Annotated in this window: 316 protein-coding genes, 3 tRNA genes, 16 pseudogenes and 1 riboswitch (1 of these 336 running past the window's edge); of the genes and pseudogenes, 258 read left to right on the top strand and 77 right to left on the bottom strand. The window is 41.1% G+C overall.

Annotation, left to right across the window (positions count from 1 at the left end; all coding sequences use genetic code 11):
• Positions 1 to 212 precede the first annotated feature (212 nt).
• Complete coding sequence (locus SOR_RS09710) at positions 213 to 971, bottom strand: ParB/RepB/Spo0J family partition protein (RefSeq protein WP_000410359.1); 759 nt, start codon at positions 969 to 971, stop codon at positions 213 to 215.
• Positions 972 to 1028: 57 nt separating this feature from the next.
• Positions 1029 to 2225: a S1C family serine protease gene (locus tag SOR_RS09705; RefSeq protein WP_000681803.1), complete on the bottom strand. Its 1197-nt coding sequence runs from the start codon at positions 2223 to 2225 to the stop codon at positions 1029 to 1031.
• 185 nt (positions 2226 to 2410) lie between these two features.
• Here SOR_RS09705 and rlmH point away from each other — a divergent pair, with 185 nt between their 5' ends.
• The 7 genes from rlmH (at position 2411) to SOR_RS09670 (ending at position 5589) form a co-directional block, all read left to right on the top strand.
• Entirely contained in the window at positions 2411 to 2890 is a 480-nt protein-coding gene (gene rlmH, locus SOR_RS09700; protein ID WP_000694219.1) for a 23S rRNA (pseudouridine(1915)-N(3))-methyltransferase RlmH, read from the top strand.
• A gap of 43 nt (positions 2891 to 2933) precedes the next feature.
• Positions 2934 to 3007 (top strand) — tRNA-Arg (locus SOR_RS09695).
• A 164-nt stretch (positions 3008 to 3171) separates the two neighbouring features.
• Positions 3172 to 3297, top strand: a complete 126-nt coding sequence (comC, locus tag SOR_RS09690; RefSeq protein WP_000799678.1) for a competence-stimulating peptide ComC — start codon at positions 3172 to 3174, stop codon at positions 3295 to 3297.
• Between the two features lie 20 nt (positions 3298 to 3317).
• Entirely contained in the window at positions 3318 to 4637 is a 1320-nt protein-coding gene (gene comD, locus SOR_RS09685) for a competence system sensor histidine kinase ComD (protein WP_000362884.1), read from the top strand.
• Entirely contained in the window at positions 4634 to 5380 is a 747-nt protein-coding gene (comE, locus tag SOR_RS09680) for a competence system response regulator transcription factor ComE (RefSeq protein ID WP_000866078.1), read from the top strand. Before comD ends, comE begins: the two co-directional genes overlap by 4 nt.
• A gap of 58 nt (positions 5381 to 5438) precedes the next feature.
• A tRNA-Glu gene (locus tag SOR_RS09675) sits at positions 5439 to 5510 on the top strand.
• Between the two features lie 5 nt (positions 5511 to 5515).
• Positions 5516 to 5589 (top strand) — tRNA-Asn (locus tag SOR_RS09670).
• 33 nt (positions 5590 to 5622) lie between these two features.
• Here SOR_RS09670 and SOR_RS09665 read toward each other — a convergent pair.
• The gene (locus SOR_RS09665; protein ID WP_000665079.1) at positions 5623 to 6165 is read right to left on the bottom strand and encodes a TetR/AcrR family transcriptional regulator; all 543 of its coding nucleotides are present in this window, start codon (positions 6163 to 6165) and stop codon (positions 5623 to 5625) included.
• 128 nt (positions 6166 to 6293) lie between these two features.
• On the opposite strand from SOR_RS09665, the gene SOR_RS09660 reads away from it, so the two are divergent.
• A complete protein-coding gene (locus tag SOR_RS09660) occupies positions 6294 to 8948 on the top strand; it encodes a YhgE/Pip domain-containing protein (protein ID WP_000472071.1) in 2655 nt (884 codons plus the stop codon).
• A 21-nt stretch (positions 8949 to 8969) separates the two neighbouring features.
• On the opposite strand, the gene SOR_RS09655 is transcribed toward SOR_RS09660, so the two are convergent.
• Positions 8970 to 11522, bottom strand: coding sequence for a YfhO family protein (locus SOR_RS09655; protein ID WP_000834494.1), 2553 nt, complete (start codon positions 11520 to 11522; stop codon positions 8970 to 8972).
• Between the two features lie 61 nt (positions 11523 to 11583).
• Complete coding sequence (locus SOR_RS09650) at positions 11584 to 13206, bottom strand: ATP-binding cassette domain-containing protein (RefSeq protein WP_000958783.1); 1623 nt, start codon at positions 13204 to 13206, stop codon at positions 11584 to 11586.
• A gap of 194 nt (positions 13207 to 13400) precedes the next feature.
• Here SOR_RS09650 and trpS point away from each other — a divergent pair, with 194 nt between their 5' ends.
• Positions 13401 to 14426 carry a tryptophan--tRNA ligase gene (gene trpS / locus SOR_RS09645; protein WP_000165470.1) on the top strand — a complete coding sequence of 342 codons (1026 nt, stop codon included), beginning with the start codon at positions 13401 to 13403 and terminating at the stop codon, positions 14424 to 14426.
• A 160-nt stretch (positions 14427 to 14586) separates the two neighbouring features.
• The gene (gene guaB, locus SOR_RS09640; RefSeq protein WP_000073406.1) at positions 14587 to 16065 is read left to right on the top strand and encodes an IMP dehydrogenase; all 1479 of its coding nucleotides are present in this window, start codon (positions 14587 to 14589) and stop codon (positions 16063 to 16065) included.
• Between the two features lie 53 nt (positions 16066 to 16118).
• On the opposite strand, the gene recF is transcribed toward guaB, so the two are convergent.
• Positions 16119 to 17216, bottom strand: coding sequence for a DNA replication/repair protein RecF (recF, locus tag SOR_RS09635; RefSeq protein WP_000266694.1), 1098 nt, complete (start codon positions 17214 to 17216; stop codon positions 16119 to 16121).
• Between the two features lie 2 nt (positions 17217 to 17218).
• Positions 17219 to 17581, bottom strand: coding sequence for a S4 domain-containing protein YaaA (gene yaaA / locus SOR_RS09630; RefSeq protein ID WP_000455882.1), 363 nt, complete (start codon positions 17579 to 17581; stop codon positions 17219 to 17221).
• Positions 17582 to 17741: 160 nt separating this feature from the next.
• Between yaaA and yfmF the strand changes: the two genes are divergently transcribed.
• The 11 genes from yfmF (at position 17742) to SOR_RS09575 (ending at position 28215) form a co-directional block, all read left to right on the top strand.
• Positions 17742 to 18992, top strand: a complete 1251-nt coding sequence (gene yfmF, locus SOR_RS09625) for an EF-P 5-aminopentanol modification-associated protein YfmF (RefSeq protein ID WP_000424573.1) — start codon at positions 17742 to 17744, stop codon at positions 18990 to 18992.
• On the top strand, positions 18989 to 20272 hold the full coding sequence (yfmH, locus tag SOR_RS09620) for an EF-P 5-aminopentanol modification-associated protein YfmH (RefSeq protein ID WP_000169593.1): 1284 nt from the start codon (positions 18989 to 18991) through the stop codon (positions 20270 to 20272). Before yfmF ends, yfmH begins: the two co-directional genes overlap by 4 nt.
• A 35-nt stretch (positions 20273 to 20307) precedes the next feature.
• Complete coding sequence (rodZ, locus tag SOR_RS09615) at positions 20308 to 21129, top strand: cytoskeleton protein RodZ (RefSeq protein ID WP_001227973.1); 822 nt, start codon at positions 20308 to 20310, stop codon at positions 21127 to 21129.
• Between the two features lie 10 nt (positions 21130 to 21139).
• Positions 21140 to 21685 carry a CDP-diacylglycerol--glycerol-3-phosphate 3-phosphatidyltransferase gene (pgsA, locus tag SOR_RS09610; RefSeq protein WP_000712148.1) on the top strand — a complete coding sequence of 182 codons (546 nt, stop codon included), beginning with the start codon at positions 21140 to 21142 and terminating at the stop codon, positions 21683 to 21685.
• The gene (locus SOR_RS09605) at positions 21682 to 22509 is read left to right on the top strand and encodes an energy-coupling factor ABC transporter ATP-binding protein (protein WP_000835743.1); all 828 of its coding nucleotides are present in this window, start codon (positions 21682 to 21684) and stop codon (positions 22507 to 22509) included. Before pgsA ends, SOR_RS09605 begins: the two co-directional genes overlap by 4 nt.
• Positions 22494 to 23333, top strand: coding sequence for an energy-coupling factor transporter ATPase (locus tag SOR_RS09600; protein ID WP_000513198.1), 840 nt, complete (start codon positions 22494 to 22496; stop codon positions 23331 to 23333). Before SOR_RS09605 ends, SOR_RS09600 begins: the two co-directional genes overlap by 16 nt.
• Positions 23326 to 24120, top strand: a complete 795-nt coding sequence (locus SOR_RS09595; protein ID WP_000377882.1) for an energy-coupling factor transporter transmembrane component T family protein — start codon at positions 23326 to 23328, stop codon at positions 24118 to 24120. Before SOR_RS09600 ends, SOR_RS09595 begins: the two co-directional genes overlap by 8 nt.
• A gap of 60 nt (positions 24121 to 24180) precedes the next feature.
• Entirely contained in the window at positions 24181 to 24996 is an 816-nt protein-coding gene (mreC, locus tag SOR_RS09590; protein WP_001078970.1) for a rod shape-determining protein MreC, read from the top strand.
• Between the two features lie 2 nt (positions 24997 to 24998).
• Positions 24999 to 25493, top strand: a complete 495-nt coding sequence (gene mreD, locus SOR_RS09585) for a rod shape-determining protein MreD (protein WP_001237913.1) — start codon at positions 24999 to 25001, stop codon at positions 25491 to 25493.
• A gap of 93 nt (positions 25494 to 25586) precedes the next feature.
• Positions 25587 to 26801, top strand: coding sequence for a peptidoglycan hydrolase PcsB (gene pcsB, locus SOR_RS09580; RefSeq protein ID WP_000726990.1), 1215 nt, complete (start codon positions 25587 to 25589; stop codon positions 26799 to 26801).
• 199 nt (positions 26802 to 27000) lie between these two features.
• Complete coding sequence (locus SOR_RS09575) at positions 27001 to 28215, top strand: aminoacyltransferase (RefSeq protein ID WP_000495713.1); 1215 nt, start codon at positions 27001 to 27003, stop codon at positions 28213 to 28215.
• A gap of 46 nt (positions 28216 to 28261) precedes the next feature.
• On the opposite strand, the pseudogene SOR_RS10380 reads toward SOR_RS09575, so the two are convergent.
• Positions 28262 to 28510 (bottom strand): annotated as a pseudogene (locus SOR_RS10380) (transposase); the annotation flags it as partial.
• Between the two features lie 87 nt (positions 28511 to 28597).
• Here SOR_RS10380 and SOR_RS09570 point away from each other — a divergent pair.
• Complete coding sequence (locus SOR_RS09570) at positions 28598 to 29728, top strand: N-acetylmuramoyl-L-alanine amidase family protein (RefSeq protein WP_000703688.1); 1131 nt, start codon at positions 28598 to 28600, stop codon at positions 29726 to 29728.
• A 20-nt stretch (positions 29729 to 29748) separates the two neighbouring features.
• Here SOR_RS09570 and SOR_RS10045 read toward each other — a convergent pair.
• From SOR_RS10045 to SOR_RS10375, 4 pseudogenes are all read right to left on the bottom strand, one after another.
• Positions 29749 to 29997 (bottom strand): annotated as a pseudogene (locus tag SOR_RS10045) (transposase); the annotation flags it as partial.
• A 57-nt stretch (positions 29998 to 30054) separates the two neighbouring features.
• Positions 30055 to 31077 (bottom strand): annotated as a pseudogene (locus SOR_RS10040) (IS30 family transposase).
• Between the two features lie 86 nt (positions 31078 to 31163).
• Positions 31164 to 31871: pseudogene (locus SOR_RS09555) on the bottom strand (IS30 family transposase); the annotation flags it as partial.
• 147 nt (positions 31872 to 32018) lie between these two features.
• Positions 32019 to 32868: pseudogene (locus SOR_RS10375) on the bottom strand (IS630 family transposase).
• Between the two features lie 208 nt (positions 32869 to 33076).
• Here SOR_RS10375 and rpsB point away from each other — a divergent pair.
• Positions 33077 to 33856, top strand: a complete 780-nt coding sequence (gene rpsB / locus SOR_RS09535; RefSeq protein WP_000268475.1) for a 30S ribosomal protein S2 — start codon at positions 33077 to 33079, stop codon at positions 33854 to 33856.
• Positions 33857 to 33934: 78 nt separating this feature from the next.
• Positions 33935 to 34975: a translation elongation factor Ts gene (gene tsf, locus SOR_RS09530; RefSeq protein ID WP_000808059.1), complete on the top strand. Its 1041-nt coding sequence runs from the start codon at positions 33935 to 33937 to the stop codon at positions 34973 to 34975.
• 103 nt (positions 34976 to 35078) lie between these two features.
• On the opposite strand, the gene cysK is transcribed toward tsf, so the two are convergent.
• From cysK to SOR_RS09515, 3 genes are all read right to left on the bottom strand, one after another.
• Positions 35079 to 36005 (bottom strand): cysteine synthase A, encoded by a 927-nt coding sequence (cysK, locus tag SOR_RS09525; RefSeq protein ID WP_001029453.1) that lies wholly within the window; start codon positions 36003 to 36005, stop codon positions 35079 to 35081.
• Between the two features lie 96 nt (positions 36006 to 36101).
• Complete coding sequence (locus SOR_RS09520) at positions 36102 to 36545, bottom strand: PH domain-containing protein (protein WP_000863911.1); 444 nt, start codon at positions 36543 to 36545, stop codon at positions 36102 to 36104.
• Positions 36546 to 36560: 15 nt separating this feature from the next.
• The gene (locus SOR_RS09515) at positions 36561 to 37196 is read right to left on the bottom strand and encodes a YigZ family protein (RefSeq protein ID WP_000395761.1); all 636 of its coding nucleotides are present in this window, start codon (positions 37194 to 37196) and stop codon (positions 36561 to 36563) included.
• Between the two features lie 56 nt (positions 37197 to 37252).
• Between SOR_RS09515 and SOR_RS09510 the strand changes: the two genes are divergently transcribed.
• From SOR_RS09510 to SOR_RS09405, 22 genes and pseudogenes are all read left to right on the top strand, one after another.
• Positions 37253 to 38551, top strand: coding sequence for a DEAD/DEAH box helicase (locus SOR_RS09510; protein ID WP_000867707.1), 1299 nt, complete (start codon positions 37253 to 37255; stop codon positions 38549 to 38551).
• Positions 38548 to 39210, top strand: a complete 663-nt coding sequence (locus tag SOR_RS09505) for a ComF family protein (RefSeq protein WP_000995717.1) — start codon at positions 38548 to 38550, stop codon at positions 39208 to 39210. Before SOR_RS09510 ends, SOR_RS09505 begins: the two co-directional genes overlap by 4 nt.
• A gap of 79 nt (positions 39211 to 39289) precedes the next feature.
• On the top strand, positions 39290 to 39838 hold the full coding sequence (hpf, locus tag SOR_RS09500) for a ribosome hibernation-promoting factor, HPF/YfiA family (protein WP_000599103.1): 549 nt from the start codon (positions 39290 to 39292) through the stop codon (positions 39836 to 39838).
• An 80-nt stretch (positions 39839 to 39918) separates the two neighbouring features.
• Positions 39919 to 41097 (top strand): acetyl-CoA C-acetyltransferase, encoded by a 1179-nt coding sequence (locus SOR_RS09495; RefSeq protein ID WP_000656056.1) that lies wholly within the window; start codon positions 39919 to 39921, stop codon positions 41095 to 41097.
• A 145-nt stretch (positions 41098 to 41242) separates the two neighbouring features.
• Positions 41243 to 43216 (top strand): DHH family phosphoesterase, encoded by a 1974-nt coding sequence (locus SOR_RS09490; protein ID WP_000739984.1) that lies wholly within the window; start codon positions 41243 to 41245, stop codon positions 43214 to 43216.
• Positions 43213 to 43665 carry a 50S ribosomal protein L9 gene (gene rplI, locus SOR_RS09485; RefSeq protein ID WP_000864211.1) on the top strand — a complete coding sequence of 151 codons (453 nt, stop codon included), beginning with the start codon at positions 43213 to 43215 and terminating at the stop codon, positions 43663 to 43665. Before SOR_RS09490 ends, rplI begins: the two co-directional genes overlap by 4 nt.
• Before the next feature lie 43 nt (positions 43666 to 43708).
• Complete coding sequence (gene dnaB / locus SOR_RS09480; protein WP_000852476.1) at positions 43709 to 45061, top strand: replicative DNA helicase; 1353 nt, start codon at positions 43709 to 43711, stop codon at positions 45059 to 45061.
• Between the two features lies 1 nt (position 45062).
• Entirely contained in the window at positions 45063 to 45329 is a 267-nt protein-coding gene (locus SOR_RS09475; protein WP_001278165.1) for a Veg family protein, read from the top strand.
• Positions 45330 to 45428: 99 nt separating this feature from the next.
• Entirely contained in the window at positions 45429 to 46550 is a 1122-nt protein-coding gene (locus SOR_RS09470) for a CHAP domain-containing protein (RefSeq protein ID WP_000143406.1), read from the top strand.
• 118 nt (positions 46551 to 46668) lie between these two features.
• Complete coding sequence (locus SOR_RS09465; protein WP_000358511.1) at positions 46669 to 49956, top strand: SIALI-17 repeat-containing surface protein; 3288 nt, start codon at positions 46669 to 46671, stop codon at positions 49954 to 49956.
• Between the two features lie 129 nt (positions 49957 to 50085).
• Entirely contained in the window at positions 50086 to 52719 is a 2634-nt protein-coding gene (gene polA, locus SOR_RS09460) for a DNA polymerase I (protein ID WP_000358446.1), read from the top strand.
• A gap of 277 nt (positions 52720 to 52996) precedes the next feature.
• Positions 52997 to 53287, top strand: coding sequence for a thiamine-binding protein (locus tag SOR_RS09455; protein WP_000647680.1), 291 nt, complete (start codon positions 52997 to 52999; stop codon positions 53285 to 53287).
• Positions 53250 to 54008 carry an ABC transporter permease gene (locus tag SOR_RS09450; RefSeq protein ID WP_001245120.1) on the top strand — a complete coding sequence of 253 codons (759 nt, stop codon included), beginning with the start codon at positions 53250 to 53252 and terminating at the stop codon, positions 54006 to 54008. The genes SOR_RS09455 and SOR_RS09450 overlap by 38 nt, the downstream gene beginning before the upstream one ends.
• 36 nt (positions 54009 to 54044) lie before the next feature.
• A complete protein-coding gene (locus tag SOR_RS09445; protein ID WP_000754551.1) occupies positions 54045 to 55052 on the top strand; it encodes an ABC transporter substrate-binding protein in 1008 nt (335 codons plus the stop codon).
• Complete coding sequence (locus SOR_RS09440; protein ID WP_000136206.1) at positions 55052 to 55780, top strand: ABC transporter ATP-binding protein; 729 nt, start codon at positions 55052 to 55054, stop codon at positions 55778 to 55780. Before SOR_RS09445 ends, SOR_RS09440 begins: the two co-directional genes overlap by 1 nt.
• Before the next feature lie 203 nt (positions 55781 to 55983).
• Positions 55984 to 59121, top strand: a complete 3138-nt coding sequence (locus tag SOR_RS09435) for a Spy0128 family protein (RefSeq protein WP_041170887.1) — start codon at positions 55984 to 55986, stop codon at positions 59119 to 59121.
• Between the two features lie 171 nt (positions 59122 to 59292).
• A complete protein-coding gene (locus SOR_RS09430; RefSeq protein ID WP_001211258.1) occupies positions 59293 to 59751 on the top strand; it encodes a CtsR family transcriptional regulator in 459 nt (152 codons plus the stop codon).
• A gap of 1 nt (position 59752) precedes the next feature.
• A complete protein-coding gene (locus SOR_RS09425) occupies positions 59753 to 62185 on the top strand; it encodes an ATP-dependent Clp protease ATP-binding subunit (protein WP_001109661.1) in 2433 nt (810 codons plus the stop codon).
• 144 nt (positions 62186 to 62329) lie between these two features.
• Positions 62330 to 63389 (top strand): annotated as a pseudogene (locus SOR_RS09420) (AAA family ATPase).
• 9 nt (positions 63390 to 63398) lie between these two features.
• Positions 63399 to 64178: a nicotinamide riboside transporter PnuC gene (gene pnuC, locus SOR_RS09415; RefSeq protein WP_000860153.1), complete on the top strand. Its 780-nt coding sequence runs from the start codon at positions 63399 to 63401 to the stop codon at positions 64176 to 64178.
• Position 64179: 1 nt separating this feature from the next.
• Positions 64180 to 64953 (top strand): NUDIX domain-containing protein, encoded by a 774-nt coding sequence (locus SOR_RS09410; RefSeq protein WP_000785840.1) that lies wholly within the window; start codon positions 64180 to 64182, stop codon positions 64951 to 64953.
• Between the two features lie 292 nt (positions 64954 to 65245).
• Positions 65246 to 65929 (top strand): hypothetical protein, encoded by a 684-nt coding sequence (locus tag SOR_RS09405; protein ID WP_000730900.1) that lies wholly within the window; start codon positions 65246 to 65248, stop codon positions 65927 to 65929.
• Positions 65930 to 65995: 66 nt separating this feature from the next.
• On the opposite strand, the gene dusB is transcribed toward SOR_RS09405, so the two are convergent.
• The 5 genes from dusB to SOR_RS10195 form a co-directional block, all read right to left on the bottom strand.
• Complete coding sequence (gene dusB, locus SOR_RS09400) at positions 65996 to 66976, bottom strand: tRNA dihydrouridine synthase DusB (RefSeq protein ID WP_000183320.1); 981 nt, start codon at positions 66974 to 66976, stop codon at positions 65996 to 65998.
• Positions 66963 to 67835 carry an Hsp33 family molecular chaperone HslO gene (gene hslO, locus SOR_RS09395; protein ID WP_000357870.1) on the bottom strand — a complete coding sequence of 291 codons (873 nt, stop codon included), beginning with the start codon at positions 67833 to 67835 and terminating at the stop codon, positions 66963 to 66965. The genes dusB and hslO overlap by 14 nt, the downstream gene beginning before the upstream one ends.
• Positions 67836 to 68021: 186 nt before the next feature.
• Positions 68022 to 69260 carry a GmrSD restriction endonuclease domain-containing protein gene (locus SOR_RS09390; RefSeq protein ID WP_000868386.1) on the bottom strand — a complete coding sequence of 413 codons (1239 nt, stop codon included), beginning with the start codon at positions 69258 to 69260 and terminating at the stop codon, positions 68022 to 68024.
• Positions 69261 to 69275: 15 nt separating this feature from the next.
• Positions 69276 to 70259 (bottom strand): adenine-specific methyltransferase EcoRI family protein, encoded by a 984-nt coding sequence (locus SOR_RS09385; protein ID WP_000919079.1) that lies wholly within the window; start codon positions 70257 to 70259, stop codon positions 69276 to 69278.
• Entirely contained in the window at positions 70259 to 70516 is a 258-nt protein-coding gene (locus tag SOR_RS10195; protein ID WP_148263020.1) for a hypothetical protein, read from the bottom strand. Before SOR_RS10195 ends, SOR_RS09385 begins: the two co-directional genes overlap by 1 nt.
• 45 nt (positions 70517 to 70561) lie before the next feature.
• On the opposite strand from SOR_RS10195, the pseudogene SOR_RS09380 reads away from it, so the two are divergent.
• The 18 genes and pseudogenes from SOR_RS09380 to SOR_RS09295 all read left to right on the top strand — a co-directional run bounded on the left by SOR_RS09380 (position 70562) and on the right by SOR_RS09295 (position 91575).
• Positions 70562 to 71479: pseudogene (locus tag SOR_RS09380) on the top strand (IS1595 family transposase).
• Positions 71469 to 71918 (top strand): hypothetical protein, encoded by a 450-nt coding sequence (locus tag SOR_RS09375; protein ID WP_000224768.1) that lies wholly within the window; start codon positions 71469 to 71471, stop codon positions 71916 to 71918. The pseudogene SOR_RS09380 and the gene SOR_RS09375 overlap by 11 nt, the downstream one beginning before the upstream one ends.
• A gap of 118 nt (positions 71919 to 72036) precedes the next feature.
• Complete coding sequence (locus tag SOR_RS09370) at positions 72037 to 73014, top strand: Abi family protein (RefSeq protein ID WP_000388000.1); 978 nt, start codon at positions 72037 to 72039, stop codon at positions 73012 to 73014.
• Between the two features lie 138 nt (positions 73015 to 73152).
• The gene (locus SOR_RS09365; RefSeq protein ID WP_000280555.1) at positions 73153 to 74580 is read left to right on the top strand and encodes a helix-turn-helix domain-containing protein; all 1428 of its coding nucleotides are present in this window, start codon (positions 73153 to 73155) and stop codon (positions 74578 to 74580) included.
• A 156-nt stretch (positions 74581 to 74736) separates the two neighbouring features.
• Entirely contained in the window at positions 74737 to 76245 is a 1509-nt protein-coding gene (gene glpK / locus SOR_RS09360) for a glycerol kinase GlpK (RefSeq protein ID WP_000076792.1), read from the top strand.
• Positions 76246 to 76286: 41 nt separating this feature from the next.
• On the top strand, positions 76287 to 78113 hold the full coding sequence (gene glpO, locus SOR_RS09355; protein WP_000395897.1) for a type 1 glycerol-3-phosphate oxidase: 1827 nt from the start codon (positions 76287 to 76289) through the stop codon (positions 78111 to 78113).
• A gap of 67 nt (positions 78114 to 78180) precedes the next feature.
• On the top strand, positions 78181 to 78885 hold the full coding sequence (locus SOR_RS09350) for an MIP/aquaporin family protein (RefSeq protein WP_000975169.1): 705 nt from the start codon (positions 78181 to 78183) through the stop codon (positions 78883 to 78885).
• Between the two features lie 233 nt (positions 78886 to 79118).
• Positions 79119 to 79250 carry a teichoic acid D-Ala incorporation-associated protein DltX gene (locus tag SOR_RS09345; RefSeq protein WP_008276434.1) on the top strand — a complete coding sequence of 44 codons (132 nt, stop codon included), beginning with the start codon at positions 79119 to 79121 and terminating at the stop codon, positions 79248 to 79250.
• Positions 79251 to 79270: 20 nt separating this feature from the next.
• Positions 79271 to 80821, top strand: coding sequence for a D-alanine--poly(phosphoribitol) ligase subunit DltA (gene dltA, locus SOR_RS09340; RefSeq protein WP_013670295.1), 1551 nt, complete (start codon positions 79271 to 79273; stop codon positions 80819 to 80821).
• A complete protein-coding gene (gene dltB / locus SOR_RS09335) occupies positions 80818 to 82062 on the top strand; it encodes a D-alanyl-lipoteichoic acid biosynthesis protein DltB (protein ID WP_000970389.1) in 1245 nt (414 codons plus the stop codon). Before dltA ends, dltB begins: the two co-directional genes overlap by 4 nt.
• Positions 82063 to 82075: 13 nt before the next feature.
• Positions 82076 to 82315 (top strand): D-alanine--poly(phosphoribitol) ligase subunit DltC, encoded by a 240-nt coding sequence (gene dltC, locus SOR_RS09330; protein WP_000351971.1) that lies wholly within the window; start codon positions 82076 to 82078, stop codon positions 82313 to 82315.
• Entirely contained in the window at positions 82308 to 83576 is a 1269-nt protein-coding gene (gene dltD, locus SOR_RS09325; protein WP_000919849.1) for a D-alanyl-lipoteichoic acid biosynthesis protein DltD, read from the top strand. The genes dltC and dltD overlap by 8 nt, the downstream gene beginning before the upstream one ends.
• A 141-nt stretch (positions 83577 to 83717) precedes the next feature.
• Positions 83718 to 85754 (top strand): cell surface ecto-5'-nucleotidase Nt5e, encoded by a 2037-nt coding sequence (gene nt5e / locus SOR_RS09320; RefSeq protein WP_001042694.1) that lies wholly within the window; start codon positions 83718 to 83720, stop codon positions 85752 to 85754.
• A 149-nt stretch (positions 85755 to 85903) separates the two neighbouring features.
• Positions 85904 to 86344 (top strand): zinc-dependent transcriptional regulator AdcR, encoded by a 441-nt coding sequence (gene adcR, locus SOR_RS09315; protein ID WP_001249329.1) that lies wholly within the window; start codon positions 85904 to 85906, stop codon positions 86342 to 86344.
• Positions 86344 to 87048, top strand: a complete 705-nt coding sequence (locus SOR_RS09310) for a metal ABC transporter ATP-binding protein (protein WP_001269483.1) — start codon at positions 86344 to 86346, stop codon at positions 87046 to 87048. Before adcR ends, SOR_RS09310 begins: the two co-directional genes overlap by 1 nt.
• Entirely contained in the window at positions 87041 to 87847 is an 807-nt protein-coding gene (locus tag SOR_RS09305; protein WP_000950023.1) for a metal ABC transporter permease, read from the top strand. Before SOR_RS09310 ends, SOR_RS09305 begins: the two co-directional genes overlap by 8 nt.
• A gap of 9 nt (positions 87848 to 87856) precedes the next feature.
• Entirely contained in the window at positions 87857 to 89362 is a 1506-nt protein-coding gene (locus tag SOR_RS09300) for a zinc ABC transporter substrate-binding protein AdcA (protein ID WP_000724043.1), read from the top strand.
• A 533-nt stretch (positions 89363 to 89895) separates the two neighbouring features.
• On the top strand, positions 89896 to 91575 hold the full coding sequence (locus SOR_RS09295) for an alpha-L-fucosidase (RefSeq protein ID WP_041170885.1): 1680 nt from the start codon (positions 89896 to 89898) through the stop codon (positions 91573 to 91575).
• Between the two features lie 36 nt (positions 91576 to 91611).
• Here the strand turns inward: SOR_RS09295 and SOR_RS09290 are convergent, their stop codons facing one another.
• On the bottom strand, positions 91612 to 93699 hold the full coding sequence (locus SOR_RS09290) for a GH92 family glycosyl hydrolase (RefSeq protein ID WP_000803390.1): 2088 nt from the start codon (positions 93697 to 93699) through the stop codon (positions 91612 to 91614).
• Between the two features lie 170 nt (positions 93700 to 93869).
• Between SOR_RS09290 and SOR_RS09285 the strand changes: the two genes are divergently transcribed.
• From SOR_RS09285 to SOR_RS09230, 11 genes are all read left to right on the top strand, one after another.
• The gene (locus SOR_RS09285) at positions 93870 to 95150 is read left to right on the top strand and encodes a glycoside hydrolase family 125 protein (RefSeq protein ID WP_000640502.1); all 1281 of its coding nucleotides are present in this window, start codon (positions 93870 to 93872) and stop codon (positions 95148 to 95150) included.
• 242 nt (positions 95151 to 95392) lie between these two features.
• Positions 95393 to 98038, top strand: coding sequence for an alpha-mannosidase (locus SOR_RS09275; RefSeq protein ID WP_000432721.1), 2646 nt, complete (start codon positions 95393 to 95395; stop codon positions 98036 to 98038).
• Positions 98039 to 98137: 99 nt separating this feature from the next.
• The gene (locus SOR_RS09270) at positions 98138 to 99007 is read left to right on the top strand and encodes an ROK family protein (protein WP_000582505.1); all 870 of its coding nucleotides are present in this window, start codon (positions 98138 to 98140) and stop codon (positions 99005 to 99007) included.
• On the top strand, positions 99001 to 100881 hold the full coding sequence (locus SOR_RS09265) for a beta-N-acetylhexosaminidase (protein ID WP_000251378.1): 1881 nt from the start codon (positions 99001 to 99003) through the stop codon (positions 100879 to 100881). Before SOR_RS09270 ends, SOR_RS09265 begins: the two co-directional genes overlap by 7 nt.
• A 200-nt stretch (positions 100882 to 101081) precedes the next feature.
• Positions 101082 to 102011, top strand: a complete 930-nt coding sequence (locus SOR_RS09260) for an ABC transporter permease (protein ID WP_000714584.1) — start codon at positions 101082 to 101084, stop codon at positions 102009 to 102011.
• 13 nt (positions 102012 to 102024) lie between these two features.
• A complete protein-coding gene (locus SOR_RS09255; RefSeq protein ID WP_000818344.1) occupies positions 102025 to 102948 on the top strand; it encodes a carbohydrate ABC transporter permease in 924 nt (307 codons plus the stop codon).
• A 108-nt stretch (positions 102949 to 103056) separates the two neighbouring features.
• Complete coding sequence (locus SOR_RS09250) at positions 103057 to 104541, top strand: ABC transporter substrate-binding protein (protein ID WP_000800398.1); 1485 nt, start codon at positions 103057 to 103059, stop codon at positions 104539 to 104541.
• A gap of 160 nt (positions 104542 to 104701) precedes the next feature.
• On the top strand, positions 104702 to 105391 hold the full coding sequence (locus tag SOR_RS09245) for a CPBP family intramembrane glutamic endopeptidase (RefSeq protein ID WP_000760768.1): 690 nt from the start codon (positions 104702 to 104704) through the stop codon (positions 105389 to 105391).
• A gap of 68 nt (positions 105392 to 105459) precedes the next feature.
• Complete coding sequence (locus SOR_RS09240) at positions 105460 to 105756, top strand: bacteriocin immunity protein (protein WP_000188098.1); 297 nt, start codon at positions 105460 to 105462, stop codon at positions 105754 to 105756.
• Positions 105757 to 105887: 131 nt separating this feature from the next.
• A complete protein-coding gene (gene trhO, locus SOR_RS09235) occupies positions 105888 to 106874 on the top strand; it encodes an oxygen-dependent tRNA uridine(34) hydroxylase TrhO (RefSeq protein WP_001030026.1) in 987 nt (328 codons plus the stop codon).
• Positions 106875 to 106994: 120 nt separating this feature from the next.
• Complete coding sequence (locus tag SOR_RS09230) at positions 106995 to 107855, top strand: DUF4299 family protein (RefSeq protein ID WP_001140328.1); 861 nt, start codon at positions 106995 to 106997, stop codon at positions 107853 to 107855.
• A gap of 62 nt (positions 107856 to 107917) precedes the next feature.
• Here the strand turns inward: SOR_RS09230 and SOR_RS09225 are convergent, their stop codons facing one another.
• The 8 genes from SOR_RS09225 to SOR_RS09190 all read right to left on the bottom strand — a co-directional run bounded on the left by SOR_RS09225 (position 107918) and on the right by SOR_RS09190 (position 113667).
• The gene (locus SOR_RS09225) at positions 107918 to 108880 is read right to left on the bottom strand and encodes a DUF6574 domain-containing protein (RefSeq protein ID WP_000191327.1); all 963 of its coding nucleotides are present in this window, start codon (positions 108878 to 108880) and stop codon (positions 107918 to 107920) included.
• A gap of 62 nt (positions 108881 to 108942) precedes the next feature.
• Complete coding sequence (locus tag SOR_RS09220) at positions 108943 to 109872, bottom strand: DUF4097 family beta strand repeat-containing protein (RefSeq protein WP_001229035.1); 930 nt, start codon at positions 109870 to 109872, stop codon at positions 108943 to 108945.
• Positions 109865 to 110458, bottom strand: a complete 594-nt coding sequence (locus tag SOR_RS09215) for a DUF1700 domain-containing protein (protein ID WP_000198649.1) — start codon at positions 110456 to 110458, stop codon at positions 109865 to 109867. Before SOR_RS09215 ends, SOR_RS09220 begins: the two co-directional genes overlap by 8 nt.
• Complete coding sequence (locus SOR_RS09210) at positions 110445 to 110771, bottom strand: PadR family transcriptional regulator (RefSeq protein ID WP_000273861.1); 327 nt, start codon at positions 110769 to 110771, stop codon at positions 110445 to 110447. The genes SOR_RS09215 and SOR_RS09210 overlap by 14 nt, the downstream gene beginning before the upstream one ends.
• Before the next feature lie 283 nt (positions 110772 to 111054).
• Entirely contained in the window at positions 111055 to 112272 is a 1218-nt protein-coding gene (locus SOR_RS09205; protein ID WP_001291561.1) for a tyrosine-type recombinase/integrase, read from the bottom strand.
• An 81-nt stretch (positions 112273 to 112353) separates the two neighbouring features.
• Positions 112354 to 112557: an excisionase gene (locus SOR_RS09200; protein ID WP_000814511.1), complete on the bottom strand. Its 204-nt coding sequence runs from the start codon at positions 112555 to 112557 to the stop codon at positions 112354 to 112356.
• Positions 112558 to 113017: 460 nt separating this feature from the next.
• Entirely contained in the window at positions 113018 to 113248 is a 231-nt protein-coding gene (locus SOR_RS09195; protein WP_000857133.1) for a helix-turn-helix domain-containing protein, read from the bottom strand.
• A complete protein-coding gene (locus SOR_RS09190) occupies positions 113245 to 113667 on the bottom strand; it encodes a sigma-70 family RNA polymerase sigma factor (RefSeq protein WP_000804885.1) in 423 nt (140 codons plus the stop codon). Before SOR_RS09190 ends, SOR_RS09195 begins: the two co-directional genes overlap by 4 nt.
• A 503-nt stretch (positions 113668 to 114170) precedes the next feature.
• On the opposite strand from SOR_RS09190, the pseudogene SOR_RS09185 reads away from it, so the two are divergent.
• Positions 114171 to 114392, top strand: a pseudogene (locus SOR_RS09185) (helix-turn-helix domain-containing protein); the annotation flags it as partial.
• A gap of 73 nt (positions 114393 to 114465) precedes the next feature.
• Here SOR_RS09185 and SOR_RS09180 read toward each other — a convergent pair.
• The 5 genes and pseudogenes from SOR_RS09180 to SOR_RS10430 all read right to left on the bottom strand — a co-directional run.
• Positions 114466 to 117384, bottom strand: coding sequence for a Tn3 family transposase (locus SOR_RS09180; protein ID WP_001240982.1), 2919 nt, complete (start codon positions 117382 to 117384; stop codon positions 114466 to 114468).
• A 3-nt stretch (positions 117385 to 117387) separates the two neighbouring features.
• Positions 117388 to 117942, bottom strand: coding sequence for a recombinase family protein (locus SOR_RS09175; RefSeq protein WP_000576156.1), 555 nt, complete (start codon positions 117940 to 117942; stop codon positions 117388 to 117390).
• A 354-nt stretch (positions 117943 to 118296) separates the two neighbouring features.
• Positions 118297 to 119034, bottom strand: a complete 738-nt coding sequence (gene erm(B), locus SOR_RS09170) for a 23S rRNA (adenine(2058)-N(6))-methyltransferase Erm(B) (protein WP_001038790.1) — start codon at positions 119032 to 119034, stop codon at positions 118297 to 118299.
• A 124-nt stretch (positions 119035 to 119158) separates the two neighbouring features.
• Entirely contained in the window at positions 119159 to 119242 is an 84-nt protein-coding gene (locus SOR_RS09165; RefSeq protein ID WP_001814874.1) for a 23S rRNA methyltransferase attenuation leader peptide, read from the bottom strand.
• A gap of 48 nt (positions 119243 to 119290) precedes the next feature.
• Positions 119291 to 119374: pseudogene (locus tag SOR_RS10430) on the bottom strand (MLS leader peptide); the annotation flags it as partial.
• A 283-nt stretch (positions 119375 to 119657) separates the two neighbouring features.
• Here SOR_RS10430 and SOR_RS09160 point away from each other — a divergent pair.
• Positions 119658 to 119795, top strand: a pseudogene (locus tag SOR_RS09160) (XRE family transcriptional regulator); the annotation flags it as partial.
• Between the two features lie 59 nt (positions 119796 to 119854).
• Here the strand turns inward: SOR_RS09160 and SOR_RS10015 are convergent.
• Both SOR_RS10015 and tet(M) read right to left on the bottom strand, forming a co-directional pair.
• Positions 119855 to 120040, bottom strand: coding sequence for a cysteine-rich KTR domain-containing protein (locus SOR_RS10015; RefSeq protein WP_011058338.1), 186 nt, complete (start codon positions 120038 to 120040; stop codon positions 119855 to 119857).
• Between the two features lie 100 nt (positions 120041 to 120140).
• Positions 120141 to 122060: a tetracycline resistance ribosomal protection protein Tet(M) gene (gene tet(M), locus SOR_RS09150; protein ID WP_000691730.1), complete on the bottom strand. Its 1920-nt coding sequence runs from the start codon at positions 122058 to 122060 to the stop codon at positions 120141 to 120143.
• Between the two features lie 50 nt (positions 122061 to 122110).
• Between tet(M) and SOR_RS10475 the strand changes: the two are divergent.
• Positions 122111 to 122197, top strand: a pseudogene (locus SOR_RS10475) (hypothetical protein); the annotation flags it as partial.
• 240 nt (positions 122198 to 122437) lie between these two features.
• On the opposite strand, the gene SOR_RS09145 reads toward SOR_RS10475, so the two are convergent.
• The 12 genes and pseudogenes from SOR_RS09145 to SOR_RS09090 all read right to left on the bottom strand — a co-directional run bounded on the left by SOR_RS09145 (position 122438) and on the right by SOR_RS09090 (position 135373).
• Positions 122438 to 123373 (bottom strand): conjugal transfer protein, encoded by a 936-nt coding sequence (locus SOR_RS09145; RefSeq protein WP_001224320.1) that lies wholly within the window; start codon positions 123371 to 123373, stop codon positions 122438 to 122440.
• Positions 123370 to 124371, bottom strand: coding sequence for a bifunctional lytic transglycosylase/C40 family peptidase (locus SOR_RS09140; RefSeq protein ID WP_000769868.1), 1002 nt, complete (start codon positions 124369 to 124371; stop codon positions 123370 to 123372). The genes SOR_RS09145 and SOR_RS09140 overlap by 4 nt, the downstream gene beginning before the upstream one ends.
• Positions 124368 to 126545, bottom strand: coding sequence for a CD3337/EF1877 family mobilome membrane protein (locus tag SOR_RS09135; protein ID WP_041170823.1), 2178 nt, complete (start codon positions 126543 to 126545; stop codon positions 124368 to 124370). The genes SOR_RS09140 and SOR_RS09135 overlap by 4 nt, the downstream gene beginning before the upstream one ends.
• A 2-nt stretch (positions 126546 to 126547) precedes the next feature.
• The gene (gene tcpF / locus SOR_RS09130; RefSeq protein ID WP_000331160.1) at positions 126548 to 128995 is read right to left on the bottom strand and encodes a conjugal transfer ATPase TcpF; all 2448 of its coding nucleotides are present in this window, start codon (positions 128993 to 128995) and stop codon (positions 126548 to 126550) included.
• Positions 128979 to 129371 carry a conjugal transfer protein gene (locus tag SOR_RS09125; RefSeq protein WP_000723888.1) on the bottom strand — a complete coding sequence of 131 codons (393 nt, stop codon included), beginning with the start codon at positions 129369 to 129371 and terminating at the stop codon, positions 128979 to 128981. The genes tcpF and SOR_RS09125 overlap by 17 nt, the downstream gene beginning before the upstream one ends.
• Before the next feature lie 88 nt (positions 129372 to 129459).
• Positions 129460 to 129957 (bottom strand): antirestriction protein ArdA, encoded by a 498-nt coding sequence (locus SOR_RS09120; protein WP_000342539.1) that lies wholly within the window; start codon positions 129955 to 129957, stop codon positions 129460 to 129462.
• 116 nt (positions 129958 to 130073) lie between these two features.
• Positions 130074 to 130295 carry a hypothetical protein gene (locus tag SOR_RS09115; RefSeq protein WP_001009056.1) on the bottom strand — a complete coding sequence of 74 codons (222 nt, stop codon included), beginning with the start codon at positions 130293 to 130295 and terminating at the stop codon, positions 130074 to 130076.
• A 42-nt stretch (positions 130296 to 130337) separates the two neighbouring features.
• Positions 130338 to 131543, bottom strand: coding sequence for a MobT family relaxase (gene mobT / locus SOR_RS09110; RefSeq protein ID WP_000398284.1), 1206 nt, complete (start codon positions 131541 to 131543; stop codon positions 130338 to 130340).
• A 177-nt stretch (positions 131544 to 131720) separates the two neighbouring features.
• Positions 131721 to 133093: pseudogene (locus SOR_RS09105) on the bottom strand (FtsK/SpoIIIE domain-containing protein).
• A gap of 28 nt (positions 133094 to 133121) precedes the next feature.
• On the bottom strand, positions 133122 to 133508 hold the full coding sequence (locus SOR_RS09100) for a YdcP family protein (RefSeq protein WP_000985015.1): 387 nt from the start codon (positions 133506 to 133508) through the stop codon (positions 133122 to 133124).
• Positions 133509 to 133523: 15 nt separating this feature from the next.
• Positions 133524 to 133838 (bottom strand): YdcP family protein, encoded by a 315-nt coding sequence (locus SOR_RS09095; RefSeq protein ID WP_000420682.1) that lies wholly within the window; start codon positions 133836 to 133838, stop codon positions 133524 to 133526.
• 368 nt (positions 133839 to 134206) lie between these two features.
• Entirely contained in the window at positions 134207 to 135373 is a 1167-nt protein-coding gene (locus tag SOR_RS09090; protein WP_000744864.1) for a CynX/NimT family MFS transporter, read from the bottom strand.
• Positions 135374 to 135594: 221 nt separating this feature from the next.
• On the opposite strand from SOR_RS09090, the gene SOR_RS09085 reads away from it, so the two are divergent.
• The 4 genes from SOR_RS09085 to SOR_RS09070 all read left to right on the top strand — a co-directional run bounded on the left by SOR_RS09085 (position 135595) and on the right by SOR_RS09070 (position 139211).
• Positions 135595 to 136425, top strand: a complete 831-nt coding sequence (locus SOR_RS09085; protein WP_001114305.1) for a glycosyltransferase — start codon at positions 135595 to 135597, stop codon at positions 136423 to 136425.
• 75 nt (positions 136426 to 136500) lie between these two features.
• Positions 136501 to 138351 carry a nucleoside-diphosphate sugar epimerase/dehydratase gene (locus SOR_RS09080; RefSeq protein ID WP_001035728.1) on the top strand — a complete coding sequence of 617 codons (1851 nt, stop codon included), beginning with the start codon at positions 136501 to 136503 and terminating at the stop codon, positions 138349 to 138351.
• 247 nt (positions 138352 to 138598) lie between these two features.
• Entirely contained in the window at positions 138599 to 139021 is a 423-nt protein-coding gene (locus SOR_RS09075) for a DUF805 domain-containing protein (RefSeq protein ID WP_000947296.1), read from the top strand.
• Positions 138996 to 139211, top strand: coding sequence for a DUF805 domain-containing protein (locus tag SOR_RS09070; RefSeq protein WP_000759533.1), 216 nt, complete (start codon positions 138996 to 138998; stop codon positions 139209 to 139211). The genes SOR_RS09075 and SOR_RS09070 overlap by 26 nt, the downstream gene beginning before the upstream one ends.
• 96 nt (positions 139212 to 139307) lie before the next feature.
• On the opposite strand, the gene SOR_RS09065 is transcribed toward SOR_RS09070, so the two are convergent.
• From SOR_RS09065 to sdaAB, 3 genes are read right to left on the bottom strand one after another with little or no spacing between them, the layout of a single operon-like run.
• The gene (locus SOR_RS09065; RefSeq protein ID WP_001139310.1) at positions 139308 to 139937 is read right to left on the bottom strand and encodes an HAD-IA family hydrolase; all 630 of its coding nucleotides are present in this window, start codon (positions 139935 to 139937) and stop codon (positions 139308 to 139310) included.
• Between the two features lie 27 nt (positions 139938 to 139964).
• Positions 139965 to 140837, bottom strand: coding sequence for an L-serine ammonia-lyase, iron-sulfur-dependent, subunit alpha (gene sdaAA, locus SOR_RS09060; RefSeq protein ID WP_000500030.1), 873 nt, complete (start codon positions 140835 to 140837; stop codon positions 139965 to 139967).
• A gap of 8 nt (positions 140838 to 140845) precedes the next feature.
• Entirely contained in the window at positions 140846 to 141517 is a 672-nt protein-coding gene (gene sdaAB / locus SOR_RS09055; RefSeq protein ID WP_000555869.1) for an L-serine ammonia-lyase, iron-sulfur-dependent subunit beta, read from the bottom strand.
• A gap of 241 nt (positions 141518 to 141758) precedes the next feature.
• Between sdaAB and apf the strand changes: the two genes are divergently transcribed.
• Positions 141759 to 142385: an aggregation-promoting factor gene (gene apf, locus SOR_RS09050; RefSeq protein WP_000060319.1), complete on the top strand. Its 627-nt coding sequence runs from the start codon at positions 141759 to 141761 to the stop codon at positions 142383 to 142385.
• Positions 142386 to 142406: 21 nt separating this feature from the next.
• Here the strand turns inward: apf and SOR_RS09045 are convergent, their stop codons facing one another.
• Positions 142407 to 143273: a helix-turn-helix domain-containing protein gene (locus SOR_RS09045; RefSeq protein ID WP_001268189.1), complete on the bottom strand. Its 867-nt coding sequence runs from the start codon at positions 143271 to 143273 to the stop codon at positions 142407 to 142409.
• 378 nt (positions 143274 to 143651) lie between these two features.
• Here SOR_RS09045 and SOR_RS09040 point away from each other — a divergent pair, with 378 nt between their 5' ends.
• The 9 genes from SOR_RS09040 (at position 143652) to mnmG (ending at position 154402) form a co-directional block, all read left to right on the top strand.
• Entirely contained in the window at positions 143652 to 143936 is a 285-nt protein-coding gene (locus tag SOR_RS09040; RefSeq protein ID WP_000737528.1) for a lactococcin 972 family bacteriocin, read from the top strand.
• Positions 143937 to 143990: 54 nt separating this feature from the next.
• The gene (locus SOR_RS09035) at positions 143991 to 146099 is read left to right on the top strand and encodes a bacteriocin-associated integral membrane family protein (protein WP_000724251.1); all 2109 of its coding nucleotides are present in this window, start codon (positions 143991 to 143993) and stop codon (positions 146097 to 146099) included.
• Positions 146096 to 146725, top strand: coding sequence for an ABC transporter ATP-binding protein (locus SOR_RS09030; RefSeq protein WP_000593108.1), 630 nt, complete (start codon positions 146096 to 146098; stop codon positions 146723 to 146725). The genes SOR_RS09035 and SOR_RS09030 overlap by 4 nt, the downstream gene beginning before the upstream one ends.
• Positions 146726 to 146953: 228 nt before the next feature.
• Positions 146954 to 147760, top strand: coding sequence for an ABC transporter substrate-binding protein (locus SOR_RS09025; protein WP_001045249.1), 807 nt, complete (start codon positions 146954 to 146956; stop codon positions 147758 to 147760).
• 15 nt (positions 147761 to 147775) lie between these two features.
• A complete protein-coding gene (locus tag SOR_RS09020) occupies positions 147776 to 148972 on the top strand; it encodes an argininosuccinate synthase (protein WP_000031904.1) in 1197 nt (398 codons plus the stop codon).
• Positions 148973 to 148999: 27 nt separating this feature from the next.
• Positions 149000 to 150391 (top strand): argininosuccinate lyase, encoded by a 1392-nt coding sequence (argH, locus tag SOR_RS09015; protein ID WP_001125693.1) that lies wholly within the window; start codon positions 149000 to 149002, stop codon positions 150389 to 150391.
• 370 nt (positions 150392 to 150761) lie between these two features.
• Positions 150762 to 151883, top strand: a complete 1122-nt coding sequence (gene mnmA, locus SOR_RS09010) for a tRNA 2-thiouridine(34) synthase MnmA (RefSeq protein ID WP_001282939.1) — start codon at positions 150762 to 150764, stop codon at positions 151881 to 151883.
• 141 nt (positions 151884 to 152024) lie between these two features.
• On the top strand, positions 152025 to 152480 hold the full coding sequence (locus SOR_RS09005; RefSeq protein ID WP_000193641.1) for an NUDIX hydrolase: 456 nt from the start codon (positions 152025 to 152027) through the stop codon (positions 152478 to 152480).
• An 8-nt stretch (positions 152481 to 152488) separates the two neighbouring features.
• Complete coding sequence (gene mnmG / locus SOR_RS09000) at positions 152489 to 154402, top strand: tRNA uridine-5-carboxymethylaminomethyl(34) synthesis enzyme MnmG (RefSeq protein ID WP_000221913.1); 1914 nt, start codon at positions 152489 to 152491, stop codon at positions 154400 to 154402.
• A gap of 189 nt (positions 154403 to 154591) precedes the next feature.
• On the opposite strand, the gene rnjA is transcribed toward mnmG, so the two are convergent.
• The 3 genes from rnjA to SOR_RS08980 all read right to left on the bottom strand — a co-directional run bounded on the left by rnjA (position 154592) and on the right by SOR_RS08980 (position 157788).
• Positions 154592 to 156271 carry a ribonuclease J1 gene (rnjA, locus tag SOR_RS08990; RefSeq protein ID WP_000331970.1) on the bottom strand — a complete coding sequence of 560 codons (1680 nt, stop codon included), beginning with the start codon at positions 156269 to 156271 and terminating at the stop codon, positions 154592 to 154594.
• Between the two features lies 1 nt (position 156272).
• A complete protein-coding gene (locus SOR_RS08985; protein WP_000639587.1) occupies positions 156273 to 156506 on the bottom strand; it encodes a DNA-dependent RNA polymerase subunit epsilon in 234 nt (77 codons plus the stop codon).
• A gap of 232 nt (positions 156507 to 156738) precedes the next feature.
• On the bottom strand, positions 156739 to 157788 hold the full coding sequence (locus SOR_RS08980) for an SDR family oxidoreductase (RefSeq protein ID WP_000188663.1): 1050 nt from the start codon (positions 157786 to 157788) through the stop codon (positions 156739 to 156741).
• A 132-nt stretch (positions 157789 to 157920) separates the two neighbouring features.
• Here SOR_RS08980 and SOR_RS08975 point away from each other — a divergent pair, with 132 nt between their 5' ends.
• The 15 genes and pseudogenes from SOR_RS08975 to SOR_RS10365 form a co-directional block, all read left to right on the top strand.
• Complete coding sequence (locus SOR_RS08975) at positions 157921 to 158385, top strand: MarR family winged helix-turn-helix transcriptional regulator (protein WP_000225125.1); 465 nt, start codon at positions 157921 to 157923, stop codon at positions 158383 to 158385.
• Between the two features lie 9 nt (positions 158386 to 158394).
• A complete protein-coding gene (gene tsaB / locus SOR_RS08970) occupies positions 158395 to 159081 on the top strand; it encodes a tRNA (adenosine(37)-N6)-threonylcarbamoyltransferase complex dimerization subunit type 1 TsaB (RefSeq protein WP_000683867.1) in 687 nt (228 codons plus the stop codon).
• Positions 159078 to 159530 (top strand): ribosomal protein S18-alanine N-acetyltransferase, encoded by a 453-nt coding sequence (gene rimI / locus SOR_RS08965; protein ID WP_000593857.1) that lies wholly within the window; start codon positions 159078 to 159080, stop codon positions 159528 to 159530. The genes tsaB and rimI overlap by 4 nt, the downstream gene beginning before the upstream one ends.
• A complete protein-coding gene (gene tsaD / locus SOR_RS08960; RefSeq protein ID WP_000655083.1) occupies positions 159520 to 160530 on the top strand; it encodes a tRNA (adenosine(37)-N6)-threonylcarbamoyltransferase complex transferase subunit TsaD in 1011 nt (336 codons plus the stop codon). The genes rimI and tsaD overlap by 11 nt, the downstream gene beginning before the upstream one ends.
• A gap of 104 nt (positions 160531 to 160634) precedes the next feature.
• Positions 160635 to 160760, top strand: a pseudogene (locus SOR_RS10000) (XRE family transcriptional regulator); the annotation flags it as partial.
• Positions 160761 to 160806: 46 nt separating this feature from the next.
• A complete protein-coding gene (locus SOR_RS08955) occupies positions 160807 to 161475 on the top strand; it encodes a CPBP family intramembrane glutamic endopeptidase (RefSeq protein ID WP_000720902.1) in 669 nt (222 codons plus the stop codon).
• 204 nt (positions 161476 to 161679) lie between these two features.
• Positions 161680 to 162288 carry a hypothetical protein gene (locus tag SOR_RS08950; RefSeq protein ID WP_013670289.1) on the top strand — a complete coding sequence of 203 codons (609 nt, stop codon included), beginning with the start codon at positions 161680 to 161682 and terminating at the stop codon, positions 162286 to 162288.
• A 137-nt stretch (positions 162289 to 162425) separates the two neighbouring features.
• Complete coding sequence (locus tag SOR_RS08945; RefSeq protein ID WP_000659754.1) at positions 162426 to 163121, top strand: AzlC family ABC transporter permease; 696 nt, start codon at positions 162426 to 162428, stop codon at positions 163119 to 163121.
• Positions 163111 to 163434, top strand: a complete 324-nt coding sequence (locus tag SOR_RS08940; protein WP_000253936.1) for an AzlD domain-containing protein — start codon at positions 163111 to 163113, stop codon at positions 163432 to 163434. Before SOR_RS08945 ends, SOR_RS08940 begins: the two co-directional genes overlap by 11 nt.
• Positions 163435 to 163537: 103 nt before the next feature.
• A complete protein-coding gene (locus SOR_RS08935; protein ID WP_000724965.1) occupies positions 163538 to 164380 on the top strand; it encodes an amino acid ABC transporter substrate-binding protein in 843 nt (280 codons plus the stop codon).
• Positions 164381 to 164534: 154 nt separating this feature from the next.
• Complete coding sequence (locus SOR_RS08930; RefSeq protein WP_000694527.1) at positions 164535 to 165389, top strand: MetQ/NlpA family ABC transporter substrate-binding protein; 855 nt, start codon at positions 164535 to 164537, stop codon at positions 165387 to 165389.
• Positions 165390 to 165507: 118 nt separating this feature from the next.
• A complete protein-coding gene (locus SOR_RS08925; RefSeq protein WP_000231794.1) occupies positions 165508 to 166881 on the top strand; it encodes a M20 family metallopeptidase in 1374 nt (457 codons plus the stop codon).
• Positions 166874 to 167935: a methionine ABC transporter ATP-binding protein gene (locus SOR_RS08920; RefSeq protein WP_000085684.1), complete on the top strand. Its 1062-nt coding sequence runs from the start codon at positions 166874 to 166876 to the stop codon at positions 167933 to 167935. Before SOR_RS08925 ends, SOR_RS08920 begins: the two co-directional genes overlap by 8 nt.
• A gap of 1 nt (position 167936) precedes the next feature.
• Positions 167937 to 168629, top strand: coding sequence for a methionine ABC transporter permease (locus tag SOR_RS08915; RefSeq protein ID WP_000137507.1), 693 nt, complete (start codon positions 167937 to 167939; stop codon positions 168627 to 168629).
• A gap of 159 nt (positions 168630 to 168788) precedes the next feature.
• Positions 168789 to 168944: pseudogene (locus tag SOR_RS10365) on the top strand (D-alanyl-lipoteichoic acid biosynthesis protein DltB); the annotation flags it as partial.
• Here SOR_RS10365 and SOR_RS08910 read toward each other — a convergent pair.
• Positions 168932 to 169231 (bottom strand): annotated as a pseudogene (locus SOR_RS08910) (MptD family putative ECF transporter S component); the annotation flags it as partial. The pseudogenes SOR_RS10365 and SOR_RS08910 sit on opposite strands and share 13 nt — an antisense overlap.
• A gap of 133 nt (positions 169232 to 169364) precedes the next feature.
• Here SOR_RS08910 and SOR_RS08905 point away from each other — a divergent pair.
• The 5 genes from SOR_RS08905 (at position 169365) to nrdI (ending at position 174064) form a co-directional block, all read left to right on the top strand.
• Positions 169365 to 169979, top strand: coding sequence for a YesL family protein (locus tag SOR_RS08905; RefSeq protein WP_000514466.1), 615 nt, complete (start codon positions 169365 to 169367; stop codon positions 169977 to 169979).
• A complete protein-coding gene (locus SOR_RS08900; protein ID WP_000800571.1) occupies positions 169957 to 171627 on the top strand; it encodes a sensor histidine kinase in 1671 nt (556 codons plus the stop codon). The genes SOR_RS08905 and SOR_RS08900 overlap by 23 nt, the downstream gene beginning before the upstream one ends.
• Before the next feature lie 11 nt (positions 171628 to 171638).
• The gene (locus SOR_RS08895) at positions 171639 to 172925 is read left to right on the top strand and encodes a response regulator transcription factor (protein ID WP_000278918.1); all 1287 of its coding nucleotides are present in this window, start codon (positions 171639 to 171641) and stop codon (positions 172923 to 172925) included.
• 58 nt (positions 172926 to 172983) lie between these two features.
• On the top strand, positions 172984 to 173517 hold the full coding sequence (locus tag SOR_RS08890) for an ABC transporter permease (RefSeq protein ID WP_000740041.1): 534 nt from the start codon (positions 172984 to 172986) through the stop codon (positions 173515 to 173517).
• 76 nt (positions 173518 to 173593) lie between these two features.
• Positions 173594 to 174064, top strand: coding sequence for a class Ib ribonucleoside-diphosphate reductase assembly flavoprotein NrdI (nrdI, locus tag SOR_RS08885; RefSeq protein ID WP_000724239.1), 471 nt, complete (start codon positions 173594 to 173596; stop codon positions 174062 to 174064).
• Between the two features lie 80 nt (positions 174065 to 174144).
• On the opposite strand, the gene SOR_RS08880 is transcribed toward nrdI, so the two are convergent.
• The 3 genes from SOR_RS08880 to argS all read right to left on the bottom strand — a co-directional run bounded on the left by SOR_RS08880 (position 174145) and on the right by argS (position 178111).
• Positions 174145 to 175407, bottom strand: coding sequence for an NRAMP family divalent metal transporter (locus SOR_RS08880; protein WP_000084701.1), 1263 nt, complete (start codon positions 175405 to 175407; stop codon positions 174145 to 174147).
• Positions 175408 to 175605: 198 nt separating this feature from the next.
• A complete protein-coding gene (locus SOR_RS08875; protein ID WP_000084867.1) occupies positions 175606 to 175851 on the bottom strand; it encodes a hypothetical protein in 246 nt (81 codons plus the stop codon).
• A 568-nt stretch (positions 175852 to 176419) separates the two neighbouring features.
• Entirely contained in the window at positions 176420 to 178111 is a 1692-nt protein-coding gene (gene argS, locus SOR_RS08870) for an arginine--tRNA ligase (protein ID WP_001092715.1), read from the bottom strand.
• Positions 178112 to 178265: 154 nt separating this feature from the next.
• On the opposite strand from argS, the gene argR reads away from it, so the two are divergent.
• Positions 178266 to 178712 (top strand): arginine repressor, encoded by a 447-nt coding sequence (gene argR, locus SOR_RS08865; RefSeq protein ID WP_001231483.1) that lies wholly within the window; start codon positions 178266 to 178268, stop codon positions 178710 to 178712.
• 50 nt (positions 178713 to 178762) lie between these two features.
• On the top strand, positions 178763 to 181297 hold the full coding sequence (gene mutS / locus SOR_RS08860; RefSeq protein WP_000179927.1) for a DNA mismatch repair protein MutS: 2535 nt from the start codon (positions 178763 to 178765) through the stop codon (positions 181295 to 181297).
• A gap of 41 nt (positions 181298 to 181338) precedes the next feature.
• Here mutS and SOR_RS08855 read toward each other — a convergent pair whose 3' ends face one another.
• Entirely contained in the window at positions 181339 to 181797 is a 459-nt protein-coding gene (locus SOR_RS08855; RefSeq protein ID WP_000743967.1) for a DUF3021 domain-containing protein, read from the bottom strand.
• The gene (locus SOR_RS08850) at positions 181794 to 182234 is read right to left on the bottom strand and encodes a LytTR family DNA-binding domain-containing protein (RefSeq protein ID WP_000861945.1); all 441 of its coding nucleotides are present in this window, start codon (positions 182232 to 182234) and stop codon (positions 181794 to 181796) included. Before SOR_RS08850 ends, SOR_RS08855 begins: the two co-directional genes overlap by 4 nt.
• 313 nt (positions 182235 to 182547) lie before the next feature.
• Here SOR_RS08850 and mutL point away from each other — a divergent pair, with 313 nt between their 5' ends.
• A complete protein-coding gene (mutL, locus tag SOR_RS08845; protein WP_000018202.1) occupies positions 182548 to 184497 on the top strand; it encodes a DNA mismatch repair endonuclease MutL in 1950 nt (649 codons plus the stop codon).
• 140 nt (positions 184498 to 184637) lie between these two features.
• Here mutL and SOR_RS08840 read toward each other — a convergent pair whose 3' ends face one another.
• Positions 184638 to 185135, bottom strand: a complete 498-nt coding sequence (locus SOR_RS08840) for a helix-turn-helix domain-containing protein (RefSeq protein WP_000761365.1) — start codon at positions 185133 to 185135, stop codon at positions 184638 to 184640.
• A gap of 171 nt (positions 185136 to 185306) precedes the next feature.
• Here SOR_RS08840 and SOR_RS08835 point away from each other — a divergent pair, with 171 nt between their 5' ends.
• Genes SOR_RS08835 through SOR_RS08825 form a run of 3 tightly spaced genes read left to right on the top strand, consistent with a single transcriptional unit; the run spans position 185307 to position 187721 of the window.
• Complete coding sequence (locus SOR_RS08835) at positions 185307 to 186539, top strand: MFS transporter (protein ID WP_000657470.1); 1233 nt, start codon at positions 185307 to 185309, stop codon at positions 186537 to 186539.
• A gap of 12 nt (positions 186540 to 186551) precedes the next feature.
• Positions 186552 to 187145: a Holliday junction branch migration protein RuvA gene (gene ruvA / locus SOR_RS08830; RefSeq protein WP_000273401.1), complete on the top strand. Its 594-nt coding sequence runs from the start codon at positions 186552 to 186554 to the stop codon at positions 187143 to 187145.
• A 9-nt stretch (positions 187146 to 187154) separates the two neighbouring features.
• The gene (locus SOR_RS08825) at positions 187155 to 187721 is read left to right on the top strand and encodes a DNA-3-methyladenine glycosylase I (protein ID WP_001126061.1); all 567 of its coding nucleotides are present in this window, start codon (positions 187155 to 187157) and stop codon (positions 187719 to 187721) included.
• 80 nt (positions 187722 to 187801) lie between these two features.
• Here SOR_RS08825 and SOR_RS08820 read toward each other — a convergent pair whose 3' ends face one another.
• The 5 genes from SOR_RS08820 to SOR_RS08795 all read right to left on the bottom strand — a co-directional run bounded on the left by SOR_RS08820 (position 187802) and on the right by SOR_RS08795 (position 191514).
• Positions 187802 to 188065 carry a SemiSWEET family transporter gene (locus tag SOR_RS08820; RefSeq protein ID WP_000166112.1) on the bottom strand — a complete coding sequence of 88 codons (264 nt, stop codon included), beginning with the start codon at positions 188063 to 188065 and terminating at the stop codon, positions 187802 to 187804.
• A gap of 105 nt (positions 188066 to 188170) precedes the next feature.
• Entirely contained in the window at positions 188171 to 189205 is a 1035-nt protein-coding gene (locus SOR_RS08815; protein WP_000255139.1) for a S66 family peptidase, read from the bottom strand.
• A gap of 312 nt (positions 189206 to 189517) precedes the next feature.
• On the bottom strand, positions 189518 to 189865 hold the full coding sequence (locus SOR_RS08805) for a TfoX/Sxy family protein (protein WP_000331823.1): 348 nt from the start codon (positions 189863 to 189865) through the stop codon (positions 189518 to 189520).
• A 15-nt stretch (positions 189866 to 189880) separates the two neighbouring features.
• Positions 189881 to 190558, bottom strand: a complete 678-nt coding sequence (locus SOR_RS08800) for a DUF1129 domain-containing protein (RefSeq protein WP_000077998.1) — start codon at positions 190556 to 190558, stop codon at positions 189881 to 189883.
• Positions 190559 to 190569: 11 nt separating this feature from the next.
• Positions 190570 to 191514, bottom strand: a complete 945-nt coding sequence (locus SOR_RS08795) for a magnesium transporter CorA family protein (protein WP_000815617.1) — start codon at positions 191512 to 191514, stop codon at positions 190570 to 190572.
• Between the two features lie 136 nt (positions 191515 to 191650).
• Between SOR_RS08795 and uvrA the strand changes: the two genes are divergently transcribed.
• The 72 genes and pseudogenes from uvrA to SOR_RS08440 all read left to right on the top strand — a co-directional run bounded on the left by uvrA (position 191651) and on the right by SOR_RS08440 (position 252422).
• Positions 191651 to 194482 carry an excinuclease ABC subunit UvrA gene (gene uvrA / locus SOR_RS08790; RefSeq protein WP_001152845.1) on the top strand — a complete coding sequence of 944 codons (2832 nt, stop codon included), beginning with the start codon at positions 191651 to 191653 and terminating at the stop codon, positions 194480 to 194482.
• Complete coding sequence (locus SOR_RS08785; protein WP_001042874.1) at positions 194475 to 195536, top strand: M24 family metallopeptidase; 1062 nt, start codon at positions 194475 to 194477, stop codon at positions 195534 to 195536. Before uvrA ends, SOR_RS08785 begins: the two co-directional genes overlap by 8 nt.
• Before the next feature lie 53 nt (positions 195537 to 195589).
• Positions 195590 to 195741: riboswitch (M-box (ykoK) riboswitch) on the top strand.
• Positions 195742 to 195937: 196 nt separating this feature from the next.
• On the top strand, positions 195938 to 198598 hold the full coding sequence (mgtA, locus tag SOR_RS08780; protein WP_000858861.1) for a magnesium-translocating P-type ATPase: 2661 nt from the start codon (positions 195938 to 195940) through the stop codon (positions 198596 to 198598).
• 134 nt (positions 198599 to 198732) lie between these two features.
• On the top strand, positions 198733 to 199131 hold the full coding sequence (spx, locus tag SOR_RS08775; protein ID WP_000591165.1) for a transcriptional regulator Spx: 399 nt from the start codon (positions 198733 to 198735) through the stop codon (positions 199129 to 199131).
• Positions 199132 to 199197: 66 nt separating this feature from the next.
• The gene (locus SOR_RS08770; RefSeq protein WP_000734689.1) at positions 199198 to 199767 is read left to right on the top strand and encodes an SP0191 family lipoprotein; all 570 of its coding nucleotides are present in this window, start codon (positions 199198 to 199200) and stop codon (positions 199765 to 199767) included.
• An 87-nt stretch (positions 199768 to 199854) separates the two neighbouring features.
• A complete protein-coding gene (locus SOR_RS08765) occupies positions 199855 to 200121 on the top strand; it encodes an IreB family regulatory phosphoprotein (protein WP_000507059.1) in 267 nt (88 codons plus the stop codon).
• Between the two features lie 3 nt (positions 200122 to 200124).
• Positions 200125 to 200544 carry a Holliday junction resolvase RuvX gene (gene ruvX / locus SOR_RS08760; RefSeq protein ID WP_002876031.1) on the top strand — a complete coding sequence of 140 codons (420 nt, stop codon included), beginning with the start codon at positions 200125 to 200127 and terminating at the stop codon, positions 200542 to 200544.
• Between the two features lie 15 nt (positions 200545 to 200559).
• The gene (locus tag SOR_RS08755; RefSeq protein ID WP_000017623.1) at positions 200560 to 200865 is read left to right on the top strand and encodes a DUF1292 domain-containing protein; all 306 of its coding nucleotides are present in this window, start codon (positions 200560 to 200562) and stop codon (positions 200863 to 200865) included.
• A gap of 356 nt (positions 200866 to 201221) precedes the next feature.
• Positions 201222 to 202472, top strand: coding sequence for a bifunctional folylpolyglutamate synthase/dihydrofolate synthase (locus SOR_RS08750; protein ID WP_000464352.1), 1251 nt, complete (start codon positions 201222 to 201224; stop codon positions 202470 to 202472).
• A gap of 90 nt (positions 202473 to 202562) precedes the next feature.
• Positions 202563 to 203018 carry an SP_0198 family lipoprotein gene (locus SOR_RS08745; RefSeq protein WP_000853137.1) on the top strand — a complete coding sequence of 152 codons (456 nt, stop codon included), beginning with the start codon at positions 202563 to 202565 and terminating at the stop codon, positions 203016 to 203018.
• Between the two features lie 184 nt (positions 203019 to 203202).
• The gene (locus tag SOR_RS08740) at positions 203203 to 204354 is read left to right on the top strand and encodes an iron-containing alcohol dehydrogenase (RefSeq protein WP_000190434.1); all 1152 of its coding nucleotides are present in this window, start codon (positions 203203 to 203205) and stop codon (positions 204352 to 204354) included.
• Positions 204355 to 204458: 104 nt separating this feature from the next.
• Positions 204459 to 205727 carry a glycosyltransferase gene (locus SOR_RS08735; protein ID WP_013670286.1) on the top strand — a complete coding sequence of 423 codons (1269 nt, stop codon included), beginning with the start codon at positions 204459 to 204461 and terminating at the stop codon, positions 205725 to 205727.
• A 3-nt stretch (positions 205728 to 205730) separates the two neighbouring features.
• Complete coding sequence (locus tag SOR_RS08730) at positions 205731 to 206711, top strand: NAD-dependent epimerase/dehydratase family protein (protein ID WP_000757302.1); 981 nt, start codon at positions 205731 to 205733, stop codon at positions 206709 to 206711.
• Entirely contained in the window at positions 206686 to 207501 is an 816-nt protein-coding gene (locus SOR_RS08725; protein WP_001289511.1) for an MBL fold metallo-hydrolase, read from the top strand. Before SOR_RS08730 ends, SOR_RS08725 begins: the two co-directional genes overlap by 26 nt.
• Positions 207479 to 208741, top strand: a complete 1263-nt coding sequence (locus SOR_RS08720; protein WP_000724368.1) for a F390 synthetase-related protein — start codon at positions 207479 to 207481, stop codon at positions 208739 to 208741. The genes SOR_RS08725 and SOR_RS08720 overlap by 23 nt, the downstream gene beginning before the upstream one ends.
• A 14-nt stretch (positions 208742 to 208755) precedes the next feature.
• Positions 208756 to 209700, top strand: coding sequence for a 3-oxoacyl-[acyl-carrier-protein] synthase III C-terminal domain-containing protein (locus tag SOR_RS08715; protein ID WP_000141199.1), 945 nt, complete (start codon positions 208756 to 208758; stop codon positions 209698 to 209700).
• A gap of 135 nt (positions 209701 to 209835) precedes the next feature.
• Positions 209836 to 211368 (top strand): cardiolipin synthase, encoded by a 1533-nt coding sequence (cls, locus tag SOR_RS08710; protein ID WP_000126978.1) that lies wholly within the window; start codon positions 209836 to 209838, stop codon positions 211366 to 211368.
• A gap of 73 nt (positions 211369 to 211441) precedes the next feature.
• Entirely contained in the window at positions 211442 to 211585 is a 144-nt protein-coding gene (locus tag SOR_RS10260; RefSeq protein ID WP_000933173.1) for a hypothetical protein, read from the top strand.
• Positions 211586 to 211620: 35 nt separating this feature from the next.
• The gene (locus SOR_RS08705) at positions 211621 to 213135 is read left to right on the top strand and encodes a hypothetical protein (protein WP_001103721.1); all 1515 of its coding nucleotides are present in this window, start codon (positions 211621 to 211623) and stop codon (positions 213133 to 213135) included.
• A gap of 127 nt (positions 213136 to 213262) precedes the next feature.
• Positions 213263 to 215470 carry an anaerobic ribonucleoside-triphosphate reductase gene (gene nrdD / locus SOR_RS08700; RefSeq protein ID WP_013670285.1) on the top strand — a complete coding sequence of 736 codons (2208 nt, stop codon included), beginning with the start codon at positions 213263 to 213265 and terminating at the stop codon, positions 215468 to 215470.
• Between the two features lie 11 nt (positions 215471 to 215481).
• On the top strand, positions 215482 to 215697 hold the full coding sequence (locus SOR_RS10215) for a hypothetical protein (protein WP_000521634.1): 216 nt from the start codon (positions 215482 to 215484) through the stop codon (positions 215695 to 215697).
• Entirely contained in the window at positions 215666 to 216166 is a 501-nt protein-coding gene (locus tag SOR_RS08690) for a GNAT family N-acetyltransferase (RefSeq protein ID WP_013670284.1), read from the top strand. The genes SOR_RS10215 and SOR_RS08690 overlap by 32 nt, the downstream gene beginning before the upstream one ends.
• A gap of 4 nt (positions 216167 to 216170) precedes the next feature.
• Positions 216171 to 216767 (top strand): anaerobic ribonucleoside-triphosphate reductase activating protein, encoded by a 597-nt coding sequence (nrdG, locus tag SOR_RS08685; RefSeq protein ID WP_000220159.1) that lies wholly within the window; start codon positions 216171 to 216173, stop codon positions 216765 to 216767.
• Positions 216764 to 217390, top strand: a complete 627-nt coding sequence (locus SOR_RS08680) for a uridine kinase family protein (RefSeq protein WP_000726040.1) — start codon at positions 216764 to 216766, stop codon at positions 217388 to 217390. Before nrdG ends, SOR_RS08680 begins: the two co-directional genes overlap by 4 nt.
• A 266-nt stretch (positions 217391 to 217656) precedes the next feature.
• Positions 217657 to 217965, top strand: coding sequence for a 30S ribosomal protein S10 (gene rpsJ / locus SOR_RS08675; RefSeq protein WP_001284513.1), 309 nt, complete (start codon positions 217657 to 217659; stop codon positions 217963 to 217965).
• Positions 217966 to 218046: 81 nt separating this feature from the next.
• Entirely contained in the window at positions 218047 to 218673 is a 627-nt protein-coding gene (gene rplC / locus SOR_RS08670; protein ID WP_000160197.1) for a 50S ribosomal protein L3, read from the top strand.
• Between the two features lie 24 nt (positions 218674 to 218697).
• A complete protein-coding gene (gene rplD / locus SOR_RS08665) occupies positions 218698 to 219321 on the top strand; it encodes a 50S ribosomal protein L4 (protein WP_000024537.1) in 624 nt (207 codons plus the stop codon).
• Entirely contained in the window at positions 219321 to 219617 is a 297-nt protein-coding gene (locus SOR_RS08660; protein WP_001055347.1) for a 50S ribosomal protein L23, read from the top strand. The genes rplD and SOR_RS08660 overlap by 1 nt, the downstream gene beginning before the upstream one ends.
• A gap of 17 nt (positions 219618 to 219634) precedes the next feature.
• Entirely contained in the window at positions 219635 to 220468 is an 834-nt protein-coding gene (gene rplB / locus SOR_RS08655) for a 50S ribosomal protein L2 (RefSeq protein WP_000512910.1), read from the top strand.
• 102 nt (positions 220469 to 220570) lie between these two features.
• Positions 220571 to 220852 carry a 30S ribosomal protein S19 gene (gene rpsS, locus SOR_RS08650; RefSeq protein WP_000533766.1) on the top strand — a complete coding sequence of 94 codons (282 nt, stop codon included), beginning with the start codon at positions 220571 to 220573 and terminating at the stop codon, positions 220850 to 220852.
• Between the two features lie 11 nt (positions 220853 to 220863).
• Positions 220864 to 221208, top strand: coding sequence for a 50S ribosomal protein L22 (gene rplV, locus SOR_RS08645; RefSeq protein ID WP_000818137.1), 345 nt, complete (start codon positions 220864 to 220866; stop codon positions 221206 to 221208).
• Between the two features lie 12 nt (positions 221209 to 221220).
• Entirely contained in the window at positions 221221 to 221874 is a 654-nt protein-coding gene (rpsC, locus tag SOR_RS08640; RefSeq protein WP_000529936.1) for a 30S ribosomal protein S3, read from the top strand.
• 3 nt (positions 221875 to 221877) lie between these two features.
• Positions 221878 to 222291 carry a 50S ribosomal protein L16 gene (gene rplP, locus SOR_RS08635; RefSeq protein ID WP_000960948.1) on the top strand — a complete coding sequence of 138 codons (414 nt, stop codon included), beginning with the start codon at positions 221878 to 221880 and terminating at the stop codon, positions 222289 to 222291.
• A 9-nt stretch (positions 222292 to 222300) separates the two neighbouring features.
• Positions 222301 to 222507, top strand: a complete 207-nt coding sequence (rpmC, locus tag SOR_RS08630) for a 50S ribosomal protein L29 (protein ID WP_000772918.1) — start codon at positions 222301 to 222303, stop codon at positions 222505 to 222507.
• Positions 222508 to 222531: 24 nt separating this feature from the next.
• A complete protein-coding gene (gene rpsQ / locus SOR_RS08625) occupies positions 222532 to 222792 on the top strand; it encodes a 30S ribosomal protein S17 (RefSeq protein WP_000440801.1) in 261 nt (86 codons plus the stop codon).
• 25 nt (positions 222793 to 222817) lie between these two features.
• Positions 222818 to 223186 carry a 50S ribosomal protein L14 gene (gene rplN, locus SOR_RS08620; protein ID WP_000616545.1) on the top strand — a complete coding sequence of 123 codons (369 nt, stop codon included), beginning with the start codon at positions 222818 to 222820 and terminating at the stop codon, positions 223184 to 223186.
• Positions 223187 to 223264: 78 nt separating this feature from the next.
• Positions 223265 to 223570 carry a 50S ribosomal protein L24 gene (rplX, locus tag SOR_RS08615; protein WP_000497691.1) on the top strand — a complete coding sequence of 102 codons (306 nt, stop codon included), beginning with the start codon at positions 223265 to 223267 and terminating at the stop codon, positions 223568 to 223570.
• Positions 223571 to 223593: 23 nt separating this feature from the next.
• Positions 223594 to 224136: a 50S ribosomal protein L5 gene (gene rplE / locus SOR_RS08610; RefSeq protein ID WP_000013542.1), complete on the top strand. Its 543-nt coding sequence runs from the start codon at positions 223594 to 223596 to the stop codon at positions 224134 to 224136.
• Between the two features lie 17 nt (positions 224137 to 224153).
• Positions 224154 to 224339: a type Z 30S ribosomal protein S14 gene (locus SOR_RS08605; protein WP_001085697.1), complete on the top strand. Its 186-nt coding sequence runs from the start codon at positions 224154 to 224156 to the stop codon at positions 224337 to 224339.
• A 213-nt stretch (positions 224340 to 224552) separates the two neighbouring features.
• Positions 224553 to 224951: a 30S ribosomal protein S8 gene (gene rpsH / locus SOR_RS08600; RefSeq protein ID WP_000245504.1), complete on the top strand. Its 399-nt coding sequence runs from the start codon at positions 224553 to 224555 to the stop codon at positions 224949 to 224951.
• A 226-nt stretch (positions 224952 to 225177) separates the two neighbouring features.
• Positions 225178 to 225714 carry a 50S ribosomal protein L6 gene (gene rplF, locus SOR_RS08595; protein ID WP_000086626.1) on the top strand — a complete coding sequence of 179 codons (537 nt, stop codon included), beginning with the start codon at positions 225178 to 225180 and terminating at the stop codon, positions 225712 to 225714.
• A gap of 83 nt (positions 225715 to 225797) precedes the next feature.
• A complete protein-coding gene (gene rplR, locus SOR_RS08590; RefSeq protein WP_000624044.1) occupies positions 225798 to 226154 on the top strand; it encodes a 50S ribosomal protein L18 in 357 nt (118 codons plus the stop codon).
• A 17-nt stretch (positions 226155 to 226171) separates the two neighbouring features.
• The gene (gene rpsE, locus SOR_RS08585) at positions 226172 to 226666 is read left to right on the top strand and encodes a 30S ribosomal protein S5 (RefSeq protein WP_000874204.1); all 495 of its coding nucleotides are present in this window, start codon (positions 226172 to 226174) and stop codon (positions 226664 to 226666) included.
• 13 nt (positions 226667 to 226679) lie between these two features.
• Complete coding sequence (gene rpmD / locus SOR_RS08580; RefSeq protein ID WP_000057241.1) at positions 226680 to 226862, top strand: 50S ribosomal protein L30; 183 nt, start codon at positions 226680 to 226682, stop codon at positions 226860 to 226862.
• Between the two features lie 144 nt (positions 226863 to 227006).
• Complete coding sequence (rplO, locus tag SOR_RS08575) at positions 227007 to 227447, top strand: 50S ribosomal protein L15 (protein ID WP_000766089.1); 441 nt, start codon at positions 227007 to 227009, stop codon at positions 227445 to 227447.
• A 12-nt stretch (positions 227448 to 227459) separates the two neighbouring features.
• Positions 227460 to 228770 (top strand): preprotein translocase subunit SecY, encoded by a 1311-nt coding sequence (gene secY, locus SOR_RS08570; protein ID WP_000465385.1) that lies wholly within the window; start codon positions 227460 to 227462, stop codon positions 228768 to 228770.
• Between the two features lie 145 nt (positions 228771 to 228915).
• Positions 228916 to 229554, top strand: a complete 639-nt coding sequence (locus tag SOR_RS08565) for an adenylate kinase (RefSeq protein WP_001050433.1) — start codon at positions 228916 to 228918, stop codon at positions 229552 to 229554.
• Between the two features lie 116 nt (positions 229555 to 229670).
• Positions 229671 to 229889 (top strand): translation initiation factor IF-1, encoded by a 219-nt coding sequence (gene infA, locus SOR_RS08560; protein ID WP_001029883.1) that lies wholly within the window; start codon positions 229671 to 229673, stop codon positions 229887 to 229889.
• Between the two features lie 24 nt (positions 229890 to 229913).
• Entirely contained in the window at positions 229914 to 230030 is a 117-nt protein-coding gene (gene rpmJ / locus SOR_RS08555) for a 50S ribosomal protein L36 (RefSeq protein ID WP_001808836.1), read from the top strand.
• A 17-nt stretch (positions 230031 to 230047) separates the two neighbouring features.
• Complete coding sequence (rpsM, locus tag SOR_RS08550) at positions 230048 to 230413, top strand: 30S ribosomal protein S13 (RefSeq protein ID WP_000090781.1); 366 nt, start codon at positions 230048 to 230050, stop codon at positions 230411 to 230413.
• Positions 230414 to 230430: 17 nt separating this feature from the next.
• The gene (gene rpsK, locus SOR_RS08545; protein WP_001118385.1) at positions 230431 to 230814 is read left to right on the top strand and encodes a 30S ribosomal protein S11; all 384 of its coding nucleotides are present in this window, start codon (positions 230431 to 230433) and stop codon (positions 230812 to 230814) included.
• Positions 230815 to 230856: 42 nt separating this feature from the next.
• On the top strand, positions 230857 to 231792 hold the full coding sequence (locus SOR_RS08540) for a DNA-directed RNA polymerase subunit alpha (RefSeq protein ID WP_000568993.1): 936 nt from the start codon (positions 230857 to 230859) through the stop codon (positions 231790 to 231792).
• 11 nt (positions 231793 to 231803) lie between these two features.
• A complete protein-coding gene (gene rplQ / locus SOR_RS08535; protein WP_000331493.1) occupies positions 231804 to 232190 on the top strand; it encodes a 50S ribosomal protein L17 in 387 nt (128 codons plus the stop codon).
• Positions 232191 to 232454: 264 nt separating this feature from the next.
• Positions 232455 to 232721: an ACT domain-containing protein gene (locus tag SOR_RS08530; RefSeq protein WP_000644111.1), complete on the top strand. Its 267-nt coding sequence runs from the start codon at positions 232455 to 232457 to the stop codon at positions 232719 to 232721.
• 9 nt (positions 232722 to 232730) lie between these two features.
• Positions 232731 to 234068, top strand: a complete 1338-nt coding sequence (locus tag SOR_RS08525) for a PFL family protein (RefSeq protein WP_000354881.1) — start codon at positions 232731 to 232733, stop codon at positions 234066 to 234068.
• A 235-nt stretch (positions 234069 to 234303) separates the two neighbouring features.
• A complete protein-coding gene (locus SOR_RS08520; protein ID WP_000049279.1) occupies positions 234304 to 234996 on the top strand; it encodes a histidine phosphatase family protein in 693 nt (230 codons plus the stop codon).
• A 159-nt stretch (positions 234997 to 235155) separates the two neighbouring features.
• Positions 235156 to 237657, top strand: coding sequence for a leucine--tRNA ligase (gene leuS, locus SOR_RS08515; protein WP_000011720.1), 2502 nt, complete (start codon positions 235156 to 235158; stop codon positions 237655 to 237657).
• A gap of 146 nt (positions 237658 to 237803) precedes the next feature.
• Positions 237804 to 238859 (top strand): GTP pyrophosphokinase, encoded by a 1056-nt coding sequence (locus SOR_RS08510; RefSeq protein ID WP_001260286.1) that lies wholly within the window; start codon positions 237804 to 237806, stop codon positions 238857 to 238859.
• Positions 238860 to 239226: 367 nt separating this feature from the next.
• Positions 239227 to 239640: pseudogene (locus SOR_RS08505) on the top strand (YjdF family protein).
• Between the two features lie 494 nt (positions 239641 to 240134).
• Entirely contained in the window at positions 240135 to 241001 is an 867-nt protein-coding gene (locus tag SOR_RS08500; protein WP_000602877.1) for an ABC transporter ATP-binding protein, read from the top strand.
• Positions 241001 to 241843, top strand: a complete 843-nt coding sequence (locus SOR_RS08495; RefSeq protein WP_000880498.1) for an ABC transporter permease — start codon at positions 241001 to 241003, stop codon at positions 241841 to 241843. The genes SOR_RS08500 and SOR_RS08495 overlap by 1 nt, the downstream gene beginning before the upstream one ends.
• An 18-nt stretch (positions 241844 to 241861) precedes the next feature.
• Positions 241862 to 242317, top strand: a complete 456-nt coding sequence (locus SOR_RS08490; RefSeq protein ID WP_000701941.1) for a LytTR family DNA-binding domain-containing protein — start codon at positions 241862 to 241864, stop codon at positions 242315 to 242317.
• Between the two features lie 9 nt (positions 242318 to 242326).
• On the top strand, positions 242327 to 242746 hold the full coding sequence (locus tag SOR_RS08485; RefSeq protein ID WP_000825486.1) for a DUF3021 domain-containing protein: 420 nt from the start codon (positions 242327 to 242329) through the stop codon (positions 242744 to 242746).
• 94 nt (positions 242747 to 242840) lie between these two features.
• Entirely contained in the window at positions 242841 to 243536 is a 696-nt protein-coding gene (locus SOR_RS08480; protein ID WP_001144888.1) for a GNAT family N-acetyltransferase, read from the top strand.
• Between the two features lie 11 nt (positions 243537 to 243547).
• Positions 243548 to 243964: a GNAT family N-acetyltransferase gene (locus SOR_RS08475; protein ID WP_000626618.1), complete on the top strand. Its 417-nt coding sequence runs from the start codon at positions 243548 to 243550 to the stop codon at positions 243962 to 243964.
• Positions 243965 to 244450: 486 nt separating this feature from the next.
• Positions 244451 to 245449 (top strand): Holliday junction branch migration DNA helicase RuvB, encoded by a 999-nt coding sequence (gene ruvB / locus SOR_RS08470; RefSeq protein WP_000086797.1) that lies wholly within the window; start codon positions 244451 to 244453, stop codon positions 245447 to 245449.
• A complete protein-coding gene (locus tag SOR_RS08465; protein ID WP_001094984.1) occupies positions 245430 to 246014 on the top strand; it encodes a nucleotidyltransferase family protein in 585 nt (194 codons plus the stop codon). Before ruvB ends, SOR_RS08465 begins: the two co-directional genes overlap by 20 nt.
• A gap of 209 nt (positions 246015 to 246223) precedes the next feature.
• Entirely contained in the window at positions 246224 to 246982 is a 759-nt protein-coding gene (locus SOR_RS08460) for an isoprenyl transferase (protein ID WP_000466694.1), read from the top strand.
• Positions 246983 to 246990: 8 nt separating this feature from the next.
• Positions 246991 to 247794: a phosphatidate cytidylyltransferase gene (locus SOR_RS08455; RefSeq protein WP_000159107.1), complete on the top strand. Its 804-nt coding sequence runs from the start codon at positions 246991 to 246993 to the stop codon at positions 247792 to 247794.
• A gap of 15 nt (positions 247795 to 247809) precedes the next feature.
• The gene (gene rseP, locus SOR_RS08450; protein WP_000579743.1) at positions 247810 to 249066 is read left to right on the top strand and encodes an RIP metalloprotease RseP; all 1257 of its coding nucleotides are present in this window, start codon (positions 247810 to 247812) and stop codon (positions 249064 to 249066) included.
• A 16-nt stretch (positions 249067 to 249082) separates the two neighbouring features.
• Positions 249083 to 250936 (top strand): proline--tRNA ligase, encoded by a 1854-nt coding sequence (locus SOR_RS08445; RefSeq protein ID WP_000814024.1) that lies wholly within the window; start codon positions 249083 to 249085, stop codon positions 250934 to 250936.
• 106 nt (positions 250937 to 251042) lie between these two features.
• Positions 251043 to 252422, top strand: coding sequence for a glycoside hydrolase family 1 protein (locus tag SOR_RS08440; RefSeq protein ID WP_000911357.1), 1380 nt, complete (start codon positions 251043 to 251045; stop codon positions 252420 to 252422).
• Between the two features lie 38 nt (positions 252423 to 252460).
• Here SOR_RS08440 and SOR_RS08435 read toward each other — a convergent pair whose 3' ends face one another.
• Positions 252461 to 252874: an EamA family transporter gene (locus SOR_RS08435; protein WP_000264202.1), complete on the bottom strand. Its 414-nt coding sequence runs from the start codon at positions 252872 to 252874 to the stop codon at positions 252461 to 252463.
• 215 nt (positions 252875 to 253089) lie between these two features.
• Here SOR_RS08435 and glmS point away from each other — a divergent pair, with 215 nt between their 5' ends.
• The 3 genes from glmS to SOR_RS08420 all read left to right on the top strand — a co-directional run bounded on the left by glmS (position 253090) and on the right by SOR_RS08420 (position 256695).
• A complete protein-coding gene (gene glmS / locus SOR_RS08430) occupies positions 253090 to 254898 on the top strand; it encodes a glutamine--fructose-6-phosphate transaminase (isomerizing) (RefSeq protein ID WP_000334299.1) in 1809 nt (602 codons plus the stop codon).
• Positions 254899 to 254998: 100 nt separating this feature from the next.
• Positions 254999 to 255532 carry a hypothetical protein gene (locus SOR_RS08425; RefSeq protein ID WP_000727575.1) on the top strand — a complete coding sequence of 178 codons (534 nt, stop codon included), beginning with the start codon at positions 254999 to 255001 and terminating at the stop codon, positions 255530 to 255532.
• 110 nt (positions 255533 to 255642) lie between these two features.
• Positions 255643 to 256695 (top strand): LLM class flavin-dependent oxidoreductase, encoded by a 1053-nt coding sequence (locus tag SOR_RS08420; RefSeq protein WP_000229752.1) that lies wholly within the window; start codon positions 255643 to 255645, stop codon positions 256693 to 256695.
• A gap of 229 nt (positions 256696 to 256924) precedes the next feature.
• Here the strand turns inward: SOR_RS08420 and SOR_RS08415 are convergent, their stop codons facing one another.
• Positions 256925 to 257782 carry a 5'-nucleotidase, lipoprotein e(P4) family gene (locus tag SOR_RS08415; RefSeq protein WP_000703385.1) on the bottom strand — a complete coding sequence of 286 codons (858 nt, stop codon included), beginning with the start codon at positions 257780 to 257782 and terminating at the stop codon, positions 256925 to 256927.
• Positions 257783 to 258149: 367 nt separating this feature from the next.
• On the opposite strand from SOR_RS08415, the gene SOR_RS08410 reads away from it, so the two are divergent.
• Genes SOR_RS08410 through SOR_RS08380 form a run of 7 tightly spaced genes read left to right on the top strand, consistent with a single transcriptional unit; the run spans position 258150 to position 263485 of the window.
• A complete protein-coding gene (locus SOR_RS08410; RefSeq protein ID WP_000157307.1) occupies positions 258150 to 259154 on the top strand; it encodes a uroporphyrinogen decarboxylase family protein in 1005 nt (334 codons plus the stop codon).
• An 11-nt stretch (positions 259155 to 259165) separates the two neighbouring features.
• Entirely contained in the window at positions 259166 to 259369 is a 204-nt protein-coding gene (locus SOR_RS08405; RefSeq protein WP_000837735.1) for a hypothetical protein, read from the top strand.
• A 2-nt stretch (positions 259370 to 259371) separates the two neighbouring features.
• On the top strand, positions 259372 to 260370 hold the full coding sequence (locus SOR_RS08400; protein ID WP_001290987.1) for a uroporphyrinogen decarboxylase family protein: 999 nt from the start codon (positions 259372 to 259374) through the stop codon (positions 260368 to 260370).
• 11 nt (positions 260371 to 260381) lie between these two features.
• Positions 260382 to 261260, top strand: a complete 879-nt coding sequence (locus SOR_RS08395) for a transporter substrate-binding domain-containing protein (RefSeq protein ID WP_000037010.1) — start codon at positions 260382 to 260384, stop codon at positions 261258 to 261260.
• 32 nt (positions 261261 to 261292) lie between these two features.
• Positions 261293 to 261985, top strand: a complete 693-nt coding sequence (locus SOR_RS08390) for an amino acid ABC transporter permease (protein WP_000255453.1) — start codon at positions 261293 to 261295, stop codon at positions 261983 to 261985.
• Between the two features lie 3 nt (positions 261986 to 261988).
• On the top strand, positions 261989 to 262711 hold the full coding sequence (locus tag SOR_RS08385; protein ID WP_000350565.1) for an amino acid ABC transporter permease: 723 nt from the start codon (positions 261989 to 261991) through the stop codon (positions 262709 to 262711).
• Between the two features lie 9 nt (positions 262712 to 262720).
• Positions 262721 to 263485 (top strand): amino acid ABC transporter ATP-binding protein, encoded by a 765-nt coding sequence (locus SOR_RS08380; protein ID WP_000942252.1) that lies wholly within the window; start codon positions 262721 to 262723, stop codon positions 263483 to 263485.
• A gap of 83 nt (positions 263486 to 263568) precedes the next feature.
• On the opposite strand, the gene SOR_RS08375 is transcribed toward SOR_RS08380, so the two are convergent.
• Entirely contained in the window at positions 263569 to 267279 is a 3711-nt protein-coding gene (locus tag SOR_RS08375; RefSeq protein WP_000723757.1) for a pullulanase, read from the bottom strand.
• A gap of 443 nt (positions 267280 to 267722) precedes the next feature.
• Between SOR_RS08375 and rpoB the strand changes: the two genes are divergently transcribed.
• From rpoB to SOR_RS08325, 10 genes are all read left to right on the top strand, one after another.
• Positions 267723 to 271334: a DNA-directed RNA polymerase subunit beta gene (gene rpoB / locus SOR_RS08370; protein ID WP_000907181.1), complete on the top strand. Its 3612-nt coding sequence runs from the start codon at positions 267723 to 267725 to the stop codon at positions 271332 to 271334.
• 32 nt (positions 271335 to 271366) lie between these two features.
• Positions 271367 to 275032, top strand: a complete 3666-nt coding sequence (gene rpoC, locus SOR_RS08365) for a DNA-directed RNA polymerase subunit beta' (protein WP_000228784.1) — start codon at positions 271367 to 271369, stop codon at positions 275030 to 275032.
• Positions 275033 to 275142: 110 nt separating this feature from the next.
• Positions 275143 to 275562: a nucleoside-diphosphate kinase gene (gene ndk / locus SOR_RS08360; protein WP_000438308.1), complete on the top strand. Its 420-nt coding sequence runs from the start codon at positions 275143 to 275145 to the stop codon at positions 275560 to 275562.
• A 134-nt stretch (positions 275563 to 275696) separates the two neighbouring features.
• Positions 275697 to 276320, top strand: a complete 624-nt coding sequence (locus SOR_RS08355; protein ID WP_000240911.1) for a hypothetical protein — start codon at positions 275697 to 275699, stop codon at positions 276318 to 276320.
• Positions 276321 to 276403: 83 nt separating this feature from the next.
• On the top strand, positions 276404 to 276847 hold the full coding sequence (tsaE, locus tag SOR_RS08350; protein WP_000556958.1) for a tRNA (adenosine(37)-N6)-threonylcarbamoyltransferase complex ATPase subunit type 1 TsaE: 444 nt from the start codon (positions 276404 to 276406) through the stop codon (positions 276845 to 276847).
• On the top strand, positions 276837 to 277358 hold the full coding sequence (locus SOR_RS08345) for a GNAT family N-acetyltransferase (protein ID WP_000455517.1): 522 nt from the start codon (positions 276837 to 276839) through the stop codon (positions 277356 to 277358). Before tsaE ends, SOR_RS08345 begins: the two co-directional genes overlap by 11 nt.
• Positions 277359 to 277362: 4 nt before the next feature.
• Positions 277363 to 278403 (top strand): glycopolymer--peptidoglycan transferase LytR, encoded by a 1041-nt coding sequence (gene lytR, locus SOR_RS08340; RefSeq protein ID WP_000592174.1) that lies wholly within the window; start codon positions 277363 to 277365, stop codon positions 278401 to 278403.
• 72 nt (positions 278404 to 278475) lie between these two features.
• Positions 278476 to 279732: a competence/damage-inducible protein A gene (locus SOR_RS08335; RefSeq protein ID WP_000642679.1), complete on the top strand. Its 1257-nt coding sequence runs from the start codon at positions 278476 to 278478 to the stop codon at positions 279730 to 279732.
• A 54-nt stretch (positions 279733 to 279786) separates the two neighbouring features.
• Positions 279787 to 280935 carry a recombinase RecA gene (gene recA, locus SOR_RS08330; RefSeq protein WP_001085440.1) on the top strand — a complete coding sequence of 383 codons (1149 nt, stop codon included), beginning with the start codon at positions 279787 to 279789 and terminating at the stop codon, positions 280933 to 280935.
• Positions 280936 to 281107: 172 nt separating this feature from the next.
• Entirely contained in the window at positions 281108 to 281302 is a 195-nt protein-coding gene (locus tag SOR_RS08325; protein WP_000415531.1) for a PspC domain-containing protein, read from the top strand.
• A gap of 131 nt (positions 281303 to 281433) precedes the next feature.
• Here SOR_RS08325 and SOR_RS08320 read toward each other — a convergent pair whose 3' ends face one another.
• Positions 281434 to 281988: a GNAT family N-acetyltransferase gene (locus tag SOR_RS08320; protein ID WP_000060284.1), complete on the bottom strand. Its 555-nt coding sequence runs from the start codon at positions 281986 to 281988 to the stop codon at positions 281434 to 281436.
• A gap of 109 nt (positions 281989 to 282097) precedes the next feature.
• Between SOR_RS08320 and SOR_RS08315 the strand changes: the two genes are divergently transcribed.
• Together SOR_RS08315 and SOR_RS08310 are read left to right on the top strand one after the other, a co-directional pair.
• The gene (locus SOR_RS08315) at positions 282098 to 283468 is read left to right on the top strand and encodes an MATE family efflux transporter (protein WP_013670281.1); all 1371 of its coding nucleotides are present in this window, start codon (positions 282098 to 282100) and stop codon (positions 283466 to 283468) included.
• A 203-nt stretch (positions 283469 to 283671) separates the two neighbouring features.
• On the top strand, positions 283672 to 284388 hold the full coding sequence (locus SOR_RS08310) for a YebC/PmpR family DNA-binding transcriptional regulator (protein ID WP_000532894.1): 717 nt from the start codon (positions 283672 to 283674) through the stop codon (positions 284386 to 284388).
• Between the two features lie 49 nt (positions 284389 to 284437).
• On the opposite strand, the gene SOR_RS08305 is transcribed toward SOR_RS08310, so the two are convergent.
• A complete protein-coding gene (locus tag SOR_RS08305; protein WP_041170821.1) occupies positions 284438 to 285142 on the bottom strand; it encodes a CD20-like domain-containing protein in 705 nt (234 codons plus the stop codon).
• A 192-nt stretch (positions 285143 to 285334) separates the two neighbouring features.
• Here SOR_RS08305 and SOR_RS08300 point away from each other — a divergent pair, with 192 nt between their 5' ends.
• The 24 genes from SOR_RS08300 (at position 285335) to SOR_RS08185 (ending at position 307270) form a co-directional block, all read left to right on the top strand.
• Positions 285335 to 285796, top strand: a complete 462-nt coding sequence (locus SOR_RS08300) for a MarR family winged helix-turn-helix transcriptional regulator (protein ID WP_000360522.1) — start codon at positions 285335 to 285337, stop codon at positions 285794 to 285796.
• On the top strand, positions 285780 to 287549 hold the full coding sequence (locus SOR_RS08295) for an ABC transporter ATP-binding protein (protein ID WP_000731802.1): 1770 nt from the start codon (positions 285780 to 285782) through the stop codon (positions 287547 to 287549). Before SOR_RS08300 ends, SOR_RS08295 begins: the two co-directional genes overlap by 17 nt.
• Positions 287539 to 289299, top strand: coding sequence for an ABC transporter ATP-binding protein (locus SOR_RS08290; RefSeq protein ID WP_000428391.1), 1761 nt, complete (start codon positions 287539 to 287541; stop codon positions 289297 to 289299). Before SOR_RS08295 ends, SOR_RS08290 begins: the two co-directional genes overlap by 11 nt.
• A 96-nt stretch (positions 289300 to 289395) precedes the next feature.
• A complete protein-coding gene (locus SOR_RS08285) occupies positions 289396 to 289899 on the top strand; it encodes a phosphatase PAP2 family protein (RefSeq protein ID WP_000800955.1) in 504 nt (167 codons plus the stop codon).
• A gap of 113 nt (positions 289900 to 290012) precedes the next feature.
• Positions 290013 to 290459 (top strand): LytTR family DNA-binding domain-containing protein, encoded by a 447-nt coding sequence (locus tag SOR_RS08280; RefSeq protein ID WP_000776579.1) that lies wholly within the window; start codon positions 290013 to 290015, stop codon positions 290457 to 290459.
• 5 nt (positions 290460 to 290464) lie between these two features.
• The gene (locus SOR_RS08275; RefSeq protein ID WP_000725730.1) at positions 290465 to 291139 is read left to right on the top strand and encodes a LiaF transmembrane domain-containing protein; all 675 of its coding nucleotides are present in this window, start codon (positions 290465 to 290467) and stop codon (positions 291137 to 291139) included.
• Positions 291140 to 291243: 104 nt separating this feature from the next.
• Entirely contained in the window at positions 291244 to 291432 is a 189-nt protein-coding gene (gene rpmB / locus SOR_RS08270; RefSeq protein ID WP_001140948.1) for a 50S ribosomal protein L28, read from the top strand.
• 152 nt (positions 291433 to 291584) lie between these two features.
• Entirely contained in the window at positions 291585 to 291950 is a 366-nt protein-coding gene (locus SOR_RS08265; RefSeq protein ID WP_000216438.1) for an Asp23/Gls24 family envelope stress response protein, read from the top strand.
• Positions 291951 to 291952: 2 nt separating this feature from the next.
• Positions 291953 to 293620, top strand: a complete 1668-nt coding sequence (locus tag SOR_RS08260) for a DAK2 domain-containing protein (RefSeq protein WP_000036689.1) — start codon at positions 291953 to 291955, stop codon at positions 293618 to 293620.
• A gap of 125 nt (positions 293621 to 293745) precedes the next feature.
• Positions 293746 to 293952 carry a hypothetical protein gene (locus tag SOR_RS08255; RefSeq protein ID WP_000390701.1) on the top strand — a complete coding sequence of 69 codons (207 nt, stop codon included), beginning with the start codon at positions 293746 to 293748 and terminating at the stop codon, positions 293950 to 293952.
• Entirely contained in the window at positions 293949 to 294143 is a 195-nt protein-coding gene (locus tag SOR_RS08250) for a hypothetical protein (RefSeq protein WP_000709162.1), read from the top strand. Before SOR_RS08255 ends, SOR_RS08250 begins: the two co-directional genes overlap by 4 nt.
• The gene (locus SOR_RS08245; RefSeq protein ID WP_000216047.1) at positions 294130 to 295005 is read left to right on the top strand and encodes an ABC transporter ATP-binding protein; all 876 of its coding nucleotides are present in this window, start codon (positions 294130 to 294132) and stop codon (positions 295003 to 295005) included. Before SOR_RS08250 ends, SOR_RS08245 begins: the two co-directional genes overlap by 14 nt.
• Before the next feature lie 12 nt (positions 295006 to 295017).
• Complete coding sequence (locus SOR_RS08240) at positions 295018 to 295752, top strand: ABC transporter permease (protein ID WP_000794226.1); 735 nt, start codon at positions 295018 to 295020, stop codon at positions 295750 to 295752.
• Between the two features lie 4 nt (positions 295753 to 295756).
• Positions 295757 to 296854, top strand: a complete 1098-nt coding sequence (locus SOR_RS08235) for a sensor histidine kinase (protein WP_000890236.1) — start codon at positions 295757 to 295759, stop codon at positions 296852 to 296854.
• Between the two features lies 1 nt (position 296855).
• Positions 296856 to 297455 (top strand): response regulator transcription factor, encoded by a 600-nt coding sequence (locus SOR_RS08230; protein ID WP_000772059.1) that lies wholly within the window; start codon positions 296856 to 296858, stop codon positions 297453 to 297455.
• Between the two features lie 318 nt (positions 297456 to 297773).
• The gene (gene rpsL, locus SOR_RS08225; protein WP_001142332.1) at positions 297774 to 298187 is read left to right on the top strand and encodes a 30S ribosomal protein S12; all 414 of its coding nucleotides are present in this window, start codon (positions 297774 to 297776) and stop codon (positions 298185 to 298187) included.
• A 19-nt stretch (positions 298188 to 298206) separates the two neighbouring features.
• Positions 298207 to 298677, top strand: coding sequence for a 30S ribosomal protein S7 (gene rpsG / locus SOR_RS08220; RefSeq protein ID WP_000087873.1), 471 nt, complete (start codon positions 298207 to 298209; stop codon positions 298675 to 298677).
• Between the two features lie 287 nt (positions 298678 to 298964).
• Complete coding sequence (gene fusA, locus SOR_RS08215) at positions 298965 to 301046, top strand: elongation factor G (RefSeq protein WP_000090340.1); 2082 nt, start codon at positions 298965 to 298967, stop codon at positions 301044 to 301046.
• Between the two features lie 323 nt (positions 301047 to 301369).
• Positions 301370 to 303070 (top strand): acetolactate synthase large subunit, encoded by a 1701-nt coding sequence (locus SOR_RS08210; protein ID WP_000411743.1) that lies wholly within the window; start codon positions 301370 to 301372, stop codon positions 303068 to 303070.
• Positions 303063 to 303539 (top strand): acetolactate synthase small subunit, encoded by a 477-nt coding sequence (gene ilvN / locus SOR_RS08205; RefSeq protein WP_001253813.1) that lies wholly within the window; start codon positions 303063 to 303065, stop codon positions 303537 to 303539. Before SOR_RS08210 ends, ilvN begins: the two co-directional genes overlap by 8 nt.
• 77 nt (positions 303540 to 303616) lie before the next feature.
• Complete coding sequence (gene ilvC, locus SOR_RS08200) at positions 303617 to 304639, top strand: ketol-acid reductoisomerase (protein WP_000290683.1); 1023 nt, start codon at positions 303617 to 303619, stop codon at positions 304637 to 304639.
• Between the two features lie 79 nt (positions 304640 to 304718).
• Positions 304719 to 305969 (top strand): threonine ammonia-lyase IlvA, encoded by a 1251-nt coding sequence (gene ilvA, locus SOR_RS08195; protein WP_000947299.1) that lies wholly within the window; start codon positions 304719 to 304721, stop codon positions 305967 to 305969.
• A gap of 82 nt (positions 305970 to 306051) precedes the next feature.
• Positions 306052 to 306948, top strand: coding sequence for an SPFH domain-containing protein (locus SOR_RS08190; protein ID WP_000244067.1), 897 nt, complete (start codon positions 306052 to 306054; stop codon positions 306946 to 306948).
• Positions 306949 to 307054: 106 nt separating this feature from the next.
• Positions 307055 to 307270: a capsule biosynthesis transcriptional regulator gene (locus SOR_RS08185; RefSeq protein ID WP_000241003.1), complete on the top strand. Its 216-nt coding sequence runs from the start codon at positions 307055 to 307057 to the stop codon at positions 307268 to 307270.
• A gap of 92 nt (positions 307271 to 307362) precedes the next feature.
• Here SOR_RS08185 and SOR_RS08180 read toward each other — a convergent pair whose 3' ends face one another.
• Both SOR_RS08180 and SOR_RS08175 read right to left on the bottom strand, forming a co-directional pair.
• Complete coding sequence (locus SOR_RS08180; RefSeq protein WP_000193353.1) at positions 307363 to 308103, bottom strand: amino acid ABC transporter ATP-binding protein; 741 nt, start codon at positions 308101 to 308103, stop codon at positions 307363 to 307365.
• A complete protein-coding gene (locus SOR_RS08175) occupies positions 308100 to 309668 on the bottom strand; it encodes an ABC transporter substrate-binding protein/permease (protein ID WP_000732039.1) in 1569 nt (522 codons plus the stop codon). Before SOR_RS08175 ends, SOR_RS08180 begins: the two co-directional genes overlap by 4 nt.
• 130 nt (positions 309669 to 309798) lie before the next feature.
• Here SOR_RS08175 and SOR_RS08170 point away from each other — a divergent pair, with 130 nt between their 5' ends.
• Both SOR_RS08170 and SOR_RS08165 read left to right on the top strand, forming a co-directional pair.
• On the top strand, positions 309799 to 311694 hold the full coding sequence (locus tag SOR_RS08170) for a DUF2207 domain-containing protein (protein ID WP_000747702.1): 1896 nt from the start codon (positions 309799 to 309801) through the stop codon (positions 311692 to 311694).
• Between the two features lie 59 nt (positions 311695 to 311753).
• The gene (locus tag SOR_RS08165; protein ID WP_000273573.1) at positions 311754 to 312599 is read left to right on the top strand and encodes an undecaprenyl-diphosphate phosphatase; all 846 of its coding nucleotides are present in this window, start codon (positions 311754 to 311756) and stop codon (positions 312597 to 312599) included.
• A 34-nt stretch (positions 312600 to 312633) separates the two neighbouring features.
• On the opposite strand, the gene dinB is transcribed toward SOR_RS08165, so the two are convergent.
• Entirely contained in the window at positions 312634 to 313695 is a 1062-nt protein-coding gene (gene dinB / locus SOR_RS08160; RefSeq protein WP_000904541.1) for a DNA polymerase IV, read from the bottom strand.
• Positions 313696 to 313927: 232 nt separating this feature from the next.
• On the opposite strand from dinB, the gene pflB reads away from it, so the two are divergent.
• The 3 genes from pflB (at position 313928) to SOR_RS08145 (ending at position 322578) form a co-directional block, all read left to right on the top strand.
• Positions 313928 to 316243 (top strand): formate C-acetyltransferase, encoded by a 2316-nt coding sequence (gene pflB / locus SOR_RS08155; protein ID WP_000260622.1) that lies wholly within the window; start codon positions 313928 to 313930, stop codon positions 316241 to 316243.
• A 318-nt stretch (positions 316244 to 316561) separates the two neighbouring features.
• Positions 316562 to 320020 (top strand): Spy0128 family protein, encoded by a 3459-nt coding sequence (locus SOR_RS08150; protein WP_013670280.1) that lies wholly within the window; start codon positions 316562 to 316564, stop codon positions 320018 to 320020.
• Positions 320021 to 320472: 452 nt separating this feature from the next.
• Positions 320473 to 322578, top strand: coding sequence for an ATP-dependent Clp protease ATP-binding subunit (locus tag SOR_RS08145; RefSeq protein ID WP_001063449.1), 2106 nt, complete (start codon positions 320473 to 320475; stop codon positions 322576 to 322578).
• A 58-nt stretch (positions 322579 to 322636) separates the two neighbouring features.
• Here the strand turns inward: SOR_RS08145 and SOR_RS08140 are convergent, their stop codons facing one another.
• Positions 322637 to 323119, bottom strand: coding sequence for an S-ribosylhomocysteine lyase (locus SOR_RS08140; RefSeq protein WP_000032556.1), 483 nt, complete (start codon positions 323117 to 323119; stop codon positions 322637 to 322639).
• A gap of 94 nt (positions 323120 to 323213) precedes the next feature.
• A complete protein-coding gene (locus tag SOR_RS08135; RefSeq protein ID WP_000743590.1) occupies positions 323214 to 324698 on the bottom strand; it encodes a DUF1846 domain-containing protein in 1485 nt (494 codons plus the stop codon).
• A 153-nt stretch (positions 324699 to 324851) separates the two neighbouring features.
• On the opposite strand from SOR_RS08135, the gene SOR_RS08130 reads away from it, so the two are divergent.
• The 17 genes from SOR_RS08130 to SOR_RS08045 all read left to right on the top strand — a co-directional run.
• Positions 324852 to 326462 carry a glycoside hydrolase family 13 protein gene (locus tag SOR_RS08130; protein ID WP_001156774.1) on the top strand — a complete coding sequence of 537 codons (1611 nt, stop codon included), beginning with the start codon at positions 324852 to 324854 and terminating at the stop codon, positions 326460 to 326462.
• 169 nt (positions 326463 to 326631) lie between these two features.
• Positions 326632 to 328599, top strand: coding sequence for a peptide ABC transporter substrate-binding protein (locus SOR_RS08125; RefSeq protein ID WP_000837391.1), 1968 nt, complete (start codon positions 326632 to 326634; stop codon positions 328597 to 328599).
• A 147-nt stretch (positions 328600 to 328746) separates the two neighbouring features.
• Positions 328747 to 330708, top strand: coding sequence for a peptide ABC transporter substrate-binding protein (locus SOR_RS08120; RefSeq protein ID WP_000594272.1), 1962 nt, complete (start codon positions 328747 to 328749; stop codon positions 330706 to 330708).
• Positions 330709 to 330899: 191 nt separating this feature from the next.
• Positions 330900 to 332345: an LCP family glycopolymer transferase CpsA gene (gene cpsA, locus SOR_RS08115; RefSeq protein WP_000091220.1), complete on the top strand. Its 1446-nt coding sequence runs from the start codon at positions 330900 to 330902 to the stop codon at positions 332343 to 332345.
• Position 332346: 1 nt separating this feature from the next.
• The gene (gene cps4B / locus SOR_RS08110) at positions 332347 to 333078 is read left to right on the top strand and encodes a capsular polysaccharide biosynthesis protein Cps4B (RefSeq protein ID WP_000565330.1); all 732 of its coding nucleotides are present in this window, start codon (positions 332347 to 332349) and stop codon (positions 333076 to 333078) included.
• A gap of 8 nt (positions 333079 to 333086) precedes the next feature.
• Positions 333087 to 333779 carry a capsular polysaccharide biosynthesis protein CpsC gene (cpsC, locus tag SOR_RS08105; protein WP_000664128.1) on the top strand — a complete coding sequence of 231 codons (693 nt, stop codon included), beginning with the start codon at positions 333087 to 333089 and terminating at the stop codon, positions 333777 to 333779.
• Positions 333780 to 333788: 9 nt separating this feature from the next.
• Positions 333789 to 334472, top strand: a complete 684-nt coding sequence (locus SOR_RS08100) for a tyrosine-protein kinase (protein WP_001142498.1) — start codon at positions 333789 to 333791, stop codon at positions 334470 to 334472.
• A 97-nt stretch (positions 334473 to 334569) separates the two neighbouring features.
• Entirely contained in the window at positions 334570 to 335163 is a 594-nt protein-coding gene (locus tag SOR_RS08095) for a sugar transferase (RefSeq protein ID WP_232501621.1), read from the top strand.
• Positions 335164 to 335339: 176 nt separating this feature from the next.
• Positions 335340 to 336134, top strand: a complete 795-nt coding sequence (locus SOR_RS08090) for a DUF4422 domain-containing protein (RefSeq protein WP_000047470.1) — start codon at positions 335340 to 335342, stop codon at positions 336132 to 336134.
• Between the two features lie 19 nt (positions 336135 to 336153).
• Entirely contained in the window at positions 336154 to 337347 is a 1194-nt protein-coding gene (locus tag SOR_RS08085) for a hypothetical protein (protein WP_000780143.1), read from the top strand.
• A 108-nt stretch (positions 337348 to 337455) separates the two neighbouring features.
• Positions 337456 to 338292, top strand: coding sequence for a LicD family protein (locus tag SOR_RS08080; RefSeq protein WP_001280055.1), 837 nt, complete (start codon positions 337456 to 337458; stop codon positions 338290 to 338292).
• 7 nt (positions 338293 to 338299) lie between these two features.
• The gene (locus SOR_RS08075) at positions 338300 to 339382 is read left to right on the top strand and encodes a glycosyltransferase family 4 protein (protein ID WP_000717320.1); all 1083 of its coding nucleotides are present in this window, start codon (positions 338300 to 338302) and stop codon (positions 339380 to 339382) included.
• Positions 339383 to 339716: 334 nt separating this feature from the next.
• A complete protein-coding gene (locus SOR_RS08065; protein WP_000470851.1) occupies positions 339717 to 340670 on the top strand; it encodes a glycosyltransferase family 2 protein in 954 nt (317 codons plus the stop codon).
• A gap of 154 nt (positions 340671 to 340824) precedes the next feature.
• Complete coding sequence (locus SOR_RS08060) at positions 340825 to 342240, top strand: flippase (RefSeq protein WP_000866215.1); 1416 nt, start codon at positions 340825 to 340827, stop codon at positions 342238 to 342240.
• 1 nt (position 342241) lies between these two features.
• A complete protein-coding gene (locus SOR_RS08055; protein ID WP_001171484.1) occupies positions 342242 to 343240 on the top strand; it encodes an acyltransferase in 999 nt (332 codons plus the stop codon).
• Between the two features lie 13 nt (positions 343241 to 343253).
• A complete protein-coding gene (gene glf, locus SOR_RS08050; protein WP_000272510.1) occupies positions 343254 to 344357 on the top strand; it encodes a UDP-galactopyranose mutase in 1104 nt (367 codons plus the stop codon).
• Between the two features lie 27 nt (positions 344358 to 344384).
• Positions 344385 to 344765, top strand: partial view of a hypothetical protein gene (locus SOR_RS08045; RefSeq protein WP_000878655.1) — the beginning only. Its footprint extends 672 nt past the window's final position; 381 of the gene's 1053 nt are visible here — the first part of the coding sequence; it begins with the start codon at positions 344385 to 344387; its stop codon lies beyond the right edge, outside the window.

The raw sequence follows: 344765 nt of genomic DNA, 5'->3' as shown, positions 1-344765 counted from the left end.
TTTTCCTCCTTTACTATGATTTTAGTAGTTTAGTGCTAGACTTATTTTACCATAGATAGTAGGATTTTTCCACAGATTTGGGAAAAGAATCCACAATGTTAGCAGTATTTATCCACAGGTTGGGGATAAATAGAAAAATCCTTGATTTAGTAGGCTTTTTGATAAAAAAATTAGTGGATAAATTTGTGGGTTGAGAAAATAAAAGAACAGCCTTATTTCAGGCTGTTAATAATTCTATCGTATTCTTCTTGACTTGAAAAGGAGATAATAATCTTTCCAGTATCTTTTTTTGAAAGTTTAATTTCTACACTTAAACCGAGTATTTTTTTTAATTTATCTTCTTCATCTTTGATGAAAGAATCACTTTTTTTCTGCTTCTTGTGTTTTTTCTCTGTAAGAAGTGCTTCTAACTTTCTCACAGAAATATCTTCATTTTTGATTAGTTGGAAGAAATAGTCTTGCTGCTCTTTGTCTAAACCAACTAGTGAACGTGCATGCGCTTGAGAAATTTTTCCATTTTCTACTTCAGCTAAGATATATTCTGGTAGGGAAAGCAAACGAATAAAATTAGTGATATAAGGACGAGATTTCCCCATTTTATCCGCTATATCAGTGTGAGTAAATCCTTTTTCTACTAAAGATTCGTAGGCGCGTGCTTCTTCAACAGGATTTAAATTTTCTCTCTGCAAATTCTCAATGATTGACTGAATCATCATTTCCTGATCTGAGAGGTGCTTTACAACGGCTGGAATAGAGGTTAGACCAGCCAAGAGAGAAGCCCGATATCGTCTCTCTCCTGCAAGGATTTCATAACCAATTACAGGAGATTGACGAACGATGATTGGTTGGATGAGCCCATTTTCTTTGATTGACTGAGCTAATTCTTTTAATTTTTCTACATCAAATTCTTTCCGAGGTTGGTAAGGATTCTTTTGTATTTCAGAGATAGAAATCATTTCAAATTTTTCCATGATTCTACACTAACATATCTTTTACTTTCTGTAAAGTTTTCTTTACACTGATGTCAATTAAGACTCTAAATCACCAGAATTCTTATCTAGTTTAATTGAGGTTGTTTCCTCCTTACCATTACGGTAGTAGGTTACTTTGATAGTATCTCCGATAGCATGATTGTAAAGAGCGTGTTGTAGGTCTGTTGATGAAGCAATCTCTTTGTCGTCAACTTTGGTAATGACATCGTATTTTTGAAGATGTCCATTTGCTGGCATATTGTTTTGAACAGATCGAACAACTACACCTGAAGTGAGGCTACTTGGAATGTTAAGTTTTCTAAGATCACTAGCTCCAACATTTGACAGATTGACCATTTGAATTCCAAGAGCTGGACGAGTCACTTTACCATTACTTTCAAGCTGTTTAATGATATTTTGTGCATCGTTTGAAGGAATTGCAAAACCAAGACCTTCTACAGATGTTCCACCATTACTTGCAATTTTACTTGATGTAATACCAATTACTTGTCCTTGAATGTTTACAAGTGGACCACCAGAGTTACCAGGGTTAATAGCCGTATCTGTTTGAATGGCTTTTGTTGAAATAGCTTGACCATCTTCAGATTTTAGAGAAACATTTCGATTAAGACTTGAGATGATTCCCTGTGTAACTGTATTAGCATATTCTGAACCTAGAGGACTACCAATAGCAATCGCTGTTTCTCCAACACTAAGTTGGCTTGAATCCCCAAATTCTGCTACTGTTGTAACTTTTTCTGAAGAAATTTTAACGACAGCAATATCAGAGAAAGTATCAGATCCGACAATTTCACCAGGAACCTTGGTACCATCTGCCAAGCGAATATCAACTTTTGAAGCTCCATTGATAACGTGAGTATTAGTTACAAGATAGGCATCTTTATCATCTTTTTTATAGATAACACCTGATCCCTCACTTGCGATTTGTTGATTGTCTGAATCAGAATTAGTTTCATCACCATTAAATACACTACTTTGTCTACTGCTAGAAGAAGAATAAGTAATGATTGAGACAACAGCATCCTTAACTTTATTTACTGCTTGAGTGGTTGAATTTTCATTCTTATATGATGTTTGAGTGACAGTGCCAGAATTATTATTCGTAGCTTGATTTCCTTGTTTTTGATAAAGTTGTAATGTTACGAAACTTCCTAAGGCACCACTTAAAAATCCTATTAGAATGATTGCAAGAACTTTAACTCCTTTTTTGTAAAATTTTTGTAAGTGTTTCATAAACGCCTCCGTTTGTTATTTATTTACTCAGATTATAAACCTATTAACTTAATCCAAACTTAAAAGCTTAAAGTTTTACACAAGTTGTGGATAACTCGCTTTATTCTGTGAATTTACTAGAAATTTAGGATGATTTTTATGTGTATAAGATGTGAAATGAAGTGTGGATATGATAGAATAGAAGAATGAAAATAAAAATTGTAACAGTGGGAAAATTAAAAGAAAAATACCTTAAAGATGGTATTGCTGAATATACCAAACGAATTTCACGTTTCGCCAAATTAGAAATGATTGAGCTCACTGATGAGAAGACACCTGACAAAGCTAGTGAATTAGAAAATCAAAAAATCTTGGAAACAGAAGGTGAAAGAATTCTTTCTAAGGTTGGAGAAAGAGACTTTGTTGTTGTACTAGCCATTGAAGGAAAAACACTCTCCTCAGAGGAATTTAGTAAGCAACTAGAGCAAGCTTCTATCAAAGGATATTCAACGCTTACTTTTATCATTGGAGGAAGTTTGGGTCTAGCTCCTGTTGTAAAAAATAGGGCCAATCTTTCTGTCAGTTTTGGACGTCTGACATTACCACATCAGTTAATGAGATTGGTTTTAGTTGAACAAATTTACCGTGCTTTTACAATTCAGCAGGGTTCTCCTTATCACAAATAGAAGATTGACTTAGCTCTTGTTTTTTGATAGAATGGTCATGTTAGGTCTCATAGCTCAGCTGGATAGAGCATTCGCCTTCTAAGCGAACGGTCGCAGGTTCGAATCCTGCTGGGATCAATTTTAGATGCGAAGCTGGGATAAATCCCAGCTTTTTTCTTAAAAAAGTGCGTTTCAGGTGCAAAAATGTACAGTTGGGAAGAATTTTTTCTTACATGGTCTTCATTTTGTATAATAGATGTGTAAGTTAACTTACAAGAAAAAATAATACAGGAGATTTCATTATGAAAAATACAGTAAAGTTGGAACAATTTAAAGAGGTAACAGAGGCAGAATTGCAAGAGATTCGGGGTGGAGATTGGAGAATTTCAGAAACAATTCGTAATCTTATTTTTCCAAGAAGAAAGTAATGAAATAAAGGTAGAGAGTAATGGATTTATTTGGATTAGGGATAGCTATTTTTTATTTTATCATCATTAGCAAAAGTTATGAATGGATTTGTAAAATAAATAGAAAAGAACAAATTGTTTTTTTCTGTTACACATGTATCTCAGTTTTTACACTTGAAGAAATTATTACACTAGTATTTTCTAATAGTTTTGCTTTGTCTAAATTTTTATTTCCTTTGGTTGTGTATCTTTATTTAAGAAAGTTAAAGAAGTCTGAAAAATACAAATCTATTTTTATCAGTCTACTATTGTCTTTATTATATCACAGTACTCATACTTTTATATCCGTAACTTTATCTTCTATAACAGGAGATGAAGTAGTATTACACTATAAAAGTACATTCCTTTTAGTAATATTGTTGATGACTTATTTTTCTATTCTAATAATAATCCGTTATTTTCATCTGGATATTAAATATTTTGATAAAGATTATCTGTACCCTTTTTTAAAAAAAGTAATAGTTGCTTTCTTTGGTTTGCATATCGTATTGTTTATTTCAGATATAGTAAGTACAACTCATCATTTAAATAGCTTCGGAAGTATTTTATCAACCATTGTTTTTATTTGCTTGTTATTGATTTTCTTTGCAATGAATTCTCACAAGGTTCAAATTGAAAAAGAGATTGCTCTAAAACAAAAGAAATTTGAACAAAAGCATTTACAGACTTATACTGATGAAATTGTGGAGTTGTATAATGAAATTCGAGGTTTTCGTCATGATTATGCAGGGATGCTTGTCAGCATGCAAATGGCGATTGACAGTGGAGATTTACAAGAAATTAACAGGGTTTACAATGAAGTCTTAGTAAAAGCAAATCAGAAATTGAGGTCAGAAAAATATACTTACTTTGATTTAAATAATATAGAAGATTCTGCTTTACGAAGTTTAATTGCCCAATCGATTGTCTATGCACGAAAAAATGATGTAGAGTTTACATTGGAAGTAAAAGATGTCATTACTAGATTGTCAATGGATTTACTTGATCTTGTTCGTATCATGAGCATTTTATTAAATAATGCTGTTGAAGGTGCTGCAGATAGTTACTTGAAACAAATGGAAGTTGCAGTCATTAAAATGGATTTTGAAACAGTTATAGTTATCCAGAATTCATGCAAAATCACTATGACGCCTTCAGAGGATTTATTTGCCTTAGGTTTCTCTACCAAGGGAAGAAATAGAGGTCTAGGACTTAATAATGTCAAAGAGATTTTAGATAAGTATGACAACATTATTTTAGAAACAGAGATGGAAGACAACACATTTAGACAAATTATTAGATTTAAGAGGGAATTTGAATGAAAGTATTAATTTTAGAAGATGTTATTGAACATCAAGTGAGACTAGAGAGAATATTAAATGAAATCTCGGAAGAATCGAATATTCCTATTTCATATAAGACAACAGGAAAAGTTCGTGAGTTTAAGGAATATATCGAAAATGATGAAGTAAACCAGCTTTATTTTCTAGATATCGATATTCATGGAATCGAGAAAAAAGGCTTTGAAGTGGCTCAGTTTATCCGTCATCACAATCCTTATGCTATTATTGTCTTTATTACCAGTCGATCTGAATTTGCTACCTTAACGTACAAATACCAGGTATCAGCCCTAGATTTTGTTGATAAAGACATCAATGATGAATTGTTCAAAAAACGCATCGAGCAGAGTATTTTTTACACTAAGAGCATGCTGCTTGAAAATGAAGATGTTGTAGACTATTTTGATTACAACTATAAAGGAAATGATTTGAAAATTCCTTACCATGACATTTTGTATATCGAAACCACAGGAGTTTCTCATAAACTTCGGATTATTGGTAAGAATTTTGCAAAAGAATTCTATGGAACTATGACAGATATTCAGGAAAAGGACAAACATACCCAGCGATTTTATTGCTCCCATAAATCTTTCCTTGTCAATGTGGGAAATGTGAGAGAAATTGATCGAAAGAACTTAGAAGTTGTCTTTTATGAAGATCATCGTTGCCCGATTACCCGTTTGAAAGTTCGCAAACTAAAAGATATTCTAGAAGAAAAAAACTAAAAAGTGATTGACAATTAGTAAGAAATTGATATAATGGTTATATCTGCTACAGATAGATGGTCCGTTGGTCAAGGGGTTAAGACACCGCCTTTTCACGGCGGTAACACGGGTTCGAATCCCGTACGGACTATTTTATCCGCCATAGCTCAGTTGGTAGTAGCGCATGACTGTTAATCATGATGTCGTAGGTTCGAGTCCTACTGGCGGAGTCAGATAAAAAGAACACCATTGGTGTTCTTTTTTTAGTTTATATCACCTAACATTTTCATAATGAAGTCTGTCATTTCTTGCGGACTTTCTTTTTTTCCGTGAGCAATCCAAGTCTGGCAAACACCAAAAAGGGCATTTGTTAGATAAATGCTACTGTATTCTAATTCAATTGAATTGAGTTGTAGTTTCATAAAGCGTTTCTGAAGGTCGGTGTTAAGCATAATGTGAAGCTTATTTCTCAAGAAATTTTGGATTTCTTTTGTTCCATTTTCAGACAAGAGTGCAGCCAAGAGTGGCTCAGACTCTAAATATTCAAATACTTCTAAAATAGCATCTCTTTTGTGATGAGCATGTTTTTGGAAAATATACTCAAAGGTATGAAATAGCTTACTTTGGTAGAGTTCAATCATATCATACTTATCCTTGTAGTGAGTGTAAAAGCTGGAACGACTAATTCCGGCTTTTTCTGCTAACTTGACAGTAGAAATTTGATCAAAGGGCTGGTCCATCAATAATTGAACCATGGCATTTTCGATAATACGTTTTGTTTTTAAGCGTTTGTTACTTTCTTTCATAATTCCTCCTTGTACACAAAAATAGACTATATGTCTAAAAAAATATTTTTTACCTTGTAATTTGAATTTTTTTATGTATAATCTATTATATCAAAATTTTAGACAATATGTTTAAAAAAGGAGGAGACATGTTTAAAGAATGGAAAGCAATATTTAAAAAACCGACCTTTATCATTGTAATGATAGGGATTTCTCTCATTCCAGCTTTATATAATATCATTTTTTTATCATCTATGTGGGATCCATATGGTCAAGTATCGGAGTTACCTGTGGCAGTTGTCAATAAAGATAAGGAAGCTTCTTATAATGGACAGACGATGACAATAGGTGAAGACATGGTGTCTAATTTAAAAGAAAATAAGGCTTTAGATTTTCACTTTGTTAATGAAGAGGAAGGGGAAAAAGGACTAGAAGATGGTGACTACTATATGGTGGTAACATTACCAAGCGACCTATCTGAAAAAGCTACTTCTATCCTAACGAATCATCCTGAACAGATGCAGATTGATTATCAGACGTCAAGTGGGCATAGCTTTATTGCAAGTAAGATGAGTGATTCTGCAATGACGCAATTAAAACAAACCGTCTCTACGAATGTAACTGAAACATATACCAAGTTACTATTCCAAAAAATGAATGATTTGAAGTCTGGAATAAATAAAGCAGATGATGGAAGTGAACAATTGGCTAATGGAGCCAATCAGTTGGTGACGGGAAGTCAAACGTTGACGACAAATCTTAATACTCTAGCTAATTCAACTGTAACTTTTTCAAATGGAGCGGATCAATTTACAAAAGGCTTATCTAGCTATGTGTCTGCTATAGAGCAATTACATATTGGTTTAGGAACTTTTAATAGTGGTTTACAAAGTTATACAAATGCTGTCTCACAAGTTGACACTGGACTTGGTCAATTAGCTTCAAAAACTCCCGAGTTGGTGACAGGTGTAAATCAGTTAAATACAGGTATAAAGTCCTATACAGGTGGGGTTTCACAATTGGACACAGGTCTCAATCAATTTTCAGTTGGTGTAAATGCATATACAAGTAGTGTGAAAGAACTTTCTAACGGAACAAGTCAATTATCCAATCAATCAGATACACTAAGAGATGGAATGGAACAATTAAATACTGGAATTAAAGAAATTTCAAGCCAATTAGAGTCCTCATCTCAACAAAATGAAGAAATAGCGCAATTGGCAACTAGCCTAGGAGAACTAAATAAAACATTACAAGCTCTTACAATATCAGATAATACTCAACTGAAAAGTACATTGTCAGAAGCTTTGCCAAATCTAACAACTCTTGCTCAGGATATTGTGACTAAAAGTCAGACAGAACAAGAAAAAACTCTTGCGAACCTTCAATCAACAGTTACTTATCAATCTCTCACAGAGGAACAAAAGAAAGAACTGACAGAAGCTATTTCTAAAAATTCTAATTCTACTATTGAGTCAGCAAAAACAATTTTAACAACAGTAGGAGGATTGAAAGAAAGTATAGAGAATTCAGAACAACAAGTAACCAATCTATCTGATGTACAGACGAAAGCAAATCAACTCTTACCTGTAGCATCTAGCTCCTTGACAACATTGTCAAATGGATTTACAAAATTTCAAACTACTGTAGACAATCAGTTAGTTCCTGGAAGTCAGTCAATTGAAAAAGGAGTTGTAAACTATACTAAAGGACTGGATACTATTTCTATAGGTGCGAATCAACTAAGTGAAAAGAATGTAAGTTTAACAACTAGTCTAGAACAATTAGTTTCTGGATCAAGTAAGTTGACAGAAAATACATCAAGCTTGACAGCTGGAGTAGATGCGTTAGCTGGAAAAGCTCCAGAATTAGTATCAGGTATAGAAAGCTTGTCAACTGGTTCTGCTCAATTGAATAATAAGAGCCCAGAGCTGATAGCAGGTATTACTAAATTACAATTTGGCTCTGGTCAATTAACAGACAAATCAACACAGTTACTTTCTGCAGCATCCAAACTAGGAAGTGGTGCTATGAAGATTGCAGATGGTGCTGGAAAACTAGCAGAAGGTGGAACAACCTTAACCTCTAGTCTTGAAGATTTACAGATAGGAGTTGATTCATTAGGACAAGGATTAGGCAATGCTAACAATCAACTCAAATCAGCTTCAACAGAATCTGAAAATGCAGAAACATTATCTGATCCTCTAGTTCTCTCAAAAACAGACAATGATCAAGTTCCTGTAAATGGGATTGCCATGGCTCCTTATATGATATCAGTTGCTCTTTTTGTTGCTGCTATATCTACTAATATGATTTTTGCTAAGTTGCCTTCTGGACGTCATCCAGAGAGCCGCTGGGCTTGGTTGAAGTCTCGCTCTGAAATAAATGGGATTATCGCTGTCTTAGCAGGTGTTTTAGTTTATGGAGGTGTCCGTCTTATTGGATTGACTGCGAACCATGAGATGAGGACCTTGATTCTAATTATAATCACAAGTTTAGCTTTCATGTCTATGGTGACAGCTTTAACAACTTGGAATAGCCGTATTGGAGCTTTCTTCTCTCTTATTTTACTTTTATTACAGTTAGCATCAAGTGCAGGGACCTATCCTCTTGCTTTGACAAATGATTTCTTTAAAGGTGTCAATCCTTGGTTACCAATGAGTTACTCTGTATCAGGTTTACGACAAACAATCTCTATGACAGGAAATATTCATCACCAAGTAATTTTCCTTATTATAACACTAGCTTTCTTTGCTGCTTTAGGTATGCTAGCTTATCAACCTAAGAAAATGGAAGAAGATTAAAAAGATTGACCAAAGAATTGGTCAATCTTTTTCTGTCTTAGATAAATTTCGTCTGTGATTATAGATCCCAAAAAGAAGAAGGGCAGTTACTGAGCAGGCTGCTCCAATAACAAAACCATTGGGGATAAAGGAAAGTGTAATGGTGCCTTTTCCCTTTGGAACATCAACTTTCATAAAACCGGTTTGAGCCTGCTTGATTTCAAGTTTTTTCCCATCTTGGTATGCAGACCAACCTTTGTCATAAGGAATTGTGAAGAAAATAGAGGTATCTTGTTTTACTTCATATGCAGCAAAGACTTTATTTTTAGAGGTGGATACTTCTACAGGTTGTTCTTTAATCTTTTGAATTGCCTCAGTAAGAGACTGAGTATCTAAACGATAGAAGGTCGGAGATTCAAATGACACCTGAGAATTCCCAGGGAAACTAACACTGATATTGAAAGTTTTTTGTTCTTCAGTATAACCCAAATTAAAGAAATTAAATGCATTGTCAGTTGTAAAAGTCTTCTTTTTACCGTTGACAAGGATATCAACTTTCTTTTGCTTATCGTTTGTAAAATGAAGATTTGAAAAAGAGAGATATACTTGACTATTTTGAGGAACCTCAATTTGATAATCAATCTTTGCATCTTCATTCGCAGAACCTGTGATGCTGGTTAAACCTTCAGAATTATCTGTTTTATCATATGTTATTTGGGAGAAGTAATCTAAGTTGAGATTAGCAAGCTGGTTTATAAATAAAGCCTGATTATCTAGAGTGTGATTGTTAAAGTTTACATCAGTGTAAATAGATTGAGTGGCAAAGGCAATGGGTAAAGAGAGTTGATTTTTATATAAGGTTAAATGATCCTTTTGATAAATCTCTTGAAAGCCATACTTATCAAGTGAAGTTTCAGAAATATTGTACTGGATTCCAAATAAACTGTCTGCTAAAAGGCTGTTATTTGCATAACGGAGATTGAGGTTGGTTCCAGAGGATTTGAATCCCAGTTTATCTAAACTAGTGCTAGCTGAGCGATTTCGTACAGACGAAAATTGAGAGATTCCATTGTAGTTAAATTTCATACTGTCATTTCCAGTCTGAATTTGCAGTTTTTCAGTACGTGTAAATGGATTGTCAATTTGGGTTAGAATGGATTCCATAGCGGTGATATCTCTATTATAGGCGTTACGAGAAGCAAAGGCCCATTCTTTAGCTATTCCTTCCATTTGAGATGAAGCATTTAAGCTTATCTCAGCTGTTATAAATAAAGACAAAAGGATTGCAAATAGATTTACAGAGATAAATTTTTTAATGACTGTAAGAAGTAAAAGAGCATAAACTAGTAGAAATTCAAGAGTGAGTAGGATATTCAAATCAGTTAAAAAAGAATAGTGTGATTTAAAATAGACAGTAGCCAAAAATCCTATTAGTACAAGAAAAAGTGAGACAAATAGATTCCAGAGTTTCAGTTCTTTCAGGCGATTTAAGACTTCTGCTGCAGTATAAATTAACAGAGTAGAAAAGATCCAAGCATAGCGATGTAAAAACATATTTGGGGTATGCATCCCTTGCCAAAATAAATCGAGGGCCTCTATATAAAAGCTTGTTATTAAAAAAGTGAAAAAAATTGCATAGGTAAGTTTCACGTGAAACTTTATGGATTTTATTGTGAAAAATAGAATGGTCAAAATAAAAGGAAGCAATCCAACAAAAATCATTGGTATAGATCCATACTTAGTTGTATCAAAAGATCCAATGAATTGTTTTGCGAAAATATCCAGATACCAGCTACTATCTGTTTTTAATTTTGTGATGGCAGTTAACTTCTCCCCATGAGTTTGTAAATCAAACAGTGTAGGAAGAGTCATAATCAAACTAGCCATTCCAGCTAAAAAGGAGGTAACAACAAAATCAAGAAAAGATGATTTTCGAGTTTTAAAGTCCCAAGAAATTTGGCAGAGATACCAGAAAATAAGAAACAATGCTGTCATATACCCAAAATAATAATTTTGAATAAATAAGATTGACAAACTTGTAAAGTATAGTAGGCGCTTCTTTTGTGTTATAAGTAGGTGTAAACCAGTTATAATTAAAGGAATCAAGATAAAAACATCTAGCCAGTTTTTAATCTCTAACTGACTGACAGTGAAGCTCATTAAAGCATAGGAAGTAGATAAGGTAAGTTTTAAAAATTTTGGGATATCTTTAAATAATCTGTTCAAACTAAAGAAGGTTGACAGACCAATCAATCCAAATTTTAATAGAGTGGTCAGATAGACAGCATCTGGCATATTTGACAGATTAAAAAAGTAAACTAGGGGTGAAAGAAAACTACCCAAGTAATAACTAGATAGAGCATAGAAATTCAGTCCGAGGCCACTTGTAAAGGTGTAAAACAAACTGCCATTTCCATGTAGAATATTTCGTAAAGCTACATCAAAAATAACGTATTGATGGAAACCGTCTCCTAATAGTGGAGATGTATTGCTATTCCAGTAGATACCTTGAATTAGGTATACTCCGGTCATAATTACTAAAGGAATGATGAAAGAAACAAAATAGGTCCAATATGTTTTAAAAAATGATTTCATGTTACCTCGTAGAATGATAGAAAACTCAGTTGGTTACCCCAACTGAGTTTTGAAGTCTTATTTAGTCTTTCCAAAGTTCTTTAACTTTTGCTTGTACTTCTGCATTTTCTAGGAATTCATCATAGGTTTCATCGATACGATCTATCACGCCATTCTTAGACAAAACAATGATATGGTTTGCCAAAGTTTGGATAAACTCGTGGTCATGACTGGCAAAGATGATTGATTCTTTAAAGTTTTTCAATCCATCGTTCAAGCTTGAGATAGATTCCAAATCCAAGTGATTTGTTGGATCATCAAGTACAAGGACATTTGATTTCAAGAGCATGAGTTTTGAAAGCATGACACGTACTTTTTCTCCCCCTGACAAGACGTTTACAGGTTTGTTAACCTCATCTCCAGAAAAGAGCATACGACCAAGGAAACCACGTAGGAAGGTATTGTCATCTTCTTCTTTACTTGCAAATTGACGCAACCAGTCAAGGATTGACTCTCCTCCTGCAAAATCAGCCGAGTTGTCTTTTGGCAAGTAAGAACGGCTAGTAGTAACTCCCCACTTGACAGTTCCTTCATAGTCGATGTCACCCATAATTGCACGAATTAATGCAGTCGTTTGAATGTCATTTTGTCCAATAAGAGCTGTCTTATCACCTGGACGCAAGATAAAACTAATATTGTCTAGGATGGTTTCACCATCAATCTTTACAGTTAGATTTTCTACTGTCAAGAGATCATTACCAATCTCACGTTCTGCTTTAAAGTTGATAAATGGATATTTACGACTAGATGGCACAATCTCTTCTAATTCAATCTTGTCAAGCATTTTTTTACGAGACGTTGCCTGTCTTGACTTAGAAGCATTAGCAGAGAATCGAGCAACGAATTCTTGCAATTGCTTGATTTTTTCTTCTGCCTTGGCATTACGGTCTGCTAGCAATTTAGCAGCGAGCTCAGAAGATTCTTTCCAGAAGTCATAGTTTCCGACATAGAGTTTGATTTTTCCAAAGTCAAGGTCGGCCATGTGGGTACATACTTTGTTTAAGAAGTGGCGGTCATGAGATACCACGATAACAGTGTTATCAAAGTCAATCAAGAAGTCTTCTAGCCAAGTAATAGACTGTATATCCAAACCGTTGGTTGGCTCGTCCAAGAGAAGAACATCTGGTTTACCAAATAAGGCTTTAGCAAGGAGAACCTTCACTTTTTCACCATTGGCTAATTCGCTCATGTTTTGATAGTGCAATTCTTCTGGAATATTAAGATTTTGAAGTAGTTGAGACGCCTCACTCTCTGCCTCCCAACCTCCAAGTTCGGCAAATTCACCTTCGAGTTCGGCAGCACGCACACCATCTTCATCTGAAAAATCTTCCTTCATGTAGATAGAATCTTTTTCCTTCATGATGCTATAAAGTTTTTCATTTCCCATAATGACGACATCGATTGCACGTTCATCTTCATAGTCAAAGTGATTTTGACGAAGAACAGAGAGACGTTCATCTGGACCAAGAGAGATGTGGCCAGTTGTAGGTTCGATATCACCAGCTAAAATTTTTAAAAAGGTTGATTTTCCGGCACCATTAGCACCAATTAATCCATAAGTATTTCCTTCTGTAAATTTGATATTGACATCATCAAAAAGTTTGCGATCACTAAAACGTAGTGAAACATCAGATACTGTAAGCAATGTTTTTCTCCTATATGTGTAATATACTTATTCTACTAGAAAAGAGAGAAATATTCAAATTTTTCTTTGTCAATTTTGTGTCAATTAAGTTTACAGGTTTATTTACAAAGAGTTAGTTGTTTGATTTAAATAATTTTCTGTTATTTTAACAAAAAAATGCTATAATTGAAGAGACCATTTCGAAGGAGAAAAAAATGACGAAACCCATTATTTTAACAGGAGATCGCCCAACAGGAAAACTGCATATTGGACATTATGTTGGGAGTCTTAAAAATAGAGTATTACTGCAGGAAGAAGACAAGTATGAGATGTTTGTTTTTTTGGCGGACCAACAAGCATTGACAGATCACGCCAAAGATCCTCAAACGATTGTAGAATCGATTGGGAATGTTGCCTTAGATTACTTAGCAGTTGGATTAGATCCAAGTAAATCAACTATCTTTATTCAAAGTCAGATTCCAGAGTTGGCTGAGCTGTCTATGTACTATATGAATTTGGTGTCACTAGCTCGTTTGGAACGGAATCCGACAGTAAAAACAGAGATTGCTCAAAAAGGTTTTGGAGAAAGTATTCCGACAGGATTTTTGGTTTATCCTATTGCGCAAGCAGCAGATATTACTGCCTTCAAGGCTAATTATGTTCCTGTTGGAACAGATCAGAAACCAATGATTGAGCAAACTCGTGAAATTGTTCGCTCCTTTAATAACGCATATAACTGTGAGGTCTTGGTCGAACCAGAAGGTATTTATCCAGAAAATGAGAGAGCAGGACGTTTGCCTGGTTTAGATGGAAATGCTAAAATGTCTAAATCCCTTAATAATGGTATTTATCTAGCTGATGATGCGGATACGTTGCGTAAAAAAGTCATGAGTATGTATACTGATCCGGACCATATTCGAGTGGAGGATCCAGGTAAGATTGAAGGAAATATGGTTTTCCATTATCTAGATGTGTTTGGTCGTCCAGAAGATGCTCAAGAAATTGCAGAGATGAAAGAACACTATCAACGTGGTGGTCTTGGTGATGTGAAGACGAAACGCTATCTACTCGAAATACTTGAACGCGAACTTGGTCCTATTCGTGAGCGCCGTATCGAATTTGCTCAGGATATGGGAGAAGTGTACAATATGCTTCAAAAAGATAGTGAGAAAGCGCGTGAAGTTGCGGGGCAAACTTTATCTGAAGTTAAGAAAGCAATGGGACTAAATTATTTTAAATAATAGATAAAATATGAATCATAAAACTATCTCTTCCATAGGTTCACAGGGATAGTTTTTTTATGATTTCTATCATAAATATAATTGACAAATTTTCATAGAATGGTATTATAGATACAATACAAAAAGAGTCAAGCTCAAAAAAAGAAAAGAGGAAGCTTCAATGTCTAATTGGGATACTAAATTTTTAAAAAAAGGTTTTACCTTTGATGATGTATTGCTCATTCCAGCAGAAAGTCATGTGTTGCCTAATGATGCAGATTTAACAACAAAATTGGCAGATAATCTGACTTTAAATATCCCAATTATAACAGCCGCCATGGATACAGTCACAGAAAGTCAAATGGCTATTGCCATTGCTCGTGCCGGTGGTCTTGGAGTAATCCATAAAAATATGTCTATTGCGCAACAGGCGGATGAAGTTCGCAAGGTAAAACGTTCTGAAAATGGTGTTATTATTGATCCATTCTTCTTGACTCCAGAACACACCATTGCTGAGGCAGACGAACTGATGGGACGTTACCGTATCAGTGGTGTTCCAGTTGTGGAGACACTTGAAAATCGTAAATTGGTTGGTATTCTAACAAACCGAGATCTTCGCTTTATTTCAGATTACAATCAGCCAATCTCAAACCACATGACCAGTGAAAATCTTGTTACTGCTCCTGTTGGTACAGATCTTGCAACAGCTGAACATATTCTTCAAGAACACCGTATTGAAAAACTTCCTTTGGTTGACGAAGAAGGCCGTCTTTCTGGCTTGATTACTATTAAGGATATTGAAAAAGTTATTGAGTTTCCAAATGCTGCCAAAGATGAATTTGGTCGTCTTCTAGTTGCTGGTGCGGTGGGTGTCACTTCAGATACATTTGAACGTGCAGAGGCTCTCTTTGAAGCAGGGGCTGACGCAATTGTTATTGATACTGCACATGGTCACTCTGCTGGGGTTCTACGTAAAATTGCTGAAATTCGTGCTCACTTCCCAGATCGCACTTTGATTGCTGGTAATATTGCAACTGCAGAAGGTGCGCGAGCTCTTTATGATGCGGGTGTGGATGTTGTCAAAGTTGGGATTGGACCAGGTTCTATCTGTACTACTCGTGTGATTGCAGGTGTGGGTGTCCCACAAGTGACAGCAATTTATGATGCGGCAGCAGTTGCGCGAGAATATGGAAAAACGATTATTGCTGATGGTGGAATCAAGTATTCTGGAGATATTGTAAAAGCCCTTGCTGCAGGTGGAAATGCAGTTATGCTTGGTTCAATGTTTGCTGGAACAGATGAAGCACCAGGTGAAACTGAAATTTTCCAAGGACGTAAGTTTAAGACTTACCGTGGTATGGGATCAATAGCTGCAATGAAGAAAGGTTCAAGCGACCGTTACTTCCAAGGTTCTGTCAATGAAGCAAACAAACTCGTTCCAGAAGGAATTGAAGGTCGTGTTGCCTATAAAGGCGCAGCAGCTGATATTGTCTTCCAAATGCTTGGTGGTATTCGCTCTGGTATGGGTTACTGTGGTGCAGCTAACCTTAAAGAATTGCACGACAACGCTCAATTTATTGAAATGTCTGGGGCTGGTCTAAAAGAAAGCCATCCTCATGATGTACAAATTACGAATGAAGCACCAAACTACTCTATGTAAGAAGTAAAAAAGAACTCCTAATTTTCAGGAGTTCTTTTTTGTTTACAAAGTTGTCAAGTTTGATTTACAGAAATTTTACCGTTTTGAATATTGAAGATACTAAGGTTTTCTGGCAAGTTTTGTAAGTGGTCTAAACTTGTTGTTGTGATAAAGGTCTGGATAGATTGAGAAATGGTTTCTAGTAATTTTAGTTGCCGTGTGTTGTCAAGTTCGCTCATAACATCGTCAAGCAAGAGTATTGGAGACTCGTTGGTAATACTTTCCATTAGCTCAATCTCTGCTAGTTTGACAGAAAGTACAAGACTACGATGTTGACCTTGACTTCCAAAACTAGCATCAATAGCATTGATATAGAAAGTAATGTCATCTCGATGAGGGCCAACACCAGTATTCTTTTTGAACAAATCTCTTGATCTGCTTTTCTCTAAAGCCATTTTAAAAGAACTTGTTAGCTGTTCTTCATCAGTGAAGTTGACAGATGATTGATAAGATATTGACAACTCTTCTAATTTATTTGAAATTTCTAAGTGTTTTTTTTGACCAAATTTCTCTAGGTCTTTAATGAATTTTATACGATGCCTTATGACGCGACATCCATACTCTACTAACTGATCATCTAAGACCGACAGAAATGTTTCGTCAATCTTTTGACTGGATTTTAGGTAAGTATTTCTTTGCTTGAGTATATGGTTATAGTTTGACAAGTCTGACAAGTAGATTGGTTTAATTTGTCCCAGTTCGATGTCTATAAACTTTCGACGGACAGAAGGCGCTCCTTTAATTAGTTGGAGATCTTCAGGTGCGAAGAGGACAACATTCATATGTCCAATGTAGTCTGATAGGCGAGCTTGTTTTAAGTAATTGACCTTAGTCACACGCCCTTTTGGTGTTAAATCAATTTCTAGAGGGATAGAGCTTGTTTTTTTCTGTAGCAAGCCAGAAAGACGGAGTTGCTCGTTATCAAAATGAATGAGATTTTTATCTGTACGAGTCCTATGACTACGTGTCAAGGCCAAGAAATAGATTGCTTCTAGAATATTAGTTTTTCCTTGTGCATTTTGACCTAGAAAGACGTTTAATTTTGGATTAAAATCAATTTTTGCCTCTTTGTAGTTTCGAAAGGTTTTAATTGTTAAATGTTGGAGCCACATGGTTATCTTCCTGGAAAACGTGGAGATTGTTTGGTGATAGTCGATGAAGAAGTTTTTCGTTTCTTGACACCTTTATTCATCTCTTTGACAAGTTTAGCAATTCGCTCTTTCTCAATCTTATCTGCTTGATATTCTTCTTGCTCTTTAAAACTTGGTTTTGTCAAGGTGATGTCAATCTTTAAATCAGGAATGTCAATCGTATCTCCAACACGAATTTTTTTCCCACGTCTATTTTCTAATTCACCATTAAAGTAAACTTGATGCTCCATTAGAAAGGATTTAATAGCACCGCCGCTTTGTATAATTCCAAGCTCTTTTAGGAGGGCTTGGAGCGTAATAAATTCTTCAAATAATTTGTATTCCATAATTCACCTCAATCTTTGGTATTATACCATATTTTCCTTGAAATAGCTGAAGGAAAGTTAGCTGAAATGAAAACGGTTTTACTCTTTGAAGCTATAAAGAGAACAAGAAAAATTTTGATTTTCGTGGTATAATAGAACTCTATATGTAAGGAGGTAAGGTATGGAGTTAGTGCCTGGAATTTCAGCACATTTTGTTCAATCCAAAAAGTTTAAAACAAATAAAATCACTATTCGTTTTACTGCTCCCTTATCTCTTGAGACGATAGCAGGACGCATGTTAAGTGCAAGTATGTTGGAGACGGCAAATCAAGTTTACCCAACACCACAAGCATTTCGCAGATACTTGGCAAGTTTATATGGAACAGATATTTCCACAAGTGCTTATCGTAGGGGACAGGCACATATTCTTGACTTAACGTTTACTTATGTGAGGGATGATTTTTTAAGTAAAAAGAATGTCTTGACTTCTCGAATTTTGGAATTGGTGAAACAGACTTTATTTGCTCCCTTAGTTCAAGATGGTGCTTTTGAGCCAGCCTTATTTGAAATTGAAAGAAAACAGTTGTTGGCTAGTTTAGCTACTGACATGGATGATTCATTTTATTTTGCTCATAAGGAGTTGGATAGCTTGTTCTTCCGTGATGAGCGTCTTCAATTGAGATACAGTGATTTACGAAACAGCATTTCAAATGAGTCTCCAGAAAGTAGCTACACTTGCTTTCAAGATGCTCTGAAAAATGATCGAATTGATTTCTTTTTCTTAGGTGATTTTAATGAAGTAGAAATTACAGAATCGCTGAAGTCATTACCCTTTACAGCTAGAGAGAATGGCGTCACTATCCAGTACAATCAATCTTATTCGAATGTCTTAAGAGAGGGGATGGTTCAGAGGAATGTTGGGCAATCTATTTTGGAATTAGGCTATCATTCTCCTGTAAAATATGGTGATGATGAGCATTTGCTTATGCTTGTTATGAATGGTTTGTTGGGTGAATTTGCACATTCGAAACTTTTTACAAACGTTCGTGAAAATGCTGGAATAGCCTATACAGTCTCTAGTCAATTGGATTTGTTTAGTGGTCTGTTAAGGATGTATGCGGGGATTGATAGAGAAAATCGAAATCAGGCTAGAAAAATGATGAATCATCAATTGCTAGATCTGAAAAAGGGTAACTTTACAGATTTTGAACTTGAACAAACCAAGGAGATGATTCGACGATCTTTGTTGATGGCTCAAGATAATCAACAGACCCTAGTTGAAAGAGTCTATTTGAATGCTCTATTGGGGAAATCAAGCTTCGATATTGATCGATTGGTGGCAAAATTAGAGAATGTTGATAAAGAAGCTGTATGTAAAGCTGCCAACAGTTTGAAGTTACAAGCGATTTACTTTATGGAAGGAGTAGAATGACAAAGGTTGCTTTTGAAGAAAAATACTATCCTGCTGTAAAGGAAACAGTCTACAAAACACAATTGTCAAATGGATTGACAGTTTCTTTACTCCCTAAGCAAGATTTCAATGAGGTTTATGGGATTGTAACGGTTCAATTTGGTTCTGTAGATGCAACTTATACAAACTTGGAAAAAGGTTTGCGTCATCATCCAGCAGGAATTGCACATTTTCTTGAACATAAATTGTTTGAAAGAGAAAATTCTGAGGATATAATGGCTGCTTTTACTCGATTAGGTGCAGACAGTAATGCATTTACAAGCTTTACTAAGACCAGCTATCTTTTTTCAACAATTGATTATCTATTAGAAAATTTAGATTTGCTAGATGAGTTAGTCGGAGATGTTCATTTTACTGAAGAGTCTGTTTTGAGGGAACAGGCTATTATCCAGCAAGAACGAGAAATGTATCAAGACGATCCAGACTCACGCTTGTTTTTTGCAACATTAGCCAACCTTTATCCTGATACTCCTTTAGCAACAGATATTGTTGGAAGTGAAAAATCAATTTCTGAGATTCAAGTTTCAAATTTAAAAGAGAACTTTACAGACTTTTACAAACCTGTCAACATGTCACTGTTTTTAGTTGGAAATATTGATGCAAAAGTTGTTGAGGAATACTTTTCGAAAAAGGAAAAGAAAACTTTAGAACAGTTTACAGTTACAAAAGAGAAACTACCTTTGCAACCTGTGAAGCAAACAGATAGCCTTCGGATGGAAGTTTCTTCACCCAAACTTGCTGTTGCGATTAGAGGTAACGGGCAAATAACAGAAGCTGAGTCTTATCGTTACAATATTTTATTGAAATTACTATTTACGATGATGCTTGGTTGGACTTCTGACCGTTTTCAAAGGTTATATGAGACTGGGAAGTTAGATGCGTCATTGTCGCTTGAGGTCGAAGTCAACAGTCGCTTTCATTTTGTGATATTGACAATGGACACCAAAGAGCCTGTTTCTCTGTCGCATCAATTTCGGAAAGCGATTCGTCAGTTTAGTAATGACGCGGATATTACCGAGGAACATTTAGATCTTGTTAAGAGTGAGATGTTTGGGGAGTTTTTCAGCAGTATGAACTCCTTGGAGTTTATTGCAACTCAATACGATCCGATGGATCGCGGAGAAACAATTTTTGATTTTCCGAAAATTTTACAGGAGATTACTTTGGAGGATGTTCTAGAAGCTGGACATCGTTTGATTGATAATGGTGATCTAGTTGATTTTACAATCTTTCCAGCTTAAAAGATGACTAATACTAGAAAGAAGGAATGGTACGTATGAGAAAAAAAACAATCGGCGAGGTTCTACGTTTAGCTAGAATTAACCAGGGATTGAGTTTAGAAGAATTGCAGGAAAAAACTGAAATTCAGTTGCATTTTCTAGAAGCCATGGAGGCAGATGATTTCGATTTACTTCCTAGTACCTTCTACGCTCGTTCTTTTTTAAGAAAATATGCCTGGGCAGTAGAGTTGGATGAGAGAATTGTTCTGGACGCCTATGATTCAGGTAGTATGATCACTTATGAAGAGGTAGATGTCGATGAAGAAGACTTGTCTGGTCGTAGACGATCAAATAAGAAAAAAACGTCTTATCTCCCCTTGTTTTATTTCGTTCTATTTGCTTTGTCAATTTTAATTTTTGTCACTTACTATGTTTGGAACTACATCCAAACTCAGCCAAGTCCTTCTTCAGCTAATTATAGCGTTGTGAACTCGACTAGTTCAACAACCTCATCTAGTTCATCTTCTAGTAGTCAGACGTCTAGCTTGTCTTCTACTACGGAATCAACTATTACAGTGTTAGGCGAAGGAAACCGCATTGAAGCTCGGTATAAAACGAGTAAGGAAACCGCTACTGTTCAATTGGCAGTATCAGATGCAACTAGTTGGGTAAGTGTTTCAGGAAGTGAACTGGAGGGTGGTGTGACACTATCCGCAGACAATAAGAATGCAAAAACAACAGTTTCAACTAAGAATCCCGTTACCATTACTTTAGGTGTAGTGAAGGGAGTTACTGTGACTGTGGACAATCAAATGATTGATACTTCGAAGCTGACAACTCAGACTGGAACTGTAACACTTACATTTACTACAGATTAAGGAAAAATCAATGAAAAAAGAACAAATTCCTAATGTATTAACTATTGGTAGAATTCTCTTTATACCTCTCTTTATTCTTATTTTGACTTTGGGCCATTCACAAGGAAGTCATTTGCTGGCAGCGATCATCTTTGCAGTTGCTAGTATAACGGATTATCTTGATGGTTACCTTGCTCGTAAATGGAATGTAGTCAGCAACTTTGGAAAATTTGCAGATCCGATGGCTGATAAGCTGTTGGTTATGTCAGCTTTTATCATGTTGATTGAGTTAGGCATGGCTCCAGCTTGGGTTGTTGCTATTATCATCTGTCGTGAACTTGCGGTGACAGGCTTGCGCTTGTTGCTTGTTGAGACGGGAGGGACAGTTCTAGCAGCAGCGATGCCAGGGAAAATCAAGACCTTTAGTCAGATGTTTGCCATTATCTTTTTGCTCTTACATTGGAATTTAATTGGTCAGCTGTTGCTTTATATCGCTTTGTTTTTCACTATCTACTCTGGCTATGATTATTTCAAGGGTAGCGCTCATATATTCAAAGGGACATTTGGTTCGAAATGAAATCGATTATTGAAGTAAAAAATCTGTCTTTTCGTTACAAGGAAGACCAGGATCATTATGATGTTAATAATGTCTCGTTTCACGTGAAACGGGGAGAATGGCTTTCGATTGTAGGTCATAATGGGAGTGGAAAATCGACAACTATCCGTTTGATTGATGGGTTGCTTGAAGCAGAGTCAGGGGAAATCTGGATAGATGGGCAATTGCTGTCCTCTGAGAATGTTTGGGACTTACGCCGTCAAATTGGTATGGTTTTTCAAAATCCAGATAACCAATTTGTGGGGGCGACTGTTGAAGATGATGTTGCCTTTGGTTTAGAAAATCAGGGACTTCCTCGTGAAGAAATGAAGAAGAGAGTGGCTGAATCTTTGGAGTTGGTAGGGATGCTGGACTTTAAGAAGAGAGAACCAGCTCGTTTATCTGGTGGCCAAAAACAACGTGTGGCCATTGCAGGAGTTGTTGCCCTGAGGCCAGCTATTTTAATTTTGGATGAGGCTACAAGTATGTTGGACCCCGAGGGACGAAGAGAACTGATTCAGACAGTTCAAGAGATTCGAAAAGACAACCAGATGACAGTCGTCTCCATTACACATGACTTAGAAGAAGTTGCGATGAGTGACCGTGTCTTGGTCATGAAAAAAGGTCAAGTGGAATCAACCAGCAGCCCAAGAGAACTTTTTTCTCGGGATGACCTTGACCAGATAGGGTTGGATGAGCCTTTTACTAATCAATTGAGAGAATCTTTGAGAGAGACTGGTTATCAGTTGCCGGATGGTTATTTGACAGAAGGAGAGCTAGAGGACAAGCTATGGGAATTACTCTAGAAAATGTGAGCTTTACCTATCAAGAGGGGACTCCCCTATCTTCATCAGCCTTGACTGATGTTTCTTTGGCGATTGAGGATGGTTCCTATACAGCTTTAGTAGGGCACACAGGTAGTGGGAAATCAACGATTTTACAGCTTTTAAATGGCTTGCTAGTACCAAGTAAGGGTTCAGTTCGAGTTTTCGATACCGTCATTACCCCTACATCAACCAATAAAGAAATTCGTCAGATTCGAAAGCAGGTTGGTCTAGTGTTTCAATTTGCTGAAAATCAGATTTTCGAAGAGACTGTTTTGAAAGATGTTGCATTTGGACCGCAAAATTTTGGAGTTTCTGAGGAAGAGGCCAAGAAAATTGCGCGTGAAAAGTTAGCCTTGGTAGGCATCGATGAGTCACTCTTTGAGCGCAGTCCTTTTGAACTTTCAGGTGGTCAGATGAGACGTGTGGCTATAGCAGGTATGTTAGCTATGGAGCCAACTGTCTTGGTTTTGGATGAGCCTACAGCAGGGCTAGATCCTTTGGGCAGAAAAGAATTGATGACCTTGTTTAAAAAACTCCACCTTTCTGGAATGACAATCGTTCTGGTAACGCATTTGATGGATGACGTAGCTGCATATGCTGATCAGGTCTACGTTATGGAAAAGGGGCGTTTAGTCAAAAGTGGCAAACCGAGTGATGTCTTCCAAGATGTAGCGTCTATGGAAAAAGTACAGTTAGGTGTGCCTAAAATCACAGCATTTTGTAAACGTTTGGCAGATAGAGGTGTAGCTTTTAAAAAACTGCCAATCAAGATAGAGGAGTTTAAGGAGTCGCTAAATGGATAGTATGATTTTAGGGCGTTATATACCAGGAGATTCCATCATTCATCGCTTGGATCCACGTAGTAAATTGCTTGCCATGATCCTGTTGATTCTGATTGTATTTTGGGCCAATAATCCCCTCACCAATCTCATTTTGTTTATAGCGACAGGTATATTTATCGCTTTGTCAGGCGTTTCCCTCTCATTTTTCGTTCAGGGATTAAAATCCATGTTTTTCTTGATTGCTTTTACGACTCTATTTCAGCTCTTTTTCATTTCAAGTGGAAATGTCTTATTTGAGTTTTCTTTTATAAGAATAACGGATTATGCTTTGCAACAAGCTGGGATTATTTTCTGTCGTTTTGTGTTGATTATTTTCTTTTCAACCTTGCTAACCTTAACGACCATGCCTTTGAGTTTGGCAGCTGCAGTTGAAGCTCTTTTAGCGCCGCTGAAACGTGTGAATGTTCCCGTTCATGAAATTGGTCTCATGTTATCAATGAGTTTGCGTTTTGTTCCAACCTTGATGGATGACACGACGAGAATTATGAATGCTCAAAAAGCTCGTGGAGTTGACTTTGGCGAAGGCAGCATCGTTCAAAAAGTAAAGGCTATGATTCCAATTTTAATTCCTCTTTTTGCGACTAGCTTAAAGCGTGCAGATTCATTGGCAATAGCCATGGAAGCGCGTGGTTATCAGGGAGGAAAGGGTAGAAGTCAGTATAGACAGTTGAAATGGAGTCAAAAGGATACACTGGCAATTCTTGTGATTTTGGTACTGGGATGTTTCTTATTTTTCTTAAAATCTTAGCAGGTTTGTAGGATTGATAAGAAGCTCACAGTAGCAGGTTTTTAGTATAAAGGTAGGAATATGAACCGTTTTAAAAAATCAAAATATCTAATCATCGTTTTTGTCACAGTTCTGGCAGTTTCTGTTCTATTAGTGACAACCTATTCAAGCGCTATTGTGACGAAACTAGGAGATGGGATTTCCTTAGTGGATAGAATTGTTCAAAAACCCTTTCAGTGGTTTGATACTTTCAAATCGGATTTGGGACATTTGACGCAGACTTACAATGAAAATGAGAGTCTAAAGAAACAGCTCTATCAACTAGAGGTGGAGTCTAATCAATCAGAAAGTTTAAAAAATGAAAATGAACAATTACGTCAGTTGCTGGATATGAAGTCAAAATTGCAGGCTACAAAAACCATTGCAGCAGATGTGATTATGCGAGCTCCAGTATCTTGGAAACAAGAGTTAACAATTGATGCGGGAAGTTCAAAAGGAGCATCTGAAAATATGTTGGCCATTGCAAACGGGGGTTTGATTGGTAGTGTTTCAAAGGTGGAGGATCATTCAACAACGATCAACCTATTGACAAACACCGAAAATTCAGACAAAATTTCTGTTAAAATTCTGCATGGTTCTACTGAAATTTACGGGATTATCGTTGGTTATGATAAGGAGTCAGAACTGCTTAAAATTAGCCAATTAAATAGTAACAGCGACATTAGCGCAGGAGACAAGGTGACTACAGGGGGGCTCGGAAACTTTAATGTTAAGGATATCCCTGTTGGAGAGGTTGTTGCTACAACACACAGCAGTGATTATCTAACAAAGGAAGTAACAGTCAAGTTAAGTGCTGACACCAAAAATCTTCATGTGGTAGAGTTAGTGGGGAATTAGCAATGAGACTGTTAAAACAAATTGGTATTTTCTTTTTACTCCCTTTTGTCGTACTAATTGATGCACATATTGGACAATTAGCGGGATCCTTCTTCCCTCACTTTCATTTAGCAAGTCATTTTCTGTTTTTATTTCTCTTGTTTGAGACAATTGAGGTTTCAGAATACCTCTATCTAGCTTATTGCTGTATAGTAGGTTTGGTGTACGATATCTATTTTTTCCACTTGATAGGAATTGCGACACTTCTATTTATCTTGATAGGTGCTTCGCTCCATAAGTTTAATAGTGTAATTTTGCTGAACCGTTGGACAAGAATGTTAACAATAGTTGTGATGAGTTTCTTATTTGATATGGGGAGCTATCTCCTTGCTCTTGCTATGGGATTGACAGTAGAATCGATGCCAGTTTTCATCGTCTATAGCCTTGTCCCATCAATGATTTTAAACTTTTTATGGATGCTTATTTTCCAATATATTTTTGAAAAATGTTATCTATAAGAAAGAAATAAAAATGTAACAAAGGCGTAATATTTATTATGTCTTTTTTTGGTATACTAGTAATGTCTTAAATAGAAGGAGTATCTACACAATATGAAGAAAAAAATCTTAGCGTCACTTTTGTTAAGTACAGTATTGGTTTCACAAGCGGCGGTATTGACAACTGTCCACGCTGAAACAACTGATGAAAAGATTGCTGCTCAAGATAGTAAGATTAGTAATTTGACATCTCAACAAAAAGAAGCTCAAAAACAAGTAGATGAAATCCAAACGCAAGTTACAGCTATCCAAACTCAACAAACGAACTTGGAAGCTGAGAATGAAACTCTACAAGCTGAATCTAAAAAACTTGAAGGAGAAATTACAGAGCTCTCTAAGAACATTGTTGCTCGTAATGAATCTTTGGAGAAACAAGCACGTAGCGCACAAACTAACGGTGCTGCAACTAGCTACATCAATACAATTGTAAACTCAAAATCAATTACAGAAGCTATTTCACGTGTGGCAGCAATGAGCGAGATTGTATCAGCTAACAACAAAATGTTGGAACAACAGAAAGCTGATAAGAAATCTATCGCTGAAAAACAGGTTGCAAATAATGAAGCAATCAACACTGTAATTGCGAACCAACAAACGCTTGCTGACGATGCACAAGCATTGACAACAAAACAAGCAGAGTTGAAAGTTGCTGAGTTAAACCTTGCTGCTGAGAAAGCTACTGCAGAAGGCGAAAAAGCTACTTTGCTAGAACAAAAAGCAGCGGCTGAAGCAGAAGCGAAAGCAGCGGCTGAAGCAGAAGCGGCTTACAAAGCACGTCAAACAAGCCAACAACAATCAGTAGTTGCTTCAGGAAATACAAGCTTCTCAGCTCAAGTGCAAGCGACATCAACATCTGATGATGAGGATTCAAGCTACACTCCAGCACCTGCTCCAACTCCTGCTCCTGCTAGACAACGTCCAACATACAGCTCAAATGCATCAAGTTACCCTGTAGGTCAATGTACATGGGGTGCTAAGACCTTGGCTCCGTGGGCTGGAGACTACTGGGGTAATGGTGGTCAGTGGGCTACTAGTGCAGCAGCAGCTGGATTCCGTACAGGTTCTACACCACAAGTTGGTGCGATTGCTTGTTGGGATGATGGTGGCTATGGACACGTAGCGGTTGTTACAGCTGTTGAATCATCTACTCGTATTCAAGTTTCAGAATGTAACTATGATGGTAGTGGAACTCAACCAATTGGAAATTATCGTGGATGGTTTAATCCTACAGCATCACGTGGTACAGTAAGATACATTTATCCAAACTAACATATTAATTGTTATTAAATTTAGGGTGAGGTTTTATTAATCTCACCCTCTGTATGGTATTAATAAAAAATTGTCATCTGAATGTTTTTATAACTATAGAATTAAATATGAGTTGAAAATTATTAGATATGTAGTTAGAATAAATATGTTTATTAAATGAAATAATAACTAGAGTCTAAGAGAAGTTGGTACTGGAATTATGTTTACGTATAAAATGAATGTTGATGTTCAAGAGTGGGATTTATTTTTACAAAATCATTATCAAGGAAATTTATTGCAGAGTAGTGATTGGGCCAAGATAAAGGATACTTGGGGGAATGAGAGAGTAGGATTTTATAAAGATAATCAATTGGTTGGAGTAGCGAATATCTTAATTCAACCTCTTCCATTGGGACTTTCTATGTTTTATATTCCACGCGGGCCGGTTGTTGATTATGAGGATAAAGAACTTCTGAAATTTGTACTTTTAACGATTAAAAAACTTGCTAAAAAAAGCCGAGCAATAATGGTTAAATTTGACCCAAGTCTGTTTGTCAGTCGAGGCCTAATTGGTCAAGAAACTGTCCAAAATTCTAGGACTTTAGAAATTGTTGAAGAACTGAAAAAAAATAAAGTCTATTGGACAGGACTAACAAAGGATATGGCAGAAAATATACAACCGCGTTTTCAAGCTAATATTCATAAAGAAAATTTCTCACTGGATCAACTTTCTAAGTCCACTAGACAGGCAATCCGAACTGCAAGAAATAAAGGATTGGAAGTAAAATTTGGTGGACTCGATTTATTAGATGAATTTTCATTTTTAATGAAGAAAACAGAGTCTCGTAAGAACATCAGTTTACGAGGTAAAGATTATTATCAGAAGTTACTGACTACTTATCCTAACCACTGCTTTATTACAATGAGCTATTTAGATTTACCTAATAGACTGAAAGAAGTTGAGAAGCAACTTGAAAAGAATCTAAAAATAGCGCAGAAGTTTACAGATAAAACGAAAGAAGGCAAAGTAAAAGATAATCATCAAGAAAGAAAACGATTAGAGGAAGAGATTTCTTTTCTTAAGAGCTATATTGATAGAGGAGATAGTGTCGTCCCATTGTCTGGAACTTTGACCGTCGAATTTGGGGAAACTTCTGAAAACTTATATGCTGGAATGAATGAAGAGTTTAGACACTATCAACCTGCTATTCCTACATGGTTTGAGACTGCGCAACATTCTTTTGAACGTGGTGCAGAGACTCATAATATGGGTGGACTTGAAAATAATTTAGATGGGGGATTGTTTAATTTTAAATCTAAGTTTAATCCCACAATTGAAGAATTTGTTGGCGAGTTTAATTATCCAACTAGTTCTTTGTACTTCTTATTTAATATAGCCTATAAAATCCGCAAGAAACTTCGAAGTAGGAATTAGATAGGTAAAAGACTTATTGACAAGTTTAATCTCCTAAATTATCAAATTAAGTTAGACTTTTCAAGTAACTCAGAAAAACTTGGTAGGGTGATTGATAATTTAAAGATTTCCTAGGAATTCTATTTCTTTTATCAGCTATAGCTGATAAATAATTTTGAGAAATATTCGTAAAATCCATTTGTTTCGGTAATCCATTTCGTCTTAATAAGCCATTAGAATGTTCATTGAGACCTCGTTGACCAGGACATCCTGGATCCGCAAAGAAAATATCAATGTCATGTGCATTGGAAATAGATCAAAAATTTGACTTATAGAATGTTAAATGATAGTATAGTTTAAGTGAAGGCAATCTTCGATTTATATTATTTTTCAAGGAGGAAAAATGAAAATTTCACCATTTACAGTAACAGAGACAGGGGTTTCTTTTAGAAAATCAGTTAAAAAGGTTGTTCCTTTTTTAGCAGTAGGATTGATGCTAGTAGCGGGTGATAGTGTATATGCCTATTCTGGAGGGAATGGATCGTTTGCGCGTGGAGATGACTATCCGCTTCACTACAAAAATGGCAGTGTGGAAATTGACCAGTGGCGGATGTATTCTCGCCAATGTACGTCTTTCGTGGCCTTTCGTTTGAGTAGTGTAAATGGCTTTGAAATTCCGCCTGGCTACGGTAATGCGAATGAATGGGGGTATCGGGCAAGGCGAGAAGGATACCGTGTTGATAGCAAGCCAGAAGTTGGGTCTATTGCTTGGTCTACAGAAGATTATTATGGTCATGTTGCCTGGGTTTCAAATGTAATGGGAGATCAGATTGAGATTGAAGAGTACAACTATGGAGTTCGAGAGAGGTATAACCGTCGAATAGTTAAAGCTAGCTCTATGACAGGGTTTATCCATTTTAAGGACTTGGTAGGGAATGATGGTAGAACTGGAAGTCCTATAGAATCAGGGTTGGCGTCTAGTGGGACTCATACGTTTACTCAAAAATCTGCCATTCGAAACCAGCCGTCAAGTACAGCACAAGTTATTGACTACTACTATCCTGGTGAAAATGTTAGCTACGACCAAATCGTAGAAAAGGACGGTTATAAATGGCTTAGCTACCTATCCTATAGTGGATCGAGAAGATATGTCCAGTATACGGAAACAGAATCGGTGGAGAATGGTTGGAGGAAGCAAAACGGTATTTGGAATTACCTTGAGAACGGGAAACTCGCAACTGGTTGGAAGAAAATAAATGGCAGTTGGTACCACTTTAAAGACAATGGGACCATGTCAACTGGCTGGGTTAAGGATGGCTCTTACTGGTATTACCTGAAGGCTTCGGGTGAGATGCAGACAGGATGGCTCAATGAAAACGGGACATGGTATTATTTGGAGAGTTCAGGGGCTATGAAGTCTAGTCAGTGGTTCCAAGTAGGAGGAAAGTATTACTACGTCAATGCTTCAGGGGCTTTAGCAGTGAATACCACTGTGGATGGCTATCGAGTAGATAGTAACGGAGCTAGAATCTAGAAAGAACCTAAATTGTCAAATTAAGTTAGACTTTTCAAGTAACTCAGAAAAACTTGGTATGGTGATTGATAATTTAAAGACTTCCTAGGAATTCTATTTCTTTTATCAGCTATAGCTGATAAATAATTTTGAGGAATATTCGTAAAATCCATTTGTTTTGGAAGTCCATTTCGTCTTAACAAGCCATTAGAATGTTCATTGAGACCTCGTTGACCAGGACATCCTGGATCCGCAAAGAAAATATCAATGTCATGTGCATTCGAAATAGACCACTAATTGTCAAGTCAAGTGCAACAAAGTTGTTCCTCTGATTAAGTGAGTATCTTTCAAGTTGTTTGAGCTAACTCAAACAACTTTTTTGCGGACTGATAGCCATGAATTCGTCTAGGTCTTTCATTGATAGCCTTTGTATAGTCCTCTAAAAGATTCTGGCTTAGTTCTTTTAACGAAGCGCCCTTCGGAATGAACTCTCTTAGCAGTCCATTGAAATTCTCATTTGTACCTCGTTCATAAGATGAATAGGCATGTGCAAAATAAACATCTAATCCCTCTATCTTACTTAATGATGAAAATTCATTTCCATTATCTGCAGTTATGGACTTAATGGGATAAAGTTTCATACACTCTAAGACTGCTTGATTGACATACTCTGCTTTTTTTTTCCACGAGTTTCTTTGTTACAGCATAGCGTGTTTGTCGTTCTACCAAGGTTAGAATAGAAGGCTCTCCTATTGTTTTTCCACCTAGAACAGAATCGATTTCCCAATCTCCAAAACGGGAACGTTTATTAATCTCTTCTGACCTTTCTTCAATTGACTTTCCTAGATGTTTCTTGGTAGAGGGGCGCTTGGTAAATTTCTTACGGATCCGCACCGCTCTTAGCAAATCAATGACCTTAATCTCTAACAATCCTTGATGGATATAGTTATAGAGCGTCTTGGTTGAAGGAACAACTGCATCTACATGTTGGAGTCTATAGGTATGAACAAAGGTATCCACGCTATGCACCCTTGGTTTCTCTCTCATTGCTTCTGTAAATTCTCTCAGAAAGTCATCCGATACCCCCAATCCAGTTTCAGATAATAGCTGGCTTCTCTAGCATGACGATAACGGTTATGAGCAGCATCTGCATAATAGTGTTGGTAATAGACTTTCTGCCCATTTACTTTTTTCACTTGTGTTATGGAACCACGATTAATTTCACGAGTAATAGTAGAGCGATTTCTCCCCAGACGACGAGCAATCTCAGCAGGTTTTAGTCCTACGCTTAAATAAGCTTCAATTTCCCCTCGCTCAGCTTCAGATAAGTGTTTGTATGATTGATTTGTGGTAGAATAATTAGTGGACATGTTCATCTTCCTTTATACTGTTTTTCGCTACTCTAGTATATCAGATGAACATGCCTTTTGTGTTGCACTTCATTTTACAACAGAGCATTCGAAATAGACTTCCAGTTAGAAAATTCTTTCCCACAATCAAACGTTATCGACTTAAAGAGATGGCTGGGGACTTGAGACAACCATTGATTGATGGAAGTCTCAATATCACTTGCTTTCCGTCCATTGGTTTTCAGTGTGATGATGGTTTTTGAGAGGCGTTCTACTAAGGTAATGACAGCACTTTTGTGCTTTACCCCCACAATTGTATCCCCTTCTAGATGACCGAACTCTGTCTTAAAATTAGGATAACTGTCTGCTCTCTCACGTAAATCTCTGCGAAAAGCTTGTTTTCCTCGTTTTTCGCTATGACCATTTGGTTTTCTTTTGCCTTTCCAAGGGAGATCCTCTTTCTTTAGAATACCACGGTCTGCTAGTCGATAGAGAGTTCTCATGGAACAAGAAATCCTATCTGGATAAGCTCCCTTAATGACATCAAGGCTCCAATTTTGTTCTAAATGAGTTTGGATAAAATCTTTTTCTGCTTGCGTAAGACTGGTTTTATTCCTGCCACAGCGTTTCTTATTGATTTTATATCGGTTATAGTAATCATAAGCAGGGTGCCCCTCTTTCAGATAGTTGATGACATTGTAGATTGTCTGTTTTGATCTGCCAAGTGAAGTCACAATATCTGAAACTTTTCTGTTTTCTTGATAGTAATCCTCTATCATTACAAGCTCGTTTGTGGTAAGATGTGTATAGGTCATTAATGTTAGTTCCTTTCAGACAAATGTGGTAGTTTATCTGAGCCTAACATAAATGGCTTTTTCTGTCTAGCTTAATTTTACAAATTGGGTCTTTAAGAATTGTTCTTTGCTAACATAAAGTATGAGGATATGATGTTTGCTATATAGTTATTTAGTTTTAAAAAAGCACTCTAAACATTCAAAGATAGTTGGGACTTCTCTTAATAAATCTGTCACTTTCTTTTTCAAGATAGTCCAAGCTTGCTCAATAGGATTCAAATCAGGTGAATAAGGTGGTAGAGGTAAGAAAAAGTGTCTATCTTGGATGCAGAGTTCATCCAAAATATTCTTGGGATGAAAACTAGCATTGTCCATTACAATGACATGAGGTGTCTTCAAAGCAGGCAGGAGTTGCGTTTTGAACCACTCTACAAAGAAGTCGCTCGTCATACTTTCCTTATAAATCATGGGAGCTATAAACTTCCCGTCTACTTGTCCTGCAATAATCGAAGTCCAATCAAAACGCCGTCCGCTAATCTTTTCATAGACTTTTTCCCCTATAGGAGCTCGCGCAGAAGGACGGTAATAGAGGTAGCGGTCAATTCCCGTTTCATCAATATATATGACTGGTAAATCTTTCAGGCTATCCAAAATATCAAGAAATTCAGCTACTTTCTCTGGATCTTGTTCCTTAAAGCTAGTCGTCTTTTTTTAAAGTGACATTAATCTGCTTTAAAGCTGCCCATACTGAAGGGACGGCACAATCAAAATATGCCGCAATTTCCCGTAAAAAAGCATCTGGATGAGAGACTACAAAGGCCTTCAACTCCTCCAAAGGGATCTTTCGGCTTTTGGCAACTCGCTTTTTCCGCTCTAAGTGCCCTTGTTCACGTAATTTCTTTTCCCACGTGAAAAGAGTTCGGACGCTAACGTCGAAAACTTTGGGCACCTCGACATGGCTGTGCCTCTTTTTGATGTAATTTAATGCTCGTTGTTTAAAATCTGTACTATATGCCATAGCTATATTATAACATGTATTTTATAAACTAAGCTACTATAAAGGAAAAACTAATAAAATTACTTGAAAAAAAGCTTAAACTGTGGTAGAATGAAACTTGTCGCGTAAACGATAATACTCATTCTTGATGAATTGTGAAACTGTTGCCCTCGGGTCGTTTTGCAAGTTGAAGTCGAGGAGAGGAAAAAAACAAAAAGGAGAAATACTCATGGCAGTAATTTCAATGAAACAACTTCTTGAGGCTGGTGTACACTTTGGTCACCAAACTCGTCGCTGGAACCCTAAGATGGCTAAGTACATCTTCACTGAGCGTAACGGAATCCACGTTATCGACTTGCAACAAACTGTAAAATACGCTGACCAAGCATACGACTTTATGCGTGATGCAGCAGCTAACGATGCAGTTGTATTGTTTGTTGGTACTAAAAAACAAGCTGCTGACGCTGTTAAAGAAGAAGCAGAACGTTCAGGTCAATATTACATCAACCATCGTTGGTTGGGTGGAACTCTTACTAACTGGGGAACGATCCAAAAACGCATTGCTCGTTTGAAAGAAATCAAACGTATGGAAGAAGAAGGAATCTTCGACGTTCTTCCTAAGAAAGAAGTTGCACTTCTTAACAAACAACGTGCACGTCTTGAAAAATTCTTGGGTGGTATCGAAGACATGCCTCGTATCCCAGATGTAATGTACGTAGTTGACCCACATAAAGAACAAATTGCTGTTAAAGAAGCTAAAAAATTGGGTATCCCAGTTGTAGCGATGGTTGACACAAACACTGATCCAGACGATATCGATGTAATCATCCCAGCTAACGATGACGCTATCCGCGCTGTTAAATTGATCACAGCTAAATTGGCTGACGCTATCATCGAAGGACGTCAAGGTGAAGATGCAGCAGCAGTTGAAGCAGAATTTGCAGCTTCAGAAGCTCAAGCTGACTCAATCGAAGAAATCGTTGAAGTTGTAGAAGGCGACAACGCTTAATTCATATAAATAGTAATTATCTAGGAGGGCGGGGCCTAGCCCAGCTCTCCTATTTTTAAAAAATATAGGAGAATCAAAATGGCAGAAATTACAGCTAAACTTGTAAAAGAGTTGCGTGAAAAATCTGGTGCCGGTGTTATGGACGCTAAAAAAGCGCTTGTAGAAACAGACGGTGATATCGAAAAAGCGATCGAATTGCTTCGCGAAAAAGGTATGGCGAAGGCAGCTAAGAAAGCTGACCGTGTGGCAGCTGAAGGTTTGACTGGTGTATTTGTTAACGGTAACGTTGCAGCAGTAGTTGAAGTAAATGCCGAAACTGACTTCGTTGCGAAAAACGCTCAATTCGTTGACTTGGTAAACGCAACAGCTAAAGTAATTGCTGAAGGAAAACCAGCGAACAACGAAGAAGCTCTTGCTTTGACAATGCCTTCAGGTGAAACTCTTGAAGCTGCATATGTATCTGCAACAGCTACAATCGGTGAAAAAATCTCATTCCGTCGTTTTGCTTTGCTTGAAAAAACAGATGCACAACACTTCGGAGCATACCAACACAATGGTGGACGTATCGGTGTTATCTCTGTAATCGAAGGTGGAGACGAAGCGCTTGCTAAACAAATCTCAATGCACATTGCTGCGATGAAACCAACAGTTCTTTCTTACAAAGAATTGGATGAGCAATTCGTTAAAGATGAGTTGGCACAATTGAACCACGTAATCGACCAAGATAACGAAAGCCGTGCAATGGTTGGTAAACCAGCTCTTCCACACTTGAAGTATGGATCAAAAGCACAATTGACTGACGAAGTGATTGCTCAAGCTGAAGCTGATATCAAAGCTGAGTTGGCTGCAGAAGGCAAACCAGAAAAAATCTGGGACAAAATCATCCCAGGTAAAATGGACCGCTTCATGCTTGACAACACTAAAGTTGACCAAGCATACACACTTCTTGCACAAGTATACATCATGGATGACAGCAAGACAGTTGAAGCTTACCTTGAATCAGTAAATGCTTCAGTAGTTGAGTTCGCTCGCTTTGAAGTTGGTGAAGGTATCGAGAAAGCTGCAAACGACTTTGAAGCAGAAGTTGCAGCTACAATGGCAGCAGCCTTGAATAACTAATAGAAAAGGAAGCAAATTGCTTCCTTTTTCTTTTGGTCTAGAGAGTAGATTCTGTATGAGTAAACAAAAAGCCCTTTAATAAGGGCTAAGTGCATTTAGGAGGCTACACTTCAAATTCATAGAGTGCTGTAGACAAATAACGTTCGCCGTTATCTGGTGCTAAAGCAAGGACTTTCTTACCTGTACCTAATTTCTTGGCAACCTCAATTGCCCCGTAAATCGCTGCAGCTGAAGAAATCCCAACAAGGAAGCCTTCTTTTCCACCAATTTCACGGCCAAGCGCTAGAGCATCATCTGACGTTACGCGGACGATACCATCATAGGCTTTTGTATCAAGTGTTTCAGGAATAAATCCAGCTGAGATGCCTTGAATTTTGTGAGGTCCTGGTTTTTCACCAGACAAGATAGCTGACTCGTCTGCCTCAACTGCATAAACTTGAATGTTTGGATTTGCTGCTTTAAGAGCGTGAGAAACACCTGAGATTGTTCCACCAGTACCAACACCACCCACAAAAGCATCTAGTCCATCAGAACCGAAAGCAGCCAGTATTTCAGCTCCTGTTGTTCTTTCGTGTACTTCTGGATTAGCTGGATTATTAAATTGGAGTGGAAGGAAGCCGTCACGTTCAGCGGCGATTTCCTGAGCTTTGGCAATAGCCCCTTTCATTCCTTCGCTACCAGGAGTAAGGACGAGTTCAGCACCATAGGCTTGGATAATTTTACGGCGTTCCACACTCATCGTTTCAGGCATGACGATAACAACTTTATATCCTTTAGCGGCACCAACCCATGAAAGACCGATACCAGTGTTTCCACTCGTTGCTTCAACAATGGTAGCACCCGGTTTTAGAATACCATCTTGTTCCGCTTTTTCAATCATGCTAAGGGCAATGCGGTCTTTTACTGACGATCCAGGGTTAAAAGCTTCTAGTTTAACATAGACGTCTGCAGCACCCTCTGGAACAATGTTGTTAAGTCTAACAATCGGTGTTTGTCCAATAAGTTCAGTGATATTGTTATAAATAGCCATAGATATACCTCTTTGTATAAGATGATACTAGTATAACGTGCTCTAGGCTATTTGTAAAATATAGAAATCCTATCGAAGCGATAGGATTTTTTTATATCAAAGGTCTAAGCCATTAATTTTCAATCGATTGTGATAAGCAAGTTCTAGTAAATAGGTGTAAAGGGGAAGAATATCCGTTTTCTTAGGAAATTCAAATTTGTGGTAACTAAAATGTTCATTATGTGCTTTTAGAAAGACATTCTCTAAATAAGTGATCGTAATCTCACTATCGTCTATACCTGCTCCTGCAGTTTCCATTTCAACGTTGACAATGTTCATCAAAAAGAGTGACTTAACAGACATCTTGCGACCAGTAGCGCCTTGCTTATCTGTAAAGATGATACGAATATTTGTAAAGATGATTGCGTCACGAATGAGCTTATATCCACTTTGGATTTCTTCATTCTCTAGTAGGTATTGACCATATTCTTTGATAAGAACTTCTTTGTTTTGCTCGCTAAAATTTCCAGCAAGTCCTTGAATAAATTTTCCAAACGCCATGTATTTCTCCTTTGTTTACACTAAGTTTACAGGAACTTCAACTTCTCGTAAATCTTGATCCGTTAAAGTAACCTTTCCATTAAAAAACTCTACAAGAACAGACTTGATATTTTCTTTCTCTTCCTTATCAACATAAATTATGGTATCGATTTGATCTGTAAAGTTTGTCTCGATTTCCGTGAGTTTATGTTCTCTAAGAAAATTGCTATATTCTTGATACTGAGCGTAAGACATCTGAATGGCTATGCCAGCTTGCTCTTTGATTTCAATAATGCCTATTTCTTTGACAGCCAAGGCTACACTTCCTGCGTAAGCACGAATCAAACCTCCAGCGCCTAACTTAATTCCACCAAAGTAACGAGTAACTACTACGCAGATATTTGTAAGATTATGATTTTCTAAGACGCCAAGCATAGGAACTCCAGCAGTACCACTAGGCTCACCATCATCACTCGTACGCTTGATTTCACTGCGTTCTCCAATAATAAAAGCAGAGCAGTTATGGGTGGCTTTGTAGTGTTCTTTTTTGATGGTAGTGATAAAGTCACGGGCCTCCTCTTCACTATAAACACGCTTGACATGACAGATAAAGCGAGATTTTTTGATTTCTTCTTGGACCTGCCCATCCTCTTTAATTGTTCTAAATTCCATGATTTAATTGTACTAAAAAAAAACCTAAATCGCTAGATTTTTGCGAATATTAAAGTATGAAAGTAAATCCAAATTATCTCGGTCGCTTGTTTACTGAGAAAGAATTAACTGAAGAAGAACGTCAGATGGCTGAAAAACTTCCAGCAATGAGAAAAGAGAAAGGGAAACTGTTTTGTCAACGTTGTAATAGTTTGATTCTAGAAGAATGGTATTTGCCTATTAGCGCCTACTATTGCAGGAAGTGTTTGCTGATGAAGCGAGTCAGGAGTGATCAAGCTTTATACTATTTTCCGCAGGAAGATTTTCCTAAGCAAGATGTTCTCAAATGGTGTGGTCAGTTAACCCCTTTTCAGGAGAAGGTATCAGAGGGGTTGATTCGAGCAGTCGAAAAGAAAGAACCGACTTTAGTTCATGCTGTGACAGGAGCTGGAAAGACAGAGATGATTTATCAAGTTGTTGCGAAAGTGATTGATGATGGTGGTGCAGTTTGTTTGGTAAGTCCTCGAATTGATGTGTGTTTGGAACTGTATAAGCGACTGCAGAATGACTTTGCTTGCGATATAGCGCTACTCCATGGCGAATCAGAGCCCTATTTTCGAACTCCCTTAGTAGTTGCAACAACTCATCAGTTATTAAAATTTTATCATGCTTTTGATTTGTTGATAGTGGATGAGGTAGATGCCTTTCCTTATGTTGACAACTCTATGCTTTACTATGCTGTAAAGAACAGTGTAAAGGAGGATGGATTAAGGATATTTCTTACAGCAACTTCTACAGATGAGTTAGATAGGAAGGTTCGCACAGGAGAATTAAAACGATTAAGCTTGCCGAGACGGTTTCATGGAAATCCTTTGATTATTCCTAAACCTGTCTGGTTATCAGATTTCAATCGTCATTTAGAAAATAATCAATTGTCATCAAAATTAAAGACCTATATTGAGAAACAGAGAAGATCAGGTTATCCATTGCTTGTTTTTGCATCAGAGATTAAGAAAGGCGAAAAACTAAAAGAAATCTTGCAAGATCAGTACCCGAATGAGAATATCGGCTTTGTGTCTTCTGTGACAGAAGACCGATTAGAGCAGGTGCAAGCTTTTCGAGATGGAGAACTAACAATACTGATCAGTACGACAATATTGGAACGTGGGGTTACCTTCCCTTGTGTGGATGTTTTCGTAGTAGAAGCTAATCATCGACTCTTTACCAAGTCTAGTTTGATTCAGATTGGTGGTCGAGTCGGGCGTAGTATGGACAGACCAACTGGTGAGTTGCTCTTTTTTCATGATGGACTAAATGCTTCCATCAAGAAAGCAATCAAGGAAATCAAGCAGATGAACAAGGAGGCGGGATTATGAATTGTTTACTATGTGGCCAGACTACAAAGGGTGAGTTAGCTTTTAGTAGTCTCTTCCTTTTGAAGGATGACAGCAGCTATCTTTGTTCAGCTTGTGTTTCTAGTTTTGAGAAGATTGGTGAGAATTGTTGCCCAAATTGTATGAAAATAGGCTTGTCAACTCAGTGTCAAGATTGTAAATTTTGGTGTAAAGAAGGAGTTCGGGTTGATCATAAGGCGATTTTTACCTATAATCAAGCTATGAAAGACTTTTTCAGTCGATATAAGTTTGATGGTGATTTTTTGCTTAGAAAAGTTTTTGCTTCCGTTCTTGCTGAGGAGCTGAAAAAGTATAGAGGTTATCAATTTGTTGTCATTCCCCTAAGTCCTGGAAGATTGATTGAGAGGGGATTTAACCAGGTTGAAGGTTTGGTTGAGGCAGCAGGCTTTTCCTTTAAAGATATATTAGGAAAAAGAGAAGAGAGTGCTAGTTCTTCTAAAAGCCGTTTGGAAAGGTTAGCTACTGAAATTCCATTTTTTATTAAAGATGGAATCTCACTTCCTAAGAAAATTTTGCTGATTGATGACATCTATACAACAGGGGCAACTGTGAATCGTGTGAAACGACTTTTGGAAGAAGCAGGTGCTTTGGATGTTAAAACTTTTTCCCTTGTAAGATGAGGAAAAAATTTGCAAAATGAAAATGAAAGCGTTATAATATAGTTAGAAAAACAAAAATGTTTAGAAAGAAGGTACTTATATGATTAAATATAGTATCCGTGGTGAAAACCTAGAAGTAACAGAAGCAATTCGTGATTATGTAGTTTCTAAACTCGAAAAGATCGAAAAGTATTTTCAACCTGATCAGGAGTTGGATGCACGTGTGAACTTGAAAGTTTATCGTGAAAAAACAGCAAAGGTTGAAGTAACAATTCCGCTTGGATCTATCACTCTTCGTGCTGAAGATATTTCTCAAGATATGTATGGCTCTATCGATCTTGTAACAGATAAAATTGAACGTCAGATTCGTAAAAATAAAACTAAAATCGAACGTAAGAATAAAAATAAAGTTGCGACAAGTCAACTCTTTACAGATGCTCTAGTTGAAGATGCAAATGTTGTGCAACCAAAAGTCGTTCGTTCAAAACAAATTGATTTGAAGCCAATGGATTTAGAAGAAGCCCTTCTTCAAATGGATTTATTGGGGCATGATTTCTTTATCTATGTAGATGTAGAAGATCAAACAACTAATGTTTTGTATCGCCGTGAAGATGGTGAAGTTGGCTTGTTAGAAGTGAAAGAATCATAAAATAGAATTTTTAAAGTGGTTTACACCAGTGTAAACCACTTTTGTATTGCGTTATTATAAAGGTATAAATGGGGGCAGTTATGAAAGACGTGGTGATTGTTTCAGCAGTGCGAACTCCAATAGGCTCCTTTGGAGGAAGTTTGAAGAATGTTTCAGCAGTTGATTTGGGAGCTTTGGTTATAAAGAGAGCTTTGGAAAAAGCCAATGTCAAACCAGAGCTAGTAGATGAAGTGATTATGGGGAATGTCCTAGGCGCAGGTTTAGGTCAAAACGTAGCTCGTCAAATGAGCGTTCATGCAGGACTCCCTGAATTTACACCAGCCTTTACTATCAACAAGGTTTGTGGTTCCGGTTTGAAGGCCGTGCAGTTGGCTGCTCAAGCGATTCGATGTGGCGATGCAGATATTATCGTAGCTGGTGGTGCAGAAAACATGAGTCAGGCTCCATACGTTTTGCCAAGTTTCCGTTGGGGTGGTCGTATGGGAGATTCGAAAGTGGTAGATACCATGATTAAGGATGGTTTGTCTGATGCCTTTAACGAATACCATATGGGAATTACAGCCGAGAATGTGGCTGAAGAATATGGCATCAGTCGAGAAGAGCAAGATGCTCTTGCTTTAGAGTCACAAAAACGAGCAGTTGCAGCTATAGAATCTGGCCGCTTTAAAGAAGAGATTATTCCAGTTGTCATTCCTCAACGCAAAGGCGATCCTATTGTTTTTGATACAGATGAATATCCTAGAAAAGATACTAGCTTGGAGAGCTTGTCTAAGCTAGGTCCTGTTTTCAAAAAAGACGGTTCTGTTACAGCGGGAAATGCTTCAGGTATCAATGATGGAGCAGCGGCTGTCTTGGTCATGAGTGCTGAAAAAGCGGAAGAATTAGGAGTGCCCGTGATTGCCCGCATTCGTTCTTATGCAAGTGCAGGTTTGGACCCTAAGATGATGGGATGTGGACCGATTTATGCAACTCGCAAAGCTCTTGAAAAAGGCAATTTGACAGTCGATGATCTTGACTTGATTGAGTCAAATGAAGCCTTTGCTGCCCAGGCTTGTGCGGTTGGGAAAACACTTGGCTTTAACACAGATATTGTCAATGTCAATGGTGGTGCGATTGCTCTTGGTCACCCAATTGGGGCTTCAGGTTGCCGTATCCTAGTGACTCTGGTACATGAGATGATGAAACGTGATGCTAAAACTGGTTTAGCTACTCTCTGTATCGGAGGAGGGATGGGAACAGCCCTCATCGTTGAACGTTAGGTGTTAGTGATCTGAACACGTGGGTAGGAGGGTGATGATTCCCTCCTCTTTTTGTGTCTGAGGTTAGAGAAATGAAGGGCTTGCATCTTTTAAAAGGTCGCTTTTTAAGGGTTTTTATGATATAATAATGCGCAAGAGGTTTAGAATGAAAAAAAATAATTTAATCCCGTTTTCTGCGGTCTGGCTAGGACTTGCAACTTTCGGAATCTTAACTTTGCTGATTATTTTTTCACATAATCTTGCTGTAACAATCAGTGTCTTGTTTTTATTTGTACTTCTTTATCTGCTTTTATTTGTCTGGCAAAAAAAACAGTATGAAAAGAGTGAAATTGAACAAATCCAATACGTAAATCATCAAGCTGAAGATAGTTTAAACACGCTGCTCGAACAAATGCCGGTTGGTGTTCTGAAATTAGACCTATCTACTGGCGAAGTGGAATGGTTTAATCCTTATGCTGAGTTGATTTTGACTACTGAAGAAGGCGAAATTGATGTTGAATTGATTCAAACCATCATCAAAGCTTCGGTGGGGAACCCAGGTTCTTACGCTACCTTGGGGGAAACACGCTATGCCGTTCATATGGACAAGGCTTCGGGTGTCCTGTATTTCTTTGACGTTTCAGGGGAGTACGAAGCAACTGTCGAATTGGTAACTAGCCGTCCAGTCATTGGAGTCATCTCAGTAGATAACTATGATGATTTGGAGGATGCGACATCTGACTCTGATATCAGCCATATCAATAGCTTTGTAGCTAATTTTGTTTCAGAATTTGCTAGTAAGTATGCTATGTTTTCTCGCCGTGTGGGGATGGATCGTTTTTATGTATTCACAGATTACACGGTACTAGAGGAATTGATGAATGATAAATTCTCCGTTATTGATACTTTCCGAGAAGAATCAAAACAGAGGCAGCTAGCCCTAACTTTAAGTATGGGATTTTCTTATGGTGATGGAAACCATGAAGAGATAGGGAAAATTGCCTTGCTCAACTTGAACTTAGCAGAAGTTCGCGGTGGTGACCAGGTGGTGGTCAAGGAAAATAACGAAACCAAGAATCCTGTCTACTTTGGTGGAGGAACTGCTGCATCTATCAAACGTACTCGTACACGTACCAGAGCCATGATGACAGCCATTTCTGATAAGATTCGAAGTGTTGACCAAGTTTTTGTAGTCGGTCATAAAAATCTAGATATGGATGCTTTGGGATCTGCTGTCGGTATGCAGTTGTTTGCAAGTAATATTATTGAGAACAGTTATGCTGTCTATGATGCAGAACATATGCCAGCAGATATTGAACGTGCTATCCATTTCTTGAAGAAGGAAGATGTCACGAAACTTTTATCTCTTACAGATGCGATGAAGCTAGTTACAAACCGTTCATTATTGATTCTGGTGGATCATTCCAAGACGGCTTTGACTTTGTCAAAAGATTTTTATGATTTGTTCACTCAAACTATTGTTATTGACCATCATAGACGTGATCAGGATTTCCCTGAGAATGCAGTCATCACCTATATTGAAAGTGGGGCAAGTAGTGCCAGTGAGCTGGTCACAGAATTGATTCAGTTCCAAAATTCTAAGAAAAATCGTTTGAGTCGTATGCAGGCCAGTGTTTTGATGGCTGGTATGATGCTGGATACCAAGAATTTCACATCTCGCGTGACGAGCCGAACCTTTGATGTGGCTAGCTATCTGAGAACACGGGGAAGTGACAGTATTGCTATCCAGGAGATTGCTGCGACAGATTTTGAAGAGTACCGTGAGGTAAATGAACTCATTTTACAAGGTCGTAAGTTAGGTTCAGATATCTTGATTGCCCGAGCTAAGGACTCAATGTCTTATGACACAGTTGTTATCAGTAAGGCTGCCGATGCTATGCTGGCTATGTCAGGTATTGAAGCCAGCTTCGTTCTAGCAAAAAATACACAAGGATTTATCTCTATCTCGGCTCGAAGTCGTAGTAAAATCAATGTGCAACGCATTATGGAAGAGTTGGGTGGCGGTGGTCACTTTAATCTAGCTGCCGCGCAAATCGAGAATATGAGTCTAACAGAAGCAGGAGAAAAATTGACTCAACTAATCTTGGAAGAAGTAAAGGAAAAGGAGAAAGAAGAATGAAAGTAATCTTTTTAGCAGATGTTAAAGGAAAAGGGAAGAAAGGCGAAATTAAGGAAGTACCAACTGGCTACGCTCAAAACTTCCTGATTAAAAAGAATCTGGCCAAGGAAGCAACTGCTCAAGCAGTGGGTGAGTTGCGTGGAAAACAAAAATCAGAAGAAAAGGCTCATGCTGAAATGATTGCTGAAGCAAAAGCCATCAAAGCTAAGCTTGAAGCAGAAGAAACGGTTGTAGAGTTTGTTGAAAAGGTTGGACCAGATGGTCGTACATTTGGTTCCATCACTAACAAGAAAATTGCAGAAGAATTGCAAAAGCAGTTTGGTATTAAGATTGACAAACGCAATATTCAAGTGCAAGCACCAATTCGAGCAGTAGGTTTGATTGATGTACCAGTGAAGATCTATCAAGATGTTACAAGTGTCATCAATCTTCGTGTAAAAGAAGGTTAAGTTTACAACTTCTTGACATGATTGTAAAAGGAAGGAAAGTCGGATGGCAGAAGTAGAGGAACTGCGAGTTCAACCTCAGGATATTTTAGCAGAACAATCTGTTCTGGGGGCTATTTTTATAGATGAGAGTAAGCTCGTTTTTGTCCGAGAATACATTGATTCTCGTGACTTCTTTAAGTATGCTCATCGGTTGATTTTCCAAGCGATGGTAGATTTGTCGGATCGTGGGGAAGCGATTGATGCGACGACGGTTCGAACGATTTTGGATAGCCAAGGGGATCTCCAAAATATTGGTGGCTTGTCTTATCTTGTTGAAATTGTCAACTCAGTACCAACTTCAGCCAATGCAGAATATTACGCTAAAATTGTAGCCGAAAAGGCTATGCTTCGTCGCTTGATTTCCAAGTTGACAGAGTCTGTCAACCAAGCTTATGAGGCTTCTAAGCCTGCAGATGAAATCATCGCTCAGGCTGAAAAGGGACTCATTGATGTTAGCGAAAACGCCAATCGTAGTGGGTTCAAGAACATCCGAGATATTCTAAATATCAACTTTGGGAACCTAGAAGTTCGGTCACAACAAACTACGGATATCACTGGTATTGCAACGGGTTACCGTGATTTGGACCATATGACGACAGGTCTCCATGAGGAGGAATTAATTATTCTAGCGGCGCGACCAGCGGTTGGTAAGACGGCCTTTGCTTTGAACATTGCTCAGAACATTGGGACTAAGTTGGACAAGACGGTTGCCATCTTTTCACTGGAAATGGGTGCGGAAAGTCTAGTAGACCGTATGTTGGCGGCCGAAGGATTAGTGGAGTCCCATTCTATCCGTACAGGTCAATTGACTGATGAGGAATGGCAAAAGTATACCATTGCCCAAGGGAACCTAGCCAACGCGAGTATCTATATTGATGATACGCCAGGGATTCGGATCACGGAAATTCGCTCTCGCTCACGTAAACTGGCTCAAGAAACAGGCAATCTAGGCTTGATTTTGATCGACTACCTACAGCTTATCACAGGGACTGGTCGTGAGAACCGCCAACAAGAAGTCTCTGAAATTTCTCGTCAGTTGAAAATTCTAGCTAAAGAGCTAAAGGTTCCAGTCATTGCTCTTAGTCAGTTATCTCGTGGAGTGGAACAGCGTCAAGATAAGAGACCAGTCTTGTCTGATATTCGTGAATCGGGTTCTATTGAGCAGGATGCGGATATCGTAGCCTTTCTGTACCGTGACGACTACTATGATCGTGCAGGTGAAGAAGAGGAAGGAATTCCAAATAACAAGGTAGAGGTTATCATCGAGAAAAACCGTAGTGGAGCTCGTGGAACGGTGGAATTGATTTTCCAAAAAGAATACAATAAATTTTCAAGTATCTCAAAGAGGGAGGCATAAGATGTCAGATGCATTTACAGATGTAGCCAAGATGAAAAAAATCAAAGAAGAAATCAAGGCACATGAGGGACAAGTCGTTGAAATGACTTTGGAGAATGGCCGTAAGCGCCAAAAAAATAGATTGGGTAAGCTAATTGAGGTTTATCCATCTCTATTTATCGTTGAATTTGGGGATGTTGAAGGAGACAAACAAGCCAATGTCTATGTTGAATCCTTCACCTACTCAGATATCTTGACAGAAAAGAACTTGATTCGCTATCTAGACTAAGAATCCTAAAATGAAGTGAGCTTTGCTCACTTTTTTCTTTTTCTCCCGAATAGTATAAACGAGGGTAACCTCGAAAATTTATATTATTAAGGAGAATGAATGACGTTTTTAAAATCAGGAGTTAAGAAGAGTAGATGTACTCAGTTGAGTGTAGGGCTGGCTACTTTGTTCGTTACGAGTACCTTTTTGTTTGGTGGAGAATCAGTTCAGGCCGACAGTGTAGCGCGTGGAGATGACTATCCGCTTCACTACAAAAATGGTAGTGTTGAAATCGATCAGTGGCGGATGTATTCTCGCCAGTGTACCTCTTTTGCGGCCTTTCGTTTGAGTAGTGTAAATGGCTTTGAGATTCCTCCTGCCTACGGAAATGCAAATGAATGGGGACACCGTGCAAGGCGAGAAGGCTACCGTGTGGATACTAAGCCAGAAGTTGGAGCTATTGCTTGGTCGACAGAAGGTTATTATGGGCACGTGGCCTGGGTATCAAATGTGTCGGGGGATACGATTGAGATCGAAGAGTATAACTATGGGGTTCGAGAAAAGTATAATCGTCGAAAAGTCAAGGCTAGTTCGATGACAGGTTTTATTCATTTTAGGGATTTATCTGCTAGCCATAGTGCGGGTGAGAATGCTCGTAGCTCAGAGCTTCCGTCTAGTGGGGCAATAGTATTCACGGAGAAATCGCCGATTATGGACCAACCGTCAAGTACAGGACAGGTTATTGACTACTATTATGCTGGTGAGAGTGTGAGTTATGATCAAGTTCTTGAAAAGGATGGTTATAAGTGGCTCGGCTATCTATCCTACAGTGGTGCTAGAAGATATGTGCAGTATGCAGAGTTAAGCAATACAGTGAAAGGCTGGAAAAAAGAAGGAGGGAGTTGGTATTACCGAGAGAATGGTAAGCTAGCGACAGGATGGAAAAAAGTTAATGGCAATTGGTATCATTTAAAAGAAAATGGGACCATGTCAACTGGCTGGATTAAGGATGGCTCTCACTGGTATTATCTAAAGGCTTCGGGTGAGATGCAGACGGGCTGGCTTAAAGACAAGGGAACTTGGTATTACTTAGAGGAATCTGGCCGGATGAAAGCTAGTCAATGGTTCCAAGTCTCGGGGAAACATTACTATGTCGATGCTTCGGGAGCCTTAGCTGTTAATACGATTATTGATGGCTACAAACTCGATAGTAACGGGGTGAGAATGTCGAGTCTTTCTTAAACAAGAGATAAGCTTTCTTCTTATTAAAAAATTTTTAAAAAGCTATAACAAATTAGTTGACGCTCATTAAGTAGTATAATATAATAATATTAAAAAACTATAAGAGGGGCATTGTCTAATGGACAAGAAAAAAGTAATTTTAAGAAGTTTAGCAAGTGCAGCTGTTTTGGGAGCTGGTGTTTTCGTTTCACAGCCTTCAGTAGTCAAGGCAGATGGAGGAAAAGCAGAAGAGCAGGCAGTTGCTCCTGCACAACCACAAGCCGCAGCAGAAGGGGATAGCGGAGCTCAAACTGAAAAGGGATCAGAAAACGCTAGTCCAGCTAATCCTGGTGCGACAAATCCAGCTAGAATGACCAAAGAAGAGTTGATGAAGGCTTTGGATGAACTTGAGGAACAGGCTATTAGTGATATTAAGGATAAGGAAGCGATTGAGGACAAAGAGGATGCAGCTGAAGCTGTGAAGGAATATATCGGTAAGATGTATATTTCAGATACTCTTGAGTCTGGAGAGCTCAGCTTAGATAATATCATCGCTGAATTGCCAGAAGGTGCAGAAGATAAAGCAGTGGTAACAGGTCCTGAAGTTCAAACTAATAAAAAATTATCTACTGAGGAGAAGGCTCTATTAGACCAGGCTGAAAAAGATGCCAAAGAACAAGTTTTTCAAGCGACTGATGCCCTGGTTCAAGCCCTAGAATCTCTTGAAAATGCTGTAATTGAAGATATTAAAAAAGACGCTTCAATCACCAATAAAGAAGCGGCTATCAAAGAAGCCAAAGAAGAGATTGGTAAAGAAGATCTTTTGAAGGCTATCGCAGATGAGAATTTGGAGATTGGGGATGTTATTGTAGACTGGCCAGCAGATACGAGCGAGCACAAAACAGTAGCTGAACCTGTATCAGAATTCACAGATGAAGACCAAGCTAAGTTAGACGAAGCTGATAAAGAGGCTCAGGTTGATGCAGCAAAAGTTCGAACAGAATTGCTTTCAACGCTTGAAGGTATTGAAAAATCAACCATCGACGACATCAACAAGGATGCTACTATTACTGATAAGGAAGCAGCGATTAAGGCGACTAAAGAAGTGATTGGCAAGGATGCTATCTTGAAAGCTATCGAAGAAGGCGATATCGAAGCGTCCGACTTGTTAGATGATTTCTTGGCAGAAGACAGTGACCAGGTAACACCAGCCGGAGCAAAAACTCAATCTCAACTTTCAAGTCAAGACCAAGCTAAACTGGCTGCAGCGGACAAGGAAGCAGCGGAAGAAGCAGCTAAAGTTCGCTCAGATTTAATCGCTACCTTAGAAAAAATTGAAAAATCAACCATCGACGACATCAACAAGGATGCCACTATCAGTAATAAGGAAGCAGCGATTAAGGCGACTAAAGAAGTGATTGGCAAGGACGCTATCTTGAAAGCCATCGAAGAAGGTGAGCTAGACGCCTCAGACTTGTTAGCAGACTTCTTGGCAGAGGATAGCGATCAGGTAAGCCCAGCTGAATCGAAAACTCAATCTCAACTTTCTGGTCAAGATCAAGCTAAACTCACTGCAGCGGACAAGGAAGCAGCCGAGGTGGCTAAGAAAGAGGAAGAAGCTAAGAAGGCGGCAGAAGAAAAAGCCCACAGCGAATTGTTGACAACCCTTGAGGGTATCGAAAAATCAACCATCGATGACATCAACAAGGATGCCACTATCACTGATAAGGAAGCGGCGATTAAGGCGGCTAAAGAAGTGATTGGCAAGGATGCCATTTTGAAAGCTATCGAAGATGGAGATATCGAAGCGTCTGACTTGCTAGATGATTTCTTAGCAGAAGACAGTGATCAGGTGACACCGGCTGAAGCAAAAACTCAATCTCAACTTTCAAGTCAAGACCAAGCTAAACTGGCTGCAGCAGATAAGGAAGCGGTGGAAGAAGCAGCAAAAGTTCGCTCAGATTTAATCGCTACCTTAGAAAAAATTGAAAAATCAACCATCGACGACATCAACAAGGATGCCACTATCAGTAATAAGGAAGCAGCGATTAAGGCGACTAAAGAAGTGATTGGCAAGGACGCTATCTTGAAAGCCATCGAAGAAGGTGAGCTAGACGCCTCAGACTTGTTAGCAGACTTCTTGGCAGAGGATAGCGATCAGGTAAGCCCAGCTGAATCGAAAACTCTTACGAGCGAGCACAAAACAGTAGCTGAACCTGTATCAGAATTCACAGATGAAGACCAAGCTAAGTTAGACGAAGCTGATAAAGAGGCTCAGGTTGATGCAGCAAAAGTTCGAACAGAATTGCTTTCAACGCTTGAAGGTATTGAAAAATCAACCATCGACGACATCAACAAGGATGCCACTATCACTGATAAGGAAGCAGCCATCAAAGAAGCTAAAGAAGTGATTGGCAAAGATGCTATCCTGAAAGCCATTGAAGAAGGTGACATCGAAGCGTCCGACTTGCTAGATGATTTCTTAGCAGAAGACAGTGACCAGGTGACACCGGCCGAAGCAAAAACTCAATCTCAACTTTCAAGCCAAGACCAAGCAAAACTCGCCGCAGCAGATAAGGAAGCAGCAGAAGAAAATAGTAATGCGAAAAAACTTGAGCTAAGTAAATTAGAAGAGCAAGTTGCTAAGATTAAAGCGCAATTATCAAGTTTACAAGTTTCTGGTGACAAGAATAGTCAAGTCAAAGACTTGCAACAAGCTTTAGCAGACTATGAGGATGCTATTAAGACTCTAAGTAGTGTCATGTCAGCTGTTCTTGAAATTGAAGACTTTAAAGGTGGGGTGAACGCAGTAGAAGCTGCAACTGCAGAGTTGACAGAATACAACAAAGGTGCAAATGCGGTAGAAGCTGCTGTAAATGAACTCCCAGCCTATGCAGAAAGTGGCGCTCCAATCGTAGCGAACGTTCCAGCTTACGGAGAAAGCGGTGCCCCAATAGTAAACAATGCTCTGCCTTATGCAGAAAGTGGCGCTCCAGCCGTAGCGAATGTTCCAGCCTATGCAGAAAGCGGTGCTCCAGCAGTAGCGAATGTCCCAGTTTATGGAGAAAACGGTGCTCCAGCCGTAGCAAATGTTCCAGTTTATGGAGAAAGCAGCGCCCCAGCCCTAGCAAATGTTCCAGTTTATGCAGAAAGTGGTGCTCCGGCAGTGACTACTATTCCAGCCTATGCTGAAAAGATTGAACCTGCAGTAAATGAAGTTCCAGAATACACTGGCAGTGTAGCTCCTTTGGCTACAAATCCTACTCTTGGAACAGAACAAGATCGTACTTACAAAGCGCCTGCAGCAACGGATGAACAACTCCTTCCAAATACAGGAAGCAAAGATGCTTCAGCAGTTGCATCGCTAGGATTTGTTGGTCTCCTTCTTGGTTTGCTACCATTTGCAAAGAGAAAATTTAATAAATAAATCGCATGAAATCAATAGAAGAAAAGGATTTGAATAGTCCTTTTCTTTTTTATGGTGAAATAGGGATAAGTCCAAGTTTTTCAGCTCTTTCCGATGGTATTTTTCCTTGCTTTCCTTTATAATGGGTGTATGGACAAGAAAAAATTATTATTAATTGATGGATCTTCTGTTGCTTTTCGAGCTTTTTTTGCGCTTTATCAGCAGCTGGATCGTTTTAAAAATGCTAATGGTCTTCATACCAATGCAATCTATGGCTTTCAACTCATGTTAAATCATGTCTTGGAGCGAGTCGAACCCAGCCATGTTTTGGTAGCTTTTGATGCAGGCAAGACGACTTTCCGAACAGAGATGTATGCAGACTACAAGGGTGGCCGTGCTAAAACTCCAGATGAGTTTCGTGAGCAATTTCCCTTCATTCGTGAGTTGTTAGACCATCTTGGGATTCGACACTACGAGTTGCCCCAGTATGAGGCAGATGATATCATCGGGACTCTGGGCCGTTTGGCTGAGAAGGATTCTTTTGATGTGACAATCGTTAGCGGAGATAAGGATTTGATCCAGTTGACGGACGAGCATACGGTGGTAGAGATTTCCAAAAAAGGTGTGGCTGAGTTTGAGGCCTTTACGCCGGACTATCTCATGGAAAAGATGGGCCTCACGCCAGCTCAGTTCATTGATCTTAAGGCCCTCATGGGGGATAAGTCTGATAATATCCCTGGTGTCACGAAAGTCGGTGAAAAGACGGGTATCAAGCTCTTGCTGGAACATGGTTCGCTCGAGGGTATTTATGAAAATATCGATGGGATGAAGGCTTCTAAGATGAAGGAAAATCTCATCAATGACAAGGAACAAGCCTTTTTGTCTAAAACCTTGGCGACCATTGAAACTCAGGCACCAATTGAGATTGGCCTTGATGATTTGGTATATAATGGCCCAGATGTGGAAAATCTCGGGAAATTCTACGATGAGATGGGCTTCAAACAGCTCAAACAAGCTCTAAATGTTTCGTCGAAGGATGCGCCTGAGAGCTTGGATTTCACTATTGTTGACCAAGTCAGTCAAGACATGCTGAGTGCCGACTCTATCTTCCACTTTGAACTCTTTGGTGAAAATTACCATACAGATGATTTGGTTGGTTTTGCCTGGTCCTGTGGGGATAAACTTTACACTACAGATAAACTTGAGCTCTTGCAGGAGCCGATTCTCAAGGAATTTTTAGAAAAAACACCTCTGAAAGTGTATGACTTTAAGAAAGCGAAGGTTCTTTTAAATCGCTTGGGTTTGAACCTCCAGGCACCTGCTTATGACAGTCGCTTGGCAAAATACTTACTCTCAACAGTCGAGAACAATGAAATCTCAACCATTGCGAATCTCTATGGCCAGACTTACTTGGTCGATGATGAGACTTTCTACGGTAAGGGTGTCAAGAAAGCTATCCCTGAGAGAGAGAAATTCTTGGAGCACTTGGCTCGCAAAGTTGCTGTATTGGTTGAGACTGAGCCTGTTTTACTTGAAAAACTCAGTGAACATGGACAATTAGACCTTCTCTATGACATGGAGCAACCTCTGGCTTTTGTCCTTGCTAAGATGGAAATTGCTGGGATCAAGGTCAAAAAAGAAACCCTACTTGAGATGCAGGCTGAAAATGAGGTCGTCATTGAGCAACTCACTCAAGAGATTTATGAGCTAGCTGGTGAGGAGTTTAATATCAACTCCCCTAAGCAGTTGGGCGTGCTTCTCTTTGAAAAACTGGGTCTTCCTCTAGAATACACTAAGAAAACCAAAACAGGTTACTCGACAGCCGTGGATGTGCTAGAGCGACTAGCTCCTATTGCTCCGATTGTTAAAAAAATTCTAGACTACCGTCAGATTGCTAAGATTCAATCTACCTATGTGATTGGTTTGCAGGACTGGATTTTGGATGATGGCAAGATCCACACGCGCTACGTGCAGGATTTGACTCAGACCGGACGTCTGTCTAGTGTAGATCCAAACTTGCAAAATATCCCTGTTCGTTTGGAACAAGGCCGTCTCATTCGTAAGGCCTTTGTACCTGAATGGGAGGATAGTGTTCTTCTTAGCTCGGATTATTCGCAGATTGAGTTGCGCGTTTTGGCTCATATTTCTAAGGATGAGCACTTGATTAAGGCCTTCCAAGAGGGAGCAGACATCCATACCTCGACAGCCATGCGGGTCTTTGGAATTGAACGCCCTGAGGATGTAACTCCAAACGACCGTCGCAATGCCAAGGCTGTCAACTTTGGAGTGGTCTACGGAATTTCAGATTTTGGTTTATCGAATAATCTGGGCATCAGCCGTAAAGAGGCTAAGGCTTACATTGATACCTACTTTGAACGCTTCCCAGGGATCAAAAACTACATGGATGAAGTGGTACGTGAGGCGCGTGATAAGGGTTATGTAGAGACTCTCTTCAAACGTCGTCGTGAGTTGCCAGATATTAATTCGCGCAACTTCAACATTCGTGGTTTTGCAGAGCGGACGGCCATCAACTCTCCTATTCAGGGTTCGGCAGCAGATATCCTTAAGATTGCTATGATCCAGCTAGACAAGGCTCTAGTTGAAGGTGGTTATCAGACCAAGATGCTGTTGCAAGTGCACGATGAAATCGTCCTTGAGGTTCCGAAATCGGAACTAGCAGCCGTTAAAGATCTAGTGAAACAAACCATGGAAGAAGCTATCCAGCTCAGTGTTCCCCTTATCGCAGATGAGAATGAAGGAGCAACCTGGTACGAGGCTAAATAAGAAAGCTATGATAGAGTTTGAAGCATTTATCTTCAAACTCTTTTTCAAGATTTTCTGTAAGCAGTTTCCTTGACTTTTCCTAGTATTTGCGTTACTATATTTCCATATAAGATATGGGAGTCTGTGTACAGTCTGAGAGGAAGTGTTAAACTTCGACCGCACCTGATCTGGGTAATGCCAGCGTAGGGAACGATACTTAGCCGAATTCTGCACCTTTTCCATATATGGAAGGGGTTTTCTTTTTGTCAAAAAGGAAAACCGAGAAGAGGAGGTTTTTATGAAAGCAAGCATTGCCTTGCAAGTCTTACCCCTATCACAGGGGATTGATCGAATTGCTATTATCGATCAGGTTATTACCTATCTGCAAGCTCAGTCCGTGACCATGGTAGTGACACCCTTTGAAACGGTCTTGGAAGGGGAGTTTGATGAGCTCATGCGCATTCTCAAAGACGCGCTAGAAGTGGCAGGGCAGGAGGCAGATAATGTCTTTGCCAATGTCAAAATAAATGTAGGAGAAATTTTAAGTATTGATGAGAAACTTGAAAAGTATACTGAGACGTCACATTAGTCTATTTGGTTTTCTAGGAGTCTTGTCAATCTGGCAGTTAGCGGGAATATTCAAACTTTTACCCAAGTTTATCCTGCCAACTCCTCTTGAAATTCTCCAGTCCTTTGTTCGTGACAGAGAATTTCTCTGGCACCATAGTTGGGCGACTTTGAGAGTGGCTTTGCTAGGTCTAGTCTTGGGAGTCTTGATTGCCTGTATCATGGCGGTACTCATGGATAGTCTGGCTTGGCTCAATGACTTGATTTACCCTATGATGGTGGTTATCCAGACCATTCCGACCATTGCCATAGCGCCTATCTTGGTCTTGTGGCTAGGCTATGGGATATTGCCCAAGATTGTCTTGATTATCCTGACGACAACCTTCCCTATCATTGTTAGTATCTTGGACGGTTTTAGGCATTGTGACAAGGATATGCTGACTTTGTTTAGTCTGATGCAAGCCAAGCCTTGGCAAATCCTGTGGCATTTTAAAATCCCTGTCAGTCTGCCTTACTTTTATGCAGGTCTGAGGGTCAGTGTCTCCTACGCCTTTATCACAACCGTGGTGTCCGAGTGGCTAGGAGGTTTTGAAGGTCTTGGTGTTTATATGATTCAGTCTAAAAAACTGTTTCAGTATGATACCATGTTTGCGATTATTATTTTGGTGTCGATTATCAGTCTTCTAGGGATGAAGCTGGTCGATATCAGTGAAAAATATGTGATTAAATGGAAACGTACTTAAAAGAAGCGTTTTTTAAAAAGAAAAGAGGAAATGAAAATGAAGAAAACATGGAAAGTGTTTTTAACGCTTGTAACAGCTCTTGTAGCTGTCGTGCTTGTGGCCTGTGGGCAAGGAACTGCTTCTAAGGACAACAAAGAAGCAGAAGTCAAGAAGATTGACTTTATCCTAGACTGGACCCCAAATACCAACCACACAGGACTGTATGTAGCCAAGGAAAAAGGCTATTTCAAAGAAGCTGGAGTGGATGTTGATTTGAAATTGCCACCTGAAGAAAGTTCGTCTGATTTGGTTATCAATGGCAAGGCGCCATTTGCTATCTATTTCCAAGATTACATGGCTAAGAAATTGGAAAAAGGAGCAGGAATCACTGCCGTTGCCGCTATCGTAGAGCACAATACATCAGGAATCATTTCTCGCAAATCTGACAATGTCACCAGTCCAAAAGACTTGGTTGGCAAGAAATACGGAACTTGGAATGACCCGACTGAGCTTGCTATGTTGAAAACCTTGGTGGAATCTCAAGGTGGAGACTTCGAAAAGGTCGAAAAAGTACCAAACAACGACTCAAACTCCATCACACCAATTGCCAATGGTGTTTTTGACACTGCTTGGATTTACTACGGTTGGGATGGTATCCTTGCCAAATCTCAAGGCGTAGACGCTAACTTCATGTATTTGAAAGACTATGTCAAGGAGTTTGACTACTACTCACCAGTTATCATTGCAAATAACGACTATCTGAAAGATAATAAAGAAGAAGCTCGTAAAGTTATCCAAGCTATCAAAAAAGGCTACCAATATGCCATGGAACATCCAGAAGAAGCTGCAGATATCCTCATCAAGAATGCTCCCGAACTCAAGGAAAAACGTGATTTCGTTATCGAATCTCAAAAATACTTGTCGAAAGAATACGCAAGCGACAAGGAAAAATGGGGACAATTTGACGCAGACCGTTGGAATGCCTTCTACAAGTGGGATAAAGAAAATGGTATCCTCAAGGAAGACTTGACTGACAAAGGCTTCACTAACGAATTTGTAAAATAATGACAGAAATTAGACTCGAACATGTAAGTTATGCCTATGGCGATGAAAAGATTTTAGAGGATATCAACCTGCAGGTGACTTCGGGTGAAGTAGTTTCTATCCTAGGTCCAAGTGGTGTTGGAAAGACCACCCTCTTTAACCTAATCGCTGGGATTTTAGAAGTCCAGTCTGGGAGAATTGTCCTTGACGGCGAGGAAAATCCCAAGGGACGCGTGAGTTATATGTTGCAAAAGGATCTCCTCTTGGAGCACAAGACGGTGCTTGGCAATATCATCCTGCCACTCTTGATTCAAAAGGTGGATAAGGCAGAAGCTATTGCCCGAGCGGATGAAATTCTTGCGACCTTCCAGTTGACAGCTGTACGGGACAAGTATCCTCACGAACTCAGTGGAGGGATGCGTCAGCGTGTGGCCTTGCTTCGTACCTATCTTTTCGGACACAAGCTCTTTCTTCTTGACGAGGCTTTTAGCGCTTTGGATGAGATGACCAAAATGGAACTCCACGCTTGGTATTTGGAGATTCACAAGCAGTTGCAGCTGACGACCTTGATTATCACCCACAGCATTGAGGAGGCCCTCAATCTCAGTGACCGTATCTATATCTTAAAAAATCGGCCCGGACAGATTGTTTCAGAAATTAAACTAGAGTGGTCTGAAGGTGAGGACAAGGAAGTCCAAAAAATTGCCTACAAACGACAAATCTTAGCAGAATTGGGATTAAATACGTAGCTTTTAGGAAATTAGTATATATTAAATCCAAGCGAAATTCTTGCCTGTATTTAATTGTTTCAAAGCTGATGAACATGCATGATTGGGCTTATTATTTAAATAAATGGTAAGTTAATATAAAAATAAATAAATTTTAGTTGACATTTTGTCATGAATCTGTATAATATAATTGAACCATTATAGACAATAAGGAGGATAATGTGGTGAAAAAGAGAACTAGTAAACTCTTTCATGGCTTGATGGCCTTGCTGCTAGTAGTGTCAGTTTTTCTACCTGCACTCAAAGTTAGCACAGTTGTTCAAGCGGAGGAACTACCAGCGAGCAGTTATACAATGAAAACTGTTTCAACAATCAACAATAACAAACTTGTTGATGGCGCTAAGTACGGGGAAGGTAAATTCTATCTTCAACCAACTTATAGTTTCCCAAATGATGTAACCCTCAAAGATGGGGATTACATGGTGTATCATGTTCCAAACGAATTTAAAATTGAAAAAGATTCTGTTACGGAATTGAAAGCACCAGATGGGCAAACAACTATTGCTGAATTGACAACTAGTAGAGCAGATAACACAGCTACTGTCAAAGTAACAAATGCTGCTTACTTTGCTAATTTGTCAGAGAACAAGGCAATTACAGCCTTGTTTACAGTCGTTTGGGCAGATAGTGTTAAATTAAACACTCCTTATCAAATTGATATCCCAGGTGACCAAGTTTATACTTTGACTCGTATCGTCCCAGATGATGACCCAACTGGATTTACTAAATGGGGAGTTCAAGACTCAGACGATCCTAACTATGTAAACTGGCGTATCCGTGTTAACCGCTATGCAAAATCTTACACAGGGGTTAAACTCGAAGATACTATTCCAGAAGGACAAGTTCTTGCGAGTGAAATTACTGGTTACTACTTTACTGAGTGGAACAAAGCTGAAGCTCGTCCAAGACTAGAAGCTGCCCATATCAACGTTGTTGATGGAAATCACTTTACAATCACTCCAAACGGTGATGGTACAATGGACGGACAAGGTCTCTATATCCTATATAAAACTCGTCTAACTGCTCCAGTTGACAATGCAACTAAAAAAGCATTCAACGATGTAAAAGCGACAACAGATCAAGAAACATTTGATGTTCATGGATTTGCTCCTTTGACAACTACGGAAGGTATCGGTTCAGGTGCGAAGTCTGATGAGGTTGAATTCCAAGTTAAGAAAAAACTTGAAGGAAAAACTCTTGAGGCAGATGCATTTACTTTCCAATTGATTGCTCCAGATGGTTCTGTAACTGAAGCTAAAAACGATGCTGAAGGAAATATTAAATTCCCAACAGTTAAATTCTCTAATGAAGGTACATTCAAATACCAAATTAAAGAAGTAAATGACAACAAAAAAGGCTATACATACGATGATTCAGTACTTGAAGCAGAAGTTACTGTAGCAAACGTGTATGGTCAAAAGATTGCCAGCGTTAAATATAAAGATTCTAAGAAAGAATTTACAAACTCATACGCTGCTAAAGAAGCAAAACTTCAACTTGAAGCTACTAAAGTCTTGAACGGTAAAGCTATTGAGGCTGGTCAATTTGAATTTGAGTTGAAAGAAAACGGAGCAGTTCTCCACACTGTTTCAAACGATGCAAACGGTAAGATTCAATTCCCAGAACTTAAGTTCACACAAGAAGAAACCCGTACATTCACTATCTCTGAAAAAGCAGGTGATGTAGCCGGAGTTGAATACGATCCAAATGCTTATGAAGTAAAAGTAGTCGTTAAAGATAACGGTCAAGGTCAACTTGTTGCAACACCAGATACAAAGAACATTACTTTCACGAACGTTTATAAAGCTAAACCAGCAAAACCTATTATCATCACAGCTACTAAAGTCTTGAACGGTAAAGAGCTTGAAGCTGATAAATACGAGTTTGAACTTAAAGAAAAAGAAAGTGACAAAGTCGTTGCGACAGCTAAAAACGCTGCAGACGGAACTGTTACTTTCAAAGAAATTGAGTTCGCAACAGCAGGTGACTACACTTACACTATCACTGAAAAAGCAGGTAGCGAAAAAGGTGTGACATACGATACTGCTAAACACGAAGTTAAGGTAAAAGTTACAGATAACGGTCAAGGCCAACTTGAGGCGGCTGTTACAGGTGACAACCCAACCTTCACCAACACTTATAAAGCGGCTACAACAAGTGCTACTATCACGGCTACTAAAGTCTTGGAAGGTAAAGCTCTTGAAGCAGGTAAATATGAGTTTGAACTTAAAGAAGGTGACAAAGTAATCGGAACAGCGACAAACGCAGCAGACGGTACTGTTACTTTCGAAGATATCACGTACACAGCAGCAGGCAACCACACATACACTATCACTGAAAAAGCAGGTAGTGAAAAAGGTGTGACATATGACACTGCTAAACACGAAGTTAAGGTAGCAGTTACAGATAACGGTGCAGGCCAACTTGTTGCGACTGTAACTGATAACAACCCAACTTTCACTAACACTTATAAAGCAGCTAAAACAACAGCAACTATCACAGCTAAGAAAGTCTTGGATGGTAAAGCTCTAGAAGCTGACAAATATGAGTTTGAACTTAAAGAAGGTGACGAAGTAATCGGAACAGCTAAAAATGCTGCAGACGGTACGGTTACTTTCAAAGATATTGAGTACAAAGAAGCAGGCGACCACACATACACTATCACTGAAAAAGCAGGTAGCGAAGCAGGTGTGACATACGATAAATCTACTCACAATGTAACAGTAAACGTTACAGATAACGGTGCAGGCCAACTTGTTGCGACTGTAACTGACAACAACCCAACCTTCACAAACACTTATGTTGCGTCTTCAACACAAGTACCTTTCACAGCTAAGAAAGTCTTGAACGGTAAAGGTAAAGAACTTGCAGCAGGTCAGTTTAAGTTTGAACTTAAAGAAGGTGACAATGTAATCGAAACAGTTACAAATGCTGCAGACGGTACTGTTACTTTCAAAGCAATTGATTTCGCAAAAGCAGGTGTCTACACTTACACTATTACTGAAGTAAAAGGTGACGATGAGAATATCAAATATGATGAGAATTCTTACAAAGTGACAGTAACAGTGACAGATAATGGTGCGGGTCAACTTGTAACAACAGTTGAAGGTAACAACCCAACAATCACTAACACGTATACTGAACCGAAAAAAGAAGAACCTAAGGAAGATCCTAAGGGTGAGCAGCCTAAGGGAGATTTGCCAAACACTGGTGGAGCAGACTTTACAGCATTCTCTACTATTCTTGGTCTAGTTCTTGCAGCTTTGGCAGGACTTGTATACCGTGCTAAAAAAGTTGACTAATCTTAACTTTGAATAAAGCAAAATGATGGTGACCGTTTTACGGTCCCATCTTTTTGTTTTGGATATTTTATAATAATCTTCGCAACTCGTTCCCTTTTCCTTTAAAAAAATCAAAAATTTCGGTATAATAGTCAAAGATAGTCAAGGTTCAAAGAAGGAGTTTGATTTACTATGAGATTTAAAAATACATCAGATCATATCGAAGCCTATATCAAGGCGATTTTAGACCAGTCTGGTATCGTGGAATTGCAACGGAGCCAGTTAGCTGATACCTTTCAGGTTGTGCCAAGTCAGATCAACTATGTCATCAAGACACGTTTTACTGAAAGCAGAGGTTACTTGGTTGAGAGCAAGCGTGGTGGCGGAGGCTACATTCGCATCGGACGGATTGAGTTTTCTAATCATCATGAGATGCTCCGCGATTTGCTTTATTCGATTGGTGAGCGAGTTAGTCAGGAGATTTATGAGGATATTCTCCAGCTTTTGGTGGAACAGGACTTGATGACCAAGCAGGAGATGACCTTGCTGACTTCTGTAGCAACGGATCGTGTCCTAGGGGAAGAATCCTCAGTTGTTCGTGCCAATATGCTCCGACAGCTATTACAAGAGGTAGATAGAAAAGAGAAGTAAGATGAATTATTCAAAAGCATTGAATGAATGTATCGAAAGTGCCTACATGGTTGCGGGCCATTTTGGAGCCCGATATCTAGAGTCTTGGCATTTATTGATTGCCATGTCCAATCACAGTTACAGTGTGGCAGGTGCGACTCTAAATGATTATCCTTATGAAATGGATCGTTTAGAAGAGGTTGCTTTGGAACTGACTGAAACGGACTATAGCCAAGACGAAACCTTTACGGAATTGCCCTTTTCCCATCGTTTGGAGGTTCTCTTTGCAGAAGCAGAGTATGTGGCCTCCGTGGTCCATGCAAAGGTGCTAGGTACAGAGCATGTCCTCTATGCGATTTTGCATGATGGCAATGCCTTGGCAACTCGCATCTTGGAGAGAGCAGGCTTTTCTTATGAAGACCAGAAAGATCAGGTCAGAATTGCTGCTCTTCGTCGCAATTTAGAGGAACGTGCAGGTTGGACAAGAGAAGACCTTAAGGCTTTGCGTCAACGCCATCGCACGGTAGCAGACAAGCAAAATTCCATGGCCAATATGATGGGCATGCCTCAGAATCCAAGTGGTGGTCTAGAGGACTACACGCATGACCTGACGGAGCAAGCGCTCTCTGGCAAGTTAGAGCCAGTTATCGGTCGTGACAATGAAATCTCACGTATGATTCAGATTTTGAGTCGGAAGACCAAGAACAATCCTGTCTTGGTTGGAGATGCTGGTGTCGGGAAAACAGCTCTGGCCCTTGGCCTTGCCCAGCGTATTGCTAGTGGGAATGTACCTGCGGAAATGGCCAAGATGCGCGTTTTGGAACTTGATTTGATGAATGTTGTTGCGGGGACACGTTTCCGTGGAGATTTTGAAGAGCGTATGAACAATATCATCAAGGATATCGAGGAAGATGGCAAAGTGATCCTCTTTATCGATGAACTCCACACCATCATGGGTTCTGGTAGTGGTATTGACTCGACGCTGGATGCAGCCAATATCTTGAAGCCAGCTTTGGCACGTGGAACTTTGAGAACGGTTGGTGCAACCACTCAGGAAGAATACCAAAAACACATCGAAAAAGATGCAGCCCTTTCTCGACGTTTTGCAAAAGTGACGATTGAAGAGCCAAGTCTAGCTGACAGTATGACTATTTTGCAAGGTTTGAAGTCTACCTATGAGAAACACCATCGTGTGCAAATCACAGATGAAGCTGTCGAAACGGCTGTTAAGATGGCCCATCGTTACCTGACCAGTCGTCACTTGCCAGACTCTGCTATCGACCTCTTGGATGAAGCGGCAGCAACTGTGCAAAACAAATCCAAGCATGTGAAAGCAGACGAATCCGACTTGAGTCCAGCTGACAAGGCCTTGATGGATGGCAAGTGGAAACAAGCAGGCCAGCTAATCGCAAAGGAACAGGAAGTCCCTGTCTATAAAGACTTGGTAACAGAGACTGAAATCCTGACTACTTTGAGCCGCTTGTCAGGGATTCCAGTTCAAAAACTGACTCAGACTGATGCTAAGAAATATCTGAACTTGGAAGCTGAACTACACAAACGTGTCATCGGTCAAGATCAAGCTGTTTCAAGCATTAGCCGTGCGATTCGCCGCAACCAGTCAGGGATTCGCAGTCACAAGCGTCCGATTGGTTCCTTTATGTTCCTAGGACCGACGGGTGTCGGTAAGACCGAATTGGCCAAGGCTCTGGCAGAAGTTCTCTTTGATGACGAATCAGCCCTTATCCGCTTTGACATGAGTGAGTATATGGAGAAATTCGCAGCCAACCGTCTCAATGGAGCTCCTCCGGGCTATGTGGGCTACGAAGAAGGTGGGGAGTTGACCGAGAAGGTTCGCAACAAACCATATTCCGTTCTCCTCTTTGACGAGGTAGAGAAGGCCCACCCAGATATCTTCAATGTTCTCTTGCAAGTCTTGGATGATGGAGTTCTAACAGACAGCAAGGGGCGTAAGGTTGACTTTTCAAATACCATCATCATTATGACGTCAAACCTTGGTGCGACGGCTCTTCGTGATGACAAGACAGTCGGCTTTGGGGCCAAGGACATTCGTTTTGACCAGGAAAATATGGAAAAACGAATCTTCGAAGAGTTGAAAAAAGCTTATCGACCAGAGTTTATCAACCGTATTGATGAAAAGGTGGTCTTCCATAGCTTAGATAGCAAACACATGCAGGAAATTGTCAAGATCATGGTGAAACCATTGATTGCTAGCCTGGTAGAGAAGGGCATCGACTTGAAACTGCAAGCTTCAGCCCTGAAGTTGCTAGCTAGTCAAGGATATGATCCAGAAATGGGAGCCCGTCCACTTCGCAGAACCCTGCAAACAGAAGTGGAAGACAAGCTAGCAGAACTCCTTCTTAAGGGAGAACTGGTAGCAGGCAAAACCCTCAAAATTGGTGTCAAAGCTGGACAATTGAAATTTGATATTGCTTAAAACTAGAGAATCAGGAGTGATCCTGATTCTTTTTTATCACTTTTTTATAAAAATAATAAAAAGCCCTTGACAAAATAAAAATATAGTATATAATAAAAACATAGAAAACAAAAATATCAAGAACTATAAAAAGGTAAAACGTTTATGAAAAAGAAAACAGCAGTGGTATTTGGGACCTTTGCCCCTCTCCATCAGGGGCATATCGATCTAATCCAGCGAGCAAAGCGTCAGTGTGATCAGGTCTGGGTAGTCGTTTCAGGCTATGAGGGAGACAGAGGGGAGCAGATAGGCTTAACTCTTCAAAAAAAGATTTCGCTATATCAGAGAGGCTTTTCGTGATGACGAGTTGACCTCTGTCTGCAAGCTGGATGAAACCAAGCTTCCTCGTTACCCTATGGGCTGGCAGGAGTGGTTGGATCAGATGTTATCGGAGATTTCCTACGATGAAACCCAGCAAGAACTAATCTTTTTTGTGGGGGAACGTGACTACCAGCAAGAATTATCAAATCGTGGCTTTGAGACCGTTTTGCAAGAAAGAAAGTTTGGTATCTCAGCGACTATGATTCGAGAAAATCCAAGCAAATATTGGAAATACATCGCTCAACCCTTCCGTCGTCAGTTTACAAAGAAAGTATTGATTATGGGAAGTGCCAGCAATGGGAAGACTACTCTAGCCAAGGATTTGGCAAGGTATTACGATGCGCCGGTCAGCCTGGAATACGCACGCGAGTACCAGATCAAAAACAATGTCCGCGACGATGAATTGACTCCAAAAGATTACTATTATCTCCTTTTAGGGCAGTATGACCAGACCTCCAAGTTAATCGACAGCAATGCCAATCGAGGACTGGTGATAGCTGACACAAACTCTTTAGTAACCAAGGGCTACTATGACTATTACATGGAGACTGAGGATCAAGGGGACTTATCAGGAGAAACCTTTGACAATCTCTTTGTTTCAATCTTGGCTAAGGAAAAATGGGACTTGATTCTCTTTGTGCAACCTGTTGGCTCCTATGTCAATGACGGGTTTAGAGATATGACCATGGCGGAAGACCATATTCGCTACAGTTTTTCCCAGCATTTGGACCAAATGAGGGAGCGATACTTAACCACCATTCCACTAGTTTATCTAGCGGAGGATTATCTAGGTAATTATGAAGCAGCAAAAGTGGCTATCGATGCCATTTACCAAGCAGATTAGGAGAAAATTATGAAAACAGTAACTAAAAAAATCACACAATTTATCGAAAATTTTAAAAATGTCCATGCAGAAGCCCGCAAAATCGGTTTTGTAGGAACCATGCGCTTGCTCTGGAAAGATCTCTTTGTCGGTCGTAGCCTTGTCCAGTGGTTGTATCTCATCGCTTTGTCGAGTGTTCCATTAATCTTAGAGTTCACGCAAAATGCAGAAAGCCATGACTGGTTGAGCTTGTTTGCATCTTGGACTGGGATTGTCTGTGTTATCTTGGTAGCAGAAGGGCGTGCGAGCAACTATCTCTTTGGGGCCATTAACTCGGCTATCTACTTGATCTTGGCCATGAATGCGACTTTTTATGGAGAAGTCTTGACGACTGTTTACTTCTTTGTCATGCAGCCGATTGGTCTCTATGCTTGGCTGTCCAATCGTATCAATGAACAGGAAAAGCCAGAAGAATCTCACTTTGAAGCTAAGAAATTATCTGTTCTTGACTGGCTCAAGTACTTGGCCTTGACTGCTATTATCTGGATTGGTATGGGCTTGGCTTATCAAAGTATCAATAGCGCTCGCCCTTTCCGTGATAGTGTAACCGATGCGACCAATGGTGTTGGACAGCTCTTGATGACACGTCTCTACCGTGAGCAATGGATTTTCTGGATTGCAACCAATCTCTTTAGTATTTATCTCTGGTGGGGTGAGAATATCCACATCCAAGGGATGTACTGGGTTTACACGCTGAATAGTCTAGTGGGATGGTACCAATGGACTAAGGCAGTTCGAAAGGAGGCATAAGATGGCAGACACAAAGATTCCAGCCGGGATGACGGAAAAAGAATATTATGAAATCCATGCCAGTCAGGAGGAGTTTTTAGACTGGTACTACAAGCAGGAACTCCCTCAATATGAAAAACCAAGTGTGACAGTGGATATGGTAGCCTACTGCTTTGTCGAAGGAAAGATCAAGCTCCTGCTGATCCGTCGCAAGGCTCACCCTTATCAGAATTGTTTAGCCTTAGTTGGAGGTTTTATGGACAAGGGAGAAGATGCTGCACATGCCTGTCAGCGCGAAGTGAGAGAGGAAGTCAATCTCGATCTACCTTTGGAAAAAATCGAGCAATTGATGACCGTATCGACTCCCGGGCGTGATCCGCGGGGTTGGACGGTGACCATTGCTCACTTAGTGTACCTGCCTAGTCGTGCCTTAGACCTTGTTCAGGCAGGTGACGATGCCAAGGATGTCGTTTTCGTAGATGTCGATTTTCAGACAGGCAAATGCTACCTAGATGGAGTCGAGCTGGAGGAGCAAGCCTTCGCCTTTGACCATTATGCCATTATCCAAGAATCCATCAAACGGATCCAAGGGCGACTTGACTGGAATCCTACCTTCCTTTATCTACTGGAGGAGGAGTTCACTGTCTATGAAGGGACTGAACTGGTCAATCTCATCAACCCCGGTCGCCCAATCGTCAGCAATAACTTTCTCGTAAAATACGGAGAATATGTAGAAGAAGTCGGACTCAAACGAGTTCCTAAAAAGAAACCAAGAAAAACCTATCGATTGAAATAAAGAGGTCGGGACTAAAATCCCGACCTCTTTGTTTGCCCTTATTAGGTTACTTTGCTGTTGCGACTGTTTTTATTTTAGAACAATGCAAGCGACTATAAAAGTAGGATGTAAAAAATAGGACTCTTATCTAAAAAATTTTCTATTTTTTTGTTTCAATTTCGAATAAAAATAGTAGAGAGAATAATTTTTAAAATAGTTTCTCTAAATAGTTGACAGATTCAAAGCCCAATGTTACAATTATATTACAAAAAGATTTCTTAACGTTTCGAAAATGTTACAAAGGAGTAGAAAAATGAAAAAGAAAACCTATATCAAATTGATGGCAGCGACTGTATTGGCTTCTACCTTGCTACTGGGAGCTTGTGGAAATAAAAACGAAACCACTCAAAGCAGCAGCTCTGCAAAGACAAGCCAATCATCAAGTTCTAAAGCAGCTTCTTCTAGCAAAGAAAGTAAGACTCAAAAATCTTCAAGCTCAGCTTCATCTGAAAAAGCTCAAGCATCTTCTGACCAGTCTTCTACAACAGCAGATCAGTCACAAGCGAAACCAGCCCCTGAATCAAGACAAGAACAAGCAACTCCTAGTCAACCAGCTCCATCTCAGGCTCCGTCAACTCAGCAAGGTTCTCAAGCACAGTCTAACCAGTCAACTTATGATCCAACAACTGACCGCAAACTTCAAGACAAGCAAGCAGAACACAACAAACGCTACAAGGGAGTTTTAACCATGGTGGATGGTGACTTCTCAGCAGCTGCAGGCAACTGGAAGGGAGCGAATGGCGAAACTATTACGGTTTCATCAGGAGGGCAATTCACAGTAGAAACTGCAGATGGAAAGAAAGAAAACTATTCTATCAGAGGCTACTCTTACACTCTTGATGATGGTAAGTATAATGCCAAAATCGGTGGAGGAAAAATCATCCAAATTACAACAGGTGCGGATGGTAAAGTTTCGAGCGTTGCCTTGATTCAATAATAGTATCTAGGATTTCCTAGTATCTAAAAAAACCGTAAACTCAAGCGAGTTACGGTTTTTTGTGTATTAAGCTTTATCTAATTGCAAGAGGGCTTCAATCTCTGCCAGAGTGCTGGCTTGGGAAATGGCTCCACGAAGTTTAGCAGCGCCAGATGTTCCCCGGAGGTAGTGAGGAGCAAGACCGCGGAATTCACGAACGGCTACGTTTTCTCCTTTGAGGTTAATCAAGCGTTTCAAGTGCTCGTAGGCAATTTTCATCTTGTCTTCGAAAGTCAAGTCAGGGAGAATTTCTCCTGTTTCAAAATAGTGATTGATCTGGTTGAAGAGGTAGGGATTTCCCATGGCAGCGCGACCAATCATGACAGCGTCAGCCCCGACTTCTTCGATACGCTGTTTGGCTTCTTGTACCGTACGGATGTCACCATTGGCGATAAATGGAATCTTGGTCAAAGCTTGAGCAACCTTGTGTAGGGTCTCGAGGTCTGTGTGACCTGTGTACATTTGTTCGCGGGTACGGCCATGCATAGCGAGAGCAGAGACACCTGCAGCCTCAGCTGCGAGGGCATTCTCCACGGCTAGGGATGGATCAGACCAGCCTGTACGCATTTTGACGGTGAGGGGGATATCAAGGACAGATTGGACCTTGTTGATGATAGAGTAGATCTTGTCTGGATCCTTGAGCCACATAGCGCCAGCTTCGTTCTTCACGATTTTGTTAACTGGACAGCCCATGTTGATATCAACGATATCGGTCTTGGTGTTTTCTTGGATGAATTCTGCTGCGCGTGCGAGGCTGTCTTCATCACTACCAAAAAGTTGGATAGAAACGGGGTTTTCGCCTTCATCGATATGAAGCATATGAAGGGTTTTTTCATTGTTGTATTGGATTCCCTTGTCAGAGACCATTTCCATGACAACAAGTCCTGCACCAAGCTCTTTTGCGATAGTACGAAAGGCTGAGTTGGTGACACCAGCCATGGGTGCTAAAACGGTACGATTGGGAATCTCAACATTGCCAATCATAAAAGGTGTATTAAGATTTGTCACGAATGAGTTCCTCCAGGTCGTTTTCATCAAAGTTATAAGTTGTTTGGCAGAATTGACAAGTGATTTCTGCCCCGTGGTCTTCCTCTTTCATTTCTTCAAGGTCTGAATTTGGAAGGCTGGCAAGAGCGTTCATAAAACGGTCTTTGCTGCAGTCACATTGGAAACGAATTTCTTCTTCAGATAGGCGTTTGTAGGATTCGTCACCATAGATGGCCTTGAGAAGGGCTTCGATATGGTCATCGCTTTCCAGAAGAGTCGAGATAGCTGGCATTTCTTGGATGCGTTTCTCAAAGCGAGCAATCTCCTCTTCCTTTGCTCCTGGCAATACTTGGAGAAGAAAACCACCGGCAACTTCGACCTTGTCGTCTTTGTCTAAAAGAACATTGAGGCCGACTGCTGAAGGAGTTTGTTGGCTTTCTGTCAGGTAGTAGGCCAAGTCTTCACCGATTTCTCCAGAGATGAGAGGAGTCATGGAGTTGTAAGGATTTCCAGTACCATAGTCTGTGATAACGAGAAATTGACCATTGCCGACAAAAGGACCGACTAGGACTTCACCCGTTGCAGTTTTTTTGATATCTACACCGGGATTTTGCACATAGCCTTTGACATTTCCCTTAGTATCTGCGACCGTGATGATGGCACCGAGAGAGCTGGTTCCAAGAACTTTAATCGTTAGCTTGGTATTTCCTTTTTCATTAGCTGCGAGAATTTGGCTAGCGATAAGGGTACGACCAAGTGCAACAGTTGAACTGGCTTGAGTTTGATGTTTTTCTTGAGCAGTGCGGACGGTTTCCGTGCTATCAAGGACGAAAGCACGAAAAGAACCGCTTTCTGATATAGTTTTAATAATTTTATCCATAGCTACTATTTTAGCATAAAAATGCCTAAAGGGGGAGTCGTGTGTTTGCTGTTTCTATGGAATAATGACGAGGAAATCGGCTTTAAAACAAGGAAACTATATACCAGTATACACCACCAACAACATATAGTATTTATGAGAATATCAAAAAAGACGATTTCCGTTTTGGAAGTCGCCTTTTCACTTTTAATAGTTGTTCCCTTTTGAAGAGTTGTGTTTTTTGCATAATAGTTGGCAATTTTCAGGGACAGTTTTTCCACCTAAAGACCATGGTATAATATGGTCGCCTGCTAGTTCTTTAAGAGCGTACTCCCTGTTGTTTCCTTCATCAACACAATAAACGCAGTGATGGCTCTGTTCTTCATATTTTTGCTTGATGGTTTTATCATCAAAAGCTCTAAGTTGGAGATATTTGGAATCTCCATAAATGATGTACTGATAAATCCCTTTCATTTTAGTTGTGACTTCATCATCATTTACCAACTCTGCAATTTTTTCGTTAATGACAGAAGCACTATTTTTAATGATGTTGTTGTCTAACTGTCCTGATTGATACTCTTTGTAGATTGTCCCCCAATCCATCCCTTTCAAACTGTTTTGATAGCTTATAAACTTTCCGCGAACCCATTCAAGTATGGCAGAGAAATTTTGCCATAATTCAGAAGCATCTGCATCTCCTTGATGCTTCAACATATAATCTTCTATTGTATTTGTAGTATTGTCATTATCATTTTGTGAAGACCATTTAATAGCAGTTTGTAGATACTCTTGTCTATTCCAATTACCATTTAATAGTGGTTCTGATTTATCGTTATTCGGATTCTCGTCAGCAAGTACAACGCCACGTCCAGTCTTTGTTGAAAATCTTTGTTTAGCATCAGAAAGCCAAGTTCCTGTATAAGCAGAGTTTCTTAATTCTTGCTCATTTAATGGTTCGCCTGCTGTATTGATAACATGAAACCATTTCATTTTTTCGGAAGCAGTTCCTTCACAAACATATATGTCTAACTCATAATCAAGAATTTGTTCTGCTAAGTCAGTTAGGTTCATCTGAAGATTTGGGAAATCTTGTTGTGGAGCACTGGATGGAAATTTACTTGATTTTACAGAGTAATTCCCCATAACATAATTACAAATAGCTAAAATACGTTGTTGACCATCGAGAACTTCATATTGTCCGTTTCCTAAATCAACCCAGTACATAATACCTAAAGGACACTCATCTAAAACGGTTTGAATTACAGCTTGTCTCTTATCTTCGTTATATACGCTATTTCTCTGATAAGAAGGACGAATATTCAAGTTACCATTATATCCTTTTACAGCGTCAGTAGTAGCACCATCATCATTATTGGTATACCCACTAGCTAAATCTCTGATAGTGAATGGTCTATCAAGTATATCTCTTAATCTTCTTACTTTCATTTTATTCTCCTTTTATCAATATCCCTTATCTTCATCACGACTAATTGGATTTAGATTTCTAACTAAAATTCTGAAATATGGAGGTTTCCCATCTATTGTTAAATCTTTATCGTCATCTCCTTTTCTGAATTTAATAATCTCGAATTCAGTTGGATTGAAATAATTGATAAAAGTTATTGGTACTCCCATTACACCATCATAATCAATTGGAATGTCTTTAACATTATCTATATTTATTGCATCGTAGTTATCGTATTTAGGGTATTTACTCTCAAACCCTTCGTAATATTTATGAGCTTTTGTTTGGTCAAATACATCACCTACATGCCATAAACCATCATGTCGTTTTTGTAAATCTAAGTTAGTAAACCAACAACCCATTATATGCTTTACTTTTTTTCCATCTTCATCCAATTTTTCATAATCAGCTCCCTCTGGAACGTACAACCAAAAGTCTGAATTCATACTTCTAGCACCAATCCAAATTTGGTTATTCTGAATAAGTGGAAAAATTTCCTTATATGTTACAGAGTTTTTGTTTCCGATAACGATAAATTTTTTTTGATGTTCCATTAATTGAGAAATATATTCTCTAAACAAACTGAACGGAGGATTAGTCACAACAATATCAGCTTCTTTCAGATAGTTTATACTGTCCTCGCTCCGGAAATCTCCAGCGGTATACTCATCATCTCCATAAATAGTTTCAATATTTCCAGCTTCCATATTGAAGTCATCGCCACCTTCATAAATCAGAGCATACGAAGGTTCGCTATCTTCTTGAAAATGTGTTGCTATCAGTTTTTTAATACCCAAACTAGCAAAATTGTTATGAAAATAACGCCAAAAATTTGATTGTGTTGGGTCATCACAATTACAGTAGATAACCTTATCTCTAAAGTGTTCTCTATAATGTCCCATTTCCTCAGCAACATCTTTATAACGAGTATAAAACTCATCGTTTTTGGCTTTTTTAGCGTTGTGGAGTGAGCCAGCCATTATGCCACCCCACTTTCGTAGGGAGCATAAAAGGCTTCCTCACAAAAATGTGAAAAAGCCTGTTTTAGAGCTTGACAAAAAACACGTCCGATTACATAATCAGCGTGAGCTGTGAGCTGTGAGCTGTGAGCTGTGAGCTGTGAGCTGTGAGCTGTGATTGCTTTCATACCAATCGTTCCTTTACTTTTTGATAGTTCTATTATATCAAAATTTTGGCTTTTTACATAGTATAAGTTTACATTTTTATTGACAATCATTCTTGTTTTAGATATAATATAATCAAGAAGTAAGGAGTACCAGTTATGAAGTTTGAGTTTAAGTCATTATTTGATTTACAATCTGCTTTTCCAGACGAACAGTCATGTATTGACCATTTAGAAAATATGATTTGGGGCGATATGATTATCAGCCCTTTTGATGCTACCTCAAAGGTCTACAAATGTAAAGGTAACAAATACCGTTGTAAAAATACTGGAAAATACTTCAATGTTAAGACTGGTACTCTTTTTGACAATACTAAAATTGAACTTCGTAAATGGTTTATGGCAATTTGGCTTGTGACTTCTCACAAAAAAGGAATCTCATCTGTACAATTGTCAAAAGATATTGGTGTTACGCAAAAAACAGCTTGGTTCATGCTGGAACGTATCCGTAAGTGTTTTAGTTCTGAAAACAACAATAGTCTTGATGATGTTGTGGAAGTGGATGAAACCTACATAGGTGGAAAAAACAAGAACCGTCATAACTCCAAAAAAGTCAAAAATGCTCAAGGGCGTTCATTGAAAGACAAATCTGCTGTAGTAGGCATGGTACAACGTCAAGGTAAAGTTAATGCTCATCATGTACCAGATACAAAGACGAAAACATTGACAGAGTAAATTGTTAAATATGTGAAAGAGACTGCTCATCTTTACACAGATGAATGGTTAGGTTATAATAAAGTAGTTAAGATGTATCAACGTGACTTTGTAAATCACAGTTCTCGTGAGTATGTGCAAGGCGATGTTTATACTAACATGATTGAAGGCTTTGGGGCTGGATTGAAACGTGAAGTTCTAGGAGTTTATCACTCATGGTCTAAGAAATATCTTCAGGATTATGTAGATGAATATGTTTTCCGTTACAAAACTCGTGATTATTCGGATAGTCAGTGTTTCAATCTTTTGATTTCAAACGCATGTGTCCGCACTAAATATAGGGAACTGATTGATGGCTACTAATACACTAAATGATTTACATTTTGAGTTAGAAAGGTCTATCGCACGAAGAGTTGATAGCAAGCTGATTGGCTATCAAGTTAGCCTTTCTGACGGATTTTACGATAAGTACACCAAACTTTGGGATAAAAAGTACAATTTTGATTTTGTCACTAATCATCGATCGTTTTACACCCAACTAACTAAACGATGTGTCTATGATGTACTGTGGGATAATCAAAAGAAAATTGATAGAAAAGCTATTGCCAAACAAATGGCTGAGCTAGAAGCCTTGGTCGATGTCGCAGAGAGTAAAGAGGAATTTCAGAACTTTTTTGAGAAAAAATATCGTCTCAAATTCCCTGATTTGAATGACTGCGTTTATCAAAAGAAAAAAGAACTATCTGATTTTGACAAGAAACTTTGGATAGCAATGCACTATAACCCTAGAAAAAACAATTAAAAGTGTTGCATAATCTCTTGGAAACTGGTAAAATCTTATTAAGATGACAAACCCCCCACTTCCATTAATGGACAGATACGTTCTGATGTGGGGCTTTTTTTATAACTTAGGAGGATAAATGGAAGCACCTGTAGCTCTGTCGTGGGAGGAACAACTAGCTCTATTTAAAAATAGGGGAATGACTGTAACTGATAATGATATTGATAAAATTAAGAATATTAGCTATTATCGGTTAAAAGAGTTTGCAAGACCCTTATCTACCATCTCAAAAAACAATGATAAAATTTCGATTTCATATAACGGAGTGGAATTTAAGGAAGTGATTACACGCTATTATCAGGATAAAAATCTTAGGATTTATTTACTTCATGCTATTGAAAAAATTGAAGTATCAATAAAAACACGGATTTCGTATGTGTTAGGTAAAAATTACGGTGCGTTTGGTTATCTAAATTTCTCCTCGTGGTCAAATCGTAGAAAATATACAAAATTTCAAATTGAGAAAGAACAGTTTTCAATTAAAAAAAGACTATTAAAAATAGTTAAACGTAATCAGTCTTCGGAGATGCATATTGAAAAAAATTTGGATACCGATGGGTTTCCATCCGTTTGGCTAGGGATTGATTTGTTAATGTTCGGAGACATTGTTACAATACTGGAAATTATGAGTGAATCTAATTTGAAGTCAATATCTTCCTACTACAATTGTACTAATGAAGAACTCGTTTCTTGGATGAAATGTCTTAATTTTATAAGAAACATCTGCGCCCATAATTCAAATCTAGTTGATATTAAATTAACAACTAAACCCAAAATACGTAAATATTGGAGTAAATACCTTTATTTTATTGAAAGTGGTAGAGACGAAAAGATTGTTAAAAAACCAACAAATCGACTATCTGTTGTGATTATAATAATCGTCGAACTTGTCAAACAAATAAATCCTAAATATAAATGGAAAGATATACAATCGAGCATACGAAACCTTTGTAAGGAAAATGATGAACGGGCCTATTTATTGGGATTTAACTCTTTAGAGTCAGCTAAAAATATAACACTATTAATAAAAAATGAAACTAGACCAAAAAAGGCTTAATATTTAATAAGCCTTTTTCTATATATTGTTGTTGGTGTGAACTGGTATATAGTTCCCTAAAATAAAATGAGAAACAGATTATTTCCGCATTTCTAAGATTTATGCTATGCTTGAAGGAGAAAATGAAAGGGGTAACAAATGTATTTAGGTGATTTGATGGAAAAAGCCGAATCTGGTCAATTTTTAGTCCTTTCCTTTCTGTTACAAGATTCGCAGACAACCGTCAAGGAAGCCATGGAAGAAACAGGCTTTTCAAAGGCGACTCTAACCAAGTACATCTCTCTGATTAACGAAAATGCCTTGGAAAGAGGACTAGAGCTGACCATCCACTTGGAAGATGAAAATCTGCGTCTGTCGATTGGTGCAGCTACCAAGGGGAGAGAGATTCGGAGCTTGTTTCTAGACAATGCCATTAAATACCAAATTTTAGTGTACCTTCTCTATCACCAACAGTTCCTAGCCCATCAACTGGCTCAAGAATTGATGATTAGCGAGGCCACGCTTGGTCGTCACTTAGCTAGTCTAAATCAGATTTTGTCAGAGTTTGACTTATCCATCCAAAATGGTCGTTGGCGAGGTCCGGAGCATCAGATTCGCTATTTCTATTTCTACCTTTTCCGCAAGGTCTGGTCCAGTCAGGAGTGGGAAAGTCACATGCAGAAAGCGGAGAGAAAGCAGGATATTGCTACCCTAGAAGAAATCTGCGGTGCCAGCTTGTCTTCGGGTCAGAAATTAGACTTGGTTCTCTGGACTCATATCAGTCAACAGCGCCTTCGGGTTAATGCCTGTCAATTTCAGGTTATAGAAGAAAAAATGCGGGGGTATTTTGACAATATTTTCTACCTTCGTTTGCTGAGAAAGGCTCCGTCCTTTTTTGCTGGCCAACACATCCCTTTAGGAACTGAGGACGGTGAGATGATGATTTTCTTTTCGTTTCTCCTTTCCCATCGTATCTTGCCCCTTCATACTATGGAGTATATTCTTGGTTTTGGAGGGCAATTAGCCGATTTGCTAACGCAATTGATTCAAGAAATGAAGAAGGAGGAGTTGCTGGGGGACTACACAGAGGACCATGTCACTTATGAACTCAGCCAGCTCTGTGGTCAAGTTTATCTATACAAGGGCTATATTTTACAAGATCAGTACAGATACCAGACGGAGAATCGCCATCCCTATTTGCTGATGGAACATGATTTTAGAGGGACTGCAGAGAGAATTTTTCATATCTTGCCTGCCTTTCATCAGGGAACGGATTTAGATAAGAAAATTCTCTGGGAATGGCTTCAGTTGATAGAGTATATGGCAGAAAATGGTGGCCAACATATGAGGATTGGTCTGGATTTGACATCTGGTTTCCTTGTCTTTTCGAGGATGGCTGCCATTTTGAAACGGTATTTGGAATACAATCGTTTTATTGCCATTGAAGCCTATGACCCCAGTCGACATTATGATTTGTTGATTACCAACAATCCGATTCATAAGAAAGAACAGACTCCGGTCTATTATTTAAAAAATGATTTGGATATGGAAGATTTGGCGAAGATTCGTCAGATGCTCTTTGCTTAAAAGGCCTGAGTTTTCAGGTCTTTTTTGTGAAATTCGCACAATCTCCTCACATTTTTTTAAAATTTTAAAAAAATTGATAAACAAGAAAGCGCTTTATTTTGTATACTAGTTACTGTAAAGAGGAACCCCCTCAAGATTTTATCAGGAGGACAGCACATGTCACAAGAAAAATACATCATGGCTATTGACCAAGGAACTACTAGTTCTCGCGCCATCATTTTTAACAAAAAAGGAGAAAAGGTCAGCTCTAGTCAAAAAGAGTTCACTCAGATTTTCCCTCAAGCAGGTTGGGTTGAGCACAATGCCAATGAAATTTGGAACTCTGTTCAGTCAGTTATTGCGGGTGCTTTCATCGAAAGCGGTGTGAAACCAAGTCAAATCGAGGCAATCGGGATTACCAATCAACGTGAAACTACTGTCGTCTGGGATAAGAAAACAGGGCTTCCTATCTACAATGCTATCGTTTGGCAATCACGCCAAACTGCTCCTCTAGCTGAACAACTGAAAAATCAAGGTTATGTGGAAAAATTCCATGAAAAGACGGGTTTGATCATCGATGCTTACTTCTCTGCTACCAAGGTTCGTTGGATTTTAGACCATGTAGAAGGCGCTCAAGAGCGAGCAGAAAAGGGTGAATTGCTCTTTGGTACCATTGATACTTGGCTGGTTTGGAAATTGACTGACGGCGCAGCTCACGTAACTGATTACTCAAACGCAGCTCGTACCATGCTCTATAACATCAAGAATCTTAAATGGGATGATGAGATTTTAGAAATCCTCAACATTCCTAAGGCTATGCTTCCAGAAGTTCGTTCTAACTCTGAAATCTATGGTAAGACTGCTCCATTCCATTTCTACGGTGGAGAAGTGCCAATCTCTGGTATGGCTGGTGACCAACAGGCAGCCCTCTTCGGTCAGTTGGCCTTTGAACCCGGTATGGTTAAAAATACCTACGGAACGGGTTCCTTCATCATCATGAACACTGGTGAAGAGATGCAGTTGTCTGAAAACAACCTCTTGACAACGATTGGTTATGGTATTAACGGCAAGGTTTACTATGCTTTGGAAGGTTCTATCTTCATCGCAGGAAGTGCCATTCAATGGCTTCGTGACGGTCTTCGCATGGTAGAAAACTCACCAGAGTCTGAAAAATATGCTCTTAATTCTCACAATAATGACGAAGTCTATGTCGTACCTGCCTTTACAGGTCTAGGGGCACCATACTGGAACCAAAACGCTCGAGGATCTGTCTTTGGCTTAACTCGTGGGACAAGCAAAGAAGACTTTATCAAGGCAACTTTGCAATCTATCGCTTATCAAGTACGTGACATCATTGACACCATGCAAGTGGATGCGCAGACAGCGATCCAAGTCTTGAAGGTAGATGGTGGTGCAGCTATGAACAACTTCCTCATGCAGTTCCAAGCTGACATCTTGGGAATTGATATCGCACGCGCTAAAAACTTGGAAACAACTGCCCTCGGTGCAGCCTTCCTGGCAGGATTGTCAGTGGGTTATTGGAAGGACTTGGATGAGTTGAAACTCTTGAACGAGACAGGAGAACTCTTTGAGCCATCCATGAACGAATCTCGTAAGGAACAACTCTATAAGGGCTGGAAGAAGGCTGTGAAAGCAACTCAAGTCTTTGCGGAAATCGATGACTAATACTGAAAGAATAAAGCGACTCAGTTAGAAAGTGTGTAAATATGGAATTTTCAAAGAAAACACGTGAATTGTCAATTAAAAAAATGCAGGAACGCACCTTGGATCTCTTGATTATTGGTGGAGGGATTACAGGAGCTGGTGTAGCTTTGCAGGCAGCAGCTAGTGGTCTTGACACTGGATTGATTGAAATGCAGGACTTCGCAGAAGGAACATCCAGCCGATCAACAAAATTAGTCCACGGAGGTCTGCGTTACCTCAAACAATTCGACGTAGAAGTGGTATCAGATACAGTTTCTGAACGTGCGGTGGTTCAACAAATCGCTCCACATATTCCAAAGCCAGATCCAATGCTCTTGCCAGTTTACGATGAAGATGGAGCGACCTTTAGCCTCTTCCGTCTTAAAGTAGCCATGGACTTGTACGACCTTTTGGCAGGTGTTAGCAATACGCCAGCTGCTAACAAGGTCTTGAGCAAAGAAGAAGTCTTGGAACGCCAGCCAAACTTGAAGAAAGAAGGCTTGGTAGGAGGTGGGGTTTACCTTGACTTCCGTAACAATGATGCGCGTCTCGTGATTGAAAACATTAAACGTGCCAATCAAGATGGTGCCCTCATTGCCAACCACGTTAGGGCAGAAGGTTTCCTCTTTGACGAAAGTGGCAAGATTACAGGTGTTGTAGCTCGTGATTTGTTGACAGACCAAGTCTTTGAAATCAAGGCTCGTTTGGTTATCAACACGACAGGTCCATGGAGCGACAAGGTACGCAATCTGTCTAATAAGGGAACGCAATTCTCACAAATGCGTCCAACCAAGGGAGTTCACTTGGTAGTGGATTCAAGTAAGATCAAGGTTTCACAGCCAGTTTACTTTGACACAGGTTTGGGAGATGGCCGTATGGTCTTTGTTCTCCCACGTGAAAACAAGACCTACTTTGGTACAACCGATACAGACTACACAGGTGATTTGGAACATCCAAAAGTGACGCAGGAAGATGTAGATTATCTACTTGGTATTGTCAACAACCGCTTCTCAGAAGCCAACATCACCATTGATGATATCGAAAGCAGCTGGGCTGGTCTTCGTCCATTGATCGCAGGTAATAGCGCTTCTGACTACAATGGAGGAAATAACGGAACCATCAGTGATGAAAGCTTTAACAACTTGATTGCGACTGTTGAAGCTTATCTATCGAAAGAAAAAACGCGTGAAGATGTTGAGTCTGCTGTCAGCAAGCTTGAAAGCAGCACATCTGAGAAGCATTTGGATCCATCTGCAGTTTCACGTGGTTCGAGCTTGGATCGTGATGATAATGGTCTTTTGACCCTTGCTGGTGGTAAAATCACAGACTACCGTAAGATGGCTGAAGGGGCTATGGAGCGCGTGGTCGACATCCTCAAAGCAGAATTTGACCGTAGCTTTAAACTCATCAATTCTAAGACTTACCCTGTTTCAGGTGGAGAATTGAACCCAGCAAATGTGGACTCAGAAATTGAAGCCTTTGCTCAACTTGGAGTGTCGCGTGGTTTGGATAGCAAGGAAGCTCATTACTTAGCAAATCTATACGGTTCAAATGCTCCGAAAGTCTTTGCCCTTGCTCACAGCTTGGAACAAGCGCCAGGACTCAGCTTGGCAGATACCTTATCCCTTCACTATGCAATGCGCAATGAATTGGCTCTTAGCCCAGTTGACTTCCTCCTTCGCCGTACCAACCACATGCTCTTCATGCGTGATAGTTTAGATAGCATCGTTGAGCCAGTTCTGGATGAAATGGGACGATTCTATGATTGGACTGAAGAAGAAAAAGCAGCCTACCATGCGGATGTTGAAGCAGCTCTTGCTCAAAACGATTTGGCAGAACTAAAAAATTAAAAAAGGAAAAGAGGTGGAGGGCAGCATTCCTTGTCGCCCGCCCCTTCTTTTAAATGGAGACAAAGAAATGATGAAAGAATTATTTGGAGAATTTTTGGGGACTTTAATCCTTATCCTCCTAGGAAATGGTGTTGTAGCAGGTGTGGTTCTTCCTAAAACCAAGAGCAACAATTCAGGATGGATTGTCATCACTATGGGATGGGGAATTGCTGTAGCCGTTGCGGCCTTTGTATCTGGCAAACTTAGTCCTGCACACTTAAACCCAGCTGTGACGCTTGGTGTAGCCTTAAAAGGTGACCTGCCTTGGGCTTCAGTATTCCCATATATCCTAGCCCAATTCGCAGGAGCGATGGTGGCTCAGATTTTGGTTTGGTTGCAATTCAAACCACACTATGATGCAGAAGAAAATGCAGGCAATATCCTAGCGACCTTTAGTACTGGACCAGCAATCAAGAATACAGTATCCAACTTGGTTAGCGAAATCCTTGGAACATTTGTTTTGCTCTTGACAATCTTTGCCTTGGGGCTCTATAACCTTCAGGCAGGATTAGGGACCTTTGCAGTGGGGACCTTGATTGTCGGTATTGGTCTTTCACTAGGTGGGACAACTGGTTATGCCTTGAACCCAGCTCGTGACCTCGGTCCTCGCATCATGCACAGTCTTCTTCCAATTCCAAACAAGGGAGATGGGGACTGGTCTTATGCTTGGATTCCAGTTGTGGGACCTATCATTGGTGCTGCCTTGGCAGTCCTCGTATTTTCACTTTTCTAAGACAAAAGAGCTATTTGCAACAGAGTTTGAGATGGAAGTCTCAGACTCTTTTTTGTCATTTTTAATGGCAAAAACATTGATATTTTAACTTATCTTAAAATAAGCTAAAGCCAACTTTTAAGTTATGGTAAACAGTTGAAAAAAAGGTTGATAAAGTGGTAAAATGTTAGGAAGATAAGATGCTAACAATACATACTGATAGCTAATAAAAACAATATATTAATGGATAGCTTATGAAAAAACAACGAAATTTACATGTATTCTTAGGCCGGACGGCTCTATATTTTGTAATCTTGCTTGGTTTACTTTATTTTTTTAGTTACCTTGGTCAGAGCCAAGGCACCTTTATTTATAATGAGTTCTAGTTTAAAGGAGAAGAGGATCAGTGTCTAATATACCGATAAAAGATATGATTGAAACGATTGAGCACTTTGCTCAAACACAACCAACATATCCTGTTTACAATGTTTTAGGCCAAGAACAAACTTATGGTGATCTGAAGACTGATTCAGATAGTTTAGCTGCAGCCATCGATCGACTTGATTTGCCTGAGAAATCTCCTGTTGTTGTCTATGGCGGACAGGAGTATGAGATGCTGGCTACCTTTGTTGCGCTGACTAAGTCGGGACATGCCTATATTCCAATTGATAGCCATTCGGCCTTGGAACGAGTTTCTGCTATCGTAGAAGTTGCAGAGCCAAGTTTGATTATTGCCATCTCAGATTTTCCATTAGAGCAAACTAGCACACCAATGATGAATCTAGCTCAGGTTCAAGAAGCTTTTGCTCAAGCTTCTAGCTACGAGATGAACCATCCAGTCAAGGGAGATGACAACTACTACATCATCTTTACTTCTGGTACGACTGGTAAGCCTAAGGGAGTGCAGATTTCCCATGATAATCTCCTCAGCTTTACCAACTGGATGATTACAGATAAGGAATTTGCGACGCCAAGTCGTCCGCAAATGCTGGCTCAGCCACCTTATTCTTTTGACCTATCTGTCATGTACTGGGCGCCAACCTTGGCACTGGGTGGCACGCTTTTCGCTCTTCCTTCGGCCATTACTCAGGATTTCAAAAAACTCTTTGCAACTATCTTTTCACTTCCAATCGCTATCTGGACATCAACACCGTCCTTTGCAGATATGGCCATGTTGTCAGAAGACTTTAACAGTGAGAAAATGCCAGGCATCACGCATTTCTACTTTGATGGTGAAGAATTGACGGTCAAAACAGCTCAAAAACTACGCGAGCGATTCCCAAATGCCCGTATTATCAATGCCTATGGTCCAACAGAAGCGACAGTAGCTTTGTCAGCAGTTGCTGTAACAGACGAGATGTTGGCGACTCTTAAACGCCTGCCAATCGGCTATACCAAGGCGGATTCTCCGACCTTTGTCATTGATGAGGAAGGTAAGAAAGTTCCAAATGGTGAACAGGGAGAAATCATCGTTTCTGGGCCAGCTGTTTCAAAAGGCTATATGAATAATCCTGAAAAAACGGCAGAAGCTTTCTTTGAGTTTGAAGGTCTTCCGGCCTATCACACAGGGGATGTAGGAACTCTGACAGATGAGGGCTTGCTTCTCTATGGTGGACGAATGGATTTCCAGATTAAGTTTAATGGTTATCGCATTGAGCTTGAAGATGTCTCTCAAAACCTCAACAAGTCTCGCTTTATCGAGTCGGCTGTTGCTGTCCCACGTTATAACAAGGACCACAAGGTGCAAAATCTACTGGCCTATGTCATCCTAAAAGACGGTGTCCGTCAGCAGTTTGAGCGTAATATCGATATTACCAAGGCTATTAAGGAAGACCTAGCAGATATTATGATGTCCTATATGATGCCGTCTAAGTTTCTCTATCGAGACAGTTTACCACTAACGCCTAATGGTAAAATTGATATCAAGGGCTTGATTAACGAGGTAAACAGCCGATGATGGAGCTTTATAAACAGCTACCTCATTTGGAACCTTATGGTGATCTTCAGTACTTTTTATACGTAATTGCTGCGACTTTACCTATCTTTATTGGTCTTTTTTTCAAGAAACGCTTTGCCTTGTATGAGGTGCTTGTTAGTCTCTTCTTTATCGTCACCATGTTGGTCGGTGGAAAGACGAATCAAATAAGCGCTTTGATCCTTTATGTTATCTGGCAAGTACTGCTTGTATCTTTCTACAAAAGGTACAGGAAAAAGCGGGATAGTAAATGGATATTTTACCTGGTTAGCTTTCTATCCCTATTGCCAATCGTCTTTGTGAAAGTATCTCCTGCTATTCATGGACCTCAATCTTTGTTTGGATTTTTAGGGATTTCTTACTTGACCTTTCGTGCAGTTGGGGTTATCGTTGAGTTGAGAGACGGTGTCATCAAGGAATTAACGATCTGGCAATTCTTACGTTTTCTTCTTTTTATGCCGACTTTCTCAAGTGGTCCCATTGATCGTTTCAAACGCTTCAATGAAAATTACGAGACCATTCCTGAGCGGGATGAGCTGATGGATATGCTAGAAGAGGCTGTCAAATATATCATGCTTGGCTTCCTCTACAAGTTTATCTTGGCTCACATTTTAGGAGAGACATTATTGCCTCCGCTGAAAAATTTGGCCTTGCAGACAGGTGGTTTCTTTAACCTCTACGCTTTAGCGGTCATGTACACCTTTGGTCTGGAACTCTTCTTTGACTTTGCGGGCTACTCTATGTTTGCCTTAGCTATTTCAAACTTGATGGGTATTCATAGTCCTATCAACTTTAACAAGCCCTTTTTGTCAAGGGATTTAAAAGAGTTTTGGAATCGCTGGCACATGAGTCTGTCTTTCTGGTTCCGTGACTTTGTCTTTATGCGGATGGTCATGGTGTTGACCAGAAAGAAGGTCTTTAAAAATCGCAATGTGACCTCAAGTGTAGCCTATATTCTCAATATGCTGATTATGGGATTTTGGCATGGTGTGACCTGGTACTATATCGCCTATGGACTTTTCCATGGGATTGGGCTAGTCATCAATGACGCTTGGGTTCGTAAGAAAAAAGCGCTCAATAAAGAACGGAAAAAAGCTGGAAAGGGTTCCTTACCTGAGAATCGCTGGATTCAGTTGCTTGGCATGGTTGTCACCTTCCATGTCGTGATGGTTTCATTCTTAATCTTTTCTGGATTTTTGAATGATTTATGGTTTAAAAAATAAAAGGATATAAAAAATGGATATCAAATCAGAAGTTATTGAAATTATTGATGAGTTGTTTATGGAAGATGTTTCTGACATGATGGATGAAGATCTTTTTGATGCCGGTGTCTTGGATAGTATGGGAACGGTTGAATTGATTGTTGAGATTGAAAACCGTTTTGACATTCGTGTTCCAGTGACGGAATTCGGTCGTGATGACTGGAATACGGCTAATAAAATCGTAGAAGGCATTACGGAGTTGAAGCATGCTTAAACGCTTGTGGCTGATTTTCGGGCCTCTGCTTCTTGCTAGTATTCTTGTTTTCTTACTAATCTTTTTCTATCCAAACAATCCAAGTCATAATTTGATGGAAGAGAAATATTCTGCAGCAGCGATTAGTTCGGAAAGTTTTAAAGAGAGAAGTCAAAAAGTGAGAGCCTTTACGGAACCAAATATGCGCTTTATTCCCTTTTTTGGCTCAAGTGAGTGGATTCGTTTTGATAGCATGCACCCAGCGGTCTTGGCGGAGAAGTATAGCCGTCCCTACCGTCCTTACTTTTTGGGGCAAGCAGGAGCAGCTTCTCTCAATCAGTATTTCGGCATGCAGCAGATCTTGCCAGAAATCGAGGAAAAGCAGGCGGTATTTGTCATTTCGCCTCAGTGGTTTACAGAGGAGGACTATGAACCAGCATTCTTCCAAAACTACTTTAACAACGATCAGTTGACAGCCTTTCTAGAGAATCAATCGGGAGATATAGCAGCCAAACATGCAGCTAAACGTCTCTTAAAGCAAAATCCTGGAGTCTCTATGAAGGGGATCGTTGAGAAGCTGTCAAAGGGTGAGGAATTATCAGAGGTTGATCATGCTATTATCAAGGCTTTTGCGCGTTTTAATGAGCGTCAGGCCTCTCTATTTGGGCAATTTTCCATTCGAGGAAAACTCAAGTACAAGGAACATGTGGAGAACTATTTAAACGATCTTCCGGATCAATTTTCTTATGAAGAGTTAGAAAAAATTGCTCGAAAGGATGCAGAAGCCAATACCAATAATAACGATATGGGAATTGAAAATCAATTTTATAAGACTCAGGTGAAAGACTACCTCGAGAAGTATAAGGGCTATCAAAAAAATTACAATTTCCTCAAGTCGTCTGAATACAATGATTTGCAGTTGGTTCTCAATCAATTTGCCAAATCAAAGGTCAATGTCCTTTTTGTGATCCAGCCTGTCAATAAAAAATGGATGGCCCATACAGGGCTCAGCGAGGAAATGTACCAACATGCTGTTGAAAAAATTCGTTACCAGTTAGAAAGTCAAGGTTTCACCAACATTGCTGACTTTTCTAAAAAAGGCGGAGATCCCTACTTTGTTAAGGATACTATTCATATTGGTTGGTTGGGTTGGCTAGCTTTTGATAAGGTTGTCAATCCCTTCTTAACGGATCCGACCCCAGCTCCAGACTATAAAATGAATGACCGCTTCTTCAGCAAGGACTGGGCGACCTATGATGGAAAGATCAAAGATTTTCAATAGATCAAGAAAAAACTTGAACTTTTTGGTTCAGGTTTTTTTGTTAAATAGCGAATATTTGAGAGAGAAATAGGTCAAAAGTTTAAATTTTTTCAGAAATAGCGTATAATGTAATAGAAAAGAAGAAAAGAAAGGGATTTTAAAATGAACAAACGTTCTTTGTTACCTGTCTTGTCGACAGCCCTGTTAGCTCCAGCCTTCTTAGCTGGACAAGTCTATGCTGAAGAAGCAACTGCCCCTGCAGAAAGCCCTGCAGTTGTAGCTAATCCAGTAACTTCAGAAACTCCTGTAGCTCCAACAACTGAGGCGGCAACTCCCACAAGTGTTGAATCGGCGGAAGCAAAGGAAGCTCCTGTTGAATCTCCTAAAAGCGAAGAAAAAGACACCGTTATCTTGCACACCAATGATGTTCACGGTCGTATCGTAGAGGAAAAAGGAGTTATTGGAGATGCTAAGCTAGCGACTGTCATCGAGCAGGAACGCGCGAAATCAAATCAAACGACTCTCGTCGTAGATGCGGGAGACGCCTTCCAAGGTTTACCGATTTCCAACTCTACAAAGGGTGAAGCACGCGCTGAAATTCTTAATAAGATGCAGTATGATGCCATGGCAGTAGGAAATCATGAGTTTGACTTTGGTTTAGACGAAGCTAAGAAATACAAGGAAATCTTGAAATTCCCATTACTTAGTTCAAATACCTACGTCAATGGTGCTCGTCTCTTTGAAGCTTCTACAATCGTTGATAAAGATAAGACTGTGGAAGGTGATGAGTTTGTTGTAATCGGCGTGACAACACCTGAAACAGCTACCAAAACTCACCCTAAAAATGTCAAAGGGGTAACCTTTACAGATCCAATCTCCGAGGTGAATAAGGTTATCGAAGAAGTCCAAGCCAAGGCTCGTGCAGAAGGCAAGGACTACAAACACTATGTTGTGCTGGCTCACTTGGGTGTGGATACTACAACTCCAGTCGAATGGCGTGGTTCAACTTTGGCAGAAGCCTTGTCTAAAAATCCTCGTTTGAAAGGGAAACGCGTAACAGTAATCGACGGTCACTCTCATACAGTAGAATCAACGACTTATGGAGACAATGTTACCTATAACCAGACGGGAAGCTACCTTCATAATGTAGGAAAAATCACCTACAAATCACGTCAGCTTTTGGGCAATCCAACTCAGATTCCGGCTGCTGATGCTAAAAAATTACCAGCCAATCCAACAGTTGAAAAACTAGTCAAAGACATTAAACAAAAATACGATGCTGAAAATGCTGTTGAAGTCGTTTCAAACAGCCCTGTAGAACTCAATGGAGATCGTGAAAATGTTCGGGTTCGTGAAACCAACCTCGGAAACGTTGTAGCAGATTCTCTCTATCAGTATGGTCAGACAGGATTTAGCCATCCGACTGACATCGCTGTTACAAATGGTGGTGGCTTGCGTGAAACCATTGCAAAAGGCAAACCGATCACTAAAGGAAATGTCATTGCCGTTCTTCCATTTGGAAATACCATCTCACAAATCCAAGTGACTGGGCAACAAGTATTGGATATGTTTGAAAAGTCACTCGGATCTATCTTGCAGGTCGATAAGGATGGCAAGAAGGTCTTGGATGAGAACGGCCAACCATTGTTAGAGCCAAGTGGTGGTTTCTTGCAAGTTTCAGGTGTGAAGGTCTACTATGATACCAACCTGCCATCAGGTAAACGTGTCTTGGCCATCCAGGTCAAAAACCGCACGACTGGTCGTTATGATCTCCTAGACCTCGCAAAAATCTACTATCTTGCAACCAATGATTTCCTAGCTGCGGGTGGCGATGGCTACACGATGTTAGGTGGTGCGCGAGAAGAAGGTCCTTCTATGGATGCAGCCTTTGAAGAGTATCTGAAAACCGCTGATTTGACCCAGTATGAAAAGATCAATCCGAACTCACGGACGATTTCTGTGGATTCTAAAAACTTTAGTCTACCAGTAGAAACGCCTCAAACGAATGCAGCTGCTAGCGATGCGACTACAAATGTACCACTTACTTATGAGGTGGCAGGTCAATTTAGCAAGAAGGCAGTTGTCTCAGAAAAAGCTCTTCCAAATACAGGAAGTGAACAATCCATCTTCTTGCTCTTGATGGGAATGGTAGCTGGTCTGGCAGGTATCTTATCGAGCCGAAAACCAAAGCTAAAATAGGTTAAATTTCACATCTAGAAGAGTCTAGGGAAACGTTTTTACGCCTTTTTCCCTTGACTCTTTTTTGGTTTATGATATAATTAACCAGTAAAGAATCGGTAGCTATCTAAGTTTTTTTACGGAAAAGATAGCTAGGGAAGGAGTAACACATGAGACAGCTTGCACAGGAAATCGATAACTTTTTAAACGAGGTGATCTTGAGATCTGAGAACCAGCATGAAATTCTGATTGGGCATTGCACAAGTGATGTAGCCTTGACCAATACTCAGGAACACATCCTCATGCTCTTGTCGGAAGAATCCCTAACCAACTCGGAGCTGGCTCGTCGTCTCAATGTCAGTCAGGCAGCAGTGACCAAGGCTATCAAGTCTTTGGTCAAAGAGGGCATGTTAGAGACATCCAGAGATCCAAAGGATGCGCGTGTGATCTTTTATCAACTGACAGAACTAGCTCGACCGGTGGCAGAGGAACACCACCACCATCATGAGCACACGCTCTCAGCCTATGAACAAGTAGCGAATCAGTTTACTCCAAATGAACAAGAAGTCATCCAGCGGTTTTTAACTGCTTTAGTAGGAGAAATCAAATAATGCGGTATATTACAGTAGAGGACTTGTCTTTCTATTATGACAAGGAACCTGTCCTCGAGCATATCAACTACAGTGTTGATAGTGGGGAGTTTGTCACCCTGACTGGTGAAAATGGGGCTGCCAAGACGACTCTTATCAAGGCGAGTCTAGGCATCTTGCAGCCGAGATTTGGCAAGGTAACCATCTCAAAGACAAATACTCATGGGAAAAAGCTTAGGATAGCCTATCTTCCCCAGCAGATAGCCAGTTTTAATGCTGGCTTTCCAAGTACGGTTTATGAATTTGTCAAGTCGGGTCGCTATCCGCGAAAGGGCTGGTTCCGTCGTTTGAATGCCCACGATGAGGAGCATATCAAGGCTAGTCTAGACTCAGTTGGTATGTGGGAACACCGTGATAAACGGATTGGTTCCCTCTCTGGTGGGCAAAAGCAACGAGCAGTGATTGCTCGGATGTTTGCTTCTGACCCAGATATCTTTGTCTTGGATGAGCCGACAACAGGGATGGATGCAGGGAGCAAAAATGAATTTTACGAACTCATGCACCACAGTGCTCATCACCATGGCAAGGCTGTTTTGATGATTACCCATGACCCTGAGGAAGTCAAGGACTATGCGGATCGCAATATTCATCTAGTTCGTAACCAAGATTCGCCATGGCGTTGTTTCAACGTTCACGAAAGCGACCAGGAGGTGGAGCATGCTTAGTTTGTTATCCTATGACTTTATGCAGCGAGCCTTTTTGGCTGTCATTGCCATGAGTCTCTTTTCTCCAGTTCTTGGGACCTTCCTTATCTTACGTCGTCAGAGTCTCATGAGCGACACCCTCAGTCACGTTTCTCTATCAGGGGTAGCCTTTGGTCTGGTTTTAGGAATTTCTCCAACGATTTCAACCATTGCTATTGTCTTGATTGCAGCGGTTTTTCTGGAGTATCTCCGTACGGTTTACAAGAACTTTATGGAAATCGGGACTGCCATCCTCATGTCGACAGGGCTTGCAGTCTCCCTTATCGTGATGAGTAAGGGGAAAAGTTCGAGTTCCATGAGTCTGGATCAATACCTCTTTGGTTCGATTGTGACCATTAGCCAGGAGCAGGTGATATTCCTCTTTGCCATTGCTGCGGTCGTTTTGCTCTTGACTTTCTTGTTCTTGCGACCAATGTATATCCTGACTTTTGATGAGGATACGGCCTTTGTGGATGGCTTGCCAGTTCGTACCATGTCTATCCTCTTTAACATGGTAACAGGGGTGGCTATTGCCCTTATGATTCCAGCTGCGGGAGCTCTTCTGGTGTCGACCATTATGGTCTTGCCAGCTAGTATTGCCCTTCGTCTAGGGAAAAACTTTAAATCCGTTATGTTACTAGCCAGCGCTATTGGCTTTTTGGGAATGGTGGCAGGGCTCTATATATCCTACTATGCGGAAACCCCTGCTAGCGCTAGTATCACCATTATCTTTGTAGCTGTCTTTTTGTTAGTCAGTCTACTGAAACGTTTTATCAAATAGGAGAATGAAATGAAAAAAATTAGCTTACTATTGGCTAGCCTATGTGCCTTGTTTTTAGTGGCTTGTTCCAATCAAAAGCAAGCAGATGGCAAGCTAAATATCGTGACAACCTTTTACCCTGTCTACGAATTTACCAAACAAGTCGCAGGAGATACCGCTAATGTAGAACTTCTAATCGGTGCTGGTACAGAACCTCACGAATACGAACCGTCTGCAAAGGCAGTTGCTAAAATCCAAGATGCAGATATCTTTGTCTATGAAAATGAAAATATGGAAACTTGGGTTCCAAAATTACTAGAATCCTTGGATAAGAAAAAAGTGAAAACCATCAAGGCGACAGGTGATATGCTCCTCTTGCCAGGTGGTGAGGAAGAAGAGGAAGGGCATGACCATGGCGGTGAAGGTCACCATCACGACTACGATCCCCACGTTTGGCTTTCACCAGCACGCGCCATCAAACTGGTAGAGCATATTCGTGACAGCTTGTCAGCAGATTATCCTGATAAAAAAGAGACTTTTGAGAAGAATGCGGCTGCCTATATCGAAAAATTGCAAGCCTTGGACAAGGCCTACACAGATGGCTTGTCTCAAGCCAAACAAAAGAGCTTTGTGACCCAGCACGCTGCCTTTAACTACCTTGCCTTGGACTACGGTCTCAAGCAAGTATCCATCTCAGGTCTCTCACCAGATGCAGAGCCATCAGCAGCACGTTTGGCAGAATTGACAGAGTATATCAAGAAAAACAAGATTTCTTATATCTACTTTGAGGAAAATGCCTCACAAGCTCTCGCCAATACCCTCTCAAAAGAAACGGGCGTCAAACTAGATGTGCTCAATCCGCTGGAAAGTCTGACAGAAGAAGCAACCAAGGCCGGTGAGGACTATATCTCCGTGATGGAGAAAAACCTCAAGGCTTTGAAACAAACAACAGACCAAGAAGGACCAGAAATTGAGCCAGAAAAGGAAGAAAACACCAAGACAGTTCACAATGGTTACTTTGAGGATGCAGATGTCAAAGACCGTACCTTGAGTGACTATGTAGGCAACTGGCAGTCGGTCTATCCTTTCCTTGAGGATGGAACCTTTGATCAAGTCTTTGACTACAAGGCTAAGTTGACTGGCAAGATGACTAAGGATGAGTATAAGGCCTACTATAAAAAAGGCTATCAGACAGATGTGACTAAGATCAACATCACGGACAACACTATGGAATTCATCCAAGGTGGCCAAACCAAGAAATTCACCTACAAGTATGTCGGCAAGAAAATCTTGACTTATAAGAAAGGTAATCGTGGTGTGCGCTTCCTTTTTGAAGCGACAGATGCGGACGCTGGACAGTTCAAGTATGTTCAGTTTAGTGACCACAATATCGCCCCAGTTAAGGCAGAACATTTCCATATCTTCTTTGGAGGTACTAGCCAAGAAGCCCTCTTTGAAGAGATGGACAACTGGCCAACCTACTACCCAGATAACCTATCTGGCCAAGAAATCGCCCAAGAAATGTTGGCGCATTGATGCAAGAGAAAATCCCGCAAATCTGCGGGATTTTTTGCTAGAAATGATTATCTCTGAATAGGCTGTGGGCGTTATGGTACCACAGTTGTACTGCTCACAATGTGGTAAAGAAGTCATTTTCTACTGGCTGCTTCTAACTAGTTGACGAATGCAAAAGCTACGATTGTACAAATTATAGAATCTTTTCAGGGGATTTAGGAAGAAATCTTAGTCATATTGACGCTACTATCGCTTTTTGTTATAGTCAAGGAAAGAGCGGTCTGGAACAATAGCTTATTCACAGTCTGTGGATAAGTCTGAGGAAGAATGATATCTAATCCATGGTGTTGAAGTATTCTGATAATAGTTCCGTATACTAGTGACTTTCTAGAAAGCTAGTAGAAACCCTAGTATAAAGCTATTTGACAAAGGTCTGTTTAGGGGGAAGGTTTCCAATTCTAAGAGCTGGAGTCTGAAAAGACTAGTTTTTAGGAATGTTTTCTTATCCACAAGTTGTGGATAACTTTGTGAACAAGAGAAAGAGATATGAGATGATGACGAACATAAAACCACATGGGCCATTACCAAGTCAGGCCCAGCTAGCTTATTTAGAGGATGAACTAGCTGCCTTTATCCATTTTGGCCCCAATACCTTTTATGACCAAGAATGGGGAAGTGGGAAAGAGGATCCTATGCGTTTTAACCCGACCAAGTTAGATGCGCGTGAATGGGTTCGGGTACTCAAAGAAACAGGTTTTAAAAAGCTGATTTTGGTGGTCAAGCACCACGATGGTTTTGTCCTCTACCCAACAGCTTATACAGATTATTCGGTCAAGGCTAGCCCTTGGAGGGATGAAAAGGGGGACTTGCTCCTTGAGGTTTCTCAAGCCGCAACTGAGTTTGACATGGATATGGGAGTTTATTTATCTCCTTGGGATGCCTATAGTCCCCTTTATCATGTGGACCGAGAAGCGGACTACAATGCCTACTATCTGGCTCAATTGAAGGAGATCTTGTCAAATTCTGCCTATGGCAATGCCGGGAAGTTCTCTGAGGTGTGGATGGATGGTGCTCGAGGGGAAGGGGCCCAGAAGGTCAACTATAAGTTTGAGACCTGGTTTGAAACCATTCGTGACTTGCAGGGCGATTGTTTGATTTTCTCAACTGAGGGAACTAGTATTCGCTGGATTGGAAATGAACGAGGCTATGCAGGGAATCCCTTGTGGCAAAAAGTCAAACCAGACCAGTTGGGGACTGAGGCGGAATTAGATTATCTACAGCACGGAGACCCCTCGGGAACGCTGTTTTCAATCGGTGAGGCAGATGTTTCCCTTCGGCCAGGCTGGTTTTACCATGAGGATCAGGATCCTAAGTCTCTCGAGGAGTTGGTCGAGATTTATTTTCACTCGGTGGGTCGGGGTACACCTCTCTTACTCAATATTCCGCCAAACCAAGATGGACTCTTTGACGAAAAGGATATCCGGCGACTGTATGAATTTGCTGCCTATCGTGACGAGCTCTATAAAGAAGATTTGGCTTTAGGAGCCAAGGTATCTGGCCCTGCTCTATCACCAGACTTTGCTTGTCATCATCTGACAGATGGACTGGAGGCTAGTTCTTGGGCAAGTGATGCAGAGTTGCCAATCCCATTAGAGCTCGATTTAGGATCACCTAAAACTTTTGATGTGATTGAGTTAAGAGAAGATTTGAAGCTGGGGCAACGCATCGCTGCTTTCCATGTTCAGGTAGAGTTGGATGGCGTCTGGCAGGAGTTTGGCTCTGGTTATACTGTTGGCTACAAACGTCTCTTACGAGGATCAGTCGTTGAGGCGCAGAAGATACGCGTGACCATTACAGAGGCACAGGCTTTGCCTTTGTTGACCAAGATTTCACTCTATAAAACACCTACCTTGTCGAAAAAAGAAACTGTTCAGCAACTAGAGTTTTCAGAAAAAAGTCTAGCTGTGACCAAGGGAGAAAATGTCTACTTTACAGTGAAGCGCATAGAATTTAGCAGTCCTTTAGAAGCTAAGATTTCGATTCAACCAGGGACAGGTGTGCATGGTGTCGCCTATCGGGACGAGATTCAAGTCCTTACGTTTCAAGCTGGTGAGACTGAAAAAAGGCTAACGCTACCAACCTTGTATTTTGCAGGAGATAAAACTTTGGACTTTTATCTGAATCTGACGGTAGATGGGCAGCTGGTTGACCAGCTTCAAGTCCAAGTTTCATAAAAGAAGAACCTTTGCGCGATGCAAAGGTTCTTTTGGTTAGGAGTGATTTGGCAACCAGCTAAGTGTAAAGGTTAGTTGCTCAGCTTTCAAGAGGTCTTGGTGTTGAATGCTAGATACTATGGTCTTGTCCAATCGACATTCTTTGACAAAGTTGAAGTGGCTGTGGTTTTGCTTGGCATGGATATCCAGCCATTTATTTTCCTTAGCCAGGTAGATACGGAGATGGTCAAAGAGAGGAATTCCGAGATCGTAACTTGGTTTGCCTGGACAGGTCGGGTAGAATCCAAGAGCTGACCAGATATACCAAGCAGAGAGACTGCCATTGTCCTCATCGCCAGGATAGGCTTGCCAGCTTGGGTGAAAGGCTTTCTGACGTATCGACTTGATGAGTAGAGCAGTGTAGTCAGGGTAGTCACTGCAGCGGAAGAGATAAGGAATGTGGAAGCTAGGCTGGTTGGAAATGGCGATTTGCCCAAAAGGAGCGGTAGCCATCTCGCTCATCTCGTGAATCTCATAACCATAGCCAGTCGTCTCAAAGAGGGGAGCATCTTGACAGGCTTTCAAAAGATAGTGGCTAAAGGCTTCTTTTCCACCCATAAGCTGGATTAAGCCTGGGATGTCATGGAGGACTCCTAAAGTCGCTTGAATGGCAGAGCATTCGGCGTAGTCGCGTCCCCAACTATAAGGAGAGAAGTCGGGGCGGAAGTTGCCTTGGCTATCTCGCGCACGCATGTAGCCCGTCGCAGTGTCAAATAGATGGTGGTAATTTTGTGACGAAGTTCTATAAGTTTTCGCGATGTCATTCTGACCTAGTTTTTCGGCACAGCTGGCGATACAAAAGTCACTATAGGCGTAGTCTAGGGTGTGGCTGACGCTTTCGTGGTGGTCAGTAGAGAGGTAGCCTAACTCTAGGTATTGGGTTAGTCCATGGCGACCATTGATGCCGAGAGGGTCGGACTTAGTGGCTGTTTCAAGCATGGCTTGGAGGAGTTCTTCTTCTAGGTCGGGGGCCATGTCCTTGCAGGCGCTGTCTGCGATAATGCCATCTAGCAGGGTACCTGGCATCATGCCCCGTTCATCTGGAGCTAGCCACTTTGGAAGGAATCCAGTATCGCGGTAGCTATTGAGAAAGCCTTCTAAAAAGAGGCGATAGTGTTCCGGTATGACAAGGGCAAAGAGGGGAAATGTAGTCCGAAAGGTATCCCAGAAGCCATTGTTGCTAAAGAGGACACCGGGCTTGACAGTACCAGTAGTCAGGTCCATATGGATGGCTTGCCCTGACTCGTTCACTTCATAAAAAGTCTGCGGGAAGAGGAAGAGTCTGTAGAGGCAGTGGTCAAAGAAGGTCCGGTCAGCCTCTCCTGTCTCTAGTATGTCAAAACGATGGAGGAGATTTTCCCAGTCTGCTTTCGCACTTGCTTTACAGCTATCAAAGTCCGTTTGAGGTAGATTAAGCAGAGCTTGAGAAGGCGAGATGAAAGAAGTTGCTAGCTGGATTTCAGCATGACTATCTGTCAGGTCAATTCGCCAGTCTCCACCTTCTTGGCTGACAGCAAGAATATCCGTGTTCATTTGTAGGGCAGTAAACAGTATCAGTGGATTTTTGTTAGTCTCAGTTTTACCTTCTTGTCGTAGGGAAAGAGTCCGCTTATCTACTTGCTCCACTGTCAGTTCATCTGCTGCGTGAAGATAGAGGGAGAGGGCTTTGCCTTGCTTTTGCTCCAAACGAATAGAAGCGCCATAGCATGTCGGTGTGAGCTTGGTTTCAATCTGATAGCGCAGAGAAAAGAGTTTCAAATAGTGAGGCTGGAAGCAAGCTTTATCTATATCATAAGAAGACTGGCGGTGAAAGAGACTGTTTCCCCCAGGCTGACCTGTGACAGGTGTCAGAAGGAGCCAAGAGTAGTCCCCAATCCAAGGACTGGGCTGGTGGGTTAAGCGAATCCCCTGAAAGATGGGCAGATGCGGATCGAAGAACCAAGCTCCCTCCTGGTCACTGGTCTGGAGAACAAAATAATTCATCCCAAAAGGAACGCCTGTGTAGGGCAGGGTATTTCCTCGAGAAAAGGCATGTTTGCTAGCAGTCCCAAAGCGGGTATCGATGGTTTCAAGTAGTGGTTTCATGGTATTTCCTTTAGCTGTTTTTCTACATTATATCAGAAAAATGAGACCTTTAGATATGGGGTTCGAAAGTAAGCAATTTTGTAGAAAAATGACTATCATTTGTGTATGTATTTTCTGTCTCAAAAACTATATACTGAACATGAAACTTGTTTGAAAGAGGAAACTGCACGATGATTTATTCGAAAGAAATTGTTAGAGAATGGCTGGATGAAGTAGCGGAGCGGGCTAAGGACCATCCCGAGTGGGTAGATGTCTTTGAGCGTTGCTATACAGACACCTTGGACAATACGGTCGAGATTCTAGAAGATGGCTCAACCTTTGTATTGACTGGGGATATTCCTGCGATGTGGCTTCGGGATTCGACAGCCCAGCTACGACCATATCTTCATGTGGCTAAAAGAGATGCCCTCCTGCGTCAGACTATTGCAGGTTTGGTCAAACGTCAGATGACTTTGATTCTCAAGGATTCTTATGCCAACTCTTTTAACATTGAGGAGAATTGGAAGGGCCACCACGAGACTGATCATACCGACCTTAATGGCTGGATTTGGGAACGCAAGTATGAGGTGGACTCGCTTTGCTATCCTTTGCAGTTGGCTTATCTCCTTTGGAAAGAGACTGGCGAGACCAGTCAGTTTGATGAGACTTTTATCGCAGCGACCAAGGAAATTCTTCATCTATGGACAGTGGAGCAAGACCACAAGAATTCTCCTTATCGTTTTGTCCGTGATACGGACCGCAAGGAAGACACCTTGGTAAATGATGGATTTGGACCTGACTTTGCAGTGACAGGTATGACCTGGTCAGCTTTCCGACCGAGTGATGACTGCTGCCAGTATAGCTACTTGATTCCGTCCAATATGTTTGCTGTAGTAGTCTTGGGTTACGTGCAAGAAATCTTTGCAGAGCTAGACCTAGCTGATAGCGAGAGTATTATTGCAGATGCTAAGCGTCTCCAGTCTGAAATCCAAGAGGGAATCGAAAACTACGCTTATACCTCCAACAGCAAGGGTGAAAAGATTTACGCCTTTGAAGTGGATGGTCTAGGAAATGCTAGCATCATGGATGATCCAAACGTACCAAGTTTGTTGGCTGCGCCTTATCTGGGCTACTGCGACATTGACGATGAGGTTTACCAAGCAACTCGTCGGACCATTCTGAGCCCTGAAAATCCATACTTCTACCAAGGAGAATACGCTAGCGGTCTCGGAAGTTCTCATACCTTCTATCGCTATATCTGGCCCATTGCCCTTTCTATCCAAGGCTTGACAACAAGAGATAAGGCAGAGAAAAAATACTTGCTGGATCAGCTCGTTGCCTGCGATGGTGGCACAGGTGTCATGCATGAAAGCTTCCACGTGGACGACCCAACGCTTTACTCACGTGAATGGTTCTCTTGGGCCAACATGATGTTCTGTGAGTTGGTCTTGGATTACTTGGATATCCGCTAATACTCTTTGAAAATCTCTTCAAACCACGTCAACTTCGCCTTGTCGTAGGTATGGTTACTGATTTCATCAGTTCTATCCACAACCTCAAAGCAGTGCTTTGAGCAGACTGCGGCTAGCTTCCTAGTTTGCTCTTTGATTTTTATTGAGTATAAGGAGCGCGCTTTAGTTTCACCGATTCGTGTCAGAATCACACCTTTACATTTAAAACGTTAAAATTTAAATTTAGAATGAGGTTTTACTTCATGGAAAATGTTGTTGTACATATTATCTCACATAGTCACTGGGACCGTGAGTGGTACTTGCCTTTTGAAAGCCACCGGATGCAGTTGGTGGAATTATTTGACAATCTTTTTGATCTCTTTGAAAATGACCCTGAGTTTAAGAGTTTCCACTTGGATGGCCAAACCATTGTTCTGGATGACTATTTGGAAATTCGCCCTGAAAATCGCGACAAAGTCCAAGGTTACATCGACCAAGGCAAACTCAAAATTGGTCCCTTTTACATCTTGCAGGATGACTACTTGATTTCCAGCGAAGCCAATGTTCGCAATACCTTTATTGGTCAAGCAGAATGTGCAAAATGGGGCAAATCAACCCAGATTGGTTACTTCCCAGATACCTTTGGAAATATGGGGCAAGCTCCCCAAATCCTTCAAAAATCAGGTATTCACGTGGCAGCCTTTGGCCGTGGTGTGAAGCCGATTGGATTTGACAACCAAGTCCTCGAAGATGAGCAGTTTACTTCTCAGTTTTCAGAAATGTACTGGCAGGGTGCGGACGGAAGTCGTGTTCTCGGTATCCTCTTTGCTAACTGGTACAGTAACGGGAATGAAATCCCAGTTGATAAGGACGAGGCCCTGTCCTTCTGGAAACAAAAATTGTCAGACGTGCGTGACTACGCTTCGACCAACCAATGGTTGATGATGAACGGATGTGACCACCAGCCTGTACAGCGAAATCTGAGCGAAGCCATTCGTGTGGCCAATGAACTCTTCCCAGATGTGACCTTTGTGCATAGTTCCTTTGATGACTATGTCCATGCAGTAGAAAGTGCCCTACCAGAGCAGTTATCAACGGTTACAGGTGAGTTGACAAGTCAGGAAACAGATGGCTGGTACACACTTGCCAACACTTCCTCATCACGGATTTACCTCAAACAAGCCTTCCAAGAAAATAGCAACTTGCTAGAACAAGTGGTGGAACCATTAACGGTCATCACTGGTGGGCAGAACCACAAGGACCAGTTGACCTATGCTTGGAAAGTCCTTCTACAAAATGCTCCGCATGATAGTATCTGTGGCTGTAGCGTGGACGAGGTTCACCGTGAGATGGAGACACGTTTTGCAAAGGTCAGTCAAGTCGGAAACTTTGTTAAGACCAACCTTCTCAACGAATGGAAGGGTAAAATCGCAACCCACGAAGCCCAAAGCGACCATCTCTTTACCGTCATTAACACAGGCTTGCATGACAAGGTTGATACAGTCAGCACCGTGATTGATGTAGCGACTTGTGATTTCAAAGAATTGCACCCAACAGAAGGCTACAAGAAAATGGCAGCCTTGACCTTGCCAAACTACCGTGTCGAAGACTTGGAAGGACATGCTGTAGAAGCGAAAATCGAAGATCTGGGAGCTAATTTTGAGTATGATTTGCCAAAAGACAAGTTCCGTCAGGCTCGTATCGCTCGACAAGTGCGCGTGACAGTGCCTGTTCATCTAGCACCACTTTCTTGGACAACTTTCCAATTGCTTGAAGGAGAACAAGAACATCGTGACGGTATTTACCAAAATGGAGTAATTGATACGCCATTTGTAACGGTCAGTGTGGATGACAATATCACAGTCTACGACAAGACAACTCATGAAGCGTATGAGGATGTTATTCGTTTTGAAGACCGTGGTGACATCGGAAATGAGTACATCTATTTCCAACCAAAAGGAACAGAGCCTATCTACGCCGAGCTGAAAGGCTATGAGGTCTTGGAAAATACAGCTCGTTTTACCAAGATCTTGCTCAAGCATGAATTGACAATTCCAGTAAGTGCAGACGAAAAACTGGATGCGGAACAAAGAGGTATCATCGAGTTTATGACGCGTGAAGCTGGACGTTCAGATGAACTGACAAGCATTCTTCTTGAAACAGAGATGACCGTCTTTGTTGACAATCCACAAATCCGTTTCAAGACTCGCTTTACCAACACAGCCAAGGACCACCGTATCCGTCTCTTGGTTAAGACTCATAACACTCGTCCAAGCAATGACTCTGAAAGCATCTATGAGGTGGTGACAAGACCAAACAAACCAGCTGCTTCTTGGGAAAATCCTGAAAATCCACAACACCAACAAGCCTTTGTCAGCCTTTATGATGATGAAAAAGGGGTGACAGTAGCCAATAAAGGACTGCACGAGTATGAAATCCTTGGAGACGATACCATTGCCGTGACCATTCTTCGTGCCTCAGGTGAGTTAGGTGACTGGGGTTACTTCCCAACACCAGAAGCTCAGTGCTTGCGTGAGTTTGAAGTCGAGTTTGCTCTGGAATGCCACCAAGCACAAGAACGCTTCTCAGCCTTCCGTCGTGCCAAAGCCTTCCAAACACCATTCACTAGTCTTCAAGTTGCTAAACAAGAAGGAAGTGTTGCTGCGACTGGCAGTCTCTTGAGCCATGTAGCACTCAGCTTGCCACAAGTCTGCCCAACAGCCTTTAAGGTAGCTGAAAATGAAGAAGGGTATGTACTTCGTTACTACAATATGAGTCAAGAAAATGTGCGTATATCAGAATACCAACAAACCATTCTTGACTTACTTGAGCGACCATATCCCGTTCATTCAGGACTCTTAGCACCACAAGAAATTCGTACAGAATTGATCAAAAAAGAAGACATTTAACAGTTTTAAAGTGTTTGATAACTAATACTATGAGATAGAAAGGAGGGGCGAAAGAGTAAGGGCTAACTGCTGATTCGCCCCTTTTTACGGTAAAGAACAATGATCATTGCAACCATTGATATCGGAGGGACTGGGATTAAGTTTGCCAGTCTGACTCCTGATGGAAAAATACTAGATAAGACAAGTACACCGACACCAGAAACCCTAGAAGATTTACTGGCATGGCTAGACCAACGTCTGTCGGAGAAAGATTATAAGGGCATTGCCATGAGCGTTCCAGGCGCGGTCAATCAAGAAACGGGTGTGATTGAGGGCATCAGTGCCGTACCTTACATCCATGGCTTTTCTTGGTATGAAGCTCTTGCTCATCACAAGCTACCTGTCCATCTAGAAAATGATGCCAACTGTGTTGGACTGAGTGAACTGCTAGCACATCCAGAGATTGAAAATGCAGCCTGTGTCGTTATTGGGACAGGGATTGGTGGGGCCATGATTGTCAATGGAAAACTTCACCGTGGTCGCCACGGCTTGGGAGGAGAGTTTGGCTACATGACAACCATTGCACCTGCTGAAAAACTCAACAACTGGTCGCAACTAGCGTCAACTGGAAATATGGTGCGCTACGTGATTGAAAAATCTGGTCAGACTGACTGGGACGGTCGCAAGATTTACCAAGAGGCTGCAGCTGGCAATGGTCTTTGTCAAGAAGCTATTTTGCGCATGAACCGTAATCTGGCGCAAGGTTTGCTCAATATCCAGTATCTCATCGACCCAGATGTCATTAGTCTGGGAGGCTCCATCAGTCAGAACCCAGACTTTATCCAAGGTGTCAAAAAAGCTGTCGATGCATTTGTCGAAACCTACGAAGAATACACGGTCGCACCAGTTATCCAGGCCTGCACCTATCACGCAGACGCCAATCTCTACGGTGCCCTTGTCAACTGGCTACAGGAGGAAAATCAGTGGTAAGATTTACAGGACTTAGTCCCAAACAAGAGCAAGCATTAGAGTTGCTTAAAAAGCATATTTCGCTAGCAGATGTGGAAGTTGCAGTCGCTCAGTCTGACCAAGCATCTATCTCTCTCAAGGGTGAGGGTGGACAGTATCACCTGACTTATGACAAACCTCACCAACTTTACCGCGCCTTGTCCTTATTGGCAACAGCTCTGGAAGAAGGGGATAAGGTCGAGATTGAGGAGCAGGCAGCTTATGAAGATTTGGCCTATATGGCAGACTGCTCGCGCAATGCCGTGCTCAATGTCGCATCTGCCAAACAGATGATTGAAGTCTTGGCTCTCATGGGCTACTCAACATTTGAGCTTTATATGGAAGACACTTATCAGATTGAGGGGCAGCCTTATTTTGGTTATTTCCGTGGCGCCTATTCAGCAGAGGAGTTGCAGGAAATCGAAACCTACGCTCAGCAGTTTGACATGACCTTTGTGCCTTGCATCCAGACCTTGGCCCACTTGTCGGCCTTCGTCAAATGGGGTGTCAAAGAAGTGCAGGAGCTCCGTGATGTAGAAGATATTCTCCTTATCGGCGAAGAAAAGGTGTATGACCTGATTGACGGGATGTTTGCCACTCTGTCTAAACTACAGACTCGCAAGGTCAATATCGGGATGGACGAAGCCCATTTGGTTGGTTTGGGGCGCTACCTCATTTTGAACGGTGTTGTGGACCGTAGTCTCCTCATGTGCCAACACTTGGAGCGCGTGCTGGATATTGCCGATAAGTATGGTTTCCACTGCCAAATGTGGAGCGATATGTTCTTTAAACTCATGTCAACAGATGGCCAGTATGACCGCGATGTGGAGATTCCTGAGGAAACTCGTGTCTACCTAGATCGTCTCAAAGACCGTGTAACCTTGGTTTACTGGGACTATTATCAGGATAGCGAGGAAAAATACAATCGCAATTTCCGCAACCATCACAAGATTAGCCAAGATATTGCCTTTGCAGGTGGTGCTTGGAAGTGGATTGGTTTCACACCCAACAACCATTTCAGCCGTCTCATCGCTACGGAGGCCAACAAAGCCTGTCGTGCTAACGACATCAAAGAAGTCATTGTAACGGGTTGGGGGGACAATGGTGGGGAAACTGCCCAGTTTTCCATTCTACCAAGTCTGCAAATCTGGGCAGAACTCAGCTACCGCAATAACCTCGACCGTTTGTCTGCCCACTTCAAGACCAATACAGGTCTATCAGTTGAGGACTTCATGCAGATTGACCTAGCTAACCTCTTGCCAGACCTGCCAGATAATCTCAGTGGTATCAATCCCAACCGCTATGTCTTTTATCAGGATGTTCTCTGCCCTATTCTTGATAGACACATGACGCCTGAACAGGACAAACCGCACTTTGCTCAGGCAGCTGAGACGCTTGCTGAAATCAAAGAAAAAGCAGGAAATTATGCTTACCTCTTTGAAACTCAGGCCCAGTTGAATGCTATTTTAAGTTCTAAAGTGGATGTGGGACGACGCATTCGTCAGGCCTACCAAACAAACGATAAAGAAAGTCTACAAGAAATCGCAAGACAAGAATTACCAAAACTCAGAAGCGAGATTGAACAATTCCATGCCCTCTTTAGCCGTCAATGGTTGAAAGAAAATAAGGTCTTTGGCTTGGATACAGTCGATATCCGTATGGGCGGACTTTTGCAACGTATCAAACGAGCAGAAAGCCGTATAGAGGCTTATCTGTCTAATCAGATTGACCACATCGACGAGCTAGAAGTTGAAATTCTACCATTTACTGACTTCTATGCAGACAAGGATTTCGCAGCCACTACAGCCAACCAGTGGCATACCATTGCGACAGCATCGACGATTTATACGACTTAAAGGTATCTTTTCCGAGTCAGAGTGTTTCTCGTGAAACCTATTTCTTATAACAAACTTCTCCACATAAAATAATTTGTGGAGTTTTTTCTATAATTAGTAGTTTAACCTAGCCTTCAAATAGGAGTATACTAATAATGTAATCGTTATCAAACCTAAAAATTCGATGAAATCAGTTTTTAGGAATAAAAAGGGAGGAAATTATGAAAAAGTTTTCAAAGACCTTGAGAGATAACTGGATCTTTCTCTTGATGGTTTTACCAGGGGCACTCTGGTTGATTCTATTCTTTTACATTCCAGTATTTGGGAATGTGGTTGCCTTTAAAGACTACCATATGACCAGTAATGGTTTCATAGATAGTATTGTGAATAGTAAATGGGTCGGGTTAGATAATTTCAGATTCTTGTTTAGTTCAAAAGATGCCTTTATCATCACTCGAAATACCGTTCTCTACAATCTTGGCTTTATCTTTATCGGTTTGATTGTATCAGTAGGGATTGCCATCATCCTCAGCGAGCTTCGCTCTAAGAGAATGGTTAAGATTTTCCAAACGTCTATGTTGTTCCCTTACTTCCTGTCATGGGTTATCATCAGTTTCTTTACAGATGCCTTCCTAAACATTGACAAAGGGGTCTTCAACCATTTCCTAACATCCATTGGCATGAAGGAAGTCAACTTCTACGCTGACTTAGGCATTTGGCCATACCTTCTCCTTTTCCTAGGTATTTGGAAAGGCTTTGGATATAGCAGTGTCATGTACTATGCGACAATCATGGGAATTGACCCAACCTACTACGAAGCAGCAACAGTGGACGGGGCTAGCAAGTGGCAACGCATTCGCAACGTAACCATTCCTCAGTTGACTCCGCTTGTAACAGTCTTGACCATCCTTGCAGTCGGAAATATCTTCCGTGCAGACTTTGGTCTCTTCTATCAAATTCCACACAATGCTGGTCAGCTTTACAATGTAACCAACGTTTTAGACGTATATGTCTTTAATGGTTTGACTCAGACAGCAGATATCGGTATGGCTTCAGCAGCCGGTCTTTACCAATCCGTTGTCGGTTTGATTCTGGTTATCCTATCAAACTTGCTTGCAAGACGAGTTGATCCAAACTCAGCTTTGTTCTAGAAAGGAGGAGAATATGGCAGAAAAGAAAATTAAAAAAGAAAAAATCGATAATGTCGGCATTCACTCCTTCAGTAAGAAAGCAGATATCTTCTTTAGTATTATCTCTGGTTTGATCGCTCTTTCTTGTATCTTGCCCTTTATCTTCGTTATCATCATTTCGGTGACAGATGAAAAGAGCATCCTCCAGTATGGATATAGCTTTTTCCCTTCGAAATTTGGTGTAGATGGATTCCAGTTCCTAGCTCAGTTTAAAGATAAGATCCTCCAAGCGCTCTTTATCTCAGTCTTTGTAACTGTAGTCGGAACAGTGACCAACGTCTTCATTACAACTACTTATGCCTACGCCATCTCACGGACAACCTTTAAGTACCGCAGATTCTTTACGATCTTCGCTCTTCTTAGTATGTTGTTCAACGCTGGTTTGGTACCAGGCTATATCGTGGTCACTCGCCTGCTTCAACTGGGTGATACCGTTTGGGCCTTGATTGTTCCAATGCTCCTCTCACCATTCAACATCATCTTGATGCGTTCCTTCTTCAAGAAGACCATTCCAGAAGCCATTCTCGAATCTGCTCGTATCGATGGTGCCAGTGAAGCTCGGATCTTCTTCCAGATTTGTTTGCCCTTGTCACTTCCAGGTATCGCAACTATCACGCTTTTGACAGCTCTTGGTTTCTGGAACGACTGGTTCAACGCCCTTCTTTACATCAAGAGTGACAACTTGTATCCATTGCAATATTTGCTCATGCAAATCCAACAAAATATGGACTACATCGCAAAAGCAGTCGGCCTATCTGGTCAACTGGGAGTCGCTCTACCGAAAGAAACAGGTCGTATGGCCATGGTTGTTGTTGCAACCCTTCCAATTGCGATTCTGTATCCATTCTTCCAACGCTACTTTGTTAAAGGGTTGACGATCGGTGGTGTCAAAGAATAGCACTTGTTGAGAAACACCGTTTCTCCCTTCCCAACTTCATCTTAGTGACTGAAGTTACAAATCATTAAATCGTTTATAAGTTTAAAAATAAAAAAAGGAGTTTTTATCATGAAAAACTGGAAAAAATATGCTTTTGCATCTGCTAGCGTAGTCGCTTTGGCTGCTGGTCTTGCTGCTTGTGGAAACCTTACAGGTAACAACAAAAAAGCTGCAGATACTACTTCAGGTGAAAAACCTGTAATCAAAATGTACCAAATCGGTGACAAACCAGACAACTTGGATGAATTGCTAGAAAATGCAAACAAAATCATCGAAGAAAAAGTCGGTGCTAAATTGGATATCCAATACCTCGGATGGGGTGACTATGATAAGAAAATGTCAGTTATCACATCATCTGGTGAAAACTATGATATCGCATTTGCATCTAACTATGTCGTAAATGCTCAAAAAGGTGCTTATGCTGACTTGACAGAATTGTATAAAAAAGAAGGAGCAGAGCTTTACAAAGCACTTGACCCAGCTTACATCAAAGGGAACACTGTAAACGGTAAGATCTATGCAGTACCAGTTGCAGCTAACGTTGCATCATCTCAAAACTTTGCCTTCAACGGAACTCTTCTTGCTAAATACGGTATCGATATTTCAGGTGTAACTTCATACGAAACACTTGAGCCAGTCTTGAAACAAATCAAAGAAAAAGCTCCAGACGTAGTACCATTTGCGGTTACGAAGAACTTTATCCCATCTGATAACTTTGACTACCCAGTACCAAACGGACTTCCATTTGTTATTGACCTTGAAGGAGACACTACTAAGATCGTAAACCGTTACGAAGTGCCTCGTTTCAAAGAACACTTGAAGACTCTTCACAAATTCTATGAAGCTGGATACATTCCAAAAGACGTAGCAACAAGCGACACTTCATTTGACCTTCAACAAGATACTTGGTTCGTTCGTGAAGAAACAGTAGGACCAGCTGACTATGGTAACAGCTTGCTCTCACGTGTTGCTAACAAAGATATCCAAATCAAACCAATCACTAACTTCATCAAGAAAAACCAAACAACACAAGTTGCTAACTTTGTCATTTCAAACAACTCTAAGAACAAAGAAAAATCAATGGAAGTGTTGAATCTCTTGAACACAAACCCAGAACTCTTGAACGGTCTTGTTTATGGTCCAGAAGGTAAGAACTGGGAAAAAGTTGAAGGTAAAGAAAACCGTGTCCGCGTCCTTGATGGATATAAAGGAAACACTCACATGTCAGGTTGGAACACTGGTAACAACTGGATCCTTTACATCAACGAAAACGTTACAGACCAACAAATTGCAGATTCTAAGAAACAATTGGCAGAAGCTAAAGAATCTCCAGCACTTGGATTTATCTTTAACACTGACAGTGTGAAATCTGAAATTTCAGCAATCTCTAACACAATGCAACAATTCGATACAGCTATCAACACTGGTACTGTAGACCCAGATAAAGCTATTCCAGAATTGATGGAAAAATTGAAATCTGAAGGTGCCTACGAAAAAGTATTGAACGAAATGCAAAAACAATATGACGAATTCTTGAAAAACAAAAAATCATAAGATTGATTGATTTCGTGTATTCATTCCTAATTCCTAAAAATGTGATCACTGCCTTCCCTAGTTCTCTAGGGGAGGTAGTGATTTTTAGGATGCAAACATGAAAAGAGTGGTTCTGAGGGTTTATGCGATGTGATACACATACATCTATAGGGGATTTATTATGAAAAAATATCGTTTTCTTTTCAAAATGAGTGCTGTCTTCTCTTACCTATTTTTCGTATTTGGTCTTTCTCAGCTGACGCTTATTGTCCAAAACTATTGGCAATTTTCTTCCCAGATTGGCAATTTCTTCTGGATTCAAAATATCTTGAGTTTGCTATTTAGCGGAGTCATGATTTGGATTCTGGTTAAGACAGGCCATGGTTATCTCTTTCGCATTCCAAGAAAAAAATGGCTTTGGTATTCGATTTTGACAGTATTAGTGGTAGTGCTCCAGATCTCTTTTAACGTTCAGACAGCTAAACATGTTCAGTCAACTGCGGAAGGTTGGGCTGTACTGATTGGTTATAGTGGGACTAACTTTGCAGAGCTAAGTATCTATATAGCCCTGTTCTTTCTGGTTCCACTGATGGAAGAATTGATCTATAGGGGTTTGTTGCAACATGCTTTCTTTAAACATTCGAGATTTGGCCTTGATTTGCTTCTTCCTTCCATTTTGTTTGCTCTTCCTCATTTTTCAAGTCTGCCTAGTCTGTTAGATATTTTCGTTTTTACAACATCTGGAATCATCTTTGCTGGTTTGACCCGTTATACCAAGAGCATTTATCCATCCTATGCGGTGCATGTGATCAATAATATTGTAGCAACCTTGCCATTTTTGCTGACTTTTTTACATAGGGTGTTTGGGTAAAATATTAGCATGAGAGTTAGGGATTATAGTTTTTCAATTTATAAGCGAATTTCAGGAGAAAAATGAGAATGACACCATTAAAATGGTTCGCTGGAGGTAGAGAAAGGCGTTGTGAAGCCATGACCATCATTGATCATCTATTGGAAGATATAAAGGCTGCGCCTCAACTTACTCCCTTGAAAAATCAGTTAGTGATTTATCAAAAACGATTAGAGGATGATGGAACCTCTACTCCATTTATTCTGAGCCAAATGAATGTTGACATCTCACGTGTGTTGATTGACAATAAGCTGGGTTTGTCAGAAAGTCAAGCTAAGCAAATCAAAAAATTGAGAGAATTATCTGCGATTCGGTATGGTTACTGATGAAGTGCAGGGGTAGGACTCTTTCTACAATTTCCGGTCAAATAAATTGCATTCGTTTTCCCAAGTGGGTATACTAGTATAGTTGAATGAAAAATTCTGAAAATTTAAGAATAGAAAAGAGAACAAATCTTATGGCAAAAGATATTCGTGTCTTACTTTACTACCTTTATACTCCAATTGAAAACGCAGAGCAATTTGCTGCAGACCACTTGGCTTTCTGTAAATCAATCGGTCTCAAAGGCCGTATCCTAGTCGCTGACGAGGGGATTAACGGGACTGTTTCAGGTGACTACGAAACAACTCAAAAATACATGGACTACGTTCACAGCCTCCCAGGCATGGAAGACCTCTGGTTCAAGATTGATGAAGAAAGTGAACAGGCCTTCAAGAAAATGTTTGTTCGCTACAAGAAAGAAATTGTCCACCTTGGTTTGGAAGACAACGACTTTGACAACGACATCAACCCACTTGAAACTACAGGTGCTTACTTGTCTCCAAAAGAGTTCAAAGAAGCCCTTCTTGACGAAGATACCGTTGTCCTTGACACGCGTAACGATTATGAGTACGACCTAGGACACTTCCGTGGGGCTATCCGCCCAGACATCCGCAACTTCCGTGAGTTGCCACAATGGGTTCGTGATAACAAGGAAAAATTCATGGACAAGCGTGTCGTGGTTTACTGTACAGGTGGCGTTCGTTGTGAGAAATTCTCAGGTTGGATGGTCCGTGAAGGCTACAAAGATGTCGGACAATTGCACGGAGGAATCGCAACCTACGGTAAGGACCCAGAAGTTCAAGGTGAGCTTTGGGATGGGAAAATGTACGTCTTTGACGAGCGTATCGCAGTCGATGTCAACCATGTCAACCCAACCGTCGTAGGGAAAGATTGGTTTGATGGAACACCATGTGAACGCTATGTCAACTGTGGAAATCCCTTCTGTAACCGTCGTATCCTAACATCAGAAGAAAATGAAGACAAGTACCTTCGTGGATGCTCACACGAGTGCCGTGTTCACCCACGAAACCGCTATGTTGCTGAAAATGAATTGACACAAGCAGAAGTAATCGAGCGCCTAGCAGCTATCGGTGAAAGCTTGGATCAAGTCGCTACAGTATAAAGCAAACAGCCCTTAGGGGCTGTTTTTCTATGCTTTTTATCTAAAAATCTAAAATTTGTTTCTGTATCTTTCAGGAAAATAGGGTATACTGTATGTAAACGATTTCAAAGGAGGCCAGTTATGGCGAAAACATTTTTTATCCCAAATAAAGAAAGCATTCTAGGACAACAGGAGGTCTTGACTGCTAAGTCTATCTTGGCCTTGGTGGAGGGCTTGGAATCACACAGTTATGATGCGGTCTATCTCCGTCAGCCCCTCAATCGTCTCGAGTATATCGAGTGTGGGATTGTAGGCCAGTCGCAATTTCTCTTCAAGGTGAACTATGCGGATAGTCGAAAAGGTTATCAAGTGGTGATTCCAGACTTCCTTACCAGAGCGGACTGGGAGATTGTAGAAGCTCTCCTCCAAGTCCTATCGAGCAAGTTGGGGCAAGTGGTAGAAGGGCTAGAAGACTTTGACTTTGAAGCTTATTTCCGACAAACGGTCAAGCATTATCTAGCGGATAAGGCGACTCGTCTAGTCTATTGCCAAGGACTCTTGTCACCTATCTATCTCAACAAGGAATACCTCGAGAGCTTTTTTGCTGAGGATGGATTGGCACGTTTTGAAGAGCTGGTCAAGAAGGTTCAAAGTTCTGATGCCTACCTTGCCAGTGTGAAATTTTACCCAGACGCCCAAGGCAAGGTACACGGTATCTACCACCTAGCCCAGGGAGTCAAAACGATTTTACCAAAGGAACCCTTTGTACCAGCTCCTTATACCGAACAGCTGGCAGGCAAGGAACTTGTTTGGGAGATTGATCTAGTGACGATTTCTGGTGATGGGTCCAAAGCAGAAGACTACGAATCCATCGCCCGCTTGGATTATGCAAGATTCCTAGAGTCGCTACCAACAGCATTTTACCATCAACTAGATGCCAATCAACTAGAAGTACAAGCCATTTTGGGAAAAGATTTTGAGGAATTGGCAACCATCGAGTAGGCCTTGTTTAAAAAAGAGTAAGTCTAAAAATCCCTGTCATTGGTCAATGGCAGGGATTTTGGTTAAAAGAAGGTCAGGATGCGAAGGTAGTCAACTGTCAGCGCGAGCTCTGCTATGAAGAAGGGTAAGAGAATAGCACCATCAAGTAAGACAGCTAGTAAGAAACGATAAAATGGGTCGAGGCTACTGGTCTTACTTGGCTTGCTAATCACAAAGAGATTGCCAAGGGCAAAGATGGCTATGCTTAGAAGAGTGAGGATACCAGCAAATCGTAAGCCACCAAAGAGTGCAAAGAAACTTGCTAGAGCTGTTAGGACAAGTGGGATAGCAAAGAGTCTGCTATACCGCTCAAAGGCTTCTTGGAATGTAAAGTCGCTCTCCTGGTCCAACACACGTCGGACAGTAAAGCCTCCCAAAATGATGGAAAAGTAAAATAGAGCGCTAGCGACCAAGATAGAAAGGCCAGCAAAGAGATCTAAAGGTGGGAGCTGGTTAGGAGAACCATTAGCAATAGAAATCATATAGCCATAGTAGAGGTGCTTGATATGATAGATACTAAAGAAAAGGTTAATCGAAGACAGCAAGGTGAGTAGGGCAAAGACACTATAACGATGCCTTTGGTCCGTAGTTTTGCTGGTAGTTGGTTCTTGGATAGCATCCAGCAGCCAAGTCCAAAATAGTGCGATTTCTTCTTTTAATCTGGCTGTTTTACGAGGGTCAATATCTGGGATATAGGGGCTTTCTAAAGCCTTGCTGAGGATACTTTTCTCTTTTGCAGGGTTTTCTTGCTTGTGCTCCTCTTCAGTTTTCCCTTCTCCCTCTTCCTCGGTTTGGGTTTCCTCAATCATTTCGGGAGCTTCCTCCTCATGGGTCTCCAACTCTTTAGGTGAGACAGAAGTTTCTTGGCTTGCTTGTGGTTCAGTTTCCACAGTTTCCGAAGTCTCTGGCTCGTCGGGTTGGATTTCTGATTTCGTCTGAGGTGATTTTTTCTCAAGATCGGCACTTTCAAACCATTCTTGTGTCATGGTGGAACCTCCTTTTTTATGGTCATTTTCTATCTTTAGACTAGCAGATGAAAGCGTTTTTGTCAATGGTTTCTAGATGGAGAAGAGTACTCTTCTTTAGGTAGGTAGATATCCTGGTTGGCTTTTGCAATGAGCAGGTCCTTGATATCTGCTTTTTCCGTTTTATAAGGGTTGGCAAGTACATTCTCTTTTTGTCCACGATGTTCTTCTTTGGGTTGACGATAGATACCACCATGCTGAGAAGAAATTTCTAGATTGATACGGTCGGTCTCTTTCTGGGAGAGAATGAGTTGTAGAGTTGAACGAGCCTCTAGCTCGACCTTGCCGTGAACTTGGATATTTTCAGCATAGATGTGTGCTCCCTCCGTCTTGACCTGACTATCTGTCAATTCGGCATCAAAGATATTGATGATATGAGGTGCCGTTAGTGTGCTGTTCTTGATAGAACTTTCTGTTAGTCTTAAGAGATAGCCTTTTGTTTTGATGGTTGCATTTTCAAGGTTGGCTTGACGAATATTAGTTTGTCCACGATTGGCTGAAACGGTGATTGCTTGCAGCTTTCTTCCTTTAGGTAGGGAGAGAATGACTTCGTCAAAACGGTGAGAATAACTGCTGGCAATACGAAGTAGGCCTTCGATTCCTGAACCTAGAAAGCGATGTTGTGAGGCTTGTTTGTCAGTGACAGTCAGTGTTTTGTCACTCATGCCAGTAGTCAGATCGTGACGACCAGACACGGAAGGATGATAGGTGATATGGATCTTGTCATCTACAGACTCTTTGATGGTTAGGCTATGTTCTTCAAGGGTCAAATCAAGTTTTTCCACTTCATTTCCAAAGGTTACTTCTTCGATACGATTGTCATAGACGGGGTCTTTTGACATGGCAAGCAAACTTTGAATACCATTGGACTGGGCGCCTACAATGATCATGATAAAACCAAGGATTGTAGAAACCACACCAAAGATGAGAAATCCTTTCGTCAATTTACGCATGTCTGTCACCTCTCTTTCCTTTTTTAAGAATCCATTGCACCAAGCGGACGATCAGGAGCCCAAAGAAACGGGCTACATAGGAGATACCTAGTAGAACAAGAGAAGAAGCACCGATAGCAAGCAAACCAGCCCCGAAAATCAAGATAAATGCAGATTTGGCTTCGACTAGGACACTAAAGCTCTCTATGATAAAGAGTCCGCCCAGTAGGATACCCGTCACAGAGACGGTAAAGAAGGCCAGAATGACGGAGGCGGCTGCGATAAAAAGCCCGATAATGGTTAATATAATTGCAATTCCAACAGGAATTCCGATAGGGGCTGCTAGTAAGGCAAGTAGGGCAATGTGTAGTAGTTGACGGTCATTCTTTTGAGCAGGGGCTTCATTAACTTTTTTATCAAGGAGGTTAGAGAGGACATCATGAGCTGCTTCTTTTGGAGTTCCTAGACTAGCAATGAGTTCTTCTTCGCCCTCTGGACCTGCATCGTCAAATAGTTCCTTAAAGTAGTCCATAGCTTCGATGCGGTCAGCTTCAGGTAGTTTATGGAGATAGGTTTCTAACTGAGTCAGATAGTCAGTTCTTGTCATGGCGGATACTCCCTTCTATGATGCCGTTGACGGTTTCGGTATAGAGCGTCCACTCTTCCTTTAGAGTAACGAGCTGCTCTACGCCCCGATTGGTCAAGGAGTAGTATTTGCGCATACGCCCCTGAAACTCTCTAGAGTAGGTGGTTAGAAAGCCACTGGCTTCCAATTTTTTGAGAATGGGATAGAGCGTAGATTCTTTGATATTGGCGATGAGCTTAATGGTTTGACTAATCTCATAACCATAAGAATCCCCCTGCTCCAGTACAGCCAAGATGAGAAACTCGATCAAGGCAGAGGATGTTGGGAAGTACATGGGAAACCTCCTTTATATTATATAAAAATTTTATATATACTCTTTTCAAATATATTGTATCTCAATATGAAAGCCCTGTCAAGAAATATGTGTAAAAATTTTATATATAAAACAAAGTATAAATTTCTAATTATCTTTTTATATTTTCTTAAATGCTCGTAAAGCCTTATTCTATGTGCTTTCGAGTATTTTTACTGTAGGAAGATACTTCACGTTTCTTTGCATATTTCCTCATGTCTTAGCTGTCAGAAGTGGTAAATAAGTAGTAAATTCATTTGTACTACTAAGCAACAAGACGCTCCTGTTGCTTCTCTTTATTCAAGCGTTTCATTTCTGCCATTGCAGAATCGAATGTTGCATGTGCGTAATAGTTCAGCGTCATGGCTATATTAGCATGTCCCATAATGTACTGTAATGCCTTTGGATTCATTCCTGCATTTGCATAGTTGGTACAGAATGTATGTCGCAAACTATGTGGAGTGATGTGTGGCAATTTATCCTCGTTATACTTATTGTATTTCTTAACAAGACCTTTCATCATGCCGTTGTAATCACTTGCCACTTTTGGATAGTTCTTTCTATTAAGAAAGAGGAAATCACTATATCCATCAATCTCAACACGCTTATCATTCTTTCGATTCGCTAACACTCGCTTAAATGCTTGATAGGCTTCTTCAACCATAGGAACTTGACGTTCGCCACTTTTGGTCTTTGGTGTTTCAATGTAGTACCCAATTTCAGTATCTCTCAATAGCTGATGGTCTATATTGACAAGACGATTCTCAAAATCTAAATCTGGAAGTGTCAAACCACCAAACTCTGAAATACGAAGACCTGTTTTTAAGAGTATCAGAATTTCATCATAATTTTTGCTGTAGGTTTTATCAGCTTTTGCAAAGGCTAACAGTTTTTCTTCCTGTTCTTCTGTTAGTACGGTCTTAGGGACAGTATCATCATCAAGAACTGCTTTCAGTTGAAAGTCAAATGGATTCTTCCGAACACAATCATCTTGTATAGCAATATAGAATGAAGCCTTTAAAGAACGTTTGTAGTTATTGATGGTTTGATAAGCATAACCATTTTCACTCATTCTAATAGCCCATTCTTTAGCGTCTGATGGCTTAATACTGTCAATACTTCTTACACCTAACTTGTCTTTCTTCAAAATATCCATAAGATATTTGCGTCCAGTTTCAGTGTTTTTTCTAACCTTTGGTCTTTGAGCGTTCTGTTTTGCGTAAAGCTGGCAGAGTGTCATTTTCTTTCCTACAACATCAATACCATCATGAATGTCTTTCTGTAACTCTGCGATTTTCTCTCTAAGTGAGATACAATCACGCTTTCCTGCTGGTACTCGGTCTGTAGCCACAAGTTTCCACGAGTAAACAAATTGCGGTTCTCCAAATGAATCTATATATTTGTATAAGTATCTTCCGTCTTTTCGTTGGCTCTCTCCAGTCTTTAAGATTCGACCTTTATTGTCACGTCTTTTTTCTGACATGGCATTTGCTCCTTTCCTTTATGGAAAGAGCCTTGATACGACTTAATACTATTTTATCATATACAAGACCCTTTGGCGACGCTAGATTGCGTCCAATGTATCTATAATTTTTTCAAATTGTTTTCGTTTAATCTGAATACGATTGCCATTCATAATCAGCCAATTTGCATTTTTATTTTCCTCTGCCAAGCGTCGTAGCTTGTTTTCGCCAATACGAAAATATTTTGACGCTTCTTCAATGGTTAGGGTATAACGTTCCCAAATAGGAATGTCAGTCTGCTTCATAAAATCCTCCTTTCCAAATCACTTATTTGGATTTCATAAAAGTTGTTTTACCAGCAATCGAACAGCTTTAGCAAAGCTCACGGGAGTTCCACCCCTGCATGGTTCTCATGTAGCCATACTCATTGCCTGCGACGGTTTTATCACGCTCGGACTATTGACTGTATGGGAGTATCATTATCACGATAAGAATGTCGTTGCAGGCAATCCTGCTAAAGATTGCTTCTCGGATCACTAACATGAATCGCTCGCTATCTTTATAAGATAGGTCATGGCGGTTAGTTCCGTTGGCTCTTTTCTTATCGAAACGTATTCGATTACTTTTATTCAGTTTTCAAAGAACAATGGCTCGTTAGCCTATCAAAACACATTGAAAGCTCAATATGCTTTGGTGGAATAACAAACCTCCCTGTTCGGGAAGCGTGGAATGGTTTAGCACGCTTCCACGAAAGGAGAGAGGATATTACTTAATTTCAAATGACAAAATCTTTGTAATCAGTCTGGTTTCCATTCTTCCACGTAAGACTTCATCAACGACCATACTTTGATTGCCATATTCATCTTTCATAAGTCGTAGGGAACGCTTCGTTATGTACCCTCTGTAATGATGTAGAATCTGGTTAATCGCTTCGGTATCGCCATCTGTTGCCTTTACAATGAGAGGAAAGGGAATCATAGGATATTGTGTTTTCATTCTTCAAATTCCTCCATAAACTTTTTAATTAAGGCTAGTCCACTGGTTCTATGCCGATAGACAGTAGAACGGTTCAATTTCAACAGGTCTGCAATTTCTGAATCGCTCATGTCCATAAAGTAAAACAGCAGTAGAATTTCACGTTTCTTGTCTGGCAACTCACGTAATGCTTCACTCAACAAATCATTTTCAACGCCTACTGATAACCCATTGAGTGTAAAAATCTGAAAGTCAGTTGAATAGTTATCTGTTGTCGCAAACTGGCTAACAAGATAATCGCCAACATCCGAAAAGGACACCTCACGCTTTGCAATCCTTGAAAGATAAAGCATATAATTCTTTCGCTCGTCTTCCATAGCACGTTTACAGATATAGTCAAACTGATTTTCTATTGTGGTCTGAAAAGAAGATGGTTTCATGTTTCTCACCCCCTTTCTGTCTAGGAAAGGAAGTGAGCCTTGCTCGTTTATCTCCTTTCACTCTTAGTCCCAATGTGAAAGGGGGATTTGTTGCATTACTGATAAATAAACTTTGTAAAAAAGTTCTGAATAGCCAAAAAAGCATATAAACAGATTTATTTCTCTGTTTACATGCTTCTGTTATTCTATCTATATGATTTATAAAACCACATTGGTGGACGTACTTATCTATTGCAGATAGACGACTTTTTTTGACAAGAACCCAATGTAAGGAAATTTATTGTATATGATGTACTTCATGGCGACGTTGACCTCCAACAAACCGCCATTTGGAAGTAATATACAATATTTTAACAGCGTAAATAGCACTACCATATAACGGTTTTTTTATTGGCGTTTAGTAGTGCTTTTTATTAAATATAAACCTATAAACCATATAACACGTTTTTCTATACCTGTTTTTAATTCAGTAGGAACAATAAAATGTATAGAGGTGGTCTACTATGCGTAAAAAAGAAGATAAATATGATTTTAGAGCCTTTGGTTTAGCCATTAAAGAAGCTCGATTGAAACGAGGTTTAACTCGTGAACAAGTGGGAGCATTGATTGAAATTGACCCACGGTACTTAACTAATATTGAAAATAAAGGGCAACACCCCAGCATACAAGTTCTTTATGACCTTGTATCGTTACTTCATGTTTCCGTTGATGAATTTTTCTTACCTGGGGTCCCGAGCGCTTAGTGGGAATTTGTATCGATAAGGGGTACAAATTCCCACTAAACCAATGTTTCAAGGCCTATTTATTTTTTATATTCAATTCTCTTAAGTGTTTAGGAATAGATAACAAGTCAAATTTATACTCTCCAAGAAAAGTGATATGCTCCCAATTAATAGGAGATACATGCTTCATATACTTAGTTACTTCGGGATCTATTTTGACGAGATAATTATAAGCTGCTTGTAAGTAGACGGCGTTCCATATACTTATTGCATTTATTAACACATTAAGCGCACTAGCACTTTGAAGTTGTCGGCGAATATCGCGCTCCATAAATTTTCCGCGTCGCCCAAAAAATAGTTCTCTAGCTAAAGCATTAATCGCTTCTGTCTTATTTAGTCCATGAGTGATCCTTCGCCGTAGCTCACTATCTGTAATATAATCTATCATAAAAATGCTCTTTTCAATGCGACCTAGTTCTCTCAGTGCAAGAGCTACTCTATTCTTACGTGCGTATGAGCCTAGCTTTCCTAATAGTAAAGAACTAGATACTTTTCCTGTTTGAATCGAATAGGCGATTCGTTTAATTTCATCATAGTTTTCTTCAATAATTTTTACATTGATTTTTCCGCTTATATCTTCTGATAAGTTAGGGTAGTAGGAAGGTGATTTGATAGAAAATAATTGTGATTTTTTTATATTTCTGATGCGAGGTTCAAAATCAAAGCCTAGTAATGCGGTCATTCCAAACACCTGATCAGAATACCCATTTGTATCAGTAAAATGTTCCTCAATATCTAGATCTGTTTCATGATAAAGTAGGCCATCAAGGGTATGAGTAGCTTCCCTTGTATTAGTTGAAGCAACCTCGATATGATGAGTCGTATGCCTATCATTTATTGATCGAATCATTGTAGCTCCTTTTTCCATACTTTTGTAATGTGGATTAACATCGGATTTTAGAGCTGAGACGCCCACTGGGACGCGCATTCCGTCTGAAGCAGTGGTTTTTCCTTCACCCCAAAAGTCTGCAACAGGAAGCTTTAACTGATAATTAACCAAAACAGATTGAGCACGAGTCAGAGCTTCTTTATAAAAGCGCCATTGTTTGGCATTGGCTAACTGAGAATAAGAAATTCCAGGAGTTGATTGGGCCATTTTTTCAAGACCAATATTCATCCCTAAACCCAGCAAAGCAGCAAAAATAATTTTTCTTTCTTGTTCACTCGGCGGTTTCCCTGTAGAATCATGACTAAATTCTTGTGAAAAGTTGGTCCAACTGTCCACCTCAATTAAAAGATCACTAAGCCTTATCTTAGGAATTATTGAATAAAGTTTTTTTCTATATATTTCTGCTTCGCTAGGTGTAACTTTTTCCAACTTTTTAAGGTTTGCTCTTGAAATTCTCTTATCAACTGTCGAATAAAATTGAAGCTGTAAATCTAAAATTATTTCCCGATCCTTTAAATAGTCCTCAAACGTGTCTGGAATAGTTTCTGAATCAATACAAGCAGATAAATCAACTAAGTAATCATCAATATTTCGATGGATCATACTTCCTTCAACTGAAATATCTCCTGATCGAATATTGTTCTTTAGCTCGGTGAAAGCTACTAACTCATAGTAAGACCGATCTATTTTCCCCTCTTCTGGCCGAACAAGGCTTTTCCATTTTTTACTCACAAAATCAGTAGAAGTATCTGCCGGTATTTTTCTTTTACCACTATTGTGTAAATCAGTTAGTTGAGTTAGGGCCATGAGGACTGGATTTGCTGCCGGAGTTGCTTTGAACGAAAGGGTCCTCAATAACATTGGCGTGTATCTTCGGAGGTAATTAGCTTTATTTCGAACCATTTCTAAATAGCCATGATTTTTATTACCTGTAATTTTTTTAGCTTCTTCTCCATCTTGTACTAAATCTTCCCAAGGCATGATTCGTTCAATTTCGTCAAAAGGATTACTATCATTATCTTTTGCAAAGTGAAGAGCATCAATTAAAGAAGCATAATGTTCCAATTTTTTAGTAGCCAATTTTCCTTTTTCTTTTAACTGTTCTTGTGAATCACGTGTCCCTTTGCGTTTAATACTTGCTAAAATGCGGTCATTAATCTCAATCAGTTGATCGATCAGATATTGATGATGATTGACTAAAAAAGCAATAAGTAAAGAGTATCTTTTTTCAAGCTCAAAACGGGAGAAGTCATATGCATCATAATTTTCCCCTAGTCTAGCTAGCTGAAGAAACCTGTTCCGATTAATATGGGAGACATTAATTGTCCCGAGTCCCATGGAAGCAATCACTTCCACTTTTTTACAAATACTCATAAAGCTTTCTGGATTTGCCTTACCTGGAATGTCTTTTAGCCAAGCGAGTTTAGTTATTTTCGTCTCTTCATAAATTTGAAACAAACTCTCTAGTTTTTCAATTTGTATATCTGTTAATGAACAGAGTAATATTGAAAATAAGTTGTTTTCTGCTTTATCTCGACAGCGGCTTATAATGTCTTCAAGTGTAGCTATAGATGGAAAAATAATTCTTTTTCGAGTTAAGAAATCAATTGTTTTTTTCATTAGATAGATAGAGTCATCATTTTCTAAAGCTAGTTCAATTAAATATTCTATTAACTGTTTTTGTGTATTAGCACTACCGAATCGATGATAGTTGAATACTTCTAAGATCTCGTTGAAGTGATTTGCACGTGTATTTCTATGATCATATGAATTTAAATCAATTGCATCAAGATGGAGCTGTCGACTCACATAAGAAGTTAGTCTGGTTGATTTAATCGGCCAATTACTTAAAGAACACCCAGGATACCGGGCCAAACAAAGTTGTATCGCAAATCCTAGTTTATTGACCTTTCCACGGTGTTGATTAATAACCTCCAGATCATAATCAGAAAAACTAAAATACGCTTTAAAATCCTCTTCTGATAAGTGGTCTACAGAAAGAAGTTGTTCACGCTGTGAAGTAGTTAAAATTCTTTTCATAGCCATATCTTAAGCATTCCTTTTATTGAGGTAACGGTAAAAGGTTGTTTTGCTTAATTTAGAGGCATCAAGAATTTGACGAATAGAATACTCTTTGCTGTCATACATTTTTAAAGCTAAATCAATTGATAGCTTACCTTTACTTGGACGGCCCCCTTTTTTTCCTCGGACTCTGGCTGCCTTAAGACCAGAGTTAGTTCGTTCAATAATAATATCCCGTTCCAGTTCTGCTAAACTAGCCATAACTCGGAAAAAGAATCTTCCCATAGACGTTGAAGTATCTACGTTATCTTGAATAGATATAAAATTGACACTAAGTTCTTCAAATAATTCAGAAAGTTCAATCAAATGTTTAGTTGATCGTGAAATTCGATCTAACTTGTAAATGACAACAGAATCTCCTTCACGTAGTAGGTTGATCATTTCTTCTAATTGCGGTCGGTCTTTTTTCGCACCAGTTACTTTTTCTTGAAATAATTTATCAATTCCATAATGAGTAAGTGCATCAATTTGTAAACTAAGATTTTGATCATCCGTACTCACTCGAGCATAGCCAAAAATCATAAAAAAACCTCCTTAATTTTATAATTTAAATGTACCATAACTCATTAAGTATAACTATATAGGAACTATGAAAAAGGAACGGATTTTGGTACTTGATTTACTTAAAAAACATTTAGAAAAAGCAGGAAAATGAAAAGGTACCATAAACGGTCGTTTATGGTACCATTCAAATTTATCCTTATTGTACAAAATAACAGCGAAATTTTTAAATCTATTCCTTATCGATACAAATTCCCCGTAGGCGCTAGGGACCTCTTTAGCTCCTTGGAAGCTGTCAGTAGTATACCTAATAATTTATCTACATTCCCTTTAGTAACGTGTAACTTTCCAAATTTACAAAAGCGACTCATAGAATTATTTCCTCCCGTTAAATAATAGATAACTATTAAAAATAGACAATACTTGCTCATAAGTAACGGTACTTAAATTGTTTACTTTGGCGTGTTTCATTGCTTGATGAAACTGATTTTTAGTAAACAGTTGACGATATTCTCGATTGACCCATTTTGAAACAAAGTACGTATATAGCTTCCAATATTTATCTGGAACATCTGTGGTATGGCGGGTAAGTTTTATTAAGACACTGTTTACTTTTGGTTTAGGATGAAAGCATTCCGCTGGCAGCTTAAGCAATTGCTGAATCGAGACTTGAGTGTGCAAGAGCAACCCTAGTGTTCGGTGAATATCCAAGGTACGCTTGTAGAATCCTTCTTCAACAATCAGATAGATGTCAGACGCATGGCTTTCAAAAACCACTTTTTTAATAATTTGTGTGCTTAAATGGTAAGGAATATTCCCAACAATTTTATACCTCTGTTTGTTAGGGAATTGAAACTGTAGAATATCTTGGTGAATTAAAGTGACACGAATGTTCAGTTTTAATTTTTCTGACGATAAGTTGAATAGATGACTGTCTAATTCAATAGACGTTACCTGTTTACTTATTTTAGCCAGTTTCGTCGTTAAATGCCCTTTACCTGTTCCAATTTCGTAAACGGTATCGGTTTCTTTTAAATTCAATTGTTTTATTATTTGGTTGAGTACTTTTTCACTCGTTAAAAAGTTTTGAGAATATTTTATATTTTTGTTCATGTAATCACTCCTGAAGTGATTACATCTATAAATAAATACAGAAGTTAAACGATTTGTTTGTAATTTTAGTTATCTGTTTAAAAAGTCATAAGATTAGTCACTGGTAGGAATTAATCTAACGTATTTATTTATCTGCGTAATCACTGTTTTTAGTCTGTTTCAAAACAGTAGATGTTTTATCTACATTACGCATTTGGAATACCAACATGACGAATCCCTCCTTCTTAATTACAAATTTTTAGCATCTAATTTAACTTCAATTCCTATTATACAAAATTTTAAGATAATGCACAATCAACACACTCTTAAGTTTGCTTCTAAGTCTTATTTCCATAACTTTAGGGTTAACCATACGCAAGACCAATCACTCTCGGACAATACTCATGATTTTAATGATAAAATCCATGTTAAACCCATAGATAAGAAATACACCTGCAATAACCGTTACCTGTTTGTGCCAATTTAAAAATGCACCACTTTTTTATAATTAAAACGGTTGAAAACTGTACCACTAATAACTCACAATAGAGAGATGTCACCGTCAAGTTAAATGTACAAAATAACAGCGAAATTTTTAAATCTATTTCTTATCGATACAAATTCCTCGTAGGCGCTCGGGACCCCTACCTGCTAATAACTTGGTAAAAAGCACCCGACGATTACAGATAGAGAAATACATGGATAGCTTTACAGACAAAGAACTATCCTTAATGGAATCTTTAGCCAGCGGTATCAACGAAGCAAGAAACATCGAAGACTAATTAAAAGAATCCATACATAACGGAAAGAGCCGATAAAATGAGATTGTATTAATCTCATTTTATCGGCTCTGCGTCTTTGCGTCTGGCTCTGTAATCACAGTTACTTTGAACTGCTTTATTTCAATTAAATTTTCTTGTCTGCATTTCGGACAATAGAGGGGGAATTTTTTTAATTCAGTATCTTCCCTTATCTTTAATCGTGTTTTATTTCCACATACAGGACACAATATCCACTTGTAGTTTATAATAACTATCTCCTCCTTTACACTTTAATTCAAATCTTTATTAAAAAATATTTCATCTTATTTAACAAGAAACCATATTTATATAACAACATAAAATACACTAAGTTATTTTATTGAACATATATCGTACTTTATCTATCCGACTATTTGGACGACGGGGCTGGCAAACAGGTTCACCGGTAGTAACATGGTACCCTTTTAACTCTGTTAAACAAACACTACGTCCATTTGTAAAGAAAGTTAAATCACTACGATATTCTTGAATACACCGAGCAGGGATTTCTCCACTAAGAATGACCTCATTATTTTTCAGTTGAGTATTTACGATATTTGCACAATATTTGGGAGCATCGTTATATGCCCGTGAAAGATATTCCTGTGGTGCATAAACTTTAAAACTAAGATATGGCTCTAACAATTCTGTTCCAGCTTTTCTAAAGGCTTGCTCCAGTACAATAGGAGTAAGCATCCGAAAATCTGCTGGAGTACTAACAGGGCTATAGTATAAACCGTACTTAAAACAGATTTTACAATCCGTCACATTCCAACCATATAATCCTTGTTCGCAACCATAGCGTATCCCTTCCATAACTGCATTTTGAAATGATTGATTTAAGTATCCAAGAGAAACCGAGCTCTCATACTGCATTCCACTTCCCAACGGAAGCGGTGATACAGATAAACCAATGGAAGCCCAGAAAGGATTTGGCGGCACTTCGATGTGAATGGTATATTCTGCATTTTTTAACGGTCTCTCCATATAAATGACTGTAGGCTCTTTTAGTTCTATCTCCACATGATACTTTTCTTGCAACAGTGCACTAATCACTTCCATTTGTACTTTCCCTAAGAAAGAAAGTATAATTTCATGTGTCGTAGAATCCACGTAATATCGTAGAAGCGGATCACTATCTGAGATTTCCAAAAGGGCATCAAGCAACATTTCTCTCTGTTCAGGTTTACTCGGTTCAACAGTTGTTTGTAGTAGAGGGTGCGGATTTTCAATCTTTTTTCTCTGTGGCAATAGTTTTGTATCTCCAAGAACACTATTTAACTTCAAAAACTCATTTTGCAAAATAACAATTTCTCCAGAATAAGCTCTATCAATCTTACATAATTCACCATTTATTGAAGTATACATTTCTGTAACTTTTATTTTTTCTTTTTCTGATACTCTAACCGAATCTCGTAAATGTAGTACTCCACTATAAAGGCGTATATATGCAAGACGTTGTCTTTTTTTTGTATATTCAATTTTGAAAACATTTCCGCAAAGTTCAGACGGACCTCGATGTGTTGATGAATAAAATTTATTAGTAATAACTTCTATAAGGTTATCAATCCCTATATTACTTTTTGCACTTCCATGATAAACAGGGAACAGGGAACAATTATGAAATCTTATGCTTTCCTCTTGTTCGAGTTCCAATGCTTCTAATGATTTACCGGACATATATTTCTCTAAAAGGTCATCGTTTCCCTCTATTACCGTATCCCATTGTTCAGATTCGGTAAAGTTCGTCACACACATATTAGGATACAGTTCTACCTTCTGTTTGATTACAATTTCGGCAGAAAGTTTCTCTTTAATATCCTGATAAACCGTTGATAAATCAATTCCATTTTGGTCAATCTTATTGATAAAAAAGATTGTGGGAATCCCCATTTTCCTAAGTGCATGAAATAATATACGAGTTTGTGCTTGTACGCCATCTTTTGCAGAAATCAGTAGAATTGCCCCATCTAAAACTGATAATGAACGATATACTTCTGCTAAGAAATCCATATGTCCTGGCGTGTCTATGATGTTCACCTTCGTATTTTCCCACTGAAAAGAGGTTATTCCTGTCTGAATTGTAATTCCTCTCTGACGTTCTAAAAGCGTATTATCCGTCCTCGTTGTACCTTTGTCCACGCTTCCTAATTCTGTAATCGCTCCACTGTTATATAATAAGCTTTCTGTTAAGGTAGTTTTTCCTGCATCAACATGAGCTAAAACTCCAATATTAATAATTTTCATGTGATTTTCCTCCATTCAAAAACCCAAAAGGGCATAAAAATCCCAGTGATAAATACTTTTATCACTGGGATTTTTTATGCATAACCATAGGTATACAAAGCATACAGATATTCTCTGGATACTTTAGAATCACATGATAAAGGTATTCTTAAACTGGGTACAAAAAACTAAGCCCTCCTAAAAAAGGACATCTAATTATTTGTTCCCACTATCAAATTGACAGTTTATTTAAGAATACCTTGCCGCATATTTATTAACTCCTTTTAAATAGATACTTAAATTATAGCACGTAAGAGCATATTTGTAAAGGAATCTCCAATTTTTTATCAAAGAGAGTACGTGATTACAAAATAGCTGTAATAATGTACCAATATTTGTTATTCTATAATCTTCCAATTACTCCCGTTCTTTTCAAGTACCAAATCAAATTGAGATACCTGCGTTGCTTTGGTCTGCTGGTCGATATACTCCACTGTCAGCGATACCGTGACTTGATTATCCTTACGATTGTGAATAGGATTTACCAGTTCTTGAAAGATGTACTCTTTTCCGATTGGTTTTAATATCCCGTCATTCACATAGTAGGAAAGTTCACTGGCTGTCGCTGTAGGATAGAGCTTGAAGAACGTCGTTAAAAACTCATTGATTTCATTGGTTGTAATGGAATCAACCGTCCCCTCACTTTCAATGGCTTTTGGTTTATAACTTGATTTCTTAGGTATGTTGGTAATGGTCGGATTCTTAACCAGTACCATATTTCCAGAACCATCTACATAGACACTCACTATATAAGCAGAGTGGACGGTCTTTGTATTTTCTCCCTCTGTAATGAGCTGGTCTACACTGTAGGTTACATTAAACTCATTGTCGCCAGTTGGCTCTACCGTCCATATCTGAAATCCTCTTACAGAAGACGATACAGGAATATCTTTGCGTACTGTATCAACATTGAGAGCTTGAAGTTCATCTGTCAGATAGCCTTTTAGACTTTCCATTCGATTATCAATGGACTTATCGGATTGCTCCCATGAATAGTAGACTTTCGCAAAGTTCTCTACAAAATTTTCTACATGATGAGTATCAACGTATTCCTTTTCTATGATAGTTGTTTCGTGAATAGTATGAGTATCTATAGCTGTAAAGTGCTTGAATATCGCAAAGCTGAAACTAAGCCCTAAAAGTACCCACAAGGCAATCACAACCTTTTTATGAGGATTGACCTTATAGTAGACACGAGGTTTCTTTTCCTTTGGTATCTGTTTTTCTTTATTCTGATTTTTTCTAAATTTCATCATTAAATCTTCCTTTCTCATTGTTTGATTCGTCCTGCTCCCACTAAATGCTGTTGCCAGTAGGGGCTTGTTAAGTCGGCATAACCGATTGGGTCGCCTGCATGAAACATACGGTTATTGCCAAGGTATATCCCAACATGAGTAATATAAGAGCCAGCGTTATAGGTAGAATGAAAGAAAACCAAATCGCCAGCTTGTGCTTCCGATAGTGGGATATGCTGGGTCACATCATATTGCTGTTGTGCGGTTCGTGGTAAGTTAATTCCAGCTTTTCCATACGTCCATTGTGTCAGTCCGCTACAATCAAAAGAAGTAGTCGGGGAAGCTCCACCGTAAACGTATCGCCAGCCCTCATATTTCAGTGCTTCGTCCATGATGGCTTGTACCGTATCATCATCAAACTCTGTTGTGACAAGATACTGCGTTACCAGTTGCACATAAAACATATTGCCATAGTTGTATCGCCAGCCCCCATTGATAGGTATGGCTATGGGATTGGGGTAAGACACTTTTTCGCCACCTGAATACTCTTTTGAGAAACTTTGAGCCAGTTCAAAGGTATATTTATTTCCACGATTAGCCACATACCCTAAGAAACCACCACCATAATTGTAGGACTGGATAACCGATTCTAAATCTACACTGAGCCTTTCGCTACTGGCTAATAATTCACTGAAATACTTCACACCTTGCTTAATGGATTCTTCTGTACTCAATGAATTAGGTGGAAGACCGAGGGATTCCGAGGACTGCATAACATCTTCCGCAGTACCGCCCGATTCCACCTGTATAATCGCAAGAAGTATGTTGACATATTCTTCAACGCCATATTCTTTGGCATATTTTTCTACCATAGGCTTATGAGCCAGCACTTCTGCGGAAACATTCACACCTCCATAATGAATATTGGAAATTCCGCTGTCCTGTTCATCTGAAAATAAAATGGCAACAAACAGAAGCAGTGAGAAGACCATCAAGAATAATCCAGAACCACCAATCACTAAAGTTTTCAACTTCATGGTTTCTTACCGACTTTCTTAATGGTGGCGGTTTTGATTGGTGGTCTACTTCTTGTATTTTGTAGTGGTACTCTTTGAACAGTAGACGGACGTTCTTTTGTGATTGGACGTTGTGAAGTTCTATCTGCTGTAGTGGTTGAAGTTACTGGCTTTTGAACGGTTTTTTCTTGAACGGTATTGCCTTGGCGTTCCACTTTTGGACTTGAAAAATCGGACTTAACTGCTGGACGCTCTTGTTTGGCTTGTTGAGATTCCTTATATGAAGTCTGAATATTAGACTGTTTTGAGGTCTGTTCATCATGATATTGTTCTTGTCTTGTAGTCGGTCTTTCATGAACAGAAGAAGCAGGCTGTTTTTTCTGTTTGACCTGTTCCATTTCAGAGCGACGCTTCGCAATGGTTTTTCGCCTTTGTTCCTGCTGTTCCTTGCGTCCACTGGCTCTGTCCGCTTTGGTTTGAGAAATACTACTGGTTAAATCACGGACATTCTCTTTTACTTTGGATTTTCCTTGATATACTGCATATCTTGCATTGGTCGGCAAATCTTTAACCTGTTCTTTCAAACCACTAGCAGTGTCTACCATTCTGTCTTTGGTATCAGCTACTGTACCGATGGTTTGACCGATACGTTTTCCAAGTGTTGATTTTTCCTTTCCGTCTGGTCGGGAGTGATCTGCTTGTGTCCTTGCAGAACTCCCCGAACCCGACTGTCCTTTTTTACCTGTAACAATGGCAGACCCAGCCCCTAGAGTAGTCATGGAACGTCCAAGTTTCCGCTGTAGACGGTGCATGTGAGCGTGCATAAGCATACGAGGTTTTCTCATCACACGACTTCCCACACTTTGAGAATCGTTACTCTGTAGAGAAAACATACTCATTAAATCGCCCAGCTTGAAGTAGATTCCTGCAAAGGTCACAATCTGTAGAAAAGCAATCAAAAAGAACGGATAACCAGCCGATAAGGTATAGAGCATGGTTGAAATACTAAATGCTGTCGTAATAATCAATGTGATTCCAGCTCGTGTCAAAATGGTATTAAAGAGCTTTGTTATGGCTCGTTTTGACATACCATCAAATGATGGAATCATGCTTAAAATAAAGCTCACAGGCAGAAACATAGCATAGATGATAAAAAGTACCTGCGAGAAAATCATGATTCCTGTTAATAGGAATACAAATATGGAAATCCCAATATTGAAGACAAATAGGAAGAAGACTGTACCTAAACGGTTAATGGTCTTTGTAATGGTTAGATTGGTATTGCTTCTGTCTTCAATTTCTTCCGCAACAATTTTTTCTCTGTCTTCGCCATTGTTGGAATCTGGGCTGGTGGAGAGCAGGCTTTCCACACGGTCAATACCGATACTTTCAATGTCTGAACTGTTGTATTGAAGCAGTAGCCACGGTTGCTGAACCTGTATGGAAAACAGGCTATCTCTGATTAAGTCCACGCTGTCCTTGCCTTGACTATCGGAATGGGGCATGACAATCTTCGTGCCAAGTGATAAACTGGCATTACTGATGTCTGATGAAAAGTCATTGATTTTTTTAATGTAGTCGGGAGCGTAGGCAATAAAGGAAGCCGATAGGATAAACACCAGCACAAAATTCATAATGGCATGAATTGCCTTTGTGGTTTCTCTCTTTATCAGTCCCGTATAGGCAACATAAACCCCAAGAACCAAAATCAAGAGTAAGAGGAATCCAACATAGAAACCCTCTGTTGAAAATCCGTTTGCACTCACACCAGCTAAGGTCTGCATATTCTTACCAATGGAATCTGCTGTAGCGGAAATGAAGTCTAAGGAATAGGCTTCCTGTACTAAGTAACCTGTCGCATTGGAAACATACAAACTGATTGTCCAAATAAAATTGGTAATGGCATATAGTCCATACATGACCTGTTTTCCAATCCCGTCCGACCAGTTCCACGGAAGCCAGCCCCAGCTATTATCCACATAAAAATCCAGTTGATAGTTTTCAAGTGGGTATCGGCTGTATTCATTTGCCACATTGACCGTATCATCTACCAAGCCCGCAGCTTGAACCACCGTTCCCAGCATGGCTAAAAGAAAAATGGCAATCACAAGTGTGAAAGCCACTGTCATTGCCACTTTACCTAGACGTTTCAGCGTCCAGTTTGATTTTATTCTGTTTACTATTGATGGTTTCACATTTACACCTCTTTTCGCACAGGTGGTCTGGTATCAAAGGCATGGAGCAGTTCTTCAAATACAGGGTGGAACTGTATCACACCGACACGACCATATAAATCACTGATAAGGCATTGCCCGTTTTCCAAATCACGCAATCGCTTCTGATTGTTTTCGTCCTCTGGGTCTACACCAAAAAAGGCTAAGGTCTTTTTAATCTCGTTAAGGTCAGTGGAACGAAATGCAAATTTTAAGCCGAGGTTATTTTTCAGTTTTTCATCTAAGAGGTCGTCTGTATTTTGGGTCACGAAATATACCCCAGCGTTCATAGCACGACCAGCCCGAACCAGCTTCATAGATAGTGTTTTTCCTTGTGCTACCTGTAAAAAGCTCCATGCTTCGTCTAAATCTACAATCTTGAAAATGCTTCGGTCTGTATGGATAAAGTCTAAAGCAAAGGTACTAATGACAATCAGCATAGCAACGGATAAAAGCTCCATAGTGGTATATTCCTCAAAGGAAGTTTCCTTGTCGGGAAGTACCAAGTCCGCAACCTGTATAATGTTCAGTTGTTTTTCTAAGCTGATAGACTGCTCCACATAACCATTACTGAATAATAAATGTGCAAAGTCATAGTCTGTAAAACTTTCGATATGGTCGGCTATACTGGTACTTAGTGGCGTATTCTCAACCCGTAATTCCTCAATCACTTTCATCAACCCTCGTACTTCACTATTGGTTACTGCACGAATGGCTTTTCTAAGGATTGGGAAGCGTTCCCCATCACGAGAGGAAATCCCCGTAAGGAATGTCAGAATATCAATAGCCAGTGATTCAGAATCTTTGGGATTTTTCATAATCACATAAGGGTCAAGTAAGCCTTTGTTTTTCTCATCAGAAGTCAGAGTGACGATATTGATTTCATGGGAAATCTCTGGCAAGGTTTCTTTCCATCTGCCACGTTCTGCTTTTGGGTCTACAATCACTGCTTGTGCCCCATAAAGCACCGCATAATAGACGATAAGGTTATTCGCAAAGGATTTACCACCACCCAGCGAACCAACAAAAGCCGACGCTAACGCATTGGTTACTGAACCCTTAACCCCTTGACTGGCAAGAGCAGGTTTCAGATAGACATTGCGTCCAGTATCTAAGCTGTAGCCAACATAAATCCCCTCATTTTCCCCCAGCATTTGAGTAGCACCAAAACCTAAACCAGCGAGGAAATCAGAGGTCACGTATTGAATATAATCATTCATATAACGCTTGCTGGCAGGTAAAAATTCTTCATGTAAGCCGAGCATATCCCCAAATGGTCGTACCAGTTTTACGCTTAAATCGTCATAAAAATCTTTCACTTCATTACAACGACGTTTGAGTTCGTCAAGATCATTTGCTGATACCCTTACCACATAAGACAGCTTGTACATAGATTCCTTGCTTTGGTCTAAATTGGTTTCCAGCTCATTCACACTTTCCAGAGCTTCCGCCACATTGGAGCTGGTTTCATTATCACTTTGCCAAGCGTGGTTATCCAAGTCTTTCAGTTCTTTCTTTTTATTGCGGACAGTAGATAGGGCTTTACGATTCGCTACAATTTCCACATTCATTGACGTATCAATCGGGAATGTAAATTGCTGTTGCTGGTAGTAGAAGATTTCAGAGGACGGGAAGTCCAGTTCTCCGACAATGCTGTTAATGGTAAAGTAAGCTACATAGACGGTTTCATCTTCCTGCTGGATTTTCAAATATCGCTGTTTTTCTTCCACCAAACAGCGAGTAGGCTTAATCAAGTCATAGTATTTAATCAGCGTTTCATTATCCAGCTTTTTCTTTGATAGATGGTACTCATACTCTTCATAGGCAGTGCCTGTCTGTCCGTAAAGGTGTTCAATCAGATAGCCGAAGTCGTCCTTATCTAACCTGCGGATTTTGAAACGACGAGAGATTTTATTTTCTAAGAGCTTTTCCATCTTCTGAAAACGCAGGATTTCATCATTACTCATACTAACAAAATCGCCCATCAGCTTATGGTTCACATCATAGACAAAATCAGACAAAGCATTTTTTGCTTCAACGGTAAGACTTTTCATAGAAAACTCCTGATCGTTGAGAAGCAACTTAAAGCCGATAAAGAAACGGTAGTTCACTTGATTTTCGCCAATCATGGATATTAAAGCGTCTGTCTGTTGGTCGATTTTGTCATAGGCAACCGCTTTGAGCTTGCCAGTGACTTCATTTTTGGAACGCTCTTGTGCAGAACGTATGCTGGATTCTGTACTGATTTGTAAAGCATGAATTTTGCCATCACGATTTTGTGCGATAAGCTGTCTGAAAGAATCATGCACTTGTATTTTCTGTTCTGGACTTAGAAATGAGTAATTGTAAGGAACAAGCTCATAGTAAGCATAACATTCCCCGTCTTTATTCCAGACGAGATTGTTTTCAATGTATTTAATTGGATATGCCATAAAATTCACTCCTAACTGCTGTAATGGCTTCTTGTGGCTGGTTTCTGCCAAGCGTTACTTTTTTTCCTGCATAGGTCAGCTTTGGTCGCAGTGCATAAGCAATGACAGACTTCAAAAATCCATAAGGCTTTTTACCATCAAAAGTTTTTGTAGACATAAACCATGTGAAAGCCACAGGAATCCCAAAGTATTTGAGAAATGCTCCCTCTATCATGGAAAGAGGGGGCAAGTTGCCAAGTATCATCACTGCAAAGAGTGACACGACAAACCATGTCATTTGCGTAAAGGTTATGGGAAACGGAAGTCTAAAATCATTGATAGAATACAGTACCTTTTCCACAGACCAGATACTGGTATAGCTTCGTATTTTCTTCATGTAATCAATCCTTTCATAAAAAATAGGGGTAGCTGATTGAGCCACCCCGTAAAATAGAAAATCTGCCAGTAGTAATGTACCGACAGATTTAATAGACGATTTCAAAAATCCCATGATTGGTTGAGATAAACGTTCCTGAAAGGTCTAAATCCCGACCATAGGCTTGATAATCAATATAGTTTTGAAGACTAGCTGGTACTTCGCCTAAAGCACCCGTTTCTTCAATGTAGTAGCGTGCCACGTCATACATATCATCACAATCGGAATGAATGATAATATCCTCTTGATGTTCGCTTAGTTCTTCAATGCTTGAAAAATGAGTGAGCAGAGCAGATAGCTCCGATTGTAATTCTTCGGGTAATTCCGATACCATTTCCCATAGTCGATTGAGTTCGCCAATGGAAGTGTATTCGTCAACCGTAAAGGGTAACTCGTAGTCATGAATGGCGTATTCCTCATATTCATCATTCAAGCCGATTTTCTCTTTGACTTCCTCAAAGTCAATGGGAAAGGTAAACCACGCACCGACCAATTCGCCCTCATTGTATTTGCCTAAATTCGCAATATAGACTTGCATATCGTCCATATATTCACGTCCTTTCTTTGTAGAGATTCAAAAATCCCTACCGCACTTCGTTTGGTGTACCATTCCTTTGCGGAACATAAGAAAACCACTTATATTCCACAAAAGAACGGTTTTATTTAAGCACCAATAATGCGATTGAATAGCTCTAGTAAAATGTCTTTTACTCCAGCAGCGTTGAAGACTAAGCCAACCGCAATAATCGCAATAATTAAAAAGCCAATCAGTTTGCTAAACTCACGCTTGAAGCCAAGATACAAGCCAATCACAACGATTGCTAAAAGCACCAGTGATTGAGCGTTTGATAGAAACCAGTTATAAAGGTTTTGTCCAAAATTCATAAAAATGTTCTCCTCTCTATATTCAATGAATTTGTATTTGAGTTATTTTTTTGTTGTTATCACGTCCTGTTCTTTTACTGACTGTTGCTTCAAAATCTGCTTGTGTCGGTCTGTCAGTTTCGCATGGTCGAGAATGTCTTTTACAACCTGCGTCTGGTTGATTTCATCAAGTTTAATCGCAACCTTTAAGGTCGGGGCAACTTGATGAGATAGCCAGTTCAGCGTCCTTTGGAAGGAGTAAGGCTCTGGTTTTGTGGTTAGTTTTAATCGTTCACGATTGTTCCCAATAAACCAAGCCCATTCTTCATTCAGTTTCCAATCAGAACGAGGTTTGGAATCGTCTTTATCTACAAAACGGATATACCGATTGATAATTTTAAAGGCGGTATGCTCTGGATTGTCATAGACGAGTAAATCACGGACTGCATAATAGGCACGCTCATTTTTCAATCGAATCTCAAAACGGTTTTTTACTTCTGCGTCTTCAATGGGAATATCATTTTTCTTGTACTGCTCGTAGTCCTTTTCATAGATACAGAAATAAACTTCACTTTGTAATGAACCGATATAGAGGGTGTTTCCCATACATTCCTTTTCCTCTTTGCGTACCAGTTCGCCACTGCGATAGCTTTTAAAACTGCGGAAGACGGAGATACATTCTTCCTGTTGGCACTTTTCAGTGAGTACAGGGATATTTAAAATCCCTGTCTTATCGTTAATGGCAAGGTCAAGGCGTTTCATCACACCGCCAGCCACCAAAACGTCCATAAAGAACTCATACCAGCTTCTTTGTTGTGCCAGAAGATAGCTTTCAAATTGTCTGCACCCACGACCTTTCAATTCCACCAGAACTCCTTTGTCCAGTTCATGGGAGCAAAGGACGAATATGTCGCCTAAAGCATAATGCTCTGAATAAGAATAGAAACCATAGTCCTCATGAAGAAAATAGGACAGTTTCAGTTGTAAGATGTTTTCGACCACCTGCTGTACGTCTGTTGTCGGAAAGCGAATTCTTACATAATCAAACAGCATTTCAAGGGGAGCGTCGGGATTGAAGCGTTCCAGAGCTTCCCAAAGGGACTGCTGTAAATCCTCTGATGGCTTGACTTTTCCTGTTTCAATATCGCTTAGATACTGCCTTGTAATACCAGTCGCAACAGCTAAACGGTTTTGAGATAGTCCATAAGCCAAGCGTTTTTCTTTTAAATGCTGTAACCAAGTTTGTTCATTCAGTAAAAATCCCTCCAATCAAAAAGGCGTATGTCAACTTTTAAAGCCCATTTGACATACGCTGAAATTTTGTAAATCCCTTGTAACCAAAGGATTTTCTAATGTTTTTTTGACTGTTTCCTGTCGATTTGTACCCCCCTGTTAGATACGGGGGGTTAAGTGCTGGCGTGGCTATTGCCACACCAGCCAGCAAGATCAGTCCACACCTGCGACTTCCGCTTCGCACGTCGCCTGCGTGGACTGTCTGCTGTTGGATAACTTTTTAATTTCCTCCAAGAAATCATATCCTTTTGGTACAAGGGGAGTATAAAACTCTGATATGACACTTGTTCCTACATCAACATAGCCACGACCTTTGATTCGCTTTAAGAAGAAATCCTTTTGTACGTCACTGCCAAACATCATGCCATAGCCCATTTCAGACATACGACCTAAAGCCACTCTGAAATTAAACTGATCACGGATTCCGTCGCCTAAATATTTTGCGTCTGGACGTTGACAAGCCAGTATTAGAAAGAAGCCAGCTTGACGACCTAACATGACAATCTGTTTCAGCTTATTCATAACTGCGGTGTTTTCTTTTGTTCCCAGCATTTCCATGAAAGCGACGTATTCATCAAAGATTAAGAAGTGTGCCGGGAGACCTAAGTAAGCATAATTTTTGCCAGTCTTATAGTTCTTCATCTGCTTCATTTCCTCACTACGTTTCATCATTTCTTCATAGAATGTTTCAATGCAAGAAAGCAAGTCTTCTTTTCTATAGTAGACATTTGCCATCACAGAACCTAAGTCCGCAAGATCAGCATTTTTCGGGTCAAGAATATACAGTTTTGAATCTGTATGAAGCAAGGCTTCAATCAGTGTCAGTATAAAGTAAGTTTTACCGCCACCTGTACCACCAGCAATCAACATATGAGGGAGCTTATCATATTCCCACCATACGTTTTTCATTAAGCGAAGTTTACCATCTTTAGCTTCTACTTCATCAATAGAAATACGACTGGCTATGGTGTCATAGAGCAAAGTATATTCCACATAGGAATCCTTTAACTCTTTATCCGTCAGCTCACAGTACAAGCCACTCTCTAATTTCTTTTCCAAGTGTAAGAGTTGGTCTTGATATTTTCCCAGCGTGATTTCCACCCGTATCTGTATCAAGCCATTTTTAAGTCGATAATACATTTTAGGGAAGTAGGTTATCTTTTCCTTTGTACGACCAGCACTATCTTTAAAGAAACCCTCTGTTTTGACCTGTTCAGATTCATACCACTTGTTTTCAAGTATCATCTTTGCCAGTTTTTGACGGTGGTAAAGTTGTTTAACCGTATCATAGCGAACCCGTTTGAATACAAACGCTACCAGCAAGCAGATAAGAATTGCGACACTGAAACTGATAATTAAATAGGGAATGTCAATCTTATCTGCTTGTGATAGGTTAAAATCCGCTGGATTGTCTTCACATGAAACAGTCCGACAACCAGCAGGAAAACAGGCAGGAGTGACGCTATCGTAAAATGAAAGACTAAATCTTTACCAGATGGGCGAATCCTTTTACCACGCTGTTTCATGCGAAAAAGTCTCCTTTCTACCTAGCGACTATTTGTCTTGTGTCGGTTCTTTCTTTGCTTGTGGTTGAGCTTTGAATGAACTAGAATCCTTTGTCAGCACAATATCGTCTGCCTTGATATACCAGTCAACATCTGCTCCTTGATAGGTGGCAGTAGCAACGGTGTCCGCAATGGGATTGATAAGTTCCACCCGTGCGTTATAATCAAACTCTTTCAAAGGCACGCTGGCAGGAATACTTACTTGAATCATGCGTCCTTGTCCTTTGGATTTTAAGTCATAGGTACGTTCCTTGATTTCATCTGAAACCGACCCGTCTTCATTTTGGATTCTCACTTCACGACGTAGAGCAGAGAATTTCAATTCTCCAAAAGTCGTGTCTTTATCTAATACAATGCCATTTGCTAATCTCATCATTTTTCCTCTCTTTCTTTATTCTTTTATCATGTCGTCAGCATGTAAAAGGTAATTTGTAAAACCACGAGTGCCGATTTTGTAGCCCTCTGCGGTAATACGTGGATTGACTAACTTCACACGTTCCTCAAAGCCGAAATGTTTTTCGCCAGCTTCAGCAGGAAGCACCACCACAATATCATCTGCTCTTTGAACATCAGAATAGAGATTATAGCTTCTTGATAAGACAGTTAGCCGTCCGTTGATTCTTCGCTGAACGACTTTATCCTCGCCAGCAAATTCTAAATTGCCGAATGTTTTTTCCATGTTGGGAATCACAAATTTAAGTTCCATATTTTTACCTATCCTTTCTTTTTTATTGGCTGAATGAATGTTTGATGGTCTTAAAGAGTGGGGAACGACCTTTTGATTCTTGATTTTTTGTTTTCATAAGTTCACTTCCTTTCAAAATCGGGTAAAAAAATAGACACCTCATTTTTTGAAGTGTCTACCTATTAAATATTCAAATTTTATTGGAAGTATCTTTATATCTTCACTTTTCAAGGATAAATCGTCGTATCAAAGCTCATTCATAAGTAGTAAATTAGTAGTAAATTGAGTGGTTTTGACCTTGATAAAGTGTGATAAGTCCAGTTTTTATGCGGATAACTAGATTTTTATGCTATTTTTCATCAAAAAAACTCCTAGTAAAAACTAGGAGTTTAGAGGATTTTATCAGCCCGATCCACCATAAAGAGTGAGATAGTCATGATGATATCGATGGCTAGAAGGGCAAGAACCGCTGGAACCCAAGATTGGAAAAGATCAAAACTGTAACCAAACAAGGTAGGACCAAAGGCCGCCAAGATGTAACCCCCTGTTTGTGCCAGACCTGAGAGTTGCGCAGTCTTTTCAGGCGAGCTAGTCTTAAGTGAAAAGCAAACCATGAGGTAGGGGAAGAGGGCACTGCAGGCCGTTCCAATCAAGAGATGGACGACTAACCAGTAGAGGAAATTATTGGCTGGATACAAGAGCATAGCAATTCCTATCATACCAGCGATAGAGATAATTGCCAGCATGACTCGACGATGACCATCTGACAGACGAGTAGTCAGACTTGGAACGGTCATCGAAAAAGGAATGCTGATCAGTGAGAAGATAGAAGCAAGGAGAGCTGCATCACTATTAGAAATACCAGCACTAACAGCCATAGTTGGCAACCAAGTCATACTTGTATAAAAGAGCAAGGACTGAAGCCCGCCAAAGATAATGATAGCCCAGACATCTTTACTTTTTAGAATATTCTCTTTGACTTGCTTTTCTTTTTGGCTTTCTAGGTGGTGGTTGTGGCGATGATTTGGCAACCAGACTAGCAGAGTGACCAGACAGAGAAAGCTGAGAACGAGGATGAGTCCCTTCCAAGAACTAGCTTGGGTGATAGGGACCGAAAGATAAGAAGCGATGGCTGTCGAAATTCCCATGGCAGTGACATAGAGAGTTGTTAGGAAACTAATCTTTTGAGGCTGATTTGCCTGGATCATACTTGGGAGCAGTACATTGAAGATCGCAATGCTTGCTCCGATGATCAGAGTTCCTAGATAAAGAAGAGGAAGATTGAAAATCCGAATGACAGAGCCAACAGTTAAGAGGAGGAGACAGTAAGTAAAGAGATGTTCCAACCCGATTTTTTGTGCCAAGCGGCTTGCAAAAGCAGAGAAAAGAGCAAACATCAAGAGAGGTAGACTGGTTAAAATCCCAAGAGAGCTGACTTCCACTCCTAGTCCTTGAGCGATATCTCCTAAAATAGTTGGTAGAGCAGTAAAGGGAGAACGTAAAACGGTCCCGATTAAGACAATTCCTAGAACAAAAAAGAGCGATTGTTTTTTCATAAAAACCTCGATAAGATGATTTTAATAACAGCTTATTTTAAGGTTTTTTCCTTATAATGTCAAGTAATGACAGCCAAGACAGATCAATCAATGAAAGTGAAAATATAGTGAAAAGGGACGGATTTCTTTACTAGAATTTTCCTTGATTTGATATAAAAATAGGAAACTAGGAAATTTTGTGATAAAATAGTGGAAGGAAATCTATACATTGGAGAAAAACTGTGCCTGAAAAGCAAAAAATCAGCGTCTTGATGTCGGTCTATGTAAAGGAAAATCCGACGTTTTTAAGAGATGCTATCAAAAGTGTTCAAAACCAGACCTTGAAACCGAGTGAACTTGTTCTTGTTGAGGACGGGCCGCTCACACCCGAACTCTATCAGGTGCTAGATGAAGTGGAAGCTCAGTCAGACATTCCAGTGAAACGGTGCCCCTTAGAACAAAACCAAGGTTTAGGCTTGGCTCTTCGATACGGTGTTTTACAGTGCCAGTATGACATTATTGCCCGCATGGATACGGATGATTTAGCCGTTCCGGATCGTTTTGAGAAACAGCTTCAGCTAATGGAGAAAGAAGATCTTGATCTCTTAGGTGGGCATATCGCAGAGTTCATTGACAATCCAGATGAGATTGTGTCTTATCGTCGTGTTCCAACTCAGCATGCAGACATTGTGGCTTATCAGAGAATGAGAAGCGCCTTTAACCATATGACAGTTATGTTCAAAAAGGACATGGTCCTCAAGGCGGGCAACTACGAAGATGGCCTTTACATGGAGGATGACCTCCTTTGGCTCAATATGATTGCTGCAGGTGCCAAGACTGGGAACCTAGATCAAATCTTGTGTAAGGTTCGTGTCGGTGCAGGGATGTTTGAGCGTCGAGGTGGCTTGCGTTACCTTAAACTCTATCGTCAAGCTCGCCAACGGATGCTTGAGCGAGGGCAAATTTCTTACATGGAATATGCTAAAAGTGTAGCCATTCAGGCAATTGTTGCACTTTGTCCAGGCTTTGTACGTCAGTTTATCTTCGTCAAACTTTTAAGAAAGAGAAAGTAAGCCCCGATAGACTGAATGATTTAGGCTATCATAACAACAGTATCATCTGACTCTTTTAAGGGGGAGTAAATTCCTATGAATAAAAAACTAACAGATTATGTGATTGATCTGGTTGAAATTTTAAATAAACAGCAAAAACAAGTGTTTTGGGGGATATTTGATATTCTGAGTATGGTGGTTTCCATCATCGTATCTTATATCTTGTTTTATGGCCTTATAAATCCGGCGCCTGTGGATTACGTCATCTACACTCTTTTAGCCTTCCTCCTCTATCAAATCATGATTGCGTTTTGGGGGCTAAATGCTAGTATTAGTCGTTATAGCAAGATTACGGATTTCATGAAAATCTTTTTCGGAGTGATGCTCAGCAGTGTTCTTTCTTATGGAATCTGCTATGCCTTTCTTCCATTGTTTTCTATCCGTTTCATCGTACTCTTCATTTTGTTGAGTACCTTCCTCATCTTGCTTCCTCGTATCACTTGGCAGCTGATTTATTCTAAGCGTAAGCAAGGTAGTGGAGATGGAGAGCATCGTCGTACCTTCTTGATCGGTGCTGGTGATGGTGGTGCCCTCTTTATGAACAGCTACCAACATCCAACTAGCGACCTTGAGCTAGTGGGGATATTGGATAATGATGAAAAGAAAAAGGGACAAAAACTAGGTGGAATCCCAGTTCTGGGCTCTTATGATAATCTACCTGAATTAGCTAAACGTCACCAAATCGAGCGTGTCATCGTAGCGATCCCTTCGCTTGACCCATCAGAGTACGAACGCATCTTGCAGATGTGTAATAAGCTAGGCGTCAAATGTTACAAGATGCCTAAGGTTGAGACAGTCGTTCAAGGACTCCATCAACCAGGTAGTGGTTTCCAAAAAATTGATATCACAGACCTTTTGGGCCGTCAGGAAATTCGTCTCGACGAATCGCGTCTGGGTACTGAGATTACAGGCAAGACCATCCTGGTGACAGGGGCAGGTGGTTCGATTGGTTCGGAGATTTGTCGTCAGGTTAGTCGCTTCAATCCCGAGCGTATCGTCTTGCTTGGACATGGTGAAAACTCAATCTATCTCGTTTATCATGAATTGATCCGTACATTCCAAGGGATTGATTATGTTCCTGTTATTGCAGATATTCAGGACTATGACCGTCTCTTGCAGGTGTTTGAGCAGTACAAACCAGCCATTGTTTACCATGCTGCAGCCCACAAGCACGTTCCGATGATGGAGCGCAATCCAAAAGAAGCCTTCAAGAACAATATCCTCGGTACCTACAATGTTGCCAAGGCTGTTGATGAAGCCAAAGTACCTAAGATGGTCATGATTTCGACTGACAAGGCGGTCAATCCACCGAATGTTATGGGCGCAACCAAGCGCGTGGCAGAGTTGATTGTCACTGGCTTTAACCAACGTAGTAAATCAACCTACTGTGCAGTCCGTTTTGGGAATGTTCTCGGTAGTCGTGGTAGTGTGATTCCTGTCTTTGAACGTCAGATTGCTGAAGGCGGTCCTGTAACGGTGACAGACTTCCGTATGACACGTTACTTCATGACCATTCCAGAGGCTAGCCGTCTAGTAATCCATGCTGGCGCTTATGCCAAGGACGGAGAAGTCTTTATCCTCGATATGGGCAAACCAGTTAAGATCTATGACTTGGCTAAGAAAATGGTTCTTCTAAGTGGGCACACGGAAAGTGAAATTCCAATCGTTGAGGTCGGTATCCGCCCGGGTGAAAAACTCTATGAAGAACTCTTGGTTTCGACCGAATTGGTTGATAACCAAGTCATGGACAAGATTTTCGTTGGTAAGGTAAACGTCATGCCGCTAGAAGCCATCGATCAAAAGATTGAAGAATTCCGTTCACTCAGTGGAGATGAGCTCAAAGAAGCGATTATTTCCTTTGCAAATGAGACAACCCATGCTGAGTAAGAGTGTCCATCTACCTTCATAATGAAACAACTATCGCCAGTTTTCTGAGAGAATCAGAAAGCTGGTTTTTATAAATAGAGAGCAGAGAACATCGGATCTTTCAAAGGTGTAATAAGCGCAACTATTCAAAGGGCGATGGTGTGTGATCTATTAGGAGAATGATTCAAAGAATCTAAAAACTACCTCTATTTTAAGCCGGTAACATAACTTTGCGAAATAAGTATTAAAGTCAAAAGGAGATTTTTGTATGCTGAGTGCTATTAGGAGTTTTTTCAAAGGCTATGCAAATTTTTCTGGTCGTTCCACACGTCCTGAATTTTGGTGGGTTTGGCTGCTAAATATGGTAATTTTCTTGCCCGCCTACTACTCACTTTTTACTGGAGTAGAATCTGATAAAGCCATCAGGAATATTGCGGTCTTCAGTATGTGTATTATTTTGTTTATAGTAGAGTTTGTTCCTCTACTAGCACTGATAGTACGTCGCTTACGAGATGTGGGTATCCATTGGGCCTATATTTTTATTGTATTTGTTCCTTTGGGTGCAATAACACTGCTCGTTATGCTCGCTATGCCAAGTCAACGATTTGGAGAAAAAGTGATAGAGAATAGTGAAAAAGATAAAGAGAATACGGAAGATTCTCGGTTTGAAGAAATGGTACGAAAATATTAAGATATTTCTACTCCATTTAAAAACGGCTGAGTCGCTTCGCTGCTTACGAGACGCTGGTTTCCACTGGGCCTTTATCTTCATTGCTTTGGTTCCTATCGTTGGACCGATTGCTCTTATTGTAATGCTTGCTTGGCCAAGTAAGAAGGATGAAGATGCAGATACTGAAGAACAGGATCAAATTACTGCTTAAGCATGGAGTTGATTCCTTCTGATAGTAACAAGATATAAAAAAATACTCCTCAACCTAGTTCACTAGCATTAGGAGTATTTTTGTATATTGTATTATTTATAGTTGCTTAATGATATCATCAATGGTACGGGCAATCCAGTCAGGTTGATAGCTGAGCAAATCAGCCTCTTCTCCAAATCCCCAAGTAACAGCGAACTTTTTAATGCCAGTTTCTTGGGCTCCAATCATATCAAACTTGGTATCCCCAATGATGAGGACTTGGTCTGCATGGAGTTGATGCGTTTGCAAGGCGTAACGGATGACATCTGCCTTGTGTGGTGTTTCAGGACTAGAACCATAAATGCCATCAAAGAAATGATGGATTCCCAGATTTTTAGTCATATCGTGAGCAGTAGGAGTATTCTTTGTTGTAGTGATGTAGAGAGGGTAGTTTTGCGAAAGCTCTTGAAGCAATTCCGTTATTCGGGGGAAGAGTTGCGCTTCGTGGATTCCTTTTTCCTTGTAGTAAGAACGATAGATTTGAACAGCTTCTGAGATTTGTTCCTTGGGAAGACATGTTGCAAAACTACTTTCAAGTGGTGGTCCCATAAAACCACGAATGGTTTTGGCATCAGGGCTTGGAACTCCTAGCTCTTTAAAGGTATGGGTAAAGGCATTGTGAATCCCGATAGAACTGTCAACGAGTGTTCCGTCTAGATCAAAAAAGATTGCTGAGATAGAGGGCATAGTTTCTCCTAATAGATATAGATAAGCTTATTCTCCGAAGATTTCTTTTTGTAGGCGGCGACCAGTAGGTGTAGTGGCAAGTCCACCCTCGGCCGTTTCACGAAAGGCAGTTGGAAGACTTGATCCGACTTGGTACATGGCATCGATGACTTCGTCAACAGGGATCTTAGACTCGATACCTGCCAAAGCCATGTCTGCTGCGATAAAGGCAAAGCTGGCTCCCATGGCATTTCGTTTGACACAGGGAACTTCAACCAAACCAGCAACGGGGTCGCAGATGAGACCCAGCATATTTTTAATGACAAAGGCAATGGCTTGACTAGCCTGATAGGGGCTTCCACCTGCAGCTAAGGTCAAGGCTGCGGCACTCATGGCAGAGGCAGAGCCAACCTCGGCCTGGCAGCCACCTTCAGCACCTGAGATAGAGGCGTTGTTTGCGATAACCAATCCAAAGGCACCAGCAGCAAATAGGAAATCCAGCTGTTCTTCGTGGCTAAGGTCAAGTTTTTGGATAGCAGCAGTGAGAACGGCTGGCAGACAGCCAGCACTTCCTGCGGTTGGGGTGGCGCAGACCAAGCCCATCTTCGCATTGTGTTCATTGACCGCGATGGCATTACGGGCTGCTGATAGGATGGTAAAGTCCGACAAGGCCTTGCCACTTTTGAGATGGCGGTCTAGTTTGGCCGCGTCTCCACCTGTTAAGCCACTACGAGATTTGTTTTCACTGAGGCCGAGCTCGACAGAGGCTTTCATGACTTCTAGATTGCGTTCCATCAGGAGGAGAACTTCTGGCCGTTCCCGACCAGTTAGTTGATATTCTGTCGCAATCATGAGTTCGGCGACATTTCCTTGGAAGTCTAGATCTGCTTGCTCAACCAATTCTTTGATAGAATAAAACATGTTTCCTCCTACTTAAAGAAATTGACATTGTGGAGATGAGGGATTTTTCGAATTTCTTTAATCGCCTCTTCGCAACTTCGACTATCGACTTCGATAATCATAATGGCTTTTTCTCCAGCTTTTTCTCGAGTCACATTCATCTGAGCGATATTGATATCGAAACGAGAGAGGGCTTCTGTGACATGGGCAATCATACCCGGAACATCCTGATGCACGATGATGATAGTCGGGGTATTCATGTTGAGAGAGACAGCAAAGCCGTTAAGCTCCGTAACTTGGATATTTCCCCCACCAATGGAAATTCCTGTCACACTGATGGACTTGTGTTCATTCTTCACAGTAATTTTAGTGGTGTTAGGGTGAGGAGCGTTGCTGTCTTTCTGAATGGTCCAGACAATCTTGATACCACGTTTATGGGCAATCTCTAGGCTATTTGGAATGTCGGGATCGTCCGTATCCATACCTAATATACCAGCGACGAGAGCAAGGTCGGTTCCATGACCACGGTAGGTTTTGGCAAATGAATTAAATAATTGGAATTCGACTTCTGTCGGCGTATCGTCAAAGATGGAAGAGACGATTTTCCCGATGCGAACAGCTCCAGCTGTGTGGCTACTTGATGGGCCAATCATAACTGGTCCGATAATGTCAAAGACAGATTGAAAACGAAGTGAGTGCATCTGTTTCCCCTTACAAAGATTCTTATATCTATTATATCAAAGAATGGACCGCTACGCTTATTTCCCTTATCAAAAGCTTAAAATGATTAAAGTTAGTATAAAATAAGGTCTTTTGTGACAAAAACCTCCTTAAAACGGTAAATATAAAACATTTTTGTAATATTTCTACATAAAACCGTTAAACAACGGTAACATTTAAAAGGTATCATAGATATATCCAATGGAAGGAGAATTTTTAGATATGTCATTAACAACTAAAAAAATTAAAACAACTATCGCAGGAGTAGCAGCTTTGCTTGCTTTCTTTGCTCCATCACTTGCATCTGCCCAAGAAACTGTAACTTACACAGTTAAATCAGGTGATACTCTTTCAGAAATCGCTGAGAAGTACAACACAACTGTTGAAAAATTGGCAGCAAAAAACAACATCAAAGATATTCACCTTATCTATGTTGACCAAGTTTTGGTTATCGAAGGAACAGCTTCTACTGTAGCTCCAGCAGCAACAACGGAAGAATCAGCTCCAGTAGCTACAGAAACAGTTGAAGAAGCTCCAGCAGCAACAACTTATGAAGCCCCAGCTGCACCTGCTCCTGCAGCTTCAGCAGCAGAAAGCAACACTGCAGCAGCTTCTACTGTAAGTGGTTCTGAAGCAGAAGCCAAAGAATGGATCGCTCAAAAAGAATCAGGTGGTAGCTACACTGCTACAAACGGACGTTACATCGGACGTTACCAATTGACAGATTCATACTTGAACGGTGACTACTCAGCTGAAAACCAAGAACGTGTAGCAGATGCCTACGTTGCAGGACGTTACGGTTCATGGACAGCTGCCAAGAACTTCTGGCTTAACAACGGTTGGTATTAAGATGATATAGAAAAGGAAGTCTCAATGGCTTTCTTTTTTGTTTACAAAGATGTTAACTTCTCGCTCTAGCTCTGTTAGTAAGTGTTCATCTTCTACTAGTTTAGCTAAGGAGAGTCCATTCTGTATCAACTGAGTATCATTAGCACAAATGCCGATACGAATATAGGAAAACGCAAGTGTATCATACTGTTTGCTTGCTTTTGCATCCTCTAAGAGAGTGTAGCAAAGCTGTTTGCAAAGCAACTTATCACCATTGTAAAGATAAAGAGTTGAGAGATTCAGAAGCAACATCATACGAAGCCGAAAGACAGGACTGTAGTGTTTATAAACCTCTAGTCGTTCGAGAATTTTTTCGGTAATCTGATGAATATACTCCATAGGAAAAGCAAAGAGAATGGTATTAAGAACTTTGAGGTCGCTCTCATACCAAGTATCTTGTTTCTCAATCTTATCCCATAGTCTGTTTACAATGTTGTCAACCTTACTTGACAATTTTTCTATTCCATTTTCACGAATGTAGATAACGATTTCGAGCATATCTTGTAACTGCTGGATGGGGAAATCATGGTGTGTTTTTAGATAATGTTGGCATTTTTTGAGTAATTTACTTAAGTCGCTCGTACCACTAATAGAAGCCATTTTTAGAAAAGTCTGCATGATAGTTGATCGTTCACTTGGGTGGTAGAGATGGCAAATATAGTCAAACTCTTCAAAGGTCATATTGACTTGCCGAAGAAGAAACTCCATATTTTCATATTTAGGAGTTGTTTTCCCGCTTTCGATTTTTGATAGGCTGGTTCTTGAGAGAACATCCCCACAGACCTCCTCTTGGGTTAACCCCTTTGACTCACGGATTTCTTTATAAACATTTCCAAAATCGTAGCGCATGATTTCCTCCTTATTTGTGAAAAAAGTTAACAAAAAATAGAAATTGATTAAAAATATTGTATCATAGTAAAATAAAAAGTAAAAAAGAAATCTAAAATAAATTTGTGAAAAAGGTTAACAAATTTTACGACAAGGTATATTGTATTTTATAATCAAGATGATGAAGTACTAAGGGGGTACCAAATGTATAAAAAAGTATATCATCTGTTGTTATTTATATTATGGCTGGCTATTTTCTTCCCTTGGGGATGGCTCTTATAAAATTTTGATTAAGTAAAACGAAAGGAAGGTGAGTCCAATGGACTTCAATGTTTACAAATGAACCAATTCATCTGTTTCTGTGAAACAGTTCAAGATATAAGATGTGAGGAAAATATCATGAAAAAATTAGTAAAAATTGGTGTAGCAACCGTAATGGCATGTGGTTTGCTTGCTACTACAAATGTTTTGGCAGTATGGGTAGGTGGTGGTCAATGGAACTATGGAGTAGGTTGGACAGGAACTTTTGGATATTCTGATTATTTACATTCTACTCGATCTCATACAGCAACAGTCCGACATGGTGGTAGAATCTCTAGGGATCGTGAAACTCCCGGGGTTTGGGCTCAAGCTTCCCTTACTAAAATTCCGCCAACAGGATTAGAATATTTCTATGGATTTTAAGTGAAATTTTCCCTCTCCTGTTAGGAGAGGGAGAACTTTATTGGAGGTATCTTTATGAAAAAAATCAGTAATTTCTGTATGTTACTCCTGCTTCTCTGTACTACTTTTTTTGTTTTTAATGTAAACTACACACGAGAAGTGGTTCGGATTCAGGAAATGGGAAAGACAGCGAGTTCTTTGGATGTATACTTGAAAGATGTCAATGAACCTGCAGAATCTGTTCTTCGATTTTTTGAGGATGTATCAAAGGAGTACAAAGTCTCCATCATCAAAACAGACAGTGGTGATGAGGTGATCAAGTCTGGTGTTTTTGATAAAGATACCTTCCCCTACCAAGAGTTTGGACTTTCTTCCCTTGATTTTACCACAGATGGTGAGGGAGTTTACAGTAATAAAGAAATTTCCAATAAACTTGGTACGATTCCGACCTTTCTAAAAGCCAAACCTATTCAGCTTATGACTTTTCAAACCTATATCAAGGATACATCTCGTAGTTTAAATGGTCGCTATACGATAACTTCTACACAAAAGATGGACAAGGATAGGATTGTACAGAAATGGAGCGATTTTTTCAATATAGACCAGGCTACCTTGCTAGAGCCAAACTATAAAAGTGCAGTGGAAGTCTTAAATCGAGATTTGCTCTTATCTGCTATTATTTTTGTCTTGGCTATTTTGCTTCTTGTCTTAGTAACAGTGTATCAGCCGATGATGGAGATGAAAAGAGTTGGGGTACAAAAATTACTTGGTTTTCAAGATCGGGCTGTTTTAGCTGATGTTGTGAAAGGCAACCTCTACCTCCTCCTAGGTGGGGCGCTTGTGATCAATCTAGGAGTGTGTTTCTTGCTTGATTATAAGCCGAATGATTTGTTCCCTATGCTGTGGTTGTCTCATTTTTTGCTTTTGCAGCTTTATCTCTTTATCAGTTGGTTGACTTATCTCTTAATCCAAAAAATGACAATCAGCTCTCTGCTGAAAGGTTTTTCATCTTTCAAATTTGGTTTACTCTTTAATTATTTGATGAAAATTGGAACTACCATTTTACTGACAGTCTTGCTAGTTGGGGTGGGGAAAAGTTTGGAGCAAGAAAACAAAGAGTTGGATTACCAGAAACAGTGGATCAGTCAAGGAAATTATCTGACCTTAGAAACTTTCCAACTCAATGATAACCTGTGGCAAGAGCAGTTGGCAGGCTCAGGGCAAGCAGTGGATTATTTCTATCGATTTTATCTGGATTTGGTAGAAAAAACGCAGGCGGGCTATGTGCAAAGTAGCAGTCTTCCTGTAAAAAATTTTGTCAAATCAGAACAGATTCAGCAATATCAGTTAACAGATACGGTGGATGTGTACTATGCTAATCGCAATTTTCTAAAGAGCAAGGGATTCAAGTTACCCGATACCGGCACTAAAAAAGTTATTTTGATGCCAGCAAGTACGAAAGGTGAAGAAGAGAAAAACCAGCTCTTGGGGAAGTTGATTACCTATCAATCAATGAAGTATGAAGAGCAGCAAAAACGAAGGATAGAGGAGGTGGATGTCGAGATTGCCTATTATGAAGGAGATTGGTCATTTTTCCCTTATAACGAGAAGCGAAAGGAAAATCTCTACAATCCAATTATTAGCTTGGTCAATGATTCTGATATGATGTGGGATGAAAAAGCTTCCCTGTCAACAACAGGTTTAAATAATCCCATTAAAATCGAAAATACAGCTCAACATCAAAAAGAGGTGACAGCGTTAGTTGAGAAATTATCAGATGGGAATTATTTAAAATTTTCATCTATTCAAGCCATTCAACAAGAGAAAGTAGATTCTTATCGAGATGCTGTTCGGAATTTCAACATACTCTTTGCTTTGGTTGGTCTTCTTAGTATGATGATTTCCTACTTCTTACTAGTAACAACTTTCTTATTGAAGCGAACAGATATTATTACCAAGAAGTTTATGGGCTGGAAATTGATAGATCGGTATCGTTCCTTGCTGGGTCTTCTATTAGCTGTCTATAGCCTTCCTTTTGTAGCCCTGCTATTCTTTACACAGGCACTTTTCCCGCTCCTACTTTTTGCAGGATTTACAGGCTTAGATATCCTGTTTGTGCTTTTCTTGGGTTCTAAGATGGAAAAACGAAATGTAGTGCAGTTATTGAAAGGGGATCACTTATGATAAAGTTGGAAAATGTTACGAAAACCATTGGGGAAAAAGTTATTTTGGAGAACTTATCTCTAAAAATTAACCAAGGAGATTTAGTTGCCATTGTTGGAAAAAGTGGCAGTGGCAAGTCAACCTTGTTAAATCTTTTGGGTTTGATAGATGGCGATTACAGTGGACATTATGAAATTTTCGGTCAGCAAAATGTACCTGTCAATTCTGTTAAGTCGCAAGCGATTATCCGCGAACATATCTCCTATCTGTTTCAAAACTTTGCTCTGATTGATAATGAAACAGTAGAGTATAATCTCATGCTCGCTCTAAAGTATGTAAAATTATCCAAGAAGGACAAAGTCAAAAAGATAGAAGAAATTTTAGAGAGAGTGGGATTGTCATCAACTCTACATCAGAAGGTTTCAGAGTTATCTGGAGGGGAACAGCAACGAATCGCAGTTGCTAGAGCCATTTTAAAACCGAGTCAGCTCCTTTTAGCAGATGAACCAACCGGTTCTCTAGATCCTGAAAATCGAGATTTGGTTTTAAATTTTCTCTTAGATATGAACAAGGAAGGGAAAACGGTCATTATCGTTACCCACGATGCCTATGTGGCCGAACAGTGCCATCGAGTCATTGAATTGTGAAAGAGAATGTGGAGAGTTCGTTGAACTCTTCATCTTACCTGTAATTGGACAATTGTATTTTTAAAAAACCAAATAGTATAAATAAGCTTATTATATGTAAAAATATATCATATAATAAGCTTTTTCTTGATTAAAATGAAATAAAATACAGTTTTTCCTTGACAAACGAAAACGAGAGGAGTATTATTTATACAATAATAAAGTATAAAAATAAAAGGAGGCTCTTCTATGAATAAAGTGAAGAAGGTGTTGATGACGATGTTTGGTTTGCTTATGTTCCCCTTATTATTTGCTTGTAGTAACACTCAATCCCAAGGTGTTGAAGCTATTAAGGCTAAAGGGAAATTGGTGGTGGCCCTAAATCCAGAGTTTGCTCCATTTGAATATCAGAAATTGGTCGATGGGAAAAATCAGATTGTAGGTTCAGATGTTGAGCTAGCCAAAGCCATCGCAAAAGAACTAGGTGTAGAAGTGGAGTTCTCTCCAATGAGTTTTGACAATGTACTGGCTAGTCTTGATTCAGGCAAGGCCGATCTTGCCATATCAGGTGTTTCTAAAACGGAAGAGAGAAGTCAAGTTTACGATTTTTCAATTCCCTACTACACTTCGAAAAATAAGGTTATCGTAAGAAAATCTGAATTAACGAATTACCAATCAGTCAAGGATTTGGCTCAGAAAAAGGTTGGAGCGCAGAAAGGTTCTATCCAGGAAACTCTGGCTAAAGAAACCTTGCAGGCTTCTTCTCTCGTTTCACTTCCTAAAAATGGAAATTTGATAATAGATTTGAAATCAGGGCAACTGGATGCGGTTATCTTTGAAGAACCAGTGGCGAAAGGATTTGTAGAGAATAATCCAGACCTAGCCATCGCTGAGTTTGATTTTGACAATGATAAAGAAGATTCCTACGCTGTTGCGATGAAAAAAGACAGTAAAGAATTAAAAGAGGCGGTTGACAAAACCATCCAGAAGTTGAAGGATTCTGGGGAGTTGGACAAATTGATTGACGATGCTTTTAAAGCCTCTATCGAAAAATAGAAAGAAGGAAGAGAAATGAGTAAGGAAAAGGTCATTTTAGCCTATTCAGGTGGATTGGATACATCAGTTGCTATTACATGGTTAAAAAAAGACTATGATGTGATCGCTGTTTGTATGGATGTGGGTGAAGGAAAAGATTTGGAGTTCATCCACGATAAAGCTCTCAAGGTTGGGGCTGTAGAGTCTTATGTCATTGATGTTAAGGAAGAATTCGCTAATGACTATGTTTTAGTGGCCCTTCAGGCACATGCCTACTATGAACAAAAGTATCCCTTGGTATCTGCTCTGAGTCGCCCTCTTATTTCAAAAAAACTCGTTGAAATAGCTCATCAGACGGGGGCAACCACAATTGCCCATGGTTGTACAGGTAAGGGAAACGACCAAGTTCGGTTTGAAGTCTCTATTGCGGCTTTGGATCCCAATTTAAAAGTAGTTGCGCCTGTTCGTGAGTGGAAATGGTCTCGTGAAGAAGAAATCCAATATGCCAAAGAAAACGGTGTTCCAGTTCCTGCTGACCTTGACAATCCTTACTCTGTCGATCAAAATCTTTGGGGTCGTGCAAATGAATGTGGTGTCTTGGAAAACCCTTGGAACCAAGCGCCAGAAGAAGCATTTGGGATCACATCTTCTCCAGAAGAGGCACCAGACAGTCCAGAATTTATTGACATTGAGTTTAGCTGTGGGGTGCCCATTTCCCTCAATGGAGAAAAGATGAAAGTGGCGGCTTTGATTCAAAAGCTCAATGAAATTGCAGGCAAACACGGTGTTGGTCGTATTGACCATGTGGAAAATCGCCTAGTCGGTATTAAGTCAAGAGAGATTTATGAGTGCCCAGGTGCTGTGACCTTATTGGCAGCTCATAAGGAGATTGAGGACTTGACTCTTGTGAGAGAAGTGGCTCATTTCAAACCCATTATCGAAAATGAGTTGTCCAATCTCATCTATAATGCCTTGTGGTTTAGCCCAGCAACTCAGGCTTTGATTGCCTATATCAAGGAGACACAGAAAGTTGTCAATGGAACTGCAAAAGTTAAACTTTACAAGGGAAACGCCCAGGTAGTGGCGCGGAAATCTCCAAATTCTCTTTACGATGAAAATCTGGCGACTTATACTAGTGCGGATACCTTTGACCAAGATGCGGCTGTTGGATTTATCAAGCTTTGGGGGCTTCCGACTAAGGTTTATTCAGAAGTTCAGAAAAATGTTGAGTAGTGACGCGATAGAAAGGGACGACAGGATATGCCGAAAAATACAAAATTATGGGGTGGTCGATTTGAAGGCACTGTGGAAGAGTGGGTAGAACAGTTCGGTGCGAGTATTTCCTTTGACCACCAGCTGGCAAAATTTGATTTGATGGGTTCCCTAGCTCATATTCAAATGCTAGGACAGACTGGCATTTTGAGCTTGGAAGAGGCAGAGCAGATCCAAGATGGTCTGCAAGCTTTGTTGCGAGATTTAGAGGCAGGAGAGCTTCATTTTGATATTGCAAATGAAGATATTCATATGAATATGGAAGTGTTACTGACAGAGAAAATCGGTCCTCTGGCTGGGAAACTGCACACGGCTCGTTCTCGGAATGACCAAGTCGCAACAGATATGCACTTATATCTAAAGGAGCAACTTGGCCATGTCTTGGATAAGTTGGCGAATCTGAACAGTGTTTTGCTGGATTTGGCTGAAAAACATGTGGAAACCATCATGCCAGGCTATACTCATTTGCAGCACGCCCAACCGATTAGTTTTGCCCATCATCTCATGGCTTATTACAATATGTTTCAAAGGGATAGCGAGCGCTTTGCATTTAACTTGAAACATACGGACCTATCTCCCCTGGGTGCGGCTGCATTGGCGGGGACAACTTTTCCAATCGATCGTCAATTATCGAGTGATTTATTGGGTTTCCAACACCCCTATACCAATTCCTTGGACGCAGTGAGTGACCGTGATTTCATCTTAGAATTTCTATCAAATGCCAGCATTTTGATGATGCATATGAGTCGTTTTTGTGAGGAAATCATCAATTGGTGCAGTTTTGAGTATCAGTACATTAGCTTGTCTGATAGCTTTTCAACGGGTTCGTCTATCATGCCCCAGAAGAAAAATCCTGATATGGCCGAATTGATTCGAGGGAAGACAGGACGAGTTTACGGGCACTTGCTTGGACTATTGACCGTCATGAAGTCTCTGCCTCTGGCTTATAATAAGGATTTGCAAGAGGACAAGGAAGGCATGTTTGATACAGTAGAAACGATTTTAAATTCTCTGGATGTGCTGGCAGGTATGCTATCGAGCATGCAGGTTAATGAGGCCAAAATGCAGCAATCCACAGAGAATGATTTTTCAAATGCGACCGAACTGGCAGATTATTTGGCTGAAAAAGGTCTTCCCTTTAGAGAAGCGCATGAAATTGTAGGGAAATTGGTTCTAGACTCTATCAAGCATAGTAAAAATATCCAAGATTGGGATTTGAAGGAGTTGCAAGTCTACCATCCCTTGATTGAAGAGGATATTTATATCTACTTGCGTCCAGAAACCGCTGTTCAGAGGAGAAATTCCTTAGGAGGAACCGGCTTTGAGCAAGTGAAATACCAGATAGAACAAGCGAAGAAAGAACTTAAAAGGGGAAATTGATTCGTTTGCAAAGTAAGAAAGAGAGGCTGAGATGATTTATCAGCCTCTTTCTTGTCTTCTCCAACCAAGCGTGTTATAATGAATACTGCTCAAGCGACCTTCAATCGTTAAAGCACACACGACCTTCAATCGTGAACTAGTCATTTCGTTTATCTTTTATTACGTCGTTAACTCGTCTTACCTAACTCGAGTTATGCCTGCGACTCGTTGCCTATCATATTTTCATTTTAAGATGATAGGCTAAAATGGTCTCCCAGACCATTTTACTCCTAAAAGCAAACGAAAAGACTATACTCGAAGAAATTCTATTGAAAGTCTTAGTAAATAGAATTTTGAGGGTATGAATAAACGAATAGATGGGAGACTTACCATGAGTGATAACTCTAAAACACGTGTTGTTGTGGGGATGAGTGGTGGTGTTGATTCGTCGGTGACGGCTCTCTTGCTTAAAGAGCAGGGTTACGATGTGATCGGTATCTTCATGAAGAACTGGGATGACACAGATGAAAACGGCGTCTGTACGGCGACCGAAGATTATAAGGATGTGGCTGCGGTGGCAGACCAGATCGGCATTCCTTACTACTCTGTCAATTTTGAAAAAGAGTACTGGGACCGCGTTTTTGAGTATTTCCTAGCGGAATACCGTGCAGGGCGCACGCCAAATCCAGATGTTATGTGTAACAAGGAAATCAAGTTCAAGGCCTTTTTGGACTATGCTATGACCTTGGGTGCAGACTATGTAGCGACTGGGCATTATGCTCGAGTGGCGCGTGATGAGGATGGCATCGTTCACATGCTTCGTGGCGTGGACAATGGGAAGGACCAGACCTATTTCCTCAGTCAACTTTCGCAAGAACAACTCCAAAAAACTATGTTCCCACTGGGGCATTTGGAAAAGCCTGAAGTACGAAAACTAGCAGAAGAAGCAGGTCTTGCGACTGCTAAGAAGAAAGACTCGACAGGGATTTGCTTTATCGGAGAAAAGAACTTTAAAAACTTTCTCAGCAACTATCTGCCAGCTCAGCCTGGTCGCATGATGACTGTGGATGGTCGCGATATGGGCGAGCATGCAGGTCTGATGTATTATACAATCGGTCAGCGTGGCGGACTTGGTATCGGTGGCCAACACGGCGGTGACAATGCTCCTTGGTTCGTTGTTGGAAAAGACCTGAGCAAGAATATCCTCTATGTCGGCCAAGGTTTCTATCATGATTCGCTTATGTCAACCAGCCTAGAAGCCAGTCAAGTTCATTTTACTCGTGAGATGCCAGAGGAATTTACGCTAGAATGTACGGCTAAATTCCGCTACCGTCAGCCTGATTCTAAGGTGACAGTACATGTCAAAGGAGACAAGGCAGAGGTCATCTTTGCGGAACCGCAACGCGCGATCACACCCGGGCAGGCAGTTGTCTTTTACGATGGCGAAGAGTGTCTAGGTGGCGGTTTGATTGACAATGCCTACCGCGATGGACAAGTTTGTCAGTACATTTAGATTGACAAATTTTCTCAATTTGCTACAATAATAAAAGCAATAGAAATGATGGTCAAAGCTCATGGATGTTGCAGGCTTTTTTTGTCCTGCACTTCTTACGAGTTTTGACTGTTTTTGTGTCGTTTAAGGGAAAGGATAAAAATGACTCAACAAGACTTTCGGACAAAAGTGGAAAATACAGTTTTTGGCGTTCGAGCGACAGCCTTAATTCTTCAAAATGGCAAGCTCCTAGTTACCAAAGATAAGGGTAAGTATTACACTATTGGCGGTGCGATTCAAGTCAATGAAAGCACGAAAGACGCGGTAGTCCGTGAAGTGAAGGAAGAACTGGGTGTCAAAGCTCAAGCTGGACAGCTAGCTTTCGTGGTTGAAAATCGTTTTGAACAAGACGGTGTTTCCTATCACAACATCGAGTTTCATTATTTGGTAGACTTGCTGGAAGATGCTCCATTGACCATGCAGGAAGACGAAAAAATGCAGCCTTGTGAGTGGATTGACTTGGATGAACTCCAGAATATCCAGCTAGTTCCAGCCTTTTTAAAAACAGCCCTGCCGGATTGGGACGGCCAACTAAGACACATTCATCTTGAGGAATAGGAGAGAAAATGACTTATAATTTTACGGAAGAATACGATATTATTGTAATTGGTGCGGGACACGCTGGGGTTGAGGCTTCCTTGGCCGCTAGCCGTATGGGCTGTAAGGTTCTGCTTGCGACTATCAATATTGAAATGCTGGCGTTCATGCCTTGTAATCCTTCTATCGGAGGTTCTGCCAAGGGAATTGTCGTGCGTGAGGTAGATGCTCTCGGTGGCGAGATGGCCAAGACCATTGACAAGACTTACATCCAGATGAAGATGCTCAACACTGGGAAAGGTCCAGCTGTTCGCGCCCTTCGGGCGCAGGCTGACAAGGAACTTTACTCTAAGGAAATGCGCAAGACGGTTGAAAATCAAGAAAATCTGACCCTTCGTCAGACCATGATTGATGAGATTTTGGTGGAAGATGGCAAGGTTGTCGGTGTTCGTACAGCGACCCATCAAGAGTATGCTGCAAAGGCCGTTATCGTGACGACAGGAACAGCCCTCCGTGGGGAAATTATCATCGGAGACCTCAAGTACTCATCAGGACCAAACCACAGCTTGGCTTCGATTAACCTTGCTGACAATCTCAAGGAACTGGGACTCGAAATCGGTCGTTTCAAGACAGGTACACCTCCGCGTGTCAAGGCTTCTTCTATCAACTACGATGTGACAGAAATCCAGCCAGGAGATGAAGCACCCAATCACTTCTCTTATACTTCGCGTGATGAGGATTATGTCAAAGACCAAGTTCCATGCTGGTTGACCTACACCAATGGTACCAGTCATGAGATTATCCAAAATAACCTCCACCGTGCGCCTATGTTTACAGGTGTGGTTAAGGGAGTGGGCCCTCGTTATTGCCCGTCGATAGAGGATAAGATTGTGCGCTTTGCGGACAAGGAACGCCACCAGCTCTTCCTTGAGCCAGAAGGACGCAATACAGAGGAAGTCTATGTCCAAGGCTTGTCAACCAGTCTGCCTGAGGATGTACAACGCGAGCTGGTTCATTCCATCAAAGGTTTGGAAAATGCAGAAATGATGCGAACTGGTTATGCTATCGAGTATGACATGGTCTTGCCTCATCAGTTGCGTGCGACTCTGGAAACCAAGAAAATCTCAGGACTTTTCACAGCTGGTCAGACAAATGGGACATCTGGTTACGAAGAAGCTGCTGGCCAAGGGATTATCGCTGGTATCAATGCGGCTTTGAAAATTCAAGGCAAGCCTGAATTGATTTTGAAGCGCAGTGACGGCTATATCGGGGTCATGATTGACGACTTGGTGACCAAGGGAACTATTGAACCTTACCGTCTCTTAACCAGTCGTGCTGAATACCGTCTCATCCTCCGTCATGACAATGCTGATATGCGTTTGACTGAGATGGGTCGTGAGATTGGTCTCGTTGATGATGAACGCTGGGCCCGTTTTGAGATTAAGAAAAATCAATTTGACAATGAGATGAAACGCCTAGACAGCATCAAACTCAAGCCAGTCAAGGAAACGAACGCTAAGGTTGAAGCGATGGGATTCAAGCCGTTGACAGATGCAGTGACAGCCAAGGAATTCCTTCGCCGTCCAGAAGTTTCTTACCAAGATGTAGTGGCCTTTATCGGACCAGCTACTGAGGATTTGGATGACAAGATTATCGAATTAATTGAAACAGAAATCAAGTACGAAGGTTATATTTCCAAAGCCATGGACCAGGTTGCCAAGATGAAACGAATGGAAGAAAAACGCATTCCAGCCAATATCGACTGGGATGATATTGACTCTATCGCGACAGAAGCTCGTCAGAAGTTCAAACTTATCAATCCAGAAACTATCGGCCAAGCCAGTCGTATTTCGGGAGTAAACCCAGCAGATATTTCTATTTTGATGGTGTATCTTGAAGGTAAAAATCGTAGTATTTCTAAAAATCAAGAAAAGAAAGCATAGAGAAAAACAGCTCCGAAGACGGAGCTGTTTTGTTGACTTGTACTCAATGAAAATCAAAGAGCAAACTAGAAAGTTAGCCGTAGGTTGCTCAAAGCACTGCTTTGAGGTTGTAGATAGAACTGACGAAGTCAGTAACATATATACGGCAAGGCGAAGCTGACGTGGTTTGAATTTGATTTTCAAAGAGTATTATTCTTCATCTGGTGTGAGGATCATCGGGATAATGATCGGTTCACGTTCTGTGTTTTCATAGAGGAAAGGACGAATGGCGTTGACAATGGCGCCATTGACAGATTGCACGCTAGCATCTTTATTCTTCAGCGCGATACGAATTGCATTGAAGAGGATGCGCTGGCTTTGGCGAATCAAGTCACCAGATTCTCTCATGTAGACAAAGCCTCGGCTGAGGATGTCAGGACCAGACAAGATCATTTTAGACTTGAAGTCAACAGTTGCGACTGCTAGAACGACACCATCTTCAGATAGATCACGACGGTCTTTGAGGACAGCAGCGCCGATTTCACCGATACGATTTCCATCGACATAGATGTCTTGGGCATTGAAGTGCCCTGCGATACGGGCTGAGTTAGCAGTAAGGGCAAGCACATCACCATTGCTCATGATAAAGATATTGTCCTTCTCGACACCCGTATCCACCGCTAGTCCAGCGTGGACTTTTTGCATGCGGTATTCACCATGGACAGGCATGAAGTATTTTGGCTTGATCAAGCGGAGCATGAGTTTTTGCTCTTGCTGACCACCGTGTCCAGAGGTGTGGATATTGTTAATCTTTCCGTGGATGACTTCGACACCAGCTTCTGAGATAATGTTAATCAACTTGTTGACGCTAGTAGTATTTCCAGGGATTGGGCTAGAAGAGAAGATAACGGTATCGCCGGGTTGGAGTTGCACCTGACGGTGAGTTCCGTTAGCGATACGAGAGAGGGCTGCCATCGGCTCACCTTGACTACCTGTACAGAGGATAAGAACCTCGCCTGCAGGGTAGTCTTTGATTTCATTTGGCTCGATAAAGGTTCCCTTAGGAGCTTTGATGTAGCCAAGCTCGATCCCGTTGACAATGGCCTTTTCCATAGAACGACCAAAGACCGCAATCTTGCGTCCAGTCTTAACAGCGGCATCTGTTGCTTGCTGGAGACGGAAGATATTTGAGGCAAAGGATGCAAAGATGATACGTCCTTCGATGCCTTGGATAATCTTCATGATGGACTGACCAACGACTTTTTCAGAGTTGGTAAAGGTTGGGACTTCTGCATTTGTCGAGTCAGAGAGGAGGCAGAGTACGCCTTCTTCACCAAGGGCTGCCATACGGTGCAAGTCCGCTGGTTCCCCAACTGGAGTAAAGTCAAACTTAAAGTCACCCGTACAGACGATTTTTCCTTGAGGGGTATGAATGACAATTCCTAAAGGCTCTGGAATAGAGTGAGTGGTTCTAAAGAAAGTTGCCTTGAGATTTTTAAAGGTCAACTCAGTGTTGTGGTTGATTTCGTAAAGTTTGGCGTTGCGCAAGAGACCGTGTTCTTCGAGTTTTCCACGGATCAAAGCTAAGGCAAGTGGTCCAGCGTAGATAGGGACATTTGCTTGCTTGAGCAGGAAAGGAATCCCACCAATGTGGTCCTCGTGTCCGTGTGTGATCAAGACAGCCTTGACGCGGTCGATATTGTCCACGATGTAAGAGTAATCAGGAATGACATAGTCGATACCTAGCAAGTCATCTTCTGGAAATTTAATCCCAGCATCAACGATGATAATCTCGTCTTGGTATTCAATTCCGTATGTGTTTTTCCCGATTTCTCCCAGACCACCGATGGCAAAAACGCCGACTTCTTCAGGTTTAAGAGTGTAGGCCATATTAGAACTCCGTAATCTCGAAAGCGCCAGTTTCTTTTTCGTAATCTAGCAATTTGTCAGACAAGAGTTCGATATACTCGATGTTGTACTCTGGGCGGTTTTCTTCGACAAGTTGGCGAGCAGCGATACGGCCCTCAAGTTCTGAGCTAGCATCGATGTCTAGGTAGAGTGAGCGTGTTGTTTCACGGCGCGGACTGCGCTCTTTTGTTTCCTGATAAAAAACTTTGTAAATCATTACATTTCCTTTCATATTTTCATGATTAACCTGCAGAAAACAACAGCTGATTAGCTGTTTTCTTTTATTTAATTCTGAGTAGTGGATTAATCCTGATTCGTTACAATTATAATAATTATACCATAAAATAAGGGAATAGTAAAAGGTGGAGATAAGAAAATGTAAGAGTGATTTAGTCTAAAAGTATTCGGATTCCATATTCCTGAAATGCCTGTTCTGGATATTTTTAATCTTATGAGAGATAGCCGTGCTTGCGGTACCAATCTACCACGTCAGCTAAGCTTTCTTCGAGAGGGCGATGCTGTCCGCCTAGCTCGCTCTCGGTTTTGGCAAAGCTAAAATTACTTTTGAGATATTCTTCGGCCATGAGATGAGCGAGCTCATTGGTAACCAAAATTGGTTTTTTGGTGAGCCGGTGGTAGAGCTCACTTGCTTGGGCATAGATTTTGACGAAAAGAGGGGAGATCTTGCGCTTGGGGGCGGGAACGCCAGTGATTTTTTCCAGTATTTGGTACAATTCTGTCATGGTCACTTGCCGTCCAACTGCCAGATAGCGCTCCTTTGAGCGTCCGTATTTCATAGCGCGGAGATGAATATCTGCTACATCTCTAGCATCCACCATATTATAGCTAGCCTTTAAGATACCTGGAAGTTTTTGCTCTACAAAATTGATAATCAGCTGCCCACTGGAGGTCGGACCAAGGTCTCTAGGCCCCAACATTACACTCGGCAAGATAAAGCAACCGAAAACATCTGAATGCTTGTCCAAGAAATCACGAACGGCCTCTTCACTCAAAATCTTGCTGCGATAGTAATCAAAAGGAGTATCTTTTGAGCGAGACATGCTTTCATCAATTAGCTGATTGGCCTCACCTTCCAGTACGACACAGGAGGAAGTATGGACAAATTGGCGGATACCAGCCTCGTAAGCAGCTTCTAGGAGGTTATTTGCGCCTATAATATTAGTGTAGTAGAGCTCCTGCCAGTGCTTGCCGCCTTTATAATTATCGCGGAAAAAAGCAGCGGTATGAAAGAGGCTGTCGCAGCCTGCTAAATAGTCACGATAGCTTTCGGGCTCTAAAATATCCCCCTTGACAATCTGGATAGGCAGGTCGGCAAATTGTTTGCGCGCTTTTTCCTCGGAGCGAACGAGAGCGGTCACTTGAATGTTTTCTTTTAGCAGAGCACGCACGAGATTATTTCCTAAAAGACCGGTCGCACCAGTCACAAAAGCGTGGGTCATTGTTCTAGCTGGTTTTTGATTTGTAGGGTTTGGGGTCATCCGTTTTTCCTCCTTTTGCAAATAGATGACATATCATCTATTTAGGATTTTATATTTTTTAACTAAAATTGTCAACAATTTACCTAATCTAGTGTAAAATAGTATAGAAGTGATTTTTGAAAGGAGAGCAGCGTGGTAGCAGAAGGAATTCGATTTGGTTATTTGTTTAGAAGTGCAGAGAGCTTAGCGACGAGAGAATATGGGAAGTTGCTAGAGCCTTTGGGAATTACGCCCAATCAAAGCGAGGTCTTGCTCGTTTTGGGCGAACATGCTCCGCTGTCTCTCAAGGGCTTGGGGGAATCCCTGATTTGTGAGGAAAAAAGCCCTAGTCGCTTGGTGCAGGCTTTGATTAAAAAAGGCTTGGTCAAGAAAGAAATTTCTAGCAAGGACAAGCGCAGTTCTCGCTTGAGCTTGACTGCTGCTGGAGCGGATTTGCTGCCCAAGATTGCTGAGCAAGAAGCGATTTTTGGAAAACACTTGGCGCAGCAAGTGCCTAATTTGGAGGCTTTTAGCCAGATTTTAGAGGAATTTTTGGTAGATAGTTTCTACGAAGACAAATTAAAACGCCGCTCACTTTGGCGGCAAGAGGAAAAATAGAGGATAAGCATGAAGATTGCAGCTTTTGATACGTCAAGTAAGGCGCTGACGCTCGCGATTTTAGAGGACGAGACCTTGCTGGCGCAGATGACTTTAAATATAAAGAAAAACCACAGCATTACCCTGATGCCGGCTATTGATTTTCTGACGAATAGTCTGGACATGAAGCCGACGGATTTGGATCGTATCGTAGTTGCTCAGGGACCAGGTAGCTACACAGGTTTGCGAATTGCGGTAGCAACTGCTAAGACCTTGGCTCACACTCTGAACATCGAGTTGGTTGGTGTGTCTAGTTTGCTGGCTTTAGTCCCAGAGCAGGCGGAAGGCTTGGTCATTCCTATCATGGATGCCCGCCGCAATAATGTTTATGCTGGCTTTTACCAGTCTGGTCATGTTGTACGGCCAGAGGCTCATCTGCCTTTGGCAGAGGTTTTGGAAATAGCTGGCGCTACTAACCAACCAGTCACCTTTGTCGGAGAGACAGCGGTTTTTGCGGAGCAGATTGGAGCTGCTCTTCCTCAGGCTGCCATTCAGCCAAGCTTGCCAGATGCGGCAGCTATTGGTCGTCTCGGTCTAGACCTGCCTGCCCAGTCCATTCATGACTTTGTTCCTAACTATCTCAAGCGGGTAGAAGCCGAGGAAAATTGGCTCAAGAATCACAAGGAATCCAGTGATTCTTACATTCAGCGCCTATGATTAAGTTGAGAAAATGGAGCGACAGCTCGGATGTGGACGTGGCAGTTCTAGCAGAAGAGCTGGAACAGCTCTTACTTGCGGTCTATGAGGTCAGCCCTTGGACAGCGGACCAAGTGGCAGAGGTTCTGCGTTCGGATGTGAACAGTTGTGCACTAGCAGAAGATGAAAGTCGACTTGTCGGCTTCTTAGTATGGCAGGAAACAGACTTTGAAGCGGAAGTCCTGCAGATTGCCATATTGCCTAGCTATCAGGGGCAGAAAATCGCGACAGCCTTGTTTGACTTTTTGCCTGCCGACAAAGAAATTTTCCTCGAAGTGAGGGAGTCGAACAGGCCAGCTCTGCTATTTTACAAAAAAGAAAAATTTGAAGAAATCGCGCGGCGGAAGGCCTACTACCATGCGCCGATAGAAGATGCGATTGTCATGAAAAGAGAGATCCATGAAAGATAGATATATTTTAGCTTTTGAGACATCTTGCGATGAGACCAGTGTGGCGGTTCTGAAGAATGAGACTGAGCTTTTGAGTAATGTCATTGCGAGTCAAATTGAGAGTCACAAACGTTTTGGGGGTGTAGTGCCAGAAGTGGCCAGTCGTCACCATGTCGAGGTTATTACAGCCTGTATTGAGGAGGCGCTAGCAGAAGCAGGGATTACCGAAGAGGACATAACAGCTGTGGCGGTTACCTATGGACCGGGCTTGGTTGGAGCTCTGCTAGTTGGTTTGTCAGCTGCCAAGGCCTTTGCTTGGGCGCATGGCTTGCCACTTATCCCCGTCAACCACATGGCTGGGCACCTCATGGCAGCTCAGAGTGTGGAGACTTTGGAGTTTCCTCTCCTAGCACTCTTGGTCAGCGGAGGACACACGGAGTTGGTCTATGTGTCAGAGGCTGGCGATTACAAGATTGTTGGGGAGACACGAGACGATGCAGTTGGGGAGGCTTATGACAAGGTCGGTCGTGTCATGGGCTTGACTTATCCAGCAGGTCGTGAGATTGACGAGTTGGCCCATCAAGGTCAGGATGTTTATGACTTCCCTCGTGCCATGATCAAGGAAGACAATCTGGAGTTCTCATTCTCAGGTTTGAAATCTGCCTTTATCAATCTTCACCACAATGCTGAGCAAAAGGGAGAAAGCTTGTCTACAGAGGATTTGTGTGCTTCCTTCCAAGCAGCTGTCATGGATATTCTCATGGTAAAAACCAAGAAAGCTTTAGAAAAATACCCTGTAAAAACCCTAGTTGTCGCAGGTGGTGTAGCAGCTAATAAAGGTCTTAGAGAACGCTTGGCAGCCGAAATCACAGATGTCAAGGTCATCATTCCACCCCTGCGTCTCTGCGGAGACAATGCAGGCATGATTGCCTATGCCAGCGTCAGCGAGTGGAACAAAGAAAACTTTGCAGACTTGGACCTCAATGCCAAACCAAGTCTTGCCTTTGATACCATGGAATAAAGAGTCAGCTTGAAGCTGGCTTTTTTGCCCTCCTTAAATGTCAGAATATTTTGACAAAACTGTAGAAATGGTGATATAATATGTAAAAATTAGGAGGTGGTCAGATGATTGGGAGAATGGAATTGGGAGAATTTTACAAGGAATTGCGCCTGGCGAGAAAACTCAAGCAGTCAGATGTGGCTTGTGATGGACTGACAGCATCCCAGCTATCCAACTTCGAACTGGAACAGATTTCGTGTTATGCTGCCTTTATTTCATAGTATAGGAGAAAATAAAATGAAAAAGATAATCTCACGCTATTACTTGTTTGTAACGATTCTACTTGTCATTGCTGACCAGTTCTTCATTCGTCTGCTCTTACACAGCGACCTTGCTGCGGGCCTATCTGATTTTGCCTATTATTTGTCAGATATGTTGTTGAATTTTCTTGTGGTTCTGCTTGCTATTATTGTTATGGTTTGGTCAGGGAAATGGCAGAAAATCAATAGTAGAAAATTTAAGGGATCCTATCTTTTTTATTCCTTCCTAGCCCTCCTAGCTTTTGTTATTTGGAATTTTGTAACCTTTTTTATTTTCCCCCCTACCAAAAATGAAATTGCTTATCAACTGGATGTTCCTACTTTTACAGGAGCTACAGCATTTTTGATGTATTTTTTCTATCCTGTAATTGCAGGTCCCATTTTTGAAGAGATAATTTATCGTGGATTGGTGATGACCGCTCTGGAAAAAGGGAAGAAATGGGGACTGGATGTGCTTGGATCTGCTGCTTTGTTTGGAATCTTGCACATTAGTAATCATGGTTGGGTTTTGACAGACTTTTTCTCATATATGGGTGGTGGTCTCATATTTGCAGTCTTATTTAGAGTAACCAAGTCCATTTATTGGCCTATTGGACTGCATATAGTCTACAATGGTATTGGTCAAATTCTGCCCTTGTTATTTTAGAGTTTCTGCCAATCATAAAAACAAAAGAACTGACTAGCTAAGTATTATAAATAAGACTGTTTTTTCAGTCTTTTTTTATTTTGACTGTCTGTTACTAATTTTTGATTAGTCCTTTGTTTCCTCATAATTCAGAGAACAAATCTCAAAATGTAATCGGAAAATCCAAAGTTTGTCAGTCTGAGACTTTTCTTGTATAGTAGATATATGAAAATTACAAAAATAATTAGTAGTTTACTTGCTCTTGGAGCTTTACTCATGCTTTTATCAGCTTGCCATCATATCAAAAAGACGCAACTGGTCTGGTTTGAATCCCTTTCTTTCGGTATGCCTGTTAAATCCTTTGAAGAAGTATTTGGAGAGGCTAGCCAAGTGGTGGAAGAAGAGGAAATGGCTTATCGCGATACTTGGCGTGCAGAAGACCCTTATTTCTATAAAACAGGCCGCCTTTTCTATGATTATGAAAATATTTCTTTGAAGGGCCTTGCAGGTCGAGTAAGATTCACATTTTCAAAATCGCATCGCTTGGAGGAAGCGACAGCTCATATTCCTGTAGCTTCAAAAGGGGAGCAACAAGTAGTGCTCAACAATCTATCCCAGACTATAAAAAAAGAAATTGAAGCTCTTCCAGATTACCAGTCCATGACAACTGATACAGTAGGCCTCTATGATGACGGTTATCGCTACAAGGTCAAGTTAAAAGGACAACAGTGGGAACTCTGGATCGATGTCTATCCAACAGAAAATAAATATGCTACAGACACAGAAATCGATAAGTATACTATCCGAGTGGATCAATTTCTCATGTATCCATGATGCTTCCTCTTCAGCACTTTTTGCTAGCACTTAGTTTCGATTCCGAAACTTTTTTCTCATTCCTGAATATGTTATAATAGTCCGTGCTGTGGCTGTGATGATGAACAGCCTCAATTGGAGAGAATATGAGGAGAAGGATGAAAGAAAAAGGATTTTGGGAAGGTGTACAGGCAGCCATGCCGACTGCCCTTGGCTATGTCAGTATTGGTCTGGCTTGTGGGATTATCGGTGCGCCCTATGTGACACCTGTTGAGATGGGCTTGATGAGCCTCTTTGTTTATGCTGGGAGCGCCCAGTTTGCCATGTTGGCACTGATTGCGGTCCAAGCGCCTGTGGCAGCTATTGCTATGACGGTCTTTTTGATCAACTTGCGACTCTTTTTGCTGAGCTTGCATGCATCGACTTATTTCCGTCATACTAGTCTCTGGCAAAATATCGGCATGTCCAGTCTCCTGACAGATGAGACCTATGGGGTTTTGATGGGAGAATTAGCCCATACAGACAAGGTTCATCCCATGTGGATGCACGGGAACAATCTCAATAGTTATGTAGCCTGGTTTATTGGGACAGTGGCGGGGACAGCTTTAGGTGGGCTTCTGCCAAATCCTGAAGTCTTTGGATTAGACTTTGCCCTTGTTGGGATGTTTATCGGAATTTTTACTTCACAATTTCAGATTATGCAAAGACGGGTTCCTGTACGGAATCTGCTGCGGATCCTAGCCGTTGTTGCGGTGTCTTTCTTTTTGCTCTTGACAGTAGTGTCTCAGTCGCTAGCTGTTCTGTTTGCGACCTTGCTAGGTTGTACCATGGGGGTGGTCTTAGATGGTCAGTAAATATCTTTTGTTAGCCGTTATCTTTTCAGGCCTAGTGACTTGGATTCCCCGTATGATTCCCTTCATCTTGGTTAAGTACAAGGGCTTGCCAGCTATCGTCGAGCGGTTTTTGAAGTTTTTGCCTGTTTCCATTATCTTTGCCTTGATTCTTTCAAGCGTAGTGACTGGCAAAGTTGGCAGTCTTCCTCAAATCAAATGGCTGGACTTTTTAGCAGTCTTTCCAACGGCTTGGGTAGCCTTTCGCTACCGCAATCTAGTAGGTACGGTTCTTTTTGGGGTAGTCTTGATTGCAGTCTTGCGTCTGGTTTTTTAAAACAGCCATAAAAAAAACCTATCACCGAGATAGATATCATATAATGGCGAAAAAAAATATTTTCTGTTAAGATAGTAAAGTATTCTATTTTGGAGGAAATGACATGAAAAAAATCGTCAAATATTCATCTCTTGCTGCTCTAGGACTTGTTGCCGCAGGTGTACTAGCAGCTTGCTCAGGTGGAGATAAGAAAGATACTGCAACTAGCGAAGCAGCATCTGGTAAGAAAGAAATTATCGTTGCAACCAATGCTTCACCAAAACCATTTAACTACGAAGAAAATGGCGAGTTGACTGGTTATGAGATTGAAGTAGTCCGTGCTATCTTTAAAGACTCTGACAAATACGATATCAAGTTTGAAAAGACAGAGTGGTCAGGTGTCTTTGCAGGTCTTGATAGCGACCGTTATCAAATGGCTGTGAACAATATCAGCTATACCAAAGAACGCGCTGAAAAGTACCTTTATGCAGCTCCAACTGCTAAAAACCCTAACGTTCTCGTTGTGAAGAAAGACGACGACAGCATCAAATCACTTGATGATATCGGAGGCAAGTCTACTGAGGTTGTTCAAGGGACAACATCAGCTAAACAGCTAGAAGATTATAACAAACAACACGCAGACAATCCAACTGTTCTTAACTACACCAAGGCTGATTTCCAACAAATCATGTCTCGTTTGAGCGATGGTCAGTTTGACTACAAGATCTTTGATAAGATCGGTGTTGAAACAGTTATCAAGAACCAAGGTTTGGACAACTTGAAAGTCATTGAACTTCCAAGCGACCAACAACCTTACGTTTACCCACTTCTTGCTAAAGGTCAAGATGAGTTGAAATCATTTGTAGACAAACGTATCCAAGAACTCTACAAAGACGGAACTCTTGAAAAATTGTCTAAACAGTTCTTCGGAGACACTTATCTCCCAGCAGAAGCTGATATTAAATAGTCGTATGAAATCATCCAGTCTGAGAAAGACGGATGATTTCTCAATTTTCAGGTATATAGTTTCAAACTATATGTCTGCCTATCTAATAACAATTTGCTAATTCAAATAAAGTATGAGATACTATTACGGTATTATTTTTAAAGGAGAAAGAATCATGAAAATTAAAAAATGGCTCGGTGTAGCAGCTCTTGCTACAGTTGCAGGTTTGGCTCTTGCAGCTTGCGGAAATTCAGAAAAGAAAGCAGACAACGAAACAGTTGTCAAAATTGCAACAGTTAACCGTAGCGGTTCTGAAGAAGCGCGTTGGGATAAAATCCAAGAATTGGTTGAAAAAGATGGAATTAAATTGGAATTCACAGAGTTCACAGATTATTCACAACCAAACAAGGCAACTGCTGATGGCGAAGTAGACTTGAATGCTTTCCAACACTACAACTTCTTGAACAACTGGAACAAAGAAAACGGGAAAGATCTTGTAGCGATTGCAGATACCTACATCTCACCAATCCGCCTTTACTCAGGTAAAAATGGGGAAGAAAACAAGTACACCAAAGTGGAAGAAATCCCAGATAACGGTGAAATCGCCGTACCAAACGATGCAACAAACGAAAGTCGTGCACTTTACTTGCTTCAATCAGCTGGTTTGATCAAATTGGATGTTTCTGGAACTGCCCTTGCAACAGTTGCTAATATCACAGAAAATCCAAAGAACTTGAAGATTACTGAATTGGACGCTAGCCAAACAGCTCGTTCATTGTCATCAGTTGATGCTGCCGTTGTAAACAATACCTTCGTTACAGAAGCAAAATTGGACTACAAGAAAGCACTCTTCAAAGAACAAGCTGATGAAAACTCAAAACAATGGTACAACATCATTGTTGCGAAAAAAGATTGGGAATCATCACCTAAGGCTGATGCTATCAAGAAAATTATCGCAGCTTACCACACTGATGAAGTGAAAAAAGTTATCGAAGAAACATCAGACGGTTTGGACCAACCAGTTTGGTAATAAGACACAGGGAGGTGGGAGAGAGTTTCCACCTCTTACTTTTGTATAGAGAGTTGATTTTAAAGAGGCACTTGTGGTCGTTCTGAAGACACAAGTACGTAGTAGAAAGAGAGAGAAAATGGTTTTTCCTAGCGAACAAGAGCAGATTGAAAAATTTGAGAAGGATCATGTGGCCCAACATTATTTCGAAGTCTTACGCACCTTAATTTCCAAGAAATCCGTCTTTGCCCAGCAGGTTGGACTCAAGGAAGTCGCAAACTATCTGGGTGAGATTTTCAAGCGTGTGGGGGCTGAAGTGGAGATTGATGAGAGCTACACGGCTCCCTTTGTCATGGCGCATTTCAAGAGTTCGCGTCCGGATGCCAAGACCTTGATCTTCTATAATCACTATGACACCGTGCCAGCGGATGGCGACCAGGTGTGGACAGAGAATCCTTTTACCCTTTCTGTGCGAAATGGCTTTATGTATGGGCGTGGGGTTGACGACGACAAAGGCCACATCACAGCTCGTTTGAGTGCTTTGAGAAAGTATATGCAGCACCATGATGACCTGCCTGTCAATATCAGCTTTATCATGGAAGGGGCAGAGGAATCTGCTTCCATGGATCTAGATAAGTATTTAGAGAAACACGCGGACAAACTCCGTGGGGCGGATTTGTTGGTCTGGGAACAAGGAACCAAAAATGCCTTGGAACAGTTAGAAATTTCTGGTGGAAACAAGGGGATTGTGACCTTTGATGCTAAGGTGAAGAGTGCGGATGTGGATATCCACTCGAGTTATGGTGGTGTCGTGGAGTCAGCACCGTGGTATCTTATCCAGGCCTTAAGTAGCCTACGTGCCGCAGATGGACGTATCTTGGTAGAAGGCTTGTACGAGGATGTTCAAGGGCCAAATGAACGAGAACTAGCCTTGGTAGATACCTATGCCCAACGCAATCCAGAGGAAATTAGTCGCATTTATGGTTTGGAATTACCTCTCTTACAAGAGGATCGTGCAGCCTTTCTAAAACGTTTCTTTTTTGAGCCAGCCCTTAATATCGAAGGGATTCAGTCAGGTTATCAAGGGCAAGGGGTTAAAACTATTTTGCCAGCAGAAGCCAGTGCTAAGCTAGAGGTTCGTTTGGTTCCTGGTCTAGAACCGCATGATGTTCTGGAAAAAATTCGGAAACAGCTAGACAAAAATGGCTTTGATAAGGTAGAATTATACTATACCTTGGGAGAGATGAGTTATCGAAGCGATATGAGCGCGCCGGCCATTCTCAATGTGATCGAGTTGGCCAAGAAATTCTATCCACAGGGCGTCTCAGTCTTGCCGACCACAGCGGGGACAGGACCTATGCATACGGTCTTTGATGCCCTAGAGGTACCAATGGTGGCCTTCGGTCTAGGAAATGCCAATAGTCGAGACCACGGTGGAGATGAAAATGTGCGAATCGCCGATTACTACACCCATATTGAATTAGTAGAGGAGCTGATTAGAAGCTATGAGTAGAGATATTATCAAGTTAGATCAGATTGATGTGACCTTTCACCAAAAGAAAAGAACCATCACAGCGGTCAAGGATGTGACTATTCACATCCAAGAAGGGGATATCTACGGAATCGTTGGATATTCTGGAGCAGGGAAATCAACCCTTGTACGGGTGATTAACCTCTTGCAAAAACCATCTGCAGGGAAAATTACCATTGATGACGATGTGATTTTTGATGGTAAGGTCACTTTGACGGCGGAACAGTTACGTCGGAAACGTCAAGATATCGGGATGATTTTCCAACACTTTAATCTTATGAGCCAGAAAACGGCCGAGGAGAATGTGGCCTTTGCCCTTAAACATTCTGGACTCAGCAAGGAAGAAAAGAAAGCCAAAGTAGCTAAGTTGTTGGACTTGGTTGGCTTGGCGGATCGTGCTGAAAACTACCCTTCACAACTATCTGGAGGTCAAAAACAGCGTGTGGCCATTGCGCGTGCCTTGGCAAATGACCCAAAAATCTTGATTTCAGATGAGTCAACTTCTGCCCTTGATCCTAAGACAACCAAGCAGATTTTGTCCTTGTTGCAAGATTTGAACCAAAAATTAGGCTTGACGGTTGTTTTGATTACGCATGAAATGCAGATTGTCAAAGACATTGCTAATCGTGTGGCGGTCATGCAGGATGGCCGTTTGATTGAAGAGGGCAGTGTCCTTGAAATCTTCTCAGATCCTAAACAACCTTTGACACAGGACTTTATCTCAACAGCTACAGGTATTGATGAAGCCATGGTCAAGATTGAGAAGCAAGAAATCGTAGAACATTTATCTGAGAACAGTATCTTAGTGCAGCTCAAGTATGCAGGGGCTTCGACAGACGAACCACTTTTGAATGAATTGTACAAACATTACCAAGTAACGGCCAATATCCTCTATGGAAATATCGAAATTCTCGATGGCACTCCTGTTGGAGAATTGGTTGTGGTCTTGTCAGGTGAAAAGGCAGCGCTGGCAGGTGCTCAAGAAGCCATCCGTCAGGCTGGTGTCCAGTTAAAAGTATTGAAGGGAGGACAGTAAAATGACAGAGTTGATTCAAACTTACTTACCAAATGTCTACAAGATGGGCTGGGCTGGTCAGGCAGGCTGGGGAACGGCTATCTACCTAACTCTTTATATGACAGTTCTTTCCTTCATCATCGGAGGATTCTTGGGGCTGGTGGCAGGTCTTTTCCTCGTCTTGACAGCGCCAGGTGGTGTTTTGGAAAATAAGGTTATCTTTTGGATTTTAGACAAGATTACCTCCATTTTCCGCGCGGTTCCTTTCATCATCCTCTTGGCAATCATGTCGCCACTGTCTCACTTAATCGTCAAGACGAGCATCGGGCCAAATGCAGCCCTTGTCCCACTTTCTTTTGCGGTCTTTGCCTTCTTTGCCCGTCAGGTGCAGGTGGTCTTGGCTGAACTGGATGGTGGTGTCATTGAGGCGGCTCAAGCAAGCGGAGCGACCTTCTGGGATATCGTGGGTGTTTACCTATCCGAAGGTCTTCCAGATTTGATTCGTGTGACGACTGTGACCTTGATTTCCCTTGTTGGTGAAACAGCTATGGCAGGAGCAGTTGGTGCTGGTGGTATCGGTAATGTGGCCATTGCCTATGGATTTAACCGTTACAATCACGATGTGACCATCTTGGCGACTATCATTATCATTTTGATTATCTTTACGATCCAGTTCTTGGGAGATTTCTTGACCAAGAAATTAAGTCATAAATAAATGGAAGGAGTTCAAAGAGACTCCTTTTTGTTTTCTCACCGAAATGCAAGAAGGATAAAGCTTCTTTTTAGAAATATGCTATAATAAATAAAGGTCCCCAATTAGCAAGTCAGAAAGTTTGCTATAGAAGGGATGATAATGTAAAGGAGTTTGGCTGGTATGAATTATTTCGAGGGGAATGAGTTTTTCCTTCTCTTATCTGTAGTTTTACTGATTGGTTTTGTGGTAAACTTTTTTGAAAAACGTAAGGACTACTATATTTTGGCCCTCTCTCTCTTATTTGCAGGAGCTATCTATGGTAAGAGTCGAGCGATGGCATCTGCTGCAAGACCACAGGCGAGTCCTGGGAGAAAGGCACCAGCGCCATGCTTGCTAGCTAGGAAGAAAAGTGCCATAAAAAGTCCTAGAGTGGTGATAGCGCCAAAACGAGGGACCTTCGTCAAAAGAAGCATGTAGACACTGCCACCGACAAGGGCAGAAAAGGCAGGTGCGTAGAACATATTGCCTGTTTGGTCGACCAGGTGTCCTAGGAAGACTCCAATCCCTACACAGAGAAAGTAGAGGACGGCAGCCAAGAGGGTGGTTAAGATATTTTTCTTCATGAGAATCTCCTTGATGCAAATTAACAAAACCAATTGTATCATGCTTTTTGAGGATTGTAAATGGGAGTTCTATATTTTTGAAAACGCTTGAAATATGATATAATAGTTACATCGTTAGTTTAAGGAGAGTAGCATGGGAAAATTTCTAGAATTCGTCTTTAATCGTATCTTTTTGGGAATGATGGCGACGGCTTATTTCTGGCTATTAACACTAGCAGGAGGAGTAGTCTTTGGTTTGGCACCAGCTAGTGCCACTCTGATGAGTTTGTATGCGGAGCATGGGTATACCTATCGAGCATACCATTTGAAGGAAGCTTGGGAATTGTATAAGAGCAATTTTGTCAAGAGCAATCTGGCTTTCTATAGTTTTGTGTTTGTGGATCTTGTCTTAGTTTATGGTTTGTATCTTCTAGTTCAATTGCCCCACCAAACGATTTTCCACCTCTTAGCGACCTTTCTCAATGTCCTTGTAGTTGCTCTTGTCTTTCTAGCCTATACTGTTTCCTTGAAACTTCAGGTGTACTTTGATTTATCCTACCAAAACACCTTGAAACTGTCCCTTATCGGGATTTTTATGAGCTTACCTGCGATTGCCAAGGTTTTACTCGGGTCCGCTCTCCTTGTAGGAGTTGGTTATTATATGCCTGCCTTGCTCTTTTTTGTAGGAATTGGAATGTGGCATTTCTTTATCAGTGATATGTTGGAACCTATTTATGAAAGTATCCATGAAAAATTGGCGACAAAATAGAATGAAGCAGTTCTGGCTTCACTCTCTTTTACGGATTTATAGTTTGGTTATGATCGTGGTCATTGCCAGTTTTGCGATTATGCTCTCGTATGCTGACTGGGACTCGCGTGAGAAAGAAGCCCAAAGGGTTGCAGAACGTGTGACCACTCGGACAGTGAGTGAAGTGGAATATTATCACAGAGAGTCAACCCAACTTGCTCAGTCTTTGGTTGAAAATCAGGCCCGCATCGAAGGGATTTACAAGTATTTCAGTCTCAGCACACCAGACTATTTCTATTGGCAATTAGAGCGTAAAACTTCGCCTTATATCTCGGTTTCCCTGTATGAAAATATTGATGACCTATATGTTCGGAATGATTTTGTGACTGGAGTGGCCATTGTTCTTCAGGACTATAAGGAAGTCTATGTTTCGACTAGAGAGAAACGTAGTGGAGAGAAAATTCCTGCGGAGGGTTTTAAGCCGACAGCCAATAGTTTTGCCATTCCCGTTTCCGATCCTGTGTCTGACAAGGATTTAGGAGTGATTTATATCTCCCTATCCCCAGATGTTTTACATGGCGCTATTGACAATACTCGGGGTCATATCCCAATGGCTGTAACAGTAACTTCGCCTTTTGAGACCGAGATGTTCCATATTGGGGAGAAGGTATCAGCCGAGCGAGAAAACTGGTTTGTAGGTGTTACCTCTCACGGTTATCAGGTTCGAGTTGCTGTTCCTAAAAATTTTGTTCTTACAGGAACTTTGACGAGTTCAGCTGTCATTATTGGGCTAAGTATTCTCTTTATCATCATTTTGTACGTGACCCTTAGACAGACTTTTTCAAATTACCAAAAGCAGGTCGTAGATCTAGTAGATTCGATCGAGGTGATTGCTCAAGGGAAAGAAGGCCTTCGAATCGATACCTCTGAAAAAGACCAAGAGTTGCTTCTCATTGCAGAAACAACCAATGATATGTTGGATCGCCTGGAAAAAAATATCCACGATATCTATCAGCTAGAGCTCAGTCAAAAGGATGCCAATATGCGAGCCCTGCAGGCTCAAATCAATCCTCACTTTATGTACAATACTCTGGAGTTTTTACGGATGTATGCCGTTATGGAAAGCCAGGATGAACTGGCAGATATTATCTATGAATTTAGTAGCTTGTTACGCAACAATATCTCCGACGAGCGGGAAACGACCTTGAAGCAGGAGTTGGAATTTTGCCGAAAATATAGCTATCTCTGTATGGTGCGTTATCCTAAATCCATTGCCTATGGTTTCAAGATTGCACCAGAATTGGAAGAAATGAGGATTCCAAAATTTACACTCCAACCATTAGTAGAAAACTACTTTGCCCATGGTGTGGACCATCGCAGAACGGATAATGTCATCAGTATCAAAGTCTTGAAGGGCCAAGGCTTCGTTGAGATCCTAGTGGAAGACAATGGTCGAGGAATGCCCGCTGAGAAACTAGCTAGCTTGCAAGAAAAATTAGCTCAACGAAGTTTTGAACACGAGGCAAGCTATAGTGGGGAGCGGCAATCAATTGGAATAGTAAATGTACACGAACGCTTTGTTCTCTACTTTGGGGATCGCTACCAAATCAGTGTAGAGTCAGCTGAGCAAGAGGGTGTTCGTTACCATATCACTATCCAGGATGAATAGAAAGGGTAGAAATGTATAAAGTTTTATTAGTAGACGATGAGTACATGGTGACAGAGGGGCTCAAGCGATTAATCCCCTTTGAAAAATGGGATATGCAAGTCGTCGCGACAGCTAATCACGCAGATGATGCTTTGGACTATGTTAAGAAAAATCCAGTAGATGTGGTCATTTCCGATGTCAACATGCCAGATAAGACCGGGCTTGAGATGATTAGGGAAATGAAAGAGTTACTTCCAGATACCTATTATATCTTGCTGTCTGGTTATCAGGAGTTTGACTACGTCAAAAAAGCCATGAACCTTAGTGTCGTGGATTATCTGGTCAAGCCAGTAGACAAGGTGGAGTTGGGTCATTTATTAGAAAAGATTGCGCAGCAGCTTCAGGAAAAGGTGGAACAAAGTCAGACCCTCAGTCAAGAATTGGATGAGACAGGATTTACGAACTACCTGTCAGGTAAAGACAGCTGGTGGATTGGTCTTTCCAAGGAAAAGCAGGGCTCTTTTACCATTCCTTACTATGTTTTGGGACAAGACTGGCAGATTTTTATCTCTGATCAGCCACTAGATGGCATCGTCGTGACACCATTTGAAGCACCCTACCAGCAGTCCTTTGAGAATTGGAAGATCAACGCTGAAAAAGCCCTTTTCTACGGTTCAGTCAATCTAGAAAAATCTGAGAGTTTGTTTGCTTATTATGAGCCGATTTATCGGGTGATTATCCAAGGGAATATCAATCAAATCATCGAGGAATTAACCCTGCTAGAGAAGATCGTCTTGGAGAATACCCCGCGCGTGGCTATCACGAAGCAACTCTTTACCCAGTTTGTCATGGATGTCTTTCATTTGTTTGAACACCTAAAAGCAGATGATATGACCGAGATAGTCAAAGCTATCCATGCCATTAACACCTTTGAAGAATTGGTTGCCTATATCAAAGAAACCTTGACCAAGTTCTTTGGCCAGTACCGCATGAATGAAAATGTGGTGAGCGTGCTGGAGGTGATTGGGCGTGATTATCAGAAAGAGCTCTCACTTAAGGATATTAGCAAGGATCTCTTTATCAATCCTGTCTATCTCGGTCAGCTGATCAAGAGGGAAACCAACTCAACCTTTGCGGAACTGCTCAATAAACAGCGAATTAAGGCGGCGCAACAACTCTTGCTTTCGACCAGTGATAGTATCGAAGATATTTGCTATGCAGTTGGCTACAGTAATGTTGGATATTTCTACAAGGTTTTCCGTAAATTGTGCGGAAAATCACCGAAAGCCTATCGCAAACAAGTTGAAACCAGCTTGTAAAAGTTGTATTCCTGTACAAAAAATGCTATAATGTTCAAAATATCTTATGGAGGAAAACATGAAAAAGAATCCTATTTATCTTTGGGTCTTGTTAGTCCTATCAGCCCTTATTTCATCTATGTCATTATTTGGAATCTTGAGTCCATTGCCAAGTAAAGATGTGCTTCGTGCTAGCCTGGCGAATAGCGGGACGCTTACTGCTCAGCAATTAGAAGACACAGTCAACTATACTTACCAAGTAACAGCGTCATCGCACTCAATTTTTAATGTAGTTTTGATTGTTTTATCTGCTATTTTAGTTGTGGTAGCCTTTGTGTTCTTAGTTCGTAAAAACGTCCAATTTGCAAACTATGCTTATATTGGCTATGTTCTACTAGCTATTGTTGGTTTGGTTTATAGCTATATGAACGTTCAAGATGCGGTTCAATTAATCAAAGATACTACCCTCGGCTTAGGAATGGGAGCATTAGCACAAGGAACGAATATTTTGTTTATCATCATCAACGTCCTCTTTTTAGCCTTGGTCTTCTACAAGATGTGGCGCCAGCAAAAAGATTTGGCCGAGGAAGCCGAAGCAGAGGAAGTTGCCTAAGTATTGACAAAAGAGAACTATCAAGTTACAATCTTGGTAGTTCTTTTAATATCCAAAAATAAAAATCGAGGTCAATATGAAAAAAATATCCCTAGTGTATATCAGTCTGAGTGGGAATACAGAGAGTTTTGTAACCCGACTCAAGGACTATCTCTTGTCTCAGTATGAGGGAATTGAGGTCCAAAAAATCCATATCAAGGATTTGGTTAAGGAAGGCCAAGAATTCTTTGAAATGGAACATCACTATGTCGCTTTCTTGCCGACCTATCTGGAAGGTGGAAATGGTGTCGATAACGGCGATGTTGAGATTCTAACGACTCCAGTGGGCGACTTTATCGCTTATGGAGACAATGCTAGTAAGTGTTTTGGGGTAGTGGGATCTGGTAATCGCAATTTTAACAATCAATACTGCCTAACAGCCAAGCAGTATAGCCAGCGTTTTGACTTCCCGGTCCTAGCAGACTTTGAAATGCGTGGCATGCTGGGAGATATTAAAAAGGTCGCAGCAATTATTGCGGATTTGTATGAGTTAGAAACAGAAAAATAAAGTAGTACTGAGGGGCAGTTGAGATTTTCAACTGCTTTTGTGTATGTAAAAAGCACCCTGTAAGGGTGCCATTTTGTAAACTATCCTGCTTTTCCGATGGCAAGTGCATAGATAAAGAAAATAGCAAAGCCAAAGAGGAAAATCAATCCTGCGATAGCAAGGAGTTTTAGCCAGGAAGGAAGATTTTTATTCTCACGTGTCACCAATACATAGTTCAAAAGAGCAAAGAATGGTGTTGTCAGGAAAGAACCGATCATGGCAAAGCGAAGCATGGTGGAAACTTGACCAGCAAAGAATTTGATGATGACGATACCAATGATAGCGGTAATGGTCATCCAGATGTTCAAAGATTTGCGAGAATCCTCTTTTTGACGAATCAATAGTCGTAGCGATTCCTGATTGACACGAGAGTAGCCATCGATAACGGTGATGACCGTTCCAAAGATACAAAGAAAGGCGATAAAGGTAATCAAATAACGGGACCATTCTCCAAGAACAGAGGCATACATACCCACAAATTGAGAGATGTACTTGGCTGAAGCAGCTTCAACTGCCTGCCCGGTAGGATACTGAATTAGTGCTCCTAGTGCCACGAAGAATACAGCTAGGATAGCAGTTCCAATGTAACCAACGTTAAAGTCGAAAAGAGCGTCCACTGTATTAAAGTTGACGGTCTTTTTCTTTTCAGCAGACCAGAGTGAATTGATGGCTGAAATCTCAATAGGGGCGGGCATCCATCCTAGGAGGGAAACGATAAAAGGGAGGGCCGCCATTTGCCAAGGTGTCTTTTCGACAAAATCAGAGCTGTATTCTGGATGCTTAATTGCTGCAATGATAACTGCAAGAACTGTTGCAATGGTCAAAGCAGACATGATCCATTTTGCCATACCATCCAATAGTTTATAGCCACCAAAGAGTAGCATGGCCCAAATGACTGCAACAAGGATGAGGGACCATTGAGTGATGCTAAGTCCAATCATTGGGAAGGCGCTAGCGATGATGGCTGAGCAGAGGATAGCGACTCCAGCTGTATTGACCATAGCTGAAAAGACATTGAGGATAAAGAAAATCCAGAGATAGATTTTTCCTTTTTCGGCATAACCTTCGACCAAAGTCTTTCCCGTATCAGCCGTGTATTCGGCACCAAAACGGAAAAATGGATATTTAAAAACATTGGCCAAGATAATCAAGAGGAGTAGAGACCAACCATAAGAACCACCAGCTTGAGTAGAGGATACAATGTGAGAGCCTCCAACGGCGGCAGAAGCCATGAGGATTCCTGGTCCCATTGCCTTTAGTTTGCTTGCCCAGGTTGACTGGTTTGATAACGTAACTTGTGACATAATAAACACTCCTATTTTTGAATTTTCAGAATAATCTGAATATATAGCTACTATTCTACAAAAAACTTAAAGGAAATGCAAGGACATTTTGAAAAATACAGAAAATTACAGAAAAATTTACATGCATTAATGAAATTTCTCCAAGGAGAATATGGTTAAGCCTAAAAAAATCCGAGAAGAAAGCTTCTCGGATTTTGATTATTTCAATTGATCTGTGACGTCTTTTGAGAGCAACATTCCCAGATGGTAAGTTTTATTGATATGCGCAATGACATCATTGATATTTTCAGTCGTTTGAATTTTTTCTTTGATGTCAGACTTAAATGTTTCATCCTTCAAGAGTTGCTCTTGGTAGAGACTTTGAAGTCTTTCCTTCTCGTACTTATTGAGCAGAAAAAGGAAAACCAAGCTAAGTACAACGAGAATATAAGCATATTGGCTCATAAGGAATCTCCCAGTGTGATAAATAGTAAAAGTGAATAAATTGTTTCATTGAAATGCTACAATGCAGAACAAAATATAAATGCTATTTGCCTCAATCTTTCAGATTGCTTTGCAATCAAGTGACTTGAAAACTACGGCCAACCTCTAAGCTAATTAATATGATTTGATTGACCAATTTAGTGAGACGTTTAGGCAAGTGTCTCTGGTTACGACGTAAAGAAACATAAATCTACAATATTTATGTCCCAGAACTAGTTAAGCACCAAGCCAAATCACCATAGTTACTTAGACTGCTTTACAATCAAGTGATTAAAAGATTACGACATGAGCCTAACCAAATCGATATTATTTGGTTAGGTGAATTAGTGAAGCAGTTAGCTAGTCCGCATATAAGCGGCTAGCGTCTAGCAATTAGGAGCTTTAGTTCCAATAACTTTAAGATTACGACGTTTTAGGACATAAATCGATCATATTTATGTCCTAAAACTAGTGAAGCGCCTAGCCAAAGTCCGAATAGGATTTGGCGTTAGTTACTTAGATTGCTCCGCAATCAAGTAACTTTGGCGATTTACATCTTCTCCGGCGCCTCTACTCCGAGCAAACGAAGAGCTTCTTTGAGGACGACTGCAGTTGCGTAGCTGAGGGCTAGACGACTGTCGCGCTCAGGACTTTCATCTAGGATACGTGTATGTGCATAGTACTTGTTGAAAGCTTGAGCCAAACTAATCGCAAATTTCGCAATGATAGAAGGTTCAAAATTATCTGCCGCACGATTGATAATACGTGGGAAGTCCTGGAGTAGTTTAATGATTTCCCAGCTTTCAGCATCATTCAGGCTGTAGTTGCCAGCCGTATTTGGTTTGAAATCGGCTTTGCGCAAGATAGATTGGATACGAGCGTAGGCGTATTGAACGTAGGGTCCAGTTTCTCCTTCAAAGGATACCATAGCTTCAAGGTCGAAGTCATATCCATTTGTACGGTCGGTCTTAAGATCATAGAACTTGATAGCCCCAACTCCAACAGCGTGGGCAACCTGGTCTTTATTTTCTAACTCAGGATTTTTCGCCTCGATTTGGGCCTTGGCACGACTAACAGCCTCAGCGATAGTCGGTTCTAGCAAGATGACATTTCCTTTACGAGTAGAGAGTTTTTTCCCTTCTTTTGTTACCAATCCAAACGGAACATGGACAATGTCTTGACTCCAATCATAGCCCATCTCTTGTAGTACTGCCTTTAGTTGTTTGAAGTGGGCAGATTGCTCTTGACCAACAACATAGATGGATTTGGCAAATTGGTATTCATTTTTACGGTAAAGGGCTGCAGCCAAGTCACGTGTGATATAGAGAGTTGCACCATCAGATTTTTTGATAAGGGCTGGATGTTCAATTCCATATTTCTCAAGATTGACAACTTGAGCTCCTTCTGACTCAACAAGAAGTCCTTTTTCAGCGAGAATGTCTACAATAGCATCCATCTTATCATTGTAAAAGGCTTCCCCGTTGTAGCTGTCAAATTCGACTTGCAATTCATTGTAAAGGCGGTTGAATTCCACTAAACTTTCATCACGGAACCATTGCCAGAGAGCGAGGGCTTCCTCATCTCCATTCTCCAGTTTACGGAACCATTCGCGTGCTTCTTCATCCAAGCTAGGGTCTTTTTCAGCTTCAGCATTGATGCGAACGTAGAGTTTAAGAAGTTCATCGATTGGATGAGCTTTAACGGCTTCTTCATTTCCCCATTTCTTGTAGGCGACAATCAGCATCCCAAACTGTTTGCCCCAGTCTCCCAAATGATTGACCTTGACTGTTTGATAACCGATTTTTTGGAAAATATGTGACAAGCTATCTCCGATAACTGTTGAACGCAAGTGCCCAATAGAGAATGGTTTTGCGATGTTGGGACTAGACATATCAATAACGACATTTTCTTGCTTGCCAATGGTTTGGTCAGCATAGTGATCTTTTTCAGTGATAACATCCTGCAATACCTGAGCCGAAATAGCACTTTTATCAAGGAAAAAGTTGACGTAAGGTCCGATAGCGACAACCTTTTCAAAGGCTTGACTATTGATTTTTTCAGCAATATCTGCTGCAATCATTTGAGGAGCTTTACGCTCGACCTTTGCTAGAGAAAAGGCAGGGAAGGCGATGTCTCCCATTTCTGAGTTTTTAGGTGTTTCCAGTAAATTTAAAATAGCCTCTTGATCCAGGCTATCAATGACGCTAGCCAACTCGCTAGCAATCAATTCTTTTGTATTCATAAGGGCTCCTTTTGGGCTTTTTTACTATTTTAACACAATTTACTACATTTTTTGAGAAAGAAAAGAATTTTTTTGAATTATCTAGTTTTTTTGGTATAATATAGTTATAAAATAAATGTAAAAGTTGTTATAAATATTCACTTAAGAGGATAATATGAGAAAAAGAGAACGGCATCAATTGATTAAAAAGATGATCACCGAAGAAAAACTTGGGACACAAAAAGAGATTCAAGATCGTTTAGAAGCTCGTAATGTTTATGTGACACAAACGACTTTGTCGCGTGATTTGCGTGAAATCGGCTTGACCAAGGTTAAGAAAAATGATATGGTGTATTATGTACTAGCAAATGAGACAGATAAGATTGATTTAGTTGAGTTTTTGTCTCATCATTTAGAAGGAGTTGCAAGAGCTGAGTTCACCTTGGTACTTCATACCAAACTTGGGGAAGCTGCAGTCTTAGCAAACATTGTAGATGCAAACAAGGATGAATGGATTTTAGGAACGGTTGCTGGTGCTAATACCTTATTGGTTATTTGTCGAGACCAGCACGTTGCCAAGTTGATGGAAGATCGTTTGCTAGATTTGATGAAAGATAAATAAGGTCTTGGGAGTTGCTCTCAAGACTTATTTTTAGCAAGGAGAGACGGAAAATGGCAACAGAAAAGCTATCACCCGGCATGCAACAGTATGTGGATATTAAGAAACAATACCCAGATGCTTTTTTGCTTTTTCGGATGGGTGATTTTTACGAGTTGTTCTATGAAGATGCAATTAATGCAGCACAGATTTTAGAAATTTCCTTAACGAGTCGGAATAAAAATGCAGAAAATCCGATACCCATGGCGGGTGTCCCCTATCATTCTGCCCAACAGTATATCGATGTTCTGATTGAGCAGGGCTATAAGGTGGCCATTGCCGAACAGATGGAAGATCCTAAACAAGCAGTTGGGGTTGTCAAGCGTGAGGTGGTCCAGGTCATCACACCTGGAACGGTCGTCGATAGCAGTAAGCCGGATAGTCAGAATAATTTTTTGGTTGCCTTAGATCGCGATGGCAATCAGTTTGGTCTGGCTTATATGGACCTAGTGACGGGTGACTTCTATGTGACAGGTCTATTAGATTTTACGTTGGTTTGTGGGGAAATTCGCAACCTCAAGGCTCGAGAAGTGGTGCTGGGTTATGACTTGTCTGAGGAAGAAGAACAAATCCTCAGCCGTCAGATGAATCTGGTACTTTCTTATGAAAAAGAAGGCTTTGAGGACCTTCATTTACTGGATTCACGACTGGCAGATGTGGAGCAAGCAGCAGCTAGTAAGCTCCTCCAGTATGTTCACCGGACCCAGATGAGGGAGTTGAACCACCTCAAACCTGTTATCCGCTATGAAATCAAAGATTTCTTGCAGATGGATTATGCGACCAAGACTAGTTTGGATTTGGTTGAGAATGCCCGGTCAGGTAAGAAGCAAGGCAGTCTTTTCTGGCTTTTAGATGAAACCAAAACGGCTATGGGTATGCGGCTCTTACGTTCTTGGATTCATCGTCCTTTGATTGATAAGAAGCGAATTGTCCAACGTCAAGACGTGGTGCAGGTCTTTCTTGACCACTTCTTTGAGCGTAGTGATTTGACAGACAGTCTCAAGGGGGTTTATGACATCGAACGTTTGGCTAGTCGGGTTTCTTTTGGCAAGACCAATCCCAAGGATCTCTTGCAGTTGGCGACCACCTTATCCAGTGTACCACGGATTCGTGCGATTTTAGAAGGCATGGAGCAACCTGCCCTGGCCTATCTTATCGAACAGTTAGATGCCATCCCTGAGTTGGAGAGCTTGATTAGTGCTGCCATTGCTCCTGAAGCTCCTCACGTGATTACGGAAGGTGGCATTATCCGTACGGGATTTGATGAGACCTTAGACAAGTACCGTCGTGTGCTCAGAGAAGGTACCAGCTGGATTGCAGAGATTGAGGCTAAGGAGAGAGAAAACTCTGGCATCAGTACGCTTAAGATTGACTACAATAAAAAGGACGGTTACTATTTCCATGTGACCAATTCGCAACTGGGAAATGTGCCATCCCACTTTTTCCGCAAGGCAACACTGAAAAACTCAGAACGCTTTGGTACCGAAGAATTGGCCCGTATCGAGGGAGATATGCTGGAGGCGCGTGAGAAGTCAGCCAACCTAGAATATGAAATCTTTATGCGCATCCGTGAGGAAGTCAGCAAGTACATCCAGCGTTTGCAAGCGCTAGCCCAAGGAATTGCGACAGTTGATGTCTTGCAAAGTCTAGCAGTTGTAGCTGAAACCCAGCATTTGATCAGACCTGAGTTTGGAGAGGATTCACAAATAGATATCCAAAAAGGGCGCCATGCTGTCGTCGAAAAGGTCATGGGAGCTCAGACCTACATTCCAAACAGTATCCAGATGGCAGAAGATACCAGTATTCAGCTAATCACAGGGCCTAACATGAGCGGGAAGTCAACCTACATGCGCCAGTTAGCCATGACGGCGGTGATGGCCCAGCTGGGTTCTTATGTGCCGGCAGAAAGCGCCCATTTGCCTATCTTCGATGCTATCTTTACCCGTATCGGAGCAGCAGATGACTTGGTTTCAGGTCAATCAACCTTTATGGTGGAGATGATGGAGGCCAACAATGCCATTTCGCATGCGACCAAGGATTCCTTGATTCTCTTTGATGAATTGGGACGCGGAACTGCAACTTATGACGGAATGGCTCTGGCCCAATCCATCATCGAATACATCCATGAACATATCGGAGCCAAAACCCTCTTTGCGACCCACTACCATGAGTTGACCAGTCTGGAGTCTAGCTTGGAACACTTGGTCAATGTCCACGTGGCAACCTTAGAACAGGATGGACAGGTTACCTTCCTTCACAAGATTGAACCAGGTCCAGCTGATAAATCCTACGGTATCCATGTGGCCAAGATTGCTGGCTTACCAGCAGAACTTTTAGCAAGAGCGGATAAGATTTTAACGCAACTGGAGAGTCAAGGGGGAGAAAGTCCTGCTCCGATGAGCCAAACAAGTGCTGTCACAGAACAGATGTCACTCTTTGATGCGCCTGAAGAACATCCTATCCTAGCAGAATTAGCTAAACTGGATGTGTACAATATGACACCTATGCAGGCTATGAATGTCTTGGTCGAGCTCAAACAAAAGTTATAAAAAGAATCCCACTCATGCATTTGTGAGTGGGATTTTCTCTATTACTTTTTATGGGCCAAAAGTTGATTGATGTGGTCCACTTTTTTTGCTTCTCTTTTATAGAGAATAACCCAGATGATGAGGTAGACGATCGCAAACTCTGGAATGAGCTGGAGATAGAAGGTCCAGTGGAAGGGGAACCAACCAGCCAGAGTTGCTAGTGGAACAAAGCCAGCCAACATGAGGAAGAAATGGGAAAGTGTTGCACGGAGCAAGCTCCAGTCACGGCTGAATAAGCGGCTACCAAAGCTAAAGAGAACGCCGATAGCTGACCAGATGATCATACAGTAGAGCAAGACCAGAGCACCGTGAACCTGATGTTGCACCATCACTTGTCCGACTAGAGAATCAGGACTCAGTGGAGCGTAGGTATTTGGTGCATAAATGAGTGAAAAGAGGATAGATAGGATGAGCCCGATGAGAACACCAGCAGCAGCATCGTGAAAGATTTGTTTTTTCATAGTTCTAATTTCTCCTTGATGGTTTTTAGGTAACGGCGAGATGAGTAGGTAAAGCTTTCGTTTTTGAGAAAGATCTCGACCAGGCCGTTGGGGGTTAGTTTGAGATGAGAGATAGCGTCAATATTAACGATTTCTGATTGGGAAATTTGGATAAAAGTGGTCGGCAGAATGTCAAGCACTTGATAGAGTCGCAAATCAATGGTGTAGGTCTGAGAAGCAGTTTCTGCTAGAATCTTTCGATTCTCGATATAGAAGCGTTGTATCTTGCCAATCTTAACTAGATAGACCTGATTATCAATCTTACCTTTGATTGTTTCTTTTTGGTCAAGATTTTCTGCGAACTCGATGACTTTCTGGACTTTTTCGGTCGGCTGAGGAGTTTGGACAATCAGCTTTTCCTCCTCGTAAGTCTCCTTAATCTGTAGTTCTACTTTCATAAATTTCTCTCCTTTTCAGTTATACAAGGTTAATTTCACTTCTTGTACACCTTTATTAATACTCTTCAAAAATCAAATTCAAACCACGTCAGCGTCGTCTTGCCGTACAAAAGTACTGTCTGCGCCTAGCTTTCTAGTTTGCTCTTTGATTTTTATTGAGTATACCACTATTTTACGACCCATGGCAAGAGCTTTTGTCTATGTGGAGAGATTTGGAGTCTATGTGGTATTTGCTTTTTCTGATAGCATTTGAAATATGGTATAATAGCACTAATCAATTTCTAGGAAAATAGATACAGAAAGGGGCTGAAAGATGTCTCATATTATTGAATTGCCAGAAGTGTTAGCAAACCAGATCGCGGCAGGGGAGGTTATCGAACGTCCTGCCAGTGTGGTCAAAGAGTTGGTAGAAAATGCCATTGACGCGGGTTCTAGCCAGATTATCATTGAGATTGAGGAAGCTGGTCTCAAGAAAATTCAAATCACCGATAATGGTCATGGAATTGCCCACGATGAGGTGGAGTTGGCCTTGCGTCGCCATGCGACCAGTAAGATAAAAAATCAGGCAGACCTCTTTCGGATTCGGACGCTTGGTTTTCGTGGTGAAGCCCTGCCTTCTATCGCTTCTGTCAGTGTGCTGACTCTGTTGACGGCGGTGGATGGTGCGAGTCATGGGACTAAGTTAGTCGCGCGTGGAGGTCAAGTTGAGGAAGTCATCCCAGCGACTAGCCCTGTAGGAACCAAAGTTTGTGTGGAAGACCTCTTTTTCAACACACCTGCCCGTCTCAAGTATATGAAGAGCCAGCAAGCGGAGCTGTCTCATATCATTGATATTGTCAACCGTCTGGGCTTGGCTCATCCCGAGATTTCTTTTAGTTTAATCAGTGATGGCAAGGAAATGACGCGGACAGCAGGGACTGGTCAACTGCGTCAAGCCATCGCAGGGATTTACGGTTTGGTGAGTGCTAAGAAGATGATTGAAATTGAGAACTCTGACTTAGATTTCGAAATTACAGGTTTTGTGTCTCTGCCTGAGTTAACCCGAGCAAATCGCAACTATATCAGCCTCTTCATCAATGGCCGTTATATCAAGAACTTTCTACTCAACCGTGCTATTCTTGACGGTTATGGAAGCAAGCTCATGGTAGGGCGTTTTCCACTGGCTGTCATTCACATCCATATTGATCCTTATTTGGCAGATGTCAATGTGCATCCGACCAAGCAAGAAGTGCGGATTTCTAAGGAAAGAGAACTGATGGCGCTGCTTTCAGAGGCTATTTCAAATAGTCTCAAGGAGCAAGCCTTGATTCCTGATGCTTTAGAAAATCTTGCCAAGTCGACCGTGCGCAATCGTCAAAAGGTAGAGCAGACCATTCTCCCACTCAAAGAAAATACGCTTTACTATGAAAAAACAGAACTCTCAAAACCTAGTCAAGCTGAGGTGGCTGACCACCAGGTTGAATTAACTGAGGAGGGTAGGGACCTAACCCTGTTTGCTAAAGAAACTTTGGACCAATTGACTAAGCCAGCAAAACTGCATTTTGCAGAGAGAAAGCCTGCTAACTATGACCAATTGGACCATCCAGAGTTAGATCTTGCTAGCCTCGATAAGGCTTATGACAAGCTGGAGCGAGAAGAATCATCCAGCTTCCCAGAGTTGGAGTTTTTCGGACAAATGCACGGGACCTATCTTTTTGCCCAAGGGCGAGATGGCCTCTACATCATAGACCAGCACGCGGCCCAGGAACGAGTTAAGTACGAGGAATACCGTGAAAGCATCGGCAATGTTGACCAGAGCCAGCAGCAACTCCTAGTGCCCTACATCTTTGAATTTCCTGCGGATGATGCGCTTCGTCTCAAGGAAAGAATGCCTCTCTTAGAGGAAGTGGGTGTCTTTTTAGCAGAGTACGGAGAAAATCAATTTATCCTACGTGAACATCCTATTTGGATGGCAGAAGAAGAGATTGAATCAGGCATCTATGAGATGTGCGACATGCTCCTTTTGACCAAGGAAGTTTCTATCAAGAAATACCGAGCAGAGCTGGCTATCATGATGTCCTGCAAGCGGTCTATCAAGGCAAACCATCGCATCGATGACCACTCAGCCAGACAACTCCTCTATCAGCTCTCTCAATGCGACAATCCCTATAACTGTCCCCACGGACGTCCCGTTTTGGTGCATTTCACCAAGTCGGATATGGAAAAAATGTTCCGACGCATTCAGGAAAATCATACTAGCCTCCGTGAGTTGGGGAAATATTAAGAACACAAAAAGCCTTTGTTTTTTCCAAACAAGGCTTTTTAGCTTTTCTATGGTGGGAATTTTGAATGGGCATGGCAACTTGCCATGAGGTTTACACTTGCTTGACAAGAAAAAGTAATGAGAAATATGATTCAATTGACTCAAGGTTTCATAGAGTCGTCTTGGTTTGAGGGATTCTCAAGACCAATCATTTTATCAAGATAACGTTGTTTGGTTTTGAGAGTCTTGCTGATAGCAATCGCTGAAGCAATCAAAAGAACGAAGGTCAGCCAAATCCAGGCGGTGAACTCGGCTGGAAAACTAGAACCAGCTAAAAAGAGATAGATAGCCAGAGCTAAGACGAAAATATAAATCACTTGCCAGAGGCCAAAAGATTTAACTTCTTTATAGTATTTGTCCTTATCTTCCTCCAAAATCACTTCTGTAGAAGTTTTTTCAGAGTTTTCATCTAGTAGTAGATAGTCAGTTGTCACTTGAAAAATCTTGCTTAATTCAATGATTTTTTCGATTTCTGGAAGAACTTGACCAGACTCCCACTTGGAGATACTTTGCCGAGAGACATTGATTTGTTCTGCTAGCTTTTCCTGGGACCAACCTTTTTCCTTTCGGAGCTCAAATAGTTTTTCTGCGAGTTTCATGATTCTATCCTCCTTTTTCTACCTCTATCCTAACAATTTTTACTTATTATGAGAATACAATCTCCTGTACTATTTGTCAACCAGAGGTTGCACTTGTGTTTGCAGTTTCAGCAAAAAAATATGATATACTAGGTAAGAAAAAGCGAAGAAATTATGAAAAAGGAATGAAAGATGAAAGAATTTTTTGCCCTCCCCAAGCAAATTCAAATGCGGGAATGGATGAGCTTTGTAGCACGGATTTTAGAGAGTGCCATTACTCCTTTTATGGCCATGTACTATGTTCAATATTTTGGAGCCTTTTGGGCGGGGTTATTGATGATCACAACCAAACTCATTGGTTTTTTAGCTGGGCTGTATGGTGGACATTTGGCGGATCTTTGGGGACGTAAGAAAGTCATTGACTGGGGAAACTTTGGTCTTGCGAGTGGCTACTTTCTTGTGCTGCTGGCAAATATGCCTAATCATATTTTTCCCTTTTTGACTTTTGTCGGAATGTTGCTGGCAGAGACCGCAGGAACTTTCTCTTGGCCGGCTATTGATGCGATGATTATTGATTTGACCGACGAGCAAAATCGCCGTTTCGTTTATACGATTAGTTATTGGTTTGTCAATGTATCCGTTATGTTAGGAGCAGGGCTTGCAGGTTTCTTTTACGACCACCATTTTTTTGAGTTGCTTCTGGTTTTGACGGTGATTAGCTTCTTGAATTTTTTCCTCGCTTGGAAATATTTTTCAGAAAGCAAGCCAGCTAATCTGGTCTTTGAGCATGGTAGCAGTCCTTTGGCAACTGTGAAAAATTATGTTTCTGTTTTTCAGGACAAAATTTTCCTACTTTATACGTTAGGGACTGTATTTAATGGTGTTATCTGGTTGCAAATTGACAATTATATACCCGTTCATTTGAAAGAGTCATTCATCGCGAGTAGTATTTTCGGTATTCATATTTCAGGAGCTAAGATGCTCAGTATCATGGTCTTTATCAATACCCTGATTATTGTTTGCTTCATAACGACTGCCAATCGTTTGACCAAGGAAATGAAGCTCATACCGCAGTTTTTATTGGGAAGTATTATCTTTGACTTGGGTATGCTTTTCACCATTGTCTTCAGGAGTTTCTGGGCTCTGTTTTTGCTAGCCATTCTCTATACTATGGGGGAACTCATCTGCATGCCGCCAAGCCAAGTTTTGCGGGCGGAAATGATGAATGAGAATAAGCTCGGAACCTACTCAGGTTTCCTTAATATGGCGCAGCCTTTAGCGTCTATTTTAGCGGGGGCGATGATTTCTATCAGCGCTGCAACAGGTGCTGTAGGTGTTTGGCTCGTTTTTATTGTGTGTGCAGTACTTGGGTTGCTTCTTATCATCAGAGCAGCGCATTTACAAGGAATTGCAAATCAATTATAGAAAGTGAAAATTATGTACGAATATCTAAAAGGAATCATTACCAAAATCACTGCTAAATATATCATCCTTGAGGCAAATGGTATCGGTTATATCTTGCATGTAGCCAATCCCTATGCCTACTCAGGTCAGGTCAATCAAGAAACTCAGATTTATGTGCACCAAGTTGTTCGTGAGGATGCCCATCTGCTCTACGGTTTTCGCTCAGAAGATGAGAAAAAGCTCTTTCTCAGTCTGATCTCGGTCTCAGGGATTGGTCCTGTGTCAGCTCTTGCTATCATCGCAGCTGATGACAATGCTGGCTTGGTTCAAGCGATCGAGACTAAGAACATCACCTACTTGACCAAGTTCCCTAAAATTGGCAAGAAAACAGCCCAGCAGATGGTGCTGGACTTGGAAGGCAAGGTAGTCGTGGCTAGTGATGACCTTCCTTCCAAGGTCGCAGTGCAAACCAGCGCTGAAAACCAAGAACTGGAAGAAGCTATGGAAGCCATGCTGGCACTGGGCTACAAGGCGACTGAACTTAAGAAAATCAAGAAATTCTTTGAAGGAACGACGGATACAGCAGAGAACTATATCAAGTCGGCCCTTAAGATGTTGGTCAAATAGGAGTATAATATGCCAAAACGCTGTGGTTGGGTAAAAATGAATAATCCCTTATATGTAGCCTATCATGATGAGGAGTGGGGGCAACCCCTTCATGATGACCGCGCTCTTTTTGAACTGCTCTGTATGGAGACTTATCAGGCTGGTCTGTCTTGGGAAACGGTACTCAACAAACGCCAGGCTTTCCGAGAAGCATTTCATGGCTATCAAATTCAAGCGGTCGCGGAAATGACAGATGGGGAGTTGGAAGCCTTGTTAGAGAATCCAGCCATCATCCGAAATCGTGCCAAGCTCTTTGCGACACGCTCCAATGTCCAAGCATTTTTACAAGTTCAGGAAGCATATGGCTCCTTTGATGCCTATCTCTGGTCTTTTGTCAATGGACAAACCATCATCAATGATGTCCCCGACTATCGCCTAGCCCCAGCTAAAACGTCTTTATCTGAGAAAATATCCAAGGATCTCAAAAAACGTGGTTTCAAATTCACAGGTCCAGTTGCGGTTTTGGCTTTTCTACAAGCAGCAGGTTTGATTGACGACCACGAGAATGATTGTGAGTGGAAAAGCGGAAATAAGTGAGTGCAGGCGTCTAATTATCTGAGAATATAGAAAAAAGCTGAGAAGAGTTTCTCAGCTTTTTGATTATATGCTAGTAACTTTTATAGTGCAGTAAGAAATGTCAGTCCACCTAAGACAACGCCAGCTGAGTTTGGAATAATTAGTATCCAATCCTTCTTAGGTTCTTTTGTCCACCCGTAAATAACCCAAATTAAACAAGATACTGCTGCGGATAAAGGCTGGAATGGTTGAGCTTTGTTGCCTTGTAAATTGGCAAAAATTTGTGGGATGTAGGCGATAAATACAATAATCCCGATAAAGGCCCCGATTGAACCGACAATTTGATTTATTTTTTGTTTAGTCATATACACCTCCTTTAAAAAGATATCATAGAAATAAGCAAAATGCAATAAATTCAGACACAAATTGTAACGAAAATCAATACCAAAGCACAAAAATGGAGAAATTGTTTATTTTTTGTTATAGTCAAAGCGAATGACTTGCTTCTTTGCATCCACATAAGCGTGAACGCCAAAGGGCACAATGGCTCTTGGTGTGGCGTGCCCAACGTTTAGATTATAGACAATCGGGATATTGTTATCAATGATATCCAATAGTGCCTCTTTATAGTCGTCATAGAAGGTTTCATCCATAGGTTTTCCGACCAAGAGTCCACTGATGACCTCAAATACCCCAGTTTCTTTCAAAGCCAGCACCATCTTTTTGAAGTTTTCCGGCTCAGGCTTCTCTTCGCTTGTTTCTAACAAAAGAATCTTTCCTTCCCAGTCGGATAAGTCAGGAAAAAGTTTGTATTTTTGGCAGAGAACTGTGCTGTCTGCGTATCGAGAATTGTCAAAGATATCATAGAGAGATTCAAGGCAACCTCCGAGAATTTCTCCCTCAAACTGGGGATTTCCTTGTAACAAATCAAAGCCTGTATTTACATGACTGATACGAGCTGTTCCCAGGGCCTTGGGACTAAAATCAGTTCGTTCCTCATACCAAAGGTCGCTAGGGCGGATTTCTGAGATTCTTCCTGTCTTGATCAATTCTTTAAAGTAGTGAAAGCTATAGGTCAACATCTCCTTGTCTAATTCACAAATGTCTGCTAGAAAGGATTGCCCATAAAAAGTCTTGACCCCTAGTTTGTGCAACATAAGGTGGTTCATAGTGGTATCCGAGAAGCCAAGAAACATCTTTGGTTTGATAACCTTTTGGAGTTGGTCATTTTCAAAAAGATAAGGTAGCAAGCGATAGGTATCATCCCCACCGATGGCGCAGAGGATCATGTCGATGCTATCGTCCGAAAAGGCCTGCATCAAATCCTCTGCACGCGCCTCAGGATGGTCCTTGATAAAGTCTAATCCTTTTTGCGAATGAGGCAAAAAGATAGGATTGAGTCCCAAATTCTTGAGACGTTGGACACCTAAGTCGACTTCGTGTTTGACAAAATCCTCTCCGATAACACCACTAGACAAACTAACAATACCAATAGTAGAAACCATATCTCATCCTCCTAGAAATAGATTGATACTCTTCGAAAATCAAATTCAAACCACGTCAGCTTTGCCTTGCCGTGTCTATGTTACTGACTTCGTCAGTTCTATCTACAACCTCAAAGCAGTGCTTTGAGCAACCTGCGGCTAGCTTCCTAGTTTGCTCTTTGATTTTCATTGAGTATGAGCCTATTCTATCACAAAAGATGAGAGAAAACTATAGGAATTAGACTCAGAAGTGCTATTGGAACTCAAGAAAGCAAGAAAAAAGCAACCGCCTGTGCAGTTGCTTTCCGTTTTTCGAATCTCGATAGGTGTGAGTTACTTGGTCAACTCTTGATTATAGGAGAGGGCTAAATCAATCCAGTAAGGAAGTTCTTTTTGACCTTCGATATCTAGGTCTATATAGCCATGATAAGGTCGCCCTCTCATCAATGTAATATGAGCTCCTGTTCGGGGTAGAACTTGCTTTTCCATTTCTTTGCCAATTCTCACCATAACCAGTTCGTCCTTTCTGGAACTGACTGTAAGGACCATTTTCCCACGAATCATAAAGGCCAGGCCACCAAACAGTTTCTTTTCTTCTAGCTCTTCTTCGAAAATTTGGGGAGGCAGTTTGAGTGCTAGAATTTTTCGAATCTGCTGAGCTAAGGATTGACTATATGCCATAGCTTTTCACTTTTCTTAATAACGTGATGGGCCCGCGCTTGCACTTCGGATGTTGAAACGTTTCTTGAGATAGAAGCGAAGGGCGAGAAGGGCAGCTCCCAGGATAGCCAAAGGCAGTGGAGCAAGGATTGGATTGAGAGCTGCTGGTAGGAAGCTTGTTGCAAAGAAGACAGCCAACCAGAGAAGCATAGCAGCCAGGATGACGAGGATTGATTTCCAGAAAGGAGGGCGCTGACTACGATCTGTGTCTGGTCCATAATACTGGTAGACAAAGTAGTACATCAAGTAGAAGGCCACCCCTCCTACAAGTCCAACCAACAAGAGGGTAATCAACCCATAGCCAATGGCCTGATCTGTAGAGAAGAAGGTAGTCAGAGCGCTAACCAATGCAAAGAGACTGGTGATAAAAAGAGCTGAGTCCATAATCATGAGTTTTGGATCGTCATTTTCTTTTGGATGCTCTTTTTCATATTGCTCCTTGACAGTGAAGCTATGAGCCCAGTGGGTTGGAGCGCCGTAGAGGGAACGAGCTGTCGTTCCTTTGGCTTGCTCTTCAAGGATTTTAGGAATGACTTCCTCAAAAACAGCCTTGATTTCAGCATCTGTTTTGCCATCTTTGATAAATTGCTGGGTAGCAATATGGATAAACTCTTGGTTTTTCTTAGTTAATTTTTGTAGATCAATCTGAGACATAGGGATTCCTCTTAGAACCATTTCTTATGGATGAGATAGAGAGTGAGTGAAACACTCATAGCAAAGGCGATAAAGACGATTAACCAGAAGGCATGTGGCTCACCGTTCAAAGGGATTTCATTATCCTTGAAGTTCATCCCATAGGCTGAGAAGATCATGGTTGGGACAGACATAACGATGGTCACGAGAGCCAGAGTTTTCATGATGTTGTTCTGGTTATTGGAAATGATAGAGGCAAAGGTCTCTGTCATAGAGTGAAGGACATTTCCATAGATATCTGCCATCTCGATGGCCTGTTGGGTTTCAATAAGGGTGTCTTCGAGCAGGTCTTCGTCTTCTAGGTATTTCTTGATATTGCTAGTTGCGCTGGTCAATTTCTTAATCACGCGCTCGTTCGTCTTCAGTGAGGCCTTGAAATAGACGATGGTCTTTTCCAATTCCATGAGCTCGATCAGCTCTTCGTTTCGAGTAGACTTGTGAAGTTGACTTTCGATCTGTTCACTCTTACGGTCGATCGAACGAAGGGCCGTAAGGTAAAGTTCGGCGTTGCGGTAGAGAATCTGGAAGATAAAGCGTGAACGCATGAAGGTGTAAAAGTTACGCAGTCTACGGTTGATAAAGACATCGAGAACTGGGAGGGGCTCCAAGCAGGTGGTGATAATGGTCTCCTCGGTGATGATAATCCCTAGCGGAATCGTTACGTAGTAGGTGCGATTGTTTCTTTCCTCTGTGATGGGAACGTCTACGATGATCAAAGTATACTCATCTTCAATGGTAATACGGGACATTTCTTCCGCATCGAGCGGTGCTCGAAGGTCGGCAATGTCAATGTCGAAGGCGTTAGCGATTTCCAACGATTCATTTTGTGTAGGATTGACGAGGTTGATCCAAGTACCCGGTTCAAGCGTGTCGATCTCTTTAAATTCAGTTGTTGTTGAGAGAAAAACTTGTTTCATATCCCCTATCCTTTCCTACTATTCAGTGATTCATTTTTTGCACCGTACTATTATACTATAAAAACAGCTTTTTGGGTAATAGAATTTCACATTTTTTGGTATAATGGAAAGCAATAATGGACTAGAAAGAACAAAGATGCAAGATAAAATTGTGATTCATGGGGCGCGTGCCCATAACTTAAAAAATATTGATGTGGAGATTCCGCGAGACAAGCTGGTTGTTGTGACTGGTTTGTCAGGATCTGGGAAATCCAGTTTGGCCTTTGATACCCTCTATGCGGAGGGACAACGTCGTTATGTGGAGAGTTTGTCAGCCTACGCTCGCCAGTTCTTGGGAAATATGGAGAAGCCAGATGTAGATGCTATTGATGGACTCAGTCCAGCTATTTCCATCGACCAAAAAACGACTAGCAAAAACCCTCGTTCGACCGTGGGAACCACGACTGAAATCAATGACTATCTGCGTCTCCTCTATGCACGTGTAGGGATGCCTTACTGTATCAATGGGCATGGGGCTATCAAGGCTTCTTCTGTGGAGCAAATCGTGGATAAGGTTTTAGAATTGCCTGAACGCCAGCGCTTGCAAATTTTGGCCCCTGTCATCCGCAAGAAAAAAGGACAACACAAGAGTGTCATTGAAAAGATTCAGAAAGACGGCTATGTCCGCGTCCGAGTGGATGGGGAAGTCTATGATGTGACCGAAGTGCCAGAGTTGTCCAAGAGCAAGCAACACAATATCGATGTTGTGGTTGACCGTATTGTCATCAAAGAGGGTATTCGTAGCCGTCTCTTTGATTCCATTGAGGCTGCCCTTCGTATCGCAGAAGGATATGTGATTATCGACACTATGGACGATTCTGAGTTGCTCTTTTCTGAGCATTATGCCTGTCCAGTTTGTGGTTTTACAGTACCAGAGTTAGAGCCTCGTCTCTTCTCCTTCAATGCCCCGTTTGGCTCTTGTAGTGAGTGTGATGGTTTGGGCATCAAGCTGGAAGTGGATGTTGATTTGGTGGTGCCAGATACCAGCAAAACTTTGCGCGAGGGAGCCTTGGCACCTTGGAATCCTATCTCATCCAACTACTATCCAAATATGCTAGAGCAGGCCATGACAGCCTTTGGAGTGGATATGGATAAGCCTTTTGAGGACTTGTCAGAAGAAGATAAGAACTTGATTCTCTACGGCTCGGATGGCAAGGAATTCCATTTCCACTATGAAAATGAATTTGGTGGCGTGCGCGATATCGACATTCCTTTTGAAGGAGTAATTGGTAATATCAAGCGTCGTTACCATGAGACTAACAGTGACTACACCCGTACCCAGATGCGTCTCTACATGAATGAGCTAACCTGTGGAACTTGCCACGGCTATCGTCTCAATGACCAGGCCTTGTCTGTCCGTGTGGGTGGGGAGCAAGGACCCCATATCGGTGAAATCTCAGACCTGTCTATCGCAGACCATTTGGAATTAGTGAGCCAGCTGACCTTGTCTGAAAATGAAGCCATTATCGCCCGTCCCATTCTCAAGGAAATCAAGGATCGATTGACCTTCCTCAATAACGTAGGTCTTAACTATCTGACCCTGTCACGTTCGGCAGGAACCCTATCAGGTGGGGAGAGTCAGCGTATTCGCTTGGCGACCCAGATTGGTTCCAACCTATCAGGTGTCCTCTATATCCTAGATGAGCCGTCTATCGGTCTTCACCAGAGGGATAATGACCGTCTCATTGCCAGTCTGAAAAAGATGCGTGACTTGGGCAACACTCTCATCGTGGTAGAACACGACGAAGATACCATGCGTGAGGCGGATTATCTGATTGACGTTGGTCCGGGTGCTGGTGTTTTTGGTGGAGAGATTGTTGCTGCAGGTACGCCTAAGCAAGTGGCTCGCAACAGCAAGTCTATCACAGGCCAATATCTATCAGGTAAACGAGTCATTCCAGTACCAGAAGATCGCCGTTCCGGAAATGGTCGCTTTATCGAGGTGACAGGAGCGCGTGAAAATAACCTACAAAATGTCACTGCCCGCTTCCCGTTAGGAAAATTTATCGCTGTGACTGGTGTATCGGGTTCAGGGAAATCGACCCTAATCAACAGTATTCTCAAAAAAGCCATTGCTCAAAAACTCAATCGCAATTCAGACAAGCCTGGTAAGTTTAAGACGATTACAGGGATTGAGCATGTAGACCGCTTGATTGACATTGACCAGAGCCCTATCGGACGGACGCCGAGGTCCAACCCAGCTACCTATACGGGAGTTTTTGACGATATCCGTGACCTCTTTGCCCAGACAAATGAAGCTAAGATTCGAGGCTACAAGAAGGGCCGTTTCAGTTTCAATGTCAAGGGTGGTCGTTGTGAAGCCTGCTCAGGTGATGGGATTATCAAGATTGAGATGCACTTCTTGCCAGATGTTTATGTGGCCTGTGAAGTTTGCCATGGGACTCGCTACAACAGTGAAACCCTAGAAGTCCACTACAAGGAAAAAAATATCTCGCAGGTCTTGGACATGACCGTCAACGATGCGGTGGAATTTTTCCAACACATTCCAAAAATTCAACGCAAACTTCAGACCATCAAGGATGTGGGACTGGGCTATGTAACGTTAGGACAACCAGCTACCACCCTTTCAGGTGGAGAAGCCCAGCGTATGAAGTTAGCTAGTGAACTCCATAAACGCTCGACAGGTAAATCCTTCTACATTCTGGATGAGCCAACTACAGGGCTTCATACTGAGGATATCGCTCGCTTGCTTAAAGTCTTGGCTCGCTTTGTCGACGATGGAAATACAGTCCTCGTCATTGAGCACAATCTGGATGTCATCAAGACGGCAGACCATATCATCGATTTGGGACCTGAGGGCGGTGTCGGTGGTGGAACCATCATTGCAACAGGAACCCCAGAAGAAATAGCGGCCAATGAAGCCAGCTACACAGGACACTATTTGAAAGGAAAGTTACATCATGAATAAACGTGTGCAAGCATTTCTAGCTAAAATGCAAGAAAAAGAACTAGATGGTATCATCATCAACAACCTTAAAAACGTCTATTATTTGACTGGTTTTTGGGGTTCAAATGGAACAGTCTTTATCAGCCGTGACCGTCAGGTTTTGGTGACAGACTCTCGCTATATCATTGCAGCTAAGCAAGAAGTAACAGGTTTTGAGATTGTGGCTGACCGCGATGAATTAGCTGTTATTGCAGGCATTGTTAAGGATATGGGTTTGTCTCGCGTTGGTTTTGAGGACGAGATTTCGGTTTCTTATTACCACCGTATGCAGGCAGCTTTTGCAGGAATCGACTTGCTTCCGCAGACTCAGTTTGTTGAAGCACTTCGTATGATTAAGGATGAGAAAGAGATTGCGACTATTCGCAAGGCTTGTTCTATCTCAGACCAAGCTTTCCGAGATGCACTTGACTTTATCAAACCAGGAAAAACTGAGATTGAAATTGCCAACTTCCTTGACTTCCGTATGCGTGAGTTGGGAGCATCTGGCTTGTCTTTTGATACCATTTTAGCAAGTGGCATCAACTCTTCCAAACCCCATGCCCATCCTATGCATAAACCCGTAGAGCTGGGAGAAGCTATTACCATGGACTTCGGCTGTCTCTACGACCACTATGTCAGTGATATGACACGGACCATCTACCTCGGTCATGTCAGTGACGAGCAGGCAGAGATTTACAATACTGTCCTGAAAGCCAACCAAGCCTTGATTGATCAAGCTAAGGATGGCTTAGGTTTCCGCGACTTTGACAAAATTCCTCGTGATATTATCATCGAGGCAGGCTATGGAGACTACTTTACCCATGGTATCGGACATGGTATCGGACTCGATATCCATGAGGAACCCTACTTTAGCCAAACTTCGAAAGAAGTCATTAAATCTGGTATGGTCTTGACTGATGAACCGGGTATCTATATTGAAGGTAAATACGGGGTTCGTATCGAGGATGATATCTTGATTACAGAAACAGGTTGTGAGTTATTGACACTTGCTCCAAAAGAATTGATTGTTATCTAAAAAATGAGATAAATCGTTGACTTTTATATTTTAAAGGTTTATACTGATAGACGAAAACGGTAGGTGAGGCTACCATAGGGATACGGATGACTACCGCAAAGCAGTGGAGACACTACTCGTTGGTCAACAGTCCTGGTCGCGAAGGCCAAGACTAAGCTCATTACATCGCCCTATGGAGTTAAAGCTTGAACGAAAAAACAGATAATTAGTTTTTTAATCCTGCCATTTTTATGGTAGGATTTTCTGCTGTTTTAAGAAAAAGAAAGGAGAAAAACGATGCAAATTGACGATCATCCAGAACCGCACATACACAGCCAATCGCTGATTTGTGTCGTTCTGCCCTTATAAAGTGATTGGTCTCTGTGTATGAAATACATCATTCATACAGATAGGAGAAACCAATGAAAACTACAAAAGAAAGATTAGCAACTGCTATTCACACATCTTTAAACAAAACTCTATCTTTTTATAAGACAAGTCTAACAGGCTTGACTGAGGAGCAGGTGGAGAAAAATCGTGACCTATATGGCGAAAACACCATCACCAAGGGTCAAGAAGACAGTATCCTCAAAAAGATTTACGAATCTATTATCAATCCATTCACAATTATCCTGCTGGTTATCGCGATGATCTCCATGGTGACCAATGTCTGGTTGGCAAAGCCTGGACAAGAAGATCCGACGACCTCTATCATCATCGTTGTTCTAGTCCTCATTTCTGGTGGTATTCGCTTTGTCCAAGAACTGCGGAGTGACAAGGCTGCGACCAATCTATCAAAAATGATTGTGAACACAGCCACAGTAATTCGCGAAGGCCAGAGTTTAGAGGTGGCAATTGAAGATTTGGTCGTTGGAGATATAGTCAAGTTGAGTGCTGGGGATATGATTCCAGCAGACCTCCTTTTGATTGAATCACGTGATTTCTTTGTCCTACAGTCTGGTTTGACAGGCGAAAGTGACTCGGTTGAAAAACTGGCCTTGTCAAAAATGAGCCAGTCAAACTTTGATAGTCTGCTAGAAGCAGAAGCGCTCGCCTTTATGGGAACCAATGTGATATCAGGAAGTGCCAAGGCTTTGATTCTAGCGGTCGGTGATGACACTATGATGGGAGAAATCGAGCAAACCCTCAATACCTATGACGAACCAACCTCTTTTGAGCGGGAGATGAATAGTATCTCTTGGCTCTTAATCCGTTTGATGTTGGTCATGGTTCCCATCGTGTTTCTCTCCAATGGCTTGACAGATGGCGACTGGCTGGAAGCAGGTGTGTTTGCACTGAGTGTTGGTGTTGGATTGACACCTGAGATGCTTCCTATGATCATCACGGCTAGTCTAGCAAAAGGCTCCATTATCATGGCCAAGGAAAAAGTCGTCATCAAAAAACTCAATGCCATACAAGATCTAGGTGCTATTGATATCCTGTGTACGGATAAAACCGGAACCCTTACCCAAGACGAAATTGTCCTTGAATATCCTTTGGATATACATGGAGATTTGGATTTGTCTGTGTTGAGACGTGCCTACCTCAATTCCTATTTTCAAACCGGTTTGAAAAACTTGATGGACCGTGCCATTATCAGTAGAACTGAAAAAGAAGCTAAAGAACACGCTATTCTACAAAATTTGGATACTAGCTTCCAAAAAATAGACGAATTGCCCTTTGATTTTGAACGCAGACGGATGAGTGTCATCGTCAAGGATGAGAACGAAGTTGTTAGTTTGGTAACCAAGGGTGCTCTAGAGGAAATGCTTGCGATTTCAACCCATGTGGAATATCAAGGTCAGATTAGTCCTTTGACGGATGATATCCGAGTGGAAATCTTAAAAGAAGTGGACCAACTCAATCAGCAGGGCTTGCGAGTCTTGGGAGTCGCCTATAAAACAGGCCTAAAAGAAGGTTTTGCTTACTCCGTTGAAGATGAAAAAGAGATGATTCTAACAGGATATCTTGCCTTTCTAGATCCACCAAAACCATCAGCAGCACCAGCTATCCAAGCTTTGTTAGAACACGGTGTTCAAACGAAAATCTTGACGGGGGACAATGAGAAGGTAACCCAAGCAGTTTGCGAAAAAGTTGGTTTAGATGTTAATCAAATCTTGTTGGGTTCGGATATTGATGCCATGACGGACGAAGAGTTGGCCCAAGCAGTTGAGAAGGTGACGGTCTTTGCCAAACTCTCTCCGGATCAAAAAGCACGAATCATTTTACAAATCAAATCTAATGGACATTGTGTCGGCTATATGGGAGATGGGATCAATGATGCCCCATCTATGAAAGTAGCAGATGTGGGGATTTCTGTTGATACAGCAGTAGATATTGCCAAAGAAACGGCTGATGTCATTTTGCTAGATAAGGATTTGATGGTGCTTGAAAAAGGGCTGGTTGAAGGGCGCAAAGTCTATGCCAACATGACCAAATACATCAAGATGACGGTCAGCTCTAATTTCGGGAATATTTTCTCTCTATTAGTGTCTGGTATCTTTTTACCTTTCCTTCCTATGGCGCCGATTCACTTGATTGTGTTAAATCTCGTCTACGACCTTTCTTGCATTGCCTTGCCATTTGATAATGTGGATGAAGACTTTTTAAAACATCCCCATAAGTGGGAGGCTAAGTCTATTACTCGCTTTATGATTTGGATGGGTCCGATTTCTTCTGCCTTTGATATTTTGACCTTTATCTTGCTCTATTTTGTCATTGTCCCAATGGCGACAGGTCAAGCCTATGCTCACGGAGCAGAGTCTGCAACGGGCTTTATCATCTTGTTCCAAACAGGTTGGTTCATTGAATCCATGTGGTCCCAAACCATGGTGATTCATATGCTTCGTTCAGCAAAACTTCCTTTCTTGCAAAGTCGTCCATCATGGTTTGTTCTTGGAACAACCTTGCTAGCAGCTGGTTTTGTGACCTTCCTTCCCTACTCTTCAATTGCTAGCCTGCTTCATTTAACCCCTTTGGAACCAATTTATTTTCTCTTTTTGCTTTTGATTATCGTTCTCTATATGATAAGTGTTACAGTTGTGAAACGATTGTATATCAAAAAATTTAAAAGTTGGTTATAAATTGATTTTGTCAAGAAAAAAGTACGAAAATCGCTAAAAAAGTTAAATTATTTTAAAAATAGGTCGCAAGTCGGATGTTTTTTATGGTATAATAGACTAAACTGATAGTAACATGTAGCGAAAGGGGTAGGTACATGATCAAAATTTATACAGTCTCAAGTTGTACTAGCTGTAAAAAAGCGAAAACCTGGCTCAATGCCCACCAGTTAAGTTATAAAGAACAAAATCTTGGTAAAGAAGGAATTACGAGAGAAGAGTTATTAGATATTCTCACGAAAACAGATAATGGAATTGCCAGTATCGTTTCGTCAAAAAACCGCTACGCTAAGGCACTTGGAGTTGACATCGAGGATTTGAGTGTCAATGAAGTGCTCAACTTAATCATGGAAACACCACGGATCTTAAAGAGTCCGATTCTCGTTGATGAGAAGCGCCTGCAAGTCGGCTATAAAGAAGATGATATCCGTGCCTTCTTGCCACGCTCTGTCCGTAATGTAGAAAATGCAGAAGCACGTCTACGTGCAGCTCTATAAAACATCAAGGCTGGGAGTGACTCCTGGCCTTGTTTGCTCTTTTGTTTTAAAATCAAGTGAGGAATTATGAAAAAGTTACTAATTGCTAGTTTTGCTCTCCTCTTTTTGCTTGCGGGATGTGGGCAAAAAAAGGAAACCCCTGCTGCTTCTACAACAGCATCTGAACCTCTCCAATCCAACCTTCCCGTTTTGGACAATGCCGAAAAGAATACGGTTGTCACCAAGACCTTGCTGATGCCGAAGTCAGAAAATGGAACGCAGCAGATTCAGACCATTACCTATAAAGGCAATCAGTTTTTGACCTTGACCAACCAGCAAAAACGACCTGTCGGCGATGAACTCAAGACCTTTATCTCTGAAAATGGCCTAGAGGAAACGCAAAAAGCGCTTCTTGAAGCAGAAGAAAAGGATGAGACTATCCAAGAGGCGCGCAAACTGGCAGGATTTACACTGGAAACCAAGCTACTCAGCGAGACAGAAATCCAGACCACAACGACTTATGATTTTCAAGTTTTGGATGTCAAAAAGGCATCTCAACTAGAATATTTAAAAAATATTGGTCTTGAAAATCTCTTAAAAAACGAACCTAGCCAGTATATTGCTGACAGAGTGGCAAATGGGGCGGTAGAACAGTAAGAAAATCCAAATAAACAAACTGATTTATTTGTAGAACGTAAGGAAATATGCTATAATAGTACTATTCTAAGGAAAGAGGGTGTTAGAATGGGATTTACTGAAGAAACTGTACGGTTTAAATTGGATGATTCCAATAAGAAAGAAATTAGCGAAACGTTGACAGACGTCTATGCTTCTTTGAATGACAAGGGCTACAATCCGATTAACCAGATCGTCGGTTATGTATTGAGTGGTGACCCTGCCTACGTTCCTCGTTATAACAATGCACGAAATCAAATCCGTAAGTATGAGCGTGATGAAATTGTTGAAGAATTGGTACGCTACTACCTTAAAGGACAAGGAGTCGATCTATAATCTATGAGAATTATGGGATTGGACGTCGGTTCAAAAACGGTAGGCGTTGCTATTAGTGACCCACTAGGCTTCACTGCTCAAGGACTTGAAATCATCCAGATTAATGAGGATCAGGGCCAGTTTGGTTTTGACCGTATCAAGGAATTGGTTGACAGCTATAAGGTGGAGCGCTTTGTAGTGGGTCTGCCTAAAAATATGAACAATACCAGCGGTCCGCGAGTAGAAGCCAGTCAAGCCTATGGTGCCAAGCTAGAAGAACTCTTTGGTTTGCCAGTAGACTATCAGGATGAGCGTTTGACAACGGTCGCTGCGGAGCGTATGTTGATTGAACAAGCAGATATCAGCCGTAACAAACGCAAGAAAGTTATTGATAAGTTAGCTGCTCAGCTGATTTTGCAAAATTATTTAGATAGAAAATTTTAAGACAGAGGAGAAACTATGTCACACGATCACAACCATGACCACGAAGAACGTGAATTGATTACACTAGTAGACGAGCAAGGAAATGAAACCTTGTTTGAAATTCTTTTGACCATCGATGGGAAAGAAGAATTTGGTAAAAACTATGTTCTTCTAGTGCCAGTTAACGCAGAAGAAGATGAAAATGGTGAAGTTGAAATCCAAGCTTACTCATTCATCGAAAACGAAGACGGAACAGAAGGCGAATTGCAACCAATCCCAGAAGACTCAGAAGACGAATGGAACATGATTGAAGAAGTCTTCAATAGTTTTAAGGAGGAGTAAAAACGTTCGGGGAACGTTTTTAGCCCTGCGCCAGAAATGAGAAACGCAGGAACGTTCGGGGGACGTTTTTAGCCCAGTTCCTTTAAATAAGAGAGAACTGGTAAGTCTGGGAGACTGTATCAGCCCTGCTTCTAGAAATAAGAAAAAGCAGGAACGTTCGGGGAACATTTTTACCCTTACGCTAAAAATAAAGACCGTAAGTAATTCCAGGGGACGTTTTTAGCCCACGTTGAAATTCATAGTAGCTAGTGATTAGCTAACCAGGTAAGAGGTCGGGATTTTAGTCCCGGCCTCGCTTTTATTTGTAATCATACTTTGATGCGGTAGTTGATTGGACTTTTGTTAAGGAGACATGTATGTTTGAAGTAGAAGAATGGCTTCATAGTCGGATTGGTTTAAACTTTAGATCCGGTCTTGGACGAATGCAGCGAGCGGTGGATTTGCTGGGGAATCCAGAGAGGACTTATCCTATTATCCACGTAACAGGGACTAACGGTAAAGGGTCAACTATTGCCTTTATGAGGGAGTTGTTTGTTGCTCATGGTAAAAAAGTTGGTACTTTTACCTCTCCCCATATCATCAGTATCCATGATCGAATCTGTATCAATGGGCAACCAATCGCAGAGGAAGACTTTATCCGTATAGCTAACCAAGTCAAGGAGATGGAAAAAACTCTTTTGGAAACTCATGACCAGTTGTCCTTTTTTGAGTTGTTGACCTTGATTGCCTTGCTTTACTTTAAAGAGCAGGGAGTGGAGCTAGTTCTGCTAGAAGTGGGGATTGGTGGTCTGCTTGACACCACTAATGTCGTAACTGGAGAGATTGCAGTTATTACCTCCATTGGGCTAGATCATCAGGAGACCTTGGGCGATAGTCTGGAGGAAATAGCCAAGCAGAAAGCTGGTATTTTCAAGGCTGGCAAGCAGGCGGTCATTGCCAAGCTTACTCCAGAAGCGGAGCTTGTCTGTCAAAAAAGAGCAAAAGAGTTAGCTGTTGAACTTTATCAAGCTGGGCGAGACTTCACCTTGAATGCTGGGAATTTTTCAAGTAAGCTAGCAAACTTTTCACAGCTTGAAATCGGTTTGGAAGGTGCTTATCAGCAAGAAAATGCCGCCTTGGCTTTAGAAACTTTTCTTCTGTTTATGGCATCAATAGGTGAAAGGGTCGAAGAAGAATTTGTCAGACAGGCTTTGAAGAAGACTCACTGGGCAGGTCGATTGGAACGGATTCGTCCGCAAATCTACCTAGATGGGGCTCACAATCTTCCAGCCTTAACCCGGTTGGTCGAGTTTATCCAAGGGAAAATCCAGCAAGGCTATCAAGTCCGTATCCTTTTTGGTGCTCTTAAACGCAAAGACTATCAAGGGATGTTGGGCTATCTATCTGAGCAGTTGCCTCAGGTGGAACTTAAGGTAACGGGCTTTGACTACCAAGGATCTTTGGATGAGAAGGATGTGGCGGGTTACGATTTAATTTCTTCCTATGGTGATTTTATCAGAGAATTTGAAGAAAAGGCCAACGATCAGGACCTGCTTTTCGTGACGGGATCCCTCTACTTTATCTCAGAAGTCCGAGCGAGTTTGCTAGGAAGCGATGGGATTAGTTGACCTTCTAGGCTTAAGTTGTTATACTTGAGGTAGGAGGTACATCTGGAAACTGATCCAGCAAAACATTGGCACAAAAGAAAGGAAATCGCTATGAAAACAAAAACATTCACACTTTCTATTGCTTCCCTAGCAATTCTTAGTCTTTTAGCAGCTTGTGGATCTAAGACACAAGCACCTACCCAGCAATCTGCTCAACAATCATCTACTCAACAAGAATCATCTTCTAGCGCTACGACAAGTGCTAGTCAACCACAGGCATCCTCAAGTCAGGACACTACTGTAGCTCAACCTACGAATATCGATGGTACCTATACTGGAAAAGATGAGAATGACCAAATCACTCTTGTTGTAACAGGTAAAACTGGTACATGGACTGAGGTCGAGCCAGATGGAGATAAGGAAATCAAGCAAGTCAGCTTTGAGCCAGAAAATCAACGTGTCATTATCGGTGATGATGTCAAAATTTACACGGTTAATGGTAATCAATTGATTATCGATGATATGGACCGAGAGGCATCTGACCGAGTGGTATTAACTAAGCAATAATGATTAAGTAAAAGTTCCAATGAGATGAAAGCTATCTTTTTGGAGCTTTTTTCTTGAAAAAGTGGCTGGCTGTTCTTTACTAACTTTTTACTTAAAACGCTTACAAATATTTGTAATACTTCTTATAAGGTCGTATACTTATAGTAAATAATCAAATAGCGCAGAGGCGCAGGAGGAAAAGCATATGGCTACATTTTACGTTCCATCGGTTAACCTTATTGGTAAAGGTGTTGTAAATGAAGTAGGTCCGTATATCAAGGAACTGGGGTATAAGAAGGCTCTTTTGGTGACAGACAAGTTCATCGAAGGCAGCGATATTTTACCTAAGGTCCTAAAACCATTAGATGCTGAAGGGATCGAATATGTGATCTTTAGCGATGTGGAGCCGAATCCGACTTGTAAGAATGTCACAGAAGGAGTGGCAGCCTTGAAAGAACATGGATGTGACTTTATCATCAGTCTTGGTGGTGGGTCTCCACAGGATGCAGCTAGTTGTATCTCTATCATCGCTACAAATGGTGGAAAACCACAGGACTACGAAGGTCTCCACAAGTCTGCTAAAAAAGGGTTGCCAGTGGTTGCGATCAATACAACAGCTGGAACTTCTGCAGAAATTACCATTAACTATGTCATTACTGACGAAGAACGCAAGGTCAAGATGGTAATGGTTGATAAGAACAGCCTTGCCCTCATCTCTGTCAATGATCCAGAACTCATGCTTTCAAAACCGAAAGGATTGACAGCGGCGACAGGTATGGATGCTCTTACCCATGCTGTCGAAGCCTTGGTAACACCAGGTGCTTATAATGTGACCAAGAAACTCTCTATCGGAGCGATTGAACTCATCAAGGAATATCTTCCTCGTGCTGTGGCTAATGGACAAGATATCGAAGCGCGTGAGGCGATGGTCAATGCCATCTTCCTCGGTGGTATGAGCTTTAACAATGCTGGTTTGGGCTATGTTCATTCTATGGCTCACCAACTCGGTGCGGTATATAACTTGCCGCATGGTGTCTGCTGTGCCATGCTTCTCCCAGTTGTAGAACGTGAAAATGCCAAACGTGTACCAGAAGCTTTTCGCAATGTAGCCAAGGCCTTGGGACTCCATGTTGAAGGGAAAACAGACCAGGAATGCGCTGACTATGCTATTGCTGAAATTGAGAAACTGTCTGAAACAGTAGGTATTCCGAAGAAACTCACTGAACTCGGTATCCAAGAAAAAGACTTTGATTTTGACTACCTTTCTAAGAATGCTTTGATTGATGCCTGTGCACCAGGAAATCCATTCATGCCAACTTTAGAAGAAACCATTACTCTCTACAAAGAACTCTTCTAAAAATCAAGTAGAGTGGAAGGGACTTATTCCTCAAAATATAAATAATATTGGGAAGAACTATCATTTTGGTAGTTCTTTTTTTAAAAATTTGCTATCCTAGACATATGAGAAAAGTCAAAATTGATGTGGTTGTAGTGCCCTTAAGTGGGCATCTCTTCCCGACCCTCAATCTACTCGCACCCTTGTTGAAGGATCCCTTGTATGAGATTCGATTATTTACAGGACCGCAACGAAAAACTGTAGCAGAGGAGATGGGATTCCGGGTGATTCCCATTTTAGAAAATTCTGTAGATGAGTTTGAGCGTGTAGCCAACAATGAAGGGCAGTTAAACTTTATTTCTGCTTATCGACAGTTGTCAGCTAGTCTTGATTTGATCAATGTGGTTTCAGATCAATTAATGCAAGAGTGGCAGGAAAATCGACCTGATATTGTGATTGCGGATTTTATAACCCTCTCTGGAGGACTTGTAGCGGAACAGTTGAATATTCCCTGGATTACCACGATGGCGACACAGTTTGCCATTGAAACGACAGATGGACCGCCTTGTTTCTTTGGAGGAATGGGCAGTCCAAAAACATCTTTCCAATCTGCCCAGCAATGGCTAGGAAGAAAAGGGACTTGTTTAGGGAAACGAATCGTAACCTTTTTATTGAGAGAACGATTGAAACGTTACGATTTTAAGCTCTACAATCAGAAAGGTCAGGAAACCATCTATTCACCCTATTCCATCTTGGGAATTGGGATGAAAGAGTTGGAGCTGAAAAGCGGTTTTCCAGAGCATTACCTTTGGGTGGGACCTTTTGGCTCTTCGATTGAGAGGGCAGAGAATTACCCCCTTGATTTGGCTCCTTATGCAGGGTATAAGAAGGTCCTTGTCTCCTGCGGCACTCAGCTAGCATGGGCCAAAGACAATCTCCTCTATCAGACACAACAATTGGCAAAAGCCCATCCGGACTGTCACTTCTTTGTAACTCTGGGGTTCGGCGGACAAGATTTCCAATGTGAGGAGGTCATGGACAATGTTTCTGTGGTATCCTATCTTCCCTATAAGGAATACATTCCCCAGATGGACTATGTCATTCATCATGGCGGTGCGGGTATTTTTTACCAGTGTATCATCTATGGCAAGCCTGCCTTGATTCTCCCTCATGACTATGATCAGTATGACTATGCAGTTCGTGGGCTAGAAGCAGGGATTGCCTTGACTGCTAAACGAGAGGATAGAGAAGCGATTGGACGCGCTTTTGGTGAGCTATTGGCTAGAGATGGCTGGTCAGAATTGAACAAACTTAGTCGTGCAGCTCAAATCTATCAGCCAACAGAGATTCTGAAGAGCGAAATACATCGGCTCTTAGGGGACAAGGAGAAATAGGATATGAAGAAAGTATTAGTAACAGGTGCTACGGGCTTTCTAGGTAAGTATGTTGTTGAAGAGCTCAGTCAGCAGGGCTATCAGGTACGCGCTTTTGGACGCAATCGCAAGGCGGGCCAGTCTTTGGAGAACTCCCTAGTATCATTTTTTCAGGGAGATTTGACCAAGCAAGAGGACTTGGCTCGGGCTTGTCAGGGGATGGACATGATTGTGCATGCGGGTGCTCTTTCTACCGTCTGGGGACCTTGGGTGGATTTCTACCAGACAAATGTCTTAGGGACCAAGTATGTTCTGGATGCTTGTCGAGAGACTGGTATTCAGCGCTTGGTTTACGTATCCTCACCTAGCATCTATGCTGCTCCTAGAGACCAACTAGCTATCAAAGAAAGTGCTGCGCCTCAGGAAAATAATCTGAATAACTACATTCGTAGTAAGCTGGCTTCGGAGAAGCTGTTTAAGGATTATCCTGATGTTCCAAGTATTATCTTACGACCTCGTGGGATTTTTGGGATTGGGGATACCAGTATTTTGCCCCGAGTTCTCAAACTCAGTCAGAAGATTGGCATTCCCTTGATAGGGGATGGTCGTCAGCTCATGGATATGACCTGTGTGGAAAATGTTGCTCTGGCCATTCGTTTGGCTCTAGAGGCCCCTCAAGCTAGTGGCGAAGTTTATAATATTACTAATGGGGAACCAAGAGCTTTTAAGGATTTGATAGAAGAAACCTTGAGAGGGTTAGGCTATCCGATAACATACCGAAAAGTGCCGGCTCCTCTTCTGTCAGCTATTGCGAGTACGCTAGAGTTTATTTACAAGATCTTGCATCTCAAAGGCGAACCGCCTCTGACACGCTATACCTATTATCTGCTCCGTTATAGCCAGACGCTGGACATCAGCAAGGCGGAGCGAGACTTGGGTTATCGCCCTCAAATCAGTATTTCGGAAGGGATTGAACAATATGTCCGAGATTATCGAAAGCATTGATTATTTCCCAGCAGGCTACTGTACCAGCTACACAGGTTTGCTATTTAAGGGAGTCAAGAATCAAAAGATGACCTTTCCAGCAGGTGTTTTTCTTATCAAACACAGGGACAAGGGCTATCTCCTCTATGATACTGGCTATCACTATGATATTAAGACGAAGCTTCGCTATGGTTTCTATCGACTAGGAACACCTGTTCAAATGACGGAGAAGGACCAAATTTCACGTTTGTTAGAAGCGAAGGGAATCAAACCAGAAGAAATTAACTATGTTCTTCTATCGCACCTACATCCAGATCATCTGGGAGGAGCAAGTTTTTTCCCGAATGCTCAATTTATCCTGACTCAAGAGGTTTTTGAAGTTTACCAGAAACCCAAGTTGAAAGACTTGATTTTCAAGGAATTTTTGCCAGCTTCTTTTGAAGAAAATCTAACCATTATCAGAGCTGACCAGCAAGATTCAACTTTTCCCTATCGTCCGATTTGTGATCTTTTCGGAGATGGCAGTATCCTAGTTGCTTCTGTTGACGGGCATGCTAGGGGGCAAGCCTGTCTGTATCTTCCAGAGCTTAATCTTCTCATTGCAGCAGACCTCTGTTGGGGAATTGATCTCTTACCTTATACCAAGCAGATGCACCTGCTTCCTTCCCTGATTCAGGACAATAAGGCAGACTATATCAAGGGGACAGAGTTTCTGGAGGAAGTCTTGAGAGACGGTATTGAGGCAATTGTTAGCCATGACCCTGTAGAAAGGATCGAGCGGATTTTGTATGAAAAAAATAACCTTTCTTAAAACTTTTATCCAAACGCGTTGGCTTCATCATTTCAAATCTCGAGAAGCTGTAGAAAACTATCAGAAAAAGCAATTAGCTAACTATATGAATTTTTTAAAGCGAGAGTCTCCCTACTTTAAAAATGGGGTTCCTAGCAACTTTGATCATATGGACAAGGCTTTTATGATGGAACATTTTAATGAGCTCAACACCCAAGGAGTGGATAGAGATGAAGCCTTGGCCTTGGCTATTGAAAGTGAACAGACCCGTGATTTTACCGAGCTCAAAGGTGAAGTGGCCGTCGGTCTATCTTCAGGGACATCTGGACATCGGGGGCTCTTTATCACAACAGAGAAAGAGCGAAGTATGTGGGCAGCGGCTATCTTGGCCAAGATGTTGCCAAAGGGTCAGCTTTTTGGGCACCGTATCGCCTTTTTCCTGAGAGCTGATAATGAACTCTATCAGACCATCAATACAGCGCTCATTCGGTTAGAGTACTTTGATATTTTTAAACATACAGATGAGCATATAGAGCGACTCAACAACTATCAACCAACGATTATTGTGGCACCAGCCTCAATGTTAATTGAATTGAGCAAGCGTCTCAAGGATGGAGAGTTAGCTATTCACCCACAAAAAATCGTTTCGGTGGCGGAAATCTTGGAAGATAGTGATAAGGGACGGATTGCAGAAGCCTTTTCACTATCCATCATTGACCAAGTATATCAGGCGACAGAAGGCTTCCTAGCCTGTACTTGCTCAGCTGGCAATCTGCATCTCAACGAAGATATTATCTATGTGGAAAAAGATTATCTGGATGATCGCCGTTTTTATCCAGTGATTACGGACTTTAAACGAACTAGTCAGCCTGTTTATCGCTACCAGCTCAATGATATCTTGGTTGAAAATCCGGAGCCTTGTCCCTGTGGCTCCTACTATACACGGATTGACAAGGTTGAAGGACGCTCTGATGACATCTTCTATTTCGAAGGACTGGATGGGGGTCAAGTGACCATCTATCCTGACTTTATCAGGCGATGCATCCTCTTTGTGGAGAATGTAGGAGATTACCAAGTCAAGCAACATTCTGAGAAGTTAGTGGAAGTTTGTCTAAGCCGACGAGATGAGGACGTAGAGACAGCAATTTTAGCACAGTTCCAACTCTTGGCCCAGCAAAAAGAGTTCATAGTTCCTCAAATCCAATTTTCAGATTATCACTGGGATACTAGCCGTAAACTCAAACGAATCCAACGTTTATGAAAGGAAAAAAGACAATGACAGAAGTAAAAAGACATGTAGAAATCGTAGGTTATGGCATTTGCCTTCCAAAGCATACAGTTCAATTTAAAGACCAGACCCGTTATCGTGTAGTGGAAAATGAAGAAACGCAACTCGACTTGGCAGAAGAAGCTATCCACCGTGCACTTGAACATGCAAATTTGGATATTAAAGATATCGATTGCCTTGTATCAGCTAGTGCAGTTGGTGTTCAGCCGATTCCTTGTACGGCTGCCTTGATTCATGAGCGCGTGGCAAAAGGACTCTCAATTCCAGCAATGGACATCAATACAACCTGTACCAGCTTTATTTCTGCTCTATCGACTATGTCCCACTTGATTGAGGCGGGCGAATACAATCGTGTCTTGATTGTGTCTAGTGAGGTTGGAAGTTTAGGGCTCAATCCCAAGCAAAAAGAAAGTTTTGAACTCTTTAGTGACGGGGCAGCAGCCTTTATTTTCCAAAAAAGTCATCAGGAAAAAGGGGTCATTGCTAGTCTCCAACGTACTTGGTCAGAAGGAGCTCACGATACGGAGATTCGTGGAGGTCTAACTTCTTTTCAACCAAAAGAGTACTCTGAAGCGACTAAGACCAACTATATGTTTGACATGAAGGGGAAGAAAATCCTCCTCTTATCTGCTCGTAAAATCCCAGTCATGTTTGAAGAGTTTCAAGAAAAAACACAGCTAGCCTTGGCAGACGTGGACTATATCATTCCTCACCAAGCTAGTCGCGCCCTTCCTTTGGTTATGGAAAAACTAGGTGTGGCTGAGGATCAGTACCTCAATCTCGTCACTGACTATGGAAATATGGTGTCAGTCTCTGTACCGTTTGGCTTGGCTTATTCTTTGGAGCATGGACTTATCAAGGAGGGAGATGTCGTCTACCTTATGGGGACTGCTGCTGGTATGACGGTCAATATGTTGGCTCTGAAATTGTAATAATCATCTAAACACGGAACGACTGGAACTTGAGCAAGTGCAAAAGGTTGCCATCTACCCCTGAACTGAGGTATACTAGTAGAAACATTAGTTCATCAAGGAGTTAAGGAGAATGTTAGAAAAGGAAGGGGATGTATGACAGCTAGAAAAATGCAGCTACTCATGTCCAAATATGGTTTTAGTATTACCATCATGTTGGCAGAGTTGTTTATCGTCTTTGGTTTATTTCTCTATCTAGGTCGGATGGCTCCGATTCTCTGGATTATCCTAGTTATTTTAGTGAGCTTAGCGACCATTGTATCGATTGTCAATCGGTCTATGAATCCTGAGAGTAAGGTAACATGGCTGTTAGTAGCCTTTGTGCCAGTTTTTGGCCCTTTGCTCTATATCATGTTTGGAGAACGTCGTTTATCTAAAAAAGAATTGAAGCAGCTAAAGCAGCTCCAATCAATGGTTGACCGAGAGGACAATAGCAGAGCCCTCCGTTTGGAGTTAAAGGAACAAGACAAGTCGGCTTACGGAGTTATCAAATCACTCCTCAGCATGGACACGAATGCTGATGTCTATGATCGAACGGATACACAATTTTTTGCATCTGGTGAAAGCATGTGGCATCAGATGCTAGAGGATCTCAAGAAAGCTGAGAAGTTTATCTTTCTCGAATACTATATCATCGAAGAAGGTTTGATGTGGAATAGTATTTTGGAGATTTTGGAAGAAAAGGCAGCTCAAGGAGTAGAGGTGAAGCTCCTCTATGATGATATTGGTTGTATGGCAACCTTGCCTGGAGATTACACCATCCAGCTTCGTAGCCGAGGGATTGAAGCTCATAAATTTAACAAGGTGATTCCGCGCTTGACTGTTGCCTATAACAACCGTGACCACCGTAAAATCATGATTATCGATGGTCAATTTGCCTATACAGGTGGTATCAATCTGGCTGATGAGTATATCAACCATATCGAACGCTTTGGTTATTGGAAGGATAGCGGTATTCGTCTGGATGGACCAGCAGTTAAGGCTTTTACCAGACTCTTTTTATCTGCCTGGTACATCAACCGTGGGGAAATTAGCGACTTTGACCAATACCATCTTGAAAATCAGCCAAAAGATGGGATGGGGCTCTGTATTCCCTATAGTAGTGGACCAAAACCCATCTACCGAGCCCAGGTTGGAAAAACGGTCTATCAAAATCTTATCAATCAAGCTACAGACTATGTTTATATCACGACACCCTATCTGATTGCTGACTATGATCTCACCGAAAGTATCAAAAATGCAGCGTTGAGAGGGGTAGATGTGCGAATCGTGACACCTTGTATCCCAGATAAGAAGGTTATTCAGTTAGTTACTCGGGGAGCCTATCCAGATTTGCTATCTGCGGGGGTTCGTATTTATGAGTACAGTCCGGGATTCCTTCATAGCAAGCAAATGCTGGTCGATGGAGAAGCAGCAACAGTTGGAACGATTAATTTTGACTATCGGAGTTTGCTTCATCACTATGAAAATGCCGTCTTGCTTTATAGAACGCAGTCCATCATCGATATTGAAAGAGACTTCGAAGAGATTTTTAAAGTTTCTCAAGAAATCTATCCCCACACAATCAAAACCAGCTGGTATCAAAGCCTGATCAAGGAAATTGTCCAGTTGTTTGCACCTATGCTCTAACTATTCACCAAGATCTAGCTCAAAGCTGGGTCTTTTTTGTTTTCTTACGAATAGATAAGTAAAGGAGAAAACCATGCTTAATCTAGATGATGATGATTTTATCAGAGAGTATAGAAATAGTCGATTCCACCGTTTTCGTGAAATCGAACGCTTTGCGCTGTTGGATAAGAAATTCAGCAAATATCAATCCCAAGCTGACATTCCTGTAAGATTTTGATATACTAAAACAGATAAACTTAGAGGAGAAATTGAATGAACGTATACGGGAAAATAGATGAGAAACAAGAAGGATCTCATTACCAAGACTGGTCAGCGCCAGAAAAGAGAGAAGGAGCTCCCATTCCCTTTTTTAGTATCATGCTTTGGAGTTTAGTGGCCACAGCCATTTCGGTTGTCCTGCCTTTTATTTTTAGTTTAGTCAGTCCGCAACAAAGTCAGGATCTTTATACAGGTTGGGCCTTGCATCAAAATGGTCAAATGTATACAGATTACTTTGGAACGGAGGGATTGCTCTATTATGTTCTAAACTATCTTTTTCAAGGCAGTATTTTGCTTGCTTTGGTTGAGTGGTTGGCCTTGTTTGGAGCAGGTGTTTTTCTTTTTAAGGCTGCGGATACTCTTGTCGGCCAAGAAAAGGAAGCGAAACGAGTTGTCTTTGTTTTATACTTGCTTGTAGCGGGACTCGCTTTTGGTGGTGGCTATGCTCTCTTAGTAGCCTTGCCTTTCCTATTTTATTCATTGAGCATTGTTACGAACTATTTAGCTTATCCAAATGACGACAAAGGATTTGTAAGAGTGGGGATGAGTCTTGCTCTCGCTTTCTTCCTTGCGCCGATTCCAACCACCTTGTTTGCGGCTGTACTGGCCTTGGGCATTATCGGCTTTAATCTAGCTAAAGGTCACTTTGTTCATGGTCTATATCAGTTCTTTGCGTCAGCCTTAGGATTTTCACTCTTATTCTATCCTTTAGGCTACTATACAGTGTGGACAGGTAGTTTTGGGGATGCCATTAGCCAGACCTTGTATCCGGTAAATACTCTTAGCCTCTTTTCAAATTCGCATTTGCTTGAAAATGCAGCCTTCTATGGTTTACTTGCAGTGGGGCTAGGTTCCCTTAGTTTGCTCTTTACTGGTTTATTCCAGTCAAAACCAGCCAAGCAATATGCCCTCTCAATTGCTGCTAGCTTGGGATTCTTGGTTTCTTTGGGAATCTTGATTCTCTCAAATGAACCTGTCAACGGTACTCGTCTCGTTATTCTCCTTCCTTTCTTGGTCTTGCTCCTTCTGACAGGGATCAAGGAAGATGTTTCGGAGGGAGGGAGTCGTCGTAGAAGACGTGAGGAAAAAGCCTCTTTTATTAAAGGGAATTTCTATCTACCACTGCTTGCCCTTGCCTACCTCATTGCTCTTCCTATCCTGAGTCGCTACCTTTCACATCCGGCGACTTATCAGGAGAGAGAACGTCTTGCTAGTTTGGTCAAACAGCAAACGAGTTCTGAGGATCGTGTCTATGCTTGGGATGATCGTCCAGATTTCTATCGTGCAAGTGAACGCTTGGCGCCGACTTCTCTAGTGACACCAACACTCTATACCGCAAGCGACGAAAATAAAACTAAACTGATGAATGACCTGAAAGAAAATCAACCAAAGATGATTATGGTCAATCAAAAAGTTGCCTTGTGGTCGGATGTAGAGAGCTGGCTCAGCGAGAAATATGAGCTTGTTCAGACAGATACTAGTGAATTCAAGCTTTATAAATCTAAATAAAAAAATCAATATCTTGTGGAATTTTAAAAATTTTAGGATTTTTGACACAAGATATTGATTTTTATTTTTAGAGTGGTATAATACTGAATATAAACAATTCAACAATATTTTAGAAAAGAGCATGGATATGATTGTATTAGAAGAAAAGCTTGCAACCGTTCCCACCTTATTCGTTGAAAAACGAGATGGTAGACGTGTAGTGTTTGATGTTGACAAGATTGACAAGGCTCTCCACAAGGCGGCGGAAAAGGTTATGGACCTTACGCCTCTAGTAGAAAAACGCCTAAATGGTCTGGTTGAAAGAATCGTCACTGAAATTCACAGTCGCTTCCCTCAAGGTGTCAAGATTTACGAAATTCAAAATGTCGTAGAACATGAACTCCTTGAAGCCAAAGAATATGCGCTAGCTGAGGAGTATATCACTTATCGGACACAAAGGGATTTTGAGCGCTCAAAAGCGACAGATATCAACTTTAGTATCCATAAACTTCTCAATAAAGACCAGGCAGTTGTCAATGAAAATGCCAATAAAGACAGCGATGTCTTCAACACCCAGCGTGATTTGACAGCAGGAATTGTTGGGAAATCAATCGGGCTGCAAATGCTTCCTAAGCACGTAGCCAATGCTCACCAAAAAGGGGATATCCACTATCATGACTTGGACTACAGTCCCTACACACCGATGACCAACTGCTGTTTGATTGATTTTAAAGGCATGTTGGAAAATGGTTTTAAGATTGGAAATGCAGAGGTAGAGAGTCCCAAGTCTATCCAGACTGCGACAGCTCAGATTTCCCAAATCATCGCTAATGTAGCATCTAGCCAGTACGGGGGCTGTTCAGCTGACCGTATCGATGAAGTCTTGGCACCTTATGCGGAGAAGAATTATCAAAAACACCTCAAGGATGCGGAAGAGTGGGTCCTACCTGATAAACGGGAAGATTACGCATGGAAGAAAACGCAAAAAGACATCTACGATGCCATGCAATCTCTCGAGTATGAAATCAACACTCTCTTTACTTCAAATGGGCAAACACCTTTTACTTCACTCGGTTTTGGTCTGGGAACCAATCGTTTTGAGCGGGAAATTCAAAAAGCTATCCTGAACATCCGAATCAAGGGGCTTGGTTCAGAACACCGTACAGCTATCTTCCCTAAACTCATCTTTACGCTGAAAAGAGGCCTTAACTTAGAAGAGGGTTCACCTAACTACGACATCAAACAGTTGGCTCTTGAGTGTGCAACCAAGCGGATGTACCCAGATGTCTTGTCCTATGATAAGATTATCGAACTGACAGGTTCTTTCAAGGTTCCTATGGGTTGTCGCTCCTTCCTCCAAGGATGGAAGGATGAGAATGGTGTTGAGGTTAATTCAGGTCGTATGAATCTAGGTGTTGTGACGGTCAATCTGCCTCGTATCGCCCTCGAGTCTGAAGGGGATCTGAATAAGTTCTGGGAAATTTTCAATGAACGTATGAACATCGCAGAAGATGCTTTGGTTTACCGTGTTGAACGGACCAAGGAAGCAACACCAGCGAATGCCCCTATCCTCTATCAGTACGGGGCCTTCGGTCGCCGCCTTGGAAAAGAAGAAAGTGTTGACCAACTCTTTAAGAATCGCCGTGCGACAGTTTCGCTGGGTTACATCGGTTTGTACGAAGTGGCTACAGTCTTCTTTGGAAACAGCTGGGAAAGCAATCCTGAAGCCAAGGAATTCACACTGGATATCATTCGCGATATGAAACGACGTGTAGAAGAGTGGTCTGACCAATATGGTTACCATTTCTCTATCTACTCAACACCGTCTGAAAGCTTGACAGACCGCTTCTGTCGCTTGGATACAGAGAAGTTCGGCTCTATTCCTGATATTACAGACAAGGAATACTACACCAACTCTTTCCACTATGATGTCCGTAAAAATCCAACACCGTTTGAAAAATTAGACTTTGAAAAAGTTTATCCAGAAGCAGGTGCGTCAGGTGGTTTCATCCATTATTGTGAGTATCCAGTTCTTCAACAAAATCCTAAGGCCCTGGAAGCTGTTTGGGATTATGCCTATGACCGTGTCGGCTATCTAGGAACCAATACTCCGATTGATCGTTGCTACAAGTGTGACTTTGAAGGGGATTTTGAACCAACTGAGAGAGGCTTTGCTTGTCCCAACTGTGGCAATAGCGACCCTAAAACAGTAGATGTGGTCAAACGTACGTGTGGTTATCTGGGAAATCCTCAAGCGCGTCCGATGGTTAACGGACGCCACAAGGAAATCGCTGCGCGTGTCAAACACATGAATGGCTCAACCATTAAAACGGCAGGACATGAAGTAACAAATTAGAAGGAAATGGAATGGGGAAATACCAATTAGACGATAAGGGACGCGCACAAGTGACCCGTTATCACGAGAAATACTCTAAAGGTGGAACAGGTAAAAAAGAACGCTTGCTTAACCTCAGAGAACAGTTTTTAAACAAGAACAAAGAAAAAATAAAAGTGAGAGTTGCCTCTCACTTTTCTCTTAATTGGAGGGAAAATGATACTACGCAGACCAACATTGGCAGATAAAGAAACAGTTTTAGAGATGATGGCAGAGTTTGAACAGACTCAATCAGCCCACGATGGTGGGTTTTGGAACGCCAACAATTTTGTTTATGAAGAGTGGCTAGAAGAAAATCTTCAAGCGGAAGCGGGACTCAATATTCCTGAAAACTGGGTTCCTGCTATCCAGCTGGTTAGTTTTGACGTAGCAGGCCAGGCTCTTGGCTTTCTCAACCTTCGTCTCCGATTAAATGACTACTTACTAGAAAATGGGGGCCATATTGGCTACTCCATTCGTCCATCTGAAAGAGGTAAGGGTTATGCCAAAGAATCCCTCCGACAAGGTCTACAAGTTGCTAAGGAAAAGAATATCAAAAAAGCGCTTGTGACCTGCAGTGTGGAAAATCCGGCTAGCAGAGCGGTGATTGTGGCAAATGGTGGGGCGTTTGAGGATGTTCGCAATGGCGTAGAACGTTACTGGATAGATTTGGAGTAAAAGGATGACATGGAATACACCAAAACCAGGTGAATGGAAAAGCGAGGAGCTTAGTAAAGGGCGAATCATTGACTACAAGGCCTTTAACTTTGTCGATGGAGAAGGTGTGCGAAACTCTCTCTATGTATCAGGTTGCATGTTTCACTGCGAAGGGTGCTATAATGTTGCGACTTGGTCTTTCAATGCAGGGATTCCCTATACAGCAGAATTAGAAGAACAGATTATGGAAGACCTTGCCCAGCCCTATGTTCAAGGCTTGACTTTGCTAGGAGGAGAACCCTTTCTCAATACGGGGATTCTCTTGCCTCTCGTTAAACGCATTCGAAAGGAATTGCCAGATAAAGACATCTGGTCTTGGACTGGATATACCTGGGAGGAAATGATGCTGGAGACTCCAGACAAGCTGGAACTCTTGTCGTTGATTGACATCCTTGTCGATGGTCGTTATGACAAAAGCAAGCGCAATCTCATGCTCCAGTTCCGAGGTTCCTCTAATCAACGGATTATTGATGTGCAAAAATCCCTCAAAAGTGGGCAAGTAGTGATTTGGGACAAGCTCAATGACGGAAAAGAAAGCTATGAACAGGTGAAGAGAGAATGAAGAAAAAAGAGTTAGTAGACAAACTGGTTTCAGAGATCGAAACGGGGAAAGTCAAAACACTGGGGATTTACGGTCACGGTGCATCAGGAAAGTCTACCTTTGCTAAAGAATTGTTCCAAGCCCTAGATTCTGAAAAGGTAAATCTACTAGAAACAGATCCCTATATCACCTCAGAACGTCACCTGGTAGTACCAAAGCAAGCGCCAGATCAAAAGGTGACGGCTTGTCTCCCAGTGGCGCATGAACTGGCAAGTTTACAGAGAGATATTCTTGCTTTGCAGGCAGGTATGGATGTCTTGACAATCGATGAACCGTGGAAGGCTAGCGAGGTCTTGTCTGGAGCAAAACCGATTCTGATTGTTGAAGGGATGTCTGTGGGCTTTCTACCCAAGGAACTCTTTGACAAAACTATCTGTTTCTACACGGATGAAGAAACAGAGTTAAAGAGGCGCCTAGCTCGAGATACGACTATGAGAAATCGCGATGCATCTTTTGTATTAGCTAGCCATCAAATGAGACGGGAGCAGTATCTGCGTTACTATAGAGAAACCGAGTCTAAAGCAGATATCTTAGTGGATCAATCAGAAGATAAATTCAAGGTCAAAATGGCTCATATTATATAGAAGAAAAGACTAAATTTTAAGGTCGTAAATCAGTAGTCATAGGAAGATGAAATAGGAAAACAGTTTCATCCCAAAAAAAACGAAAAAAACCTAACAAATCCCTTGCAATCGCAGGGGCTTTGTGTTATTCTATTATGGTGCTGTAAATTACAGCCTTAGCTTTGATGCAAGAGGTTGCGACACGCTCGGTTGCATTGCCACGCAACGCGCGTCGGTTTTCTTGTGGAGCTAGCCTATTATCTTAAATAGACGAAAAGGAGAAAAAGATGGCAAACAAAAAAATCCGTATCCGTTTGAAAGCTTACGAACACCGTACGCTTGACACAGCGGCTGCAAAAATCGTAGAATCAGCTACTCGTACAGGTGCACAAGTTGCGGGTCCAATCCCACTTCCAACTGAGCGTAGCCTCTACACCATTATTCGTGCGACTCACAAATACAAAGACTCTCGCGAACAATTCGAAATGCGTACACACAAACGTTTGATCGATATCGTTAACCCAACTCAAAAAACAGTTGATGCGTTGATGAAATTGGATCTTCCAAGTGGTGTAAACGTAGAAATCAAGCTTTAATCCAAAGTTGAAACCTTGAGCATGAAAAACGCTCGTTAAAAACTTTTTGAATAAAAAATATAGAAAAGGAACTATTTTCTCATGACAAAAGGAATCTTAGGGAAAAAAGTGGGAATGACTCAAATCTTCACTGAAGCTGGCGAATTGATCCCTGTAACAGTTATTGAAGCAACTCCAAACGTTGTTCTTCAAGTTAAAACTGTTGAAACAGACGGATACAACGCTATCCAAGTTGGTTTCGATGACAAACGCGAAGTATTGAGCAACAAACCTGCTAAAGGACATGTAGCGAAAGCTAACACGGCTCCTAAGCGCTTCATTCGTGAATTCAAAAACGTTGAAGGCTTGGAAGTTGGTGCTGAAATCACAGTTGAAACATTCGCAGCTGGAGACGTTGTTGACGTAACTGGTACTTCTAAAGGTAAAGGTTTCCAAGGTGTTATCAAACGCCACGGACAATCACGTGGACCAATGGCTCACGGTTCTCGTTACCACCGTCGTCCAGGTTCTATGGGACCTGTTGCACCTAACCGCGTATTCAAAGGTAAAAACCTTGCAGGACGTATGGGTGGCGACCGCGTAACAATTCAAAACCTTGAAGTTGTACAAGTTGTTCCAGAAAAGAACGTTATCCTTATCAAAGGTAACGTACCAGGTGCTAAGAAATCTCTTATCACTATCAAATCAGCAGTTAAAGCTGGTAAATAATAAAGAAAGGGGAAATCAGTCACAATGGCAAACGTAACATTATTTGACCAAACTGGTAAAGAAGCTGGCCAAGTTGTTCTTAACGATGCAGTATTTGGTATCGAACCAAATGAATCAGTTGTGTTTGATGTGATCATCAGCCAACGCGCAAGCCTTCGTCAAGGAACACACGCTGTTAAAAACCGCTCTGCAGTATCAGGTGGTGGACGCAAACCATGGCGTCAAAAAGGAACTGGACGTGCTCGTCAAGGTTCTATCCGCTCACCACAATGGCGTGGTGGTGGTGTTGTCTTCGGACCAACTCCACGTTCATACGGCTACAAACTTCCACAAAAAGTTCGTCGCCTAGCTCTTAAATCAGTTTACTCTGAAAAAGTTGCTGAAAACAAATTCGTAGCTGTAGACGCTCTTTCATTTACAGCTCCAAAAACTGCTGAATTTGCAAAAGTTCTTGCAGCATTGAGCATCGATTCTAAAGTTCTTGTTATCCTTGAAGAAGGAAATGAATTCGCAGCTCTTTCAGCTCGTAACCTTCCAAACGTGAAAGTTGCAACTGCTACAACTGCAAGTGTTCTTGACATCGCAAATAGCGACAAACTTCTTGTCACACAAGCAGCTATCTCTAAAATCGAGGAGGTTCTTGCATAATGAATTTGTATGATGTTATCAAAAAACCTGTTATCACTGAAAGCTCAATGGCTCAACTTGAAGCAGGAAAATATGTATTTGAAGTTGACACTCGTGCACACAAACTTTTGATCAAGCAAGCTGTTGAAGCTGCTTTCGAAGGTGTTAAAGTTGCCAACGTTAACACAATCAACGTAAAACCAAAAGCGAAACGTGTTGGACGTTACACTGGTTTTACTAACAAAACTAAAAAAGCTATCATCACACTTACAGCTGATTCAAAAGCAATCGAGTTGTTTGCTGCTGAAGCTGAATAATCTAAGGAGGAAATATCGTGGGAATTCGTGTTTATAAACCAACAACAAACGGTCGCCGTAATATGACTTCTTTGGATTTCGCTGAAATCACAACAAGCACTCCTGAAAAATCATTGCTTGTTGCATTGAAGAGCAAGGCTGGTCGTAACAACAACGGTCGTATCACTGTTCGTCACCAAGGTGGTGGACACAAACGTTTCTACCGTTTGGTTGACTTCAAACGTAACAAAGACAACGTTGAAGCAGTTGTTAAAACAATCGAGTACGATCCAAACCGTTCTGCAAACATCGCTCTTGTACACTACACTGACGGTGTGAAAGCGTACATCATCGCTCCAAAAGGTCTTGAAGTTGGTCAACGTATCGTTTCAGGTCCTGAAGCAGATATCAAAGTCGGAAACGCTCTTCCACTTGCTAATATCCCAGTTGGTACTTTGATCCACAACATCGAATTGAAACCAGGTCGTGGTGGAGAATTGGTACGTGCTGCTGGTGCTTCTGCTCAAGTATTGGGTCAAGAAGGTAAATACGTTCTTGTTCGTCTTCAATCTGGCGAAGTTCGTATGATTCTTGGAACTTGTCGTGCTACAGTTGGTGTTGTCGGAAACGAACAACATGGACTTGTAAACCTTGGTAAAGCAGGACGTAGCCGTTGGAAAGGTATCCGCCCAACAGTTCGTGGTTCTGTAATGAACCCTAACGATCACCCACACGGTGGTGGTGAAGGTAAAGCACCAGTTGGTCGTAAAGCGCCATCTACTCCATGGGGCAAACCTGCTCTTGGTCTTAAAACTCGTAACAAGAAAGCGAAATCTGACAAACTTATCGTTCGTCGTCGCAACGAGAAATAATAGTAAACTAGTCGCCTAAGCAACTAGGAAATCCGCCAGCTCGGTAGCGCTCCAGTGAGCGCAAGCCGCTGTGGTACAACATTTAAAGGAGAAAATATAAAAATGGGACGCAGTCTTAAAAAAGGACCTTTCGTCGATGAGCATTTGATGAAAAAAGTTGAAGCTCAAGCTAACGACGAAAAGAAAAAAGTTATCAAAACTTGGTCACGTCGTTCAACGATCTTCCCAAGTTTCATTGGTTACACTATTGCAGTTTATGACGGACGTAAACACGTACCTGTTTACATCCAAGAAGACATGGTAGGTCACAAACTTGGTGAATTTGCACCAACTCGTACTTACAAAGGTCACGCTGCAGACGACAAGAAAACACGTAGAAAATAAGGAGAACATAAATGGCAGAAATTACTTCAGCTAAAGCAATGGCTCGTACAGTACGTGTTTCACCTCGTAAATCACGTCTTGTTCTTGACAACATCCGTGGTAAAAGCGTAGCCGATGCTATTGCAATCTTGACATTCACACCAAACAAAGCTGCTGAAATCATCTTGAAAGTCTTGAATTCAGCTGTAGCTAACGCTGAAAACAACTTTGGTTTGGACAAAGCTAACTTGGTAGTATCTGAAGCATTCGCAAACGAAGGACCAACGATGAAACGTTTCCGTCCACGTGCGAAAGGTTCAGCTTCACCAATCAACAAACGTACAGCTCACATCACTGTGGCTGTTGCAGAAAAATAAGGAGGTAACATCGTGGGTCAAAAAGTACATCCAATTGGTATGCGTGTCGGCATCATCCGTGATTGGGATGCCAAATGGTATGCTGAAAAAGAATACGCGGATTACCTTCATGAAGATCTTGCAATCCGTAAATTCGTTCAAAAAGAACTTGCTGACGCAGCAGTTTCAACTATCGAAATTGAACGCGCAGTAAACAAAGTTAACGTTTCACTTCACACTGCTAAACCAGGTATGGTTATCGGTAAAGGTGGTGCTAACGTTGATGCACTCCGTGCAAAACTTAACAAATTGACTGGAAAACAAGTACACATCAACATCATCGAAATCAAACAACCTGATTTGGATGCTCACCTTGTAGGTGAAGGAATTGCTCGTCAATTGGAGCAACGTGTTGCTTTCCGTCGTGCACAAAAACAAGCAATCCAACGTGCAATGCGTGCTGGAGCTAAAGGAATCAAAACTCAAGTATCAGGTCGTTTGAACGGTGCAGATATCGCCCGTGCTGAAGGATACTCTGAAGGAACTGTTCCACTTCACACACTTCGTGCAGATATCGATTACGCTTGGGAAGAAGCAGATACTACATACGGTAAACTTGGAGTTAAAGTATGGATCTACCGTGGTGAAGTTCTTCCAGCTCGTAAAAACACTAAAGGAGGTAAATAACCAATGTTAGTACCTAAACGTGTTAAACACCGTCGTGAATTCCGTGGAAAAATGCGCGGTGAAGCAAAAGGTGGAAAAGAAGTAGCATTCGGTGAATACGGTCTTCAAGCTACAACTAGCCACTGGATCACTAACCGCCAAATCGAAGCTGCTCGTATCGCCATGACTCGTTACATGAAACGTGGTGGTAAAGTTTGGATTAAAATCTTCCCACACAAATCATACACTGCTAAAGCTATCGGTGTGCGTATGGGATCTGGTAAAGGGGCACCTGAAGGTTGGGTAGCACCAGTTAAACGTGGTAAAGTGATGTTTGAAGTTGCTGGTGTATCTGAAGAGATCGCTCGTGAAGCGCTTCGTCTTGCAAGCCACAAATTGCCAGTTAAATGTAAATTCGTAAAACGTGAAGCAGAATAAGGAGAAGGCATGAAACTTAATGAAGTAAAAGAATTTGTTAAAGAACTTCGTGGTCTTTCTCAAGAAGAACTCGCGAAGCGCGAAAACGAATTGAAAAAAGAATTGTTTGAACTTCGTTTCCAAGCTGCTACTGGTCAATTGGAACAAACAGCTCGCTTGAAAGAAGTTAAAAAACAAATCGCTCGTATCAAAACAGTTCAATCTGAAGCGAAATAATAGACTAGGGAAGGAGAAATTTCAATGGAACGCAATAATCGTAAAGTTCTTGTTGGACGTGTTGTATCTGACAAAATGGACAAGACAATCACAGTTGTAGTTGAAACAAAACGTAACCACCCAGTCTATGGTAAACGTATTAACTACTCTAAGAAATACAAAGCACATGATGAAAACAATGTTGCCAAAGAAGGCGATATCGTACGTATCATGGAAACTCGCCCGCTTTCAGCTACAAAACGTTTCCGTCTTGTAGAAGTTGTTGAAGAAGCGGTCATCATCTAATCAAACCTGAAAGGAGAAAACTGAAATGATTCAAACAGAAACTCGTTTGAAAGTCGCAGACAACAGCGGTGCTCGCGAAATCTTGACTATCAAAGTTCTTGGTGGTTCAGGACGTAAATTTGCAAACATCGGTGATGTTATTGTGGCATCTGTAAAACAAGCTACTCCTGGTGGTGCGGTTAAAAAAGGTGACGTTGTAAAAGCTGTTATCGTTCGTACTAAATCAGGTGCTCGTCGTGCTGATGGTTCATACATCAAATTTGACGAAAACGCAGCAGTTATCATCCGTGAAGACAAAACTCCTCGCGGAACACGTATCTTTGGCCCAGTTGCACGCGAATTGCGTGAAGGTGGCTTCATGAAGATCGTGTCACTTGCTCCAGAAGTACTTTAATTTTTAGAAACAAACTAGTCCCCTGGATTCATCTCCAGGGTGCCCTTATGGGCGTAAGAAAAATCAAGGAGAAACCTAATGTTTGTAAAAAAAGGCGACAAAGTTCGCGTAATCGCTGGTAAAGATAAGGGAACAGAAGCTGTTGTCCTTACTGCCCTTCCAAAAGTAAACAAAGTTATCGTTGAAGGTGTGAACATCGTTAAGAAACACCAACGTCCAACTAACGAACTTCCTCAAGGTGGTATCATCGAGAAAGAAGCAGCTATCCACGTATCAAACGTTCAAGTTTTGGACAAAAATGGTGTAGCTGGTCGTGTTGGTTACAAATTTGTAGACGGTAAAAAAGTTCGCTACAACAAAAAATCAGGCGAAGTGCTTGATTAATCACGAAGGAAAGGAGAAGTATAATGGCAAATCGTTTAAAAGAAAAATATCTTAATGAAGTAGTTCCTGCTTTGACAGAACAATTCAACTACTCATCAGTGATGGCTGTGCCTAAAGTAGATAAGATCGTTTTGAACATGGGTGTTGGTGAAGCTGTATCAAACGCTAAAAGTCTTGAAAAAGCTGCTGAAGAATTGGCACTTATCTCAGGTCAAAAACCACTTATCACTAAAGCTAAAAAATCAATCGCCGGCTTCCGTCTTCGTGAAGGTGTAGCGATCGGTGCAAAAGTTACCCTTCGTGGTGAACGTATGTACGAATTCTTGGATAAATTGGTTTCAGTTTCACTTCCACGTGTACGTGACTTCCACGGTGTTCCAACAAAATCATTTGATGGACGCGGGAACTACACACTTGGTGTGAAAGAACAATTGATCTTCCCAGAAATCAACTTCGATGACGTTGACAAAACTCGTGGTCTTGACATCGTTATCGTAACAACTGCTAACACTGACGAAGAGTCACGTGCATTGCTTACAGGCCTTGGAATGCCTTTTGCAAAATAAAATAGGAGGTAAATCTAATGGCTAAAAAATCAATGATTGCTAAGAACAAACGTCCAGCGAAGTTCTCTACTCAAGCTTATACTCGTTGTGAAAAATGTGGTCGTCCACATTCAGTTTACCGCAAATTTAAACTTTGCCGTGTTTGCTTCCGTGAATTAGCTTACAAAGGACAAATTCCTGGTGTAACAAAAGCATCTTGGTAATATCATGATACAAAGAGCGTAACAACCACAGCAAAAATAGGAAATTTGGTGAAGGAGCGATGCTCCAAAACAAATTTATCTTTTTTGCACAGGTTGTAGCTCGTGTTCAAATAAGAGTTCTCTCATTTGAATGTGTCAATACTATCTGAGCCTAGCTCAATCATTAACTAGCAAGTGCAACTTGCAAACTACTAGTAAGAGGAGAAAAACAAAATGGTTATGACTGACCCAATCGCAGACTTCCTAACTCGTATTCGTAACGCTAACCAAGCGAAACACGAAGTACTTGAAGTACCTGCATCAAACATCAAAAAAGGGATTGCTGAAATCCTTAAACGCGAAGGTTTTGTTAAGAACGTAGAAATCATCGAAGATGACAAACAAGGCATCATCCGTGTATTCCTTAAATACGGACCAAACGGTGAAAAAGTTATCACTAACTTGAAACGTGTTTCTAAACCAGGACTTCGTGTCTACAAAAAACGTGAAGATCTTCCAAAAGTTCTTAACGGACTTGGAATTGCTATCCTTTCAACTTCTGAAGGTTTGCTTACTGATAAAGAAGCTCGCCAAAAGAACGTTGGTGGGGAAGTTATCGCTTACGTTTGGTAATTGATGATGTGAGAGCGTTAAAAGAATGCAGTGAAAATAGGAAGTTTGTAGCAGGAGCGATGCTCCAAGACAAACTTATCTTTTTCAACAAATTCTTAGCTCGAACTCAAATCAGGATACAAAGCTTGTTAGAGCGTGTTCAGTTTAGCTATTGAACTGAATAAGTATCTTTAACCCCGTGAAAACTGGCCGTTCTGGCCTGACAATTTAACAGGAGAAAATAAACATGTCACGTATTGGTAATAAAGTTATCGTGTTGCCTGCTGGTGTTGAAATCACTAACAATGACAACGTTGTAACTGTAAAAGGACCTAAAGGAGAACTTACTCGTGAGTTCTCAAAAGATATTGAAATTCGTGTGGAAGGTACTGAAGTAACTCTTCACCGTCCAAACGATTCAAAAGAAATGAAAACAATCCACGGAACTACTCGTGCCCTTTTGAACAACATGGTTGTTGGTGTATCAGAAGGATTCAAGAAAGAACTTGAAATGCGCGGGGTTGGTTACCGTGCACAACTTCAAGGATCTAAACTTGTTCTGGCTGTTGGTAAATCTCATCCAGACGAAGTTGAAGCTCCAGAAGGAATTACTTTTGAACTTCCAAACCCAACAACAATCGTTGTTAGCGGAATTTCAAAAGAAGTAGTTGGTCAAACAGCTGCTTACGTACGTAGCCTTCGTTCACCAGAACCATATAAAGGTAAAGGTATCCGTTACGTTGGTGAATTCGTTCGCCGTAAAGAAGGTAAAACAGGTAAATAATGTTGAGTGGTTGATTTTTAACCACCAACCTATTTTCCAACTTAGTGCATAGCACATGATTTAAAACTAAAGAGGTGAAAACTGTGATTTCTAAACCAGATAAAAACAAACTCCGCCAAAAACGCCACCGTCGCGTTCGCGGAAAACTCTCTGGAACTGCTGATCGCCCACGTTTGAACGTATTCCGTTCTAATACAGGCATCTACGCTCAAGTGATTGATGACGTAGCGGGTGTAACGCTCGCAAGTGCTTCAACTCTTGACAAAGAAGTTTCAAAAGGAACTAAAACTGAACAAGCCGTTGCTGTCGGTAAACTCGTTGCAGAACGTGCAAACGCTAAAGGTATTTCAGAAGTGGTGTTCGACCGCGGTGGATATCTATATCACGGACGTGTGAAAGCTTTGGCTGATGCAGCTCGTGAAAACGGATTGAAATTCTAATAGGAGGACACTAGAAAATGGCATTTAAAGACAATGCAGTTGAATTAGAAGAACGCGTAGTTGCTGTCAACCGTGTTACAAAAGTTGTTAAAGGTGGACGTCGTCTTCGTTTCGCAGCTCTTGTTGTTGTTGGTGACCACAACGGTCGCGTAGGATTTGGTACTGGTAAAGCTCAAGAAGTTCCAGAAGCAATCCGCAAAGCAGTAGAAGATGCTAAGAAAAACTTGATTGAAGTTCCTATGGTTGGAACAACAATCCCACACGAAGTTCTTTCAGAATTCGGTGGAGCTAAAGTATTGTTGAAACCTGCTGTAGAAGGTTCTGGAGTTGCCGCTGGTGGTGCAGTTCGTGCCGTTGTGGAATTGGCAGGTGTGGCAGATATTACATCTAAATCACTTGGCTCTAACACTCCAATCAACATTGTTCGCGCAACTGTTGAAGGTTTGAAACAATTGAAACGCGCTGAAGAAGTTGCTGCCCTTCGTGGTATCTCAGTTTCTGATTTGGCATAAGAAAGGGGATAAAATGGCTCAAATTAAAATTACTTTGACTAAGTCTCCAATCGGACGCATTCCATCACAACGTAAAACTGTTGTAGCACTTGGACTTGGCAAATTGAACAGCTCTGTTATCAAAGAAGACAACGCTGCTATCCGTGGTATGATCACTGCAGTATCTCACTTGGTAACAGTTGAAGAAGTAAACTAATGAATTTTTAGGGGATGTGGCAATACTCATCCCCTAAAACTAGGTATAGTCATCTAAGATGACGATGTATAGGCGAGTTGATAAGGGAGACAACCTTTTCTCTCTTATCGGCGCTAGCATTTTACAAAAGAGGAGAAAATAATAATGAAACTTCATGAATTGAAACCTGCAGAAGGTTCTCGTAAAGTACGTAACCGTGTTGGTCGTGGTACTTCATCAGGTAACGGTAAAACATCTGGTCGCGGTCAAAAAGGTCAAAAAGCTCGTAGCGGTGGCGGAGTTCGCCTCGGTTTTGAAGGTGGACAAACTCCATTGTTCCGTCGTCTTCCAAAACGCGGATTCACTAATATCAACGCTAAAGAATACGCAATTGTAAACCTTGACCAATTGAACGTCTTTGAAGACGGTGCAGAAGTAACTCCAGTTGTACTTATCGAAGCAGGAATTGTGAAAGCTGAAAAATCAGGAGTTAAAATTCTTGGTAACGGTGAGTTGACTAAGAAATTGACTGTGAAAGCAGCTAAATTCTCTAAATCAGCTGAGGAAGCTATCACTGCTAAAGGTGGTTCTGTAGAAGTCATCTAAGAGAGGTGACCCATGTTTTTTAAATTACTAAAAGAAGCGCTCAAGGTTAAACAAGTTCGATCAAAAATTCTCTTTACGATTTTTATCATTCTTGTTTTCCGTATTGGGACAAGTATCACTGTTCCAGGTGTGAATGCGAAAAGTTTGGAAGCTCTCAGTGGTTTATCTTTCTTGAACATGCTTAGTCTTGTTTCAGGGAATGCCATGAAGAACTTCTCCGTTTTTGCACTCGGAGTAAGTCCGTATATCACTGCTTCCATCGTTGTTCAATTGCTACAAATGGATATTTTACCGAAGTTTGTAGAATGGGGCAAACAAGGGGAAGTTGGACGGAGAAAACTAAACCAGGCTACTCGTTATATTGCACTTGTACTTGCATTTGTTCAATCTATCGGGATCACAGCAGGATTTAACACTCTATCTGGAGCGAAATTATTAACGACAGCGTTAACTCCACAGGTTTTTGTTACCATTGGTATTATCCTTACAGCAGGTAGTATGATTGTAACGTGGCTCGGGGAACAAATTACAGATAAGGGATACGGAAACGGTGTTTCTATGATCATCTTTGCAGGTATTGTTGCTTCAATCCCTGAAATGATTAAAGGAATCTATGTTGACTACTTCGTCAATATTCCAAGTAGCCGTTTGACTTCATCTATTATCTTTGTCGTTATTTTGATTATCGCTGTCTTGTTGATTGTTTACTTTACAACCTTTGTTCAACAGGCAGAATATAAAATTCCAATCCAATATACAAAAGTTGCTCAAGGAGCCCCATCAAGCTCATACCTTCCATTGAAGGTGAACCCAGCGGGGGTTATCCCAGTTATCTTTGCAAGTTCCATTACAGCAGCACCTGCAGCCATTCTTCAATTTTTGAGTGCTACAGGTCATGATTGGGCTTGGGTACGTACAGCACAGGAAATGTTATCTACAACATCTCCGACAGGTGTTGCTATGTATGCCTTGTTAATCATTCTCTTTACATTCTTCTATACATTTGTACAGATCAATCCAGAGAAAGCAGCAGAAAACTTGCAAAAGAGTGGAGCCTACATTCATGGTGTCCGTCCTGGTAAGGGTACTGAAGAGTTCATGTCGAAACTTCTTCGTCGCCTTGCGACTGTCGGATCAATCTTCCTTGGTGTGATTTCTATCTTGCCGATTGTGGCAAAAGATGTCTTTGGTCTTTCAGAAGCTGTTGCTTTTGGGGGAACTAGTCTTTTGATCATTATCTCAACTGGTATTGAAGGAATCAAACAGCTAGAAGGTTACCTATTGAAACGTAAGTATGTTGGTTTCATGGACAAAACAGAATAAAAGCAAGATTACTTTTGCTTAGAGAGTGGAGTATGAAGGTCTATCTATCAGAGAGATTTTCGTCTCCCCTCTTCTATTTTGTTTTTAAATAGGGGTTGAATGAGATTTCTGCTTCTATTTAAATACAAAATAAGGAGATCCTATCATGAATCTTTTGATTATGGGCTTACCTGGAGCAGGTAAGGGAACGCAAGCAGCTAAAATTGTGGAGCAATTCCACGTGGCACACATTTCAACTGGAGATATGTTCCGTGCTGCTATGGCAAATCAAACTGAAATGGGTGTACTTGCGAAGTCATATATTGACAAAGGTGAGTTGGTTCCAGATGAAGTTACAAATGGAATTGTTAAAGAACGCCTTTCACAGGACGACATCAAGGAAACAGGTTTCTTGTTGGATGGTTACCCACGTACGATTGAACAAGCTCATGCCTTGGACAAAACGTTGGCGGAACTCGGTATCGAACTGGAAGGTGTGATCAATATCGAAGTGAATCCAGATTGTCTCTTGGAACGTTTGAGTGGCCGTATCATCCACCGCGAAACAGGTGAAACCTTCCACAAAGTTTTCAACCCACCAGTTGACTACAAAGAAGAAGATTATTACCAACGTGAAGATGATAAACCTGAGACAGTGAAGCGTCGATTGGATGTCAATATCGCTCAAGGAGAACCAATCATTGCTCACTACCGTGCCAAAGGATTAGTCCACGATATCGAAGGAAATCAAGATATCAATGATGTGTTCAAAGACATCGAAAAAGTATTGACAAATTTGAAATAAAGCGTTTTTCACACTTGCAAAAAATCGCTACAAATGTTATACTGAGATAGTCTGACTTATAATTGTTGTCTCTGTTTTCAGAGGCATCAAATCGAAATTTATGGAGGTGCTTTTGCGTGGCAAAAGACGATGTGATTGAAGTTGAAGGCAAAGTAGTCGATACAATGCCTAACGCAATGTTTACGGTTGAACTTGAAAATGGACATCAGATTTTAGCAACAGTTTCTGGTAAAATTCGTAAAAACTATATTCGTATTTTAGCGGGAGATCGTGTTACTGTCGAGATGAGTCCATATGACTTGACACGTGGACGTATCACTTACCGCTTTAAATAATCGAAAAACTTGGAGGGATAAGAAATGAAAGTAAGACCATCGGTCAAACCAATTTGCGAATACTGTAAAGTAATTCGTCGTAATGGTCGTGTTATGGTAATTTGCCCAGCAAATCCAAAACACAAACAACGTCAAGGATAAGATAGAAAGGAGAAAACATGGCTCGTATTGCTGGAGTTGACATTCCAAATGACAAACGCGTAGTAATCTCATTGACTTACGTTTATGGTATCGGACTTGCAACATCTAAGAAAATTTTGGCTGCTGCTGGAATCTCAGAAGATGTTCGTGTACGTGACCTTACATCAGATCAAGAAGATGCTATCCGTCGTGAAGTGGATGCAATCAAAGTTGAAGGTGACCTTCGTCGTGAAGTAAACTTGAACATCAAACGTTTGATGGAAATCGGTTCTTACCGTGGTATTCGTCACCGTCGTGGACTTCCTGTCCGTGGACAAAACACTAAAAACAACGCTCGCACTCGTAAAGGTAAAGCTGTTGCGATTGCTGGTAAGAAAAAATAATATAGGAGGTAAAAGTCTTGGCTAAACCAACACGTAAACGTCGTGTGAAAAAGAATATCGAATCTGGTATTGCTCATATTCACGCTACATTTAATAACACTATTGTTATGATTACTGATGTGCATGGTAATGCAATTGCTTGGTCATCAGCTGGTGCTCTTGGTTTCAAAGGTTCTCGTAAATCTACACCATTCGCTGCTCAAATGGCTTCTGAAGCTGCTGCTAAATCTGCACAAGAACACGGTCTTAAATCAGTTGAAGTTACTGTAAAAGGTCCAGGTTCTGGTCGTGAGTCAGCTATTCGTGCGCTTGCTGCCGCTGGTCTTGAAGTAACAGCAATTCGTGATGTGACTCCAGTGCCACACAATGGTGCTCGTCCTCCAAAACGTCGCCGTGTATAATCATCGCATTACACTGCTTTTCGTTTAAGAGGGAGTAACTAAATGATTGAGTTTGAAAAACCAAATATAACAAAAATTGATGAAAATAAAGATTATGGCAAGTTTGTAATCGAACCACTTGAACGTGGTTACGGTACAACTCTTGGTAACTCTCTTCGTCGTGTACTACTAGCTTCTCTACCAGGAGCAGCAGTGACATCTATCAACATTGAAGGTGTCTTGCATGAGTTCGACACAGTTCCAGGTGTTCGTGAAGACGTGATGCAAATCATTCTGAACATTAAAGGGATTGCAGTAAAATCATACGTTGAAGACGAAAAAATCATTGAGCTTGACGTTGAAGGTCCTGCTGAAATTACAGCTGGAGACATTTTGACTGACAGTGATATTGAGATTGTAAATCCAGATCATTATCTCTTTACAATCGGTGAAGGTTCTTCTCTAAAAGCGACAATGACTGTTAACAGTGGTCGTGGATATGTACCTGCTGATGAAAACAAAAAAGATAATGCACCAGTTGGAACACTTGCTGTAGATTCTATTTATACACCAGTTACAAAAGTCAACTATCAAGTAGAGCCTGCTCGTGTAGGTAGCAATGATGGATTTGACAAATTAACCCTTGAAATCTTGACTAATGGAACAATTATTCCAGAAGATGCTTTAGGGCTTTCAGCGCGTATCTTGACAGAACATCTTGATTTGTTTACAAATCTTACTGAGATTGCTAAGTCAACTGAAGTGATGAAAGAAGCTGATACTGAATCTGACGATCGTATTTTGGATCGTACGATTGAGGAACTGGACTTGTCTGTGCGTTCATACAACTGTTTGAAACGTGCCGGTATCAATACTGTGCATGATTTGACAGAAAAATCTGAAGCAGAGATGATGAAAGTACGAAATCTTGGACGCAAGAGTTTGGAAGAAGTGAAACTCAAACTCATTGACTTGGGTCTTGGATTAAAAGATAAATAAAGGAGGAATACATGGCTTACCGTAAACTAGGACGCACTAGCTCACAACGTAAAGCAATGCTTCGCGATTTGACAACTGATCTTTTGATCAACGAATCAATCGTGACAACTGAAGCTCGTGCTAAAGAAATCCGTAAAACTGTTGAAAAAATGATTACTCTAGGTAAACGTGGTGATTTGCATGCACGTCGTCAAGCAGCTGCTTTCGTACGTAATGAAATCGCATCTGAAAACTATGATGAAGCAACTGATAAGTACACTTCTACTACAGCACTTCAAAAATTGTTCTCAGAAATCGCACCTCGTTATGCTGAACGTAACGGTGGATACACTCGTATCCTTAAAACTGAACCACGTCGTGGTGATGCTGCGCCAATGGCGATCATCGAATTAGTATAAAATCATCAATTTTGTTGAGTGTTATGATGATGGAGTCTTGTGCTCTTAGTCTAGCTCTGGTCTACCGCTGGGACTTCGGTCCTAGCGGGAACACTCATCATCATTTGATAGGGTAGACGCTTGTTTACGAAATTGTTTTTTTGTTTAAGAACAACTTCGTAAGCAGGCGTTTTTTAGTATTTTTTTTGGAAATATGCTATACTAGGAAAAAAGAAAATCAAAAACGTTCAGGTTTTCTAATAATCGTAGAAATGGGGTATAAGAATGAAGGCTATTATTACAGTGGTTGGTAAGGACAAGGCTGGGATCGTTGCAGGCGTGTCTACTAAGATTGCAGAGTTGGGTTTGAATATTGACGATATTTCTCAGACGGTGTTGGATGAATACTTTACTATGATGGCGGTCGTTTCTAGTGACGAAAAACAGGATTTCACTTATCTTCGAAATGAGTTTGAAACTTTCGGTCAGACCTTGAATGTCAAAATAAATATTCAAAGTGCGGCGATTTTTGACGCTATGTATAATATCTAGGAGGTGGCTATGGATATTAGACAAGTTACAGAAACCATTGCCATGATCGAGGAGCAGAACTTCGATATCAGAACCATCACCATGGGGATTTCCCTTTTGGATTGTATTGATCCAGATATTGAACGTGCTGCTGAAAAGATTTACCAAAAAATCACCACTAAAGCTGCAAATTTAGTGGCTGTAGGAGACGAAATTGCTGCAGAACTTGGGATTCCTATTGTTAATAAACGGGTATCGGTGACTCCGATTTCTTTAATTGGTGCTGCGACTGATGCGACAGACTATGTTGTTTTGGCAAAGGCTCTTGATAGGGCTGCTAAGGAGATCGGTGTTGACTTTATTGGTGGATTCTCAGCTTTGGTACAAAAAGGCTACCAAAAAGGAGATGAAATTCTCATCAATTCTATCCCACGCGCTCTAGCTGAGACAGACAAGGTTTGTTCGTCTGTTAATATTGGCTCAACCAAGTCAGGCATCAACATGACTGCAGTTGCAGATATGGGACGTATCATCAAGGAAACAGCTATGCTGTCAGATATGGGTGCGGCCAAGTTGGTCGTATTTGCTAATGCTGTTGAGGACAATCCTTTTATGGCAGGGGCTTTCCATGGTGTTGGCGAAGCAGATGTTATCATCAATGTCGGGGTTTCGGGCCCTGGTGTGGTCAAGCGTGCCTTGGAAAAAGTTCGTGGACAGAGCTTTGATGTAGTAGCGGAAACAGTCAAGAAAACGGCCTTCAAGATTACTCGTATCGGTCAATTAGTTGGTCAGATGGCCAGCGAGAGACTGGGTGTTGACTTTGGAATTGTCGATCTAAGCTTGGCGCCAACTCCTGCAGTTGGTGATTCTGTGGCACGTGTCCTTGAGGAAATGGGCCTAGAAACAGTTGGTACGCATGGGACAACGGCTGCCCTCGCTCTTTTGAATGACCAAGTTAAGAAGGGCGGAGTGATGGCTTGTAACCAAGTCGGTGGCTTGTCAGGTGCTTTTATCCCCGTTTCTGAAGATGAGGGGATGATTGCTGCGGTGCAAGATGGCTCTCTGAATTTAGAGAAACTAGAAGCCATGACGGCTATCTGTTCTGTTGGACTGGATATGATTGCCATTCCGGAAGATACGCCTGCTGAAACCATTGCAGCTATGATTGCGGATGAGGCGGCCATTGGTGTTATTAACATGAAAACAACGGCTGTCCGTATTATTCCAAAGGGCAAAGAAGGCGATATGATTGAGTTTGGTGGTTTGCTAGGGACAGCTCCAGTTATGAAGGTCAACGGGGCTTCGTCTGTTGATTTCATCTCTCGCGGTGGGCAAATCCCAGCTCCAATCCATAGTTTTAAAAATTAATAAAAAAGCGAGAGGATTTAAGTTGAGTTTAAGGATGACTGTGTATACTATAATCATTAAATAAAGACCTCCTAACTTTATTTAATAGAAATCCTAAACTTTTTCATAATAATCTCCTAGGGAAGCTACCATGAGGGTAGCTTTTCTTTTGGATAATTTACAAATGTTGGCTTTGCTTTTGAAAGCCGAATATTTCTTTGATCCATGATATAATAGAAGAAATGGAGGATAGAAAATGTCTAAAGTAAGATTGTACTTGGTCCGTCATGGGAAAACGATGTTTAACACGATTGGACGTGCACAAGGATGGAGTGATACGCCTCTGACTGCAGAAGGTGAGTTGGGAATCCATGAACTGGGAATTGGCTTGAGAGAGTCTGGTTTGCAGTTTGACCGCGCTTATTCCAGTGATTCAGGTCGAACTATTCAAACCATGGGAATTATCCTAGAAGAACTTGGCCTACAGGGGAAAATCCCTTACCGCATGGACAAGCGAATCCGTGAGTGGTGCTTTGGTAGTTTTGATGGGGCCTATGATGGGGACCTCTTTATGGGCTTGATTCCGAGAATTTTCAATGTAGACCATGTTCATCAGTTGTCCTATGCAGAACTAGCAGAAGGTTTGGTAGAGGTTGATACAGCAGGCTGGGCTGAAGGTTGGGAAAAACTCAGTGGTCGAATCAAGGAAGGCTTTGAAGCGATTGCCAAAGAAATGGAAGAACAAGGTGGAGGCAATGCTCTTGTTGTCAGTCATGGAATGACCATTGGAACCATTGTTTATTTGATTAATGGTATGCATCCGCATGGTCTCGATAATGGTAGCGTGACGATTCTTGAATATGAGGATGGCCAGTTTAGCGTAGAAGTTGTTGGTGACCGTAGCTATCGAGAGCTCGGACGTGAGAAGATGGAAGAAATAAAAAATTGATAGAAGTTAGCTCCAAGTGGGAGCTAATTTTTTTCCTGTTAAATAAGGTGGATTTGCGACTCAGTATTTCTTGTTATCCAAGTCTAAAAGAACATTTCTCGTCTTTCAAATTCCCCCAAAAATGGTATAATAGTAACATCATAAAATTGGAGAAATAGCATGAGTTTTTACAATCATAAAGAAATTGAGCATAAGTGGCAGGGCTACTGGGCTCAACATCATACATTTAAGACAGGAACAGATGCATCAAAACCGAAGTTTTATGCTCTCGACATGTTCCCATATCCTTCAGGAGCTGGATTGCACGTAGGACACCCAGAAGGTTATACTGCAACCGATATCCTCAGCCGTTACAAACGTGCGCAAGGCTACAATGTCCTTCACCCAATGGGATGGGATGCCTTTGGTTTGCCTGCAGAGCAATACGCTATGGATACGGGGAATGACCCAGCAGAATTCACAGCGGAAAACATTGCCAACTTCAAACGTCAAATCAATGCGCTTGGCTTCTCTTATGACTGGGATCGTGAGGTTAACACAACAGATCCAAACTACTATAAGTGGACGCAATGGATTTTCACTAAGCTTTACGAAAAAGGCTTGGCCTATGAAGCCGAAGTGCCTGTAAACTGGGTTGAAGAGTTGGGAACAGCTATCGCAAACGAAGAAGTCCTTCCTGACGGAACGTCTGAGCGTGGAGGCTATCCAGTTGTCCGCAAACCGATGCGTCAATGGATGCTTAAAATCACGGCCTATGCAGAGCGATTGCTTAATGACTTGGATGAGTTGGATTGGCCAGAGTCTATCAAGGATATGCAACGCAACTGGATTGGGAAATCAACTGGTGCCAATGTAACCTTTAAAGTAAAAGGAACAGACAAGGAATTCACCGTCTTTACTACTCGTCCGGATACCCTTTTCGGTGCGACCTTTACCGTTCTGGCTCCTGAGCATGATTTGGTAGACGCTATCGTCAGTCCAGAACAAGCTGAAGCCGTAGCTGACTACAAACACCAAGCCAGCCTCAAGTCTGACTTGGCTCGTACCGACCTCGCCAAGGAAAAAACTGGTGTTTGGACAGGTGCCTATGCCATCAACCCTGTCAATGGAAAGGAAATCCCAATCTGGATCGCGGACTATGTTCTTGCTAGTTATGGAACAGGTGCTGTCATGGCTGTTCCTGCCCATGACCAACGTGACTGGGAATTTGCCAAACAATTTGACCTTCCAATCGTAGAAGTGCTAGAAGGTGGAAACGTAGCAGAAGCTGCCTATACTGAAGATGGTCTTCATGTCAATTCAGACTTCCTAGATGGACTGAACAAAGAAGAAGCGATTGCTAAGATTGTGGCTTGGTTGGAAGAGAAAGGTTGTGGACAAGAGAAGGTTACCTACCGTCTCCGCGACTGGCTCTTTAGCCGTCAACGTTACTGGGGTGAGCCAATCCCAATCATTCATTGGGAAGATGGAACTTCAACAGCTGTCCCTGAAAGTGAATTGCCACTTGTCTTGCCAGTCACCAAGGATATCCGCCCTTCAGGTACTGGGGAAAGCCCATTGGCTAACTTGGCAGACTGGCTTGAAGTGACGCGTGAAGATGGTGTCAAAGGTCGTCGTGAAACAAACACTATGCCACAATGGGCTGGTTCAAGCTGGTACTACCTCCGCTATATTGACCCACATAACACAGAAAAATTGGCCGATGAGGATCTCCTCAAACAATGGTTGCCAGTCGATATCTACGTAGGTGGGGCAGAGCATGCCGTTCTTCACTTGCTTTACGCTCGTTTCTGGCACAAATTCCTCTATGACCTCGGTGTTGTTCCAACTAAAGAACCATTCCAAAAACTCTTTAACCAAGGAATGATTTTGGGAACAAGCTACCGTGACCACCGTGGAGCTCTTGTAGCGACTGATAAGGTTGAAAAACGTGACGGTTCTTTCTTCCATGTGGAAACAGGAGAAGAGTTGGAGCAAGCGCCAGCTAAGATGTCTAAATCGCTCAAGAACGTTGTCAACCCAGACGATGTGGTGGAACAATATGGTGCTGATACCCTTCGTGTTTATGAAATGTTCATGGGACCACTCGATGCTTCGATTGCTTGGTCAGAAGAAGGTCTGGAAGGAAGTCGTAAGTTCCTCGACCGTGTTTACCGTTTGATTACAAGTAAAGAAATTGTTGCGGAAAATAATGGTGCTCTTGACAAGGTTTATAACGAAACCGTTAAATCTGTTACTGAGCAAATCGAATCCATGAAATTCAACACAGCCATTGCCCAACTTATGGTCTTTGTCAACGCTGCTAATAAGGAAGACAAACTCTATGTGGACTACGCCAAAGGCTTTATCCAATTGATTGCCCCATTTGCACCTCACTTGGCAGAAGAACTCTGGCAAACTGTTGCTGCAACAGGTGAGTCCATCTCTTACGTGGCTTGGCCAACATGGGACGAAAGCAAATTGGTTGAAGACGAAATCGAAATCGTTGTCCAAATCAAAGGAAAAGTCCGTGCCAAATTGATGGTCGCTAAAGACCTGTCACGCGAAGAATTGCAAGAAATCGCTCTGGCTGATGAAAAAGTCAAAGCAGAAATTGACGGCAAGGAAATCGTGAAAGTGATTGCGGTACCTAACAAGCTCGTTAATATCGTCGTTAAATAACGAGTTTATTAGCTCTATCTTCCCACCTTCAATAGTCCACTGGACTATTGAAGCCAACTAAATTGGTTAATATTGTTGTGAAATAATTGTAAATTATAGTTAATTAAAAAGAGAGACAGTTTTTGTTCACTTTTTGGGAGGTATTAATGAGGACTCAAAGTCATAAGGAGATTGTTGAAGAATATTCTCTTTCACGGGGAAATTATGAAGATTGCCTAAATTATGTAGAGAATACTGTAAAGAATATTATTAAAAGTCAATCTATTAACGTTCATGAAATAATAGGGAGAGTAAAAACTGAAGAGTCTCTTTCAGGCAAAGTAAAAAGGAAAGACTATTCTAATTTGGCTGAGATTACCGACTTATGTGGCATTCGTATCATAACGTACTTTAGTGATGATGTCGATAAAATAGCTGAGCTAATCAGTCAAGAGTTCGAGGTTGATGTAGAAAATACTATTGATAAACGCAAAAGTGAGGACCCAACAAAATTTGGTTATATTTCACTTCATTATGTGGTAAGTTTAAAAGAAGAGAACTCTTCCCCTATTTTATATAGCAAATTTAAAAATATAAAATTGGAGATACAAATTAGAACAGTTATGCAACATGCTTGGGCTGAAATTGAACATGATTTAGGATATAAAAGTAAGGAAGATATACCTGATCAGTACAGGAGACAATTTGCCAGATTGGCAGGACTAATTGAATTGGCTGATGATGATTTTGTGCAGTTGAAAAATAATATTATGAACTATGAACAAGAGGCAAAAGAAAAATTAGCTAATTTAAAAGCAGAATTACCAATAGATCGTAGTACACTCGAAACTTATATAAAAGAAGATCAGTTTTATACTAATTGCTTGAGTGGGGTAATTAAAGCATTGAACGGTATAGAGTGTGACGTTGCTATTAATGTTTCTTTACTATCTTCCCTAATTCAGAGGTTGAAAAAATTAGGTATGAATACTATTGAGGATGTAGATGAATTACTAAAAAAATATATGAATATCTATATAAGGACATTGCAAAAGCGAGATATTTCAGCTTTGAAAGCTATTTCAATATTAACTCCATTATTAACAATCACTAGTGTGTTAATGTCTGCTGATAGTGCAGAAATTTCTGATAGAGAATTTGAGGAACTATCAGCTGAAACATATAGGAAGCCCCTTATGAGATCAGATCAATCTGATGATTAAAAATAATACAAGAGTTCCCTTGAATTATATTATTGGATTGATTTCAATTAGAGAGAAAGTAGTTATCTCGTTACTGTATATAGAATTGGATTTTTTTGAGATAAGAATAACCAATTTATTTACTGATTTCAAACCTTGGACAGTACCCCAAACTGTTTGAGCCAACCAAACTCGTTAATATCGTTGTGAAATAAGATAGGAATCCTTCAGAGTAGAATCTGGAGGATTTTTAAATTGGATTATGCTATAATAGTCCCAACTAAGATAAAAACACAGTTCTGGTTGGTAGTCCAGACGTAGGCAAGCCTATCAGTAACCTTCCTCCTTGGTTGTCCATTCTTAGGGATAGATTTAAGGAGGTGCTGTCGTGGAAATCGTTTCAATTGGCTTGACAGTTTATTTTGAAGATGGATTTTGGCATGGATTGTTTGAACAAGAGTATGAGGGAACTTATCAAGTTTGTCGAGTGACATTTGGTCAGGAACCAAAAGAGGATGAAATTTTGAAACTTTTACAGACTCAGTTTGCTCGGTTATCTTTTAGTCCAGAGGCAACAGTCAAACAGCATGTGAAGATTAAGAATCCGAAGCGTCTGCAGCGAGCTGTAAAGAAACAGGTGAAGCAGAAAGTTTCTTCTAAGTCACAAGAGCTCTTGCAGTTGCAGTATGACGAATGAAAAAAGTATTCAAAACAACAGTCCAGTCTCCAAAAGCAATTGCTCAAGCAAGAGAAATTTGAACGCAAACAGCAAAAACGTAGAGAGAAGCACAAGGGGCACTAGTGACTCTCTCTTTCATAAAATAGAACAGCTCCTCTTGGATAACAAGAGCTGTTTTTGCTTGTATTGAAGATTTCTTTCCTAATAGATAGACTTATCGTTAATGGCAGTTTCAAATTTAGGACCATACTTGCTTGCTTCAAATTCAATCCTGCCCCATTCAGCATTTTCATTTTACTAGAAGGGAGTGTGTGACATGATTTCTGATTCATTTTTTATTGTTTGGTTTAGCGAGAACAATACTATTGACTCTTGGATTTTTCTGCCGGATGCTATAAAACACCTCTTTTATAGCACATGTTTAAAAATATAATGTGTGGTTGTAAGTGATTTTAAACTTCCTCTAGTGATTCGATAGGAGAAAAACGAGCCTGCTCTACTTTAATTTAACCCCCATTATTTTACCACTTGGCCTTTCATTTTAACTGCTTATCTCAAAAGTCAATTTTTCTTTCATTCTTTTTGTTAAACTAGTGTGGTTAAGAGGAGGAAAAAATATGATTTTACAAGCTAAACATTTGACTAAACGGTACGGCAATCATATGGCTGTCGATGATATTCAGTTAGAGTTTGAAAAAGGAAGTTTCAATGCTATTTTGGGACCCAATGGTGCAGGGAAATCAACCACTATTTCCATGTTAATCGGTTTGAAAAAGCCGACACAAGGTCAGATTCGATATGCGCCAAATACGAAAATCGGAGTGGTTTTTCAAGCTAGTGTACTGGATGAGATGTTGACGGTTAGGGAAAATCTCACGATTCGTGCTCAACAGTATAAGGAGATTGCAGCAAGTCGTGTGGATGATTTGATTCATCAACTGGGTTTGACTGCTTTCCAGAAACAACTCTATGGAACTTTGTCAGGTGGGCAAAAACGTCGGGTTGATATTGCGCGTGCTCTTCTTTCGCGACCAGATATTCTTTTCTTGGATGAACCAACGACAGGTCTTGATATTCAGACTCGCAAATCCATCTGGGATCTACTGTATCGACTACAAAAGGATGAAGGTATGACTATTATCTTAACGACACATTATCTGGATGAAGCAGATGAAGCGGATCAGATCTATATCGTTGATCATGGGAAAGTGATTGCGCAAGGTTCTGCGACTGCTATTAAAAGCCAGTATGCATCTAATATCCTAAAAATTCGTTTTAAGGAAATGAAGGCTCTAGAAAAATTGCTACAGGCTGGAATGACAGTAGAGGAAGAAAATGAGTTGGAATATCTTTTTTATCCAGGGACGTCACAGGAAGCCATTGAATATTTGGCAAAAGTTCGAGAAGAAATTGATTCTTTTGAGTTTCGTCCGGGTACTATGGATGATGCCTTTATTGCACTTACAGGAAGAGAGGTTCGCTAATGTTAGCTTTATTGAAACGGAATTTTATCTTATATTTTCGTAATCGTTCGGGGGTATTTTTCTCATTATTGGGGGCATTGATTTCCTTCCTCCTTTATATCATTTTTTTGCAGAAGAATTTGACGGACTCTTGGTCCCAACTCCCTAATAGTACGAACCTTTTGAATAACTGGCTGATGGGTGGGACGTTGGCTGTGACTGGGATGACAACCAGTTTTACGGCTCTTAAACAAATGGTACAGGATCGCGAAAATCAAGTGGATCAAGATCTTTTCTTGACAGATTTAGGTAACTGGGGCTTACAGGCGTCCTATCTAATCAGTAGTATTGTCATTTCTTTTGTCATGCAGGTGTTTATGTATGCTGTTATGAGTTTTTATTTTAAAGAGAGCCCAGTTATCAGTCATTTACCGGAAATCGCTTTGATTATGCTGTTAAGCAGTCTGCTTTCAAGTTTGGTAAATGTTCTCTTGATTTACCGTTTTCAATCTGTAGATAGCCTTGGTAAACTGGCAACGATAGTGGGAACTGCCTCTGGATTTTTAGTAGGGACTTATATCCCCATTGGAGTATTACCTGATTCTGCACAGCTTTTCATGAAATGTACCCCTGCAACTTATATTGCTTCTCTCTATCGACAAGTCTTGATGAAAGAGCAGTTAGAGACCGCATTTTCAGGAAATAACAGTCTGTTACAGGAATTTCAAGAAAAAATGGGAATCCAAATCAACTGGCAAGAACTATTGACAAAGGAAGAAACATACTTTATAGTAGTTATTATCAGTCTCGTCGCTATTCTTCTTTGGATGTTATTTGTTAAAGTGTTTAGCAAGAGAAAATAAAGATGTATTGGAGAGAAAATGAAGATTCGTTTTGAAATGAAGACAGAGTTTTCAGAAAAAGACCCACACATTTTAATTCAGGCAGCTCAGTTAACCGATCAAGCAAGAGAAGTCATGGAGTATTTAGAACAATTTTCAACGACTAATCAGGTGGTCATTCCTATTCGAACGGATGATCATCTGGTTATGGTGAAAATTGAGGATCTTATTCTAGCAGATATTGATAAGAATTTGTTGACCATTTATACGGTAGATGGGATTTATAAAACTAAGGAAACATTGACAAACTTTCAGAATCGGGTTAACCGGCGTAATTTCATACAGATATCACGTCATTCAGTTATAAACATTGACCATTTAGAGTCATTATCGGATAGCTTTTCAGGGAACATGATGGCTAAGATGACTCGGGGTCTCAAATCGAGTGTGAGTCGGAAATACGTTAAGTCCTTAATGGATTATCTAGGTTTATAGGAGAAAATCATGAAGCGATTGATTGCTTATTTTGTATCAGGAATGCGTACGGCCTCCTTTGTTTATTTGAGTTTGGTGTTATTGGCTCAGTTTTATTCAGGTATTACCTATCCCGCACCAACGACAAAAAATATTCTAGCTTTGTTTTTGATGAGTGGAATTATGGGGGTATTGACCTTAATCCTTGAAAGGCTAGAGTTTCTTGCTTATAGTATGCGTGTGGGAGTTCATTTATTAGCGACAGCTACTATTTTAGTATTGACCTACTTATTTTTTGGCTGGGGTTCAGCATTGTTGAGTCCCTTGCTTTGGTTCTTTTTCTTATTAATTTATGGACTGATATGGTTGTACCAGATCTGGCAAACTCACAAACTAACCCAACGAATTAATCAAGCCTTAGAAGATAAAAGAAAGAAAACGAATCACTAATGTAGTGTTGAGGATGAGGTTTGAGGAGAACGCTAGTTTCCATATAGAGCAATTTAGGATATAGTATTTTCAGTGTAAAACAAGGAGAAAAACGATGCCAGTAAATGAATATGGTCAGATAATTGGTGAGTCAATGGAAGGTTATACTCCAGGAGAATTGCCTTCCATTGATTTCTTAGAAGGGCGCTACGCTCGAATAGAGGCTCTTTCGCTGGAAAAGCATGCGGAGGATTTATTAGCTGTTTATGGTCCAGGTACTCCTCGGGAGATGTGGACCTACCTCTTTCAGGAACCAGTGGCAGATATGGAGGAACTGGTTACCGTCTTAAATCAGATGTTGGCTCGTAAGGATCGCTTTTACTATGCGATTGTAGACAAGGCAACTGGTAAGGCCTTGGGAACTTTTTCTCTCATGCGCATTGATCAGAATAACCGAGTAATAGAAGTGGGTGCTGTCACTTTTTCTCCAGAACTCAGGGGAACACGTATAGGGACAGAAGCCCAGTATCTCCTGGCACGGTATGTTTTTGAGGAGATTAACTATCGTCGCTATGAGTGGAAATGCGATGCTCTCAATCTCCCATCCAGACGAGCTGCGGAGCGTTTGGGCTTTGTCTATGAAGGAACCTTCCGCCAGGCAGTCGTTTATAAGGGACGTACACGGGATACGGATTGGCTCTCTATGATTGATAAGGACTGGCCTCAAGTTAAAGCTCGTTTGGAAGCATGGCTGGCTCCTGAAAACTTTGATAAAGATGGACGGCAGTATAAGAGCTTGAGAGAGCTCTAAGAGGTGATGACATGATTAGCGTGAGAAAGCAAGAAGTTGTCAAGTTAGAAGATGTTTTGCATCTCTATCAGGCAGTTGGATGGACAAATTATACACATCAACCTCAAATGTTGGAGAAGGCCTTGTGTCACTCATTAGCGATTTATTTGGCACGTGATGGAGATGCCGTGGTTGGCTTGGTCCGTTTGGTCGGAGATGGTTTTTCATCTATTTTTGTCCAGGATTTGATCGTTTTGCCTAGCTATCAGCGCCAAGGGATTGGTAGCGACTTGATGAAAGAGGCTTTAGGTGATTACAAAGATGCCTATCAAGTCCAACTGGTGACAGACCAAACAGATAAAAACTTGGGATTCTACCGTTCTCTGGGCTTTGAAACCCTATCTACTTATGATTGCACAGGGATGATTTGGGTGGATCGAAAAAGATAAAAAAATTATTTTTTATTAAGTAAAGTTTAAGTCTCCTCGTGTATTATATAGTTATTAGATAAAGACCTCCTAATACTCTTCGAAAATCTCACCAGCCTTCGTTAGAGTCGACTTAGCTAACTATCGTTACGCTTGCGTCTATCTGCCTAGTCTGATTTCGATTTTCATTGAGTACCCTTTATTTAATGAAATCCCAAACTTTTCTTTTTCATCATAATCTCCTAAAGAAGTCACCCAATCAGGTGGCTTTTTTGTGGCTTGAAAAAGAAAATTCCATTTGAAAAAAATTTAAAAAAAATGATAAATCAGAGAAAAAGTTAAGTTAGCTTTAAGATTCATCTTGTATTATATAATCATTAAATAAAGACCTCCTAACTTTATTTAATGAAATCCTAAACTTTTCTTTTTCATAATAATCTCCCTAAAGAAGCCACCCAATCAGGTGGCTTTTTTGTTTGTAGGCTGGATTTTTGCTATAATAGGAGCATGAGTAGAATTTTAGATAATGAAATCATGGGTGATGAGGAGTTGGTAGAACGTACCCTCCGTCCCAAATATTTACGTGAATATATCGGTCAGGACAAGGTCAAGGACCAGCTGCAAATCTTTATCGAAGCTGCTAAAATGCGTGATGAGGCGCTGGACCATGTACTCTTATTTGGGCCTCCAGGTTTGGGGAAAACGACCATGGCCTTTGTTATTGCCAATGAACTGGGAGTCAATCTCAAGCAAACGTCTGGTCCTGTCATTGAAAAAGCGGGTGACTTGGTAGCTATTTTGAATGATTTGGAGCCTGGAGATGTTCTCTTTATTGACGAGATTCATCGCCTGCCCATGTCGGTGGAAGAGGTGCTTTACAGTGCCATGGAGGACTTTTACATTGATATCATGATTGGGGCTGGAGAAGGCAGTCGTAGTGTTCATTTGGACTTGCCACCATTCACCTTGATTGGTGCGACAACCCGAGCCGGTATGCTTTCAAATCCTCTGCGAGCACGTTTTGGGATTACAGGTCATATGGAATACTATGCCCATAATGATTTGACGGAAATTGTTGAGCGGACAGCAGATATTTTTGAGATGGAAATCACTCATGAGGCAGCTGCCGAGCTGGCCTTACGCAGTCGTGGAACTCCTCGTATCGCCAATCGTCTCCTCAAGCGCGTGCGCGACTTTGCCCAGATTATGGGAAATGGGGTTATCGATGATGTCATTACCGATAAGGCTTTGACCATGTTAGATGTAGACCATGAAGGTTTGGACTATGTGGACCAAAAAATCCTTCGCACCATGATTGAGATGTATGGTGGTGGTCCTGTAGGACTGGGAACCCTTTCTGTTAATATAGCAGAAGAACGCGAGACGGTCGAAGATATGTACGAACCTTACCTCATCCAGAAAGGATTTATCATGCGAACTCGTTCTGGACGGGTGGCGACAGCTAAGGCATATGAGCATTTAGGGTATGAATACAATGAAAAATAAGCAAGAAATTCTAGACGTTTTTAGAGAAAATCCAGATATGATGACCATTCTGACCATCATTCGTGACCTTGATCTGAAAGATTCGTGGTTGGCAGCAGGTTCTGTCAGGAATTTCATCTGGAATCTCTTGTCAGACAAATCGCCTTTTGACCGTGAGACGGATGTGGATGTGATTTTCTTTGATCCAGATGTTTCTTATGAGGAAACAGTATCCCTAGAGAACAAGCTGAGAGAAGATTTCCCTCAGTATCAGTGGGAGTTGAAAAATCAGGTTTATATGCATCTACACAGTCCCCACACAGCGCCTTACACGAGTTCTCGTGATGCCATGAGTAAATATCCCGAGCGCTGTACAGCGATAGGGCTTCGCTTGCATGCCGACGCAACTTTAGAGCTCTTTGCGCCTTATGGTTTAGAGGATATTTTTAACTTTTACGTATCCCCAACTCCTCATTTCCTAGACAATGAGGACCGGATGAAGCTCTATCAAGAACGCCTGTCCAAGAAAAATTGGCAAGAAAAATGGGAAAATCTCACTTTTTCAAAAAACTTAAGAAAAATTTAAGTTAGGAACGGTATACTAAGTCCATAAGTTAAGAGAAACTTAACTTAAACTCCTAAAACTTTTTCATAATAATCTCCCTATAAAATAAAGTCGCCCAATCAGGCGGCTTATTTTTTGTTACTTACAAGTAATGATAGTAACTTAGCAATAGAAGAAAATAGGGAAGTATGGTATAATAAAACGATAGATTTTTGAATAGGAATAAGATCATGTTTGGATTTTTTAAGAAAGATAAAGCTGCAGAAGTAGAGGTTCCAATACAGGTTCCTAATCATATTGGCATCATCATGGATGGGAATGGTCGCTGGGCTAAAAGACGCATGCAACCACGGGTTTTTGGTCATAAGGCAGGGATGGAAGCCCTCCAAAAGGTGACTAAGGCGGCCAACAAACTGGGCGTTAAGGTCATCACGGTTTATGCCTTTTCAACGGAAAATTGGACGCGTCCGGATCAGGAAGTCAAGTTTATCATGAACTTACCAGTCGAGTTTTATGATAACTATGTTCCTGAATTGCATGCAAATAATGTTAAAATTCAGATGATTGGTGAGACGGACCGTCTGCCTAAGCCGACTTTTGAAGCTTTGACAAAAGCAGAGGAATTGACTAAGAACAATACGGGTTTGATTCTCAATTTTGCTCTTAACTATGGTGGACGTGCTGAGATTACACAGGCTGTTAAGCTGATTTCTCAGGATGTTTTAGATGCGAAAATCAATCCGGGTGATATCACAGAGGAATTGATTGGCAATTATCTCTTCACCCAACATTTACCTAAGGATGTGCGAGATCCGGACTTGATTATTCGTACCAGTGGAGAATTACGCTTGAGCAATTTCCTTCCATGGCAGGGGGCATATAGTGAGCTCTATTTTATGGATACCCTGTGGCCTGATTTTGACGAGGAAGCCTTACAGGAAGCAATTCTTGCCTACAATCGTCGTCATCGCCGATTTGGAGGAGTTTAGGAGAAAATATGACCAAGGATTTACAAGAGAGAACACTGTTTGCCGGACTGGCTCTGCTTATCTTCCTTCCCGTCTTGTTTGTTGGCGGGCTCCTGTTGCAGATAGGGATTGGCTTGTTAGCAATGCTAGGCGTCCATGAGCTCCTGCACATGAAGGGACTAAAGACCATGACCATTGAGGGCACCTTGACCCTCCTTGCAACCTTTGCACTCACAATCCCCTTAGAAAATTACCTAACTTTTTTGCCGGTTGATGGCAATGTAGTGGCCTACAGTGTTTTGATTACAATTATGTTAGGGATGACAGTTTTCAGTAGAAGCTATACGATTGAAGATGCAGCCTTTCCAATTGCTGTGAGTTTTTATGTTGGTTTTGGTTTCAATGCCTTACTAGATGCTCGGGTGGCAGGTTTTGACAAGGTACTTTTGGCCCTTTTTATCGTTTGGGCGACAGATAGCGCAGCCTACCTGACAGGGATGAATTTTGGTAGACATAAGTTGGCGCCGAGAGTTTCTCCTAATAAGAGTATTGAGGGCTTTGTCGGGGGTATTCTAGGTGCGGTACTGATAACAGTGATTTTCATGTTAGTGGACAGCACAGTTGCTCTTCCTTATGGGATTTATAGAATGAGTCTCTTTGCAGCCTTCTTCAGTGTAGCAGGTCAGTTTGGTGACTTGATTGAGAGTGCCATGAAACGCCATTTCGGTGTCAAGGATTCTGGAAAATTTATCCCTGGACATGGTGGTGTGTTGGATCGCTTTGACAGCATGCTGATTGTGTTTCCAATGATGCACTTATTTGGCCTGTTTTAAAGAAAGGAATATTGAATGATTGGATTGCTAACCTTTATCCTCGTTTTTGGGATTATTGTGGTGGTGCATGAGTTTGGACATTTTTATTTTGCCAAGAAATCAGGCATTCTAGTTCGTGAATTTGCCATTGGTATGGGGCCCAAGATTTTTTCCCATATCGGTAAGGATGGCACTGCTTATACCATTCGAATCCTTCCTCTAGGAGGCTATGTTCGTATGGCAGGCTGGGGTGATGATGCGACAGAAATCAAGACAGGAACTCCAGTCAGTTTAACACTTGCTGATGATGGTAAGGTCAAACGGATCAACCTCTCAGGGAAGAAACTGGATCAAACGGCTCTTCCTATGCAGGTAACCCAGTTTGACTTTGAAGACAAGCTCTTTATCAAGGGGTTGGTCCTGGAAGAAGAAAAGACTTTTACAGTGGATCATGATGCAACGGTTGTTGAAGAAGACGGAACCGAAGTGCGCATCGCTCCTTTGGATGTACAGTATCAAAATGCTTCTATCTGGGGCAAACTCATCACCAACTTTGCAGGTCCTATGAATAACTTTATCTTAGGTGTTGTTGTTTTTTGGATCTTGATCTTTTTGCAGGGCGGTGTTAGAGATACTCAGACCAATCTCTTTCATGTCATGCCAGAAGGAGCTTTGGCTAAGGTGGGCGTAGCTGAGACAGCTCAAATCACCAAGGTCGGCTCGCATGAGGTTAAGAATTGGCAAGACTTGACCCAGGCTGTGGAAGCAGATACCAAGGACAAGACTGCCCCGACCTTAGATGTGACCATTTCTGAAAATGGTAGCGAAAAACAAGTCACTGTGACTCCAGAAGAAAATCAAGGACGCTATATTCTCGGAGTTCAACCGGGGGTCAAGTCAGACTTTCTATCCATGTTTGTTGGTGGATTTACGACAGCTGCTGACTCTGGGCTCCGCATCCTTTCGGCTCTGAAAAACTTGATTTTCCATCCAGATTTGAACAAACTCGGTGGTCCCGTTGCCATTTTTAAGGCAAGTAGCGATGCTGCTAAAAATGGTCTTGAGAATGTCCTCTATTTCCTAGCTATGATTTCCATCAATATCGGGATTTTTAACTTGATTCCGATTCCGGCTTTGGATGGTGGAAAGATTGTGCTCAATATCCTAGAGGCTATCCGCCGGAAACCCCTTAAACAAGAAATTGAAACCTATGTCACCATGGCTGGTGTAGTTATCATGGTTGTCTTGATGCTAGCTGTGACCTGGAATGACATTATGCGACTCTTCTTTTAGATAATCGAGGAATATTATGAAACAAAGTAAAATGCTAATCCCAACGCTTCGCGAAATGCCAAGCGATGCTCAAGTTATCAGCCACGCCCTTATGTTGCGTGCTGGTTATGTTCGTCAAGTTTCTGCTGGTGTTTATTCTTACCTGCCACTTGCTAACCGTGTGATTGAAAAGGCTAAGAATATTATGCGCCAAGAGTTTGATAAGATTGGTGCGGTGGAGATGTTGGCTCCTGCACTTCTCAGTGCTGATCTTTGGCGTGAATCAGGTCGTTATGAAACCTATGGTGAAGACCTTTATAAACTGAAAAACCGTGAAAAGTCAGACTTTATCTTAGGTCCGACACACGAAGAAACTTTTACAGCTATTGTTCGTGACTCTGTGAAATCTTACAAGCAATTGCCACTCAACCTTTACCAAATCCAACCGAAATACCGTGATGAAAAACGTCCACGTAACGGACTTCTCCGTACGCGTGAATTTATCATGAAAGACGGCTATAGTTTCCATGCTAATTACGATAGTTTGGATGTGACTTATGACGAGTACAAGGCGGCCTATGAACGTATTTTCACTCGTAGTGGCTTGGACTTCAAGGCCATCATTGGTGATGGTGGCGCTATGGGTGGTAAGGATAGCCAAGAATTTATGGCCATTACACCAGCCCGTACAGACCTTGATCGCTGGGTTGTCTTAGACAAGTCAGTTGCCTCATTTGATGAAATTCCTGCAGAAGTACAAGAAGAAATCAAGGCAGAATTGCTCAAATGGATGGTTTCTGGTGAAGACACTATTGCCTACTCAAGTGAGTCTAGCTATGCGGCTAACTTAGAAATGGCAACAAACGAGTACAAACCAAGTAACCGTGTCGTTGCGGAAGAAGAAGTGACTCGCGTCGAAACTCCAGGTGTTAAATCCATCGATGAAGTGGCAGCCTTCCTCAACGTTCCAGAAGAACAAACAATCAAAACCCTCTTCTACATGGCAGATGGTGAGCTTGTTGCAGCCCTTCTAGTTGGAAATGACCAACTCAATGAAGTCAAGTTGAAGAACCACTTGGGAGCAGATTTCTTTGATGTTGCGAGCGAGGAAGAAGTAGCAAATGTTATCTCAGCTGGCTTTGGTTCGCTTGGCCCAGTTGGTTTGCCAGAAAATGTGAAAATCATTGCAGACCGTAAGGTGCAAGATGTTCGTAATGCTGTTGTGGGGGCTAACGAAGATGGCTACCACTTGACGGGTGTGAACCCAGGTCGTGACTTTACTGCAGAATACGTAGATATTCGCGAAGTTCGTGAGGGTGAAATTTCACCAGACGGACAAGGTGTTCTTAACTTTGCCCGTGGTATCGAGATTGGTCATATTTTCAAACTCGGAACTCGCTACTCAGCAAGCATGGGTGCAGATGTTTTGGATGAAAATGGTCGTGCTGTGCCAATTATCATGGGATGTTACGGTATCGGTGTTAGCCGTCTTCTCTCGGCAGTTATGGAACAACACGCTCGCCTCTTTGTCAACAAAACGCCTAAAGGGGAATACCGTTATGCTTGGGGAGTTAACTTCCCTAAAGAATTGGCACCATTTGATGTGCACCTGATCACTGTCAATGTCAAAGACGAAGAAGCGCAAGCCTTAACAGAAAAACTTGAAGCAAGCTTGATGGGAGCTGGTTACGAAGTCTTGACAGACGACCGTAACGAACGTGTCGGGGTTAAATTTAGCGATAGCGACTTGATTGGGTTGCCAATCCGTATCACTGTCGGGAAAAAAGCAGCTGATGGCATCGTAGAAGTTAAGATTAAGGCGACTGGTGACACCATCGAAGTTCATGCAGACAACTTGCTCGAAACCCTTGAAATTCTAAGCAAGAAATAAAAACTTTAATCAGAAGAAAAACAAGGCAAAAATGTAACTAGTTTTTACCTTGTTTTTTCTATATAATGAGAGTGAAGAATACATCATCAAGTTAAGAGGTATAACAATGTTAAAATTTCCAAAGGATTTTGTCTGGGGTTCCTCCACTTCTGGACCACAGACAGAAGGACGAGTGCCAGGTGATGGCAAGGGAGATAATCTCTGGGATTATTGGTATCAGGTGGAGCCAAACCGTTATTACAATGGAATTGGACCTGACAAAACATCTACCTTCTATGAAAACTGGAAAAAGGATATTGAGCTTTTGGTAGAGACTGGGCATACAGCCTTCCGAACTTCTATCCAGTGGTCTCGTATTTTCCCACAGGGGCGTGGAGAGGTCAATCCGCAAGGGGTGACTTTCTACCGTCAGGTCTTTGAAGACATTAAGGCCAAGGGGATTCGTCTCTTAGTCAATCTCTATCACTTCGACCTGCCATTTGCCCTCCAAGAAGACGGCGATGGTTGGGAAAATAAGGAAACTGTCAAGGCTTATGAAGACTATGCTCGTTTTTGTTTTGAGACTTACGGCGACTTGGTGGACCAATGGATTACCTTTAACGAGCCCATTGTCCCTGTAGAATTTGGCTATTTCTATGATGCCCACTATCCTCATAAGGTAGATGCCAAAGCGGCGGTTAAGGTTGCTTATCATACGCAACTGGCTAGTAGTCTTGCGGTTAAGGCTTGTCATGAGATTTTGCCTGATTCTAAGATTGGGATTGTTCTCAACTTGACACCAGCCTACCCACGTAGTCAGCATCCCGCAGATGTCAAGGCTGCGCGCATTGCCGACCTCTTTCAAGCCCAATCTTTCCTAGACCCGTCTGTCTTGGGAGCTTATCCAGAAGAGTTAGTAGAGATTTTAGCTGAGTATGATTTGCTGCCAGAGTACACTGTTGAAGAGTTAGAACTCATTCGGGAGCATACAGTGGACTTTCTTGGAGTCAATTACTACCAACCTTTGCGCGTTATGGCGCCACGTTTTGCTAAGCATCCAGACAGTCCACTCTTGCCAGAACATTTCTATGAGCCTTATATCATGCCGGGCCGTAAAATCAATCCTCACCGCGGTTGGGAAATCTACGAGCAGGGGATTTATGATATCGCTCAAAATATCAAGGAAAATTATGGTAATATCGAGTGGATGTTGACAGAGAATGGCATGGGTGTTGAAGGGGAAGATAAATTCCGTGTGAATGGCATGATTCAGGACGACTATCGTATTGACTTTGTCAAAGGGCATCTGCGTGAACTCCACCGTGCTATCGAAGACGGTGCTAACTGTAAGGGCTACTTGATTTGGACCTTTATTGATTGCTGGTCATGGCTCAACAGTTATAAAAATCGCTACGGTCTGGTTGAGCTTGACTTGGAAACGCAGGAACGTCGCCTGAAGAAATCAGGCCACTGGTTTAAGGAACTCAGCTATCGTAATGGATTTTAAGAATAAAAAGAGTGAGATGGTATTCATCTCACTTTTTATTACAATATCATCACCAAGGTCCCAATCGTAATCAGGATACAGCCAATAATTGTTTTAAACGTCAGGACATCCTGTAGGAAGAAAAAGGCTAGAACGAGGGTAATGACGAGACTGAATTTATCGACAGCAGATACCTCAGTCGCATTGCCCATCTGTAGTGCCTTGTAGTAGCAGAGCCAGGAGGCGCCAGTGGCTAAGCCTGATAAGATGAGAAAGAGCCAACTTTTTTTACTGATATTGACAATTTCGGTCTGACTATTGGTCAAGAAAACCATTGCCCAGGCCATCAGAATGACGATGACCGTACGAATAGCAGTTGCTAGATTGGATGGAACTCCCTCAATCCCAATCTTGGCTAAAATTGATGTTAAGGCTGCAAAGATAGCTGATAAAAGTGCGAAGAAAAACCACATGGCAAATACCTCCTCCCCTTATTATAAGTAATTGATGCTAACTTGTCAGGTATCAAGTGAAATCTTGATAAAATATCAGATAGAAAAACTATACCAATTTTTATTCTTGACAAGTAAGAAAAACAAGTATATACTGTTTTTGCTGATTCCGTAAAGCGAGAATTAGACTATACCAATTTAAGGAGAAAGCACAGCTGGTCTGTGTCGTATATACTATGTGTGGAATTGTTGGTGTTGTTGGAAACACAAATGCAACTGATATTTTGATTCAAGGGCTTGAAAAGCTCGAATACCGTGGCTATGATTCTGCGGGGATTTTTGTCCTAGGTGGTGCTGAAAATCATCTAGTCAAGGCTGTCGGTCGTATCGCAGAATTATCTGCTAAGACAGCTGGTGTTGAGGGAACAACAGGTATCGGACATACGCGTTGGGCGACTCACGGGAAACCAACGGAAGATAATGCTCACCCACACCGCTCTGAGACGGGACGTTTTGTCTTGGTGCACAATGGAGTGATTGAAAACTACCTTGAAATCAAGGAAGAATACCTTGCAGGTCACCACTTCAAGGGGCAAACCGATACGGAAATCGCTGTTCACTTGATTGGGAAATTTGCAGAAGAAGAAGGTCTCTCAGTTCTTGAAGCCTTCAAAAAAGCCCTTCACATCATTCGTGGTTCTTATGCCTTTGCCTTGATTGACTCTGAAAATCCAGATGTCATCTATGTCGCTAAGAACAAATCACCACTCTTGATTGGTCTTGGAGAAGGCTACAACATGGTCTGCTCAGATGCTATGGCTATGATTCGTGAGACCAACCAATACATGGAAATTCATGACCAAGAGTTGGTAATCGTCAAGGCTGATAGTGTCGAAGTTCAAGACTATGATGGCAATCGCCGTGAGCGCGCTAGCTACACTGCTGAGCTAGACTTGTCAGATATCGGTAAGGGGACTTACCCTTACTACATGCTCAAGGAAATTGATGAGCAACCAACGGTGATGCGTAAACTCATCCAAGCCTACACAGATGAGGCTGGTCAAGTTGTTGTAGATCCAGCTATCATAAAGGCTGTTCAAGATGCAGATCGCATCTACATCCTTGCAGCTGGAACATCTTACCACGCAGGATTTGCTTCTAAGAAGATGCTGGAAGAGTTGACGGATACACCTGTTGAACTTGGAATTTCATCTGAGTGGGGCTATGGTATGCCACTTCTCAGCAAAAAACCACTCTTCATCTTTATCAGCCAGTCTGGTGAAACAGCTGACAGCCGTCAGGTTTTGGTCAAGGCTAATGAAATGGGCATTCCAAGCTTGACAGTGACAAACGTTCCAGGATCAACTCTTTCACGTGAAGCCAACCATACAATGCTCCTTCACGCGGGTCCTGAAATTGCCGTGGCATCAACCAAGGCCTACACAGCACAAATCGCAGCCCTTGCCTTCCTTGCAAAAGCAGTCGGAGAAGCAAACGGCAATGCCAAAGCGCAAGCCTTTGACCTGGTTCATGAGTTGTCAATCGTAGCTCAGTCTATCGAATCAACTCTTTCTGAAAAAGAAACCATTGATGCAAAGGTTCGTGACCTTCTTGAAACAACTCGCAACGCCTTTTACATCGGACGTGGTCAAGACTACTATGTAGCCATGGAAGCCAGTCTCAAACTCAAAGAGATTTCTTACATCCAATGTGAAGGCTTTGCGGCAGGAGAACTCAAGCACGGAACCATTGCCTTGATTGAAGAGGGGACACCTGTCTTGGCCCTCTTGTCAGATCCAGTTCTTGCCAACCACACTCGTGGAAATATCCAAGAGGTCGCAGCTCGTGGTGCCAAGGTTCTCACTATCGCAGAGGAAAATGTTGCTAAAGACACAGACGATATCGTCCTTACGACCGTCCACCCTTACCTCTCACCAATCTCAATGGTCGTGCCAACACAATTGGTCGCTTACTTTGCAACCCTCCACCGTGGTCTTGATGTGGACAAACCACGTAACCTTGCTAAGTCAGTAACAGTAGAATAAACTAAAAGAGTCTAGTTCATCTAGACTTTTTTGCTCTCTCTTGGTATACTTGAGTGAGGAGTATTTTTGCTCGCCTTTAATTTTTTATAAGGAGAAGAAAATGAAGAAGAAAAAAAGTATTATTGCTATGCTGGTTGGTATCGTCTTGTCTAGTTCTTACTTGATACGTACGATCTTGATCCATCAGCAGAGACAAGCGAAAAAGCAAAACCTGGAACGGATTGCTGCGGTGCAAGAGACGGTTCAGTCTCAAGATCAAAAGAAAGCTGAAGAGCAGAAAGAACAATTTAAAAAGGCATTTGATGGTATGGATAAAACTTCCATTCTAATGAAAAACTATGATAGCCACACAAAGATTAATGGGAACTACAGTTTTGGTACAAAGGATGGCGTGTACTACCTAGTAGAATTAAAAACAGGGAATAAAGTAGCTCTGGAAGGTGTGGACAAGGCCTTTCCATTGTCTGTCAAAAATGAGGACACAAATAGTACGGAGCTTGCCCTGGTTGTCCGTAAAGACCAAGTATGGTACATGATTGATACAAAGGGTGAGACGATTTACACTTTTGAACAAACAGAATTGACAGAAAACTCGAAGTTAACTCTGAAAGACAATAAACTACAGGTAGAATAAGCTAAGAAAGTCTAGTTCATCTAGACTTTTTCTAATGAGCAAATGTATTGAAAATAAAACTAATTAGTGATAAAATACCCTAAAACTAAAAGAGATAGCGAGGAAACAGGATGGTAGAATTAGGGATTTCAACATTTGGTGAAGCAACAGCTCTAGAAGCGACTGGGCAGATTTACAGTCATGATGAACGCATTCGTCAGTTGGTGGCAGAAATTGAGCTGGCTGATAAGGTTGGTTTGGATGTGTACGGGATTGGGGAGCATCATCGGGAGGACTTTGCGGTATCGGCGCCAGAGATTGTTCTTGCAGCTGGGGCAGTCAATACCAAAAAGATTCGTTTGACTAGTGCAGTCAGCATTCTCTCGAGTATGGATCCGGTTCGCTTGTTCCAACAGTATGCCACCATCGATGCCTTGTCAAATGGCCGTGCGGAGATTATGGCTGGGCGTGGTTCATTTACCGAATCCTTCCCTCTGTTTGGTTATGACTTGAAAGACTACGAAGCTCTCTTTGATGAGAAATTAGACTTGCTCCAGTTAGTCAATGAAAAGACCAAGATAGACTGGCAAGGTCAATTGACCCAAAGCATTGCTGGAAAAGAAGTCTATCCCCGTCCAGTTCAGGACAAATTGCCATTGTGGGTGGCGACAGGTGGCCATGTCGAATCAACAGTGAAGATTGCTCAGGCGGGGTTGCCGATTGTCTATGCCATTATCGGTGGCAATCCACGTTATTTTAAAAAGTTGATTCAAGCTTATCGTGAGATTGGTAGGGAAGCCGGTCATGCGGATAAAGACCTGAAAGTGGGTGCTCATTCTTGGGGCTGGATTGCGGAAGATGGCGAGCAGGCTGTCAAAGATTATTTCCATCCGACCAAGCAAGTGGTGGATGCAATTTCCAAAGACCGTCCACACTGGCAGGAGTTGACCTATGAGCAATATTTGGAGCAAGTTGGTCCAAATGGTGCCATGTTTGTGGGAAATCCAGATCAGGTAGCAGAAAAATTGATTCGCATGATTGAGGATTTAGACTTGGACCGTTTCATGCTCCATCTACCGCTTGGTTCTATGCCACATGATCAAGTTTTGAGAGCTATTGAACTCTTCGGCACACAAGTGGCCCCCAAAGTACGAGCTTACTTTGCCATGAAAGAGAGGATATAAAAAAATTCAATCGATTGAGTCGATTGGTGAGGAATACCCATGGATTCAGCAACAGGTGGAAGTGGTACAAGCGATAGAGCATACTATCTAGTGGAATATATACTAGTTTATACCAAGTACAAGATAAAATATCAAAAAAGACGATTTCCGCTTGGAAGTCGTCTTTTTTGATATTCTCGCAAATACGATATCTTGTGGTTTGTGTAAACTGGTAGATAGCTCTCTTATTTTATTTATCAAAACCTTGTAAGTTTTTTTGGCGCTCTTCAGTTTGACCCTTGGCATCCAATTTATTACCATTGTAAACAGTGCTTTCCCATGATCCGTACATTGGGTTAGGGAAAATGATGAATTTCTCACCAAACTCTTTTTGTAATTCCTCTAATTTTTGGTCGCGCTCAGTTTCAGAGGTCTTCGAAAACTCTGCAAAGTCCACAAGATTGTCTCCTAGTAGCATGACTAAGTTGGTTTTTTCTTGGACTGCTTGTCTACGACCTTCTTTAGATTTGACGCCTTTTTCTAAGAACATGAGATGATCGCGGCTTTGTACAGGAATTCCTTCGTTTTCTAGGTTTTTGATCGTATCATCTACCTGATCTATCGTACGGTCAGATACATAGTAAATTTGGACACTGTTTTTGTCTGCAAATTGGAGAAAGTCTTTAGCACCTGGTACAGCCTTGGCTGCAGCTTTTTTTACCCAGACATCCCAGTTTTCTGGGGTAAATGCTGTTCCATCTTTGACATTTTGCGCTTGATAAGGGCTATTGTCTAATACTGTTTCGTCTAAGTCCAAAACGATAGAGTAGGGTTTATCTGTCTGTGTTTTTAGTAGTTCTTTCAAACGATCAGTAGCGACATTGTAACCTTGTAGATAGAGTGCCTTGGTCTCAGCTGCTTTTTGATACCAAAGAGTTGACATAGTATTTTCTCTTGAACGCAACTGATCATAGGTCATTGTAACCTGATTGTCAGATGTACTACTTTGTGTTGTCTGTGAATTTACCGAATTTGTGCCACAGCCAGTCAGTAAAATGACGGAAGCAAGTGTAGAAGCAATTGTAATGGTAACTTTGGATATTTTCATAATCCCATCCTCCTAATAATAGTCTATTAATATTGTAGCGTTTTCATGGGATTTGTGCAAGGAAATATCGTGATAAAAGAAATTTTTCAGTAGTAATTTGGTATTAGGATAAAATTATGTACTTAATTTGGGAATGAAGATGGATATAAAAATTTCCAATCGGCTTGATAGAAAATCTATATCAGCTCCTTTTTGAAAAATAGATGAAAATAAAGAGAATCTTTGAAAGGCTAGTAACGTCAAGCTTTTCAAGGATTTTTTTCTTCATAGATATAAAAATTTCTAATCGAGTTGATAGTCAATATATATTGGGAAAAGGGGAAAAGGAGTGGTAAGATGGTTTCAATCCAAATGGAAGGAGAAAGGTATGGCAAGTAAAAGAGATTTAGTCTTTAGAGCGATTCGAGGCGATGAAGTGGAAAGAGTTCCTGTGGGATTTTGGTTTCATTTTGTAACACTCGAAGAAAAGGGGCAGGGATTAAACAATCCACGTATCTTTCAAAAAAGTGTTGACGGGCATCGCAACTATGTGGAAAGGATTCGCCCTGATTTTGTCAAAATTATGAGCGACGGTTTTTTCCTTTATCCAAGTAATGTCTATAGTCCTAAGATCGCAAGCATTCAGGAGCTGACTTCTATTGAGTCGATTGGTGAGGAACACCCATGGATTCAGCAACAGGTGGAAGTGGTACAAGCGATTCGAGAGACCTTTACCGAAGAGATTGCTTCTTTCTACAATATCTTTTCGCCTATCTCCTACCTCAAGCGCTGGTTCCGTACAGAAACTTCTCGAGGAGATAGGGAAGTGGCTGATCTATTGCTTGAAAATCCTGAGCAATTCAGAGCGATTCTAGATGTGATTGCAGGAGATATTGCTATCCTAACTCAGAAAATCATCCAGCAAGGCGGTGTTGACGGGATTTACCTCAGCACCCAGGAAATTCAAGATGAGCGCATTACACCAGCACTCTACAAAACCTATATCGAACCGAGCAATATAGCGATTTTGGAGGCAGCCAATCAGGTTGGTGGGACCAATATCCTCCATATCTGTGGTTTTGAAGGTGCGAGCAATGATGTGACGATATTTAAGGACTATCCAGCTCAAGTGGTCAACTGGGCGACCCACCATGAGGATGTTAGTTTGACACAGGGGCAAGAGTTGTTTCCAGGCAAGGCCTTTTTAGGTGGATTTGAAAATGGCAAGAAAAGCTTGCTTTATCAAGGTTCCAAGGCGGAATTGCAAGATGAAACAAGACGGTTGCTGGCTGAAGCTGGTAGTAAAGGCGTTCTTCTGGGAGCTGACTGTACTGTTCCAGATGACTTTGACTTAGAGAGGTTGGACTGGATTCGGCAGGCAGCTGTTCTCTAAAAGGAGGAGCTATGAAAAGTAAAAGATGGGGAATCTTCATTGCAGTTGTCGGTTTGCTGGCTTTGATTGCCATAAGCGTCGTAAAAAATGGGCACTGCAAAAATGGAGAGAGATGTCGTGGAGTTCAGGATTTTTCCAAGTCCAGTCTCCCCTTTCTACGCTCGAATGATATCGCAAGCAGTTTATTAGTTGAAAAAGTAAGAAATGGAGAATAAGAATGTCAGAAAAAAAAGAATGGGTTTTAAAAGCATTTAGAGGTGAAAAGGTTGAACGTGTGCCAGTTGGCTTTTGGCACCATTTCACATCCGAAGACGAATGGCTACACGGTTTCTCAAATCCAGTCATTATCGAGAAGAATATCGAGGGCCATAAGCGCTTTATACGAGAAGTTCAGCCAGACTTTATCAAACTCATGAGTGATGGCTACTTTGCTTATCCAAATCCAGCGATTGCCAAAGGAAAATCACTTCAAGAATTGGCAACTATTCAACCACTCGGAACAGATCATGCTTGGATAAAAGAGCAGGTGGACTTGGTTAAGAAAATCAAGCAAGAATTTACAGAAGATATTGTTGCGATTTACAATATTTTTGCTCCTGTGACCTATCTCAAGTGGCTACTGGGGGAAGTGTCTGGTGGCGATGACCTTATTGCAGACTTTCTGGTGGAAGATCCTGAAGCCCTTAAAAAGGTGTTGGATGTGATTGCAGAAGATATTGCGAGTCTCAGTCGAGCTGTCATCGAAGAGGCTGGTGCTGATGGAATCTATCTCAGCGTGCAGAGTATCCAAGATCAACGAGTGTCGGCAGCAGATTATCAAGCCGTCATTGCCCCTAGCGAGATAACGGTTCTGGAAGCAGCTAGTGCTGTTGGTGGCGTCACTGTTCTTCATATCTGTGGCTACGAGGGAGCGCGAAATGATATTCATCTTTTTGCAGACTACCCAGCCCAAGTCTTTAACTGGGCTGTAGGACCAGAGGGAATCACTCTCAAGGAAGGTCGTGAGATTTTCAAGGGACGTACGGTTCTTGGAGGATTCGAAAATGGCAAGACAGGCTTGCTGTATACTGGTAGCAAGGATGCCATTCAGGCTGAGGCAAAGAAACTAGTTGCAGAAGCTGGGGAACAGGGCTTGGTACTTGGGGCAGATTGTACCATTCCAAGTGATATCGCAGTTGAACGTATCCAGTGGGTGAGAGAAGCGCTTGAAAACTAAAGGAGAAAAAGATGAGTAAAAAAGCATGGATTATCGGTGGTGTAGCAGTTGTTGCAGTAATTGGGGCAACGATTATCGGGAGAAGTTTAGTTGGCGCTCCAGCCAAGGAGGGAGAAACGGCTTCGTCTGCTGAAGTTATAACCTTGAAGGTTGCCCATACACAAAACTATGTACCTTATGACTTTGTCAATGAAAAAGGGGAATCAGATGGTTATGAGGTAGCTGTTTTGAAGGCTGTTGATGAGAAGTTGGCAAACTATCAATTTGAATATACGGGTACCAGTGATGATGACCTCTTGATTGGTCTGGAATCAGGCAAGTATGACATCGGAACCAAGGGAGCTTGGTACACAGATGAACGAGCTAAAAAGTTTGTCATTCCATCTGAACCAGTCGGAGCGAGCATCATCGGATTTACTGTCAGAAAAGAAGATGAACAGAAATACAAAACCATTGATGACTTTGCTAAGAATAAAGGGAAATTGGTTCCCATCTCTCCACAGAATGCTCAATGGAATGTCATCACCAGCTACAATGAAAAACATCAGGATGCACCGATTGAGCTAACAGCAGCTGAATCCTTTAAAGTGGCAGATGCCTATGCCTGGGTCTTGGAAGGACGTTATGACGCCTTCTTTGATATCAAACTGTCCTTTGAAAAAGCAGTTACCGCAGAAGATGGCCCTTACCACCAATATGCGGATAAACTCAGCTGGTTCCCATACAAGGGTATTCCAACTTATCCCTTGATTCACCGTGATGAAAAGGGTGAGCAATTCGCTAAAGAATATGAAAAAGCAATCAAAGAGTTGAAGGAAGATGGCACGCTTGCTAAGCTATCTCAGCAATACTTTAAAGAAGATGTCTTTAGTTATGTAGACAAAGACTAGACCAGAAATTACAAGACTAGAAAGGGTTTTGCATGGTTTCTTATGATTTTTCCAAGGTCTTTCAGTTTTTGCCGACCTTATGGAAGGCACTTCCTATGACCTTGTCCATTCTCTTTTTTACCACTCTTCTTGGTTCCCTTTTTGGAGGTCTCTTGGCCTGGGCACAAGTAGGAGATGACAAGAGTTTTGCAGCGATTTCCAAAAGCTATATCTTTACCCTTCGTTGTACACCGCCGATTGTCTTGCTTTTTCTAGTCTTTTATGGCTTGCCAGAATTTCTGAAATGGTGGCTTGGTTTGGATATCAACAACTGGTCTAAAACTATTTTTGTTCTCTTGACGATGATTCTCTTGTTTGCGGCTATTGTTGCCGAGGTTTTCAAGGCGGCCTATCAAGCTATTCCAAAGGGGCAGACAGAGGCCGGGCTTAGTATTGGTTTGACTCCAAGTCAGACTTTTTGGAGAATCATTTTTCCCCAAGCTTTTCAAGTTGCTCTTCCCAATATAACGACCGCTATTCTCAATCTCATGCGGGATGCTGCCTTGGCTTATACGATTGGTTTTGTTGATGTTATGGGGGCAGGCAATCTCTTGATCAGTCGCAATTTAGGGAACTACTCTCTGGAAACCTATACGGCAGTTGCGCTTCTTTACTGGGGGATTGCCTTGGTTATTTCTAGCTTGAGTCGTTTGCTTGAGAAGTCTTTGGAAACAAAAGGGAGGTAAGAAATGGATATAGACTATATTGTAAAGACCTTTCTGGAGACCTTGAAGGGTGTGCCAATCACCTTGATTATCATGATTGTGGCTATGGTCTTAAGCTTTTTACCGGCTCTATTTTTAGCCTTGGGGCAGATTTACAAGGTTCGAGGGGTGAGGAGTTTTTCTCTGGTCTATCTGGCTTTTATCCGAGCGACTCCACCGATTTTATTGATTCTCTTCTTTTATAGTTTGTTTCCAAGTTTGCTGAATCAATTTCTCAAAAGCATAGGAAGTGACTTTGATATTTTCAAGCTTGATCCTCTCTACTATGCCTTTATCATTTATAGTTTGATGACAGTCGGGAGTTTATCGGAGATTTTGCGTTCAGCGATCTTGACGGTGGACAAGGGACAACTAGAGGCGGCGCATGCGATTGGGCTGACTACGACCCAGGCCTATCTAAGGATTGTTTTTCCTCAAGCCTTGCGCTCAGCCTTGCCTAACTTGGCCAATCTGGTGATCAATATCGTCAAAGGGACCTCCCTAGTCTTTGTTATGACCATCAAGGATATCACCGCTATTGCTCGTGTAGAAGCGTCCTACGGTTACCAGTATTTTGAGTCTTATTTTGTAATATTTTTGCAGTATATTTTGATCTGTGGTTTGATTCAGTGGGGCTTTTCTGTATTAGAAAAAGGCTATGTGAAAAAAGAAAAGAGAGCGAAAGCATCTAGCGCGCGTTTTGTATAGGAGGACAGGATGTTACAAGTAGAACATATCGCAAAAACATTTGGTGAGAGACAGGTCCTGGAGGATGTCAATCTCCAGGTCAACCAAGGGGATGTCGTCGTTATCTTAGGACCATCAGGTTCGGGGAAAACGACCTTTCTCCGTTGTCTCAACCACTTAGAAAAAGCTGACAGTGGCCGTTTGACCTTGGCAGGAAAAACTTATGACTTAGCCAAATTAAGCAAGAAAGACATTCTAGAAATTCGCCAAAAAACAGCCTTTGTTTTCCAACACTACAATCTCTTTGCAAACAAAACTGCTCTGGAAAATATTTTAGAAGGCCTAATCGTCGCTCGTAAAGTTCCCAAGGAAGAAGCGCTAAAACGTGCAGAATCTGCCTTGGAAAAAGTTGGTTTACTGGCCTATAAGGACTACTACCCTTCCCAGCTTTCTGGGGGGCAACAACAACGAATAGGAATTGCGCGTGCTATTGCCGTCAAGCCGGAGGTCATTTTGCTAGATGAACCAACATCAGCACTAGACCCTGAGTTGGTTGGAGATGTTTTGGATGTTCTGAAACAGTTGGCGGGAGAAGGTGTGACCATGGTTGTCGTCACGCATGAGATGGGATTTGCTAGAGATGTCGCAAACCACGTTATTTTCATGGATGGAGGCCGTATCGTAGAGGAGAACAATCCCCACGATTTCTTTAGTCGTCCACAAGAAGAACGAACCAAGCAGTTTCTGGCTCGTATCTTATCAGATGCAACCTATAGTGTAGAATATATGATTTGATAGATAAGTGTATCATAAAAACAACACCCCATGGCTAGAAGAGTCTTCTAACCATGGGGTGTTTTCTCTATAGGAGGGCTAGGTTATTTCTTTTTCTTGTTTTTTATCAACCATCCAAGTCCGAGAAGGGCAAGGATACTGAATCCAGCAAGGGCAAGAAGGGATTTGTTCTCAGTACCTGTGTTTGGAAGGACTTTCTGAGAAAGAGTCTCTGTAGCAGTTTCTTGAGAGTCAGGGTTTGCTACTAGGTTCTGGGCTTTGTCTTGTTGGGTTTCCAAGCTAGAAAGATCAAATTCTGGTTTTTCTTCCACAGCTGGAGCGACGATGGCGCCACCTTGAGACAAGCGGAGAACGACAGCAGTGAGAGCGTTCAATTTCAAGCCTTGTTCAGTCCATTCGAGACCTTGAGGTTTAGCGATTCCTACTGGTCCGGCTTGATTTTCATCTGCGAGGACTTCAGCCTTTCTCAAGTGAGCAAAGGCAGTTCCTAGAGTAAATTCACGAGCCTTATCATCCGCATTGACAAAGACAGCGTAGACATCACCGTTTGGAGCAGTGATTTGGTAGCCGATGACCACGTCTTCTTTTTCAACACCGTTTTGTCCTGGGACAGTAATGAGGTGGACGCGCTCTTTGATGTCTTGCAGACTCTTGAGTCGGAAGGCATCTGTCGATTGACGAAGGGCGATCAGACCTTTCATGTAGTCACGGCTCTTGGCATTTTCAGGATATGCTTTGCTATCTGTAGCTTTGGTCCAGTCAAACTTGTTGACAGCATCACTAGAGTCGTAAGAGTCATGGATAAAGTAAGGATAGACAAAAGGCTTGCCGTCTTTGTCACGCAACAAGTGAGACTTATTTGGAACCTTATCTTCAGGAACAGGAGTCTTATAGGCTGGATCAAGGAATTGTTTGGTACGTCCGTATTCCTGACCAGAGTGGATAAACGGAGTTCCTTGAGCAGTCAAGACCATGAGGTTTCCAAGTCGCAAACGACGATGAATCTCAGCGTAGTTTTCAGCCTTGCTTGGGTCTTTTTTGATAGACTGGGCAATGATGTCAAAGAGGGTCAAGTTATCATGGGCTGCGATATACTGGATCACATCTCCAGGATTGTCAGCTTCAAAGTTAGTTGGTTGGGCAATGAGATTTTTAAAGATGGTATTGATATCGCGTTTGCCACCTGTGATAAAGGCAGGTTGACCTTCGTTTGGATAGCCAGACTTGAGGTTGTTGCGGATGTCGTCTGAAAAGACAGCGACAGTATCTGTTTTCTTCATCCAATCTTGGTCAGCAGGTTGTACAGGCGTATTTTCATCACCAGTATAGGTTCTCCAGCCTTCACCTAGCATGATAAGGTTTGGATTGAGGGCACGTGCAGCCTTGTACGCTTCTTCGATAGAAGCCGCATCATGATCTCCCATCATATCGAAACGGAAACCATCCACTTTGTAAGTTTCAACCAGATACTTGATGGAGTCTACCAAGACACGTTTAGACATGTAGTGGGTAGTTCCCAAACGGCCGCCTCCAAAGCTAGTACGAGGAGTTCCGTCTGCGTCCATAAAGTGATAGTAGTTTGGCTCAATATCTTCAAAAATATCAACATTTGCAGTATGGTTGTAGACCACGTCCAGGATAGCCCCCATGCCACGTTTGTGGATTTCGTTGATGAGGTTTTTGAATTCTGCGATACGTTTTTCTGGATCCTTAGGATCGCTTGAGTACATACCTGTCAAGGAGAAGTAGTTTTGAGGATCATATCCCCAGTTGTAGTTGCTGTTGCTTGAAGCGTAGGCAGACAAACGTTCATGGTTTTTCAATTCATTGACAAAGTAGTAGGACAAGACAGGAAGGAGTTGGATATGAGTCACACCCAAGTCTTTGAGATAGTCTAGTTTTTCGATAAAGGCTTCAAAGGTACCAAATGGCTTGGTCAAGTCTTTTGCGATGGCAGGATCCGAAGTGAAGTCACGTACATGGGCTTCATAGATGACAGCATCTTCACGTGATTTGAAGTTACGAATCTTTCCATAGGTCAAGTCTTGCGGACCTAACTTCGCTGGATCGACAAAGGCAGCTTTAGCGACCTTATGAGCGGCATCTGTTTTTGCTAGGTCACTGTTCCAAGCCGCTAATGATTTGGCATAAGGGTCAAGAACGAGGACAGTTTTACCTTGGCGCTCGATTTGGTAGTGGTAGTAGTAGCCAGTGTAGTTGCTGATACCGAGACCAGAGTTTGCATCCAGAGTTTGTTTCCAGGTTCCTTTTTCTCCTTTTTCAAGGGCGACAGTTCCAACTACTTTTTCAGGGTCTTTCTTGTCATAGACAACAACGGAAACCTTATCAGCACTTGGAGACCAGAGGGTGAGGTCAACACGCTTGCCATCTTCTTTCAGAGTTGCGCCGAGTGGACCATCGTAACTGTAGGACTCATCCTTGAGGCGCCAGCTTGAACGTGTGGTAAAGCGGTCTGAATTGTAGCTGACAGTGTAAGGGTGTTGAGTGTCAGAGAAGTCGCCGATGTAGGTCACTTTTTTGCCTGCCTCATCCACTTCCACGTCTGTGATAGCTACTTTATTCCCTTGGTAATCAGTGATGCTGGAGTGTTTGAGGATATCGTCTTTCTTAGCTCCAACGAGGGTAGAAAAACTGCTTTCGATACGAGATTTAGCTACGTGTTGGGCACCAGTCATGCGGATATCGTGCACATAGTAGGGGTTGGTGTAGATGGTTTCGTCATCATCCTTGAGGAAAATCTGACTGTGATTTTTTAGATCAGTGAATTTATAATCTTCTTTTCTGATTTTCACATCATCGCCTTTCTTGCTTTCGTCTAGTAATAAAAATCCAAATTCTCTTGCAGCTTCATTGAGTGGGATATCAATGTAACGGCCATATTTTCCAGTTGCGGTAAAGTCAGTACCGTCAGGCCATTCTCCGCTACTTGGGTTCTTGACATCGCCCCAATACCAGAGAGATTTTTTGTCATAGTTGCCATCGGTGCGGTAGTAGTTGACACGGACAGTTCCTGCTGGTTGAGGGCGGTAGTTGTGTACCTTGTAGTTTTCATCTAGCCAGGCCTCATTCATTTTTGGAGAGAGGCGCTCTACAGAACGGTCCCCTGTCAGGTTATCCCCCTTGGTATTGTTGATGAGGAAGCTGACTTTCTTGGCTTGCTCATTTTTGAGTTTGACATCTAGGTAATAGCCGTAGTCATCTTGCTTGGCATCCTTGAAGGACTTGGCTCCATTGGGCCAGTTTTCAGACGGCTTTTCAACATCGTCCCAAGTCCAAAGACCTTGAGAATCTTTGTTTTCTTCAGGGAGTTTTTTTACATGGATGCGGAAGTGGTTGTCTGCGATGGGTTCTTCAGAGGATGTGTCAGCTTGTGGTTTTTGTTCTGAAGTTGGCGTTGCAGTGCTGTTATCTACTTTCTCTTCCTTGCTGTTAGCCTGGCTTGTAGTAGCATCTTCTGTTTTGGGTGTTTCTGGCGCTGTAGTAGTTTCCCCAGCTGGAGCTTCTTTTTTAGAATCAAGGGAAGCGTTTGCATTCTTTTGTTCAGAAATAGGCGTTTCCGTTTGAGTTTGACTCGTTTCAGTCTCAGTAGGGGCCTTGGTCACAGCTCTGGTATTTTCCTGAATTTGCGGAAGGTTTTCGTTGGCCGAAATAGTTGGCATTGTAGCAGAAAGCAGGACAATGCTAGCACCAATAAGGACAGAACCAGTTCCGTTCTTCAAGGAACGGATACCATAAATCATTTTTTTCTCAGTTTGAGATGGGATCTTTTTCATCACAATTCTCCTTGTGTAGTTGTTCCCTATCAGTATAGCACGAGGTAAACATTAGTGCAAGCGTTTTCCTAACTTTTAAGAGAAAATATAATGCTTCATTCTCTTGAAATTTTAAAATAATATATAGGAAAAGATTATTTAAAAAATAAGTAAAAAAACCTTGAAAAATCTAGCTAAATAAGGTATAATATGAGTAATCATTTGTCGTAGGTTTTGTCTGAAATATTGTCCAGACAAGGCTCACAGCAGTTAAATCTTCTGAAAAAGTCAGATTTAGCTGCTCTTTTTGTGCTTTTTTTCAGGTTTTTGAGTGCTTGTAACAAAGATTTAAAGATTCTGAAAATTCATCAAAGGGACACGGTGATAGGGGTTTTAAAAACCATATGACGATTAGAAAAGCCTGATTGACAAGGCTTGGAATTTATTTACAAAGGAGAATCATCTTGGCAGGACATGACGTTCAATACGGGAAACATCGTACCCGTCGTAGTTTTTCAAGAATCAAAGAAGTTCTTGACTTACCAAATTTGATTGAAATTCAAACTGACTCATTCAAAGATTTCCTAGACCACGGTCTGAAGGAAGTGTTTGAAGATGTATTGCCAATTTCAAACTTCACAGAAACTATGGAGTTGGAATTTGTTGGCTATGAAATCAAGGAACCCAAATACACGCTCGAAGAAGCACGTATCCACGATGCTAGCTACTCAGCACCAATTTTTGTAACCTTCCGCTTGATCAATAAAGAAACAGGCGAAATCAAGACTCAAGAAGTCTTCTTTGGTGATTTTCCAATCATGACCGAAATGGGTACTTTCATCATCAATGGTGGTGAACGTATTATCGTTTCTCAGTTAGTCCGCTCACCAGGTGTTTACTTTAATGACAAAGTAGACAAGAACGGTAAAGTGGGTTACGGTTCTACTGTTATCCCGAACCGTGGAGCTTGGTTGGAACTTGAAAGCGACTCAAAAGACATCGCTTATACTCGTATTGACCGTACTCGTAAGATTCCATTTACGACCTTAGTTCGTGCGCTTGGTTTCTCAGGTGATGATGAAATCTTTGATATCTTTGGTGATAGCGAATTGGTTCGCAATACTGTTGAAAAAGATATCCACAAGAATCCAATGGACTCTCGTACAGACGAAGCCTTGAAGGAAATCTACGAACGCCTTCGTCCAGGTGAGCCTAAGACTGCTGAAAGCTCACGTAGCTTGCTTGTGGCACGTTTCTTTGACCCGCGCCGCTACGATTTGGCAGCTGTTGGTCGTTACAAGATCAATAAAAAACTCAACGTTAAAACACGCTTGCTCAACCAAACCATTGCGGAGCCATTGGTAGACCCTGAAACAGGAGAAATCTTGGTAGAAGCTGGTACCGTTATGACTCGTAGCGTGATCGAAAGTATCGAGAGTCACTTGGATGGCGACTTGAACAAGATCGTTTATATTCCAAACGATGCAGCTGTTCTGACAGAACCAGTTGTGCTTCAAAAATTCAAGGTTGTTGCCCCAACGGACCCAGACCGTGTTGTAACCATCATCGGAAATGCCAATCCAGACGACAAGGTTCGTGTTGTAACTCCTGCGGATATCCTTGCAGAGATGAGCTACTTCCTCAACTTGGCGGAAGGTATCGGACGTGTGGATGATATCGACCACCTTGGGAACCGTCGTATCCGTGCAGTTGGTGAATTGCTTGCTAACCAAGTACGTCTTGGACTTTCTCGTATGGAACGTAATGTCCGTGAACGTATGTCTGTTCAGGACAATGAAGTTTTAACACCACAACAAATTATCAATATCCGTCCTGTAACAGCTGCGGTTAAAGAATTCTTTGGTTCATCACAGTTGTCACAGTTCATGGACCAACACAACCCGCTTTCTGAGTTGTCTCACAAACGCCGTTTGTCAGCCTTGGGACCTGGTGGTTTGACTCGTGACCGTGCTGGATATGAAGTACGTGACGTGCATTACACTCACTATGGTCGTATGTGTCCAATCGAGACACCTGAAGGACCTAACATCGGTTTGATTAACAACTTGTCATCTTACGGACACTTGAATAAGTATGGCTTTGTTCAAACACCATACCGTAAGGTTGACCGTGAAACAGGTGTTGTGACCAACGAAATCGTTTGGTTGACAGCCGATGAAGAAGATGAATTTACTGTAGCGCAGGCTAACTCTCGCCTCAACGAGGACGGTACTTTTGCTGAGAAAGTTGTCATGGGACGTCACCAAGGGGTCAACCAAGAGTATCCAGCAGAAGTGGTTGACTACATGGACGTGTCACCAAAACAGGTAGTTGCCGTTGCGACAGCATGTATTCCTTTCTTGGAAAACGATGACTCCAACCGTGCCCTCATGGGTGCCAACATGCAACGTCAGGCTGTGCCTTTGATTGATCCAAAAGCACCTTACGTTGGTACTGGTATGGAATACCAAGCAGCTCATGACTCTGGTGCTGCTGTGATTGCTCAGTATGGTGGTAAAGTTACTTACGCAGATGCTGATAAGGTAGAAGTACGCCGTGAAGATGGTTCGCTAGACGTTTACCACATCCAAAAATTCCGTCGTTCTAACTCAGGTACTGCTTATAATCAACGTACACTTGTTAAGGTTGGCGATGTCGTTGAAAAAGGCGATTTTATCGCTGACGGACCTTCTATGGAAAAAGGTGAAATGGCGCTTGGACAAAACCCAATCGTTGCCTACATGACATGGGAAGGTTACAACTTCGAGGATGCCGTTATCATGAGCGAACGCTTGGTCAAAGACGATGTCTACACATCTGTCCACCTCGAAGAATACGAATCAGAAACACGCGATACAAAGCTTGGACCTGAAGAAATTACTCGTGAAATTCCAAACGTTGGTGAAGATGCTCTTAAAGACCTTGACGAAATGGGGATTATCCGTATCGGTGCTGAGGTTAAAGAAGGGGACATCCTTGTAGGTAAAGTCACACCTAAGGGTGAGAAAGACCTCTCAGCTGAAGAACGTCTCTTGCACGCTATCTTCGGAGACAAGTCTCGTGAAGTGCGTGATACTTCTCTTCGTGTACCTCACGGTGCCGATGGTGTCGTTCGTGATGTTAAAATCTTTACACGTGCAAATGGAGATGAGTTGCAATCAGGTGTCAACATGCTGGTTCGCGTCTACATCGCTCAAAAACGTAAGATCAAAGTCGGAGATAAGATGGCCGGACGTCACGGAAACAAAGGGGTTGTCTCTCGTATCGTTCCTGTAGAAGACATGCCTTACCTTCCAGACGGAACTCCAGTCGATATCATGTTGAACCCACTTGGGGTACCATCACGTATGAATATCGGTCAGGTTATGGAACTCCACCTTGGTATGGCAGCTCGTACTCTTGGTATCCACATCGCAACACCAGTTTTTGACGGAGCAAGTTCGGAAGACCTTTGGGACACTGTTAAAGAAGCAGGTATGGACAGTGATGCCAAGACAATCCTTTACGATGGACGTACAGGTGAGCCATTTGACAACCGTGTATCAGTTGGTGTCATGTACATGATCAAACTCCACCACATGGTTGATGATAAATTGCACGCTCGTTCAGTCGGACCATACTCAACTGTTACCCAACAACCACTCGGAGGTAAAGCTCAGTTTGGTGGACAACGTTTCGGTGAGATGGAGGTTTGGGCTCTTGAAGCCTACGGTGCGTCAAATGTCCTTCAAGAAATCTTGACTTACAAGTCTGACGATATCAACGGACGTTTGAAAGCTTATGAAGCTATTACAAAAGGAAAACCAATTCCAAAACCAGGTGTTCCAGAATCCTTCCGAGTTCTTGTCAAAGAATTGCAATCTCTTGGTCTTGACATGCGTGTCCTTGACGAAGATGACCAAGAAGTGGAACTTCGCGACTTGGATGAAGGAATGGACGAAGATGTCATCCACGTAGATGACCTTGAAAAAGCCCGCGAAAAAGCAGCCCAAGAGGCTAAAGCAGCCTTTGAAGCTGAAGAAGCTGAGAAAGCAACAAAAGCGGAAGCAACAGAAGAAGCTGCTGAACAAGAATAAGCAGTTCACTTAGAATAGAAAGGGAAGAAATAGTGGTTGATGTAAATCGTTTTAAAAGTATGCAAATCACCCTAGCTTCTCCAAGCAAAGTCCGTTCATGGTCTTATGGAGAAGTCAAAAAACCTGAAACAATCAATTACCGTACCTTGAAACCAGAACGTGAAGGACTCTTTGACGAAGTCATCTTTGGTCCTACAAAAGACTGGGAATGTGCTTGTGGGAAGTACAAACGCATTCGCTATAGAGGAATTGTTTGTGACCGCTGTGGGGTTGAAGTAACGCGTACAAAAGTTCGTCGTGAGCGTATGGGGCACATCGAGTTGAAAGCTCCTGTATCTCACATCTGGTATTTCAAGGGGATTCCAAGCCGTATGGGCTTGACCCTTGATATGAGTCCTCGTGCCCTCGAGGAAGTTATCTATTTTGCGGCTTATGTGGTGATTGATCCTAAGGATACACCGCTTGAGCACAAGTCTATCATGACAGAGCGCGAATACCGTGAGCGCTTGCGTGAGTATGGCTATGGATCATTCGTTGCCAAGATGGGTGCCGAAGCTATCCAAGACCTTTTGAAACAAGTAGATCTTGAAAAAGAAATTACTGAACTCAAAGAAGAGTTGAAAACAGCTACTGGACAAAAACGTGTCAAAGCCATCCGTCGTTTGGATGTTTTGGATGCCTTCTACAAGTCTGGAAACAAACCTGAATGGATGATTCTCAACATCCTTCCGGTTATTCCACCAGATCTTCGTCCAATGTTGCAGTTGGATGGTGGCCGTTTTGCTTCATCTGACTTGAACGACCTTTACCGCCGTGTTATTAACCGTAACAACCGTTTGGCTCGTTTGCTTGAGTTGAATGCACCAGGTATCATCGTTCAAAATGAGAAGCGTATGCTTCAAGAAGCGGTTGATGCTTTGATTGACAATGGCCGTCGTGGTCGTCCAATCACAGGACCAGGTAGCCGTCCACTGAAATCATTGAGCCACATGCTTAAAGGGAAACAAGGACGCTTCCGTCAAAACTTGCTCGGAAAACGTGTTGACTTCTCAGGACGTTCCGTTATCGCCGTTGGTCCAACTCTTAAGATGTACCAATGTGGTGTGCCACGTGAAATGGCCATCGAGCTCTTTAAACCATTTGTGATGCGTGAAATCGTTGCTCGTGACATCGTGCAGAACGTCAAAGCGGCTAAACGCTTGGTGGAACGTGGAGATGAACGTATCTGGGATATTCTTGAAGAAGTAATCAAAGAACACCCAGTTCTTTTGAACCGCGCACCGACCCTTCACCGTTTGGGTATCCAAGCTTTCGAGCCAGTCTTGATTGATGGTAAGGCCCTTCGCTTGCACCCGCTTGTCTGTGAAGCCTACAATGCCGACTTTGACGGGGACCAAATGGCCATCCACGTACCGCTTTCAGAAGAAGCTCAAGCAGAAGCTCGTATCTTGATGTTGGCTGCTGAGCATATCTTGAATCCGAAAGATGGTAAACCAGTTGTTACTCCGTCTCAGGACATGGTTTTGGGTAACTACTACTTGACCATGGAAGAAGCTGGTCGTGAAGGTGAAGGAATGGTCTTCAAAGACCGTGACGAAGCGGTTATGGCTTACCGCAATGGTTATGTTCACCTCCACTCACGTGTTGGTATTGCAACAGACAGCCTCAACAAACCATGGACAGAAGAGCAAAAACACAAGGTCTTGCTGACAACAGTTGGTAAAATCCTCTTCAACGACATCATGCCAGAGGGTCTGCCTTACTTGCAAGAACCAACAAATGCTAACTTAACAGAAGGTGTTCCAGCTAAATACTTCTTGCCACTAGGTGGAGATATCAAGGAAGCTATCAGCAATCTTGAACTTAACCCTCCATTCAAGAAGAAAAACCTTGGAAATATCATCGCTGAAATCTTCAAACGTTTCCGTACAACAGAAACTTCTGCCCTACTTGACCGTATGAAGAACCTCGGTTACCACCACTCAACTCTTGCAGGTTTGACAGTCGGTATTGCCGATATCCCAGTCGTTGAAGACAAGGCTGAAATCATCGAAGAATCACACAAACGTGTAGAACAAATCACCAAACAATTCCGTCGTGGTATGATCACAGACGACGAGCGCTACAACGCTGTTACAGCTGAATGGCGTGCAGCCCGTGAAAAATTGGAAAAACGTTTGGTTGCCAACCAAGATCCTAAGAACCCAATCGTTATGATGATGGACTCTGGAGCCCGTGGTAACATCTCAAACTTCTCACAGCTTGCCGGTATGCGTGGTCTGATGGCCGCTCCGAACGGACGTATCATGGAATTGCCAATCCTTTCAAACTTCCGCGAAGGTTTGTCAGTACTCGAAATGTTCTTCTCAACTCACGGTGCCCGTAAGGGTATGACCGATACGGCCCTTAAGACAGCCGACTCAGGTTACTTGACTCGTCGTTTGGTTGACGTTGCCCAAGATGTGATCATCCGTGAGGACGACTGTGGAACAGACCGTGGTCTCTTGATTCGTTCTATCGCAGAAGGAAAAGAGATGATCGAGTCTCTCGAAGAACGTCTCAATGGTCGTTATACTAAGAAAACTGTTAAACATCCAGAAACTGGTGCAGTGATCATCGGTCCAAATGAGTTGATTACAGAAGACAAGGCGCGTGAAATTGTCAATGCTGGTGTGGAAGAAGTTACTATCCGCTCTGTATTTACATGTAACACTCGTCATGGTGTCTGCCGTCACTGTTACGGTATCAACTTGGCGACTGGTGATGCGGTTGAAGTTGGTGAAGCAGTTGGTACAATCGCTGCCCAATCTATCGGGGAACCTGGTACACAGCTTACAATGCGTACCTTCCACACGGGTGGGGTTGCCTCAAATACCGATATCACTCAGGGTCTTCCTCGTGTCCAAGAAATCTTTGAAGCCCGCAATCCTAAAGGGGAAGCGGTCATCACAGAGGTCAAAGGACAAGTTACAGCTATCGAAGAAGACGCGTCAACTCGTACCAAGAAAGTCTTCGTTAAGGGTGAAACTGGCGAAGGTGAGTACGTGGTACCATTTACAGCACGTATGCGTGTCGAAGTTGGAGACCAAGTCTCTCGCGGTGCGGCATTGACAGAAGGTTCTATCCAACCAAAACGTCTCCTTGCTGTTCGTGATGTCTTGTCAGTTGAAACTTACCTTCTCGGTGAAGTACAAAAAGTTTACCGTAGCCAAGGGGTAGAAATCGGTGACAAACACATCGAGGTAATGGTTCGTCAAATGATCCGTAAAGTTCGTGTCATGGATCCAGGTGACACAGACCTTCTTATGGGTACTCTCATGGACATCAACGACTTTACAGATGCTAACAAGGATGTTCTTATCGCAGGTGGAGTTCCAGCGACTGGTCGCCCAGTTCTTATGGGAATCACCAAAGCCTCACTTGAAACAAATAGTTTCTTGTCAGCGGCTTCCTTCCAGGAAACAACTCGTGTCCTTACAGATGCGGCCATCCGTGGTAAGAAAGATCATCTCCTTGGACTCAAGGAAAATGTTATCATCGGTAAGATCATCCCAGCTGGTACTGGTATGGCTCGCTACCGTAACCTTGAACCACAAGCTATCAATGAAGCAGAATATCTGGCTCCAGAACAAGAAGAGGCAGAACTTGCTCCTGTAGAGGAAGTTGTGGAAATCCAAGTTGAAGAAACAGTAGAATAAAAGCAAACAAGAGAACCCAAAGGTTCTCTTTGTTTTGTTTCAGAAAATTTTCCCACTTTTTCATAAAGTGTGGTAGAATAGAAGAACTAAAATGCCAAGGAGGTGTCCGTATGGAACAAACATTCTTTATCATTAAGCCAGATGGTGTGAAAAGAGGGCTGGTTGGTCAGGTTCTGAAAAGAATTGAGGAGCGTGGTTTCAAAATCGAAAAATTAGAGTTACGTTCAGCAGTTTCAGAAGCTTTGATTGATCAACACTATCAAGACTTGGTTGAAAAAAGTTTTTATCCTCCTATCCGTCAGTTTATGACTTCAGGACCGGTAGTGGTGGGCATTCTATCAGGACCGAAAGTGATTGAAACTTGGCGGACCATGATGGGTGCTACTCGTCCAGAAGAAGCTCTGCCAGGAACTATCCGAGGAGATTTTGCCAAGGCTGCAGGAGACAATCAAGCCATTCAAAATGTAGTTCATGGATCCGATTCGGAAGCTTCTGCAAAACGTGAAATTGCTCTCTGGTTTAAGGATTAGACTGGTAAAAGAACAGTTCTGTGCACAACAGAGCTGTTTTTTGGTCAGTTGAGCACAAAAAAAGGACACTTGAGGCGGTAACGATCATTTCAAACTCCTCACAAGGTATAATCCCATATAGGGAGGGAAAAGAAATGGTAAAATCAATTCGCCTATTGTTACTGATTGCAGTCGTCCAGATTAGTTTTAGTAGTTGCCTATTATGGAAAGAATCCTTTTTATCTTTAAAACAGACCAATGCTTATTTTTTGATTTTGATAGTAGGAATTTCTGTTCTCTGTGCTGGGATAAATTATTTCCATACAGCAGACCAGTCTAGGCACAGTATTTTACATGTTCAAAAGAAAGTGAGTCTAGTTTATTGCCTCCTTTTAGTAGTCAATCTTTTGGCAACCTGTCTGGTTCTCTCAGAAAGCATCCAAACTACTAGCAAATTGCAACAAGAATTGGTTGACCTCTTTTTACCCTCCTTCTTTTTCTTGCTAGGAGTAGATCTATTGATTTTCTTACCTTTTGATAAAATTTTTCGCGATATAGAAAATCACCTAAATAAAAAGAAAACAGTCGTCATTTCCGTTCTAGCTACGATGGTTTTTTTGAGGAATCCCTTAGTGATTTCCTCGATTCTCATTTATATCAGTGTTGGTTTTCTATGCGCACGTTTCCTTTTTCCAAAATGTATTCAAAGGGAAATCTCCTTTTATGGGCACCTGATTCGGGATATCCTGTTTGTTTTTTCAATAGTTGTATTCTTTTAAGTGGAGGAGAATTTTTCAAAATTGTTATAGTAAGTCCATAAAGAAAATTCACACAAAAGAAAACTTTTTGGTATAATAGTAGCATGCACACAAAAAATGAAGAAGAGCTTCTGGCTCTCGGAGAAAGATTAGGCCATTTGCTTCAAAAAGACGATGTTCTGATCTTGACTGGAGAGTTGGGTGCGGGTAAAACAACCTTTACAAAAGGTCTTGCCAAGGGCTTGGATATCCGTCAGATGATTAAAAGTCCAACCTATACCATTGTCAGAGAGTACGAAGGGCGTTTGCCACTTTACCACTTGGATGTCTACCGTATCGAAGGTGATGCTGATTCTATTGACTTGGATGAGTTTCTCTTTGGTGGTGGTGTGACTGTTATTGAGTGGGGGCATCTTTTGGGTGAAGATTTACCAGATTCTTACTTGGAGTTGGAAATTTTGAAAGAAGCTGATGGTCGTTGTCTTCATTTTACGGCTCATGGCTCTCGGGCTGAACAACTCATCAAGGAGCTTCAAGATGGAGTATGAGTTGTGTATTCGTGAGGCAGAGATGTCAGATGCTACAGCCTTGATTGCATTTTTAGATTGTGTCGGTCAAGAGACAGACTTTACTAGCCTAGATGAAAATGGCATCATGATGACAGCTTTTGAAATGGCTCTTTTTATCGAAAAACAAGCTGCATCAGAGAATCAAATTACTCTCCTCGCCTTACTGAATGATGAGATTGCAGGAGTCTTAAATATCACAGCAGACCAACATTTAAGAGTTCGACATATCGGTGATATTTTTTTAGCAGTTCGCAAGAAATTTTGGAACCAAGGCTTGGCAACTATACTTCTAGAAGAAGGCATTGAGTGGGCGAAAGCCAGTGGCGTCCTGCGCCGTTTGCAACTCAGTGTACAAAAACGAAACGAGGCTGCGATCCACCTCTACTCAAAAATGGGATTTATCACAGAAGGCTTACAAGAAAGAGGAGCCTATTTAGCAGAAGGGATATTTTTAGATGTTTGTCTTATGGGCAAGCTGATAAATGAATAACGAGATGATTAAAAAATTAATTGGAATGGTGCTAGGTTTCCTAGCAGTAACAGTTTTAGGTGTAGCGGTTTATGGCTATACCATCTACCAACAGGGAACAGAAACCCTAAGTAAAAAGACTTACAAAAAAATCGGGGAAGAAACCAACGTTATCGAAGCGACGGAGCCTCTGACTATCCTCTTGATGGGGGTAGATACGGGAAATGTGGAACGTACAGACCCGTGGGCGGGGAATAGTGATTCCATGATTCTCTTGACGGTTAATCCCAAAACAAAGAAAACCACAATGATGAGTTTGGAACGGGATATTTTGACCAAGATTGAGACTGGAAACGGTCAAGTTCAGGAAGCCAAACTCAATGCGGCCTATGCTAATGGTGGTGCGGAACTTGCAATTTCTACTATTCAAAAGATGATGAATATCCACATTGACCGCTATGTGATGGTTAACATGCAGGGGCTTCAACAATTGGTGGATGCAGTTGGTGGAATTACCGTCAACAATACACTTGGTTTCCCGATTTCGATTGCTGACCAAGAAGAGTTTAATAAGATTTCTATCGGTGTTGGAGAACAAACCTTGAATGGTGAGGAAGCTCTGGTGTATTCACGAATGCGTTACCAAGACCCAGAAGGAGACTATGGTCGTCAAAAACGTCAGCGTGAAGTCATTCAAAAGATCGTTGAGAAGGTTTTGAGCCTAAACAGTGTGAGTCATTATCAAGGCATCCTCAAAGCTTTGAGTGATAACATGCAGACCAATGTGGACTTATCAGCTAAGAGCATTCCACAATTGCTCGGCTATCAAGATTCTTTCAAGAATATTGAAACGCATCAATTGCGTGGGGAAGATGCTGAGCTACAGGGAATTTCTTATCAGATTGTCACTTCAGAACATATGCTCGAGATGCAAAATCTCTTGCGTCGTTCACTAGGTAAAGAGCCAGTGACAGAATTGGAAACCAATGCGGTACTGTACGAAACAGCCTTTGGTCGGACAGCGCCTTCAACCAGTACGAACGCTTCAAACGAAGAAGCAGAATAAGAAAAGAATCAAATCGTGGGAAATTTCCTGCGATTTTTTCAAAAAAATTCGAATAGATAAGTAGGAGGAAACATGAAAGCAGAAATTATTGCTGTCGGAACAGAAATTTTAACAGGGCAGATTGTCAATACCAATGCTCAGTTTTTATCAGAGAAACTTGCCGAAATCGGGGTAGATGTCTACTTCCAAACAGCTGTTGGAGATAATGAAGCTCGTCTTTTGTCCTTGCTGGAGATTGCGAGTCAACGTAGCAATCTTGTGATTTTGACAGGGGGCTTGGGACCAACTGAGGATGATTTGACCAAACAAACTCTGGCAAAATTTTTAGGAAAAAATCTAGTGTTTGACCCTCAAGCGCAAGAGAAACTGGATATCTTCTTTGCTCATAGACCTGACTATGCTCGGACACCGAATAATGAGCGCCAAGCCCAAATTGTAGAAGGGGCGACTCCACTGCCAAATGAGACAGGTTTAGCAGTAGGAGGGGTGTCGGAAGTGGATGGCGTAACCTACGTGGTCCTTCCAGGACCGCCGAGTGAGTTGAAACCTATGGTCTTAAACCAACTCTTACCCAAGTTAATGACTGGTACCAAGTTATACTCACGTGTGCTCCGTTTCTTTGGAATTGGGGAGAGTCAGTTGGTGACCATTTTGGCGGATTTGATTGACCATCAAACCGATCCGACTTTGGCGCCGTATGCCAAAACAGGAGAAGTGACCTTGCGCTTGTCTACAAAAGCAGTTAGTCAAGAAAAGGCTGATCAAGCGCTGGATATCTTAGAAAATCAAATCTTGAGTCGCCAAACTTTCGAGGGAATTTCTTTACGAGACATCTGTTACGGATATGGGGAAGAAACCAGCCTCGCAAGTGTCGTTGTAGAAGAGCTAAAGAAGAGACAGAAAAGCATTACTGCGGCAGAAAGCTTGACGGCAGGTCTCTTTCAAGCGACATTAGCAGACTTTTCGGGCGTTTCAGCAATCTTTAATGGCGGTTTTGTCACTTACAGCCTAGAAGAAAAGTCCAAGATGTTGGATATTTCCGAGCAAGAGCTAAAAGAACACGGGGTTGTTTCTGAGTTTACGGCTCGAAAAATGGCAGAGCAGGCACGGATCAAGACTCAGTCTGATTATGGAGTCAGTCTGACAGGTGTAGCTGGGCCAGATAGCCTAGAGGGTCATCCAGCTGGTACAGTTTTTATTGGACTGGCACATGCAAAAGGGACAGAGGTTATCAAGGCTAATATCGCAGGACGGAGTCGAGCAGATGTCCGACATATTGCGGTCATGCATGCCTTTTACCTAGTTCGCAAGGCTTTATTAAGTGACTAAATTTTGGTATAATGAAAGATAGGTCTAAGGACCAGTAGAATATAGGAGAACAAAATGGCGAAAAAACCAAAAAAATTAGATGAAATTGGGAAAAAATTTGGAGCAGACCGTGAAAAAGCATTGAACGATGCTCTTAAATTGATCGAAAAAGACTTTGGTAAAGGCTCAATCATGCGCTTGGGTGAGCGCGCGGAGCAAAAAGTTCAAGTGATGAGCTCAGGCTCATTGGCTCTTGACATTGCCCTTGGTTCAGGTGGTTATCCTAAAGGACGTATCATCGAAATCTATGGACCAGAATCATCTGGTAAGACAACGGTTGCCCTTCACGCTGTTGCGCAAGCACAGAAAGAAGGTGGTATTGCAGCCTTTATCGATGCGGAACATGCTCTTGACCCAGCCTATGCTGCAGCCCTTGGTGTGAACATTGACGAATTGCTCTTGTCACAACCAGACTCAGGTGAACAAGGTCTTGAAATTGCTGGAAAATTGATTGACTCAGGTGCAGTTGACCTTGTCGTTATCGACTCGGTTGCGGCCCTTGTACCTCGTGCAGAAATTGATGGGGATATTGGAGATAGTCACGTTGGTTTGCAAGCTCGTATGATGAGCCAGGCCATGCGTAAACTCGGAGCTTCTATCAATAAAACCAAAACAATTGCCATCTTTATCAACCAATTGCGTGAAAAAGTTGGGGTTATGTTTGGAAATCCAGAAACAACACCTGGTGGACGTGCTCTGAAATTCTACGCTTCAGTCCGTTTGGATGTTCGTGGAAGTACGCAAATCAAGGGAACTGGTGACCAAAAAGATACCAATGTCGGTAAGGAAACCAAGATCAAGGTCGTGAAAAACAAGGTGGCTCCACCATTTAAGGAAGCCTTTGTTGAAATCATGTACGGAGAAGGAATCTCTAAGACTGGTGAGCTCTTGAAGATTGCAAGTGATCTCGATATCATCCAAAAAGCGGGAGCATGGTACTCTTACAAGGGTGAAAAAATCGGACAAGGATCTGAAAATGCTAAGAAATATTTGGCGGATCACCCAGAAATCTTTGATGCCATTGACCATCAAGTTCGTGTCCAATATGGCTTGATTGAAGATGAAGAAGGGACAACTCCTACCTCTGTCGCAGAAGATCTAGCACCTAACCAAGAAGTAACGCTTGACCTAGGTGATGGACTTGAAATCGAAATTGAAGATTAAAAATAAAAGCGGAGAAGCCTTTCTCTGCTTTTTATGTTTAATTATTAAGTCTCCATAAGCCTTAAAAGCGTAATAAAAGAGTATTTAATCAAAAAAAATTAAAAAAAACAAGTTGCAATTTTTTTAATTTGATGATAAAATTAAAACATTCTATAAAAAGGAGACTACTATAATGGAAAAACGCCTTGTTCGTAATGTACAAGATAAAAAGATTGCTGGTGTTTGTGCTGGTGTCGCTGACTACTTTAACATGGACCACACACTTGTTCGTGCACTTTGGATCATCTTCACCCTACTTGGTGGTTCTGGAATCTTAGCTTATGCTGTTCTCTACTTCCTTCTTCCAGAAGGCAATGCAGAAGCTTAAGCCATAGAGAGAATAAAAAGTTTATTCTGATCAGTTGAAAATAAAAAACGCATGTAATCGTAGATTGCATGCATTTTTATATGTAGCTTCTATCGAAAAGAGAGGTTCTTCACCAGATGGATAAGTCTTGTTTAATGGTCACTAAAACGACGATACTCTATATGAAAGTCAAAATAATGTTCATTCTGTAACTTTTGGAAGATATCGCGATAGGCTTCTTCGTCAAAATAGTCGCCACGGTAGAGAATTTCAAAACTCAAACCATCGTACTCTAGAAAAGCGTTGGCTGTTTTAAAGCCATTTTGGCGATAGAAATCCATGCGGGCCTTTCTCTGCTCCAAGTTATCGCATTCTTCATCCAATCGCTCGACTTCGAGTAACATGGTTCGCTGGTAAAAATCAGTCAGCTTTTCGATGATTTCTTTTCCATATCCGTGGCTTCTCAAGTGGGGCATGATGGCAAAAAAACTGATATAGAAGGCCTTTGGATTGGAGATGGCAAAAGCAAAGCCGACAAACTCTTCTTGGTTATAAAAGGCAAAAAAGTGGGCGTCTTCTCGGTCCTGATAGCGCAAGAACTCAGACAGAGGAACTCGTTCTTCCTCGGGGAACGCTTCCTTGTTTAGCTTTTCAACCTTATCCAGATCAGGAAATACATCGGTAATTAATTGACTGGTCAAACTCATAAGTGACCTCCTTTTCTTGATTATAGCAAATTGTCTCTCTGTAAGCAATTGATTGCAAACTTAGTGACAGAGCCTTGTCGCTCCTTTAGAAAGCTGATATAATAGCTTTATGAATAAGAAACGATCCGTGGACTTGATACATGGTCCTATTCTTCCTGCGCTGTTAAGCTTTGCCTTTCCAATCTTGCTGTCAAATATTTTCCAACAGCTCTATAATACTGCGGACGTCTTGATTGTTGGGCGATTTCTTGGTAAAGATTCCTTGGCTGCAGTAGGGGCGACAACGGCCATTTTTGACTTGATTATAGGCTTTACGCTTGGTGTTGGCAATGGCATGGGGATTGTCATTGCCCGCTATTATGGGGCTCGTAATTTCACTAAAATTAAAGAAGCAGTAGCAGCAACTTGGATTTTAGGTGCTCTTTTGAGCATTGTGGTCATGCTGATGGGATTTGTCGGTCTGTATCCACTCTTGCAATATTTAGATACTCCTGCAGAAATCCTTCCTCAGTCCTATCAATATATTTCTATGATAGTGACCTGTGTCGGTGTCAGCTTCGCCTATAATCTCTTTGCAGGCTTGTTGCGGTCCATTGGAGACAGTCTGGCTGCGCTTGGTTTTCTGATTTTTTCTGCCTTGGTCAATGTGGTTCTGGATCTCTATTTCATTACGCAACTGCATCTAGGAGTTCAATCTGCGGGGATTGCTACCATCATTTCACAAGGCTTATCAGCGCTTCTCTGTTTTTATTATATCCGTAAGAGTGTTCCAGAACTGATCCCTCAACTCAAGCATTTTAAATGGGACAAGGCCTTGTATGCGGATCTTTTAGAGCAAGGTTTGGCTATGGGCTTGATGAGTTCGATTGTCTCCATTGGTAGCGTGATTTTACAGTCTTCTGTCAATACCTTTGGAGCTGTGATTATTAGTGCCCAAACAGCAGCTAGACGCATTATGGCTTTTGCTCTGCTTCCGATGACGGCTATTTCTTCTGCTATGACGACCTTTGCCTCTCAAAATCTCGGGGCTAAGCGACCAGACCGCATAGTTCAAGGCCTTGGTGTTGGGAGTCGCCTGAGCATGTCCTGGGCAGGTTTTATTTGTATTTTCCTCTTTTTTGCTAGTCCGACCTTGGTTTCCTTCTTGGCCAGTTCAACAGATACTTACTTGGTAGAAAACGGTAGTCTCTACCTGCAAATCAGTTCAGTATTTTATCCGATTTTGAGCCTTTTGCTGATTTATCGGAATTGCTTGCAGGGCTTGGGGCAGAAATTCCTCCCTCTAGTTTCTAGCTTTATTGAACTAATCGGGAAAATCGTTTTTGTGGTTTTGATTATCCCTTGGGCAGGGTATAGGGGAGTTATCCTTTGCGAACCCCTTATCTGGGTTGCCATGACCACCCAACTGTACTTCTCACTTTTCCGCCATCCCCTGATAAAAGAAGGCAAGGCAGTCTTGGCTGCTAAAGGACACTCCTAGCTGGATTTGCTAATACTCTTCGAAAATCAAATTCAAACCGTGTCAGCTTAGTCTTGCCGTACTCAAGTACAGCCTGCGGCTAGCTTCCTAGTTTGCTCTTTGATTTTCATTGAGTATAAAATAAAATCCCTTTCCTCTAGTGAAAATCGAAAAAACTTGTGTTATAATAAGAAAGATTAAAATGTGAAAAAAGGAGATTCCTAATGGGACGTAAATGGGCCAATATCGTAGCCAAGAAAACGGCTAAAGATGGAGCTAACTCTAAAGTATATGCAAAATTTGGTGTAGAAATCTATGTAGCAGCTAAAAAAGGGGATCCAGACCCAGAATCAAACACTGCTTTGAAATTCGTTATCGACCGTGCTAAACAAGCCCAAGTGCCAAAACACGTTATCGATAAAGCGATTGATAAAGCAAAAGGAAACACAGACGAAACCTTTACAGAAGGACGTTACGAAGGTTTTGGACCAAATGGTTCTATGCTGATCGTTGATACTTTGACTTCTAACGTCAACCGTACCGCAGCTAATGTCCGTGCAGCTTTTGGTAAAAACGGCGGAAACATGGGTGCTTCAGGTTCAGTTTCATACCTCTTTGATAACAAGGGTGTGATCGTATTTGCAGGTGAGGACGCTGATGCGGTCTTTGAGCAATTGCTCGAAGCAGATGTGGATGTGGACGATGTAGAAGCAGAAGAAGGAACAATCACGGTTTACACAGCTCCAACAGACCTTCACAAGGCTATCGTTGCCCTTCGTGAGTCTGGCATCGAAGAATTCCAAGTGACTGAATTGGAAATGATTCCTCAGTCTGAAGTGGAATTGTCAGGCGAAGACCTTGAAACCTTTGAAAAACTTTACAGCGTTCTTGAGGACGACGAAGACGTACAAAAGATCTACACAAACGTAGATGGATTCTAATAGAAAAACGAACAGTTTTACTAGCTGTTCGTTTTTTTGATATTTGAACTTATACTCTAGTTTCAGAATCGTTTTGTTTCTTGCTTTTTTCTAGACCTAGACCGACTGCATGTTTTTGGACGAGCAAGAGCTGTCCATTGTCCTGTTTTGCAAAAGTTAAGGTAACGGTCTTGATCTTGTCGCCAATGGAGATATAGGTGATTTTTCTCGTATCGTATCCTCCGATAGTGGAGTCAAACTCGGAGTCTGGTAGTCCGTGTTTTTTGATAATATCCTTGTAGTTGGTACCACCTTTTCCTTTGTTGTCAAGGTCACCTTCGATTAAGGCGTCGAACTGTTCTTGGGTCCAGGTGAAGGTATCGTTTTCTTCCTCCTCAGGGATGGAATAGGCGCTATCATCTGTCAAGTCGCTTTCTTCTTCGCGCTCCATTGAGGCACTTGCCTCGCTGTAGGAACGGTTAAACTCCCTGATAAACTCTTTGTAGACATTAGCGTACAGTACTTGGGTCGTAAAGAAAAGTACAACAGAGGCAACTGCCAGGGATGTTCCGATAATGGCCATTGTTTTTCGTTTTTTGAGGTTGACGATAAGGCCGATAATCCCCAAGATAAATGCGACAATGGCGATGAAAAATGATAGATAGTTAATAAACGGGATCCAGGATCCTAAAAGTGCGATGGCTCCAAAAATGGTTGCTAAGATTCCTAAAACTCTTTGTTCTTCTGGTTTCATTTGAAAACTTTCTCCCTTCATCGAGTGAATGAATTTCTATCCACAGTAGTTAGTGCTTATTATAGAAAAAATATTGCCTAATGTCAATTTAAACTAAAATAGTTCTCTTGGAAACTTTTTTCTTGACATATTCTCTGAAAATGATAAAATAGTTCTCATTGAAACTTAAATAGTTCTTGTGAGAACTATATTCATCATGAGAAAGGAGCAATCATGGACAAGCCGATGTTAATGTTCAAACGTTTTGGACACCAGGTTCATCTGATGGTACAGAAAGAAGCCAAGCGATGTGGCATTGAATTTATGGGTGGACCGCAAGGGCAGGTTCTGCGTTTTTTAGATCATTGTGAACAAAAAGAGGAACTGGTCCTGATTAAGGATATCGAGCAGGAACTCAATATTACCAAATCTGTTGCGAGTAATTTAGTCAAGCGCATGGTGCAAAATGGTTTGGTCGAGTTAGAGGCGAGTCCGAGCGATAAGCGGGCAAAATTTGTTCGCCTGACGGATAAATCGCGTTCGCAGATGCAAGAAGTTAAGGCTTTTTTTGATCGGATTGATCAGAGCCTGCTAGAGGGTGTTTCAAAGTCAGACTTGGCAATCTTTGAAAAGGTACTCGAGCAATTGCAAGAAAATGTTGAGAAGATAGGAGGAGAGAATGAAGAAACTCGCTAAACGTATTACAGGAAAAGAGTGGGGAATGATTGTCCTTACGATTCTGTTCACTTGTTTCTCGGTCTATCTCGAGTTAGAGGTGCCGACTTATATTTCGCAAATTACAGAATTACTGGGAACGTCTGGAACGCAGTTGGGTGAACTCTGGTCACCAGCTGCGAAGATGATTGGATTGTCTTTATTGGCTTTCTTTTCATCTGTTATGGTTGGTTTCTTTGCTGCTCGCGTTGCAGCCTCCTATACAACCCATCTACGTAGAGATGTATTTCATCAGGTTTTAGATTTTTCACAGACAGAAATCAAACGCTTTTCAATCCCAAGTCTTTTGACTCGGACGACCAATGATATCACACAGGTACAGATGCTCTTTACCATGGGCTTGCAAGTGGTTACTCGTGGGCCAATCATGGCAATCTGGGCTATTGGAAAAATCCTTGGTAAGTCCGAATACTGGCTCTGGGCAGTCGTTGTGGCTGTTATTGTGAATGTCTTGATGACCACCGTTCTCATGACTCTGGCCTTTCCAAAACAATCTGTCATCCAAAAATTGACAGATAAACTCAATAGCATCACTCGTGAAAGCTTGACAGGGATTCGGGTTGTTCGTGCTTATAATGCTGAGGATTACCAAGATGAGAAATTTGAAGCAGCCAATGATGAAGTGACGCGTCTCAATCTCTTTGTCAATCGATTGATGGCGATTATGAACCCGATTATGATGGCAATTTCCAGTGGTTTGACCTTAGCTATTTACTGGATTGGTGCCTATATCATCAACGACGCAAGTTTGGCAGAACGTTTGCCACTCTTTAGTGATATGGTGGTCTTCATGTCCTATGCTATGCAGGTCGTGATGGGCTTCCTGCTCATGGGAGCACTCTTTATCGTTCTTCCCCGTACCTTGGTTTCGGCAGGACGTATCAATCAAGTATTGGATCTGCATTCTTCTATTGAGAATCCTAGTCATGCACAGACAGCGAATCCTTCAGTTCAAGGACAAGTGGAATTCCGTGATGTGACTTTCCGCTACTCTAAAAATTCAGAAGCAGTCGTGGAACAGGTCACTTTCAAAGCAGAAGCGGGTCAAACCGTAGCCTTCATTGGATCGACTGGATCAGGTAAGTCCACGCTTGTCAACCTCTTGCCTCGTTTTTACGACGTTTCAGATGGAGAAATCCTAGTGGACGAAGTTAATGTGCAAGATTATGACTTGCAAGATTTGCGCAATAAGGTCGGCTATATTCCACAAAAAGCTGTACTCTTTTCTGGAGATGTCAAGGGGAACTTGGACTTTGGTAAGAGCAAAGAAACTCCTCTAAGCGAAGCTGCTATGTGGCAAGCCTTGGAATTGGCCCAGTCTAAAAGCTTTATCGAGGAAAAGGAAGCAGGACTTGAATCAGAAGTGGCCCAAGGTGGAACCAACTTCTCAGGAGGTCAAAGACAGCGTTTGGCCATTGCGCGTGCCTTGGCTCGTAAACCAGAGATTCTCATCTTTGATGATTCCTTCTCAGCCTTGGACTACAAGACAGATCGTGTCCTACGCCAAGAACTAGCTGAGAAAACAAAATCCATGACCAAGCTCATCGTAGCGCAACGGATTTCTACCATTATGGACGCCGACCTGATCTTAGTTTTGGATCAAGGTAAAGTCGTGGGACAAGGCACCCACAAGGAACTTCTAGCTACCAACGAAGTCTACCAAGAAATTGCCTACTCACAACTATCGAAGGAGGAATTGGAACATGGAAAATAAAAAAGTGTCGGTCTGGAAACAGTGCAAACCTTATATGGCAGGCCTCCAACTCCCTCTCCTAATAGCAGTTGTGGCTGCAGTCATTTCAAGTATCATTACCGTTTATGGTCCAACCAAGATTAAGGAAATTACAAACTTGATTTCAGATGGCTTGGCTACAGAAATCGACTTGGTAGCTGTGTCAAACATTGCTAGCTTTTTAGTGATTCTCTATGTATTTGGAGCTATCCTTAATTATACACAGGCCTATATCTTTTCAACGAGCATTCAGCATTTTTCAAAACGCTTGCGGACAGCAATCGCTGAAAAAATCAATCGTTTGCCACTTGGCTATTTTGACCGCCATTCACAAGGAGACACCCTTTCGCGCGTGACCAATGATGTGGATACGGCAGCGCAATCTCTCAACCAAAGTTTAGGGACCGTTCTTTCAGCTAGTTTCTTGTTGATTGCTGTCTTGGTGACCATGTTTGGGATGAACTGGATTTTAGCATTGGTAACAGTTGTATCAACCCTTGTTGGTTTTGTGGCGGTTTCCGTAATCATGGCCAAGTCACAGGGTTATTTTAAAGCTCAACAAAATAATCTAGCAGCCGTCAATGGTTATGTGGAAGAGATGTACTCTGGCCATAATGTAGTGACCAGCTACAACGCAGTAGATACCTCCAAAGCGAGATTTGCTGGTTTAAACCAAGACTTGCATGACAGTATCTGGAAATCTCAATTTATCTCTGGTATCATGATGCCAGCCATGATTTTTGTTGGGAACTTTAGTTATGTATTAGTCATCATCGTTGGAGCTGCGCTGGCGTTAGAAGGGCATATCACAATAGGGATTATTGTAGCCTTTATGGTTTACGTACGGACCTTCTCCCAACCTCTGTCACAGATTGCCCAAGGGATTACGAGCTTGCAACAAGCGAGTGCAGCCATGACTCGTGTATTAGAATTTTTGGCTGAAGCAGAGATGCAAGATGAATCTCATAAGGAAAGACAATTGAGCAACATGAAAGGGGAAGTAGTCTTTGATCATGTGTCCTTTGGCTATACACCAGAGCGCACTATCATCCATGACTTTTCTGCGACTGCTCATGCAGGTCAGAAAGTCGCTATCGTTGGACCGACTGGGGCTGGTAAGACAACTATTGTCAATCTTTTGATGAAGTTCTATGAGATAGATAAGGGAAGTATCCGCATCGATGGTGTGGATACCAAGGCTATGAAGCGTTCAGAAGTGCACGATGCCTTCTCAATGGTCTTGCAGGACACTTGGCTTTTTGAAGGAACGATTCGAGAGAACCTGATCTATAATCAGACAGACATCAGTGATGAGCGGATGATGGAAGCCAGCAAGGCTGTGGGAATCCACCACTTTATCATGACCTTGCCAGATGGTTACGACACTGTTTTGGATGACACCGTGACCTTGTCTGTTGGACAGAAACAGCTCTTGACCATTGCTCGTGCCCTTCTAAAAGATGCACCGCTCTTGATTTTGGATGAAGCGACATCCTCAGTCGACACACGTACAGAGGAGTTGATTCAAAAAGCCATGGACCGTTTGATGGAGGGTAGAACTTCCTTTGTCATCGCTCACCGCTTGTCAACGATTCGTAATGCCGACTTGATCTTGGTCATGAAAGATGGAAATATCATCGAACAAGGCAATCATGAAGAACTAATGGCTCAAGGTGGTTTCTATGCGGATCTCTATAATAGTCAATTTACAGAAGATGATGCAGAAGAATAAACCAAAAGAAGGCTTGACGGCCTTCTTTTTCTGCACTATACTAGAAGACAAGCGCCTCACCTAGAGGTAAAAATAAAGTGATAATGAGAAGAATACATGAAAAATTATCAAGAATGGTATAGCAACCTTAGCTCCAAACTAACTAGCCATCCCACCCTTTTATTTCTATTACGCAGTTTCAATTGTTTGATGACAGTCGCCATGCCCCTGGTCTATCTGATCTTGCTAGTCACCACTTACCTGCAACTAGGATTGGGTCAGCAAGTTGGGGTTTATGTGCTTATCCCTGCATCAGGTTTTGTGATTTTGTCTCTTTTTCGTAAGAAAATCAACCACCCGCGACCTTATGAAACTTGGGATATCTGTCCCCTGCTTGAAAAAGATAGCTCGGGACAGTCGATGCCCAGTCGCCATGTCTTTTCGGCAACTATCATTTCCATGGCCTGTCTGCATGCTAGTCTACCTGTTGGCTTAGCATGCTTGCTCTTTTCAGCTTTGCTGGGATTGGTGAGGGTTTTAGGGGGTGTTCATTATCCCAAGGATGTCATCGCTGGCTATGCTTGTGGTCTCATGTGGGGGCTCCTTTTCTTCCTATTCTGACATGTAAGTTAAGCTAGTCCTACAACCACTTACTGCTTCAAAATGACCACTTGCTTTTTTGCCCTTGTATTCCTAACTTAGCTTTGATATAGTAGAGTCAGAAAGGAGATGTGATGAAGTTACGAATTGAGATTGACGGCAATTTAGATGAGACTGAAATTGTCATCAAGACCCCTGCTTTGACAGATGAAATTGCAGACTTACAACGACTTTTGCAAGAGTCAAAGGCTCCGAGGTTGACTTTTTACAAGGGGACAGGTGAATATTATCTAGACCTGTCAGAAATTCTCTTCTTTGAAACTGAAGGGAGCAAGATCTACGCTCATAACCAGAAGGAAGCCTATGAAGTTCGTCTCAAACTTTATGAGTTGGAGTCTATCTTGCCTCGCTATTTTAGTCGAGTTTCCAAGTCAACTATCGCAAACATCCGTCAGATTTACTCAGTGGACAAGTCCTTTTCAGGAACGGGCACCATTTCCTTTTATCAGACGCACAAGGAGGTTCATGTCTCACGGCATTACCAATCCCTCCTAAAAGAAAATCTAAGAAACATGAGGTAAAAAATATGAAAAAGAAAGCATTTGGTATTGTTTTATTGGTTTTAGCAGCTTGGATCTTGCTGCAAGGGAATTTTGGAATTCCTTCTTTGGATGGTAAAATATGGCCTTTGATTGGTATCGCCTTTTTTGCTTACCAATCAGTTGAAGCTTTGCTTCGTCGTCATCTAACTTCAGCAGTTTTTACCGCTCTAGTAGCCTTAATGATTGCGAATCATTTTTATAACATTTTTCCTATTCCAAACCAGTCTTTGTTTTGGGCTAGTATCTTAGCAGTGCTAGGTGTTGGTTATCTGACGCATTCAAGTAAGTTTTGGAATGAAAAAAAATGGTGGTACAATGGGAAAAAAACAGTCGTCACGGATAAGGAAGTCGCTTTTGGTAGCGGGACCTTCTATAAGCAAGATCAAGATCTCGTAGATGACCAAGTGGAAGTCGCTTTTGGGGATGCTAAAATCTACTATGATAATGCAGAGATGCTAGGTGATTTTGCAACTCTGAATATCGAAGTGGCTTTTGGTAATGCAACAGTCTATGTTCCGCAACACTGGCGTGTCGATTTGAAAGTAGAAACCTCCTTTGGTGCAGCTAAGGCAGATTCTCCTGTAGCGCCAACAAACAAAACCTTGATTATCCGTGGGGAAGTTGCTTTTGGTAAACTTGGAGTTGTTTACGTTAAATAAAAAAATAGTTTAGGCCCTTGATAAATTCAAGAAAGTGTGATAACATAGTACGGTATGTGGTGCTAGCACATCCGCTATATTAGATCTAATAGGAGGAAAACACAATGGCTAAAGTATGTTACTTTACAGGTCGTAAGACTGTATCAGGAAACAACCGTTCACACGCGATGAACCAAACAAAACGTGCCGTAAAACCAAACCTTCAAAAAGTTACTGTTCTTATCGATGGTAAACCTAAAAAAGTTTGGGCTTCAGCTCGTGCTTTGAAATCAGGTAAAGTTGAACGCGTTTAATAAAAATGAAAAGACCTAACTGGTCTTTTTCTTTTGCTCTAAGGATAAAACCATTTGAAAAATAGAGTAAATATCCGCCGATACAGCATTCTGCTTTTACACTTGGGCTGAAATATGATAAAATAGAGTATCAACTAGTTGAGGTAAAAAAAATGACTGTAAAAATTAATACAAAAGATGGTCAAATCGAACTGACAGATGAAGTGATTGCAACCGTAGTAGGTGGTGCCGCAACTGAGATTTTTGGTGTGGTCGGTATGGCTAGTAAAAATGCCCTTAAAGACAATTTCCAAGCCCTTCTTGGTAAGGAAAATTATTCTAAGGGTGTTGTCGTGAAGGCAGCCGAGGATGGTAGCATTGCAGTTGATGTTTATACCGTATTGAGCTACGGAGTAAAGATAAGCGAAGTGTCAAAAAACATTCAAGAGCGTGTTCGTTTTAGTTTAGAAAATCAACTAGGAATTACTGCTCAGACTGTGAATGTCTACATTCAAAATATCAAAGTTGTAGGAGAATAATCGTGTCAAAAATTACTACCAGTTTATTCCAAGAGATGGTGCAAGCTGCATCAACTCGTTTGAATAAGCAAGCAGAATATGTCAATTCATTGAACGTCTTTCCAGTTCCAGATGGAGATACTGGGACAAACATGGGAATGACCATTGAAAATGGTGCGAAAGAAGTAGCAGACAAGCCTGCTTCTACAGTTGGAGAAGTAGCGAGCATTCTTGCTAAAGGGCTCTTGATGGGTGCGCGTGGGAACTCAGGGGTTATCACTTCTCAGCTCTTCCGTGGCTTCTCTCAGGCTATCAAGGAAAAAGATGAATTAACAGGTCAAGACTTGGCTCTTGCCTTCCAATCCGGTGTCGAAGTAGCTTATAAAGCGGTTATGAAACCAGTTGAAGGAACAATTTTGACTGTATCACGTGGCGCTGCCATCGGTGCTAAGAAAAAAGCAGAGCAGACCGATGATGCCGTTGAGGTTATGCGTGCAGCCTTGGAAGGCGCGAAAGCAGCTTTGGCTAAGACACCAGAAATGCTTCCAGTCCTTAAGGAAGTTGGTGTGGTAGACTCAGGTGGTCAAGGTTTGGTCTTTATCTATGAAGGATTCCTTTCAGCTCTTACTGGTGAATACAGTGCTTCTGAAGACTTTGTAGCGACTCCTGCTAACATGAGTGAAATGATCAATGCAGAGCACCACAAGTCTGTAGCAGGGCATGTGGCAACTGAGGACATTACCTTTGGTTACTGTACAGAGATCATGGTAGCCCTCAAACAAGGTCCAACTTATTCTAAGGACTTTGACTACGATGAATTCCGTAACTACTTGAATGACTTAGGTGATTCTCTACTTGTTGTCAACGATGATGAAATCGTCAAAGTTCACGTCCATACAGAAGATCCAGGTCTTGTCATGCAAGAAGGTCTCAAATATGGTAGCTTGATCAAGGTAAAAGTGGACAACATGCGTAACCAACACGAGGCGCAAGTTGAAAAAGAAGCAACTCAAGGAAGCAAGCCTGCTGAAACAAAAGAGTATGCTCTTATCGCAGTAGTAGCTGGTCAAGGTTTAGCAGATATCTTCCGTGCCCAAGGTGTGGATTATGTTATCGAAGGTGGTCAGACGATGAACCCTTCAACAGAAGACTTTATCAAGGCTGTTGAACAGGTCAATGCTCGCAACATTATCTTCTTGCCAAACAACAAAAATATCTTTATGGCAGCTCAGTCTGCGGCTGAAGTGCTTGAACAACCTGCTGTTGTGGTAGAAGCGCGTACAATTCCTCAAGGGTTGACCAGCCTTCTTGCCTTTGACCCAAGCAAATCAATCGAAGAAAACAAAGAACGCATGACTGCAGCCCTTGGTGATGTTATCAGCGGTAGTGTAACAACAGCCGTTCGTGATACAACTATCGATGGATTAACAATTCATGAAAATGATAATCTTGGTATGGTAGATGGGAAAATCCTCGTGTCAAACCCTGATATGCACCAAACCTTGACTGAAACTTTGAAACATATGTTGGACGAAGACAGTGAAATCGTGACTTTCTATGTCGGTGAAGACGGAAGCGAAGAACTTGCCAATGAAATTGCCCAAGAAATCGCAGAAGAATTTGAAGATGTTGAAGTAGAGATTCACCAAGGTCAACAACCCGTATATCCATATCTTTTCAGTGTGGAATAAAAATTTAATAGATAAAAAAGAAAGTTGATTTTACAGCTTTCTTTTTTTTATGACATTTGTCATATTTCCTAGTGACAGAAGCATCTAGCTCCGCCAAATTCAAAAGACTATAATTGAAGTATGAAATGGAGGAAGAAGAAATGAAAAATAAAATGATTGTCGCAGTGAGTTTAGTAGCAGCAGGAGTTATGACTTATCTCATGTTTTCAGGATTGGACGAGGGTTTCTATCATTTTCCTTGGGAACTCTTTGCTGGCTTTGGAATGATGTCTTGGCTTGTCAGAGAAGGTTTGAAATTAGTCAGAGATGTGAAAAAGGAGTTTGAGGAATGAAAAAAGCAATCATCTATTTCTTTATCGGCCTGTCACTCTTGGTATGGTTAGTGGAAATATTTACTGGTTGGTTTGACCAAACCGTGCTTCGCCAATTTATTCGTGGTGCTTGGGGTTTCGGATTTATGATTTTCGTTGTGTTCCCTATGGGAATGAAGTGGTTGAAAGGAGAATCTCATGACTGTGATTAAAGTTGAGAAATTGAGTAAGAAAATAAAAGACAAGGAGATCTTGCGGAACATCTCTTTTGAAATCAATGACGGAGAATGTGTCGCCTTGATCGGACCTAACGGAGCAGGTAAGACGACCTTGATTGATTGCCTCTTGGGCGACAAGTTCGTGAGCTCAGGTCAGATAGCTATTCAAGGCTTTGCACCAACAGATCCTCGATTAAAGCAGCTTATTTCTATCTTACCTCAAGAAAATACGGTGGTTCAAGACTTGAAAGTGAAAGAACTCTTATCCTTCTTTCAATCAATCTATCCAAACAGTCTCTCCAATCAAGAAATTGATGACTTGCTGAGATTTTCGGACAAACAGAAAAATCAGCTAGCGGGCAAGTTGTCTGGTGGGCAAAAACGTTTGTTCTCTTTCGTGTTGGCACTAATAGGTCGTCCGAAAATTCTATTTTTGGACGAACCAACTGCTGCCATGGATACCTCGACACGTCAGCATTTTTGGGAAATTGTCAATCAGTTAAAGAAAAATGGTGTCACCATTGTCTACTCTTCTCACTATATCGAAGAGGTAGAACATACGGCTGACCGCATTTTGGTCCTCCACAAGGGTGAATTGATCCGGGATACGACACCTTATGCCATGCGTGGTGAAGAACAAGAAAAACATTTTACGGTACCACTAACTTATCAGGAAGTTATCAGCACTTTGGACCAGATTCAAGGGCTTGAAATCAAGCAAAATGCTCTTTCCTTCACAACCAAAGAAGCCAGCCAGGTATGGAAAGTCTTGCAAGAACAGGGCTGCATGATCGAAGAAATTGAAGTTCGCAATCGAACTCTCTTAGACAGTATCTTCGAAACGACTCAAGATTAAAGGAGATTGATGATGAAAAATATGACAAGTCTCATGAAAGTGGAAATCATTCTGATGAAACGGCAAGCCGTCTACTATTTGCTATCCATCGGACTTCCAAGTGTGTTTTACCTTATCTTTTCTGGTATGATGTCAGGGTCAGATATTCCAGAAATTGCTCTTCAAGCCTATCTTTTTGCCATGACGCTCTTTAGTATCATGTCAAGTGCTTTTTTCAGTATCCCAAGCACACTCGAGTCTGATAAGACAAACAACTGGCAAAAATTGATTCAACATTCTCCCGTATCTATGGTAGAATATTATGTATCAAAACTGTTCAGTACCCTACTGACTTTCTTGTTATCAATTACAGTTGTCTTTTCAGTTGGTCATTTTGTCCGTGGAGTGACTCTGCCTTGGCTTGACTGGATGGTAATTGGTGCTATTTTGCTGATCGGAAGCGTGGTCTTTATCAGCATGGGGGTCTTGGTGAGCTTGCTACCCAGTGCTCAACTGATGACGGTTGTTGGAAATATTGCCTATATTGCTTTGGCTGTTCTAGGTGGACTGTGGTTCCCCTTGGATTCCTTCCCAGAATGGCTCCAATCTATTGGAAAGCTGACTCCAACCTATCAACTGATGCAGGTCGTCTCTACTTATTTGGAACACCATGAATTTAATATTCTTGCTGCCTTGGTTGTGCTAGGCTATACAGTTTTCTTTGGTGTACTGGTAATCCAGCTGAAAAAAAGGATTGAGGTAAAATAAATCTATGTTGGAAAAATTTAAAAACATTCATTATATGTTTCATATTTCAATTGTGTTTATCATCTTTCCTATAGCGGGTGTCATCGTTGGAGATTACCCGCTTTTAACCTTGCTATGGACCCTACTATTTGTCCTAGCTTTCTACTCGGTTTTAGTCAACCAAAATCGCACTGTGCTGTGGATGGCTTGGTGGATCATGCTTGCCTACATTTTTTATACATCGGTTTGGCTGAGTTCGGGTTTCACCTGGTTTATCTTCTATTTATCCAATCTCCTTATTTATGAGCTGGATGAGATTTCTTTTCACTCTTGGCGTTTTGTCAGTTTTGTTGTCTTGCAACCGTTCATTCTGACCGGAATCTATATGGTCAATCATGTTAGTCCCTGGCAGCTACTCTTTTTCTTGGTGACCTTTATCTTTTCCGATGCAATGACCTTTGGTCTTTATCGAATTCGATTGTCGGAGGACATAAAAGAAGAAAAGATGAAACAAAATGCCAAGCTCAATCTTTTCTTGGCCGAAAACGAACGCAGTCGTATCGGTCAGGATCTTCATGACAGTCTAGGCCATACCTTTGCCATGTTGAGTGTGAAGACGGACCTTGCCCTACAACTTCTTCAAATGCAGGCCTATCCACAGGTGGAAAAGGAATTAAGAGAAATACAGCAAATTAGCAAAGAATCAATGCGTGAAGTTCGTACAATTATCGAAAATCTTAAAACCAGAACCCTTGCTTCCGAATTTGCGACTGTTAAAAAAATGCTGGAAATTGCAGGAATTGAGACAGAAATCAATCACCAACTAGATACAGCTAGCTTAACTCAGGAATTAGAATCAACAGCTTCCATGATTTTGCTTGAGTTAGTGACCAATATCATCAAACACGCCAAAGCGTCCAAAGCTTACTTGAAATTAGAACGAACAGAGAAAGAACTCATTCTAACAGTGAGAGATGATGGCTGTGGCTTTGCTTCTCTAAAAGGGGATGAACTCCATACTGCTCGAGACCGTGTCCTTCCTTTTTCAGGAGAAGTAAAGGTGATCAGTCAGAAACATCCGACTGAAGTGCAGGTTCGGCTACCTTATAAGGAGAGAAACTAAGATGAAATTACTTGTTGCAGAAGATCAAAGTATGTTGCGAGATGCTATGTGCCAGTTGCTTACCTTTCAACCAGATGTAGATTCTGTCCTACAAGCCAAGGATGGCCAAGAAGCAATCCAACTTTTAGAAAAAGAGTCTGTCGATATCGCCATTCTTGACGTAGAAATGCCTGTTAAGACAGGCCTCGAAGTCTTGGAGTGGATACGAGCAGAAAAGCTAGAAACAAAGGTGGTTGTGGTGACAACCTTCAAGCGCCCTGGCTATTTTGAACGCGCGATTAAGGCTGGAGTGGATGCCTATGTCTTGAAAGAAAGAAGCATTGCAGACCTCATGCAAACCTTGCACACTGTTCTCGAAGGGCGCAAGGAGTATTCACCTGAATTGATGGAAGTGGTTATGACCCATCCCAATCCGTTGACAGAACAAGAGATTGCTGTCTTAAAGGGAATCGCTCAGGGTTTATCCAACCAAGAAATTGCAGACCAACTCTATCTATCAAATGGAACCGTCCGAAACTATGTCACCAATATTCTTTCGAAACTAGATGCTGGTAATCGAACAGAGGCAGCCAACATTGCAACAGAATCTGGTTGGCTTTGATAAGAAGGGTTAAAAAATTCCAAAACAATAGCTTGAGTTGAAAGAAATCCATACTAAAATGTAGGAGGCAAATCGCCTCCTTTTTTGGTTTAGAAAAGCGGTTAGAACTAGTGTCAAAGAGTTAAAAGATCAGAATAAAAATGAAAAATATCTTGACAATGAAGGAAAAATTGTGTTACAATAATAGACGGTACTTTTTACTTTTGGTCTCTCAAAAGTGTACAGGGACGTGCTGACAAATGTTGCAAAAGTACACACAGATGGTAGCTGTCACCAAGTGTATCATCACCAAAAATAAAAAAACACAGGAGAATGTAGATGCCTACAATTAACCAATTGGTTCGCAAACCGCGTAAATCAAAAGTAGAAAAATCTAAATCACCAGCTTTGAACGTTGGTTACAACAGTCATAAAAAAGTTCAAACAAACGTTTCTTCACCACAAAAACGTGGTGTTGCAACTCGTGTGGGAACAATGACACCTAAAAAACCTAACTCTGCCCTTCGTAAATTCGCTCGTGTACGTTTGAGCAACCTTATCGAAGTTACTGCCTACATCCCAGGTATCGGACACAACTTGCAAGAGCACAGCGTGGTGCTTCTTCGTGGTGGACGTGTAAAAGACCTTCCAGGGGTACGTTACCATATCGTCCGTGGTGCACTTGATACTGCAGGTGTTAACGATCGTAAACAAGGCCGTTCTAAATACGGTACTAAACGTCCAAAAGCATAAGGAAAGGGGATAAAGAGAAATGAGTCGTAAAAATAGAGCTCCAAAACGTGACGTATTGCCAGATCCGCTTTACAATTCACAACTAGTTACTCGTCTTATCAACCGCGTTATGCTTGATGGTAAACGTGGTACAGCTGCTTCAATCGTTTACGGTGCTTTTGAGCAAATCAAAGAAGCTACTGGAAACGATGCACTTGAAGTATTTGAAACAGCTATGGAAAACATCATGCCTGTACTTGAAGTACGTGCACGTCGTGTTGGTGGATCTAACTACCAAGTCCCAGTTGAAGTTCGTCCAGAACGTCGTACAACACTTGGACTTCGTTGGTTGGTAACCATCGCTCGCCTTCGTGGTGAACACACAATGCAAGACCGTCTTGCAAAAGAAATCTTGGATGCTGCGAACAACACTGGTGCAGCAGTTAAGAAACGTGAAGACACTCACCGTATGGCTGAAGCTAACCGTGCCTTCGCACACTTCCGTTGGTAAGAATAAGATACTAAGGGCGTTAAAAAAGCGACTGAAAATTAGGAAGCTTGACGTAGAATCAAAGATTCTAGGAAAGCTTATCTATTTTCCGAGCTTTTAGCCCGAGTTCAATTGAGTTCAAATCAGTTAACTTGAGCTTTTAGCCCGAGTTCAATTCAACTTATCTACAAGTTGAAACCAACAAAAACAAGATAAACATTGAGAACGGGTAGGTCCTGCCTATCCGTTTTTATTAAAATCGTGTTATAATAGAATAGAAATTAAAATAAATAGGAGAAACAAACCTCATGGCACGCGAATTTTCACTTGAAAAAACTCGTAATATCGGTATCATGGCTCACGTCGATGCCGGTAAAACAACAACTACTGAGCGTATTCTTTACTACACTGGTAAAATCCACAAAATCGGTGAAACTCACGAAGGTGCGTCACAAATGGACTGGATGGAGCAAGAGCAAGAACGTGGTATCACTATCACATCTGCTGCGACAACAGCTCAATGGAACAACCACCGCGTAAACATCATCGACACACCAGGACACGTGGACTTCACAATCGAAGTACAACGTTCTCTTCGTGTATTGGACGGTGCGGTTACTGTTCTTGACTCACAATCAGGTGTTGAGCCTCAAACTGAAACAGTTTGGCGTCAAGCAACTGAGTACGGAGTTCCACGTATCGTATTTGCTAACAAAATGGACAAAATCGGTGCTGACTTCCTTTACTCAGTAAGCACACTTCACGACCGTCTTCAAGCAAACGCACACCCAATCCAATTGCCAATCGGTGCTGAAGATGACTTCCGCGGTATCATCGACTTGATCAAGATGAAAGCTGAAATCTATACTAACGACCTTGGTACAGATATCCTTGAAGAAGATATTCCAGCTGAATACCTTGACCAAGCTCAAGAATACCGTGAAAAATTGGTTGAAGCAGTTGCTGAAACTGATGAAGACTTGATGATGAAATACCTTGAAGGTGAAGAAATCACTAACGAAGAATTGAAAGTTGCTATCCGTAAAGCAACTATCAACGTTGAATTCTTCCCAGTATTGTGTGGTTCTGCCTTCAAGAACAAGGGTGTTCAATTGATGCTTGATGCGGTTATCGATTACCTTCCAAGCCCACTTGACATCCCAGCAATCAAAGGTATCAACCCAGATACAGACGAAGAAGAAACTCGTCCAGCATCTGACGAAGAGCCATTCGCAGCTCTTGCTTTCAAGATTGCAACAGACCCATTTGTAGGTCGTTTGACATTCTTCCGTGTATACTCAGGTGTTCTTCAATCAGGTTCTTACGTAATGAACACTTCTAAAGGTAAACGTGAACGTATCGGACGTCTTGTGCAATTGCATGCCAATAGTCGTCAAGAAATCGAAACCGTTTATGCTGGTGATATTGCAGCTGCTATTGGTTTGAAGGATACAACTACTGGTGATTCATTGACAGATGAAAAAGCTAAAATCATCCTTGAGTCAATCCACGTTCCAGAACCAGTTATCCAGTTGATGGTTGAGCCAAAATCTAAAGCTGACCAAGATAAGATGGGTATCGCACTTCAAAAATTGGCTGAAGAAGATCCAACATTCCGCGTTGAAACAAACGTTGAAACTGGTGAAACAGTTATCTCAGGTATGGGTGAACTTCACCTTGACGTCCTTGTTGACCGTATGCGTCGTGAGTTCAAAGTTGAAGCGAACGTAGGTGCTCCTCAAGTATCTTACCGTGAAACATTCCGCGCTTCTACTCAAGCACGTGGATTCTTCAAACGTCAGTCTGGTGGTAAAGGTCAATTTGGTGATGTATGGATTGAGTTTAGTCCAAACGAAGAAGGTAAAGGATTCGAATTCGAAAACGCAATCGTCGGTGGTGTGGTTCCTCGTGAATTTATCCCAGCGGTTGAAAAAGGTTTGGTAGAATCTATGGCTAACGGTGTTCTTGCAGGTTACCCAATGGTTGACGTTAAAGCTAAGCTTTACGACGGTTCATACCACGATGTCGACTCATCTGAAACAGCCTTCAAGATCGCGGCTTCACTTGCCCTTAAAGAAGCTGCTAAATCAGCACAACCAGCTATCCTTGAGCCAATGATGCTTGTAACCATCACTGTTCCAGAAGAAAACCTTGGTGATGTTATGGGTCACGTAACTGCTCGTCGTGGACGTGTAGATGGTATGGAAGCACACGGTAACAGCCAAATCGTTCGTGCTTACGTTCCACTTGCTGAAATGTTCGGTTACGCAACAGTTCTTCGTTCTGCATCTCAAGGACGTGGTACCTTCATGATGGTATTTGACCACTACGAAGATGTACCTAAGTCAGTACAAGAAGAAATCATTAAGAAAAACAAAGGTGAAGACTAATCAGTCCTCACTCTAGAAGGAAGTCACTTAGTGGCTTCCTTTTTTTGTCTTTAACTATTCATTTTTGCTGAATATAGTATACAAATTTGGTCGTTAAGTGAGAAAAATACTAATTCTACCAAGAAAGAAAATATTCTAATTTGATAAATTAAAATAAATAAAGGTTCCTAATTCCGTAGATAACTTAATAAAAATAAGGAAATGATTCATAAATACACTTTTAGATAGAAAATTCAGAAAATTGACTCTTTTGCCTTGAAAATTTTTGAAAAAATGGTATGATAGTAACAAGCTATTTTTTTAAGAGAAGAGAAAGGGGAACAATGGAGAAAATCAGTTTAGAATCTCCTAAGACGGGGTCGGACCTAGTTTTGGAAACACTTCGGGACTTAGGGATTGATACCATTTTTGGTTATCCTGGTGGTGCGGTCTTACCTTTGTATGATGCGATATACAATTTTAAAGGTATTCGCCACATCTTGGGACGCCATGAGCAAGGTTGTTTGCACGAAGCTGAAGGATATGCCAAATCAACTGGAAAGTTGGGCGTTGCCGTCGTCACGAGTGGGCCGGGAGCAACAAATGCCATTACAGGGATTGCAGATGCCATGAGCGATAGCGTTCCCCTTTTGGTCTTTACAGGTCAGGTTGCGCGAGCTGGGATTGGGAAGGATGCCTTTCAGGAGGCGGATATCGTAGGTATTACCATGCCCATTACCAAGTACAATTACCAAGTTCGTGAGACAGCAGATATTCCTCGTATCATTACGGAAGCTGTCCATATCGCAACGACAGGTCGTCCAGGTCCAGTTGTGATTGACTTGCCCAAGGATGTATCAGCCCTAGAGACAGATTTCATCTATTCGCCGGAGGTGAATTTACCAAGTTACCAACCGACACTTGATCCAAATGACATGCAAATCAAGAAAATCTTGAAGCAATTGTCAAAAGCCAAGAAACCTGTTTTGTTAGCAGGGGGCGGTATCAGCTATGCAGAAGCTTCTAAGGAGCTCAATGAATTTGCTGAACGTTACCAAATTCCAGTAGTCACTAGTCTTTTGGGGCAAGGAACCATTGCAACGAGTCATCCGCTCTTCCTAGGGATGGGAGGCATGCACGGTTCTTTCGCAGCCAACATTGCAATGACGGAAGCGGACTTTATGATTAGTATTGGTTGCCGTTTCGATGACCGCTTGACTGGGAACCCTAAGACCTTCGCGAAGAATGCTAAGGTTGCTCATATCGACATTGACCCAGCTGAGATTGGTAAGATTATCAGTGCAGATATTCCTGTAGTGGGGGATGCTAAGAAAGCCTTGCAGATGCTACTGGCAGAACCAACTGTTCATAACAATACTGAAAAGTGGATTGAAAAAGTCACCAAGGACAAGAATCGAGTTCGTTCTTATGATAAGAAAGAACGTGTGGTTCAACCTCAGGCCGTTATTGAACGCATCGGTGAGTTGACGAATGGAGATGCCATTGTTGTCACAGACGTAGGGCAACACCAAATGTGGACAGCTCAGTATTATCCTTACCAAAATGAGCGTCAGTTAGTCACTTCAGGTGGTTTGGGTACCATGGGCTTCGGAGTTCCTGCAGCTATTGGAGCCAAGATTGCCAATCCAGAAAAAGAGGTCATCCTTTTTGTCGGTGATGGTGGTTTCCAAATGACCAACCAAGAGCTAGCAATCCTAAACATCTACAAGGTGCCGATTAAGGTTGTCATGTTGAATAACCACTCACTAGGAATGGTTCGTCAGTGGCAGGAATCCTTCTATGAGGGTAGAACTTCCGAGTCAGTCTTTGATACCCTTCCTGACTTCCAGTTGATGGCACAGGCTTATGGCATCAAAAACTATAAATTTGATAATCCAGAGACGATAGAGAAGGATCTAGAAGTCATTCTGGAGGATGTGCCCATGTTTATCGAGGTGGATATTTCTCGTAAGGAACAGGTCTTACCGATGGTACCAGCTGGTAAGAGCAATCATGAGATGTTGGGGGTGAAGTTCCATGCGTAGAATGTTAACAGCTAGATTGCAAAACCGTTCAGGAGTTTTGAATCGTTTTACAGGTGTCCTTTCTCGTCGTCAAGTCAATATTGAGAGTATCTCAGTTGGTGCGACAGAGAATCCCAATGTATCTCGCATCACCATCATTATTGATGTAGCTTCTCATGATGAAGTAGAGCAAATCATTAAACAACTCAATCGTCAGATTGATGTGATTCGCATTCGAGATATCACAGATAAACCACACTTGGAAAGAGAAGTTATCTTGGTAAAAGTATCTGCTCCTGCTGAGAAGCGTGCAGAAATCTTGGCCATTATCCAACCTTTCCGAGCAACGGTAGTAGATGTGGCTCCAAGCTCAATCACCATCCAGATGACGGGAAATGCTGAAAAGAGTGAAGCTTTATTGCGAGTGATTCGACCATATGGTATTAAAAATATCGCTCGTACGGGTGCAACTGGATTTACCCGCGACTAATACTCTTAGTATAAAATCCAGCATAAATTTGTTAAACCAGCCTATAAGGCAATAAAAATAGAAAAGAGAGAAAAACTATGGCAGTTCAAATGGAATACGAAAAAGATGTTAAAGTAGCAGCGCTTGACGGTAAAAAAATCGCCGTAATCGGTTATGGTTCACAAGGACATGCGCATGCGCAAAACTTGCGTGATTCAGGTCGTGATGTCATCATCGGTGTGCGTCCAGGTAAATCTTTTGACAAAGCAAAAGAAGATGGTTTTGACACTTACACAGTAGCAGAAGCCACTAAATTGGCTGACGTTATCATGATCTTGGCACCAGACGAAATCCAACAGGAATTGTACGAAGCAGAAATCGCTCCAAACTTGGAAGCTGGAAATGCAGTTGGATTTGCTCATGGTTTCAATATCCACTTTGAATTTATCAAAGTTCCTGCAGATGTAGATGTCTTCATGTGTGCTCCTAAAGGACCAGGACACTTGGTACGTCGTACTTACGAAGAAGGATTTGGTGTGCCAGCTCTTTACGCAGTTTACCAAGATGCTACAGGAAATGCTAAAAACATTGCGATGGACTGGTGTAAAGGTGTTGGGGCTGCTCGTGTTGGGTTGCTTGAAACAACTTACAAAGAAGAAACTGAAGAAGATTTGTTTGGTGAACAAGCTGTACTTTGTGGTGGTTTGACTGCCCTTATCGAAGCAGGTTTTGAAGTCTTGACAGAAGCAGGCTATGCCCCAGAATTGGCTTACTTTGAAGTTCTTCATGAAATGAAATTGATCGTTGACTTGATCTATGAAGGTGGATTCAAGAAAATGCGTCAATCTATTTCAAACACTGCTGAATACGGTGACTATGTATCAGGTCCACGTGTGATTACTGAGCAAGTTAAAGAAAACATGAAAGCTGTTTTGGCAGATATCCAAAATGGTAAATTTGCAAATGACTTTGTAAATGACTACAAGGCTGGTCGTCCAAAATTAACTGCTTACCGTGAACAAGCAGCTAACCTTGAAATTGAAAAAGTTGGTGCAGAATTGCGTAAAGCAATGCCTTTCGTTGGTAAAAACGACGACGACGCATTCAAAATCTACAATTAATTCTTGTAAAGAGAGACAGAAGGCGAGTTGGGGGTACCTAACTCGTTTTTTATCTTGAACAGTATTTGAGGAGGAGACAATGCTAAGTGCAAAAGATGTGGTGAAAGCCCACAAAGTTTTGAGTGGTGTAGTAGTTGATACACCACTAGAATATGATCATTATTTATCAGAAAAATACCAAGCAAAGATTTATCTCAAAAAGGAGAATGCGCAACGAGTTCGCTCTTTTAAAATTCGTGGAGCCTATTATGCCATTTCTCAACTATCAAAAGATGAACGCGAGCGTGGTGTAGTCTGTGCCTCTGCGGGAAATCATGCCCAAGGTGTCGCCTATACTTGTAATGAGATGAAGATTCCTGCAACCATTTTTATGCCCATTACAACACCGCAACAAAAGATTGGGCAGGTTCGCTTTTTCGGTGGAGAGTTCGTGACAATCAAGTTGGTTGGGGATACCTTTGATGCTTCTGCTAAGGCAGCACAAGAATTTACATTAACAGAAAACCGCACCTTCATCGATCCTTTTGATGATGCGCATGTTCAGGCTGGTCAAGGGACTGTAGCCTATGAAATTCTTGAAGAAGCCCGTAAAGAGTCTATTGATTTTGATACAGTACTTGTACCAGTAGGTGGTGGCGGATTGATTGCCGGTGTTTCTACTTATATTAAGGAAACCAACCCGACTATTGAAGTGATCGGGGTAGAAGCTAATGGTGCTCGCTCTATGAAGGCTGCCTTTGAAGCTGGGGGACCAGTTAAGCTCAAAGAAATTGATAAGTTCGCTGATGGGATAGCCGTACAAAAGGTTGGACAATTGACCTATGAAGCGACTCGTAAGAATGTTGAAACGCTGATTGGGGTGGACGAGGGATTGATTTCTGAAACCTTGATTGATCTTTATTCCAAACAAGGTATTGTAGCAGAACCAGCCGGAGCTGCCAGCGTTGCAGCCTTGGAAGTTTTATCAGACTATATCAAAGGCAAGACGATTTGTTGTATCATTTCTGGAGGAAATAACGATATCAACCGCATGCCAGAGATGGAAGAACGTGCCTTGATTTACGATGGAATCAAGCATTACTTTGTAGTGAATTTCCCACAACGTCCAGGAGCTCTACGAGAGTTTGTAAATGACATTTTGGGGCCGCATGATGACATCACTCGTTTTGAATATATCAAACGGGCCAGCAAGGGGACAGGACCAGTCTTGATTGGGATTGCTCTTGCGGATAAGAATGATTATAATGGATTGATTCATCGAATGGAAAAGTTTGACCCGTCTTATATTAATTTGAATGGAAATGAAACACTGTATAATATGCTAGTTTAAACTAAAATAAAATTATTATCATATTATTTGCGTAATGATAACGATGGTGTTATAATGAGGGTGATGAAAGGGGGAGATTCCCATGGTTTTACAAATTTTACTTGTTGTATTGATTTTAGTGGTGATTGCATCAGTGATTACGATTAGTTCTGTATATGTGGTACGACAACAATCTGTCGCTATTATAGAACGCTTTGGTAAATACCAAAAGTTGAGCAATAGTGGTATTCATTTGCGGGCTCCCTTTGGGATTGATAGAATTGCAGCAAGAGTACAACTACGCTTGTTGCAGAGTGAAATCGTTGTAGAGACAAAGACGCAAGATAATGTATTTGTAACGATGAATGTGGCAACTCAGTATCGAGTGAATGAAAACAATGTCACAGATGCCTATTATAAATTGATGCGTCCAGAAGCCCAAATCAAATCCTATATTGAAGATGCTTTGCGCTCATCTGTACCAAAGTTAACCCTAGATGAGTTGTTTGAGAAGAAGGATGAAATCGCCTTAGAAGTTCAAAAACAAGTGGCAGAAGAAATGTCTACGTATGGGTATATCATTGTCAAAACGCTGATTACTAAGGTTGAACCTGATGCTGAAGTAAAACAATCAATGAATGAAATTAACGCAGCCCAACGTAAGAGAGTTGCGGCGCAAGAACTTGCTGAAGCAGATAAGATTAAGATTGTGACCGCAGCAGAAGCAGAAGCAGAAAAAGATCGCCTACATGGTGTAGGGATTGCAGAACAGCGTAAAGCGATTGTTGACGGACTGGCTGATTCTATCAAAGAGTTAAAGGGAGCTAATGTTGAGCTGACTGAAGAACAAATCATGTCTATCCTATTAACGAACCAGTATTTAGATACGTTGAATAATTTTGCGGATAAAGAGGGTAATAATACAATCTTCCTACCAGCAAATCCTAATGGAGTTGAGGATATAAGAACTCATATATTATCGGCTTTAAAAGCCAAATAAAAATATGCAGAATAATATAGTTGTGACGAATATATGTTTTTTTATTGACAGATGAAATAAAAACGTATACAATTAAGAATTGTAAAGAATAATTCAGGAGAAGAACATGGTTAAGTCAAACTTTGAAAAGGTAGAAGCAGTTGTTGGCTGGGTTCGTGATAAGAAGATCACAGGTTACCGTATCTCTAAAGAAACGAATGCGCGTGAAATGTCTATCATTGCTCTAGCACAAGGACGCGCAAAGGTTAAAAATATTTCATTTGAAACAGCTCTTAGTTTAATCGATTTCTATGAAAAAAATCATGAAAAATTTGAAGATTGAACTGTGGTTACAGGCAGATTCATGAATCGAGTCTGCCTTTTCTTTACAATTACAAACTAAAAAGACTGCATTCTGTATGCAGTCTTTATTTATTAATTGAGATAACGCTGAAGGAATTCTTTTGTCCGTTCTTCTTTAGGATTCGTGAAGAGTTCTTCAGGTTTACCTTCTTCTGCAATGATTCCCTTGTCCATGAAGATGACACGATGGGAGACGTCGCGAGCAAATTCCATTTCGTGGGTTACAACAATCATGGTCAAGCCTTCTTGAGCTAGGTCCTGCATAATTTTGAGGACTTCTCCGACCATTTCGGGGTCAAGGGCAGATGTAGGTTCGTCAAAGAGAATGGCGTCAGGATTCATGGAGAGTGCACGAGCGATAGCTACACGTTGCTTTTGTCCACCTGAAAGTTGTTTAGGCTTGGCTTGCCAGTAACGTTCTCCCATACCAACTTTTTCGAGATTCTCTTTGGCAATTTTTTCAGCTTCAGAGTGGTCGCGTTTGAGTACAGTAGTTTGGGCAACGATAGTATTTTCAAGGACATTCAGATTTTCAAAGAGATTGAAAGATTGGAAAACCATACCGAGCTTTTCACGATAATGGGTGAGGTTATAGCCTTTTTCGAGGACATTTTCTCCGCGATAGAGAATCTCTCCTCCTGTAGGTGTTTCTAGTAAATTAATCGAACGAAGGAAGGTTGATTTTCCGCTTCCCGAGCTTCCGATGATGGAAATAACCTCTCCTTTATGGACGGTGAGAGAAATGTCTTTTAGCACTTCATTTTGTCCATAGGATTTTTTTAGGTGTTTGATTTCAAGGATTGGTTGTGTCATTTTTTCAAATCCCCCGTTTGCATTTGGTTAGCACCTGTAGTGTAAGTGTCCATGTCCATATAGCGTTCGATAAAACGTAGGACACGGGTCACAGTGAAGGTGAGGACAAAGTAAATCACTGCAATGATGGTAAAGGTCTGGAAGTATTGATAGGTTTGAGTCGCTACAGTATTTCCTGAGAAATAAAGCTCGACAACTGAAATAACGTTCAATACAGAGGTATCTTTGATATTGATGACAAACTCATTACCAGTAGCAGGTAGAATATTACGGACAACCTGAGGAAGGACAATCTTACGCATGGTTTGATTGTGGGTCATACCAAGAGCAGTTGCAGCTTCGAACTGTCCCTTGTCAACTGCTAGAATACCACCACGAACGATTTCTGTCATGTAGGCACCCGTGTTGATTGAGACGATAAAGATAGCAGCCAGTGTCCGGTCGAGATTGATACCGAAAGCTTGAGCAGTCCCATAGTAGATAACCATGGATTGAACAATCATCGGTGTACCACGGAAGATTTCAATATAGACATTGAGAATCCAACCGACTAGTTTTTGTAGGCCGTAAATGGCTTTGTTTTCAGAGAGAGGAGCCGTACGGAAGACACCAATGGCAAGACCGATAATGAGACCTACGATAGTTCCGATGATTGAGATTAAAAGAGTGACACCTGCACCACGCAAGAGCTGTTGCCAGTTTTCAGAAAGAATTTTAGCAACTTGGTTGAAGAAATTACTGCTACTTTCTTCAGTTGTTGTGGCTTCGGCAGGTTGCTCTTGAATCATACGATCCATCAGTGCAACTTGTTCATCTTTGGAGATGGTTTCAATACTAGCATTGATTTGGCTGATACGACTGTCATCTTTACGAAGTCCAATGGCGATAGCTGTATCTTCTTCTCCAGTTTTGAAACCGGGTTGGGGTTGGATCATTTTGAACTTAGCGTTGGCAGACTCAGCGGTCAGGGCTTCAGGGCGTTCCGAAACATAGGCATCAATAACACCGGCTTCCAGAGCTTGGCGCATTTGGGCAAAGTCGCCCATAGCTGTTTCTTTCTTGACACCAGGGATTTGGGAAATCAAATCATAAAGGTAAACACCTTGTTGAGAAGTGATTTTTGCTCCGCTAAAGTCCTCTAAAGATTTGGCATTCGCATAGGCAGAGTCCTTTTTGACCAATAGAACTGGCTCGCTAGTATAGTAACTGCTTGAAAAAGCAATTTCTTGTTTGCGTTCAGCGGTTGGGCTCATACCGGCAATGATCATATCGATTTTGCCAGAAGTAAGGGCTGGAACAAGTCCTTCCCACTTGGTTTTCACGACCAATGGTTCCTTGCCTAGGTCTTTGGCAATTTTTTTAGCGATTTGAACATCGTAGCCGTTGGCGTATTGGTTGGTACCGTCGATTTTGACGGCGCCGTTACTATCGTCGTCTTGGGTCCAGTTGAAGGGAGCGTAAGCTGCCTCCATCCCGATGCGTAAATATTCGTCGGCTTGGACTTGGTTAACTAGTCCTAAGGTAAGGGCTAAGCTAGCAAGGATAGATAAGCATAATTTTTTCATGTTTTCTCCTATTTCTAGTCTAAAAATGACTTCTCTCTATTGTATCTAAAAATGGTGAGATTTTCAATACAAGTAAGCCTTTACTTATAAAAAATGATATAATGGTAAAAAGATTGAAAGGGAACCGATTATGAAAAAAAGATGGCTGTTGGCTTTGGTATTTGCTTATTTATTATTTATACCGAGCCTGGTTTTTGCAGTAGACTTTGATATCTTGTCCTATCAGGGTGATTTGAATATTCATGCAGATAATACTGCAATTTTTAAGGAAACAATTACCTACCGCTTTGGAGATGATTATAATGGTCAGTTAGTTGGACTCGGAAAAGCTGGGAAAATGCCAGAAGGATTTGACATTGATCCCGATCCGACCGTTCAGGTCTCTAAAAATGGAAGAATTGTTCAAAATGCTCCCTTCTATACTATGGAGGAAGAGGACGGTTACAAGGTAAAAATTTACAATGCTGGATATGCTGGAGATACTGTTCGGGTAACGGTTACCTGGAAACTAACAAACCTTCTCTTCTTATATAAGGATATCGCAGAGCTAAATTGGCAACCCTTGACAGATAGTACTGGAGACATCAAAGAGATTGAGTTCAAGGTCAGCTCGGACCATCCAGCGGAGAAACTCTATTTTCATGCAGGCCAACTCCTAAGGGACTCTAGTGTTGAAAAAACAAATAATCTCTATCATGTCAAAATGAAAGATCTTCCTAGAAAGCGACAGATCGAATTACACGCATACTGGCCTAGAAGTGCTTTTGCAGGAGCTCCAGATCAAGGATTAGAGGAAGAACGTTTAACCGATTTTAACCGAATTGAAAGCAATATAGCGACAGAAAAAGCGCAAAGTGAGATTATGATGAAATGGGTCTTCCCGGTCATTTTTATGAGTCTCTTACTTCCAATTCCTATCTTTTATAGAATGTTTCGTCAGAGTACAACCATTAAAAAGGTCTTTCCAAAAGACCACAGGCTTTATGAGCCGCCGATGGATTTGCCTCCAATGGTTCTAGCAGAAGCAGTGTATTCAACTTCCTTAGAGGAAGTCAATCCCCTAAACAAATCAGGGTTTGGTAAATTTACTTTTGAACGTTTGATTCAGGCAACCTTGTTGGATTTAGTCGATCGAGGTCATTTATCTATTTTTCAAGGGGATGAGGAACCTTATGTGCGCATTATCAGTGAAAAGGGGTTGTCCAATTTTGAGAAGGAATGTCTGCGCATGACTTTGTCAAATAAGAAAGAATTGGCTATTTCAGAGCTCTTCCCTGATTACCAAGTTTCATCTTCCCTTTACCGTGGTGCCAAAGAGTCAGATGAAAAACATATCCGAGAAACAGGCTCGCGTCTCAAACGCTCCTTTGAAGGAAGACTTCAACGCATTCAGTCTTGTGTCAAGGATAAGGTCCATGTACTTCGTATCCCAAGCTACTATCGTCCCTTGACAAGTGAGGAACGTCGCCTTGCTCTTGGGATGCGGGTCTGTTCAGCCATAACAGCTCTAGGTGGATTGCTTTTCTTTTATTATAGTTGGCAAACACATGGCTTCTTTTCGATCCCATTTCTACTCTTAGGATTGACAGGATTAGGGACTAGTTTCTGGGTTTATCTTGCCACGCGAGGAGCCTATCGCGATGGAGTTCTAACAGAGGAAGGAGCGGAGATCTTCTATCTCTGGACGAGTTTTGAAAATATGCTTCGCGACATCTCTCATCTGGATCAGGCCGAGCTAGAGAGCATCGTCCTTTGGAACCGTCTACTGGTCTATGCGACTCTCTTTGGTTATGCCAAGAAGGTGAGCAAGTTAATGAAAGTTCGCCATATTCAGCTTGAAAATCCAGATTTGAATCTTTATGTAGCCTATGGTTGGCACTCACAGTTCTACACCTCAACTGCACAAATCAAGCAATATACTGCTGTCGCAAATACAGCTAGCAATTACTCTGTATCTTCTGGAAGTGGAAGTTCAGGTGGAGGATTCTCAGGAGGCGGAGGCGGTGGTAGCATCGGCGCCTTCTAAAAAATCTATCGCAACATCTGAAATTATGCTATAATAGAGGACAGAAAAAGGAGTAATGTATGTATTTTATTGAAATTTTGAAGTCAATCTTTTTTGGGATTGTTGAAGGAATTACAGAATGGTTGCCCGTTTCAAGTACTGGCCACTTGATCTTGGTTGAAGAATTTGTACAATACAAGGACCAGAATGCAGCCTTCATATCCATGTTTAATGTTGTCATCCAGCTTGGTGCCATTTTAGCAGTTACGGTCATTTACTTTAATAAGCTCAATCCCTTCAAACCTGGTAAAACTAAGGTCGAAGTTCGTAGAACTTGGCAATTGTGGTCAAAAGTCTTCGTTGCAACCTTGCCTTTGCTATTGGTTTTTAAATTAGATGATTGGTTTGATGCCAAATTCCATAACATGGTTTCAGTTGCGATTATGTTGATTATCTATGGTGTTGCCTTTATCTATCTTGAAAAACGAAATAAGGCCCAAGCTATTGAACCAACAGTAACTGAGTTAGACAAGTTGCCTTATAAAACAGCCCTTTACATCGGTCTCTTCCAAGTCCTTGCCCTTTTCCCAGGAACAAGTCGTTCAGGGGCGACGATTGTTGGTGGTTTATTGAATGGAACAAGTCGCTCTGTCGTAACAGAGTTTACCTTCTATCTCGGAATTCCTGTTATGTTCGGAGCCAGTGCTTTAAAGATTTTCAAATTTATTAAAGCAGGTCAACTTTTGAGTTTTGGTCAACTGTTCTTGCTTTTGGTAGCCATGGGGGTTGCCTTTGGGGTCAGCATGGTTGCTATTCGTTTCTTGACCAGCTATGTGAAGAAACACGACTTTACACTCTTTGGTAAATATCGTATTGTACTCGGTAGTGTCTTGTTGCTCTATAGTTTTGTGCGTTTGTTTGTATAAGAAAAAAGCTTGAGGGAAGTTTCCTTCAAGCTTTTTAAAATCCTGTCACCGTGATTCCTAGTAAACGGATACCTTTTTCTTTTTCAGCTAGCTCTTCGTAGAGTTGAAGGGCAGTTTGAGAAATCTGACTAGCGTCCTGTGTTGCTTGTGGAAGGCTTTTTCGTCTAGTCAGAGTGGAGAAGTCAGCATATCGTATTTTTAGGATAATGATTTTTCCAGACTTGTCCTGTGTGCTGAGATTGAGAGCTACTTTTTCAGAGAGGAGAGTCAGCTCTTTTTTGATGTCTTCGTCAACCTGGAGAATCTTCCCATAGGTTTTCTCCTTGCCAATGGACTTACGAATGCGATCGGACTTGACTGGTGAGTTATGAATGCCCCTTGCCTTTCGATAAAGGTCAAAGCCGAGTCTGCCAAAGCGATCGATTAAAGTGACTTCAGAGACGTCCAATAAGTCTGCACCAGTATAAATGCCCATTTCATGAAGCTTTTCTACTGTCTTCTTTCCTACACCATGAAATTTAGCAATGTCCATTTGTTTGAGAAAGTCTTGGGCTTGGTCAGGTAGAATCACTGTCAAACCATGTGGCTTCTGATAATCACTGGCCATTTTAGCTAGAAATTTATTGTAGGAAACGCCTGCAGAAGCAGTCAGGTGTAGTTCCTGCCAGATATCCTGTTGGATGAGGCGGGCAATTTTGACGGCTGACTTGATACCGAGTTTATTTTCTGTCACATCCAAGTAAGCCTCGTCAATACTCATAGGTTCAATCAAATCAGTGTAGCGTTTAAAAATAGCTCGAATCTCAAGTCCTACAGTCTTATACTTTTCATAATTTCCTGAGATAAAGACAGCTTGGGGACAGCGCTCATAAGCTTCTTTAGAGCTCATGGCTGAATGAATACCAAAAGCTCGCGCCTCATAGCTACAGGTAGAAACGACACCTCGACCACCTGTTTGTCTGGGGTCGCTTCCGATAATGACAGGTTTGCCCTTTAACTTGGGATTATCTCTTATTTCCACCGCTGCAAAAAAGGCATCCATGTCGATATGGATGATTTTTCTGGACAAATCATTTATCAATGGAAATATGAGCATTCCAATCCCTTTCTAGTGTCGTTTTCTATTTATTATACCCTTTTTTCTGAAAAAGTGGAAAAGTCCAACCTGACTTTCAAAAATATAATACAGATAAGAACGAAAAAGAGACTGTATTATAAAAGAAAGCGTCTAAAATAGCGATTTTCTCTTGTTGAAATCGGTTACTGTATGGTATACTTGTCTCAAGAATGTAACAGATGACTGTTACTAGAAAAAAGAGGACATTAACATGGTTGTTAAGACAGTTGTTGAAGCACAAGACATTTTTGATAAAGCTTGGGAAGGCTTCAAAGGCGTAGATTGGAAAGAAAAAGCAAGTATTTCTCGCTTTGTTCAAGCTAACTACACACCTTATGATGGAGATGAAAGTTTCCTTGCTGGACCAACAGAACGTTCACTTCACATCAAAAAAATCGTAGAAGAAACAAAAGCACACTACGAAGAAACTCGTTTCCCAATGGACACTCGTCCAACATCTATTGCTGATATTCCTGCTGGATTTATCGACAAAGAAAACGAAGTGATCTTCGGTATCCAAAATGATGAACTCTTCAAATTAAACTTCATGCCAAAAGGTGGTATCCGTATGGCTGAAACTACTTTGAAAGAAAATGGATACGAACCAGATCCAGCTGTTCACGAAATCTTCACTAAATACGTAACAACAGTTAACGACGGTATTTTCCGTGCCTACACTTCAAACATTCGTCGCGCTCGTCACGCTCACACTGTAACTGGTCTTCCAGATGCCTACTCACGTGGACGTATCATCGGTGTTTACGCACGTCTTGCTCTTTACGGGGCAGACTACTTGATGCAAGAAAAAGTAAATGACTGGAATGCAATCAAAGAAATCGATGAAGAAACAATCCGTCTTCGTGAAGAAGTAAACCTTCAATACCAAGCATTGCAACAAGTTGTTCGCTTGGGTGACCTTTACGGGGTTGATGTTCGTAAACCAGCGATGAACGTCAAAGAAGCTATCCAATGGGTTAACATTGCTTTCATGGCTGTCTGCCGTGTGATTAACGGTGCTGCTACATCTCTAGGTCGTGTACCAATCGTATTGGACATCTTTGCAGAACGTGACCTTGCTCGTGGTACATTTACTGAATCAGAAATCCAAGAATTCGTTGATGATTTCGTTATGAAACTTCGTACAGTTAAATTTGCTCGTACAAAAGCTTATGACCAATTGTACTCAGGTGACCCAACCTTCATCACAACTTCTATGGCTGGTATGGGTAACGATGGTCGTCACCGTGTTACTAAGATGGACTACCGTTTCTTGAACACTCTTGACAACATCGGTAACTCACCAGAACCAAACTTGACAGTTCTTTGGACTGACAAATTACCATACAACTTCCGTCGCTACTGTATGCATATGAGCCACAAACACTCTTCTATCCAATACGAAGGTGTAACAACAATGGCTAAAGACGGATACGGAGAAATGAGCTGTATCTCATGCTGTGTGTCACCACTTGACCCAGAAAACGAAGATCAACGCCACAACATCCAGTACTTCGGTGCTCGTGTAAACGTTTTGAAAGCTCTTCTTACTGGTTTGAACGGTGGTTACGACGATGTTCACAAAGACTACAAAGTATTTGACATCGATCCTATCCGTGACGAAGTTCTTGAATTCGAATCAGTTAAAGCCAACTTTGAAAAATCTCTTGACTGGTTGACTGACACTTACGTAGATGCTTTGAACATCATCCACTACATGACTGACAAGTACAACTACGAAGCTGTTCAAATGGCCTTCTTGCCAACTAAACAACGTGCTAACATGGGATTCGGTATCTGTGGATTTGCTAACACTGTTGATACATTGTCAGCTATCAAGTACGCTACTGTTAAACCAATCCGTGATGAAAATGGCTACATCTACGATTACGAAACAATCGGTGAATACCCACGTTGGGGTGAAGATGACCCTCGTTCAAACGAATTGGCTGAATGGTTGATCGAAGCTTACACAACTCGTCTACGTAGCCATAAACTTTACAAAGACGCAGAAGCTACTGTATCACTTTTGACCATCACATCTAACGTTGCTTACTCTAAACAAACTGGTAACTCACCAGTCCACAAAGGTGTATACCTCAACGAAGATGGTTCTGTGAACTTGTCTAAACTTGAATTCTTCTCACCAGGTGCTAACCCTTCTAACAAAGCTAAAGGTGGATGGTTGCAAAACTTGAACTCACTTGCTAGCCTTGACTTTGGTTACGCAGCTGACGGTATCTCATTGACAACACAAGTTTCTCCACGTGCTCTTGGTAAGACTCGTGACGAGCAAGTTGATAACTTGGTAACAATCCTTGATGGTTACTTCGAAAACGGTGGACAACACGTTAACTTGAACGTTATGGACTTGAACGATGTTTACGAAAAGATCATGTCAGGTGAAGACGTTATCGTACGTATCTCTGGATACTGTGTAAACACTAAATACCTCACTCCAGAGCAAAAAACTGAATTGACACAACGTGTCTTCCACGAAGTTCTTTCAATGGATGATGCATTGAGCTAAGATTCAATTAGAATAGAAAGAAAGCTAGTCTATAGGACTGGCTTTTTTCTATATCTAAAAGATAAATTTTCGACATATCATATGAAAAATACTGAGAGATTTTGTTAATTCTTGTGACAATGTGTTGAAATTCGAGAGAATAATATAATAAAATCTTATAAAAACTTATTTTCTAGTTATTAAACTTGAATAGATTGTATTGAGATGTTATAATACAATAGATAAACTCTAGTTAGTGATAGGGGTTGTCAAAATGGTATGATGTAATCTCTTAGGGAGATTAGAAATAAAAATTTCATATAGAAAAGAGGAGAAGAAATGTCGAGAAGCAAAGCGTTAAACATGCTTTCTAAATTTTCTGCGTTAGCTTTTGCTATTTTAGGCCTAGCATCTGTTTTGGTAGGGATTGTTAAAGCAGATAATCCGGTTTCAAAAGAGTTGACACAAGTAATTACAGGCATTGATCTGTTAGATGCTTCAGATACTAAGCAAAATGTGAGTTCAGAAGGAGATTTCTCGCTTCGTACGAATTTAGCATATAAGCTTCGCGTGACTTTTGATCTCAAACAGTATAATGAACATCTGAATAATGGAGATTATTTTACCTTTGATATACCTGCTCCTATGGCAGTTTATGAGGGGAGTCAGGATTTAATTGATCCGACAACAAAAGTTACTATTGGAGAAGCAGAAGTGACTTCAAATGGTACTGATCAAGGTGGGAAAGCAAAAATCACCTTAAAAAACTTGGATAAATATCTAGAGAAAACTGGTGGAGATAAGGTAAAGGATGTGTCAGGGAATTTTTCTGTTACTTTTAGATTCTTAAAGGATCAGAATAAAACCCGCATTAATTTTAATTCATCCTCATTGAAGCAAGAAGTGACTCACATTTATTCATCAAAAACAATCGATGGTCCCAAAGTTGGTACTGAAAATTACGCTAAAATTGGGGGGCGTGCTGCCCTTGAAAATTGGAACTCTCCAAAACTGGCTGAGATTGGTTCGGTTAGCAAGGGAGATGCATGGTCTACCTGGCGGGTACGTGTAAATACAGAGAAACAAGACTTAGGACAAAATATTGTATTACATGATACTATACCAAATGATGATACTAGTTACACTCCTGCACAGTATATTCCTGAGACTCTAAAAGTATATAAGGCAGATATCACTGTTGGGACTTCTGCTGTTCCAGATGATGCAGTATTGTTAACTGAGGGGCAAGACTATACCGTTTCGTGGAACGAAAACTATACTTCATTCGATATCATTTTTAAAGATGGAACGACCTCTTATATAGTATCTTATAACACAACAACTCCTAATGATGGAAGTAAAGTAGGAAATAGGGTTGCTCTGTCGTTGGCTGACGGGACTAAATTAGCACAGAATACAAGTCGTCCGGGAGCACTTGATATGACAGCTGAGGCGACATCTTTGATTTCTGGTACGATTGTAGCATCTACTGCATACCAAATTAAGATTCATAAGACTGATGCCTTCACTCTTGCTCCAGTTTCGGGTGCAGTATATACTGTGACAGCAGCAGATGATGCAAGTGAAACAACAGAAGTGACTACGAATGAAAAAGGAGTAGCGCTTACGAAAACTTATGATCAGAAATGGGAAGGTAAAACGTTTAAGATCAAAGAGAAGACTGCTCCAGCAGGTTATAAACTAGATGAAAAAGAGTATACAGTCAAACTCGGTGCTGCGGGTTCTACTATTCATCTTAAAGATGAACCTCTTCCAGCTGTATTCAATGTGACGGCTAAGAAAGTAGTAGAAGGACGTGCAGATAAACTTCCAAAAGCAGATGAGTTTACCTTTAACCTGTTTACTGCAGAGAACTTGAAGGAACCTGTAGCCACAGCAAAATCAAAAGCTGATGGAACGATTACCTTTGAGAATCTCCAAGTAAAAGGTGTGGGAACTTATCACTACATCATCAAAGAAGACACTTCAACAGCAGTTGCAGGCGTTACATTTGATACAGAAGCCAAGGAAGTTACTGTAGCAGCAACTTTCCAAAATGGAGTTTTAACAGCAACTGTCACATCTGCAGAACCAACCTTCACAAACACATATAAAGCAGCTCCAGCTAAAATTGCTATTGAAGCTAAAAAAGTTTTGAATGGTAAAGAGCTGGAGATAGATGAGTTTGAGTTTGAACTGAAAGAGGGTGACAAGGTTGTTGCGACAGCAAAGAATACTGCTGGCGGATTGATTCGTTTTTCTGAAATTAGCTATTCAACAGCAGGAGTATATAACTACACTATTACAGAAAAGGTTGGCAATAAACTTGGTGTAACTTATGATAAAACAGAACATCCAGCAACTGTAGAAGTGAAAGATAATGGCGAAGGTCAACTTGTCGCGACAGTTACAAGTGAAACACCAGTTTTCGTTAATGACTATAAAGCGGAACCTGCACAGGCTACAATCAAAGCTAAGAAAGTCTTGAAAGGTAAAGCGCTTGAAGCTGATGCTTACACATTTGAACTGAAAGAAGGTTCAGACCTTGTAGCTACGGCTAAGAATACTGCCTCAGGAGAAGTTGTCTTCAACGTCACTTTCTCAGCAGCAGGCGATTACGTTTACACTATTACTGAAAAAGCTGGTGACGATAAAACAATCACTTATGATCAAAATGCGTATGAAGTGTTCGTCACTGTTGCGGATGATGGTAAAGGCCAATTGGTTGCGACTGTAGAAGATGCGGATACAGAACGTGTCTTCACAAACACTTATACAGCACCAGCTCCAACAGCTACATCGGCAACACTTGAATTTACGAAAGAATTGACTGGTCGTACTTTGGTTGATGGTGAGTTCCAATTTGAATTGTACAAAGATGGACAAAAAATTGATACAAAAACAAACCAAGGTGGAAAAGTAACATTTAATGCAATCAACTATGATGCAGAAGGTGAGTATACTTATACTGTAAAAGAAGTGAATGCTGGAGCAACTGGTATTACTTATGATACAGAAAAGACTGCGGTGGTAAAAGTAACCAAAGATGCAGCAACCAACGCTTTGAAGGCAGCTGTTGAATATCCAGCAGGTAGTGTCTTCAAGAATAGCTTCAAAGCACCAGCGGTAGAAGCTACGATTGAAGCAACTAAGAAACTTGAAGGTAAAGAACTTGCGGCTGATGCTTATACTTTCGAATTGAAAGAGAAAGGCGCCGTTGTAGCTACAGCTAAGAATACTGCCGAAGGTAAAGTAGACTTTGTTCGTTCATTCGAAGAAGCAGGTACTCATACTTATACCTTGGTTGAAAAAGTTGGTACTGAAGAGGGTATTGAATACGATAAGACCGAGCATACTGTAACAGTCACTGTAGTTGCGGATGATCAAGGTCTCTTGACTGCAAAGGTTTCCTATGCCAATGGTAAAGAAGTTGTATTTACAAATAAATACACTGTTCCAACACCAACGCCAGAACCAAATCCATCTCCAAATAATCCAGGAACAACGCCAGATCCAGCACCAACACCAGACCCAGCTCCAAATAATCCAGGAACAACGCCAGATCCAGCACCAACACCAGATCCAACGCCAAATAATCCAGGAACAAATCCAACTCCAGGAACAGAACCAACTGATCCAGGAAAAAAAGAGGATCCAAAACAAACACCTCCAGCTACGGAGACTAAAGGTAAAGCTGAACTTCCAAACACAGGGGAAGCAACCTCTCTCCTTTCTGCACTTGGATTTGCAGTCTTGGCATTGAGTGGATTGGTATTCTTCGTAAAACGTAAAGCTTAGGCTTTCGTAGGAGAAACATGAAACTTGGTAAGTGAGAATATTCCTTCTCTCTTAAACTTGATAGAGAAAGTCTCTAGAAAATTCGTTTTCTAGGGACTTTTTTGTACTTCAAAAAAACTTTTTAAAAAATAGTCAAATTTGGTCAAAAAGTTATTGACTTTTACTGACCAATGTGATATAGTAGAAACATAAGGAAAATGAATTCCTTAGAAAACTTCATTTTCAATGACTCTATTTCTTGAAAATGTATAATAGATACCCTAGAAAGGGGTGAGGCCTATGTTAAATCTAACAGACTTTGAAAAGAAGATGATAAAAGGCTTATTTAAAAAAGAAAAACCAGAAATTATACGTAGAGTAGCTATTTAGCTAGTCTAAATTTTTTAAAACAAAGGTCAAAGATAGTCAATATCAGAGATCGCAAATAATTAACAATAAACGAGGTAAAAAATATGAACAACAACTTTAATAACTTTAACAACATGGATGATTTATTTAACCAATTGATGGGTGGTATGCGAGGATACAGTTCTGAAAACCGTCGCTACTTAATCAATGGACGCGAAGTGACACCTGAGGAATTTGCTCAGTATCGTGCAACTGGGCAATTACCAGGAAATACAGAATCTGATGTGCAAATGCAACAACACGCTTCAGGTATGAAACAAGACGGTGTCCTTGCCAAACTAGGTCGTAACTTGACAGCGGAAGCTCGTGAGGGCAAGTTGGATCCTGTAATCGGACGAAACAAGGAAATTCAAGAAACATCTGAAATCCTTTCACGTCGTACCAAGAACAATCCTGTTCTGGTAGGAGATGCAGGTGTTGGTAAGACAGCCGTTGTCGAAGGCTTAGCGCAAGCCATTGTGAACGGAGATGTTCCAGCTGCCATCAAGAACAAGGAAATTATTTCTATTGATATCTCAGGTCTCGAGGCTGGTACTCAATACCGTGGTAGCTTTGAAGAAAACGTTCAAAATCTAGTCAACGAAGTAAAAGAAGCAGGAAATATTATCCTCTTCTTTGATGAAATTCACCAAATTCTTGGTGCTGGTAGCACTGGTGGTGATAGTGGCTCTAAGGGGCTTGCAGATATTCTCAAACCAGCTCTCTCCCGTGGTGAATTGACTGTTATTGGTGCAACAACTCAGGATGAATACCGTAACACTATCTTGAAGAATGCAGCTCTTGCTCGTCGTTTCAACGAAGTCAAGGTCAATGCTCCTTCAGCTGAAGATACTTTCAAAATCCTTCAAGGAATTCGTGACCTCTATCAACAACACCACAATGTTATCTTGCCAGATGAAGTCTTGAAAGCAGCAGTGGATTATTCAATCCAATATATTCCTCAACGTAGCTTGCCTGATAAGGCTATTGACCTTGTCGATGTAACAGCGGCTCACTTGGCAGCTCAACATCCGATAACAGATGTTCATGCTGTTGAACGTGAAATTGAGGCAGAAAAAGACAAGCAAGAAAAAGCAGTTGAAGCAGAAGACTTCGAAGCAGCTCTCAATGCCAAAACTCGCATTGCAGAATTGGAGAAAAAAGTCGAAAACCACACAGAAGATATGAAAGTGACTGCCACTGTCAATGATGTGGCCGAGTCCGTAGAGCGTATGACTGGTATTCCAGTATCACAAATGGGAGCGTCAGACATCGAACGTTTGAAAGATATGGCTCATCGTTTGGAACACAAGGTTATCGGCCAAGACAAGGCGGTTGAAGCTGTAGCTCGTGCTATCCGTCGTAACCGTGCAGGATTTGATGAAGGCAATCGCCCAATCGGTAGCTTCCTCTTTGTAGGGCCTACTGGGGTTGGTAAGACGGAGCTTGCTAAGCAATTGGCGCTCGATATGTTTGGAACCAAGGATGCTATCATTCGTTTGGATATGTCTGAATACAGTGACCGAACAGCTGTATCTAAGCTGATCGGTACAACAGCCGGTTATGTGGGGTATGATGACAATAGCAATACCTTGACAGAACGTGTTCGTCGCAATCCTTACTCTATCATTCTATTGGATGAGATTGAAAAGGCTGATCCTCAAGTCATTACCCTTCTCCTCCAAGTCTTGGATGATGGTCGTTTGACTGATGGTCAAGGAAATACAGTGAACTTTAAGAACACGGTCATTATCGCGACATCAAATGCTGGATTTGGCTATGAAGCTAACTTGACTGAAGATGCGGATAAACCAGAGTTGATGGATCGTTTGAAACCATTCTTCCGTCCAGAGTTCCTTAACCGCTTTAATGCAGTTATCGAGTTCTCACACTTGAATAAGGAAGACCTTTCTAAGATTGTGGACTTGATGTTGGCGGAAGTCAACCAAACCCTGGCTAAGAAAGACATTAATTTGGAAGTCAGCCAAGCAGCTAAGGACTTTATCACAGAAGAAGGCTATGACGAAGTTATGGGTGTTCGTCCTCTCCGTCGCGTGGTTGAACAACAAATTCGTGATAAGGTGACAGACTTCCACTTGGATCATCTAGATGCCAAACATCTGGAAGCAGATATGGAAGATGGCGTTTTGGTCATTCGTGAAAAAGCCTAACTCAAGATTTTGAGAATAAAAAAAGAAGGAACTAGCTAAAAGCTGGTTCCTTTTGTGTTTAGATGATATGGCGTTCAAAGGCATCATCTGAGATTCCTTGTTCTAGGATGAGTTTCGCCCATTCTTTGGCAGAAAAGAGGCTGTGGTCCTTGTAGTTTCCGCAAGATTCGATGGTTGTTCCAGGGACATCTTCCCAAGTAGTGGTTTCAGCGATTTCCTTGAGCGAATCCTTGATAACAGCAGCAATTTCAGCACTGGTATGGCGTCCCCACATAATCATGTGGAAGCCTGTACGACAACCAAATGGCGAACAGTCAATCATACCGTCAATGCGGGTACGGATGAGCTTGGCTAAGAGGTGCTCAATAGTGTGAAGGCCAGCGGTAGGGATAGAGTCTTCATTTGGTTGCACCAAGCGAATATCAAAGTTGGAGATGACATCTCCCTTTGGTCCGGTTTCTTCCCCAATCAAGCGAACATAGGGTGCTTTAACAATGGTGTGGTCAAGTTCAAAACTTTCAACAATAACTTCTTTTGACATGGTAGTTCCTTTCAGTTTTCTTCTTTCATTATAACATAAAGCCAGCTATTGAAACAGAGAGAAAACCTCTCCGAGGGTGGAGAGGTTCGAATCTTTACTTACGATACAAGCGATCGTATTGGTAGTAAGGGTCAAAGGTTACGTTGATGCCTAGTTTGCGAAGGACATTCTTGTCTTCATCGGTCAAGATGATGGTAGAGTGGGCTTCGCTACCTTTTAGATTACCCAGTTCCTTCATTGCACGCGCAGCATCAGGATTTTCCATAGCTGTGATTGCAAGAGCAATCAGGATTTCATTTGAGTGGAGGCGAGGATTGCGGCTACCTAGGTGATTGATTTTAAGACCTTGAATTGGTTTGACGACTTCAGGCTCGATGAGTTTTACTTCCTTAGCGATGTCAGCTGATTTTTTGATGGCATTGATCAAGGCGGCAGCTGTAGGGCCAAAGAGTTCAGAGTTTTTACCAGTGACAATGTCGCCAGATGGTAATTCGAGAGCAAGGGCAGGCCCACCGGTTTCTTCTGCCTTTTGGCGTGCTGCGACAGCAACCTTACGGTCTGCAGGTGTGATACCGAGGTCGTTCATGAGAAGTTCAATCTTCTTGACAGCAGTTTCTCCGACTTTTTCAGCCTTGAAGTCAAGAACTGTTTGGTAGTAACGGCGAATGATTTCTTGTTTAGAGGCTTCGATAGCAGCTTCATTATCAGTAATAGCAAAACCAACCATGTTGACACCCATGTCTGTTGGTGAAGCGTATGGAGATTCACCGAGAATGCGTTCCAACATACGTTTGAGCACTGGGAAAATTTCGATATCACGGTTGTAATTGACAGTGGTTTCTCCGTAGGTTTGGAGATGGAAAGGGTCAATCATATTGACATCGTCAAGGTCTGCTGTAGCAGCCTCATAGGCTAAGTTGACCGGATGATGAAGGGGCAGGTTCCAGACTGGGAAGGTTTCAAACTTAGCGTAACCAGACTTGATGCCATTGAGTTGGTCGTGGTACATGTTGGACATACAAGTTGCCAATTTTCCAGAACCAGGTCCAGGAGCGGTTACGACAATCAAGTTGCGACTGGTTTTGATGTAGTCGTTTTTCCCCATACCTTCTGGAGAAATGATGTGATCCATATCAGTCGGATATCCTTTGATTGGATAATGAAGATAAGAATCAATCCCGTTTTTATCTAACTGGTTGCGGAAGGCATCTGCAGCGGGTTGTCCTGCGTATTGTGTGATGACAACTGAGCCAACAAAAATTCCCAGCTCATTGAATTTGTCAATCAAACGAAGAACTTCTTGGTCATAAGAAATGCCTAGGTCGCCACGCGCTTTGGAATGCTCGATATTGCTAGCGTTAATGGCGATCACAACTTCAACTTGCTCTTTCAATTCTTGCAAGAGCTTGATTTTATTGTCAGGCTCATAACCAGGAAGGACTCGAGCAGCGTGGAAATCTTCTAACATTTTGCCACCAAACTCCAAGTAGAGCTTGCCGTCAAATTGGTTAATGCGCTCCAAAATGTGGTCGCGCTGTAGATTCAAATATTGTTCAGAACTAAAAGCTTGTTTTTTCATTTTTTTACCTCTGACCTCTATTATAATAAAAAATTGGAAGATAGGAAACTACGGAGTCAAAAAAAGAAATCAAAAAGATTAGGCAAACGCTTGCACTAAGTTTAAAAAAGCGCTATCATAGACTATAGATTATTAAAATAATGAGGTAAACAGATGCAAGAAAAATGGTGGCACAATGCCGTGGTCTATCAAGTCTATCCAAAGAGTTTTATGGATAGCAACGGAGATGGGATTGGTGATTTGCCAGGAATTACTAGTAAGTTAGACTATCTAGCTAAGCTAGGGATTACAGCGATTTGGCTTTCTCCCGTTTATGACAGTCCGATGGATGATAATGGCTATGATATTGCCGATTATCAAGCGATTGCAGCTATTTTCGGGAACATGGAGGACATGGACCAACTCATCACAGAAGCTAAGAAGCGTGATATTCGTATCATCATGGACTTGGTGGTCAATCATACCTCGGATGAGCATGCTTGGTTTGTTGAGGCCTGTGAAAATCCTGATAGCCCTGAGCGCGACTACTATATCTGGCGGGATGAGCCTAATGAGTTGGAGTCTATCTTTAGTGGGTCTGCTTGGGAATACGATGAAAAGTCGGGTCAATGCTATCTTCACTTTTTCAGCAAGAAACAGCCTGATCTCAACTGGGAGAATGAAAAACTTCGCCAGAAAATTTATGAGATGATGAACTTCTGGATTGATAAAGGGATTGGCGGTTTCCGTATGGATGTTATTGACATGATTGGGAAAATTCCTGATGAGAAAGTAGTCAATAACGGTCCTATGCTCCATCCCTATCTCAAGGAAATGAATCAGGCGACCTTTGGAGATAAAGAACTCTTGACAGTGGGAGAAACTTGGGGGGCGACACCAGAAATTGCCAAACTCTACTCTGATCCAAAGGGTCAAGAATTGTCTATGGTCTTCCAGTTTGAGCATATCTGTCTTCAGTATCAGGAAGGGCAGCCTAAGTGGCACTACCAAAAAGAGTTAAATGTAGGGAAGTTAAAAGAAATTTTTAACAAATGGCAGACAGAGCTGGGAGTTGAAGACGGCTGGAATTCCCTCTTCTGGAATAACCATGACCTCCCTCGAATCGTCTCTATTTGGGGAAATGACCAAGAATACCGTGAAAAATCTGCTAAAGCCTTTGCGATTTTGCTTCATCTGATGAGAGGAACTCCTTATATCTATCAGGGTGAGGAGATTGGGATGACCAACTATCCGTTTGAAACACTGGATCAAGTAGAAGATATTGAATCCTTAAACTATGCGCGTGAAGCTCTTGAAAAAGGCGTTCCGATAGCAGAAATCATGGACAGCATCCGTGTCATTGGTCGTGATAATGCCCGTACCCCAATGCAATGGGATGAGAGTAAAAACGCTGGCTTCTCAACAGGTCAACCTTGGTTGGCAGTTAATCCAAATTACGAAGAAATCAACGTTCAAGAAGCATTAGCAGATCCAGATTCAATCTTCTATACTTATCAAAAACTGGTTCAAATTCGTAAGAAGAACAGCTGGCTGATTCGCGCTGACTTTGAATTGCTTGATACGGCTGACAAGGTTTTTGCTTATATCCGTAAGGACGGTGACCGTCGCTTCCTAGTTGTAGCTAACTTGTCCAATGAAAAACAAAACTTTTCAGTAGAAGGAAGAGTTAAGTCAATCTTGATTAAAAACACTACTGCTAAAAAAGCAGTTGAAAAACAAACCTTAGAGCCATGGGATGCCTTCTGTGTGGAACTAACGGATTAAAATAAGTGACCCTCAAGCCTTTGATGCTTGAGGGTCTTTTACTAAAAATTATATAGAAAACCCTTTTAAAAATATTTGTTAGAATTTTCTAAAAAATCTGGCGAAAGTTCTTGCTTTTATGAAAAAATAGGGTATAATGGTGAAAACACTATCTTTAAGGAGATTACTTATGAAATCGAAAAAGTGGCTCTTAGGAGCAGGTGCTGTTTTGAGTGCAGCCCTACTGTTAACTGCTTGTGGGCAAAGTGAAAAGAAAGCGGATGCTCCCAAGACATTCTCTTATGTCTACGCTATGGATCCATCTTCTTTGGACTATAGTGTGACGAGCAAGAGCTCAACCTCTGACGTTATAGCAAACGTTGTTGATGGTCTTTTGGAAAATGATAAGTATGGGAACTTAATTCCATCACTTGCAGAAGACTGGTCTGTTTCAAAGGATGGTTTGACTTACACCTACAAACTTCGTAAGGGTGTAAAATGGTATACTTCTGATGGAGAAGAATACGCTGAAGTTAAGGCCAAAGACTTTGTTACTGGGCTTAAACATGCCGCTGACGGAAAATCAGATGGTCTTTCTTTGATTCAGGATTCTATCAAAGGTTTGGCAGAGTATGTCAGTGGTGAGAGCAATGATTTCTCTACCGTAGGAGTTAAGGCTGTTGATGATTACACGGTAGAATACACGCTCAACAAACCAGAGAGTTTCTGGAACTCTAAGGTCACAACTGCAACCATGCTTCCAGTTAATGAAGAATTTTTGAATTCTAAAGGGAGCGACTACGGTGCACCAACCCCATCAGGTATCCTATACAATGGTCCTTATTTCTTGAAATCATTGACTTCAAAATCAGTCATTGAATATGAAAAGAATCCAAACTACTGGGATAAGGACAATGTTAAGATTGACAATATTAAACTAACCTTCTACGATGGATCAGATCAAGAATCCTTGATTCGCAGCTTTACACAAGGTGCCTATACAACAGCCCGACTCTTCCCAACAAGCTCAAACTTTGAGTCAACTAAACAAGAGTACGGCGATAAGATTGTTTATAGTCCACAAGAAGCGACAAGCTACTACCTTACTGTTAACGTAAACCGCCAATCTTACAATAAAACAGCCAAAACAGACGAGGCTCAAAAAACTTCAACGAAAGAAGCTCTTCTCAACAAGAACTTCCGTCAGGCGCTGAACTTTGCCCTTGACCGTCATTCTTATACTGCTCAGTTGAATGGTGAAGAAGGTGCGAACAAGATTATCCGTAACAGCCTAGTGCCTCATGACTACGTTCAAGTAGGCGAAAAGACCTTTGGAGAGTTGGCGCAGGCAGAGCTTGTTTCATATGGAGACCAGTGGAAAGATGTAGCCCTTACAGATGGCAAGGATACGATTTACAGTCCTGAAAAAGCTAAGGCTGCCTTTGCTAAAGCCAAGGAAGAATTGCAAGCCAAGGGTGTTACCTTCCCAATCCATTTGGATATCCCCGTTGAACAAACAGATGTAATCGCGGTTCAACAAACCAACTCACTCAAGCAGTCAATCGAATCATCACTTGGTACAGAGAATGTCATTGTCGATGTCCTTCAAATGACAGATAATGAAAAAATAAGCATTACGTCCCAAGCTAAGGTTCCAGCACAAAAAGATTACGACTTGAATGGAACTGGTTGGGGACCAGACTATCAAGACCCAGCTACCTACCTCAACATCCTTGATGCTAAGAAGGGTTCTGCCCTTAAACACTTGGGGATCACTCGTGGAAAAGATCCAGAAGTGATGGCTCAAGTCGGTCTAGACGAATACAAGAAACTCTTGGATGATGCTGCAGCTGAAACCAGCGACCTTAATAAGCGTTATGAAAAATACGCCAAAGCTCAAGCTTGGGTGTCAGACAGCTCGCTCTTAATCCCAGTTGCTTCTTCAGGTGGTTCTCCAACTGTTAGCCGAACTGTACCATTCACAAAAGCTTACTCTCAAGTCGGAATCAAGGGAGACCCATTTGTGTTCAAAGGTTTGGAGTTGCAAAATGACGTTGTGACTGCAAAAGAATACGAAGAAGCCTTCAAGAAATGGCAACAAGAAAAAATCGAAACAAATGCCAAGTACCAAAAAGAACTTGAAAAACACGTCAAGTAATCTATAAACAGAAAAGGAAGTTGCAGGAAACTGTGCTTCCTTTTTTGTTTTAAGACACCAGTTGTCATAAAAGCAGTAACTTTACATTTTTGAATAAATTTGATAAAATATGGTTATGTTATAAAAAGTGACATAAAGGAGTGAATGATGATCAAAATGAAAAAAAGACTAATCGGGACAGGTCTTGTCTTAGCGACAGGGATTTTGCTCTCGGCATGTGGACAGTCCAACACAGATACTAGCACTTATTCATCAACATTTAGTGCGAATCCAACAACTTTTAACTATCTTCTAGATTATTATGCAGATAACACTGCCGTTATTACCAATCTTGTAGATGGTTTGCTAGAAAATGACAGCTACGGGAACCTCGTGCCTGCTCTTGCGGAGGATTGGTCTGTTTCATCAGATGGTTTGACCTATACCTACAAGCTTAGAAAAGATGCCAAGTGGTATACAGCTGATGGTGAGGAATATGCTTCAGTCAAAGCTCAGGATTTTGTCACTGGGATCAAATATGCAGCTGACAACAAGGCGCAAGCCATGGATCTGATCCAAAATTCAATCAAGGGATTGAATGACTATGTGACGGGTGTGACCAATGACTTTTCAACTGTTGGTGTCAAAGCCTTGGATGATTACACGGTCGAGTACACTTTGACTCGACCAGAACCGTACTGGAATTCAAAGACAACTAATAGTATCCTTTTCCCAGTTAATGAAGAGTTCTTGAAATCAAAGGATAAAGACTTTGGTACCTTGACACCAGACAGCATCCTTTATAACGGCCCCTATCTGTTAAAAGATTTCACATCAAAATCTTCGATCGAATATGTGAAGAATCCACACTATTATGACCATGATAAAGTAACCATTGAAAAAGTTAAGTTAGCCTACTTTGATGGGTCAGATCAGGAGATGACTATTCGAAACTTTGAAAGTGGTGCTTACTCGATTGCAGGAGTCTATCCAAATAGTTCAAACTATGCTAAGACAAAAGAAAAATACCAAGACAATATCGTCTATAGCTTACAAGACAAGACATCTTGGTACTTTAACTTTAACGTCAACCGCAAAACCTATAATCATACCGCTAAAACAACGGACGAACAAAAGAAATCAGCTCAAACAGCTATTTTAAATAAAAATTTCCGTCAGGCTATCAACTTTGGTATTGATCGAACAGCTTACTCTGCTCAATCTAACGGTGAAGAAGCAGCGAGCAAAACCCTTCGTAATACTCTGGTTCCCCCAACATTTGTTCAGGTGGGAGATAAGACCTTTGGAGAAGTAACAGCCTCTAAGCTTGTGAACTATGGAACTGAGTGGTCAGGTATCAATTTGGCAGACGCTCAAGATGATTACTTTAACAAGGAAAAGGCCCAAGCAAAATTTGAGGAAGCTAAAAAGGAATTGGAAGCCCAAGGCGTGACTTTCCCAATCCATTTGGACGTTCCTGTTGATCAGACAAATAAAAACGCAGTTTCTGGTATGAACTCAGTTAAACAAACCCTTGAAACAGTACTAGGTTCTGACAATATCGTCATTGATGTTCAACAGCTTTCTACAGATGACTTTGGAAATGTTGCCTTCCTAGCACCAAATCCAGCAGCTCGTGACTACGACCTAAACTTTGATGGTTGGGTTGGTGATTACCAGGATCCATCAACTTATCTAGACCCCTTCAATGCTGAAACTGGCTTCTATCTCAAAATTTTTGGCCTTGATGCCAAGGAAGACCAAGAACTTATCAAGAGTCTGGGACTTGATACCTATACACAACTCCTAAAAGAAGCAGATGCTGAGAATAAAGATGTCGCTAAGCGTTATGAAAAATACGCTGAAGCTCAAGCTTGGATGATTGACAATTCTCTAGTCATGTCTGCTATGTCAAATGGTGGGACAGCCTCTGTAACCAAAGTAACTCCGTTTACACGTGCCTACTCCCTAGTAGGAATCAAGGGCGACGGAAATAATTATAAGTACATGAGATTACAAAAAGACCCTGTTACCAAGAAACAATTTGATGAAGCCAAGGCTAAGTGGGAAGAAGAAAGTAAAAAAGCTATCGAAAAGAGCCAAAAAGAGTTTGAAAACCACGTAAAATAAGATTACAGACAAGGTTGCCTCCGAGCGCCTTGTCTTTTTGTCTAGAATAGCATTCGGAACCTTGCTCATATTTTAGAGCAATTTAAGAAAACAAAAGCGAATGAAAACGCTGAAAATAGAAAGGATGGATGGAATTTCCATCATAATTGTGATATAATATTTATAACTATTAACGTGTATAGGGGATTATTATGAGTAGACGTTCAAAGAGAGCTCGTTTAGGGAATGTAAAACGAAATATTAATATAGCTTTATCAACCATTTATTTATTATTGAGTGGTTTTTTATTGTTCTTAATTTTCAAACATAATATCTTAGCTTTTCGATACCTCAATATTCTTACTGCGGTTCTTATTTTTATTTCTGCTGTAATTGCAATCCTTCTGATAGTGTATAAGAAAGCTGAGAAGTTTACGGCTTTCTTTTTGACACTTGCTATCGTAGTTAGCTCGGTTTCTCTCTATGCTTTGCAGCAGTTTGTCGGTTTTACAAATCATATCAATGCGACCTCAAACTACTCAGAGTATTCGATGAGTGTGGTCGTTTTAAAAGACAGTGAAATCAACAATGTGACCCAGTTGGATAGTGTAACAGGTCCGACTGAAACAGATAATGATAATATCCAAAAGTTGGTGACAGATATTAAGACGACACAGAGTAAAGACTTGACAGTTGAACAGAGTGCTTCTTATCTAGCAGCCTATAAGAGTTTGATTTCAGGTGAGGCAAAGGCGATTGTCTTAAATAGTGTCTTTGAAAACATCATCGAAGCAGAGTATCCAGATTATGCTTCAAAAATCAAAAAAATCTATACAAAAAAATTAACTAAGGATGTTGCGGCACCAAAGGTATCGAAGAATAAAGCTTTCAATATTTATGTGAGCGGTATTGATACCTATGGACCGATTAGTTCCGTTTCGCGTTCAGATGTGAATATTCTAATGACTGTGAACCGAGATACCAAGAAAATCCTTCTCACTACAACTCCTCGAGATTCCTATGTTCCGATTGCGGATGGGGGAAATAATCAAAAGGATAAATTGACTCACGCTGGGATTTATGGAGTGGACTCATCAATTCATACTTTGGAAAATCTCTATGGTGTGGATATTAACTACTATGTTCGCTTGAACTTCACTTCTTTCTTGAAATTGATTGACCTTTTAGGTGGTGTTGATGTCTATAATGATCAGGAGTTTACAGCACATACTAACGGGAAGTATTATCCTGTTGGGAATGTCCATCTAGACTCTGAGCAGGCTCTTGGTTTTGTTCGTGAGCGTTACTCTCTAGCAGATGGAGATCGTGACCGTGGTCGGAACCAACAGAAGGTCATTGTTGCTGTTATTCAGAAATTAACTTCAACTGAGGCTTTAAAAAACTACGATAACATCATCAAGGGATTGCAAGATTCTCTTCAGACCAATATGCCTTTGGAAACCATGATGGATCTGGTTAATACTCAATTGGAGAGTGGCGGGAACTACAAAGTCAACTCTCAAGATTTGAAGGGAACTGGACGCACGGATCTTCCTTCATACGCTATGCCAGATAGTAACCTCTACATGATGGAAATCGACGATAGTAGTTTGGCTGGTGCGAAAGCTGCTATCAAAGATGTGATGGAGGGTAAGTAGTATGATAGATATCCATTCACACATCGTTTTTGATGTGGATGATGGTCCAAAGTCGATAGAGGAGAGTAAAAAACTTCTTAGAGAGGCCTATAATCAAGGAGTGAGAACAATTGTTTCCACTTCGCATAGACGAAAAGGGATGTTTGAAACTCCTGAAGAAAAAATCGCAACTAACTTTTTGAAGGTGAGAGAAATGGCTAAGGAAGTTGCGGATGACTTAATCATTGCCTATGGGGCAGAAATCTACTATACGCCGGATGTTGTTGAGAAGTTAGAAAAGAAATTAATCCCAACCCTCAACGACAGTCGCTATGCTTTGATTGAGTTTAGTATGAACACACCCTATCGGGATATGCATAAGGGGCTGAGTAATATTCTAATGTTAGGCATTACACCCGTCATTGCCCACATTGAACGTTACGATGCTTTAGAAAACAATGAAAAGCGCGTGCGAGAGCTAATTGACATGGGATGTTATACTCAGGTTAATAGTTCTCATGTTTTGAAACCAAAACTCTTCGGAGAAACCTATAAATTTATGAAAAAGAGAGCCCAGTATTTCTTGGAACGAGATCTGGTTCACGTGATAGCAAGTGATATGCACAACTTGGATCACAGACCTCCTCATATGGAGGAAGCCTATGATATCATTGCCCAAAAATACAGTGAAGATAAGGCTAAGGAACTTTTTAAGGATAATCCCCGAAAAATAATAATGGATCAATTGATTTAGGAGAAAAAATGAAAGAACAAAATATGATGGAAATCGATGTATTTCACTTGCTTAAAATCCTTTGGAAACGAAAATTGTTAATTGCTTTGGTAGCATTCGTGACAGGGACAGTAGCTTTTGCCTACAGTAGTTTTATTGTGAAGCCGGAGTTTACGAGTACGACCCGAATTTATGTGGTCAATCGTAATCAGGGAGATAAGCCTGGTTTGACCAACCAAGACTTGCAAGCGGGATCTTACTTGGTAAAAGACTATCGTGAAATCATTCTCTCGCAAGACGTTTTAGAGAAGGTTGCGACTGATTTGAAACTAGAACTCCCTCCAAAAGGTCTAGCTAGTAAAATCAAGGTAACAGTTCCAGTGGATACGCGTATTGTATCGATTTCTGTTACAGATCGTGCACCTGAGGAAGCTAGCCGTATCGCCAACTCTTTGAGAGAGGTTGCGGCTCAAAAGATTATCAGCGTCACTCGCGTTTCGGATGTGACAACGCTTGAAGAAGCACGCCCAGCAACATCACCATCTTCACCAAACATTCGTCGCAATACCATGGTTGGATTCCTTGCGGGAGCGGTTGTGATGGTTGTCACAGTTCTCCTTGTTGAGATTTTGGATACACGAGTGAAACGTCCAGAAGATATTGAGGACGTGATGCAAATTGCACTATTGGGAGTAGTTCCAAATTTGGATAAATTGAAATAGGAGAGAAAAATGCCAACGTTAGAGATTGCACATAAAAAATTGGATCAGGCAAGAAAAGCAGAAGAGTACTACAATGCCCTTCGCACTAATATTCAATTGAGTGGGAATAACCTGCAAGTTATTTCGATCACATCCGTTAAACCAGGGGAAGGAAAATCAACAACTTCTACCAATATTGCTTGGGCTTTCGCGCGTGCAGGCTATAAGACACTGTTGATTGATGCGGACATCCGTAATTCAGTCATGTCAGGTGTCTTTAAATCACGGGAAAAGATTACAGGTCTAACAGAGTTTTTATCTGGGACGACAGATCTATCACAAGGTTTATGTGAAACCAATGTTGAAAATTTGTTTGTCATTCAAGCGGGCTCTGTATCACCAAACCCAACAGCTTTATTACAAAGTGAAAATTTTGCGACCATGATTGACACCTTACGCAAGTACTTTGACTACATCGTCGTAGATACTGCCCCGATTGGAGTTGTTATCGATGCGGCGATTATCACGCAACAGTGTGACGCTTCTGTTTTGGTAACTGCTGCTGGTGAAACCAATCGTCGTGATGTCCAAAAAGCTAAAGAACAACTCGAACAAACAAGCAAACCATTTCTAGGAGTAGTTCTAAATAAATTTAATACTTCAGTTGAAAAATATGGCTCCTATGGAGCATATGGGAACTATGGGAAAAAGTAGGGAATCATGTAGTTGGAGAATTATCTAAGGGGATTATTACAAGGGGGAGTTTTAGGTGAAACAAAACAAGATCATCTATATTGCCTTCAAAAGGTCTATGGATGTATTTATCGGCTTGTTTGGAACGGTATTTATAGTTTTACCCTGTTCTCTGGTCATCTTTGTAATCTATAAAATGAAAGGTTACAAAGGAAGTATATTTTTTACACAGTGCAGAGCAGGTCTCAGAGGGAAAAAATTTAAAATCATTAAGTTTAGGTCGATGGTCGAGAATGCAGAAGAAATTCTGATTTCGAATAAGGAACTTTATGAAAAGTATAAAAAGAATAGCTATAAATTGCCACCAAATGAGGATCCACGACTTACAAATATTGGAGATTTTATAAGAAAAACAAGTATTGATGAGGTTCCACAGTTTATAAATGTACTACTAGGTGATATGAGTCTTATTGGTCCAAGACCAATTCTTGAAAATGAACTAGACGAATATACCGAGGATGAACAGGAAATTTTATTGTCTGTTCGTCCTGGGATTACAGGGATATGGCAAGTTTCTGGTAGGAGTGGAGTATATTATCCTGAACGTTGTGAGATGGAATTATATTATCCTAGAAATCAGTCTTTACGGTTAGATATCAAAATCTTCTTTTTGACCATTAAAAGAGTGTTATCTCGTGAAGGGGCGCATTGAAAAGTCAAGCTGAGTCGATATGGAGCGGAATATATAAAGATGAAATTGAATACTAAAGATATCCTTTTGTATTCAATTTCATCTTTTCGGGTCAAGATAGTTTTAGTGGTGAACTATTTGGAATAAAAGATTATTAAGATAGTAACAAATGAAGGAAATTGAATTAGGATATAGAAATGTCTAAAACGTTTAAAATAATAATTGCGACACATAAAAGATTTCAAATGCCGGAGGATAAGGAATTGTACGTCCCTATCCAAGTTGGCAGTGAGGGGAAGGGAGATTTAGGTTATCAACCAGATAATCAAGGAGTTCATATTTCTCACCTTAATCCTTATTATTGCGAATTGACGGGATTGTATTGGGCATGGAAAAATTTAGAATGTGATTATCTTGGATTAGTACATTATCGTCGATATTTCACATCAAAAAGACAATCATATAGTGAAGCAATCAGTATGGATGATATTATCCTTTCAAAATCAGAAGTGAAAAACTTGATGTCGAATTATGATGTTATCGTACCCCAAAAACGGAAGTATTACATTGAAACTCTATACTCGCACTATTCTCATACACACGATGCTAAGCATTTAGATATAACGCGTCAGATTATAAGTGAGATAAGCCCAGAATACGTTGAAACATTTGATAGTATAATGAAACAACGCAGTGGGTATATGTTCAATATGTTTATCATGTCTAAAGAGAATGTGACGGCTTATTGTGAATGGTTATTCCCAATTATTGATGAACTATATAAAAAATTAGATATAACAGATTATTCTGCTTTTGAAGCTAGATTATTTGGTAGAATCAGCGAACGCTTGTTTAATGTTTGGTTGGCAAAACAAGATTTGCGGGTAAAAGAGATTCCGTTCATTTATATGGAAAAAATCGATTTGATTCAAAAAGGGAAGTCCTTTTTACAAGCAAAATTCTTTGGAAAAAAATATGGACAGAGTTTTTAGATAGGGATGAATAATAAGAATGAAATTAGTACTAAAAATAAAATCTGTACCAGAACTTTTGGCTCTTGTTGCTTTAGGGATATTTTTAACGGTTTCGATATTAAATGTAACTTTTTATGCTCGGTATCTACCTGGAACAGTTTATAAATTAGCGATAGCTTTTTCCCTCTTTCTTTTGTTTATAAAAGAGTCGTTTAAGCGAAAATATGATTATAGAACTCTCATTGGTTTGTTTGCAACGGTTTTAATTTATTTTATAGTGGGGAAAATGACATCTCTCAGTTCAGAACTTCCTGTAAGTATATTATTTATTTATACTTTACGAGATATTCCCTTTAAGAAGGTGGCGAAAACTTCATTAGTCGTTAGTATGTGCTTGTTGTTTTTTGTTATCATAAGCGCAAGATTAGGAATAATAACGAATTATATAGAAATTTCTGGTCCTCGAGTACGGGCCTACCTAGGCTTTAGATATGCTCTATTTCCTTCGGTTTTACTGATGAATATAGTTGCTATTGTGTTTTATTTAAAGCAAAACAAAATCCAATACTGGCAATGGCTACTGTTAGCTCTATCAGTTTATTGGGTATATGATCAAACGGATTCTCGTTTAACATTTTATAGTTCCTGTGTATTGCTGGCATGCAGTTTGTTAATAAAATGGTTTCCGAAACTATTTTCAAAGTTAGGATATGTGATTAAAGTTTTTAAACCAACCTTTATTGTAAATGCAGTTATTAGTTTTTGGGTCTCCGTTACCTATCTCAATTCAAGTCATTCTTTTATCAATGATCTTCTTTTTAAAGCGAATCATATGTTAGGTGGTCGGATATACTTGGCTAATAAATCTTTAAATCTCTATGGTTTTGGATTTTTTGGACGACCAGTTTACTGGAATGGGAATGGTCTGACTGTTGAAGGTGTTAGAAACTATCAGACCTATCTGTATGTGGACAATTTGTATGTCCAAATCTTACAAAGATTTGGCTTACTCATCCTGGGATTAATGGTCTCAGTTCTAACTTTGACTTTGTCTAAAGTTATTAAAAGTCGTCAATGGGTTCTTGCTTTTATTTTGATAATGATGAGTTTTCATTCCATGATTGATGATTTGAATTTCTATCTTCATAATAATATTTTTTGGATATTGGTAGGCGCTTTAATAAACTCGGATTATCAGTTTTCTGATGAAGGCGATGAACAGTTAAAATAACATTCATTTGAAAAAACGTATAGTGAAATGGTAAGAACTATTTAACAAGAACTTAAAAGAGCATAGGCTGGAAAGACGGTTTTATTTCGATTTATATAGGAGGAAAGTATGTCGGATATCAAAATCATTCAAGATAAGATATTATCTATTTTGAAAGAGTTTATTAATATTTGCGAAGAAAATAACCTAACCTACTATGCTCTAGGTGGGACCTTGTTAGGAGCGGTACGTCATAAAGGTTTCATACCTTGGGATGATGACATCGATATCGGTATGCCGAGAGAAGATTATGAAAAGTTTAAAAAAATAGCTTCAAATGTCTTACCAGAAAACTACAAGTTTTTAAGCGAAGATACATTAAATTACAAAAAAGCTTTCTCTGTGATCCGAGATGATTCTACAAAAATCATCATGAATTATAGTAAAGAAGAATTGGTAGAGAGTTTGTGGATAGACATTTTTCCGTTGGATGGTATGCCTTCTAATGTTTTAAAGAAAAAAATTCATTCTTTGAGATACTTGTACGCAAGGATGATGGTTCAACTCTCGCAATTCAATAGTTTGGTGAATCAGAAAAAAGAAAATCGGCCATTCATTGAAAAGATAATTATTGCTTTTGCGAATGCTGTTAATATTGAGAAGATTATTTCCTTTACATGGGCTCAGAAAAAATATTTACAAACGATAAAAAAATATTTGTTTGATGAAGCTTATGCAGGAAATTATACGGGAGCTTACAAATTAAAAGAGATAGTACCAAGTGATTACTTTGGAGAACCAGTCCTATTACAGTTTGAAGATCTTAAACTTTGTTGTCCTTGTAAATACAAAGAATATCTAACAGCCATTTACGGAGCGGATTATATGCAATTGCCACCAGAAGATAAAAGGGCTCTTCACCACTACGAGATTATATCACTTGGTGAAAATGAAGGGGAAGTGTAGTTTAAAGATGAAAAAAATCGCTTTAGTGAAATGGAGTATCGATAGAACAGATGGAGGACTGAAAGTAGCAACCAGCCTTGCAAATGAGTTATCAACTATGTATGAAGTTCATCTTCTCTCGATGATTTCTACAGAAAACAATTTCTTCTCGCTAAAACAATCGGTTCGATATCAAAATTTATCATCAAAGAAAATATCTATGAGTAAAAATTTTCTCGAAGCGGTCAAGTTGTTGAGAAACTATCTGAAAGAAGAGAACATTGATATTGTTTTTGGAATCGGAATGAGTATGAATGCAGTTGGTGTAGCAAGTACAATTGGTTTGAGAACAAAATTTGTTTCCTGCGACCATACAAATTCTATAGTAGATATTGATACTAAAGTTAAGAAGATACAAAGGTATATTGGAGCGAAATTTGCTGATAAACTCGTGACCCTTACTCAAGAAGATCGTGAAAACTATATAAAAAAATACGGTGTTTCTGAAGAAAGGATTTGCTACATCTATAATTGGAAAGAGGCTTCTCTTTCAGATGTCTCCTATAATAAAAATTCAACTAAAATCGTGACGGTTGGTCGTTTTGATTATCAAAAAGGATTTGATTACCTTGTTCAAGTCGCGAAAAAAGTGTTAGTGAAAAGGTCTGACTGGACTTGGGAAATCTACGGTTCCGGAAGTCAAGATGAAGTGGACAAAATCAGAAATTTAATCAACGAAAATGATTTACAGGATAAGTTAGTCATAAAAGGACTCGAAAAAAATCAGGATTTGATTTATGAAGATAAAGGAATTTATGTCATGACTTCTCGCTATGAAGGTCTACCTCTAGTTCTGCTGGAAGCTCAACAATACAACCTCCCAATTGTTAGTTTCAGATGTCCAACAGGACCAAATGAGATTGTTGAAGATGGAGTTAATGGCTATCTGGTTGAGTGTTATGATACGGACAAGTTGAGCCAAAAATTGCTTGAACTGATGGGAGATGAAGCTTTGAGACAGTCTTTCTCAGAACATGCAAAAGACAATATGGATAAATTCGATAAGGAGAAAATTCTCAAGCAGTGGATTGAACTAATTGAGACGATTTAAGAGATAAGATGAAGGATTGCTTGTTATCAATTGTAATGCCTAGTTATAATATTTAGAACTACATTTCAAAAGGGCTGGAGTCTTTTCAACAAGTGCTTCCGAATGATAAAAATAAATTTGAAGTACTGGTTGTCATGGATGGTCAATAATTCGGAAAGGTCGTTAAAGGAACTATATAGAAAGATTGAGCAAAGCTCATATAAATACGTTCCTACGAAAAAATTTGCCAGATTGTCTAATTTAAATTATAGGACTAACTTTGCTTTGGGAATAATTTTTAATCCGATTTTAAATAAATACTCTGAAAAAAAAGAAAAAGAGAGAGGCGTTTAGTATGTTTATCAGCATCGTTGTTCCTGTTTATAATGTTGCAGACTATCTGCATTTTGCGATAGAAAGCTTAATTAAACAGACCTATCAAAACTTTGAGGTAATCCTTGTAAATGATGGATCCACAGATGATTCTCCTCTATTATGCGAAGATTATGCAAAGCAATATGAAAATATCCATGTTTTCCACAAAGAAAATGGTGGATTATCTGATGCACGTAACTTTGGAGTGGCAAAAGCCAACTCAGATTGGATTTTCTTTTTAGATCCGGATGATTATCTTGAAGAATATACTCTAGAGTTAATCGTGAAAATTCAGGAAACACATCAAGCAGACTTGATTTCAACAAAGGTAAAAGCTACTTCAAAATATAATGCTTATACTTCTTATCGATTGCAAGACTCAGACTATAAAGATTTGGCTCCGATTACAAAAGAAAAGGCTCTGGAACTAATGTTGGATGACAAAGTTGCAACGGTTTCTGCCTGTGCTAAGCTTTATAAAAAAAGCATATTGGAACGAGTCCCTTTTCCAGTTGGGAAAATCTATGAGGATTTTTATGTTGTAGGAGAACACCTTGCCTTGGCTGAAAGAATCGTGATCAGTCCGCTTGAAACCTACAATTACTATCGTAGGGAAGGGAGTATAGTTCGTTCAATTTTTACTGAAAAAAGATATGATTTCTTTGAAGCTGTTGCAAAAAATGAGGAAGTTATTAAAAGAGAGTACATTCAGAGTCCAGAATTAAAGCAAGCTTTGCAAGCTAAAAAATTATTAGGTGGTTTTGTAGTAATTGGTGCAAAAGCTGACTCAGGCTTAAAAGATTTTTCAAAAGATAAAGAGTTGTTGAGAGTCGAAATGAGTGACTTGTTAAAAAATAATAAGTTATCATGGAAACTAAAACTAAAATACCTTATTTTTATGTTAAACCCTAGATTGTATTTGTTGCTACGATAGTATCGTGCATAGATCCAATTTAATTTGCAACAAGTGTCAAAAAAATGTAGGAAAGAGGAAATATGAAAGAAGTTTTTAGAATAATTGACCATTATAAGTATGACCAGTCAAACTTTTTGTTTTCACTGATTAATTCTAAATTGGATGACTTGAAATGAAAGTATTAAAAAACTACGCCTACAATCTTTCTTATCAGTTATTAGTGATTATACTCCCAATCATTACGACTCCCTATGTAACACGGGTCTTTTCTTCGGATGATTTAGGGACGTATGGATACTTTAATTCCATTGTCACCTACTTTATTCTCTTAGCGACGCTGGGAGTTGCTAACTATGGGACCAAGGTCATTTCAGGACATCGTAATGAGATTAATAAAAACTTTTGGGGTATCTACTCTCTACAATTAGGGGCAACAGTTCTTTCTCTAACCTTGTATTGTCTTCTTTGTTTAACTCTTCCCTTTATGCAAAATCCGGTAGCCTACATTCTAGGTTTGAGTTTAGTTTCAAAAGGTTTAGACATTTCCTGGCTCTTTCAAGGGTTAGAAGATTTTCGAAAGATTACTGTTCGAAATATCACAGTTAAACTCGTTGGAGTCATTTCAATCTTTCTCTTTGTCAAATCTGCAAATGACCTATATCTCTATGTTTTTTTGCTAACCATATTTGAACTCTTGGGGCAACTAAGTATGTGGGTGCCTGCTCGGGAGTTTATCGGTAGTTCTCATTTTAGCATAGAATATGCTAGACATCATTTAAAGCCGGTCATATTATTATTCCTTCCTCAAGTAGCGATTTCTTTGTACATTACGCTGGATCGTACCATGCTTGGAGCCTTAGCTTCTACAAAAGATGTAGGGATTTATGACCAGGCCCTAAAATTAGTAAATATCCTTCTGACCTTGGTAACTTCCTTGGGAAGCGTTATGTTGCCTCGTGTCGCGCATTTGTTAGCGACAGGTGATCATAAAGCGGTTAACAAAATGCATGAGATGTCCTTCCTCATTTATAATCTAGTGATTTTCCCAATGATGGCAGGAATTTTAATCGTCAACGATGATTTTGTTAGCTTTTTCCTTGGGCAGGATTTTCAGGATGCACGTTATGCAATCGCCATTATGATCTTCCGTATGTTCTTTATCGGTTGGACCAATATCATGGGAATTCAGATCCTGATACCTCACAATCAAAATAAAGAGTTCATGATTTCAACAACAGCTCCCGCAATTATCAGTGTAGGTTTGAACTTACTATTCCTTCCTAAACTGGGATATATAGGAGCAGCCATTGTTTCTGTTTTGACAGAGGCGTTGGTATGGGCGATACAATTATACTTTACCCGTAGATACCTAAAAGAAGTTCCTATTATCGGATCTATGACAAAAATTGTTCTAGCGTCAGCTATCATGTATGGCATTCTGCTAGGTTCAAAAACAGTTATACATTTTTCGCCAACCCTAAATGTTCTAGCATTTGCAGTGCTTGGTGGAATCATTTATCTTTTTGCAATTCTATCTCTGAAAGTGGTAGATGTAAAAGAATTAAAACAAGTTATTAGGAAAAATTAGAATGCAAAAAAATCGGAATATCAGCCTAGATTTATTAAAAGTGCTTGCGTGTATTGGGGTCATTTTACTCCATACAACAATGGGCGGATTTAAAGAGACAGGATCATGGAATCTTTTGGCATATTTATATTATTTAGGTACCTACTCCATTCCTTTGTTTTTTATGGTCAATGGTTATTTATTGTTAGGCAAAAGGGAAATAACTTATCCTTACATACTTCAAAAAGTCAAATGGATTCTAATAACAGTGTCATCATGGAGCATTATCGTTTGGCTCTTTAAAAGAGACTTTGCGGTTAATCCAATTAAAAAAATTGTAGGCTCTCTGTTACAAAAAGGGTATTTCTTTCAGTTTTGGTTTTTTGGTGCGCTGATTCTTATTTATTTATGTTTGCCTGTTTTGAAAACAGTTATAAATTCAAAAAGAAAATATGTATACATTCTATCTTTATTGGTGGCAATTGGGTTTATAGTTGAATTAGCAAATATTTTCCTTCAGATGCCTATACAAACTCATGTTATGCAAACTTTTAGATTATGGACTTGGTTTTTCTACTATCTTTTAGGTGGTTATATAGCACAATTCAATGTAGACAACCTCAAATATAGATTTAAAAACTGGATGAAAATAGTTAGCATATTCTTAGTGTTGATATCGCCAATTATATTCTTTTTCTTAGCAAAGAATACTTACCATAATCTTTTTGCTGAATATTTTTATGATACTTTATTTGTAAAAGTCAGTACTCTAGGAATTTTTCTAACTATCCTCACGCTTACGTTGAATGAAAACCGAAAGGAAAGGATTGTTTTCCTTTCTAATCAAACAATGGGAGTTTTCATAATACACACTTATATTATGAAATTGTGGGAAAGGATATTTGGTTTTAATTTTGTTGGAGCATATTTACTTTTTGCTCTATTTACTTTAAGTGTTAGTTTTATTATTGTTGGAATGTTAATGAAGATTCCTTACTTCAATCGAATCGTCAAATTATAAAAAGGAGAACACTATGTACGATTATCTTATCGTTGGTGCTGGTTTGTCTGGAGCAATCTTCGCACACGAAGCTACAAAACGCGGTAAAAAAGTTAAAGTGATTGACAAGCGTGATCACATCGGTGGAAATATCTACTGTGAAAATGTTGAGGGCATCAATGTCCACAAGTATGGTGCCCACATTTTCCATACTTCCAATAAAAAAGTATGGGACTATGTTAACCAATTCGCTGAGTTTAACAACTATATCAACTCACCAGTGGCTAACTACAAGGGGAGTCTTTACAATCTTCCTTTCAATATGAATACCTTCTACGCTATGTGGGGAACTAAGACACCACAAGAAGTCAAGAACAAGATTGCCCAGCAAACGGCTCATATGAAAGATGTTGAGCCCAAGAACTTAGAAGAACAAGCTATCAAGTTGATTGGTCCAGATATCTATGAAAAGTTGATCAAGGGCTATACTGAAAAACAATGGGGACGTTCTGCAACAGACCTTCCGCCATTTATTATCAAGCGCCTCCCAGTGCGTTTGACCTTTGATAATAATTATTTTAATGACCGTTACCAAGGTATTCCAATCGGTGGCTATAACGTCATCATTGAAAACATGCTTGGCGATGTAGAGGTAGAGCTTGGCGTTGACTTTTTTGCCAATCGTCAAGAATTAGAGGCTTCTGCTGAAAAGGTTGTCTTTACAGGGATGATTGACCAATACTTTGATTATAAACATGGTGAGTTAGAATACCGTAGTCTTCGTTTTGAACATGAAGTTTTAGATGAGGAAAACTATCAAGGAAACGCAGTTGTAAACTATACAGAACGAGAAATTCCTTATACTCGTATCATCGAGCACAAGCATTTCGAGTATGGTACTCAACCAAAGACGGTTATTACTCGTGAATACCCAGCTGATTGGAAACGTGGAGATGAGCCATATTATCCAATCAATGATGAGAGAAACAATGCCATGTTTGCTAAGTATCAAGAAGAAGCAGCCAAAAATGACAAGGTTATCTTTTGTGGACGCCTAGCTGACTATAAATACTATGACATGCATGTGACGATTGAACGTGCATTGGATGTGGTAGCAGAAGAACTAGGGAGTATCTAAGAACATCACAGATAAAGGGGAGAAAAGGTGAAATATTATCTGAAGGATTCATTTCTGAGTAATGAATATGAAAAGAATGCAGGAAATAAGGCACGAAATGACGTGGAAGCTATTCTAGTCTCAGAGGGTTATAAGGGGTTGGAACTCAAGGTTGAGAATTGGTATAAGATGAATTTCTTTAAAGCTCAGCAACACAAATATCGTGCGCTCAAGTCTGTCTTTGATCAGTTGGGATCTGGGGATGAATTGCTGATTCAGTTCCCGATTATCCACCATACATTTTTCATTTCGCCACTCATCAAGCAGGCGCAAAATAGAGGAGTCAAATTCTATCTTGTGATCCATGATATTGAAACCTTGCGTCATGTAGGAAATTCAGCAGTGAAACTTCGTCATAAAGTGAGAAAT

It is taken from the genome of Streptococcus oralis Uo5 (assembly GCF_000253155.1).
Classification (GTDB): domain Bacteria; phylum Bacillota; class Bacilli; order Lactobacillales; family Streptococcaceae; genus Streptococcus; species Streptococcus oralis_L.
The sequence above is the reverse complement of the archived record's forward strand: the minus strand, read 5'-3'. Positions and strand labels throughout refer to the sequence as shown.

Excerpts from the sequence above, each read along its gene's own strand:
- SOR_RS09710 (WP_000410359.1), bottom strand. The coding sequence starts at position 971 with ATGGAAAAATTTGAAATGATTTCTATCTCTGAAATACAAAAGAATCCT.
- SOR_RS09705 (WP_000681803.1), bottom strand. The coding sequence starts at position 2,225 with ATGAAACACTTACAAAAATTTTACAAAAAAGGAGTTAAAGTTCTTGCA.
- rlmH (WP_000694219.1), top strand. The coding sequence starts at position 2,411 with ATGAAAATAAAAATTGTAACAGTGGGAAAATTAAAAGAAAAATACCTT.
- comC (WP_000799678.1), top strand. The coding sequence starts at position 3,172 with ATGAAAAATACAGTAAAGTTGGAACAATTTAAAGAGGTAACAGAGGCA.
- comD (WP_000362884.1), top strand. The coding sequence starts at position 3,318 with ATGGATTTATTTGGATTAGGGATAGCTATTTTTTATTTTATCATCATT.
- comE (WP_000866078.1), top strand. The coding sequence starts at position 4,634 with ATGAAAGTATTAATTTTAGAAGATGTTATTGAACATCAAGTGAGACTA.
- SOR_RS09665 (WP_000665079.1), bottom strand. The coding sequence starts at position 6,165 with ATGAAAGAAAGTAACAAACGCTTAAAAACAAAACGTATTATCGAAAAT.
- SOR_RS09660 (WP_000472071.1), top strand. The coding sequence starts at position 6,294 with ATGTTTAAAGAATGGAAAGCAATATTTAAAAAACCGACCTTTATCATT.
- SOR_RS09655 (WP_000834494.1), bottom strand. The coding sequence starts at position 11,522 with ATGAAATCATTTTTTAAAACATATTGGACCTATTTTGTTTCTTTCATC.
- trpS (WP_000165470.1), top strand. The coding sequence starts at position 13,401 with ATGACGAAACCCATTATTTTAACAGGAGATCGCCCAACAGGAAAACTG.
- guaB (WP_000073406.1), top strand. The coding sequence starts at position 14,587 with ATGTCTAATTGGGATACTAAATTTTTAAAAAAAGGTTTTACCTTTGAT.
- recF (WP_000266694.1), bottom strand. The coding sequence starts at position 17,216 with ATGTGGCTCCAACATTTAACAATTAAAACCTTTCGAAACTACAAAGAG.
- yaaA (WP_000455882.1), bottom strand. The coding sequence starts at position 17,581 with ATGGAATACAAATTATTTGAAGAATTTATTACGCTCCAAGCCCTCCTA.
- yfmF (WP_000424573.1), top strand. The coding sequence starts at position 17,742 with ATGGAGTTAGTGCCTGGAATTTCAGCACATTTTGTTCAATCCAAAAAG.
- yfmH (WP_000169593.1), top strand. The coding sequence starts at position 18,989 with ATGACAAAGGTTGCTTTTGAAGAAAAATACTATCCTGCTGTAAAGGAA.
- rodZ (WP_001227973.1), top strand. The coding sequence starts at position 20,308 with ATGAGAAAAAAAACAATCGGCGAGGTTCTACGTTTAGCTAGAATTAAC.
- pgsA (WP_000712148.1), top strand. The coding sequence starts at position 21,140 with ATGAAAAAAGAACAAATTCCTAATGTATTAACTATTGGTAGAATTCTC.
- SOR_RS09605 (WP_000835743.1), top strand. The coding sequence starts at position 21,682 with ATGAAATCGATTATTGAAGTAAAAAATCTGTCTTTTCGTTACAAGGAA.
- SOR_RS09600 (WP_000513198.1), top strand. The coding sequence starts at position 22,494 with ATGGGAATTACTCTAGAAAATGTGAGCTTTACCTATCAAGAGGGGACT.
- SOR_RS09595 (WP_000377882.1), top strand. The coding sequence starts at position 23,326 with ATGGATAGTATGATTTTAGGGCGTTATATACCAGGAGATTCCATCATT.
- mreC (WP_001078970.1), top strand. The coding sequence starts at position 24,181 with ATGAACCGTTTTAAAAAATCAAAATATCTAATCATCGTTTTTGTCACA.
- mreD (WP_001237913.1), top strand. The coding sequence starts at position 24,999 with ATGAGACTGTTAAAACAAATTGGTATTTTCTTTTTACTCCCTTTTGTC.
- pcsB (WP_000726990.1), top strand. The coding sequence starts at position 25,587 with ATGAAGAAAAAAATCTTAGCGTCACTTTTGTTAAGTACAGTATTGGTT.
- SOR_RS09575 (WP_000495713.1), top strand. The coding sequence starts at position 27,001 with ATGTTTACGTATAAAATGAATGTTGATGTTCAAGAGTGGGATTTATTT.
- SOR_RS09570 (WP_000703688.1), top strand. The coding sequence starts at position 28,598 with ATGAAAATTTCACCATTTACAGTAACAGAGACAGGGGTTTCTTTTAGA.
- rpsB (WP_000268475.1), top strand. The coding sequence starts at position 33,077 with ATGGCAGTAATTTCAATGAAACAACTTCTTGAGGCTGGTGTACACTTT.
- tsf (WP_000808059.1), top strand. The coding sequence starts at position 33,935 with ATGGCAGAAATTACAGCTAAACTTGTAAAAGAGTTGCGTGAAAAATCT.
- cysK (WP_001029453.1), bottom strand. The coding sequence starts at position 36,005 with ATGGCTATTTATAACAATATCACTGAACTTATTGGACAAACACCGATT.
- SOR_RS09520 (WP_000863911.1), bottom strand. The coding sequence starts at position 36,545 with ATGGCGTTTGGAAAATTTATTCAAGGACTTGCTGGAAATTTTAGCGAG.
- SOR_RS09515 (WP_000395761.1), bottom strand. The coding sequence starts at position 37,196 with ATGGAATTTAGAACAATTAAAGAGGATGGGCAGGTCCAAGAAGAAATC.
- SOR_RS09510 (WP_000867707.1), top strand. The coding sequence starts at position 37,253 with ATGAAAGTAAATCCAAATTATCTCGGTCGCTTGTTTACTGAGAAAGAA.
- SOR_RS09505 (WP_000995717.1), top strand. The coding sequence starts at position 38,548 with ATGAATTGTTTACTATGTGGCCAGACTACAAAGGGTGAGTTAGCTTTT.
- hpf (WP_000599103.1), top strand. The coding sequence starts at position 39,290 with ATGATTAAATATAGTATCCGTGGTGAAAACCTAGAAGTAACAGAAGCA.
- SOR_RS09495 (WP_000656056.1), top strand. The coding sequence starts at position 39,919 with ATGAAAGACGTGGTGATTGTTTCAGCAGTGCGAACTCCAATAGGCTCC.
- SOR_RS09490 (WP_000739984.1), top strand. The coding sequence starts at position 41,243 with ATGAAAAAAAATAATTTAATCCCGTTTTCTGCGGTCTGGCTAGGACTT.
- rplI (WP_000864211.1), top strand. The coding sequence starts at position 43,213 with ATGAAAGTAATCTTTTTAGCAGATGTTAAAGGAAAAGGGAAGAAAGGC.
- dnaB (WP_000852476.1), top strand. The coding sequence starts at position 43,709 with ATGGCAGAAGTAGAGGAACTGCGAGTTCAACCTCAGGATATTTTAGCA.
- SOR_RS09475 (WP_001278165.1), top strand. The coding sequence starts at position 45,063 with ATGTCAGATGCATTTACAGATGTAGCCAAGATGAAAAAAATCAAAGAA.
- SOR_RS09470 (WP_000143406.1), top strand. The coding sequence starts at position 45,429 with ATGACGTTTTTAAAATCAGGAGTTAAGAAGAGTAGATGTACTCAGTTG.
- SOR_RS09465 (WP_000358511.1), top strand. The coding sequence starts at position 46,669 with ATGGACAAGAAAAAAGTAATTTTAAGAAGTTTAGCAAGTGCAGCTGTT.
- polA (WP_000358446.1), top strand. The coding sequence starts at position 50,086 with ATGGACAAGAAAAAATTATTATTAATTGATGGATCTTCTGTTGCTTTT.
- SOR_RS09455 (WP_000647680.1), top strand. The coding sequence starts at position 52,997 with ATGAAAGCAAGCATTGCCTTGCAAGTCTTACCCCTATCACAGGGGATT.
- SOR_RS09450 (WP_001245120.1), top strand. The coding sequence starts at position 53,250 with ATGAGAAACTTGAAAAGTATACTGAGACGTCACATTAGTCTATTTGGT.
- SOR_RS09445 (WP_000754551.1), top strand. The coding sequence starts at position 54,045 with ATGAAGAAAACATGGAAAGTGTTTTTAACGCTTGTAACAGCTCTTGTA.
- SOR_RS09440 (WP_000136206.1), top strand. The coding sequence starts at position 55,052 with ATGACAGAAATTAGACTCGAACATGTAAGTTATGCCTATGGCGATGAA.
- SOR_RS09430 (WP_001211258.1), top strand. The coding sequence starts at position 59,293 with ATGAGATTTAAAAATACATCAGATCATATCGAAGCCTATATCAAGGCG.
- SOR_RS09425 (WP_001109661.1), top strand. The coding sequence starts at position 59,753 with ATGAATTATTCAAAAGCATTGAATGAATGTATCGAAAGTGCCTACATG.
- pnuC (WP_000860153.1), top strand. The coding sequence starts at position 63,399 with ATGAAAACAGTAACTAAAAAAATCACACAATTTATCGAAAATTTTAAA.
- SOR_RS09410 (WP_000785840.1), top strand. The coding sequence starts at position 64,180 with ATGGCAGACACAAAGATTCCAGCCGGGATGACGGAAAAAGAATATTAT.
- SOR_RS09405 (WP_000730900.1), top strand. The coding sequence starts at position 65,246 with ATGAAAAAGAAAACCTATATCAAATTGATGGCAGCGACTGTATTGGCT.
- hslO (WP_000357870.1), bottom strand. The coding sequence starts at position 67,835 with ATGGATAAAATTATTAAAACTATATCAGAAAGCGGTTCTTTTCGTGCT.
- SOR_RS09390 (WP_000868386.1), bottom strand. The coding sequence starts at position 69,260 with ATGAAAGTAAGAAGATTAAGAGATATACTTGATAGACCATTCACTATC.
- SOR_RS09385 (WP_000919079.1), bottom strand. The coding sequence starts at position 70,259 with ATGGCTGGCTCACTCCACAACGCTAAAAAAGCCAAAAACGATGAGTTT.
- SOR_RS10195 (WP_148263020.1), bottom strand. The coding sequence starts at position 70,516 with ATGATTGTCAATAAAAATGTAAACTTATACTATGTAAAAAGCCAAAAT.
- SOR_RS09375 (WP_000224768.1), top strand. The coding sequence starts at position 71,469 with ATGGCTACTAATACACTAAATGATTTACATTTTGAGTTAGAAAGGTCT.
- SOR_RS09370 (WP_000388000.1), top strand. The coding sequence starts at position 72,037 with ATGGAAGCACCTGTAGCTCTGTCGTGGGAGGAACAACTAGCTCTATTT.
- SOR_RS09365 (WP_000280555.1), top strand. The coding sequence starts at position 73,153 with ATGTATTTAGGTGATTTGATGGAAAAAGCCGAATCTGGTCAATTTTTA.
- glpK (WP_000076792.1), top strand. The coding sequence starts at position 74,737 with ATGTCACAAGAAAAATACATCATGGCTATTGACCAAGGAACTACTAGT.
- glpO (WP_000395897.1), top strand. The coding sequence starts at position 76,287 with ATGGAATTTTCAAAGAAAACACGTGAATTGTCAATTAAAAAAATGCAG.
- SOR_RS09350 (WP_000975169.1), top strand. The coding sequence starts at position 78,181 with ATGATGAAAGAATTATTTGGAGAATTTTTGGGGACTTTAATCCTTATC.
- SOR_RS09345 (WP_008276434.1), top strand. The coding sequence starts at position 79,119 with ATGAAAAAACAACGAAATTTACATGTATTCTTAGGCCGGACGGCTCTA.
- dltB (WP_000970389.1), top strand. The coding sequence starts at position 80,818 with ATGATGGAGCTTTATAAACAGCTACCTCATTTGGAACCTTATGGTGAT.
- dltC (WP_000351971.1), top strand. The coding sequence starts at position 82,076 with ATGGATATCAAATCAGAAGTTATTGAAATTATTGATGAGTTGTTTATG.
- dltD (WP_000919849.1), top strand. The coding sequence starts at position 82,308 with ATGCTTAAACGCTTGTGGCTGATTTTCGGGCCTCTGCTTCTTGCTAGT.
- nt5e (WP_001042694.1), top strand. The coding sequence starts at position 83,718 with ATGAACAAACGTTCTTTGTTACCTGTCTTGTCGACAGCCCTGTTAGCT.
- adcR (WP_001249329.1), top strand. The coding sequence starts at position 85,904 with ATGAGACAGCTTGCACAGGAAATCGATAACTTTTTAAACGAGGTGATC.
- SOR_RS09310 (WP_001269483.1), top strand. The coding sequence starts at position 86,344 with ATGCGGTATATTACAGTAGAGGACTTGTCTTTCTATTATGACAAGGAA.
- SOR_RS09305 (WP_000950023.1), top strand. The coding sequence starts at position 87,041 with ATGCTTAGTTTGTTATCCTATGACTTTATGCAGCGAGCCTTTTTGGCT.
- SOR_RS09300 (WP_000724043.1), top strand. The coding sequence starts at position 87,857 with ATGAAAAAAATTAGCTTACTATTGGCTAGCCTATGTGCCTTGTTTTTA.
- SOR_RS09295 (WP_041170885.1), top strand. The coding sequence starts at position 89,896 with ATGACGAACATAAAACCACATGGGCCATTACCAAGTCAGGCCCAGCTA.
- SOR_RS09290 (WP_000803390.1), bottom strand. The coding sequence starts at position 93,699 with ATGAAACCACTACTTGAAACCATCGATACCCGCTTTGGGACTGCTAGC.
- SOR_RS09285 (WP_000640502.1), top strand. The coding sequence starts at position 93,870 with ATGATTTATTCGAAAGAAATTGTTAGAGAATGGCTGGATGAAGTAGCG.
- SOR_RS09275 (WP_000432721.1), top strand. The coding sequence starts at position 95,393 with ATGGAAAATGTTGTTGTACATATTATCTCACATAGTCACTGGGACCGT.
- SOR_RS09270 (WP_000582505.1), top strand. The coding sequence starts at position 98,138 with ATGATCATTGCAACCATTGATATCGGAGGGACTGGGATTAAGTTTGCC.
- SOR_RS09260 (WP_000714584.1), top strand. The coding sequence starts at position 101,082 with ATGAAAAAGTTTTCAAAGACCTTGAGAGATAACTGGATCTTTCTCTTG.
- SOR_RS09255 (WP_000818344.1), top strand. The coding sequence starts at position 102,025 with ATGGCAGAAAAGAAAATTAAAAAAGAAAAAATCGATAATGTCGGCATT.
- SOR_RS09250 (WP_000800398.1), top strand. The coding sequence starts at position 103,057 with ATGAAAAACTGGAAAAAATATGCTTTTGCATCTGCTAGCGTAGTCGCT.
- SOR_RS09245 (WP_000760768.1), top strand. The coding sequence starts at position 104,702 with ATGAAAAAATATCGTTTTCTTTTCAAAATGAGTGCTGTCTTCTCTTAC.
- SOR_RS09240 (WP_000188098.1), top strand. The coding sequence starts at position 105,460 with ATGACACCATTAAAATGGTTCGCTGGAGGTAGAGAAAGGCGTTGTGAA.
- trhO (WP_001030026.1), top strand. The coding sequence starts at position 105,888 with ATGGCAAAAGATATTCGTGTCTTACTTTACTACCTTTATACTCCAATT.
- SOR_RS09230 (WP_001140328.1), top strand. The coding sequence starts at position 106,995 with ATGGCGAAAACATTTTTTATCCCAAATAAAGAAAGCATTCTAGGACAA.
- SOR_RS09225 (WP_000191327.1), bottom strand. The coding sequence starts at position 108,880 with ATGACACAAGAATGGTTTGAAAGTGCCGATCTTGAGAAAAAATCACCT.
- SOR_RS09220 (WP_001229035.1), bottom strand. The coding sequence starts at position 109,872 with ATGCGTAAATTGACGAAAGGATTTCTCATCTTTGGTGTGGTTTCTACA.
- SOR_RS09215 (WP_000198649.1), bottom strand. The coding sequence starts at position 110,458 with ATGACAAGAACTGACTATCTGACTCAGTTAGAAACCTATCTCCATAAA.
- SOR_RS09210 (WP_000273861.1), bottom strand. The coding sequence starts at position 110,771 with ATGTACTTCCCAACATCCTCTGCCTTGATCGAGTTTCTCATCTTGGCT.
- SOR_RS09205 (WP_001291561.1), bottom strand. The coding sequence starts at position 112,272 with ATGTCAGAAAAAAGACGTGACAATAAAGGTCGAATCTTAAAGACTGGA.
- SOR_RS09200 (WP_000814511.1), bottom strand. The coding sequence starts at position 112,557 with ATGAAGCAGACTGACATTCCTATTTGGGAACGTTATACCCTAACCATT.
- SOR_RS09195 (WP_000857133.1), bottom strand. The coding sequence starts at position 113,248 with ATGAAAACACAATATCCTATGATTCCCTTTCCTCTCATTGTAAAGGCA.
- SOR_RS09190 (WP_000804885.1), bottom strand. The coding sequence starts at position 113,667 with ATGAAACCATCTTCTTTTCAGACCACAATAGAAAATCAGTTTGACTAT.
- SOR_RS09180 (WP_001240982.1), bottom strand. The coding sequence starts at position 117,384 with ATGGCTATGAAAAGAATTTTAACTACTTCACAGCGTGAACAACTTCTT.
- SOR_RS09175 (WP_000576156.1), bottom strand. The coding sequence starts at position 117,942 with ATGATTTTTGGCTATGCTCGAGTGAGTACGGATGATCAAAATCTTAGT.
- SOR_RS09165 (WP_001814874.1), bottom strand. The coding sequence starts at position 119,242 with ATGTTGGTATTCCAAATGCGTAATGTAGATAAAACATCTACTGTTTTG.
- SOR_RS09145 (WP_001224320.1), bottom strand. The coding sequence starts at position 123,373 with ATGAGAAAGGAAGATTTAATGATGAAATTTAGAAAAAATCAGAATAAA.
- SOR_RS09140 (WP_000769868.1), bottom strand. The coding sequence starts at position 124,371 with ATGAAGTTGAAAACTTTAGTGATTGGTGGTTCTGGATTATTCTTGATG.
- tcpF (WP_000331160.1), bottom strand. The coding sequence starts at position 128,995 with ATGGCATATCCAATTAAATACATTGAAAACAATCTCGTCTGGAATAAA.
- SOR_RS09125 (WP_000723888.1), bottom strand. The coding sequence starts at position 129,371 with ATGAAGAAAATACGAAGCTATACCAGTATCTGGTCTGTGGAAAAGGTA.
- SOR_RS09120 (WP_000342539.1), bottom strand. The coding sequence starts at position 129,957 with ATGGACGATATGCAAGTCTATATTGCGAATTTAGGCAAATACAATGAG.
- SOR_RS09115 (WP_001009056.1), bottom strand. The coding sequence starts at position 130,295 with ATGAATTTTGGACAAAACCTTTATAACTGGTTTCTATCAAACGCTCAA.
- SOR_RS09100 (WP_000985015.1), bottom strand. The coding sequence starts at position 133,508 with ATGATGAGATTAGCAAATGGCATTGTATTAGATAAAGACACGACTTTT.
- SOR_RS09095 (WP_000420682.1), bottom strand. The coding sequence starts at position 133,838 with ATGGAACTTAAATTTGTGATTCCCAACATGGAAAAAACATTCGGCAAT.
- SOR_RS09090 (WP_000744864.1), bottom strand. The coding sequence starts at position 135,373 with ATGAAAAAACAATCGCTCTTTTTTGTTCTAGGAATTGTCTTAATCGGG.
- SOR_RS09080 (WP_001035728.1), top strand. The coding sequence starts at position 136,501 with ATGAATAAAAAACTAACAGATTATGTGATTGATCTGGTTGAAATTTTA.
- SOR_RS09075 (WP_000947296.1), top strand. The coding sequence starts at position 138,599 with ATGCTGAGTGCTATTAGGAGTTTTTTCAAAGGCTATGCAAATTTTTCT.
- SOR_RS09065 (WP_001139310.1), bottom strand. The coding sequence starts at position 139,937 with ATGCCCTCTATCTCAGCAATCTTTTTTGATCTAGACGGAACACTCGTT.
- sdaAA (WP_000500030.1), bottom strand. The coding sequence starts at position 140,837 with ATGTTTTATTCTATCAAAGAATTGGTTGAGCAAGCAGATCTAGACTTC.
- sdaAB (WP_000555869.1), bottom strand. The coding sequence starts at position 141,517 with ATGCACTCACTTCGTTTTCAATCTGTCTTTGACATTATCGGACCAGTT.
- apf (WP_000060319.1), top strand. The coding sequence starts at position 141,759 with ATGTCATTAACAACTAAAAAAATTAAAACAACTATCGCAGGAGTAGCA.
- SOR_RS09045 (WP_001268189.1), bottom strand. The coding sequence starts at position 143,273 with ATGCGCTACGATTTTGGAAATGTTTATAAAGAAATCCGTGAGTCAAAG.
- SOR_RS09040 (WP_000737528.1), top strand. The coding sequence starts at position 143,652 with ATGAAAAAATTAGTAAAAATTGGTGTAGCAACCGTAATGGCATGTGGT.
- SOR_RS09035 (WP_000724251.1), top strand. The coding sequence starts at position 143,991 with ATGAAAAAAATCAGTAATTTCTGTATGTTACTCCTGCTTCTCTGTACT.
- SOR_RS09030 (WP_000593108.1), top strand. The coding sequence starts at position 146,096 with ATGATAAAGTTGGAAAATGTTACGAAAACCATTGGGGAAAAAGTTATT.
- SOR_RS09025 (WP_001045249.1), top strand. The coding sequence starts at position 146,954 with ATGAATAAAGTGAAGAAGGTGTTGATGACGATGTTTGGTTTGCTTATG.
- SOR_RS09020 (WP_000031904.1), top strand. The coding sequence starts at position 147,776 with ATGAGTAAGGAAAAGGTCATTTTAGCCTATTCAGGTGGATTGGATACA.
- argH (WP_001125693.1), top strand. The coding sequence starts at position 149,000 with ATGCCGAAAAATACAAAATTATGGGGTGGTCGATTTGAAGGCACTGTG.
- mnmA (WP_001282939.1), top strand. The coding sequence starts at position 150,762 with ATGAGTGATAACTCTAAAACACGTGTTGTTGTGGGGATGAGTGGTGGT.
- SOR_RS09005 (WP_000193641.1), top strand. The coding sequence starts at position 152,025 with ATGACTCAACAAGACTTTCGGACAAAAGTGGAAAATACAGTTTTTGGC.
- mnmG (WP_000221913.1), top strand. The coding sequence starts at position 152,489 with ATGACTTATAATTTTACGGAAGAATACGATATTATTGTAATTGGTGCG.
- rnjA (WP_000331970.1), bottom strand. The coding sequence starts at position 156,271 with ATGGCCTACACTCTTAAACCTGAAGAAGTCGGCGTTTTTGCCATCGGT.
- SOR_RS08985 (WP_000639587.1), bottom strand. The coding sequence starts at position 156,506 with ATGATTTACAAAGTTTTTTATCAGGAAACAAAAGAGCGCAGTCCGCGC.
- SOR_RS08980 (WP_000188663.1), bottom strand. The coding sequence starts at position 157,788 with ATGACCCCAAACCCTACAAATCAAAAACCAGCTAGAACAATGACCCAC.
- tsaB (WP_000683867.1), top strand. The coding sequence starts at position 158,395 with ATGAAGATTGCAGCTTTTGATACGTCAAGTAAGGCGCTGACGCTCGCG.
- rimI (WP_000593857.1), top strand. The coding sequence starts at position 159,078 with ATGATTAAGTTGAGAAAATGGAGCGACAGCTCGGATGTGGACGTGGCA.
- tsaD (WP_000655083.1), top strand. The coding sequence starts at position 159,520 with ATGAAAGATAGATATATTTTAGCTTTTGAGACATCTTGCGATGAGACC.
- SOR_RS08955 (WP_000720902.1), top strand. The coding sequence starts at position 160,807 with ATGAAAAAGATAATCTCACGCTATTACTTGTTTGTAACGATTCTACTT.
- SOR_RS08950 (WP_013670289.1), top strand. The coding sequence starts at position 161,680 with ATGAAAATTACAAAAATAATTAGTAGTTTACTTGCTCTTGGAGCTTTA.
- SOR_RS08945 (WP_000659754.1), top strand. The coding sequence starts at position 162,426 with ATGAAAGAAAAAGGATTTTGGGAAGGTGTACAGGCAGCCATGCCGACT.
- SOR_RS08940 (WP_000253936.1), top strand. The coding sequence starts at position 163,111 with ATGGTCAGTAAATATCTTTTGTTAGCCGTTATCTTTTCAGGCCTAGTG.
- SOR_RS08935 (WP_000724965.1), top strand. The coding sequence starts at position 163,538 with ATGAAAAAAATCGTCAAATATTCATCTCTTGCTGCTCTAGGACTTGTT.
- SOR_RS08930 (WP_000694527.1), top strand. The coding sequence starts at position 164,535 with ATGAAAATTAAAAAATGGCTCGGTGTAGCAGCTCTTGCTACAGTTGCA.
- SOR_RS08925 (WP_000231794.1), top strand. The coding sequence starts at position 165,508 with ATGGTTTTTCCTAGCGAACAAGAGCAGATTGAAAAATTTGAGAAGGAT.
- SOR_RS08920 (WP_000085684.1), top strand. The coding sequence starts at position 166,874 with ATGAGTAGAGATATTATCAAGTTAGATCAGATTGATGTGACCTTTCAC.
- SOR_RS08915 (WP_000137507.1), top strand. The coding sequence starts at position 167,937 with ATGACAGAGTTGATTCAAACTTACTTACCAAATGTCTACAAGATGGGC.
- SOR_RS08905 (WP_000514466.1), top strand. The coding sequence starts at position 169,365 with ATGGGAAAATTTCTAGAATTCGTCTTTAATCGTATCTTTTTGGGAATG.
- SOR_RS08900 (WP_000800571.1), top strand. The coding sequence starts at position 169,957 with ATGAAAAATTGGCGACAAAATAGAATGAAGCAGTTCTGGCTTCACTCT.
- SOR_RS08895 (WP_000278918.1), top strand. The coding sequence starts at position 171,639 with ATGTATAAAGTTTTATTAGTAGACGATGAGTACATGGTGACAGAGGGG.
- SOR_RS08890 (WP_000740041.1), top strand. The coding sequence starts at position 172,984 with ATGAAAAAGAATCCTATTTATCTTTGGGTCTTGTTAGTCCTATCAGCC.
- nrdI (WP_000724239.1), top strand. The coding sequence starts at position 173,594 with ATGAAAAAAATATCCCTAGTGTATATCAGTCTGAGTGGGAATACAGAG.
- SOR_RS08880 (WP_000084701.1), bottom strand. The coding sequence starts at position 175,407 with ATGTCACAAGTTACGTTATCAAACCAGTCAACCTGGGCAAGCAAACTA.
- SOR_RS08875 (WP_000084867.1), bottom strand. The coding sequence starts at position 175,851 with ATGAGCCAATATGCTTATATTCTCGTTGTACTTAGCTTGGTTTTCCTT.
- argS (WP_001092715.1), bottom strand. The coding sequence starts at position 178,111 with ATGAATACAAAAGAATTGATTGCTAGCGAGTTGGCTAGCGTCATTGAT.
- argR (WP_001231483.1), top strand. The coding sequence starts at position 178,266 with ATGAGAAAAAGAGAACGGCATCAATTGATTAAAAAGATGATCACCGAA.
- mutS (WP_000179927.1), top strand. The coding sequence starts at position 178,763 with ATGGCAACAGAAAAGCTATCACCCGGCATGCAACAGTATGTGGATATT.
- SOR_RS08855 (WP_000743967.1), bottom strand. The coding sequence starts at position 181,797 with ATGAAAAAACAAATCTTTCACGATGCTGCTGCTGGTGTTCTCATCGGG.
- SOR_RS08850 (WP_000861945.1), bottom strand. The coding sequence starts at position 182,234 with ATGAAAGTAGAACTACAGATTAAGGAGACTTACGAGGAGGAAAAGCTG.
- mutL (WP_000018202.1), top strand. The coding sequence starts at position 182,548 with ATGTCTCATATTATTGAATTGCCAGAAGTGTTAGCAAACCAGATCGCG.
- SOR_RS08840 (WP_000761365.1), bottom strand. The coding sequence starts at position 185,135 with ATGAAACTCGCAGAAAAACTATTTGAGCTCCGAAAGGAAAAAGGTTGG.
- SOR_RS08835 (WP_000657470.1), top strand. The coding sequence starts at position 185,307 with ATGAAAGAATTTTTTGCCCTCCCCAAGCAAATTCAAATGCGGGAATGG.
- ruvA (WP_000273401.1), top strand. The coding sequence starts at position 186,552 with ATGTACGAATATCTAAAAGGAATCATTACCAAAATCACTGCTAAATAT.
- SOR_RS08825 (WP_001126061.1), top strand. The coding sequence starts at position 187,155 with ATGCCAAAACGCTGTGGTTGGGTAAAAATGAATAATCCCTTATATGTA.
- SOR_RS08820 (WP_000166112.1), bottom strand. The coding sequence starts at position 188,065 with ATGACTAAACAAAAAATAAATCAAATTGTCGGTTCAATCGGGGCCTTT.
- SOR_RS08815 (WP_000255139.1), bottom strand. The coding sequence starts at position 189,205 with ATGGTTTCTACTATTGGTATTGTTAGTTTGTCTAGTGGTGTTATCGGA.
- SOR_RS08805 (WP_000331823.1), bottom strand. The coding sequence starts at position 189,865 with ATGGCATATAGTCAATCCTTAGCTCAGCAGATTCGAAAAATTCTAGCA.
- SOR_RS08800 (WP_000077998.1), bottom strand. The coding sequence starts at position 190,558 with ATGTCTCAGATTGATCTACAAAAATTAACTAAGAAAAACCAAGAGTTT.
- SOR_RS08795 (WP_000815617.1), bottom strand. The coding sequence starts at position 191,514 with ATGAAACAAGTTTTTCTCTCAACAACAACTGAATTTAAAGAGATCGAC.
- uvrA (WP_001152845.1), top strand. The coding sequence starts at position 191,651 with ATGCAAGATAAAATTGTGATTCATGGGGCGCGTGCCCATAACTTAAAA.
- SOR_RS08785 (WP_001042874.1), top strand. The coding sequence starts at position 194,475 with ATGAATAAACGTGTGCAAGCATTTCTAGCTAAAATGCAAGAAAAAGAA.
- mgtA (WP_000858861.1), top strand. The coding sequence starts at position 195,938 with ATGAAAACTACAAAAGAAAGATTAGCAACTGCTATTCACACATCTTTA.
- spx (WP_000591165.1), top strand. The coding sequence starts at position 198,733 with ATGATCAAAATTTATACAGTCTCAAGTTGTACTAGCTGTAAAAAAGCG.
- SOR_RS08770 (WP_000734689.1), top strand. The coding sequence starts at position 199,198 with ATGAAAAAGTTACTAATTGCTAGTTTTGCTCTCCTCTTTTTGCTTGCG.
- SOR_RS08765 (WP_000507059.1), top strand. The coding sequence starts at position 199,855 with ATGGGATTTACTGAAGAAACTGTACGGTTTAAATTGGATGATTCCAAT.
- ruvX (WP_002876031.1), top strand. The coding sequence starts at position 200,125 with ATGAGAATTATGGGATTGGACGTCGGTTCAAAAACGGTAGGCGTTGCT.
- SOR_RS08755 (WP_000017623.1), top strand. The coding sequence starts at position 200,560 with ATGTCACACGATCACAACCATGACCACGAAGAACGTGAATTGATTACA.
- SOR_RS08750 (WP_000464352.1), top strand. The coding sequence starts at position 201,222 with ATGTTTGAAGTAGAAGAATGGCTTCATAGTCGGATTGGTTTAAACTTT.
- SOR_RS08745 (WP_000853137.1), top strand. The coding sequence starts at position 202,563 with ATGAAAACAAAAACATTCACACTTTCTATTGCTTCCCTAGCAATTCTT.
- SOR_RS08740 (WP_000190434.1), top strand. The coding sequence starts at position 203,203 with ATGGCTACATTTTACGTTCCATCGGTTAACCTTATTGGTAAAGGTGTT.
- SOR_RS08735 (WP_013670286.1), top strand. The coding sequence starts at position 204,459 with ATGAGAAAAGTCAAAATTGATGTGGTTGTAGTGCCCTTAAGTGGGCAT.
- SOR_RS08730 (WP_000757302.1), top strand. The coding sequence starts at position 205,731 with ATGAAGAAAGTATTAGTAACAGGTGCTACGGGCTTTCTAGGTAAGTAT.
- SOR_RS08725 (WP_001289511.1), top strand. The coding sequence starts at position 206,686 with ATGTCCGAGATTATCGAAAGCATTGATTATTTCCCAGCAGGCTACTGT.
- SOR_RS08720 (WP_000724368.1), top strand. The coding sequence starts at position 207,479 with ATGAAAAAAATAACCTTTCTTAAAACTTTTATCCAAACGCGTTGGCTT.
- SOR_RS08715 (WP_000141199.1), top strand. The coding sequence starts at position 208,756 with ATGACAGAAGTAAAAAGACATGTAGAAATCGTAGGTTATGGCATTTGC.
- cls (WP_000126978.1), top strand. The coding sequence starts at position 209,836 with ATGACAGCTAGAAAAATGCAGCTACTCATGTCCAAATATGGTTTTAGT.
- SOR_RS10260 (WP_000933173.1), top strand. The coding sequence starts at position 211,442 with ATGCTTAATCTAGATGATGATGATTTTATCAGAGAGTATAGAAATAGT.
- SOR_RS08705 (WP_001103721.1), top strand. The coding sequence starts at position 211,621 with ATGAACGTATACGGGAAAATAGATGAGAAACAAGAAGGATCTCATTAC.
- nrdD (WP_013670285.1), top strand. The coding sequence starts at position 213,263 with ATGATTGTATTAGAAGAAAAGCTTGCAACCGTTCCCACCTTATTCGTT.
- SOR_RS10215 (WP_000521634.1), top strand. The coding sequence starts at position 215,482 with ATGGGGAAATACCAATTAGACGATAAGGGACGCGCACAAGTGACCCGT.
- SOR_RS08690 (WP_013670284.1), top strand. The coding sequence starts at position 215,666 with ATGATACTACGCAGACCAACATTGGCAGATAAAGAAACAGTTTTAGAG.
- nrdG (WP_000220159.1), top strand. The coding sequence starts at position 216,171 with ATGACATGGAATACACCAAAACCAGGTGAATGGAAAAGCGAGGAGCTT.
- SOR_RS08680 (WP_000726040.1), top strand. The coding sequence starts at position 216,764 with ATGAAGAAAAAAGAGTTAGTAGACAAACTGGTTTCAGAGATCGAAACG.
- rpsJ (WP_001284513.1), top strand. The coding sequence starts at position 217,657 with ATGGCAAACAAAAAAATCCGTATCCGTTTGAAAGCTTACGAACACCGT.
- rplC (WP_000160197.1), top strand. The coding sequence starts at position 218,047 with ATGACAAAAGGAATCTTAGGGAAAAAAGTGGGAATGACTCAAATCTTC.
- rplD (WP_000024537.1), top strand. The coding sequence starts at position 218,698 with ATGGCAAACGTAACATTATTTGACCAAACTGGTAAAGAAGCTGGCCAA.
- SOR_RS08660 (WP_001055347.1), top strand. The coding sequence starts at position 219,321 with ATGAATTTGTATGATGTTATCAAAAAACCTGTTATCACTGAAAGCTCA.
- rpsS (WP_000533766.1), top strand. The coding sequence starts at position 220,571 with ATGGGACGCAGTCTTAAAAAAGGACCTTTCGTCGATGAGCATTTGATG.
- rplV (WP_000818137.1), top strand. The coding sequence starts at position 220,864 with ATGGCAGAAATTACTTCAGCTAAAGCAATGGCTCGTACAGTACGTGTT.
- rplP (WP_000960948.1), top strand. The coding sequence starts at position 221,878 with ATGTTAGTACCTAAACGTGTTAAACACCGTCGTGAATTCCGTGGAAAA.
- rpmC (WP_000772918.1), top strand. The coding sequence starts at position 222,301 with ATGAAACTTAATGAAGTAAAAGAATTTGTTAAAGAACTTCGTGGTCTT.
- rpsQ (WP_000440801.1), top strand. The coding sequence starts at position 222,532 with ATGGAACGCAATAATCGTAAAGTTCTTGTTGGACGTGTTGTATCTGAC.
- rplN (WP_000616545.1), top strand. The coding sequence starts at position 222,818 with ATGATTCAAACAGAAACTCGTTTGAAAGTCGCAGACAACAGCGGTGCT.
- rplX (WP_000497691.1), top strand. The coding sequence starts at position 223,265 with ATGTTTGTAAAAAAAGGCGACAAAGTTCGCGTAATCGCTGGTAAAGAT.
- rplE (WP_000013542.1), top strand. The coding sequence starts at position 223,594 with ATGGCAAATCGTTTAAAAGAAAAATATCTTAATGAAGTAGTTCCTGCT.
- SOR_RS08605 (WP_001085697.1), top strand. The coding sequence starts at position 224,154 with ATGGCTAAAAAATCAATGATTGCTAAGAACAAACGTCCAGCGAAGTTC.
- rpsH (WP_000245504.1), top strand. The coding sequence starts at position 224,553 with ATGGTTATGACTGACCCAATCGCAGACTTCCTAACTCGTATTCGTAAC.
- rplF (WP_000086626.1), top strand. The coding sequence starts at position 225,178 with ATGTCACGTATTGGTAATAAAGTTATCGTGTTGCCTGCTGGTGTTGAA.
- rpsE (WP_000874204.1), top strand. The coding sequence starts at position 226,172 with ATGGCATTTAAAGACAATGCAGTTGAATTAGAAGAACGCGTAGTTGCT.
- rpmD (WP_000057241.1), top strand. The coding sequence starts at position 226,680 with ATGGCTCAAATTAAAATTACTTTGACTAAGTCTCCAATCGGACGCATT.
- rplO (WP_000766089.1), top strand. The coding sequence starts at position 227,007 with ATGAAACTTCATGAATTGAAACCTGCAGAAGGTTCTCGTAAAGTACGT.
- secY (WP_000465385.1), top strand. The coding sequence starts at position 227,460 with ATGTTTTTTAAATTACTAAAAGAAGCGCTCAAGGTTAAACAAGTTCGA.
- SOR_RS08565 (WP_001050433.1), top strand. The coding sequence starts at position 228,916 with ATGAATCTTTTGATTATGGGCTTACCTGGAGCAGGTAAGGGAACGCAA.
- rpmJ (WP_001808836.1), top strand. The coding sequence starts at position 229,914 with ATGAAAGTAAGACCATCGGTCAAACCAATTTGCGAATACTGTAAAGTA.
- rpsM (WP_000090781.1), top strand. The coding sequence starts at position 230,048 with ATGGCTCGTATTGCTGGAGTTGACATTCCAAATGACAAACGCGTAGTA.
- SOR_RS08540 (WP_000568993.1), top strand. The coding sequence starts at position 230,857 with ATGATTGAGTTTGAAAAACCAAATATAACAAAAATTGATGAAAATAAA.
- rplQ (WP_000331493.1), top strand. The coding sequence starts at position 231,804 with ATGGCTTACCGTAAACTAGGACGCACTAGCTCACAACGTAAAGCAATG.
- SOR_RS08530 (WP_000644111.1), top strand. The coding sequence starts at position 232,455 with ATGAAGGCTATTATTACAGTGGTTGGTAAGGACAAGGCTGGGATCGTT.
- SOR_RS08525 (WP_000354881.1), top strand. The coding sequence starts at position 232,731 with ATGGATATTAGACAAGTTACAGAAACCATTGCCATGATCGAGGAGCAG.
- SOR_RS08520 (WP_000049279.1), top strand. The coding sequence starts at position 234,304 with ATGTCTAAAGTAAGATTGTACTTGGTCCGTCATGGGAAAACGATGTTT.
- leuS (WP_000011720.1), top strand. The coding sequence starts at position 235,156 with ATGAGTTTTTACAATCATAAAGAAATTGAGCATAAGTGGCAGGGCTAC.
- SOR_RS08510 (WP_001260286.1), top strand. The coding sequence starts at position 237,804 with ATGAGGACTCAAAGTCATAAGGAGATTGTTGAAGAATATTCTCTTTCA.
- SOR_RS08500 (WP_000602877.1), top strand. The coding sequence starts at position 240,135 with ATGATTTTACAAGCTAAACATTTGACTAAACGGTACGGCAATCATATG.
- SOR_RS08495 (WP_000880498.1), top strand. The coding sequence starts at position 241,001 with ATGTTAGCTTTATTGAAACGGAATTTTATCTTATATTTTCGTAATCGT.
- SOR_RS08490 (WP_000701941.1), top strand. The coding sequence starts at position 241,862 with ATGAAGATTCGTTTTGAAATGAAGACAGAGTTTTCAGAAAAAGACCCA.
- SOR_RS08485 (WP_000825486.1), top strand. The coding sequence starts at position 242,327 with ATGAAGCGATTGATTGCTTATTTTGTATCAGGAATGCGTACGGCCTCC.
- SOR_RS08480 (WP_001144888.1), top strand. The coding sequence starts at position 242,841 with ATGCCAGTAAATGAATATGGTCAGATAATTGGTGAGTCAATGGAAGGT.
- SOR_RS08475 (WP_000626618.1), top strand. The coding sequence starts at position 243,548 with ATGATTAGCGTGAGAAAGCAAGAAGTTGTCAAGTTAGAAGATGTTTTG.
- ruvB (WP_000086797.1), top strand. The coding sequence starts at position 244,451 with ATGAGTAGAATTTTAGATAATGAAATCATGGGTGATGAGGAGTTGGTA.
- SOR_RS08465 (WP_001094984.1), top strand. The coding sequence starts at position 245,430 with ATGAATACAATGAAAAATAAGCAAGAAATTCTAGACGTTTTTAGAGAA.
- SOR_RS08460 (WP_000466694.1), top strand. The coding sequence starts at position 246,224 with ATGTTTGGATTTTTTAAGAAAGATAAAGCTGCAGAAGTAGAGGTTCCA.
- SOR_RS08455 (WP_000159107.1), top strand. The coding sequence starts at position 246,991 with ATGACCAAGGATTTACAAGAGAGAACACTGTTTGCCGGACTGGCTCTG.
- rseP (WP_000579743.1), top strand. The coding sequence starts at position 247,810 with ATGATTGGATTGCTAACCTTTATCCTCGTTTTTGGGATTATTGTGGTG.
- SOR_RS08445 (WP_000814024.1), top strand. The coding sequence starts at position 249,083 with ATGAAACAAAGTAAAATGCTAATCCCAACGCTTCGCGAAATGCCAAGC.
- SOR_RS08440 (WP_000911357.1), top strand. The coding sequence starts at position 251,043 with ATGTTAAAATTTCCAAAGGATTTTGTCTGGGGTTCCTCCACTTCTGGA.
- SOR_RS08435 (WP_000264202.1), bottom strand. The coding sequence starts at position 252,874 with ATGTGGTTTTTCTTCGCACTTTTATCAGCTATCTTTGCAGCCTTAACA.
- glmS (WP_000334299.1), top strand. The coding sequence starts at position 253,090 with ATGTGTGGAATTGTTGGTGTTGTTGGAAACACAAATGCAACTGATATT.
- SOR_RS08425 (WP_000727575.1), top strand. The coding sequence starts at position 254,999 with ATGAAGAAGAAAAAAAGTATTATTGCTATGCTGGTTGGTATCGTCTTG.
- SOR_RS08420 (WP_000229752.1), top strand. The coding sequence starts at position 255,643 with ATGGTAGAATTAGGGATTTCAACATTTGGTGAAGCAACAGCTCTAGAA.
- SOR_RS08415 (WP_000703385.1), bottom strand. The coding sequence starts at position 257,782 with ATGAAAATATCCAAAGTTACCATTACAATTGCTTCTACACTTGCTTCC.
- SOR_RS08410 (WP_000157307.1), top strand. The coding sequence starts at position 258,150 with ATGGCAAGTAAAAGAGATTTAGTCTTTAGAGCGATTCGAGGCGATGAA.
- SOR_RS08405 (WP_000837735.1), top strand. The coding sequence starts at position 259,166 with ATGAAAAGTAAAAGATGGGGAATCTTCATTGCAGTTGTCGGTTTGCTG.
- SOR_RS08400 (WP_001290987.1), top strand. The coding sequence starts at position 259,372 with ATGTCAGAAAAAAAAGAATGGGTTTTAAAAGCATTTAGAGGTGAAAAG.
- SOR_RS08395 (WP_000037010.1), top strand. The coding sequence starts at position 260,382 with ATGAGTAAAAAAGCATGGATTATCGGTGGTGTAGCAGTTGTTGCAGTA.
- SOR_RS08390 (WP_000255453.1), top strand. The coding sequence starts at position 261,293 with ATGGTTTCTTATGATTTTTCCAAGGTCTTTCAGTTTTTGCCGACCTTA.
- SOR_RS08385 (WP_000350565.1), top strand. The coding sequence starts at position 261,989 with ATGGATATAGACTATATTGTAAAGACCTTTCTGGAGACCTTGAAGGGT.
- SOR_RS08380 (WP_000942252.1), top strand. The coding sequence starts at position 262,721 with ATGTTACAAGTAGAACATATCGCAAAAACATTTGGTGAGAGACAGGTC.
- SOR_RS08375 (WP_000723757.1), bottom strand. The coding sequence starts at position 267,279 with ATGAAAAAGATCCCATCTCAAACTGAGAAAAAAATGATTTATGGTATC.
- ndk (WP_000438308.1), top strand. The coding sequence starts at position 275,143 with ATGGAACAAACATTCTTTATCATTAAGCCAGATGGTGTGAAAAGAGGG.
- SOR_RS08355 (WP_000240911.1), top strand. The coding sequence starts at position 275,697 with ATGGTAAAATCAATTCGCCTATTGTTACTGATTGCAGTCGTCCAGATT.
- tsaE (WP_000556958.1), top strand. The coding sequence starts at position 276,404 with ATGCACACAAAAAATGAAGAAGAGCTTCTGGCTCTCGGAGAAAGATTA.
- SOR_RS08345 (WP_000455517.1), top strand. The coding sequence starts at position 276,837 with ATGGAGTATGAGTTGTGTATTCGTGAGGCAGAGATGTCAGATGCTACA.
- lytR (WP_000592174.1), top strand. The coding sequence starts at position 277,363 with ATGATTAAAAAATTAATTGGAATGGTGCTAGGTTTCCTAGCAGTAACA.
- SOR_RS08335 (WP_000642679.1), top strand. The coding sequence starts at position 278,476 with ATGAAAGCAGAAATTATTGCTGTCGGAACAGAAATTTTAACAGGGCAG.
- recA (WP_001085440.1), top strand. The coding sequence starts at position 279,787 with ATGGCGAAAAAACCAAAAAAATTAGATGAAATTGGGAAAAAATTTGGA.
- SOR_RS08325 (WP_000415531.1), top strand. The coding sequence starts at position 281,108 with ATGGAAAAACGCCTTGTTCGTAATGTACAAGATAAAAAGATTGCTGGT.
- SOR_RS08320 (WP_000060284.1), bottom strand. The coding sequence starts at position 281,988 with ATGAGTTTGACCAGTCAATTAATTACCGATGTATTTCCTGATCTGGAT.
- SOR_RS08315 (WP_013670281.1), top strand. The coding sequence starts at position 282,098 with ATGAATAAGAAACGATCCGTGGACTTGATACATGGTCCTATTCTTCCT.
- SOR_RS08310 (WP_000532894.1), top strand. The coding sequence starts at position 283,672 with ATGGGACGTAAATGGGCCAATATCGTAGCCAAGAAAACGGCTAAAGAT.
- SOR_RS08305 (WP_041170821.1), bottom strand. The coding sequence starts at position 285,142 with ATGAAGGGAGAAAGTTTTCAAATGAAACCAGAAGAACAAAGAGTTTTA.
- SOR_RS08300 (WP_000360522.1), top strand. The coding sequence starts at position 285,335 with ATGGACAAGCCGATGTTAATGTTCAAACGTTTTGGACACCAGGTTCAT.
- SOR_RS08295 (WP_000731802.1), top strand. The coding sequence starts at position 285,780 with ATGAAGAAACTCGCTAAACGTATTACAGGAAAAGAGTGGGGAATGATT.
- SOR_RS08290 (WP_000428391.1), top strand. The coding sequence starts at position 287,539 with ATGGAAAATAAAAAAGTGTCGGTCTGGAAACAGTGCAAACCTTATATG.
- SOR_RS08285 (WP_000800955.1), top strand. The coding sequence starts at position 289,396 with ATGAAAAATTATCAAGAATGGTATAGCAACCTTAGCTCCAAACTAACT.
- SOR_RS08280 (WP_000776579.1), top strand. The coding sequence starts at position 290,013 with ATGAAGTTACGAATTGAGATTGACGGCAATTTAGATGAGACTGAAATT.
- SOR_RS08275 (WP_000725730.1), top strand. The coding sequence starts at position 290,465 with ATGAAAAAGAAAGCATTTGGTATTGTTTTATTGGTTTTAGCAGCTTGG.
- rpmB (WP_001140948.1), top strand. The coding sequence starts at position 291,244 with ATGGCTAAAGTATGTTACTTTACAGGTCGTAAGACTGTATCAGGAAAC.
- SOR_RS08265 (WP_000216438.1), top strand. The coding sequence starts at position 291,585 with ATGACTGTAAAAATTAATACAAAAGATGGTCAAATCGAACTGACAGAT.
- SOR_RS08255 (WP_000390701.1), top strand. The coding sequence starts at position 293,746 with ATGGAGGAAGAAGAAATGAAAAATAAAATGATTGTCGCAGTGAGTTTA.
- SOR_RS08250 (WP_000709162.1), top strand. The coding sequence starts at position 293,949 with ATGAAAAAAGCAATCATCTATTTCTTTATCGGCCTGTCACTCTTGGTA.
- SOR_RS08245 (WP_000216047.1), top strand. The coding sequence starts at position 294,130 with ATGACTGTGATTAAAGTTGAGAAATTGAGTAAGAAAATAAAAGACAAG.
- SOR_RS08240 (WP_000794226.1), top strand. The coding sequence starts at position 295,018 with ATGAAAAATATGACAAGTCTCATGAAAGTGGAAATCATTCTGATGAAA.
- SOR_RS08235 (WP_000890236.1), top strand. The coding sequence starts at position 295,757 with ATGTTGGAAAAATTTAAAAACATTCATTATATGTTTCATATTTCAATT.
- SOR_RS08230 (WP_000772059.1), top strand. The coding sequence starts at position 296,856 with ATGAAATTACTTGTTGCAGAAGATCAAAGTATGTTGCGAGATGCTATG.
- rpsL (WP_001142332.1), top strand. The coding sequence starts at position 297,774 with ATGCCTACAATTAACCAATTGGTTCGCAAACCGCGTAAATCAAAAGTA.
- rpsG (WP_000087873.1), top strand. The coding sequence starts at position 298,207 with ATGAGTCGTAAAAATAGAGCTCCAAAACGTGACGTATTGCCAGATCCG.
- fusA (WP_000090340.1), top strand. The coding sequence starts at position 298,965 with ATGGCACGCGAATTTTCACTTGAAAAAACTCGTAATATCGGTATCATG.
- SOR_RS08210 (WP_000411743.1), top strand. The coding sequence starts at position 301,370 with ATGGAGAAAATCAGTTTAGAATCTCCTAAGACGGGGTCGGACCTAGTT.
- ilvN (WP_001253813.1), top strand. The coding sequence starts at position 303,063 with ATGCGTAGAATGTTAACAGCTAGATTGCAAAACCGTTCAGGAGTTTTG.
- ilvC (WP_000290683.1), top strand. The coding sequence starts at position 303,617 with ATGGCAGTTCAAATGGAATACGAAAAAGATGTTAAAGTAGCAGCGCTT.
- ilvA (WP_000947299.1), top strand. The coding sequence starts at position 304,719 with ATGCTAAGTGCAAAAGATGTGGTGAAAGCCCACAAAGTTTTGAGTGGT.
- SOR_RS08190 (WP_000244067.1), top strand. The coding sequence starts at position 306,052 with ATGGTTTTACAAATTTTACTTGTTGTATTGATTTTAGTGGTGATTGCA.
- SOR_RS08185 (WP_000241003.1), top strand. The coding sequence starts at position 307,055 with ATGGTTAAGTCAAACTTTGAAAAGGTAGAAGCAGTTGTTGGCTGGGTT.
- SOR_RS08180 (WP_000193353.1), bottom strand. The coding sequence starts at position 308,103 with ATGACACAACCAATCCTTGAAATCAAACACCTAAAAAAATCCTATGGA.
- SOR_RS08175 (WP_000732039.1), bottom strand. The coding sequence starts at position 309,668 with ATGAAAAAATTATGCTTATCTATCCTTGCTAGCTTAGCCCTTACCTTA.
- SOR_RS08170 (WP_000747702.1), top strand. The coding sequence starts at position 309,799 with ATGAAAAAAAGATGGCTGTTGGCTTTGGTATTTGCTTATTTATTATTT.
- SOR_RS08165 (WP_000273573.1), top strand. The coding sequence starts at position 311,754 with ATGTATTTTATTGAAATTTTGAAGTCAATCTTTTTTGGGATTGTTGAA.
- dinB (WP_000904541.1), bottom strand. The coding sequence starts at position 313,695 with ATGCTCATATTTCCATTGATAAATGATTTGTCCAGAAAAATCATCCAT.
- pflB (WP_000260622.1), top strand. The coding sequence starts at position 313,928 with ATGGTTGTTAAGACAGTTGTTGAAGCACAAGACATTTTTGATAAAGCT.
- SOR_RS08150 (WP_013670280.1), top strand. The coding sequence starts at position 316,562 with ATGTCGAGAAGCAAAGCGTTAAACATGCTTTCTAAATTTTCTGCGTTA.
- SOR_RS08145 (WP_001063449.1), top strand. The coding sequence starts at position 320,473 with ATGAACAACAACTTTAATAACTTTAACAACATGGATGATTTATTTAAC.
- SOR_RS08140 (WP_000032556.1), bottom strand. The coding sequence starts at position 323,119 with ATGTCAAAAGAAGTTATTGTTGAAAGTTTTGAACTTGACCACACCATT.
- SOR_RS08135 (WP_000743590.1), bottom strand. The coding sequence starts at position 324,698 with ATGAAAAAACAAGCTTTTAGTTCTGAACAATATTTGAATCTACAGCGC.
- SOR_RS08130 (WP_001156774.1), top strand. The coding sequence starts at position 324,852 with ATGCAAGAAAAATGGTGGCACAATGCCGTGGTCTATCAAGTCTATCCA.
- SOR_RS08125 (WP_000837391.1), top strand. The coding sequence starts at position 326,632 with ATGAAATCGAAAAAGTGGCTCTTAGGAGCAGGTGCTGTTTTGAGTGCA.
- SOR_RS08120 (WP_000594272.1), top strand. The coding sequence starts at position 328,747 with ATGATCAAAATGAAAAAAAGACTAATCGGGACAGGTCTTGTCTTAGCG.
- cpsA (WP_000091220.1), top strand. The coding sequence starts at position 330,900 with ATGAGTAGACGTTCAAAGAGAGCTCGTTTAGGGAATGTAAAACGAAAT.
- cps4B (WP_000565330.1), top strand. The coding sequence starts at position 332,347 with ATGATAGATATCCATTCACACATCGTTTTTGATGTGGATGATGGTCCA.
- cpsC (WP_000664128.1), top strand. The coding sequence starts at position 333,087 with ATGAAAGAACAAAATATGATGGAAATCGATGTATTTCACTTGCTTAAA.
- SOR_RS08100 (WP_001142498.1), top strand. The coding sequence starts at position 333,789 with ATGCCAACGTTAGAGATTGCACATAAAAAATTGGATCAGGCAAGAAAA.
- SOR_RS08095 (WP_232501621.1), top strand. The coding sequence starts at position 334,570 with ATGGATGTATTTATCGGCTTGTTTGGAACGGTATTTATAGTTTTACCC.
- SOR_RS08090 (WP_000047470.1), top strand. The coding sequence starts at position 335,340 with ATGTCTAAAACGTTTAAAATAATAATTGCGACACATAAAAGATTTCAA.
- SOR_RS08085 (WP_000780143.1), top strand. The coding sequence starts at position 336,154 with ATGAAATTAGTACTAAAAATAAAATCTGTACCAGAACTTTTGGCTCTT.
- SOR_RS08080 (WP_001280055.1), top strand. The coding sequence starts at position 337,456 with ATGTCGGATATCAAAATCATTCAAGATAAGATATTATCTATTTTGAAA.
- SOR_RS08075 (WP_000717320.1), top strand. The coding sequence starts at position 338,300 with ATGAAAAAAATCGCTTTAGTGAAATGGAGTATCGATAGAACAGATGGA.
- SOR_RS08065 (WP_000470851.1), top strand. The coding sequence starts at position 339,717 with ATGTTTATCAGCATCGTTGTTCCTGTTTATAATGTTGCAGACTATCTG.
- SOR_RS08060 (WP_000866215.1), top strand. The coding sequence starts at position 340,825 with ATGAAAGTATTAAAAAACTACGCCTACAATCTTTCTTATCAGTTATTA.
- SOR_RS08055 (WP_001171484.1), top strand. The coding sequence starts at position 342,242 with ATGCAAAAAAATCGGAATATCAGCCTAGATTTATTAAAAGTGCTTGCG.
- glf (WP_000272510.1), top strand. The coding sequence starts at position 343,254 with ATGTACGATTATCTTATCGTTGGTGCTGGTTTGTCTGGAGCAATCTTC.